Here is a 454,717-nt window from a genome sequence, read left to right as displayed (position 1 = left end):
CTGCTACCGCCGCATCGGCGTGACCAGCCGCTCACAAGCCGTGCTCTGGGGCGTCGAACACGGCTTCCGCCCCGATCGACGGCGCATCACCGATCCTTCCACCGAGGAGTCTGCTTCCGACGCCAACTGAGTCGTCGCGCTTCGGTTGGTGCCGATTTCGGGCGTCAGTCGAGTGGCGTCTACCGCGGACCGAGATCGTCAGTCGCGGACAGCGTGCAGGACGTTCAGGCCGGAAGAGGTCGTCTCGCAATGGCGTACGGCGAGACCCGCACGGTGGCACTGGTCTATCAGCCACTGCTGCGGCAGGCGAAGTTTCGGGTAACAACCGGTGGTCAGCTGCCAGGCGCCCGCATGGCGGGTATGGAGGAGGTCGTGAACCATCACCGTGCTCTCATCGATGTAGTCGAGAAAGCAAGTGAGTATCCGGTCGTCGGTCTCGCGGACCGGAACGAAGCGGTCCAGGCCGCGCCGTTCCTCGGTCAGGTCGCGGTAGGTGACCACGAAACTCCCGCCCAGGTGCAGGGCCCCAGCGACGTCGGTGATCAGTTGCCGCACGTCGGCCCGGTTCGGCAGATGAGGCAGGGTGTCACCCATGCACACCACGGCGGTGACCGTGCCGGGATCGACGAGGCGGGGCAGGGCATCACGGAGATCGGCCTGGACGGTGCGGATCGAGTGACCCACGGCATGGCGACCGGCGTGGTCTCGCAGCTCGTTCAGGAGAGCGGCACTGGTATCGATGGCGGTCACCGACGTGTAGCCGAGTCGCAGGAGGCCCAGTGTCTGCGGGCCAGGGCCGCAGCCCAGGTCCACCGCTACCGACGGACCGTCGCCGACAACCTGCAACCCCAGCCGACGCAGGAGATCGGCCTGCGCCGCCACGGTCGCGTCGAGATCACCACCCGACATCCACGTGTAGTGCTCGGCGAGTAAGTGGTCGTAATGGTCGGCAGCGGTAGTCATGGCATCACCCTGCCGCGGCGGTAACCTCATGGCCGGTACAAGAAATGGACCGAGGTGTGTATGCGACACGGACCCGAATATTGTCCGGTATCGGCAGGGGTCGATGTGGTCGGAGATCGCTGGACCCTGCCGCTGGTGCGCGAGCTGTTGCTCGGGTCGCATCGGTTCAACGACATTCATCGCGGGCTGCCCGGCATCAGCCGCACCCTGCTGTCTACCCGGCTACGTCGATTGCAGGGCATCGGGCTGGTATCCCGGATGACCGACGCCGACGGGCGACCCGAGTATCGGCTCACCCAGGCCGGTACCGCGCTCGAACCCTTGATATGGCAGCTCGGTGATTGGGCGCGCCGATGGCATTTCGGGGACCCTCGGCCCGAGCAACTCGACACCGGGTGGGCACTGTGGCGATTGCGGCAGCTCGTTCGCACCGAACACCTTCCCGCCCAGCGTGTATCGATCGAGTTCATCCTCGACAGTCCCGGTGGGGCCGAGGAACTCGGCTGGCTGGTACTCGCTCAGCACGATGTCAGCGCCTGCTTGCGCCACCCCGGGTACGACACCGATCTGTGGGTTACCACTGAACTCAGTGAGTTGCACCGCTTGGTGGTCGGGACCTCCAGCCTCGATGAGGCTTTCCGCGCGGGCCGTTTCCGCATACACGGCGAGCCCGGTCTCGTCGCCGAATTCTCCAGCTGGTTCGCTTGGCGCACAACGATATCCGAGGCGTAAAGAGTTCGGAGAACAGTCCGACGACATCTGTGAGTACTGACGGACAGCCGAGCCGCTGCCGAGCTGGGGGTGGGGCGGCCGGGCCGTCAGTAGAAGACCGGTCCGGGCACGCCGCCGCCTGCCGCGACGGCGTCGCCGGTGATGGCGATGCTGCGTGGGGAGGCGAGGAAGGTCACGACATCGGCGACCTCGCTGGCGTCGATCACCCGGCGCAGCGAGTTCTTGGCCAGTTCGTCCTCGAGGGTCGCGATGTCGACGCCGTCCTGTTCGGCTTGCGTGCGGAGTCGGTCATCGAGCCGCTCGGTGCGGGTGAGTCCGGGATGCACGACCGTGACGTTGACGCCGTGCGGACCGAGTTCGTCGGCGAGGTTCTTGGTCAGCGCCGACACGCTGACGTTGCGGATGGTCTGGCCGATCGAATTCGCTTGCCGCGCACCCAATCCGCTGATATTGATAATGCGCCCCCATCCCTGCGCGACGAAATGCGGCGCGACGGCCCGTGCGGTGCGTAGATAGCCGAGCACCTTGATCTCGATCTCGCGTCGCACGATGTCGTCGGTGGTGGCCTGCAGATCGGTGTTCGCGCCCGCACTCCACGGGGTGGCCGCGGAGTTCACCAGGATGTCGACACCACCGAGTTCCTCGACCGTCCGCGCGACGAGATGCTGGACCTGCGCGTCGTCGCCGGTGTCGGTCGGTACCGCGATCACCCGCCGCCCCGAATTCCGGCCGATGTCGTCGGCCGCGGCCTGCAGCGGTTGCGGCGAGCGCGCCGCGAGCACGACGTCGACGCCTTCGGCGGTGAGCCCGCGCGCGATGGCGAGCCCGATTCCCTTGCTGGCGCCGGTGACGATCGCGCGCTTTCCCTGCAGTCTCAGATCCACGTGCTCGACGTTAATCACATCGGGCTCGTCGGTGAGCGGTCCAGCTCGAGTTGATCGCAATCCGCACGAGCAGCCCATCGTCCATGCCTATCGCTCGGCCTACCACGTCCCCGTCGGCACCAGCGGATTCTCGGCAGTCACGAACGCGAGGTCGAGGGGAGGATCGGGGGAGTCTTGAGTGGAGCTCCCTCCATCACCAAGCGTTTCACCTCACGGAAATTCTCGAGGCCGTCGACTTCGATGATCGGGGTGCCGTCGTCCGCCGTGTCCTCGACAGTTCGCAGCAGCGCCCGGTCGAAGTGCTCGAGCAGTCTCGGATCATCGAGGTCGATTCCGTCCGGTTCGTCGTCGATCATCAGCCGCGGCCGTCCGATGACCACCTCGGCATCCAGCTCGCCTTCGATTGTGAAGAAGTGCTCTTCGCCGTAGAAGAGGTCGGCCAGGACATCGCCGCCGATGTAGGCGCTGCAGTCGTTGTAGTCGCCGATGAGCCTGCCGACATGTAGATCGCCGTGTACTTCCAGCCACCCCGCCGTGACCACGTCCCGGGCGTGCATGTCGCCGGTGACCAGCAGATACGTTTCCGGGTCGTCCTGGTCGGTGTACGCGCCGTCGACCCGGAGGTTGCCGTCGACGATCAGCAGCAGCGCGCCTTCGGTGCCCAGGTCCAGATCTCCCTCGATGTGCAGATCCCCTGCCACGTGGAGGATGTCGGCGTTGTAGTCCTGGATCTCGTCGAGGGCTTCGGCGATCTGCTCGGCCTTGTATTCCTCCCGGAAACCGTCGATGGCGGCCAGGATTTCCGCGCGGGAAACCTGGCCCGCGGTGAAGCTACGTGCATCGGCAATCATGGCGCAGAAGCTACACGCAGACTCCGAAACTGGTTGGGGGCACCCGATATTCGGCCGGTCGATCCCACGACGCCGACGATGGCCGGGATCGTGGGCCCGAGCCCGTACGACTATGTCGCCGAGCTCCGCTCAGCCGCGCCCGTGCAGCAGGTTGGCCAACGTGGTGAGTCTCTTGTCGTCGGCCGCGGTGCGCGCGAAACTGGTCAGATTCATCAGGCCGGGCATCCGCCTGCTGGCGACCGCCTTGGCGTAGGTGAATTCGCGCAGCCCGTCGGGGCCGTGGATGCGGCCGAAACCGGATTCGCCGATCCCGCCGAAGGGCAGCGAGGGGATCGCGGCGAAAGCGATGACGGAATTGACCGCCGTCATCCCGGACCGGAGGCGCCGGGCCAGTTCCTTGCCGCGCTTCTTGGAGAAGACGGTAGCCCCGAGTCCGTACCGGGAATCGTTCGCCAACCGCACCGCTTCGTCCATATTCGCGACCTTGGCGACGGTGAGGGTGGGGCCGAAGGTCTCGTCGGTATTGGCCAGCGAATCGCTGGGCACGTCGACGAGGACCGTCGGCTGCACGAACCGCTCGCCCACCGCGCCGAGGCCGCCGATGATCGCGCGTCCGCCGCGTTCGAGCGCGTCGGCGATATGACGGCGGACCACATCGGGCTGGCTCGGCATGGTCATCGGGCCGATCTTGGCGGCCGCGTCCGAGCCGGCCCGCAGCGGTTCGACCAATTCCGTGAGCTTGCCGAGGAATTCGTCGTAGACCCGCTCGTGCACGTAGACCCGCTCGACGCCGACGCAGGTCTGTCCGGCATTCGCCATCCCGCCCCAGACCGCGGCGTCGGCGGCCTTGGCGATATCGGCATCGGCGTCCACGAGCAGGGCGTCCTTGCCGCCGCCCTCGATCACCACGGGGGTGAGGGTGTCGGCACAGGCGTGCATGATCTTGCGGCCGGTGGCGGGCGATCCGGTGAACGCGAGCTTGTCGACCCCGGAACGGCACAGCGCCTCACCGGTCGCGCCGAATCCGGTGATCAGTTGCAGCACCGGCTTTTCCGGAACCACCTGGGCGAAGGCGTCGACCAGCCACGCGCCGACGCCGGGGGTGTACTCGCTCGGTTTGAAGATCACCGCGTTGCCCGCGGCCAGCGCGTAGGTGATGGAACCGAGCGGGGTGAACACCGGATAGTTCCACGGTCCGATCACCCCGACGACGCCCATCGGCCGGTACTCCACCGACGCCGAGTGATCCGACATCACCAGTCCGGTCGAGACCCGCTTGCGGCCGAGCACCTTCGGGGCGTGTTTGGCCGCCCAGGAGATGTGGTCGAGGACCAACGCGACCTCCAGTGCCGCGTCCGAATGCGGTTTACCCGTCTCGGCATGCACCACGTCGGCCAGTTGGTTGATGCGCCGGGTGATGACACCGGCCCAGGCGCGCAGCCGTTTTCCGCGTTCGGCGAAGCCGAGCCCCGCCCACCAGTCCGCAGCGTCCCTCGCCGCGGCGACGGCGGCGTTCACCCGCTCGGCGTCATCGATCGGGTAGGTGCCGACGACGTCGCCGGTGGCGGGGTCGAGGGAATCGAAAGTGGCGACCGCGAGGGTGGGCACCGAGGTTTCCGGTGCCGAGGTTTCGGGTGCTGAGGTCATGTCACTTCTCCTGGGCTTGTCGGTTCAGTGCGGTGCGGCCGAGGATCAGGTCGGCGGCCTTCTCCGCGATCATGATGGTGGGCGCGTTGGTGTTGCCCCGGGTGATCGCGGGCATCACCGAGGCGTCGACGACGCGCAGACCGTCGAACCCGTTGACCCGCAGCGCGGTATCGACCACCGACTGCTCGCCGCTGCCCATCGCGCATGTGCTGACCGGGTGGTACAGCGTCTGGGCTGTGGCCCGGATGTGGTCGGCCAGATCGTCGTCGGTGACGCCTGCGATCCGATCCGGCAGGAAGGGCCGGTCCAGGAATTTGCCGATCGCGCTCGCCTGGGAGATCTCGATGACGCGCCGCGCTCCCGTGATGGTCGCGCGCAAATCGATCGGATCGGAGAAGTAGCCGGGATCCATCTCCGGTTTCCACACCGGATCCGCCGACCGCAAACGCAGCCTGCCCCGGCTCGCGACGTCGACCAAGGTGACCCCCGCCGTGAACATGGGCGCGATCGGCTCGTGGAAGCCGTTGTCGTAGAAGCCGGTCGGCGCGACATGGATCTGGATGTCGGGCGCGGCGAGTTCGTCGCGGGAGGTGAAGAAGCCGCCGCCCTCGCCGACGTTGGAGGTCAACGGCCCGCGGCCGGCCAGCTGCCACTGCACCAGGCGTGCCGGATTGACGTAGTCGGACAGGTCCGAGGTGCCCTTGGTGTACCACAGCAGCGGGACCACCGGATGGTCGTGCAGGTTCTCGCCGACGCCGGGCAGGTCCGCGACCACGTCGATGCCGAATTCGCGCAGGTGCGCGGCCGGTCCGATACCCGAGAGCATCAGCAGCTGAGGCGAATTGATCGCGCCGCCGGACAGGATCACCTCGCGTGCGGCGTGGGCGGTGTGCTCGACGCCGTCGCGCCGGTAGGTCACGCCCGTCGCCGTGGTGCCGCGCAGCAGCACCTTCGTCACGAAGCAGTGGGTGCGCACGGTCAGATTCGGGCGGTCGAGCGCGGGGCGTAGATACCCGTCGGCAGTGGACCAGCGGCGACCGTTCTTACAGGTGACCTGGTACCTGCCCACCCCCTCCTGCGTCGCGCCGTTGAAATCGTCGTTCGGCTTGAGTCCGGAGGCGACGGCGCCCTGGACCCAGGCGTCGGTGAGTTCGTGGGTGTAGCGCCGGTCCTCGACGTGGAGCGGGCCCTGTGTGCCGTGGAAGTCGTCATCGAAGCGGGTGTTGGATTCCGCGCGACGGAAGTAGGGCAGCACATCGTCGTAGCCCCAGCCGGTCGCACCGTGCTGGTCGCGCCAGCCGTCGTAGTCGGCGCGGTTGCCGCGGATGTAGATCATGGCGTTCATCGACGAGCAGCCGCCGAGCGCCTTCATCCTCGGCCAATACGCCTTGCGCCCGTCCATGTGCTTCTGCTCGGTGGTCTGGTAGTTCCAGTCCCACCTGGTCTTGAACAGGCTGGAGAAGGCCGCGGGAATATGGATCTCGTCCGCGTCGTCCTCGCCGCCCGCCTCCAGCAGCAGCACCGATACCCCCGTCCGCGCGCTCAGCCGATCGGCCAGCACGCAGCCCGCGCTACCGGCGCCCACGATCACATAGTCGAAGCAATCCTGGTCCGGCATCCCGCGCCTCCTCCTTGTTGCGTCGTGACCTGCGTCACGTCCTCCTACTCAATGTACGACCGCGCGGTGCCGGATCCCAGGATGGGAGCGAACGGAAATCAGATCGATCAGGCCGGTCCGATGTCGCCGTGCTCGCTGATGGCGGCATTTGTCGACGCTTCGGCACGCATCAGCCGATCTCGACCGAGCGTGGATCGAGCGAGCGTGACACCGGGCCGGGCCGCGAATACTGACCAGCAGGTCGCTCCGAGGTCGCCTCTGAATGCCATGTCCGAATCCAGCCGGACATCGAAGGGGCGTGTCCGTTGAATAGCTTGCATGAGCGAAACCGAAACCCCCACAACCAAAACGGCCCTGGTCACCGGTGCGAGCCGGGGCATCGGGCGTGCCATCGCTGAACGACTGGCTCGAGACGGTGTGCTGGTAGCAGTGCATTTCGGTCAGAACGAGGCTGCGGCCAAGGACGTGGTCGCCGGGATCGAGGCAGTCGGTGGCCGAGCTTTCGCGGTTCGTGGCGACCTGGGCTCCACCGACTTCGACACCCTGCTGGAGGACGTGGACGCGGGCTTCGCCGATCACGACGCCCCCGTGGGCCTGGACATCCTGGTCAACAACGCGGGCATGACCGTGATGAAAGGCGTCGACACTATGACGGCCGCGGAATTCGACACTCTCTTCGCCACCAACGTCCGCGCTCCGTTCTTCCTGGTGCAAGGCGCCCTCGACCGGCTTCGCGACGGCGGCCGCGTCGTGAATCTGTCCTCTGCCGTCACGCGGATGGCGTTCCCCGACATCCTGGCCTACACCATGACCAAAGGCGCCATCGACAGCTTCACCCGCGTCCTGGCCCAGACCCTCGGTCCGCGCGGAATCACCGTCAACGCTGTCGCCCCCGGCTATGTAGTCACGGATATGAACGCCTGGCTCATCGACAATCCCGAGGGTCAGCGCGAAGCCTCGTCCAACGTCGCCCTCGGTCGTGTCGGCCACCCCGCCGACATCGCCGACATCGTCTCCTACCTCGTCAGCGACGACGCCCGATGGATCACCGGTCAAACCCTCGACGCCAGTGGCGGTACCGCCCTCTGAACCGCCGTCCTCCGAGCTCCGGCCGCGGGCGCTCTTCTCACGGGGTGAGGGGCCCACCGGCGGCGCGCCAGTCGATTAGGCCACGGCTCATGTTGACGGCTTCGAAGCCGTTCTCGACCAGAAGGTTCGCCGCGCCCGCGGAGCGGAGGCCGCCGGTGCAGAAGGTGATGAGCAAACGGTCGTCGGGGAGATCCACGCACAGCGCGGGGAGTACCTCGAGCGGCATATGCACGGCACCCGGGATGTGCACTCGATTCCACTCGAACTCGCGACGGACGTCCACGATGACCGCGCCTTCCGCGACGAGGCGCACCGCCTCGACGGCGCTGATGGCTGGAGGTCGGCGTAGGTAATGGCGGAAGCTCACGCGCAGCGCCCCTCTTCTCGTACGAGAGGGAAGGCGCCCGGCGCGCGACACGGTGGCAAAGACTCCATAGCCTTCAGTTTAACTGAAGGTTGGTGGGTCCTTCAGGGCTCTCGGCGTATGCCGCTTCGGGGCGAGTCGTCCGTCTCGGTCGACAGCGGCACGTTCGCGACCGTCGCCAAATGCGGACGGCCGCCGTCGGTGCTCACCTGCTCCAGCACGAAGCGGCTGGTCCGACCGCGCAGATGCAGCGTCGCTATCTGGTTGCCGAAGAAAGGCCCGGTGACCCGACTCCACTCGACCGACACCGGGGGAACGGTGGACACCCGGTTCAGGAGGAAACGCGTCACCCGTTCGGCGGCGCGACTCCACGAGACCCGGAAGATCACCTTCATGGCGGTCGGCACATAGTTGTGCATCGGTGAACATGTCAGCTGGTAGACCCGGGACCGCACGGTGTCGGGGTACTTCGCTTGCGCGGCATAGGCGTGGTGAACGTCGCCGGACAGCACGCAGATCGTGGCGGGCGCCCGTCCTCCCGGGCCGCTGCACTGTCCGCGCCCGACGCGGGCGATGAGCCGGGCGAGCCGTTCGAACGAATCTCGGAAGGCGGCCCAATGTTCCAGATCCGCTGAGCGCCGCAATTTTTCGGACCATCCGGCTATACGTCGGCCCCGCACCCCTGAGGCCATGCGCTCATTCCACGACTCCAGGTCGTGGAGGGCGCGCGGCAGCAGCCACGGGAGCGAGGTCCCCAACAACAGGTGGTCGTAGTCGCCCTCGGTCTGTTGTTCGATCCATGAGAACTCGGTCTCGGAGACCATCGACCGCGTGCCGCCGCCGAGTATGCGTCCGCATCGTGAATCGATCACGAGTAGCCGGGTGGTGCCGAGATCTCGACGATACGACCATAGTGCCCCCTTGGCGCCGTCGGCTTCTTCGTCTGCCGCGGAGGCGAAATCGCGGAGCAACTCCGCGCAGTCGCCGCCCTCGGATCGGATCCGCTGGTAGAGCTCGTTGTCGGCCAGATCCGCGGGCGAGAGGTTGCCCAGGTGCTGGTAGATCCAGTACGACGACATCGCGCCCACGATGCGTTCCTCCCACCAGTCGGTGGCCTCGATCTCGTCACGCCACGATCTCGAGGTGTTCCAGTCGTCGATGACGTCGTGGTCGTCGAAGATCATCGACGACGGAACCGTGGACAGCAGCCAGCGCACCTGCGGGTCCGACCATGACTCGGAATAGAGCCACGTGTACTCCTCGAAGTTGCGGATCTGGGCGCCCGGGGGTTGGTCGAGGTCGTGCAACTCGTCGATGCGACGGAGGATCTCCGGGGACAGCTCATCGGCGTAAACCTGGTCGCCGAGCAGGACCAATGCGTCGGGCAGATCTTCGGGTGGGCATTGCATGACTCGCCGCGCAAACGCGTCGAGAGCGTCGGCGTCGAAGTTGTCGTCGTCCTGCGTCGCCGTCGGTGTGGCGAATCGGCACGAGCCGAAGGCGAGGGTCAGTTCCGCGTCGCCTCGGAGCGTGCGAATGACAGACGGGTGCGGGGCGTCGGGCAGCGGCCAGACGCGCTCCCCGTCGAGACCGACCTCGTACTGCGTGACCGAACCGGCCGCCAGTCCCTCGATCAGGACGAGAGCGTAATGGTGTCCGGCGATGGTCCAGGTGTGTTCGTGGTGGCCGAGGACCTCGACAGTGCACGGTGCGGACGTCTCGACCCAGACGGTGGCGTCGCATTCGCCGACGTGACGCAGCAACGGGCCCAGAACTAACTCGGTCCTACTTTCCTGCGGCCGTGCCATCACTCCAGAGTATGCCGATGACCGGCTGTCGAGGGGCGTTCTGCCCTGACAGAACTCATTCATGAATCCGCTGCAGCGGGCGCGAGTACAGGCCGGTGAAGCCGTCCACACCGCCACCTCCTTGCGGCCGCTTCACTGGTGCCGCGCTGTCGGCGAGGAGAGCCTGCGCCGGGCGCTCGTAAGCACGGACGTATCGGTTACGCCGGCTGACCGGTCGGTCGCGAGGTCGCAACCGTGTCGGTCGATTCGGGCCCACAGGGCGACGCTCTAGACGACGGGCATCGCTCGCATTCCGCATGTGCTGCGAATATGCTGCACTTTGTGTCGAATCTGCGGATCAGCGAAGTAGCGGCCTTGATGGGTGTCAGCGATGACACTGTGCGTCGGCATATCGACCAGGGTCGGCTCACGGCGATCCAGCTCGACAGCGGGCGCAAGGGTGTGGACGGTCGCGAGCTGGCGGAGTTCCTGCAGAACAATGCGGAGGCACCGGGGCCGGGAGTTACGGTCGCGTCCTCCGCGCGCAATCGCATGCGCGGGATCGTCACGCGGATTGTGAAGGACACCGTGATGGCGCAGGTCGAGATGCAGGCCGGGCCGTTTCTGCTGGTGTCGTTGATGAGTCGCGATTCCGTCGACGAGCTCGGTCTCGAGGTGGGCAGTATCGCGGTGGCCTCGGTCAAGTCGACCCACGTCGTCGTCGAAGTGCCGGAAAGCTGACGAGGTCGAGCATGATTCGTACAGTGCGCGCGGTCTTCGCCGAGGCCGGATTCGGCAACCTGTGACACGGGTCGCTCGACGTCGGGCCGTGCGAGGTCGGCGGCCGCTGATCCTCATGGCGCCCGCCGTGTGTGGTCTGGTCTTTCTGACCCTGCCGCTGATCGGCATGCTGTGGCGCACGCCGTGGCGGACCCTGCCGGAACGGCTGACCAGCCCCGAGGTCTGGCAGGCGCTGCGGCTGTCGCTGATCTGCGCCACGTCGGCGACGCTGGTGTGCCTGGTGCTCGGCATCCCACTGGCGTGGTTGCTCGCGCGGGGCGAGGTGCCCGGGCTCAGGTTCGTCCGTGCGCTCGTCACGGTGCCGCTGGTGCTGCCGCCGGTGGTCGGCGGCGTGGCGCTGCTGTTGGTACTGGGCCGACGCGGCTTGGTCGGCCAGTACCTCTACGAATGGACCGGCTTTTCGCTGCCGTTCACCACCTACGGGGTGATCGTGGCCGAGGCGTTCGTCGCGATGCCGTTCCTGGTGATTTCGGTGGAAGGTGCGTTGCGCGGCGCTGATCCGCGTTACGAGGAAGCCGCCGCCACGCTCGGGGCGTCTCGATGGCTGACCTTTCGCAGGGTGACGCTGCCCTCGGTGATGCCCGGCGTCGTCGCGGGCGCGGTGCTGTGTTGGGCTCGCGCGCTCGGGGAGTTCGGTGCGACGATCACCTTCGCCGGTAGCTTCCCCGGCACGACCACGACAATGCCGCTGGCGGTGTATCTCGCCCTGGAAACCGACCCCGAGGACGCGATCGTGCTCAGTGTCGTGCTGCTCGCGGTCTCGGTGGCTGTGCTCGTCGCACTGCGCGACCGATGGACGAGGGGCACACTGTGACCCTGAACGCCGAAATCAGCGTCGTCCGTGAGGCTTTCGTCCTCGACATCGCTTTCGAGGTCGCACCGGGTGAGGTCGTCGCCCTCCTGGGCCCCAACGGCGCGGGCAAGACCACCGCCCTGCGCGCATTGGCCGGACTCACACCCTTGGACGGCGGACGGATCGTTCTCGACGACCACGTCTGGGACGCACCGCCGGACCGGTTCGTCCCGGCGGAACGCCGTGAAGTCGGCGTCGTGTTCCAGGACTATCTCCTGTTCGCGCATATGAGCGCCCAGGACAACGTCGCCTTCGGGCTACGTGCTCGCGGACAGCACCGCAACATGGCCAGGACCGAGGCCACCGCGTGGCTCGAACGAGTCGGACTCGGTCGGCACCTGCACGCGAAACCCCGTGCGCTGTCGGGCGGTCAAGCCCAGCGAGTCGCGCTGGCGCGTGCCCTGGTGACCGACCCTGCCCTGCTGTTGCTCGACGAGCCACTGGCCGCACTCGACGCCGGGACTCGGCTGCAGGTCCGCTCCGAACTGGCCCATCATCTCGGCGACTATCCCGGGCATACCGTGCTGGTCACGCACGATCCCTTCGACGCGATGATTCTGGCCGATCGGCTGATCATCATCGAGAACGGCGTCATCGTCCAAGAGGGCGCACCGAGTGAGGTCGCGCGGCGCCCCCGCACCGACTACGTCGCCGACCTGGTCGGACTCAACCTCTATCAGGGCACAGCCGCGGGCACCGCGGTCGATCTCGGCGACGGCGCGGCCTTCACCATCGCCGAACCCGCGCACGGCCCGGTGCACGTGTCGTTCGCTCCCACCGCGGTGAGCCTGTATCCGCAGCGCCCCAGTGGAAGTCCGCGAAACACCTGGCAGGTGACCGTCACCGGCCTCGAGCAGCATGCGCACACGACCCGTGTCCGGCTCGAGGGTGCCCCAGCGGTCTTGGCGGAGGTCACCCCCGCCACAGTCGCGGATTTGCGGCTGCACAGCGGGGCGCAGTTGTGGGCCTCGGTGAAAGCGACCGAGATCCACACCTATCCCGCCTGATGTGCGGGCGGCGCTGACGAGTCGAACCGGCACCCCCGAGGGGGCGGCGCACCCCGCTATTCGCGCCCCGGAACCTCTGCTGGGCGGAACCGAGGTGCGATGTTTTGCAGCTGAAGTACGATTGGGGTGTTAGTTCCGTATCTAAGGTCTGATCTCACTAGGGTAACCGTATATGCGGAGAGGTGGCTGTAACCGGTGAGTGGATCGGATGTGACCGCGCAGAAACAGCGACTGCCTTTCGTGCTGGATCTACGACCGACGCCCGGCCGGACCCCGTCCGAACTCACCCCTTGTTCTTGCATCCGGAACCGCTGAAAGTTGATGAAGTTGAACATGACTCGCATGGTCCGTGGCATCGCGATGGCCGGCGCCGTAGCGCTGGCCGCGGCCGGCTGTGGAAACGACACGACGACCGAGCCCGCATCAGCGGACAAGATCTCCGGGACCGTCACCGTCTTCGCCGCCGCCTCGCTGACCGAGACCTTCACCGAACTGGGCAAGCAATTCGAGGCAGCACATCCCGGAGTGAAGGTGGTCTACAACTTCGGCGCCAGCTCGGCGCTGGCCGAACAGATCAAACAGGGCGCGCCCGCCGACGTGTTCGCCTCGGCCGCACCGAAGAACATGCAACAGGTCGTCGACGCCGGTGAAGTCACCGCCGAACCGGTGACGTTCGTGCGTAACCGCCTCGAGATCGCTGTGCCCGCAGGCAATCCCGGCCGCATCACCGGTTTGGCGGATTTCGGTAAGACCGAGCCGAAGATCGCGCTGTGCGCCGAACAGGTGCCCTGCGGTGCTGCGGCGAAAACCGTCTTCGAGGTCGCCGGCGTCGCTCCGCAGCCCGACACTCGCGAATCCGACGTGAAGGCCGTGCTGACGAAGGTGACCTTGGGTGAGGTGGACGCGGCCCTGGTCTACCGGACCGATGTGCGGGCCGCCGGTGCGAAAGTCGAAGGCATCGACTTCCCCGAGTCGACCAAGGCAGTCAACGACTATCCGCTCGCGCCGCTGGCCAAGGCACCCAACTCCGCTGCCGCCGCGGCGTTCGTCGAGTTCATCGGCTCGGACAAGGCAGGCGCGGTGTTCACCGAGGCCGGATTCGACAAACCGTAACCGCGTAGAATCGCAACACTGAATGAAATATGTTGCGAAACAACAAGATTAGTTGATCAACCCGCTGAAGTGGGTTGTATCATGGCTTTCCGGCGCACTGGTTGACCTTTATCCTCTGCAACACTAAGCACAAAGAGAGAACTCAGTGCGCACAGCAAGCCAACTGTTCGTCTTCAGCATTTCCGCGACCGTGCTGGCTGTCGTCGGCGCGCCGGCCATTTACTGGATCATCTGGGGCGGGCTCGCCGTCGTGGCCGTGGTCCTGTGGTTCGTGAGGCGCTGATGCCTACGATCGTGACCCTCGACCGCGCCCAGGTCGCCGAACGGATCGGGATGAATCCGCCGACCTGAGCCAGTACACCCTGCCCGAGGCCGACGCCATCATCGGGCCTGTCGACGCTGGCGAGCCGCTACCCGGATCGGCCCGCAGCCGGTTTTCCGGGGCTATCGACACCTGGAACGCAGAGCGTCCGGTCGTGGTGCTCGCGCCGGTCCGGAGGGATGAGGTGGTCCACGACGGCTGCGGTTCCGGTGTCAGCCGCCCGCTCCCGCGATCTTCGATTCCGCCGGGACAGTGCGAATGAGCTTGTGGTTGGCGAACTCTCCGATTCCGTAGTGGGAGAGTTCGCGTCCGAAGCCGGATCGCTTGACGCCACCGAACGGGAGTTCGGGGACGGTCCCGGTGGGATGGTTGATCCACACCATGCCGCTGTCGAGTCGGTCCGCGACCGATCGCGCGGCATCGACGTCGCCGGAGAAGACGGTGGCGCCCAGTCCGAAGCTGGACGCGTTGGCCTGCCGCACGGCGTCATCGGCATCCCGCACTCGGTGAACGACAGCGACGGGACCGAACAATTCCTCACTGAAAGCACGCATGTCCGCTGTGACGCCGGTCAGCACGGTCGCTGCGAAATAGGCGCCGGGCCTGTCGACTCGATGACCACCCACGTGCGCTGATGCTCCCCGGTCGAGTGCGTCTCGCACGATCTCTCCGAGATCCTCGACAGCCTGTTCCGACGACAGTGGTCCCAGCGTGGTCGCCGGGTCTTGCGGATCGCCGAGCTTCAAGCCGTGAAACGCTCGGGCGAGCCCATCGACGAAACGCTCGTAGAGGCTGTCCACGACGAAGAATCGCTTGGACGCCACGCAGCTCTGGCCGGTATTGGCCAGGCGTCCGGTGGCCGCGCCTTCGATCAACCGTTGGAAGTCGCCGCCGTCGTCGAGAACGATGAACGGATCGCTACCACCGAGTTCGAGTACCGATTTCTTGAGATTCTTGCCTGCGTGTTCTCCCACGCTCGCCCCGGCGGCCTCACTACCGGTCAGGGACACCCCCTTGACAGTGGGATTGCCGATGATCCGTGCGATCTTCGAGCCGGAGACGAAGATATTGGTGTAGACGCCCGCAGGAGCGCCGGCATCGGAGAACAGCCGTTCGAGCGCCAGCGCCGACTGCGGGCAGTTGCTGGCATGCTTGATCAGAACCGTGTTGCCGAGCATGAGATTCGGCCCCGCGAAGCGGACAACTTGATACAGCGGAAAATTCCATGGCATCACGCCGAGCAATACACCGATCGGTGCCGTGCGCACGATAGCCGAACCGTCGGCGACTTCGATGCTCTCATCGGCGAGCATCGCCTCGCCGTTGTCCGCGTAGTACTGCAAAATCGCCGAGGCCAGCGCGACCTCGCCGCGGCTTTCGCCGATCAACTTACCCATTTCCAACGTCAGCAGTGGCGCCAGTTCGTCTGCTCGGTCGGTCAAGAGTTGCGCGGCTCGACCCAGAATCGCGGCGCGTTCGGATTTCTTCGTGTGACGCCACGACGCGTACGCGGTATCGGCGGCCTCGACGGCGGCATCGACTTGCTGCTCGGTGAACTCGTCGAACTCCTCGACCGTGCTGTTGTCGGCGGGATTGACGGTCGCGATTGCCATGAAGTGATTCCTTTCGGCGGTGACAGCGGTCTTCGTCGGACAGCCGTGGCGCGGGATGCGCGCAACGCCTGATCTGCGCCTTACCCCGGCATGCTTCGGGGAAACAGTGCGGCCGACGACCGGAGTCTCAGACGTCGATGTGGGAGCCCATGATGACGGTGCGATCGCGGGGTAGGGAGAAGTAGTCGGCGGCGTCGGCGGTGACGTGGATGATGCCGTCGTCGCCGTGTCCGAGGTGGTCGATGGTGAGCCGTTCGGTGAACGGGACGCGGGGAACCGGGTCGGTGGTGATGCTCACGATCGCGACATGCTGGTGTCGGATGTGGTTGTTCTCGACATTGGCGCGCATGGCGAGCGGGGTCGTCTTCTTGCCCCGGTTGAGGAAGATCGCCGTGCCGGGGACCTCGACCGTCTCCGGTTTCCCCTCGCGGAGTTCGTCGACGAATTCCTGCAGCGAACCTTCACGCTGCTCGCGTGCCGCGGTGACGATGTCGCGACCGCGTCCCCAGGTGGTCATCACCGTGAACGCGATGACACCGATGAGCAGCGGTAGCCAGGCGCCGTGCACGATTTTGGTGAGGTTGCCCTGCGGCGATGATCCGATCGTGGTCGACTCGGCCGTGCAGACCAGGCACCGATGCCGCCAACACGGAAAGATCGTCGAGAATCCGCTTCATGTCCTGCACACGGTGACGCCACAGTCGTGGCTTGCGCGGATCCTCGGCTGCCAGGGCGATCCGTTTCGAGTCCACATGCGTCGGTTGGATAACCACGAATCCGTGCGAGCTCCAGTAGCGACCAGCGGCGCGTAACCGTCCATGCTGGAGCCGAACCCGTGCGCGAAGAGCACGACCGGTAGATCCTTGCCGGTGACCGGGGCGGAAACCCTCACTTCGAGGTCTGCACCACGACCGGATATGGGCACCTTCAGTGGTTTGACGGTGACGGTCGGTGTGGGTGCGGGATCGGCCAGGCCGGTGCCGGGGTGAATGACCATGAGTGACATATTCTTTCGGATCAGTCGCGGCGACGTGTGTGATCGCGGTGCGTGCTCCTGGCAGGTAGCCGGTGGTGAGCTGCCGGAGCTTCCGTCGCGGAGGGGGACCTCGACTACGCTAGAGCCTGACGTCGATGTCAGAGGCAAGCGGTTATGGCATGGATCACGCGAAGGATGCGAATGCGTATCGGCGAATTGGCTCGCCGGACCGGGGTTTCGACCCGGGCCCTTCGGTACTGGCGCTGACCGCTGGAACTGCGCTCGGCATCGAGCAGATTCTGCTGTTCGTAGTAGCTTCCACTCCTGTGCGGACGTCGCCGGGAACCTGGGTTCCCCGGCGTCTGGGGACGACGGTGGTTCGGTCATGCGGTGATCGGCAGATCGCCGGGTTCCGGTGCGGGCGTCCAGAGCGTGTTGGGTATCTCCGCGCGCAGGATCGGCGCGACCTCGCCGAAGAACCGTTCGAGGTAACCCTTCGTTGTGGCGAGATCTGTTGTGTAGGTGGAGAAGAAGCCCTCGACGCCGACACCGAAGACCTGATTGCCGAACTTCGCCTGCGTGCGCAGCAGTTTCTCGGTGATCTGCTCTGCGGTGCCGACGAGTGCCGAACCGTTCTCGACGAAATCCTCGAGCGAGTCGAACGGAAAACGGCCGCGGCCGGAGAAGTGTTCACGCACAGACGCTTCGAAGATCGGCCGGGCGATGACGAAGGCATCCTGGGATCGGTCGGTGATGATGGGGGAGTGGACCCCGACCGCGATCAGGGCCGCGTCGGCATCGTGGCCGTGGTGGGCCAGACGTTCGCGGTAGTGGCGTACCAGGTCGAGATAGGTCTCATCGCGTCCCAGGCCGTTCGCGGAGTAGAGGGGATCGCCCCACCGCGCGGCCAACTCGGTGGACCGACGGCTGGTGGCCGATCCGTGCCAGACGCGCGGTGCGGGCTGTTGCAGCGGATGAGGTTCGACCGTCGCGCCGGACAGTGGTGGCCGGAATCGTCCCTGCCAGTGCACATCCTCTTCGCGCCAGAGTCTGCGGACCAGCTCGTTGCCCTCTTCGAGCCGGTCCCACAGATCCGCCTGGTCGATCCCGAAGACCGAGGGGGCGACCGCGTCGCCGACTTTGCCGATGATCAGGTCGAGACGTCCGTCGCTGAGATGGTCGAGGGTCGCGTAGTCCTCGGCCGAACGCACCGGATCGGTCAGCGAGAGCACCGCGACGGTGGTCACCAGCCGAATGCGGCGGGTCCGCGCGGCGATATGGCACAGGATGACAGCGGGGGACGACGACAGCAGCGCGGGATTGTGTCGCTCGCCGACGCCGAACGCGTCGTAACCGACGTCTTCGGCCCATCGGGCCAGTTCGACGACCTCGCGGAAACGGGCAGCCTTTCGAGGACGGTTCGTGACTACCTTTACCTGTGGTGTACCGGGCACAGTCGGCGCGGCACCGCCGTAGATCTCGACGCGTTCGCGAAGATATTTGGCGTCGTTCGTCGCCGGATGCGCCCGGCACCGAGCACAATTGAGAAGGAGCCACCACCGAGTGGCTTCGACGACACGCAGCTCCTCTGCCCGACCGAAGGTTGGTGAATCCACCGATGGCGATACCTATGTACGACGAGGTCCTACCGCGCGGCGAACGCGATGGATTCGGGCTACGCGTCGGCGCGATCATCGACCGTGGCGGAGAAGTGCTGCTATTGGAAGTCAACAGCACCGGCCCCATCCGCCTCACCCACAAACTTCCCGGCGCCACGGTGGGACCCGGAGAATCGGTGTCCGCCGCGCTCGTGCGGGGAGTCCGCGAGGAAACCGGCCTGACCGTCACCGACATCCGACATCATGTCGGCGACTTCGACTATCTGTCCCCGGCCGGAAAACCGGTGCGACGTCTGCACTTCGCCGTCGATGTGAAAGCCACCAGCCCCATCCGCCTCTCGGCGCACGCCGGGTACCTGTGGGTGTCCTTGGACCGAGAGCTGTTCGTCACGCCCTCGATCCGCAGCATCCTCAGTACATACAAGGCTCTCCCCGCCCCCTGAGCGACCGATTTCGGACGGCCGGTGGGCTGCTCGGCCAGTCTCGCGGAGAATGGAGAGTCGCTCATCGGTACCGCCGATGCGGAGGATGGTCAGTGGCCGCCTCCGAGTTCGAGGAGTAGGACACCGGCCACGATCAGGCCGATGCCGCCGAGCATTCGGCGTGTCAGCGGTTCGTCGAAAAGATACTTCGACGCGACAGCCGTGAGGGCAACGCCGGAGGCTGCCCAGATGCCGTAGGCGATGCCCAGTGGCAGGCCTTGACGCAGGCCGGCGAGCAGGCTCAGGAACGCGGCGAGATAACCGATGACGACTGCGGCGTAGAACTTGGTGCGCCCCATGGCCGCAACGCGCAGTGACAAGGTCGCGCTGACTTCGAAGACGATGGCGCAGATCAAGAACAGGTACTGCATCATCGGCTCGTCTCGGTAGCGGCAGCCGCGGCCGGGTGTGATCCGGTTTCGACGAGCAGGACACCGGCGATGACCAGCGCGAGCCCCGCGCCCATCGCGAGGGTGAATGCTTCGTCGAAAAGCAACGACGACAGCACCGCGGTCAAGGCGACACCACTGGCACCCCAGATGCCGTAGGCGACGCCCAGTGCCAGACCGCGTTTGAGGACCGCGGCGAGGAATACGAACGCCGCCACGTAGCCGACGACGACGACCGCGTACAGAGCCGGATCGGTTTCCGAGCCTTTCAGCGACAGCGATGCGGCCACCTCGCTGAGGATGGCCGCGGCCAGCAGAAGCCAGGTCACGATGTAGGTCCTTCCAGAAGTTCGAGTGCGAATCGGAGCAAGTCGGGGCGATCATCGGCGGGCACCGGGAAGGTGTCGATCGCGCCGACGAACCACGCTCCATCGGCAAGGAGTCGTGCGGTATGCAACCGGGTCCGCTCCGGCGCCGGAAGCTCGGCGGGCACCTCGACCCACTTGTCGAACCTTTCGGTCCACCGGGCAGTCATCCGGTCGGCCAGTTTGGGATCGCTCAGCATCACCAGATCCGATCGTCGGTGTGCGTAGCCCAGAGACCACCGCAGATACGCGCCGATACGTTGTGCCGCCGACGCTTCGTCGACAGGTACCGGCAAACGGGTGAGCAGGTCCTGTTCGAGCGTGTCCACGACGTGGTCGACCAGGGCTTCCATCAGCGCGGCCTTGGTCGGAAAGTGATACATCAGACCAGGTTTGGTGAGCCCGGCCCCGTGCGCGACCGATTCCAACGAGACGGTGGCGCCCTCGTCGAGCAATCGCAGAGCGGTATCGAGAATGGCGGCCGCCGAAGAGGGTCGGCCCTTGGTTCGCGTCACCACGGTATGACTACACCTTTCCGGTCGCTCGTCCCCACATTACTTTACCTTCCGGTAGGTGAAGAAATATAATGCAAAGTGGGCGGCATCGCGGTCTGGGTGTCAGCGAAAGGCATCGCCGAAATCGGGGGCAGCCCGGCCGCTGATCGTCGCTGGGGAGTCACTGCCCGCTGGCCGGTAGCGAGTCGGCGGAAGGCCGGTCGCGGCGTTGCGGTGCGTTGTGTTCTCCGGATCCGTTCATTCCGAAGCGGGCGAGATAGTGCCAGACCTTCTTCAGCGACTGAGCATCGTATTCGCTTGACTGCGCGGCCTGTCCGAGCACGGAGGCGTCGAGTACGCCGTTCACCGCGATCGACGTACCGAGGTCCACATAGTGCACTCCCCGGTAATCAGGGTGCTCGCGAAGAGTACTGACACCGAGGTGAAATCCGTGATGCCACTCCACGGCACACGGAAGGCGCCGTGCGGCCCTCTCGATACCGGTGCCACGGTGGCTGGGGTCGAGCACGATCGCCTCGACATCGCGATCGAGTCGGACCGGGCCGTGGATGTGTGCCTCGATGTAGGTGTCGAGCAGGTCGGTGTCGGCCATCTCGGCCAGTGCGATGAGACCCATGCTGGATGCCACGCCGAAATTCGAGGGGTTCAGATGACTGTCCGGGTAGCAGAATGTGGTGCGGTCCAGCACTGTCGTGGTCAATCGCAAATGTGCTGATCCGAACCGCGGCGCGGCACCGAACGGCAAGTGCCGGAAGTTCAGCGCACCGTAGATCGGGCGATGTTCGACTGGCGCTCGGTCGTAGGCGCCGCCGAACATCCGGCTCTCCCACTGCCAGCGGTCACCACCCGGATACGCGGTCAAACCACCGTTGCTGGTCCCTGTGACGAATTGCGAGCGGTAGAACCCGTCATCGACCAGGGCTTCGATGACGAGTCGGTCTCCGACCAGCCAATCGGGATGAAAGTTCACCGTCACCGGGATCGAGGAGTCCAGCGCGCGCCCCTGAGAGTGTGTGGCGACATACTCCACGGCCCGCGTCGCGCCTGGGGATGGGAGGTCGCTGTGCACATGCCCAGTCTGCGCGAGGATCGGGCGCACGCAACTCGGGGTAACGACCGCAACCGGTTAGCCGATGCAACAATGAATTCGAAGCCATCTCATGCAATCGCCCGTGCAGCAATCGCAGTGGAAAGGCTCACATGTCCCACCGGAAACTTGCCAATTTCTCCCTCGCCGCCGGCGCGGTCGTCGCCGCCCTCGTCGCCACCAGTGCTCCCGCGGCAGCCTCGAACTACATCCCCGTCGAGCTCCCTATCACCACCACGGGTGCCTACGGCCCGGGCTGCTCCGGCGACGTCTGGGCGGTCGGCAATGTCTACCCCGACGGCGACGTCCCCGGCACAGTAGACCTCCAACTCAAAGGCTGGCTGAAGGTCTTCGGCGTCCCCGCTCCCTGGTGCACCCTGGCCCCCACGGTCCAATGGCGCAACCTCGACACCGGTGCGACCGGCCGAGCGTCCACCTCCCTCGGCGCCTGGCAACCCTTCTTCTGGTCGGCCCCCGTAGTCGGCAACCTCCGGCTCGTAACCGGCCCCGGCCAGGTCGAGTTCACCCTCATCACCGACCTTCCTCACACCCCGAGCGTCACGAACTTCCGGGTGTACTGACACGGACCGCACAGACATCGGCCAGGACAAGCGCCGACGGGAGATCTCGGTGACTGTCGCCGCCATCGCGAACAACGCAATGTCGGCCGAAATGCTACGACGGTGGCCTACTCGTGCGCCGAACAGCAACAGCCCCCTCCGATGATCGCGCCGGAATGTCTGCTGGTCGGTGGGACGGCCTGTGCCGAGACTGCTGACCGACGATGACGACCGGAACCTTCGCGGCGCCGAGGACCGCGCCGCTGACCGACCTGCGCGTGGCTCGGGTGAAACCACTGCGGTGACTGCCGAGGACTATCAGCTGTGCTCCGGCGGATTCTCGCACCAATCGGTGTGCGGGCTCGCCGTGAGCGACGAGCCGGGTGACATCGACGTCGGGATATTCCTCCCTGTAGCGCGCCAGGCTTTCCGTCAGCAGGCGGTGCGCGGTCTCGGGTGCGCGAGTTTCGGGGCGCGGATCGTTCCATAGTGAGATCGCGACGAGCCCGACGCCGCGGCGAGATGCCTCGCCGATCGCGAACTCGACAGCGCGGCGGCTCGCGGGCGAGCCGTCCACGCCGACCAACACCGGCAGGTGTCGTAACTCGGGCGGTTGGGGGCCTGGGATGACGGCCAAGGGGCAGCGCGGTCGGCGGGCCAGCGCACCACTGACAGAACCGAGCAGGGTGCGCTCGAATACGCCGAGCCCGCGCGCGCCGACGACCAGAAGCTGGGCGTGGCGTGCGTAGCGGCGCAACGTCGAAATCGGCGACGGGCTGACCAGTGAGGTCCGCACCGTCAGCGGATACGGTGCCGTCTCGGCGTGCGCGACCGCTCTCGCCGCGGCCAACGCTTCTTCGCCCGCATCGCGGAATCCCTGGTGGTGCAGGGTGAACACGCCCAGATGGTCGCCCAGGTCCCAACCCGAACTCATCGCGTGGACGGCGTGCAGTGGCGCGCCGCGCAACATCGCGGTGCGCGCAGCCCAACGGACCGCGCTCGATGCCGATGCGGACCCGTCGACCCCCACGACGACTGGGCGGGTGGTGAGTGCGGTCATGGTGTCGGTCTCAATTCCCGATGGCGGGCCTGGTGATGATGAGCGGGCATTCGGCGCCGTGCAGTACCGCCTGGGCGACGGAACCCAGAGTCATGCCAGCGAATCCCCGGCGGCCGTGGCTGCCGACGACGATGAGCTGTGCGGTGGCCGCGGCGAGGAGGATCGCCTTGGCGGGCGACTGCTCCGCGACCACGCGCTCGACCGACACCTCGGGGTACTTCTCGGCGTATCCGGCCAGGCTTTCCGACAGCACCGCTTCGGCTTCGGTCTGCATGGTCGTGCGCGTCTCGTAGCGGTAGAACTCGGACCAGGTATGGACCGCCACCAAACGAGCACTGCGGTGGGAGGCCTCGTCGAAAGCGATCGCGATGGCGTCGGCACTACAGGCGGAACCGTCGACACCGACCACCACCGCGCCGGTGTCGGACACAGTTTCCGGAATTACCGCCACCGGGCATTCGGCGTGGCGGGCGAGCGAGGTGCTCACCGAGCCGAGCAGCGTGCGGCGGAATGCGCCGAGTCCACGGCTGCCGACGACAACGAGCCGAGCCGACCTACTGAGGTCGCGCAGCACGGCAACCGGGGAACCGGACACCGCGGCGGTGGAGACGGCGGTTCCGGGGATCTTCTCCGCCGCTACCGCAGCAGCGGCGACGATGGATTCACCGTGAATGCGTAGCTGTTCGGCATCGAAGAGGGGCCCGACCAGGCCCGGCCCGTAGTCGACGGGGACATCGATGGCATAGACGATCTGCAGCGGGGCACGGCGGTGCGCGGCGTACTCGGCAGCCCAGCGCAGGGCGACGAGGGACTGTTGCGAGCCGTCGACGCCGACGACGACCGGCTGATTCGGGTTCCCAGGAGTGAACATGATGTCGCCTTTCTGTTTCCTCCACTGTGCGCCGGGGTCCTCGGAGCACAGCAGGGTCGGATGGCCCGTGCCGAGGGGCACTAGGTCGTCGTCGAGAACACCCGGATCGGGGACCGGCGGGGGCGAACGACCCTGGGCCGGCGGCGCCGTCGCGCGCAGGGTGGACATAGGACCCGTTCACCCACTCACCGAGGCAGGTTTGCGATGAAAGCCGAAATCCCCAGCAACGTCGACGCCCGCACGTCGATCGGTCCCGCGTCGGCGAGCACACTGTTGGCCGAATACCTGCACACCCAGCGCGAGACGATCCTGGATGGTCAGATCACTGTCGAGACGCACGACGATCTGGACTCGGTTCCCACCATGGTGATCGCGTCCAGGCGTGCCCGCAGCGCTCTGAGTGCGCACCGGAAAACCGTTCACGCCGAGCCGGAGGTGCACAGACTGATCGAGGAACTGCGCTGGTTCGGCATCAGCGTCGGCGCGGCCCACGAACTGCGGACACAGTCGGCGCGACTGCACGCCGCTGTAGATGTGCTGCGTCCGCGCTATGTTCGCGGACCCGTGCGCGCGAGAATCACCGAATACTTCGGGGAGCGAACCAGATTGGCATGGCTGGCCGCACGCGACCTGCTCGGCTCGCCCCGGTTTCCCGCCATGATCGAGGACCTGATGGCCGAAGAGCGGTTGTTGCTCGGCGGCATCGTGGTGGGGGTCGACGATGTCGACAATGCGGTGGTGCTGAGCGCGTTGCTCGATCGGGTCAGATCGCGTATGCGGGCGGTCGAGTCCGCGGGGGAGGAGGACGCCCGTGACGCAGCAATCCACGCACTGCGCAAAGCGATCCGGCGCACGCGCTACTACCTCGACAGTGTCCGCGATCTCGATCCGTCGCGTACCGCGCAGGCATGCGACGGCTTGCGTGTTGTGCAGGACCTGCTCGGCGAACACCAGGACGCGGTGGTGGCCAAACATCACCTGATCCAGATCACCAGGGAAGCGGAGAACGCGGGGGAGTCGACGTTCACCTACGGACTGTTGCTGCAACGCGAAATCGACCGGACCACCCGGTATTCGGCGGAACTGCCGACGGCCTACTGGCGATCGTTGCGCGATGCGAGGGTGATGGCGGACGTGCACGACAACGATTGAGCGGCTCAGTCCAGCGGTGCTGTCCAGCGCATCTTGGTGCCGCCCTGCGTCTGGGGTTCGATGGTGAACGTGCCGCCCATCTCGGCGGCGCGCGCGGCCAGATTGGCCAGGCCGCTGCGGCGGGTGGTCTCGAGATCGATGCCGGTCCCGTCGTCGGTGACCTCGATCGAGACCTCATCGCGCACAATGAGTTCCACCCCGACGGTGCTCGCCTTCGCGTGTCGCACGACGTTACTGACGGCCTCGCGTAAGACGGCTTCGACGTGGTCGGACAGTGGCGGTTCGAGTACCGTGACCGGTCCGGCCAGCCGCACGGTGGTGCGCAGGCCCGTCTCGTCGGTCATATCGGTGATGATGTCGTGCAGGCGTTTTCGGTAGGTCGAGGAGTCGGTGGCGGTGTTGCTCTGAAGGTCGAAGATCGAGAAACGAATGTCCTGAACGATGGCCTGGATGTCGTCGATGGTCTCGTCGAGACGGCCGCGCACTTCGGTCGATCTGGCCCGCTGCATCGTGCCCTGCAGCGACAGCCCGACGGCGAAGAGTCGTTGGATGACGTGATCATGCAGTCCGCGGGCGATCCGGTCGCGGTCGGCGTAGACGTCGAGTTCACGCATTCGGCGTTGGGTGTCGGCTAGTTGGAGCGCTACGGCCGCCTGGTCGGCGTAAGTGGTCATCAGCGTCTGGTCCATCGCGCTGAGCTGCGCGGCACCGACCGGAAAAACCGAGGTCAAGACGCCGGTGACCGAGCCGTTCGCGCGCAGAGGAAGGGTGAGGACCGGCCCGAACTTCTCGACCGAGCCGAAGATCGGATTGTGGGCGGGGGTATCGGCGGCGACGGTGCGCCCAGACCGGAATGCCTCGGCCGAGTGCGAATCCTCGAGGGGGATGCGCTTGCCGATCAGGCTGTCGGCGTCGACACCGGCGGCGGCGACCACCACGAGTTCGGTGAGTTCGTCCTCGGGGACATCGGGGTCTTCGGGCAGTGCGAGAAACGTGCAGGCCGAACCGGTGAGTGCATGTCCGCGTTCAGCGACGAGTTCGAGTACGTCATCGGTCGGGCTACCGGCCAGCAGTTCGGTGGCCACGTCGCGGATGGCCTCGAGCCATTGTTGGCGAACGCGCGATTCCTCGTAGAGGCGGGCGTTCTCGATCGCGATTCCCGCCGCGGCGGCGAGTGCTTGCACCACCACTTCGTCGTCTTCGGTGAATTCCAGACCGCCAGCTTTCTCGGTCAGATACAGGTTGCCGAAGACCTCGTCGCGGACCTTGACCGGCACACCGAGGAACGTCCGCATCGGCGGATGGTTGGCGGGGAAGCCGACTGACGATGGGTGATCGGAAAGATTGGACAGCCGAATGGGTTTCGGGTCCGCGATGAGTACGCCGAGCACGCCGTGGCCCCGGGGCAGGTCGCCGATGAGTACCCGGGTGCGATCGTCGATCCCCTCGTAGACGAATTCGGAGAGCTGATTGCTCGCCTTGTCGGTTTCTCGGACGCCGAGCGCGCCGTAGCCGGCATCGACGAGTTCGATCGCGGAGTGCACGATGGTGCGCAAGGTGTTGTCCAGATCCAAGCCCGCGGTGACCACGAGCATGGCTTCCATCAGCCGGTCCATCCGGTCACGGACGTCGACGATCTGGGTGATCCGGTCCTGTACCTCGGCGAGTAGTTCTCGCAATCGCAGCTGGGACAGGGTCTCGGTCACCGGAAGCCGACCACTTGCCCCCGACGCGTTGTCCATAGGGTGCATTCTTCCACGCCGACGTGGATGGCGAGGATTGTCATTCGCGCTGTTCACGGCGCAGGTCGGCCGCCATCACCGCGGCCTGGGTCCGGCGCTCGACACCCAGTTTCGTCAGCAATCTGGAGACGTAGTTCTTGACGGTCTTCTCGGCGAGGAACATGCGTGCGGCGATCTGGCGGTTCGTCAGGCCCTCACCCAGCAGCGACAGCAGCGTGCGTTCCTGCTCGGTCAGCGTGGCCAGTGGACCGGTCTTCTCGGCGGCCTCCGAGCGGAGCTTGGCCATCAGGGCGGCGGCGGCGCGGTTGTCGAGCAGTGACTTGCCCTCGCCGACCTCGCGTACGGCGCTGATCAGCTCCAGGCTCCGTATGTCCTTGACGACATAGCCGCTCGCGCCCGCGAGGATGGCGTCGAGCATGGCCTGTTCGTCGGTGAATGAGGTAAGGATCAAACAGCGCAGGTCGGGCTCTGCCGAGAGCAGCTCACGGCATAGTTCGATGCCGTTGCCGTCGGGTAGTCGGACGTCGAGCACCACCACATCGGGGCGCAGTGCGGGGATCCGCGCGAGTGCGTGCGAGCACGATCCTGCCTCCCCGATCACCTCGAGGTCGGGTTCGAGGGCGATCAGGTCGCTGACGCCGCGTCGGACGATTTCGTGGTCGTCGACCAGGAACACCTTGATCATCGGTGACTCTTTCTCGCGTCGGTGTGGGACCTTGTTCCCATCATCCGCTGCTTCGGCGGCCGATAGATCACTGTATTGCTCGAGCGGCACCACGATCACCGCGTTGCCTTCGGTAGCTCGGGCCGGGTGGCGGCCAGCTTTGTGGCCCACGCGGTCGCCCGCTCGCGCTCTCCCGATGTCAAAGGGCCGGTCATGGCGGTGACATAGAAGTCGGTGGGTGCGACGGCGAGCCGGTAGCCCAGGTTCCGCAGCCGTTTGCCGATGCCTTTCGCCGCCGAACCCGGCAGCCACGGGGGATGAGCGACCTTGGTGCCGAACGCGGCGGCTGGGCACGATGACGAAACAGGCAGGGCGGCGTCGAGCCACTCGCGAACGCCGACCTCGGTCTCGATCGGGGCCGTTGTCCGAGTAGCCGCGTCCTGGCGGGTCGTGGCGCGGCTGAGCCCGAAGGCGTGGGTGGGCCCGCCGACGACGAGCAGATCCACCTGCGTTGCTGGACGATTCACCGCGTCGGCGACCGGGCACAGCTGCACCTCGTAGTCGGGGCGAAGACCGTCGGCGATGGCTTCGGCCACCGCGGCGGTATTGCCGAACATGGATTCATAGACGATGAGTGCGCGCACGCCGTTCCCTTTCATCGGTGAGTCTTCAATGGTGACGTGGAGTGCGATGGGTGAGTGGCGGAGCGCCGAGGGTGGCGACAGCGACGGCCAGGATCACGCACACCGGCTGTAGCCAGCTGAGTTCCCGTAATATCAACAGCTGCAACAGGATCCAGCCGATCAGCGCGCAGGCGGCGACCATCGCCGTCTGTGAGAGGTTGCGGTCTGCGTGGGCGGCGGTGACCGCGACGACCGTCATCGGCAGCCCGACCACGAGGGCCAGCATCACCCCGGCCAGGATCGGGCTCTGCCAGGGCAGCCGGCTCTCGGCTGTCGGCCCCAGTGTCAGCGCCCCGGTGATGAGGGCCGACGACCCTGCGAACGCCCACGTCGCCAGGATGCCGGTGATCAGGCACAGGACGGATCGACGAGGGTCGAACCGTCGCAGATAGGTGGACATCATGGGTAAAGCCTCGCGCGTGTGGGCCGGCCACCGGCAGGGCCGAAGGTCCTGCGGGACAGGGACCCGAGTCCCGATCCGGGGCCGATAGGCCCGGCTCCGCGATGACCTTGTCCCCTGATGCCGTGCGCTGAACCGGACGATCCTTGAATCCGAGACCGCGACCGGCCCACAGTCGCGACGACGAGAGGATCGACGATGACCGACAACAAGCAGGGGACGAGCGGACGCGGGTCGGTGCTCGCCGCTGTCGACGGTTCGGCGAACTCCTACCAGGCCGCGGCGTGGGCAGCGGCCGAAGCCACCCTGCATCACCTGCCACTGCACATCCTCACCTCGGGCGCGATACAGACCGGGTTCGGCCCGGGCATGTCACTGGGCGAGGCCGACCTCGAGTGGCTGCGCGTCGACGCCGAACGGGTCGTCGGGGAAGCCGAACGGGTGGCCCGCGCCGCTGTGCCCGACGAAGACCTCGCGATCACCACCGAGGTCAGTTTCGAGTTGGCCGCCCCGCTGCTGATCGAACGTTCGCGATCGGCGCGGATGCTGGTGGTCGGCAGCCGTGGGCTCGGCGCGTTCCAGCGCGGACTGCTCGGCTCGGTCAGCCGCGCGGCCGCCCAGCACGCGCATTGCCCGGTGGCGGTGATCCACGGCATCGCCGCGATCGATCCGGTCTCGGCGGGGCAGCCGGTGCTGGTCGGGGTGGATTGCAGCCCCAACAGCGTGCCCGCGATCGAGGTCGCCTTCGACGAGGCGTCACGTCGCAAGGTGGAGCTGGTCGCGGTACACGCGTTCAGCGACGCCAGCGAGCTCGACCTCCCCGCATTCGGTTGGGAGATGGGCAGGCAATCGGCCGAGGCCGATCTCGCCGAGGCGCTGGCCGGTCACGCCGAGCAGTATCCGGACGTACCCGTGCGACGGATCGTGGTCGCCAATCGCCCGGTCCGCACGCTGGTCGACGAATCGGCGTCGGCGCAGCTGCTGGTGGTCGGCAGCCATGGCAGAGGCGGGTTCTCGAGCATGTTGCTCGGTTCCACGAGCAACGCCCTGCTGCACTCGGTGGAGATCCCGACGATCGTGGTACGCGCCCGGCTGTGAACTCACCGGTTATCCGGCTCACATAATTGGCATTTGAAATACGAATTATCGTACGTTCAGGTCATGCAGCTCACCCGGTTCACCGACCTCGGACTTCGCGTCGTCATGCGACTCGCGGTGGTCGGCAACGGTGATCGTCCAGGCAGCCGCGAGATCGCCGATGAGCTGGCGGTGTCCTACGCCCACGTCGCGAAAGTGATCACCCGGCTGGCAGAACTCGGCGTGGTGGACGCCCGCCGCGGACGCAGCGGTGGCTTGGCCATCACCGACCTCGGGCGCGACGCCTCGGTCGGCTGGCTGGTGCGGCGCCTCGAAGGCGAAGGCGAAGTCGTCGAATGCGAGGGAACGAACCCGTGCCCGCTACGGACCGGCTGCCTGCTGCGGTCGGCGCTGCGCAGCGCCCAGCAGGCCTTCTTCGCGTCCCTGGACACCCTCACCATCGAAGACCTCACCCGAAACCCCACGCGCACAGTGCTGCTCGCCCTACCTCGGGTAGGCGGCGCCAGTGACGAGATCGCCGCGATGAATGGAGAATGACATGCTCTCAGCCACCACGAAGGAAACCCTGCGCGCCACTCTGCCCGCCGTCGGTGCCGCCATCGGCGAGATAACCACCCTCTTCTACCGCAAGATGTTCGCTGCCCAGCCCGAACTCGAACGTGACCTGTTCAACCGCGGCAACCAGCGGCAGGGCGACCAGCAGAAGGCGCTCGCCGGCGCGATCGCCGCCTTCGCCGCGCTGCAACTCGAACCGGATCAGGCACGGGTCGATCTGATCCTGTCGCGGATCGCGAACAAGCACGCCTCCTTGGGAATTCGGCCCGCGCAGTACCAGATCGTGCACAAGTACCTCTTCGAGGCGATCGTCGAGGTGCTCGGCGACGCCGTCACCGCCGAGGTCGCCGCAGCCTGGGACGAGCTGTACTGGCTGATGGCCGAGACGCTGATCGCGATGGAGCGGGGGCTTTACCAGCGGGTGGGTGTCGTCGACGGTGACGTCTGGCGACAGGTGCGGGTGCGCGAGCGGCGTCAGGAATCCGACGACGCCGTCTCCTTTGTCCTCGGTTCGCTCGACGGCGCTGCCTTACCGTCCTTCTCGCCGGGGCAGTACCTCTCCGTGGGCGTTCACCTCGAAGACGGCGCGCGCCAGATCCGCCAATACAGCCTGTCCTCGGCACCGTCGGGCGGGGACTGGCGCGTCACCGTCAAGCGGGTCGATGCCCGTGTTCAGTCGGACGGTTCGACCACTCCGGCCGGCGAAGTGTCGAACTTCCTGTACCGCAACACCTTCGAAGGCGATGTGCTCGACGTGACCACCCCGTTCGGCGATCTCGTGCTCCACGACGACGACGCACCGCTGCTGCTGATCTCCGCGGGCATCGGATGCACCCCGATGATGGGCATGCTCGGCCACCTCGCGGAGACCGCCGACCCACGCCCGATCTCGGTGATCCACGCCGATCGCGCGCCGAGCAGCCATGCCCATCGCGCCGAACTGGCCGAGCTCGTCGACCGGCTGCCGTTCGCTGTCATGCACCGCTGGTACGAGGATCTCGGCGCCCGGCAGCCCGAGACCGGACTCCGGGAAGGCCGCGCCGACCTCGGTGAGATCACCATCGCGGACGGCACTCGCGCATACCTGTGCGGGCCACTGCCTTTCATGCTTGCCGTGCGAGAGACACTGCTGGACAAAGGCATCGCGTCCGAGAACATCCACTACGAGGTCTTCGGACCGGATCGCTGGGCGCCCGCTCTGACCTAGGGGCAACCAGGGGATTCACTGTGGCGAAGTGACGGATCGTCGGCGTGTAGACCCACACCGGCGATCCTCGTCGGTGCCGGAGCCGACCGCCGCGAGCGCCTCGCCGGTGTACGCAGCCAGGTCGCGGGCGTCTCGCCGGTGGCGGTGAGAACGGCCAGGCGTGCGTGGTCGGGCAGAGCGTCCCGGTGTCGTTTCCTCCGAGCCCCCCGACCCGGGCGAGCTCGGACTCCGAGATCAGCGCGCCGGGCGGAACACCTTACGGTGTGCCCGGATGGCCTGCCCACCGACGCAATTCGGCGCGGCGGACGAAACCTATCGGCGTCTCAGTCCTGGTGCACGACCATCACAGGGCATTCGGCGTGCTGCACCAGCCAGTTGCTGGTCGAACCGAGGAGCAAGCCACGGAATCCACCTCGGCCCCGACTGCCGACGACCACGAGCTGTGCGGTCTTCGACCATTCGGCCAGCCGTTCGCGGGCCCCGAAGACCTCGACTTCACGCCGTACCGTGACATCGGGAAACTGCTCGCTCCAACCGGCCAGCCGTTCGGCCAGCAGGGCAGCCTCGGCGGTCTCGAAGGCGGCGATCGGCAGCGACAGATAACTGGAGCCGCCGAACTCGCCGCCCGAGAGGTCACTCCATGCGTGCACGGCGACCAGTTCGGCGCCGCGTAGCGAGGCTTCGGCGAACGCGGCGCCGATGGCGGGTTCCCCGACACTGCTGCCGTCGACACCCACGACCACCGGCCCGGTCAGCCGGTTCGGGTCGGGCCCACGCACGACTACCACGGCCCCGTGCGCGTGCGATGCCACCGCGAGCAGTGTCGAACCCAGGTGCGCGATAGAGCCTGCCCGCGCCGCCGCCCCGACCACGACCAGGTTCGCCTGCGCCGATGCCGCGATGAGAGCACGGGCGGGGTTGGCGTGGGTGAGCTCGGTGGTCACGGTGACCTCGGGTGCGGCCTCTCGCGCGTCGCAGTCGGCGATGGCGATCACCTTCTCGGCAGCGTGCTGGAGATCTTGCATAGTGGCGAAGATGAACGCGTCGTAGGCGCTACGCGGAGTTCCCTGCGGGATCGGCCCGGTGCAGTGCACGATGTGCAGCGCCCGCCCGCGATCGGCGGCGGTGCGGGCGGCCCAGCGCACCGCGGCTATCGATCCGGGCGAGCCGTCGGCTCCGACGACTACCGCGGCGGCGCTGTCGCGGTGCGGGGTTTCGCTGTGCTCGGTCATGTGTTGCCTTCCTGGCTGGTGCGGTGCGGCGGGGGAGCGCGATCAGGGATGGACGACAGTGACCGGAGCGCGTTCCAGCATGAGCGCGTCACCGATCCCGGTCGACCATTCGCGCACTGCCCGCCAATCGCGCAAGTCGCCGTAGCGGGCGCCGCCGAGCATTCGGTACATGGTCCTGGCGCGCCACGAGACGCCCTCGCGTTCGTACTGGCCTGCGAACGGGGTGTAATCGCGGGGATGCAGCGTGCGGATCGCGGCGGCGATCTTGGGTGGGACCTGCCGCCCGACCCAGCGCCCGATCGGTCCGCGCAGCGCGGGGCCGAGTCCGACGCTGAACAACCAGATGTCCTTGTCCGCCAGGGTATTCCGGTTGTTGCGAAGGTAAGCGCAGGCCTCGGGCAGCAGATCCATGTTGTGGATCGCGCTACCGATGACAAGGGTGTCCAGACCCGACAGGTCGGGTGCGTGTTCGATGTCGTGCAGTTCGGCGCGTGCACCACGGGCGACGAGATCGTCCCAGACGAACTCGGCGATATCGCGGGTCGAGCCCTGGGCGGTGGCATACAGAACGGCGATGCGGGGTGTGGTGGTCATGGTGTCAGCATCGCGTGAGTGCACAGCTGCGGATCAGAGCCGTCATGCCCGCAACCAAGGGACCAATGGCACCGCCGGCGGCAACGGTGACCAAAGCGGGACGGGCTGGGACTTTCGGCTCTGCCGGCGAGTAGCGCGACCGGGAAACGATCGAGCGATGACCGACGACGCTGCCATCTCCATTGCCGGGCTGACGAAATCCTTCGGCCGCACGCGGGCCCTCGACGCACTCGACCTGACCGTTCGCGTCGGCGAGGTGCACGGATTCCTCGGGCCCAACGGCGCGGGGAAGACGACGACTATTCGCGTTCTGCTCGGGTTGATTCGCGCCGATGTGGGGACGGTACGGGTGCTGGGGCGCGATCCGGGGCAGACGCGGTCGCGGTGCACGCCCGGCTCGCCTGTGTACCGGGGGAAGTCACGCTCTGGCCGGGCCTCACCGGTGGTGAGACGATCGATCTGCTCGCGAAGCTGCGCGGTGGTATCGACCCGCGTCGGCGTGCCGAGTTACTCGCCCGCTTCGAACTCGACCCGACGGTGAAGGCCCGCGCCTACTCCAAGGGCAACCGCCAGAAGGTCGCCCTGATCGCCGCACTGGCCTCGGACGCGGAACTGTTGTTGTTCGACGAACCGACCGCGGGCCTGGATCCGTTGAAGGAAGCCGAGTTCCAGAGCTGTGTTCGCGAACTGGTGGCGCAAGGCCGCACGGTTCTGCTGTCGAGCCATCAACTCGCCGAGGTCGAGGCGTTGTGTGACCGGGTCAGCATCCTCCGCAACGGCCACACCGTCGACAGCGGCTCGCTCGCCGAACTGCGACATCTGCAGGCCACTTCGATCAGTGTGGAAACCGATCGGCCCGCCGCCGCGCTCGCTGCCGTGGCGGGCGTGCGCGGGCTGACCGTAGATGGAAGCCACGCTCGCTTCGAAGTCGAGCCCGTGCATTTCGACGGCGTGCTGCGCGCACTCGCCGACCTCGGTGTGCTCGCCATGACCAGTACCAAGCCGACCCTCGAGGACATCTTCCTTCGCCATTACGCGGTCGAGTCCGGCGTGCCGGCAGGTGTGGCGTGAATACCGCGACCGCCTCCTCGCCGACAGCGGGAGTCAGCACGCTGGCGCGCTTCGCGCTGCGCCGCGAGCGGTTCGCGCTGCCGTGGTGGCCGCTCGGGATCGGCGCCTTGATGGCGTTGCAGTCGGTGAGCAGCCAGAACTTCTACGACTCGCCTGCCAAGCTGGCGCAGTTGCGCGCCACCATGAGCGCCGACGCCGCGATCGTCGCGATGGGCGGACCGACGAGATTGCTCGAGACCGTCGGCGGCGAGGTGCTCTTCGAGATCTTCGCCTATCTCGCGATCGTCGTCGCGTTGATGAACATGTTCGTGATCTGCAGGCACACGCGCTCCGACGAAGAGGCTGGGCGCACCGAGCTGATCAGGTCGTCACGGGTGGGACCTCAGGCGTCGGTCATGGCGGCCCTCATCGTCGCCGTGATCGCGAATCTCGGTGCGGCGCTGGTAGTTTTCGTCACCGCGGCGGCGACCGGGCTACCCGTGGTCGGTGCGGCCCTGGCCGGGGCAGCGATCGCGGGTCTCGGATTCACCGTCGCCGCGGCGACGACTGTCGCGGCACAGGTCTTCGAGAATCCGCGCAGCGTCTACGGGGCGATCAGCGCGTCGGTCGCCGCGGCGTATGTGCTGCGTGCGGTCGGTGATGTGGGAAACGACGCGGTTGCGTGGATCTCGCCGATCGGGTGGGGCCAGCGCACGTACCCCTTCGTCGACGATCGGTGGTGGCCGCTGCTGTTGTTCGTCGCGATGTCGGCGGTGCTGATCGCGGTGGCGTTCGCGTTGTCGCGGCGGCGGGATCTCGGTGCCGGGCTGTTCGGGTACCGGACTGGTCGCGCGACGGCATCTCGCCTGCTCGGCTCACCGGCCGGTCTCGTGTGGCGCCTGCAACGTGCGACCGTACTCGGTTGGTGTCTCGGGGCTTTCGTGCTCGGTGCCGCCTACGGATCCTTCGCCGACAGTATCGAGCAGTTCCTCGCCGACAACCCCGAGATCGCCGGCTATCTGACGGGAACCGCGCACGATGCGGTCGATTCCTATCTCTCGCTCACGCTGTCGATCATCGCGCTGCTGGCTGCTGCCTACGGGGTGTCGGGTGTGCTGCGCGCACGGTCCGAAGAGAACTCGGGACGAGCGGAGATGGTGCTGGCGGCGCCGGTCGGCCGCGTGCGATGGCTGTCCGGATATCTCGCGACGGCGATGTCCGGCAGTGCTCTCGTGCTGGTGGCCGGAGGGCTGGGTGATGGGCTGGCCTACGGCATCACTGTCGGCGATCCACTGCAGTCCGTGCGCCTGGCCGCGTCGGCCCTCGGTTATGTCTCCGCGGTGTGGGTGATCGTGGCGGTGACGGCTGTCGCCGTCGGCTGGGTACCGCAGCACGCAGGTGCGGTGTCGTGGCTGTTCTACACCTATGTAGTCGTTGCGCTGATCTTTGCCGAAGCGTTCGAGCTGCCCGAGTGGTTCCCCGCCATTTCCCCCTTGCGCTACATCGCGCTCGTCCCGCTGGAGGATTTCGATCCACTGGTGAGCCTGGTGCTGCTGGCGGTAGCGGCGGGAGCGACCGGAATCGCCTGGGCCGGGTGCGGGCGCCGCGACCTCGGACGATGAAAGGACGACCCGGACGGTTCCACGACCGACCGGAATGAAGCCTGGTGGCACGAGGCCCGGCCGGAATCGGCCGGGCACTGACAAGTACCGGCCGTCTACTGTGCGACGCCCAGGGTCGAACGCTTCCGCAGGTGGAATGCGATCCGGATGACGCCATCGCCGCGGTGGGCCGAGATCGGGAGGTCGGATTCGACGATGAGCCGCATGGCTGTGGAGTTCGTCGGCACCTCGGCGATGAACCGGTCGAGGCCACGGGCGCGGCCCTGCTCGGCGAGCCGATGGAACAGGTCGGTGCCGATGCCGTGGTGTTGTCGACCGGCGGCGACGACCATGGCGAGCTCGGCGCTGACGCCGTCGCCGAGGACGACGAAATTCGCTACGCCGACGAGATTGTCGTCGAGGAAGGCGCCGACAGCACAGCACGTGCGATCGCTCGACACGATCGAGCCGACCACTCGGTCGAGGTCCTCGGGTGGTGGTGCGAAGAACCGGAAATAGCTGTCGGTTCCCGCGAGGTCGGCGTGGAGTTCGAGCACCGTGTCCCGGTCGGCGGGGCGGAGTTCGCGGAAGGTGATACTCGACGTCGCGGTGGTCATGGCTGTCCTGCCTTCACCTGGGTGACGGTGACTTTCAACGCGCCAGTTTCCGCGGCACGCGCGAAAGTGTCGTAGGCGACGGCGAATTCGCCCATCTCGAACCGGTGGGTGATCATCGGGGTGGGATCGAGATGCCCGGATCGGATCAACTCGATCAGGCGCGGTATCGAGTCGGTGTCCACCAGACCGGTGGTGATGGTCAGATCCCGGCTCCACAGTTTCTCGAGATGGAGCGAGACGGGTGCGCCGTGCACCCCGATATTGGCGACGTGACCGCCGGGACGCACGAGATCGACGGCCAGTTCGAAGGTTTCGGGTACACCGACTGCCTCCATCGCCACATCGGCACCCCGACCACCGGTGAGCTCGGCGACCCTGGCGCGCACATCGTCGCGACGGCTGTCGAGCACCGGCTCGGCGCCGAGTTCGTGCGCGGCCGCCAATCGGGTGTCGGCGAGATCGATGACGATGATGCGGCTCGGGCTGTAGAGCTGCGCGGTGATGACCGCGGCCAGGCCGATCGGTCCCGCGCCGACGATGACAACCGTGTCACCGGGCCGCACCCTGCCGTTGCGGACGCCGACTTCGTAACTGGTGGGCAGGATGTCGGCCAGCATGAGCATCTGCTCGTCGCTGATACCGGGCGGGATCGGGTGGGTCGACATATCGGCGAACGGCACGCGCACCGATTCGGCATGGGTGCCGTCGATTTCGTGGCCGAGCAGCCATCCGCCGCCGCCGGTGCACAGCCCGTAGCGAGCCTCGCGGCAGGACGCACAGCTTCCACATGTGGAGATGCACGACACGAGAACGCGATCGCCGACCCGGAGGGTGCGCACAGCGCTGCCGACGGCGGCAACGGTACCGACGGCCTCGTGCCCGAGAATCCGTCCGCGCTCGACCTCGGGGAGGTCACCCTGGAGAATGTGTAGGTCGGTCCCGCAGATGGTGGCGGTGTCGACGGTGACGACGGCGTCGGTGCTGTCGAGGATCACCGGATCGGGGACCTCGCGGCGGTGCGGACTTCCTGGACCGTCGTAGACCATGGCGAACATCGAAGACTCCTTTCGGATCAGAATGCGCTCTGACTGATGACCATGTGCTCGGCACGGGTTCGGATGCCCGAGAGCATCTTTCGCTCCATGATCAAGCTGCCCGGTTCGCCCACGAGCCGGGTGAACAACCGTGAGGGCGGCGATGCCCCGATCAGCGAGATGAGATTGCGGCTGATCAGCCGGGTACCAGCTGGTTCGGGGTAGAGGTGGAATGACCAGACCCCGTTGCCGTCCTCGGAGCCGAACACGAGCGACCGGTCGGCTTCGAGCACTTCGATACGCATCCGGGGGCCGTTCGTGGCGAGCGCGATCACGTCGCCGAGTGCCGGATGCTGGAATTCGGGCAGGATCTCGTCGGCGCTGTGCATATCGAGGCCGAGCAGGTTCTCGATCCAGTCGTAGCTATACGCGCCGCCGCGCCCGGGGCCGATCTGCACGAGCCACGGCCAGATCGCCGCCGGGTCGGTCGCCACGGTGATCGCCCTGGTTGTTCGAATATCAGGGTCGGCGAGCAATTCGTCGCCGGGCAGTGTTCGTTCCGCTTCCTCGCGGGTCGCGCCCCAGGTCGCGCACCGTTTGCGCAGGAGAACCGAATACCCGAGCCCGAGTCCGGCGACGTAGGTCGCGATACCGATGGCGAGAGCCGTGGCGTTCTTCATCGCGGGTCCTCGACCGACGGGTGCGGGACCGGGCCGGGCGCGATGTCTGCCGTCTCCGATCCATGGGTGCCGACGACGACGGATGTGGCGAGCTCGTGCGAGTAGCGGATGAGCCGAGTGCTCATGATGAGTGCCCCGATCGAAGTGTGAGGTGCGCGGATACCTCGACGGTAGAAACCGCCGCGCCGGCGTACTGCTGGCGTAGGTCCCTGACAGAAGGGCCGATCGGACCTACTTTCGATATCGATCGCACACACCTGGGACTCGGGTGGGTTGGGCCTGCGCAGCCTGTCGCCGGTGCTCGGCGTGTGCGAGGCTGGAATCGGTAGCGATCGACGTCGGCGAGCGGGCCGGCATCGCTGTGGTACTCGATCGGTTGCTGTGCGCGCACGGCCGGCTCGCCGGGGTCGTCACCAAGATCGAGGCCGGTCGGGCCCTGATGACCGAAGAAGAAACTCGAGAAGCTGTTCCCACCTCAGCCTGACGAAAGGGGAGTCGGTCATGGACCTGGCTCTGTCGACCACGCTGCACACCACCTTCGACGACGCGATCGCACGCACCCGGACGGCGCTGGCCGATCAGGGATTCGGCATCTTGTCCGATATCGACATGCGCGCGACGATGAAAGCCAAATTGGGCGAGGAGATGGAGGACTATCGAATCCTCGGCGCCTGTAATCCGCCGCTGGCCCATCGCGCCGTCGACATCGACCGCCAGATCGGTCTGCTGTTGCCCTGCAACGTCGTCGTGCGCAGTGACCGCACCGAGGCAGATACTGTCATCGTGGAGGCCATGAACCCCGAGTTGATGGCCCGCGTCACCGGCGAGCCCGCTTTGGATCCCGTCGTCGCCGAGGCCACCGCGCGCCTGCGCGCGGCGATCGACGCGCTCGCCGACAGCTGAACCGGCGAATCCTCGAGCGCACCCCCGCCCACCTGTATCGGGAGCGCGTGTCCGACTCTGATACCTACTTCGACCCATAACGAGGAGTCACCCATGTGCTACCCCGAAACCTGCTCGCGTTGCCAGAAGACGACCTGGGGCGGATGCGGACAACACGTCGACAGTGTGATGAATTCCGTCGCAGTGGCCGACCGGTGCACCTGCACCGAGAATTCCTCACGTCCAGCGAAACCAGGGTTCTTCGCGTCGATCTTCGGTCGATGACCGAACCCCGGCATGATCTCGTCGGTCGCGCCCGAGCGCCCGTGCTGGCCGCGATCAGCGCGGTGTGCTCGGTGATCGCGGGGGTATTTCGGCGGCCGGTGATGGACTATCTGCCCTTCCCGTGACCAGGACGATGCGCGAGGATCGACCTAGTGGCAGTGCCACAGTCCCCTCAACGGTGACGAGCTGTCACGACCGCCCACTTCGGAGGTCGACTGATGACAGAGCTACGTCCACTGGACATGGGGTTCATGGAGTTGGAGGACACCGATCGGCATATCAGCCTCGGCATCGGTGCCGTCGCGATCATGGCGGGGCCGGTACCGACCCGTTCGGCGTTCGATGCGATGCTCGCCGATCGGGTCGATCGCAATGAACGTCTTCGGCAGCGAGTGCGCCGGTCACCGCTGGACTTGACCGCGCCCGTGTGGGAGCGGGACCCCGACTTCGCGTTGGCACACCACATTCGCTGGACGGCGCTGCCCGGCGAGGGCGATGAGCCGACGCTGCGTGAACTCATCGCTACCGAGCTGGAGGAGAGGCTCGACCGCGACCATCCGCTATGGCAGTGCGTGGTCGTCGACCGCGTGTCCGGTGGCCGCTGGGCATTGATCGTCAAGGCACATCACAGCATGGTCGACGGTGTTTCGGGGATGAGCTTGTTCGAGCGCCTGTGCGATCCGCCCGAGGACAGTGTCCCGAAGCGCGCGGACGACTCCCGCGGTTCTGGCGTCGGCCTTGTCGATCTCCTGATCAGGGGCATGCGGGAGCCGTGGGCGGTGCCGCGCCTCGCCTCGACCATGGTGCGCGGCCTGCTTCCGGTGGTGGGCGCTGCGGTCTCGCCGACACCCTCGTCGTCGTTGAACGGTCCTCTCGGCAGACAGCGACGCTATGCGATCGCCAGAGCGTCGCTGACAGATGTCCGCGCGATCGGCGCGAGTTTCGAAGTGACCGTCAACGACGTGGTGCTGGCCGCTGTCGCGTCGGCCTATCGCACGGTGCTGTCCCAGCGTGGGGAGGAGCCGACGGCGGGCAAAGTCCGTGTTCTGGTGCCGGTATCGGTGCGGCCCGCTGGTACCGAGGAGATCGCCGACAATCGTGTGTCGGCGATGATCCCGTACCTGCCGATCGAGCTGGCCGACCCCGTCGAGCGGCTGGCCGCTGTTCACGAACGGATCGCGCGACATCGAGCTCAGGGGGAGGCCGGTGCGCAGAGCTCGTTGCTGGCGATGGCTGCGTGGTTGCCCCATGCTCTCGTGGGGTGGACCTTCCGGCTGGCGGGGCATTTCCCGCAGCGCAGTGTCGCCGCATTGGTGACCAATGTTGTCGGCCCCCGCCGCAGACTGACTTTCCAGGGGCACGAGGTGCTCGAGATTCTGCCGTGTGTTCCCCTCGCGATGCGCCTGCGCACGACTATCGCTGTTCTGAGCTATCGCGACCGGCTCGTCTTCGGAATCACCGGCGATTACGACACCACACCCGATATCGACGATATCGCCGACGGCATCGAACGCGAGATTGCCGAACTATCGGCACAAGCGAACCGAGCCGATCCCGGCGATCCTCGCTGACCCTCTTGGCCAGTGCCTGCCCCGTGCCGGCTTTGTGGGCTTGCACGGAGTGCAATACCGCTACGACGACATTCCAGCTTCGCTCGCAGCGAGGTGGCGACCGCGCCGCGAGCGTGCTTCAGTCGGACAGGCGCAACGCCTCCACCGGGCAACTGTCGACCGCCAGCCGCACATCGTCGAGTTCGGCTTCGGATACCTGGTCCGTCAGCACTGTCACGTTGCCTTCGTCGTCGACCCGAAAGATGTCGGGCAGCAAAGCTTCGCACATGCCGTGGCCCTCGCAACGGGTGCGGTCGGCGGCGATCTTCATGCGGACACCGAGGCGCCGAGGCGCTCGAGTCGGATGGGCAGGCCATCGAGGGGGACGGGGCCGGTCGCCCAGCCCATCGGCGGGGTGTAGTCGGCGGGCACGGTCCAGCGGTAGTGCAACAGCATGCGGTGCATGATCGCCTTGACTGTCATTCCGCCGAAATAGAGTCCGATGCACTTGTGCGCGCCACCACCGAACGGGGCCCAGGTGTAGCGGTGAGCCTTGTCCTCGTGCCGTTCGGCCGTGAACCGTTCGGGATCGAACACGTCGGGGTCGTTCCACCAGCGGGCCTGACGCATGGCCGAGTACGAGCCGATCATCACCAAGGTGTCAGCGGGGACGAACTGACCCTGAAGCGCGGTATCCCGCACGGTTTCGCGGACCTGCTGCCCGACAGGGGAGTACATCCGCAGAATCTCTTTGAAGACCAGATCCAGGGTCGGCAGCCGGTCCAGATCGGCATAGTCGAGCGACTCCTTGCCCAACGCCTGCGATTCGGCGCGCAGCCGGTCCTGCCATTCGGGATGCAATCCGAGCTGATATCCCATCATCGACACCGCGATCGTGCTGGTGTCGTGCGCGCCGAGCAGGACGAAGATCAGATGGTCGACGATGTCCTGGTCGGTGAATGTATGGCCCTCCTCGGACGCGGTGCGGCACAACACACTGAACAGATCCTCGCCGTTGCCCGCGCGTTTGGCCGGCAGTTCGCGACGACAGTAATCCTCGAGCACTGCGCGCCCGCGCAGTCCGCGTGCCCACAGACCACCGGGCAGATTCGTGCGCACCAGTGCCTGGCCGCCACGCACCGCATCGATGAACGCGCGCTCCAGCCCGGCGGCCTCCGATCCGAGATTCGCCCCCATGAACACTTCCGAGGACAAGCCGAGCAGCAGGCGTTTGGCCGCCGGATAGAGCTGGAAATCGCTATTCGGGGTCCAGTCGCGCATACCGCGTTCGATGGCCGGGCTGGTGATATCGAGATAGCCGACCAACCGCGGTCGGGTGAAGGCCTGCTGCAAGATCCGACGGTGGTAGCGGTGTTCCTCGAAGTCGCGCAGCAGAATGCCGCCGTGGAAGAACGGACCGATGAAAAAGGTGTAGCCGCGTTGCGCGGAATACACCTTGTCGCGGTCGGCGAGTACTTCTTCGGTGGCCTCGGGTCCGGCGACCATGACAACGCGTCGCCCAACAATTCCGGCCCAGTGCACCGGCCCGTACTTGTCGAAACGGCGGCGGGCGAAATCGAGACTGTCGCTCATCGCGGGGATGGCGTGCCCGATGAGCGGGACACCGTAATCGCCCATGATCGGACGTAATCCGCTGCCGGGCAGCGGGTCTGCCAGCGCGCGGGTTCGCGATGGATATCGCTCGGCAAGAGCGGATACGGCGGATTTGGCCCGTCGGCCCAGGGTCGACATCATGTTCGTTGTCCTCTCGCACCGTGGCGATGTGGTGTGACTTGGAACATACAGGAATCAATCGTTTCCGTAAACGATTGATTCCTGTTTCTGGTGCGGCATACTGAGGGTTGTGACACGGGCAGCGACCGGCATCTACCGCGGCACCTCGGCCGAACAGCGACGCGACGAACGCCGCCAGCGGCTGATGGACGCTGCCCTCGACATCATCGGCACCCAGGGCTGGGCCGCGACCACCGTGCGTGGAGTCTGCGAACAGGCCAAGGTCGGTCCACGGTTCTTCTATGAGAGCTTCGACGACCTCGACGCCCTCGCCGCCGCCGTACACGACGAGATCATCGAAACCGCGATCCGCAGCTCCTTGGACGCACTCGCCGCCGCACCGGATGACATCGCAGCCAAAACGCGGGCAGCCGTCACCGCCATTCTCAACTCCGTCGTCGACGACCCCCGCCGTGCCCGCATCGCTTTCGCCGAGGCGCACGGCAGCGAGATCCTGATGCGCCGCCGCGCCGCCGCCATGCGCACTATCGCCGACGTCGTCGCCGAACAGGAACTCGCGCTGTTCGACCCGCCGGCCGGTAGTGAAACCCTGGTCCGTGCGGTCTCGCTGATGATCACCGGCGGCGCCGCCGAATTGGTCCTGGCCTGGCTCGACGGCGGTATGGACATCAGCCGCGACGAACTGATCAACCTGTGCGTCGAATTCGTACTGACCTTCGCCGACAACCTGACCACGATGGCCGCCCGATTGACTCATTGATGCGCGCACTGGACGGTGGAGTTCAGTCTGCTGGGTAGACGTCGCCGACGTCACCCTTTCTCGGGTGGAACAGTGGCCGGTCAGTTCGTCTCAGGTCGACCGGTCGCGGCAGTGAGGCTCCGGACGAGCAAGTCGATGACCGCTCGCTTGTCCGCGTCGTCGCGCTGATGAGTGAGGAGTCCTTCGACGACGAAGGTGCCGATGGCGGACATGGCGGCGAGGTCGGTCTCGGCGATTCCGGCGGCGCGGAGGTTGTCGGCGAAGAGCGCGTCGGCCACGTGGTGAAAACCGGCGTGCCATACGTCGATGGCGGGGGAGGCCGCTGCGCGCACGTGCACGGTGTTGACGAGCCCGTGCAGCTGTTCCAGCTGGTCGACCACCCACAGCAGCTGCTCGTTCAACGATAGGCCGTCGATCTCGGCATAGGTGGCGAGTGCCTCGGCCAGGATGCGGTCCAAGACCGCGATGAGCAACTCGTCCTTGTCCTGGAAGTACCAGTAGATCGTATTGACGGTGACTCCCGCGCTTTTGGCGATCCGCGCCGTGGACGCCGATTCGAAGCCGTCGTCGATGAACATGCGTTGCGCGGCGGCGATGATCTCCTCGCGCTTCTCCTCGCGGTCCTGCGGGCGTCGATTCCTTGGCACTTCACCACCCTATCTTGAGCATCGCTCAAGAAGGCGTTAGGCTTCTTGAGCGACATTCAAGAGATGATGAGATGAGGCTGGTTCTATGGACACCGACAACACGGCCGCCGAGCTGCGAGGGCTCGATACCAGCGGCCTGCTTGCCCTGTTCACCACCCTGGAAGCCCCCACGATCGCCGAGATCGACGGCGAGTACTCCGCCTCGCTTCTGGCTCAGCCGAACCTGTTCGCGGTAGTGACCGGAAAGGCGGCCGTGGCCAACCCGCTCGGTCCGTGGCTGTGCAAGGCATTCCGGCCCGTCGATGCGAACAGCGGGCGCGGCTACAACACCTTCGGCGAGTTCGGCCAGGTCCGGCAGCGCTACCCGATGCGCACGCTGTTGGCCCCGTCCCGTTACGACGGAGCTCCGGCCTACACGCTCATCTATCGCGCCTACAGCTCGATGTGTGGGTCGATCCACATGGTGGACGAGGTGCGGCGTGCCGCGCCCGGCGTCTACCTGGGCATCGGCACCTGGGGATTCACCGACAACCAGCGCCGCGTCCCCCGTCCCTTCCTGCTGACCGGACCGTGCTGTCCCTACCGCGGCGACATCGGCAAAGCCCGGCCCGCCTTCACGCCCGGCCCCCGCGAGCTGCCCGGCCCACCCGCCTGACGCATTTCTCACCTGTCAGCCCAACCCGAACGAAGGATCCATGACCACATCTCCCCGCACCGCCCTGATCACCGGCGCGTCGGCCGGCATCGGCGCGACATTCGCCCACCACCTGGCCGCGAGCGGCTACCAACTGCTGCTCGTGGCCCGCCGCGCCGATCGCCTGGAAGAGCTCGCCGCGCAGCTGACCGAGCGCCACGATGTTCGCTGCGAGGTGTTCGCCGCCGACCTCACCGACCCCGCCGCGCCCGCCGCGATTGTGGAGTACGCCGACCAGCAGGGCTTGGATGTCGACGTCCTGATCAACAACGCGGGCCTGTCGGGCAAGACCGCGTTCGCCGACACCCCATGGGACGCCCTGGCCGGGGAGATCCAGCTGATGGTGACCGCTCCGACAGAACTCGCCCACCTGGTCATCCCCGGCATGAAGAAGCGCCGCTGGGGCCGCATCATCAACCTGTCCTCGGTCGCCGCGTTCGCCCCACCCGGAGCCAGCCTGCTCTACACCGGCATCAAGTCCTACGTCCTCAACACCTCGCAATCCCTCGACATGGAACTCAAACCCCACGGCGTCCACGTCACCGCTTTGTGCCCCGGCTTCACCCGCACCGAATTCCACGACGTCATGGGCACGCGCGACAAGGCCGATCATCTGCCCCGAATCCTCTGGCAGCAGCCCGAGGCCGTCGTCACCGAGGGCTGGGACGCTGTGATGAAAGGCAAACCCGTGTGCGTTCCGGGCGCCGTCAACAAGATCTCCGCCGTCGCCATGAAGCCCCTGCCCATCCGTCTGGGCTACCTCATCGGAAAGACCTTCAACCCCTTCAAGAACAACTGATGCCGCGTGGCCGCGACTACGGGTCCAACCACAGCCCTTCGCAGGGCATTCGTCGGTGCGGCAGAAACCCGTCCTTGATCTCGCTGGCAGTGATGGAGGGATGAGGGCGCGAAAGCCAGTGGTGCAGAAAGTTGCGTACGGCGGTGCGGCAACCGCGGAAGTCGACCACCAGACCACCCGTGATCACTCGCAGGTGAGTGTCGGGCTCGGCGGGGCGAGGAGAGGGGGGTCGTGACATCAGAACCTTCCCCGGCCTCCGGGGGCAAGTGCGACGACGTCGTGCGACCACCGCGAATCACCGGAGGCGACGTCGATAGCTTTCGCCAGCGGTCGCTGGGAAATTGTCGCTGTGAGCGATCTGCGCACAGGTTCTGTGTTCATGCGTCGCCTTATGTACGTGGTGGTGAATGCGTTCGATCGTGGGCGGCGGGACGATAACCCGTGTGACTCGCCCGATCGCTGGATGATCTACCGCCGTCAACGGCGGAAGTGATCGTTGTCCGCCGATTCGACCGGAGGCAGGACTGATCTGCCACGTGCGTTGTCTATCGCTGGGGTTTCCCGGGCGTAGCAACGACGTACGCAACAGTAACATGGTTATCGTCGACGGGGTTTCGGGGGGATGCGTACACAGGACGGAGTTCGCTGTTTTCAGCGTTGTGCGCGGTGCCAGCGATGCTCGGGTATGCCCGCGATCAGTCCATCGATCACCGCCGATTCGGTCCAGAATTCGGCACGGATGTCCGACCACACTCAGGGGCCGACGTCGTCACACGCCTCACCCCGGCGGCTGCCAGGTGTACTCGTATTCGGGGACAGTGAATCCCGCCTCGAATGTGACTGTGCCGGAACCGGTTCGGTGCCATCCCCTACTCTCGTAGAACTTGATGGCGGGTGTGTTCGCGGTGAGAACCTCCAGATAGACCGGGCGGCCGGGGTAGGTAGCGGCCGCCCAGCTCAGGCCCGACTCGATGAGGCGGGTACCGATGCCGATGCCGTGCGCATCGGGGTGTGCGTGGAGGTTGTCGAGCAGGACTCTGCCGTCGTCGGTCGGACGGAAATAGGCGAAACCGATGACGCCTGCGTCCTGCTCGGCGACGAAAACACCCGCGGTGACCGGCTCGGACAACAGAGTGCGCCACCGGTCGGCGTGATCCGCATCGACCGGGCCGTCGAGGTACTCGTCAGGAAAGATGCCCGCGTAGGCGATGCGCCAACTGGCGGTATGGAGAGCGGCGATGGCCGCGGCGTCGGCGGAGCCGCCTGTGCGAATCAGCATGTGGTCGAGCATGATCGAGGATGACCGGGTTTGTCACACGGATAATGGTGCTCGTGCGGTCCCGCGCAAGGAGTCTTATGTTGCACAGCTTGGAGTCGCTGTATGGGCAGCTGGCAGGCCGGTTCGCCGAGCGGGTCGCTCACAGCGATTCCGCCACAAGGGAACTCGCCTTCCACAACGGGGTCGCGGTGAGATTGTGGGTCGAGAACGACATCGTCCATGCCGAACTCGATTCGCTGCAGGGTGGTCCGGAGCTGTGGATTCTGCTTCCTGGCAGTGATGACATCGACGAGTTCGTCGATGCGGTCGCTGACGCTGTCAGCTGCTGAATCGTCGCGTCTGCGCAAGTATCAGGAGGGGTCGATCCGGAGGGGTGGATCGGCAGTCGTCTACCCGGTCTGTTGCGGGGGAGGGGTGAGATCGCGCGGCGGCGTGGTCGGCCGGCCGATCGGGCGAATCGTGATGCCGGGCCAGGAAACGCCGCGAACTCCACCGGGTCCGCGAGCGACGCGGATTCCTTCGGCGGTGATCCGAGGACGGTAGATGGTGGCGCGGTGACCGAATGCCGGGTCGAGGTCGATGGAGTTGAACAGCCCCATTCTCGTCAACCACAGTGACGCGCGAACTACTTCGTCCTCGGTGAGCGATTTACCTGGCCAACACACCGATGCCCCGACGACGAAGGCGCCGAGCACCGGGACCGGGTTGTCGAGGAGGTCTTCGTTGTGCGCCCATTTCAGCACCGCTTCGCGCGCAGCCCATTGTCGGTCGGAGCACCCGGGCGTCGTTCGCGCCGTGCTGTCCAACCGCAGCATCGCGGGCTTTTCCATCACGTCACTCCTCATTTTGCGAATCGAGCCCACAGGCCCGGCCGGTTCCCCCGGCCGGGCCCGCAGGCGCGAGCTGTCAGTCCTGCTCGGCGGCACGCTGACGTGCTTCGTTGGCCGACGCCTCGAGCCGCGCCTTCTCGGCTTCGGCTTCCTTCTCCGCGACCTCGCGCTGAGAATCGGCCTTGTCCTGCTGTGCACGGCCTTCGCGTTGCAGCGAGTCGTTGCCCACCGCGGCGCCCGCGACCTCCTTGGCCTTGCCCTTCACGCCTTCGACGACGCCCTTGACTCCGGCCTCTACTCCGCTGTCGTTGTCAGACACGACTTTCCCTTCGATCGGCCCAGCGTTTCCCCGTGTGACGCGAGCGAAACCGGGGTTCGGCAGCTCCATGGCTGCCGTTTACAAGATAAACATATTGCAGTTTATCTTGTAAACCCTTGTGACGAGCACTACGCGGCGGGGTGCCTTGGAATCAGCCGGAACTTGCCGGTATTCTGGGGTTATAGCGGCGTGCTGGACGGCCAGGGCCCGAAGATTTTGACAGGAGCTCCGCCCTGAGCGAGGACACGATCGACTCGGGCGCCGAGCTGCGCGACAGCGGTCCACGGGACGGGGGCGCTCGGCGTTCCCCGCGGCTGGATCGCGTCTTGATCCTGGAATCGGCGATCGCGCTGATCGATGAGGAAGGCTTGGCGCATCTCACGATGCGCCGGCTGGGCTCGTGGCTCGGCGTCGAGGCCATGGCCCTGTATCGGTACGTTTCCGGGCGGGACGACCTGTTGGCCGGTGTGGTCGATCACCTCGTCGACCAGCTCTACGATCAGAACCTGATGGAGCCCGACGATGAGGGCGGCAGTTGGCAGGGTTACCTGCAGCGCCTCGCGCACGGTGTACGCCGCGTCGCCACCGAGCATCCCGAGGTCTTCCCGTTGATGGCCGCGAGTCCACCACAAGCGCCGTGGCTGTGCCCGCCGCTGCGGAGCCTGAACTGGATGGAATCCTTCCTCGAAACGATGCTTCACTACGGTTTCGACGACCGTCAGGCAGTCCAGGTCTATCGGTCTTTCGCCACGTTCCTGCTCGGCCACCTCCTGCTCGAGGTAGCGACCATGGGGGTCGAGTTGAGTCCGATCGCCACCGCCGAGCCCGGACGGCACGAATCGTCGGATCTGGCCGCCTACCCCCATGTCCATCGTCTGCAGCGCCACCTGGCAGCCAACCGCGCGGGCGATGAGTTCGAAGAATCTCTCGAGGCACTGCTCGATCGGCTCGAAGCGATGCGTCGCGCTCGACAAAGCCCCTGAGCGACGGCTCGGCGCAGTGGTGCCCGACAGTCCTCGACGCTGTTCCCGCAGGTGGTTCGGGTTGACCGAGGCCTGGTAGTCCCGGTTTACGGGCTCGGGTTGCTGGAACGCGAAGGATCCAAGACGCCGGATTCGTGCACATGGGCAACCAGGGCCGACTGCAGATACCACGACCCGTCGACGTGGGTGGGGTCCATGCCGGTGATCTGGGCGACGCGCTGGAGTCGATAGTCCAAGGTGTTCGGGTGGATGTGGAGGGTGCTCGCGGCCCGTTTGCGGTTGCGGCTGTAGCGCAGGTATTCCGTCAGCGTTTCGACTAGATCGGGCTGATCGTGCAGGGGGGCCAGAATCGCTGCCAGGTGCCGCCGGCCGGGGCCGGGACGGGTGATCTGGTACTCCACCACCAGATCCCGCATGCGATACAGGCCTGCGGGCCGGTGCAGCTTTTCGGCGAGATCGAGCAGTTCGTGGGCTTCCTTTGCCGCCCCGGGGATTTGGTGGGTGGGAGCGTGGACGAGTGCTGCCCGCAGCGGTGTCCCGGCTGTGGCCCACAGGCGGTCGAACAGATTCTCGGCAGCGGCGCCGTCGCCGCTGTCATCGGGGACCAGCACGGTTCCGCCACCTGCGCTCAGCTGTGCCAGCGGTGAAAGGCTCGCGCTGGAGGCGAGTTCTTCGTGTAGCCGGCGCAACCACCCGCGAGCCGCGATGCCGCTGAGTTCCTGATCGTCGGGATATTCGGGTGCGGCGGCCAGCGCGAGTACCGCGTAGGCCCCAGCGATCTCGAACCCGCGGCCCCTGGTCCACGCGGGCGTCGCCGACCCGGCTATCAAAGCTGAGCTCAACTCTTCGGAGGCGTCGGTGTGCCCGCTCGTTTCGGCACGGACGCAACGGAGATAAGCACTGGTGAAGCTGGTTGTGACTTGTTCGAGAACCGCGCCGACCCGGTGTCCGGCCGTCGCGACGGCCCTGCTGTCGGCGCTGGTGGCGCGTCGGGTGAGGTGATCGAGCACAAACCGGAAACCTGAGTGGGTGGCTTGTTGCACGGCTTCGAGTGGCACACCCGCCGCGGCCCAATCGCCGATTCGCGCGCTGAGCTGAGCAGGTGGCTCGCCGAGCGGTCGGCCTTGCATCGCGGCCACGATCAGATCCAGACAACCTCGCACAACCTCATCGGCTTCACGCCACGGCACCCCGCACGGCAACACTGTGCGCCGCCTGTCGTCCAGGCCACCCCACTGCGCCAGTAAACGCTGGGAAAAGTTGTGGTCGTGGCGCAAACGCGTGGCTGCGGACGCCCCGGCGATCTGAACCTCCTCCGCGCAGGGAATGCTCGTCAGCATGGTTTCCGACCTCCTGTGGCGTGCCAATCGGCGTCCCCGCTTGCCGACCTCCGGCGCTGCCCATTGTTACAGCGAACACTGTAACTGTGGTGCTACATTTTGGCTAGAGATGCGTCGATCTGCCTGCTACCGCTACAGCAGCTTCTGGGACAGTTGGATAGGATCGCCTCGCTATCGGTGGACGGAGGTGGGGATGGTGGACAGTGGGCGGGAGTATCGGGTCGCGGAGTTGGCCCAAGCCGCTGAGGTTCCGGTGCGCACCGTGCGCTACTACCAGGAACGGGGTCTGCTCTCGCCGCCGGTGCGGCGCGGTCGGCACGCGTTCTACGACGTCGGTCATCTGGAGCGACTGACGTTGATCAGCGATCTACTCACTCGTGGTCACAGCCTCGAGGGGATCGCGGACCTGCTGGCGAGCGCGGAGTCGGGCGGCGGCGTCTCCGAACTGCTCGGGTTCGAATCCGCGGCCGCGACGGCGTGGGCGGACGGTGAGATCGATATCGACCTCGCCCAGTTGGTCGACCGCTTCGGAGACCAGATCACGCCGGAGATCATGGCCGAGGCGATCGCGCTGGGGCACGTGCGCGTCGAGGAAGATCGTCTCTTCTATTACAGCGGGCGCCTACTCGACACGGCCACGGCACTGGTAGCGGCGGGGATTCCGCTGCGCGCGTTGCTCGCGCTGAGTTGGGAACTGGAGGCCGGCTTCGATCGGATGGCCTTCGCTTTCGTGCAGCAGTTCCGCACCCACCTTCTCGGGCCTGTTCTCGATCAGCCCTCGCATGCTCAACTGCAGCACCTGTCCCGCACCCTGGCCGAACTGCGACCGGTGGTACGTCAGGCTGCCGACGAACACCTCGCCCGGGCAATGGATCGGCGAATTCGAATCGACCTGCCGGAAGTATCCCAACAACTCAGCCACGCCGCAGACAATATCCCGGCAAGTTCCGCGACGGACAACCCGCTGAAAACCTCGGAGTCGTAAGGATCGAGGTGCGACGTGACGCGCACGAAAACTGTCAGTTGTGTAGTGCCGCAGCCAATCTGAGCGCGACCTCCAACTTGAGTCGTCGACTCGCGACCTGATGCCCCAGCAGCTGCTCGATCCGTTCGAGTCGGTATCGCACGGTGTTTCGGTGCACGCCCAGCTCACGCGCGGTCGCCTCGACACTGCACATCGAGTCCAGATAGCAGGTCAAGGTCTTGCGCAACCGCACTGCGTTCGCGTCCGCTCCCAGGAGCCCGTTGAGCTCTCGCTCGATGAACGAGTCCATCGCCTCCTGGTCCTGGCTGATCAGATGCTCCAGCTCGATCGAGTCGTAGAGCACGAGTCGGCCGGGCCGAGCGATCCTGTGTGACATCTTCTGTGTGGCAAGCGATTCCAGATGGCTGCGCCGAAAGCCCGCCACCCCGGGTGCGGGCAGCCCGAAGGCGGCATGGATCGAGCTACCCGCCAGGCAGGCCGAGAGCTCGGCGGTGGGCGAGCGATGAGTCCGCGCCCAGCCCCACAGGGTCCGATGGCCGCACGCCAAGGTGAAACTGCCACGAGCTTCCAGCTGCGAGACGATGCGCTGCGCGGCTCGCTCGAGGTCGGGCAGGCCACCGCCGGCGTTGTCCTCGAGGCGCAGCACGAATGCCAGATGAGAGTCATCGAGCACGTAGCCCAACCGCATCTGCGCGGTCGCCGAATCGACCGGTGAACCGGCGATGATCGAACGCACTGTCTCGCGCCGACGGGAGAAACGGCCCGCCGGGTCCGAGTCCTGATCGAAAGCGAACGTGCCACTGAGTATTTCGATCGCCGTACCGGACCAGTCCGCGACACAGGCGGCCGAGTGCATCACCAGCTCGCGCGTCTCGGCTACCTCCGATACCGACAGTTCGATCTGCTCGGACAGCGTCCGGATCATCGCCTGCTGCCCGGAACGATAGATCCGCAACAACACCTTCAGATCCAGACCCCCGTACGCGATGGACTCCGCCAGCACGTGCGCCTCGTCCGGCAGCTCAGTGGGCGTGACGCCGGTGATCAGCGACGGCAGCATGACTCGCCCCAACGCCGCGGAACTGGCGTGCAGGTTGGTACGCAGAACGTAGGTATCGATCTCTGGCACGTCCCGAAGAATCTGAGTATCGGTGAAGCTGACGATCGACTCGAGGTGGTCGCTGTCGAGGAGATCGGGCACCAGACGACGAAGCCAGGCTTCGGCTTCGGATCCCACGGTCAACGTCGTCATTTCCCCCCCGAGGGTGAGCCAGGCAGCGGACACCGGCCGTCGCCGGAGCCGGTGCGGTAGGTTACTGAACCCTAGTGACGGGCAGCCTCACGACGCCATGGACCTCATGTCGAATCTGTTGCCCGCGATTTGTGACCAACTCCAAGACGGAGATCGAAGGCCTGTCGTTCATGACCGATTTTCCAGCATTCCCGGCGCTGATTTCCGCTCGCCACCATGTCGTCTCTCGCATCAGGGCCCGCATTCCCCACGTGACCGGCGCGATCGTCAGTGAGGCCAGAGCGCAGATGCCCTCCTACGCGGCGTTGGGCCACGCCGCTGTGACGACGTATGCGGCCGCTCTCATCGAGCGGATGCTCGCGGCGCTGTCCGAGGAACGTGAGCTGAACAGCGACGACTGCCGCGAACTGCGTGAATATGGGGAAGCTCGCGCTCAGCAGGGTATCTCGCTGGTCGATGTGCAACACGGCTGGAGAATCGCTCTGCGCTGCTTTCGCGCCGCATTGGTCGCTGACGGCCGAGCCCATCACATCTCCGACGAGGTCTTGCTGGAACTGAGCCACGCGATGCTGGATCTGGTCGATCAGGCCGCACTCGTCTACGGCCAGGGCCATCGCGAAGTGGAACTCGAGATCGCGCGTCTGGATCACCAGGTACGCGCCGAGTTCGTGCGGCGGGTACTGCACGGCACGCTCGGCCCCGCCGGAATCCGAGTTCAGGCCCACCAGTACGGCCTCGACATCGACGGAAGCTATCAGGCGTTTCGCACGCGGTCGGAATCGCGCGATGCCGACACCGAGCTATTGCAGCGCTTGCGGTCGGACGGCCTCAAGGTCGTCTTCACCACCACGATCGACGACGACATCGCCGGGTTCATTTCCGCGCCCGCGATGCTGCGCACCGAGGCACCGCTCGGGCTCGGGCCCGCGTGCCGACTCGAAGAGCTCGGACGCTCGTTTCGCCTGGCGAGCAGACTCCTGCTCACCGCGGACGTCTTCGATCTACAAGGACCGACCGAGCTGACCGGGGTCGGGCTGCTGGCAGCCGTAGTCGGCGAGGCCGACATAGGCTCTGAACTGGTCAAACACTATTTGGAGCCGGTGGGTGCCGGTGCGGCGGCTCGCACCATCATCGACACGGTCGAACGCCACCTGGACACCGGCATGCATATCGAGACCACCGCGGAGATGCTCGTGGTCCATCCCAATACGGTTCGCTATCGGATCAGCCGTTTCGAAGAGCTCGCCGACGCCGACCTGCGTTCTCCGGTGACGGCCGCTCGGGTCTGGTGGGCGATCAAACATCAACGGGCCACCAGCTGAGTGGTCGGACCGAGGTCGAATGTGGCGGCCCTGCGCAGGGCCGCCACATCTGTTCGACAGCGCAGTACTCACTGCCCGTTGCGGGTGTCACCGAACGGAGGGTGGGCCGAGCCGGGTGAGCCGTTCAGACCGAAGGTCGCGACCGGGATCGAAGGTGGCGTCGAAGGCGCCGCCGGGAGCGGCGCCATAGCGTGCCGAGCCGATCTCTCTGCGCTGTCCTGCTCATTCGTGAGATACCTCGACGGAATCAACACCAGGGCGTGGATGCCGCCGTAGGCCGATTCCTTCAGCTGCACCGAGATCTGATGCCGCGCGGCGAGCGAGGCGATGACGAACAGCCCGAGGCGACCGTTCTCCGCGAGCGTCTCGAGGCTGAAACTCGCGGGCTCGGCCAAGAGCGCATTGCGCGCGGTCAGCTCGTCGTCGGTCATTCCCGAACCCTGATCGATGATCTCGAGCACCGCGCCGTTGCCGACGATTCGGCCCGTGACCTCCACCTCGGTTTGGCGACGCGAGAACGCGGTAGCGTTGTCCATCAGTTCGGCCAGCACGTGGATGAGGTCCGCCACCACCGCGCCCACGACGTAGACCTGCGGCAAGCGATGCACCGCGATCCGCCGGTAGTCCAAGCTCTCCGCGACAGAACCACGGGCTATGTCGTTGAGCGGCACTGGGTTTCGCCACCGCCGTCCCGGCTGCCCGCCGCCGAGGATGATGAGGTTCTCCGCGTTGCGGCGCGCACGGGTGGCGAGGTGGTCGAGCCTGAACAGCAGATCGAGTCGGGCGGGATCCTGCTCACCCTGCTCGGCCGGATCCAGCAATTCCAACTGTTTCTGCACGATGCTCTGGCTGCGCTGTGCCATATTGACGAACACGGTGTTGACCCCCGTACGCAACTTCGCCTCGGCGACCGCGGCAGTCACCGCCGCACTGTGCGCCCGGTTGAAAGCGTCTGCCACCTGCCCGATCTCGTCGGTCCCGAACTGCAGTCGATGCAGCTCGGCGTCCATGTCGAGCTTTTCGCCTGCTTCGAGCCGCCGCATCGCCTCGGGAAGATGCTCGTCCGACAGTGCCAGGGTCTGCGCACGCAACTGCCGCATGCGGCCGATGAGCCGGTTGGCGACCAGCACCACGGCAAGAAAGCCGAGGACCGCGGCGGCGAGAACCGCCAGCCCGCCGAGCAACGAATCCCGCGCTGTTCGGTCCGCGTCGCGCACCGCGATCGCCTGTGCTCGGCGGGATTGGGCTTCCCACAACTCCGCCAGTTCGGATCCCACCTGAACCGAAGCGGCCTGCACTTCGGCGCGGACCGTTGCCGCGGTGGAGCGCGCACCGGACCTGCCGCCGGGCGTGGACTCCGCCGGTCCGGCGAGCAGAGTTTCCTGCTGGTGCCGGGTCAGGAGAGCCCAGGAGGGTCCGGTGACGATCGCTTGCAGCTCGCCGAGCTGTTGATCTTGCAAAATCGCTGTGGCGAAGGCTATTTCCGACCGTTGCTCGCCCACCTCGGCGGAGTACTCGATGAACTGCTCGCCGGTCATGGTGTCGGCGACGGTCGCCAGCGCGTTGGCCCGCGACAGAGCCTCCGAGGCTCGCAGTACCGCGACGCCCTTGAACAGCTCGATGGACACATCCGACGACGGTGCGGCCCGCGCGGCCAACACCGATGCGGCCACGATGACATCGACTATCGACCCGAACGTCGCGACCACCGCCTCGACCGGCAGTTTGCGGGAGTCGATCTGCGCGCGTAGATCCGGCAGCAAGGCGTACAGCTTGTCGTAGCCGGCGATATCGGTGGCGAAGTCCGCCCGCATGCGGGCGGCGTCCTGCCCTTTTGTCTTGACTTCCCCCAGCGCGCCGTTGGACCGCTGACGGGCCGCGATCAACGATCCTCCGCCGGTGGGTTCCCCCGCGATGTGCAGCACCGACAAGCGCCGCTCCTCCTGGAATGCCTGCACCATCTGCACCGCGGGACCGGTGGTGCCGGAGGCCAATTCGGCCCATTGCCGGGCATCTCGCCCCGCCGCGACCAGATACGCCGCCGCGCCGACCCCCACCGCGAGCAGCGCGAGGCTGGGCACCAGGACGATCGCGATCAAACTGGCGCGAACGCCGAATTTTCCTGTCGCGGCCGTGCTTTCGGGCCGCCATGCGAGCAGACCGCGGAGGGTCCTTCTAGTAATCACCATCAATATCCGATCGCCGGCGTGTGAATCCGGAACGAGTGCCGATAATCCTCGCGCAGTCTTACCGCCCAGCTGACCTGGGCCGATAGGACATTTCGTCCAAACCGCCACGGAACGATATGGTCACTTCGGCCAATTCGCGAAGTGGCCTCGGTCACCTCGAGTGCCGACTCGCATGGTCCAGGGCAGTTTGAACCGGCCCTCATTCGCCTTCCGTCATCTCGTTTCCGAGGGTCAGGCCCCTCTCCGCCGGTCGTCTCAAATGCGAAGGCGGACCGTCGACACGCATCGGCAGCAACCCGATGTGCCGGACTCGCTCGACGCTGTGAAGCGTTGGGGCAGAACATGATCAGTCAACGAGCGCGGAGTAGAAGATCCGGATGCCAACTGTTTCAACACAACACACAGATGATTGATGTCGATGTAGCATAACTGGCGAGCGGGGGGCTCGGATCTGATCCCGCAGTGGCTCCTCTGCTTGTCGCGAAACTGTTCTGCTGCCGTGAAATACACCAATTCGACAGGAGATCGCCATGCCAGAAGCTCGTCCGAACCGTCTGCGTCTGCTCGCCCCCGATCAGGAGGCCGCCGCGTCGGCCGTCATTTCCGATCTGCTCACCGGTAACGCGTCCGGTGTCCCCGATTACTTGGTCGATGACATCGCCGCGGTCCGCGGGCGGTGCCGGTTCGCTCAGGTTCAGATACCCGGCTACGACGGCGACCTGCTCGACGGGATGGCCGCCTGGCCGACCAGCGGTGGCCCCCATCCGCTGGTTGTGCTGCCTGCCGGCTTGGACCCGGCGGGCTGGAAGATGTACTCCGGGGCGCTGATCAGGCTGCTCATGCGTGGCTACGCCGTCGTCGCCTATACCGAGCGCGGCTTGCCCGGTTCCGGTGGTGAGCTGACGGTGGCCGGTCCCGAAGACGTCGCGGACGGCTCGCTGGTGATCGATTGGGCGCTCGATCACCCGGAAATCCAGGCAGATCCGGAGCGCATCGGCCTGGCAGGCATCTCCTACGGCTCAGGGATCGGCCAGTTGGTCGCCCAGGCCGATCCACGCGTGAAAGCGGTTGTCGCCCTGAGTACGTGGGCCGATCTCGGGGAAGCGTTGTACGACAACCGGACCCGCCACATCCTCGCCGCCGAAGCGCTGGCCGCGATCAGCGAGAACCCCAGCGCCGAACTGGTGAAGGTACTCGAGGACTTCCGGACGAACACCAATATCGACGGTGTGCTGGATTACGCGCGACGGCGGTCACCCGCCTACATTCCAGACGAGCGCCGCCCCGTGCCGACCTTCTTCACCAGCTACTGGCACGAGACCATTTTTCCCCAGAACCAGCTGCTGAGCTACTTCGCCGAGTTCCCCGGCCCCAAGCGCCTGGACCTGGCCATCGGAGATCATGGGGCAGTGGAGATCCCGGGCTTGCTGCTCGGTGTGTACACCCGCACCACCGAGGCCGCGTACGACTGGCTCGACCACTATCTCAACGGCGTCGACAACGGCATCGATGACGACGGTGTCGTGCACACCGAGACCATGCACAGCTTCACCGTCTCCTCCTCCGTCGGTGTGGAAGCCTGGTCGTCCAACCCGATCCGCACCTACCATCTCGCCGCGCCTGCGAGCGGATCCGGTGATGGTGCGCTGGTTCTCGACCCGCCCTCGGACCTCAGCCGGAATATCCGTTCCGGAGACCCGAAGGTCCGCGCCGTGAATCAACTGGTCATGGATGGCTTCCGTGAGCGGTTGCTCATGCCCGTGCGTCACAAGCTCGCCGAGGTCGACCGATCGGCCGCAGCGGTGTGGACGAGCGCCCTGCTCCGGTCGCCGCACCACATTGCGGGCATCCCGCGCATTCGTTTGACGGTGACTCCCTCCGCCAAGGCCGCCACCGTAGTCGTCTACCTCTTCGACCTGGACGTGGTCACCGGCAACCTGAAGATCATCACCCATGCCGCGACCACCGTGAGCAACGCCGTACCGGAACATCCCACCGCGGTCGAACTGCGCTTGCAGGCCACGGACTATCGAGTCCCTGCCGACCACCGGCTCGCCGTCATCCTCGCCACCGAGGACCCCTTGTACGGCGGCGAAACCGAACCCGACACCGTGGTGACACTCTCTGCCTTCCACGGTGCCGCGGCTATCGAGATCCCGATAGCCGACTGATAGCTTCGGCGACTGATTGCCCCCGGGGAGCGCGGTCTCGGGCAATCAGTCGCCCCGAAGCATTGCGGCTGGGCGAAAAGCAAGCCGGCCAAGGAAATCGACGGCGAGACCCTTGAAGGGCGAAGGTGGAGTTCAGCGTGCGAGCGCGAGTTTGTCGTCGGTGGTCTGGGTGCGGAGATCGGCGAGCAGTCTGGTGAGTTTGCGGGAGACGCTCATTTGGGAGACGCCGAGGCGTTGGGCGATTTCGCCTTGGGTGAGGGTGTCGTAGAACCGCCAGATCAGTAGTTGGCGGTCGTCGGGTGACAGTTGTGCGAGTAGGGGTGCGACGGTGATGGTGTCTTCGGTGAGTTGGTAGCGGGGGTCTTCGTCGCCGAAGGTGTCGGCGATGGTCATGCTGGGGTCGCCGTCGGTGTCACGGGCGGGGGTGTCGAGGCTTCGGGTCTGGAAGGCGTTGGCCGCGACCAGGGTGCGGGCGATGTCGGTGACGGGTACGTCGAGTTCGGTGGCGAGTTCTTGGGCGGTGGGGGAGCGGTGGAGTCGGCGGGTCAGTTCTTCGGTCGCTGTCCGGACTTTGCCTTGGAGTTCTTTTTCGCGGCGTGGGACGTGCAATGGCCAGATGTGGTCGCGGAAGTGTCTGCGTACTTCGCCCATGGCGGTGGGGACTGCGAAACCCAGGAACGGTGATCCGCTGGTCACGTCGTAGCGGTCGACCGCCATGACCACGCCCAGGCGTGCGGTTTGGAGTAGGTCGTCGAATGCTTCGCCGCGGCCGGTGTATTTGCGAGCGATGTGTTCGGCGAGGGGGAGGCAGATCTCGATGATCTGGTCGCGGAGCGCATCGTGTTCGGGGCTGTTCGGGTCGGTCAGCGCCAGGTGTACGAACAGGGGTTCGGCGTGTTCGTAGGTGGGGCGGGTGGCGGTGGTGGACATGCGGATCAGCTCCTGGTGTTCGTGACGCTCAACGGGGGGAGGTGACTAAAGGCTGTGGTGGCCCGGCATTTTGGAGGACATCGTCATCGCGGCGCCCAGACTGGCGGCGCCTGAGGAGGCGACGGTCGGCGACTGGGTCGAGGCGGCCAAGCCCAACAAAAGGAATACGCAGGTCGCCAATACGATGGCTGTGCTGGTCGGGTCCATGCTCGGCGTACTCGGTGCCCGATGACGTGAGTCGGTCATGAGCTCAGGGTTGACCGTCGAGGAAGCGAATAAACCGGAGTATGTCGATGATGTTGAGACGGCGGCAGTTTCGGATTTCGGGATTGAAACGCCCGTCCGATGGGAAAGTGTCAGTTCATGTCTTGCCCCGGTCGGCCCGGTGCGTTCGTGTGCGGCTCGCACATCCGCGAGCGGCACCCGTGCTGTCGATCGCGACGCGGACCGTGCCCGCGTCGAGCGGGCGTACCAGGTCGGCGAGCTATGCGCCGTTCGAACCGGCGGTTCCTGGCGTAGTCGATGAACTCGTCGGCAGGCGCTGGTCTCGGTCGGACCGACTCGGAATTTCCTCGGTCCGGTCGAGCTGGAGGTTTGCTGGTGGCGGTGGCGCCGTCGAGATCGGCGTGGTCCGGTTCATCGACGAATCCGGCCGAGTCCGCGGCGTCGAGTCGATCGGCCGGGGAGCGGAAGCAGGGCGATCGACCAGCGGCGATACCTTTAGGTGGTGAAACGGTCACCGGAAACGGATTCCTCGGTCCGGATCATCGACGTCGTGATGGAGATGTTGATGTCGGACGGGTACGACGAGCTGCAGCTCAAAGAGGTTGCTCGTCGGGCCCAGGTTTCGCTCGCGACGGTGTACAAGAAGTTCGCTACCCGTGACGAGCTGATCGTCGCCGCGGTGACCCGCTGGATGGCGATCAACAGTTACGCCGAGCTGGAACTGCCTGTTGCGGGTGAATCGCTGCGCGACGGGTTGGTCCGCGTCATCCGACACGTCTTCGAGCCGTGGGAACGCAATCCCAGGATGCTCGAGGCCTATCACCGCGCGCGCCGGGGCATCGGCGGTCGGCAATTGGACGCACAAGGCGTCAGCGCCGTGCTACCGGTCGCCGCGATGTTGTTCGAAGGCTACGACGCCGCATACGTCGAGGATATCGGACTGATCGTCACCAATATGATCTACGCGTTGACCGGGCGATTCGTCGACAAGGAACTCGACGTGACCGAAATCCTGCCCACGCTGGAGCGAGCGATCGACCGCTTGACAAGCGACAGCGTGGCTCCGCTGGAGAGCGTTCGCGCGACCGATGGCTCGGCAGGCTTGCCGTTCCCGGTGTATCCATCGCTGGCCGGTCCCTATGGCCCGAACCGTTAGATACTGGCTGGTATCTCCGATACCTGTGCTAATAACCCTGCTGACCTGCGGTAAGACGAAATTCGGCGCCGCACGTCAATGGTCAACTGCTGTGATGTAGATCACAAGTTAGTTGGATGAGACTGCTGTCACATCGGGAGTAACCGGATTACCGTGTGGTCGGCAGGGGCTCCGAGCGGTCGCAATTCGGGCGCGGGGACGTACCTGTCGAGATCTTCAGATTCGAAGTTTGGATGGGAAGCCCATGGCCGCACAATTCGTTGATTCCGCGCACTGGAGAGCCCACGCCCGCCGACATCCCTTGCGATATCGCCTGGCTATCGTCGCGCCGAATGCTGTGGAAGTCGTTCGCTACGCCGGGGGCTGGCTCTTCGATCGGACAACCGCCGGGTGGGAGGTAACCGTCCTCGTCGACGACCATTCCGACGACCGCCCGTTGCAGATCCTGGGCGCGACAGTGCTCGATATCGAACAGTCGCTGGCCGCGCCCAAACACGACACCTGGCCGCATGCCGTGGCGGTACCCACCCAGATGTTCGCGGACTGTCGCGTTCGCGACGGAATTCTGGACTGTCTCGACCACCGTTCGGCCGAGCTGTCGCTGTGGGGCGATGTTCTTCCGGCCGAACTCGAGGATCGAGTGAGAACCACGCATCATCGAGTGAGTCGCGCCGCGCGCGCTTTCAAAGCCTGCGCCTTGGCGACGGCAGGATTTCCCACTGAGGAAGTCGGCCCCACCGAAGTGTTCCGGGTCAGCGCGTCACGGACCACCGTGGGATTGGTTCCCACGAGTTGACTATGGCAACGGCCGAGCGTGAGATAGCCGACTGGGCGCGCGGCTACCTCCGTCGGCACCCCATTGCCGCCTTGGAAACGGTCGGCGGCCAATTCGTCCTCGGCATGCACGCCTTGCGATTTCTCGCCGTCGACGTGTTCACCGGACGATTCGCGTTCCAGGAGTTCGTCCGACAGGCCGCGTTCATGGCATCGTCGGCGGCCCTGCCGACGATCTTCGTCGCCCTGCCGATCGGGGTGACGCTGTCCATCCAGTTCGGATTGCTGGCCGGCCAGGTCGGCGCCACCTCGCTGGCCGGCGCGGCGAGTGGGCTCGCGGTGATCCGGCAGGGAGCACCGATGGTCGCGGCGCTGCTGATGGCCTCGGCGGTCGGCTCGGCGATCTGCGCGGATCTCGGCTCGCGCAAGATCCGCGACGAATTGGACGCCATGGAGATCATGGGGGTTTCGGTGATCCGCCGTCTGGTCGTGCCCCGGCTGGCGGCCGGAGTGCTGATCGGGGTATCGCTGACGGGAATCGTCTGCTTCGTCGGCTTTCTCGCGGGTTACCTGTTCAATGTCTTCGTCCAGGGCGGGGCACCGGGAAGTTTCGTCGCGACCTTCTCCTCCTTCGCGACCGTCGACGATCTGGTGCTGACGATGATCAAAGCCGTTGTCTACGGAGCGATCGTCGCCGTGGTCGCCTGTGAGAAAGGGTTGACGACCAAGGGGGGACCGGCGGGCGTGGCGAATTCGGTCAACTCGACGGTGGTTTCCTCGATCCTGCTGCTGATGATCGTGAACGTCGCCTTCACCCAGCTGTACATGATCCTGCTGCCACGGCAGGGGCTGTAATGGCCGCGCAGTACTATCCGCCGGGGGTCGGACCGATCTACCGGGCCGCGGTCCGGCTGGGTTCCGGGGCCATGCGTCTCGGCCACATGGGGACGTTCCTGTTTCGGGCCCTGTTCTCGATTCCGGTGATGCTGCGGCACTACCGCAAGGAATTTCTGCGCATCCTGTCCGACATCACCTGGGGCAACGGTTCGATCGTCGTCGGCGGCGGTACCGCGGGCGTGATCATCGTGCTCGGCGCGGCGGGCGGCGCGATCGTGGGTCTGGAGGGCTACAACGCGCTGCACCTGCTCGGCATGGAACCCACCGTCGGGCTGATCGCCTCGACCGCGTCGACCAGGGAACTGGCGCCCATCATGGCCTCGCTGGCTTTCGCCGCCCAGGCGGGCTGCCGGTTCACCGCGCAACTGGGTGCGATGGGGATCGCCGAGGAGATCGAGGCGATGGAAGCGATGGCCATCCGCGCCATTCCCTATCTGGTCAGCACCAGGATTCTCGCGTCGGTGGTCGCGATGTTTCCCCTGTATCTGGTGTGCCTGGCCGCCAATTATCTGGCGGTCGAAGTGGTGGTCGGCCTGTCCGGCGGCCTGTCGGCGGGCACCTATCAGCACTACTTCCAGCTGGTGCTCAACGGCCCCGACATCGTGTACTCGCTGATCAAGGCGATTCTGTTCGTGATCCTCACCTCGACGATCCAGTGCTACTACGGCTTCTACGCCGCGGGCGGCCCCCAGGGCGTCGGCACGGCGGCGGGCCGGGCGATGCGCGCGTCGATCTCGGTGATGATCCTCGTCAATCTGTTGCTGACCGTCGGTCTGTGGGGCATCGGTTCCAGCGCACGGCTGGGAGGGTAGATGTCGGCGATTCTGTTCGAGAAGGACGGGCGCGGTCCAGGCGGATTCTCGCTTCTGCTGCGCGGTGTGCTGCTCATCGCGCTCACGGTGGCCGTGGTCACGGCGCTGCTGATGAAGTCGACGGGCCGCTTCGACGCCAAGGTGGAAGTGGTCGCCATGCTGGATCAGCTCGGTGACGGCCTCCCCGACCGATCCGACGTGAAGTTCCGCGGTCTGCTGATCGGCACCGTGGCCGCGGTGACGCTCGCCACCGACGGCGGTCCGAATCGGGTCGAGCTGCTGCTCGACCCGGCTTACGCGTCGAGTGTGCCGAGCACGGTCACCGCGCGGGTGGTGCCGAGCAATGTCTTCGCGGTGTCCTCGATCCAGTTGGTGGACAACGGACCTGGCCCCGCGCTGACCGCCGACACCGAGATCGCCCAGGACCGCAGCCTCGCGACCGTCCAACTCCAGACCGCACTGACCAAGCTCCGTGAGATCATCGCCGCCACGGGTCGGGTCGGATCCGACAGCACCGTAGGCCTGCTCGCCGCGGTGGCTCAGGCCACCGATCGGCGGGGCGGCGACATCGTGCGCGCCGGTGGCCAGCTCGACCGGATCACCAGGGAATTCGACGCACTGCTCACACCCGACGGCGGTCCGTCGACCCTCGGCGCGATGGCCGAGGCGGTGCGCGGACTGAACGCGGCGGCCCCTGATCTGCTCGATGCCCTGCACTCGGCGGTGCTTCCGCTACGCACGGTCGCCGAACGCGAGAGTGAACTTCTGAACCTGCTGTCGGCGGGAAACAACACTCTGTCCACGGTGGGCGGTGGCCTGAACCGGCATACCGATCAGATCGTCACCGTGACGAATGATCTTGTGCCGGTACTCGATGTGGTGGGCGAGGGCGCCGCAGGCTTCGCGCCGATCGTGGTCCGGATCAAGACGATCTCGGATCTCTGGTTCGCCGAGTTCTGGAACTCCGACACCCAGATGGGCACCGGAAAGTTCCAGTTCCGGTTGAGCCCGCACACCGCCTATACCCGCGCGGACTGTCCTCGGTACGGCGAGTTGGCCGCGCCGAGTTGCGCCACCGCGCCGACTGCGATCCCCGAGCAGGAGTTGTCGCCCAGCATGAATCCGCAGTCGTATCCGGTGCCCCAGTTGAGTCCGGAGATGCAGGATCTGATCCGACGGATTCTGGGCGGGGAGGCCAACGCCGCGGAATCGGTACTGGCCCAACTGCTCTCCGACGCTCCACTGCCGTTCGGGGGCGGCCGATGAGCTTTCGTCGTTCACTGATCGGGCTGAGCCTGTTCTTGATCGTGTCCCTCGGACTGATCTGGGTCACCTTCGTCACGCTGCACCGGGGCGTAGACGGCACGGCGAGAACGTATTCCGCGGTCTTCAGCGATGTCACCGGCCTGCGTGTCGGTGACGACGTGCGGATGGCCGGAGTGCGGGTAGGCCGCGTCGACAGGATCGCGCTGGTCGGCAACCGCGCCCAGGTGCGGTTCCGGGTAGAGGAACAACAGAAAGTCTTCGGCAACACGAAGGCCTCGATCACCTATCAGAACGTCATCGGTCAGCGTTACCTCGGCCTGGCGCTGGCCGACTTCGGCGAGCCACAGGAGTTGCCGCCCGGCGGGGAGATCCCGCTCGAGCACACCGAGCCCTCGTTCGATATCTCGGTGCTGCTCAACGGGTTCGAGCCGCTGTTCGGCGGCCTGGATCCGCAGCAGGTCGACAATGTGACCGGTGCGCTGATCACCGCGCTCCAGGGCGACAACACCTCGCTGGTTCTGCTGATCGCGCAGATCTCCACCCTCGCCGAGTCCGTCGCGGGGCCGGATCAGGTGCTCGGCGCGGTGATCACGAACCTGAGCGAGGTGGTGGGCGATCTGGCTGCGCACAGCGGCCAGGTGAGCACGCTGCTCACCCAGTCACGGTCGATCATCGACGGGCTCTCGCGCCACCGTGACGAGCTACTGGGGTCGCTGACGACAGTCGCGTCGGTGACCGGTCGCCTCGCTACCGTCGTCGACGACGTGCGGCCACAACTGAACGAATTCCTCACGCGCGAACCGGGATTCACCAAGCACTTCGAGCAGAACAAGGACAGTTTCGCCTACCTGGGTTTCAACCTGCCCGCCCTGCTGAAGGGGCTGGCCAGGGCGAGCCAGGAAGGGTCCTACCTCAACACCTACCTGTGCAACATGGGAGTGACTTTCCTGCCCGCGCTCGCGACCCTCGTACCGACCATCGTCGCGCTGGCCTCGCCGACCGGCACCATCCAACAATCACCGATCTGCAGGTGAGGCAATGACATCGAAGAATCCGTCGAAGAGCATGCTGGGGCTGATCGCGCTGGGACTGCTGCTCGCGGTCGTCGCCGGGGCGGTGGGATTCAATTCCCTCGGCGTCGGGCAGCAGCGCTACGACGTCGAGTTCGCGCAGGGCGCGGGTCTGCGCGTCGGGGACGGGGTCACCATCGCCGGTGTCTCGGTCGGCACGGTCGCGGGTCAGCGGCTGGCCGGTGACCGGGTGCTGGTCACCCTGAGCGTCGACCGGTCCGCCGCCCTCGGCGCCGAGACTCGCGCCGCCATCAAGCTGACCACCTTGCTCGGCGCCCGCTACGTCGAACTGACTCCGGCGGGCGAGGGTGAGATCGCCGATCGCCGGATCGGATTGACCCACACCGCCGTTCCCTACGATCTGCAACAAGCGCTCGACAACGCCACCGCGACGTTCGAACAGATCGACGCAGGCCGCATCGCTACCTCGCTCGACGCACTGGCCGACCAGCTCGACGGCGTGCCGACAGTATTGCCCGGACTGCTGGGCAATCTGCGCTCGCTCGCCGCGCTGCTGGGCAGCCGCCGCAACGAGCTCGGCGCGCTGCTGACGGGTGTGCAACAGCTGACCACTGTGGTCAACGCCCAACAGGGCGACCTCTCGGCCATCGTCACCAAGGGTCGCGACCTGGTCACCGAGATTCTCGCGCGCCGCGGTGCGCTACAGACCCTGATGGACTCGACGCGGCGACTGGCGGATCAGGTCCGGCTCTTGGTCGTCGAGGACCGGCCGAAGATCGACGAACTGCTGCGCGGTTTCGACGGACTGCTCGGCAGCCTCGCCCGCCACGACGACCTGCTGCGCAACATCCTGCAGATCCTGCCCGTCCCCATCCGCAATTTCGCGAACGCCTCGGGCACCGCCAACGAGGTCGACTTCACCGCGCCGGCCGGGCCGCTGATCGACTCCTGGATGTGCGCGCTGAGCGGTCGAGCCGACCAGGTCGCGCTGGCACCCTACTTCCAGGACTGCAAATGAACAGACTTGTCACACTGGCCAGGATGGCGCTGGTGCTCGCACTCGGCGCGCTCGCCGGTTGCGCGGGCAACCCCGATGACGCGAATTCGGCCATCACGGTGACGGCCCGTTTCGACAACGGTGCCGGACTCTACGTCGGTAATGCCGTGGCCGTCCTGGGGATGCCGGTCGGTGAGGTCACCGCGATCACCCCGCGTGGTTCGCACGTCGAGGTCACCATGCGTGTCGAGGGCGGGGTGCTCATCCCGGCGGACGCGACCGCGGTCACCGTCTCGACCTCGGTACTGACCGATCGCCACGTCGAGTTCACACCGGCCTATCGTGGCGGCGCCACCCTGGCCGATCACGCGCAGCTCGGCCTGGACCGCACGCGAACCCCCATCGATTTCGACCGCTTGCTCGGCGCCGCGGACGGGATGGCCGCGCAGTTGGCGGGCGCGAGTCCCGATACCGGTCCGATCGCGCGGTTGCTCGATGTGTCCGCGCAGATCGCCTCGGGCAGCGGTCCCGAGCTGCGGGCGACCATGAACGAACTCTCCGGCGCACTACGACTCGGCGACGACGAGGGAGCCCGAACCCAGGCGGCGATCACCGATATCGTCGAGCATCTGGCGATCTTGGTTCGCGCCGCGGCCGACAACGATCAGGTGATCCGGGAATTCGGCAGTGCCACCGGGCAATTGAGTTCGGTACTGGCCGAGCTCGGGATCGGCGCGGGCGACACCGGCGCACAGATCGTGCAGATCATGCAGCAGACCGACGACCTTCTCACCCAGAACAGCGAAAGCCTTCGTTCCACCGTGAACAACGCGACAACGGTGACCCGTGCGCTCGCGGACTACCGCGAGGAGGTCGCCGAGTTCATCGATGTGACGCCGCTGTTGCTGAACAACGCCTACAACGCGATCGATGTCGACTACCGCGGTGTCCGGGTGCACGCGCTGCTGGACAAGGTGTTCTTCGACGGTCAATTGGTGAAGGAGGTGTGCAACGTTCTCGGTCTGCGCCAGCTCGGTTGCAGCACAGGGACATTGCAGGACTTCGGGCCCGACTTCGGTATCACCGACATGCTCGAGGCGATGTCGAGGTTGCCGCGATGAGACAACGATGGTCGTCCGCGTGGATTCTGTTGCTCGCCGGTACGGTCCTGGCGACTGTGCCCGGCTGCTCGGTGGGCCTCGGCGATCTGCCCTTGCCCGCTCCCGGTGTCGGTGGCGCCAGCTATACGATCCACGCCGGTTTCGCCAACGCGCTGAACCTGCCCGAGCAGGCGAAGGTTCGGGTGCTCGGCGCCGACGTGGGCCAGGTCGAGCGCATGTCGGCGCGCGACTACACCGCGGTGGTCACGCTGCGCATCCAGCAAGGGGTGATCCTGCCGGTGGGGACCAGGGCCGAATTGCGCACCGCGACACCGCTCGGCGATGTCTTCGTCGCGCTCACCCCACCGGACACCGCCGCGCCCGGGAGGCCGCTTCTCCAGGACGGCGACACCATCGCACTGTCGTCCACCCAGGCCGCGGCCACCATCGAGGAGCTACTGACGACGGCCTCGCTGCTGGTCAACGGTGGTGTGATCCGGAATCTGACCAACATCGTCAACGGTCTCGGACAGGCCGTCGGCGACCGCGGCGCGAATCTCGCCGCGCTGCTGGACAGGTCGACGAGGGTCGTGCAGGCCCTCGCCACGCGATCGGCCGACATCCGCACGGCACTCGTCGAGGTCGACCAGCTCACCCGGCAATTGCAGGCTCAGCGTCGCCCGCTCGGTGAGTTGGTCGACGTCGCGGGTCCGGCGCTCACGACCATGACCGACAGTTCCCAGCAGGCGTTGGCGCTGATCCGGCAGGTCGATCAGATCAGTCGGGAGCTGGCGAAGTTCCCCGCCGTCGACGGGACCGCCGCGGTCGGCATGGTCGCCGACATCAACCGGATCTCCGCCGGACTCAACGCGGCCTCGACCGATCCCAACGCCAGTCTGGCGGCGATGAATTCGATCCTCGGACCGATCATCAAGGTCACCAACGGCACGTCCGCGCACGTGAACGCCGACCTGCAGGACGTGACGATCGGTGCGCTGCCCGACCCCGCGCACCCCGGCGATCCGGGCAGCCGGATACCGGACGCGAGCGATTGGCAGGCTCTCGTCGGCACGCTGACCTACACCTTGCTCAAACTGCAGCAGCGCGTGACGGGAGCAGGCCGATGAACACCCCGGAGCGCACCCGGCAGGTGCTCGGCGTGCCTGCTCGTGTGGTCGTCGCCTCGGCCAGGTTCGGCAGTAGGTATCGCTCGCCGCTGTCGAGCGGCGCGCTGCTGGCGACCCTGGTCGTCGGCATCGCGTATCTGATGTTCGGTGCGCTCGGTGTCGACCCGACGGCGGCCACCATGACCGTTCGGGTGCACCTCGCGCAGTCCGGTGGGCTGCTGGTCGGGCAGAACGTCACTGTGCGCGGGGTACCGATCGGAAAGGTCGCCTCGATCGAGCTGACCCCCACCGGGCTGGTGGCCACCGCGGCGATCGACGCGGATGCGCTGGTGCCCGCCGACGGTGCGGTTCGGGTCGCGAGTCTGTCGCTGGCCGGTGAGCAGTACCTCGACTTCCGCCCGGACAGGGACAGCGGTCCGTACTTGACCGACGGCACCGAGATCTCGGTCGAGCGGACCTCGACGCCGGTACCACTGTGGCAGACCCTCGCCCAGCTGGATACCACGCTCGCGCAGGTGGATCCGGCGCGGCTGGCGGTGATCGTCGAGGAACTCGGGGTGAGCGAGCAAGGTCCGCGCAAGCTCGCCGACATCATCGACGGCGGAATCTTCCTCGTCTCCACGTTGGATTCGGTGCTGCCCCAGACGGTGAGTCTCTTGCGAGACAGCCGGACGGTGCTCGCCACCGCCGCCGATGCCGCGCCGGGGCTCGGTGAATTCGCCGGTGACGCGGCGGAGTTGACGGCGGGCGTCGAAGCGAAGACCGGGGGACTCGTCGATCTGCTCGGCGCGGCCCCGGGAACGCTGGGCGCACTGGACGCGGTGATGGCACAGAACTCGCGCGGTGTGGTCGACCTGCTCGGCAACCTCGGCACGGTGGCGGACATGGCCAACTCGAGAGTGCCCGCGCTGCAAGAGTTCTTCTTCCCGACAGAGCGCCCCGGATCGACGCTGGGCAACCTGACCGCGGCGTTCCACGACGGCGGCCTCTGGGGTCTGGTCAACCTGTACCCCCGCTATTCCTGTGACTACAACCTGCCGCGGCATTCGCCGTCGCGGCCCGACTTTCCCGAGCCGTACCTCTACACCTACTGCCCGAACGAGGACCCGTCCGTTCTCATCCGTGGCGCGCGCAACGCGCCGCGCCCACCGGGCGCACGCATCCCCGGAGCGCCGCCGCCGGGGCAGGCGACCGACACCCAGGCGATCCCGACTCCACTCGGACCATGGACCATCCCGCTCACCTTCGCCGGACCGGAGCTGCCGACACCGGTACCGCGGTGAGCGGGCTCAGGACTCGCACCGCACACCACCACGCAAGGAAGCGCTATGAACGACACAGAGACAGAGATCAAGACCGAAGCTGAGACCGCCACCGAGGTTCTCGAACCGAGGGCAGCGAAGTCGTCGACGGATCCGGACGAGACCCCGGCCGCCGCTGAGCCCGAGCGGACCGGGCCGACGACACTGCATCGGCTGGTGGGCATCGCCCGTCGGATCGCCGTGCCCGCGACGGTGTCGGCTGCCGTGGTGGCGCTGCTGGCGGCCGGATTCCTCGGCTGGAAACTGGACCAGAAGTCCGACACCGATGCCGCCGCCGAAGCCGGCCTCGCGGCGGCACGGGCCTACGCCGTCACCTTGACCAGCGTGGACTCCAACCACCTCGATCGTGATTTCGCGGCAGTGCTCGACGGCTCGACCGGCGAGTTCAAGGACATGTACACCAGATCGAGCGGACAACTGCGGCAGCTGCTGTTGGAGAACAAGGCGACCGGCACCGGCACGGTGCTCGACGCCGCGGTGAAGTCGAAATCCGAAACCAAGGTCGAAGTTCTGTTGTTCATCGATCAGACGGTGACCAATATCGCCGCCGCCGATCCCCGCGTCGACCACAGCCGGGTCCAGATGACGATGGAACTCGTCGACGGACGCTGGCTGGCCAGCCGGGTCTACCTGCCCTAAACCCCGTTCCCGCAAGAAGGCGCGGTATTCCGTGCTGTCTGGTGGGAACGAGATTCTCAAAAATGAATACGGTTGTTACCATCGAAGTGCGCGCCTGTGTCGCGGCTTCCCGATCATCAGGAGTTCTCCGTGACCGATTTCGATACCGTGAACTACTTCACCGACCCGGATCTGATTCCTGATCCACATCCCTATTTCGACCATCTTCGGGCGAAGTGCCCGGTAACCCAGGAACCGCACTACGGTGTGTACGCCGTCACCGGATACGAGGAATCGGCTGAGGTACTGAAGGATTCGTCGATCTTCTCCTCGGCTGTCGCGGTCGGCGGACCCTTCCCGCCATTGCCGTTCACGCCGGTCGGTGACGATATCAGCGAGCAGATCGAACAGCACCGGACCGAGTTGCCGATGTATGAGCACATGGTGACGATGGACCCGCCGCAGCACACTTTCGCCCGGTCGGTGTTGAATCGTCTGCTCACACCGGCCCGTTTGAAAGAAAACGAAGAATTCATGTGGCGGCTGGCGGACCAGCAGCTCGACGAATTCGCCGATGCCGGCCACTGTGAATTTCTTTCCCAATACGCCAAGCCGTTCGCCCTGCTGGTCGTCGCGGATATGCTCGGGGTTCCCGAAGTCGATCACCAACAATTCCGTGTCGTGCTCGGCGCGCCCCAGCCGGGCGCCCGACCCGGTGCGATCGACAACGAGGCTCTCTCCAGCAATCCGTTGGCCTGGCTGGACGAGAAGTTCGTTTCCTACATCTCGGATCGCCGAAACGAGCCGCGCGAGGACGTGCTGACGTCGTTGGCGCTGGCGAAATATCCGGACGGCACCACGCCGGAGGTCCTCGATGTGGCGCGGTCGGCGACCTTCTTGTTCGCCGCCGGGCAGGAGACCACGGCCAAGGTGCTGGGTGCCGCGGTGCGGTTCATGGGCGATCACCCCGACGTGCAGCAGCGATTGCGCGAGGACCGCAGCTTGATCCCGAACTTCATCGAGGAAACCCTGCGGATGGACGCACCGGTCAAGAGCGGGTTCCGGCTCGCTCGCCGCGCGACCACCGTCGGTGAGGTGGACATCCCCGCCGGCGGATTGGTGATGTTCTGCCCCGGTGCGGCCAATCGGGATCCGCGCCGATTCGAGGATCCGCACGAGTTCCGCCTCGACCGCGACAACTTCCGCGAGCACATCGCGTTCGGCCGCGGCGTGCACACCTGCCCGGGCGGTCCGCTCGCGCGCGTGGAGGGCCGGGTCTCGATCGAGCGGATCCTGGACCGCCTGCTCGACATCGAGATCGACGCCGATCGACACGGACCGGTCGGCGCGCGCACCTACGGCTACGAGCCCACGTTCCTGCTCCGCGGCCTCAGCGAACTGCACATCAACTTCACTGCCCAATCCTGACCACGACAACAACGACAGAGGTAGGTAACGATGACCGGACGGGTCGAAGGCAAAGTCGCATTCATCACCGGAGCGGCGCGCGGTCAAGGCCGCAGCCACGCGGTGCGATTGGCGCAGGAAGGCGCGGACATCATCGCCATCGATGTCTGCAAACAACTCGACAACGTGCCGTTCGCGATGTCGACCCCGGAGGATCTGGCGACCACCGCCGATCTCGTCCGGGGCGAGGGCAGGCGAGTGGTCACCGCCGAGGTGGACGTGCGTGACTACGACGGACTCAAGGCCGCGGTCGACGGGGCGGTCGCCGAACTCGGGCGGCTGGACATCATCGTCGCCAACGCCGGGATCGGCAACGAGGGCGGCGCGCTGATCGACCTGCAGGAGAACCTGTGGGACGACATGATCGACGTCAACCTCGGCGGGGTGTGGAAGTCGGCGAAAGCCGCTGTGCCGCATATGATCGCCGGTGAACGTGGCGGCTCGGTGATCCTGACGAGTTCGGTGGGCGGGCTCAAGGCCTACCCCAACATCGGCCACTACGTCGCTGCCAAGCACGGTGTGGTCGGACTCATGCGGACCTTCGCGGTGGAATTGGCGCAGCACTCCATTCGCGTCAACTCGGTGCATCCCACGCACGTGAACACACCGATGGTGATGAACGAGGGCACCTACAAGCTGTTCCGTCCCGATCTGGAGAGCCCGGGCCCCGCGGACCTCGAGCCGATCGCCAGGATGTTCCACACGCTGCCGGTTGCCTGGATCGAGCCCGAGGATGTCAGCAACGCGGTGCTGTACCTGGCCTCCGACGAGGCTCGCTACGTCACCGGTGTGCCCCTGCCGATCGACGCGGGCGGAATGCTCAAGTAGTCACCCCGGCCGCGCCGACCGTGGTGGTCGGCGCGGCCCCGAGAAACAACGAAAACGGAGAACGGTCATGAGGGTGTCGGTCGACGGGACCAAATGTGAAGGCCATGCCCTGTGCGCGGGTATCGCGCCGACGGTGTTCGAGGTGAACGCCGAGGACCTGGCCGTGGTGGTAGACGAGAACCCCGGTAGCGCAACACAATCCGAGGTTCGCTCGGCGGCGTCGGCGTGCCCGACGATGGCGATCGAGTTGCGCGAGAGCTAGATCCGCTCAGGCGGCGGTGTCGTCGGCGACCGCGCCACCGGTCATGGTGGTGCGGGTCGCGGGCCCGGACCATCCGCACGGCAGCTCACAGGTCGCCACGACGAGGAGTTCGACGCGGCCGTCGAGCGACTTGCGAACCATCTCCGCCGCACCCGCGGGATAGCCACAGCTCTGGCACTTTCCGTAGTAGTCGAGGATCGGTCGGACGCTGATGTGAATGGTCGGGTGCACGGTTCTCCTCCAGCCGTTTCAGTCGAGAAAGAGGTCGAGTGTCGGAGTGGCGCCGCCGCCGTACCCGGACAGGTCCTCGACCCCGGACGCGGTGAGTACCTCCGCGTCGATGTAGCAGTTCCCGCTGGTCTCGCGGGCAGGCCGGGACAGGATCTCGATCGCGGCGTCGGCCATGATCTCGGGGCTGCGCGCGGACGAGATCAGGCTTTCGCCGTCGGCCATGTTCGCGACCGCCGAGGTGGCGATATAGGTCTGGGGCCACAGGCAATTCGCCGCGATGCCCGCATCGGCGAACTCGGCTGCCCAGCCGAGCGAGAGCAGGGTCATCCCGTATTTGGACAGTGTGTAGGCGGGATGGGCGCCGAGCCAGTACGGGTTCATGTTCACCGGCGGTGACACGGTGAGGATGTGCGGGTTCGCCGAAGAGCGCAGGTGCGGCAGGCAGGCCTTGGTCAACAGGAACGTGCCGCGCAGATTGATCTGCTGCATCAGGTCGAATTTCTTGGCCGAGAGGCTCTCGGTCGGTTCGACGCCGATCGCGCTGGCGTTGTTCACACAGACATCGATGCCGCCGAATCGCTCGACGGTCAGGTCGACGGCGCGCTGCACGTCGGCTTCGTTGCGCACATCGCCCACCACGGCGACAGCCTTTCCGCCCGCGGCCTCCACCTCGGTCACGGCGGTGTGCACGGTGCCGGGTAGCCGGGGGTGTGGCTGCGAAGTCTTGGCCAGCAGAACCAGGTTGGCGCCCTGTCGCGCGGCGGCCAGCGCGATTGCCAGACCGATCCCGCGGGAGCCGCCGGAGATGACCAGAGTGCGGTCGGTGAGTACGGCGTTCTCGCTGGACATCGGTCTCCTCAGTGCTGGGTGATCCCGCTGGTTGAAGCAGCGTTCCTCTCTGATGGTATTGGCATTCTCATTTTTTGCAAGTACCGTATTCATCGATGAACGATCCGATACAGACCTCGTCCGGCATCCCGCTCTCGCCGGTTTACGGACCGGCGGACCGAGCTGCCGAACCGCCCGCACCGGGCGGCTATCCCTTCACGCGCGGCAACTTCGCCTCCGGTTACCGGGGGCGGCTGTGGACCTTTCGCCAATACTCCGGATTCGGCACGGCGGAAGAGTCCAATCGTCGGTACCGCTACCTTCTCGACCAGGGCGGAACCGGATTGTCGGTCGCCCTGGATCTACCGACCCAATGTGGTTACGACTCCGACGATCCGGAGGTGACTGAGGAGGTCGGCCGGGTCGGCGTCGCGGTGGACACGCTCGCCGATGCCGAAGTCCTCTTCGACGGCATGCCACTGGACAAGATCAGCACCAGCTTCACGATCAACGGCACCGCCGCGATCCTGCTGGCGTTCTATGTCGCGGCGGCGGAGAAGAAGGGCGTGCCTCGGGAGAAGCTCACCGGCACGATCCAGAACGACATTCTCAAGGAGTACGCCTCGCGCGGCACCTGGATCTGGCCGCCGGAACCGTCGCTGCGGCTGATCGCCGACACCATCGAATTCTGCGCCGCCGAGGTGCCGAGGTTCAACGCGATCTCGGTGGCGGGCGCGCACTTTCGTGATGCCGGCGCCAACGCGGTGCAGGAGATGGCGTTCACCCTCGCCGACGGTGTCACCTACTGCGACACCGTGCTCGAACGCGGCCGGATGACGATCGACCAGTTCGCCCCGCAGATCTCCTTCTTCTTCTACACCCACGGTGACTTCTTCGAGGAGATCGCCAAATACCGTGCGGGACGCAGACGGTGGGCGACGATCGTGCGCGAGCGCTACGGGGCCACCACCGACAAGGCGTCGATGTTCCGCTTCGGGTGTGTCGCCGGCGGTGCCTCGCTGTACGCGCCGCAGGCGCAGAACAACCTGGTGCGCGTGGCCTACGAGTCGATGGCCTCGGTGCTGGGCGGGGTGCAGTCGATGTTCACCGCGGCCTGGGACGAGCCGTTCGCGCTGCCGAGTGAGGAGTCGGCCACGCTCGCGCTACGCACCCAGCAGATCCTCGCCTACGAAACCGGGGTCACCCGGGTCGCCGACCCGCTGGGCGGTTCCTACTTCGTCGAGGCGCTCACCGACGCGACCGAGGCTCGCATCATCGAGATCATGGACGACCTCGAGCGCCACGGCGGCATGGTCCGGTCGATCGAGGACGGCTACCTCCAGGGCCTGATCGCCGACGAGGCCTACCAGCTCCACAAAGACGTCGAGGCGGGCACCCGGCCGGTCGTCGGGGTGAACCGATTCGTCTCCGACGAGCCCGCACCCGAGATCGCGACCTACGAACTCGATGCGCAGGGCCGAGACCTGCAGCTGAAACGGCTCGCCAGGGTGAAGGCCGAGCGCGATCCCGCGGCCGTCCGGTCCTGTCTCACCGCTTTGTCCACGGCCGCCGAGGGAAACGAGAACCTGATGCACTATCTGATCGCGTGCGCGAACGCGTACTGCACGGTGGGGGAGATGACCGCCGCGCTCAAGAGCGTGTGGGGCGAGTTCCAGCAGCCGGTGGTGTTCTGATGACCGCCCGTGTGCTGGTCGCGAAACCCGGTCTCGACGGCCATGATCGCGGGGCCAAGATCGTCGCCCGCGCGCTGCGCGACGCCGGCTTCGAAGTGGTCTTCACCGGCATCCGTCAACGCATCGAGGACATCGTGTCGATCGCGCTGCAGGAGGATGTCGCCGTCGTCGGGCTGAGCATTCTCTCGGGTGCGCACGTGTCGCTGACCACGCGCACCGTCGAGGCGTTGCGGGCGGCAGGCGCGGGCGATATCGCCGTGATCGTCGGCGGCACCATTCCGCAGTCCGATGTCGCGCGGCTGCTCGAAGTCGGCGCGTCGGCGGTGTTCCCGACCGGCACCTCGCTGGAAACCCTCGTCACCGAGATCCGGGCGCTCACGAATACCCCGTCCCCGACCTGAGGGTCCGGGCGGTTGTAGCGGCGTCGACCACTGTGGTCGCGCGAAAAGTATTGGAAGACGGAGGAATTCGTGCGTATCGGAGTGATGATCGGGCCCGAGAAGGGTGATGCGGCCCGCAAGTTGTCGCGAATGCTCGACGATATCGCGTGGGCCGAATCGGCCGGGCTGGACACCGCGTGGATACCCCAGATCCCGACCGATTTCGACGCGTTGATCACCATCGCGCTGATGGGACAGGCGACCACCCGGATCGAGTTGGGTACCGCCGTGGTGCCGTTGCAGGCCCAGCACCCCATCGCCCTCGCTCGACAGGCGCTGTCGGCGCAGGCTGCGGCGGGCGGACGGCTGGCGCTGGGCGTCGGGCCCTCACACCACTGGATCGTGGCCGACATGCTCGGGTTGCCCTACGACAAGCCGGCCGCCTACACCGCGGACTACCTCGAGGTGCTCGACGCGGGATTGCGCGGGCCGGGCACGGTCGACGTCGAGAACTCGACCTTCACGGTGCACAATCCGCTCGACCTCGGGCCGGTGGCTCCGGTGCCGGTGCTGCTCGCCGCGCTCGGTCCGGTGATGCTGCGCATCGCGGGCGAGCAGGCCGACGGGACCATTCTCTGGATGGCCGACGAGCGCGCGGTCGGAGCCCATGTCGTCCCGCGGATCACGAAGGCGGCGGCCGAGGCCGGCCGTCCCGCACCGCGCGTGGTGGCGGGTCTGCCGGTTTGCCTGTGTCGTCCGTCCGAGGTCGAGGAGGCGAAGGCGCGGGCGAATCGCATTCTCGGTGAAGCCGAGGTCTCGCCGAACTATCAGCGACTGCTCGAAACCGGTGACGCTCGCGACATCGGCGACATCTGCGTCGCCGGGGACGAGAGCGCCATCGCTGAGGGGCTGCGCCGGTACGGCGATGCCGGGGCCACCGATCTGTCGGTGCGCCTGCTGCCGATCGGCGACACCCGCGACGAGCTGGTCGCCTCCAAACGGCGCACCAGGGAGATGATCGCCGCCCTGGCACAGGACTTACGGTGATCGGCGCACGGAGCGAGAGCCTCGGGTCGACGGGTGCGCACGCTGAGCCGGGCGTTACCGCCGGGCCGCTGTCGGGCATTCGGATACTCGAGGTGGGCACCATGCTGGCCGGGCCGTACGCCACCATGATGCTCGCCGATCTCGGCGCCGAGGTCACCAAGTTGGAACCGGCGGGCGGCGACATCTCACGGCAGGTGGGAGACAGCTATTTCGCCAGCCTCAATCGGGGCAAGCGCAGCATCAGCATCGACCTGACCACCCAGCGGGGCCAGGACCAGCTCGGGGAGTTGGTGACGAACGCGCATGCGCTGCTGGTGAATTTGAAGCCGTCGGCGATCCACCGGCTCGGCCTCACCTACGCGGCGCTGCGGCGGTGGAACGAGCGCATCGTCTGTGTGGCGATCACCGGGTTCGGCTTGGACGCCGGTGACGATCCTGCCTTCGACTACGTCATCCAGGCGGCCACCGGCATCGCGGCGCTGACCGGAGATCCCGCGGGCCCGCCGACGCTGCCCGGTTACTCCTCGGCCGACAACTCCACCGGCCTGACCGCGGCGCTGGGTCTGCTCGCGAAGATCGTGTCCGGTCGCGGCGGCCAGGTGGAGGTGTCGCTGCGCGATGTCATGCTCTCGCAGCTGAACTATCACGCCTCGGCCTATCTCAACGACGGCAAGGCGCCGCAGCGTCGACCGTTCGGCGCGCACACGTATTACGTTCCCGCGCAAATCTTTCCGACGGCCGACGGGTACCTGGCGCTGTTCATCACCCATGACGGTTTCTGGCAGCGCTTCGCCGAGGAGGCGGCGGTCACGGGATTCGCGACCATGGCCGAGCGGGCGGGTCGGCGTGAGGAGGTTCTCGCCGTCGTCACCACCGCGCTCGCGGCGGATACCGCGGTGGGCTGGGAATCGCGGTTGCGACCGCTCGGCATCCCGGCCGCCGCTGTCCGGACCCTGCCCGAGGCGTTGGAGGCCACGCCGGAAGTGGTGGTGCAAGCGGGGCCACATCGACTGGTGGGCAGTCCGATTCGGATCGCCGGGTACGAGCCCGCGTACGGTCCGCCGCCCCGCTTGGGCGAGCACAACGCCTGAAACACCCACCGAACCCGGAGATTCTTCGAGCCAGGGGGAGACGGACCCCGGGACCTGGACAGGTCCCGGGGTCCATTGTCGCTACTCGTATCGGACGGTGGTCTCGGCCGTGTCGGGTATCGCTTGGCAGGTGAGCACGTAGCCCTCGGCCACCTCGTCGTCGGTGAGCGCGTCGTTGACGCGCATCGTCGCCGAACCGTGGGTGAGCACGGCCATGCAGGTGGCGCAGTTGCCCGATTCGCAGGAGAACGGCGGAGTGAGGCCGCCGCGCCGCGCGCTCTCCAGCAGCGTCTCACCCGTATTGCGGGGCACCGTCACCTTTTTGCGTCCGAGGATGACCGTGACGGTGCCCGCTGTGGCGGCGGGGGTGGGCGCGGCGGCGGGTTCCGGCTCGATCCCGGCCATCGGTTCGGCCGTGGGAATCGGTTCGGCTGCGCCGAATCGCTCGCTGTAGACGGCGCCCGGCCCCGGTAGCGCGGTCTCCACCATCGCCATGAAGGCCTCCGGCCCACAGATGTAGCTGTCGCCCACGGTGTCGGCGCCGACGAAAGCGCGCACGGCGGCGGGATCGAGCAACCCGCTGTCGGCATCCAGATGGCGGAGCACCTCGAGCCGGGTGGGATAGCGCGCGACCAGATCGTCGAGGGTCGCGTCGAAGATCGCCGACGCCCGGTCGCGATCGACACAGAGCAGGCGCACCCGCCGATCGGTCGTCGCCAGCGCGCTCTTGGCCAGCGAGAGGACCGGGGTGATGCCACTGCCGCCGGAGAAGCCGAGCAGGGGGCCTTCGCTCTCGCGCAAACAGAATTTGCCCGCGGGCCTGCTCATCTCGATCACGTCCCCCTCGCCGAGGTTGTCGATCAACCAGTTCGACACCCGGCCGCCGACGACCCGTTTGACCGTCGTCATGAGCTCGGCGTCGGTTTCGGGCGCGCTCGACATGGAATACGACCGGAACAGCTCGACGCCGTCGACCCGCACCCGGAACGTGCAGAACTGGCCGGCGAGATAAGACACCGGGCCCTCGTGCGGAGCGAGGACGAAGGTGCGGGCATCGGCTGTCTCCTTGATGATCCGAGTCACCGTCGCGCGTTGGAACAGGGGACTTCTCGCCATGGACCGGCTCCTTCTGGTATGAAGATTCTTATGGAAAGAGAATACTATTCTCTCTCGCAAGATGGGATCTTCTCAATCCCGGCCGCGGAGGCGAGATGAACGACCGGATCGCACTCAGTTTCGACGATCGGCACTACACGCTCACCGAGTTGGACGGGCTGACCGCGGGCCTGGCCGAGACCTTGACCGATCGCGGTGTGCGCCAGGGGGATCGGGTGGCGCTGATGGCGTCGAACCGACCGGAATTCGTGCTCGCGGTGCGCGCGATCTGGCTGGCGGGCGGCGCGGTGGTGCTCATCAGCCCGGCGTGGAAGCGCGCCGATGTCGAGCACGCGCTGGCCGTCACCCGGCCTGCCTTCGCCGTCGGCGACCAACCGGTGCTGGCGGAGTTGATGCCGATGCTCTCACTCGACGCACCGATCACGCCCGGCGCGGCCACCTTCCCCGAACCTGTGCCACAAGACGATGCGGTGCTCGTGTTCAGTTCGGGCACAACGGGATTGCCGAAAGCGGTCCGGCACACCCACGCATCGTTCGCGGCCGCGGTGGAGCACTGGCGGGTAGCACTCGGCTTCACCGGCGACGATCGGATTCAGATCGCCACCCCGCCCTCGCACATCCTCGGGCTGCTCAATATCGTGCTGGCGCTGCGGACCGGAGCCTGGATGCGCCTGCATCGCCGGTTCGACCTGAACCGGATGCTGCACCACATCGAGGCCGACCGGATCACCGTGGAGATGGCGGTGGCGCCGATCGCGCTGGCGATCGCCTCCCACCCCGACCTCGAGTCCTATGACCTGTCCTCGCTGCGCTACATCATGTGGGGCGCGACGCCGGTGACACCGAGCGTCGCCGAGACCGTCACACGCCGTACCGGAGTCGCGTGGGTGCCCGCCTACGGTGCCAGTGAGCTTCCGGTCATCGCCTGCAATCCGCTCGACGGCGCGCGCTTGGACAGCGTGGGTCGCCCGGTGGCCGGCGTCGAGGTCCGGGTGGTCTCGACCACCAGCGGCGACGAGGTCGAGATCGGCGAGACGGGCGAGATCCAGGCTCGCTCTTCGTCATCGATGGCGGGGTACCTGCCCGACGACGCGACCGAGGCGGCGTACGCCGACGGCTGGTACCGCACCGGCGATGTCGGCTACCTCGACGACGACGGTTGGTTGCGGCTGACCGACCGGCTCAAAGAGATGATCAAGGTTCGCGGTTTCCAGGTCGCGCCCGCCGAGGTGGAGGCCGTTCTGCACGGACACCCGGCGGTCGCCGACTGCGCGGTGTTCGGTGTTCCCGATCCCGCCGACGGCGAGACGATCGTCGCCGCCGTCGCGACCGCGGAACCGGTCGATGCCGAGGAACTCATCGCCCTGGTCGGCACCCGTCTCGCCTCCTACAAACGGCCGCGCCGAGTGGTGTTCGTGCCCGAAATCCCGCGCCTGCCCTCCGGTAAGGTGCTGCGCCGAGTACTGAAGGAGCGTCATGGACGTTCGTCTGACCTCTGAACAGCGGCAGCTGCGCGACGCCGCTGCCAAACTGGCCGACGACCTCGGCCCCGGCTCGGTCAACGACCTGGCCGACGAACAGCGGATCGCTCGGCTCGAGCAGACGGTCGCGAGCACCGGTTGGCGCGCCCTACGCTCCGACGGCGCCTCCGGCGTCGAAGTGGCCATCGTCGCCGAGGAATTCGGCCGCGGGCTGGTCGACGTGCCGTTTCTCGGCCCGGTCCTAGCCGACGACCTCTGGACGCCCGGCGAATCGGTACCGCGCTGGACAGTTGCCTTCGACGACCGCGCGATCGATGCGCGGGGCGCCCGGAGCGCCCTGATCGTGCGGGGCGAGTCGATGCTGGCCAGCTCGGTCGCCACCGCCTCGCTCGGCGCCGATCAGACCAGGGCCGAGGCCGCGCTCACCGGCGTTCCGAAACTGCTCGGCGAACTGTCCACCGCGCAGGTCACCCAGTGGCGAGCGCTCGCGCTGGTGGCTACCTGCGCCGATCTGGTCGGCACCGCGCGCGGCGCGCACGCACTGTCCATCGACTACGCGAAAGTCCGTGCGCAATACGGCAAGACGATCGGCTCCTATCAGGCCGTCGCCCATCTGCTCGCGGAGGGTCTCGCGCTGATCGAGGGCTCGGTGAGTGTGCTGCGGCACGCGGCGTGGGCCGTGGACGCGCTCGAACCCGAGCGGGCCGTGCAGGCAGCCGTGATCGCCAAACTCTATTGCGCCAGAGCGGCACTGACCGTGTGCGAGACCGCGGTGCAGGTGCACGGCGGCATCGGCAACACCTGGGAGTGCCTGGCGCACCTGTATCTACGGCGGACGCTGACGTCCACCGAGTTGTTCCCCACGAGCCTGGAGGAGATCGACCGTGGACTTTCGTGATTCGCCGGAGGAAGCCGCGTTCCGAGAACGCCTGCGCGAGTGGCTGTCCGGTGTCGCGGGTCAGTTCCCGACCTCGGGCGACGAGTACTGGGCCAAGCAGGGCGAATGGCACCGGGCGCTGCACGCGGCCGGGTTCTTCGGGCTGTCGTGGCCGCGAGAACACGGCGGCCACGAACTGCCCCCGGTCTACGATGTCATCCTCGACGAGGAACTCGCCCTGGCAGGCGCACCGCCGCGACCCAGCCTCGGCTACCTGATCCAGGGCCTGGGCAGGCACGGCAGCAAGCAACTGCAACAGCGTTTCCTGCCCGGCATGATCGACGGGACACAGCGCTGGTGCCAGGGGTTCAGCGAACCGGACGCAGGCTCGGACCTGGCCGCGCTGCGGACCACGGCCACTCGCGACGGCGACTCCTACGTGCTCCAGGGGCACAAGATCTGGACGAGCTATTCCGATGTCGCGGACTGGTGTCTGCTGCTGGCCCGCACTGACTCCGACGTGCCACGGCACAAAGGCATCTCGGCGTTCGTGGTGTCGATGAAGCAACCTGGCGTGCAGCAGCGACCGCTGCGGATGATGAGCGGGATCACCACCGAATTCGGGCAGGTGCACTTCGACGGCGCGCGTGTGCCCGCCGACCAGATGGTCGGATCGCCCGGTGACGGGTGGGCCCTGGCGATGACAGTGGTCGGGCACGAACGTGAACCGTCGACGCTCGGCTACGCCGCCCGATACGGCAAGCTCGTGCGGCAACTGGCGGCCAGGACCTCGGGTCCGCTGCCCGCGGACCTGGCCTGGGCCGCGGTGCAGACCGAGATGTTGCGCCTGCACGTGCGCCGACGACTGTCCGAACAGCTCGACGGTGTCTCGCACGGGCCGGAGGGCTCGCTCGACAAACTACTCATGACCTGGGTGGAGCAGTCGGTCGGCCACGCGGCCCTCACGGTCGGGGGCAGCCGCGATCCCGAACTGCTCAGCGCCTATCTCTACAGCCGGGCGCAGAGCGTCATGGGCGGGACATCACAGATTCAGAAGAACATCATCGCCTCGCGCATTCTCGGATTGGGAGCATGACCATGTACGACCTGCCTGCCGAAATCGACGTTCGCGCCGAGGGCCCGCTGCGGATCATCACGCTGAATCGGCCCGACGCGCTCAACGCGGTCAACGACGATCTGCATACCGGGCTCGCGCACCTGTGGCCGCGACTGAGCGAGGACCGCGAGGCCCGCGTCGCGGTGCTAACCGGCAGCGGCAAAGCCTTCTCGGCCGGTGGCGACTTCGGCTATCTGGCCGAGTTGAGCCGCGACGCGGATCTGCGCGCCAAAACGATCGCGCACGGTCGCGACATCGTGCTCGGCATGGCCCGCTGCCGAATTCCGGTGATCGCGGCGGTCAACGGTCCCGCGGTCGGCCTCGGCTGCAGCCTGGTCTCGCTCAGCGACATCGTCTACATCGCCGAGACCGCCTATCTCGCCGATCCGCACGTGCAGGTGGGGCTGGTGGCGGCCGACGGCGGTCCGCTCACCTGGCCGTTGCACACCAGCCTGCTCTTCGCCAAGGAATTCGCGCTGACCGGTGCGCGAATTCCGGCCGCGCGGGCCAGGGAGATGGGCCTGGTCAACCACGTCGTCGCCGATCCGGTGGCCGAGGCGCTGGACTGCGCGAAGCGAATTCTGGAGCTGCCGAGGCAGGCGGTGGAAAGCACCAAGCGGCTGCTCAATCTGCATTTGGAACGAGCAGTGCTGGCCAGTCTCGACTACGCGACGACCGCTGAGGACCTGTCGTTCCAGACGGCGGATTTCCAGGCCACCATCGAGCGACTCACCGCGGGAAAGAGATAGTCGGCCGAGGTGTCGGGGAGTGGTCGATGAACAGTCCACTGTCGAACGACATCACCGAGTTGATCGCCACGGCGCGCGCGGGCTCCCTCCGCGCCGCCGGGCGGCTGCTCAGTCTGGTCGAAAGTCCGCAGCGCGAAGACGTGCTCGCGCAGCTGGAGTCCGTCCCGGTGCGGGTGATCGGGGTGACCGGGCCGCCGGGGGCGGGTAAGTCCACCACCATCGCGGTGCTGGTCGCGGGCTATCGCGCGCGGGGGCTGCGGGTGGCGGTGCTCGCCGTCGACCCGTCCTCGCCCTACTCCGGGGGTGCGCTCTTGGGCGACCGCATCCGAATGTCGGCGCACATCAACGATTCCGGCGTTTTGATCCGTTCGGTCGCCACCCGCGGGCATCTCGGTGGGCTCGCCGCCGCCGTGCCCGCGGCGATCCGGCTGCTCGGCGCGCTCGGCTACGGCCTGATCCTGTTGGAGACGGTCGGCGTCGGGCAGTCCGAGATCGAGATCGCCGCGGTCGCCGATCCGACTGTCGTCATTCTCAATCCCGGTGCGGGCGACGCGATTCAGGCGGCCAAGGCCGGCCTGCTCGAGGTCGCCGACATCCTGGTCGTGAACAAGGCCGACCGCGACGGCGCCGCGCAGACCGCGCGGGAACTGCACATCGAGACCGGACTGCCGATCCTGACGCTGGTCGCCTCGCGCGGGACCGGGGTCGAGGAGCTGATCGAGGCGATCGAGACGCACCACCGGGCCGATACCCCGGCGCGTGGCGCTGCCCGCGCGCGGGCACAGATCCTGTCGCTGGCGCAGTCTCGGCTGCGCGGCCACGCCGGTCTGGCCGACCTCGCCGCCGCCGTGGCGGCCGGTCACCGTGACCCCTACACCGCGGCCGAACAGTTGCTGGCCGAAGCGAGCGCAGCCCCGGCCGTCGACCCGTCGCGGTGAGGATGCTCGCCGCGACGGGTTCGGTACTCACCCGCGCGGTACGGCCGACCTCGCCGTGGCGGCCGGCGCCGAAACGGACTGGGCCACCTCGGAATCGAACCGCACGAGTGCCTCCTGCGCGAACGAGGCGACGAGCTCACCCGTCGCGGTGAGTACGTCACCACGGCCGAAGCTCCGTCCATGCGCCAGCAGCGGACTGTGCTGGCGCAGCAGCAGCCAGTCGTCGGTGCGGAACGGGCGATGGAACCACAGGGTGTGCGCGGTCACGGCGGAGGTGAAAGCGGTGCCGTTGCCCCGCTGGCTCACCCCGTCGAACGGGCGCAGCGCGGTGCCGATGAGGTTCAGATCGGTGGCATAGGCGGTCAGCGCGGGGGCGAGTTCGGGGTCGACCGTCGGTGTGCGCATCCAGAACTCGTACTCCGGCAGTGCGGCCGCGGTGGAGTTCAGGTCATCGAACGCGCGGGTTTCCCAGGGCAGCAGGTCGAAGGTGACCCGGTACTCGGGAGCGAGGACCGCGGCGACATCCTCGACGTGCTGGGCTTGCGGGCCGTCCTCGGCGACGTGCATCGAGACCGCGGCGCTGGCAACCACGCGCGTGGATTGTCTGGCCAGGATCGACAGCGTGGCGAAGGACCGTCCCTGGTGCTGGCTGGAGACCTCGTACCGGACCGGCTCGTCGTAGCTGCCCTCCCTGGCGAACAGGGTGTGGACGGACTTGACCTGCTTGTCCGGACAGGCCAGTTCGGCAGCCCGGACGAACTGCCCCAGGATCTGACCGCCGAAGAGCCTGCGGTAGTTCAACGGCAGATTGGGGCCTTCGAAGGCGGTCGGCGGCCCACCGGGAACCGTTGTGCCGGTTGCGGTGTCGGGCGCGATGACGCCTTCGGTCTCGGCAGTGCCACCGGGGGGCGGTGACACGCGGAGATCGAGGCTCGCGAGCAGGTTGTTCCAGAGATCGGCCATACCGAATTGTAATTCATCTTCTACCTGAATGAGAATTATATTCTCACCGCGCCGGTCACGCCGGACGCGCAGAAATCCCAGACTTCCTCGGCGGTGATCGGGCGCATCGTCGAATCATCCTGGGCGCCACTGGACTGGGCGGTGAACATGACGGTCTGCATCGTCATGGCGGCGACCCGGCGTGGATTCAGACCGGGCCGCAGCGTGCCCGCCGACGCGGCATCGGTCACGAGGTCGACGAACAACGACAGCAGCGGCGCGTGCGCGACTTTGACATGGGCGGGGTGGGTGACCAGCAGTCGCGGCGCGAAATCGGTGAACAGTGGATGGCGGTCGCTCGGGTCGGAGCGGCACAACGAGAACAGCAGCCGCACCGCGACCCCGAGCCGCGCCAAGGGCTCGGCCTCGGCCTCGGCCTCGGCAGCGTCGCGGATCTGCTCGGCCGTGCGCAGCAGCGCGTCCTCGAACAGCGCGAGCAGCAACTCGTGCTTGCCGTCGAATTGCAGGTAGAAGCTGCGCAGCGACTGACGTGACCGCTCGACCACTTCCTGCACGGTGAAGTCCGTGCTGCCGTTCTCGGAGATGATCGCCTGTGCCGCGTCGAGGAAACGCTGTACCCGCTGCTCGGCCCGCAGCCGGGTGGACTTGATCGAGCGTTCCACCGCACGTTGTTTCCAGGCGGGCTCCACGCGCTCACTCATAGCTGCACCAGTCGTGCGGCCGAACCCGCGGCGCGCACGGTCGCGCCCGCCTCGCGGGTGAGTTCGCGCGAACTGCCGAGTAATCCGTCGAGGATCAGGACCCGCCGGATGTGGCGATGCAGATCGTGTTCCGCGGTGAATCCGATGCCGCCGAGGGTCTGCTGGCAGTGCCGGGCGGTCGTGAGCGCGGCCCGGCCCGCGGCGGCTTTGGCGAGCAGGCACCCGAGATCGTCGGCGGCGGACTCCAGGGTCGCTTCGGCACCTTCGACGGCGACCAGGGTTTCGGCGAGTCGGTGCCGGATGGCCTGGAACGAGGCCACCGGACGACCGAACTGGACTCGGTCCACGGCATGGGTGCGGGCCAGGGTGAGCATCGCCCGGCTCGCGCCGGTCAGCCACCAGCCCAGCGCCCGACGGCCCGCGGCGAGCGGGATCTCGGCGCCCGTCGATATCTGCCGGATCGGCAGCTCGGCGTCGAGGAGCGCGGAGTCCGGAAGGGATGAGCCGCTGTGTTCCCACTGGACCCAGGTGCCCCCGGCGAAGGGGAGCGCGACGGGTCCGTCGGTGGGCCGACCGGCGGCGGCGTGGATCACGTCGTTGAGCAGCGGTGCGTGCGCACCGGTCTCACCGAGCAGCCGAAAAACCAGGGGCACAGTGGAATCGGGCGCCTCGACGAGCATGTCGTGCCAACCCAGCTCGGTGAGCGCGGTGTAGAGGTCGGCACCCGAGGCGTCTCGCATCGTCTTGCGCAATGTCTGAGCCAACAGGTCGAGTTCGGCAGCATCCACGGTTCACTCTTTCCCGAGGTCGAGTAGTCGGCGCGCGATGATGTTGCGCTGGATCTCGGCGGTGCCGCCGTAGATCGTCGCGGCGCGCGAGTACAGGTATTCCGCGCGCAACGGCGAATCGGCGAGCTCGATGACACCGGGCGACAGGTCGCGGATGGTGTCGAACAACTGCTGCTCGGCGGTGGCGAGCAGCACCTTGTCGATGGAGGTCTCCGGCCCGAGCTTGCCGCCCGCGGCCAGGCGCTCCTGCGTCGCCAGCGACCGGCAGCGGATGGTGTGCAGAGCGAGATAGGCGGCGCCGAGGTCGGCGTCGTCGCCTGCGTCGGGGGTCCGGGCGAGCAACTGGTCGAAACGTGTGTAGAGATAGGCGATTCGGTGCCAGAAACAGGTGGAGCGTTCGTGCGGGAGCAGATCCATCGCGACCCGCCAGCCGTCGCCCGGTCGCCCGAGCATGCGGTCGGCGGGTACGACGACGTCGTCGAAGTAGACCTCGGCGAACTCGTCGATGCCGTGCATCGTCCGCAACGGCCGCACGGTGATACCGGGGGAGTCCATGTCGACGAAGAACGCGGTGATCCCGTCGTGGCCGATTCCGGTGCGGGTCAACAGGACACAGCGCGCCGAGTACTGGGCCAGGCTGGTCCACACCTTCTGCCCCGAGACCACCCAGTGGTCACCACGGGGTTCGGCCTTGGTGCTCAGCGAAGCGAGATCGCTGCCGGAGCCGGGCTCGGAGAATCCTTGGCACCACTGCTCACGACCGCTGAGCAGTAGCGGCACCATCTGCGCCGCCAATTGCGGTGTGGCGTAGGAGATCATCGTCGGCGCGAGCACCTCGATCATCGAATAAATGCCGGGCTCGGCGAGGTCGCGGGTGGCGACCTCCTCGCCCAGGATCGCGCGCAGCACCGCGGGCCCGCCGAGGCCGCTCACCTCGGCGGGCCAGCCGTACCGCATCCAGTCCGCGTCGTAGAGCGCGCGCCGGACTCTGGCCAATTGCGCGACCTGCGCGTCGAGCGAGTGGTCCGGGCCCGCGGACAGGTCGTTGTCGTCGAGCCAGGACCGCAGGCCGGCCCGAAAATCGGTGCGGTTCACGCACTCGGTCGTTCGAAGGCGTGCGGGCGGCCGGAATCGTGGTCGCCGTTGCGACGGATGAAGGTCATGGCCCTGGTGCGCAGCCGCCAGCCCTCGTCGGTGCGCGCGTAGGTGTCGCTGTAGTAGCCGATGCGCATGTCGTGGGTCGACTGGTCGATGAAGCACAGCGGCTGGGTGCCGCTGGCGGTGTCGCCGTCGAGCTCGAGCGCCGGAGTTCCGGTGAGGAACAACCCCTTCGGCGCGGCGGCGACGAGATCGGGGAACTCGTCGAGCGGATAGGTGTCGCCGAAGGCGCTGTAGTTGCCGTCGGGGGTGAACACCGAGATCAGGCCCTCGATATCACCTTTGGTGATGGTGACCGCGTACCGTGCGAGCAGCTGTTCGAGCTCGATCACGTCGTCATTTCTGGACAAAGACTTTCCCGCCTTTCATCACGAACCGCACCCGCTGGGTGACGGTGATGTCCTGGAGTGGGTCGCCGGGGACCGCGATGATGTCGGCGAGCAGTCCCTCGGCCAGTCGGCCGCGGTCGGTGACATCGATCAGCTCGGCGGCCGTGACGGTCGCGGCGCGCAGCACGGCCAACGGGCTCATGCCACGGTCGACGAGCGCGACCAGCTCGTCGGCGTTGCGGCCGTGCGGGATCGCGGGGGCGTCGGTGCCCACCGCGATCTTCACCCCGGCCTTGTAGGCCGCCAGCACCGACGTGCGGGCGAGCGGGAACATCTGGGCCGCCTTGGCCTGGAGTTCCGGTGGAGCCTTGGACACATCCATGGCGTCGGCCAGGCGGGTGGTCGGCACCAGGTACGTGCCGCGTTCGACCATGAGCGCGATGGCGTCGTCGTCGATCAGGAAACCGTGCTCGATGCAGTCGATTCCCGCTTCCACGGCGGCGCGCACCGCGTCGGCGCCGTGGGTGTGCGAGGCGACCCGCAACCCGCGCCGATGCGCCTCGTCCACGATCGCCCGCAGCTCCTCGGACGAATAGTGCTGCGCCCCCGGCGATCCGGTCAGCGACATGACCCCGCCGGAGACACAGACCTTGATCAGCTGCGCGCCGTGCTTGATCTGGTATCTGACCGCCTTGCGTACCTCGTCGACACCGTTGGCGATGCCCTCCTCGATGCTCAGTTCCAGCACATGCGGCGCGAACGCGGCGAACATCGTCGGATCGAGATGTCCGCCGGTCGGGGTGATCGCGTGCCCGGCGGGCACGATGCGCGGGCCGTCGACCCAGCCCGCGTCGATGGCCTTGCCGAGCGCGACGTCGAGCAGATAGCCGCCGGTCTTGACGAACAATCCGAGGTTGCGCACGGTGGTGAACCCCGCCCGCAGCGTGCGGCGGGCGTTGCCCACCGCACGCAGCATCCGCAGCGGCGGATCATCCTGAACGCTGGAGGCCAGCCCGGTCTCGCCGCGCCCGCCCATCAGGAGATTGACCTCCATGTCCATCAGGCCGGGCAGCAGGACGGCGTCACCGAGGTCGATGATCTCGCCCTCGGGGGCGCCGCCGAGGCCGACGATCCGATCACCGTCGATCCGGATCACGCCAGGTCGGACGATCTCGCCGGAGTCGATGTCGAGATACCCGGCGGCCAACAGCGTCAGCATGATCAGACCACCGGCTCCCGGATCAGGTGGACCATGGCGGCGCCGGAGTCGGGCACCCGCGCCTGCTTCCAGACCTCGATCGGGAAGGACACGTTCACCAGCGACTGCATCAGGTGCAGCAGCGCGCGGGCGTCGTCGGGCAGGTCGTCGAGCGGGAACTTGTCGCAGTAGGTGATCGCGTCTTCCAGGCGGGGGAACGCGATGTCGTAGAACTCCTGCATCGCAGGCATGCTCGAGGCGAGACGCTTGGCGTAGCGCTCCGGCTCGGTGGGCAGCACCCAGTCGGCGAACCGCTCCAGATCGGCGAATTCAGCGGGCAGCAGTGGCATCTCGGTACTCCTTGACCTTGTCCTTGGCGACCTTGTGCAGGTGGCGCAGCAAGATCTCCTGATCGTTGAGGGGGAACTCGGAGACGATGCGAGTGGCCAGCATCGTCTGGGTGGCCTCCAAGGTGTTCGCGTCCTGCAACGCGTACTCCTTGAAGGTGACCGCGGCCAACTCCTGGCCCAGGCGTTCGCGCGCGGTCTTCGGGGGCACGAAGTAGAGGTTCGCCTCGAAGATGTGCTTGTCCACCGCGGTCGGCCAGTAGTGGTAGGTGAGGTACCAGCCGGGCTCCCAGAACAGCAGCGACATGTTCGGGAAGATCTCGAACTCGTCGACGCCCCAGGCCCGGTGGCGGGCGGGGTTGATCCCCTCCGGCAACGAACCCAGGCCCTCGATATCGGGCTTGTCCCACGGTCCGAACAAACCGCTGCGCAGCACGCGCTCGATCGGCTTGACCATGTTCAGGTCCTTGGGCGGGGCCATGCCGCCCCACGAGGAGATCATCGAATGCGGACTCTGCAACTCGTAGTGCAGTGCCTCGTAGCCGACGCCGGCCAGCTTGTCGGCCTCGTCCTTGACCGCCTGCTTCATGTGCAGGATCGGCGCGTGATAGAACTCGGCGAACGCGTCGATGAACAGCTTCCAGTTGCTGCCGATCTCGGCCCGGTAGCTGTAGACCTCGGTGAACTCGTGGAACGGATACCCCTCGACACCGGCGACGAGCGTGCCGAGGTACTCGGTGAGCGGCGCGGCGTCCTCGTCGAGGTTGACGAAGATGAACCCCTCCCATACCTCGCAGCGCACCGATTTCAGGCCGTAGAGCTGCTTGTCGAGGTCGAAGAACTCCTTCTCCTGCTGGACGAAGTTCACCTCGCCCTCGAGGCTGTATCGCCAGGCGTGGTACTTGCAGGTGAACTGGCGGCACGTTCCCGAGGTTTCCTCGTTCGGGAAGTCGTCCCAGACCAGCTTGTTGCCGCGGTGGCGGCAGATGTTGTGGAAAGCCCGCACGACCTCGTCGGTGCCCTTGGCGATGATGAGCGAGGTGCCGACCGAGGGCAGTTCCCTGGTGAAGTAGCTACCGACGCGCGGAAGTCGTTCGACGCGACCGATATTGAGCCAGGTCTTCTTGAAGATGGCATTGCGCTCGTCTTCGTAGAAGTCCGGGTCGATGGAGTCGGTGTAGTCGACCGGCTCGGTGCCGAGCTCGGGATAGTGCTCCGTCCAGCTACCCGCGGTCGGTTTGGTGAAGTGGGACAAGGGGTTACCTTTCCGTTTGTTCGACTTCGACGCCGAAGGTGTTGAAAGCCATGGCCAACATGCCGTAGCCGCCGACTGTGAAGACCAGATCCATGCACTGCCGCTCGTCGAGGTGCGCGCCGAGGGCGGCCCAGGTCGAATCGGACAGGTTCGATGTCGTGTCGAGTTCGTCGGTCGCGTCGAAGATCACGCGGTCGAACTCGTCGGTGGGGGTGCCGCCCTGCGCCGCCGCGATATCGGCGGCCGTCACACCGGACTCACCGGCCATCTCCACGTGGTGGGCCCACTCGTAGGCACAACCGCGTCGATGGGCGACGCGCAGGATCGCCAGTTCGCGTACCCGCGCCGGCAGCGTCGACCGGAACAGCAGGTGCACACCGAGACCGAGGTAGGCCTTGGTCAGGTCCGGGTGGCGGACCAGGGTGGCCAGTGCGTTTCCGGCGCCCGCCGGGTTCTGCCGTTCCCGGGGGAGCAGACCGGACAGGGCGCGCTGAACCTGCTCGTCCCATCGGTCCGCCGGCAGCGGGGGTAGACGCATACGTCCTCCTCTCGATTCGGAGAATCACATTCTCACATTTGAACTGTAAGATTTCCACGGGTTGGTCGGATAGTCAACGAAACATTGATTCTCCCTGGATGAGAAGCTAGTTTTCATTGTGAGAGAGCGATGCAACCTCAGGAAGGGAGATCCACCATGACCGCAGTGCCACTGCGTCCCGGTGATCAACTCGCCAGCACCGTCTGCGGTACGCGGGTGGTCGTGATCCGGATACCGGCCGATCGGACGCCCGTGATCACCTGCGGCGCAAGCCCGATGGTCCCCGCCGACACCGCCCGGTCGGTCGTCGCCGACGGCACGCCGCACACGTTGATCGGCAAGCGCTATGTGGACGCCGCCGAGGGTGTCGAGGTGTTGTGCATCGCGGCGGGAGCCGGCCAGTTGGCCTGCGACGGCGAGCCGATGACAGTCAAGGCGGCCAAAGCGCTGCCTGCCTCGGACTGATGGGGGATTCGATATGTCCGGCGGGATGAGTTTCGCGCTGAGCGAGGATCAGCAGTTGATCCGCGACTCGGTCGCCGAGCTGATGAAGAAGTTCGACGACAAGTACTGGATGGAGCGCGATCAGGCGCACGAGTTTCCGACGGCGTTCTACGACACGATCGCGGCGGGCGGGTGGCTCGGCATCACGATCCCGGTGGAGTACGGCGGGCACGGTCTAGGGATCACCGAAGCGTCGCTGTTGCTCGAAGAGGTCTCCCGCTCCGGCGGCGGGATGAACGCCGCCAGCGCGATTCACCTGTCGATCTTCGGCATGCATCCGGTGGTGGTGCACGGGTCCGAGGAGCTCAAGCGGCGGACGTTACCGCGCATTGTCAGCGGTGATCTGCACGTGTGTTTCGGGGTCACCGAACCGGGTGCGGGCCTCGACACCACCCGGATCAGTACCTTCGCCCGGCGCGAGGGTGATCACTACGTGGTCAACGGGCGCAAGGTGTGGATCTCCAAGGCCATGGAGTCGGAGAAGATCCTGCTGCTCACCCGCACCACCCGCTACGACGACGTCACGAAGAAGACCGACGGGATGACGCTGTTCCTCACCGATCTCGACCGCACCAAAGTGGAGATCCGGCCGATCGCCAAGATGGGTCGCAACGCCGTCACCTCGAACGAACTGTTCATCGACGATCTGCAGATTCCGGTCGAGGATCGGGTCGGCGAAGAGGGAATGGGCTTCAAGTACCTGTTGGACGGACTGAATCCCGAACGGATGCTGATCGCCGCCGAAGCGCTCGGCATCGGCCGGGTCGCCCTCGACAGGGCCGTGCGCTACGCGGGTGACCGCGAAGTCTTCGGCAGGCCGATCGGGATGAACCAGGCTATCCAGTTCCCCCTCGCCGACTCGCTGACCCATCTCGACGCCGCCGAGTTGGTCCTGCGTAAGGCCACCTGGCTCTACGACAACGGCAAGCCGTGCGGTCGCGAGGCGAACACCGCCAAGTATCTGTGCGCGGAAGCGGGTTTCACCGCCGCCGATCGTGCGCTGCAGACCCACGGCGGGATGGGTTACGCCGAGGAGTACAACGTCGCCCGCTACTTCCGCGAGGCGCGCGTGATGAAGATCGCGCCGATCAGTCAGGAAATGATCCTGAACTACCTGGGATCGCACACGCTGGGAATGCCGAGGAGCTACTGAATGACTGACAAGACAACACTTTTCGATCTGACGGGTCGATCGGCCCTGGTCACGGGTGCGGCAGGTGGCATCGGTGCCGCGGTCGCGCGGGCCTTGGCTACCGCGGGCGCCTCGGTGCTGGTCACCGACGTCGACGGCGCCGCCGCGGCCGTGGTCGCCGAGAAGATCGTGGCCGAGGGCGGCATCGCCCGCAGCGCGGCCCTCGACGTGCGTGACAGAGCGTCCGCGGATGTCGCCGTCGCCGCGGCGGCCGAGCTGGCCGGGGGAGTCCTGCACATCCTGGTGAACAACGCCGGCGTGACCGATCCCGCCATGTTCGCCCAGACCACCGAGGAATCGGTGTCGCGACTGCTCGACATCCATCTGCTCGGTACGTTCCGCTGCACCCAGGCCGCGCTGGCGAAACTGGCGACCGACGGTACCGGCCGGATCATCAACGTCACCTCCTCGGCAGGCATCGTCGGCACGCTCGGCCAGGTGAACTACTCCGCGGCCAAAGCGGGAATTATCGGCGTCACGAAATCTCTGGCGCGCGAGCTGGCCCGTAAACAGATCCTGGTGAACGCGCTCGCTCCGCTGGCGGCCACCCCGATGACGAGCACCCTGCGCACCGACGAGAAGTTCTCCGCGCAGATGTTGAACCGAATCCCGTTGCGGCGCTGGGCGGAACCGGACGAGGTGGCGGGTGCGTTCGTGTTCCTCGCCTCCGACGCGGCCTCCTTCGTCACCGGGCAGGTGCTGCCGGTCGACGGCGGCATGGTGATGTGATGGCCGCACACGCGGCGACGGACCCGGCGCCGTTGGCCGGCGTCACCGTGGTGGCGCTGGAGCAGGCGGTGTCCGCGCCGATGTGCACCCGCACCCTGGCCGATCTCGGGGCGCGGGTGCTCAAGATCGAGAACCCGGACGGCGGTGACTTCGCACGCTATTACGACGATGTGGTCGACGGTCTCGCGGCGCACTTCGTCTGGGTCAATCGGGGCAAGGAATCGGTGGCGCTGAACCTGAAATCGCCGGCCGGAATGGAAGTGCTGCACCTGCTGCTCGACCACGCCGACGTGCTCGTGTCCAACCTGGCCCCCGGCGCGACCGCTCGGCTCGGCATCACACCCACCGACCTGGCGCAACAGCATCCCGACCTGATCGCGGTCGAGATCGACGGCTTCGGCGCCGGCGGTCCGTTGTCGGGCAAACGCGCGTACGACCTACTGGCACAGGCGGAATCAGGGGTCTGCGCCGTCACCGGGCTACCGGGCGCGCCCGCCAAACCCGGTCCACCGGTCGCCGATGTCTGCGCCGGTCTGTACGCGGCGATCTCGATCCTGGCCATGCTGTCGGCGCGGGATCAGCGCGGTCGAAGGGGCGCGGCGGTCAGTGTCAGCCTGTTCGACACGATGGCCGAGGTGATGGGCTACCAGCTCACCTACACCCGGCACTCCGGTATCGATCAGCAGCCACTCGGCATGAGTTCGCCTGCGGTGGCGCCCTACGGCGCGTACCCGACCGGTGACGGGCAGACCGTGGTGCTCGGCACCACCAATGACGGGGAATGGCAACGGTTCGCGCGGGAACTGCTGGGGCGAGAAGACCTCGCCGTCGATCCGAGGTTCCGGACCAATCCCGACCGGGTTCACCACCGCGAGGTACTCGACGCCGAGATCAGCGCCTGGTGCGCCCGCCACGACCTGGCCTTCCTCCAGCAGGCCGCCGACACCGCGGGCATCGGCAACGCCCGCTACAACACCCCGAGCGAAGTGCTGGTGCATCCCCAGTTGACCGACCGTGATCGCTGGCGCCGGATCGACACCCCGGTCGGCCCGATCCCGGCGCTGCTACCGCCGCCGATCATCACCGGGTTCGACCCGCCCATGGGTGCGGTGCCCGCGCTCGGCGAACACACGAACGCCGTGCTCGCCGAGTTCGGTCTCACCGATGACGAGATCGGACTGCTGCGCCTGCACGGTCTCATCACGTCGGCTGTGCCCTGATGACGGTGGGGGGCAACGACAGTGACGGGCTCGACGAGCGGGTACTGCTGTCCGAAGATCGCAACGGGGTACGCACGCTGACCCTGCATCGCCCGCGCCGCAAGAACGCGATCAACCGGGAACTGTGGGCGGAGCTGCGCGTGGCGCTGGACGCGGCGGGCCGTGATCGCGGCGTCCGCGCGCTCGTGCTCACCGGTGCGGGCGGGGCGTTCTGTTCGGGTGCGGATATCGCCACACCCGACCCCAGTCATCCGATCCACAAGTTGCGCGCGCTCACCGAGGTCGCGCTGCTGCTGCACGAATTGCCGATTCCCACCATCGCCAAGGTGCGCGGGGTGGCGGTCGGGGCGGGCTGGAATCTGGCACTGGGCTGCGATCTGGTGGTCGCGGAACCGGATTCGCGGTTCTCGCAGATCTTCACCCGTCGCGGGCTGTCGCTCGATCTCGGCGGGTCCTGGCTCCTGCCCAAACTCGTCGGGCTGCAACAGGCCAAGCGGCTGGCGCTGCTGGCCGAGACGATCGACGCCGCGCAGGCGCACGCACTGAATCTGGTGACCTGGGTCGTCGCGGAACCGGAGCTCGATGCCTTCGTCGTCGAGCTCGCCGAACGACTGGCCGCCGGACCGCCGGTCGCGCTGGCCCAGACCAAGGCGCTGCTGAACGAGGGCGCGGACCGGACCCTGCGCGACGCATTGGCCAACGAGGCTCGCGCACAAGGGGTCAACTTCGCGACCGCTGACGCACCGGAGGCTTTCGCGGCGTTCGCCGCCGCCAGGGAACCGGAGTTCACCGGCCGCTGGGCGCTCGCCCGGCAGACCGAACCAACCATGACTAGTTCGAATGGAGAGCGCGATGCGTGAGGTAGTAGTGGTCGAAGCGGTGCGCACGCCGTGGGGCAAACGCAACGGTGGCCTGTCCGGTATCCATCCGGCGGACCTGTCCGCGGTAGTGCTCACCGCGTTGATCGAGCGCACCGGGATCGACCCGGCCGTCATCGATGACGTGATCTGGGGCTGTGTTTCCCAGGTCGGTGACCAGTCGAGCAATATCGGGCGCTACGCGGTATTGGCCGCCGGATGGCCGGAGAGCATTCCCGGCACAACGGTGAACCGGGCCTGCGGCTCGAGCCAGCAGGCGGTGGATTTCGCTGTGCAGGCGGTGATGTCGGGTCAACAGGATGTCGTCGTGGCGGGCGGGGTGGAGGTGATGAGCCGGGTACCGCTGGGTTCGGCGAAGGCCGGCGGGGCCCCGTATGGTCCGAAAGCTCTTGCGCGCTACCTGGATTTCTCGTTCAACCAGGGTATCTCCGCGGAGCTGATCGCCCAGAAGTGGGGACTGGCGCGGCATCGGCTCGATGAGTTCGCCTCGCTCTCGCACGAGCTGGCCGCCGCCGCCCAGGATCGAGGCGCGTTCGACGCACAGCTCGTGCCCGTCGACACCGAGGGTGCCACGGTGGCCGCCGACGAAGGCGTGCGCCGCGGGACGAGCCCCGAGTCCCTCGCCAGGTTGAAACCGGCCTTTCAGGACGACGGCGTGATCCACGCGGGCAATTCCTCCCAGATCTCCGACGGTGCCGCTGCCGTGCTGGTGACGACACCGGAGCGCGCCCGCGAGCTGGGGGTGACACCGCTGGTGCGTTACCGCGCGGGCGCGGTCACCGGTGGCGACCCGGTGCTCATGCTGACCGGTCCGATCCCGGCGACCGAGAAGGTCTTGCGCAAAGCCGGTCTCGATCTGTCCGAGATCGGCGTCTTCGAGGTGAACGAGGCGTTCGCGTCGGTCCCGCTGGCCTGGCTCGCCGAAACCGGCGCCGACCCACGACTGGTCAATCCGCTCGGCGGTGCGATAGCGCTGGGTCATCCGCTCGGCGGTTCGGGGGCGGGCCTACTCACCCGGATGGTTCATCACATGCGCGACAACGGAATTCGCTACGGCCTGCAGACGATGTGCGAGGGCGGCGGCACCGCCAACGCCACCATCGTCGAACTGGCAGCCTGACCAGAAGGAGACATCGGTGCGCCGAGACATCTACACCGAGGATCACGAAGCCTTCCGCGGGCTGGCCAGGGAATTCATCGAGAAGGAGATCGCACCCCACTACGCCGAGTGGGAAAAGGCCGGCCAGATGCCGCGAGAAGTCTTCGAAAAGCTCGGTGCGCTCGGTGTTCTCGGCGTCGCCATCCCGTCGGCGTACGGGGGAGCGGGGCTGCGGGACTATCGCTACAACGCCGTCCTGCAGGAGGAAGCGGCGCGCGCGCTGGTGACCCTGAGCACGGTGCGCACCCAACTCGACGTCATCCTTCCCTACTTCCTGGAATACGCCGACGAGCAGCAACGCGAACGCTGGTTTCCCGGCCTCGCGAGCGGTGCGTTGCTCACTGCCATCGCGATGACCGAACCGGGCACCGGCTCCGATCTGGCCGGAATGCGCACCTCTGCCGTTCGCGACGGCGACGACTATCTGCTCAGTGGCGCGAAGACTTTCATCACCGGCGGCCTGCTCGCCGACCTGGTGATCGTGGTGGCACGGACCTCGACCGACCCGGACAACCGGCGCGCGGGATTGACGCTGTTGGTGGTCGAGGACGGCATGCCCGGATTCGAGCGCGGGCGGGTACTGGACAAGATGGGCTGCAAGGTGCAGGACACTGTCGAGTTGTCGTTCGACCAGGTCCGAGTCCCCGCGGCGAATCGACTCGGTGCCGACGGTGCGGCTTTCGGCTACCTCGGCAACAATCTGTCGCAGGAACGGATGACGGTCGCTGTCGGCTCGGTCGCCCAGGCCCGGGCCGCGATCACCGCGACGATCGACTACGTCAAAGAGCGCAAGGCCTTCGGGAAACCGGTCTCGTCCTTTCAGAACACCAAGTTCGAACTCGCCGCGATGTCGGCTGAACTCGAGGCCGCGCAGACCATGGTGGATCGTGCGGTTCTCGACCTGGTGGAGGGCGAACTGTCCGGCCCCGACGCCGCCCGCGTCAAACTGTTCACCACGGAAATGCAAGGCCGGGTGGTCGATCGCTGCCTGCAACTGTTCGGTGGCTACGGCTATATGACCGAGTACCCGATCGCGCGGCTCTACACCGATGCGCGGGTGGCCCGCATCTACGCCGGAACCAGTGAGGTGATGAAGGTGATCATCGCCAAATCTCTTGGTCTGTAAGGGGTGAGCGCCTCTGCCCCACGACCACCGTTGTCGTGGGGCAGATTCCGCTGACCGAGAATGTCATCGGCGCGCGATCACACATTCCTCGATGAAGGACATGACCCTGAGGTGATACGCGGTCGCCGAGTGCCCCATACTCAGGTTATGGCCGCTGTCGGCTTGCTCGTTGAGCACTACGCGCGGCGCGGCCGTGAACAGGGCGGCGACCTCACCCAGGGCGATCGGGTCGGTGCGCCATACCCTCTCGTAGGCGCCCACGGTGAACTGGACCGGAACGGCGACGTTCGCGGCGAGGCGCGCGAAATCGTGCGTCGCCCACCGCGGCATCACGGTGGCCTCATAGGCGGGGCCGGGTGATGCGATCGCCGCACCGCCGTATATCTCGGTGGGATACAGATGGCTGGGCTGCCAGAGCAGTTCGCGCAGGCGGTCGCCTCGACCGGGTCCCCCTGCCGTCAGGCTACTGATGGCATCGGGATGGTGTTCTCGGCCGGTGCCCGCCAGTTCGATACCGAGCAATGTCGCGCCGCGTTCGTCGGCGGCCATGCGCACAGCCAACTCGCACCCCGCCGAATGCGCGAGGACGAACAGCCCCGCGCCGCGGGGCCGCGTCCCGAGTATTCGCTCCACGACGGCATAGGCGAGGTCGACGCGTCGGGTGGCCGGTGCGATTTCCCTCGCGTGTGGTGCCGAACTGCCGTAGCCGGGGCGGTCGATCGCGAGCACGGTGAACCCGAGCGCGGGTGCGGTCCGCAGCAGCGACAGCCGGGGATGGCCGGGGCAGTCGAAGTAGGCGGAGGTCGTCACGCCCCCGTGCACCGCGACGATGACGGCACGAGGATCGGCGGCCTCGGCCAGCAGCGCTGACATCGGGACACCGTCGATATCGACGGTGTGGGAGCTGATCGGGACATCGTGCGGCAGCCGCACCAGATCGGACCCGGCACTGGTCATCGCTTCGGGTCGCTTTCGCAGTGGGCGGGCACGGCAGTGAGATGGCCGGCCTCCGCGGAGACCAGGACAGCGCAGGCGGCGATCGTCATGTCGGGCAGTACCGCCTTCGCGTAATGGAAGAAGCTCGCGCGCAGGCGCTGTGCGACGGTGAAGCCGCCGCTGGTCGGCGAGGGCGAGGGGGGATGCATCTCGATCAAGGAGACTCTCCATTCAATATGGGAGAACCATACTCTCGCAGCGGATTTGCGCACAAGAGAGGGGCAACGACGTGCGGTTAGGCTCGTCGGAGGAGGGCATTTCCGCTTCATTGAAGCTGCGGTAGTGTCGGGTTGCGACACCGCAATGTGATCGAATCGGGGACGCTATCAGAAAGCATTCTCTAATATGAGAATGAGATTACCATCTAGGTCGGGAGAGCACGATGCCGTTGATCGCTTCGGTCGGTACCTATCTGCCGTGCTGGGGTACCGCCGAAAAACGCGTACCCGGTGACGACGAGGACGCGATCACGCTCGCGGTCGAAGCGGGTCGGGCCGCGATCGCCGCCGGGTCCGGGGTGGAGCACGTCGTGCTGGTCAGCCGCGATCTCCCGCTGCTGGAAGGCGGCAATGCCGCGGTGCTGCTGGCGGGTCTGGGCTTGGATTCCGAACTCGAGGTGACCGAGCGCCTCGGCGGTGCGCCTGCGACCCTGGACGCCCTCGGCTCGGCGCGGCCGCGGACTCTGGTGATCGGCGTCGACCTCGATCCGGCGGGTGCGGCCGCCGCGGTGACGGGCGAACGGGGGTTACAGGTGCGGACCGTGGCGCGTGTCGCCCGGAGCCTGCCGGTCCGGGCTCGCTATGCCACCGGCGTCGTGCACGACTACGGCGACCCCCGACTGTTGCGTGAACGTGGACTACTCGGGTCACTGGCCGCGTCCTGGCTCGACACCCCCGTCGCCGTGGCAGGCGTCGATCACGAACAGGCCGCCGATCTATGTGTCGGTACCCCGCCACCGCTGCCGACGTTGGGTGCGAGTTCTGGATTGTTCGCGCTGGCGGCGCTGGTGGAAGCGGGGCAGGCGGGTCCGCTCGTCGGCGTGGAGCAGGGGAGTCTGTCCGCTGTCACGGTGGCGGCGGGCGTGGTGCCGGTGCATCGGCACGAACCGGAGCCGCGCGGGAAACCCCTGGCCACATTCGTGCCCGGTGCCGACATCCCGATCTCCCTGGCCGCCTACGAGCGCGCCTTCGAGGCGAAAGTGCGCTGGGCCGCCGGTCGGCACGCCGACACCGACGAACTGGATTTCCCGCCCCGATATCGGGTCGACGACGACGGTGCGCTGCGCACCGACTACACGCTGGTGCCGTTGCCGCGGACCGCCGTCGTCTACACGTCGGTGACGGTGCATGTGCCGGTGCCGGGGCTGAAGACGCCCTACTCGCTGGTCATCGTCGAACTCGACGAGGTCAGTGTGCGCGCGCTGGTGAAGGTGACCAGCGCCGAACCGGGTTCGGTGGCCATCGGCGACCGCGGCCGCATGGTGTTGCGGCGCGTGGCTGTGCGGTCCGGAGTGCCGGACTACGGCTACGCCTTCGAACCGGAAACCCTCGAACGACAGGAGTCGGCAGCATGAGAAGAGTTGCCATCGTCGGCGCCGGAATGACGCCCTTCGCCGAGCATTTCGCGCTCGGTATCAAAGATCTCGTGCCGATGGCCTTCGCCGACTGCGCGCGCAGCATCGACAAGGGGCTGCGCAAGTCCGATATCCAGGCCGCCTGGTTCGGCGAGCTCGGCACCGCCGACGGGTTCGCCTCCGGCATTCTCGCCGACACCCTCGGCCTGCCCGATATTCCGGTGACCCGCGTCGAAAACGCCTGTGCCACCGGGCACGACGCGGTCCGCAACGCCCTGCTCGGTATCGCCTCCGGCGCCATCGACGTCGCCCTGGTGGTCGGCGCGGACAAGCTGCGCGAGTCGGCGTCCAAGGACATGCTGTGGGAGTGGGAGGCGATGACCCGCGACATGGCATGGGACTATCCGCTCGGGCTGGTCGCGCCTGCCGGGTTCGCGCTGCACGTGGCCAGGTATCTGCACGAATCGCCTGCCACCCGTGAGCACATGGCCATGGTCGCGGTGAAGAATCACAAGCACGGCGTTCGAAATCTCAAGGCGCGGTTACGCTTCGAGATCAGCATCGAAGAAGCCCTCGCGGCGCCGACGGTGGTCACCCCCTTCGGGCTCTACGATTGCGCGCCGCAGAGCGACGGAGCGGCAGCTCTCGTGCTCGTCGCCGAGGACGTGGTGGATCGCTACACCGATCGCCCGGTGTGGATTCGCGGGGTCGGCCTCGGCATGGATTCGGTGATGCACCAGCACAAGCGGGATATGACGACCTTCCCCGCCACGGTCCGCGCGGCCAAGCAGGCTTTCGGGATGGCGGGGTTGACTCCGTCGGACATCGATGTCGCCGAGGTGCACGACTTCTTCACCGGCATCGAGTTGATGAGCTACGAGGATCTGGGTTTCGCCGACCGATTCGAGGCCCACAAGCTCGTGGAAGCGGGAGTCACCAGTGTCGGCGGCGCGCTACCGGTGAATCCGAGCGGCGGCTTGAAGTCGAAGGGGCATCCGCCGGGCGCCACCGGCGTCGCGCAGTGTGTGGAGCTGTTCGAGCAGTTGCGCGGCGACGCGGCGAACCAGGTCGATCGAGCGCGCATCGGCTTGGCGCACTCCATCGGTGGTCCCACCGCGGTGGCGGCTGTGACGATCCTGGCCGGGCCGGACGAACGCGGCACGTCTCAGCCGTAGACGATCCGTCCGTCGACGACGGTGGCCGCGATCGGTGGGGTGGGCAGGATCGCGGCCACTTCCTCGGGTGCCACCGCCAACAGCGTCAGATCGGCGACCTCGCCGGGTGCGATGGTTCGCGGCACGGTCGGCCGTTCGGGTCGGCCGATGAACAGGCGCACTGCCGAGGGCAGTGAAACACGCTCGGCCGCAGCACGACCCGAATCCGGGTCGACGGCGGCACGGATGAGTCGCCAGGGGTCCGCGCCACCGAACGGGGCATCGGTGCCTGCGGCCACCCCCACCCTCGCTGCCAGCAGAGAACCGAGCCGCCACAGATCCGGACGATCCTCGACGGGCACCTCACGCCGGTACTGGTCGCCTCGTTCGACCAGGAAATGTGGTTGGGTCACCACCGGTATCCGGTTCGCCCGCAACCACGCCATCGCCTCGACCGGGATGATCGCACCGTGCTCGATGCGATCGCCGGGACGCACGCCCGCGCCGTCGAGCGCGGTCATCGTCAGAATCAGTTGGACTCTGGTCACACAGTGCACCGCGACCGATCGATCGGCGGCGTGGATCTCGCGGATGCGCGCGACGAACTGATCCAGGGTCGGCAGGGTGGTGTCGTCGAGCAGGATCTTGGTCGGCCCCAAGGAGAACCTCAGGATCCCCGGGGCGGTGACGGCGGGCGGTGCCATGCAGTGAACTCGTTGCTGAATTCGGCCACCGGCCACGTCACGGGCGAAGTCGTCGATATCGGTCTGCCGCAGGCCGGGAGTAGCGTCGGTGACGCCGGTGATCCCCAGTGCCGCGGCGCGCGCGCTGACCGTCGTGAGATCGAGGGGCCGGGTGGCGATCCGGGCGCCGAGCCAGGCGTCCATCCGCCAGAGTCGGCCGTTGACCCGGCCGTCGAGGTCGCGTTCCACCCCTGGCTGTGTGCAGTGCTCCAGCTCTACCGCTGCGCAGGCCCGCGAATTGAGCGTCCAGAGGGCGCCGGAGCGATGTTGGATACGGACCGGACGCCCAGGGATCAAGCGGTCGAGTGCCCACCGGTCCAACTCCCCAGCCGCCGACTCGTGGTAGCCGACGCCACGGATCCATACCCCCTTCGGCAAGGTCGCGTCCGCCTGCCGCAGCCGAGCCGCCAGCTCATCGACGGTGTGGACCGTCAGTGGGCCGAGCTGGAGTGAATCGTCGGACGCGGCGAGGGAACGCAGGTGCACATGGTGGTCGTGGAGGCCGGGCAGCAGCCACCCGCCGCCCGCGTCGATGACGTCCTCGCCGGGAAACGGCCGTAACCCGGTTCCACACTGGGTGATCGACCTACCGTGCCACCGAACATCGGAGTGCTCGGTCCCGAAGATCCGAGCCCGTCGGATGAGCATCAGTCATCACCCGGCCACAGTGCCGCCGGTGCGGTAACGGTGCTGCGGCGTTGTGTCGGTGCGCATTCCACGATCCAGTCGTCGCGGTGTCCGCGAACCGAGTGAGGTCCGTGCGTGATAGGCGGCGCGGCCGCGAAAGCCGCCGCCGTGGCTCGCATGGACAGGTCGATCAGCACGCCACCACCGCTGTGGCGTGCGCAGGCCACCGCCAGCGCCGCGCAGATCCCCGAGAGCGGATCGGCGATCGCGTCAGCGCAGAAGACCGGCTCGCCCTCGTGCCGCCCGACCAGGCCGCCCGCGACCGCGGCGTCGTCACCGAAGGCCACCCGCATCGGGTCGGATCGGCCGTAGCCGGTGAGGCTCAACCAGATCTGCCCGTCGCGGTGCGGGCGATCCTCGGGTGCGAGGCCGAGTTGAGCCAATGCCCGTGGACGGGACGCCTCGAGCACGATATCGGCCGAATCGAGGAGTTCTCCCAAGGCTTTTCGACCCGCCTCGCAGCGGAAGTCGATGGTGCGGAATTCGTGTCCGGCGTGCAGCCAGTCGAAGAACCGAGGATCGCCGACGCGGGTGCCGTCGGGCCGGTGCGCACCCTCCACCTTGATCACCCGCGCTCCGGCCAGGCCGAGTATGCGCGCGCACAGCGGACCGGCCCACATCGAGGACAGATCGACGACGACGAGTCCACGCAGCGATCGCGCGGCGACCGGTGTGGCGATGCGAGAAACGCCCCATGGCAGCACTTTTCGGGGCGTGGTGAGCACAGAGGCCGGAACGCCGAGCAGTTGTGCTCGCTGGACCAGGTCGGCCCCCGATGACCGTGCGGCTGCCGCCTCGAGCGCAGTCCACGGATCTCCGTCGACGATCCCGCCGAGAATCGCGGGGACGGCGTCGATGTCGTCGGGGCGGCTCAGCGTCAGGGCGCACCACCCGTCGGTGGTGCGCAGCAGCTTGCTCGTGCCGTTCGCCGACCGGAGCCCCGCTCGCCGTAGTCCGGCTCGTCGCGCCCTGCCGGTCAACGCGACCGCCGGGTCGAGGTCGACGCGGTCGCCGAGGTCTTCGGTGATCCACGACAGCGCGCGCAGCGCCGCACGCAACAGGTTGTAGGCGGGTGCGGGGGACAGCACCGGTGCGGCATCGTGGCCGGTCAGCGCCATCGCACCGGAACCCGCCCAGGCCAGCACCGGGCAGTCCAGCTCGGCGGGAAAGTCTTCGGGGACGGTGTGGGTGGTCAGGGTCCGCATCCACTCGTCCACCACCGCCTGCGGTGTTCGGTTGTCCGCCTGGGGATCTGATCGCACGTCAGCGCCGGGCACCGGTCACCTGATCGATCAGGCCCCAGTCCAGTGCCGTAGCGGCGTCGAGTCGCTGTTCGGTCAGCATCAGCCATGCGGCGCGCCAGCGGCCGATCCGCCGCGGCACGCTGACGGTTCCGCCCGCGCCGGGGATCAAGCCCATCCGCACCTCGGGGAAACAGAAGTACGTATCCGGGGTCGCGGTGACCGTTCCCGCGAACGCGGCGATTTCGGCGCCCGCACCGATGCACGGGCCGTTGGCGCGGACGACGAGACGGTCGGCGATGCGATCGAGCGCTCGCCATGGTGCGTGATCGAGTCGCACCAGGTACGCGGCGACTAGGTCTGTCGCGGAGCCGAATTCGGCCAGATCACCACCGCTGCAGAACACGGGTCCCTCGCCACTGAGTTCGATCGTCGCGATACTCGGGTCCGCGACTGCCACCTGCGCGGCGGCGAGAAGTTCCTCCCGGAGCCACGTGCTCAGCGCATTGCGACGCTGCGGGTGATCCAGCAGGATCGACAGGTGGTCCGCGTTGCGCCGCAGTCGAACCAGGGGGCGATCGGTAGCGGGTGCGGGCTTGGCGGGCCCGCGCTCGACGAGCCATCGAGCGAATTCGGGGCCGGCGAGCAGCATCGAGTAGGCCGCGGCCTCGGCGGCCAGCGCGGGCGTGGTGTCGCGTTCGGTTCTCGCGCGAAGCAGATGGCCGCAGACGAGCGCGGCCCGCGGCGATCGGGCGACAGCGGCACGCAATGACGCAAGGGCGGCATCGATGTTCGCCACGGAGACCACCTCTGAACGGAGGCCCGAGGTCGGCCGGTCGGTCAAGGTCAGCGTGGCGGCGGCCAGCACGGGTCCGATGGCCGCGGAAGGTGGTCGCCGCAGGACCCCGACGACGAGCGAGGTCGACTCCCGGATTCGAGCGGCCGTCGCGAGCATCGACTCGGGGGACGCGGCGCCGAGGTCGTCGAGTTCGAGCACGATGAGCGGTCTGGTCGGCGCTCCTGATTCCGAGAGCGCGAGCCCTCCGTCCAGCAGCGGATCGTTCATCGACTCGGTTGCCGGTCGGCGAGGGTGCGTCGGACGTGGAACTTCTGCACTTTGCCGCTGGCGGTCCGTGGAAAGTCCTCGACCTGGTGCAACTCCTCCGGCCACTTCTGTTTGGCGACACCGGCCCGGTCGAAATGTGCCCGCATCTCGTCGATGGTCGGCAGCAGGTGGCCCGTGCGCAGCCGCACCACGGCGGCGGCGTGTTCGCCGAGTCGGGCGTCGGGCGCGGCGACGACGACCGCCTCCGCGATCCCGGGCATGGTCAGCAAGATCTCCTCGACCTCGAGGGCGCTGATGTTCTCGCCGCCGCGAATGATGATGTCGGCCTTGCGATCGGTGATCGTGAGGTACCCGTCGGCGTCGAGTTCGCCGATATCACCGGTGTGGTACCAGCCATCGGCGTCGAAGGCAGCGGCGGTGAGGGCGTCGTCGGTGTAGCCGAGGCACAATTCCGGTCCGCGACTGAGGATTTCGCCGTCCTCGGCCAATCGGATCTCCACGCCGGGGAGGACGTCGCCGTCGGTGAACAGGCGTTTGTCCGATGCCGCGGTGACCCGCGACCCGGTGATCGAGGGGTGTTCGGTGCTGCCGTAGGAGCGGAAGACCGTGATGCCGAGATCGTCGAGCCGACGCGTGACCGCCGCGGGCACCGATGACCCACCCAGGCCCGCGTACTTCATCCGGGGCAGATGCGCGTCGGAGAAATCGGGATGGTCGAGCAGGCTGGTGACGAAATATGTCGCGCCGCCGCCGACGGTGAGTCCGTCGCTGTGCATCAGCGCCAAAACGAGCTCCGGATCCCACACATCGGTCAGATTCACCGGTGAGCCGTCCAGCACCGGAATCAGGAAGGCGTTGACCATGCCGATGAAGTGTCCGACGGGGGCCGCGGTGAGTTGTTTACCGCGTTCGGGCGGATACCAGGCGGCCAGCTGCCGGGTTTCGTGACCGAGGGTCTCGTGGCTGTGCACCACGCCTTTGGGCGCGCTGGTGGTCCCCGAGGTGAAGGCGATCAGCGCGGGGCCCGCCGGATCGGACGCCAGGAAGCCGGGCATCGGGTCATCGGCGAGCAGCTCGTCGAAGTCGCGTCCCACGACGCCGACGATCGGAATGTCGGCGCACAGATCGGCCTGGTACTCCAGGCGTCCGAACCGCTCGGCCGCGATGAACACCTTCGGTGCGGTCGCCTCGAGAATGTAGGTGAGTTCCTTGCGGCCGTAGAAGTGCACGATGGGCACCACCACAGCGCCGAGGAAGGCCGAGGCCCAGAAGGTCGCGGCGGCCTCCATCCAGTTGGGCAGTTGGAACGCCACGACGTCGCCGGGACCGACTCCGCGAGCGCGCAGGCCGGCGGCGAGGCGCCGAGCCCGATGCTCGACCTCGCCGAAGGTGGCCGACCAGGGGCGCTCGGCCGAGTGCACCCGGAACTCGGTGTCCGGTGCGGCGGCGAGACCGCGCGTCAGCAATTCGCCGATCGGTTCGCCGGTCCACCACCCCTGTGTTCGGTACTGCTCGATCAAGTCGGCGGGAATGCTGCGCACGTGAGACTCCAATGCCCGATCCGAGGTCCTGCGGCGATGATGTTATTCTCTGAAATCAAGAATGACAATCTCGCGATGGGAGAATCTCAGATGGTCGACCTCGAGTTGGATGAGGGTGTCGCGGTCATCACGATCGATCGACCACAGGCCCGCAACGCCATCGCGCCGAGCACGATGGACGAGCTCGACGACGCGCTCGACAGAGCGAAAGGCGCCCGCGCCCTGGTCATTCGAGGAGCCGGTGACCGCGCGTTCGTCTCCGGCGGCGACCTGAAAGAACTGAGCGCGCTGCGTACCGAGGAGCAGGCCGCGGCGATGGCGTGGCGGATGCGGTCGATTTGCGACCGGTTGGCGAATTTCCCTGCCCCGGTGATCGCCGCGCTGAACGGGCACGCGCTCGGCGGCGGTGCCGAAGTCGCTGTCGCCGCGGACATCCGGATCGCCGCCGACGACATCAAGATCGGATTCAACCAGTCCGCCCTGGCGATCATGCCCGCCTGGGGTGGGGCCGAGCGGCTCGCCGCCCTGGTCGGTAAGAGTCGGGCGTTGCTGCTCGCGGGTGCCGGGACCATTCTCGCGGTGGCCGAGGCCGAGCGACTGGGGCTGGTGGACCGGGTGCTGCCACGGGCCGATTTCGAGGCTGGCTGGCGCGCGGCGGCCCGATCGCTGGCTACCGCGCAGGCCGGCGAGATCAAGCGAGTCGTCGCCGGGGTGTCGGCACAGGAAGCCGTCGACGCCTTCGCGCGGCTGTGGGTGGCCGATGAGCACTGGGTCGCCGCCGACGCGGTGCTCACTCGGCGCACCTAGCCCACGATCACCCGTCGGCGGGCAGAAACGGAACAAGCGCGGCTTCGGCAGGCACAGCGAACGAGTTCAGGGCCATCGCGAGCATCGTGTACGTGCCGACGACGAACACCAGATCCATCAGCTGGTGTTCGTCGAACTCGGTCGCCAAGGCGTTCCAGGTGTCCTCACGCACCACGCCGTCGGCGAGCAGTTCGTCGACGGCGGTGAGCAACCACCGATCGGTCGCCGACCACCCCGGTGCGGCTGGGCCTTCGGAGATCCGGGTGATCTCCTCGGGCCCCAGACCCGCGCCCGCGGCCAGGATCACGTGCTGTGCCCACTCGTAGCCGCAACGCCGGACCGCCGCCACCCGGAGCACGAGCAATTCCCGCTGCCGGGCCGTGAGCGCGGAGCCGGACAGGAAATGGCCGGTGAAGGTCAAGAACGGTTTCGCCAGCGCCGGATACCTGGCCAGGGTGCCCAGGAGATTGGCGCCGCTCTGGCGGCCGCCGGACGGCTCGGCCCCGGTGGCGGCGGCGGTGCGGAAGCCGGCCAGGAAGGTGGTCATCTCGGTGGACCATTCCGCCGTCGGAAGCGGCGAGATGCGTGGTTGCGCGGGATCGTCGGTCGCGGTCATGTGTTGCGCCCGCCGTTGACGCCGATGACCTGGCCGGTGAGGTAGCCGGCCTCCTCGCTGACCAGGAACGCGCAGGTGGCGGCGACATCGGCGGGAGTGCCGATCCGGCCGACCGGGGTGCGCGCAATCTGGGCGTCGACGTCGATGAACCCGCGCTCCACTGTCCGCCGAAGCATCGGTGTATCGATGAATCCCGGCGGGACGGTGTTCACCGTGATCCCCCGCTTGGCGAATTCGAGCGCCAATACCTTGGTCAGGCCGACCACGCCCGACTTCGCCGAGACATAGCCCGCCAAACCGGCTGCGCCGCTGTGGATACTCGACGACGAGATGTTGACGATGCGGCCCCAGCCCTGCTCGATCATGTCCGGGATCACCGCCTGACAGCAGTCGAACGTCCCGGTGAGATTGATCGCCAGGGCACGACTCCAGGCCGCCGCGGTGATGTCGAGGAACGGGCCGTCCAGGGTCAGTCCGGCGCTGTTCACCAACACCGTCGGGCGGCCGAGGCGGGCGCGTACTTCGGCGAGACCGGCATCGATGGCGGTGCGGTCGGTGACATCGACGGTCAGGCCGATGGCCTTGCCCCCGGCGTTCTCGATCTCCGTCGCTGCCGCCTCGGCCGCGGCGCCGTCGATGTCGAAGATGGCGACGAGAGCGCCGTCCGCGGCCAGCCGGGTGCTGATCGCACCGCCGATCCCGGAAGCGCCGCCGGTGACAACGGCTGTGCGAGAACTCATTTGATCGCCTCTTCGCCCCGCAGGGTGGTGCGGTGCATCCGGCGAGGTTCGCGCCGGTCGAAGGCACAGGCCCGGTGGACCAGGCCGCGGTTGTCCCAGATCACCAGGTCGCCGACCGACCAAGCATGTCGCAGCACACGATCCGGGGCCGTGGCTCGCTCCTGGAGTTCGGCCAGCAACGATCGGCCCGCTGCGGTGTCCATGCCGAGAACGTGTGAAGCGGTCGCTCCGAAAACCAGTGAGCGACGCCCTGTTTCGTGCTCCCACACCAGCGGATGTTCGCGGACGGTCCGCGAGGCCCACTCGCTCAGCTGTTCCGCGGTGGGTTCCGGGTAGGTCAGTCGCTGGATGGCCTCGAAGGTATGGACCACCCGCAGTCCGGCGAAATCCCGCTTCTCGGTGTCGGAGAGAGTGTCGTAAGCGGCGTAGGTGCTGGCGAACTCGGTTTCGCCGCCCTCGGTGGCGATCACGTGGGCACTGAGCATCGACGCCTTCGCCGGGATGGCGTCCAGCGCCCCGTCCAGGTGCCAGAAATCGTTGCTGGCGAAGTATTCGGCGTTCGGATTGTCCGGGTCGAAACTTATCTGCATGACATCGGGATTCGCGTACAGCGGGAACTGCACCAGCTCGCCGAGGCGGCGACCGAACGCCGCCTGCGCCTCGTCGCCGATGTGCAGTTCGCGAAACAGCAGGACGCCGTACTCTTCGAGCGCCGCCATGCACGCCGCGGGGATATCGGGATCGGTCAACAGCCGGTCGATGTCGGCGTCGAGTACTTCGACGCCGACCGTGTCGCTCAGCTTCTTCGTGGCAAGGGTTGGCATCGCGCCCCTCATCCTTCCGGCGGTGCGTACCCGAGTACGCCCTTGATCTCGAGGTAGTCGTGGAAGCCGAATTCGCCCCACTCGCGACCGTTGCCGCTCTTCTTGTACCCGCCGAAGGGGACCTCGAAGTCGAACCCGTCGTTGATCGAGACCGACCCCGCTCGGATCCGGCGGGCCACCGCACGCGCCTGTGCCAGGTCGGTGCCGGCGACGAATCCGGCCAGCCCGTAGTCGGTGTCATTGGCGATGTCGACGGCGTGATCGAGATCGTCGTAGCCCAGGATCGTCAGGACCGGCCCGAAGATCTCCTCGCGGGCGATGGTCATGTCGTTGGTGACCTCGGCGAAGACCGTGGGCCGCACGAAGTAGCCGGTGCTCAGGCCCTCCGGCCGCCCCGGCCCACCCGCCACCAGTGTCGCGCCTTCGCCGATACCCTTCTGGATCAGCGCCTGGATCTTGTCGAACTGCGCGCCCGACACCACGGGGCCGATGGCGAAATCGCCCAGCGGATCACCGACGGTGACCCCCTCGGCCGCGCCACGGGCGACCTCGATCGCCTCGGCCATCCGCGCATGCGGCACCAGCATGCGCGAAGGCGCGCTACAGGTCTGGCCCGAGTTGAGCATCATGCTCACCACGCCCTTGCCGACGTTCTCGGCGAAGGCGTCGTCATCGAGAATGATGTTGGGGCTCTTGCCGCCCAGCTCCTGGGTGACCCGTTTGACCCCGGCCGCCGCGTTGCGCGCGATGTCGATGCCCGCCCTGACCGACCCGGTGAAGGAGACCATGTCGACGTCGGGATGACTCGTCAGCGGCACGCCGACGGCGAGGCCGTCGCCCTGCACCAGATTGAAAACCCCAGCGGGAACGCCTGCGGCATCGAGGATCTCGGCAAAGATCTGCCCCGTGAACGGTGACAGTTCTGAGGGCTTGAGCACCATCGTGCAGCCGGTGGCCAGCGCCGGGAACACCTTCACCGCGATCAGGTTCAGCGGCCAGTTCCAGGGGGTGATCAGGGCGCACACCCCGATCGGCTCCTTGACGATCAGTGAGGCGCCGCGCTGTTCGTCGAAGCGGAACCGTTCGAGGATCTCGATCGCGGTGCTCAGCTGGCCCGCCCCCAGATCCACCTGGAATCCGTTGGCCAGGGCGGCCGGCGCCCCCAACTCCTCGATCAGCGCCGCCCCGAGGTCGGGGGCGCGCTTCTGATATTCGGCCAGGACGGCGCGCAACAGCGCGATCCGTTGCGCGGGATCGGTGCTCGACCAGCCGGGGAAGGCGGCGCGCGCGGCGGCGACCGCACGGTCCACATCTGCCGCCGTGCCGACGGCCACGGTGCCGCACACCTGCTCGGTGGCCGGGTTCACCACGTCCATGGTCCGCGGCTCGGCGGGTTCGACCCACTGTCCGTCGATATAGAGCTTCAGATATTCACGCATGATTTCCTCACTGAGTTCCTTCCGCATACCAGGTGCGGAATTCGTCATAGCTCGGCATTTCTTCCGAGTTCGCCTTGGGGTCGACCGCGACGTGGATGACGCCAGGTCGTCCGCTGGCGTAGGCGCGTTTGATGGCGGGGGCGATGTCCTCGTCGCGTTCGACGTACTCGCCGTAGCAACCGAAACCCTCGGCGACCTTGTCCAATCGGGTGTTCGTGCTCCAGTGGACGCCGGTCTCGAGCGAGCCCTGTCCATAGGTGCGCTTGTAGACGCCGACCTCGAGCCCCCACGCGTAGTCGACCGCGACCACGCAGACCAGCGGAAGGTTCAGCCGCGCCGCGGTTTCCAGTTCGGCGATGTGGAACTGGAACGAGGAATCGCCGGTGATCAGCATCAGCGGCCGTTTCCCACCATCGGCCACACCGGCGCCGACGGCGTAGGGCAGGCCGGTACCCAGATGTCCGAAGTTCTGATTCCACATCACGTCATGGGGTTTGGCCTGGGAGTAGGTCCAGCCGAAGATGGTGGTCGCGCCGCCGTCACGCACCATGATGCCGTCGGCCGGGAACGACTTCGTCGCCTCCACGATCAGCCGAGCCGGGTGCACCGGCGACATCCCCGACGGCGCGGTCTCGGCCAGTTCGGCGAGCTGAGCCGCGTCCTGTTCGATCCAGCCCGCGAGCTCGGGTGTGGGGGTGCGCGGGGTGTCGCGCAGCGCCTCGACCAGCTGCGGGACGATCGCGCGCAGGTCGCCGACCAGCGGCACGTCCACCGACCGGTTCACCCCGATGGCCTCGGGGTCCTGCTCGACGAGGATCCACTTGCGATGTGCCTCGTTGGCGACCCAGTGCCTGCCGCGACCGTAGTGCACCGGCTCGCCCAATTCGGTGCCGATGGCCAGGCACAGATCGGATTTCACCACCGCGTCGATCGCCGCCGCCGAGAAACCGTACGGGAAGGTGCGGTCCTCGAGACCGGCGATGAAGGAGGTGCCGCCCGAGGTCTGGATGACCGGGCAGGCCATGGCCTCGGCGAGTGCGCGGACCGACGCGCCCGCGCGCGTGGTGTGCACGCCGTGCCCCACGAGCAGCACGGGCTGGCTCGCCGCCCTGATGTACTCGACCGCCTCGGCGATCCGGTCCGGACCTGCTGTTTGCCCGACCAGGCGATAGGCCGAGGGCGCCAGCGCGGGCGCGACGTCGAGTTCTTCCTGGATCACGTGCGAGGGATACTCGATGTACACCGGACCGGGGGTGCCGGAGAGTGCCTTGCGCAGCCCCTCTCGGATGACCTCGTCGGTCTGGTCGGCGTATTCGATACTGGCGCAGTACTTCACCGACGGCTCGAACAGCGCGGCCTGCTTGACGAACTGGATACGGCCGCGCCGCACCCGCTGCTCGGTGATCCGCGCGCGCTGCCCGCCGAGAAAGATGACCGGCGAGTTCTCGACCTTGGCGCACATCATCGCGCCGGCCAGATTGGCGACGCCGGGGCCGAGCGTGCCGATGCACACCGCGGCTTTTCCGGTCATCCGGGAGACGGCCTCGGCCATGAAACCGGCGGACTCCTCGTGGTGCGGAGCCACCACCTGCCACCCGCCTTCTTCGGCGAGGTGGAACATGTGCACGAAGTTCGGATCGGGAATGCCGAAGAGGGTGTTGATGCCTTCGGCCTCGAAGAGTTGCAGAATGCGTTCGTAGACTTTAACCGACATGCGTGCTGCCCTCCATGGCTGTCGCGAAGCTCTTGGTGATGTGGTCGAGATGGCCGGAGGGGACCACCGGCAGGATCCACGGGTTCTCGGTCGCGCGGATCGCGTCGATCCGCGCGCCGACCTCCTCGATCGACCAGGACGGTTGGTACACCCCTGGGGTCTCGGCGACGAAAGCCCGTGCCACCCTTCCGGCGATCGACACCAGCATTTCCCCGGTGATCGAACAGGATTCGTGCGCGAGCCAACCCACCACCGGCGCCGCCAGTTCCGGGTCCATGGGCGGGTAGGCCGAGGTGTCGATGCCCTCGGCGAGGCGGGTGAGCGCGGCGGGAACGATCACGTTGCAGCGGACGCCGTGCTCGGCGCCCTCGAGCGCGACCACGTTCGACAGTCCGATCAGACCCGCCTTGGCCGCGCCGTAGTTGGCGACCCGGTGGTTGCCGTACAGCCCGCCGATCGACGAGGTGAGGACCACTCGGCCGTATCCGGCGGCGCACATCAGCGGAAAGGCGGGCCGCACCACATGGAACGCGCCGCGCAGGTGGACATCGAGCACGGCGTCGAAGTCCTCGTAGGTCATCTCCGACAGCGGCGCGTACCGGTTGTTGCCCGCGTTGTGGACGATGATGTCGATCCGGCCGAAGGCGTCGAGCGCGGTCTGCACGATCGCCTGACCGCCCTGCGCGGTCGCCACCGAATCGGTGCAGGCCACCGCCGTACCGCCGGCGGCCGTGATCTCGCGGACCACCGCCTCGGCGACCCCGGCGTCGCCGCTGTCGCCGCTGATGGTGCTGCCGGGGTCGTTGACGACGACCCGGGCACCCTTCGCGGCGAGCAGCAGCGCGTAGGCGCGGCCCAATCCTCTTCCGGCGCCGGTGATCACGGCGACTCTGCCCTCGAAACCGAGTTCAGACATGGCGCGTTCCGTTCACCACGCGCCTCATCGGGCCGGTTCGGGCGGGGTGCCGAGGGCCAGGCCGGGCAGTTCGCCGGTGTCGCGCCACGCCTGGAGTAGATCCTCGAAGGCGTAGAAGCCGGGCCAGTACGGGTCACCGAGGTGGGAGCGGATCTGCTGCTCGCCCTCGTTGTTGTAGTAGCCGGGGGTGCACTCGCGCTGGAAGTTGCTGTTGTCGATCGCGCTCTCTCGCACGGTGGTGCACCACTGCTCCTGCGCCTCGGCGGTGGGTTCCACCGTGGTAGCGCCACGGGCCAGCGTTTCCTTGATGATGTAGGCGATGTGGGTGGCCTGCTGCTCGAACATGGCCGTCGTGCTCGCGGTCACCCCGCCCTGGAGGAAGCCGGTGAAGAACTGGTTCGGGAAGCCGGTGGTCATCGTGCCGTGCAGGGTGCGATATCCCTTGGCCCAGTGGTCGTAGAGCGAGAGCTCGTCGCGGCCCGCGAAGGGGGCGATGCCGAAGCGCCGGTCGAGATCGGTGGTGATCTCGAAGCCGCTGGCGAAGATGATGCAGTCGACCTCGTGTTCGACACCGTCGGCGACGATGCCTCCGGCGGTGATCCGTTCGACGCCCTTGGTGCCCGACACATCGACGAGGGTGACGTTGGGGCGGTTGAAGGTCGGCAGATAGTCGTCGTTGAAACAGGGCCGCTTGCACAGGAATCGGTAGTACGGCTTGAGCGCTTCGGCCGTGGCCGTATCGGTGACAACGGCGTCGACACGGTCGCGCACCCGCTGCATCGCCTGGTAGTCCAGCAGCTCCCGCAGCTCCATGAACTTCTCCGGCGTCAGATCCGCCCAGCCGCCGGTGCGGTCGAGGTGATCGCGCACATTGCGGCTGACCTCGGTCCATCCGTCGCAGACCAGATCGTTCTGACCGGGACCGTAGGCTTCGAACGCGCCGGTGTGGAAGTTGCGACGCAACTCCTCCTGCCAGCCCGGCTGCAAGGTCTGTACCCACGCGGGGTCGGTCGGCACGTTGCCGCGCTCGTAGATGTAGGACGGGGTGCGCTGGAAAACGGTCAGGTGCTGCGCGGAGCGGGCGAGGTGGGGGATCGACTGCACCCCGCTGGCGCCGGTACCGATGATCGCCACCCGCTTGTCGGCGAGCTTGTCCAGGCCACCGCGCATGTCGCCGCCGGTGTAGGCGTAGTCCCAGCGCGCGGTGTGGAAAGTATGGCCGGCGAAATCGGCGATCCCGGGGATGCCCGGAAGCTTGGGCCGGTTGAACGGGCCCTGGCACATGATGACGAAGCGCGCGCGGATCTCGTCACCCCGGTTGGTGCCGATCCGCCAGCGCTGAATCGACGCGTCCCACGTCATCGATCGGGTCAGCGTGCCGAAGATCGCCTTCTCGTAGAGGCCGAAGTGCTTACCGATGCGTTGGCAGTGCTCGAAGACCTCGTCGCCGAAGGAGTACTTCTGCTGGGGGATGTAGCCCACTTCCTCGAGCAGCGGCAGGTAGCAGTAGCAGTCGGTGTCGCACTGGATGCCGGGGTAGCGGTTCCAGTACCAGGCGCCGCCGAAGTCACCGGCGTGCTCGATGATGCGGAAGTTCTCCACCCCGGCACCGGTGATCCGGGCCGCGGTGACGAGTCCGGCCAGTCCGCCGCCGAGGATCGCGACATCGATGTCCTGCGAGATCGGCGGCCGCGCTACGACCGGGGTGTAGGGATCGGACTCGTGGTACTCGGCGAATTCCGCCTCGGCCTCCACGTACTGCTGCTGGCCCTCCGGGCGGATCCGCTTGTCGCGCTCGGCGAGATACCTCGCTCGGAGCGCGTCGCGATCGACCTCGGGCGTCTGCGTCGGTTCGCAGGTGTGCATGGCGAATTCCTCGGTGTGATGCGGTGCTTCGGGTAAGTGGGGCACGGGACTCAGGAGAGATCGCGCGGTGCGCCCGTGCCCATGTAGGTGGCCAGGTTGTGGTGCAGGTTGACGACGCTGCGTTCGCGATATGGGTTGGGCTTGGGCCCGGAGAACCCGCGCGTCTTCATGCCCCGTTGGACCGCGGCCATGTTGGAGAAGTCCTGGGGCAGCACCGTGCGCCACGCCGGATCGTCCTCGGCGGTGTACTCCCACTCGGTCTTGGGTTCCTGGCCCGCCGGGAACAGTTCGTAGACCGCGGCTTCGAAGATGCACTTGTCCGGGTCGTAGCCGAAGGGTCGGGCGCTGTAGCAGAGCATGTTGTTGAGCGCGTGACCGATCTGGAAGTTGGGAAAGATCTGCCATGCCGTTCCCGCGGCGGCGACCACCTGCGGGTCCACCGTCGGCCACACCACTCCGCGTTCGGCGTCGTAGTTCCTGGCCGACTGCAGCCAGTGCTTGAGGACCTGATCGGCGGGCGTGCCCTCCGGCAGTTCGGCTACCAGGCGATTCGCGGCGTCGACCAAGGTCCTCGTGGTGTTGGTGTTGGCGTTCTCCCAGGTGAAGTTCTGTAGTTCGGCGGTGGACATGCGGGCGTCCGGACCGGCACCGAGCCGCAGTTTCGCCTGGTTCTCCTCCATGCCCTTGGGTGCGTCGTAGCCGATGTTGCTGTGCTTTCCCTGGGCGCGCGACCAGCCGAGGAAGTTACCGAAATTCATGAACTCGGGGTGGGTGTAGGGCACGTGGTAGGTCTCCATGAAGGCCTCCAGCGCGACCTTCCAATTGCAGTCGAAGACCAGCCAGCGCCGCCAGCGGTAGCGCATGTTCTCCAGCTGGAACGGGTCGAGCAGGCTCGCGGCCGGTTCCAGGTAGTCCCGCAGCGATTCGGCGTCGGGGTCCATGGTGATCCAGATCCAACCGCCCCAGGTGTCGACCCTGACCTCGGAGAGCCGGGTCTTGTCCGGGGTCAGACCGCGCGGCCAGTCCTGCTGCTCGGCCGCGAAGGTGTTGTTGCCGTCCAGGTCGTAGCGCCAGCCGTGGAAGCCGCAGACGAATTGCCTGCAGCTGCCGCGTGTCTGGCGCGCGTAGGGGGCGTTGTCGACCAGCCTGCGACCTCGATGCGAGCAGACGTTGTAGTGCGCGCGCAGGGTGTCCGGCGCCGACCGCACCACGATGATCGAGTCGTCGAGGATGTCGTAGGTGAGGAAATCTCCGACCTTCGCCAGTTCCTCGACCCGCCCGACCTGCTGCCACACCTTGGCCCACAGTTTGTCGCGTTCGGCGCGGGCGTACTCCTCGGACAGATAGGCCTCGACGCCGATCGTGCGCGGTGTCGACAGCGCTTCTTCGGTTGCGGCGACAGCGGATTCGATGTTGTCGACTGTGTCGGTCATGGCTTCTCCTCACGGGTGATGGCGGCTCGGAACGCGGCGTCCTCGAGGAACAGGGAGGTGTGGTCGGCGTCGAGGTGGGTCCACTTGAGGTCGAGCCCGCCGTCGACCAGCAGGGTCTGGCCCGTGATGTAGGTCGACAGGTCCGAGAGCAGGAACAGGATCGCCCCCGCCTGCTCGTCGGGTCGACCGCGTCGACCCATGGCGATGGCCCGGCGGTCCCGCTCGGCGTCCTCGCCGACATAGGTGGCCGAGGCAGGGGTCTTGGTCACCCCCGGGGCGACGGCGTTCACCCGGATTCCGTCGGCGGCGAGTTCGACGGCCAGCGTCCGGGTCGCGGCCACCAGCGCGGCCTTGGCTGTGCCGTAGCCGATATGGAAGGGCGCGGTGTTCATCCCGCTGATCGAGGAGATCGAGACGATCGAGCCGGGGCGCTGTCGTGCTTTCAGTTCGGCGGCGACAGCCTGACTCATGAAGAACATCGTTTCCAGGTTCTGGGTGAACAACGCGCGCCAGTCCGCGCGGCTCACCCGCAGCGCGGGCATCCACGTCGCCGGCGCGGCGCCGCCGGCGACATTGACCAGCCCGTGCAGCTCGCCCTCGGTCCTGCGGATCTGCGCGAGCACCGTGGCGATGCCCTCGTCGGTCGAGGCGTCGGCGGCCACCGGAACAATCGAGAGCCCTTGCGCCACCAGCGGATCGAGGTGGGTGGCGAGGTTGTCCGGAGATCGGCTCACCGCGATCACGGTGGCCCCGGCTCGGGCGACCATCTCGACCACCGAGGTCCCGATCCCGCCGCCCGCCGCACCGGACACGACGACGACGCGTCCGGTGAGATCGGTCGGCACGGCCCGGCTCATGTCGTGCGCCGCAGCGCGAGCACGCTGCCCTCGGCGTCGGCCGACAGATACAGCGTGCCGTCGGGTCCTGCGGTGATCCCGGCGAAGGGGCCCTGCGGTCCGGAGAACGGCGGCAATCCGCGCAGCGGCTTGGGCGTGACTCCGGGCGGAGCGCCGACCGGCAGGTTCTGCGCGAGCGTGGTGCGCACTTTGGTCGCGAGATCCACGCTGATCAGCGACTTGCTGCCGACATCGACGACATAGAGCGCGCCCTCGCGTACCAGGATTCCCTGTGGCTGCTCCAGCCCGTCCACCACCGTGTCCACGCCGGCGCTGCTCACCGAAACGATGCGCCCCGCACCGGATTCGGCGACCAGGCAGGTCCCGTCCGGTGTGAACGCGACACCGATCGGCTGATGCAGGTCGGCGGCCAGCTGTTCGACGCGCCCGCCCGATCGCACGGCCAGCACCCTGCCCGTGCCGAACTCCGTGGCGACGATGTCACCGCTGGGTGCGACCGCGACACCGTAGAGCTGGTCGAGTTCATCGGCCAGCACCTCGCTCTCCTGGGTCGCGGGTCGGTAGCGCGTGATCTGACCGCCCGAGGTGGTGACGATGAATTCGCCTGCGCCGATAGCGGTTACGCCGCGGATGAAGCCCGGATACCCCGGGCTGAACAGCATCCCCGCCGACTCGGGCGCACGCCCCGGCCGTAGGACATAGAAGTAGGTGCCGTCGGCGACGAAGAGTTCGCCGTCGCTGTCGACGGTGAGATCCAGCGGCCAGTTCAGGCCGCCGGGCAGGGTCGTGCGGGTCTGCCCGCCGTCGAGGATCTCGGTGATCTCGCCGGTGAAGTTCGAGACGAACAGCCTGCCGTCGACGAAGGTGCAGTTGTCCAAACCGGGGTTCAGGGTGGCCAGCACGGTGCGCTCGCCGGTGCGCGGATCGATGCGCAGCACCTCGCCGGTACTGACCTGGGTGGAGACGATGTTGCCCGCCGCGTCGAACTTCACCGAGTCGGGGACACCGAGATCGCCGACTACTCGTTCGGGTTCGCCGCCGAGCGGGTCGATGCGCCAGATGTCGTTGGTGCCCATCACCGGGTAGTAGAGGAGCCCGTCGGGACCGACCTCCATGGCGTTGGGCATCGCGAGGTTCTCGGCGAGAACGCGGGGCTCGCTGCCGTCGGTGAACAGTTCCATCAGTCGCCCGCCGACCCGACATTCGTTGACGAACAACCTGTTCTGATGCACGGTGATGCCGTTCGCGCTCGGCAGGTCGTCGCGCAGTACCCGAGTGTGGCCGTCGGCGCCGCGCATGCTGACGCGCCCGTCCATCACCTCGGTGGCGAACAGATTGCCCTGGTCGTCGAAGGCCAGATCGTCGGGCGCGATGATGTCGCCGCCCTTGGCGCTGATCGTCTCGAGTCGACCGGTCGTGATGTCGAGTGCGCTGATCTGGCTGCCGGTCACCTGGGCGACGTAGACGCGCCCGTCGGGGCCGGTGCGCAGACCGTTCGCGCCGAAGAGTCGGCTCGGCGGAGTGAGGCGTTCCAGGCTCCACCCTTCGGCGAGGCTCATTGCTGTGGTGCTGATGTAGCGCGCCCCTTGCGTCACGGTGGGGCCTCCTCCGGGGTGAGAGCGTCGGGGTCCGCGAGGGGTGGCGTCGCACTCGGCCGGATCGCCGGATCGTGATGCGGACCACTTCGTCGGTGGATCGGAGCCTGCCAGCAAGTAGTGAGCATTACAAGTATTGTTATCCTTGTAAGGATTGTTTAGCATGCGCGACGAGAGAGAATCACAATCTCATTGGCTGCAATTCGCACTCTACCGCTGTTGACATGCGCTTTTGTGAAGAATTGTCAGGAGATCTGGGCGCGAGCGGGCGCGAAGTCCGGCGGCAGGGGAGGCGCCGCGAGGAGGGTGTCCGTCAGCCGGGGTGAACGCAGCGGCGTGCGGCCGCTGCGCGTCGTGGCGTCAGCGACGGCACGCCAGGGGTGAATGTTGTTGTGCCACGCCGTGATCCGGCGACAGGCATCGGCCTTGATTCGGGCGCGCGGAGTCGAGGAAGTTCGACCGGGCCGCGGGTGCGACTAGATGCGTGCGCGGTGGCTGGACTGGATCGACTGGCGCGACATGGCCGACGAGGCGTTGACGACGCCGCCGTCGAAACGTTCGAGCACCACTGCCTGCGTCGCGGCCAAGTGTGCGCGCGCCAGCCGCTCGGCCTCCTCCGCCCGACCCGCGGCGATTTCCTCGACGAGCCGACGGTGGAAGCGCACGGCGTCGTGCGCGTCGGCCTCGGAGGGGTATTCGCCCCGTCGGGTCGTCGCCTCTGCCCAGGCCTGCTCCTGTGCTGACCACAGGGCCACGAGCGTGCTGACGACGTAGCGGACGGTCACGTTCGGCGTGAAAGAGACGACGAGATCGTGGAACTCGCGGGCGGATTGGGTGAAGGCCACGCCGTCGCCGACCATGGTGGCCGAGGCGTCGACGGCGGCCTCGAGGGCGGGGACGACCACTTCGGCGCGGTCCTCGCGCCGGGCGCATTCGGCGGCGCACATCGGCTCGAGCGCCTGTAGTCCGGACGCGAGATCGCCCAGTGTCACCCGGGCGCCCTGGAGGGCGAGGCCGAGGTGATAGGCCGCCGAGACCTCGTCGGGTCGGTGTACCTCGGCGCCGCCGACATTGCCTCGGCGGACCGTGACCAGGCCCTCGGTCTCCAGGATGCGCAGCGATTCCCGAATCGAGGGATAGCTGACGCCGAAGTCCTTGACCAGCTGATCCTGGGTCGGGAGACGGTAGTTGTCGTCGGAGAGGATGTGGTCGCGTAGTTCCGCCGCGACGGTTTCCGCGATGCGGCGCTGCGGAACCCGGCCCCGTCTCGGGGTGGTCAACGAACCCGCCGATCGTCCATGGCGGGAGTGTAATTGATCGCGGGTCAACCATTCAAGTATTGCTATCCTTATGCTGTCAAATATTGCTATCCTTATGAGGATTAACTACAGTCTGATCATGGATTTCACGATGGGTACGGCTGCCGCGGACCTGCGGGGGGAGCTGCGCCGACTGGTGGACGAGCACGTCCCGGCTGATTTTCTGGGCGCCTTCACCGACGATCCGGCCGATTTCGCGGCTGCCCAGCGGTTTTCCCGTCTGCTCGCCGAACGGGGTCTGCTCTGTCTGGCCTGGCCGGCCGAGTTCGGCGGCCGCGATGCCTCGCTCTGGGAACAGACCGTGGTGCGCGAGGAGATGTGGGCGCATCACGAGCCGCGCGGCGCGCAATACATGGGCGTGAACTGGGTGGGGCCGACGATCATGCGACACGGCACCGCGGCCCAGCAGCGGACCCATCTGCCCCCGATCGCGCGCGGGGAGGTGATCTGGTGTCAGGGTTTCAGCGAGCCGGACTCGGGCTCGGACCTGGCGTCGTTGCGCACCGCGGCCCGTCGCGACGGTGACGGCTGGCGGATCTCCGGTCAGAAGGTCTGGACCTCCTACGCCGCGATGGCCCAATGGTGTTTCCTGTTGGCCCGGACATCGACCGGGGAACGCAAGCAGTCCGGTCTGACGATCTTTCTCGTTCCGATGTCCAACCCGGCCATTGTCGTTCGCCCGATCCGCTCCATGATCGGCCCGCACCACCTCAACGAGGTCTTCTTCGACGATCTGCGGGTGACCGAAGCCGATGTGCTCGGCCCGGTCGACGAGGGCTGGAAAGTGGTCCAGGAGGTGCTGGCCTTCGAGCGGGTGGGGATCGCCCGCTACGCCCGGTGCGAACGTCTGCTGCGCGCCGCGCCCACCGCCCTGGGTGACCGATGGGATGAGCTGCCCGCCGAACTGCGTGGCCGGTGGGCGCGCATGCTGACCCATTGCCGGCGGGCGCGGTTGCTCGCGTATCGGGTGCTCTCGCTGCAACGTGTCGGCCAGGTGCGTCCCAGCGACGCCGCGGCCTATCGGATCGCGGTGACCACCCTCGACCAGGACAGCGCCGAGGTGCTGGTGGAGATCGCCGCCTACGCCGGATCGAGCGAATTCTCGAATGATGGACGGCTCCAACGCTTCCGCCGCGAGTCCGAGGAACACTGGCGCTATTCGCAAGCCGCGACCGTGGCCTCGGGCAGTATCGAGATGCAGCGGATCCTGCTGGCCCGAGCACTGCTGGCCGCGTCGTGAACATCGACCTGAGCGCGGATGCCCTCGAGTTCGGCTCGCAGGCCTCGCGCGCGCTGGAAGCCGCGGGCGGTGACCAGTTGGTTCAGCTCGCCGAGCGTGAACCGGGGCGCCGCGAGAATCTGGTCGCGCCGGTGCTGGGTGGACTGGGCGCCTGGGATCTCGACCCGCGCAACGATGCCGACGAGCTGGAGGCGGCGGCCGCGCTGTGCCGCAGCGCGGGTTACTGGGCTGTGCCCTATCCGCTGGCCGAACGGCTCTCGCGCCCCGCCGGTCTCGATGTCGACGGCCTACTCGTCGTCGCCGACCACTGCCCCGAAGCGCCCGTCGTCGGCCTCGAATTACGTTGGGCGGCAGTGACATTGTCGGGCCGCCGCAGCAGTGTGGCGGTCGGACCGTCGCGACCGCCACGCGGCTCGTCGTTCGTGACCTCGCTCGAGCTGGGGTATCTCGACGACGACGGCGCGGCCGACGTGGCACTCGGGCTGGTGCTGCCGTGCTGGACATTGCTCGGCATGCTCGACCGCGCGCTGGATCTCACCCGCGCCCACGTGCTGCTGCGCGAGCAGTTCGGCAAGCCGCTCGCGCAACTGCAGGGCGTGCAGTTCCAGCTTACCGAGGCAGAGGTGGAGCGCACCGGTCTCGACGTGCTGGCGAAGTACGCGCTGTGGAGCATCCAGGTGGGCCGCGCCGAGGCACTCGACGACGCGCTCGCACTGCGGGCGGCCGCGATCGAGGCGGCCGAGATCGTTTTCCGGGTGGCCCACCAGTTGCACGGCGCGATCGGTTTCTGCGACGAGTCGACGCTGTCGTGGCTCTCGCGCTACAGCTTGCCGCTGCGGCGTCTGCCGCTCGGATTGTCTGGCACCGGCGACGCGTTGACGCGACGCATCGGGCGCACCGGCCTGACCGGGTTGTACGACGAGGACCCCGCGGCGGTGACCGGGTGAACTACGACCTGCCCGACGAACTGATCGTGGAACGCGACGGCCCGATCCGCACCGTGGTGATCAACCGACCCCATGAGCTGAACGCGGTGAACAAGGCCCTGCACTGGGCGCTCGCGAATGTCTGGCGGCAGCTCGCCGCCGATCCCGAAGCCGGGGTCGTGATCCTCACCGGGGCGGGCCGGGCCTTCAGCGCGGGCGGCGATCTCGACTGGATCACCTCGTTTCTCGACGATCCCCTCGCCCGCGACGAGAGCATCAGAGAAGGGGCGCAGATCATCGAGGAGATGTTGCGTTTCCCGCTGCCGGTGATCGCGGCGGTCAACGGACCTGCGGTAGGGCTCGGCGGCAGCCTCGCGGTGCTGTGCGATGTGGTGCTCATCTCCGAGCGGGCCTATCTGGCCGACCCGCATGTCGCCGTCGGCCTGGTCGCGGGTGACGGCGGGGCCGCGTTCTGGCCGTTGCTCACGCCGATCCTGCGGTCTCGGGAGTTTCTGTTCACCGGCGATCGGATCAGCGCGGCCACCGCCGTCGAGCTCGGGCTCGCCACCCGCAGCACCGCCCCCGACGCCCTACACACCGAGGCGCAGGCGCTGGCCCGACGGTTGGCCGCGTTGCCGCCCGAGGCCGTGCGCGGTACCAAACGGATCGTGAACATGTACCTGTCCCAGGCGCTCGGCGGTCCGATGCAGGCCGGTTTCGCGGCGGAGGTCGCCACCATGGAGTCCGCCGCGCACCATGACCGGCTGCGCGCGCTGCACGAGCAGGCGCGCAGCCGGTGACGGGGGAGTCCCGGACCCTCGACGAATTTCGCACCGAGGTCCGACAGTGGTGCCGGACCAACATTCCCGTCGACTGGCGCCGGGCTCAGACCGGCGTCTCGGATCGGGAGTTCGTCGAGTTCCAGCAGTCCTGGTTCCAGCGATTGCGGGCAGGCGGGTTCGCGGTGCCGCACTGGCCGAAGGAATACGGCGGCGGGATGTCGTCGGCCGAGCAGGTGGTGCTCTATCAGGAACTCGCCGCCCACGACGCGCCCCGGCTGGTACTGGCTTTCGTCTCGATCCACCACGCGGCGGCCACGCTGCTCGCCGCGGGCACCGACGAGCAACGCCGACGCCACCTTCCGGCCATCCTGGACGGCGAGATCTGGTGCCAGGGCTTCTCCGAGCCCGGCGCGGGCTCGGACCTGGCCGCACTCGCCACCACCGCGCGCCGAGGACCCGACGGTTATGTCGTCAACGGGCAGAAGCTGTGGGCCAGCGGCGCGCAGTACGCGCAGTGGTGCCTACTGCTCGCCCGCACCGATCCCGATGCGCCCGCACGCCAAGGCATTTCGTATTTCCTGCTGGACATGCGGTCACCCGGCGTCGAAGTCAGGCCCATCCGTCAGGCCACGGGGGAGTCGCACTTCTGCGAGATCTTCCTCGACGATGTGGTCATCGCGACCGACTGTCTGGTCGGCCGGGAGAACACCGGATGGCAGGTCGCGCAGCGAACGCTGGGCGCCGAACGCGGCATGACGATGCTCGAACTGGCCGAGCGACTCGGCAACGGGGGTTTCGGCCGACTGGTCGAGAGCTGTCCGCTCGACGACCCCGTGGTGCTCGACCGCCTCGCGGCGCTCGAGATCGAGCTCACCGGGCTGCGCGCCCTGTGCGCCGACTTCGCCGCCGAGGCCGCGCCCGGCCCGGCCGACGCGTCGATCGTGAAGTTGTACTACAGCGAATTGCTACAACGCCTGACCGACTTCGGTACCGAGGTGGCGGGTCTCGCCGCGCACTCCGAGCTGCGAAAGCCACTGTCGAGCGGCTGGGAGTCCGGCGCCTGGATGCTGGATTTCCTCGGTTCGTGGGAGTGGACGATTCCGGGTGGCACCAGCGAAATCCAGCGCACCATCATCGGTGAGCGCGGCCTCGGCCTACCTCGCGAGCCCAGGGGGAAGAAATGAACTCGATCCACACCGACGAGCTCGCCGAGCTGCACGCCGAGGTAGCCGCGGTAGCGCGGGAACTGCTCGCCGACTCCGCACCCCGCTGGGCGACGATCGCGCGAGCGGGTTGGCCGGGGCTGGAGGTATCGGCGGCGTTCGACGGCGCCGACGCCGGCTTCGCCGAGGTCGCCGTGGTTCTCACCGAGATCGGTCGCGCCGCCGCGTCCGGCCCGTACCCGGCGGTCGCGGCGCTCGCTGTCGGAGCCCTCAATCATGCTGTGCCGACACCGGACAGGGACCGGATCCTGCGCGAGACCGCTGTGGGTTCGGTTGTCCCGATCGTGGCGCTGGCTGGAGAAGGCATGGAGGAGAAGCTGTTTCGGATCGAGGACTCACCGCGAGGTCCGCTGCTGCGCGGCGCGGCGGATTTCGTCCTCGACGCGCCCGACGCAGGGCGGCTGCTGGTGCCCGCCGTCGATCCGGCGGGCGAGGTCGTCCTCGTCGACCTCGACCCCCGCGCGCGCGGGCTGCTCGTCACCGAGCGACCGGTGCTCGACGCCACCCGGAGCCTCGGCGATATCGTCGCCGAGGACGTCGCGGTATCGCCGGAGTCGTTGTGGCACTTCGAAGACGGCTATCGGGCCGATGCGCTGGGCCGACTGCGTGATCGGGCCGCCGTGGCGGTGGCCTGTGACAGTCTCGGCCTGAGCCGGGCGATGCTCGACGCCACCGTCGCCCACGTCGCGGTGCGAGAACAGTTCGGCCGCGCCATCGGGTCGTTTCAGGCCGTCAAGCACGCGTGTGCCGACATGCTCGTACAGGTGACGGTCGCGGGGAAGCTGGTCGACGCGGCGGTCCGCGCCGTCACCGCCTCCGGCGCCGATACAGCGACCTCGGCCTCGATGGCCAAGTCCTACGCCTGCGCGACGGCGGTGGATATCGCGGGCAAGGCGATGCAGATGCACGGGGGAATGGGCTACACCTGGGAGAGCGGCGTCCACGTCTACCTCAAGCGGGCCGCGCTCAACCGGTCACTGTTCGGTTCGCCCGTCCAGCACCGCGCCCGGCTGGCCCGGCGGTATTCCGTTCAGACGCCGCGCCGTTGGGGCGCCTGACGGCAAGTCGCTTACGACCGCAGGCGCGCCTCTGCCAGCTCGCGCAGGTCGCTGGACTTGATCTTGGCGCTCCCGGTGAGCGCGATATCGGCGTCGTCGAAGAACAGCACGTGCTTCGGCACTTTGTAGCTGGCGAGCCGGTCCCGCAGGAAACCACGGATCTCCTCCGCGAGCGGACTCGCGCCGTCATGGGGCACGACGCACGCGACGACGACCTCACCGAGCGTCGGATGAGCGACGCCGACGGTGCGGGTGACCTTCACTGCGGGATGGTCGTTCAGGGCGGCGTCGACCTCGAGCGGCGAGACGTTGGCCCCGCCGGTCTTGATGATGTCGGTGAGCCTGCCCTCCCAGTACAGCCGACCGATCTCGTCGAGGTAGCCGCCGTCGCCGGTGTGGAAGTACCCGTCGGCGTCGAAGGTCTCCTCGCGGCGGACGCCGAGATAGCCGAGCATCAGCGTGGGGCCCTTGACGCAGATCTCGCCGCGCGTGCCGCGAGCCGTCAGGGTCCCGGTGAGCGCGTCGACGATCTTGATCGTCATGCCGGGCAGCGCGACACCGCTGCTGCCCGCATGCACCTCGGTCGGCGTATCGGCCGGGAAACAGGTGGCGATGGTGAAGGTTTCGGTGCACCCGTAGGCGCGGCCGGGTTCGAACCACTTCGTCGACACCGTCGGGTGTCGCGCGATCGGGGTGTGGAAGTCCACGAACCGCATGCCGCTCAGATCGACGGTGTCCCAGTTGGGCGCGCCCTCGAGTTGGGCCCACTGGTGCGGCCAGGCGACCGGGAAGTTCACCCGCCGCGCGGCCATCAGCGCGAGCGCCTCGACGGCCTCGAAGGTCGGTTGCAGAACGAGGGCGCCGCCCGCGGCGAGCGTCGAGCCGAGCGCCTGCGCGAAATTGCCGGACCAGAAGAAGCCGTTGGCGGCCCAGCACCGCACGTCGTCGGCGGGCCCGAAGCCGAACAGGCGTTGGAAACGCCACATCTGGATCGTCACCCCCGCATGGGCGCTGAGGATGCCCTTCGGGGTGCTCGTCGAGCCCGAGGAGAAGAACAGCACCGCGGTATCGCTGGGCCGCACCGCCGCGGCGGTGGCCTCGACCAGTTCGCGAGCGGTGCCCCGACCACGGTCGAGAAACGCGTCCCACGTGTCGATCGCGGTGCCCGCCGCCGCCTCGCCGATCATGGCGAGTCCGCGCAGGAAGGGGTATTCCGCTGAGTGCAGGGACCCCGGGCTCGCCTCGGCGATCTTCGGTTCCAGCTCGGTCAGCACCGCTGCGAAGTCCTTGTCGGCCACGGTGCGCTCGAACAGCAACACCGCGACGCTGGACTCCCGCAGCAGGAAGTCCAGTTCGGCGCGCGTCGAGAAAGTACTCAGGGCGACTGCTACCCCGCCCGCGAGCGCGGTGCCGAACACCGCGGCGATCCACTCGGGACGGTTGGTCATCAGGACACCGACCCGGCCGTCCTTGCCCAGGCCGCAGGCGCGCAGCGCCATGGCCACCTCGACGGCGCGCTCCCACAGATCGCTGTAGGTCCAGCGGATGTCGCCGTCGGCGGTCCGCGCGAGCACCGCCTCGCGGTCGCCGTAACGCTGGGTCACCTCGCGCAGGAACCCGGGCAGGGTGAGCGGTCCGAGCCCCGGTTCGGAGCTCAGGTCGGGACCCGTCACGAGCGAAACAGCCTGTGCGGATACGGTTTCGGACTCCACGCCCATCATCGGCCTCTCTGTGGATTGTCTCGGCGCCGTCAGAACGGCAGCTCGACCTCGGCGGTGCAGTCCACCAGCACGCCGAGGTCCTGATTGGTGAGGCGCAGCTTGATCTGCACGATCGGAACGCCCCACGCCGACTCCGCGTCCTTACCGATCACCTCGGCGTCGAAGTAGGTCACATCGCCCTCGAAGGCGGGCAGGCGGAAGTTCGCCTTGGAATGACGAACCATGCCGTCGTAGCCGGCCCAGTAGGCGAGATAGTCGGTGCACCAGGCGCCCATGGTGGCGCCGTAACCGTAGGCGCGCGCCATCCCGACCTCGCTGGCCTTGTCCGCATCGATATGGCCGCGCGACGGTCCGACGTAGAGGCCGTCGCGCTTGCGCGGATCGATCTTGGCCCCCTCCTCGTCGAAGGCGAAGCCCTCCACCCAGCCCGGATCCTGATACACCCAGGGGTCGGCGATGCCGGGCGGGGCGACCCAGCCGAAGGTGCCCCAGATGTTGAACAGGAACGCCCGGTACTCGGTGGTGAAGCTGGCGACCGTGTGCGGTCCGATCACTCTGCGCGGCAGGGTGTCTCCGACCTTCACCTCGTCGAAGCGCGGCGAGACGCCGTGTCGATTCGACATCAGCCAGTCGGTGCGTAGCGCGTCGACCGAGGCGAGTTCGGCCGGGGTCCAGCTTTTCACCGTGCCGTACTGGTTCTCGTAGAGACCGCGCTCGGCGGCTTCGGCGGCGAGATAGCGGATCGCGGTGGACCGTTCGCGCGCCACCAGTACGCCGTGTTGATTGGTGTGGGTGGTGTCGCCGCGCGAGAACATGGTCGGCCCGGCGAATTTCGTGTCGGCGACCTTGTAGTCGTGGAAGCGGCGCTGCTGGAACAGGGTGTCGCCGGGCCGCACCGGGCAGCCGTAGAACCACCATTCCTCGCCACCGAAGATCAGGTGACTGCCGGGAATGTGGCCGACGCACGCGGGCGCCGCGCCGTGCCCGTAGTCGAGGGCGACAGCGATCGACTGCGGTGCCACGAGACCGCCGAAGCGGGACTCACGGGCGAATTCGTGATCCCAGTGCACCGGATTGGGGTAGTCCATCGCCATCACCCAGCGGCGAATGTCGGAGGTACTGCACGGATCCCACAGTTGGCCGCCGCCGATCGGCTGGCCGACCCGGTGATCGACGTCGGACAGGTCGAGTTCGGTGATCGCGGGTCGGTCCGGCTTTGTGCTCACAACTGCTCCTGAACTATCGATTGACGTCGACGACGATGCGACCACGCACCGTGCCCGCGATGAGTCGTTCGGCGGCGGCGATCGTGTCGGTCAGCGCGATCTCCTCGACGATCGCCTCGATGGCGTCCGGGGAGAGGTCTCGGGAGAGCCGGGACCAGGCGGCGTCTCGTCGCGATCGCGGCGCCATGACGCTGTCGATGCCGTACAGGGTGACCCCGCGCAGAATGAACGGCGCGACCGAGGACGGGAAATCCATACCCTGGGCCAACCCGCACGCGGCGACGGCGCTGCCGTAGCGGGTCTGGGCGCAGGCATTGGCCAGGGTGTGACTCCCGACCGAGTCGACCACGCCCGCCCAGCGTTCCTTCTGCAGCGGCTTGCCGCCTTCGGCCAATTCGGCCCGGTCGAGCACCGTGGCCGCGCCGAGCTGACGCAGATAGTCGGCCTCGTCGGTCTTTCCGGTCGCGGCGGCCACGGTGAAGCCCGCCGCGGCGAGCAAGGCGATCGCGATACCGCCGACCCCGCCGGTCGCGCCGGTGACCAGGACCTCGCCCTGCTCGGGTCGCACGCCGTGGTCGAGTAGCGCGCTCACGCACAGACTCGCGGTGTAGCCCGCGGTGCCGATCGCCATCGCCTGGCGGGAGGTGAACGCGGCGGGCAGCGGTACGAGCCAGTCGCCGTCGAGGCGGGCGCGCTGGGCGAGGCCGCCCCAGTGGGTCTCCCCGACGCCCCAGCCGTTGAGCACCACGCGGTCGCCCTTGGTCCAGTCCGGGTGCGCGCTGTCGGTGACGATGCCGGCGAGGTCGATGCCGGGCACCATCGGAAAGCTGCGCACCACGGGGGATTTGCCGGTGATCGCCAGGGCATCCTTGTAATTCAGCGTCGAGTACTCGACCTCGATGTCGACGGTGCCGTCCGGGAGCGCGGACTCGGCCACGCTCGTCAGCGCGACTCTTCGTCCCGCATCGTCTTTTTCGATCAGCACCGCGGAGAACATCGCCGCCATCGTGTCGTCCATGGCGAGCACATTACTTCAATCCTATTAAGGATAGCAATGCTTGACTGTTCAAAGGTCAGCGTGCGGTCCAGCCGCCGTCGACCACGATCGTCTGGCCGGTGACGTAGCTGCCCGCGTCGCCCGCCAGCCAGGCAACGGCCCCGACGATGTCCTCGGCGGTGCCTTCCTTCGGCAGCGGAGTGTTGCGCCGCAGATACGCCGCGGCGCGCTCGCTCTCGTAGAGCGGCCCGGTGATCTCGCTGCGAAAGAAGCCCGGCGCCACCGTGTTCACCCGGATCGAATGCCGTGCCCACTGCACCGCGAGTTCGGCGGTGAGCCCGGACAATCCGGCCTTGCTCGCGGCGTAGGACGCCTGCGGGATGCCGGGGATGCCGACCCGGCCGCTGATCGAGGAGATGTTGACGATCGTGCCGCGCCCGAGCGTGCGCATATGCGGAAAGACCTGCTGCGACAGCCGCAACGGCGCGACGAGGTTGAGGTCCATGGTCCGGCGGATGGCGTCGAGAGGTTCGCCCTCGGCACGTTCGGTGGTGAACATCGTGCCCGCGGCGTTGATCAGGATCTCTGGTGGGCCGAGCGCGGCGACGACCGCAGGGACGATCGCCTCGAGGCCGTCGGCGCTGTCGAGCTCGGACAGATCGCACGCGACGGCGAATCCGTCGATCCGCTCGGCGATTTCGGCCAACCGGTCCCTGCGCCGGGCCACCACCGCCACCCGGGCGCCGAGGGCGGCCAGGGCCGATGCCGCCGCGGCGCCGAGGCCCGACGACGCGCCGGTCACGATCGCCACGCGGCCGTCGAGGTCGAAAAGTCTTGCGGGCGTGGCGCTATCGGGTGTCATGGCGATGTCCTCAGGCTTGGGTGGAGTGTGGTCGCCGGGCCGCGAGCGCCGGCAGTTTCGTCCGCTCGACCTTTCCCATGGCGTTGACCGGCAGGGCGTCGACCACGGACCAGATCTCGGGCACCTTGTACGGCGAGAGCTCCCGTCGGCACAGCGCGGTGAGTTCCGCGACGTCGATCGCGGCACCGCAGCTCTCGACCACGGCGGCGACGCGATGGCCGAGCCGGTCGTCGGCGATGCCGCAAACCGCGACCTTGGCGACAGCGGGGTGCGCGGCGATGACTCGTTCCACCTCGAGCGGATAGACGTTCGCACCGCCCCGGATGATGACGAGCTTCTTTCGGTCGAGCACGGTCAGCCAGCCGTCCGCGTCGACGGTCCCGATGTCACCGGTCGGGATCGGACCGGGGTCCGGTGCTCGGATGCCCTCGGGTTCCCAATAGCCCAGCATGGGCCGCCACCGGTTCGCCCACGGTCCGTCGGTGGTGCCGCTCAGGCGCAATTCGCCGAGCTCGCCCGCCGGGAGCCGGTGGCCGTCGTCGTCGTAGGCCGCGACGGTGTACTGCGGCAACACCTGCCCGCAGGTTCCGGGACGCGGTGCGGTTCGCGGGGGGTCGATGGAGACGACGGTCGGCGCCTCGGTCAGGCCGTAGGTGACGCGGGGGAGGAGCCCGTGTGTCGCGTGGAAAGCCTGGCGCAGCGATTCCGGGGTGTCGCCGCCGCCGCTCCACACCTCGGTGAGCGAGCTGAGATCGAGGTCGGGGCGCCGGGCGAGATCGTAGAGCTGAGCGGGCGCGCCGTTCCACACGGTGATCCGCCGTGCGGCGATCCATTCGGCGACACCCTCGACGTCACGCCGGTTCATCACGACGGCGCAGCCGCCCGCCTGCGCGGTGAGCAGGGTGGACAAAACCATCAGATTGAGAATGGTGAGCGGAAAGCTGTCGCCCTTGCGCAGTTCAGGGCCCCAGCCTCGGGTGCCGACGAGGGCCGCGCCGGGCAGGAGTAGGTTGCGCTGGCTGTGTACCACGGCCTTGGGCTGTCCTGACGTGCCGCTGGTGAAGGCGATGGCGGCAGGCGCGTCGACCTCGGTCTCGACGGGCGGTGCCACCGCGCCGGTGGTCATCAGCTCCGCCCATCGGTCGGAATCGACGCACGCGGACGACATCACTCGGCACTGTGGCCCGGCGAGCACGACCATCGGAGCGCAGAGGTCGTCCAGATAGCGCTGCTCGTTCGCCGTGAGTGCTTCGCCGATCCCCGCCCAGATCGCGCCGATCCGCTGCGCGCCGTGAAACGCCGCGACGATGTCGAGGTCGTTGGGCAGGCAGGCGGCGACCCGGTCGCCGGGCCGCACACCGAGTGACCACAGTGCGCCCGCCGCCCGGTCGGCCCGATCGTCGAGTTCGGCATAGGTCCAGATGTCGGAGACCGCTTCCACCGCCGCGGCGTCGGGGCGGTCGCGGAGGGCCGCGTCGAGTACCGCGGCGATGGTCCCGGTCGTGCGCCGCAGCCGGTGAGAGCCCGATGGGTCATAGCTGTCGATGTCGTCCACAATTCTTTCCTCACTATTCTTATAATGATTCATACTATAGGCTCGGTCCCGCTGTCCTGGAGTGCGCGCGAGCTCCTGGACATGGCTTCCGCCGATGCCGAATCCTCCCGGCCGCCAACATCTCTCGGCTGCCGGTTCCCTGTGACGGAGGAGAGGTCGAGCCGTGATGGCACCTCGAACAACGACGCGCTCCGGACCACTGTCCGAGCTGCGTGTCCTCGATCTGACCGCGATGGTGATGGGCCCCTACTGCACCCAGATCATGGCCGACATGGGCGCGGACGTGGTCAAGATCGAACCGCCCGCCGGGGACAACACCCGCTACATCTCGGTCGGCCCCGACCCGACGATGGGCGGGGTGTTCGTCAATGTGAACCGGGGCAAACGCAGCGTGGTCCTGGATCTGCGCTCGGAGTCGGGCAAGGAGGCGTTGCGCGCGCTGATCGTCGACGCCGACGTGTTCGTCCATTCGATGCGCGCCACCGCGATCGCCGGACTCGGATTCGACTACGCCGCCGTGTCGGCGATCAATCCATCGATCGTCTACACCAATTGCTACGGGTACGGCCGCCGCGGGCCCTACGCGAACTTCACCGCCTACGACGACACCATCCAGGCCGAGAGCGGCCTGCTCTCCGCGCAGGAGCAGCTGACCGGAACGGCGGGCTACGTCGGCACCATCCTGGCCGACAAGGTGGCCGGGTTGACGGCGCTGTACGCCACCACCATGGCGCTGTTCCATCGGGAGCGAACCGGGGAGGGGCAGGAGGTCGAAGTCGCCATGTTCGAGACCATGGCCGCGTTCATGCTGGTGGAACACGCCAACGGCGCGCTGTTCAGTCCACCGCTGGGTCCCGCCGTGTATCCCCGCGCTGTCACGCCCAATCGCAAGCCCTACCGAACCAGCGACGGCGGCTATGTCTGCGCGCTGGTCTACAACGACAAACAGTGGTCGGCGTTCGTCGACGCCGTCCAGCCACCGTGGGCCGGACCGCATTTCGCCACCCTCGCCCAGCGCGCGGCCCGGATCGACACCGTCTACGGCCTGCTGAGCGAGACGTTCGCCCAGCGCACGACGCAGCAATGGCTCGATCTGCTGCACGCGCTGGATATCCCGGCCGCCCCGGTCCGCACTCTCGACGAACTCTTCGACGACCCGCACCTGACCGCGGCTGGATTCTTCGAGACGGTCCAGACCGAGTACGGCGCGGTCCGCTTTCCCGGCCCGCCGACCTGGTTCTCCCGCACACCCGGCCGGATCGCCGCCGGCGCACCCGGACTCGGCGCCCACACCACGGAAGTGCTCGACGAGATACAGCCCCATCATTCGACCGAAGAATTGGAGAAGCAATGACCAGTATCGGAGAAGCCTTTCGCGCGCGTTCCTGGCTCTTCGCGCCGGGCGACAGCAGGCGGAAGATGGAGAAGGCCGCGGCGAGCGCGGCCGACATCGTCATCTTCGACCTGGAGGACGCCGTCCGCGACGCGGCGAAAGCCCAGGCCCGCACGATGATCGCCGATCTGCTCACCGCCCGCGCCGCGGACGCGAGCAGGCTGTGGGTGCGGGTCAACCCGCTCGACGGACCACACACCCTTGCCGATCTGGCGGCCGTCGTCCCGGCCGGGCCCGGCGGCATCATGCTGCCCAAGTCGCGCGGTCGTGCCGACGTCGAACTCCTCGACCACTATCTGAGCGCACTGGAGGTCGTCGCCGGAATCGAACAGGGCTCGACCAAGGTCATCGTGTTGGTGACCGAGACCGCCGAAGCCATGTTCACCACCGGCTCCTACCGTGGCGCGCCCCGTGTGATCGCGATGACCTGGGGTGCGGAGGATCTCGCCGATTCGGTCGGCGCCGCCGAGAACCGAAACCCGGACGGGAGTTACGGATTCACCTACGAGCTGGCGCGGAGTCTGTGTCTGCTCGGCGCCACCGCCGCCGGGGTGGCGGCGGTCGAGACCATCCAGGGCGACTTCCGCGACCTGGTCGGGTTGCGCGCCAGGGTCGAGCGGGTGCGCCGCGACGGTTACAGCGGCATGCTCGCCATCCACCCCGATCAGGTCGAGGTGATCAACGCGGCGTTCACCCCGTCGGCCGCGGAATTGGCCGCAGCCCAGGAGATCGTCGATCTGTTCGCCGCCCATCCCGGCGTCGGTGCCATCGGTCATCACGGCGCCATGCTCGATCGTCCGCACCTGGCCCGCGCGCAGGCGCTGCTGGCCTCGGGCGGACGCGCGTGAGCGTCCGCGCCGAGGTGACAGCTCTGGATCTGGGTCGGTACGTGCGCCACGGCGACCGCATCGTCATCGGTCAGGCGTGTGGCGAGCCGACCACTCTGGTCGAAGCGTTGATCGCGGGTGGTCGCGAGATCGGCGGGCTCTCGGCGTTCATCGCCACCAGCTTCTCCGGACTGTTCACCCCCGAGACGGCCGACAGCTTCGCGCTGTCGAGTATGGGAGCGATCGGCACGTTGCGGTCGATGACCAAGGCGCACAAGCTGACCGTGATCCCGTGCCACGTGGGCCGGGTCGCGCCGATGATCGAAGCGGGCACGATCGGGTGCGACCTCGCCTTCGTCCAGGTGAGTCCGGCCGACGCGCACGGCAACCACAGTCTCGGGCTGATCAGCGACTACGTCCTGGCCGCGGTCACGAAGGCGCGTGTCGTGGTCGCCGAGGTGAACGAGCGGGTGCCCTACACCCACGGTGCGCTGCTCGCGAGCTCCGACATCGACTGCGCCGTCAGGGTTTCGCGGGCACCGGTCACCGTCGCGCCGACCGCCGCCGACCCGACCGACGACGCCATCGCGGGACACGCCGCGCACTACATCGGCGACGGCACCGTCCTGCAGGTCGGTGTCGGCGCGGTGCTGGACGCGGTTCTTCGACTCCTGCACGATCGCACGGATCTCGGCGTGCACTCCGGCATGATCGGCGACGGCGTCGTCGATCTCATCGAGTCGGGCGCGATCACCAACGCGCGCAAAGGTATCGACCGAGGAGTGTCGATCACCGGGGCGCTGATCGGCACCGAACGGCTCTATTCCTTCGCCCACCGCAACGCGCTGATCGGCATGCGCGCCACCTCCTATACCCACGACGCCGCCGTGCTGGCGAACCTGGACAACCTGGTGTCGCTCAATTCGGCGCTCGAGGTGGATCTGACCGGCCAGGTGAACGCCGAACAGAGCGGATCGGCCTATCTCGGCGGCACCGGTGGTCAAGTGGACTTCGTCCGCGCCGGCCTGCGCTCACCGGGTGGGCATGCCGTGATCGCGCTGCCCGCCACCGCGAAAGGCGGCACCGTCAGCCGGATCACCGCCAGCCTGTCCGGGCCGGTGACCACCGCGCGCAGCGAGGTGGATGTGATCGTGACCGAGTTCGGCGCGGCCGAACTCGCGGGCAGGTCGGTGGCCGAGCGCGCGCGCCGACTGATCGCCATCGCCCATCCCGACTTCCGGGCGGAACTCGACCGGGCTGCCCACCAGATCCAGCAGCGAGGTTTCTGATGAACGACGCCGTGCTCTTCGACGCCAGGACCGACGGCATCGCCGTGATCACCCTGAACCGACCGGAAACTCGCAACTGTCTGGCCGCCGATGTGCGCGCGGGTCTGTACGCCGCATGGGATCGCTTCGAGCACGATCCCGCGTTGCGCGTGGCCGTGCTCACCGGCGCGGGTGACAAGGCCTTCTGCGCGGGCGGCGATCTCAAGGAGATGGTGGACACCGGGATGCGGGTGCCGCCGCCCGAGATGTTCCCGCTGCCCTACGACACCGTCGAGCTGTCCAAGCCCACGATCGCCGCGGTCAACGGCGCCGCGTTCGCCGGCGGCTGGATGATCGCCCAGGCCTGCGACCTGTGCGTGGCGAGCACGGCGGCGGCGTTCGCGATCACCGAGGTCAAGGTGGGGCGCAGCTCGCCGTGGGCCGCGCCGCTGATTCATATGATCCCGCAGCGGATCATGATGGAACTGCTGCTCACCGGCGCGCCGATCACCGCGCGCCGGGCCTACGAGGTCGGCCTCGTCAACCGCCTCGCCGAGCCGGGCGAGGTCGTGGCGGTGGCACTCGAATTGGCGGCCGAGATCCTGCGCGGCGCACCGCTGTCGGTACGGGCTGCGCGGGACACGGTCATGCTGGCCACCGAAATGGGGCGGTCCGACGCGCTGCGGGCCGCCAAGGCCGCCGCCGTCGAGTGCTACGACAGTGCCGACGCGCAGGAGGGTCCGCGCGCGTTCGCGGAGAAGCGAACCCCGATCTGGCTGGGCCGCTGAGGCATTCGATCGCTGCCACGACATATTCGGCTGCCGCACCGGGAAGTTCGGCCCGTGCCCGTGGGCCGAATCCGGGCGAGGGGAATGCGGTTCCCTCGGCCCGGTTCGGCGGCCCTCGGTGCTCGTCACATCGACCCGCGCGAGCGTCGAGGCGTGCCGCCCGTGGTCATTTCGGCGGGAATCGCAGCGCGCCGTCGAGACGGATCACCTCGCCGTTGAGGTAGTCGTTCTCGATGATGGACTGCACCAGCTGCCCGTATTCCGGTGACTGACCCATCCGCTTGGGGTGGGGGACCTGCTTGCTCCAGTGGGCCTCCAGGTGCTCGGCGGCCTTGCCGTAGGCGGGGGTGTTGAAGGTGCCGGGGGCGATGGTGACCACGCGAATGCCCAACGGGGACAGGTCGCGAGCCGCGACCAGGGTCATCCCGACCACGCCACCCTTGGCCGCGGCGTAGGGGAGTTGACCGATCTGACCCTCGTAGGCGGCGATCGAGGCGGTGTTGACGATGACGCCGCGGCTGCCCTCGTCGAGCGGTTCCTGCTTGGCGATGGCCGCGGCCGAGAGTCGCAGCACATTGAACACAGCGGTCAGATAGAACTCGATCGTAGTGCGGAAGCCGTCGAGCGCGAGCGGGCTGCCGTCTTTGCCGACGAGTCGTCCGCCGCTGGCGGGACCGCCGTGCGTGTCGACCGAAATCCGCAGCGGGCCGAGGGATTGCGCCTCCTCGATGGCGGCCTGCACGGACTCCTCACTGGTGGCATCGGTGTGCACGTAGCGGATGCCGAGTTCGTCCTCCAGCTCCTTGCCCTTGTCGTCGGCGACATCGGCGACGACCACCTTCGCCCCCGCGGCGTGCAGGCGACGGACGGTGGCCGCCCCGAGCCCGCCGGTGCCGCCGACCACGATGGCGGAACTACCACTTATATCCATGTTGTTTCCCTCTCTTGAAATCATCACTCTCTAACTGTGAGAATAATGTTCTCATGAACATTGGCATGATCCTAGACATGGCCGCTGCGGCCGGGAGTCGATCGGTGATCACGGTCGACGACCGCTCGCTGTCCGCGGCGGACCTGCTCGACCGCGCCCGGCGGGCGGCCCCTCGCTTCCACGAGTACCCCGCGGTGCTCTATCTGGGCGCGAACCATCTGGCCTATCCGGTAGCGCTGTTCGGCGCGGTGCTGGCCGGTGTGCCGTTCGTGCCGCTGAACTACCGGCTCGGGGATGCCCAGCTGAGCGCACTGCTCGAACGACATCCGGGCGCGCTGGTCCTGCGACCGGAGGACCTCGACGCCTTGGTGGCCGTCGACCCCGCGCAGCCCGACGCGCTGGAGCTGCCGACACCGTGGGACGCGGACTCGGTGGCGGTGATCCTCTACACCAGCGGCACCACCTCCGCGCCCAAGGCGGCGCTGCTGCGGCACCGCCATCTGATGGCCTACCTGCTCAACACCGTGGAGTTCGGCGCCGCCGCGACCACCGACGCGACGCTGGTGTCGGTGCCGCCGTATCACATCGCGGGGCTGACGAATCTGCTGTCGAATCTCTACGCCGGGCGCCGCGTGGTCTACCTGTCCGCGTTCGACCCCGCCGAGTGGCTGGCGACCGTTCGCCGGGAACGGATCACCCAGGCGATGCTGGTGCCGACCATGCTGGCCCGCATCGTCGCCGAGGTCGAGGAGCCCGACGCGGACACCCCGACCCTGGCGACGTTGGCCTACGGCGGCTCCCGGATGCCGCGCCCCGTGCTGGACCGCGCGCTTCGGGTGTTCCCCGAGACCGGCTTCGTCAACGCCTACGGACTCACCGAGACTGCCTCATCCGTCGCGGTCCTCGGACCGGAGGATCACCGTGCCGCCGCCACCTCCGACGACCCGCTCGTCCGCGACCGGCTCGGCTCGGTGGGGCGCGCGCTTCCCGGCATCGAGTTCGAGATCCGCAGTGCCGCGAACGAACCCGTCGAAGTGGGGGAGCCCGGGCTGGTCTTCGTGCGTGGTGAGCAGATCTCGGGCGAATACGGCGGCCGCAGCGCCCTCGATGCCGACGGTTGGTTCCCCACCGGCGATCTCGGCAAGCTCGACGACGCCGGCTACCTGTTCATCGAGGGGCGTGCCGACGACACGATCATCCGGGGCGGGGAGAACATCGCACCGGCCGAGATCGAGGACGTGCTCCTCGGCTACCCCGGCATCACCGAGGCCGCGGTCGTCGGCGTGCCCGATCCGGAATGGGGGCAGCGCCTGGTCGCGGTGGTCGTCGGGGTCGGCGACGAAGCGCGGATCAAGCAGTGGGTCAAGGACCGGCTGCGCTCGTCCAAGACGCCCGACGTCATCGTGTTCCGCACCGAGCTGCCCAAGACCGACACCGGAAAACTATTGCGACGCAACCTCGTTGCCGAATTGGAGGACACCCGTGCCTGAAGCAGTCATCGTCTCCGCGCTACGCACACCCATCGGGACCGCACGAAAGGGGACACTGCGCGACACCGACGCCTTCACGCTGGCCGATCATGTGGTCGCCGCGGTGGCCGACGGCCTCGACCCGAGCCGGATCGACGATGTCGTTCTCGGGGAGGGCCGCTACGGCGGCGGAGTGCTGGCCAGGCACGCCGCGGTCACCGCCGGGTTGACCACGGTGCCCGGCCTCGCCACGAACCGGCACTGCGCGGCGGGGATGGCGGCGGTGCAGTCCGCCGCGGCGAGCATCCGCGCGGGCATGGACCGGCTCGTCATCGCCGGTGGCGTGAACTCCGACTCCACCGCGCCCCGCCTGCGTTTCCGGGTGGGCGAGGACGAATGGCTCGAGCCCTGGGTCTCGCCGAGTCACCCCGATCGCCCCGATGCGCCGAATCTGGACATGTCCATCACCGTCGGCTGGAACGCGGCGGTCAAAGCCGGTATCTCGCGCGCGGAGATGGACGCCTGGGCGCTGCGCTCGCATCGCAATGCCATCGCCGCCATCGACGGGGGACGCTTCGCCGACGAGATCGTGCCGATCAAGACTCCGCACGGCCTGTTCGATACCGACGAGCACCCGCGACGCGACACCACCATCGAGAAGTTGGCCGGGCTGAAGGTCCTGCATCCGGAGATCGAGGGTTTCAGTATCACGGCGGGCAATGCCGCGGGCGCCAACGACGCAGCCGCGGCCCTGGCCATCGCCAGCGATCGCCTCGGGTTGCCCGCGCTCGGCGTCATCCGATCCTGGGCCTCGGTCGGGGTCGACCCCGCCGTCACGGGGCTCGCGCCCATCGAGGCGATCGCGAAAGCCGCGTCGCGGGCCGGGATCTCGCTGTCGCAGGTGAGCCTGTTCGAGATCAACGAGGCTTTCGCCGTGGTGCCCCTTGCCGCGATCAAGGCGCTGGACATCGACCCGGATCTGGTCAATGTCAGTGGCAGTGGTTGTTCGCTCGGGCATCCGGTCGCGGCGACCGGCGCCAGGATGATCGCCACCCTGGTGCACGAATTGCGGCGGCGTGGTGGCGGTTTCGGCATCGCGGCGCTGTGTGCGGGCGGCGGAATGGGGTCGGCGACCGTTATCGAGGTGGCCGCGCCATGAGCGGTGACCGGGTGGCCGCATGCGGCCACCCGGTCGGTTCAGGCCTTGGCGAACCCGAACGCGCAGAAGTCCCAGACTTCACCCGCGGTGATCGGGTGCGCGGTGTCCTCGTCGGTACCGCCCGCCGACTGCGCGGTGAACATGACCGTCTGCATCACCACGGCGGCCATGCGGCGTGGGTTGAGGTCATCGCGCAGCGCCCCGGCCTCCTTGGCCTGTTCCATCAGGTCGCTGAACAGCGACAGCAGTGGCGCGTGCGCGATCTTGACCTGGGCGGGATGGGAGACCAGCAGTTGTGGCGCGAAATCGGTGAACAGCGGACGCTGCGCGACCGGGTCGGGCCTGCACAGTTCGAACAGCAATTCGACGGTGACCCGAAGACGGTCCAGTGGCTCGGTCTTGCCCTCGGCGGCCGCCGCCAGCTGATCGGCCGTCCGGTTCAGCGCGTCCTCGAACAGGGCGAGCAACAGCTCGTGCTTGCCGTCGAACTGCAGGTAGAAGCTGCGCAGTGACTGACGCGAACGGTCGACCACTTCTTGGACGGTGAAGTCGGTGGTGCCCTTTTCGGTGATGATGGCCTGCGCCGCGTCGAGGAACTTTTGCACCCGCTGTTCGGCGCGCAGTTTCGCCCCGCGGATGGACCGCTCGACGGCCCGCTGCTTCCAGGCGGGCTCTTCGCTGACGCTGGTCACGGTCGCCTCCATCCTCGGTTATGTGTGCAGAACATGGGTGCACTGTACCGGAGAACGTCATATCCATCGGTGGTCAGCCCTGCGTGTCCGCGATCTTGGAGACCATTACTTTCTTCTGAAGAGAATGCTATTCTCCGTATTGTTATCGACATTGGCTGGCAAGGAGGCCCTCCGGATGCTCGTGGAGTTCGACTCCGATCAACGGCTGTGGCAGGAGACTGTCCGCGCCGTTCTCGCGAAGGAGTGTCCGCCCGCACTGATTCGTGCGGTCGCGGACAAGGACGCCGATCCGGCCCCGCTGTGGCATACCTATGTCGAGCTGGGCTGGACCGAATTGATCGACGCCACCGACGCGGTGGAACTGGCCATCGTGCTCGAGGAGCTGGGCCGGGCCACCGATCCGACGCCCTATCTGGCGACGATGAGCCAGTTCGCCCCACTCGCGGCGGAATTCGCGCAGGGCCATCGCTCGGGGACGGCCGTGTTCACCGGTGTCACGGTGCGACGCGACGGCGCGGATTGGGTGCTCGACGGCACCGGCCATCATGTCCTCGACGGTGATCGAGCCGAGCAGTTCGCGGTCGTCACCGATGTCGGGGTGTTCGTCGTGGAGGCTGCCGAGGCGATCGCCCGGCGCACAGCGGTTTTCGACCCGGTCTTGCACATCGCCGACGTGAGCTTCGTCGGGGTGCGAGTGCGTGACGAGCGCCGCGTCACCACGGTGCCGGAACGTGCTCGCCACCTCGCCCTGACCGGCCTGGCCCTGACCACGGTCGGTGCCTGCCAGCGCATTCTGGACCTGGTGCTCGAGCATGTGCGCACGCGTCAGCAGTTCGGCGTCGCGCTCGGCTCGTTCCAAGCGGTCAAACACAAGGCCGCGGACATGCAGATCGCCATCGAACGGGCCAGGGCGCTGGCCTATTTCGCGGCGCTGACCATCGCCGACGACGATCCACGCCGCCGGATCGCTGCCTCGATGGCCAAGGCCGCCGCCGGTGAATGTCAGTCCCTGGTGTTCCGCCACGGCGTGCAGTTGTTCGGCGGCATGGGTTTCACCTGGGAAAACGACCTGCAATTCGCGCTCAAGCGGGCCAAGGCCGGCGAGCTGCTGCTCGGCGGCGCGCACACGCATCGGGCGCTGATCGCCGAGGAGTACCGTGCAACTGACTTTTGACGCCGACGTCGAAGCCTTCCGGGCCGAATTCGTGGCCTTCCTGGCCGAGAACCTGCCCGACGCGGCGGTCGCGGGAGCGGACCGGGCTGGTTCCAGCGCCGATATTCCCGGCTGGGCTCGCGACTGGCAGCGTCGCCAATTCGACAGCGGCTGGCTGCTTCCCGGCAACGCCCCGGAATACGGCGGCCGCAACGCGACCCTCGTGCAGCAGTACGTGCACCTGCAAGAGCTGTCCAAGCGGCACATGTATCACAGCTTCAACCCCCAGGGGCTCGGCATCATCGCCGCTTCACTGCTGTCCTTCGGCACCGAGGAACAGAAGAAGAACTGGGCGGTGCGGATCCTGCGCGCCGAGATCACCGCGGCGCTGGGCATGAGCGAACCGGGCGCCGGGTCCGACCTGGCGGGACTGCGGACGCGCGCCGTACTCGACGGCGACCACTTCGTCGTGAACGGGCAGAAGGTCTGGACCTCCGGTGCCCACGACGCCGATGTGCTGCTCACTTTCGTCCGCACCGACCCGGATCTGCCCAAGCACAAGGGGATCAGCGTGCTGCTGATCCCGACCGACACCCCGGGGGTGACGCGGCGGCCCTTCGCCTCGATCTGCGGTCCGCACGACCTGGACTTCAACGAAGTGTTCTTCGAAGACGTGGTGGTGCCCGCGGAGAACCTCGTCGGCCCGCTGCACGGAGGCTGGGGTGTGGCCAACGGTTCGCTCGGTCACGAGCGCACGCTGCTGTGGCTCAGCTTCGCCGACCGGCTGCGGGAGCTGATCGAAGACTTCCGGCCGAGCACGGTGCTCGAGCGCGACCACTACGCGACGATGGTCATGGACAACCAGGCCCTGCGACTGCTCGGCTCGGCGGCACTGGCCCGCGCGGCCCGCGGCGACCAGGACGTGGCCGCGCTGTCGGTGCTCAAGGTGTTCGGCTCCGAAGCCGTGCAGAGCGCGGCGGAACAGATCTTGCTCGCGGCGGGCGCGGACGGGCTCGTCCACCCGGCCGTCACCGCGCCGTTCAATCCGCTGAATCTGGACAACTTCTCGTGCAGTTGGTTCGAGCGCTACGCGCGTAGCTTCGCGGGCACCATCGCCGGCGGCACCTCCGAAATCCAACGCAACATCATCGCCGAGCGTGTGCTCGGTCTCCCTCGGAGCTGAGGAGCTCGCTGTGTATATCCGCTACGAAGTCGCCGACAAGATCGCGACCATCTCCCTGGATCGGCCGGAGGCCGCCAACGCCCAGAACGCCGACCTGCTCGACGAACTCGACGCCGCGTGGACCCGCGCCGCCCAGGATCCCGAGGTCGCGGTGATCGTGTTGCGCGGCGAGGGCAAACACTTCTCGGCCGGGCACGATCTGAAAGATCGCTGGCCCTCGTCCGATGACATCACCCTGGAGTGGATCTACCAGAACGAGAGCAGGCGCTACCTCGAGTACTCCCTGCGTTGGCGCAATGTGCCCAAGCCGTCGATCGCCGCGGTGCAGGGGCGGTGCATCGCCGGTGGGCTCCTGCTGTGCTGGCCCTGCGACCTGATCGTCGCCGCCGACGACGCGCTGTTCTCCGACCCGGTCGTGCTCATGGGCATCGGCGGCGTCGAATACCACGGACACACCTGGGAACTCGGCGCGCGCAAGGCCAAGGAAATCCTGTTCACCGGCCGTGCGGTCACCGCGACGGAAGCCGAACAGGTCGGCATGGTGAACAAGGTGGTGCCGCGCGCGGAGCTCGACGAGCAGACCCGCGCGCTGGCGACCCGGATCGCCGCGATGCCGTCGTTCGGCTTGCGACAGGCCAAACGCGCGGTCAACCAGACGCTCGACGTCCAGGGCTTCTACGCCGCTATTCAGTCCGTCTTCGACGTGCACTCGACCGGTCACGGGAACGCGTTGAGCGTGAACGGCTTTCCGATCCTGATGGCGCTGGACGAGATGAAACAGAAGATCGAGTGATCCGTCGCTCATGAAGAGAGGTTCCACCAATGCGAAATACACTGCGCCACAAGGCGATGGCCTGTTGCGGCCTCGTGGCGATCGCCGTCGTCACGGTCACCGGCTGTGGCTCCGACGACGAGGGTTCGAGTAGTTCGTCGACCACATCGGCGGTCGCCACCTCGGCTGCGACCGCGGCGGCCGACCCGGCTGCGGTCAAGTCCATCACCGATGCCTATGTGCTGTTCTTCGACGGTAAGGCGCCGGCGGACAAGAAGGTCGCGGTCGTGGAGAAGGGTGCCGCGTTCACCCCGTTGTTGCAGGCCCAAGCGGCCAACCCGCAGGCGCAGAGCACCTCGGTCACCGTGGGCGGGGTGAAGCTGATCGACGCCGACAACGCCGACGTCACCTATTCGCTGCTCATGAACGGCACTCCGGTGCTTCCCGATCAGACCGGTCAGGCGGTGCGTGAGGGCGGCCAGTGGAAGGTCGCCGCGGCCACCTACTGCGCGTTGATGGCGATTCAGGGCGGTACCTCGCCTGCTTGTTGAGGTAGCCGAAACAGTGTGGCGCTCAGCGGTTCTCCGCTGGGCGCCACACGTGTGCGCGGGGTGTGGCGAACGGCTGCCGATCATCGCCGCAAGGATTCGCCATCGATCTTTCGCCAAAGTGTTAACTTTATTCTCTCTGAGTGAGAAGATGATTTCCGATATGGAGAGCGTCGACCATAGACGCCTCGTTCGATGAGGAGCAGGGCTCGGCCGCCGAGCTTGTGTCAGGAGGACATCGGTGAGATCGCAGCGAATGTTCGTCGCCTTGATGGCGACTACGTTGTTGGTGGCGGGCTGTAGCGGCCGCACCGGCAGTGGCGTCGAGGAGGCCGCGGCACCGGGCGGCAAGGCGGTGACGAGCGAGTTCGGTGATCTGACCGGCGTCTGTCAGTCCGGCACGTCGACGAGTTCGCCCACGCAGGGGGTGACGCCGCAGCAGATCGAAGTCGGTGTGTTCACCGACATGGGCTTCACCAAGAACCCCGAACTGGTCGATGCCGCCAAGGTTTTCACCTCCTGGTGCAACGACAACGGCGGAATCAACGGTCGTAAGCTGGCTTTCAACATCCGTGACGCGAAACTGCTCGAGGTCCGTCAGCGGATGCTGGAAGCGTGCCGCGAGGACTTCGCGCTGGTCGGTGGCTCCGCCGCACTCGATTCCCTCGGGGTCAAGGATCGGCTCTCCTGCACGCTGCCCGAGTTCCCCTCGCAGGTGAGCCAGGCCGAGAACACCGGTTCCGATCTCCAAGTGGGGTCCGGCGCTTCCTCCGCGCGCCCCTACGACACCTACGCGGGCATGCATCAGTGGCTGTTCAAAGAGGCGTACCCGGCGTCGGCGGCCGCTGTCGGCATCATCGTGGCCGACTCGCCGGTGGTGAAGTCCATGGCGGACCGGTACGGGGAGTCGCTGCCCGCCGAGGGCGCGACCCTGATCTACAACGACCTCTATCCGGCGGCCGGAGTCTCGGATTGGACGCCCTACGCGCAGTCCATCAAGGCCAAGGGCGTGAAGGGTCTGATCTTCCTCGGTGACTTCCGTAGCCTCGCCAAGCTCGAGGACGTGCTCACCAGCATGGACTACAAGCTGGACTGGGTCGACGTCACCAGCAACGCCTATACCCCCGCGTTCCTCGAACTCGCCCGCACGTCCCTGTCCGCCCAGAACAACTTCGCCGACCTGTCGGGAACAGTACCGCTGGAGTCCGCGGACAGTAATCCCGCGGTGCAGCGGGCGAAGGATCTGTACGCCCGGTACGCACCCGACGGGAAACTGACCTACAACGGGCTGCGCTCGCTGATCCAGTGGCTGTTGTTCGCGAAGGCGGCTTCGAGCTGCGGTGACAACCTCACCCGCACCTGCGTCGTGGAGACCGCGCGCAAGGAGACCGCGTGGACCGCGGGCGGTTTGCAGGCGCCCGCCGACATGTCGACCCACACCGTGCCGCCCAAGTGCTTCAACGTGATGAAGGCGACCGCGCAGGGCTGGACGATCGCGGACTTCAAGCCCGACACCGGCCCGTTCCGCTGCGACATGAAGCCCTACGTCTACACCAAGGAGTACGGCCGCCCGCTGACACTGGCCGACGTCGGCAAGAGCATGAGCGACGTCAAATAATGGAGCAGTTCATCGCTTTCGGCATCGTCGGGCTCAGTACCGCCGCGATCTACGCCATCATCGGCAGCGGCCTGGTCCTGACCTTCACCACGACCGGTGTCTTCAACTTCGCGCACGGCGCGGCGGGCATGATGTCGGCCTTCGTGTACTGGCAGTTCACGGTGGGCTGGGGCGTGCCGACGCCGATCGCGGTGGCCCTGGTGTTACTGGTGTTCGCGCCGCTGTTCGGGTTGGCGTTCGCGCAGGCGCTGGCGCCGACCCAGGGACTCGGCGACGCCGAGAAGCTCGTCATGACGGTGGCGTTGCTCAGCGGCCTGATGCTCACCGCGCGCTGGATCTGGAATCCGGACGTGGCGCGCACCCTGCCGCGGTTCTTCGCCGAGCAACGACCGCTGCACCTGGGATCGGTGACCATCACCTGGCACCAGGCGTTGACCATGGTCGTGGCGGTAGCGGTGGCCCTTGCGCTGCGTATCCTGCTGTACCGGACCAGAACCGGCGCCGAGATGCGGGCGACCGTCGACGATCGGGCCCTGGTCGGGCTCACCGGCGCCGACCCGCAACGCGCCAACCGGGTGGCCTGGATGCTCGGCATCGAGTTGGCGGCCGTCGGCGGCATCCTCATCGCGCCGATGGTGGCCCTGGACGCGGCGCAACTGTCGTTGCTGATCGTCAGCGCCTACAGTGCGGCGATCTTCGGACGGCTGCGCAGTCTGCCGATGACCTTTCTCGGTGCGGTCGTCGTCGGCTGCCTGGAGAGCTACCTCACCGGGTACCTGCCGCAGAACGAGTATCTGCCCGGACTGCGGCTGGCCGCGCCCGCGCTGCTGCTGCTCGTCGCGCTGCTGTTGTTCCCGCACGGGCGGTTGCGTGGGCGTGATCGGCGGTTGAGTCCCGTGCCGCTGCCGACCGTGCGTGGTTCGGCCGTGTTCGCGGTCGTCGTCGCGGTGGTCGGGGTCATGCTCGCCACTTTGCTCAGCGAATCGGATCTGATCACCTACGGCCTGATCTTCGCCTTCGGGGTGATCGCGCTGTCGTTCGTCCCGCTCGCCGGATTCGCGGGCCAGATCTCGCTGTGCCAGTTGAGCATCGCCGGGATCGGCGCGGTGGCCTACGCGCATCTGGGTGCCGACGGGCAATGGTGGGCCTTGCTCGCCGCCATGGCGATCGCGGGCGCCGTCGGCGCGCTGATCGCCTTGCCCGCGCTGCGGTTGTCCGGGGTGTACCTCGCGCTCGGCACGGCCGCGTTCGCGGTGGTGCTCGACCGCTGGATCTTCACCCTGCCCTCGTTCGAGGTGTTCGGGGTGCGGATCGCCCTGTTCGATCAAGGCTCGGTGGATCTGGTCGGCCCCGACCTGTTCGGGATCCAGTTGACCAGTACCGCGCAGGTGACCGTCTTCGCGGCGGTCGTGCTCGGGCTGGCCGGATTCGGGGTGGCGATGCTGCGCCGCAGCCGACTCGGCAGACGGTTGATCGCCCTGCGCGACAGCGAGGCCGCCTACGCCACTCTCGGGGGGAACCTGCTGGCGGCCAAGATGCTGGTGTTCTCATTGTCGGCGGCGATCGCCGGACTCGGCGGGGCGCTCTACGGCATGCAGTTGCGGTCGGTGACCGCCGAACAGTTCGGATTCGTCGCCGGCCTGCCGATCTTCCTGATCGTGGTCATCGCCGGGCTCGGCGCGGTCGGCAGCGGCTTGTTCACCGGCGCCGTCTATTCGGGACCGCTCAACGCGATTCCCGTGCTGTTCCCGGCGCTGACGAACCTCGTCCACGTGTTGCCCGCGCTGGGTGGTATCGCGTTCAGCGGTGGGTTCCTCGGCCAGGGCGCGTTGGCGCATATGCGCCGCGAATGGGCCGCGGCACTGCGTGATCGAGTCGTGCTGGCGGTGCTGATCGGCGGACTGGCCCTGCTGTGGGCGCTGCGCGTGGGTGACGTCGTCAACGGCTACGTGTTCACCGCAGGCGCGCTGATCGCCGCCATCGTGGTGCCGCGCTGGGCGAATCTGCGTAACCGTCCGCCCGCGCCCGTGGAGGTGCCGGTCGAATGGCTCGGCATCGAACGGCCGTGGACCACAGCAGACAAGGAGATGCTCGATCGTGGGATCACTACTCGAAGTTGAGGAGGTCTCGGTGACCTTCGGTGGTCACCGCGCCCTCGACCGAGCCGGGCTGTGCGCCGAGGCGGGGCGGGTGACCGGCCTGATCGGTCCGAACGGCGCGGGCAAGAGCACCCTGTTCGACGTGATCTGCGGGTTGCGGCGACCGGAGACCGGCCGGGTCACGATGAACGGCCGCAATGTCACCCGGCTCGGGCCCGCCCGCCGGGCCGGGCACGGGCTGGCCCGGACCTTTCAGCGGCTGGAACTGTTCGGCCGCTTGAGTGTTCGCGACAATCTCCTGGTCGCCGCCGAACTCGGACGACACCGGCGCGACGCCGCCGGAATCGTCGACGAGCTCCTCGGCAGGCTCGGCCTGGACGAGGTCGCCGACACCACCGCCGACGAATTGCCCACCGGCACCGGCCGATTGGTCGAGGTCGGGCGGGCGATGGCCGCCCGACCCAGCGTGGTCCTGCTCGACGAGCCCGCGGCCGGCTTGGACCACACCGAAACCGAACGGTTCGCCGCACTGCTGCGGTCGCTGGCCGACGACGGTGTCGCGGTTCTGCTCGTGGAGCACGACATGGGGCTGGTGATGAATGTCTGCGATCAGCTCTACGTGCTCGACCTCGGCAAGATCATCAGCTCCGGTCCGCCCGAGGTGATCCGCCGCGACGCCGCCGTACTCGCCGCCTACCTAGGAGAAGGATGACCTTCGCACTCGAACTACACGGTGTTCGTGCCGCTTACGATGCGATCACCGTGCTGCACGGGCTCGACCTGCGGGTCGCCGCGGGCGAGGTGGTCGCGTTGCTCGGGCCCAACGGTGCTGGCAAGACGACCACGCTGCGCGTCGCGGCCGGGGTGCACGCGGTCACGACCGGGCGACTCGTACTCGGCGGCCGAGACGTCACCGGGGCCGACCCTCGCGATCTGGCCGCCACCGGCGTCTGCCTGATCCCCGAGGGCCGTGGCGTGTTCCCCAACCTGTCGGTCCGCGACAACCTGCTGATGATGACCTTTACCGGCAAGACCCACGCCGAGATCGAGGAGGTGGCGTTCCACCGATTCCCCATTCTCGCCGAGCGCGCCGATCAGATCGCGGGCACGATGTCGGGCGGCGAACAGCAGATGCTCGCCCTCGCCAGGGGATTGGCCACCGACCCGGCCGTACTGCTGCTCGACGAACTGTCCATGGGCTTGGCCCCATTGGTGGTGGAGCGACTCTACGAGCAGGTCGCCGAGATCGCTCGGCAAGGCGTGGCGGTGCTGGTGGTCGAGCAGTTCGCCGCCGCCGTGCTCGACATCGCCGATCACGCGGCCGTGCTGGTGCGTGGCCGCATCGAATACCAGGGGCCCGCCGACGGCGAACTCCGCCGCGAACTGGCCAACCTCTACCTAGGAAGTTCATGATGACCGAAACACGTGCCGACCGCTTCGCCCGCGAACTGGCCGAATTGAAGATCCCCGATCCGGCCGCGGGCCGGGGCAGTCGGTGGCTGCGCCTGGGCGCCGCCCTGATGGTGGCGGGCCCGGCGCTGACCGTGCTGGCCTATTTCCTGGCGCACACCACCACTGATCCGCTCGCCCAGCGCGACGCGCTGGCACTGGCGCTGACCGGGGTGGCGGGCAGCGTCGTGGGCGCCGCACTGTTCGTGCGCTACTCGCTGACCGGTGTCCTTCGCTTCTGGATGGCCCGTCAGTCCTACGACCTTGACCGGCTCGGGGATCGACTGTCGGAGAACCGGATCCACCTCGACGATACGGCCGCGGCGGCTCGATGAGGATCTGATCGGGAGCGCCCCGGGGTGGGGAGCGCTCCCGATCAGCGGTCCTCCCGGCGGGGTTTCCGCTCCTCGAGGAACGACTGTGTGCTGCTGACATCGGTTTCGGTGCCGATCACCGACTGCCAATAGCTGAGTCTGCGGGTGTCGCGGGCGGTGTCGGTGCGGGTCGCGCGTGCCGGTTCGTCGACCGGGTCCGGGTCCAGCGGCGCAGCGGCCATCGTCTCGGCCAGCGCCAACGCGGTCTCGAAGACCTCATCGGGCGCGGTGACGGTGGCGACCAACCCGATCCGGTGCGCTTGCTCCGCGGTGATCAGTTCCCCGCTGAGCAGTAGCGAAACGGCGGGGCCGAGCGCGATCTTGATGCCGATCGACGCATTGCCACTGCCCGGGGACAATCCGCGGGCGGTCTCGGGGAACCCGAACTTCGCGGTGGCCGAGGCGATGATGACGTCGCTGCCGAGCAGTAGTTCCAGCCCGCCGTTCACCGCGGTGCCGTTGGCCGCGCCGATCACGGGAATACTGTGTCGGCCCATGGTCAGTCGGACGAACGCGGCGTAGTGCGGACCGGTGAGGAAGTCCGCACCGGCGGTGAAGGCTCGGGGATCGGTGCCGGTGCAGAAGACGTGCTCTCCGGCCCCGGTGAGGAGAAGCGCCCGCACCGTGGGGTCGGCTTCCGCGGCGATCAGCGCCGCGCCGAGCTCGTCGATCATGGTGCGGGTCAACGCATTGCGTGCCGCGGGCCGATTCAGGCGCGCGATCATGACGTGGCCGTGGCGGCCGAGCAGGAGCTCGGCGCCGTCGGCCGAGGTCATGGCCTGCGCTCCGAATCGAGGAACTGCGCGTCGATGGCGCTGTCGAGTGCGCCCATGGGCGCGCCGAGTTCGGCGGCCAGCATGCGCACCACGGCGACGTCCTTGCGGATGAACTCGCCGACCGAGGCGCTGAACGCGGCCACCGAGCCCTTGGCCGCGACGCTCGCGGCGGCGCGGCTGGCTCCGCTGGCGTGCTGGAGGGCCGTGAGTACGGTCGATTCGTCGACGCCGAGTCGGGCGGCCAAGTGGACAGCTTCGGTGACCAGACCGAGTTGGGCCGCGAAGAGCGCGTTGTTGACCAGCTTCACCCGCTGCCCCGCGCCGAGCGGGCCCACGTGCAACACCGGATCGCCGTAGCAGCGCAATACGGGTTCGGCACGGGCGACGGCCTTCTCGGTGCCGCCGGCGAACAGGGTGAGGGCACCCGCGTCGATATCGGGCGGTCCGCCACTGATGGCGGCGTCCACGACGCTGATATCCCGCGTAGCGGCCAGCGCGGCGACATCTTCGACGGTTCGCGGGCTGCCGGTGGTGTGCACGATGAGCACCGACCCGGTCGGCATGCTCGACAGCAACGGAGTGTCGAGACAGACTTCACGGACCTGATCATCGGTGAACACGCAGATCACGACAGCGGCGGCCTCGGTGCCGACCGCCGCGGTGAACGACACCGGCTCGGCGCCCGACGTGGTGACCCGTCTGCGCGCCCCGCTGGACCGCCCGAGCGCGCGCACCTCGTGTCCGGCCGCGACGAGTCGGCGCACCATCGGTGCGCCCATTCGCCCCACCCCGACAAACCCCACCCGCAGGGCAGTCACCGAGCGTGACCGATCAGGCCCAGCGTGGCATCGGCCGCGGTCAGCGCGACACCGGCGTCCGCTTCGGACCCGGTAGCGAGATCGGCGAGTAGCTGGATGTCCTTGCGCAGCGTGTGCCCGGCGTGCTCGCCGATCCGGGCCATGGTGCCCGCCAGGATGCGGCCGAGGGCGAAACTGTTCGCCGACCCGTGCGCGATCACCTCGCCGAGCTTGTCCTGGTCGACACCGAGATCGCGGCCGAGCGCCAGGGTGCTCGCCGAGGTCGCGAGATTGGCGGTGAACAACAGGTTGTTGAGCAGTTTGGTGACCTGGCCTGCCCCGACATCGCCCAGGTGCACAACAGGATCGGCGTAGGTTTCGAACACCGGTCGGCACAGATCGACCGCTTCGACCGGGCCGCCGACCATGACGAGCAGACGCCCCTGGGCGACCGCGGGCGCGCCACCACTGACCGCCGCGTCGATCAACGTGACACCCTGCGCCGCGGCCTTGTCGGCGAGTTCGCGGCAGGTGTCGGGATGAATCGTGCTGTGCACCGCCACGATCGCGCCCGGTGCCAGTCCGCCGAGTACCCCGTCCTCGCCGGTCAGGACGTCACGGATGTCGGCGTCGTTGCCCACGCACAGGCAGACCAAGTCGCTGGCCTGGGCGAGGGCGCGCGGCGTGTGCGCGACTTCGGCCGTGGTATCGGCGAAAGGCTCGAGCGTGGCAGGTCTGCGAGCCCACAGGGTGGTCCGGTACCCGGCCGCCACGATCCGCTGCGCCATCGGCGCACCCTGACTACCCAATCCGATGAATCCGACGCGCATCAGCGCACCTCCAGTTCGAATGTGCTGCTCACGCAGTCTGTTCGGGCTGTGGACGCCAGAACAGCGCGAGCAGTCCCGCGGTCGACACGACGGCTACGCCGAGGGCGATGCCGCCGCCCGCCCAGCCGGTGACGGTGATGTCGGCGGCATGGTCGATCGACAGCCGCCCCGGTCCGAGGAAGGCCAGCGCCAGCGCCACCACCGCCAGGACGAGCACGTACTCGTACCCCTCCTTGAACACGAAGAATCCGTTCGCCCGGTGCGCGAGCAACCCAGCCACGAGCATCACCGCGATCACCGCCGCGCACGCCAGTGGCGTACCGAGGCCGAGGATCAGCAGCACGCCGGCCCCGACCTCGGTGAGCACACTCGCCCACGCCTGCAGGACGCCGTTGCGCAGGCCGAGACCGCTGAACCAGCGGGCCGTGCCCGCGATCCGGCCGCCGCCGAGCCAGTGATTGAGTCCGTGCGCGATCATCGTGGCGCCGACGACCAGCCGCAGCAGGGTCGGCGCCACATCGGTGACATCCATGGGTTACCTCCTGAGCCACGACTGCGCGGCTCGATCGAAATCAGTTCTCGCCGGTCAACAGGAGCACACCGCTGGGCGTCAGACCACCGCTGCTGGTCACGGCGACCCGCGCACCGAAGACCTGTCTCGGCCCTGCCTCCCCGCGCAGCTGACTGACCGCCTCGTGCAGCAACCCCATGCCGTGGGTCCGGCCGTGTGAGAGCTGGCCGCCGTGGGTGTTGAGGGGGAGCAAGCCGTCGCGGGCGATGTTCTTGCCACCCTCCAGGAAGTCCTTGGCCTCGCCGATCCCGCAGAAGCCGAGAGCTTCGATCCAGGACAGGCAGTTGAAGGTGAATCCGTCGTAGAGTTCGGCGACATCCACATCGGCCGGGCGCAGCGAGGTACGCGACCACAGGTGCGCGGCCTGGCCGAGGACCTGCGGTTCATGGGTCAGGGTGCTCTGGTCCCACTCGATCCGTTCGAGGATCTGCGTGCCGACCGCGGCTACCCGCACCGGCGGTTTGGCCAGATCCGGCGCGGTCTCGACCGCCGAGACCAACACCGCGACCGCGCCGTCACAGGGGACGTCACAGTCGTAGAGCCCGAACGGCGTGGTGACCGGTCTGGCCTCGAGATAGTCCTGCATCGTGAGCGGATCGCGATAGACCGCGGTGGGATTCAGCGCGGCGTTGGCTCGTTGGTTCAGTGCGATCCAGCCCAGTGTTTCCCTGGTGGTGCCATAGCGGTGGAAATGGCGTTGGGCGTTCTGCGCCAACGTGTGCGCGGCCGAGGTGGCGCCGAAGGGCATCATCCAACTGGTGGTCCGGCCGCCCGTCGGCGTGATCTCGCCGGTGCGGATCAGCTCGTTGTACGTCGCCTCCCACACGGTGCGGAAGCACAGCACGTGCCGGGCCAGACCGCCGGCGACGGCCAGCATCGCCGCGATCACCGACCCGCCCGGACCGAAGGTCTCGAAACCACCGTTGTACCAGGTGGGTCGGAGACCGAGCGCGGCCTCGAGCGCGCTCACCCCGCCCTCGCCGAAACCGCCGACATTGCCGCCACCGGGATAGGTCGACAGACCGTCGATGTCGGCCATGGTGAGACCGGCGTCGGCGACCGCGCGCTCACATGCCTGAATCGTCAGCGACAGCGGCGAAACCATCAGGCGGCGACCGATTTCCGACATGCCGATGCCGGTGATGGCGACTTTGTCCTCGAACTTGTCCCGGCCGATCATCGGCCGTACGTGTTCGCCGAACCGGTCCGGCTCGATCTCGTCGGCGGGCAGAGGTGCGGGTGCCAGCTGTTCGGCCGTGGGCCGGAACAGCGGCAACCACACATCCGCGTCCTGTTCGAAGACGACCTCCATCCGCATCCCCAGCACGAGGTCGGCCGGATCGCAGCCCACCACATTGGTGGTGAGCCGGACCCGGGGGTCCTCCTCGACCGCGACCTGGGCCACGACATAGGGCGCGGTCAGCCCCGGCACGCTGAACCGCTGATTGACGGTGAAGCCGATGAGTGTGGCGAAGCCGGAGACATCGCGGACACCGAGGGTGTGCCCGTGGCAATACCGGCACACCGGCTGCGGTGGATGGATCAGGGCCGCGCAAGAACCGCACTCCTGGATCCGCAGGCGACCGTCGGCGCCTGCGGTCCAGAAGAATTCGTTCTCCGCGGTCACCAGGGGCAGCGGCCGCCCCGATGCCTCGGAGATCTCGTTGCTCACTGGGTACCGGCGTCCCGGTGGGCCGTGACAGGTGCCGCGAGTTGCTCCTCGTCGCAGATCTTCTGCAGTTTCACCAGCGTCTCGTCGAGTCCGAGCCCGAGGCGTGGTCCGGGGGTGAACGTCGCCGGAAGATGTCGCATGCCCTGGATGACCCCGATGGTGTCGTAGTGCACCGTGGTTTCGGGATCGCAGCGGTAGTCCGGCATCCGGTCGAGAACGGCGAGCAGCATGCGCTTGAACACGGTGCGCGCCACGTTCGAACCGATGCACCGGTGGACGCCGAGCCCGAAGCTGTAGTGCCGGTTGCGTCGTCGGTCCAGGATGACCTCGTTCGGGTCGTCGAAGACGGCCGGATCGCGATTGGCCATCGCCCACGACAGCCACACCCGGTCGCCTTCCTTGAACTCGGTGCCCACGACCTCGCAATCCTCGGCGATCGTGCGCCCGTCACCCGGGGCGGGCGTGTAGTACCGCAGGAATTCCTCGGTCGCGGAATCGAGGAGCTCGTCTCGATCCCGGCTCAACGTCTCGCGCTGATCCGGGTTCTCCGACAGCCACTCCAGGGCGTGCGCGGTGAGCGCGGTCGTGGTGTCGAAGCCACCGCCGATGAGCAGCCCCAGCATGCCCAGCATTTCCATATCGGGAAGCGGTTCGCCGTTCATCGTCGCGTTGTTGATCGCGTCGATCAGGCCGGGTCGTGGGTTCTCCCGGATCTCGAACAGATTCTGCAGCAGATCGATTCCCATCGTCCGGTGCATCTCCGCCACCCGCGGATACTCCGGGGAGTCCGGCGGTGTGTAGACCGACGCATGGGCCGGCTCGTTGTAGATCGTCCAATTCACGAGCGGGATACCCAACATGCCCAGCGTCAGCACGGCGGGCACGATATTGGCCAGCTCGTCGACGAAATCGATCCGGCCCGACTCGATCTTCTCGTCGATCGCGGCCCGCACGATCTCGTCGATGAACGGGATCCAGCGTGCGACGGCCGCGGGGGACAGGTAGGGGTTCAGTGCCGAACGCACCTCGCGATGCTCGGGCTCGTCCATTTCCAGGATGCCGCCCCGAACCCCGCTGGCCCGTGGGGCTTTCGGAATGGAGATGCCCTTGTAGCCGCGCCGCACCCCGGCCGTATCGTGGTCGTTGGAGATGTGCGGGCAGCGTGCGAGTTCGAAGACTTCGCGGTTGCCCGCCGCGACCCAGTGCCCGTCGTGGGTGTCGGTCCAGGCGATCGGGCACTGTTCCTGCATGGATTCGGTGGTCGCGACGAATTGGTCGCGGTATTCGGGGGCGAATCGATCGAACGAGAAATTCGGTTTCTTGCGTGCCTCGTCGGTCGCCACATCGTTGACGCTCATGGCGGTGTCCTCTCAGGAAATAGCGATGGCGCGTTCCGGGCAGGAGTGAGCTGCTTCGCGCACCTGCTCCTCCTGGTCGGGCGAGACATCCTCGCTGACCGGCGACGAATGGCCGTCGAACTCGCTCAACTCGAATGATTGGGGAGCGGTCATCGCGCACAGGGTATGGCCCTGGCAGCGCTCTGAATCGACTCGAACCTTCACGGCGGGAATTCCTTTCAGGCGTGGTAGTCGTACCACTTCAGATAGCCGCCCGCGTCCACCCGCAACTGGGTGCCGGTGATGAAACGGGACTCGTCGGATGCGAGGAACAGCACCGCGTCGCTGATGTCCTCGGGCTCGACATAGGGGACCGGCATGGCCTGCATGGTGTGGAAGGCGGGTTCGGCGTCCGCGCGGGTCGGATGCTCGAGATCGGGACGGAACGAGCGGTACATCGGCTCGCTCTGCAACATCGGGGTGTTGCAGTTCGTCGGGTGAATGACGTTGGCGCGGATCTTCTTCGGCGCGATGTGGGTGGCGAGTTCGTGCACGATCATCGACAGTGCGCGCTTGGCGACCATGTACGCGACGCCACCCGGATCCTTGCCGGGCTGATCCACCTTGCTGATATCCATCAGCGCGGCGAGAGAGCCGGTGGCGATGATCGAAGCGCCGGCTTCGAGATGGGGCAGCCCGGCGTGGATGGCGTTGAGCACGCCGGTCAGGTTGGTGTCGAGCACATCGGTCCAGGCCTGCCACTGCGGCTCGCCCTTCATCCCGGCGATTCCGGCTTGTGCCACCACGATGTCGAGGCGGCCCAGTTCCTGCACCCCGTGCGCGACGGCGTCGCGCATCTGCGCGGCATCGCGCACATCGGCCTGGACGGTGACGATGCGCCGCCCCGATTTCTCGACCAGTCGGGCCGTTTCGTCCAGGTCCTCCGGACGCGACAGCGGGTATCCAATGGAGTCGATGTCCTGACAGATATCGACGGCGATGATGTCGGCGCCTTCGGCGGCCAGACGCACCGCATGACTGCGGCCCTGGCCTCGTGCGGCTCCGGTGATAAAGGCGACCTTGCCCTCGACGCGTCCCACGGGGATTCCTTTCGGTGTGTGCGGTGCCCACCGGAAGGTGAGCCCGTTGTCTGGATCGGTACGGCTAGGTGTTGCGTCCGCCGTTGACGCCGAGGATCTGCCCGGTGATGTACCCGGCGCTCTCGGAGATCAGGAACGAGCACGCGGCGGCGATGTCTTCGGGTTGCCCCACTCGCCGCACGGGGGTGCGCTGGATGTGGTCGTCGATCGTGCCGCCGAGCAGCTTGGCCGACTCGGCCTTGCGCAGCATCGGGGTGTCGATGAAACCGGGCGGGATGGCGTTGACCGTGATGCCCACCGGACCGAGTTCGAGCGCCAACGACTTCGTCAGCCCGTTCACCGCGGACTTGGCCGCGACGTAGTGCGCCATGAACGGTTGACCCGAATGTGTGCTCGACGAGGAGATATTGACGATGCGTCCCCATTTGGCCTCGAGCATGTCGGGCAGGACGGCTTGAATGCAGTGGTAGACGCCGTTGAGGTTGACGTCGACCACCCGCTGCCACTGCGCGAAGTCGATATCGACGAATCGGCCGGTGCCGTCGAGCCCCGCGGCGTTGACCAGGATCGTCACCGGACCGAGCGTGGCGCGGACCGCGTCGAGCGCGGCGCGCACCTGCTCGGGATCGGCGACATCGGCGGCGTGGGCGAATTCGGTTTCGGTCGGCCGCAGATCGAGGGTGGCGACGTGATACCCGTCGGCCCTGAGTCGTTGTGCGATGGCGAGTCCGATGCCGGAGCCGCCGCCGGTGACCACTGCGGTTTTCACGCCCACGCCTCCTCGCCGGCGAGGGTGGTCCGGTGCAGCTCGCGTTCGGAGGACGCCTGATAGGGCAACGCCCGGTGCAGGATTCCGGTGTTGTCCCAGATCACCAGGTCGCCGACGGACCAGTCATGGGTGTAGCCGAAGCGCTCCTGCGTCGACCAGTCGAGCAACTCGTCCAGCAGCGCCCGGCCTTCCACTGGATCCATGCCGACGATGTGATCGGCCGTGGCACCGATCACCAGGGACTTGCGGCCGTCCTCGCGCTCCCAGACCAGGGCCGTCTCGTGGGAGGGCTGGGTACGCCAGTCGGCGACCTGTTCGGGGGTCGGATCCGGGTGCACCAGTCGCTGGGATGCCTCGAAGCTGTGCACCACCCGCAGCCCCTCGTAGCGCTTGCGGTCCGCTTCGGGGAGGTTCTCGTAGGCGGCGTAGGTGCTGGCGAACTGGGTCCCGCCGCCTTCCATGGCGACGTGGCGAGCGGTGAGCACGGTGGCCTTGGCCGGCACCTCGTTGGTGGTGTCGTCGATGTGCCAGAAGAACGTGCCCTCCAGGTATTTGGCCGCCCGGTTCTTCGCGGGATCGAGAGTGATCGTGAAGATCTCCCGGCCGCCGGGGGCCAACACCGTGCCCAGCTCGCGGCAGAACGCGAGTTGCGCGTCGTCGTCGAGGTGCAGACCGCGCACGACCAGCACACCGCGCCATTTCAGCGCCTCGAGGCACCGGCTGATCACCGTGTCGTCGTGCAGATCGGCGACACCGGTGACTTCCACGCCGATCGTGGGACGCAGCGCTGTAGTGTGGATCACAAGAATCTCCCTTCCAGTTGCGAGAACCGTACTCTCGCCGAGAGTTCCTCCGCAAGGCCTGATATCCCCCTTTTCGGGAATGGTGCGCCGCTGATCGGGGTGTCGGTCGTGGCATTCGGCTGATACGCGCCCAGGTGTATGGATATATTGTTCTCTTGAAGTGAGAATCACATTTCCAACGCTCAGCGAGGAGACGGGATGTCATCCCAGGACACGGACTCGGTCGGCGCGTCGGCGCCGACCACGGCAGTCACCAAGCGGCTTCTGATAGACGGACAGCTGGTCGAGGCGGAACACACGTTCGCCTCGCTCAATCCCGCGACCGGCGAGGTGTACGGCTACGCCCCCGAAGCCACGCTCGAACAGACCGAGGCGGCCATCGCCGCCGCCCGTCGAGCCTTCGACACCACCAGTTGGTCGACCGATGCCGCGTTCAGGGCCCGATGCCTCGAGCAACTCCATCGGGCACTGCTCGACAACGTGGAGGACCTGCGCGAGCTGACCATCGCCGAGGTCGGCGCCACCCGGCGCCTCACTCACGGCAACCAGCTCGACTTCCCGATCGAGATCGCTCGTTACTACGCCGATCTCCTGCCCGCGTACTCGTTGACCGAGGAACTCGGCGAGCTCGAGATCCGTGGTGAGCGCCACCGGCGCTGGATCGAAAAGGAACCAGCCGGCGTCGTTTCGGCGATCGTGGCCTACAACTACCCGCACCAGTTGGCCCTGGCCAAACTCATGCCCGCCCTGGCCGCCGGCTGCACGGTCGTGCTCAAGGCGGCCCCCGACACACCGCTGGCTACGCTCGCCCTCGGTGAACTGATCGCCGAGCACACCGACATCCCGCCCGGCGTGGTGAACGTGTTGTCGGCCGCCGATGTCGCGATCGGCAAGCTGATGACCACCCATCCCGACGTGGATCTGATCACCTTCACCGGCTCCACCCCGGTCGGGCGCCAGATCATGGCGGCGGCGAGCGAATCACTCAAGCGGGTCTTCCTCGAGCTGGGCGGCAAATCCGCCATGGTCCTGCTCGACGACGCCGACTTCGCCACCACGGCCGTGTTCGCCGCGTTCACCATCTGCACCCACGCGGGACAGGGCTGTGCCCTCACCTCCCGGCTGCTGGTGCCACGGGCCCGCCACGACGAGATCGTCGAACTGGTCGCCACCAATCTCGGCTGGGTCAGCAGCGGCGATCCCAGTGACCCGAAAACGTATATGGGGCCGTTGATCAGCGCGAAACAGCGCGACAAGGTGCACGGCCTGGTCGAGCGGGCGGTCGCCGCCGGAGCCACGTTGGTCACCGGTGGCACGAAGGTCGACCCGGGCTTCTTCTACGCGCCGACCCTGCTCGCCGGTGTCGACCCCGACAGCGAGATAGCCCAGGAAGAGGTCTTCGGACCGGTGCTCGTCGTGATTCCCTACGACGATGACGACGATGCCGTGCGCATCGCCAATAATTCGATCTACGGCCTCTCCGGTGCGATCTTCAGCGCCGATGCCGACCGTGCGCTCGCGCTCGCCCGGCGGATCCGCAGCGGTACGTTCAGCATCAACGGCGGCAACTACTTCTCGCCGGACGCCCCCTTCGGTGGTTTCAAGCAGTCGGGAATCGGCAGAGAAAGCGGCGTCGCCGGGCTCGAGGAATTCCTGGAGAGCAAGACCTACGCGGCGGTCGTCGGGTTGAGCGAAGCGTCGGGCGGGGCCGAGTAGTGCGGCCGCTGGAGGGAATTCGCGTACTCGAGGTCGCGATGTACGGCTTCGTGCCGTCGGCGGGAGCGGTGCTGGCCGATTGGGGCGCCGATGTCATCAAGGTCGAACACGCGGTCACTGGCGATCCGCAACGCGGCCTTCGACAGATCGGGCGCTTCCGGGTCGACGGTGACCCCAATCCCAATGTCGAACATGCCAATCGGGGCAAACGCAGCATCGGCGTCGACATGTCGGTGCCAGAGGGGCGCGAGGTGATCCACGAGCTCGCCCGCGGTGCGGATGTGTTCCTGACCAGCTTTCTGCCCCAGGCGCGCACGAAATTCGGGATCGACGTGGACGATATCCGCGCCGTGAACCCGAAGATCGTCTACGCCCGCGGCAGCGCGCTGGGCCCACGCGGCGCGGAATCGGACAAGGGCGGGTTCGACATGACCGCCTTCTGGTGCCGCGGCGCGGTCGCCGCCACCATCACCCCGCCGGGCACCGAGGGCATGATCTCGCCACCGGGACCCGCCTTCGGCGACACCATCTCCGGGACGAACCTAGCCGGGGGCATCGCGGCGGCGCTGCTCAAGCGGGAACGCACGGGCGAGCCGTCGGTGGTCGATGTCTCGCTGCTCGGCAGCGGCCTGTGGGCGCTGGGCCACACCATCGCCCTCTCGGCGCATCTCGGGCAGCCGATGGTGGCACCGGTGCCGGGCGCCCATGGCGCGCCGACCAACCCGCTCTCGGGCCTGTACGCCACGGCAGACGGTCGCTACCTGTCGCTGGTGATGTTGCAGCCCACCAAATTCTGGGCCGACGTGTGCCGTCATATCGGCCGTCCGGAGCTGGCGGCGGACCCCCGGTTCGGCACCGCCGCGGATATCGCGGCCAATACGCAGGAAGCTGTGGCGATCCTGCGGGAGGCGTTCGCGAGCGCAACCCTCGCCGAGTGGACCCAGCGGCTGACCACCCTGTCCGGACCGTGGGCGCCGGTGCAGGACAGCCTGCAGGTCGGCGACGACCCACAGATCCGGGCCAACGAATACCTGGTGCGGGCCGGTGAGCTCGAATTGGTCTCCAACCCGGTGCAATTCGACGTCACCGCGCCCGAGTTGGCGCCCGGCCCCGAGTTCGCCGCGCAGACCGAGGAGATCCTCCTCGAACTCGGGCTGGACTGGGAACGGGTCATCGGCCTCAAGACAGCGGGCGCGATCACCTAGGGCAATCTCCGGCGGCGGCCGCTCGGTCGCCGCCGGAGCCCTCTAGCGGCCGTGCTGGACCTGATCGAACGGCAGACCCCGGTCGGCGGCCGCCTCGCGGGGCATGCCGAGTACCCGCTCGCTGATGATGTTGCGAGCCATCTCGGTGCTGCCGCCGGCCAGACTCCATGCCTGCCGCATCAGGTAGTCCTGTCCGGCCCGGCCGGCTCCGGCGTCCTCGACGTCGGCACCGGTGGCGGCCGCGGCGCCCGCGATCCGCACCGCCATGTCGGCTTGCAGCCACGAATTCTGGGCGCTGAACAGGCGGACCATCGATCCGGCCGCGGGCACGAGCGCCCCGGCCGCGATGCCGCGGGTCACGCGGGCGATCAGCTGATCGTGCACCATGTTCAGCGCCCGCGCCTCGCCGATGTCCTCCCTGACCCGAGGATCGTCCAACTGTCCGGTCCGTTTTGCCAATTCGATGAGCGCGGACACGTCGCGCCCGCTGTGGGTCTGGACACCGCTGGCGTAGGGCGACGCGCCGCCGACAGCGCTGCGCTCGTGGCTCAGCAGCCGGTTCGCGGTCGCCCAGCCCGCGTCGACCTCGCCGAGCACCGCATCGGCGGGCAGCACGACATCGTCGAAGAATTCCTGGCAGAACTCCTGCGACCCGTCGACCTGGGTGATCCGCTGGACGGTGACACCCGGCGCGTGTACCGGAACCAGGAACATGGTGAGCCCGGCGTGTTTGGGCACCCCCCAGTCGGTGCGGGCCAGGCACAGACCGTAGTCGGCGGCATAAGCCCCCGAGCTCCAGATCTTGGCGCCGTTGAGAACCCAGGTATCGCCCCTGCGTTCGGCGCGGGTGGTCAGCCCGGCCAAGTCCGAGCCACCGCGCGGTTCGGACAGGAATTGCACGAGCAATTCCTCACCGCGCAGCACCGCCGAGAGATGGGTGCGTTTCTGTTCCTCGCTGCCCATGTCCAGAATCGTCGGCGCACAGATGGTCAGGGTCGGAATGTTGAGCGCCAGCGGCATTTCGTAGGCGCGCGACTCCTCGCTGAACACCCGCTGATGCGCGGGCGTCAGGCCGAGCCCGCCGTACTCCTTCGGAAAGCAGATCCCCGCGAAGCCACCGTCGTACAGGACGCGTTGCAGCTGTTTGGCGCGTTGCCAGGAGGCCTCGGACTTACTGGTCTCTCCGTGCTGGTTCGGTGGTGCGGGCGTGAGGTTGTCCGACAACCACCGTCGGGCGCGAATGCGGAACTCGTCGACGGGCTCGAGATCGGCGGTGCTCTGTTCGGTCATGCGACCTTCCTGTCCAGGAGATCGGTGAGGCGACGCCGATGCTCCTCCGGCGTTCCGTACAGCGCGCGTCCGAGGGTGACTCGCCGCAGGTAGAGATGGATATCGTGTTCCCAGGTCACCCCGATGCCGCCGTGGATCTGCACGCAATCCTGGAGCAGGCCGGGGGCGACAGCGCCGATGAAGGACTTCGCGACGCTGACGGCTTCGGCGGTGCTGATCGGGTCGCCGTGGAAGGCGTTGGCAGCGGCCCACGCGGTGGCACAGCAGGCCTCGAGCGTGGTCTTGTGTTCTGCCGCACGATGTTTGAGCGCCTGGTAGGACGCCAACTGCCGGCCGAAGGTGTAGCGGTCCGACATCCACTGCACGGTCAGTTCGAAGGCGTGCTCGGCCGCGCCGGTCGACTCCGCGGCGGTGAGCGCGGCGGCGACCTGCACCTGGGTATCCAGTGCCGCGGCGGTCTCGCCTGGATAGCGCTGGACCACTGCGTCTTCGCCGACCACGACGTCGACGAAGGAGACCTTCGCGGTGCGGCGTACGAGGTCGAGCGTCCAGGTCGGGATGACGGTGACACCCGGTGCGTCGGCGGCGATCAGGACCTGGACCGGTCCGTCGGGACCGCGGGCCGACACCAGGAACACGTCCGCCTGATCACCGCACTCCACCCGGTCCTTGACACCGGAGATCCGGAAGCCGGTGCCCTCCGGCACCGCGAGGGTGTCGACCGCCGCGGCTTCGAGTCCGTGCCCCGGCTCGTAATGTGCCCAGGCGGCGATGGTTTCACCACTGCACACCCGGGCGAGCAGGTCCACGAAGCGGTTCTGCTCCCTGACCAGGGAGGTCAGCACCGCACTCGTGGTGACGAGCGGGCCCGGTGCGCAGGCCCGCCCGAATTCCATCGCGACCAGTGCGAGGTCGGCCATCGGCACCGCCGAAACCGATCCGCCGCCGAGCCGCTCCGGGACCAGCGGTGCGGTCCAACCCAGTTCGGCACCTTGCCGCCACCACTCGCGGTCGAACCCGACGCCGGACGCGGCGAGGCCGCGCACGACGTCGAGGGGAACGGATTTCGCGAGGAATTCGCGGGTGGTCGAGCGGAACAACCGCTGGTCACCGGAGAGCTCGAAGTCCATCAGAGTGATTCCCAGACAGTCACTTTCATGGCTGCCGGGTCGATGGCCGGGCTGAGCTGGATGCGCCCGTCCGCGGAGCGTACCTGGATTTCCTTCAGCACCGGACCGGCGTCGCCGTCGATATCGTAGTCGGCCAGATAGGCGAATTCCGGGGGCTGCCCGCCGACCGGTTGGGCGCGAAATCGGTTGCAGGACTTGACCCCGGGTATCGCCAGCATGTCGGGGATGTGGACCTCGGTGTACCAGGTGTTGTATTCCTCGTCCATGCCCGCGCGCGGACTGGAGAAAACGATCAGGTGCATGACAATGTCCTTCGGTTGGTTCGGGGTGATCAGCTGATGTGCTGGGCGGCATAGCGTTCGGCCCATTCCGCGCGAGGCCGGATGGTCAGGTCGACATCGCGGGCCTTGTTCCGCAGTGCCGCGACCGTCGCCTCCTCGCGGGAAATATGGGTGAAGGGATCCCAGTCGAGGAATCGGCAGGCGTTCTGCCAGGTGATCTGATGGATGTCGCTGTCATCGGCGCCGGCGCTGTTGAGTTCTTCCAGGACGAATTCCGGGGCATCGGGAAACAGCGAGTCCGAATGCGGGTAATCGCACTCCCACGCGATGATGTCGATGCCGATCTCGTGGCGCATCTTGAGCGAATTTCGATCGGTGACATAGCAGGCCATGACGTGCTCGCGGAAAACATCGCTGGGCATCCGGCCACCGAAGTCGCGGCGCAGCCATTTCTGATTGGTGTAGTGGCGGTCGGAGCGGTCGAGGTAGAACGGAATCCATCCGATCCCACCTTCGGACAGCGCGACCTTGAGACCGGGATAGGTACGCAGCGCCGGACCCCACAGCAGATCCTGGATCGCGATCTGCGACACCGTCGGCGCGAGGCACATGAGGTTGTCGATCGGCGCGTTCGGCGCCAACCGCAGCGCCCCGAAACCCTGTCCGATGTGCAGGTTCATCACCAGACCGGTCTCGGCGAGCGCGGCCCAGACCGGGCCCCAGTACTCGCCGTCGTGGTAGGAGGGCAGCCCGTCGATGTGGGGGAGTTCGGGCATGGTCACGCCACGGAATCCCTTGGCGGCGACCCGGTTGATCTCGGCGACGGCCAGCGCCGGTTCCCACAGCGGCAGAATGGCATTCGGAATGAACCGGCCGGGGTAGGCCGCACACCATTCATCGATGTGCCAGTCGTTGTATGCCGAGATCACCGCGATGGTGATCTCGTCCTTGAACTGGCTCAGATGCCCCGCGCTGAATCCGGCGAACGTCGGAAAGCACATCGAGGACAGAATTCCGTTGGCATTCATGTCCGCCACCCGGCTGTGAATGTCGTAGACCCCCGGACGCATCTCCGCGTAGCGAGCCGGATTCTTGTCCCACTCTTCCTTCGGCCACCCCACCACAGCGTTCAAACCGGTGACGCCCACCGGCTTACCTCGATAGACCCACTGATCGATGCCCTGTTCGCTGGTGATCAGTTTCGGGATGTAATCGGCGTATTTCTTCGGTGTGTGTCGGGCGAACATATCGGCAGGCTCGACCACATGGTCATCGATGCTGACCAGGATCATGTCGGTGAAGTTCATGGAGAGTTCCTCGGAGTCAGGCGAATACGGTTAACGCAGTTGGTCTTTCATGACCTTGCCGGTGGCGTTGAGCGGCAACTCGTCGAGGAACCGCACGGATCGAGGTGCCTTGAAGCCGGCCATCCGATCGCGGGCCCACGACACCAGTTCCGCTTCCGACACCGGGCTTTTCGCGACGACGAAGGCGCGGCCGACCTGCCCGAGCCGCTCGTCGGGCACGCCGACCACGGCGACCTGGGCCACGGCGGGGTGCTCGAGCAAGAAGGCCTCGACCTCGGCGGGATAGGCATTGAAGCCACCGACGATGAACATGTCCTTCTTGCGGCCGTTGATCCGCAAGCGGCCGTCCAGGTCGAGACCGCCGAGGTCGCCGGTGTGCAGCCATCCGTCGGCATCGATGGTCGCCGTGGTCGCGTCCGGATCGTCGAAATAGCCCTGCATGACGGAGTATCCGCGGACCAGCACTTCGCCGTCCTCGGCGATGCGCACCTCCACGCCGTCACACGGGGTTCCCACGGTGGTCGCGACCTGCTCGAAGCTGTCGCCCGGCCGGGATGCCGTCGCGGTGCCGGCTTCGGTGAGCCCGTAGCCGGTCATGATCGACTGGAACGGCAGTTCGGTCTTGACCCGCCGGATCAGTTCGACCGGAATGTCGGCGGCCCCGGTGACCGCGGTCCGTAAGGACGACAGATCATGGGTATCGGGAGCGTCGAGCAGGGCGTGATACAGGGTGGGCGGCCCGGGAAGCATCGTCACCCGTTCACGTTCGACGAGTTCGAGCACCCGATCGATTTCGAAAACAGGTACCGGCAGGATGGTGGCGCCGCGGATCAGCGAGCTGATCACCCCCGCCTTGTAGCCGAAGGTGTGGAAGAACGGGTTGACGATCAGATAGCGATCACCCTCGCGCAGGTCGGCCAGATCGCACCACTCCGCGTACAGCCGCAGGGTCTGCCGGTGATTCATCATCACCCCCTTGGGGCGACCCGTGGTGCCCGAGGTATAGATGATGTCGGCGATGTCGGTGCCGTTCATCGTCCGTTCGAATGGATTACCGCTGGACAGGAAGTCCGATTTCAGATCGATCACCGGCACGCCCTGCGGGCCCGTGTATTCCGTCCCGAGGAAGCCCTGCTGCACCAACAGCAGCTCGGCGCCGCTGCGCCGCACGACATCGGCGGCTTCCTCGGCTTTGAATCGAGTATTGATCGGTACCAGCACGCCCCCCGCGGTGACCAGACCGAACGCGGCGATGATCCACTCGGCCGAGTTGGGCGCCCAGATCGCCGCCCGGTCGCCCTTCTCGATGCCCGCTGCCGCGAACGCGCCCGCGGCCTTGCGTACCCGGTCCGCGAGATCGGTGAAGCTCAACCGCAGTGGTCCGTCGACGATCGCTTCGGCATCCCCGAAACGATCGCCGGCGCTCAGGACCATCTGCGGGATGGTCTCCCAGGTCATACCTTCAGCAGCCTCGCGAGGTTGCCACCCATGATCTTGGCCTGGTGTTCCAGGCTCAGATCCTTGATCTCATGGATGTAGCGAGCGGGCTCGGCCAGACCTTCCGGATGCGGGTAGTCGGAGCCGAACAGGACGTTGTCCACCCCGATGAGGTCGGCGATCCCGCCGAGATCCTCTTCCCAGAACGGGCTGACGAAGATACTGCGTTTGAGCGCCTCGACCGGGTCCTGATGGCCGAAGCCCTCCGGTGCCTTCTTGGCGACATCGGCCAGATTCTCCAGCAGCGGCGCCAGCCAGGACGCGCCGTTCTCGATGACCGCCACCTTGAGTTCGGGGAAGCGGAACAGCGCGCCGTGGCACACCCACGACGCCACCGCGTCCTGGATGGGACGCCATTCGGTGGTCATCCGGAAGGTATTGGTCTGGAACGGCAGCATCTCCAGGCTGGAGCCCTCCCACTCGGCGTTGTGCCGCGAATAGCCGCTGTCGGAGGAGTGCATGGTGACGAGAATGTCGTGCTCGACCACCCGCTTCCAGAACGGATCGAACTCCGGCAGCGCGAACGAGCGCAGCCCGCGCAGACCGGGGACCGGGGCCGGGCGCACCAGAATGGCCTTGGCCCCGTGCTCGACGCACCAGTCGAGCTCCTCGATCGCCTTCTCGACGATCGGCAGGCTCACCACCGGGACGGTGAAGATGCGGTCCTTGTAGACGAAATTGCCGTCCTCGCCCCAGGTTTCGAGCAGCCACCGGTTCAGCGAGTGGACCACCGCGTGGATCAGATCGGGGTGGTGACGCATCCGTTCCTCGACGAGGCTGGCCAGCGTGGGGAACATCAGCGAGCGATTGAGCTGCAGCTCGTTCATGAGCTCCAGGCGCGCGCCCGGCTCGCGGAAGGCCGGAATCGAGCGCATCGACGCGCCGAAGATCTCCCGACGGCTCTTACCCTCCGGATTGCCGTTCTTGAAGTAGTCCTCCATCGCACCGGGACGGGCGACGACCTCGAACGTGGGGTTGGGAATGTACTCGCTGATCTGGCCGAGGACCGCGATCTTGGTGCGCCCGTTGAGCTCGACGTACTTGATGGCTCCCTCGTACTCCGCAGGGAGGTACTTGGTCAGCGCCTCCTTGGTTTCGTAGAGGTGGTTGTCCGCGTCGAACAACTGATACGGCAGATCCAGCTGCGTCATGAGAGCCTCCTTGTTGGGATATGAGAATAGTATTCTCACAAGATGCGCATGGCAATATTCGGCAACTACATTTGCGCCCACACGGTCTTGGTCTGCAGGTAGGCCTCCAGGCCCGCCTTGCCGGACTCGTAGCCCCAGCCCGACTGCTTGTAGCCACCGAAGGGCATGGAGTGGTCGAAGACCATCTGGCAGTTCAGCGAGACGGTGCCGGCCTGCAGTTGTTTGGCCAGTCGGTGGCCACGGCCGAGGTCCTTGGTCCAGACGGTGGCGGCCAGGCCGTAGGTGCTGTCGTTGGCCATCGCGACGACCTCCTCTTCGGTGTCGAATGGCAGGACCGTGACGATCGGGCCGAAGATCTCCTCGCGGTAGAGGCGGCTGGTGGCGGGGTCGACACCGGTGGCCACGGTGGGGTGCACGAAGTACCCGGTTCGATCGAGACGCTGACCGCCGGCCACGAACTCGACGCCCTCGGATTTGCCCTGATCGACATAACCCAGTACCCGAGTGAGCTGTTTGGCGCTGATCAGCGGGCCTGCCATGGTGCCCTCTTCCTTGGGCCCACCCATCTTCATGTTGTCGGCCAGGTTCGCGATGCCCGCCACGACCTTGTCGTAGGAGCCGCGCTGCACGAAGACGCGCGAACCGCATACGCACGCCTGGCCCGAATGTACGAAGGCGCCGAATCCGGCCATCATGATCGCCATATCGAGATCGGCGTCGTCGAAGATCAGCACCGGTGATTTGCCGCCGAGTTCGAGGGTGATCTTGTTGAGGTTGCTCGCCGCCGAGGCTTGCACGATCGCCCGGCCGACTTCGGTGGAGCCGGTGAAGGCGACCTTGTCCACGTCCGGGTGCGCGGTGATCGCCGCGCCGGTGGTGTGTCCGTAGCCGTTGACCAGATTGACCACGCCCTCCGGTACGCCGGCCTGGGCCAGGAGCCGGTCGAGTACCAGCGCCGAAAGCGGAGTCTCCTCGGCGGGTTTCACCACGCTGCTGCACCCGGCCGCGAGGGAGGGAGCGACCTTGGCGCAGTAGTTGAAGACCGGCCCGTTCCACGGGAAGATCAGCCCCACGACATCGTAGGGCTCCTTGAGGGTGTAGCCGTGCTGTCGCGATTCCACGCCGGTGAGCCCGCCGGCGTTCACGTCGTGAGCGATGCCGTCGATCTTGGTGCACCAACCGGCGTAGTAGCGGAACCATTCCGAACCGATGCCAACGGTGAGCGCGGCCTGGTTCTGTGGGATTCCGGCGTTGGCCGATTCGAGGTCGGCCAGCAGTTCGGTGTTCTCGTCGATCAGATCCGCGACGCGCCAGAGGATCTTGGCCTTCTCGCTGCCCGCCAGGTTCTTCCAGATGCCGGATTTCGACGCCGCCTTCGCCCGTGCGACGGCTTCGTCGACGGCTTCGGCGCCGCCGTCGGAGAATTCGGTGAGCTGTTCCTCGGTGACGGGATCGACGACGGGGATCGCGTCTCCGGTGCCCGGTCGGTTGCGGATCTCGTCCAGCACATTCTGCACGGTCATGGTGTAGCTCCTCGCGTGTCAGCGGTGTTCTCGAGCGCAAACGGATTCGGTACGCGCAATCCACCGTCGTCGCTAGGTTAAGCGCATAACCTTCGGGGTGTCCAGACCCGAACGGCCTCTGGTGAGGAACCGGGAAGCTAGGTGGAAGCCCGCACGATCAGGTGGGCGACATCGGTCGGCTGGGGAGCGGGCGGTGCCGGATATCCCAGTTCGGTGAGGACAGCGGCGATCGCGGCGCCGGCGACCGCGGCGGGGTTGTACTCCACCGTGGTCAGCGGCGGATCACACAGCGCCCCCATGGGATTGGCGTCGATACCGATCACGGCGAGGTCGTGCGGGCAGCGCAAACCCGCCTCCCGGAGACCGTGCAACACCAGACCCGCGATCTCGTCGCTCTGCGCGCAGACCGCGCTCACCCCGTCGCGTACCCAGCCGGTGACCACCTCGGCCGCATTGCTCGCGGTGACCTCGTCCACCGTGATCGGCGGCAGGTCGTGGGCGCGCGCGGCGTCGACGATTCCCTGGAGCCAATAGTCGCCGAGGGCACGCCATTTGGCGACGTCGGTGCGTCCGAACGCGATCTTGTGGTGCCCACGCGAGACCAGGTGATCGACGCGCAACGCCCCGACGGTGAGCAAAGGGTCGCCGAGCGCGGGCAGTAGCCCGATCTCGATCAGGGGCACCTTCGCGGCCTGCACCTTGCCACGTGCGTCACTGCTCAACGGGAACAGGCTCACTACCGCGATCGGATCGAGATTGTCGATCGCGTCGATGACGCGCTCGTGGTCCTCGGTCTCGAAGATCTGCACCTGGAGCAGACCGTGCTGTGCCAGCGCGGTGGCCATCAGGCTGCCCGCCTGAATGGGCATGTCGCCCACCGCGACCCGCGGCAGCACGGACAGCACCACCCCGCTCCCACCACGCGCGAGGTTGCGCGCGGCGACATTGGGGCGATAGCCGAGTTGTCCGGCGGCACGGTAGACCGCTTCTCTGGTGCGTGCGGAGATCCGTTTGCCCGCGGAGTTGTTCAGGACGTAGCTGACGGTCGCGGTCGACACGTTCGCCAGCCGGGCGACGTCGGCGTGGGTGGGCCGCGCGCTTTTCCCGACGTTCGTCGCGTCACGATCGGGAGCGGGAGCGGCCATGGACTCATGATGGCACCGTCACCGTGGACCCGGCGTGTAGGGGCCGCCGTACGGAGTGGGAACGGTCTGCGGTCCCACCGGGGCCTGCTCGGCGGTCTGTAGGGGGTCGGTGGGCGGTGCGGCGCGAACGGGGTCGTTCGGTGGGCGCGGAGCGTTGCGCGCGCCGCGCGGCATGAGGGTGGGATCCGGGTCGGTGCAGTCCGCGTTGACGTAGGGCTGCGCGTAGTCGGGGACGGAGCCGGGCCGCCGTGGCACGTCGTAGTCGCAGGCGTAGCGGGGGTAGATGCTGGCCAGTGCCCAGACTCCGCCGTCGTGGAACGCCGAGGCCACCGCGTCGAGTGCTGATCCGGCGCGTTGGCGGGGAAAGAAGAACTCGTCGAGCGCGGGGATCCGGGAATAGGCGACCTGCGAGACAGTGACGAGGTTGCCCAGCAACTGCACCATCGTCGGAGAGTTCTGCGCGAGGATGGTGTCGAGCTCGGTCAGCATCGGCGGTGTCTGCGCGAGCAGCTGTTCGTAGCCACCGGTCATCGACGCCATGCCCCCGAGCACGCCCGCGAGATTCGCCGATGTCGACCGCAGTGCGGTGCGCCCGTCGTGCAGGGTCGCGACCACGACTCGGCTGTTGCGCAGCAGGTTCACGGTGTTCGGCAGCACGGTGTCGAGCGTGGAGATGAGGAACGTGCCACCGTCGATGATCGCCGCCAGTTTGTCGGGGCCCGCCGGACCGGCACCCAGTTCGCGTGAGATGGTCGCGAGCCGGTCGGGATCGATCTGAACGAGGGTGCCGCTGAGGCTTTGCAGCATGTCCGACATCGGTACCGGGGTGGAGGTGCGGTCGGCGGTGACCAGCGCGCCGTCGCTCAGATAAGGGCCCTCGTTGCTCGCGGGCAGGAAATCGAGATACTGCTCGCCGGCCGCGGACAGCGCCGCGGCGCGCACCTGCCCCGACACCGAGATCCGAACATCTTCATCGATGGCGGCGACGGCGACCACCTTCTCGTCCACCACCTGAACCGAGTCGACGCGCCCGACGCGCACACCACGCACGGTGACTTCCTGGCCGGGCAGCAGCCCGCCGGACTGAGCGAGTTCGACTCGCACGCGATACGGGTGATCGAGTGGATCGACGCCGAAGGTGGACAGGATCAGGTGCGAACAGGCGCCGGTGAGAACGACGAGTAGTCCCAGCAGCGAGACCGCGGACCGATGGCGATGCGCGGCGCGGACGACCTCGACGAGTACGCGGGCCGGTGGTTCGATCATGCTGCGCGGGGTCATCGTGGTGCTCCTGTCAGCCGACCGCCCAGCCGATCGATCATGTGCTGGAGCGAGCCGACGAAGGCGGTCCAGTCGGTGATATCCGGAGCTCTGCCGCCGAGTCCGCCCGGATTCGCGGGATCGGGAATCGCCAGCTGGGTGACGTCGACCGCGACGTGCCCGTTGGGGCCGCTGATCATCTTGAGCACGATCTTGATCATGTCGTTCACCGTGTCGAGGTCGGCCTCGGGATTGAGGGCCGCGGCGTTGAGTCCCGCGGCCAATCGGTTGATGTTGGCGGCCATGCTCGTGGTGTTGGTGCCGGCGACACTGGGGAACCGGGCCAGCTGGGTGGCGATCGTGTGCACCCGATCCACCAGCGTGATCACCGAGTCGGTGTTCTCGGCGAGGACTTCGATGGCTGGTCCGGCCGCGGCGACGGTGCCGGCGAGCGTGGTCTGCTGGGCGGCCACGGTCCCGCTGAGATCGGCTGCGGCGTGCAGCACGCCGTTGATCTGGTCGGTGCGGTCGGCGAGGCTGCCCAGCAGTGCTCGGGTCTCGTCGAGCAGCGCGGCGAGCCGGTCGCCGCGGCCCCCGACGTGTTCGCTGAGCGCGGCGACGACTGTGGTGAGGTATTGGATCGTGCCGCCGTTGACCAGAAGTGATGCGCGAGTGAGCATTTCCTCGATCGTCGAGGCCGCCGAGGTCGAGTCCAGCGCGATCGCGCCGCCGTCGTCGAGCATGGCGGTGCCGGGTTCGACGGTCGGCGGCGGCTTCATCGCCACGAAGACATCGCCCATCGGTGTGGCGGATCGCAATTGGGCCGACGTGCCGACGGGCAGCCGTACCGACGAGGCGATGCGTAGCGTCACCTCAGCCGTGTAGTTGCGGGCCGACATCGACTCGACCTGGCCGATGTCGGCGCCGTTGAGCGTGACCTTCGCCTTGACCGGCAGGTTGAGGGCGTTGGAGAAGGTCGCGGTGAGTGTGTAGGTGTCGCCACCGAGCCCCGGCGCGGGCAGCGGCAGTTGGTCGAGTCCCACGGCACATCCGGTGGCCGACAAGGTGAGCGCGGCGGCGACCCCGAGCCTGAGCACTGTTCGGTTGCGAGGTGTCATCGACCGCTCCTTCCCGCGATGCCCGCCAGGATGGCGGTGATACCGAAATCCGGTCCCATGTCGCGCATGGTGCCGGTGGCGCAGCCGTAGTTCTGCAGTTGCAGCAGATTGCAGACCTCCTTGACCATTTGGCCGTCGAGCAGCAGCCGATTGACGTCCACCCCGGCGCGCAGCGCGCGGACATTCGGATCGACGGAGTTGTAGGCGTTGTCGACGACCATCGGGAACACGTCGAGGAACTGGGCGAGGTTGTAGTCGTAGGCCGCCAGGGAACCGGTCACGGTGTTCGCGTTGGTTAGGAGACCGGAAATGGTGCGCTGGTGGCGCCGGAGCAGCTCGGTGACCTGGCCGATGATCCGGTTCAGCGCCGCGCCGGTCGAGCCGGTTCCCAGCTGTTGATCGGCCAGGAAATCGCTGAGTTGCGCTACGGCACCGCCGAATTCGCGCAGTGTCTGATCATTGCGCGCCGCGGCCGCGGTCAGCTCGTCGAGGTTGGTGACCACGGTGGTGATCGCATCGCGGGCGGCGGCCCCGTTGTCCTCACCCAGTTGCAGTGCACGGGAGAGCTCACCGAGCGCGGCCCGCATGTCGTCGCCGTTGCCTCGGGTCGCGGCGGACCCCAGGCCGATCAGGTCGGCGACCGGGCCCGCGCCGTTGCCGTCACCACCCAGTGAGGTGGACAACTTCTGCGCCATCGACAGCAGGGCATCGAACTCGACCGGCGACTTCGTCCGCGCCAGATCGAGCACCGCGCCCGAGGGCAAGGTGGGCCCGCCGCGGTAGACCGGAGTGAGTTCGATGTGGCGGTCGGTGAGCAACGAGTCCGAGATCGTCACCGCCTGCACATCGGCGGGCAGCTGGATCGAGCTGTCGATTCGCATCTCGACTTCGACCTCGGTGCCGTGGGCCTCGATCCGAACGATGCGCCCGACGCGCATTCCGAGCACCGAGACCGGGTTGCCCTCGTACAGGCCGTTGGCATTGGCGAATTCGGCGGTGATGGTGGTGGTTCCCGTGTCGGACCCGACCGAGCAGCTGGTCAGACAGGCGGCGGTGATAATGATCGCGGCCAGTTTCAGGCTGGACAGCAGGGTGTTCATCGGCAGTCCTGGAGATAGGGGGCTCGGCCGGCATCGACGGCGACGGCACTCAACGCGCACATCCACGAGTCGACGAAAGCGCCGTCGGGGGCGTTGGCGTTCAGTTCCGCGCCGGTGCCGGTGGCATTGGCGAACATGCGCCAGGGGACCGGAAGGATCTGCAAGATGCTGCGCAGCAGGTCGTCGTGGCCCGCCATCATCGCGGTCATGTCGCGCAGGTCGGTCAGCAGTTGCTCGATTTCGGCGTTCTCACCGACCACGATCGGTTCGAGTCGCTGGACCAAAGTGGTGGTCGCGTCGAGCAGTCGACGCAACGCGTCCTGGCGGGCGAGGATCTGGCGCAGCACGGTGCCGCCCTGCCCCACCACCGAGCCGAGTTCGGCTTGCTGGGTACGGATCACGGTGCTGACCTGGTCGGTACTGGTGAGCAGGGTGCCGATCTGGTCGCGTCGGGTCGCGATCACGTTCGACAGCGACCGGATATCGCGCAGGATGCCCGGGACCAGCGACGGCAGGCCGTCGAGCCCCTGCGACAGCGATGTCATCGACGCGGCGATCTGGTCGGCGTCGAGTTCGTCGAAAGTGGTGGTCGCGTCCTGCAGGGCGGTCTCGAGGTCGTAGGGGACGGTGGTCTGGGACAACGGAATCCGATTGTCGCGCAGTTCGCCGGTGCCGGACGAGCGCAACTCGACATAGCGCGAGCCGAGCAGCGTGGTCAGTTTGATCGCGGCCGCGGCATCGGCGCCGAGGGCGACCTCGTCGTCGACCGACAAGCTCACCTCGACATGGTCGCCGGCGAGCCGGGTGCTGGTCACCGTGCCGACGGGAATGCCTGCCCACGTCACCGGGTCACCGGCGGCGATCCCCGCGGCCTGCGCGAAATCGGCCCGCACAGTGCGTGTGCCGAGGTGTAACGAGTTGACCAGCACCAGCACGAGCAACACCAGCACGACGGAGAGCACGGCGATGAGGCCGGTCCGTAGCGACCTGTCGGTGGCGATCGCGCCGGAACCGGCGGCGCCTGGGCGTGGCAACAGAGAGGAGAGGGCGCGCAGTGGATTCTTCATGGTCCTACCTACAGATCGCGGAGTGCTGGGGTCGGCCGGTCGGGGAGGCGCCGCCGAGAATCTGCGCGATCACGGGATCGATGCCCGGGATGATGCTGAAACTGATGTCGCAGACATAGGCGTTGACGAAAGAACCGGCGTCGGTGGCCCGGATCATGGACTGGAACAGCTGCGGGAGATTGAAGCCGAGGAACGCGAAACGTTCCTTGCCGTCGACGAAATGACGCGCGAAGCCGGGCTCGCGATTCATGAACTCCGTCAGCGACGGGCCCGCGCCGTCGACGACAGCGGCGGCGTCGGAGACGACGGTGGAGATCTGCGCGGTCTGGTCCAGCAGTGTGTCGCGGCGGGTTTCGAGTGCGTCGAAGATCTTGCGGGTCTGGGTGAAAGTCGTCTGTAGCCCGGCGCTCTGCCCGGCCAACGTGGTCATCACCGCCGACAGGTTGTCGATCAGCGCGCCGAGGATCTGGTCGGGCCCGGCGAAGGACTGCACCAGGGTCGCGGTCTCGGTGATCAGCGCGGCGACGGCGCCGTCGTCGCCCTGGAGGGCTCGGATCAACGCGGAGGTCAGATTGTCGACGTCTGCGGGGTCGAGGGCGCTGAACAACGGCTGGAATCCGTTGAGCAACCCCGACAGATCGAAGGACGGCTCGGTGCGATCGAGCGGGATCCGCGCGCCGGGCGCCAGGGGCGCCGGATCGCCGGATTCGGCTCGGCTCAGCCCGAGGTAGCGCTGCCCGATCAGATTCTGATAGATGACCGAGGCGATGGTGTTGCCGTACACGGGCTGACCGCGCTGGATCCGGAAGTCGACCTCGGCGTGTGGGCCGTGGATGTCGATGGAGTCGACCCGGCCCACCTGTACTCCGGCGATCCGTACGTCGTCGCCGACACGCAATCCCGAGACATCGCTGAACACAGCGGAATAGGAGTGCGTGTCACCGGTGACATCACGTTGCAGAGTCACCCGGACCATCCAGATCAGCAGCGCGGAGACGAGCAGAAAAGCGGTCAGTCCGGCGAGGTCGCGTTTGTGTTTCACCGTGGTTCTCCGGCGGCTGATGGGGCCGGCACGCTCAGACCGAACAGCTCGGCGAGGCCGGCGGCTTCCTGTGGCAGACCGAGGCTTTCGGCCAGAATTTCGCGCTGGTCGAGCGTGTTCACCGGTTGGTCGGCGGCGCCGATGACCGGTGGGCCCGCGGCGGGTCCGTTCTCGCAACTCGCACCAGCGAGTTCTCCGTAGCGCGGACAGTCGGTCCGGGTGTATTGCTTGTGCGGAGTGAGTTCGACGATCACTTTGGCGGTGCCGGTCTGGGTATCGGGTTGCCAGAAGTCGTGCGCGAACACGTGCGCGATCCGGGTCTGCGAGGTCGTCATCTGGACGAAGTTGCCGCTGCCCGCGGCGAGAATCTGTAGCACGGGGCCCAGCCTGGAGTTGAGGTCGATGATGGTCTCGGTGCGGTTGTTCAGCGCGGTGCCGACCGTTTCGGTGGTCGCGATGCCGCCGGTGAGCAGTTCGGTCAAGCGGACTCGCTGCTCGGCGACGCTGCGCATCGGCCCGACCGCGCTGTGTAGCGCCGCGAGCAGATCGGGTGCCGATTCCTGGAGTCCGTGCACGGCCTCCGACAATCCGGTGAGCAGTGCGGGGGAGTCGCCGCCGCCCGACAATTCGCCCTGGTAGGCCCGCACGATGCGCGCGAGCTGGGCGGCCGCTGCCAGCGCGTCCGCGCCGCGGCCACGGGTCGCCCGTTCGACGGTCTCCAAGATCCCGACGGTGGGATCGGCGTCGGGGCGTCCCACGGCGTCGACGATGCGGCTCAACGCGGTGAGCGAGGTCTGCAACTGCACGCTGGCCTTGCTGTGGTCCTCCGGTATCGACGCGCCTGGTCTCAGCGCGGGGCCCGGTCCGTTGTCGATGAGCTGGACCGAGGGCACCGCGAACACGTTGCTCGGGACGACGCGCGCGGTCACCGTCGCCGGAATCGCGGCGGCGTGCTCGGGGGTCAGCTCGATGTGAACCTTGTTGGGGCGGGCGCCGTCCGAGGCAACCACGTCCTGCACTGTTCCGACCAGCACGCCGTGATATTTGACATCGGATCGTTTCGGCAGCCCGTCGCCCACGTCGACGAGCAACGCGGTGACCGCGACCGTCTCGGCGAACGCGCCTTCCGAGCGGGCGACCATCGCCGCGACGGTGGCGACGACGACGGTCAGCGCGGCCATCCCGCGCACGAACAACTTGGTGTTGCTCAGATGCCTGTCGTCGGATTCGAACACTATCGACATCGCACTACCCACTGATCCTGGAGCCGGCGTCGAATCCCCACAGCGCCAACGTCATCAACAGATTCACCGAGATCATCACGGTGATGCTCGCGCGCATCGCCCGACCGGCCGCGACACCGACGCCTTGCGGCCCGCCGCGCGCGTAGTAGCCGAAGTAGCACTGGATCGTGGTGGTGATGGTGACGAACACGATCGCCTTCAACAGCGAGAACACGACGTCGGTGCCGCTGAGCACCAGGTCGAAATAGTGGGCGTAGGTTCCGAACGATTGTCCGCCGACGAGCCCGACGAACAGCTCGACGGCGAGGTAGTCCGCGGCCAGTGCGGCCAGGTACAAGGGGATGATCGCCACGATCGAGGCGATCAACCGCGTCGAGACCAGGAAGGGGACCGGGCGGATCGCGATCGCGTCGAGGGCGTCGATCTCCTCGGCGATCCGCATCGCGCCGAGCTGGGCGGTGAACCGGCACCCCGCCTGCGCGGCGAAAGCGATCGACGCCATGATCGGAGCGAGTTCACGAGTCGCCGCGGTCGCGGCGATCATTCCGGTCGCGGGCTCCATGCCGAGCAGCTTCAACGCGTTGAAGCCCTCGATGCCGACGATCCCGCCCGCGGCGGCGCCCAGGATGATCATCACTCCCGCCGTTCCGCCACCGACGATGAGCGAGCCGTTGCCCCAGGTCACATCGGACAGGATGCGCAGGGATTCGCGGCTGTAGTGGCGCAGGGCAACGGGTATCGAGACCACCGCGCGCACGAAGAAGGTGAACATGTGCCCGAATCGGATGACACCGTGCCACGGTCCGGCCGTCGCGCGGAGCACGACCCGCACGCCGGGAGGGCGATACACGCTGGCCATTACAGGGTCGTCCTCGGGAACAGCATCGTGTAGATCTGGGTGAATCCGAGATTGACGACCATCAGCAACACAATCGATGCCACCACGGCGGCATTGACCGAATTCGCTACGCCGCCGGGCCCACCCCGGGTGTTGAGGCCCTTCTCGCACGCGATGACGACGACGATCACCCCGAACACCGCGGCCTTGACCATCGCCAGGTACAGATCACCGGAAGTGGCGAAGGAGGAGAAGGTCGCCATGTAGCTGCCCGGAGTTCCGTCCTGGACATAGACATTGAACAGGTAGCCGGCCAGAAATCCGACGAAACAGCTGACTGCGGTGAGCGCCATCGCGATGAGGATCCCGGCGGCCAGTCGCGGCACCACGAGCCTGCGCAACACCGAGACTCCCATCACTTCCATGGCGTCGATCTCCTCGCGGATCTTGCGCGAGCCCAGATCGGCGCACAGCGCCGAACCCACCGCCGCCGCCAGCAGAATCGCGGTGACCAACGGCGCCGACTGGCGGATCACGGCCAGGCCACTCGCGGCGCCTGCCAGTGCTGTCGCACCGACTTGCCCTGCCAGCAAACCGAATTGGATGGACAGGGTCGCACTGATCGGCACCGCCACGGCCACCGTCGGCAGCAGGGAGGTCTTCACCATGAACGCCGCCTGCGTGACGAATTCGTCGAAGGGAAAGCGCCGCGCCACGATGTCGGTGGCGAGATAGCGGAATGCGTCCCGGCCGAGTTCGACCTGTCTCCCGACGGTTTGCAGTGAGGCGATCGGGTGTCGCCGGGAGTATTGCTTCGACCAGTCCTTGATCTCGGTGACCGCGGATGCGCTGGGTTCCACAGCGAACCTCCTCTTTCCGGTGTAGACGTCTCGCTAGCGCGGGGTGGGCGCGGCGAGTTCGCGAAGAGAGGACAGGAACAGTTCGTCCATGTGCGGGCTCAGTTCGCTCAGGGTCGCGGCGTCGGCATGGCCCGCGGCGCCGAAGACGCGTGCGAGGGCGTCGGCGGGCGTGGTGGAGCCGATGGACAGGCACAGGCAGGCCACGCCCTCTGCGCGCAGCTCCTCGAGTGCCTTCGCGGCGTCCGCTTCGGCGTAGCGACCCTCGTAACCATCGTCGTAGGGACAGCCGTCCGACAGCACGACCAACAGCCGATTCTGCGTACCCGCTTGGTTTTTGAGAATCTCGCCCGCGCCGCGGATGCCCGCGCCGAGACGGGTGTAGTTCGAGGGCTGAAGCTGATTGAGTCTGGCTCGTCCGACGGCGCCGAACCGCTGATCGAAGGTCTTGATCGCGGGCAGGTACACCGCGTGGCGGCCCTCGGAACGGAAGGCGTACACCGCGACACGGTCGCCGAGCTCCTCGAGCGTGACGGCCATGGTCGCGGCAGCTCGCCGCTGATGTTCGTGCACGGACAGGCCCTCCAGATCGGCATCGGTGGCCGATCCGGACGCGTCAAGCAGGATCATCACGCCGAGATTGCGCTCGAGCTTGCGGTGTTCGAGGTACACGTTCTCCGGGCGCGAGTATCCCGAACGCAGATCGACGAACAGATCGATGAGCGCCTCGATATCGAGCTCGTCACCATCGGGGCGCCCGCGCAGCACCTTCGGGCCCAGGCCCACCCGAGCCAGCCGCCGTCGAAGCACATCGTCTTCGGGCACACGTGCGGCCGAGATATCCGTGGGGACCGTCAGCGGGAAATCGACGACTCGGCACCAGTCCGGTTTGTACCGGTCGTTGAAGACGTCCCATTCGGGATAGAGGGCCCCGCCGATGCCGGCGGCAGCGCCGGGCTTGTCGGCATCGGTGAACTTGATCCGGGTGGGCAGCGGCCGGGCATTCGGTCCGACCATCCGCGCCCGGCGCACCGCACTGACCGGTGCTTCGGCGCCGGCGGGCCCGTCACCGTCGGACCGTGAGTTGCCCATCGTCTTGCGGAAGAAATCCATCACCGACTTGCCGCTGAAGAGGGGATTCTCGAAGAGTTTGAGAATCTTGCTCTCCTCGGACTTCTCGACGTTGTCCTCGACCTCGTCGTCGGCCTCGGGTATCTCGCTGAGATCGAATTCCAGGCGCAGTTCTCGGTCGCTCGCCCGCCCGCCCGGGCCCGGATCCGACGCCACCAACTGGGAGGGTTTGATGGTGCCGAACCATTCCGGTGGCTCGTCGACTTCCCGCTTTCCCTTGGCCGCCGCGAGTGATTCCGCGGCGCTCGCCGTGCTCGGTTCTCCCGCGAGGCCGAGTCCGGCGGCGAGTGGAAGCCGCCCCGCCAGTTCGGCGAGCACGCGATGGCCTTCGAGGGCCAGGTAGCGCCGCGCTGTCGAGGGACGCCCCCGCAGTGACCTCACCAGTGCCGGATCCAGGCTCCCGGCACCGAGCAACGCGCTCTGCACGAGTACTTCGCGCCGCTGCTCGGTATCGGTACCGTCGCCCGAAACGAACACGATCTGCCCGTTCGTATACGGCGTCCCGCCCGCCGGCAGCTCTGCGATACCCACAGACCTGCCGGCGAGGTAGGTGGCGAGGAGCCGGTACCGCTCCGGCCCGCTCGGATCCTTGTCGATCATGGCCGCGGCAGCACAGCGTCGACGAGTTCGCCGAGGGCGGCAACGATATCCGCGTCATCGGACAGCGCCTGCACCACCGCCGATTGCACGGCGGTGCGCAGGTTCAGCCCGCCCGCGACGAGGCCACCGGCGAGGATCAGCATTCGCGTGGAGGACACCTCGCGCAGCGGCGAGTTGTCCAGGTTGCGGATGGCGCTGCCGACCGCGACCAGTGCCCGCGCGGTCTCCTCGTCGACCCCGGCTTCGTGGGCGATCACCTCGCGCTCGATCTCGGGGGGCGGGAAGCCGAGTTCGATAGCGACGAATCGCTGCCGCGTCGACTCCTTCAGATTCTTCAGAACGCTCTGGTAACCGGGGTTGTAGGAGATCACCAGCTGGAACCCGGGCGCAGCGGGCAATGTCACCCCGAGCCGATCGACCGGAAGTTCGCGGCGGTGATCGGCGAGCGGATGGATCACCACGGTGGTGTCCTGGCGCGCTTCCACGACCTCGTCCAGATAGAAGATGGCCCCCGACCGCACGGCGCGCGTCAACGGACCGTCCACCCAGACCGTTTCGCCGCCCTTGAGCAGGAAACGGCCCACCAGGTCCGCCGAGGTCATGTCCTCGTGGCCGGCTACGGTGATCAGCTCTCGGCCGAGCTCGGCGGCCATGGTTTCCACGAAGCGGGTCTTACCGCAGCCCGTCGGTCCTTTGAGGAGAAGCGGAAGACCGCCGACGGCCGCCGCGCGAAACACCTCTACTTCGTCACCGACCGCACGATAGAACGGTGACCGCGGCACGTCGAGCACAGCGCTGGATCGACTGGTCATGTCAGTTTCCTTTGTCGGTGTCGGCGAAGGGAATGATCTTCGGCAGCTCCGCACCGTCGGGCAGGACGAGTTTGCCGGTCGAATCTATGTAGCCGCTGTGCCGGAAGGGAACCGGCAGATCAGGATGGGGGCAGAGCCGGTCGGTTCCTTCGCCGCAGATACCCATGTTGAAGTACGAGCGCTTCTGGATATCCTCGGGCCACGGATCGGTGTGCAGGGCAAAGAACTGCGCGGGCAGGTTGTAGCCCACGAAGAAGAATGTGCTGACCGCAGCGAAGATCGCGAGGAAGCGCGTGAACTGTTGCCTGACGAATCCGCCATGGATCTGATCCAGGCCACGCTCGACGATGGTCCGGCCACGGTCGTCGGTGAAATAACGCAGCGAGCAGAGGCCGGCCTGAACTCCGCCCCACATGAGCCCTTCGTACAGCGGCCACTGATAATAGGTGCCGGCGTTGATCGACCAGGCCTGGAGTGCGCCGGGGTAGGTGAAAAGACCCATCGGCATCAGGAACAAACCTTCGATGACGAGATCGAAGAAGAATGTCCAAACGAGCAGCACGCCGATCAAACCCATAGTGCTGATATTCGGGAAACGCTGCTTGGTCTTTCGCATCACCCAGCAGCCGAGGATCGTGCACAGCAGGACGCCGTAGGAGTAGCCCGGTGCGTTCATCAGGATCGGTTCGGCCATCATGGCGCCTGGTTCGCCATAGGATTGCCAGCCCGGCACATCCTGCACCCACGAGCCTCGATTGAACATCCAGGTGTTGTACGTACTCCACGTATTGAAGTAGTTCAGCAGTGGGTCCTGGAAGAACATCAAGCCGCAGGCCACGAACAGCATGCCGTCGAGGGTTATTCGCCGCTCCCGTAGCCACGGCCGGATGATGAAGAAATACATGCCGATCGGCAGACCGAGAAGAATCACCGCGGTCCAGACGGTGAGAATCACCTTCATGAAAGTCGGCGGATCGCTCGGTCCTGTGGGCACACGTTCGAAATTGGGGCCGGTGATCCAGCGCAGCCACACATATATTTGCAGGGCGAGGATCAACCCGCCGAGGGTGGCCCAGATCTTGACCGCATTGCTGGTCGATTGAACTTTTGCGCCGAGGGTGGCCACGTTGCCGAGCGGCTCGGTGACGGTGGTGCCCTTTTTCGGCTCCGACGGTCCGCTCACAGCGCACCTCCTCGGTGAATGGTCGGGGTCCGACGCGCGTCGATACGCTCGAAATTCGGAATGGAATCGGCGATGGCCGTGGAAGTCGATGAGGGAGTCATCGGTCACTCTCCTGAAGTATCCGTACGTCCAGAAATATACCACTGAGAATCTCAGATACTAGGGGGTTTCTTAGATTCGTGGCATAATCGCTGGTATGGCTGAGCGTTGGACCAGAGAGCGGAGACTCGAGCACACCAGGGCGCTGCTCCTGGAGGCTGCCGAAGAAGTATTTGCCGAAAAGGGCTTCGCGGCGGCAACACTCGATGACATCGCGCATGCCGCCGGCTACACCAAGGGCGCGATCTACAAACACTTCGCCACCAAGGAAGAACTGTTTCTCGGGGTGAACGATCGATACATGCAGCGCTACTTCGATACCTTCACCGAGGTGCTGGCCGCGGCCTCGAGTGTGGGAACTGAGGAGTTGGACCGAGTCGGTGAGCTGTGGCGTCGGCTCGGCGCCGACCGCGGAACCGACCATGCCGCACTCGGTATGGAATTCACCCTGTATCTGCTGCGCAACCCCGAGGTTCGGGCGCGGGTGGCCCTCCGGCGGGAAGAGACCGTAGAAGCGCTGGGACAGTTCATCATCGAGAATCTCGACCGACTGGGCGCGACCTCGCTGATCCCGCCGATGACGATGGCGAGGGTGCTCATCCACACGACGCCCTCCGTCGTACTCGGCACCGAACTCGACAGCGTCGATCTCTACGGGCCGATTCTCGAGATGTACATGTCGGCTATCAAGCTGCCCTGACCGCGCATCCCTGCCTCCGCCCCGATCGTTCACGAGCTGCGGATTCCGCTCGGCGGGGCGGCAGCGCGGGCGGAATCGAGGTGCGGCACTGTGGCATTCGTCGACGAGCGAATCGAGAGCGACACCGTGTCGAGGTAGCCTTCGAGACCCTCGGTCCCGAACTCGCGGCCGATGCCGCTGTTCTTGACGCCGCCGAACGGCGCGACCGGATCCATGCTGTAGGGCTCGTTGATGCCGAGGGTGCCCGCGCGCACTCGGCGGGCGATCGCCGTGGCGCGCTCGATGTCGGATGACCACACCGAACCCGACAGCCCGTACTCGCTGTCGTTGGCGAGGTGGAGCGCGTGTTCGTCGTCGGTGTAGGCGATCACGCTCAGAACCGGCCCGAAGATCTCCTCCTGTGCGATCCGCATGGAGTTGTCCACGTCGGCGAACAGGGTGGGCCGGACATACCAGCCGTGCTCGACACTCTCGGGCAGGTCGGTGCCGCCGACGAGTAGACGGGCTCCTTCGCGCTGCCCCAGGTCGATGTACTCCAGAACCCGCTGCTGTTGGCGGCGCGAGACCATCGGACCGATCCGGGTCGCTGGATCGAACGGGTCTCCGACCGTAAGGTTTTCGATCACACTCGCCAGCGCGTCGACGAATTCGTCTCGGCGGTGCTGGGGGACAAGTACCCGGGTCTGGGCGACGCAGGCCTGTCCGCTGTTCATCAGCCCGGCCACCATCATGCCGGTGGCCACGGCGTCGGGATCGGCGTCGTCGAGAACCACCGCGGCGGATTTGCCGCCGAGTTCGAGGCTGACCCTGCGCAGTGCCGCACCGCAGACCTCGGCGACTTGCCTACCCGCCTCGGTGGATCCGGTGAACGAGACCTTGTCCACGCCGGGGTGCGAGACCAGGTACCGGCCGACTTCTCGCCCCGCGGGCAGGATGCTGACCACCCCGGGGGGCAACCCGACCTGATCCAGGAGCTCGGCCATGTGCTGCGCGTCCAGTGCTGTCTCCGGAGACGGCTTGAGCACCACCGTGCATCCGGCGAGCAGCGCCGGAATCAACTTCCCGACGAGCAGGAACATCGGCATGTTCCACGGAATGATGGCGGCCACGACCCCGACGGGTTCGCGGCCGACGACCACGTCACGGCCGAGGAACCCCGCTCTGGTCTCCTGCCAGCGGTAACCGGCGGCGATATCGGCGAAAGCGCTGATCATGATGCCGGGCAGCTTGGCGTGCGCCGAGCGCGAGAAGGTGATCGGCGCACCCATTTCGGTGGTGATCAGGTGTGCGAGTTCGTCTTCACGTGCTCGGTAGCATCGCGCCAACTCGCGAACGATCGCCACGCGCGCCTGTGGGTCCATGCGAGGCCATGGCCCCGTGTCGAATGCCTCGCGCGCGGACGCGACCGCACGATCGACATCCGCGGTCGTCGGGTCGGGGACCCGCGCGATGACCTGTTCGGTATGCGGTGAGATCACCTCGATCGACTCGCCGGCGGCGGGGTCGACCCATTGCCCACCGATATAGAGCTGATGACGTGGCGACATTGCTACCTCGAATCTGATACGCGCATTCGCCCTGCGGGCGAACGGGTTTCGCTGGTCACGGCTGCTTGTGGACGCGGCCGTCCTTCATCACGAACCGCACCTCGTCGAGAACGGTGATGTCGACGGTGGGGTCGCCGGGGACGGCGATGATGTCGGCCAGCAACCCGGGTGCCAGCCGCCCACGGTCGTCGACGCCGATCAGTTCGGCGCTGGTGACCGTGGCCGCGCGCAACGCCTGCGCCGGTGTCATGCCGCGGTCGACGAGTGCCCACAGTTCCTTGGCATTGCGGCCGTGCGGAACCGCGGGAGCATCGGTGCCACAGGCGATCTTGACCCCGGCGCGGATCGCCTTGCGTAGCGTCTCCCGCGCCCGCGGAAAGACCTCGGCGGCCTTCTTCTGCAGTGCGGGAGCGGCTTTGGAGACGTCGAGACCTTCCGACAGATAGCTCGTCGGTACCAGATACGTGCCCTGCTCCACCATCAGCGCGATGGTGTCGTCCTCGGCGAGGGAACCGTGTTCGATGCAATCGACTCCGGCCCGCAGGCAGGCGCGGATGCCCGCGTCACCGTGGGCATGCGCGGCGACGTGAACACCGGCGCGGTGCGCTTCGTCGACGATCGCGGCCAGCTCCTCGTCGGAATACTGCTGTGCTCCGGCGACAGTGCCGTGTGACATCACCCCGCCCGATGCCGAGATCTTGATGACCTCGGCACCGTATTTGATTTGGTAACGCACAGATTCGCGGACCTGCGGGACTCCGTTGGCGCGGCCTTCCTCCACCGAGATCGGCATGATGTGCGGGGCGAGACGCTGAAACATCGTGGGATCGAGGTGGCCGCCGGTCGGTGTGATGGCGTGTCCGGCCGAGACGATGCGCGGGCCTTCGACCCAGCCCTGTTCGATCGCGCGGTGCAGATCCACGTCGAGCAGATAGCCACCGGTCTTCACCATCAGGCCGAGATTGCGGACCGTGGTGAAACCGGCGTGCAGGGTGACGCGGGCATTCACAGTGGCGCGCAAAGTGCGATACACCGGGTCGTCTTGCACGCCGTGCATCGGGTTCGGCAACCCCGAGGGAGTGTCGGGCCCGCCGATGAGCAGATTGACTTCCATATCCATCAAACCGGGCAGCAGCGTGAGCTCACCCAGATCGATGACCTGCGCGTCCGCGGGTACCTCGACCGGATTGATCGCGGTGATCAGGTTGCCGTCCACGACGATCACCGCCGGCGTGTGCCGCTGCCCGGTCTCGACTTCGACCCACGCCGCGGCACGCAGCACGACGACCTGCCCGCTCATAGGCTCGGCTCGATGACACAGGTCAACGACGCGGCCCCGGTGTCGGGTATGCGTGGCTGTCGCCACACTTCCACAGGGAAGGACACCTGAATCATCGAATACAGCAGGTACATCAGGTTCTTCGCGTCCTCGGGCATATCGTCGATCGAGAACTTGTCGCAGTAGGTGAGCGCGTCTTCGGCCCGCGCGGCGATCACGTCGTAGAACCGCTGCATGTCGGCCATCGTGGAATTCAGGCGCTGGTCGTAGCGTTCGGTTTCGGAGGGCAGACTCCACACCGAGGCGAACTGCTCGAGATCGGCGAACTCGACCGGCAGCAGTGGTGTGCTCATCGCTGGGCCTCCGTGCGCTCGCGCTGATAGTCGCCGACCCAGTCCGCCGCGACCTTGTGCAGGTGCCGAAGCAGGATTTCCTGGTCGTTGAGCTGGAAGGTGGTGACCGCGCGGGATTCGAGCATGAGCTGGGTCGCCTCCAGCGTCGAAGAATCCTGCAGCCCGTATTCTTTGAACGTCACCGCGGCCATTTCGTGGGCGACGCGGTCGCGCGGGGTGCGCGCGGGCGTGAAGTACAGGTTGCCCTCGAAGATGTGCGTATTGTGCGAGGTCGGCCAGTACTGGTAGGTGAGATACCACCCGCCGGACCAGATGAGAATGGTGAAATTCGGCCAGAGCTGGAAGGAATCCAGCCCCCAGGGTTCGCAGCCCGCGGGGTTGAGCCCGGCCGGCATCGGACCGAGATCCGGGACATCCCACGGGCCGAACAAGCCACTGCGGGTGATGTCCTCCATCGGTTTACGCATCGCCGCGTCGAGTTCCCAGGTCACGACACCGGAGGTGCTGACCAGCCGATGCGGTCCGTCGAGCTGGTAGTGCGGCGCTTCGAATCCGGCCTGCTGCGCGGCGACGGAGAAATTGTCCGGCGTCTGCTTACCGTGCAGGATCGGTGCGTGGTAGAACTCCTGGAAAGCGTCCAGGTAGAGCTTCCAGTTGGCGCCGACCTCGGCCCGGTAGGAATACCGTTCGGTCAGCTGGTCGAACGGATACCCCTCCAGACCGGTCACCATCGGGCCGAGAAACTCGCGCAATGTCTGACGTGGTTGCGCGGCCAGATTGACGAAGATGAATCCCGACCAGACCTCACAGTGCACGCGTGCGAGTCCGAGGTTGTCCTTGTCCAGGTCGAAGAACTCGCCTTCCTGCTGCACGAAACTCAGCGAGCCGTCGAGGCCGTAGCGCCAGCCGTGGTATTTGCAGGTGAACTGGCGACAGGTACCGGAGGTCTCCTCGCGGGGAAACTCGTTCCACACCAGCTTGTTTCCCCGATGTCGGCAGATGTTGTGGAAGGCGTTGACGCTGCCGTCGCGATCGCGGACCAGGATGATCGAGGAATGCGCGGCGTGGATCTCCCTGGTGAAATAGCTGCCGGTGCGTGGCAGTTGTTCGATGCGACCGACATTGAGCCAGGCACGTTTGAAGATCGCGTCGCGCTCGAGTTCGAAGAACTCCGGGGAGATCGAGTCCTCGTAGGACATCGGTTCGGTCCCGAGTTCTGGGTAGTGCTGAGTCCAACTACCCTCTGCGGGTTTGGGCCAACGAGCCATGATGTACTCCTGAAAGGCTGTATCGGTGGGCTATTCGATCGGTTCTTCACCGAGCACCGTGGTACGCAACATCTCTCGCGGAGAACCTGCCGGGTACGGCGCGGCGCGATGGATGACCCCGCGGTTGTCCCAGATCACGGTGTCGCCGACAGCCCAGGTGTGCCGGTAGACACGGTCGGGAGCGGTGCAGCGGCCGAGCAATCCGTCGAGCAGCGCCCGGCTCTCGTCGGCGGGCATCCCGACGACGTGGTCGGTCGAGGCGCCGAGGACGAGCGATCGACGTCCGGATTTGTGGGTCCAGATCAGTGGGTGCTCTTTGGTCGGACGTCGGCGCCACGCCGCCAGTTGGTCCGGTGTCGGTTCCGCGGTCACGCCGCGCTGCGACGCTTCGAGTGAATGCACCACCCGCAGTGCCCGAAGCGATGTTCGTTCCGCGTCGGTCAGGTCGTCGAAAGCCTTGTAGGTGCTGGCGAATTCGGTCTCACCACCGCTGGCGGCGACGGCCTTGGCGGTGAGCACGGTCGCCATCTGCGGGTACGCGTCGTCTTCGGGCGTGCAGCCGTCGATGTGCCAGTCGAAGGTCGCGTGCAGGTAGCTGGCCGACGAGTTCTTGGCGGCGTCGAGGCTCACCCGATAGATGCCCTGCACCGGATGGTGTCCGGGCGAGGTATCCACCTGCCCGAGCGTGCGGCAGAACGCGACCTGGGTTTCCGGGTCCAGATGCAGATCGCGAAAGACCAGCACCCCGTTCTCCTCGAGGGCTGTCATCACGGTCTCGGCGAGGCGCTCGTCGTCGAGCAACTGCTCGCGGCGTACGCCGATGACCTCTGCTCCGACAGCGTGCCCGAGTTTCTCGATGGTAATCGTCATGGTGGAGTTCCTTCGTGTCCTACGGCCAGGGCCCTGTGACGCGTGCGAGTTCGGCGTCGGCGCTGTCGACTGGCTTGGGTTGTTGGAAGATCTCGACTGCCATCGCGACCATGACCAGCGAATACACCAGGTGAAGCAGGTGTATCGCGTCCTCGGGCAATTCCTCGAGGGGGAATTTGTCGCAGTAGGCGATAGCGTCTTCGACACGCGGAAAGCACGCGTCATAGAAGCCGATCAGCTCGTGCATGGGACTGGCCAGGCGGCGGGCGTAGCGTTCGGATTCGGTCTTCAGACACCACGTAACGGCGAACCGCTCGAGGTCGGCGAAGGCCGGCGGCAGCATTGTCGATGTCATCGCTGGTCGGCTCCGGTGAGATCGTGGCGGTACTCGTCGACCCAGTCGGCGACGACCTTGTGGAAATGGCGCACCAGGATTTCCTGATCATTGACCGGGAAGTGGGTCATGCCGGCCGTGCGATACGCCGATTCGAGCGCGGTCTGCGTGCCGGTGAGCATGCCGGCGTCTTGGAGGGCGAACTCTTTGAACACCACCGAGGCGACTTCGTGCTCGACTCGCTCACGGGCCGTGCGTGCCGGTTGGAAGCACAGCATTCCCTCGAACCGGTGGGAGTTGTAGGAGGTCGGCCAATAGCGGTAGAGCAGATACCAGCCGCGGTAGATGAGGATCTCGATGTTGGGAAAGATCTGGAAGTTGTCGATACCCCACGGTTCGACCCGGCCAGGATTCAAGCCCTTGGGCGGCGCGCCCAGATCCGGCGACTCCCACGGGCCCACGAGGCCGCTGCGGGTGATCCGTTCGATCGGATACATGAACTCCGCCGGCATCGTCCACCGTCGAGCACCGCCGGTGGAGACCATCCGATGCGGGCCGTCGACCTGGAAGTGCGCGCACTCGAAACCTTTCCCGGGGGTGCGCACGGCGCTGGGGACCTGCTGTGAATGCAGCCCGGGGACGTGGTAATACTCCTGGAACGCATCGGCGAACAATTTCCAGTTGCTCTGGTTGTCGGCCTTGAATTCGTACCACTCGGTCATCTTGTCGAACGGGTAGCCATCCAGATCGGTGATCATCGGGCCCAGGAATTCGCGCAATGTCTGCCGCGGCGTGGCGTCGAGATTGACGAAGATGAATCCCGCCCACACGTCGCAGTGCACCGGAGCCAGACCCAGCTCCGCTTTGTCGAGGTCGAAGAACTCGCCCTCTTGCTGCACGAAGTTCAGGGAGCCGTCGAGTCCGTAGCGCCAGCCGTGGTACTTGCAGGTGAACTGGCGGCATGTCCCGGCGGTCTCCTCCCGGGGGAACTCGTTCCAGACGAGTTTGTTGCCGCGATGGCGACACACATTGTGGAACGCGTTGATCGCGCCGTCACGATCGCGCACCACGACGATCGACGTGCGCGCGACATCGAGTTCCTTGGTGAAGTAACTGCCGGTCTTCGGCACTTGCTCGACCCGACCCACATTGAGCCAGGCGCGCTGGAAGATGGCTTCGCGCTCGAGTTCGAAGAACTCCGGCGACACCGAGTCCTCGAACGACATCATCGATGTACCCAGCTCGGGATAGTGCTGGGTCCAACTGCCTTCGGCGGGTCTGGGCCATTGATGGGGCGTAGCCGGTTCGTCTACGACTTTGCTCATGGTCGTTCCTCCCGTTCCGGGTCCGGTTGCAGGGCAACACTGTTCAACACCATCGCCAGGCACAGATACGAGCCGGCGACGAACAGCAGCTCGATCAGTTGCCGATTGTCGAAATGGAGTTCGAGCTGTGCCCAGGTGGCGTCGTCGACGCGATGGTCATCCAGTAGTTGGTCGGTCATCGCCAGCAGCGAGCGCTGCACCGGCGACCACACCGGTGCCCGCGGTCCGGAGCGCACCGCGGCGATCTGCTCCTCGGTGATGCCGAGCGCCGTGGCGATCCGAACATGCTGTGTCCATTCGTAATCCGACCGGCTGCGCCACGCGACCCGCAGGATCACCAGTTCGCGGTCACACGGATCGACGGTGGGGCGCTCGATCAGCAGCCCGTTGTAGGCCAGCCACGCACCCGCCAGTTCGGTGTGATGGGCCAGCACCCCGAGAATGCCCGGCATCGCCGGGGCATCGGGTGCTCCCGAGAGGTACCGGTCGGCCGAATTCACGTGTCCGCGGAACACGGCTCGCGTGTTCTCGTCCCACTCCCGCACCGGCAGCGGCGCCAATCGGGGAGCGGTGGAATGGGTCATATCACCGACCCGCCGTTCACCCCGAGGACCTGTCCGGTGATGTAGCCGGCCTGCTCCGAGCACAGGAAGACGCACGCCGCGGCGATGTCCTCGCCGGTTCCCAGGTGTCCGACCGGGATCGCCTTGGCCATCAGGGCGCTGGCGGGCAGATGCCCGGCGGCCTGCGACTGGCGCGACATGGGGGTATCGATGCCGGAAGGCGGGATCGTATTGACCGTGATTCCCGCGGCGGCGTATTCGCGCGCCAAGGCTTTGGTCATCGCCAGAACGGCGCCCTTGGAGGCGGTGTAGTGGACCATGCCCGGCGAGCCGCGCTGCGCGCTCGACGACGAGATCGTCACGATGCGACCCCAGCCGGCCGCGACCATATCCGCGACAACGGCTTGGGCGCAGTGGAAGACCCCGTTCAGATTCACGTCGACGACGCGATTCCACGCCTGTGGGGTGATCTCGGTGAACGGCGCGAAATCGACGGAACCCGCACTGGTGACCAGGATTTCGATCGCGCCGAACTCGGCGCGAACCTTACCGATCGCTTCGCGGACCGCGTCGCGATCGGTGACATCGACCGCGCAGGCCATCGCCGTCGCACCGGTGGCCCGCAACTGCTCTGCGACTCGCTGCGCGGCCGCGCCGTCGATGTCGAGAACCGCGACCCGGTGTCCGGATTCGGCGAACGCCGAGCAGATCGACAAGCCCATTCCGGACGCGCCGCCGGTCACCACCGCGACCCTGGCTCGTGTCGACCGGCCGTTGACCGGCTCCGAAACCGTAGTGGCTGTATTGGTCATATCCGTGTTCCTCTGCTCGTCGGCAAGGTGGACGATCGCCGTCCGGGCGGAATGGCGGCGTGGGGGAGGCGGATCCTCCGTGGAATGGGTGGACGCGATGGGCAGGCCGTCGGGGGCCTACGGAACGGCTGACGAGGCCGATTCCTTTTTTAATCGAGTGCTCAATTTGAGCGAGTGATTAAGATATACGTGACGGCGCTCACGACTGTCAAGAGTCGGATTCGCGAACCGGCCTTGCTGATGATCACGGCCTACACCGCCGTAAACTGGTGAATGCCAACGTTGCTGGGCGCCGTCCGATCTCGAATCGCGATCCACGCGGCAGGCCGAGCGCCTCCCGCACGACAGACAGGTCCCATGTGAAGCCAGAGCGCAGCTCCGACGCCGAGAACTCCACCTCCCGCTCCGCACTGCTGGACGCGGCCGAGCGCATCATGCTGGAGGAGGGCTACGCCGCCGTCAGCTCCCGCCGACTCGGCACCGGAGCCGGGGTCAACCCCGCGCTCGTCTACTACTACTTCGACAACATGGACAACCTGTTCGTCGAGTTGTTTCGGCGAGGGGCCGACCGCAGCTACGAACGTCAGCTACGCGCGCTGGAATCGGCGCAGCCGCTGTGGGCGCTGTGGGACTCCATCCATGATCAGTCGCACACCGCGTTGACGATGGAATTCGTCGCCCTGGCAAACCACAGGAAAGCGATTCAGGCCGAGATCGCCGAATCCTCACGGCGATTCCGCTCGCTCCAGCTCGACGCGGTGGCGAAGATCCTTGCCGACTACGGCGCGAGCGCGGCCCGCTACACGCCCGGTGCCCTTGTGCTGCTGATGTCGAGCATCTCCCGCTTTCTGCGGATGGAGGAAGCCTTCGGCCTCGAGGCCGGCCACGCCGATGTCGTCGATCTCATCGAATCGTTCCTGCGTGAGGTCGAAGGGGAGCGCCGCGATCGGGTGCGCTAGCGCACCGGCAGGGCATCGAGCAGCGACAGCGGTCGCGCTGTGCTGATTCACCGGATTCCGGTTCTCAGCCCCACTCGAGTGGTACCGTCTGCGATCAGTAACACGGTTACTCGTCGAGAAAGGCGCCCTCACCTCGGGCGAAGACAGCACTTATGTTCACATTTTCTGCCCGTGCGCATCGGCGCGCCGGACTGATACTGGCCGCCTCGATATTGGTGTCGATCGGCGCGGTGACCGCACACTCCGCGCCGCATTCGGCGAGCCGCGTCGACTGTCTGCCCGGTTCGGCGCCCGAATCCGGTGTGCAGGGCGATGTCCCCGCCGCCGATCGTGACAGCGGTCGTTCCAAAGACGGATTCTGGTGCAACATGCGGTTGCTCGGCGCCGCGGGCGGCCGGGGCGGTGGCATCACCTCGGTGACCTTCGAGCACTGCGCCTACGTCGGTACGTTCTTTCCCGGTGACCTGCTGGGACCGGACGCCGGTGTGCACGTCCTCGATGTGCGCGACCCGGCCGCCCCCGTGCATACCGCCACACTGACCGAGCCCGCGATGCTGGCGGGAACCTGGGAGAGCTTGAAGGTCAACAAGGCCCGCAAGCTGTTGGTCGGTGCGGGCGTGCCCGCCCTGGTCGGTGCGGGCCTGCTCTCGGTCTACGACATCAGCGACTGCGCGCATCCGCGCCTGCTCAACCCGGGCACCGGGACCGATCTGTCCCTGCCGCTGCCGATCACCGCTCATGAGGGCGGCTTCTCCCCGGACGGCCGCACGTACTGGAGCTCGGGCACCGCGCCCGGCCTGCTCAGCGCGGTCGACCTGACCGATCCGGCGAATCCGTGGGTCGTGTGGCAAGGGCTGCCCGGCCTTTCCATGCACGGGGTCGGCGTTTCGCCGGACGGTAACCGTCTGTACCTGGCGAACAACATGGGCGGGATGAAGATCCTCGACGTCAGCGCGGTCCAGCGCCGCGATCCCGCACCGCACGTGCCCGAGCTCGCTGATATGACGTGGTCGGACGGTTGGGCGACGCAGCACACCGTTCCGGTGACGTATGGGAGAGTGCCGCACGTGTTCGCGGTCGACGAAGCCGGGTCCGGTGGTGTGAAACTCATCGACGTCTCCGACGAGCGTCAGCCGCGGATCACCGGCTCGATCAAGCTCGAGATCAACCTGCCCGAGCACCAGGACTCCATGCTCGCTTCGGCGGCGGGCGGGTCGCTGTTCTCCTACGACGCGCACTACTGCGCCGCCGACCGGCCCGCGGATCCCACGGCGCTGGCCTGCGGCTGGACCTCGTCGGGAATCCGCGTCTTCGATGTGCGTGATCCCGGAAAGGTCACCGAGATCGGCTATTTCAACCCACCCGCTCGCACCGGGGAAAGTGCCGCATTGTCGAACTCGCCGCACGCGCTCGCCTCGATCATCGGCCTGCCGCTGCTGTCGGCGCCCTCGGTCGCGCAGGCGATCTTGCGGGGTGACTTCGACCCGGAGCAGGCACTGAGCCCACGGACCGGCACGGTGGCCTTCGGAGACCTGTCGACCGACTGGTGTTTCTCGCCTCCGGAGTGGCGCGGAAACCAGCTCTGGACCACCTGCGCCGACAACGGGTTCCTGGCGCTCGAGCTGTCACCGCAGGTCTACACCCCGCCGTCCGACCAGAACTCGACTACCGGATCATGAGCTGGCGCAGCGGTTTCCGCTTCGCCGCGTGGGTCGGGTCGGCACTGCTGCTGGTCGCGATGGGTGCGGCCCTTCGGCCCGTGCTGCCCGCCGCCACCACGGCACCGGCGGTCCTGACCGAGACCGAGATCGGTTTCGTCCAGGACATGGTGGCCCACCACAGCCAGGCGCTGCTCCTGGCCCAGCGACTCGACGCCGGCGCCGACCCGTTCGTCGTCGGTCTGGCACGGCAGATCGCCGACAGTCAGCGCACCGAACTGGGCATGTTGCTCGGCTGGCTCCGCTTGGCGGGCGCGCCCGTCGTCAACGAGCACCAGATGGCATGGATGCCGGATTCCGGAGACGGACACCGGCATTCGGCTGATCACCCGGCCTCGACGATGCCCGGAACGGCTTCGGCTGCCGAGCTGGACGAGCTGGCTGCCGCGCGCGGCAGCCAGGCCGAGATCACTTTCCTGCGCCTGATGCGACGCCATCACGCCGGCGGCATCGAAATGGCCGCCGCCGCCGACGCCCTGCTCACCGGCGGGGAGGTCGAACGATCGGCCCGCGAGATGGTGCGCACCCAGGGGCAGGAGATCGGGCTGATGACCCTATTGCTGGACCGGCGCGGGAACTGACCCGTGCCCGGACAACACACGATGAAGGTATTGCTATGTCTACGATGACACGCCGTTCGCTCCTGGGCGGGGCCGCCGCGGCGGGGTTGCTGCTCGCTTCGACCCGCGGCGCCGCCGCGCAGAACCCGATCGCCGCCCGCACCGGCGGTGTCCCGCTGACCGAGGAAGAACGTCGAGTAGTGGTGATCGGCTCCGGATTCGGCGGCGGAGTCACCGCGCTGCGGCTGGCCCAGGCCGGGGTGCCGGTGCTGTTGCTCGAGCGCGGAAAGCGTTGGGTCACCGGGCCGAACGCGGAGACCTTCCCCCGCGCCACTCAGCCGGACAAGCGGTTGCTCTGGCATCGTTCGAGCCCCTCGCTATTCGGTACGCCACTGCTGTTCGAGCCCTATACCGGCCTGGTCGAAGCGGTGCCGGGTGCCGGGATGACGGCACTGTGCGCGGCCGGACTCGGCGGCGGATCGCTTGTCTACCAGGGAATGTCGCTGCAGCCCACCCGCGAGGTATTCGAAACCCACTTCCCCTCCGGGCTGGACTGGAAGCGGATGGACGAGGTGTTCTACCCCCGCGTCGCGCGCATGCTCGGCTTGGCCACCGCACCGGACGAGCTGGTCGACAGCGCGCCCTACACAGCCGCACGGGTTTTCGCCGAGCGGGTCCGCGGCGCCGGACTGCCGCTGTCGAAGATCCCGATGCCGATCGACTGGGACTACGCGCTGGCCGAGTTGCGTGGGGAGATGAAACCGTCCTACACCAACGGTGACGGTGCGATGGGCGTGAACAACGGCGGCAAGCACACCGTCGATGTCACCTATGTCGCCGCCGCCGAGGCGACCGGAATCGTGGACGTGCAGACCCTGCACGAGGTCACCGATATCGAACGTGCTCGCGATGGCCGGTGGGTGGTCCGGGTCGACCGGGTCGACACCAACGGCGTGGTCCTGGAGAACACGGTCATCACGACGGGCACACTGGTCCTTTCCGCGGGCAGCCTCAACACCACGCGCCTGCTGGTGCGGGCCGGGGCCACGGGTGCGATCCCGGATCTACCCGACGAACTGGGCAAGGGCTGGGGCACCAACGCCGACCGCATCTACGTCTGGCGTGATCCGGGCGCGGGTTTCGGATCTCCGCAAGGAGGTCCGGTGGTCTACGGCAGCAAGAATTGGGACGATCCGCGATCGGCGTTCACCGTCATCCAGGCCTCCCTCCCGCCGCTGTCGCTGGACGCGGGCAGCACCATGCTGGTGGGCTACGGCGTGAGCGAGGGACGCGGCGAATTCGTCTACGACACCGGCTCCGACGCTGCGACACTGCGCTGGCCCTCCGACGGCGATCGGGCGATCCAGGACGGTCACATCGACCCCGCCGTTCGCCGCATCGCGGGACCGAACGCGCAACTGATCGACACCAACACGATCTTCCCGTCGACCTGGCATCCGCTCGGTGGCGCGAACATGGACCGTGTGTGCGACCTGGACGGCCGGGTGCTCGGCCAGCGTGGGCTCTACGTGGTCGACGGAGCCCTCATGCCCGGCAACACCGCCGCGTGCAACCCGTCCATGACCATCGCCGCGATCGCCGAACGCGCTTTGGATGTCCTGGTGCGCACTGATGTGGGTGTGGTGATCTGAGCGCGGGCCGCCGAGCGGACAAGCGCCGGCGGGCCGATCGTCGTTGACCTGCACAGGCGCGAACGGCCCGCTCGGCGCGGATACCGACGACCCCTTCGCTCGACGAAAAACGTTGCGGCGGAAAGGCGAGGCCGGGTGCTACGCCTGACGTTGCATCGGCGCAGTCGCGGTACGTGCCGCCAGGAAGTCGTCGACGATGCGGGCGCAATCCTGGGGAGTAGAGGCGCGTAAGCCGATGAGCTTCGCGAACACCAGCGGACCGACCAATTGCGACAGCACGAAGTAGGTGTCGAATTCGCCCAGTTGTCGACGGGCATCGGGGGTATCGAGCACCTGGTCGAACGGCACCCGATACTGGTCGATGATGCGCTGGCTGAGCGAGGTGATAGCCGGATTGTCGGCGTTACGGTCCGAGCCGGTCGCCAGCCACGCCAAGGTCGACACCTGTAGTGGCGCATCACGAATCGCGTCGGCCTGCCGTTCCAGCAAGGTGATGAGTCGATCCCGCAGCGGGCCTTCGGGTGGAGTCTCCAGCACCGGTGGCAGCAAACGTTCGATGGTGGCCGCCCGTAGTTGCATCGCATTGTCGAAATGCCGGTACAGGGTGGTTCTGGCGACCTTCGACAACTTGGTGACGCCCTCGATGGTCACCGCCTCCACTCCACCGGCCTGCAACAGGTCGGCAGCGGCATCGAGCAGGCGGGCGCGCGAGCGAGCCTTGCGTGGGTCGACTTCGACGTCGTCGGATCCGCTCATGTGGCCCAGTATTCCTCTGTCTCCAGCTGTTCGGTTGTGCTACAAGTTGTAGCGTAGCAATACTAATAGTATCGGAGGCCCGATGGATCCCACCGGACGTGCGCGATTGTCCGCGGCCCAGCGCTGGCTACTGACACTGTCGTGCCTGGCGGTCGTTCTCGTCACCGCCTCGATGGCGGCGCTGTATACGGCACTGCCGGAGATCGCGGCCGCCACGGGCGCCAGTCAGGCCGAACTCACCTGGGTCGTCGACGGATACACCCTGGCGCTGGCCTGCCTCGTCCTGCCCGCGGGTGCGCTGGGCGACAGGTACGGCAGGCGCGTGGTCCTCATCGTGGGACTGTTCATCTTCTCGCTCGCCTCGGCGGCGCCGCTGATCCTCGACACCCCGATCTGGCTGATTGCCGCGCGCGTCCTCACCGGGGTCGGAGCCGCGCTGGTCATGCCGTCCACGCTGTCGCTGTTGACCGCGGGATTCCCGGTCGAACGGCGAAGCAGCGCCATCGGACTGTGGGCAGGTGTCTCGGGCGTAGGCGCGATTCTCGGCATCCTCGGCTCCGGCATCCTGATCGAAAGTTGGTCCTGGGTTTCGATTTTCGTGGGGATGGCCGTTGCCGGTGCGGTGCTCGCGGTGGCAGCCTTCACCGTGCCCGAATCGGTGGACACGTCAAGGCCCGCGATGGACCCGCTCGGCGCGGTCACCAGCGCCCTGGCAATCGGCGCGATCGTGGTCGCGGCGATCGAAGTGCCCGCGCGTGGCTGGCTCGATCCGGTGGTGATCGCGGCAACCGTGATCGGGCTGACCCTCGCTCTCGCCTTCGTCGTCATCGAGAAGCGGGTCACTCATCCGCTGATCGACATCCGGCTCTTCGCCGACCGCGGCTTCGGTAGCGGCACTGCGATAGTGACGTTGCAGTTCCTGGTGACCTTCGGCCTGTTCATGCTGATCGTGCAGCATCTTCAGCTCATCATGGGCTACCGGCCACTGGTCTCCGCGCTGGCGCTTGCTCCCATGGGTATTCCGATGGTGCTGATCTCCGCGTTCGCACCCCGGCTGGCGGAGCGAATCGGACTGCGAATCCCCACCTTTGCGGGATTGTTGGCGATCGGGGGTGGTCTGCTCATGATCGCGCAGGTCGACGCCCAGACCTCCTACCTGGATCTGCTCGGCCCGCTGTTGCTGATGAGCGCGGGGATCGGGTTGTGCACCGCACCTGCCACCGCCGCGATAGTAGACGGCACCCCGGTGGAGAAGCACGGTGTCGCCGCGGCGGTCAACGACGCGGCTCGCGAAGTCGGCGCCGCGATCGGTATCGCGATCGCGGGCAGTGTGCTCGCGGCGGGTTACGGCGAGCGCATAGCCCCCGCACTACCCAACCTCCCCGAGGCCGCGCGCGAACCGGTCGGTGACTCACTCGCGGCGGCGCTTCAGGTAGCCGAGCGTGCGGGTCCGACGGCGCAGCCACTCGCCGATTTCGCGAAATCCGCCTTCCTTCACGGTATGCACCAATCCGCGACAGTGCTGGGCTTGCTGACCATCGGTGCGGCCGTTGTCATTGCCGTCTGGACACCAGGCCGACGCCGAACCGCGGCGTCCGTCGCGCCGGAAGCGGGCGATGCACGCCGAGAGGTCATCACGGAGTCCTGAGCGAGAACGAGTTCCGAGAGAGTTGAGGCGCGTTCTGGCCCCCGGTGGAGAACCGGTGTTGCCGTTCGTCGAAGGCCGCCTGTCGACGTGGGCACGCTTCTATCTGAAGCCGGGTGACATCAGTGGGGAATTTATAGTCTATGGCTATATAAAAACGTGTTCCGGGCGCGCCTGTCGCAGATGTCAGGTAGTTCGGTGTATGCGTGGACAACTGGGATATTTGGGATAAAACGCCTGATTATCACGTATTTTCTCTCGGATACGTCCTCCGGCGAACCTTGTGTGTACGGTCTATCCCGTTCAGGTATTCGAGTGGCGTACATCACGGAGGGGTGCAATCTTGGGGAGGCGAATATGCAAGTGGTCGGCAGTTCTGTCAGGAGTGGTCGTCGCGGTCGGCGCGGGGCTGGTATCGGCGCCGGTGGCATCGTCGATACCGACTGTTGAAGTAGCCGTCGGCGACTTCTACAGCACGCCGATGCCACTTCCCGATGTAGCGGCGGGGGCGGTCATCCGGACCGAGCCCGCGCATCTGGCCCTGTCTGTTCCGGGTCAGCCGGAGATGATCCCCGCATCGGCGACGCGAATCATGTATCGCAGCAACGACACCCATGACGCGCCGACCGCCGTGGTCGGGACGTATCTCGAGCCCGCAGCCCCGTGGACCGGGCCGGGCGAGCGACCTCTGGTCGCTTTCGCGGGCGGTTCGAAGGGGCAGGGCGATCAGTGCGCTCCGTCGAAACTGCTCGCGAAGCTCGTCGACGTCCAGCCGCCGATGGACGTGATGGTCGAATTCGACGTGCTGGCGTTGTATTCGCTGCTGGCCCGGGGAATGGCGGTCGTGATGACCGATTACCAGGGCCTCGGCACGCCCGCCGTACATGATTTCCTCAACCGGAAGTCGCAAGGGTATGCCGTGCTCGATGCCGCGCGGGCGGCATTGGCGCTGCCCGGCAACGGCATCGGTGCCGGTGCTCCGGTCATGCTGTACGGGTATTCCCAGGGCGGTTCGGCCGCGGGTGCTGCCGCCGAACTGCAGCCGTCGTACGCTCCCGAGTTGAACGTGCGCGGCGCGTACGTAGGGGCCCCGGTGGTCGATGTCATGGCCTTCATCGCGCACAGCGACGGCAAGGCCAATCTGGCGCCCGCCTATGCCTGGTTGTTGAACGGTATCGCCGCCGACTATCCCGATGCCCGTCCGGAACTGGAAGCCGAACTCAACGACACCGGCAAGGCGATCCTGGCGGACGCCCAGGGCAAATGCGCTGTGCTCGGCGGGATCGCGCAGAGGTTCCCGAGCACCGCACAGTGGACAACCAGTGGTGAGCCGCTGCGCGCGGTCATCGAGCGTTTGCCCGCGGTGTCGCGAGCGGTCGCCGAGCAGCAACTCGGGAACGAGACTCCGGGTGTGCCGGTGTTCGTAGCGTCGAGCCGCAACGATGATGTACCGCCGTACGGCACAGTCCGTTCGACGGTGGCGCAGTGGTGCGCCGCGGGTGCGATCGTCGAACTCGACGCCGACCTCCAAATGCCCGCGATCGCAGGCACCGCACCGGACCACGTGATGTCGTTCTTCCCGGCATTGGAAGCGTCGCAGCAGTGGATGAGCGATAGGCTCGCGGGTCATCCCGCACCGACCAACTGCCCGAGGCTGCCTTGACTCCGAACTGTCGATGAGGATGTCGATGCGGGTGCCGCGGCCGCGGCACCTGCTCGGGAAATACTTGGTGCCGACGGTAGATCCGAAACGATTGCTCTGGGCATTCGGATTGCTGGCGCCGGTGTGCGCGCTGCTGCCCTCACAATTGGTGATGCGTACCGGATCGGCGTTCTTCTGGTGGATCGAACCCATTATCGTGCTGTTCGTGATTCCGGTGCTGGATCGACTTGTCGGTGAAGACGGCCACAATCCCAGCGACGAGGACTACGAAGAACTCAGCGCCAACCGCTTCTACCGGTGGTGCACCTACCTGTTCCTGCCGATTCAGGTCGCCGCCCTGGTGATCGCCTGCCACCTGTGGGCCGGTCCGGAACTTCGATTCGTCGACAAGCTGGGCCTGGCGGTGACCGTCGGCTTCTTGGCGGGTATCGGTATCAACGCCGCACACGAACTCGGTCACCGGGTCGAGCGGCTGGAGCGGTGGCTGGGGAAGGCGGCGTTGGCGCAATCCGGGTACGGGCATTTCTACGTCGAGCACAATCGGGGTCATCATGCTCGGGTTGCCACACCGGAGGACCCGGCCAGCGCGCGGTTCGGGGAGTCGTTGTGGGAATTTTTGCCCCGTAGCGTGATCGGGGGGTTCCGGTCGGCGCTGGAACTTGAGCGGGAGCGGCTGCGACGCCAACAACGCTCGTGGTGGGGCCCGCACAACAATATTCTGCAGTCGTGGGCGATGACGTTGGTGCTGTTCGGTGGGCTCGTCGCGATGTTCGGGCCGGGTGTGGTGCCGTATCTCGCCGTTCAGGCGGTGATGGGTATCTGGTTGCTCGAGACGGTGAACTACGTCGAGCACTACGGTCTGCTGCGACGTCGATTGCCGAACGGTCGTTGGGCGCGTTGCTCGCCGGCCGACAGCTGGAACTCCGACCGCCTTGTCACCAACATCTTCCTGTTCCATCTACAGCGGCACAGTGATCATCACGCCAATCCCGGGCGTCGATATCAGACCCTGCGCTCCGCGCCCGAGGCGCCGCAGCTGCCCGCGGGGTATGCCACCATGATCGTCGTGGCGTCGGTGCCCGCACTGTGGCGGCGCACCATGGATCACCGGGTGCTGGCGCATTACGACGGCGACCTCACCCGCGCCAATACGATGCCCAGCCGAGTTCAGCGTGGGAGGCGCGGGCCGAAGTGATAGCGAGGATGGCTGTCGCCGCGCGGTGCGGGACTCACTACAGACTGGTGGGCTCGCCGAACACCGCTCCGCTGTCGTCGACTTCGGGAGTTCTGGCCTGCACATAGGTGTATTGGCGGATGGTGGCCGGGCCTACGCAGTTGTCGACTTTGATGTGGAAGTCGCGGGCCACGATCTGGACGGTCTTGCCCGGGATGAGCGGCTTGCCCTCACCGATATCGATGTTGGTGATGTCGCCGGGTTGCAGTGCCAATTCCAGGAACAGACCAGGGTCCACCGCGATGGAAGGAATGACGCCGTTGAACTCCTGAACCTGCGCCGATTCGACCTCCTGTGATTGTCCGGACTCCTGAGTCTCGATCTCCACCGACTCGCCGGTACTCGACCGCTCGACAGACCGCGACTGCGCCTGCTCCGTCGCCTGCCGCTGCGCCTGCTCCGTCGCGTAGTTCTGCTGCGGCCCCTCGAGCCCGAATTCCGTCGTGGGATCGACGCCGGGGATCACGGAATCGATCTTGGCCGCACAGCCGACCGAATATCCGGTCTTGAGCACGCCCTCGGCCTGCCCGTCGAGCCGTCCGTAGGCGACAGTGGAGACCAAGGCTTCCCGGCTGATGGGGGAACTGTTCAACGGTGCGATTCGATAGATGACCTCGTCATGGGTGCCGACGGTGAAGCTGCCTATAGCCGACTCGAAAGTCTTCTCGTGCGGTGGCAGATTGACGCTATCGGCATGTGCGGTCGGCTGCGACAGTACGGCCAGCGCTGAGGCGGCACAGCTCACTCTCCAGATGATTCGCAACATGACCCCGGACACTAGTGAACCGACGGCTGTTTCCCCTTCGGCCCGCGGGCGCGTGTCCCGACCGATGCAGGTTCTTGTTCCCTCGTTCATCGGGCGCTCACACCGGTTCGGGCGATCGACGTCGTGGTCACTGTCAGAAGCAGCCTCCGGGCGGGTCGGTCCGATCTAGCTGTCCGGTCCGGCCTCGTGCCCGGGACGACCGTGGGAGCGCCGAGTTTCTTTCATCTCGGCCTCGTACAGGTGGGTGCGGCCGTCGACGAGTTCGTCGCGGATCTCGCGCTCGATCTGTCGGAACCGCGCGTAGTAACCCTCGTCGTATTCCTCCACGATCTGAAAAGTCCACCGGCCGGGCAGCACGTTGCGGCCGACCAGTTCGGCGGCCAGCTTCTCGGCGAGCTGATGGTGGCCGGCCTCGCGCAGCATGTCCACCGCCTCACCGAGTGCGAGATCGGCACCGCCGGTGAGCTGGTGGAAGCTGTAGAGGTGCCCGCGAGCACGTTCGGTCGTCTCCAATGCCTCCGACAACTTGCCGACCGCTGCCACTGTCGAGGAGTCGACGCCCACGGGTCGTCGATGCCGCTGTGCAGGCTGATCGTTGTCAGTCATACCCCGAGGCTATCGCTGAAGCGCCGATGTGGCGTGGTCTGGGTGTCGACGGCTACTTCGGTTGCGATGGTGAGGTGGGCGTGAGCCCTACGCGCGGTCTCGGCGTCGTAATGCTCGGGGCGATCCCTCGGTGCAGACAGTGCTGATTGTGAGGTTGAGACACTGTGGCACAACAGCATTCGAGGGTCCGTCAGAGGTACGCACCATGTTGATCGTCGACCACCTGGCTTTCAGTGCGATGGAACGGGTGCCACCACGCGACCCCGAAGCGCTGCAAGCCCTCGCCACGCAACTTCAACTGGGCGCCCTCGATGCCGGCGGGAGCGACCGGTAGCCCTGCGTTCGACGCGCTATCTGTCGGACGACCCGCTCGCCGATCCACTGCCCAGGATGCACAACGGATTGGCCACCATGGCCGCCTGCGCCGAACCGGACGACGAACCGGTGATCCCGGAGTCGACCGGTGGCGTAGTCGGCACCGGTGCTGCCGGGTCGCCCGAACCACCCGTCAGCATCGACTCGCCGTCGAGATTCGCGGGAGCCGAGACATCGAGCAGATCCAGCACGGTCGGTGTGATGTCGGCGAGGGTGTATCCGTTGTTCTGCGTTCCCGCCGCGAACCCCGCGCCGCGCGCGATCACGAAACTGGCCGTCTCGTAGGCGCTCTGCCCACCATGCCCGCCGTCCGGCTCGTGTCCGTGGTCGGTGGTGACCAGAATCGTCCATCGCTCGTTCGTGTGCGAGGCCGCCCGCGCATCCACCGCTGCGGTGATCTGCCCGACCAGGCCGTCCACTCGGCCGATGGCATCGCGGTACGCCTGCGGCCAGACTCCGCGCAGTGTGTGACCCACGATGTCCACCTGGTCGAGGTGGGTGAACAGCAGGTCGGTCCCCTCCTCGGTGATGGCCGAGACGACCTGCGCGGTGGCATGGGAATCGGCGGTGGTCTCACAGACGCCCGCACCGGTGGGATCGATCTGCGTGACGGCCACCCGGTCGGCCTGCGGGCTGCCGGTGCGCGCGATCATGCCGATCTTGTCCCAGGTCCCGAGGGAGGCCGTCGACAACGGCGGACGCTCCCGTTCCACCCGGGTGAAAACGGTCGGATACTGTGCGAAAGGGCCTGCGTTGCAAGTGGATCCGTTGTCCTGAATCCCGTGCTTGGTATCCCACACGCCGGTCAGCGCCGTCGCCCACGAGACGCACGACATGGTGGTGTGCGGGGCGATGGAGGTGCGTGCCAGGGTGCCTTCGGCGGCCAGGCGGTCGAGGTTGGGGGCATCGGCCGCCGACACCTCACTCCACAGTGTGCCGTCGATACCGATGACCACGACTTTGTTCACGACCGGAGCCGCAGGGGCAGGCGCTGTCGCGACGAACGGGACAGCTGCCAGGGCGGCGGCGGCGAGTATGCGGTGTGTGCGAGACATGCGCGGGACCGTAGTTGCCGAGTGGCTACGACACCCAGCAAATTGGACAATTGACCGATACGGTCCCGCCCACTGGGAATCACCTACGCGACGACCTACCGATCCTGCGCGGTGGCGGCGGCGAGCACAAGACCTTCGGCCTGGCCGTGCGGTACGCCGACCACCTGAACCTCCTCTGTCACACCAGCGACCTGCCGCGGAAATCGGCCACACTGCGCCGGCGCTGCGAGGAAGCCGGGCGCGACCCGCAGACGCTGGAGACCAGCTTCCGCGCGGTTGTCGTCATCGACGAGGACGGCGACCGGGCGCGCAAGCTGGCGCGCGAGTTCCTGCCGCGCGATGTCGTGGGGCGTGGCGCGGATCATGCCCCGCAGGGGAGATCGCCGTGGTTATCGAGTCGACCTCGTGCGGCGAACGTCTCGGCCCGAAAAGAGGCTGTCCCACAGCTTTGTCGGCGTGCGTTCGGGATCCATCAGCTCGTTCTCCGCCAGGACGCTACCCTCGTCCGCGACGGTGTCGGGGTCGAATCGGACCAGGGTGCGGCCTTCGCCGCGCAGCGCTTCGACCGTGCGCACGAGCGAGGATGTTTCGGCGAGGGTGGCGTCGAATTTCGCGGGGTCGGCGTCGAGGTGTTCGCAGAGCAAGCGGCGGCGGATTCCGAGAATGGTGTCACGGAGGACTTCGCCGTCGGCGGTCGTCGGGGTGACCTCGACGGCGAGGTCGCATTCGGTGTCGAAGCCCATCGAACGATTGTTGAGGTTCGATGATCCGACCCGCAGCAGGCGGTCGTCCATCACCAGCACCTTGGCGTGGACATAGATGGGCGCACCGCCGGCGGTGACCGGGTAGTAGACGCCCAGCCGGTGGTGGATGTCGGCTTTCCACAGCAGATGCAGCAGGCGTCGACGGGCGCCGTCCATGGCCGCTTGCTCGAGCCAGCCGTCGGCGTTGCGGGGGAGTACCAGCACGATCTCCGGGCCGTCCGGTTCGCGCAGGCGCGCGGCGATCGCCTCGGCGAGGGTGCGCGACGCCAGGTACTGGCTCTCGATGTACAGCGTGCGGGTGGCGCCCGCGATCGCCGCGCGATACAGCGCCTCGATCTCGCGAACCTCGGTGCGGTCGGCGAGTTCGGGGAGAGTGCGGGCGATCCCCACGTCGACGGAGCGCATCGTCGGCTCCAGGTCTTCGGGCCACGGCGCTTGCCCGGCGATCTCGTCGACGGGGCTCAGTTCTTGTCCTGTGGCAGCTTTCCATCTGGCGGCGGCCAGTTCGCCGATCGCCTTCGCCGCGGCGCCGTCCACGGCGGTGGTCGCATCGTGCCAAGGGCCGTAGCGCTGGTTGTTCGGCTCGGTGCGGTAGGTGTTGTCGTCATCGTGGTCACTGGTGTCCCAGCGGTCGACGGTCATATCGATGCCGCCGCAGAACGCGAGTTGGTCATCGATCACGATGATCTTCTGATGGTGCGCCGCGCCGACGGGGTGCGCGCCGTCGATTTCGAAGTGCAGTCGTCGGTCGGTCATCCAATTGACGACGAAGATCGGTGTCATCCCCCGGCCGATCGCGGCGAACGCACCGACATTCCACTTCAGCAGGTAGATCTCGAGGTCCGGACGTTGCTTCGGCAGCCAGGACAGGAACTTGCCGAGCCGATCGGGTCCTTCGAGGGTCTTGCCCTGCGGTTCGAACTTGATCCGGGTGTCGAAATCCCAGCCGATCAGCACGATGCGTTTGCGCGCCCGCAGCATCGCGGCCTTGGCATAGCGGAAGTAGTCCGCCGCGTCGATGATGCATGCCAGGCGATCTGCCTGGGCGATCTGCCAGCAGGTTTCGCCGGGAGTGAGGATTTGTCGCTCGTCGCTCATGTGTAGTCGATCCCGTCGTCTGTCACCCGTCCCCGCAGGTGAACGATTCACAATACTGGGTGGGCCCCCGACCGCTCGGGGCCGCTACCCGTCGCTCCGGGCGACGACACGTCGCCGTTGGTGCGTGCCTGCCTGATGTCGGGGCCGAACCGTGTGAATCTTGGGTGTTGTACCCAGGCGTGACCAATCTCGGACCCAGTATTCGATGCATAAACGATGCAAAATGCGGGAGTTGATGCCACAATGGGAGATGTGGATGCAGAGCGAGTAGCTATCGCGATCCAGCACTGCCGAGCGTCGCCGAACGGGGACGGTTCTGCGCAGTTCGCCGGGTGGCTCGACCGTACGCAGCGCTCGGTACGTGATCACGTCGATGAGTTCGTCCGGGCGCGTTGCGCGGCGGAATTGGACCCAGAAGGGTTCTCGCTTCCCGGTCGGCTGATGATCGATTTCGCGTCGGGCGGCAAGTGCGTACGGTCGGTGTTCGTCTATCTCGGCTGGTTGTGTGGCGGTCTCGGTGAGTCCGAACCCGCGTTGCGCGCGGCCGCGAGCGCGGAGCTGCTGCACGCGTTCGCGCTCGTGCAGGACGACGTGATGGACGAGTCCCAGGTCAGGCGGGGACGGACGGCAGCCCATCTGCGTCTCGCCGCGTGGCACAGCGATCAGGGGTTGTCCGGATCGTCGGCCCGATTCGGTGAGTCGGCGGCGATCCTGCTCGCCGACCTGTACTTGGTGTGGGCCGAGCGCATGCTGCGTGAAAGTGGCGTCGGCGCCGCCGCGCTGGATCGAGCATGGCCACGCTACGACTCGATGCGCAGCGAACTGGCGGTAGGTCAGCTCGCGGATTTGTCCAACGATGCGAATCGCGTTCCGACCGTGGACGCGGTGATGGACATCGCGCGCCGTAAGTCCGGCAACTACACCGTGCGCAGGCCACTCGAGCTGGGTGCGGCGATGGCCGACTGCGACGAGACGATGATGCGCCTTCTCGGTGAATACGGCGAAGTGATCGGGGAGGCTTTCCAGATTCGCGATGACCTGCTCGGCATCTTCGGCGACCCCGCGACGACCGGCAAACCGACCGGCGACGACGTTCGAGAGCGGAAGGCGACCACCGTGATCGCGCTGGCTGATCAGCTGGCCGAGCCGGCCGATCGCACCCGGCTACGAGGCCTCTGGACGAAGAAGGTCATCGATGAGCGCGATGTGGCGCTCGCACAGGCGGTGGTCACCGACAGTGGTGCGGGACTGCGCGCCGAACAGATGATCGCCGACCGCGTCGACCATGCGCGTCGGCTGCTCGACATCGCCGATCTCGAACCATCGGTAGCCGATTCTCTGCACCGCATGGCGCTGCTGTGCACCCACCGCACGCACTGACCGCCGTCACCACCGACTGAAAGGGAACGATGCGAACGATATCGGGAAGAACCGATGAGGTGGTCGTCGTCGGTGCCGGTCTGGCGGGTCTGGCCGCAGCGTTGCACCTGGCAGGCCGCGGTCGCACAGTCACAGTGGTGGAGCGCGAGATGTTCGCCGGTGGACGAGCGGGACACCGCGATGTCGATGGCTACCTGCTCGACACCGGGCCGTCGGTGCTGACCATGCCCGAGATCGTCGCCGACACCCTTGCCGCGGTGGGTGAGGATCTCGACTCCCGGTTGGACTTGTTGCCGGTCGCTCCTGCCTACCGCGCGCACTTCGCCGACGGCAGCGGGTTGGATGTGCACAGCGACGCAGCGGCGATGGAGGAATCGGTCCTGGCATTCGCCGGACCAGGGGAAGTCGACGGGTATCGCCGACTGCGCGCGTGGATGAGCGAGTTGTACCGCGTCGAATTCGATCGGTTCATCGCCGCGAACGCCGATTCTCCACTGTCATTGCTGACACCGGCGCTCGCACGGCTGATCGCACTGGGCGGATTCCGGCGCCTCGACAGGACGATCGGATCCTTTCTGACCGACGAACGACTGCGCCGAGTATTCACCTTCCAATCGCTCTATGCGGGCGTGGCGCCACAACGAGCGCTGGCGCTGTATGCGGTGATCTCCTACATGGACACGGTGGGTGGGGTCTACTTCCCGCGCGGAGGAATGCGCGCGCTACCGGAGGCCCTCGCGGCCGCCGCCGTCGACGCCGGTGTGACGTTCTGTTACGGCGAGACAGTTCACGACCTGGAACGGCGCGGCTCCCGGATCACCTCGGTGCTCACCGACCACGGTCGTCGAATCCCTTGCGATGCTGTTGTTCTGGCGACTGAACTGCCCACCGCCTACGAGTTGCTCGATCGCGCACCGCGCCGTCCGATCCGCTGGCGTCCGGCACCGTCCGCGGTCGTCATGCATATCGGAATGCCCGCCACGGTGCCGACGGCACATCACAACCTCGTCTTCGGCGAAGCGTGGAAGCAGACCTTCGACGAACTGATCGGTGCGGGGGAGTTGATGTCGGACCCGTCGCTGCTGGTGACCCGGCCCACCGCGACCGACCCCGCCCTCGCCCCGCACGGACGCGACCTGTTCACCGTTCTGGCTCCGGTGCCCAACCTCTACCGCAGCAAAGACCTGGACTGGGATCGTCGCGCCGCCGCGTACGGCGAGGAGCTCACGGCGATCGTCGAGGACCGGTTGGTGCCGGGCTTCGGCGAAAACGCCGAGATCATGCACGTGGATACGCCCGCCGATTGGGAACGGCAGGGCATGCTGGCAGGCACCCCGTTCTCACTCGCGCATACCTTCGCCCAAACCGGCCCCTTTCGTCCCGCGAACCTGCCACGCGGCACGGCCAACGCCGTGCTGGCCGGCTGCGGCACCGTGCCCGGCGTCGGAGTGCCGACGGCCCTGCTGTCGGGCCGTCTCGCCGCCGACCGTGTCACCGGCACGGTGTCGACCTCGCGAGCCTCGACTGCGACCAGGAGTGATCGACGATGATGCACGCAGAACTCGACGCCGCCGGCATCCGCGCTGCGGGGCTGCGGGAGTCCTATCAGCGATGCCGGGACCTCAACGCCCGACATGGACGCACGTTCTTCCTCGCCACTCGGCTGCTCGCGCCCGCCCAGCGGCCCGCGATCCACGCGCTCTACGGCTTTGCCCGATGGGCCGACGACATCGTCGACGAACCCCCGGCCGATGCCGCCGCGGGCTCTGCGGCGGCGCGACTGGACGTGGTGGCGAAGGACCTGCACGACAGTCTTTCCGGGTCCCCGGGAGACGACCCGATCCTTGCCGCGCTGGCCGATACCGCCGCCAGATACCGGATCGACCACGCCTTGTTCGACGACTTCCTCGACTCGATGCGCATGGATCTGACGGTGACCGACTACCCGGATCGGGCCGCGCTGGATCGCTATATGCACGGTTCGGCAGCGGTGATCGGGCTGCAAGTACTGCCGGTGCTCGGCACCGTGGGTGCCCAGGCCGATGCCGCGCCGTACGCGGCGGCGCTGGGAAAAGCGTTCCAGCTCACCAACTTCCTTCGCGACATCGCCGAAGACCTCGACCGTGGCCGGGTGTATCTGCCTGCCGACGAGCTGGCCGCTTTCGAGGTGGACCGCGACCGGTTGCAGTGGTGCCGGACGAAACGCCGGACCGACGCCAGGGTGCGATCGGCCCTGGCCGCACAACATGCGATTGCCCACGACTGGTACCGATACGCCGACCCCGGAATCGCGCTGCTGCACCCGGTATCGCGACCCTGTGTCGCCACCGCGGCCGTGCTGTACTCGGAAATTCTCGACCGCATCGAGGAGACCGAGTTCGCGGTGTTCACCGCGCGAGCCACCGTGGGCAACGCGCGTCGCACCCGGGTCGCCGGTTCGGCGTTGGCTCGCGCGTTGTGGGCGCGGCGAGGCGGGCGCGCACGCGCGCTGACCAAGGCCGAAGGGCTCACGTGATCTCTCGAACTCGGCGAAAACAGGCGGTGCGGGTCATCGAACTCGGCGGGATACGGGACTAGTTTGTGCTGTGAGTACCTGATGCCTCGGGATCCCTGAGCAGATGGGCCGATGGTTTCGCCGTTTGGACCGCGTGTTGTTGACCGAGAGTTAGGTGACACGATGGAACGCTGGCAATACCTGATCGTCATGGGACTTTGCCTGCTGGTGACCCTGCCGTTGGAGTCTTTCGGTGGCGGGGTCTATCGGCGCCCCGCCCGGCTTGTCCGGTGTGTGCTCCCGGTGGCCGCCGTGTTCCTCGTCTGGGACGCGATGGCCATCGCCGCCGACGTCTGGACCTACAGCCCGCGCTATCTGACAGGCTGGACGCTGCCGCCGGCGATACCGGTCGAGGAACTGGTCTTCTTCCTCGTCATACCGCTGTGCGCACTGCTCACCTACAACGCGGTCGAGACGATTCTCCAGCGGCTGCACCCCACCGAGTCGTCCCCGGCTCCTTCGGAGCGGACCCGGTGACCGGCCTCGGCTATACGCTGCCCGCACTGGTCGCGGTGGTCCTCGTCTGTGGATGGGAGCTCGCGTTCCTCCGGACAGGGCTATTCGGCAGGCCCGGCTACTGGTTGTCGATGCTCATCGTGCTCAGCTTCCAGATCCTGGTCGACGGCTGGCTCACCAAACTCACCGCACCGTTGGTTCTCTACGACTCCGAACACATCACCGGGATCCGGTTCCCGTGGGACATCCCGGTCGAGGACTACCTGTTCGGCTTCGCCATGGTCACCGCGGTCCTGCTGCTGTGGGAACGCGAACGAATCCGGGATCGGAAAGGTGTGCGCTTGTGAACGACTCTCGAATCGGCGTCGACGGGCTGAGTCGCGATGTGGTGCCGATTGCCTTCGACGCGGTCGCCGACGACTACGACCGCCTCGTCGCGGTGAATCCCGGCTATCACAAACACCTGCGCACCTCCGCGCGCCGGATGCAACTTCCCGGCCGAGGGGCAGGGCTGCGATTACTCGACGCCGGTTGCGGGACAGGTGCTTCCACCGCCGCACTGTTATCGGTCGCCCCGAAAGCGGAGATCGTCGCGGTCGACGGATCGGCCCAGATGCTCGCGCGAGCGCGGGCCAAAACATGGCCCGATTCGGTCCGATTCGTGCACAGCCGCATCGAGGATATCGAGGCCGCGGGCATCGTCGGCCCCTTCGACGGCATCTTCGCCGCCTATCTGGTGCGCAATCTCGCCGACCCCGACACTCAACTTCGCGCGTTCGCCGCGCTGCTTCGCCCCGGCGCCCCGCTGGGGGTGCACGAATACTCGGTGGCGGAATCGAGGTGGGCCCGCATCGTCTGGAACACGGTGTGCCGCACCATCATCGTGCCCGCCGGATGGATGCTCAGCCGCGACGCCACCCTGTACCGGCACCTGCAACGAAGCGTCGTCTCCTTCGACAGCACATCCCGATTCCGTGAGCGGCTGCGCGAGAACGGTTTCACGGCTGTCTGCAGCGAAACCGTTCCAGGCTGGCAGCACGGCATCGTGCACACGTTCCTGGCGACCACCCATCGTGCTCCTGGCCTGGATGGGATCGAGCGCTAGTGGACGCTGTAATCGGCCGCGATCGGCGCATCGTGCACCATGCCGCCGCCCCTCCCATCGGTCGTGCGTCGGACGCCCGCCCGTTCGTGGTTGTGGTCGGAGCGGGCATCGCCGGGCTGGCCGCCGCTACCGGGCTCGCCGAACGCGGCGTCGGTGTCGAGGTGATCGAATGCCAGGAGTATCTCGGCGGCCGCGTCGGCGGGTGGACCGACGCCCTTCCCGACGGCACCCCGATCGCGATGAACCGTGGTTTTCATGCCTTCTTCCGGCAGTACTACAACCTGCGGCAATTGTTGCGCCGCACCGATCCCCAGCTGCGGCGCATGACGCGTGTCGACGACTATCCGCTGGTGGATGCGCAAGGCCGACGCGATTCGTTCCGTCGCCTGCCGCTCACCCCGCCCTGGAACGCGCTCGCCTTCGCGGCACGCAGTCGCACATTTCCGCTACACGAGTTGTGCCGACTCGATGCCAGGGCCGCGGCCCCGTTGGCGATGGTGTCGGTGCCCGCCATCTACGAGCAGTTGGATCATGTGGACGCGGAAACGTTTCTGCGGAAGATCAAGTTTCCCGTCGCCGCACGCCATCTCGCCTTCGAGGTCTTCTCCCGGAGCTTCTTCGCGCCGCCGGCGCAGATGTCGGCCGCCGAGTTGGCTGCCATGTTCCACATCTACTTCCTCGGATCCAGCGAAGGGCTGCTCTTCGATGTGCCGACATCGAACTACGACACCGCGCTGTGGTCGCCGCTGAGCGAGTACCTCGCAGCGCGCGGAGCCCGGATCCGCACCGCAACGACAGTCACCCAGGTGCGGGCGGGTGGAGAGCGAACCTTCCGTGTGCACGACGATGTGGGCGGTGTCGTCGATGCCGATGCGGTTGTGCTGGCGACCGACGTCGCCGGGCTGCGTCGTATCGTCGCCGACTCCCCGGATCTCGGCGATCCCGACTGGCGCTCACGGATCCAGGCATTGCGCAGCGCCCCACCGTTTCTCGTCCATCGCCTGTGGCTGGATCGGCCGGTCGCGCAGGAACGACCGGCGTTTCTCGCCACCGGCGGCATGCCTCCGCTGGACAACATCAGCGTCCTCGACCGCTACGAGGATCAGGCCCGCTCCTGGGCCGAGCGGCACAACGGCGCGGTGGTCGAACTGCATGCCTACGCGGTGTCCGAGGTTCGGACACCGGAGTTCGAGCGGGAGATCCGCGGGCAGCTCCTCGCTCGACTGCATCACCTCTATCCCGAGACAGCCGACGCGCGAATCGTCGGCGAACAGGTGCAGTGGCGACAGGATTGCCCCCTGTTCGGAGTAGGCGACCACGCCGCCCGCCCGCCGGTTCGCACGCCGCACGACAAGCTGATGCTGGCCGGGGACGGCATCCGTATCGACCTGCCCGTCGCGTTGATGGAACGTGCTGCCACGACCGGCTGGACCGCGGCCAATGCCCTGCTCACGCAATGGGGCCTGTCCGGGCACGACCTGTACACGGTGCCCACGACCGGACGACACGCGGTGCTGCGACGTCTCGCCGCGCGCGAGATGTCGAAAGCGGCGATCCAGGAGGAATCTGTATGAGCGACAGGATCTTTCGACGCTGGCCCACCGGCTGGCCGGTACAACCTGTCGATTCCGAACGGTGGTCTACCCAGCATCCCACCTACCGCGACGCCGACCCCGCTGTCATCGGCACAGCACTCGAACGGTCGCAGCAACGTCCCTCCGGGAACTGGTACGTCTTCGGCGCGAGCCGTGAGGTTCGAAAAGACCGGCCTTTCGGTGCCACTGTCGCCGGCGTCGAGCTCGTGGCCTGGCGTGACCAGCAGCAACGGCTGGTGGTCGGACCCGGCGCGTGCCCGCACCTCGGTGCGCCTTTGGCACAGGCGCGCGTCGACTGCGGGGCGCTGGTGTGCCGCTGGCACGGCCTACGGCTCAGCCGCGACGGTGGGCCGGGGTGGACAGTGCTGCCGTGCCACGACGACGGGGTTCTGGTCTGGGTACGACTCGACCACATCGGCGGCGAAGCGCCGTTGGATGCGCCGGTCATCGGCGCTCGTCCGGCCTCGAATCGCGCGATCTCGGCGGTCGCCACCGTGACCGGAGTGTGCGAGCCCGCCGACATCATCGCCAACCGGCTCGATCCCTGGCACGGGTCGTGGTTTCACCCCTACTCGTTCGCCCACCTGGAGGTGCTCGAATCTCCCGCGTCCGAACCCGGCTCCACCGACCCCGTCGAACGGTTCGTCGTCGCGGTCACCTTCCGGGTCGGCGGTCGGCTCGGCGTCCCCGTACACGCCGAGTTCATCAGCCCGGAACCACGAACGCTGACGATGCGCATCATCGACGGCGAAGGTCAGGGCAGTGTCGTCGAAACCCATGCCACTCCACTGGGTGTCGGACCCGACGGGCAGCCGCGCACGGCAGTCATCGAGGCAGTGGTCGCGGACAGCGACAGACGCGGCTTCCGCGTAGCCCGCCACGCTGGTGCCGCACTGCGGCCGCTGATGACACACGCCGCGACCCGCTTGTGGCGTGACGATCTCGCCTACGCGGAGCGTCGCTACCAATTGCGCACCGGGCGCCGTGCCGAGTGAACACGACAGTGTGCATCAGTTTTGCATCATTTGCTCGATCGCCCCCGTTTCGCTCCTAGGATCACTGGAGGTGACAACCGCATGTCGGCGACCACTCGGCAACCGTGATCACCTCACGGAACTGTCCTCGCACCAGCCCGCACGAGCCTTGGGTGCATCTCTCCTTTGGCCGTCGGCAACCTGGACGAAAGTTCGATGACCGTCGGAAACCTGGTGGCGAAGTTCGCCGCCTCGTCGGAAGGAGAAAGCGAGTGAACACGATGCGAAGCAACACGAGAGTTACCGTGGCAGCGGTAGGGGTGGCAGCGATGGCGGTGTTCGGTCTGGCGGCGTGTTCGTCAGACGATTCGTCGTCGGACTCGGCTGCGACGACGACAACGTCATCGATGATGACCACGTCGTCGATGGCGCCGACTTCGGGTGCCGCTGCGGGGGACAGCCTGGTGGGCCCGGGTTGTGCGGAGTACGCCGCGCAGGTCCCGACCGGACCGGGGTCGGTCGAAGGTATGGCCGAAGTACCGGTGACGGTGGCGGCATCGAACAATCCGCTCCTCACCACCTTGACCGCTGCGGTATCGGGCCAGCTGAATCCGCAGGTCAATTTGGTCGACACGCTCAACGGCGGCGAGTTCACGGTCTTCGCTCCGGTGGACGCGGCCTTCGCCAAGGTAGATCCCGCCACCATCGAGAGCTTGAAGACCGACGCGCCCACGCTGGAGAAGATCCTCACCTATCACGTGGTGCCGGGCCGGATCGCGCCGGACGCCATCGTCGGTACGCAGACAACAGTGCAGGGTGGCACGGTGACCGTCACCGGCTCCGGTGACGATCTGAAGGTCAACGACGCGGCGGTGCTCTGCGGTGGCGTCAATACCGCCAATGCCACTGTCTACCTGATTGATTCGGTTCTGATGCCGCAGTAAAAACCTCGTCGATATCTCGACGGGACAGCGAACACCTCTCTAGGAGATTGACATGAACAATCACCATTACGGGCGAGCAGCAGGAATCGGCTTCGGCGCGGCCATCGCGATCGCGGGTGTGATCGCGATGGCGCCGACTGCCGCCGCGGGGCCGGTCGATTGCCGCGTTCCCGGCGCGGGCACGATCGAGAATTCATCGGACACTTCCGAATGTGCCGCGTCGAGTGTCGGCGGAAGTGCCGCTGCCGCGTTCGGAGTCGATGGATCCGCGGCAGCATCGGCAGGGCCGCAGGCGCTCGCTCTCGCGATCGGCGTCGGCGGCGGTGTGGCAACCTCGCAAGCACAGGGCCTGTCCGGGCCGGCCGCGCTCGCGGTGGGCCCAGGCTCGACGGTCGACGCCAGCGGTGTGCGGCCCGGACTGGCGCTCGGGATCGCCGGTGCCGGTGCGAGTGTCACCATCGACGGGAGGACCACACCGACCTGCGTGGGCGGCCCGGCACTGGCCGGTGACTTCCAGACATTGCAAGGTTGCGTCTCCCTCGGGTGACCCGTGGGCGACCGGTGGTGAGCCGAGGTCAGCGGTTGCGGTAGGCGGCGAGGCCACCGAGATCTTCGTTGGCGATGAACACCGAACTCACGTTGAGCAGGGCGTGTTCGACGTGGTCGGGGCAACCCCACGCCGCGTCACCCCAGGAATCGGCGACCTTGATCTCGGCCGGTTCGCCGCACCCAGCGGACCCGCCGAGCTCGCACTGCTCAGGACGCGGCACAGCGACCAGCGCTGCCGCGGCACTGTGCATTCGGGCGCTGAGTTCGGCGGCCGCTTCGGCGCGCTGCTCGGCCTCGGTGCGTAACCGGTTTTCGACGCGCAGCGCCGTGGCCAGCTCCTGGCGCGCGGCTTCGGCCTGTGCCTCGGCCGTCGCTTTCGCCTGCTCGATGTGATGGCGCTCGATGGCCAGGCCCGCGGTGTCGGCGAAGACCCGGGCAAGCGCGAGATCGCTGTCCTGCGGGGCGCGCGGGCTGCGGTGATACATGGCGAAGGTTCCCAGCAGGGTGCTGTCGCGGGCCAGGATCGGCGTCGACCAGCACGCCGCCAGCTGCGCGCGCCCGGCCAGTTCCCGGAAGTCGTCCCAGAAAGGATCGGTGCCGATATCGGTGACGATGACCGGTTCGCGCCGATGCGCGGCGGTGCCACACGAGCCAACGCCTTCGCCGGTGGCGATCCCGTCGATGGCTTCGTTGTAGAAGTCGGGCAGGCTCGGCGCGGCGCCGTGGCGCAGATGTCGCCCGTCCGGGTCGGCGAGCAGCACCGAGACCAGGACCTGTTCGGGGGCGAGATCTTCGATCGCGCGCGCCATGCCGTCCAGGACCTCGGCCAGGGGCGCTTGGCGGGCGATCTGTTCGACCAGGGCGCGCTGCTCGGCCATCAGCCGGTGCGCGTGTTCGAGTTGGGTGGTCTCCACACCGATCAACCGGATCCCGGTCACCGACCCCTCGTCGTCGTGGAGTGGCTCGTAGCTGAAATCGAAGGAGGACCGGACCTTGTGGGCGCCCAGCAGGACCGGAACGGCATGACTGGTGTGGGGTTCACCGGTGCGATAGACCTGATCCAAGACGGCAAGAACACCGTGTTCGGGTAGTTCGGGCACCAGCTCGGCCAGCGGAATCCCGGTGTGGGCCGGGTCCTTTCCGATCGCGGCGAAGAACGCGGGGTTGGCCGTGTCGACCAGATGCTTCGGGCCCGCGAGTGAGACGAAGACGGCGATGGACTGCCCGAACAGTTCCCGCAGGTCCCGCTCGCCTGCCGAAGCCGGCACGCGGGCATCGGGTTCGGTTCGGTGTCGGGTGGGGGTTGTCACAAGGTGCCTCTCGTCTGCGGAACAGTGGACTGATCACCCAGCATCGACGAGGCACCACCGGTACCGAACGCTACCGGTCTTGTCGCGGGGTCGCCAACGACGGTCACGGTTGGGCGAGATCGTCACGGCCACCACATCGCGCGACTAGCGACAAATCGTCACGTGAGGGTGGAAATTGATAGGCGGGAGACGACTCTCGCCGATCTGCATGTCGAGGAATTCTTCGGGAACAAGGGGCTCACTCGGTGGGCTGCCAGTATCTCCCGGGTTGCCTATGTCCAGGTCGAGGCTTCTGGAACGTATCGTGCACCATCCGGATCGCGGCAACCACGGCATCGGGACCGTATTCCGGCCTGCTGTCGAAATCCTCGTATCGCACTGCGGCCGAGCCGTGGACGATCAACTCTTCGGCGTCGTCCGGATAGAAGCCGTAGCCGACGCCGTCGGTGAGTTCGGTGTAGGGATGGCGACTGGAGAATGCCGTAGCGACCACGCCCTGGCACGGAAAGCGCATCACGCCGTCGGTGACCGCGCGGTCGACCAGTGCCACCAGTGCCATATCGATCGAGAAGTCGTGACTGCGGAAACCGAGCAGGTCGGCCCAGTCCGGAAAGGTCGACCGGCGTAGCGGCAACGTCGCTGGTACTCCGACGATCCATGCCCGTGCCCACTCATCGATCACTGGATCGATGACGAATTCCCAACTCCGCGCGTCGAATTCCTCCTGTGCCCGCTGCCGGCGCCGGGAATCCTCGGCGTAGTAGGCCTCGCGAAACGACGCCGTCGAGTGGTCGACAATCGGAGAATTGCTGTGCGCCCTGTCCCGATCGTCCCAACGCCGCTGAAGGGCCGCGCGTTTCCGATAGAGCTCGTCACCGGACTGTGCGGTCACAGGCTAGGCGCCGAGGAGGATATCGGACATCAGATGCTCGATTCGGGCAGCGCCGCATTCGGGATGGTCGGGTCCCATCAATTGCTCCAGATCGACGACGAGGGCGAGTGCGGCGTGGACGAGGACTTGGGCGTGCGCGGGCGGTAAGGAAGGCCGGGCGGCGGTGACGAACTGGGCGCACGCCTCGATGGCCAGTCGCTGACGGTGGTTCATCGTCGCGCCCTCGGCAGCCGGGAGATTGGCGAGCTCGGCGTGGAACACGAAGGACAGTCCTGGCTCGGTGATCGATTCCTGGACATAGCTCGCGATCAGCTGGGTCAGCGCGGCATGCGGGTCGCCGTCGGAAGCAGCGGTCACGGCGGTCGAGATTCGGTCGAGACGGCGATGGATTACGGCGCTGAGCAAGTCGCCTTTGCTGCGGTAATAGCGGTAGAGCGCCGACGCGGAAGGCAGCCCGGACGCGGTCGCGATGTCCTCGACGCTGACAACGGGGTAACCGCGTGTACGGAACAGTTCGACAGCTCTGTACATCACCAGTTCGTGGTGGTGCCGTCGCACCGCGGGAAGCTCATCCTCGGCGGCGACGATGGTCGGCAGCGTGGTGCCGACGATTGTCTTGCAGGTCGTGGCCAGAACCTCAGCCAGCTCGGGCGCCGGGATACGGGTGCGGTGGTCGCAGATACTGGTGATCACACTCATCAACGCACTGGCGATGACGGCGCGTTCCGCGTCGGAGAGCTCGGGTCGCATCTGTTCGACTCGATCGCGCAAAGCGGCTTCGGTGGTGGCGACCTGATCCAGCAGAATTCGGCGGTCGTCGTCGTCGAGGTAGCGGTGCTGCCATCGCAGCAGCGCACCACAGCCCCGGTTGGCGAGCGCGGCACCGATCATGGCGTCGACGGTGAAGTCGAACTTGCGGGCAGGGTCCCAATTCCGCGCGGTCTCGGGCAGGCGCACCGCCCGGACGCCGAGTTCGCTGAGCCGGAGCGTCTCCTGCCGGAACAGGCTGTATTTGCTGGGAAAGTGCCGGTACACAGCGGCGTGGCTGATGTCCAACTTGGCGCCGATTTCGTTCATGCTCACGCCGTGCAGTCCTCGTGCACCGAAGGCTTCGGCAGAGACCCGTGCGATGTGCTCACGCCGGTCGGCCGGCCTCCGCCGGACCGGCGCAGGGCTACTCGGCTTCGGTTGGGGACCAGGCGCTGTCTTCGCTGTGTGAACTTTACCAACGGCCATGCCCCGACAATAGTGGTGGAACACGTTCCGTAGCGGGTTCCATGGCCTCTTATCAGGAACTGAATCGAAGGTCACATAGTGGACGCTGCCTACTGGCAAAAGACCATCCAGTCTGCAAGGGGCATGTCCACGTAGCCCGGGACCGCCGGTTCGTTTATCAGAAGCATGAGTAACTTGATCCTGGGAGTTCGGTCGGTCGCGTCGGTAGAACGACCGTCGTGCAAGCATCCGCAGTACGTCGGTGATACGTGCGTGACCTCGTGTCGGTCAGTGACGCTCTTCGAGCCCGACGGCTTCTCGCAGCCGATCCGCGGCCACCCGGAGTTCGGGATCGGTGGACGCGGAGGAATCCAGCAGCGCGGCCAGTGCCTCGGCGATGACATTGAGTTTCTCCTGCGCGGCCTCGCTGGCGCGGCGGCCGGCGTTCTCGAGCAGCACCACCAACAGCAGCGTGAAAACGCTCGCGACGGTGTGAATGGCAACCTGCCACGTTTTGAGGTCTGTCCACCACGGCAGGCTGATCAGCCACGCCGCGACGATTCCGGCGCAGACGAAGAAGAACGGAGCCTGACTCACTCGCAGCTCGGCCTGCTCGACGAACCGGTCGAAGGGCGACCGGTGATCGCCGCCGCTACGGCTGCGCGCGGCTTCACTGCGGCGACGCTCCATTACCGGATTCTAGTCGCATCGCACCCCTGTCGCAGCGGGACCGACGTTGCGGTGGGACATTCCTTTATCTGTTCACTTGGACAGATAAAGGGCGTAGTGTTCTGATAGGTGAACGGCAGCACCGTGGCAATGCATATGAGCGACGGGATCGTCGATGCGCCGACGTCGCTGATCTTCGCGGGGATCGCGGCGGTGGGACTCGGGCTCGCGGGCTGGCGAGCACGGGCTGAACTCGATGAGCGTGCCGCGCCGATGGCCGGGCTGGTGGCCGCGTTCATCTTCGCGGTCCAGATGGTCAACTTCCCGATCCTGCCGGGTGTGAGTGGGCACCTGCTCGGCGGGGCGCTGGCCGCCATTCTGGTCGGACCCGCTCTCGGGGCATTGTGCGTGGCGGTGGTCCTGGTCGTGCAAGCACTGCTGTTCGCCGACGGTGGCCTGACCGCGCTCGGCACCAACATCACGAACATGGCCCTGATCGGTGTCGGCGCGGGATATCTCGTCGCTCGAGCCGGGACAGCGCTGCTGCGCCGGCGAAGCGACACGGGGACGGGTGTCGTGGCGTTCGTCGCCGCGCTCATCGGAACCCTGTGCGCCGCCATGGGTTTCGTCGTCGAATACGCCATCGGCGGGGCCGCGGGTTCCACGGTCGGGGCGGTCGCGGGGTACATGTTGCTCACCCACGCGTTGATCGGGGTCGGGGAAGGCATCATCACCGCGATCACCGTGGTGGCGGTGGTGAGCGCACGGCCGGATCTGGTCTATGTGCTGCGTGCCGCCGGTCCGGTGTCCGCCGCGGCGTCGCCCGCTCGCGTGCGGTTGTCCTTCACCGGTTTCCTGTGGATGTTCGCCGCGACCGCGGTGCTCGTTGCCGGGGTGCTGTCCTACGCCGCGAGTCCACAGCCCGACGGGCTCGACGCCACCACCCGACGCGGGTGCGCCACGGTCGAGGTGAACGGGGTCGAGGAACTGCGCGGTGAGTGCATCGCGCAGAGCGCCGAGGAACACCGGTTCGTCGGTTCTCCGCTGGCCGACTACGCGATCGACGGCAACAGCGATCTCGCCGGTCCGGCGGGCGTCGTCGGCGTCGGGGCCGCCTTCGCGGTGCTGTTCGCGATGGTCCGCACGATCCGGATCGGCCGCAGCGGATCACGCTCGGCGGCCCGCGCGGGTGACGTCGCGGCGCGGTCGGAAACGGAGCGGGAGTAGGTGAGCGCCGCGGTCCACCGGCTGTATCTGGCGGGGAATTCACCGGCGCATCGTGCGCCGACCGAGGTGAAGATCGTTTGCGCGCTGGTCGCGGTGTTCGCGGTCGTAGCGACGCCACGGGAGTTGTTGTGGCCGTTCGGCTGCTATGCCCTGGGCTTGATCGCGTTGTGGCGGTGGTGGGGAATCGGGCTGCGCTGGATCGCGCCGCGGCTGCTCATCGAGTTGCCGTTCGTGGTGTTGGCGATCCTGCTGCCCTTCGCCGCCGGGCAACCCCGCACCGACTTCTTCGGGCTGTCGCTGTCGGTGACCGGCCTCTACGCCGCGTGGGGCATCATCGCGAAAGGCACTATCGGCGTGGGCATCTCACTGACCCTGGCCGCGACGACGAGCGTGCGCGCCTTGCCCGAAGGGCTGACGCGGCTGCGCGTACCCGGCACGATCGTCATGATCGTGGTCCTGATGCTGCGCTATATCGATGTGCTGGTCGACGAGGCCGCGCGGATGCGACTGGCACGGATCTCACGTGGCGACGACCCACGCACGCTGCGCCAAGCCGGTGCGACCGCACGCGGCGCGGGCACCCTGTTCCTGCGATCCTACGAACGCGGCGAACGAGTTCACCTGGCCATGCTGTCGCGCGGATTCGACGGCACCGTGCCCGATGTCGGCACCCCGCCCGCCACCCGCGAACAGTGGCTGCTCGGCTGCCTGCCCGCTGCCGCCGCGATCGCGGTCTGCGCGGGTGCTTGGATCATGCGGTGACCGAACCGACGGCACCGGCGGTGCGTGTGGTCGACCTGACGTTCGCCTATCCTGACGGGACCGGCGCGCTGAACGGGGTGAACCTGCAGATCGCGCCAGGGGAGCGGGTGGCCGTCCTCGGACCCAACGGAGCGGGCAAATCCACCTTGATGCTGCACCTGAACGGAGTACTCACCGCCACCTCGGGGGAGGTGCACATCGGTGGTGTGCGGTTGGACCGCAACAGTGTTCGCGCCATTCGGCAACGGGTCGGGGTGGTGTTCCAGGACCCCGACGACCAACTGTTCATGCCGACCGTGGAACAGGACGTCGCGTTCGGGCCCGCCAACTTCGGCGTCCGCGGCGACGCCCTCGCCGAACACGTCCGGGCGGCGCTCGACGCGGTGGGGATGACAGATCGGGCGGGGCGCTCACCGGCGCACCTGTCGCTCGGGGAACGCCGCCGGGCCGCGCTGGCCACGGTGCTGTCGTGTCGACCGGAGGTCCTCGTCCTCGACGAGCCCGCCGCCAACCTCGATCCGGTGGCCCGCCGCGAACTCGCCGAGATCCTGTTGTCGCTGCCGACCACCATGCTCGTGGTGACCCACGATCTGCCCTACGCGCAACGGATCTGCGCGCGGGCCGTCATCCTCGACGCCGGCGAAGTCGTCGCCGACGGCCCTGTCGCCGACATCCTCGGCGACGCCGCGCTGCTCGCCGAACACCGGCTCAGCTGAGCATGTGCCGGTCCGGTCGACCATCGCGTGGGTGGGTTGCCCAGGAGTAACCTGAGCGGTGGGTTCATCCCTCGACGAGCCGAGACTGCGATGCACGAAATGGCGATCACCCAGAGTGTCATCGACGCCGTCTGCGAACACGCGGCGGGTGCACAGGTGCACAGTGTGCTGCTGGAGGTGGGCGTGCTGTGCGCGGTCGTTCCGGAGGCGATGCAGTTCTGCTTCGAACTCGCCGCCGAGGACACCCTGGCCGAGGGCGCGCGCCTCGAGATCGACGTGGTGCCCGGCCTGGCGGCCTGCCGAAGCTGTGGCGCCGAGTTCAGCGTGCTCGAGCCGATCGCCCTGTGCGAGTGCGGCAGCGCCGATGTCGAGATCAGAGCCGGGCACGAACTCCGAATCCGCTCGATGGAAGTGAGCCGAGAATGTGCGCAACCTGTGGATGTGGCGACGACGACGCCGCGGTGATCACTCTCCCGCACGAACACGAACACGAACACGAACACGAGCCGCACGGCCACGGCCATGGTCACGGCGGCGATCACGTGCACCTGCCGGTGACCGAGACCATCACCCTCGAGCAGAAGGTCCTGGCCAAAAATGACCTGTTGGCCCAGCGCAACCGCGAATGGCTCGCCGCTCGCGACATCCTGGCGCTGAATATGACCAGCTCACCCGGCGCGGGCAAGACCACGTTGCTCGAACGCACGATCCGTGAGTTCACCGAGGTGCCGATCGCGGTGATCGAGGGCGACCAGGCAACCCTGCTCGATGCCGAGCGGATCGAGGCGACAGGCTGTCGGGTCGTCCAGATCAATACCGGCGCGGGCTGTCATCTCGACGCCGAGATGACCTACCGCGCGCTGGAGACCCTCGATCCCGCTCCCGGCACGCTGCTGTTCGTCGAAAACGTCGGCAACCTGGTGTGTCCGGCATTGTTCGACCTGGGCGAGCGCGGCAAAGTCGTGGTTATCTCGGTGACCGAGGGCACCGACAAGCCGCTGAAGTATCCGCACATGTTCGCCGCGGCGTCGCTGGTCCTCGTCAACAAGATCGACCTGCTGCCCTATGTGGACTTCGACCTGGACAAATGCCGAGAATACGTGGCGCGGATCAACCCGCACGCGCAGATCCTGCCACTGTCGGTGACCAGCGGTTCCGGCATGGCGCAGTGGTATGACTGGCTCCGGCGACAGGGCTCGGCAACTATTGAGGATCACTCACCGGCGACATAGACTGACGTGATCAGGATCACAGCGTAGGTTCCCGCGAGCCTGCGATCTCGCTTCAGAAAGTGGCACAGCCCATGCCTACCCAGGAAGCAATCAAAGCAGAACAGGCCCTGATCCACGTGCTGTGGATCAACGCAGGCCTCAGTTGTGACGGTGATTCGGTCGCGCTGACCGCCGCGACCCAGCCCAGTATCGAAGAGATCGCGCTCGGCGCGCTCCCCGGGCTCCCGCAGATCGCTGTGCACTGGCCGCTGATCGATTTCGAATGCGGCCCCACCGGTGGCGCCGACGATTTCCTCGAATGGTTCTTCAAAGCCGACCGTGGTGAACTCGAACCCTTCGTACTCGTGGTGGAAGGTTCCATTCCGAACGAACAGCTCCACGAGGAGGGCTACTGGTGCGGTTTCGGCAACGATCCCGCCACCGGACAGCCGATGACGACCAGCGAGTGGCTCGATCGGTTGGCCCCGAAGGCCACCGCGGTGGTCGCGGTCGGCACCTGTGCCACCTACGGCGGCATCCACGCCATGGCGGGCAACCCCACCGGCGCGATGGGTGTGCCCGACTACCTCGGGTGGGACTGGAAATCCAAGGCCGGAATCCCGATCGTGTGCGTGCCCGGTTGCCCGGTGCATCCGGACAACATGTCCGAAACGCTGACCTACCTGCTCTACATGGCCACCGGACAGGCCCCGATGATTCCCCTCGACGAGGCGCTGCGCCCCAAATGGCTGTTCGGCGCCACCGTGCACGAAGGCTGTGATCGAGCGGGCTATTACGAGGAAGGCGACTTCGCCGACGAGTACGGCTCCCCGAAATGCATTGTGAAACTGGGATGTTGGGGCCCGGTGGTCAAATGCAACGTCCCCAAACGGGGCTGGATCAACGGCGTCGGTGGCTGCCCGAACGTGGGCGGCATCTGCATCGGCTGCACCATGCCGGGATTCCCGGACAAATTCATGCCGTTCATGGACGAGCCGCCCGGCGGCAAGATCTCCTCGACGGCATCAGGGCTGTACGGGTCGGTGATCCGCAGTCTGCGCCACATCACCGGACGCACGGTGGACAAGGAGCCGCGTTGGCGGCACAAGGGCGAGAAGCTGGAATCCGGCGCCACCCGCACCTGGTAGGAGGCGATTGGAATGACTGCCATCATCCCCGAGCCGTCACACAAGCGGATCGATCCCGACAGCCTGGTCGAAATGGCCTGGGACCCGATCACCCGCATCGTCGGCAGCCTGGGAATCTATACCAAGATCGATTTCGAGAACCGTGAAGTGGTCGAGTGTCACAGCACCTCATCCATCTTCCGCGGTTACTCGATCTTCATGCGGGGCAAGGACCCCCGCGACGCGCATTTCATCACCAGCCGCATCTGCGGTATCTGCGGCGACAATCACGCCACCTGTTCCTGCTATACCCAGAACATGGCCTACGGGGTGAAACCGCCGCACCTGGGCGAGTGGATCGTCAATCTCGGTGAGGCCGCGGAATACATGTTCGACCACAACATCTTCCAGGAGAACCTGGTCGGCGTGGATTTCTGCGAGAAGATGGTCGCCGAGACCAACCCCGGTGTCCTGGCCCAGGCGGAGAAGACCACCGCACCGCATTCGGCCGAGCACGGTTATCGCTCCATCGCCGACATCATGCGCGCGCTCAATCCGTTCACCGGCGAGTTCTACCGGGAAGCGCTGCAGGTCAGCCGGTACACCCGAGAGATGTTCTGCCTGATGGAGGGCAGGCACGTGCATCCGTCGACGCTGTATCCCGGCGGTGTGGGAACCGTCGCGACGATCCAGCTGATGACCGACTACATGACGCGCCTGATGCGCTACGTCGAATTCATGAAGAAGGTCGTGCCGATGCACGACGATCTCTTCGACTTCTTCTACGAGGCGCTGCCGGGCTACGAACAGGTCGGACTGCGGCGCACCCTACTGGGTTGCTGGGGCTCGTTCCAGGATCCCGAGGTGTGCAATTTCGAGTACAAGGACATGGAGGAGTGGGGTCGGCGGATGTTCGTCACCCCCGGCGTGGTCGTCGACGGAAAACTGGTCACCACGTCCCTGGTGGACATCAATCTCGGCATCCGAATCCTCTTGGGCAGTTCGTATTACGACGACTGGACCGACCAGGAGACCTTCGTGAAGACCGACCCGCTCGGTAATCCGGTCGACCGGCGTCACCCCTGGAACCAGCACACCAACCCCAAGCCGCAGAAGCGCGACATGGACGACAAGTACAGCTGGGTGATGTCGCCGCGCTGGTTCGACGGCACCGACCATCTGGCCCTCGACACCGGCGGCGGGCCGCTGGCCCGGCTGTGGTCGACGGCGCTGGCCGGGCTCGTCGACATCGGCTACGTGAAGTCGACCGGGCACAGTGTGCAGATCAACCTGCCCAAGACCGCGCTGAAGGGCCCCGTCAGCTTCGAATGGCAGATCCCCGCGTTCGGCAGCAACACCATCGAACGCAACCGCGCCCGCACCTACTTCCAGGCCTACGCCGCGGCCAGTGCGCTGCACTTCGCGGAACAGGCGCTCGTGGAGATCCGGGCGGGACGGACCAAGACGTGGGAGCACTTCGAGGTACCGGACGAGGGCATCGGCTGCGGGTTCACCGAGGCGGTACGCGGGGTCCTGTCCCATCACATGGTGATCAGGGACGGCAAGATCGCGAACTACCATCCGTACCCGCCGACGCCGTGGAATGCCAACCCGCGCGACAGTTTCGGCACGCCGGGACCGTACGAGGACGCGGTACAGGGCCAGCCGATCTTCGAGGAGAACGACCGCGAGCACTTCAAGGGCATCGACATCATGCGCACCGTGCGCAGCTTCGATCCCTGCCTGCCGTGCGGTGTGCACATGTACCTCGGCAACGGCAAGTCCCTGGACAAACTCCACTCGCCGACCCAGACCCTCACCGGGGAGTAACGGTGATGCCGGATCGTCCGGGGGAGCACGACGAGGCGGCGATCGAACCGGACCGGTGGCGCGGCGCAGGCGACCGGATCGAGACCCTGCTGGACGCGAGTTCGGCCGGTGGCGTCGTCGCTCGCGAGCGCGCCGAGCAACTGGTGCGCGAGGTCGCCGACCTCTACGGCGCCGGGCTGGCGCGCGTTCTGGACCTGGTCGATAGCGGCGTCCGCGAGCGGCTGGTCGCCGACGATCTGATAGCGAGTCTGCTGCTCGTGCACGGCCTGCATCCGCACGACGTGCACACCCGGGTCCGCGCGGCGCTCGACAGCGTGCGCCCCTACCTGGGGTCCCACGGTGGTGACGTGGAACTGCTCGGCGTGGTCGACGGCGTCGTGCGCCTCGAACTGTCGGGCAGTTGTCGCACCTGCCCCTCGTCGTCGGTGACCCTGGAACTGGCGGTGGAGGACGCGGTGCGCGCCGCCGCGCCGGAGATCGAGTCGATCGAAGTGGCTGCCGCGCAACCGGAATCGACGGATTCGCTGATCTCCGCCGATTCGCTGTTCGCCCGGGTACACGCCGACGCCCACCCGGTCGAGTCGCAGCACGGGAGCTGGATAGCGGTCCCGGAACTGGGCGAACTCGGTGCGGGCGAGGTCGGTGGCTTCGTCATCGGCGGACAGACCGTGCTCGCCTGCCGGGTCGGTGACGATCTGTTCGTCTACCGCGATCACTGTCCGGCCTGCGACAACTCGCTCGCCGGCGCGGCATTGCATCGCCGGATGGGTTACCCGGTCGGTGAGGCAGTGCTGCGCTGCCCGACCTGCCGGGCGCACTACGACGCTGTCCACGCCGGTGCCAGAGTCGACGGCGAAGGACATCTGGAACCACTGCCGGTGCTGGTACGCGCCGGAGAGCTCTCGGTGGCCGTGCCGGTGGGGGTGGCCGGGTGAGTTCAGGGCTGGGGGTGCTGCGGCGCCTCACCGTCGACCGCAAACCCGCCGTCCCGGCGGGCGAGCGATGTGAGATGTGCGCCGAGACCATCGCCGCAGAGCATCAGCACGTGGTGAATGTCGAAGGGCGCCAACTGTTGTGCGTGTGCCGGGGCTGCTATCTGCTGTTCACCGACCAGAACGCGGTCCTGCGATACCGCGCCGTGCCCGACCGCTATCTGCGCTTCCCGGACTTCACCATCGGCCACGGCGAATGGGACGCCCTCGAGATCCCGGTGGGCCTGGCGTTCTTCTTCGACAACTCGGCACTGGGCCGCACCGTCGCGTTCTATCCGGGACCGGCGGGCGCCACCGAATCCGAACTGCCCCTCGACCAGTGGCGCACGCTGCTGGACCGGCACCCGGAGATCGCTGTCGCGGTCCCCGATGTGGAGGCGCTGATGATCCGGGTCCCCGAGCGCGGCACCGCCGAGGCGGCCTGCCTGCTGCTGCCCATCGACACCTGCTACGAATTCGTCGGCCGGATGCGGATGCTGTGGCGCGGATTCGACGGTGGTCAGGATGTACACCGCTATCTCGACGAGTTCTTCGCCACGGTGTCGGCGCGTGCGCGACCGGGTGGTGTGTGATGTGCCCGGCCTACTCGACGACCTTCGCGGTGCTCGACATCGCGCCGGAGCCCTACGCCGCGACACCCACGCTGTCGGCCCGCATCGGCATCGCGATGCTCGGTGAGGAACCGGTGCACGCGATCGCCCTGCGCGCGCAGGTGCGGATCGAACCGCACCGCCGCGGCTACACCGACGAGGAGAGCGCGGGCCTGGTCGACCTGTTCGGCCCACGCGAACGCTGGCGCGGTACCCAGCGCTCCTTCCTCTGGATGCACTGCGCCACCATGGTTCCCGGCTTCCACGGCGGCGCCCAAGTGGACCTGCCGATGCCGTGCACCTACGACTTCGAGGTGAGCGGCGCCAAATACCTGCACGCCCTACGCGAGGGGACAGTGCCGCTGATCTTCCTGTTCAGCGGCACTGTCTTCATCCGGGGCACGACCGGTTTCGCGGTGCAGCAGATTCCCTGGGACCGGGAGGACAAGTTCGAGATGCCGGTCTCGGTCTGGGACGACATGATGGCCACGAACTTCCCGAACTCGGGCTGGGTGCGGCTGCGGCGCGAGACCCTCGACGCGCTCGCCGCGTACAAATCCAGCCACGGGATGCTCGGTTTCGACGACGCGGTACTGCGCCTGCTCGACACCGCCGAGGAGGACCCATGAGCATCGAGCTGACCAGGTCGCAGGCCAGGGCGCGCGCGGTCGCCGACGCGGTGCTCTACGAGGGCTACCTGCTGTACCCGTACCGGGCCAACTCGCGAAAGAACCAGTCGCGCTGGCAGTTCGGTGTCCTCGGCCCCGCCGGAGCGGCCGCGGCCGGACTCGGCGAGGACCCGGAACTGTCGGCGCAATGCCTGCTCGACGCGGACGAGGCCGCCTCGGTCACGCTGACCGTACGGTTCCTGCAGTTGCAGCGTCGGACCGTCGAGGATGCCGGGCACACACCGGTCGCCGAGCTCGTCGCCGACGGCCGATCGTGGATCAGCTGGGACGAGGCGGTCGAGCGCGAACAGGTGATCGGTCCGCTGCCGCCGACCGATTCGACCGCGCGGCTGACGATTCCGGCCGGCACCGACTACGAGACGATCTCCGGCCCCGCCGGCGCACCGGCCGGACGGATGGTCCGACACCGCACCCACCTCGACGCGGAAGTCCAGCTGACCGTGGACCGCGACGAGCGTTTTCTGCGGCTGAGCCTCACCCTCCGCAACACCGGCACCCCCGCGACCGACCAGTACGACGCCATCGCCCGCTCGTTGATCGGCGCCCACGTCATCGCCGAAACCGAAGGCGGCCAGTTCGTTTCGCTGCTCGAACCGCCACCCGACGCCGAGGCGGCCGTGGCCCGATGCTCCCAGCACCGGTGTTTCCCGGTGCTGGCCGGCCCGCCCGGCGACCACAGCATCGTGCTGATCTCGCCCATCATCCTCTACGACCACCCCGAGATCGCCGAGCAGAGCGAGGGACCGCTGTTCGACTCCACCGAGATCGACGAGATCCTCACCCTGCGCGTCATGACCATGACCGACGACGAGAAGGCCCAAGCCCGCGCGACCGACGAGCGGGCGGCGCAGATCATCGACCGATGCGACGCGATGACACCGGAGGCATTGCGGCAACTGCACGGTGTCCTGCGGAACCCGCACGCCGAGCAGGCCACGCTGATCCCCGAGGTGCCCGACGGCGTCGACTGGTGGGACCCGTTGGCCGACAACGCTGTTCGCCCCGATACCGACGCGATCATGGTCGGCGCGGTTCGGGTCCGCAACGGCAGCCGGGTGCGCCTGCATCCGTCTCGGCGCGCCGATGCCCACGACCTGTTCTACGACGGCCGCACCGCCAAGGTCGTCTCGGTGCACGCCGACGTCGACGGGCAATCCCACGTCGGCGTGGTCATCGAGGACGACCCCGCCGCTGAACTGCACGAATGGTACGGCCGGTACCTGTATTTCGCCCCGGAGGAGATCGAACCGCTCGACAGCCAACGAGAATGAGAAGAGAGGTCAATCATGGCCACGATAGGAATGATCGCGGTGGCGCTCGCCGTCGTGGCGGCAGCCGCCGCCGCGGTGCTCGGCGTGCGTTCGATACCGGATGTCCAGCGCTACCTGAAGATGCGCCGGATGTGAGATGACGGCGCGGGTGCTCGTTGCGGGGATCGGCAACATCTTCCTCGGCGACGACGGTTTCGGGCCCGAAGTGGTGCGGCGACTACCGCCGCACGGCGAGACCGTGCGCGTGGTCGACTACGGCATCCGCGGCATGCACCTGGCCTACGACCTGCTCGATCCGTGGGACGCGCTGGTACTCGTCGACGCCGTCCCCGATCGCGGCGCGCCCGGCACCCTCGCGGTCTTCCACGCCGAACCCGACCCGGCGGGCGCGGCGCAGCTCGACGCGCACGCCATGAACCCCGACGCCGTGTTCGCGAGCGTGCGCGCGCTGGGCGGAACCTTGCCACCGACCGTCGTCGTCGGTTGCCAGGTCGACTCGGTGGAGGAGGGCATCGGCTTGTCCGATCCGGTAGGTGCCGCGGTCGATCCTGCCGTCGAGGCGGTAGTAGCGGTTCTCGCCCGACTGGTCGCCGATCCGGACGAGTCGAGCGCGGACCCGCCTCGGCCGGTCACCGACACGCACGGGCCCGTCGCGCCGTCGAACCGATCGGAGGGGTGAACCATGTGCCTCGGCATCCCCGGACAGGTCGTGGAGATCCTCGACGGCTACCACGGTCAACTCGCCCTGGTGACGGTCTCCGGCGAGGACCGGAAGGTGAACATCGGTCTGCTGGAGCAGGATCCGGTCCGCCCCGGCGACTGGGTGATCATCCACATGGGTCTGGCCGTGGAGAAGACCGACGAAGCCGGGGCGGCCACCGCGCTGGCCGGGCTGAACCTGCTCGGACGAGGTGAACAGCCGTGACCGCCCGGCAACGTCGCCGCGTCGTGGTTCGTGGCGTGGTTCAGGGCGTCGGCTTCCGGCCCTTCGTCTACACCACCGCCGCCGAGCTGTCCCTGTCCGGTTCGGTGGCCAACGACAGCTCTGGGGTGGCAATCGAAATCGAAGGCGCCCCTGCCGATCTGGACGAGTTCGCGCGACGCCTGCGCGAGCACCCACCGCCGCTGGCCGTCGTCGAATCGGTCGAGCAGACCACCGTCGCGCTGCGCGGCGGCACCGGATTCCGCATCGCCGACACCAGCCGCGACGGTGGCGGCCGCACCCTGGCCTCACCCGATGTCGCGATCTGCGCCGACTGCGCCGCCGAGCTCGCCGATCCCACCGACCGCCGCTACCGCCACCCCTTCATCAACTGCACCAACTGCGGCCCCCGGTTCACCATCATCGCCGAACTGCCCTACGACCGAGCCCGCACGTCGATGGTCGACTTCTCGATGTGCGCCCACTGCGCCGCCGAATACACCGATCCAACCGACCGCCGCTTCCATGCCCAACCCATCGCCTGCCCGGACTGCGGCCCCCGTCTCGGTTACCTCGGCCCCGCCGGCCCGGCGGTGGTCGCCGGCTCGTCGGCCGGTACCCACGGCGCCGCGCATCCCACCGCCGGGTCTGATGGGCCACTGGACTCGGCGCGAAACCTGTTGCGCGAAGGCGGGATTCTCGCGGTCAAAGGCATCGGTGGTTACCACCTCGCCTGTGATGCCACGAACGAGCGCGCGGTGGCTACCTTGCGGGGTCGAAAGCGGCGCGGCGACAAGCCTTTCGCCGTCATGGTTGCCGACCTCGCCACCGCCCGTGCGATCGCGGAGGTCGACGACACCGCCGCGGTACTCCTCACCGGCCCCCAACGCCCCATCGTCCTGCTCGCCCGCAGGGCGCTCCCCGCCATGGCGACGTCCGACGCCGACTCGCGCGTCGTGTCCGACCGCGACACCATCGACCTGGCGCCTTCGGTCGCACCCCGCAACCCCGATCTGGGCGTCATGCTCGCCTATACACCGCTGCACCTGCTGCTGTTCGGCTTGTCGGGTGACCGGCCCGCTCCCCGGGTGCTCGTGATGACCTCCGGCAATCTCGGTGGCGAACCGATCTGCTTCGACGACTCCGATGCCCGCACCCGGCTCGCCCATCTCGCCGACGGCTGGCTGTCGCACGACCGGCGCATCCTGACGCCCTGTGACGACTCGGTGGTGCGTGTCGTCGACGGTATCGAACTGCCGCTGCGCCGCTCGCGTGGCTACGCGCCGCTCCCGCTGACCTTGCCCGCCCCGGTACCACCGACTCTGGCCGTCGGCGCGGACCTCAAGAACACCTGCGCGGTCGGCGAGGGTCGCTACGCCTGGCTCAGCCAGCACATCGGCGACATGGACGACCTGGCCACCCTGCGCGCCTTCGACTCCGCCGCCGAGCACCTCGCGGAACTGACCGGAGTCCGACCCACCCAGCTCGTCACCGACGCGCACCCGCGCTACCGTTCCACCACCTGGGCGCGCACCCACGCCGCGGGCCGTCCGGTGCACACGGTGCAGCATCATCACGCCCACATCGCCGCGGTCATGGGCGAACACGGACTCGGCGCCTCGGACACCGTCACCGGGATCGCGTTCGACGGCACCGGATTCGGACCCGACGGCGCCATCTGGGGCGGTGAAGTCCTGGCCGTCGGCTACAAGGGCTACCGGCGGCTCGCGCACCTGAAGTACGTGCCGCTCGCGGGCGGGGACGTCAGCGTGTACCGGCCCTACCGGATGGCGCTGGCGCACCTGTGGTCGGCGGGACTGGACTGGTCGAACACGATCGCCTCGGTGGCTGCCTGTCCCGCCGACGAGCGAGCGGTGCTGGCACACCAATTCGGCTCCGGCTTCGGGTGTACCCCGACGTCGAGCATGGGACGGCTCTTCGACGCCGTGTCCTCGCTGGCCGGGGTCCGCCACATCATCGACTACGAAGCCCAGGCCGCGATCGAACTCGAGGCCCTCGCGCGCGCCGCCGAACCCGGCTCGCGCACCTACCGGTTCGGCCTCGACCACACCGCCGACCCGGCGGTGATCGACCCGGCCCCGGTCGTGGCCGCCGTGGTCACCGACGCCGATCACGGCGTCCCGGCCGCCGTGATCGCCGCGCGCTTCCATCACGCCGTGGCGGCGCTGGTGCTGGACCTGGCTCTGGATTTCGCACCGCGCCCGACGACCGTCGCGCTCTCGGGTGGGGTGTTCCAGAACGCGTTGCTGCTCTCGGCGGCACGCACCACGCTGCGCGACAACGGATTCCCTGTCATCACCCATCGCCGACTGCCGCCCAACGACGGTGGCCTCGCGTTCGGGCAACTACTCGCCGCCGGTGCGGGTTGAGCGAAAGGAGAGCAGCGATGTGCCTGGCAGTCCCGGGAAAGGTGCTCAGCCTGCACGAACGCGACGGCACCATGATGTCGGTCGTCGACTTCGGCGGCGTGCACAAAGACGTGTGCCTGGAATACATTCCGGACGCGGCGATCGGCGACTACGTGGTGGTCCACGTCGGCTTCGCCATCCAGCGCCTCGACGAGGAATCGGCGTTGCGCACACTGGCCGAATTCGAGCACCTCGGCGTGCTCAACGAGGAGTTCGGCGACGGGTTCGCCCTCGCCGCCAAACAATCCGGGCTCCCCGATCCCACGGCAGAACCGGCAGCGACCGACTCCGGCGCCGGCGACGACACGGAGGTGACGTCATGAAGTATCTCGACGAATTCAGCAATCCCGAACTGGCGAAGAAGTTACTCGACCAGATCCGCGGGGCCACCTCCCAGCGGTGGGCCATCATGGAAGTCTGTGGCGGACAGACCCATTCGATCATCCGCCACGGGATCGACCAACTGCTGCCCGACGAGATCGAGATGATCCACGGCCCCGGCTGCCCCGTGTGCGTCACCCCGCTCGAGGTGATCGACAAGGCGCTCGAGATCGCCGCCCAGCCCGGGGTGATCTTCTGCTCCTTCGGCGACATGCTCCGGGTACCGGGAAGTGAACGCGACCTGTTCCGGGTCAAGAGCGAAGGCGGGGATGTGCGCGTGGTGTACTCACCACTGGACGCGCTGACCATCGCCAGACAGAACCCCGATCGGCAGGTGGTCTTCTTCGGCATCGGCTTCGAGACCACCGCACCGGCCAACGCGATGACCGTCTATCAGGCCAAAAAGCTGGGCATCGAGAACTTCTCGCTCTTGGTCTCGCACGTGCTCGTCCCACCCGCCATCGCCGCGATCATGGAATCGCCGAAGTGCCGGGTCCAGGGCTTCCTGGCTGCCGGGCACGTCTGCAGTGTCATGGGCACCGAGGAGTACCCGCCCCTGGCCGACAAGTACGGAGTGCCGATGGTGGTCACCGGCTTCGAGCCGCTCGACATCCTGGAAGGCATCCGGCGCACCGTGACCCAGCTCGAGAACGGCAGACACCAACTCGAGAACGCCTATCCCCGTGCGGTCCGCGCCGAAGGCAACCTCGCCGCGAAGACGATGCTCACCGACGTCTTCGAGGTCACCGACCGTGCCTGGCGCGGCATCGGCGTGATCCCCGACAGCGGCTGGCGCCTCTCGCAACGCTACCGCGCCTACGATGCCGAGCACCGGTTCGCGGTCACCGACCTGCATACCGAGGAGTCCTCGATCTGCCGTTCCGGCGAGGTACTGCAGGGGCTGATCAAGCCGCACGAATGCGCCGCCTTCGGCAAGCAGTGCACACCGCGAAACCCGTTGGGGGCCACCATGGTCTCCTCCGAAGGCGCTTGCGCGGCCTACTACCTGTACCGGCGCCTCGACCTGCCCGCGGAGGTGGCTCATGCGTGAGGACAACGTGGCGGCCGGAGTCGACATGGACAGCTGGGTGTGCCCGATGCCGCTGCGCGACTCACCGACCATCGTGATGGGCCACGGTGGCGGGGGAGCGATGTCGGGCGAGCTGATCGAGCACCTGTTCCTGCCCGCGTTCGGCTCCGCCGCCGAAGCGGGCATGGGCGACTCGGCGGTGCTCGCCGTCGGTGGGGTGCGGTTGGCGTTCTCGACCGACTCCTTCGTCGTCAAACCCCTGGCCTTTCCCGGCGGGTCGATCGGGGATCTGGCCGTCAACGGCACCGTCAACGACCTGTCCATGGCGGGCGCGCGGCCGATGGTGCTGTCCACGGCGTTCATCCTCGAAGAAGGCACCGCACTCGCCGAGATCGCCCGGGTCGCCGAGGCTGTCGGCACCGCCGCCCTCGCGGCCGGAGTCAAGCTGGTCACCGGCGACACCAAGGTCGTCGACTCCGGCCACGGCGACGGCATCTTCATCAACACCGCCGGCATCGGCATCATCGACGACGGTATCGACATCCGCCCGCAGCGTGCCCGCCCCGGCGACGTCGTGCTCGTCAGCGGTGACATCGGGGTACACGGCGTCGCGGTGATGAGCTGCCGCGAGGGCCTCGAATTCGGCACCACCGTCTGTAGCGACACCGCCCCGCTCAACGGTCTGGTCGCCGCGATGCTGGCCACCGGCGCCGATGTGCACGTGTTGCGTGACCCGACCCGTGGCGGCGTCGCTGCCACGCTCAACGAGATCGCCGGAGTCGCGAAAGTCGGGGTGGCACTGGATGAAAGGAAGCTACCCGTGCCCGACGCGGTCCGCGATGCGTGTGGACTGCTCGGACTCGACCCGATGTATGTCGCCAACGAGGGCAAGCTGGTCGCCTTCGTCGCCCCCGAGGACGAAGACCGGGTGCTCGCGGCGATGCGGGCCCATCCACTGGGCGCTCGAGCCGAAGCCATCGGCGTGTGCGTCGAGGACCATCCGGGCATGGTGGTCGCTCGCACCGCCCTCGGCGGCACCCGGGTGGTGGATCTGCCCGCCGGAGAACAACTGCCACGGATCTGCTGACAGGAGGCGCGATCATCGACGGGACCGAGATGTTCGCCCGCTACGCCTACGCGCCGAACCGGCTCGGCTACTGCGGTCCCGCTGACGCGCGGGCGCTGCACAACGGCTCGGCCGCCGAGATCCGCGCGCTGGCCAGGCAGTTCTCCGGGGCCTGGCCCTACCTGCGGGCGATGTCGCGTCTGACCGGCATCGCCGATCCGCTCGACCGACGCCTCGTCGAGTCCTATTGGCTCGGTGGCGGAATCGGCGCCGACCTCGACGCCGGCGCGTTCACCACCGAACTGCTCGCGATCATCGCGCCGATGGCCGGACACTACTGGTCGTATCTGAACGCCGACCTCGCCGAGGAAGCCGCCGCCAACCACGGATTCCACGTCTTCGGCGTGTATCCGTGGACCCGGCTGCTGGGACGTGGCGCCGACGAGCACCCGGTCCGCATCCTGGACAGCTGCCGCATCACCTGGGGGACCGTGGTTGCCCGTGACGGCGGCGCTGCTTCCGTTCGGTGTCGGCGATTGGTCCTGGACGGTGCGCTGCTGCGGTTGTCGGGTCCGACACTGCAGCGCGCCGAGGTGGACGATCACCTGGAGGTCGAGGTCGGTGACCGGGTCGCCGTGCATTGGGAGCGTGTGTGCGGCCGCCTCGATGCCGATCAGGCGCTGGCACTGGCGACCAGTACCGCACGGCAACTGCGGGTGACCAATCGCCGGTTGACCGACACCGCGGGTACCGTTCGGCGGTAGTCGTTTTCAGCGAGGACGCCCGTGACGATGGGTGCCGTCGAGTTCGATGAGGAGCCGATTGTGTCGGACACGTTTGTCGTTGCCGCTCGAATTCCCATGGAGCGGGAGGCATTCGAGCAATGGCTGGAGACACCGGCGCCGGGGGCGGAGGCCATCGAGAATCACGGCGCGATGTATGACCGGTGGTTCTGGGACGGGAAGTCGCCGGATTGGCGGCAGGCGGAGAAGGGCGTGACGCCACGGGAGTACTTCGCCGACTGTTTCGGGGAGGACACCGGCGGGCTCACCTATGTACTGACCTATCGGGAGGGAGCGCTCGAGGCGTATCTGATGCACTTCGGGTTCTGTGAGTCGAACATCTATACCGCGCTGGTGATGCTCGCCGCGGCGGGGCGGTTTAGCTCCGAGGTGGCGCCGAGCACGGTGTTGTTCTGGGCCGAGACCAGCGGGTCGATGTTCGCGGCCGATTCGGAGGGGTGGCTGGCGACCCTGCTGGTGGGTGTCGACGGGGCGCGGTTCGCCGCCGACATCGATCTCACGGCGACGATCGCGGAGCTCCGGACAGCCGAGGCGAGCTACTTCGATCTGCTCGTCCGATTGGCGGAGGTGGAGGAATCGGTCGGCGGCGAGTCGAGTTTCGCCGCGATCGCGCGTGAGCCACGGTATGTCGATGCCGCGGTCCTCTCCGGGAGCTGAGCGGGGACTTCGTCGGACCCGGACGCCTGCGATGAATTCCGGATCCGGGCGACGTCTGTACTGGCATGACGACACATACGCTCGCCACCACCGAGAGCAACCTCACCTATGACGTCCACGGGCCGCTGCCCACCACCGACGGCCGACCGCCGCTGTTCCTGATCGGCTTCCCGATGGACGCCAGTGGCTTCACCACCTTGACGTCGTACTTCCGCGATCGCACGGTGATCACCTACGATCCGCGCGGTCTGGGCCGCAGCACCCGTACCGACGGTCGGCTCGACAACGTGCCGACGGTGCACGCCCAGGACGTCCACGACATCATCGGCGAACTCGGCGTCGACTCGGTCGAGATGTTCGCCAGCAGTGGCGGTGCGGTCGTGGCGCTCACGCTCGTGACCGCCTACCCCACGGATGTGACGACACTGGTGGCACACGAGCCACCGTTGATCCCGGTACTTCCCGACGCCGCGGCCGCCGAGCGCGCTCGTGCCGGTTTTCGAGATGCCTACTCGGCGAAGGGCTTCGGCGCGGGTATGGCGAGCTTCATCGCGATGACTTCATGGCAGGGTGAGTTCACCGAGGACTACTTCGACCATCCCGATCCCGATCCCGCCCTGTTCGGCCTGCCGACCGAAGACGACGGCGCGCGCGAAGACCCGCTGCTTTCGGACCTGTCCTGGGCGGTGAGCAGTTATCGCCCCGACCTCGCAGCACTCGCCGCGGCCCCGACGCGGATCGTGGTCGCGGTCGGCGAGGAATCCTCGGGCACCTTCACCGCCCGCACCTCGGTGCGACTGGCCGAGCTTCTCGGTCAGCCCGCGACGGTATTCCCCAGCCACCACGGCGGCTTCGCCGGCGATGAATACGGTTACCCCGGCCAACCAGAAGCCTTCGCGCACAAGCTGCGTGAGGTTCTCGACACGAGGAGCTGACGCGCGCGGCGCGGTGCCGGGGGAGCGGACTCGATACAGTCGCTCACCCGGGCACGGCTTCCGTCTCGCCGATTTGGCCGATGATCACGAGAGCCTGCCGCAGCAGCAGGGTCTGCTCGTCGGAGAGCTTGCTCAACTGCCCGGCGAGCCAGGAATCACGAGCCGAGACCTCATCGGTGACCAGCGCCTGACCGGCTCGCGTAACCGAGACGACGACCTGCCTGCCGTCGGACGGATGGGGGCTGCGCATGATCAGTTCCAGCTCGGCCAACGCGTTGACAGTCCGCGTCATCGACGGCGGCCGCACCCGTTCTCTGCTGGCGAGCGCACCCGGCGACATCGAGCCGTCGCGGACGAGCGTGGTCAGCGCCGAGCGCTGGACCAACGAGATCTGCGAGTCGGCGTGGTGCAGGCGCAGTAGGCGATCGAGCCTCATGGCGAGCAAGGACAGGGCCCCGGCCACAGCCGCGGTATTCGAGTTCGATGACACAATTATGAACTTTACGAACAAAAGTGCCCGCTGTCCCCGCCGGGGGAGAGTCGTGACCATCTCCTGAGCTGCCCGCTGCTGAGAAGAGACCGAACCCGAGGCCGTGGTGCGCACCGGAAAGCTCCCGGCAACAGCCGGCCTGACCGACCTCTGTCGTCGCGTGCAACGTTCCTCGGTGCCTTCGAGAACGGTTGTGTGTGAACGTGATTCGGAAATCATACTGTCTGATCAGTACTTTGTCGGATGGCCGCGCGACCGTATTTGCCTTGGTGGCAGCGGGTGTCGCCCTCGGATCACGCGACAGCGCGTCCGACGCCGCCGCGCCGGAGTGGGGGAAGACGATTTGTCGACCGACTGGAATCGGACACGAGTTTTCAGGCCATCCGCGCGCCCATCGGGTCGATCAACAGTCATTGATGCTGGGCGCGTGTATATCCCGCGCGCCCTAGACTGTCTCGGCACAGCGGTGCCCGCTGTCTTCGGCTGGGGTAGGAGCTGTGGTGATCCAGGCTGTTGTGTTCGATGTCGGCGAGACCCTTGTGGACGAGACGAGGGAGTACGACACCTGGGCGGACTGGTTGGGCGTACCCCGCCATACCTTCGTCTCCGTGTTCGGCGCGGTGATCGCCCCAAGGTCTGGACTACCGAGAGACCTTCCAAGTGTTCAAGCCAGGGTTCGATCTTGATCGGCAGCGCCAGGCCCGCGCGGATGCAGGCAAGCCCGAATGGTTCGGCGAGGACGACCTCTATCCGGATGTGCGTCCTGCCCTGTCGGCCCTCCGCGAGTTGGGTGTCTGGGTGGGCATCGTCGGGAACCAGACCGTACGCGCGGGCGGCCTGCTGCGTGGGCTCGATCTGCCGACCGACTTCATTGCAACCTCCGATGATTGGGGTGTGGCAAAGCCCGATGTCGCGTTCTTCGACAAGGTTGTCGAGGCCGCCGGATGCTCGGCTGAACAGATCATCTACGTCGGTGACCGCATCGACAACGACATCACCCCGGCCATGAGGGTCGGGATGCGAACCGCCTACATCCAGCGCGGGCCATGGGGCTGGATTCACAAGGATCGGCAGGATGTGAAGGAGCTTTCGGACTGGCGAATCCTCAGCCTGTCCGAGCTCCCCGACATCGTGAAGGCTGAGCGCTAGCCTTACCCCAGATCCTCCCCAGAGGCTGAATCGCGGGATCAACGCGTACGCGGTGGAGACGCGACACCCGGCAGCCACCCCGAATGCGAAGCACAGGCCCACAGCGCTCGACCTTTGCGCCCATCGTGGACACGACGCAGGTCACGGATCGACCGGAAGGCCCTAATCAGTCTGCCCTCCTGCACTCGCCAAGGCCCAGTTACGAGCACCCATAGTGATTGAAGGCGCGCTGCGGGAGGCAACACGGTCTGCAAGAATCCGTGAGTATGGGTGAGACACACGCGGGACTAGTTGTCTGGGATGTCGACGGAACACTGATCCCCGCAGACTTGCGCTGGCTCCGGCGGGCCGTGGCGAGCACATACCACCTTGACGAGTCCGACGTCGTCTTCCCCGCTTCGCGCGTGCACGGCTATACCGACGAATCGATCGTCGTCGATACCGCCATCGCCTCCGGGGTCACTGAACAGGCGGCGGAAGCCGGATTTAACCGTTACCCCGCCGTCGTGATGGATGTCATGTCACAAGGTGAGGCGGAACTTGCCCGTGACCAGCCTGCGTATCCCGGCGCTGCTCGCACCATCACAGTTTTGGCGGAACACGGGTACGTCCAGACGGCGCTCACCGGAAACCTGCGGGTCTCAGCCGAATTCAAACTTGCGGTTGCGGGCCTTGACTCACATCTCGACCTGGACATCGGCGCTTTCGGTTCGGATGCGCGAGACAGGTTCGACCTGCCCGCCTTCGTTGCCGACCGATTCCGAGCAAGGTTCGGGTATCCGCTCGACCCGACACGAACAGTCATCATCGGTGACGCGCCGAACGACATCGCGACCGCGCGTCACGCGGGATTCGGTGTCGTCGCCGTCGCACACAGACTGACATCCGAAGAGCTGTCGGAGCATTCACCCGATGCGATCGTCGACCGACTGGAACCGGACATGGTCTTGCAGGCGATCCGCGCGACCCTGAGGTCGATCAGTAGCCGTTGATGCTGTCGACCCGTTCCCGCATCGCGAGGACGGGCCGCTCATTGTGCCAGGGAGCCATCCGCTCGATTGCTCTTTGCGCACGCTCGAGGCCGCGATGATTACCCATGGCCGCCAGTGCGTCGTAGGTGTCACCGAGAAGACGGCAGCCCTCTTCCAGTTCGCCGGACAGCACGTAGGCGCTGGCGAGGTCTACTCGCGTGGCGAGATCGACGTTAGGGCTGTTCCCCTCAGGTGTGTTCAACGCTTCGGTGAGTGCCGCGATCGCGCGCTTCGGTTGGCCGAGGAGGAGTTGGCACGTGCCGACATAGACCTGAATGCGAGTGGTGTTCCAGTCGTTGAACAACCCCGCACGATCGTTCTCATCAATATCCTCGGCGGCACGTTGGGCACGAACCAGCGCCTCCTCGCATTCCTCCCGCAGTTCCAGCACTGCATAGGCTTGCGCCTGCTCAGCCCCGATCCGTGCTCGCGCGGCGGGCGGTAGAAAATCGGAGACGTTGTCGGCCTCCTTCAGTATTCGGAGCCCGATAACCACATCACCGTCCGAGCTGATCAACGTTGCAGCATCGGATCGCAGGTTGCTTTCGAATATGCGCGCTATCCCACCCATTGTTTTGTCCTGCAACTGGTCTGCGAGCTTTCGGGCGAATGCGCAATGTGTGAGAGCCATCGACCTGTCACCGATGGCGCTCCAAACCCGGCTCGCCACAACCGATGTTTCCCCTAGAAGCGCCCCCGCGCGCTGCTTGCTTCGATCGTCTATCGCAGCACGGAACAGGGCGGCTACCGCGTCTCGATGAGCTTCGATCGGTCCGATCAGGGCATCAGGGGCGATGCTTTGACGCTGCCCAGCCAGTAGATCGGTGACGGCCGCGAAACTGCTGATGGACCTTTCCGATACAGCGTGCGATCGCATCAGCGATGTGGGCGAACCGGAATCGAACGCTCGGTCCGGACCCAACTCGGAAGAAGCGAGGACCGGCAATGCGGCCGAACCGGTTTGTGGCTCGGCGACCACCGGATTCGAACGTTGGCGGGATCGGTGTCTAGTGCGTTTAACTTCGGCGTGGATGGCAACGAGGTCGCCCTTCGCGCCGACTGCGGTGTCGATCGCGGCGATCAGTTCCTGAGACGGCAGATTGGCGTCTTCCCACTCCGCCATTGAGACGTACTGACGTGTGTAGCCGGTCGCGGCGGCCAGTCCGCGCTGGCTGAACCCCGCATCGAGGCGTCGGCGTTTGATCTCCCGCGCAAGATGATTCGCGATGTCACCCGGCGTTTGCTCGGACTCGGTCGTCGGATCTGTCATAAGTGCCCCTCCACTTGCGGGTCGGTTCGGGCCTACCGCGCAGCTATGGCAAATCGCTTGCCTCACCATTTGCCACCTTTCCGGCCAGTGTAGGTAGCCCGTTTCCTAGATGTGGGTAACGGAACCACCCGGCCCGGATCGAGCGGAGACCGAACGATGGCAACTACTGCCCGACGCGGCGTGCACCTAGAGGAAGCTGCCCCGGCGCGCCCCACCGGTGGGGCTCCCAAGAGACCGACCGATCACCGCATTCGTGAGGTTGCCGTAGCCGAGCATTGCCGCCAGATTACTGCGTCAACTGAGGTGGCCCGATGACAACCACACTGGATGCCGAGGTTCTCGCCATCCTCCGACCCGGTGGACTACTTACCGCCGACACGATCGCTCGCAACCTGAACGTATCGCCGTGGCGTGTGGTGCGCGCCCTGCATGCGTTGCGCCGCAACGGCGATGCCTTCCAGAACAGGCAGGCCGAGTGGCAGATTGCGGCCGGGCAGCGTCGGCCCGAAAGGCAGAGTGCGCGATGAGCTACCTCACCCCCGCCACGCCCGTGCCACGGCCGTCGATCAACGAACTCGTCACCATGCTCGAGGCTATGCGCGAAGCCGGTTGGCTCACAAGTGTGCCCGCTTCAGCCATGGTCGACGTGAGCAGCCCCCGTACCCCTGTGACCGAGTTGCCCGGGGAGAGCCGATGACTCAGGCCAGACCACCTGCCTATGCAGAAACCCCGCGGTCACGCTGCGAGTTCTATCGTCGCGTGTGTTCGCTGCCCACCGTGATCGACCCGGCGACGGGCCGGATCACGATGCAGGCAGGGTTCGTCGGTGCGGTGATGATGCCCACCGACCTCGCCCAGCGGGTCAAATCCACACTCGACTTTCGTGGCCTCGCACCATTGCCGATCATCGGCCACCCGCGCGCCCGCATGTGGACGTTTCTGGTGCGCTCCGATATCCGGCCGATCGGAGACCCGGCCGACGTGGCTCGGTTGTGGCAAGCGCGGGTCGTAGTGATCCGAGACGGCGACATCGCCCTACCGTCCCCAGCGCCGGACACGTTGATGGTCCGCACCTGGGTATCTCCGGCCATCAGCAAGTTCCGGCCATCGGGGGCTGTCATTCTCGAATGCGTCCGAGACTGCCTGCCACAGTCGAGCTCCCGGTGAATGATGGCGGTCGCTCACCGCGTCCCGACGAACCCGATATCCACTGCAAGGGAACCGAATACACCTTCGCGACGTCTAAGTCGTTGAAGGGACTTCGGCGCCGTTGGTGTGGAGGAACATGGGGAGAAGCAATGCACACCATCAAGCGTGCCGTGACCGCCGTCATCGCGGCGGCAGGTGCCCTAGTTGTCACCGTCGCGCCCGTCCAGGCGAGTCCGTGGTCGAGCGGTACGGGCGCACCGGCTGTGGCAGTCGTTCGCGAGGATCTGTCGTTCGTCGCACTGTGCAGCAGCGCGGCCAGTTTTACCAACCACGGTCGCCAGCAAGCGCAGTCACGCGGCATATCCGAAGACATGATGGACCAAGCCATCGCCCAGGCCAACCGCACCGGTAAGCGGTACAAGCGCAAAGGCGAGGACACGATCAAGTACGTCGGGGACAAAGTATGGGTTGTCTTGAAAGGAAGCTGCGCTGTCGTGTCGACAGGATGGAACTAAACAACAGTGGAACCAACACGACAGGAGTCGTACTCGTGCGGATGACCTATGACGCGGAAGCGAACGCTGCGATGATCTACCTCAAGGGCAGTATCGGACCGGGGGAAGCTGTGCGGCAGCAGACCGTCACTGTGCAAGGGGTAGATGTCGTCCTGGACTTCAGTGCCGATGATCTACTGCTCGGAATCGAGATCATCGGCGCACGAGCGATCATCCCCGCCGAGGCACTCAGCGCAGCCGAGCAGCTCGGCTGATCGCGGACGTGATCGCCGCGATCAAGTGGAGATCACGTCACTTTCCGCGATTTCGAATCCGTTGCTTCGCAACAAATTGAGCCATCAACAATTCGACAACGGTCGACGCCGAGGCCGTCGTCGGCCGCTCGAAACCAGGGTATGGGTGAAATCGCATCGGCCGGACAGACCCTTGATCTGCTCGCGTTCTAGGTGCCCTGTGGCGCCGACGCCCGCTTCATCGTGAACCGGACGTCAGCCGCCGACACCACCAACTGAGCCCGCACCAACTACGGCGACGCCACCTCGACCGACCCGCGCTCGTGGCGGTGCCGTTCGGGGTGGCGCGATTACTCGTGCCTTCACGCGATCCCCTCGTGCTGCTCGCATGCCCATTCAATCCTGCTGCACCACAACAGCAGTCACAATCGTCGACGCTAGACGCGGCAGGAGCCCGCAATGACCACCACCGACCCGTCCGCACTGATCGACCCGTACCGGCCCACCCCCGCACGCCTCCACAACGCGATACTCGGCGGGAAAGACCACTACACTCCTGACCAGGCGCTAGCCGCCACTCTGGCAACAAACAAGATCACGCTCGCGATCACCGAATCCCGTCGTTTCGCCCTGCGCGCGGTCGAGTACCTGATCGACCATCACGGCGTTTCCCAGTTCGTCGAACTCGGCTGCGGCTACCCGCACACCCCGAACATCCATGACATCGCCGGACACCGGAGCGGCACCACCAGGATCCTCTACATCGACAGCGACCCCGTGGTCGCCGCCTACGGCCGTGCGTTGCTGGCTGGACCGAACCGGTTCTTCACCGATACCGACATCACTGATACCGCGACCGTCCTCGGCGATATCAGTGCCGTGATGGACACGGCCAGACCGATCGCGGTGTGCGTGTCGGGCACCGCAGAACTGATCATCGACGCTCCCGCCGTGTTCGCGGCGCTGACCGACCGTCTTTCGGTCGGGACCTGGATCGTGTTCACCCACATCACCGATGAGGTGTACGGCCACCAGATCCACTCAGCCGCGCAAGCTTTGCGCGCTGCGGGCATCGCCTACCATCCACGCGGACGCGAAGAGATCACGGCCATGCTCACCGGGTACCGACTCGTCACGCCAGGCTTGGTCGCCCCACACCAGTGGCCGCCCATCTCCGTCAGCGGCGACGAGGTACGCGCGCTCTTCGCCACGCCAGAGCACCGCACGGCGTGGGATCTGAGTGCTTATGCCGCAGTGGGCCGGCTTTAGCGGTGACCGCCCACCCCGCCGTGACCGCAGTAGCCATCTTGTCGTTCGCTCTCCGCCGCGAATTCAGCGGGTTGACGGTACGTAATCGGCGAAGTCGACGCTGGATCACATCAGCGCTGCAAGTGCGGTGGGTGGGTCGGACTCAGTATTGAGGAGTCGCCCGGCACTCGCTCACGGACCGTGCGGCCGGGGCGGTGCCGTCGCCCTGATCGAAACGCCACTGTGTGATCGAACCCGCCGGATGCCAGCGCAGGCCGTGGCCGTCGGGCACGGCTTCGTAGACGGAATCACGACCGCTGACGAGCTGATCGCCCACGCAATAGTCGTTGTAGCTGGTGCCCGGCTGGATGGCGCCCGCACTGAAACGGCCGGTGGGGCCGGTGGCGGCACCCGGGTTGGTGACGCTGCTCGTCGGACTCCCCGACACCGCGCGGTTCCAGTGCGCGTCCCCGGTGAGCGATCGGTCGCAGGTGAAAGTCCAGCCGCCGGCGCCGACGGTGGCTCCCTGCGTGTACGAGGTGTCCGCCCACAAGCAGCTACCCGCGGCGTCGGCGGACGCGACTCCCGCCGAGGGTCCGAGCGTGCCGGCTACCGCGACGACCGACGCGAATGCGGCGATCCCGCGACGTCGAACGGATACTGAAATGGTCTGATTACCAACGGTTTCCATTCTCCAATGTTCTCGTCGGGGTGGTCCGGGCACATCAGGTCCCGACCCGGAGCTTTGCCTCAGGGATTCCCCTCGGTGTCCTCGTGGTCGGGGCGAGCCTGCTGTCCCACCGCGCGGGCACCGACCGTCGGCCGGGTCACCACGAATCGCCCTCGGCGGCTAGGAAAGGCACGGCGAGGCGGAGCAGTTCGGCAGGTTGGTCCAGGGGAATTATGTGGCCGCAGTCGGGGATGAGGTGGCCGGTCAGATCGGCGGCGATCGGACGGAGTTGACGCTCGAGAGTGGCGCCGACCGGGTGTGCGCCGATGGCGAGAGTCGGCGCTGTGAGTGGGCCGGAGGCGACGGCGTCTTCGATCTGACGAGCGCTGATCGGGAGGGCGCGGTAGTAGTCGAAGGCACAGCGAAGGGCGTCCGGTTGCCGAAAGGCCTCCACGAAGGCATCTCGAAGATGTTGTGGTGCACCGTTTCCGCGTGTTCCCGCGTCGAGGAACCATTCGATGTACTCGGCTTCGTTGCCGGTGAGGACGGATTCGGCGAGGCCGGGGACGGCGTGGAAGCCGAACCACCACGGTGGGCCCGCTGCCAGGAATTCCTCGCAGCCAGGAAGGCGACCGAGCAGCGATTCCATGAGGATCAGGCGTCGGATCCGGTCCGGACGTCGCATGGCGAGCAAGAACGCGACCGGGGTGCCCGCGTCGATGGCGACGACGGCGGCAGCCGGTTCGTCGAGAGCGTCGAGGATTCCGTCGATATCGGCGGCGAGTGTGCCCGCGTCGTACCCGTGCGGCGCCCGACTGCTGTCACCGAACCCGCGCAGGTCCGGTGCGATGACTCGATGGTTTGTGGCCAGCGGGCCGATGATCTCGCGCCACAGTTGCCAGGTGTGTGGAAAACCGTGCAGGAGTACGACAGCCGGACCGGAACCCGCTGTCGCCACGTTGGCGTAGATGCCGTTGGTGGGGATTTTGTGCAGGGTGATGCCTGCCGGTGAGGAATCGAGCACCCGGGCCTCCTGGTTACGATTGGTTACCAGCAAACGGTAGGAAACCTTCGCTGGGCTGCCAAGAAGGCACTTTCTCGAAAGGTGGTGAGGTCGAGGTGACCACCCGACCAGAGCGCGGCGACGTCTTCGATCCGCAGTGCCCGACGCGTCAGCTGCTCGACCGCATCGGGACGAAATGGACGTCGATGGCGGTCAAGGTGCTCGCGGACGCCGCGCCGCGGGAAGTGCGGTTCGCCGACCTGCGGCGGCGGATGCCGGGAGTGTCGCAGAAGATGCTGTCGGTGACACTGCACAGCCTCATCCGTGACGGCCTGGCCACTCGCCGGGTCGAGCCGACCGTGCCGCCGCGCGTGCACTACCGACTCACCGAACTCGGCTTGTCGCTGGAGATCCCGCTGGCCGCGCTGCGCGCCTGGGCCGAGACGCACATGCCCGAGATCGACCTGGCCAACGCGGCCGCCGACAGCGCCACGTAGCTGTCCGGTGAACCCGTCGTCGTCAGTCGAGCACGTGCGATCGGATGTCGGCCGCCCACTCCACGTACTCGACGTGCGCGCCGTCGGGGTGGCGCGCGTACACCACCCGACCTGTCGCCGAGACCACCGGTCCGCGGGTGATCGTGCCGCCGATGTCGGTGACGAACTGCTGGGCAGCGTCGAGGTCGTCGACGATCACCGGTCCGATGGTGTCGCGGTACCCACTGACTGCTTCCTGGGGCCCGGCGATGACGAGGAAGTCCCCGACCGCCGCGATGTCGGCTCGCTCGAAGCGAAAGCGCAGATCCGCCGGGGCTCCCACGAGCTTCTCGTAGATGGGAAGTGCTCGATCGAGGTCGGTGACGAACAGGCGGGCGTAGGTCTTGAGGATCTTCATCGGAACGACGGTACGGTCGATATCTGTCCAGGGTAAGTACGCACTTCGAGGTGAGAGGCTCTCATGGCCGCTACTGAGACCGCCCAGCAAGCGCAGGCGGCCGCGGTCGCTCGCCGGATCTTCGCGACACTGTCGACGAAGTGGGCATTGACGGTCATCGAAGCGATCGGACATCGCGAGCGGCGATTCGCCGAGTTGCATCGGTCGGTCGACGGCATCAGCTACAAGATGCTCACCCAGACCCTGCGAGGGTTGGAGGCCGACGGAATCGTCGCCCGCTACGACCACCACTCCGCCAACCCCCGCGTCGACTATTCGCTCACCGCGGCCGGGATCGACCTACTCGCGACCGTGCACGAACTGTGTGGCTGGTCGCGCACGCACCTGGAATCACTCCTCGCCGCGCAGCCCACCGTCGACCCGCGCTGACCGATCGAGGGGCACAGCACGGCTCAAGCCGGGATGTATTCGGCCGCGACGTCGAGAATCCAGGTGACACCGAAGCGATCACTGAGCATCCCGAAAGCGGGCGCCCACTGTGCTGGGCCGAATGCCTCGATCACAGTCGCGCCCTCGGCGAGACCTTCCCACAGTGCGCCGACCTCGTCGACGGTCTCGCCACGCACCGAAAGGAAGAACCGTTCCTCGGTGACGGTCGTGCCGTTTTCACGGCGGGTGGTAGGTGCGGCAGCAGTGGCCGGGGCGTCCTCGCCTGGCACGTCGTAAGCCATGACCCGGAACCCGTTGTCGGCAACGAGCTGACCGAACACCACCTTGGTCGCGTCGGGCAGCTCGGCCGGCATTCCGAAGTCCGCGTAGGTGACGAGGGTGAGCTGACCCCCGAAAACCGACTGGTAGAACTCCAGGGCCGCACGGGCCTGGCCATGGAAGTTCAGGTGGGCAACAGCGCTGACCGTCATGGTGATCGGTGTCCCTTCGAGTGGATTTTCGCCGCCGGAGGGCGACGAATTCCACCCTGTCACCGGTAGAGGACGGGGAATGTCCTCTACTCGTGGCAATCTGAAACCATGCCGACATCGACATCGACGGCGACCTCCCGCCGTCTGCTCTCGCTGCTTTCTCTGCTGCAGGTCCGGAGGGACTGGCCAGGGGGTCTGCTCGCCGAACGGCTCGATGTCAGCGGACGTACGGTGCGCCGCGACGTCGACCGGCTGCGTGAGCTCGGCTACCCCATCCAGGCGATCAAGGGCCCCGAGGGCGGGTACCGGCTGGAGGCGGGCAGTGAGCTACCGCCGCTGCTGTTCGACGACGAGCAGGCTGTCGCGCTCGCCGTGGCGTTGCGGATCGCGGTCGGGACCGGGGCCGGTATCGAAGAAGGTGCCGCGCGAGCCCTCGCGACCGTGCGGCAGGTCCTACCGTCGCGGTTACGGGCGCGAGTCGACGCGCTCGAGGTCACCGCAGGCGGTGTCGATGTGCAAGTCGATACCCGAGTCCTGGTGGAGCTGAGCACCGCGATCCGTTCCATGGAGGAAGTGCGGTTCGACTATCAGGGCTCTGCGAACGGGTCCGAGCCGCGCCCGCCCCGCCGGGTCCGACCCCACCATCTCGTCGTCCGGAACGGACATTGGTACCTGCTCGGCTGGGATCCCGAGCGTGCGGACTGGCGCACCTTTCGGGTCGATCGGATGGCCCTTCGCGTTCCCAACGGCCCGCGCTTCGCGGCTCGGGAAGTGCCAGGTGGCGACGTCGTCGCGTTTGTCTCCGCACGGTTCAAAGGCTCTGAGAAGGCCGATGTCTGGCCGTGCAACGGCGAGGCAATCCTCGACCTCCCGGCCAGCCGGGTCGCTCCATTCGCCGGTGACGCGATCGTGGAAGCGTTGGACGACAAACGAACCAGACTGTCGATGGGTTCGTGGTCGTGGGCGGCGCTCGCCGCGGCACTGGCGCGTTTCGACGCCGACATCGAGGTTGTCGGCCCGCAGTCGCTACGCGATGCCTTCGCGGCTCTGTCCGCTCGCGCGGACCGGGCCGCGCAGGGGAGAGCATGAACCCAGCTCGAGCCCCGGCCGATCCGAGGATCGACCGGGGCTCGGGACTGGTCAGCGCAGGTCGAACCGGTCGTTGTCGACCACCTTGACCCAGGCCTCGACGAAATCGTTCACGAACTTCGCGCCCGCGTCCTTCTGCGCGTACACCTCGGCCACCGCGCGCAGCACCGAGTGAGAGCCGAAGACGAGATCGTTGGCCGTGGCCGTCCACCGCTTCGCACCGGAACGCCGGTCGACACCGTCGTAGACGTTCTCCGAGGACTCCGACACCTGCCACTCCGTGCTCTGATCGAGCAGATTCACGAAGAAGTCGTTCGACAGCACGCCCACCCGGTCGGTGAAGACGCCGTGTGCGCTGCCGCCGTGATTGGCGCCGAGCGCGCGCAGGCCACCGATCAGCACCGTCAGCTGGGGCGCGGTCACGTCCAACATGTACGCGCGGTCGAGCAGCAGCCGCTCGAGCGGAGCCTTCTCGCCGGGGCGCACGTAGTTGCGGAACCCGTCCGCCCGGGGTTCGAGCACATCGAAGGTGTCGACATCGGTGGTGTCCTGAGTGGCGTCGGTGCGCCCCGGGGAGAACGGCACGGTGACCTGATGACCGGCGTCGCCGGCTGCCTTCTCGATCGCCGCCGAACCGGCCAGGATGATCAAATCGGCCAGCGACACCTTCTTGCCGCCGGTGGCCGCGGCGTTGAAATTCTGTTGGATCTGCTCGAGGATCGGCAGCACCTTCGCCAGCTCGGCGGGTTCGTTCACGTCCCAGTCGCGCTGGGGCTCGAGCCGGATCCTGGCGCCGTTCGCGCCGCCGCGCTTATCGGTGCTGCGGAAGCTCGCCGCCGACGCCCACGCTGTCTTGACCAGTTGCGCGATCGACAGACCGGACTCGAGGACAGTGCTCTTCAACGCGGCGATGTCCTGGTCGTCGATCAGTGCGTGATCGACGGCGGGCACCGGGTCCTGCCACAGCTGCGCCTCGGGCACCCAGGGGCCGAGATAGCGACTGAGTGGACCCATATCGCGGTGCAGCAGTTTGTACCAGGCCTTCGCGAACGCCTCGGACAGCTCTTCCGGGTGCTCCAGCCAGCGGCGGGTGATCTCGGCGTAGATCGGGTCTTCGCGCAGTGCCAGGTCGGTGGTCAGCATCGTCGGAGTTCGGGCGGGACCACCGAAAGGATCAGGGATGAGGCCTTCGCCCGCACCGTCTTTGGGCTTCCACTGCCATGCGTCGGCGGGGCTCTTGGTGAGCTCCCAGTCGAAACCGTAGAGGTTCTGCAGGAAGCCGTTGCTCCAGGAGGTCGGGGTGGCGGTCCACACGACTTCCAAGCCGCTGGTGATCGCGTCCTTGCCTTTACCCGTGCCGTAGCCGCTCTTCCAGCCCAAGCCCTGCTGCTGCAGTGGGGCGGCTTCGGGCTCGGGGCCGACCAGGCTGGCATCGCCCGCGCCGTGGGTCTTGCCGAAGCTGTGACCGCCGACGATCAGGGCGGCGGTCTCCTCGTCGTTCATCGCCATCCGAGCGAAGGTTTCGCGGATGTCGCGTGCCGCGGCCACCGGATCGGGCCTGCCGTTCGGCCCTTCCGGGTTCACGTAGATCAGACCCATCTGCACCGCGCCCAGCGGCCCCGACAGCTCGCGCTCGCCGCTGTAGCGTTCGTCGCCGAGCCAGGTGTCCTCCGGCCCCCAGAACATTTCCTCCGGCTCCCAGATATCGGGTCGGCCGAAGCCGAAACCGAAGGTCTGGAATCCCATCGACTCGAGGGCGACGTTGCCGGTGAACACGAGCAGGTCGGCCCAGGAGATCTTGTTGCCGTACTTCTGTTTGACCGGCCACAGGAGCCGCCGTGCCTTGTCGAGATTGGCGTTGTCGGGCCAGCTGTTGAGCGGGGCGAAACGTTGCGCGCCTTGACCACCGCCGCCACGACCGTCGGCGATGCGATAGGTGCCCGCCGCGTGCCAACTCATCCGGATGAACAGGCCACCGTAGTTGCCGTAATCGGCGGGCCACCAGTCCTGCGAATCGGTCAATACCGCGGCGATATCGGCTTTGAGGGCTTCGACGTCGAGCCCGGCGAATTCCGATGCGTAGTCGAAGTCTTCGCCCAGCGGGTTGGCCTTGGACGAGTGCGCGTGCAAGACCGAGACGTCGATCTGTTCCGGCCACCAGTCCTTGTTGGTCCGAGGGCGCTGGTCGGGCTTTGCGGTGGGCGAGGGGATCGCCGGGTTCTCGCTCTCACTGGCGCTGTGCGTGTCGGTGTCAGGAGCAGGTGGGCGGCTATCGGAGGTCACGATATTCCTTCCTGGACGGGCTAACGGGCTGCGAGTGGAGTCGTGTTCGGTGGGCGATCAGTTCGCGCAATCAGGGCACAGGCCCCAGTAGATGACTTCGGCTTCGTCGATCGCGAAGCCTAGGTCGTCGGAAGCGGTCAGACAGGGCGCTTCGCCGACTTGGCAGTCGACATCGCCGATCAACCCGCACGCCCGGCAGATGAGGTGATGATGGTTGTCGCCCACCCTGGTCTCGTACCGGGCCAGCAGGCCGCGAGGCTGGATGCAGCGGAGCAGGCCCGCGGCGGTGAGAGTGCGCAACGAATCGTAGACGGCCTGGTGCGAGACCACCGTCAGGCGGGACCGCACGGCACGGATGATCGAATCGGTGTCGGCATGCGGATGTTCATGAACCACGCTCAGCACGGCGACCCTCGGTGCGGTCACCCGCACCGAAACTCCCCGCAGCATGTTCTGGAACTCCACGTCCGTGGGCACGCTCGCAGTTTTCCTCGTTTTTCGACTTCAGACAACTATCGGACCGGGCCGCGTTGAATTCACGTTCCGTTGGATCGGCCGAATACGGGTATAGCGAAGCGAGGACGAAGGAGGACTCCCATGTCAGGAACGAAGGATCACGACGAAAAGGAACCCACCGAACCGAAGGGCGGTAGACCGGGCCCTACCGATCAGGGCAAGAACGGCGGGATGGCGACCCGCGAACACGCCCCGGAAATCGCCGAAGCCGAGGGCACGCGGGAACCACCCGACTGATCAATGCCCGCGAGGGTCGGTCAGCGCCAGCCCTTCCTTGGCTTTGATCCGCCGATGCTCGAGCAGCAGCCACGCGATCCCGGCCCCGGCCAGCGTCACCGCCGCGATGGCGCCGATGGTGGCCCAGCCGGCGAAGCCGTATCCGGTCGCGGTCAGACACAGTCCCAGCGCGATGATTCCCAGCGCGCACAGAATGATGCCGGGGAAGTTGTAGCCGTCTTCGAGGCCCTCGCCTGCGTGACTGCGGGTTGTGCGAGCGTCGTCGGGAAATTCCCCACCCGACACTTCGGAGCGCTGTTCTCCGTGGCCTCGGTGCTGATGCGAAGAAGTCATCACTGTTCCTTCCAGCTGGTCGGCTTTTGGGCTGGCAATACCCGATGCGCCGAGGCTCAATCCGCGTCTGACCTCGGTGCTGTCAGACCTGCGGATCGCCGAAGACGCCGTTTCCGCTGTCCTCGGCGGTCGTGCGACGCCATTCGCGGGGCGTGATGCCGTACGTGACGCGGAATCGGCGGGTGAAGTGCGAAGCGTCGCGAAAGCCCCAGCGAAGGGCGATCGTCGCGATGGAGCAGTGGCGGAGCCGGGGGTCGGCGAGATCTTCGCGAATGCGGTCGAGCCGTTGACCGATGATCCACTGGGCGAGGCTGTAGTCGGCGGCGGCACAGATCTTGTACAGGTGCCGCAGCGAGATATGGAGAGCCGCGGCGATACGGGTGGCATCGAGTTCGGGGTCGGCGAGGTTGCGGCGCACGTAGTTGCGGATCTCGGCGAGCGCGATCTCCGCGGGCAGGACCGTGCCGTCGTGGCGGTCCGGTTCGGTGGCCGACAGCAGCAGTCCGCGGATCAGGTCGACGCTGGCGGAGCCGGTCAGGCGCGCGGTCGGATGGGTGCTGAGAGCATCTGCCTGCCGTGTCATTTCGGTGATGTGACCGGACACGAGTCGATAGAAGGGGCTGCGATGCAGGTGCGGTGCTGCCCGGCGGATGCGTTCGACCGGGAGGTCGAGTTGATCGAGGGGGACGTGCAGGCAGGTCGACCCGCCGTCGCCCATCCAGCGGAAGTCGTAGGGCGCGTTGAGGTCCATCAGGTGGAGGTCGCCGACGGCGAGTTCGCGTTGTAGACCGTCCTGTTCGTAGCGGGCCGCGCCTTTCCCGTGCACCGCGATGGCCAACATCGGCGACGGGGTCGTGCGGATCTGCTTCGGCGTGCGGATCAGTTGGATACCGGACATATCCGCACGAAAGATGTTGGCATCACCGAATTCCCACACATCGAACTGGGCGTGTGTGCGACCATCGGGGTTCTCGTGCACTACGTTGCACGGCGCAGATGCTTCCTGCATCGCGGTGGTGATCGCGTGGGCGCGTTCCGCCGGCGCGACGAAGCCGGTATCGAAAACAACGGCCATGATCCCGCCCTCCTGGTGGACCGGAAATGCTCCGCCTGATCGTGGCACGATCCGCGCTGCACGATCAGCCTGGAAATCGTGCACGCCGAGTCCAGTTTGCCTGGTCGGAGCGCTTTACGCTCGCCCAATGTGCCTGTTCGTCGGCACCGAGGCGGGAGGTTTGCGTGATCGGGCCCCTTGGCCGAGCTGATGTGCTCGACCATCTCGACGAGTTCATCGCCGCCGCGCGCAACGGTCTGGGGCACGCGGTGATCCTGCGAGGCGAACCCGGAATCGGCAAATCGGTGCTGATCGAGTCCATGATCGAGTCGGCCCACGGATTTCGGATCCTGCGGTCGGACGGCTACGAGGCCGAGGCCGATCTGCCGTATTCGGGGGTACAGCGCCTGGTCGGTTCGCTCGACGTCGACGGCACGCAATTGCCCGATCCCGAGCGGGAGGCACTCCGGGTCGCGTTCGGGATCTCGGCGGGTGTGGTGCCCGACCGGTTCCTGGTCGGTCGGGCGGTGCTCGGCTTGCTGGCGATCGTCGGACACGGTGGGCCGGTGCTGTGCGCGGTCGACGACGCGCATTGGCTGGACCGTGAGTCTTTGGACGTGTTGGGTTTCGTCGCGCGCCGACTGCGCGCCGAAGCGGCGGTGATGGTGTTCGCGGCGCGGGCCGACGATGAGGTCGATGTCCGGCTCGGCGGAGTATCGGTGCTGCCGGTCGAAGAATTGGCGCGCCCGGCGGCCATCGAGTTGCTGACGTACTGGTTCGACGGAGCGCTCGATCCGCGGGTAGCGGCCGACATCGTCGACGAGGTCGGGGGAAACCCGCTCGTCCTGACCGACCTGGCGCGCGAACTCACCGCCCGCCAGCTCGCGGATTCGAGTTTCGCTCCCGCACCGCTGGGCGCCGGTTCCCGGCTGGAACAGCTCTATCGACGCGCACTGCAGGCGCTGCCCGCTGCCTGCCGAGAATGGATTCTCGTGGCGGCGGCGGAATCCACCGGAGACCTGAAATTGGTGGATCGAGCGAGCGCCCTTCTCGACATCGACGAAAGTGCCGGCGAGGCCGCGGACGCCGCCGGACTGGTTGTCATCGACGCAACGGTGCGATTTCGACACCCGCTGGTTCGCGCGGCCGTCTACGGTGGCGCGACAGCCGCCGCACGTCGGCGCGTGCACGGCGCACTCGCGCGGGCGGCGCAGGCATCGGGATCGATCGACATCGAGGCGTGGCACGCCGCGGCGGCGACCGCGCGCCCGGACGCGTCGGTCGCGCAGCGGTTGGCCGATGCCGCGGAGCGGGCAGCGCGCCGCGGTGGTCTCATCGCCTGCGCGAGCCTGCTGGCACGCGCCGCGGAGCTGAGCGAGGACCCCGGGCTGCGCGACGAGCGGTTGCTCGCCGGTGCCGAATCGGCCGCGGCGGCAGGTGCCGCGCGATTCGCCTTCGACCTGACCGATCGCATCCCCGACCCCGCCGTTCTCGCGCCGGTCGCCGCAGGGCGGCGCCTGTTCGTGCGTGCCTCACTCGCCATGTTTCTCGGCGACCCAGCGGCGATTCCACTGGCCTCGAACCAGCTGTGCGCGGCGGCGGAGCTGTTCCACGGCCACGACTCGCGCCGCGAGCACCTCGCACTGTTGCGCGCCTTCGACGCGGCGATCACCGCCGAACGATCGGTCGCCCGAGGTACCTTCCCCGAGCTCGGGGAACGGATGCGTGTCGCGGCGGCCGCCGCCGAACCGGGCCTGCGCGCGGTGCTCACGGGTCTGTGCGGCTTGATCCTGCGACCCTGTGGCGAGACGGCGGCCGCGAATCGGGCGGCACTGCGAATGCTGGCCGAACTCGACGATCGGCAAGTGCTGGATTTCAGCGTGGCCGGGGTGGTGTTCACCAGCGCCCTCTGGGACGAACGGGCCCGCAACGACTGGCTCGACCGCGTCGAGCGCATCGCCGCCCGTGCGGGCGCGCTCAGGGAGTTGGATGCGTTGCTGTGGACGCGGTCGCTGACCGATCTCGATCGCGGCGATGTCACCGCCGCGGGCCGGGCGATAGCGCGCGTACGGGAACTGCGGCAGGCGATGGGATACCCGGCCGAACATGTCGTCAACGGCGCCTATCTCGCCTGGACAGGGGAGCCCACTTCGGCGGTCCTCCACATCGCCGAGCTCAACCTGGCCGCCGGATTCGGTGGCGCGCACACCGCGACGATGAACGCGCTCGCCATCCGCAACCTCGCCCAGGGGCACTATCAGTATGCTTACGCGCTGTTGACGCCGTATGAAGCCGACCGATTCATGCAGGTCACACCGCATCAGCTGCCCGAGTACATCGAAGCGGCGGTACGCGCGGGCCACACCGCCGACGCCGAGCGGGTCACCACCGAATTCGTGGCGTTCGCCGAGGACATCGACTCGCCGTGGGCGCGTGGCGTCGCGATGCGCTGCCGCGCGTTGCTCGCACCGGCAAAGGACGCGGAGCGACTCTACCTGGCCGCCATCGCCGCGCTGAGCGGGACGGACACCCCGATCGACCTGTTTCGCGCCCACCTCCTGTACGGCGAGTGGCTGCGCAGGCAACGTCGCCGTGCCGATGCGAAGGTTCAATTACGCATTGCCGCTGAAGGATTCACTCGTTTCGGTGGGTCGGCCTTCGCTGAGCGCGCGGCGCGCGAGCTGCATGCGTTCGGCGAGCGCGCACAGGTCAGCGGTGCGGCCGCGACGGCAGGATTGACCACCCAGGAGTCGGAGGTCGCGGCTCTCGCGGCGGCGGGAAACACCAATGCCGAAATCGCGGCCACGCTGTTCGTCAGCGCCAATACCGTCGACTATCACCTGCGCAAAGTCTTTCGCAAGCTGGGCATTTCCTCGCGCCGTCAACTTCGCGAGCATCTGCCGCCCCTATCCCGTTGACCCGAAGAACTACGTGCGATACGTGGTTCGCCGGTAGGCCGTCATGACCCATCGTGAACACAGTGCTCCGCACCTGTCCTCGAGGAGGCCGCGAATGTCCACGATCACCGCCGATGACGGCATACAGATCTTCTTCAAGGACTGGGGTCCGGTCGACGGGCCCGCGGTCCTGCTCAGTCACGGCTGGCCGCTGAACTCCGACGCGTGGGAGGGCCAGGCGCTGTTTCTGGCCGAGCACGGATGCCACGTCATCGCCCACGATCGCCGCGGACACGGCCGCTCCACCCAGTCCTGGAACGGCAACGACATGGACACCTACGCCGACGATCTCGCGACGCTGCTCGACACACTCGACTTGACCGAGGTCACCTTGGTCGGGCACTCGACCGGCGGTGGTGAAGTGGTGCGCTATACCGCCCGCCACGGGTCCACGCGCGTGGCGAAACTGGTCCTCGTCTCCGCCGTGCCGCCGTTCATGTCACGCACCGACGACAACCCCGAAGGCCTGCCGGTCGAGGTATTCGACGCGATCCGCGCCGGTGAACGCGCCTCGCGTTCGCAGCTGTACCGCGACCTCGCCGACGGCCCGTTCTTCGGACACAACCGCCGCGGCGACATTCCACAGGGCATGCGCGACGCGTTCTGGTTGCAAGGGCTCGCATCGGGCCATCGCGGCGCCTACGAGTGCATCGCCGCGTTCTCGGCCACCGACTTTCGTGGCGATCTCGCCGAGATCACCGTGCCGACGCTGGTCATCCACGGTGACGAGGACCAGATCGTCCCCATCGAAGTCGGTGGCCTGCGCTCGGCGAAGCTCATCGCCGGCGCCGAACTGAATATCTACGAAGGCGCGGGTCACGCGCTTCCCGACACCGAGAGACACCGACTGTCCCAGGACTTGCTCGACTTCATCGAGTCCTGATCGCCGAAACGGAGCACATCGACATGAACCAGCCGAAACACACCGCCAAGCCGCCCATCGTCCTCATCCACGGACTCTGGATGACACCCCGGAGCTGGGACACCTGGGCCCAGCGCTACCGAGACCTCGGACACCAGGTCATCGTGCCGGGTTGGCCCGGCATCGGCGATCGCGCCCCGGCCGAGGTCAGGGCGGATCCAAGCGGGCTCGAAGGCGTCGGCATCGTGGAGATCGTCGACTTCTACGCCGATGTCATCGCGTCGCTGCCGGAACAGCCTGTGATCATGGGCCATTCGTTCGGCGGGATCTTCACCCAGATGCTGCTCGATCGCGGCCTCGGCATCGCCGGGGTCGGAGTGGCGCCAGGACAACCGGCCGGCGTACTGACTCTGCCGTTCTCGACCTTGCGCACGGGTCTGCCGGTGTTGTCGAACCCGTTCCGTATCGGCAAAGCCAGCCCGATCTCCAAGCGCCACTTCCATTACACGTTCGGCAACGACCTCAGTCGTGCCGATTCGGACCTGGAATGGGAAGCGAGCGCGGTGAATTCGTCCAACCGGGTGTTCTTCGAGGGTGTGCTGTCGCTGCCGAAGAAGAAGTCGGGCATCACCGCGGTCGACTTCCGCAAGCCCGACCGAGCCCCGCTGCTGCTCGTCTCCGGCGGAATCGACCACGTCGCCCCGCCCGCCATCCAGAAGGCCGCCCTGCGCAAATACGCCCAGGGCACCGCGCTGGTCGAGCGGGTGGAATTCCCCGATCGCACCCACCGGCTCGTGAGCCAGGACGGCTGGGAAGAAATCGCCGACTACGCCCTGGACTGGTCGCTTCGGCACGCCGCGACCCGATTCCCGCAAGCGACCTAGCGGCCACCGTGGGCGTCAGAATCACCCACATCGGCGGGCCGACCGTGCTCATCGAGATCGACGGGTGGAACATCCTCACCGATCCGACCTTCGACGATCCGGGACAGCGCTACGACTTCGCCCTCGGAACCTCGTCGGTGAAAACGATCGGTCCGGCGATCCGGGTGAGCGAGCTGCCCGCGATCGATGTCGTGTTGCTCTCACACGACCACCACGCCGACAATCTCGACCACCGCGGCCGCGCACTCCTGCACACGGTGCCGCGGGTCCTCACCACGTCGAGCGGCAGTCGCCGTCTCGGACTCGCGCATGCCGAGGCGATGGTGCCCTGGCAGGAAACCGTCCTGCGCGCTCCCGGCCGGGCGTCGCTGCGGGTGACAGCGACGCCGAGCCGACACGGGCCGCCGCTGAGCCGGGTCCTGGTCGGCGAGAACCTCGGCTTCGCGATCCAGCGGCCCGCGCAAACGCAGGTGGCGGTGTGGATGTCCGGGGACTCGGTCTATTTCCCGGGACTCGAGCAGGTCGCTCGCCGTCTCGACGTCGATATCGCGCTGCTGCACATCGGTGCCGTTCGATTCGGACTCACCGGGCCGGTGAAATACACGATGGACGCCCGCGATGCGGCCCGGTTCATCAGGGTGCTCCAACCACGCATTGCCCTTCCGGTGCACTACGAAGGCTGGTCCCATTTCAGCGAAAGCCACGATCGCGCTCGGGTGCGACTGCTCGAGGAATCCGAGGGCGTGCACCACCGGGTGCAGTGGTTGCCGCTCGGTCAGGCTGTCGAATTTCCCTCTCCCACTACACCGCTCGCGCACTGAGCGTTACCGAAAAGGTGATCGATCATGTCGTCTCATGTCCCGAATCCGCGCCGCCGTCGGCTGCTGAGCGTAGTGGCCGCGGCAGTCGTCGCTGTCAGTCCAGTGCTGCCGACATCGGCGAACGCCGATCCCGGCGAGCCCACGCTGGTGCTGGTGCACGGCGCGTTCGCCGACGCAACCAGCTGGGACGGGGTCGCCGCCGAGCTGCGCGAGCGCGGCTATTCGGTTGTCGCAGTGAACAATCCGCTGCGCGGTCCGCGCAACGACGCCCAAGCGCTTCAGAATGTGCTCGACAGCATCGACGGGCCGGTCGTCCTCGTCGGCCATTCCTATGGCGGGGCCGTCATCACCAACACCCACAACCCCAAGGTCCTCGCCAACGTCTACATCGCGGCCTTCGCGCCGGCACAGGGCGAATTCGTGCAGGGCCTGCTCGACCCGATCCGCTTCCCCGGCAGCCGACTCCTGCCGCCCGCACTCCAGGTTCGGGTAGTGGACGACCCCACCGGCATCGCGGGCCGAAACGTCGACGGCTACATCGACGGGGCGTACTTCCACGAGATCTTCGCCCAGGACGTGAGTGCGCAGACCGCTGCGGGCATGTACGCCCATCAACAGTCGGCCGCATTGAACGCCAACCTGGAGCCGTCGGGCCCGCCGTCATGGGCGACGACCCCGAGCTGGTACCTGATCTCGGGCGAGGACAACGTCATTCCGGCCGCCGCCCAACGATTCATGGCAGGCCGCGCTGCCCCGGCCACCACCAGACAGATCGACGCCTCACACGCATCGCTGGTCTCCCAGCCCGGCACTGTCGCCGACACCATCGTCGAGGCCACCAACTCGGTCCGCTAGCCGACCGGCCTCGAGGGCCTCGATCGTGTCGGATAACTGCGATCGTGTGGTTTTCGGGGCACTTCGGTGTGACGTAGCGCACGCTAGTATTCGGGTGTTGTTATGGGTCGACTCCCGAATGGAGAACACCATGACCGAGACCGATTACCTCGTTGTCGGCGCGGGCAGCGCGGGCTGTGTGGTCGCGCGCAGGCTCGCCGAAAGCGGCGCGTCCGTGGTGCTGCTCGAAGCCGGCGGGGTGGACAACAAGGGCTGGGCCAAGATGTTGTTCCAGATCCCGGGGGCGATCAACGTCATGCACTCGACGCCGCAGCTGAAGAAACTGTTCGATTGGGGCGACAAGTCGACGCCGCAGCGCAACGCGCTCGACCGCGAGATCCCGATGACGCGCGGTCGGGTGCTCGGCGGATCGAGCTCGGTCAACGGGATGCTCTTCGTGCGGGGCAACAGGAAGAACTACGACGACTGGGCCGCCGAAGGCTGTCACGGTTGGTCCTACCAGGACGTCCTGCCGTACTTCAAGCGGATGGAGGACTGGGAGGACGGCGCGAGCGAATGGCGAGGGGCCGGCGGTCCGATCAAGGTCACTCGCCGGCACACCCTCACCGACGCGGCGCGCGCGTTCATGGACGCCACCGCGACGCGTCTCGGCGTGCCCGAGCTCGACGACTACAACGGCGCGAGTCAGGAAGGCGTCGCGGTCTTTCAACAGAGCGCCTCGCAAGGTCGGCGGTACTCCACCGCCGAGGGCTACCTGCACCAGGATCGGCTACCCAACCTCACCGTGCTCACGAAGGCGAGGGTGAGCAAGGTAGTCATCGAAGGCTCCCGCGCGACGGGCGTGGAAATCCTGGTCGACGGCGGCACGCGGGTGATCCGAGCATCGCGCGAGGTCGTCGTGTCGGCCGGCGCGTACGGGTCGCCTCAGCTGTTGCAACTGTCCGGGATCGGCCCGGCCGCGCACCTGGCAGAGCACGGCATCGCCGTCAACGCGGATCTCCCGGTCGGCGACAACCTGCACGACCACCTCTTCGTCCCCCTCTCGTTCACGATGAAATCAGCGTTGCGCAGGCCGACGGCGCCGTACTTCCTGCGTGGACTGGCGACCGAGCGAGTGCGTCCGGGATCGTCGTGGGCGGCTGGTTCCTCCTTCGAATCCGTCGCCTTCGTGCGCACCTCGCACGCGCGCGAGATTCCGGACCTGCAGCTACTCAGCCTCTTCTGGGTCTATCCGTCACCGAATCAGGACTCCGACAAGCGCGTTGTGCCGGCCACCAAGAAGCCGGGGCAAAGCGTTTTTCCCGCGCTCATCTATCCCGAGAGCCGGGGGACTGTCCGGTTGGCATCGGCGGATCCAACGGCCGCGCCGCTGATCGATCCGGCCTATCTGACAGCGCCGAACGACACCGAGGTACTGCTCGAAGGCATCGCCATGGTCCGCGAGATCATGGCGGGAACCGGCGACAACGAGGGCGAACTCGTTCCGGGCGCGCAATTCACCGGTGCCGCGGCGATGCGCGAAGAACTGCCGAATCGCATCCACACCGTCTATCACCCGGTCGGGTCGGTCCGGATGGGGATCGACGAGCGGGCGGTGGTGGATCCGCAGCTGCGGGTGCGCGGAATCGACGGCCTGCGCGTCGCGGACGCCTCGATCATGCCGAGCGTGACAGGGGGCAACACCAACGCGCCCGCGATCATGATCGGCGAGAAATGCGCGGACCTGATCCTGAACGGGTGAGCGTCAGGACAGCCAGTCGTCGAGGTGGGGGAGTTCGGCGGCCACCTTGCCGGTGAAGTGGGGTGCGCGCTTCTGGAGGAAGGACATGATGCCTTCGCGCAGATCAGCGCTGGAGAAGGCGTAGGAGATGAGGCGGGCGTCGAGGGTGAAGACGTCGTCGGGGGTTTTGTCGCCGGACATGGCGACCAGGCCGCGGCGGATGGCGGCGATGGAGACGGGGGCCACCTGAGTGGTCAGTTCGGCGGCGAGGGCCTTCGCGGCGGGCAGCAGGTCTTCGGTGGCGTGCAGACTGGTGACCAGGCCCGCGGCGAGGGCTTCGTCGGCGCCGAAGACGCGGCCGGTGATCGTCCATTCCTTGGCTTTGGCGAGGCTGACGATGCGGGGCAGGAACCAGAGCGAACCACCCTCGGGGAACAGGCCCCGGCGGGCGAAGACGAATCCGAAGCGGGAATCGGTTGCGGCAAGGCGGAAGTCGGCGGCGAGCGTCATGGACAGACCGACGCCGATGGCGGCGCCCTGCATGGCGACGATGACGGGCTTGTTCAGGTCGGTCATCGGGCGTACGACCCGGGTGGACCATTCGACCCAGTCGGGAGCGGTCACGTCCTCATCGGATCCACCCGCCGTCAGATCCATGCCGACGCAGAAGTCTCGCCCCTCGGCGGCGAAGATCACCGCGCGAACATCGTCGTCATGGTCGGCTGCGGTGAAGGCAGCGCCCAGTTCGTCGGCCATCTCGGTGGTGAAACCGTTGCGTGCCTCGGGACGGTTCAGCGTGATGGTGGCGACGGCCGCGTCCACGCTGTAAGTGATGGTCTTGTAGGTCAATTCGACTCCTTGGTTCAGCGTCGGCCGGATGCGGCGGAAACGAGCAACTCGACCATGGCGGTGGCCTTGCCGGACTGTGGCGGATCACCGGTGATGATGTCGCTCCAGACGAAAGCTTCGCCGACGCGCACGATCGCATAGGCGAGATCGCGGACTTCGATGCGCGGATCGAGATCGGGCAGGTCGGTCAGGCGCGAGGCGACCCAGTCGATCATGCGGCCCTGGACGACGGTGTAGCCCGAAGTCAGCACGCGCAAGCCGTATTCCGGGTCGTCGGCGACGAATCGGGTGAGCGGTTCGAAGGTGCGCACGGTATCCGCGAGGGTGCCGAAGTTACGCACGAAGCGTCCGGCGGGATCATCGGACACGTCGGGATCGCGCGCCTCGACCCGACCGATCGCCTCCGCGATGATCCGCCAGACCACTTCGCCGATCACGACTTCCCGACTACCCCACCAGCGATACAGGGTGGCGCGGCCGATCCCCGATGCACGGGCCAGCTGTTGCATATCGATGCGGCGGCCCTCGAGAAACCACCGGTGCGCGAGGTCGATGATGTCCTCGCGCACCGTGCCGCTGGTCACGACTACGGCCTCGTCAACTCGGCGTAGCGGGCGAGATGGTGGTCGGTGGATCCGAATTCGTGCTCGATCGCGGTCAGCCGCTTGAAATAGTGGCCGATAGCGAGTTCTTCGGTCATGCCCATCGCACCGTGCAGCTGGACGGAGTTCTGGCCGATGAACCGAGCGGCACGACTGACGGTGACCTTGGCCGCCGATGCCGCCCGCGCCCGGTCCGCTGGTGCCGCGTTCAACGAGTAGATCGCCAAATACGCTGCGGCAATAGCCTGTTCGAGCTCCATGTACATATCGACCATGCGGTGTTGCAGGACTTGGAAGCTGCCGATCGGCTGACCGAATTGCTGGCGTTGTTTGGCGTATTCGACCGTATCGGCCAGCACCTTGCGCATACAGCCCACCGCTTCCGAGGCGATCGCCGCGATCGCCTCATCGGCGGTGGCCGCGATCGAGGACCATGCCTCGCCTTCGGCGCCGAGCAGCGCGGCGGCGGGCACGCGGAATTCGGTGAAGGTGATATCGGAACCCACCCGATCGTCGATCGTCCGGAAGGAGTGGATTTCCACCCCGGCCGGCGTATTCGCCGCATCGAATTCGGTGAGGAACAACGAGATACCGGATTCGTCGCGCCGAGCACCGGCGGTGCGAGCGCTGATGATCAGATGGGTCGCCAACGGCGCACTGGTCACGACGGTCTTGCTGCCGTCGATCACCCACGAATCACCGTCGCGGCGCGCGGTCGTCGAAACATCGTGCAGCGTGTGACCCGAGGTCGGCTCGAGTGCGGCGAACGCGGTGCGCGCCGTACCGTCCACGATCTGGCGCAGCAGAGCATCGGCAGCCGCGCCGCCCGAGCGTTTCAGCAGACCTGCCCCGACGACGACCGTGTCGACATACGGTTCGACGACGAGCGCGCGCCCGAGTTCCTCGGCGATGACCATCATTTCGATCGGTCCACCGCCCATACCGTCGACCTCCTCGGGCAGCGTCGCACCGAGGATGCCCAGCTCCTCGGCGAAACCGCGCCACACAGCGGGCTGCCACCCCGCGTCGGACTTGACCGCGCTGCGACTTTTCTCCAGGTCGTAACGGGCACCGAGGAATCGGGCCACCGAATCGCGCAGGAGTTCCTGCTCTTTGGTGAAGGTGAAGTCCATCAGAGCCCCAATGCTGCCTTGGCGAGGATATTTCGCTGAATTTCGTTGCTGCCCGCGTAGATCGAGCCTGCCCGGTCGTTGAAGTAGCGCAGCGGCGCCACGGCCTGCCAGTCTTCGCCGCTGCGGTAGCCGTCGGCCGGTGGCTGGAACTCGGCGATCGGCCCGCCCGGTTTCGTCGCGTGCGGTTGGTACACCCGACCGCGCGGTCCCGCTGCCTCGAGCGCCAATTCGGTGATCTTCTGGCTCAGTTCGGTGGCCAGGATCTTGAGCATCGACGAGGCGGGGCCGGGGTTCTTGCCCTGCGCCATCACCGACAGCGTTCGGTACTCGAGGATCTCGAGCACTTCGGTGCGAATCCGCGCCTCGGCCAACTTCGCCGCGAAGGTGGCGTCCTCGATCAGCGGATTGCCGTCCGGACCGGTCTGCCCGGCTGCCGCCGTAGCGACTTCCTGGGCCATGACCTGCAGCATCGGCGACAGTGCCCCACCACGTTCGTGGACGAGCAGATATTTCGCCACGGTCCAGCCGTCGTCGATCTGGCCGAGCACATTGCTTTTCGGCACTCGGACGCTGTCGAAGAAGACCTGGTTCTGAACCTGCTCGCCGGAGGTCATGACCAGCGGGCGGATCTCGATGCCCGGCGAGGTCATGTCGATGAGCAGGAAGGTGATGCCCTGCTGCTTCTTTCCCTCGCGCGACGTGCGGACCAGACAGAAGATCCAATTCGCCTCGGTCGCGTGGGTGGTCCAGATCTTGCTTCCGGTGCACACGAAATCGTCACCGTCGTCGACGGCGGCCATCGTCAGCGAGGCCAGATCCGAGCCGGACTCCGGCTCCGAATACCCCTGGCAGAAGAACACTTCGCCGGTGAGGATCCGTGGCAGGTAGTACGCCTTCTGCTCGGTGGTTCCGAAGGCGACGATCGCGGGCGCGACCATCCTGATGCCCATCGGCGACAGCGCGGGCGCGCCGGCCTGCATCAACTCCCGGCCGAAGATGTAGTGCTGGGTGAGGCTCCAGTCGCAGCCGCCGTATTCGCCCGGCCACGCTGGTGCCGCCCACCCGCGCTCATGAAGAATGTGCTGCCACTTCATGCTGGCTTCGTGATCCGGATAGACACTTGTCGCCAAGTGTCCGGCGCGGCGTAGTTCGGGTGTCAGCTTCTCGTCGAGAAAGGCCCGAACCTCGTCTCGAAAGGCCATATCGGCCGCTGACCAGTCGTAATCCATCAACCCTCCGGAGGGATGTGCGCCATTGTATCCGTGCGGACCTGCGGCTGTGTGAGACACAATGTACTTCTGTCTCAGCCCGGAATCAACTGGTTCGGCGGCATCAATGCCCAGAATGACGATTCACTTAGTGTGGACGACACCGCTGCGGGTACCGAGATATTCGCCGACGGCGTCGACGGCGCGGACCGCACTCTCGACGGCGGCTTCCATCGTCGAGGGCATCCCGGTCTCGGTCCAGTCGCCGGCGAGGAACAGGCCCTCGATCGGCGTGCGCTGCGGCAGGCGCAGCTCGTCGAAACCGGGCTGCGCCGAGAAGGTCGCCTGCGGCTGGTGGATGACGTGGGTGCGCAGCACCTCGGCCTCGGCGACCTCGGGGTAGTGCTTGGTCAACGATGCCAGTGCCGCCGCGGTGAATTCGGCGTTGGGCAGATGGACGACATCCCACGACGCGCTCACCGCCAGCGAATAGCAGTGCCCTGCCTCGGTCTCGACGCCGTGCATGCCCGTGGTGTCGAAGACCCACTCGATGGTGGTGTCGCGCAAATTCTCCGCGAGCCTGCGCATCTTCAGTGGGCGATCCAGCCAGACGTAGACGCTCGAGATCGGGGCGGGCTCGATCTTGCGCACGGGGGTGAAATGGTCGTACTGCCCGAGCCGTCCGCGATCGAGGAGCGTCGTCAGCGACCACGGCGGCAACGTGAGAACCGCCGCGTCGACCTCGATGACGCGCCCGTCGGAGAGCTGCACACCGGTGAGCCCGTCGTCGGTGATCTCGATATCGGCGACACCGGCGCCGACGATGATCTCCCCACCGTGCGCCCGCAGGTAACGCTCGGCGGGCGCGACGAACAACTCGTGCAGGCTCACCTTCGGCCAGACCGCGTCGCCGGCCCTGGTGTTTCCCGACAGCGCGCGCTTGCCGATCCAGTGCAGGGTCTGGACGAACATGGAGGCCGACACCCGCTCGGTCTTCTCGTTGAGCAACCCGATGACGAACTGATCGAGCACCAACGCGCGCAACGATGCGGGTGCGCCGATCTGGATGAACCAGCGATCGACGGTCAGATCGTCGAGTTCGGGTGCCGGGCGCAGCGCGGCGCGGGCGATCCGCGCCCAGGTGCGCAGGGCGGCGGGTCGCTCACGCAGCGGGATCGGCGGCCACACCATCCAGGACAGCCCGACGGCACGACGCAGCGTGCCGGGCAACCAGGTGGGCGCGCGCAGGGTCAACAGCCGGTCGGGTCCGGTCCTGATCGCGAAAGGTGGTGCGTCCCAGCGGAGTTGATCCCGTGTGCCGATGGTGTCGACATAGCGCAGCAGCGCGTCGTAGCAACCGGCGAACAGGTGCTGGCCGTTGTCGACCCTGCCTTCGATACCGGGCACCTCGAACGAGATCGTGCGACCGCCGAGCCGTCCCCGCTTCTCGACGAGGGTGACTCGGTGACCTGCCTCCGCGAGCCAGACCGCGGTGGCCAAACCGGCCAGGCCCGCGCCCGCGACCAGGATATGCGGGGATTCTTGCTGCCCCATCGGTACCTCCGGACAATCGATGAATGCGAGAATGAATGAGAGAATATTCACGTCATACTCGCACGACGTCGGCGTGTTCGTACAGAGGCGAACCCGCTCGGACGGAACGGAACTCGCCTCATCGGGGGGCGCGAATGGGAGCGAGGTGCTCCCGCGCGAACGAGATCAGCTCGTGCGTCGTTTGGGCACGCGCTGGCGCCGCTGATGACTTTCGGGGCCCAGGATCTGTTCGACGACGACGAGGAAGATCTCGGTCGACTCGTCGACGAGTTCGTCTCTGGTCAGGTCGAGTGTTCCGTTGAGCCAGCCGTAGACGGTTTCGTACAGTCCGCCGACGAGGTGCATCGCGGCGAGCTCGCCGTATGCCCCCGCGGTCGCGGTGCTCTCCGGACTGAGTCGCTTGTTCACCGTCGCCAACACCAGGGCGGCGAAGCTGCGGATCGTCGCGGTACGGCGCTCGTTGAGGAGGGGGTTGAGCTGGGCTTCGGTGAAGGCGATGCGGATCAGCCGCGGGTCGTCGGCGACCGCTTGCAGGCCCGCGGCGATGGCCGCGTGCACCTTGTCGCGCAGGGGATCGGGGGCCGCCCGTACTCGGCCGGCGATCAGGTCGGTGAGCTCACCGATGGCCTGGTCGTAGACCTCGCCGACGACGGCGTCGAGGTTGGTGAAGTTCTCGTAGAAGTATCGCTCGGTCAGTCCGGCCTGGCGGCAGAGGCCGCCGACGGTGAGCCGGGCCGAGCCCTGGGTGCCGACGATCTCCCTGGCGGCCTCCAGGAACGTGGTCCGACGCTGTGCGCGCCGCTGTTCGGCGGGCACACCCGCATACGCACGATCCTTCACCATGCGCCGAGTCTGCCACAGAGCCTTGTCAGATTTCCAAATCTGCGGCATCCTATTGTCAGATTTCAGCGAGGAGAGAGAATCATGACCGAGGCATTCATCTACGAGGCGATTCGCACCCCGCGCGGGCGCGGCAAGAAGACCGGCGCCCTGCACGGGGTCAAGCCGCTCGATCTGGTGGTCGGGCTCATCGACGAACTGAAGACCCGCCACCCCGGACTCGACCCCGCGACGATCGACGACATCGTGCTCGGCGTGGTGTCGCCGGTCGGCGATCAGGGCGCCGACATCGCCAAGACCGCCGCCTTGGCGGCCGGTCTGCCCGACACCGTCGCCGGTGTGCAGCTCAACCGGTTCTGCGGTTCGGGCCTCGAGGCCGTCAACACCGCCGCCCAGAAGGTGCGCTCGGGCTGGGAGCAGCTCGTCATCGCCGGCGGCGTGGAGTCGATGTCGCGGATTCCGCTGGGCTCCGACGGCGGTGCGTGGGCGATGGACCCGGTCACCAACTACGACACCTACTTCGTGCCCCAGGGCGTCAGCGCCGACCTGATCGCCACGATCGAGGGCTTCAGCCGCGAGGATGTCGACGCCTTCGCGGTGCGGTCGCAGCGCAAGGCCGCCGCGGCCTGGTCGGGCGGCTACTTCGCCAAATCCATTGTCCCGGTGCGCGATATCAACGGCGCGGTGCTGCTCGACCACGACGAGTTCATGCGCCCCGACACCACGGTGGACAGCCTGGCCGGGCTGCCGCCGTCGTTCGCGGCGATGGGGGAGATGGGTGGCTTCGACGCCGTGGCCCTGCAGCGGTACCACCACGTCGAGAAGATCAACCACGTCCACCACGCCGGTAACTCCTCCGGCATCGTCGACGGTTCGGCGCTGGTCCTGATCGGTAGTGAATCCGCCGGTGTCGCCGCGGGTCTCACGCCGCGCGCCCGGGTGGTCGCCGCCGCGGTGAGTGGCGCCGATTCGACGATCATGCTCACCGGGCCGGTTCCGGCGACCGAGAAGGTCTTGGCGCAGGCGGGGCTCACGGTCGACGACATCGACCTGTTCGAGCTCAACGAAGCCTTCGCGTCGGTGGTGCTCAACTTCCAGAAGAAGCTGAACATCCCCGACGAGAAGCTCAACGTCAACGGCGGCGCCATCGCCATGGGCCACCCGCTGGGCGCGACCGGCGCCATGATCACCGGAACCATGGTCGACGAGCTCGAGCGTCGGGGCGCGCGTCGCGCGCTGATCACCCTGTGCATCGGCGGCGGCATGGGCATCGCCACCATCATCGAGCGCGTCTGAGCGTCGGACCCGATACCGAAGGAAATACGAAAAGCAATGACTGACAACATGATTGCCTGGGACCTCGGCGCCGACCGGGTGCTCGTGCTCACCATCGACGACCCGAACCAGTCCACCAACACGATGACCGAGGCGTTCGCCCGCGACCTCACCGCGACCGTCGACCGGCTCGAGGCCGAGAAGGACAGCTTCGACGGCGTCATCCTCACCTCGGGTAAGGACACCTTCTTCGCCGGTGGTGACCTGAACCTGCTGATGAACGCGACGCCGGAGACCGCACCGCAGATCGCGCTCGGCCTCGACACCTACAAGGCCGCGTTCCGTCGGCTCGAGACCCTGGGCAAGCCGGTGGTCGCCGCGATCAACGGCACCGCGCTCGGCGGCGGCTTCGAGGTCGCGCTCGCCACCCACCACCGGATCGCGCTCGACGCCAAGGGCAGCCTGCTCGGCCTGCCGGAGGTCACCTTCGGGCTGCTGCCCGGCGCGGGCGGCGTCACCAGGACTGTACGGCTGCTCGGCATCACCAACGCGGTGCTCAATGTCGTCGGGCAGGGCCAGCGGATGAAGCCCGCCAAGGCGTTGCAGGTCGGGATCATCCACGAGGTCGCCGCCACCAGCGACGAGATGTTCGCCCAGGCCCGTGCCTGGATCTCGGCCAACCCCGAGGCCGCGCAGCCGTGGGACGTGAAGGGCTACAAGATCCCCGGCGGCGTCCCGTCGAGCCCGGCGGTCGCGGCGAACCTGCCCGCGTTCCCGGCCAACGTGCGCAAACAGCTCAAGGGTGCACCGATGCCCGCACCGATCGCGGTGCTCGCCACCGCGGTGGAGGGCGCGCAGGTCGACATCGACACCGCGTTCGCGATCGAGACCCGCTACTGCACCAACCTGATCTGCGGCCAGGTCTCGACGAACATGATCAAGTCCCTGTTCTTCGATCTGGGCACGATCAACAAGGGCGGCAGCCGCCCCGAAGGCTTCCCCGTGCGCACGCCGGAGAAGGTCCTCGTGCTCGGCGCGGGCATGATGGGCGCGGGCATCGCCTATGTGCAGGCCCGCGCCGGCATGCAGGTCGTGCTCAAGGACGTCACCATCGAGGCGGCCGAGCGCGGAAAGGCCTACTCGCGCAAGCTGCTCGACAAGGCGCTGCGCAAGGGTGCGATCACGCAGGACAAGTACGACGAGATCCTCGGTCGCATCCACCCGTCCGCGGATCCGGCCGACGCCGCGGGCTGCGACTTCGTGGTCGAGGCGGTGTTCGAGGATCCGAGCCTGAAGAAGAAGGTGTTCGGCGAGATCGAACACCTGGTGAACTCCGATGCGCTGCTCGGGTCCAATACCTCGACCCTGCCGATCACCGATCTGTCCACCGGCGTCAAGCGGCCGAAGGACTTCATCGGGCTGCACTTCTTCTCCCCGGTGGACAAGATGCCGCTGGTCGAGATCGTCGTCGGCGACGAAACCAGCGACGAAGCCATCGCCCGCGCCATCGACTACACCCTGGCGATCAAGAAGACGCCGATCGTGGTCAACGACAGCCGCGGCTTCTTCACCAGCCGGGTCATCGGCCAGTTCATGGACGAGGCCATCGCGCTGGTCGCCGAGGGCGTGCACCCGGCCTCGGTCGAGCAGGCAGCCACCCAGGCCGGTTACCCGGTGGGTGCGTTGGCGCTGGCCGACGAGATCAATATGAAGCTGGCGCAGAAGATCCGGCGCAGCCTGAAGGAGAACCTGCTCGCCGAAGGCAAGGAGTGGGTCGACTCGAAGGCCTACCCGCTCGTCGACGCGATGGTCGACGACTTCGAACGCCCGGGCCGACTCGAGGGTCGCGGCTTCTACGAATACGACGCCGACGGCAAGAAGCTCGGCCTGTGGCCGGGACTGGTCGAGAAGTACACCCGTGACGATCACGGCATCGCGTTCATCGACATGCAGGAACGGATGCTGTTCGCCGAATCCCTCGATACCGTGCGGTGTTTCGACGAGGGCGTGCTGCGTACCGTGCCGGACGCCAATATCGGGTCGATCTTCGGCATCGGGTTCCCGGCCTGGACCGGCGGCGTGATCCAGTACATCAACCAGTACGCGGGCGGGCTGGCCGGCTTCGTCGCGCGAGCCGATGAACTGCGGGCCGCCTACGGTGAGCGGTTCGAGGTCCCGGAGTCGTTGCGGGTCAAGGCCGCTGCCGGGGAAACCCTCGGCTGACCGTCCTCCGACGAACAGAACCCCCCGTCGCCCGGTATCTCCGGGCGCCGGGGGGTTCTGTGTCGGAGCGGCTACAGGGAACGGGCGATCAGTTCCTTCATGATCTCGTTCGTTCCCGCGAGAATGCGCAGCACCCGCGCGCTGGTGAAGATCTCCGAGATCGGGTATTCGGTCATGAACCCGTATCCGCCGAACAGCTGCAGGCACCGGTCGGCCACCACGCTCAACTGATCGGTGAGCCAGTATTTCGCCATCGACGCCGTCGCCACATCGAGTTCGCCCGCCAGGTGCCGGGTGAGGCAGTCATCGAGGAAGACGCGGCTGATTCGGGCGATGGTGGCGCACTCGGCGAGCTCGAACTTGGTGTTCTGGAAGCCGAGCAGCGGCTTTCCGAAGGCCTGCCGATCCTTGGTGTAGGCGATGGTCATCGCCACCGCGGCCTCCATCGACGCCACGGCCATCACCGCGCAGACGAGTCGCTCCTGCTGGAGCAGCGTCATCATCTGATAGAAGCCTTGCCCCTCGGCCTCGCCGAGCAGGTTGCCGACCGGCACCCGCAAGCCGTCGAAGAACAGCTCAGCGGTGTCCTGGCCGGTGCCGCCGATCTTGGACAGCGTCCGCCCGCGAGTGAAGCCGGGAGTGTCGTCACCGACCTCCGCGAAGATGAGCGAGACCCCCGCGGCGCCCTTGTCGGGATCGGTCTTCGCGGCGATGATCACCCCATCGCAGAGCGCGCCGTTACTGATGAACATCTTCGAACCGGTGATGACGTACTCGTCGCCGTCGCGCACCGCCCTGGTCTGGATGTTCTGCAGGTCCGAGCCCGTGCCCGGTTCGGTCATCGCGATCGAGAGCAGGCACTCGCCGCTGGTCACCTGGGGCAGAATGCGCCGCTTGAGCTCCTCGGAGGCGAACTCGACGAGATAGGGCGCGATGATCCCGGAGTGGATCGAGATGCCCATCGACGTGTCGCCTGCCCGCGATTGGGCCTCGATGATCGCCGCTTCATGGGCGAACGTGCCGCCCCCGCCGCCGTACTCTTCCGGCACGGACGGGGCGAGCAACCCGAGCTTGCCTGCCTTCCGGTACAGGTCACGGTCGGGGTGGCCCTGCTGTTTGTACCGCTCGGCGCCAGGAAGCACCTCCTTCTCGAAGAACTTCGTCGCGAGTTCGCGAACAGCCACGATCTCATCGTCTACCCAGCCCGCTTGTGCGGTCATCAGTGCCTCCCAGGACGCCATCTGCCTCAATCTGCGAAAACAGATTGTCAGATATATTGGCAGAACGTCAACAGTGCGCCGTATGCGGTCCGGGTCGGTGTGATCAGCGCCGACCCCGGGTGCGTCGGTAGGCGGCCGGTGTGGTGGCCGTCCAGCGTTTGAAAGCGCGGATGAAGGGGCCTGCCTCGGTGTAGCCGAGCCGCGCGGAGATCTCCTCGACCGAGAGCGCGGTAGCGGCCAACATGTCCTCGGCCAGACCGCGCCGCGCCTCGTCGAGCAGGACTCGGTAGCTGGTCCCGTCCGCGGCGAGATGTCGTCGTAAGGTGCGGCCGGTGATTCCGAGATCGTGGGCGACCGCGTCCAGTGACGGCGGTATCGCGATCCCCGCGCTGCCGCTGCCCGCCAGAAGGTGGTCGCGAACATCAGCCGCTATCCCGGTGCGGGTGGTGCGGCGGTCGATCAGCTCACGGCATTGCGCCAGACACAGTGCCAACGTGGCCTGATTCGCCTGCGGCAGTGGCTGGTTCAAGGTTTCGGTGGACACCGAAATGCTGGTTTCGGTGTGCGCGTATCGGGGGTGCACGCCCAGGATCGCGGCGATCTGGTCCCCGTAGTCGGGTTCGGGGAACGCGAACCGCGCATGGTGGATGTCGACCGGTCGGCCGAGTAGGTCGCCGAGCACCCGATGCATCGCGAAGGTATCGCGCTCGACGAGGAATTGCCGCACGTCCTCCGGGATCCGATCGTGTCGGATCCGGGCAATCATCTGCTGGTCGTCGACTTCCACGACCGGCGTGCAGAACGCGAAGCTCAACTGGAAGTAGCTCAGCGCCAAGGAGATCGCCTCGCCGAGGGTGGGACTGGTGATCCAGGCGTAGCCGTAGATGCCGAAGGCGCTGATGCGATAACTTCGGCCCACCTCGATGCCGAGCGCGGGCCTGATTCCGAGTTCGCGCAGCAGGTTGCGAACCACCAGCAGTTCCGTGCGGGCATCGATCTGTCGGTCGGCGGAGTCGAGGTCGGCGACGGACAGATCGGTGCCTGCGAGGATGGACGTGGCATCGGCGCCGTGCTCGACCGCGAACCGGTGCATCACGGCGACACTGGCGACACCCCGGGGAAAGTCCCACGTGTCCACTTCTGGCTCCTGCCGCGCGCGCATGCCCTCCATTATGGCCTGAAATGTCAATTTTCTGTCCGCGCGCGTCCTCGTCACCGCGTCGCCGGCGACCTACCGTTGACCCGAGATATCCATGACTCGAGGAGCTTCGCTATGCGCATTCGGACAACGCCGTCCGCTGTCATCATCGGCACCGGGTTCGGCGGCCTCGGTATGGCGATGGAATTGCTGCGCCACGGTTTCGATGACCTCGTCATCCTGGAGCGGGCCTCGGATGTGGGCGGCGTGTGGCGGGAGAACACCTACCCGGGCGCCGGTTGCGATATTCCGTCCCCGCTCTACTCCTACTCCTACGCGCCGAAATCGAATTGGCCCAAGCGCTTTTCAGGACAGTCCGATATCTACGCCTACCTGCGTGCGGTGGCGCGCGACAACGGTCTGCTCGAGCGGATCCGGTTCGAGTCCGAGGTGACCGGAGCCGAGTTCGACGATGCGAGCGGGACATGGACGGTGCGCACCGCCGACGGCTACGAGGTCACTACCGACGTGCTGATCTCCGCGGTCGGCCAGCTGTCGCGGCCCGCGCTGCCCACCATCGCGGGCATCGGCTCGTTCGACGGACCCGCGTTCCACTCCGCGGAGTGGGACCACAGCGTCGACCTGACGGGCAAGCGGGTCGCCGTTGTCGGTACCGGCGCCAGCGCGATCCAGTTCGTGCCCGCCATCCAGCCGCGGGTGGCGGCGCTGACGCTGTTCCAGCGCTCGGCGGCGTGGGTGCTGCCCAAGCCCGATGTCGAGTACAAGCCGTGGCATCACCGGATGTTTGCGGCGGTGCCGCCGGTCCGGCTCGCCGAGCGGTTCGCGGTCTGGGCGCTGTGTGAGTTCCTCTCGCTCGGCATCGCCGATGTTCCCGCGATCAGGGGCCTGGTCACCAAGATCGCGGTGAACCATCTGCGCAAGCAGGTCGCCGACCCGGAGCTGCGCGCGAAACTGACGCCCGACTACGCGCCCGGCTGCAAGCGCGGGCTGTTCTCCAACAACTACTACCCGGCGCTGACCCAGCCCAACGTGCGGGTGGAGACGACCGAGATCGCCGAAATCGTGCCGACCGGGGTGAGAACCGCCGACGGTGTGGTCCACGAGGTCGACGTGATCATCTACGGGACCGGATTCAAGGGCACCGAATTCCTGTGGCCGATGAAGATCCACGGCGCGAACGGGCGCAAGCTGGAGGACGAATGGCAAGGCGGTGCCCGCGCCTATCACGGCATGTCGGTGCCGGGATTCCCGAATATGTTCATGGTGTACGGGCCCAATACGAACCTGGGCGTCGGTTCGATCGTCTACATGATCGAATCGCAGGCCCGCTATATCCGCCAGGCACTGCAGGAACTGTCCCGCAATCCGGCGCACACTCTCGATGTCCGGCGTGCGGTGGCCGAGGAACACGACGTGAAGCTGCAGGCCCGGCTCGACCGTACGCCGTGGGGTCTGTGCTCGAGCTGGTATCGCAACGCCGCAGGCCGGATCACCAACAACTGGCCGGGCCCGGTCGTGAGTTACCGACTGCAGACCCGAACACTGCGCCCCGAGCACTATCACCTGCGCACCGGCACGACAACGACCGCGGGCCAGTGATATTCGCCGACCAGAACTCACCAGAGGATCATCGATGAAGCTGACGAACGGCACCGTGGCCGACGTACGCGAGAAGTTGACGGCGGTGCGTCGACTGCACCGAACCGGCCTGATCGACCTGTGGCGACCGCGCCGGATCAAGCGCATGATCGCGCTCAACAACTCCTACGGCCCGCAGGCGGCGATGATCTGTGCCGGTGCGGCCGACCGGCCCGACGAACCCGCGCTGACCGACGAGCGCGGGGTGCTGACCTACCGCGAGCTCGACGAGCAGTCCAACGCCCTGGCCCACGGTTTGCTGGGGCAGGGCCTGCGCGGCGGCGAGGTGATCGGCGTGCTGGCGCGTGATCATCGTGGCCTGGTGCTGGCGATGGTGGCAGCGGGCAAGGCCGGGTTGCGCCTGGCCATGCTGAATACCAGTTTCGCCAAGCCGCAGCTCACCGAAGTCGCTGTGCGGGAGAAGGTTCGCGCGATTCTGTTCGACAGCGAATTCGCCGGGCTCGTCGATGCGCTGCCCGCGGACATGCCACGGATTCTCAGCTGGGTCGATGAGCAACACCCGCTGCCACCGGGCGCACGGACCATCGCCATGCTGGTGTCGGCGAACAGCAGTGATCCGCTGCCGCCGCCGGACCGGCCCGCCGGCTTCATCATCCTCACCAGTGGCACCACCGGTCTGCCCAAGGGTGCGCCGCGGACCAAGGTATCTCCGTTCGCCACCGCACTCGTCGTCGACCGGGTGCCGTTTCCACGCGGCGGGGTCGTGATGATCGCGACCCCGGTCTTCCACACCACGGGTATGGGCACCTGGACGATAGCCAGCGCGCTCGGCGGGCACATCGTGCTGCGGCGCCGCTTCGACGCGAAGGCCACGTTGGCGGCGATCGAGAAGCATTCGGTCGAGATGCTGGTCGCGGTGCCGACCCAGCTGAACCGCATTCTCGCGCTCGGTCCCGAGGCCATCGCCGAGTACGACACCTCGTCGTTGCGCACGGTCTTCGTCGGCGGCGCACCGCTGCCACCCGACCTGGCGACCCGATGGCAGGACGCCTTCGGTGAGGTCCTCTACAACGGGTACGGCTCCACCGAGGTCGCCATCACCGCTGTCGCGCAGCCGCACGAATTGCGGCGTGCGCCAGGCACTGTCGGTCGGGCACCGGTCACCGCGCGCATCGCGCTCTACGACAGCGAGGATCGCCGGATCACCGAGGCGAATGTCTCCGGGCGCATCTTCGCGCGCACCGTCGCCCCGTTCGAGGGTTACACCGACGGCAAGACCAAACAGATCATCGATGGCTACATGTCGACCGGGGACATGGGCCACTTCGACTCCGACGGTCTGTTGTTCATCGACGGTCGGGACGACGACATGGTCGTCTGCGGCGGCGAGAACGTCTATCCGTTGGAGGTGGAGAATCTGCTGATGGGTCGCGTCGATATCGCCGACGTCGCGGTGATCGGTGTCGACGACGCGGACTTCGGACAGCGATTGCGCGCCTTCGTCGTTCCCGCCGCCGGCCACGAGCCGGGCGCGCAGGAGATCAAGGACTACGTCAAGGACAACCTCGCCAGGTACAAGGTGCCCCGTGAGGTGGTGTTCCTCGACGAGATGCCACGCAATCCCACCGGCAAGATCGTGCGCAAGGCGCTGACCGAGTACGTCGTCGCCGGGCATGCGGGGCAAGGAGCGAAGCCATGACCGAGTACGACTACGACGTGATCGTGATCGGTTCCGGGTTCGGCGGCAGCGTCACGGCCCTGCGGCTGACCGAGAAGGGGTACCGGGTCGGCGTTCTCGAATCCGGCCGGCGGTGGAATCCCGAGGATTTCCCGAAGTCCAATTGGAATATCCGCAAGTCGCTGTGGATGCCCCGACTCGGCTTGACCGGACCGCAGCGCATCAGCGTTCTCGGCAAGTGCGCGGTCTTCAGCGGGTCGGGGGTCGGGGGAGGGTCGGTGATCTACGGCAATACCCTCTACGAGCCGCTGCCCGCGTTCTACGAGGATCGCGCGTGGGCGCACATCACCGACTGGAAGTCGGAGTTGGCGCCGTACTACGACCAGGCCAAACGGATGCTCGGCGTGCGAACCAATCCGCGCGTCGGCCCCAAAGACGCAGTGCTGCTGACGATTTCCGAGCGACGCGGGGTCGCCGACACGTTTCACCGCACGAATGTGGGGGTCTTCTTCAACGAGGGCGAGGAGGGGACCGAGGTGCCCGATCCGTATTTCGGTGGCGCCGGGCCGACGCGTGCGGGTTGCATCCATTGCTCCGAGTGTCTGACCGGGTGCACGCACAACGCCAAGAACACCACCACGGTGAACTATCTGTACCTGGCCGAGCGCAACGGCGCCGAGGTGCACCCGCTCACCACGGTCACCTCGGTGCGGCCCGACGGCGACGGCGGCTACGTCGTGGACACCATGCGTTCGGGCGGTGTCGTCCGCAAGAATCGGCGCACGTTCACCGCGGGGCAAGTCGTCTTCGCCGCGGCGGCTCTGGGAACCCAGAAGTTGCTGCACCGCATGCGAAACGATGGTGTGCTGCCGGAATTGTCGCCACGGCTCGGTGAGCTGACCAGGAGCAATTCCGAGGCGGTGGTCGCGGTCTGCAGTCGTAGTCGCTACGACATGTCGCAGGGCGTGGCGATCACCTCCTCGATTCACCCCGAGCCGCAAACCCACATCGAGGTGTGCTCGTACGGCAAGGGGCACAACGCGCTGTTCACCCAGGGCCTCCCGATGATCGACGGCGGCGCCTTCCGGGTGCTGCGGCTGCTGCTCATGGCGCTGGCGCATCCGCTTCACTTCATCCGGCTGAAGAATGTCTATCGCGCCGCCGAGCGCTCGGTCGTGCTGCTCGTGATGCAATCGCTGGACAACTCGCTGACGTCCTATCTGAAGGGGCGACGTCTGGTCACCAAACAGGGATCGGGGCAACCGAATCCTGAGTGGATCCCGATCGCGCACGACATCGCTCGCGAGTACGCCGCCGAAATCGACGGTGACGCGGGAAATCTGATCACCGACCTGCTCGGTATTCCAGCCACCGCGCATTACATCGGCGGCGCCACGATCGGCGACTCCGCCGACACCGGCGTCGTCGACCCATGGCAGCGGGTCTACGGATATCCGGGCCTGCACATCGCCGACGGCAGTGCGGTCACGGCCAACCTCGGGGTGAACCCGTCGTTGACCATCACCGCGCAAGCGGAGCGCGCGATGGCGTTCTGGCCCAACAAGGGCGAGGCCGATCCTCGTCCCGCGCTGGGTTCGGCGTACGTCCGCGTCGCACCGGTCATGCCGAAGCAGCCCGCTGTCCCCGCTACCGCGCCCGCCGCATTGCGCTACTCGCTCGGGGCCTGAGGTCTGGTCATCGTTCGACGATCGCCGAGTCGGCGCTGCGTGCACGCGGGCATATCATGTCAGCGAGGGCTGGACGAACTCGCACGCAGCGCGTCGAACAAAGGGCGAGACGACGAGCACACAGGCAGACGGGCCGCGGGCAGGCCCGCAGCGGCGCCAGGTCAGGCGTAGGCCGAAGAACAGGCGTGCCCAGATCGCGGCGGAGTCGGCGGCGGCATTCGGCGCGCACGGGTATCACAGCGTCAGCATGGACGACATCGCCAAGCGCCTCGATATCAGTCCGACCGCGCTGTACCGGCACTTTCCCAGCAAGTACGCGCTGTTCCGGGAAGAGCTCTTCCGGTTGGCGGGGCTCATGGTGCGCGCCGCCGAGCTGCCCGAGGACGCCGAGAGGTGGTCCCCGCGCGAGCGCGTCGACCACCTGCTCGACTCGATGATCACGATGACGATCGCCAATCGGACGACCGTCGGGCTGGCCCGTTGGGACCGTCGCTACCTCGAGCCTGCCGACTACGAGCTGTTCATCGCCGAGTTCACCGCGTCGATCCGCGTGCTGCGCGCTCTGATCGGCCAGGTGCGCCCTGAGCTGAGCGGGCACGATCGCGCGGTCCGCGCGGTGTCGATCTTCGCGCTGACCAGCAGCATCGGCGACCACCACGTCGCCGTGCCCGCGCACACGCTTGCCGCACTCCTGCGTGCTGTCTGCTGGGCGGTCATCGATGCCGATCTGACTCCGCCGCGGACCAGCGCGGACGAGACGAAGCCCGACGCCGACCCGCAGCTGTTCGAGCACGAACAGCTACTGCGCGCGGCAGTCACGCTCTTCCACGAGCGGGGCTACCCGAACGTCAGCATGGAAGATATCGCCGTCGCGGCGAACCTGTCGGCGGCGTCGGCGATATACCGCTACTACCGTGGCAAGAGCGATCTGTTGAGCTCCGCGTTCCGGCTGGCGGCCGATCGCGTATCGACGGCGATCACCCCCGCGGTACTGGCCGCCGATACCCCGGGGGAGGCGCTCGGTGTGCTGATCGACCTCTACGTGCGCGACTCGTTCGCCGAACGCGCCCTGGCCTTCGTCTACTACGCCGAGTTCGGTCACATCGACCCCACCGATCAGGTCGCGCTGCGACAGGTGCAGCAACTGATCATCACCGAGTGGGCCGAGCTGGTCGTCAGGGCGCGCCCGCAGCTGACGATGGGGGAGGCGCGCGTCCTCGTGCACGCCTGCTTCAGCCTGGTCGTCGACCTCGTCCGAATCTTCGGCGCCGGGGGGGTCTGCCCGCAGGAGAAGGTGATTCGGCTCCTCGAGACCGTCGCCCTCGGTCAGCCGTTACCGCGCTAGCGCCCAGCCGCGGGTGAGAGCGCCCGACCGTACGGCCGGGCGCCCGATACGTCAGAGTCCGTAGGTCTTGCCGATGATGTCGCGCTGGATCTCGCTCGTACCACCGAAGATCGTCGAGACCAACGCACCACGAACATGCTTTTCCATGTCGAACTCGCGCGCGTACCCGTAACCACCCATCATCTGCATCCCCGCCAACGCGACCAGCTTCGACGTCTCGGTCGCCTTGAGCTTGGCCATCGACGCCTCCCGCGCGAAAGTCTTGGACGGATTCGCATCCACCGCCGCAGCGACGCTGTAAACCAACAACTTGGTGCACTCGATCTCGGTCGCGAGATCAGCGACCCGGTGACGCAACGCCTGGAACGTCCCGATCGGGCGACCGAACTGCTTACGCTCGGAAACGAACTGCAACGTGTCCTCGAACGCACGCTCAGCCGCACCCAAACTCATCGCGGCCAGGATCAGCCGTTCGAAGTTCAACCCCGTCATCAACTGCCGCCACCCGTTACCGACCTCACCCACGACCGCGTCCTCCGGGAGCACGCAGTCGGTGAAGTAGAGGTCGTTGGTTTCTTTCTGGTTGCCCATCAACTCGATCGGGTTGATCTTCAACCCCGGCGTGCCGACGGGCACATGGAACATCGTCAAGCCCTCGTGCTTGCCCCCGCTACGGTCGGTGCGGGCCACGAGCAGGATGTTCTCGGAGATATGGGCGTTGGAACACCACGTCTTCTGACCATTGATCAACCACCCGTCGGTGGTCTTCTCCGCGCGGGTGGTGATGTTACCGACGTCGGACCCGGCTTCGGGTTCTGACATCGAGATCGACTGCGACGCACCGCGCACGATGCCCCGCAACACCGTGTCTTTCTGTGAGTCGGAGCCGAACTTGGCGTAGGCGCCACCGGTGATCAGCGTCGGCCCGATCGCACCGATCGGCAGCAACCCACGCAGGCTTTCCTCGAGCAGGATGCACATATCGACCATCGTGGCGTCGGAACCACCGTATTCCTCGGGCACCGTGAGCCCGAGCCAGCCGAGTTCGGCCATCTTGGCGTAGAGGGCGGGGTTGTGTTGCTCGGCGTCGTGGTCGGTCAGCGCGTCACGCTTTTCCCGGGTGCCTGCCTCGCGTTTGGCGAACGCGGCGACCGCTGCCGCGAAATCTTGCTGTTCCGGGCTGAATTCGACGCCCATAGTGTTTTCTCCTTCGAATCTCGGTCAGACGAGAGCCAGGTCGCTCGCGCGAGAACGCGGATGCGCGATCCGCTGGCTCGGGGCGGGGAGTGTGGCCGTTGACACAGCGGCCCCTACCCAGATAAGTTAACTGCAATTCTCGTTAAGTTAATCACCATTCTCGCCGGAAGCAAAGAGGCCCGAGGGTTTCGTTTCTACCGGTGCGGAACTCCCGAGCGGAGAGAGGCTGCATGCTGCGCACCAGATTCACCGAGGCATTCGGTGTCGAGCACCCGATCGTCCAGGGCGGCATGATGTGGGTCGGCCGCGCCCCGCTGGCCGCCGCGGTGTCCAACGCGGGCGGGCTCGGCATCATCACCGGCCTGACCCAGCCGACCCCGGCCGAACTGCGCAACGAGATCGCCCGGACCCGCGACCTCACCGACAAGCCGTTCGGGGTCAACCTCACGATTCTGCCCTCGATCACGCCCCCGCCCTACGCGGAATACCGGCAGGCGATCATCGACAGCGGGGTGAAGATCGTCGAGATCGCGGGCGGCAACCCGGCCACCCACCTGCCCTACTTCAAGGACGCCGGCATCAAGGTGCTGCACAAGTGCACCAGCGTCAAGCACGCGCTCAAGGCGCAGCAGGTCGGGGTGGACGGGATCAGCATCGACGGCTTCGAATGCGCCGGTCACCCCGGCGAGAACGACACACCGGGCCTGGTGCTGATTCCCGTGGCGGCCAGGGAGATCGAGATCCCGATGATCGCCTCGGGCGGTTTCGCGGACGGTCGTGGACTGGTCGCGGCGCTGGCACTCGGCGCGCACGGGGTGAACATGGGCACGCGATTCCTGTGCACCGTCGAGTCGCCGATCGCGCACGTGGTCAAGGAAAAGATCGTGGCCAACACCGAGCTCGACACCAAGCTGATCTTCCGGACGCTGCACAACACCGCGCGGGTCGCCGACAACGCGGTCAGCCGTCAGGTCGTCGAAATCGAGCGCAACGGCGGCACTTTCGACGATGTGCGTGATCTCGTGTCCGGTGCGCGCGGGCGCAAGGTCTACGAGGACGGCGACGTGGACGCCGGTATCTGGAGCGTCGGGCAATGCCAGGGCCTGATCCACGACATTCCCACCTGCGCTGACCTGATCGCGAACATCATGGCCGAGGCGCAGGCCCTGATCACCGAATCGCTGGCCGGGTCGGTCGTGACGGCGGTGGCCTCATGAGCGAGTCGGTCCAGACCACTCTCGCGGGCGGCATACTGCGGATCTGCATCAATCGGCCCGCCCGCCTCAACGCGATCGACCTCGCCACCATGAGCGAATTGGCCGACGTCATCGCCGGCGCCGCGGCCGATTCCACCATCAGGGTGATCGTGCTGACCGGCGAGGGGCGTGCGTTCTGCACGGGCGCCGATCTCGCGGCGGCCGCCGCGTCCGGCGGCAACGAGGCGAGCCCGGAAACGGTGATGTCAGAAGCCGCGCGCATGATCCGCGCGGTCATTCAAGCGCCGATTCCGGTCATCGCCCAGATCAATGGTCCCGCCGCGGGCGTCGGCGCGTCACTGGCCCTGGCCGCCGATTTGCACTACGCGGCCGAAAGCACCTATCTCCTGCTGCCTTTCACCGCCATCGGACTGTTGCCCGACGGCGGTGCCACCGCCCTGGTCCCCGCGGGGATGGGTCGCGCCCGCGCGATGGAAATGGCCTTGCTCAGCAACCGGCTGCCCGCACCCGAGGCCGCCGCGGCCGGTCTGATCACCGCGGCCGTGCCCGACGCCGAGCTGACCGAACACGTGTACGCCATCGCGACTCGCCTCGCCGCCGGGCCACGCCGGGCACTGGAGTTGACCAAGGCCGCGGTGAACGCCGCGACCCTGAGCCAACTCGAACCGGCATTCGACCGCGAGGCGACCGCCCAGATCGAACTGCTCGTCTCACCCGACTTCTACGAAGGCACCATGGCCATGCTCGGCAAGCGTGCTCCCCGATTCACCGACGCACCGCAAGGAAACGAATGAACCTCGACGTGGAACCGATCCGTTCGCGCCGCAACCACTGGATGAACCAGGTCGCCCTGCAGGCGACGGTCAAACCCGACGCCACCGCCGTGCGGTTCCGCGGGGTCGACACGAGCTGGCTGCAGCTGCACGAGCGCTCCGAAGCCTTCGCCGACGCGCTTGCCCGCCGCGGTGTCGGTTTCGGTGACCGTGTCCTGGTATTGATGCTCAACAGCACCGAATACCTCGAGGCGGTCTTCGGGATCAATACCTTGGGCGCCATCGCGGTCCCGGTGAACTTCCGGCTCACCCCGCCCGAGATCCTGTACCTGATCGCCGACAGCGGTGCCGAGGCGATCGTGACCGACACCGCCTTGGCCCCCCTCGTCGCGGCGGTGCGCGCGCAGACCGACGCCCTGACCACCTGCGTCGTCGTCGGCGGCGAAACCGGTGACGGCACAGAGGGTTACGAGCAGCTGCTGGCCGAGGAGGGTGCGCCCCATCCCGCGGTCGACGTCAGCGAGGACTCGGCCGCGCTGATCATGTACACCTCGGGGACGACCGGCAGCCCCAAGGGCGCGGTCCTGACCCACACCAATATGCAGGCCCAGGCGCTCACCTGTATCCGCGCGATGCAGTACACCACCGACGATGTCGCCTTCTGCGCGGCGCCGCTGTTCCATATCGCCGGATTGGGCAGTATCGCACCGTGTTTCGTGCTCGGCACCCTCACCGTGCTGCATCCGCTGCTCGCCTTCGACGCCGGCCAGGTGCTCGACGCGTGGGAGCGCGAGAAGGCCACCTCGGTGTTCCTGGTACCGGCGCAGTGGCAGATCGTGTGCGCCGATCCGACTGTGCGCGAGCGTGATCTGCGCCTGCGGGTGATCAGCTGGGGCGCTGCCCCGGCTTCCGACACCGTTTTGCAGGCGATGGCCGACACGTTCCCCGACGCCTTGAACATCGCGGTCTTCGGGCAGACCGAGATGTCGCCGATCACCTGTGTTCTCGAGGGCAAGGACGCGATCCGCAAACTCGGCTCCGTGGGGCAGCCGATCCCGACCATCGCCGCCCGCGTCGTCGACGAAGAGATGAACGATGTCGCCCCCGGCGAGATCGGCGAGATCGTCTACCGGGGCCCGACCATGATGCGCGAGTACTGGAACAAGCCCGAGGCGACCGCCGAAGCGTTCGAAGGCGGCTGGTTCCATTCCGGGGACCTGGTTCGCCGCGACGAGGAGGGATTCGTCTACGTCGTCGACCGGAAGAAGGACATGATCATCTCCGGCGGTGAGAACATCTACTGCGCCGAAGTGGAAAACGTCCTGTTCGCCCACCCCGCCGTACGCGAAGCCGCGGTCATCGGCCGCGCGGACGACAAGTGGGGTGAGGTCGCCATCGCGGTGGTCGTCGCCGAGCCGGACGCCGAGCTCACCCTCGTCGCCCTCGCCTCGCACTTCGATGCCAATCTGGCCAGGTACAAGCACCCCAAGGACCTGATCGTCGTCGACGAGCTGCCGCGCAACGCGGGCGGCAAGGTGATCAAACACCAGCTCCGCAAGGAATACGCCTGATCGAGATCGGCAGCAGACCACGACGCCCCGTAGCGCCTCGGCGCTACGGGGCGTCGCCGCGTAGCGGTACGTAGCGAAGGCTTCCCATGAGTTGATTAGTCGAATATCATCTCAACGTATCAAGCCTTCGTGGCTCAGAAAAAGGAGACGCAGGACTATGCGTGAAGTTTCAACGGTGAGCGATCCCGTCATGGTCGACGATCTCGGCGAGGTCCTGACGTGCCGCTACGGCACTGTCGAGGATTTCGATATCGAGCGATTTCTCGACGGGATCGGCGCTTTCGCCGGGGCCGGTGCGAATGTGATTGTGCAGCTGGCGAACCGGCCGGTGGGGTACGGCGTTGTCCAGAGCACCGTCGACTCGGGCCGCGCCGATGTCCATCCGTGGAAGCGGCTGCGCACCACGCTGACCTACATCGCGGTGGCGATGCTGGGGACCGAGGAAGAGCGGGACGTGTATCGACAGGCCGTCGGTAGCGTCCATCGACGCGTTCGTTCGGCGCCGGGCGCCGAGGTGAAGTACAACGCGTTCGATCCCGAGCTGCAGAAGTGGGTCGCGGTCTGCCTGTGCTGGGGAGTCATGGATACCCACGAACGCCTCTATGGGCCACTGGACAGGGCCACCAAGGAGGTCTTCGTGCAGTACGGGGCCAAGTTCGGCACCGGATTGCAGATGAGGCCCGAGATGTGGCCGGCGGATCTGGCGGCTTTCGAAAGCTATTTCGAGGCCGGGCTGGCGAGCATGCAGATCGACGACGTGGTCGCCGAATACCTGCGCAAGCTCGTCGGCTTGCGCAATGTGCCCAGGCCGCGCGTTCTTGCCAATTTTCATCGTTTCGCCGTCACCGGTCTGCTGCCCGAAGCCATGCGCGCGCAGCTCTACCTTCCGTGGACCGATGCGCAGGAGCGGCGGCATCGGCTGATGTTCCGAGCCATCGGCACCGTCTACGGACGGCTGCCCGTCCGCGCGCGGATCGAGCCGTACGCGGCCGTGCTCTGGGACATGCGGCGCCGGCACCGACTCGGCCGCCCGTTGGTCTGAGAGCAGCGAGGTTGCGGGCCACCGGCAGACCACATTATGTTCGGGCTCTTGTCAGCTGAGGGGAATGGGATATGGCCGAGTCGATCAGGTTGCTGGCCCGGATTCGCGGGCACGGCGGCGTCGAACGCGATAACGCCGATGTCCTGAACGGCGCCTTGGCCGCGTTTCTGGACTTCGGGATCAAGCGCACCAGCATGGGCGAGGTGGCCCGCCGTGGCGGGCTGTCCTTGGCGACCCTGTACCGCCGGTTCGGTGGCAAGACCGACGTGGTCCAGGCGGTGGGGCTCTGGCAGGTGCGCCACCTGCTGGATCAGGCCGACGCCTCGATGCGTCGGCAGGCGGAGGAGGGCGCCAGCGCCGAAGACCAGATCGTCGAACTGTTCGTCGCCTTCGCCCTCGGTCTGCGGGAGAACCCGCTGCTCGATCGCCTGCTCGCCACCGACGCCGCCACCGTGCTGCCCTACCTCACCACCGGTGGCGCGCCGGTGATCGAGCTCGGCCGAGACTTCTTGGCCGAGTTCATCACCCGCCTGCAAGAGGCAGGCAAGCTCCCCGCCTACGACCCGCTGCCCGTCGCCGAGTTGGTGGCTCGCACCGCGCTGTCGTTGGTGCTGACCAAGCCGACGGTCATCCCGCTCGACGACGAGGCCGCGGCACGCAAGTTCGCCCGCGACCACATCGCACCCGGATTCCGTCCCCTGGACGTCCACACCGCGCCCGACGAGGCCGAACCCGAACCTCGCTAGGCCCCACCCACGGGGCGGAAACACCACTCGCCTCGGGTGGAGGTGTCACCGGTCGGCGATACCTCCACCCGAGGCGGAGTTCACTTACTTGCCGAAGCGGCGTCGACCGCGAGCACCGGCCACGCGCATCGCGTTGCGCATGAACCCGAAGTTCTTCAGGCTGTACGGGTACCAGACCAGTTCGGACTTCTGCGTCGGCAGGGCAGGAGCTGTGATCGCCTGCTTGCGGCAGTACTTGCGCACGCCGTCCGCGCCGCCGAAGCGGTACCCGGTGCCGGACTGTCCCCAACCACCGTGGGGGAGCGCGAAGTTGAACAGGTTGATGGTGGCGTCGTTGATGTTCACCGCGCCGACGGTCAGTTTCCGCGCGATCGACTGCCCGCGGGACTTGTTGCCCGTCCACACCGAGGCCGACAGTCCGTACTCGGAGTCGTTGGCGAGCTTGATCGCCTCGTTCTCATCGGCGACCTTGATGACCGGAATGGTCGGGCCGAAGGTCTCCTCGGTGATGCACGACATCGAATGGTCGACGTCGACCAGCACGGTCGGCTCGAAGAAGTTCCCCTCGCCCGTGGCCTTTCCGCCGGTGAGCGCGCGCGCACCGGCGGCGATCGCATCGTCGACATGGCGGGTGACGATGTCGAGCTGGGCCTGGTTGGCGAGCGGGCCGATATCGATGTTTCCGCTGCGGTCGTCGCGGCCGATCCGCAGCGACTTGACGTGGGTGACCAGCTTGTCGACGAACGCGTCGTACACCGGAGCTTCGACATATACCCGCTCCACCGACACGCACAGCTGTCCGGCATTGGTCAGCGCGCCGAACGCGATGCCGTTGGCCGCACGGTCGAGATCGGCGTCGGCGAGCACGATCGCCGGGTCCTTGCCGCCCATTTCGAGGCTGTAGGGCAGCGTGCGTTCCGCGCACGCGACGGCGATGCGGCGCCCGGTGTTGCCGGAGCCGGTGAACTGGATGAAATCAGCGTTCTCGACCACCGCGGCACCGGCGGCGCCGGCGCCGGAGACCACCGTGAACACCGGCGGCGCGCCGATCTCGGCCCAGCCGCGGGCGAGCGCGAGCGGGGTCAGCGGGGTCACCTCCGACGGCTTGAGCAGCACGGCGGCACCGGCGGCGAGCGCCGGAACGAGATCGGAGGCGGGCATGGCGAGCGGAAAGTTCCACGGCGTGATGATGCCGACCACCGGATACGGCGTGTAGGTGGTGGTCAACTTCTTGATCCGCATCAGCGGAGTGTGGGGGCTCACGGCGGTATCGGCGAGGAACTTCGCGGCGTTGCGTGCGTAGTAGCCGAGCAGATCGACAGTGAACGCGACCTCGACCTCGGCCTCCACGCGGGGCTTTCCGGACTCGTCTTGAATCGAATCCGCCAGCTCGTCGGTGTGGTCGAGCACCCAATCCTGCAGCTTGAGTAGCCACTGCTTCCGTCCGGACGCGCTGATCGAAGCCCACCGCGGCTGCGCCTTGCGCAGCGCGGAGGCGGCGGCGGCTACTTCCTCCGGGGTCGACACGGCGACGGTGCCGACCAGTTCTCCGGATGCCGGGTTGCGAACAGCCAGTTCAGTGGCGTCGACGGTGGGTGTTGCGGAATCAGACACATTTTCTCCTGGATAGCCGTATCGGTCTACAGACCACCTTAGACAGAGTGAGATGTTTTGTATATCACTCTGTCACGAGATGGTTCATGCTGTCGTTCTGATGGGTGGGGGGAGGGCTCGCCATCGCGACATCCGGTGACGCCGGTAGCTGGGACGCCCATCGAGCTGCCGTTCAGGTGCTGCGACCGCCCAACGCGGAGCCCTGGCCCTGCCCGCGAAAGCGGGGCGGATCAGTCATGTTCATAGGCTATTTATCGGGCCTCGCGAAATTCGGAAAGGTGGCAGCCGTGATTGACTGCCTTATGTTACCGAGCATTCTCTCGTAAACGAAGAGGAAGTGGGATCGAAATGGTGATCAGGCAAGCCGTGGCGGTTTTCGCCGGTTTCGCGGCAGTGGTGGCCTCGGCCGGTGTCGGTGTCGCCGACCCGAATATTCAGCTGCCCGGCGTGGTCGACGACGGGATGACCAACTGTGGCGCTCTGAGCCCGCGGGCCCTGGCAGGCTGGATCGGATCCGACTACCAGCTGCCGAATCGCACGATGGACGAGACTTTCGCGTCGGCCCCAGCGCAGGATTGGTGCACCACCGATGTCGGCTACTCGAGCCTCGGGTTCGGCCCGGAGGGGGCCACGCTCGCGGTACCACGGACCGCGGATGGTCTCTTCCCTTACAACAACGCGGAAGTAGTCTCGCGGCCCACCTTCACCGCCGGGCAGACCATGACGATGAACGTCAAGGGTGCTCCCGACATGGTCGACCACAACGGGACGGCCGGCTGGGGTGTGTCGAATCGGCTGATCGACCCACGCGCACTGCTGGGTCTCGAGATCGCCTGGTTCATGTACAACGGTTCGCACGGCGCGATGGGCGCCACGGCCGACGCTCTGAGTCCGGTGGCGAACGTGCTCGGCGCCGATATGCCCCACGGCTTCTTCCTGATGGTCAAACGGGCGGGGACCTTGGTCCCGCAGATCAAGCTTCTCGACGAGACGATCTTGGCGCAGGATCACGCCTATGCCGTCCAGCTGGGCGGTGAGTACGTCGACTTCTTCATCGACGGGGAGAACGTCGGCACCTTCCGGAATCCCCCGTCGGGTCAGGCCATCGATGTGCTCGGGTTGCCCGCGCCGCTGGCGGGTCAGGTGTGGTTGGACGGCAGTTTCTGGTTCCCGCTGCCCATCCCGGAATACAACGCGCAGCCGCAGACTTTGACGGTGACCAGGTATCGCCAGGGCCCTTCCGAATCGACACCGCTGCTCTAGCGCGTCGACCGGGCAGACGGAGCGCGGTCTCCGTCTGCCCGGACTCCGGGCCGGCTGGATCATCGGTCTACGCGGGCCGCGGTGACCTCTCCGCACGCGCCGAGGGAACATAGCGAACAGCCGACGGCGCTACCGTTGCCGCCATCCGGAGGCCGGTGGCGTAGGAGCGGAACGCGGCCCGATCTCCCGGTCGCGCTCGCACTTCGAGCAATTCCCTGGTGCGAGGGTGCAGCAATTCGCGCACGGCGACGGACGGCAGCAGCCGCGGGACCCAGCTGGTCGGACGTAAGACTTCGGGCGCGAGCGTGCGACCGGCCGGGGTGAGACGTAGCTCCTGCGCGCAGGTTCGCTCGAAATAGTCGCCGAAGCTCGCCCAGTCCGGTGGCATGGCCCGCGCGGACACCCCGAACCGCAGATACCATTCGCAGCACTCCGCGTACAGGCGTTCGTGGTCGAGGTCCGACATCGGCGAGATGAAGGTATTGATCGCGACCACCAGTGTCTCCACGTAGGTCGCGTGCTGAAAGTGGAACACGTCTGGATTCAGCGCGTGAAAGCGCGTGCCCCGGTCGTCGACTCCACTGATGTGCCCATGGATATTGACCATGCGGTGCCGCTGGTCCCGGTCGCTATAGGCCATGTCGATCGTCTGCGAGACGGTCCGCGCCTTGTGGTACCACAGCCGCATCGCCATGTGCTCGTCGAGAGCGGTCGCGATGGCCGGGTGCAGAATCTGCAATCCCACCGCGCGCGGCAACGCGAGCAGGAATCGTCGGTCGCCGACGTACCGGCGCAGCAGCGAGGTTCCTCGTCGGCTGTACATCGATGACTTCCTCAACCGCGCATCCGGCAGTGGCGTGCGGCGGGTACGGGAAGTGGTGTGGTCATCGTCGACCCCGTTCGAGGACTGGCGGCTACCGGAGCGGCTCTGAGAGAGTGATTCTAGAATCCTCTCATTACCTCGACGGGCTGTCAACGGCTGATCAACCTTCCTGCAGGCGTGAAGAATCAACCTTCCAGTTGGCCGCGAAAACTGTTGTGACACACAACATATGGTGATCAATATCTGCTGGTAGTGGTGAGATTAACCAAGTCGAATCCCGTTGAGAGTGTTCGCTGTCGGTCGACCCATCGCAAGAATGCTGATTAACATCGTGCATGTTCTCGGGGTGGTCTCACCCCCGTGCTGAGGGGCTGCATGACATTCGAACAACAGATTCTTGACCGAACACGACACCATCTCGGCCGTTCACGGGCACAGCTGGGTAGCTTGCTCGGTGGACTCGTCGAAGACCGATCGGCGGGCTCGCGGTTGTGGACGACCGACGGCCGTGAGTTCCTCAATTGCGGTGGCTACGGCGTCTTTCTGCTCGGCGCCCGGCATCCGCGCCTGGTCGCGGCGGTCGTCGAGCAACTGCACCGGCACCCGCTCTCGACCCGAGGTCTACTCGAACCCGCCGCTGCGAGCGCGGCTGCCGCGTTGACTGCGGTGGCGCCGCCCGGACTGACCAAGGTGTACTTCGCCGGTGCGGGCACCGAGGCAACCGAAGCCGCGCTGAAAATGGCGTGTACACAAGGACGTTCACGTTTGATCGGCGCGTCGAACGGCTACCACGGCAAGACGCTCGGTGCGCTCACCGTCACCGCGAACGACACCTACCAGGCGCCGTTCCGATCTCTGCTCGCCACGGCCACCTCGGTTCCGTTCGGCGACATCGACGCCTTCGACGCTGCCCTGGGCAGCGACGGCAGCGACGCGTGCGTGGTACTCGAACCGATTCAGGGCGAAGGCGGCGTGGTCTTCGCGCCCGACGGCTACTTCGCCGCGGTCGAGAAGCTGTGCAGGCAACGCGGTGCGATGCTGGTGATCGATGAGATCCTGACCGGTCTCGGCCGCACCGGAACCTGGTGGCGCAGTGGCCATGAGGGCATCACGCCGGATGTGCTGCTGGTCGGAAAGAGTCTGGGCGGCGGTCTGCTTCCGGTATCGGCCGCCCTGGCGACCGAGGAAGCCTTCGCGGCCTTCGACGCCGATCTGTGCCTGCACACGTCGACCTTCTCGGCCGCGCCACTGGGCATGGCCGCCGTGTCGGCCACGCTGGACACCATCCGTGACGAGCAGATCATCGAGCGAGCGGCAACGATCGGCGCCCGGCTGCGCCGCGGACTCGAGGAGATCCGGCAGGCTCGGTGTCCGGACCTGATGACCGAGATCCGCAGTGCCGGAATGCTTTTCGGTCTGGAGTTCGCCGAGGCGGGCGCGGCAGGGGAGTTTCTGCTCGAGATGGTCGACGGGAACGTGATCGTGAACCATTCGCTCAGCTCGGGACGGGTATTGCGGCTCACTCCGCCTGCCGTTTTCGACTCGTCCGACGAAGCCTGGTTGCTCGAAGCATTCGACAAAGCATGTGTGAACCTCGCCGCGAACGCGGCATGAGCACTGAACGGGGAGCGTCGTGAAAATATTGGTGACCGGCGGGGCCGGCGTTGTCGGTGTCCCGCTCATGCGAATGATCGGCGGGCGACACGAGGTTGTCGCACTCGCTCGCCACCGATCGGTCGACCACGCCGACACCGTCGTGCGTGGCGATCTGACCCAGCCGGAACTCGGACTATCGTCGGCCGACAGGGATCTCGTCCTCGATGGCCTCGACTGTGTGGTGCACTGCGCGGCGAACGTCATCTTCGACGCGGGTGCGGAGGCGATGAACGCGGTCAACGTCGACGGCACCCGCCGGGTGCTGGCCTTGGCGCAGGCCGCTGGCGCGCGGTTCGTGCATGTCAGCACGGCATTCGTCGAGATGGATCTGCCGCCGGACAGCAGTGGGGGATACGCCACGCTTCGTCCGAGCGAATACCTCGAGTCCAAGCGTGCGGGCGAGGCGCTGGTCCGGGCGAGTGGGCTGCCGTACGCCATTGTCCGACCATCGGCGATCAGCGGCGATTCGTTTACCGGTGAGATCACCGAATATCAAGGGGTGCACAGTGTTTCGCGCTCGCTACTGCGCAACACGGTGCCTTTGTTCCTGTGCGCGGCGACCGCGCGGTTCGATCTCGTCCCCTGCGACGTCGTCGCGGCGATGATCGCGGCGGTCGTCGAATCGGAGGTCGGCGGCGTGTTCTGGGCGACGATGGGTCCGAATTCCATGACCGCGGACCGGCTGCTCGCCATCGTGGCCGAGGTCGCCGCCGAGCAAGGCATCCGCTACGAGGGCACCCGCCGAGCCGATCCGGAGGTCTTCGAACGGCTTCTGAAACCGGCGTTCTTCGACGAGTTGGCCGACCGCGAGAAGACCAAGATGGCGAACTTGATGACGACGGTGGCCGCGCTGTTCCCCCGGGACCCGATGCCCACCTCGCTCGGCACCATCCCGAACGCACCGGCGGAGTACTCGACGGCCGACGCCGAGAACGTCATGCGCACCACCCTGCGCTACCTGATCGACCGGGAGGGCCTCGCCGCCCGAGAACTGATGAAAGAGGTTGTCGCGTAATGGCTAAGCAGACTGTCAGCATCGAGGTGCGGACCCACGGGGTGGAGCCGTCGGCGGCATTCGGCAAGATCGTGGACCTGGCCTCCTATTCCGAGCACGCCGATGTCGTCAAGGAGATCTCGGTGGAGGTCGACAGCTCGGGCGCACAGCTGAGTCACTGGTCGGTGTGGTTTCGCAACGGGCTGTTGCAGTGGACCGAACGCGATGTCGTCGACACCTCGGCGCTGACCTTGGAATTCGAGCAGGTAACCGGCGATCTGGCCCTGTTCTCCGGTGGGTGGCGGGTCGATCCGGTTGCGGCACAGCAGGTTCGGATTCGCTTCGATGCCGAGATCGACCTCGGCATACCCTCACTGGCCGAACTGCTCGACCCGCTGGCCCTGCGCGCCCTGACCACCAATACGCGCAAGATCCTCGAGGGCTTGTTCGGTCCCGACCTCGAAGTGGTGCGCTGACGATGCGGCTCTACGAAGCTCTGGTCGAGGCCCTGCGCGGTCGCGCGGAGGGTCGTATCGCCACGACCCGATCGGAGATCACCTACCGCGACGTCCTCACCGAGAGCGCGGCGAAGGCCACGCTGCTGGATCAGGTCGCACCGAGGGGCGCGCGAATCCTGCTGGCGATGCCCAATCATCTGGGCTACGCCTCGAGCCTGCTCGCGGTGTTGTCGCGTGGTGACCTCCCGATCCTGGCGGACCCGAGCCTCACCTCGGCCGAGATCGACAAGCTCGTCACCGACTGCGGCATCGACGCCGTCATCGCCGCGGACGACGCCGTCGGAGTTCCGTTCGACGAACGAACACGGGTCCGTGCCACCGGCGTCGACGGTGCGCGGCCCGAACTCGCTCCCGACACCGAACTGGGACGGTTGACCTCGGGATCGACCCGCTCGCCCGCGTGCATCGAGTTCAGCGCCGAGGCCGTGCTCAACGCGGCGACGACCTGGGCCGATGCCAGCGAGCTGACCCCTGCCGACACCAGCCTGTGTTTCGCCGGGCTGTACAACGGACTGGCCTTCAACACGACGTTGGTACCCAGCCTGCTGCGCGGTGCGACAGTGGTGCTCGCGACGGGAATGCCCACGGCGGGAAGCATTGTGCGGCAGGTGACTTCAGCCCGTCCGACGATCTTGGTCGCCTTTCCCGCCGCCTACGACCGGCTGGTCGAGTACCCCCTGGACAAGATGTCGGCCGAGACCCGCGAGGCGTTGGCGCGAATCCGGTTGCGACTGTCCTCGGCGGCGCCGCTGTCGGAAGCCGCGGCGGCCCGGATGACGGCACTGTCGGGCCCGGTGTCGGACTACTACGGCATCGCCGAGACCGGACCGATCACCTTCAATCGGGAGCCCGGAGTCGGTGGCACCCACGGCCGACTGTTGCGCGGTGTCGCGGTGTCGAGCCGCCCCCGCGCCGACGGCACTGCGGTGCTGCACGTGCGCACGGCATCGATGGGCACGAAATACCTGAACTATCCCGGCGAATTCGAACGCCTGGTAGCCGCCGACGGCAGCTACATCACCTCCGATACCGGCAGCGTGGACGACGGTTACCTGAGCCTGCGCGGCCGGGCGCATCCGATGTTCGAGATCGGCGGCCGCAAATTCAGCGTCGACTCCGTGCGTGATCCGATCCTGGCGTTCGCGGGTGTCGCGGACTGCCATGTCGTCCAGCTCACGACCCCCAGCGGGCGCGCGTGCATCGCTGCCGCGTTCGAAACCGTCGGTGCCGTGGACATTTCCGAGCTGCGCGCGCACCTGCAGGCGGCGCTCTCGGCGTACAAGGTTCCCGAAGTGCTGGTCGGCGTGGACGAACTGCCACGCTCCACGACCGGGAAGGTGAAATCGGCCCCGGTCCGCGAACTTCTTCTTCGAACATTCCAGCAACCGGTCAATGGAGGCCAGTGATGTCGCAGACAGTGCACGTTTCTCTCGAGGCGGCGGTGGCCGAACTCGTCGCCAAGGTGACCGACGGCACGATCGACGCCGAATCCGCGCACCGCTCCGAGCAGACCTTCGCCGAGGCCGGGATGACCTCGCTGTCGTTCCTGCGACTCGTCGATGCCCTCGAGATCGATTACGGGGTCGAGATCGATCTGGAAACCGACCTCGACTCGATGCGCACCGTCGCCTCGATCGCCGACTACCTGCGCAGCAACGGTGTCGCGCACGGGTGAGCACGCGGTCGCCGTCATCGGTTCGACCGGACGCCTCGGCAGCGCGATCACGCGTGCGTGTGCCGACCGGTCGGTGCCGGTGACGAGCACTGCGTCATCTCAGGGCTGGCAGATCGGGCATCGCGCACCGACGGTTGTCATCGATGCCAGCGGGCCGAGCGCCTGCGCGGCAACGATCGACTACTGCACGGAAACCGGTGCGGCGCTGCTGTATTGCGTGTCCGACCCGAGTTCCGAGCAGGTCGAGCAGTTGCGGGCGCTCAGTGACCGGGTCCCGGTGGCGCGGGCGTCGAACCTCAGTCCGCTGCACTGGATTCAGGCGCGTGCGGTCCAGCTGTCGGGTCGGCTGGCCGCCACCCTCCTGCCGGCGGCCCAGGTGACCGTCATCGAGCGCCATCCACCGACGAAGAAGGACGCGCCGTCGGCGACAGCCCGGGTGCTCGCCGCGATCCCCGAACAGCGGACGGCGATCGTGTCCGAGCGGTTCGGCCCACCGGTCAGTGACCACCGGGTCCTGTTCACACAGGGGTCCGAGACGTTGGAATTCGCGCATTCGGTGCGCGATCTGTCCCTGCCTGCGGTCGGCGCGCTCGTCTTGGCCACCGAGCTCGCGAAGTACACGTCCGGGTGGTTCAGCACCGACGAACTGTACGAACGGATCTCGACCGTGGCGGTGATCGCATGACCGCCACTGTCTTCGACCGAGCCCTGTTCCTCGCATCGCTCGAGTCCGCGACCGCCGACATCGCTACCCTCGCCGCCGACCACGAAGCGCGTGGGACCTTCCCGGTGGAGTTGTTCGGCGCCGTGATGGGCTCGGGCATCGCCCGTCTCGTCGTCGCGCCACCCGAATCCGTGCAGGCGCCGATCGCGCTGTTCTGTCGTGGCATCGAGATCGTGTCCGCCCGCTGGCTGGCACTGAGCGAGTCGGTACATCTGCAGACACTGGTAGCGGCCACGGTCGCGACGCATGCGAATCCCGCTGTGCGCGAAGCTGTCCTGCCCGGCCTGCTGACCGGCGAACTGCTCGGCGCCAATTGTGTGAGCGAGTCGCTGGCCGGGTCGGACATGTCCGCGATCGCCGTGACCGCCCGACGCGACGGCGAGAATTTCCGGCTGTCCGGCACCAAGACCTGGGTGGGCCACGGACCCCTCGCCGATGTGTTCATCGTCTACGCGCGCACCAGCGGCACCGGGCTGGGCGGCATCAGTTGCTTCCTCGTCGACCGCGCGACCCCCGGGCTCGATGTCGCACCCGCGCTGACGAAATCCAGTGCCGCGGCCCTGCCGACCGCCGACGTCACTTTCGATGACGCGATGGTGCCCGGAGACCGGCTGCTGGGCAGATTGCACCGGGGAGCGCTCGTGGCCGAGACCATGTTCACCCAGGGGCGGGTGGGCCTGGCCGCCTGCGCGGTGGGCTTGGCCGACGCCGCGGTCGAGCGGGCCACGGCCTATGCCAAGACGCGCGTGCAGTTCGGCGTCCCGATCATTCGGCATCAGGGCGTGTCGTTCCTGCTGGCCGACATGGCTACCAGCGCGGCAGCCGCGCGAGCTCTGCTCGACCGCGCATGCGCGGAATTGGATCAATCGGGACCGGACGCCGCCCTTCTCGCGGCACAGGCCAAACTCTTCGCGACCGAATCGGCGATGCGCATCACCGCCGACGCGGTACAGGTCCTCGGGGCCGCGGCGTACCGGCCCGAAGAGAGCGCCGAGCGCTGGATGCGGGAGGCGAAGTTGCTGCAGATCATCCAGGGCACCAACCAGATTCAGCGGCAAGCGATCGCCGCACGGCTGTGACGACATTCGAAAGGCAACGCCATGGCGGCCATACCTCCGCTGGTGAGACAAGCATCGATCGGCGCCCGCGCACTGTCGGACGGGGGACACGACGATTTCAACCAGGGCCAGATCTCGGTGCGGCGGCCGGGTGAGGCCAGATTCGCGATCAAAGGCGCGCTCGTCGGTTTCGACGAAGCGACCCCCGCCGATTTCATCGAGGCCGCCGTGGACGCCGACGAACCCGTCGACGCGAAGGCGCCACCGGAACTGCCGCTGCACCAGGCGATCTACGCCGCCCGCCCCGAAGTGGCCGCCATCGTGCACAGCCATGCGCCGGCGAGTCTGGTCTTCGGTGCGATCGACGACGAACTCGTGCCGTTGAGCCACGAAGGGTCCCTGCTGGCAGGCGAGGTGCACCGTTTCCGGGAAACCAGCAACACGGTGCTGACCCTGGACGTCGGGGACCAGATCGCTACAACACTGGCCGACGGGATCGCCGTATTCCTGGTCAACCACGGCAGCGTCATCGTCGGCCGCAGTGTGCGCCACGCGGTCGTCTTCGCACTCATGCTCGAGCGCGCATGCCGACTGCAACTCGACGCGCTCGCCACCGGGCGGCCGTACTCGGTCTCGAACAGCCTCGACGTGGCGGCCAAACGGGACTACATCTTCGCGGATCTGTCGGTCCGGTCCTATTGGGAACACACCGACCGCCGGGTACGCCGCACCCATCCCGACATCGGGAGCTGGTCATGATGCGACAGCCGACGAAAGCCCGGATGGATTGGGGCGACCTCATCCATCCCGCCGTCCCCGCCAACACAGGCATGGTCGAGCTCACGGGGCCGATCGGGGGAGCGGTCGGCCACATCGATCGGCTGATCGGACGCCGCGGCGACGCCGCGCAGCGCTATGTGCCGTCCGCGGGCGCCGCCTATCCGTACGAAATCGTGCTGACCACACCGGACGGGCGCGGATCGGCACTGATGGACCTGGCCCGTCGCCAACTGGTGGTGCGGGCGGACACCGACTTCCCGCTCGACGCCGACGATTACGTGTGCCTGGTGATCGGGCGGCCCTGGCTGTCGATGCGCAAGTACGGCACTCGCGGCTACCTCTACCACCTGCTCGATGTCGGTCACGCGGTCTTCAACCTGGCATTGCTGGATCGGGTGGCCAGCAGCGCGCGTGACTGCCCGCTCACTGTCCCGCCCGGCATCGTCGGGTCGGTCCTCGCCGCCGGTCTGGTGGCGGCATTCGAGCCCCGCGACGGCGAAGCCGACGGCTGGCGCCTGGTGAACACCACCAATGCCGAGATCCAGGCCGGGCGCAGCGAGTTCGAGGCGATGGCGGACCGGATGCGACCACCGGCACCCCGACGGCCCGTGTTCTTTGACGCGGTGCCGCCGATTCCCGGAAATCTCGCGCGGTTCATTCCGGCTCGGCGCTCCGCGAGTTCGTTCGCGCCGGGCCCGGACTACGATCTCGACGCGGTGCTCACCGAAGCGTTCGACTGCGCCGACGCCGCGCTGCGCGGGCTCGAACTGCCGTGGCCCGTCGTCCACGTCAGCGGGCGTGTCCGCGGCGCGTCGGCACTGCCGCCCGGCGACCTGATGGAAGGTCTTGCCGCACAGGATCATCTGCTCGAAGCCCAGGCCTACGTCGTGTTCAGCGCACCGGTCGCCGACGACGACGCGGTGATCGACGACGCCCGCCACGCGCTGCTGCTGGCGGCGGGAGTGGTCGGTGAGGTGCTCTACCTGGTCGCGGCCCGGCACGGTGTCGGCATCACCGCGGTCGGTGGCATCAGTCCCGAGTTCTGGAACCAGGTGCTGCCGCCCGGTCACCAGGCGCTGTATCTCGCCGCGCTCGGTGGGGCAGCCGAGGGCGCGAAGGTCGACGCCCTCTATCAGGGCGCGCACGGATGATCACCGTGCCCGCCGAGAAGGGGAAATGAAACATATGCAACCGACAATGCCGTCGAACGTCGAGCACGGGCAGCGAGGTCAGTGCGCGCGCGTGCTGGCCGACGCGTTCACCGACGATGCGATCTGGAACGAACTCCGTCCGCGCTCGACGCGTCGGGCGGGATCGGCCCTGTACCTGTTCTTCTGGGGTGAGGTCGCCATCTGCGCCCGGTCGGGCGGCTACCTGCAGGCGACCTTCGACGCCGACGGCCGGGTCACCGGTGCGTTGATCGCCTACGAGCGCACCGGGCCGCGTTTCCCCTGGTGGGTGTGGTTGTTCCGGATACCGGCGATCCTCGTGCTCGGGCCGGCGCGCACGGTCAAGATGGCTCGTATGCTGGGCAACCTCGAAGACACCCATCCGGTGGGCCCGCACATCTACTTCTGGTATGTCGGCTCACGGGTGCTCGGCGGCGGAGCCGCGCTGTTCAAACGAGTGATGAAGGTGGCGCGGGCGAAGAATCTGCCGTGCTACGGCGAGGCGAAGGGGATCGGCGTGGCCGAGATGTGCGAGATCCTCGGCTGGCAGGTGCTCGAACCCGTCGACCTCGGCTACGGGCACAGCGTGGCGCCGGTCGCGTGGACCCCGGGCGATCGCGCGGTCCTGCGATGATCGAACGCTTCGCCACGATCGCGATCCGGACGCCGAAACTGGTTCTCGCCGTGGCGGGTATCGCGTTCGTGCTGTTCGGTCTGCTCGGTGCCCAGGTCACCGACCGCTTGTCGGCGGGCGGGTTCCTCGACCCCGACGCGGAGTCCTCACAGGCTGAGCGAGCACTGGCCCGCGACTTCGACATCGCGGGCATGCAGCTGATCTTCACCGTCGAAGCACCCGGTGACGTACTCACCGGCGCCGGGGCCGATCGCGCGAACGACATCGTGGCCGACCTGCGCGTCGACGACCGGGTGTTGTCGGTCGATTCGCCGTGGACCGACCCGAACAGTCGCGCCCGGTTGACCGACCGGGACGGACACGTCGGACTGATCGTGGCGGGTCTGGCCGGCGACGACGACCAGGCGCAGAAGACCGCGGCCGACCTGGCCACCCGACACACCGGGTCCACGGGCGCGATCAGTGTCACCGCGGGCGGACAGGCGATGGCGTTCCAGGAGATCAACGAACGCGCCGAGCGCGACCTCGCGTTGGCGGAATCGATCGCGATCCCGCTGACGTTTCTGCTGCTGATCTGGTTCCTGCGCAGTGTGGTCGCCGCGGCGATTCCGATCGCGGTGGGAGTGCTGGCCATCGTCGCGACCACCGCGGTGCTGTTCGTGCTGACCTTCGTCATCGATCTGTCGGTCTTCGCGCTCAACATCACCACCGCCCTCGGGCTGGCGCTGGCGATCGACTACTCACTACTGATCATCGGGCGGTTCCGCGAGGAGATCGCTCGTGGTCACGACCAGCACACCGCGATCGCGCTGGCCATGCGCCGCGGTGGGCGGGCCGTGCTGTTCTCCGGGGTGACGGTGGCGATCGCGTTGATCGGAATGTCGTTCTTCCCGATGAACTTTCTGCGTTCCATCGGGTACGCGGGCGTCGCCGTGGTCGCGCTGTCGGTTGTGCTGGCGCTGACGTGTGTGCCGGCCCTGCTGGCACTCCTCGGTGAGCGGATCACCCGAAAGCCGTTGCGGGAGGCGGCCGCGGTCGAGTCGACGTTGCTGTACCGACTGGCGGTGGCGGTGCAGAAGCACCCGGTTCTCATCGCGCTGCCGGTACTGGGAATTCTGCTGATCGCCGGGGCTCCGGTCCTGGGACTCCAGGTCGGGTTGCCCGACGATCGAGTCCTGCCCGCCGCCGCACAGGCACGCCAGGTCGGCGACACGATCCGAGAGCAGTTCGACGCCAATGCCACCGGCACCGTCCACATCATCGTCGACCGCGCAGGTTCCGACACCGCGACGGCCGAGTACGCGGCTGCACTGTCTCGGGTGCGCGAGGTGGATGTGGTGCTCTCGCCGTCGGGGACCTATGCGGGCGGGCAACCGGTGGGGCCCGGCGATCCCGGCGCCGCGCGCGCCGACAGTACCCATCTGACGATCGCCACCTCACTCGATCCGTACTCACCGGCCGCCGCACGGCAACTCGACGAGCTCGACGCGGTCACGCCTCCCGGCGACGCGGTGTTCGGCGGTTTGGCTCAGCAGAAACGCGACACGGCAGCCGGGATCGCAGCTGCCTTCCCGAAAGCCCTGGCCTGGATCGCTGTCACCACCTTCATCCTGCTGATGTTGCTGACCGGCAGTCTGCTGCTGCCGTTGAAGGCGTTGGCGCTCAACGTCCTCTCGCTCACGGCGACCTTCGGTGCGATGGTCTGGGTGTTCCAGTCCGGGCACCTCGGCGGATTCGGCACCGAGATCACCGGTTTCACCGTCGCCACGGTCCCGGTCCTGCTGTTCTGCGTGGCGTTCGGGCTATCGATGGACTACGAGGTCTTCCTGCTCGCGCGCTTCACCGAGGAATGGGAGAGCTCCGGGCACACCAGGGCCGACAACGATCGGGCAGTCGCGGTCGGGCTCGCCCGTTCCGGGCAGGTGGTGACCGCGGCGGCGGCGATGATGATCGTGATCTTCGCGGCGATCGCGACGAGCGGGGTCTCCATCATGCGCATGCTCGGCGTCGGATTGACGCTGGCTGTGCTGGTGGACGCCACGTTGATCCGCATGATTCTGGTCCCCGCCTTCATGCGAGTGGCGGGCACCTGGAACTGGTGGGTTCCGAGCGGGGCGCGGACGATCCTCGAGAAGGTCCGGCTGCGCGAATAGCGCCGATCGCCCAGGTAGCGCCGGCCCCCTACCCCTGCGCTACCTGGGCGCGCCCGGCGTTGCGTACTGCCGGGCGAGAGTCAGGCGCTCAGCGCCTGCCAGACCATCATGGCGGTCGCGGCGTCCATCACCAAGTGCGGCAACAAGGCCCGCGCCGGTCGCCGATGGGCGATCTGCCACGTCCACGCGCCGAGCGTGATGACGGCGTCGAGGGTGAAGATCGCCACGAATGCCCAGCCGAGCAACGGGACCGGCAAGGCGTTCTCCGCCTCACCGTGGACATGGTGGTGGTGCTGCTGCCCGAGAGTCGCGTAGAGCATCGCGAACGCGGCCACACAGTGGTAGATCGCGGCGCCGAGATCTTCGCCGCGGCGACCGATCGCGACCACGACCCAGCCCGCCATCGCGATCGTCAGTACCGCGAAGACGCCACGCCAGACCGTGGCGGGCAGGTCGCCACCGGCCGGCGTCCACATCACCGCCATCGCGACGAGCATGACGACATGGGCGAGTTCGGTTGCCCGACCACCGTATCGACTGTTCGTCGGCGTGCCGGAACGGGCGTCGACCGCCGCGACGAGCGCGGCGGTCGAACACAGGCCGATCGCGATCCAGGCCACCGGTCCGGGTAGTGCGTGGTTCACCGCGCTCAGACGGGGCTGACGCGCACGACGTGGCGTCCGCCGAGGTCCACTTCGATCACCGCGGTACCGTCGGCATCGGCGATCACCGCGGCCTCGACGGCGCCGGTGAGCTGATAGGTGCGCTCGGGAATCAGCCGTTGCAGTCCGAGCCGAACGCGCAGCGGGCCGTCGCCGGGTCGCAGCACCAGATCGAGGGCGGTGCCGTCGGTCACCGCCTTGGCGACCAGCACATCCGGGTAGGCGGCGTCGCCGAGGATCGGACCGGTCCGCCACTGCTGCGGGGCCTCGCCCCGGATCAGGTCGCGCAGGCCGTCCGGGCGGGCGAAGCGAGCCAGGACGTGATGTGCGTTGGTGACCGTCGACGCGCCGGCATAGCGCTGGGCGCCCGCGCGGTCGACGAGCCGATTGTGTTCTGCCAGAGACTGATTCAGTGCGTCGGCGAGGTCGGTCTCGCCCATCTCGGCCGCCGCGGTCGCGACGAACACCCGGGTCATCCCGTCGCCGTTGACCACGTTGTAGTTGCCGAGGTCCACGCGGGATCGAGCCGGGCCGCGCAACTGCACGTCGGTGCCGTCGAACCGAATGAAGCGCTGCCGGATGGTGTTCCAGGTATCACGGGCCAGATCGGGCATGGTCGCGTTGAGCCAGGCCACCATGCCCGCGTCGTAGGCGAGGACCGGTGCGCTGATGGTGAGCTTGGGACCGAGCCTGCCCGGGATGAACCGGCCGTTGCGGGTACGCCAGCCGTCGTGGAGGTAGCTGTGGCGGATCCGGTCGACCAGGTCGCCGGTGAGTTCGGTGCCGTGCAGCCGGTCGTGCATCACCAGCGTGTTGAACGCGAAGGCGTTGCAGATCGGATAGATGAGGTGCGGCTCGCAGGGGTACTGCGGACAGTCCTTGCGTAGCAGCATGTTCGTCCGAATCGCACGGGTGAGCCGTTCGAAGTCGTAGTCGTGCACCCGGGACTTGCTCCAACGCAGGCGCAGCGAGCCGGGCTGGTCGAAGGTGGTGTCGGCGTTCAACGTTTCGTAGAGGCCGAGCATCACGCCGAAATAGCCGGTGTACATCACATTGGCGTGGCGGATCGGGTCGGTGTTGAGCCGGGCGTACCCCAACAGGCTCTCTGTCGCCCAATACGACCACACGCGCTTGTCACACATCTTCACGATGGCATTGCGCTGGGCCTCGGCGAGATAGCCGGTGAAGGCCGGGGTACGCGTGTACTGGGCCATCGCGAGTCCGTAGCCGATGAAGTTGAGCTGATAGCGCAGTGCGCTGGCCGCGATCTGCTCGATCCGGTCGAACCCGTCGAAACGGTCGAGCGGTTGCAGGGCCAGATCCAGAACGAAGCGCTGGAACGCCAGGTCCTCCGGACTGGATTCGGTCACCGTGGGCATCGTGATCGCGTCGCTCATCGCGCCGCCTCCGTTCGTTGAGCCGGCCCTCGGCGCCGCGCGGGGGGAGCGAAACTCGCGGTTTCGGTCTCCGTGGCCGGGCGACGGCGCAGGCGCCGGAATCCTGCGACGAGGTAGTTCGCCAACAGACAGCAGGGCATCGCTACCTCGTCAATGCCGCGTCATGCGGACAGCGAGATCGGGCCGGGCCATCGGTGAACTCCTGTGTTCCGCCGCGGCGGGCCGATCCTGTCCGGCCCCGCCTTGATCCATTGTGGTGTGACGTGACACCACAATGGTGTGGTGTCAGCGTGCACCAGAAATGACGGATGGTCAAGAGTGCTCAGCGTGCAGGCGCCCGCCGCCGATGCGGTCGGGCTCGCCGATCAGAGGCCGCTGGGGCACCGGCGCGCGATGTCGTCGCGCCACTGTGCCGAATCGCGGACGTACCACGCGGCGCTGTCATCGTCGAAGCTCACGCTGACCAGCGGGCGACCGATCGATTTGCCCGCGTGGGAGCGCACGAGATCCACCGACGTGATCGAGGCGAGCGGAATCTCCAGTGCGTCATCGGCGCCCGCTCGACGAAACCACAGTCGCGTCTCGGTCAGGACGAGCGCGCCGTTGCCGCGCACCTGCCGTCCGCCCTTCGAGCCTCGCCCGAAGTAGTTGGCGACGGGGTCGCTGCGCACGGCTTCGCCGGGGGCGAAGTTTTCCGCGATGGCCGTCTCGGCTGTCCGGCGGATCGCGCGAAGGGTGTACCGGGTGATGATCATGATGACCGCGAGTGCTACGGCCACGATGACGATGACCATGGAGACGATCCAGCCGGCAGTCATGGGAGCAGTGTAATGCCGGCTCGCTCCGGGCTCGATCGAGTTGGGCCGAGCCGAGATTCGATACCGATTCTTCTGGCGTCGAGCCGACGCGCCAGTTCCGGGGGGTGCTGTGGTGCGCTAACGATGGTCGGTGTGGGGAGAGCTCGTTGTCGCCACCTTCGGTGCTGTGGTCGGTGGATGCGCGAGCGAGGGAGTCGGACGCGTCGCCGACTTCGTCGTGGCCGGGGGCGCGGTCGTCGTCGGGGGCCGAGTCGATGTGGTCGTCGGTGATGCGGGTGTTGTCGACACCGCCGGCGAGGTGGATGTCGTGGTCGGGCGGGCCGGAATCGTCGTTGTCGTGGTTGTGGTCGGCACCGTGGTGGTCGAGGGATCGGCCGAGATCGTCACCGTGCTCGGATCGGCTGTCACGGTGACCGTCGACGTATCCGTCGGGGTCATGATGACGGTCACCGTGGAGATCGAGGTCGAGGCGACCGTGCTCGGGTCTTGCGCACCGGACGGGTCCGGAGCCGGAAGGCTCACCGTGGCCGAGAAACTCGCGCTCACCGATATCGCCGCCGAGTTCTCGGGTGAGGCGTCCGTGGTCATGGCTCCCGTCGTTTCCGGCGCGGGCGCTGTGCTCGTGGCAGGGTCGGTGGCATCGGCGGTCGATTCGGCGGCCCCGGGAACGGTAGCCGTGTCGGCGGCCCAGACCTCGCTCGGTACGGGGACCTCGCTCGGTAGAACATAGGTCGTGCTCGTCTCCGTCAGAACGGCCTGGCTCGGGACGGCGCTGTATTCGGAAGTCTGTATCGTCGATTCACCCGAGAGCGGCTCCGTATTGTTCGTTCGCAGCGGCGGACTCGAATCCGCCCTTACCATGAGCGTTATCCCGATCGCTGTGGTGACCAACGCAGTCGCCACGCCCGCATACGACGTCTGCCGCCGGAACCGATCGGGCGATGACGCCGCGGCGCTGTTGTCGACGGTTCGCATTCACTCCTGCTTTCTCCCTCGCGACGCGCCGGGAACTTCTGTGATCGAGACTTTCAGGGTCTCGAATAGGGATCTACTTCGCGCAGCTGTTTCCAGTGGATTCGTTGCAGCTCGCCCGCCCGGGTGAGAAAGTCGGCGATTATTTCGAGTTCGGTGGCGTCGTAATAGCTCAGCAGCATCTTGTAGCTCTCGACGATCCTGGGTACGACGAGTTCCTGTATACGGTGGGCCGCGAGTTCGGTGGCCACCACGATGACGCGACGACGATCGGTCGGGTGCAGCGAGCGGGCGATATAGCCCTGCTTCTCCAGCCGGTTGAGCATGATCGTGACGCCGGCGGCGGTGAGGCCGAGCCGTTCGGCCAGCGTTCCCGGCGTCGTGGACTTTTCCTCACCGAGCAGGACGATTTCCAGTGCCCGCCTATCGGTCTCGTTCACGCCGAGCACTCGGATCAATTCCCGGATCAGATCATCGACGGTTCCGTGATAGAACTCCAGCGCCCTCTTGAGCTCGACCGAGATCCGGGCGGGTTCGCTTGTTGTCGGGCACACAGGCTTTCCCATCGATCACTTGAAACAGAGAACCGCTCGGCATCGGTCACCGATCGGGGAGTCCTCGGTTGTCGAGCGCCCGATTCGGTCCCGGGGAATCAGGCAGATCGCTGGTCTCGATGGATGGCATCTCGGCTCCTGTCGAACGTCACGAAAGCGGCACCGCACCGGCCGTCGAAGCGAAACGTTGCTGTGTCGGACATGCACTGTACGACACCGCGGCCGATGCGATACTGCGCATCGAATTATTCGATCGAGGTGGCTGCGTCGGCGTCAAACCTCAAGCGTGGCAACCACTATCGGCATCGGTGGTCACCTGCTCCGGACGGACCGGGTTGCTGACACAACCCGGTCCGCATGTTCGCCACAGGCCACCGGCGGATACCGGCTGTCATGCTGTGACGCCTGTCCGCGGGCTTAGGTGACAGTCGTGGTGGTGAGGGTCGGGGACGGGTTGGGGTAGCACGAGGTCGCGACGTTGCCGACAAAGGAGACGTTGGTCGTCATGGTCATGCCGGGACTGGTGTAGCTGGTCCCCGCGTACTTGCTGGTGATCGATGTTCCGGGGCTGCCCGCGGTGACATTGATGGTCACCGCGGGCGGGGTGAAGCTGGTGCCGCCGGCAATCGGACCCGGCACGGTCAGAACGACATTCCCACCTGAGGTGGCGACGGTGCCGGCCACGGTGCCCCCGGAAGCGGTGGCCGAGACCAATGTCGAATTCGCCGGAGTCGGAATGGTCATCTTCAGGTTGCTGATGTTGTTCACGGTGAAGCCGGCGGCCGAGCTGGGCACCGACGAGGCGCCCGGCGTGATGGTGATGGCCACCGCGGAGCCCGACGCCGCGGAGCCCGGCGCGGTGCCGGTGACCGAGGTGGTCATACTCGAGGTTTGGCCGATGCCGAAGACTGTGCCCCGACAGCTCCAGTTCACGTTGATGGGGGCGGCATTTACCGGTGCGGCCAAACAAAAGACGGTGGCGACGGCCACCGGAGCGATAAGGCCGGCACGAAACAGGGACGAGGTCGTACTCATGGCGAACTCCAGGAATATCGAGCAGCGGTATGACGAGAAGTCGAACCGCAAAATGGATGTTCAAAAAATATAACCTGTTCTCGCAATTCTGTGGTTGGAATCGTCAATACAAGAGTGCTGAAATATCATTATCCGCTATTAGATATTTACTGCGGATAGTTAATTGCGGAAAAGTTTTCTGCGCGGATAAATGAATGGCGTGCGATACGTATGCCGTTCACGGCTCGGACGTGATCACGCGTTCCCGATGAGCGGGAGGATGTGCGGGCACCGGCATCGCCGCAGTCGTACGGTGGTGGTCACGGGAACAGGCGAGGACGCGGCAGTGCGTCCTCGGCGTCCTCGATGCCGACGGTATGGCAGCGGTCTTCGCTTCGATCGCGCTGCGGCGAGTGGACGGCAAGCACACGATCCTCGATATGCACCACGGTGTGCACCCCGACATCACGGTGGGGCAGGAGGGCACTGCGAGCGGTCGGTGGACGCTGCGCTTTCGTCGGGTCGACCTCGTCGAGCGCACCGAAACCGTTGCCACCGGCGAATACGCCGATGAATACCTGGTGGAGAACGGTCACTGGAAGATCGCGACCTGCCACTTCCGCCAGTTGTGGGCGATCACCAGACCGCTCGACGACGCCTGTCGGATCACGCAGTAGGAGCGGACCGATCGGCGATCAACCGAGCTCCTTCAACTCGCGTTCGATAGCCGCTGCCGCGTGGTGCATCCCGGTGCCGCGCAGTTGCTCGATCCGGTTGTGTACCCGGTCGATGCCGTAGGACCGCACGACGTCGGCGATCCCGACTCTGCCGCACGGAGCGGAGGCGAATCTTGCGGCTGTGTCACTCATTCTCATTGCAACCCCCAATCGGGAATCCGTACCGATCCCTTCTGGAGCCTAACGTGTTGCACGTGCATCTGCACGTGCAAGCGATCGGACTGTGCCATGTAATAGGTTGTGGCACACTCAGCTTCGCGAAGTTTCGATGCTGACAGGAGTGGCCGTGAGTGAGGATGTGACCGCCGTCGTCGGTGCCTGCACCGGGCCGGATCCGGACGAAGACCCTGCTCTGCTGCGTCGGGTCCTCGGTGTGCGCCTGCGGCGGTTGCGTGAGGCGGCCGGGATCAGCGGGGACGCGGCAGGCCGGATGATCCGTGCCTCACATTCCAAGATCAGTCGCCTCGAGGCCGGCCGAGTCAGCTTCCGGGTGGCCGACGTGGACGATCTGCTGACCGCGTACGGGGTGCACGATGCCGATCTGCGCGACGAATACCGGCTCCTGGTGCAGCGGGCCAACGGGACCGGACGTTGGCAGGCCGGTCCGGATCTGACGGTCGCGCGACCGGATACCTACCTGGCACTCGAGGACGCCGCCGCGCTCATCCGTTGCTACGCACCGAACTTGATGCCAGAGTTGGTGTGGACGCCCTCCTACGCGCACACGATCTTCTCGATCGCCGACCGGCAACCCGCCGCGGAGATCCAGCACCGCATCGAAGTGCTGGCCCGACGGCAACGGCTGCTCACCCGCACGGATCCACCACGAGCGTGGTTCGTCATCGAAGAATCCGCCTTGCGTCGACCGATCGGGGGGACCGAGATCTGGCAGGCGCAGCTCGAGCATCTCGCCGAGCTGGCGGAGCGCCCCAATATCACCGTGCAGGTGCTGCCCGATCACATCGGCGGCCCGGCCATCAGCGCGACCCCCTTCACCATGTTGCGGTTCGCGGCCCCCGAGTTGAGCGATATCGCGCACTTTCTGCACCTGTCGGGCCCCCAGTTCCTGGAGAAGACCGGCGAGTTGGACCGATTCAACGCGGTCTGGGATCGGCTCTGTGTCTGCGCTCTTCCGCCCGGGCGGACCACTGAGCTGTTGGACGCGCTGCGAACGAGTCCCGCTACTGTCGACCTCTCCTGCTAGCTGACCCGACGAGAACAGAGATCTGATGTCAGACAACGCCTTCGGTGCTCCACTGTCCACCGACGTCGATACCACCATCGCCCACGAAGCCCGCGTCTACGACTACTGGCTCGGGGGCAAGGACAACTATCCGGCGGACCGGGCACTCGGCGATGCCATCGGTGAGCACGTCCCCGCCATCAAGACGATGGCGCGCGCCAACCGCGCCTTTCTCGGTCGTGCGGTCCGGCATCTGGTCGCCGAAGTCGGGATCACCCAGTTCCTCGATATCGGCACCGGAATACCCACGGCCGGAAACACCCACGAGGTCGCCCAGCAGCTCGATCCCAACGCACGGGTCGTCTACGTGGACAAGGATCCGATTGTGCTCGCCCACGCCCGCGCGTTGATGGACAGCACTCCGCAGGGCCGCACCCGATTCATTCACGCGGACCTGCACGACCCGCAGTCCATCCTCGACCACCCCGACATCGCCGACACCCTCGACCTGACCGAGCCGGTCGCCATCATGCTCGTGGCGATCATGATGTACTTCGCCGACAGCGACCGTCCCCAGGACATCATCGCCACTCTGCTCGATGCCGTCCCGTCCGGCAGCTACGTCGTGATCACCCACCCCACCGCGGATTTCGCGCCCGAGGCGATGGCCGGAGTCAAGGCCGCCGCGGAAGCGTCGGGGATCTCCTTCAACCCACGCAGCAATGCCGAAACCGGCGACCTGTTCACCGGAACCACCCTCATCGAACCGGGCCTGGTCCCCGTCGCCGCGTGGCGACCCGAACTCGTCGACCGCCCCGTCGCCGTCGCCGAGGCCGAAAGTGCTTGGTACTGGGCGGGTATCGGCCGCAAACCCTGAGTACGGGATCGGTGGAGGTCTATCCCCAGGCGCGTCGTGTCGAGGGCATCTCGGCGTTCCCCGCCGCTTCCGGCACCACGCCGAGTACCTGGTGTATCCCGAGGCCGCCGTCCTCGAAGCCCAGGGCGGAGGCGGCCATATAGAGCCGCCAGATTCGTGCCCGCCCTTCGCCGACGAGTGAGACCGCTTCTTCCCACGCGTTTTCCAGATTCGCGACCCACTGGCGAAGGGTCAGCGCGTAGTGCTCGCGCAGGGCCTCGACGTCACGTACCTCGAAGCCGGCGCGTTCCATGGCCAGGACGACTTCGCCCACATCGACGAGTTCGCCGTCGGGGAACACATAGCGCCCGATGAAGGACCGATTGCTGATGACGGAGCCGCCCGGCGAGGAGATGGCGTGGTTGAGCAGCCGTCCGTGCGGGCGCAGCAGTGCGCGCAGGGTGTCGAAATACTCCGCGGCACGCTTGGACCCGACGTGCTCGAACATGCCGATGGAGGAGATGGCGTCGAACTCTTCACCGCGCAGGTCCCGATAATCGCTGAGCCTGATCTCGACACTGTCCGCGAGCCCCGCCTCGGCCACTCGTTTGCGGGCCAGTTCCACCTGGGCACTGCTGATGGTGACGCCGACGACCCGCGCGCCATAGGTCGACGCCGCGTGCATCGCCATGGACCCCCAGCCGCAGCCCACGTCGAGCAGGCGCATCCCCGACCGCTCGGCCAATCCCAGTTTGCGGCAGATCAGGTCGTGCTTGGCGCGCTGGGCGTGCTCCAGTGAGCCGTCGTCGTCGGGCACGAACCGCGCGCAGGAGTAGGTCATGCTCGATCCGAGCACGAGTCGGTAGAAATCGTTGCTGACGTCGTAGTGATGACTGATCGCCGCCGCGTCGCGACGTTTGGTGTGCAATGTCCCGCGCGCAGGTCGCGCTTCTTCCGGAGGTGGTGGCGGGCGGCGCCCGAGCACCCCGAGTTGTCGCGCCGCGCCGACGGCCTGCCAGGCCGCACCGAGGCCGAGGCGGGCGTCGTTCGGCGCGGTCGACTGGAGTGCTCGAAGCATTCTGAAGATGTCGCCGTCGAGGTCGACCGTGCCGGAGACGAACGCCCGCGCTACGCCGAGTTCGCCGGGCGCCCAGACGAGGTGGCGCAGGGCATCCTCGGATCGCACGCGCATCGTGCCGGGGCTGTCACCGTCGGGTTGGATCGTGCTGCCGTCCCAGAATTCGAATCCCACCGCGGGATGCGGGCCGAGGGTGGCTCGCAGCAGAGGTTCGAACGCGGCGGATATCGCGGCCTTGTTACCCATTCGTCCACTATGGGCCGCGTCGTGCTGCCCGCGTGGGAACGACGCGTGTTCATCTTCGGTGACCGCCCGCGGTGGCGCGCTGATGGGTCACCCCGCCGATGTGCCTGCTTCGGTCAGGGCGAGTCCAGCACGCTTGCCGGAACGCCATAGGGGAGAAAGCGCACCCGACGGGAGTCGTCGGTGTTGTCGCGGTGGGCGCGTAAGGCCTCGAGCTCGTCGGGAAAGACCTGGTCGATCCTGGCCTGACCGGCATCGTCGACGGTGTAGATCGCCCACACGCCGCTGCCGGTCTCGCCGGTGGTTTCGCCCTCGGGTGCTGTCGACGGTGGGCGTTGCGGCTGGACGAACTGTCCGAGCAGCGAAGACAGTGCGCCGACGCCGGCCTGATCTATCCGATCCAGGTAGCCGCCCGCCTTCCCCAACAGGTCGCTGAGCTCGGCGCCTGTCCCGCGCAGTGCACGTTCGAAATCTTCCGGATCGATGCCGAATGGCCCGGTGTTTGCCATCGCGTGTCCTCCTGAGGACGAGTTGGCGTGTCTGTTCACAGTGTCCTCGCGAAATGGCTGCTTCGCCACGAGGGCGCTCGGCTGTGCGCGCGTCGCGTCACCGACATCTCCGCAGGGCTCGTAGGTTGATCACAGACGCCGCAGCACTTCCGCCACGAGAAGGAGCTCACACGTTGTCGAATCACAAGCTCGCCGTCGCCGCAGGCATCCTCACCGCTTTCCTGGCCGTGGGCACCGTCTCCGCGCAACCATCGGCACCGATCCCGCGGCAGCAACACGGTGAGTTCGCCGGGAACGAAAACATCGCCGAGTCCGCTCCTGCTGGAGGCAAGCAAGACCACGCCGACGATCCCGGGAGCGAGGGCAACGGCAAGGGCAAAGGTAAGAGCGAGGGTAAAGGCAAGGGGAAAGGCAAAGGCAAGAAGAGCGGCGACTGAAAACAGAAGACCCACCGAGGGATGACGAGCAGCGAGTCGGAGCCGAGCGTCGGTCCCGATGGGTGATAATCGCCGCGAAAGCTCGGCAGGTGCTGGGCGGTGGCGGGAGGCGGATCGATGACCGCGATCGGATTGATCTTCACCGGAGTGGCTGTGCTGCTGCACGGCTACATCTTCGTGATGGAGTCACTGCAGTGGACGGCGCCGCGGACGCGAGCGACGTTCGGGATGTCGGCCGCGGCCGCGGAGGCCACCAAGGAAATGGCCTTCAATCAGGGGTTCTACAACCTTTTCCTGGCCGTTGTCGCGGCCGTCGGGATGGGGTTCACCGCGTTCGGCGACAAGGGAATCGGGCTCGCGCTGGTGCTGGCCGGGGCCGGCTCGATGGTGGCGGCGGGTGTGGTGCTGCTGGCGTCGTCACCGGGTAGGGTGCGTCCGGCACTGATCCAGTTGGTTCCTCCGCTGATCGGTTGTGTCGCCTTGGTGATCGCCCGGCTCTGAGCGTGATCGGTATTCACCCCGGGATCTGCGCTGTATCGGGGACGAGGACGATGCGCACGCCCTGGGTGAGTACCGAGGTCGCGGTGAGCCCGAACAGTGTTCGGAAGGTGTCGCTGAAATGGCTGGCCGAAGCGAACCCCGCATCGGCCGCGGCGCGGGTCAGGTCGACGCCCTCGGCGACGGCACCCGCGACCGACAACAACCGTGCCCACAGCCGATAGCGCCGGAAACTGGTCCCGGCGTCAGCGGAGAACAGGTGCAGAAACCGGGAAGTGGAGATCCCGAGTTCGGCAGCCAGTTCGGCGGCGCCCGCCTGCCCGGCGGGATCGTCGACGATCGTGTTCATCACCGCTCGGATCCGTTCGTCGATCTTCGCCGGTGCCTCGGGGCCTGCGATGATCCGGCGCAGCTCCCGAGGGTCCGGTGGGTCGGGCCGATTCAAGTAGGCGGTCAAAGTCGCCTCGTCACGGTGGCCCGCCGCCACAGGCGTCGGGGGTTCGCTCATCGCGGCTCGCAGACGCGCGGCCGCCACCGAGCGGGGATCGAGATAGTAGAACAGGACGCGTCCGTCGGATTCGAGTTTGTGCGCCGTGCGCGCCGGAATCAGCACGCTGCGCCGCCGCCGCTCACCGTCGGAGGTACGAACGGTGAGCATCGCGTCGACGCCGAGAACGAAGCACTGAACCGGTGTCGAATGCGTGTCCAGTTGGAACGACGGGCCCAGCAACGCCGCGTGCCCCTGCCAGAGCCACAGGGTGCGCTCGCCCGGTTCGACTGTCATAGGCGTGATCATCGCAGTAGACCTGCCGTGGACGGGCTTGTCAGGCGACACCGAGCACCAGCGCGGCGGCCACGAGCTCGACCACACAGTAGAACCAGATCGGATAGAAGCGGACCCCGCTGTCGACCAGCCTCGAGATGACGCGGCCACCCGCCATTCCGGCCAATGCGAACCCCACTGTCAGCGCCGCCCCGGTTCGCAGCTCGTCGGCACCGAACGCCGACCAGAACAACACCCCTGCCACCGCTACGCCGAAACCGCCGTACACGGCGCGAATCTCCGACCGGCCCGCCGCTGTCGGCGCCGACAACCCGAACGGCCGCACCAGCGCGGCAGGGGCTGCCAGCGCATACAGTCCCATCCCCACGAACAGCACACCGACAAGGCAGAGCACCACGGTTCTCATCGATTTTCCACCACCGAGCGGCCCTGCTCGACAGCGTGCTCATCCCGGAGCAGCGCGGCGCCGGCTCCGAGCACTACCAGGCCCGCGATGTCGACAGCTGCCACACGCATCAGCCCAGGACCGACCGAACCGTCGGCGAGGACCAGGGCGAGAAAGCTGCCGAAGCTGATCGCGTTGGCGCCTATCGCGACAGGTCGCAGCGCGGGCCGAAAGACCGCCGCCACCAGACCGACACCGACGACGGCGAACAGTACGGCCCGATGTCGCAACACCACCTCGAGATCGGGCCCCGCCGGAGTGATGCCATAGGCCGCGTACATCTTCCGCGGTGCCAGCGCACCGAGGGCAGGTGCGAGATCGAGCAACCCCGCGGTCGCCAACAGGGCCTGTCCAGCATGTCGTCGCATAGATTCTCCTCGGATCGTCGTCAGACGATCCTCACACCCGATGCGACGGCGGCGCTTCCGCAAACCTGCTGGGGCCGGTGGTCGGGCAATTCAGCCGTCGAGCAGGTGCGGTAGGCCGGCGCGGAAGCGATCGGCATCGATGGCTTTGGCGGCATCGAACGCCGGGAGCGAGACCAGCGGGAAGATCGCGGCGCGCGGGCTCGGGTCGTCGGCGGAATCGAGGATGGCGTTGGCGGCGGCGCGGCCGGACTCGTTGGCACCTTCCATGGTGGCCAGGTCGATGTGGTTGCGAACGTGGTCGCCGCCGAAGTAGAGGTTGGGTATCGCGCAGTGCGCGTCGGGGCGATGGTCGTAGGAGCCGACCGTGTTGACCAGCAGCGGGGTCTGGTTGTCGATGGCGCCGCCGGACCAGGTGATGCCGGGGTCGAGGTGCCAGGAATGGATGTCCTCGTCGCGGAGCCAATCGGTGCCGGTGTTGAGCCAAGCTTTGAGCTGTGCCCAGGTCTCGGTGGCGATTTCGGCCGCGCTGCACTCCTTGGCGGTGCGACCGAAGTGGATTCCGGGGGTGTCCCAGTCGGAGATGTCGACCGAGAGGCATTCCAGCACCGAGCCGTCGCCGTAGGTGGCGGGGAAATCGCCCACCCACATGGGGGCTTGGCGCAGGGCGGTGAGCGCCCAGGGGGAGCCGAGCGCGGCGATGTGTCCTTCGGGGATATCGGTCGAGCGACGCAGGTAGAACTGGATGCCGACCATCCAATCGGTGACCAGATCGCGCATACCGCCCAGACGCGGATCGGCGTCGATGATGTCGTGGTCGAGGAGATCGACAGCGCGGTCGACCGGCATCGCGCACAGATAGTGGTCGGCTGTCACCGTCGTGGCTCCACTCGTTCCGCGCACCGTCGCCGAGGCGATGCGACCGCCGGCCATCTGCAACGCGGCGAGCCCCTGGCCCATGACGAAGCGGACACCGAGCGACCGGAGGTACCCGACCCACGGATCGATCCACGCGATGTTGGTCGGGCGGTTGAGGATACGGTCGACGCCACCGGAGAACTGCGGGATCGTGCCGGAGGCGGCGAGGACGAGTGCTTCGCCGATCGTGCCGATGGTGCGGGCCGAGCTGGTCTGTGGTTTCGCGGCGACGGTGATCCGGGTGAGCGCGTTCACCAGATACTTCCGGTACGCGGGCGACTTCCCCTCGGCGTGCATGATCTGTTCCCAGGTCACGTATTCCCACTGGCCGAAACGCCGTTCGGTGCTGGAGGTGAACCACACGAGCATCTGTTTGGCGAAGAACGCCAACTCGTGCGGCGGCAGGTCGGGGATGAAGCCGAGCGCACCGATGATGCTGTTCTGCACCAACTCCGGCGTGATCTGGCTCAGTCCGCCGAGCTCGACCGGCGCGAAGATCGGTGGGAGGCCCTGGAATCCGGCGACCGTACCCTCGACCCGTACCAGGTTGTCGAGCACGCCGTTCGGATTGCCGGGGAACGGGATTCGGCTCATCGTGTCGGGTACGTGCTGATAGCAGCCGGGGAAGAAGCGGAATCCGTGCTCACCCGGCAGGTCCTGGCGACCGGGCGACGCCGTCCCCGGCACACCCATGCTGCGCGCCTTGCCGCCGAGGAACGCGGGTTCGTAGACGGTGACGTCGTATCCGCGCTCGATCAGTTCGTGAGCGGCGCTCAGACCGGCCATGCCGCCGCCGAATATCGCCACCGCCTTACCGCCGGAGCGCAACAGTGGTGATCGCCGCACGCTCGGCGCGGCGGCGACGCTCGGCGCGGCGACGGCTAGTGCGGCTCCGGCGACGAGTCCGGCGCGCAACGCGGTGCGCCGGGTGATCGGGGCTGACAACGGTGTCGGCTGATCAGGCATGGTGTTCTCCTGGACCTGCGGTGGTGAGGGTGGAGCGCGGCGCGGACGGTGTCGCGTCGTGTGGTGTGGTGCCACGCAACGTTGTTCGCGTGGTGCGCCATTCGCTCGTGGAGTCACGGATCTCGCGCGCCACATCGGTGAGCAGGGCGGGCAGATGCGCGCGTTGATGGCGCAGCGCGCGGACCATGAGGCCCAGTGCGCGGGACGGGGTGTACAGCTCGGCGGGCCGGTGGGTACGGGAGAAGATGCCCGCGGTGATCCGCGCCAGTTCCGGATCGTCGGCGGCGGTGCGGTAGAGCTCGATCTCCAAGGGCCGCATGGTCTCACCGCGTGCGAGCCGATTGGTCCAGTGGAAGATCTCGCGGCACTCGATCACGCGACGGCGCTCCCACTGCGCCAGTGCCGCATCGAGTGCGCGCGGATCGTCGACAACGTCGGCGACCGATTCGGCGAGTGTGCGTCCGTAGTGCAGTGCGTCGCGGATGCCCTGCGCGGTAACCGGATCCTTGAAATGCCCGGAGTCGCCTGGCAGTGCCCACCCGGGGCCCGCCGAGCGCCGGAAGTATGAGGAGATGCCGGTGGCCGAACGGACCCTGCCCACCCGCTCACAGCCGCTCAGCCGGTCGGTCAGGTCCGGAATCCGGGCGAGGGCCTCGGTGTAGCGGCGTTCGGCCTCGCCGGGGCCGCGTCCGGGTTCGTTGACCGACGGCGGCTGCACCAGGCTGAGCACCAGGCCGTCATCGCACGGGAAGGCCGTGCCGAGATCGGCGCCCGCCCGCCACTGGGCGGCGATGTGGCGGTGGGTGTCGGCGGTGTCGCGCCAGTACGCGAAGTAGCAGTCGCGCCCGCTCGGCACGGTCAGAAACGGTTGCTCGGCGCCCACCGCGCGGGCGATGGTGCTGCGGCGTCCGTCGGCGCCGACGACCAACGCGGCGCGGATCTCCACGGTCCGGCCCGCGGCGTCGAGATAACGCACACCGGCGCAACGGTTTTCGTCCCACAGCACGGCGGTGACCCGACAGCGCGCCCGCACCTCGGCACCGGCCGATACCGCCGTGCCCAACAGTGCGGCGTCGAGCCCAGTGCGACGCACGCACATCGCGTAGTCGATGCCGTCGACCGGGGGAAAAGTGGAGCCGATCCCGTAGCCGGCGCCCTGCGCGTAGGCCCTCGTCAGGCGCGGCGCACCGAGCGCTTCGACCGCCGCCAACGCGTCGAGGCGCTGAAGTTCGGCCAGTCCGCCCGGCCAGAGCAGGTGGGTGGACAGCGTGTCCGAGGGCAATGTGGCGGCGTCGAGCACGATGACGTTGCGCCCCGCCCTCGCCAGGGTCGCCGCGGTGGCCGATCCCGCGCAGCGCGCGCCGACCACGACGACGTCGGCCCGTTCGACCGTGGTGGCAGGGGAATCGACCATGGGAACCACCTCGGTCACTCAGTCTCGGACAGTGTGTCCGATTGATGATGAGGCGGGCCGCGCACAGGTGTCAATAGCGAACCTGGACAGGGGGATTGGCGTGGCCTGGACCACGCCGACGCGGCGGCGCGCCGCACTGCGGGCACAATGGGCACATGGTCAATGCCAGCGCACCAGTTGCTGCCTCGGCGACGGATCGCCGATGCCCTCGCTGACCCGTGTCCCGCGATCGGCGCGCAAACCCGCCGACGATCGACGGGCCGAATTCGAGCGCCGCGTCCTGGCCGCGGTCGAAGACCTGCTCGCCGACGGAACGCCGTTCACCGAGATCGCCGTGCAGAAGATCGCCGCGGCCTCGGGCTCGGCCAGGTCCACCTTCTACCGCTACTTTCCGGACAAGAGCAGGCTGCTGATCCGGATGGCCGAACTGGCCACCACCGATCTGTTCGCGGCAGCGGAGACGTGGTGGAGTGCCGAACACACCGATCAGCAGGCCGGGGTAGTCGGTGCCATGCGCGCGATGATCGGCGGTTTCCGTGCTCATCGCTATCTGTTGCTCGCCCTCACCGAAGTCGGCTCCTACGACCGGGAAGTCGGTGCCTACTGGCGTTCGCGAGTGGCGACTTTCGCCGAACTGGTCCGCACGCGGCTCGAGGCCGAGCAGCGCGCGGGCACCATCGCACAGCGGCTCGACCCCCGGGCCACCGCGCTGGTTCTCACGTCGATGGTCGAACGCACGATCTCGGTCGCTTTCGCGGTCGAAACCGGTATCGGCGAGGAGGAATTGGCCGACTCGCTCGGACGCGCGATCTGGCTCGTCATCTACGGTGACGCGCCTTAGCTCGTGCTTGTCGCGTGGACCCGGTCGTTCGTCGAGCCGGGCCCCCGGCGACGCGCGGCAGGAGCGAAACCCGCGGCTTCGGTCGTTGCCGGGCGTCGCCGGAGGCGTCGGATTCCTGCGACGAGATACCCCGTCAGCAGACAGCAGGGCACCGCGACCTCGTCAGCGTCGTATCGAGCGGACGGCGGGATCGGGCGCGAACGAGGTCAAGCCGACCTCGCGGTACTTGCCGACCAGTTGCTGATACTTGCGGCGATTGCGTGCCATGGGGGAGTCGGTGACGGCCGCGGGCAGCCGGGCGAAGGCGATTCGCAGTATCGCGCTCAGCAGCCGGAATTCCCGATCTTGGCGGCTGGTCCACGTGATCGGCATCTTCGCGCGGACCTCGGGATGCATGATGCCGCAGCCGAGGATCATCGCGAGATGGCCGAGGACGGGCGCGCTCAGCCGCCACAGCGGTTCGGTGACGGCAGGCAGGAAATACGGTCGCACCGAGCGACGCACCTCGCTGGTGGCGGCCTCGAGCGCCGGGGTCACGCGCAGCTCGGCGACCATCCGGTCGTAGTGGGCGACCAACTCGGTGTAGTCGGCGATGGGCGCCGAATTGCCCGGCAGGTGCAGCCCGCTCGTCTTGTGGAGGTACTGCTCCCAGATGGCCTGGTTGTCCGCCGCCGACGGGGTGTCACCGGTGAGCACCAGGTAGGCGCTGCGCTGGACGAAGAAGGTGGAGTAGAGGATCCAGTTCCACGCGTGCGGGTTGAGGGCGGAATAGCGCTCACCGTCGGGGCCGACGCCCTTGACGTCGCGGTGCAGCAGCATCAGTCGGCGGGACTCGGCGTCGCGATCGACGTCCTCGCCGTGGTAGATCAGCTGGTCGGCCGCGGCGGTGCGGACCGCGCGTCCCCACGGCTCATATCGGGAACGGCCGGTCGCCTCGAGTGCCGCCGAGACCGGTGGCAGCATCGGCTGATCGAACAGTCCGACGCCGAACAAGCTGAACAGCACCGAGCCGCCGACGCGCTCGAATCGTTCGACGGCAGGGTGCGATTCGAGCGCCGAGGCTGCGCCGTTGTCGGCACGCAGTTCCTGGTGTGGCACGGGACAGGTCATCGGTGAACTCCTTTGTTCCGCCGTTGGGGGCTGTGTCGTGTCGAGCCCGCCAACACTGGTTGTGGTGCTGCGCGGCACCAAAACGTGTGTGGTGTCAGATTGCACCAGAATTGTCGGATGGTCAAGAGTCCTTATCCACTACTCTGGTGCACTACAGCTCCACCTCCGCGGCTGCGGTTGGCGGGCATCGGAACGGAGGCGATCGAGCGCATGCGTGAGCAAGCTGATGTCGCGGCGGCGCCGCGTGCCTACGGCGGGGTAGCCGCCGACGAGCGCCGATCCCGCCGTCGCGACGCACTGGTCGACGCCGCGCTCGACCTGCTCGCCGAAGGCGGTGCGCCCGCTGTCACCAAGCGAGCGGTGTGCGCCAGGGCAAGGCTGAACGACCGCTACTTCTACGACCACTTCACCGACCGCGACGCCTTGCTCACCGCGCTCGTCGAGGAGCACACCGAACTCGGCATCGTCGCGGTGGTGACCGCGGCCCACGAGGCCGGCCCCGACCTCCACAGCCAGGTCTACGCCGCCGCCGATGCGGCGATCGGGTTCCTGCTCGCCGACCCCCGTCGGCAGGCCCTGCTGCTCGACGCGCACAGCACCGAGGCGTTGCAAGCGGCGCGGCTCACCACTCAGCACGCGATCGCCCGGGCGATGTCGGCGGTCGGCCGCGAACTCGTCACCGAATCCGTCGCCGATCCCCTCGACTCCGACATGGCCGCCTACGCCGTCGTCAGCGGAACTCTCGAGCTGGTCGCCGCGTGGATGCGCGGGGAGTTCGCCGCCACGCGAGAACACCTCACCGATCTCATCGCCCGACTGCTGCTGCTCACCGACAACTCGGGGGTTCTGCAGGTCGCGGGCGTGAAGCCGACCAGCTGACCTACCCTGTCGGTCGCGGTGAACCTCGCAACCTGAGGAGAACATCATGACGATTCACCGGATGGATCACGTCGGCATCGTGGTCGAGGATCTCGCGGCCGCTGTCGCGTTCTTCGTCGAACTCGGCCTGGAACTGGAGGGCGAGGCGACGGTCGGTGGTCAGTGGGCCGACGACCTGCTCGGACTCGACGGCGTGCGCGCGGACATCGCCGTCGTACGGACGCCGGACGGTCGTAGCCGGGTCGAGCTCTCCACGTTCCACTCGCCGACGACTACCAGCGCTGCGCCGAAGGCGTCGGTGAACACCCCGGGGATTCCTCGCCTGACCTTCGTCGTCGACGATGTCGACGACGTTCTCGGCCGCCTGCGCGCCCACGGCGCCGAACTCGTGGGCGCGGTAGCCCGATACGAAGACATCTATCGCTACAGCTACGTTCGCGGCCCCGAGGGCATCATCATCGGGCTGGTCGAGGAACTCCGCTGACAGGCAGACCTAGGCGACGGGGTCGGGTGACGTGCCGGAGTCGGGCGGCGGCGCTGTCACCACCTCGCCGGTATCGGGATCGTCGACCTCTGGCTGTCCTCCGGTGGCCGCGTCGATCTGCTCGCCGATATAGCGGATGACCACCGCGATCATCGCGACCACCGGGACCGCGAGGAAGGCGCCGGTGATGCCGTAGAGCGAGCCGCCCGCGGTGACGGCGAGCAGCACGATGACGGCGTGCAGCTCCATACTGCGGCTCTGCAGGACCGGTTGCAGCACATTGCCTTCCAGTTGCTGCACGGCGATGACGATGCCCAGCACGATCAGTGCCGTGGTCGGGCCGTTGCCCACCAGTGCGACGAGGACAGCGAGTGCGCCCGCGACGAAAGCGCCGACCATCGGGATGAATCCACCGATGAAGGTGATCACCGACAGCACCAGCGCCAGGGGAACGTCGAGGATGAACAGTGCCGCGCCGATGAGAACGGCGTCGACCATGCTGACGATCGCCTGGGTGCGGATGAATCCACCCAGGGTCGCCCAGACCCGTTCCAGGACGGCTTCGACGTGGCGGCCGCTGCGATTGCCCAACACCCCGTGCATCCAAGGCAGAAAGCGGGGGCCGTCCTTGAGGAAGAAGAACACCAGAACCAAGACCAAGAACACGGTGATCAGGACCGAGGTGGCAGTGGACACGCCGGTGAACACACCGTTGGCGATCTGCGCACCACTGGATTGGAGCCGGCCGACGATCGCTTCGACCGCGGAATCGAGTTGCTCGTCGCGGACGCGGAACGGTGGTCCCTGGATCCAGTCGCGTACTTGGTTGACCCCGTCGGTGGCCTTGTCGGCGAGCTGAGGTGCTTGATCGCCCACCGAGGGCACGATCAGCGCGACGACCCCGGCCAACATCGCGACGAAGGTCAGCAGGGTGATCGAAGCGGCCAACGCGGGCCGCAGCTTCTGCTGGGTCAGCCAGCGGGTCGGCGGCCACAGGATGGTGGTCACCACGATCGCGAGTGCGACAGGCAGGAGCACCACCCACAGCCGGGCGGTGATCGTGCCGAGGACCCACGCTCCCGCCGCGATCGCCACGATGCACAGCGACCACTTCGCCAGCCACAGGACCCCGCCGCCGATCACGTCCCCGCGATCACGCGACGGTTTTCCGTTCGACCCACTGGATTCCTTCACCGGCCCGCTCACGTCGCTAGTCTGGCACGCTCGCCGGGTCCGCGGTGTTCCGGCCGATCGGCATGGCGGTCGGACCGGGGCCGCGGCGGTCGGATTCGGTGACTGCGGAAGTTTGTCGGTGCCACGGCATAGCGTTGCGTCCATGTCGGAAACCATCACCGTGGGCGGTATCACCATCGATACCGCCGATCCCGCCGAACTGGCCGAGTTCTGGTGTGCCGCACTCGGTTACACAGTCCTCACGGATTCCGGGGACTACGTCATGATCACCCCGCCCGGCGTCGGTTTCGGGCAGGGGCGTTATCTCGCGTTCCAGAAGGTGCCCGAGGCGAAGGGGGCCAAGAACCGGGTGCACATCGATTTCCAGACCACCGCCCGCACGGCGGAGGTCGCCCGGCTGACGGCCCTCGGGGCCACGGTCCTCGACGAACACTCGCTGCCCGGTTTCGGATGGACCGTGTTGCGGGACCCGCACGGCAACGAATTCTGCGTCGTCGCCGCCGAAAGCTGATCAGAATGGCGCGCTGTGCAAATTGGCAGCGCGCGCACCAGATCAGTGCGTCGTCGAAGGCGGCTCGGCCTCGGCCCGATCGAGTTCTTCGTCGAGCGCGATGGCGGCGGCGATCAGGGCCAGATGGGTGAAAGCCTGGGGGAAGTTGCCCAGCTGCTCGCCCGACGGACCGATCTCCTCGGCGAACAGGCCGACGTGATTGGCATAGGTGAGCATCTTGTCGAAGCCATAGCGGGCCTGTTGCACGCGGCCGGTCCGGGCGAGGGCTTCGACATAGAGGAAGCTGCACAGGTTGAAAGTGCCTTCGGTGCCCTGCAGGCCATCGGGTGCCGCCGCGGGGTCGTAGCGGTAGACCAGGCTGTCGCTGACCAACTCCTGATCCATCGCGTCGAGCGTGCTCAGCCACATCGGGTCGGTGGGGGACAGGAATCCCATCCGGGGCATGAGCAGCAGCGAGGCGTCCAGTACCTCGGTGGCGTAGTGCTGGACGAAGGCTCGGCGCTTCTCGCTCCAGCCACGTTCGATGATCTGGCGGAAGACCGCGTCGCGCTCGGCGGTCCAGCGGACCACGTCGGCGGGCCTGGCGTCCTCGGTCGCCATGCGGATACTGCGGTCGAAGGCCACCCAGGTCATCAGTCGGCTGTAGGTGAATTCCTGGCGGCCGCCGCGGGTTTCCCAGATGCCCTCGTCGGGGCGGTCCCAGTGGTCGGCGAGCCAGTCGATGAGGCCGGTGAATGTCCGCCAGCCGGCGATGGCGGCCATATCGGTCGACTGTGCCAGTGCGTCCGCGGCCTCGCCGTAGATGTCGAGCTGGATCTGGTCGGCCGCACCGTTGCCGACCCGCACCGGCGTCGAGCCCCGGTAGCCCTCCAGGTGCGGCAAGGTCATCTCGTCCAGGTGTGGGTCACCGTCGACGCGATACATGATCTGCAACGGTTCGCCCGAGGCGGTGCCGCCCGCTTCGACCCGCTCGCGCAGCCAGCGGCGGAAAGCATAGGCCTCCTCGGTGAAGCCGAGATCGGCCAGCGCCCGCACCGACAGCGAGGCGTCCCGAATCCAGGTGTAGCGGTAGTCCCAATTGCGTTCGCCGCCGATCTGTTCGGGCAATCCCATGGTGGCCGCGGCGATCGGCGCGCCGCTGGGGGCGTAGGTGAGCAGTTTGAGGGTGATCGCGGACCGGTTGACCATGTCGCGCCAGCGCCCCCGATAGGTGGACGAGCGCAACCACGTCTGCCAGAAGCGACGGCACTGGTCGAATTCGCGGGCGATCGCCTCCCACATCGGCGCCGACGGCACATCCGCGCCTGCGGGGGCGGTGGTGAGCACGACCGCGGCCCGCTCACCGGCGGACAGGGTGAACCGCGCGGTGATGTCGTCGCCGTCGGGGTGCAGGGCGATCGGGTCGGTGGCCTGCAGATGCAGATCGGCGTCGGCGGAACGGAAGACGGCGGTTCGCTCGTCGACTCGGTCGAGGGTGTGGGTGGCGCGCGCGTAGTCGAACCGGGGCCGGCACTCGAGGGCGAATGTCAACGTTCCGCGCACCACTCGCACGACTCGCACCAACCTGTGCCGGGTGGCGGGTTCGGTGCCGCGGATGGGTTCCATGAAGTCGGCGACCTCGCCCACTCCGTCGGGTCCGGCGAACCGCGTCAACAGGATCGCGGTGTCGGGCAGATACAGCTGCCGCACAGTCGCCGCGCTGCTGGCGGGGTCGACGGCGAGCGAGCAATGTCCGCCCTTCTCGCTGTCGAGCAGCGAGGCGAACAGGCTCGGCGAATCGAACCGGGGTGCGCACCACCAGTCGATGGTTCCGGCGGCCGATACCAGCGCCGCGGTCTGCAAATCGCCGACGATGCCGTGCTCGTCGATCGGCGGGTACGTGTTCACGAACGCTCCTCGCCTCGGACCGCCGTTCGTGCGGTCGGCGAGTTTCAGCCAACCAGCCGACGTCGGCGCCGACCTCATCCGGAACGGGTGAATCAGCTTTCTGGTCGGCGCCGGTGAGAGCCCGCATGTCGACTGATCGGCCCCGAGGTTGGCGCGTTCGGAAGGAGGTTGGCGCGTTCTGTCCTTGTCGTGGCCGCGAGGGAATTCAAGACTTACGTTCAAACGGTTGGTTGTCTGAACGATAGGAGCTTGCGGTGTCGGTTACGAGGGAGAGCGCCACCGCCTATGTGATCTCCGCGCTGGAGGCGAAGGGGACCGCGACCCGCGACGACTTCGATGTCGCCGGGATAGTCGCTGCGTTCCGCGACATCATCGACGGGTGGGATTTCCGCCTGTTGGAGCGGGATACGTTCTGGCAGATCGCCTCGACCTACCTCAGGACGTAAGGGGTTCGATCGTGGGAGAAGCCGGTGACCAGCGCCGGGCTGCCCTGCGCAGCGAGCCCGCGTCGGAGTAGCCGAGGAGCTCGGCTTGCCTGGCGCCGCTCAGTGACCCCGCGGAGACAGCTTGCGACAGCCGCGCACTACGGGCCCGATCCAGTTCGGCCCGCCAGGTCGTGCCCGATTCGGTCAGCCGTCGCTGCAGGGTTCGCGGGCTGACGGTGAGGGCGCGGGCGACGCTGTCGAGGGAAACCTCTCCGGCCTCGATAGCGTGGTCCAAGGCCTCGGCCACTCGCCTGGGCCAGGCCGAGACGAGAGTCGGCGGGGGCGCCAACGCGGCGGCCAGCGGTTGCAGGACCGCGGCCAGTACCGGATCGGCAGTGGTCAGCGGCAGGTCCAGGTCCGAGGTGCGAAAGGTCATCGAATCGGCGGGCGCGTCGAATTCCAGCGTGGCGGAACCGAACACCGCACGGAATCCCTCGACGTAGGCGGGCGCGGCCTGGCGCAGCGAGACTCGCACCGGGTTCAGCGTGGCGTCGACGACGCGGCGCGCTCGGCTCAGGACGGCCGAGAGTCCCCACAGTTGGGTGTGATCGCGTCCCCGGCCTTCGCCATCGATCATCTCGAGGTAGAGGGTCGACTCTTCTTCGGTCTCGGCGACCAGGTCGAACCGGTGATTGGTGGTGACCGCGGTGATGTAGGGACCGCAGGTCGCCAACCCGGAGCCCAGCGTCGGGGCGGACGCGAACAGGTAGTCGTACAAGCCCAGGCTGGACAGCTCGTAGCGCTGGGCGACCTGCAGGGCGACATCCTCGCCGAGCCGATGCTCGCCGACCTCCCACAGCCGGGAGAACGTCGCACTGGGAAGGTGCACGTCATTGCCGCTCATCGACCAATCCGGGACCCCGGTATCGCGAATCAGCTGCGCACGATCCAGCCCGGCTGCGCCGAACTGGGAGATGACGAAACGGTGCAGCAAACTCTGATCGGTAGCCATAACGTCTCCTCGGGGCAGCATGCCGATCTGCGAGCGGTCGCGGCTTCATCAGCTGCAGACATCGCCCGACGGGGAGAGTCCGTCGAACGTTTGTCGCGTCGAGATCGGCACCTCGTGTTTGATCCGGTTCTACCAGTTCCGCGCTGGTGGCGAAAGCCTCCGTCACCAGCGCGACAATGGTGGGCGGATTCGAAAACTAGCGGCAAGGTCGTTACAAAAGGGGCTCGGACGACAGGCCGAATTCAACAAGCTGTACGTGCAGACGCATGCGGATCAGGCCTGTGACGTTTCGGCCGGTAAGCGAACAGCTCGGTCGCTGGGCGCTTCGACGAAAACGCGTTCCAAGAGGGCGTAAAGGCAGTCCCGGTCTCGGTCGTCGAGCTTTTTCAGACCGTCTTGCGTGGTGTGCATCCTCGCCCGGATCGTGTCGGTGACACGCTCGCCCTCGGGCGTGATGACGAGATTGGTGACGCGCCGGTCGGATGCGCTGGTCTCGCGGCGCACGAGCTCACGCTTCTCCAGCCGGTTGATGATTCCGGTGACGTTGGACGCGTCACAGGCCAAGTTCTCGGCCAGGGCGCGCATCGTGACTGGCCCTCGGCGCAGCACCGTCAGTGTCTTGCCCTGGCTGGCGGTGAGGTTCTCGCTCGCCGCGGCGGCGGTGAAGTCGCCGTAATAGACGCCGAGCGCCACCGAGAGCAGCTCCATGAGCTGGGCTCTGTCGATGCGCGGAACTTCTTCCATGCGAGCCAGCTTATCCGGAGAAACTTGACTATCTCAAATATCTGCCTCTAGCGTGTGGGCATTGCTTGAAGTTCTCAACCATCGATGTTGTCAAGTAGCTCTGAGGAGTATGCAGTGATCGTCACCCCGTCCGAGACCTCGCGCACGGCCGAAATCCTGTCGCGGCCCGTCACGCTGAACGGACTGACCGTCCCGAACCGCATCGTGATGGCGCCGATGACACGCATGTTCTCGCCGGGCGGTGTCCCCGGTGACGATGTGCGCTCGTACTACGCCCGGCGCGCCGCCGCCGGTGTCGGCCTGATCGTCACCGAGGGAACCTACGTCGGCCACCAGTCGGCCGGGCAGAGCGATCGTGTGCCGCGGTTCTATGGCGAGGAGCAGCTGGCCGGATGGGCGAAGGTCGTCGAGGACGTCCACGCGGCGGGCGGCACCATCGTCCCGCAGCTGTGGCACATCGGCATGGTCCGCAACCAGGGCGACGCGCCCTATGCCGACGCGCCCGCAGTCGGCCCCTCCGGCATCCGTGTCGACGGCACCGAGGGCCTCGGCAAGGCGATGACCCAGCGTGACCTGGACGACGTCATCAGTGCGTTCGCCGAGGCTGCCGCGGCCGCCGAGCGCATCGGCTTCGACGGCGTCGAACTGCACGGCGCCCACGGCTACCTCCTCGACCAGTTCCTCTGGGAGCGGACGAACCGCCGCGAGGATGCCTACGGTGGCGACGCGGTGGCCCGGACACGGTTCGCCGCCGAGATCGTGGCAGCGGTCCGGTCGGTCGTCTCGCCCGAGTTCCCGGTGATCTTCCGCTACTCGCAGTGGAAGCAGGAGGCCTACGACGCGCGGCTCGTCGAGTCCCCGCAAGAGCTGGAGGCGATCCTGGCCCCGCTCGCCGCGGCCGGTGTCGACGCCTTCCACGCCTCCACCCGCCGCTACTGGCTCCCGGAGTTCGACGGCTCGGACCTGAACCTGGCGGGCTGGACGAAGAAGCTCACTGGCAAGCCGACGATCACCGTCGGTTCGGTCGGCCTCGACGGTGACTTCCTGCGCGCGTTCTCGGGCCAGGGCGCCGAGCTCGGCAGCCTGGACAACCTCCTCGACCGTATGGAGCGCGACGAATTCGACATGGTCGCCGTCGGCCGCGCCCTTCTCCAGGACCCGGAGTGGGCCTCCAAGGTCCTGGCGGGGCGGATCGACGAGGTGAAGCCGTACGACGGGGCGGCGCTGAAGATTCTCAGCTGAGCGACTCGACGTCGGGCCGCGCGCGGTGCGTCAGCCGGTGACGGCGCCGTGCGCGGCCGAGCTGACGAGCTTGCGGTACTTGGACAGCACCCCCGAGGTGTACCTGGGTGGGAGCGGTTCCCAGCCGACTTTGCGCGCGGCGAGTTCGCTCTCGTCGATCTCGACGTCGAGAAGGCGGTTGGCGACGTCGAGGACGATCGGGTCGCCGTCGCGGACGAAGGCGATGGGCCCGCCGTCCACGGCTTCGGGCGCGACATGGCCCACGCACAAACCGGTCGTGCCACCGGAGAATCGGCCATCGGTGAGCAGCAGGACATCCTTGCCGAGGCCGGCGCCTTTGATCGCGCCGGTGATGGCGAGCATCTCGCGCATGCCGGGCCCGCCCTTGGGTCCCTCGTTGCGGATGACGACCACGTCACCGGCCACGATCGTGCCGTCTTCGAGGGCGTTCATCGCGCTGCGTTCCCCGTCGAACACCCGAGCGGTGCCGCGGAAGACATCGGAATCGAAACCGGCGCTCTTCACCACGGCGCCTTCGGGTGCGAGCGAACCGTGCAGGATGGTGAGGCCGCCCGTCCGGTGGATCGGCCGATCGAGCCGCCGGATCACGTCGCCGTCGAGGCCGAGTTCGATATGGGCGAGGTTCTCGGCCATGGTCGCGCCCGTGACCGTCATGACGTCGCCGTGCATGAGACCGGCGTCCAACAGGGCTTTCATCACGACGGGGATGCCGCCGACCTTGTCGACGTCGTTCATGACGTAGCGACCGAAGGGCTTGAGATCGCCCAGGTGCGGCACCTTGTCACCGACTCGGTTGAAGTCGGCGAGGGTGAGCCCGACACCGGCCTCCCGGGCGATGGCCAACAGATGCAGCACCGCGTTGGTCGACCCGCCGAGCGCCATGACGACGGTGATGGCGTTCTCGAACGCCTCCATCGTCATGATGTCGCGGGCCGTGATTCCCTTGCGCAGCAACCCGACGACGGCCTCACCGGACTTCTCGGCGTAGTCGTCACGGCGACGGTCGGGAGCGGGCGGTGCTGCCGAGCCGGGCAGACTCATCCCGAGTGCCTCGGCTGCCGAGGCCATCGTGTTGGCCGTGTACATGCCGCCACAGGCGCCTTCGCCCGGACAGATGGCGCGCTCGATGCGATCGACCTCGGCCGGGGTGATCAGCCCCTTGATGCAGGCGCCGACAGCCTCGAAAGCGTCGATGATCGTGACGTCCTTGCCGTCGATATTGCCGGGTAAGGTCGAACCCGCGTAGAGGAACACACTCGCCAGGTCCAGACGCGCGGCGGCCATCAACATGCCCGGCAGGCTCTTGTCGCAGCCCGCGAGCAGAACCGAACCGTCGAGACGCTCCGCCATCATCACGGTCTCGACGGAGTCGGCGATGATCTCGCGGCTGACCAGGGAGAAATGCATCCCCTCGTGCCCCATCGAGATGCCGTCGGACACCGAGATGGTGCCGAACTCGAGCGGGTATCCGCCCCCGGCGTGGACGCCCCGCTTGACCGCCTTGGCCAGTCTGTCGAGCGACAGATTGCACGGGGTGATCTCGTTCCAGCTCGAGGCCACACCGATCTGCGGTTTGACCCAGTCGTCGTCACCCATGCCGACAGCGCGAAGCATGCCGCGGGCGGCAGTTTTCTCTAGCCCGTCGGTGACATCGCGGGAGCGTGGCTTGATGTCGACGGGCTGTTCGGTGTCGTGTGCCATAGCGCAAGCCTACGAGCCCGGCTCGCGAAATCGCCACGGCGGCGCCATTGCAATCGGTGCGGGTCTACCCGACAGCAACCGAGGACGGCGAAGTCCCGATAGCGCCCAGGTCCGCGGGACCTCGGGCATTGGCGATGGAACTGACTGTCGCGGTACCGAATACACCTTTGCGGTCGTACATCGCCGCGGTGCCGACCGCGATCCCGTCCTGGGCCATCCGGTCCAGCCCGACCAGTCCCACTTCCTCCCCGTCCGGAAGCCGGGTCAAGGTCAGGCTGGCATCGGCGTTGATGTATTCCAGGCCGTTGCTGCCGAGGTTGGTGACCACATTCGTCACATCGGCCAACCCCGCGACGAACTGGAAGGGAGTCGGTTTCTCACCGGCCACGACCGCGATCGGCCGGTGCCAGATCCCCGTTCGTGCGGTGTTGTGATGGGTGTGGGCATCAGAGGTCCACCCCTGTTCGTCGCTGAAGTACACCCGATCCTGATCGGGCGAAGGTTCCCGGTCGGTCGGCGGAGGGTCCGCGACGGTACCCGGCGACCAGCAGATGCCGTCCGGTGTCGGTCCGGGGCGCAGGTACAGCGCGCCGGCTCGCGCGACCGGTCGGTCGTCTTGGATCAGAATCGCGTCGAACAACGACAACCGGCGGCCTTCTCGCACCACCTCGACACGAGTTGTACAGGGACGCATGAACACTGGGTGAAACAGATCGAGCGTCCACCGTGCCGGTCGCAAGTCGGTCCGCGTGCGAACGATCGGTTCTCGCTCCACCGCGCGCGCCAGAATCGCTCCGACAGCCATGCCGCGTAGCTGCCCACCGATCCACCCACTGCTCGCCTCGGGTTCGGGATGAAGGATCTCCGTGCGATCGGTCGGATCGGATTGTGCGCGAAAGAATGCATGGCTCACCGGCGGACTCCTTGGACTCGGGCAGTCTCGCCTGATGCGCGGCGTCGGTGGCACGCGACTGACAGATGCCCCAGATCTGCGAGTCGGCGATGAAGATCAATGATGCCTCGGTCGGCAGTGGGCGGCCACTCGGCTGGGGAAGATCACAGGGGTGATGTCTGCGTTCGCCGGTACGTCGAATACGGCGCGTTAGGCTCGGACATGGCCCACCGTTCCATCGTTCTCGGTGCGATGCTCGTCGTGATGTCGTTGCTCAGCGCGTGCAGTGTGTTCGGCCGGGAGGAAAACGATCCACCCGCCGCGCGTGACGCGGATGTGCTGGTGTCGATCGCGGAGTCGTCATGGTTCCTGCAGACCGAACGTATCGGGAGTCGACGCCTTCCCTTCTTCGAATTGCGCCGTGACGGTACGGTTTTCACCACGGCTGACGGTGGCGCCGAGAAAAGCATGTTCGGGGTGTACTGGGCTCGGCTCACCGAGGACGGCATCGAGCAGGTTCGTCAGTGGTTCGACGACCTCTCGTTCAACGATGCCCATTACCTGGAGTCGTCACCGCTGACGGACCAGCCGACAACGGCGGTATACGCGAACTTCGGTCTACCGGTCGGTGTGTCGGTCTACGGCTTGGATACCGAGTCCGGTGCGCAATCGGCCAACCGTGAGGTCCGCAGATTGGCCGACGTGATCGACCGCTTGCGAGCTCTGCCCGACGACGAGCACCTCACCGTGCAGCGCCGTGCGCCGTACACCCCGACCGCCCTCGATCTCGCGTTCCAGCCCGCGGTGCCCGAGGACGACACGCAGTTGCCCGCACCGATCAGATGGCCGTTCGAGACCCCGTTGACGCAGCGCACCCTGGGTGTCGGCGGCTACGGGACGGTGCTGTGCGCCACGATCGACGGCGCCGAAGCAGCCACGATCATCGAGCTCATGGCCGGACACGACGAGGACACCCCACCCCATTGGTCGACCGGGGCGACACCGGGATCCGGACAACCCACCTCGGTCACGGTGACGGCGAGCGCGCTGTTGCGCGGTCAATCCGGTTGCAACACGGCGAAAGCTACGTCGAATCGCGTTGCCGTGAAGCCACTTCAGGACGTAGTACTCGCCGATCCGGCAGTGTGGAGCGGCCGCTACCCGGCCGACCGGTTCACCACCGCCGCCCGCCTGGAAATCTATGCCGCGGTGCCGATCCTGGTTCGCGAACTAGAGAGAAGGCAAGAGATCGAGGACGCGAACGGCACCAGCAGCATCGAGTTCCACGTGCCGACCGGATCGGACCTCGGCTGGTACGACTACGGATTCGTGGCCGCCGAAGTGGACGGTGCCCGCTATCTCGACCTCGAGGCGCGCTATGAGGGGATGGCTCCCGATCCATGGGAGCCGCCGACCTGGCACGCGCGCATCGCCCTCGGCACCGAGACCGTCACCACCCTCGACCTGCGTTGACCGTGTCCCGCTCGGCCGGGCGGGGCGCGTGGTGTTCGCCCACAATTCAGCGTGGACGCACCCGCGTCACCGGAGCGCTAGGAGTTCTGCTGATCGGGTTCGATATCCAGCAGGAGCGGGAACCAGCTGAGGGTCCAGGCGGCCACGGCGGTCGATGCCAGCACGTGGATCAGGTAGATCGTGCCGATCAGGCCGATACCGTAGTCGCGCATCCAGGCGCCGAGCGGAATCAGAGCCACCAGGTCGAGGCCGAGCATCAGTATCGACAGCAGCAGGGCGGGCGCTGCCCACGACGGCGGGCCGGGCTCGGCCGGAGCGCCGGTCTCGGGCGTGGCCTGGACAGGAGGGGCGTCGAGCGGGTTCTCGTTGACCATGTTGTCCTCACGGGCAAAGCCGGTATTGCGGCTGGAGCGGTCGACACCGCGTCGTGTGCGTCCGATGGCGGGATGCTGCGTACTTGCTGAGCTGTCAGGTATTCGAGGTCGCGGACGGCCCGGATCGGCGCTCGAGGTGAAAATCTCGGCATCCGCAATCGATCGGCAACAGGAAGAGGACGGCCTGTGTCGCGGCAGCTCAGAACGCGGCAACCCTGACGAATCGTCACCGATCGGATCTTCGGTCGACTGGAAGTCGGGATGGTGGCCGGAGTCGGGCGTACGAGCGCCCGTCGTTGTTTCCCCCTTCTACTGTATACACGATTCCGGGCCCTCATGAGGGGTTATTTCTTGGTCCATAATCGCTCGCGAAAGACCGAAACCACCAGGCGAGGAGTAGCGAGATGGCATTTGTGCTCGGGTTCGACGAGGTCGATCGGACGCAGGTCGCGATCGTCGGCGGTAAGGGGGCGAACCTCGGTGAGTTGTCGCGAATCGACGGTGTCGAGGTACCGGACGGCTTCTGTGTGACGACCGAGGCCTTCGCGCGCACGGTGGCGGGGGCAACCTCGCTCGACGATCGGCTCGACGAACTGTCGCGCCTCCAGCCGGGGGATCGAGCGGCGATTTCCGTGCTGAGCGAACAGCTGCGGCGCACGGTCGAGGAGTTGGTCGTTCCCGAGGAGATAGCGGAGGCGATCCTCGCCGCGCACGCTCGGCTCGGAATCGACGGCGCCTACGCCGTGCGGTCCAGTGCGACGGCCGAGGACCTACCCACCGCGTCGTTCGCCGGTCAGCAGGACACCTTTCTCAATGTCGTGGGAACGGCGGCGATTCTCGAACACGTGCGCCGGTGTTGGGGTTCGCTGTTCACCGAGCGAGCCGTCACCTACCGACTACGGAACGGCTTCGACCAGAAGAAGATTCAGATGAGCGTCGTCGTCCAGCGGATGGTGTCCGCGCGGGCCGCCGGCATTCTGATGACGGCCGACCCGGTCACCTCCGACCGAACCGTGGTGTCCATCGACGCCGGTTTCGGTCTCGGCGAGGCCCTCGTATCAGGTCTGGTCAACGCCGACGCCTACCAGGTACGCGACGACCACATCACCGGCAAGACGATCGCCACCAAGAAGCTCGCTGTGGAGTCGGTGCCGACGGGCGGTACCCAGGTGAGCGAGATCGCGCGGGAGCGCCGAAACGAGCCGGTGCTCTCCGATGACGAGGTGCTGCGGCTCGCGCAGCTCGGCCGTCGCATCGAAGCCCATTTCGGCAGCCCCCAGGACATCGAATGGTGTTCGGACGGTGATGGTTTCCGGATCGTGCAGAGCAGGCCGATCACCACTCTGTTCCCGATTCCCGTCGCCGCCGACGGGGAGAACCACGTCTATGTGTCGGTCGGCCATCAGCAGATGATGACCGATGCGATGAAGCCGTTGGGGATCTCGGTCTGGCAGCTGACGAGCAACGCGCCGATGCGCGACGCGGGCGGGCGCTTGTTTGTCGACGTCACCGCGATGATGTCCGCACCCACCAAAGCCGCCGCCTTGGTAGCGGGCCTCGGCAAATCCGACCCGTTGATGGGAGACGCGCTGCGGACCGTGCTGGAACGCGGTGATTTCGTTCGGCAAGTGCCAGAGGAGGAATCCGGCGCACCACCCGCACCGTTCGGCGTCACTGCCGAGAGGATCGAGACCGATCCCGACATCGTCACCGAGCTGATCGCCGAGAGCGAAGCTTCCCTCACGGCCTTGAAAGGCGAGATCGCGAACCTGTCCGGACCGGCGCTGCTCGACTTCATCCGAGCCGATATCCAGGAGGAACTGCGCCGGGTCCTGTTCGCGCCCCGGGGATTACAGGTGATCATGGCCGCGATGGACGCCACGGAGTGGCTCAACGATCGACTACGAGAATGGCTGGGCGAGAAGAACGCCGCCGACGCCCTCACCCAATCGGTTCCCGGAAACGTGACATCGGAAATGGGTCTGGCGCTGCTCGACGTCGCCGATGTGATCCGACCGCACCCGGAGGTGGTGGCGTACCTGGAGCGGATCGAGGACGACGATTTCCTGGTCGGTCTGGGCGATGTCGCGGGCGGCGAGGAGACGAGAGCCGCGATCGAGGACTTCCTCGCCGAGTACGGCATGCGCTGCGCCGGCGAAATCGACATCACCAGGCCGCGGTGGAGCGAGAGTCCGATCACGTTGGTGTCGACAATCCTCGGCAATATCCAGAACTTCGGGCCCGGCGCGGGCAGACAGCGCTTCGAGGACGGACTCCGCGATGCGCGGCAGAAGCAACAACAGATTCTGCGAGCTCTGCGCGCTCTTCCCGACGGGGAACAGAAAGCCGTCGAGACCGAGCAGATGATCGAGCGCGTGCGCACCTTCTCGGGCTATCGGGAGTACCCGAAGTACGGCATGGTCAGTCGCTACTTCGTCTACAAACAAGCACTGCTGCGCGAGGCCGGACGTCTGGTGGAATCCGGTGTGCTGCGCGAGGCCGACGACATCTTCTTCCTGCGATTCGATGAGTTGCAGGAAGTAGTTCGCACGCACCGGGCAGATCAGGACCTCGTCGACGCGCAAGAAGACGCTTTTCACTCCTACCAGTCACTCACCGCGCCGCGAGTGCTCACCTCCGACGGAGAAGCGCTCACCGGGGCGTATCGACGCGAGGACCTGCCCGCCGACGCTCTGCCGGGCTTGGCGGTCTCGGCCGGGACGATCGAAGGCCGGGCCCGCGTGATCTCCGATATCGCGCAGGCCGACCTCGCAGCGGGCGACATCCTGGTCACCGCCTATACCGATCCGAGCTGGACCCCACTGTTCGTCGGGATCGCGGGGCTGGTCACCGAGGTGGGCGGCCTGATGACCCACGGTGCCGTGATCGCCCGCGAATACGGCCTGCCTGCCGTGGTCGGCGTGGAACACGCCACCGAGCTGATCCGCGACGGGCAGCGCATCCGGGTGAACGGCACCGATGGCTACGTCGAGATCCTGTCGCAGCAGTAGTCGACGGTTGCGAGCCGGGCCGACAGATCGATTATTGGGAAGGATGGTGGACGTGCGCGTCGGCGTCGTCGGATTGAAAATGGGGATGTACCTGGCGACCTGGTGTCGGCGACTGGGTATGGAGGTGGTGGCCGCCTGCGATCGCGACCCGATCCGGCGGGGCGAGGCGGTTGAGCTCCTGCCACAGGCGGCTGTGTTCGAGGACTGGAGTGCCCTGCTGCACCACGACCTCGACGCGGTGGTCCTCGCCAACGACTTCGACGAGCACGCGCCGCTGGCCATCGCCTTCCTCGAACGCGGTATCCACGTGCTCTCCGAATCCGCCGCCTGTGCGGACGAGTGGCAAGCGGCCGCGTTGCTCGATGCCGAACGTCGCTCGTCCGCGACGTACTCCTTCGCCGAGAACTACGTCTTCCATCCGCATGTCCAGCTCATTCGAAATGCTCTGGAAGCCAAGGAGATCGGTCGGGTGACGCTGGTGGAAGCGGACTACCTGCACGGGATGTCACCCGATGACGTCTCGCGCCTGATCGACGATCCCGGCCACTGGCGAGGCCGCATCGAACCGACGGCGTACTGCACGCACACCGTGTCGCCGATCCTCGCCCTCACCGGCGAACTGCCGACCGAGGTGACGGCCTTCCACGTCGACTCCGCCGATGCCAGGGCCGCCGTGGTCATGGTGGTCCGGCTCAGCGGGGGCGGATTGGCCATCACCCGGCACGGGTTCCTGCAGGGCGAACCGGACAGCCACTGGAGTTGGGTTTCGGTGCGCGGCACCGAGGGTCTGGCCGAATCGGTCCGCGCGCCCGGCGGGCGGGCGTGGTCGGTGCGTGTGCGCAAGGAAGGCTGGACCGATCGCAGCGGCGTCACCCGCGACGAGGAACGCACGCCCGCGCCGATGACTCTCCTCGACGGCACGCTCGTCGAACCGAAAGCAGAAGGCACGGTCCGGATCCTGCAAGGCTTTCGGGCGTGCGTCGAGGAGGGTGCGCCGCCGCTCGTGCCGATCGGCCCGGCAGTGGCGGCGTCGCTGGTCGGCGTCGCGGGTGCCCGTTCGCTGCGGGACGGATCGCGCCCGGTTTCGATGCCGAACCTGGTGCTGTGAGCGGAGATTCGCTGTCGGGTGGGACCGGGGTGTGGCTCAGTTCCTCGGCGCTCGTCGCGCAGTCGGACGGGCTGATTCGATGCGGGCGGCGAGCTCGACCAGATCGGCCGCGGGTCCGGCGGGTGGGGTGCGGCGGTGCCAGATGGCGCGAAATTTCCGGGTCAGAACGATCGAGTCGGCCAGGTCCACTTCGTGCAGGGTGCCCGCACGTAGTTCGTGGGCGACGATCAGACGGCTGACGACCGCGGGTGCGAGGCCGCTGCGGGTGGTCGCGAGAATCGCTGCGGCGGAACCGAGTTCGGCCGCGGGACGGGCGGGGGTGCCGTGAATCTCGAGTGCCGCCCAGACCGTGTCCCGGGTTCCGGAACCCTTCTCGCGCCACACCAGTGGCGTATCGGCGAGTTCGCGCGGGCTCACCGGCTTACCGCGAGCGGCCCACGGGTGGGTCGGTGCGACAACGACAACGAGTTCGTCGGCCACCAGTACCCGGCTACCCAGTCCCGAGGGCGCCTGCGGTCCCTCGACGAATCCGAGCGCGACGTCGCGATCGCGAACCGCTGCGGTCACCTGGTGAGAATTCGCCACATCCAGTTCGACGGCCAGCTCGGGTCGAAGCTTGCGCAATGCCGCCAGCCACTGCGGGATCCGGTGGTCGGCAATGGTCTTCGAGGCGATCACATGCAGTCGTGGTGACAGCTCGCGGTGCAGGTTCGCGACGCCGTCCATCAAGGTACGGCTCGCGGCCAGCACCGGCCGACCCAGTTCGACCACGGCCGAACCGGCATCGGTCAACGCCGAACCGGTGGGTCCGCGATCGAGCAGCCGCAGATGCAGTCGCCGTTCCAGTGCGCTGATGCGCATGCCGACCGCGGGTTGGCTGATGCCGTGGCGGCGCGCGGCGGCGCCGAGGCTGCCCAATTCGGCCACCGATACCAGCAGATCGAGGACCTCCAGATCGGGAGTCCCCGGCGGCAAGCTCATAAGGAAACCTTACGAGGTGGTGGAAATCGGGGTCTACCCGGCGGTGGGCGCTCGCACCAGGATCAGCACTACCGCAAGTCGCGGTTCAGCACAGCTGAGGAGAACAACGTGACGTTTGTGATCGGCGCCGCCTGCGTGGACATCCTCGATCGGGCCTGCATCGAAGAGTGCCCGGTCGACTGCATCTTCATCGGCGATCGGATGGCCTACATCCAACCCGACGAGTGCACCGATTGCGGCGCGTGCGAACCGGCCTGCCCGGTCGAGGCCATCTACTACGAAGACGATCTGCCGTCGGGCCAGGAACAGTTCATCACCGAGAACGCCCGCTTCTTCTACGAACCGCTGCCCGGAAGAGTCGAGCCACTCGGTCATCCGGGCGGCGCGACAGCGGTCGGTGTCCTCGGCGTCGATACAGCCTATGTGCGGGCGTTCGAGGCGTAGTTCTCGAATCGAGGCGGCAAATCCCGCAGGTCGGTGTAGTTGTACGCCAGAATGTCGCCATGCGGACATTCGCCAAGATGGTGCACGCCGTCACTGCTGGGGTTCTGATCGTCGTGGCTGGTCACGGTGTCGGCGGTGCCGCACCATCCGGGAGTGCTGACGGTCTGCTGCCGTGGCCGGCCGCAGGGCCGGACGGTGTGCACGCCTCGGGTGCGGCGTTGGCGGAAGGGCTCACCGGAATGGTGGTGTGGTCGCGCGAGGCGAACACCCCGGTCCCGATCGCGAGTATCGCGAAGGTGATGACGGCGGTGGTCGTGATCGCCGGCGGTGACCTCGAACGACCGGTGACGGTGCCGCAGGAAGCGGGGGCCTACTGCGCCAGGGAGAACGGCAGCACCGCGGGGTTGGTGGCCGGTGAGGTGCTCACCGCGCGCCAGCTGCTGTACGCGCTGCTGCTGCCGTCGGGCTGCGACGCCGCCTACACCGTCGCCGAGTCGTTCGGGCCCGGCCAGGGCGGTTTCCTGGCCAGGATGAACGACACCGCACGGGTCATGGGTATGGCGGGAACGCATTTCAGCGACCCGGCCGGCATGCCGTACCCCACCGACTTCTCCACCTATTCCACCCCGGCGGATCTCGTAGCGCTGGGTGTGCGCGCGATGAACCTGCCGCTGTTCCGTGAGATCGTCGGTACGAGGAACTTCCACGTCCCGGCCGGGCCCGCCAACCGCGAACACCACTGGGAAACCACGAACCGCATGCTCGACGAATATCCCGGCACCATCGGTATCAAGACGGGCAACACCGACGCCGCGGGCCACTGCTTGATGTTCGAGACGATTCGTGCGGGCATCCCGCTGATCGGTGTGGTCCTGCACAGCTCGGACCACAGCAGCGCAGCGGCCAGACAGGACGCCGAGCGCATGCTGAACTGGGCCTACGACCCGATCCTGCGCGTTCTGCAGCCGCTCGGAGGCTGACGACCGGCGCGATCCGAACACAACGCCTAGCATGTGCGGATGTGCGCGCCGGCAGATGGTTTCGGGTCCTCGTTTGCCTGATCGTGCTCGGCGGTACCAGTGGCTGCGTGGGTGCGGTGGACCGGGCGGAATTCGAGGATCAGGTCCGATCGCGCGGGGGCGGTTTGGTGAGTGCGTTGCCGCAGGAGGCCGTCGCGGCGCTCGCCCAGCGCACCGGCGCCGCCGACGTCGAAGCGAACCTGATCCTCCTCACTGCGCCGAACTCGACCCAGTTCCGTCTGACCTTGAACGATCAACCCGCCCAGATCACGCGGTTCATGGCCGACGACGCAGTGCCGGCCGCTCGGACACCCACCGTCCGCCTGCGGGTGCGGCCGCCTGATCGCTCGCGGCAACTCGACGACTATTCCTTCACCCTCGGGGATTTGAGCGCACCACGCCCGGTCCGGGTTTCCGCTTCCGACGACCTCGACGGCGAGGATTTCACCGTCAGCGAGGTGCCCGGCCTGTCGCGCGTAGAAGAGATCGTCGACACCGCTCTCACCCGCAGCGAACTGCCCGACGGCCAGGTCACCGTCATCGTGGTGAGTCGCTTCGGCCGCGAGATCCGCATAGTCGCCAACGTCTTGTCGCCGCGCTCGGAAATGGTCGTCGAATTCGACCGCACCGGCACCTTCCTCCGAGCACAGCAGGTATAGCGCATGCGACGCGTCCTGGTAGCAGCGGTTTCCCTCGTCAGCGCCGCCGCTTTTCTGACAATTATCGTGGCCGTCGCCCTCTGGCCGGGCGAAGCGAAACTCACCGCACCGCTGTTCTGTTCGCCTCCGACCGCCGAGCCCGTGGTCGTCTCCGATACCTTCCACGACTCCGAGGGAACCTCGACCAACTACACGCTGTATTGCGTCAGCGACCGTGGCGTTCTCACCGACGAGGGCTTCGCACTACCGATGCTGGTGCTCTTCGCCGCACACGCAGTGATCGTGGGAGTCCTGCTCCTGCTCGCCGCGCTGATCGCCCGCCTCGGGCACCGATCCGAACCGTCGGACGGGCCGTTCGAGCGTGTGCAGGACAGCTGACGGTCAGCTCAGATCTTCGTCATTGGACTGCCAGGTCGACCTGTAGATCCACCGAGAAGTTGTCGATCGACAGTGGATTGCCCGACTCGGTCATCGTCAGCTTCTCGGTGCCGAGGCCGATTCGGTGCAGGAAGACCGTCGTGACGGTGGCCGCGGCCCGGGCCTGTTCCCGTTCGGTCGGCCACATCCGCGTGGAGCTGCCGTCGCCACAGTCCACGAAGCCGAGCTCGTCGAGGTGTGGGCGGGTGGATGCGGTGGTGAAGGCGCGCAGGCGGATCTCGGTCGGGGACAACTCGAGTTGGGCGTAGCGCTCCGGTGTCTTGTCGCGGTCGAACATGTGCAGCACCAGGGGTTCTGGGCCGGGGCCGAGCGCGCGCATGGCGAGGTGGACGCTGCGCAGCAAATCGGTCAACAGGCCCCGCAGGTGGCCGAGGGTGTAGACGCTCCAGATCTCTCTGCTCCGGCCGTCCGAACCGGCCGGTGCGGCGAACCAGGTGAAGTCGATCTCGTAGTTGTCGGCGCTGTTGTACTCGATGTCGTGTTCGTCGACCGGAACACGGTCGTCCACGTCGACGACGTCGGGGTAGTGGTACTGGGTCTTCCAGTGCCACCACCTGCGGTTGGCATCGGACTCGGTGGACTCGACCCGCACGGACAGACTTCCGCACCCGGCGAGCTCGAGCGTGCGCAGCGTCTCGCCGTCGACCCAGCCGACATCGAGATCCGCCAGACCCCGATACCAGGTGGGCGGACCCCATGTCGCCACCGCGAGGTCCAGGTAGCGACGGAACTGTTCTGCCTCGATCGTCGCGACGGCGATGGACAGCTGCATCCGCTGCTCGTTCTCGGCATACGGATCGCGGTCGTCGTGAATTCGGCCACCGGAGGGTGTGTGCGGGATGTCGACCGTACCGTCGTCGATCAGGGTCCATCCCGCGGTACGGCACACGTGTTCTACGTCGGCTCGGACGAACGTGCGGAAGACGCTCGCACGCAACTGCGTCAGCAAGTCGGTGAAGCGTCCGTCGGGCATGGTGTCCATACCCGAGCACGTTAACGAGGACCACCGACACGAACTCGTCCCGAAGATGGTGAACCGGTCTTCGGAAGCTGTTGCCGCGCTTGACTATCCGGACCGCCTGCCGGTGAAGGTCTCAGCCGATCGCGGGTACCCGCTCGGCGGGCACCGGCGCAGGCGGCGGGGTGCCGTCGCCGAAGGGACGCCCACCCAGTTCCTCGCGATGGTGCGGGGTGAGCCAATTCGACAGGTCCGGCCCCGCGGGAACGATCCCGGTGGGGTTGATGTCGCGGTGCACCACGTAGTAGTGCTCCTTGATCTGTCCGAAGTCGATGGTGTCGCCGAAGCCGGGGGTCTGGAACAGGTCGCGGGCATACGCCCACAGCACCGGCATCTCGCTGAGTTTGGTGCGGTTGCACTTGAAATGGCCGTGATAGACCGGATCGAAACGGGCCAGCGTGGTGAACAGTCGCACGTCGGCCTCGGTGATCGTGTCACCGACCAGATAGCGCTGGGTACCGAGTCGATCGGTGATCCGGTCCAGGGCGGCGAAGAGTCGAGCGTAGGCGGCATCGTAGGCGTTCTGATCGCCGGCGAAACCACAGCGGTAGACGCCATTGTTGATGTCGCGGAACACGTCCCGGTTGATCTCGTCGATCTGCGCGCGCAGCGGTTCGGGATACAACTGCGGTGCGCCCGGCCTGTGATACGCGGTCCACTCGGTGGAGAAATCGAGGGTCATCTGCGCGTAGTCGTTGGTGACGACCTGCCCGGTCGCGATCTCGACGACGGCGGGCACGGTGATCCCGCGCGGATAGTCCGGGAACCGGGCCAGATAGGCGTCGCGCAGGTGGTGGATGCCGAGCACCGGATCGACCTCGCCCGGATCCAGATCGAAGGTCCAGCTGAGCTTGTCGTGGGTGGGCCCACACAGGCCCAACGACAGCACCGGTTCCAGCCCGAGCAGTCGGCGCACGATCAGCGTGCGATTGGCCCAGGGACACGCCCTGGCCGCGACGAGCCGATAGCGACCCGGTTCGACGGGGTATCCATCACCTCCGTCGGCGGTGATCCGCGTGGTGATGTAGTTGGTGTCGCGACGGAACTCGCCCGCCTCGACGTAGGTGCCCGCACCGGCATCGCTCACCGCCCCAGTCTTGCACACCTGTGCGCCGGCCGAGTCGACCATCGTCCGGGACTGTCACTGCGTTGTGCGGTCGCGCTCCGCTCGACGGCCGAGGTGTTCATGGCGCGAACTCTGGCGGAAATCGCGGTGCGCAGCTCATCGCGGCGGCACGGTAGGTCCGGCAAGGTGCGCGCGGCGAAGACGAGAAGTCGGCAGGTGGCACAGGGGATTGCGCTGGTGTCGAGCCGAACTCGGCGCGTGATCGCGATCGGGCCTGCTGATGCCGTGACCGACGTCCGGCTCGCAAACGGACGAACCCGCCAGTAACCTGTGGCCCGTGATACCGATGGGCAAAGCGCCGGGCGGGGCGGCGCGACCACGCATCGCGCTGACCGCAGTCGCTGTAGTGGTGTTCGTGACGTTCCTCGACACCACGATCGTGAGCGTCGCGCTGGGGGACATCCGTCGCGATCTGAGTGCCGACGTGACGATGTTGCAGTGGGTGGTCAACTCCTACACCGTGGTGTTCGCCGGGTTGATGTTGGCGGGTGGCTCGCTGGGGGACCGGTGGGGGCGCAAGCGGGTGATGATCGTCGGTCTGGTGATCTTCTGCGCCGGGTCGGTGGTCTCCGCGCTCGCGAGCAGTGTCGCGGTGCTCATCGCAGGCCGCGCGATCATGGGACTGGGCGCCGCGGCGTCGGAACCGGGAACGCTGTCGGTGCTACGCCATGTCTTTCCCGACGACCGGACTCGGGCCAAGGCGATCGGCGTGTGGGCGGCGGTGTCAGGGCTGGCGTTGGCGGCGGGACCGGTGCTGGGCGGCGTGCTGGTCCACGCGTACGGCTGGCGCTCGATCTTCTGGTTCAACCTGGTGATCGCGGGGGTGGCGCTCGTCATCGCGCTGTGGTCGGTGCCGGAAAGCGCCGATCCGAGTCCGGATCCCATCGACTGGGCCGGCGCGGTGCTCGGCGCGACGGCGTTCGGGTCGGTGATCTATGCCGCGATCTCCGGTCAGGATCGGGGCTATACCTCGCCGCCGGTGCTCGCGTTCTTCGCGATAGGCGCGCTCGCGTTCGTCGGGTTCATCGCCGTCGAAACACGTGCGCGCGCACCGATGCTCGACTTGCACTACCTGCGCTTTCCTGCCGTGCGCAGCGCACTGCTCGTGGCCTTCGCGGTTTACTTCGGCATCTTCTCGATCTTCTTCTTCACCGCGCTGTATCTGCAAGTGATGCAGTCGTATTCGGGTGCGCGCACGGCCACGGTCTTCGCGCCGATGGCCGTCGCGATCGTGATCGGTTCGCTGCTCGCGGGATTCTGGGTAGCGAGGCGAGGTGCGCTCACCCCGATGATTCTCGGCTGTGTGATCGGCGCGGGCGGGATCTTGCTGACCCGGCACATGCTGTCCGGGGAAATCCACGATCCTTCGCTGTCGGCCGCGATGGCGGTGGCGGGTTTCGGCTTCGGGATCGCGGTGGTGCCGTTGACGTCGGCCGTGATGTCGGGCGTCCCGGCGGAACACTCGGGAATGGCTGCCGCGGTGACCAATACGATGCGCCAGGTCGGCTCGGCGTTCGGTGTCGCGGTCCTCGGCGCGCTGGTGAGCGGATTCCTGTCCGCGGACCTGAAGGCGCGCATGGACGAACTGGGTTTGCCGACCTCGCTGCAGCCCGACGCCATCCAAGCGGTGGAACTCGGGAAGATTCCCGAGGGCGTCGATATCGGTCCGTATCTGAAGTACCTGTCGAAGGTCTCCGAGGTGCTCAACGCGGGCAAGGTGGCCTTCCATCACGGACTCGATGTGGCGCTGCTCGTCTCGGCGCTGATGATCCTCGCCGCCGCGGCGTTCACCGCCGTCGACGCGGCACGCCACCGTGCGGACATCACCTGATCCAACGGCGCGAATCACCGACTCGCAGAGGTTGTGCCGAGTGGTTCCGGCCGACGCTCACCGCGTCGGCCGGAACCGGCATCAGGCGCTGACCGAGGCTGTCACTTCACGGGTCAGTCGCGAGGACCATGGGCACCAGAAACAGCCGGGAAGGAAGGCGCCGCACGCCTCGTCGAGGTAGTCCTCGGTGTACTGGATGCTCGAATCGCAGACCTCGATGGCCATGGTGAAGAAGGTGATGGTGTCGGGGTCGAGGTGGAAGCTCCACTCCGGGTTGTAGCTCTGCTTGGACTTGCGGAGCTTGCCCATGACGTGGGTGGACATCGTTTCCTCGCCGGACAGGATCCGACGTGCCTCGGAGATCCGCTGTTCGTTGTTGAGCTGGAAAATGAATTCTTTTCCGCTGTAGTCGGTGAATGCAAAGAGCGCCATGACAGTTCCCCTTTGTCGATACGTTCGAGAGAGCGGGAGTCGAGCGTGTTGCGAGGGCGAGTGTATCGGCCGAATCGCGCGCGTATGTGCGCATTGCAAATGAAAACTGTTGGTAAGCAACAGGTTTAGGGATTCAGTCGGTTTCTGTCTGTGAAACGGGGCAACGGGGGAGTGCTTATCGGCGCGTCCCTGAGGCGAGCTCGTCTCGACGCGGTGACTGCCGTCCAGAATCCGCCTTCGCCGTGGTGATCAACTCCCGCACTGCCATCGCGCCCCGGGCGACAGGGCCTCCGACCCGACCATCCGCACCGATCAACACCGCCGACGGTGTGCCCCGAACCCGATAGCGCAGAGCCGCTTCATTGCCCTGCTGGACGAGCACCGGTATGTCGCCGACTTCCTGCGCGCGCCCCCATGCGGCATGTTCGCTGACATCGCCATTGCCGACCAGCACGACCGTCAGAACCTCCCGGACCCGCGATTGCCACCGCGGCAATTCGCGAGCCAGCGCCGCGCACAACTCGCAGCCGGGATGAACGAACACCAGCAGTACTGCCCTGCCGGGCTCCAAGAGCGACTCCAAGCTGATCCGCCCACCCTCGACGGCCAGCAACTCGAACTCGGGTGCCACCGCACCGACCGGCAGACCCTCGGCCCCCAGCGTCGACAGGGCCTGTTCGTCGACCCGCCGACTCAGCGCGCGCAACTCCCCGAGCGTCCAGAGCAGCACCGCCGCCAAGATCACGATCAGTGCCAGCCCGACAGTGGCCTCGGCGGGCAAACCGGCCGGAACCCCCGGATACCGCAGCGCCCCCACGGTGACCACGGCGGCGAGCGCCATCAACAATCCGTTGCGCACCAGTGTCTCGGGCCCGATCGGCCCCGCGCTCGCCGCACCGAAGCAGGAGCAGTTCGGGTGCTCGCCCCGCAGCAGCAATCGCACGATCGCCGCGGTGAACCCCGCGAGCAGCAGCAACGCCACACCACCCGCGACCCCCGCCGTCCACGGCAACAGCACCCCGGCCGCCACCAGCCCTTCGGCTATCGGCAATCCGATTGCCACCATGGGAACCCACCTGATGGGTATCCCGAAATCCGCCACCGCCTTCCGTGTCGCGGGCCCGTCCGCCAACTTCCCCCACGTCGACAGTCCGAAGGCCCCAGCCAGTACCAATCGCGAACCCCACACTCCGTATTCGATCAGCATTCCGGCACCATCCCACAGACGAAGCGGTCTGAAATATGATTTGCTGGAACAGCTTTCACCGCAGTTCGAAGCGGCTTGATACGGCATCTGACCTCTCCGCGTGGTGAGGCGCCGAACTCACGATCCGCCGACGGGACCGGCTACTCCGAGCAAGGTCGTTTGCACCTGCAGTAGGTGGTCGATGTCGCCTTCGGTGTCGGCGACGGCGTTGCTGTAGAGGAAGCTTTCGCCGAGGCGGACCACGGCGAAGGCCAGGGTCGTTCGGTCGATCGGGGGGCGGTATCCGTCCTGTTCTTGGGCGCGCTGGATGAGTCGCTCGACGAGTGCGACGCTGCCGCGATGTACCGGTCCGTCGGCTTGGGTGACCAGGCGAAGGGCCGCGGGCGCTTCGTTCTGGAGATAGGTGCGCAGGGCGGGGTCGGCTGCCAGGCGGCGCAGTACTCGATCGAAGACTTCGGAGATGCGGTGGGCGCCGCGGGTTTCGCAGTCGCTGTCGATCGAGGTGAGCAGGCGTTCGAACTGGCAGGCTATGGCGGCGCCGAGCAGGTCTTCCCTGGTGCCGAATCGGCGGTAGATGGTGGTGCGGCTGATCCCGAGTTCTGTTGCTACGGCGTGCAATTCCAGCCGTTCACCGCGGAGGAAGATGCGGATCGCGGTATCGAGCACATCATTGCGGGGTGTCGGGGGGGAAAGGAGCGGACTCGACTGTGTTCGATCGCCGGGCCGCGGTACGTCGCCCGGCGCAGTCGGCTCATCGGATGGGCGTGGTGCTGTGCCCGCGTCGACTCCGCGCACGGCGGCCGGATCGAGATGGCGCATCGCCGCGACGATGATCGAGACCGTCAGGTTCGCGGCCGCGGTGAAATCGAGGTGCTGGGCGAGCGCTTGCTGCACTCCGCGCACCCCGATGTCGGCGATCGCCGCAGCGCAGAAATCGGCGCTGGCGCCCCACTGCAGGTCGGCGCCACCGTATTCGTGCCGGATCAGTTCGGCGACGGTGTCGGCGACCGACTGGATCGTGGCGGTCCGCACTTCGTGTGAGCGGCCCGCCGTCGGCGCCCCGAACAGTACGTGAAAGCCCTCGGCGTGGGTGGCGGCGAAGTCGAACAGTGCGCGCGTTGTCGTCGCGATATGCCGGTCGAGATCGAAACCCTGTGCGCGCCGGTAGCTTTCCCGCATCCACGCCAGCAGGCTCGCCGCCTCGCGGCGTACACACGCGTCGAAGAGCTGTTCCTTGGTTCCGAAGTGCGCGTACAGCGTCGGTTTGGAGGTTTCGGCCGCGGTGGCCAGCTGCTCCATGGTGACGTTGTCGAAGCCGTGCGCGGCGAATACCGAGAGCACTCCGTCGAGCAGCGTGTCGTCGGATGGCCGCACCGCCGTGGAACGGCGGCGCGGCCGGTCGTCGGCCGACTCCGAATCGGACCTGGTCATGATGCAGCAGACTACCGTCAGCCGTTGCGCGGGTGGGCGAAGCAGTTGACCGGAACGCGGTTCGCCGGATCGAGGGCGTTGAGAATGTGCTGTGCGACAACCGGATCCGAGGCGGCGCCGGCATGTTCGAAGATCGCCAGCGGGCACTGGTCCTGCACGACGATATTGGTGACGTTCGCCGCGATCGGTCCCATGCCGCTGGTATGCGGAGCCACCACCTGATCCCAGCGGGTCATGATGAAGGTATAGTCGATGTCGGCGGGGTAGGCATCACCGGAGTTCACCGCGTCGAGGTAGTCGGAGCCGCTCGTCATCTGCAGGCTGGCGCCGAATCCGAAGGCCTCGGAACGGAGTTGGAGGTCATCCCAGACTCCGAGCAGGTCGAGCGCGCGGGCGATCAGGGCCTGGCCGCCGGCTCTGGTGCCGTCGTTGAGCGGGGTCAGGTTCACCGACTTGGCGACCTTGGCTGCTCCGCCCAGGTACTTGATGTACCACCGCGGCATCACGGTGCCTTCCGAATGGCCGACGAGGTCGACCTTCTGCGCCCCGGTGGCGGCGAGCACGCGATCCACGAACGGCGCGAGCTCCTGGGCTGAGGACTCCCGCATCGACTTGGTGCCCGGAATAAGGTTCAACGGCACCGGTGCTGCCGGGTCGAGGCCGTAGTTCAGGGCGAACACGCAGTAGCCGTTGTTTGCCAGCAGCGGCGCGATGGCCGTCCAGTTGGCGGCCATCGTCGCGGTGAGACCGTGCACCAGCACCACCGGTTCGGGATGTTCGGCGCTCGGGCGGCAGTTCCAGTCGTTCGCTCCGGGCGGGGAGGCCCGGTCGACGAAGTGGACGATGCCGGGAATCAGCCCGTACGGGACGGGGTACTGCGGAGCGGCCTGCGCGATGGTGGGTGCACCGGCGGCGGCGGCCCCGGCCAGTGTCGCGGCCAGGATCAGCCGTTTCATGACGCCGGGGCGTCGACGGTCGGTGGTTCGGGCGGGAGAAGACATGAGCACTCCTAGGACAGCGTTGTACTGCCACAAGTTCTAGCATGGCTTTACTGGAAGTAAAGCAATATCGGCGCAAACTTGCGTATCGACGCCGATCTGGTTGACACCGCGACAGGATTGATGGAACGTCTATCTATATTCGTTCCATTCGAGGAGTCTTCTGACGTGTGCCCGGCATCCACGCACAACACCGGCAGCGCTGCCGAACTGACCATCGACCGCCTCCACTTGCGCGAATGGCTGATCTCGCTCGGTCTGCGGTGTGCGGGCCCGGTGGAGGTCGCTCGCATCGGCGCGGGCAATTCCAACCTGACGTTTCTGGTCACCGACGCCGCCGCCCATCGCTGGGTACTGCGCCGGCCCCCACTGGGCGAGCTGCTCGCCTCGGCTCACGACGTTGTCCGCGAGGCGCGCGTCATGGGTGCGTTGTTCGACACCGACGTGCCGGTGCCGCGGATTCTCGGGGTGGGTGCTCAGGACGGCGTCCCGATGGTCTTGCTCGAGCATGTCGAGGGTCAGGTCATCGAGGACATGTCCGTCGCGCAGAAGCTCACACCCCATCAACGTCGCGCCACGGCGCTGGCGTCGGTCCGCGCACTCGCACAGGTGCACGCCGTCGACCTCATCGCCACCGGGCTGACCGATCTGGCCGGACACCGTCCCTATGCCGAACGTCAGATCCGCCGCTGGTCCGGGCAAGGGCAACAGTCCCGAACCCGGGATCTCCCGCTGGTGGACCAGCTCACCGATCGGCTGACCGCCGCGATCCCCGAACAGCACGAACGGACATTGGTGCACGGCGACTTCCACCTGCGCAACCTGATCATCGCGCCCGCCGACGGTTCGATCACCGCGGTCCTGGACTGGGAGTTGTGCACCCTGGGCGACCCACTCGCCGACCTCGGCAGCCTGCTCGCCTATTGGACAGAACCGGGCGAACCCGGGGTCGCGGGGTTCGAGATGACCACGCTGCCAGGGTTCCCCAGCAGGCAGGAACTCGTCGACGAATACCTCGACCACACCGGACGTGACCACGCGGCACTGGCCTTCTGGCACGCACTCGGGCTCTGGAAGCTGGCGATCATCGCCGAAGGCGTGCGGCGCCGAGCACTCGACAACCCGGACAACAGCACCCATGCCGGAGCTCCGACAACCGAACAGATCGATCACCTCGTCGAGCTCGCCGACGTGGTGGCCACCGCGACCGGCATCTGACCACCCGCGCAGAAAGACAACGATAACCATGCAATTGGCACTGACCGGCGATGAGATCGCCTTCCGCAATCACCTGCGGTCCCTGTATCGCAACGAAGTCCCAGCCGAGATCCGCGACGGCGTGCGGGAGGGGCGCGAGCTCAGCCGCGAGGCGCTCGTCACCACCCAGCGCATCCTCGATGCCCACCGCATCGCGGTGCCGAACTGGCCGCAACAGTGGGGTGGCCGGGACTGGACTCCGATTCAACGCCACCTCTGGCACGACGAGATGGCGCTCGCGTCGGTACCGGAACCGCTGACTTTCAATGTCGATATGATCGGCCCGGTCATCGCCCGGTTCGGCACCGAGGAGCAGAAGGCCCGGTTCCTGCCACCGACCGCCAATCTCGACATCTGGTGGTGCCAGGGGTTTTCCGAACCCGAAGCGGGCTCGGACCTCGCCTCCCTGCGTACCAACGCGACTCGCGACGGCAACGACTACGTCGTCAACGGGCAGAAGATCTGGACCAGCATGGCCCAGTACGCGGATTGGATGTTCTGCCTGGTCCGCACCGACTCCGGTGCGGCGAAGAAGCAAGCGGGAATCTCGCTGTTGTTGATCCCGATGGACGCGGCCGGGGTCACGGTGCGGCCGATCGAGCTCATCGGCGGCAGTCGCGAGGTGAACGAGGTGTTCCTCGACGACGTCCGCGTGCCGGCCGAACATCTCGTCGGACAGGAGAATCGAGGCTGGACCTACGCGAAATTCCTGCTAGGCAACGAGCGCGTCGGCATGGCCGCGATCGGACGCACCAAGGTCCGGCTGTCGACGATCAAAACGCGCGCCCGTCACACCCGCGTAGGCCAGGGCTCGCTGCTCGACGACCCGCTGTTCGCCGCGCGGCTCACCGAACTCGAAAACGAAACGCTCGCACTGGAACTGATCCAGACCGGCGCGATCGCCGGAGCTGAGCAAGACCGGACCGCACAGACGGCGTCGATTCTGAAACTCCGTGGCAGCCAACTCCAGCAGGCCGCCACCGAACTGATGATGGAGGTCGCGGGTCCGAGCGCGCTCCTGCCCGACCACAACCGATGGGCGGGCCGCAGCACCGCCGCCTATCTCAACTGCCGCAAGACATCCATCTACGGAGGATCGACCGAGGTGCAGCGCGGCATCATCGCCTCGACGATCCTCGGACTGTGAGCCCAAACCATGAATTTCGAACCGACCATGGAACAAACGATGTTGCGCGAGACCGTCAGCGACATCCTGGCCGACCCCGCGCACGCAGCGCCGGATGATCTGTGGGCCACCTTCGCCGACCTCGGGTTGCTGGGGCTGACCTTTCCCGAATCCGACGGTGGCCAGGGTGCGGGTCCCATCGAGGCCATGATCGTGATGTCGGAACTCGGCGCCTGCCCGGCCCGGGTTCCGGTCCTCGACTGCGCCTACCTACCGGGGAGCCTGCTGGTCGAGGCGGCCAGTCCTGGCCAGCGCCGCGAATTGCTCACGAAGGTCGCGGCGGGGGAGTTGCGGCTCGCGTTCGCGCACGAGGAACTGTGCTCGCGCTGGCCACTGCGAACCTGCTCGACGGCTGCGGTCCGGCGGGGCACTTCGTGGCGAGTGAGCGGGCGCAAGTCGCCCGTTCTCTACGGCGCCGAAGCGGACCTGCTCGTTGTGAGCGCGACCGGGCCCGAGGGTATCGGCCTGTTCCTCGTCGACCCCGCCGACGCGGGCGTGAGCAGGCGTGGGACTGTCGCCCACGACGGTATGCGCGTGGCCGACATCGTCTTCGAACAGGCGGCCGCCGAGCCGTTGGCCGCGCTGGGTGTCGACTCGGCTATCGAGGCCGCCCAGATCGCAGCCCAAGCCGCGTTGTGCGCCGAGGCTGTGGGAGCGATGACCGAGGCCTTGCGTATCACTGCCGAATATCTTTGTACCCGAGAGCAGTTCGGTGTTCCCTTGCGGAGCTTCCAGGCGCTCACCCACCGTGCGGCCGACATGCACATCGCGGTGGCGCTCGCCCACGGCATGTCCGTCTACGCGTCGACGGCGTTGGCCGACGGCCTGATTGATCAGACGGTGGCCTCGCGAGCGAAACTGCGTGTCGGGCGGTCGGCTCGGTTCGTCGGTCAAGAGGCTGTCCAGCTGCACGGCGGTATCGGAATGACCGAACAGCACCCGATATCGCGCTACTTCGCGCGGCTCACCGCCATCGACCGGACGCTCGGAAATTCCGATGACCATCTGCGATTCCTGATGGACCGGGTCGCCGAGTACGACATGGTCGACCTGTGAAGCCCGCGGTCACCGGGCGACCGGTCGTCGAGGTCACCGGCGGCAAGGTGCGAGGCCGGACCGTCGACGGTGTCAGCGCGTTCCTCGGGGTGCCGTTCGCGGCCTCCCCGGTGGGCCCGGCCCGCTTCCGAGCGCCGGCGCCCGTTGTGGGCTGGACGGGAGTTCGTGAGGCGAGCGCGCTCGGGCCCACGTGCCTGCAGGGCGCGTACCCGCCCGGTATCGAACCCATCTTGGGCACGCACCTGGTGGCAGGTACGGAATGCTTGAACGTGAACGTCTGGACGCCCGATCCCGGCGGCGGCGGCCTGCCGGTCATGGTGTGGATCCACGGTGGCGCGTTCGTGCACGGATCCAACGCGGTGCCGGCGTACGACGGTGCTGCGTTCGCCCGAGACGGCGTGGTGCTCGTGGCGATCAATTATCGGCTCGGCGCTCCCGGTTTCGCGGTGCTCGACGGAGCGCCGGACAATCGCGGCCTGCTCGATCAGCTGTTCGCACTGGCCTGGGTGCGGGAGAACGCGCGGTCCTTCGGCGGGGATCCCGACAATGTCACGGTCTTCGGCGAATCCGCGGGTGCGATGAGCGTCGCGTCGCTGCTGAGTTCGCCCGCCGCCACCGGGCTGTTCGCTCGCGCGATCATGCAAAGCGGTAGTGGCGGCGTCGCGGCGACCGTCGAGGACGCTCGTTCGCTGGGTCGAGAACTCGGCAAGGCGCTGGGCGTGCCCGCGACAGCCGAAGACTTCGCCGCAGTGTCGCCTCCGGCGCTACTGGCCGCGCAGGAGGCGGTGCGTGCTGAGTTCGCCCGCGACCCGGACCCGGCGCGCTGGGGTGCCTCGGTGCTGGCCGCAGGGGCCGGCATGAGTTTCTTTCCCGTAGTGGACGGCGATGTTCTTCCTGCGGCGCCCGTCGAGGCGATCGCGGCGGGATCCGCGCGCGGCATACCTCTGCTCGCCGGCTGCACCGCCGAGGAGTTCCGGCTGTTCACGGTGCCGACCGGACTCGCCGAGGCGATCACCGCCGACGCGCTACCGTTCGCGCTCGCACGCTTCGGCATCGGCGCTTCGGCGATCACGCCGTATGCCGCCAACCGCCCCGAGGCCACCGCGGGGGATCTGCTCGCGGCGATGGTGACCGATGCAGTTTTCCGTGGTCCCACCAGGCAACTCGTCGAATCGCAGTCCGCTGTCGACACTGCGGCGTTCCTGTACGAGTTCGGTTGGCGGCGAGCGGGTCTGGGTGCGATACACGGACTCGAGGTGCCGTTCGTCTTCGACACGCTGGCCGCGGCGACCAGCCTCACCGGTCCGAATCCGCCACAGCGGATCGCCGACGAGATGCACTCGGCCTGGATCGGTTTCGCCACCGACGGTGACCCGGGCTGGCCCTGTTACGCCGAGGACAAGCTGGTCATGACCTTCGACGAGCCTTCCTCTGGGCTGGTCGGCAATCCGCGTGCCGAGGAAAACGCGACACGCCACCCCGGACGACAGGACTGACCATGGCAAATCTCTTCGATCTCGTCCGCCGTCATGCCGATACCCACCCCGACACGGTGGCCCTGCGCGGCGAAAGCTGTGGCACCGGCGACTTCGACGCGTGGACCTATCACCAATTGCGTTCCCGGAGTATCAATTACGCTGCGGCGCTGCTCGCATCGGGGCTGCGAGTCGGTGATCGAGTGCTGCTCATCGCACCGTCGGTGCCCGAATTCGTCGTCGCCTACCTGGGGATTCAGGTGGCCGGTGCGGTGGTGGTCCCGGTCAACACGATGTCGACCGAGCACGAAGTCGGCTATGTCCTCGACGACGCGGGCTGCGCGCTCGTCATCGCCTGGCACACACTCGGTCCCGCCGCCTCGACGGCGGCGCAGGCGCGCGGAGTGCCTGTGTGGAACCTGCGCCCCGGCGCGGACGAAGGCCTCGCGTCGACCGAGGTTCGTGACCGTGACCCCGACGACACCGCGGCGATCCTCTACACATCGGGCACCACCGGTCGTCCCAAGGGTGCGCAACTGACCGTGTCGAATCTGTTGTCCGCGGGCGAGATCGGCGTCGCGTGCAGCCGTTCGACGCGGTCGGACCGCACGGGCACAGCGCTGCCGCTGTTCCACGTCTTCGGCCAGGCCTCGGTGATGATGACAACCTTCTCCGCCGGTGGGTCGCTGTCGTTGCTCTCCCGATTCGACGCGCAGGCGATGACGGCGATGTTGCGCCGCGATCGGCTCACCGTCATGGTCGGCGTACCGACCATGTGGAACGCGATGCTGCACACCGCAGGCGACGCCGACCCTGCCGACTTCGCCCACCTGCGGATCGCGGTCTCCGGCGGCGCGTCGTTGCCCGCCGCGGTGAGCCGGGAATTCCGGGCACGCTTCGGCTGCACGCTGCTCGAGGGGTACGGGCTCACCGAAACCACGGCGATGGGCACCTTCACCGACATCGAGCGGGGGGCGAAGGTCGGGTACGTCGGCGGCGCGGCACCGTTCACCCGGATCGAGGTCCGGGACGAGGCGGGCCACTCGTGCCCGCCGTCGAGCGTCGGTGAGATATTCATCCGCGGCGCGACGGTGATGAAGGGTTACTGGCGGCGACCGTCCGACACCGCCGACGTCGTCGATCACGAGGGCTGGTTGCGCACCGGAGACCTGGGTGTCGTCGATGCCGACGGCGACCTGCGCATCGTCGACCGGGCCAAGGACCTGATCATCCGTGGCGGCTACAACGTCTATCCGAGTGAGGTCGAGGAGATCCTGTACGCCCATCCCGACATCGTCGAGGTGGCCGTGATCGGTGTGCCGGACGATTACTACGGCGAGGAGGTCGCCGCCGTCGTCGTTTGCCGCCCGGAGTCGGCGCTCGATGCCGCCGATGTGGCGGTGTGGGCTCGAGAACGGCTGTCCGCGTACAAGATCCCGCGCGTGATCCAGTTCGTCGACACCTTGCCCAAGGGCGGCACGGGCAAGATCCTCAAGCGGGCGATCGACCGTCGAACCCTCGGTTCAATCGTCGAATAGTAACGATGTTACTCTCTGTTGGCGCTGGTGTGACAGGCATCATGATCTGGATCTCCGGCGACCTGAGTCACTGCGGCGACGTTGCCGTCAGTGATGTCGACTGAGAGGTTCTCGATGAAGCGACAGGATCTTCGACGGGTGTGGCCGGCAGGGCGCATCGTCGCGGTGTTGGTCTTGGCCTGCGCTACGGCGGTGGCCGGTGTGGTGACGGATGCGGGAGAGGTCTCGGCCGAGCCGATGAACTCGTTCTACACGCCGCCGGACCGGATTCCGCAGGAACCGGGCGCGATCATCAAGACCCAGCCGATGACCTTGTTCGTCACACCGCCCACCGAACAGGGGTGGCCGGGCCGCGCGCAGCACGTGATGTACACGTCTCGCCTGCAGGACGGTTCCCCGGTCGCGGTGAGCGGGACCTACATCGAGCCGACCGGGCCGTGGCAGGGCCCTGGGCCGCGCCCGACGGTGGTGATCGGCCCCGGCACGTCGGGTCAGGCCGACCGTTGCGCGATGTCGGTGGCGTTCTCGACGGGGCTGGCAGTGTCCACCCAGCCGTTGGGGGTCTCGGCCAACCAGGAGTTGCCGTCGTCGACGGTGTGGAGCGGCCTGGGCGCGCGGGTTCTGGTGACCGATTACATCGGTCTCGGCACACCCGGCATGCACACCTACGCCAATCGGTTCGACAGCGGGCACGCGATCCTCGACGGTGTGCGCGCGGCCAACAATCTGGGCGGTGTCGGGCCGGAGACGCCAGTCGTGCTGTGGGGCTACTCCCAGGGCGGCGGCGCCACCGCGGCCGCCGCGGAGATGGCTCCCACCTACGCGCCGGAGCTGAATCTCAAAGGCACCTGGGCAGGCGGACCTGTCGCCGACCTGACCGCGATCCTGGACAAGATCGATGGTGCGCTGATCGGCGGCGCGATCGGCTTCGCCGTGAACGGCATGCTCGCGCGCTACCCCGAACTGCACCGTGCGGTCGACAGGGTCACCAGCCAAGCCGGGCGCGACATGCTCGAGACCCTGAGCAATTCCTGCATCGCTGACGTGATCACCTACCACCCGTTCCTGAAAACCTCATCGCTGACCAACGACGGCCGACCGTTGTCCGCCCATCTCGGCGAATTGCCCGAAGCCGCGCCGGTGCTGGCCGAACTGCGCATCGGCAACTCCACTCCGGCCACGCCGGTCCTGATCACGAGCGGTCTCAACGACGACACCGTCCCGTACGGTCAGGCCCGGCGTCTCGCCGAAGACTGGTGCGCCAAGGGTGCGACGGTGACCTTCCGCACGAACGACCTGCCGCCGATCCTGCCCGGAACCACCATCCCGAATCATTTCGGGCCGGAGATCATCGACGGTTTCGGTCCCGACAACGCGTTCACCTATCTGCTCGATCGCCTTGCGGACAAGCCGGTCTCCGGCTGCAGTATCGACTGAACAAGGATCTGAGCGTGCACGACATTTCACGCCGCTCGATGCTGATTGCCGCGGCAGCAGCGAGCGGGATGTTTCTCGGCGCCCGGGCGGCGGGCACGCCGACTCCGACGCCGATCGCCTTGCGGGCCGACAGTATTCCGCTGAGCTATGAAGATCACCGAGTGGTGGTGATCGGGTCGGGTTTCGGCGGCGGCGTGAGCGCGCTGCGGTTGGCGCAGGCCGGTGTGGACGTGACGGTCCTCGAGCGTGGCCGGCGCTGGCCCAGTGGGCCGAACGCCGAGACCTTCCCGCGCGCGTCCGCCCCGGACAAGCGATTGCTGTGGTACCGGTCGAGTCCGAATCTCTTCGGGACACCGCTGGTGTTCGACCCGTACGCCGGGTTGATCGAGGCGGTACCCGGCGTGAACATGACCGCACTGTGCGCGGCCGGTGTCGGCGGCGGTTCGCTGGTCTACCAGGGCATGTCGCTACAGCCCGCCGAATCCGTGTTCAACGCGCACTTTCCGCAAGAGCTGGACTGGGCGACGATGGACCGGGTGCACTATCCGCGAGTGGCGCGAATGTTGGGCCTGGCCGAAGCGCCGGACGAACTGATCGCCACCGAAAACTATCGGGCCGCACGGGTTTTCGCGGAACGCGTGCGCGGGGCCGGGATGCCGCTGTCGAAGATCCCGATGCCCATCGACTGGAGCTTCGCGCTCGCCGAACTGCGTGGGGAGATGAAAGCCTCCTACACCAACGGCGACGGTGCGATGGGTGTCAACAACGGCGGCAAGCATTCCGTCGACGTCACCTACATCGCCGCCGCCGAAGCGACCGGCCGGTGCCAGGTGCAGACCCTGCACGAGGTGACCGATCTCGAACGCGCCCGCGACGGCCGCTGGACCGTGCACGTGCAGCGCCTCGACACCGCGGGTGCGGTGGTGGAGAACAAGGTGCTCACCGCGGGAGCGGTGATCATGGCCGCGGGCAGCATGAATACCACTCGGCTGCTCGTGCGGGCCGGCGCCAAGGGCCTGATTCCCGACCTGCCGGACGGCCTCGGTCAACAGTGGGGCACCAACGCCGACCGCATCTACGTCTGGAATGACCCGACTGCGCAATTCGGTGCGCCGCAGGGTGGTCCGGTGATCTACGGCAGCAAGAACTGGGACGACCCGCGGGCGGCGCACACCGTGGTCCAGGCCTCCATCCCACCGATGCAGGTGGATGTTGCCAGCACGATGCTCGTCGGTTACGGCGTCAGCGACAGCCGCGGCGCCTTCGCCTACGACGCTGCCCGCGACGACGCGATCCTGCACTGGCCCCACGACGGCGACCGGTTCATCCAGGACAATCACATCGACCCCGCGGTGCGTCGCATCGCGGGCCCCGCGGCCAGGTTGCTCGACACCAACACGCTGTTTCCCTCCACCTGGCATCCACTCGGTGGAGCGAGCATGGGTTCGGTGTGCGATCTGAACGGGCGCGTCCACGACCAGCCGGGCCTCTACGTTCTCGACGGTGCGCTGTTGCCGGGCAGCGCCGCCGCCTGCAACCCGTCGATGACCATCGCCGCGGTCGCGGAGCGGGCCTTGGACAACCTCGTCGCCGAGGATGTGGGAACCCGGATCTGAGGGCGGATCGCCTCGGTGGCAGGACAAGTGGATGGACTACTGTGACATGGTGGCCAGAAAGGGCGAAGGTGATCCCGCGCGCAAAATCACCGAAACCACCCTGTCGCTGCTCGAATCGGAAGGTTACGACGCGGTTCAGCTGCGCCGGGTGGCGCGCCTCGCGCAGGTATCGTTGACCACGGTCTACAAGCTGTACCCCACCCGTGACGAACTCGTCCTCACGGCGGTCGCCCACTGGATGGCCACCAACACCTACACCGAACTCGACCCGCCGCACATCGGCGAATCACTCGCCGATGTGCTGATCCGGGTGACCCGCTACGTGTTCGAACCGTGGGAGCGTCACCCCCGGATGCTGGCCGCCTACTCGCACGCTCGTTCCGGTCCCGGTGGGCAGCGACTCGACGCCCAGGGTTTCGCCGCGGTGTTGCCCGCCGTCGGCACGATGTTCGCCAGTCTCGACGAGGACTACGCCGCCGATCTCGCGCTAGTGCTGACCAACATGGTCTACGCCCTGTTGGGACGTTTCGCGCACGGGGATATCGCGATCACCGAGATCCTGCCCGCACTCGAACGGGCCATCATCCGATTGACGCAGAACAACGCTCCGTTCGCCGCGGCCGCCGATCAGACCGCCGAACCGGGTGCGACGTCGTTCGAGTGGATTTCCGGCTTCAGCTCGCCCTATTCCCCGGGGACCGAGACCGGCGAGTCCTAGCCGAGGAACCGCCTGGCAGGTACTCGCTCGGGCAGGTTCGGCCGGTGGTTGCGCAAACGTTTCCGCGGCTCACCGGAGCAGTTCAGGCTCTGGCAATCCCGACACGGGATCCTGGAGATTCGGCGCCGACGCCGATGTCCACGAGGAGGAGCCCGAGCGGATGCATCGCCGCAACCACGAGTTCAGTCGGCGCAGTGTGCTGTACGCGGCGGGGGCGGCGATCGCGCTGGCGGCGGTGGCGCCGCCGACACCGGCGGGGACGATCATCCGGGGACATTCGCGCGACCTCGGAGCGGGGGAGCGGGCGGACCTGGCGGAACGGGCGATCGTGGCGCGCCATGTGCGCTCGCTCTGGGGACTGCCGCAGCGCCGGTTGGGGGCGCTGGTGTGGCCCGCTGATCTGGCGGAACGGGCATTCGGGCGATGGTGCTACTGGTGGCAGGCACATCTGCTCGACTGCGCGGTGGACGCCGCTCACCGCGCACCCAGCCCCGACCGCGTCGATCGGGTGGTCGCACTCGCACGGGGCATCCGAACCCGCAATGTCACCGGATGGACCAATCGGTACTACGATGATATGGCGTGGATGCTGCTGACGCTCGAACGGGCCGACCGACTACTCGACATCCGGTTCGACGACGCGATAGGCGATCTGCGGGACGCATTGATCGGTGGATGGAACCCCGACGTGGGTGCGGTGCCGTGGCGATCCGGCGACGATTTCTACAACACCGTGGCGATCGGTCCGACCGGCATCGCGATGGCTCGCCTCGGCGACATTTCCCGCGCCGGTGCACTCGCCGACTTCCTCGACACTCGACTGCGTGACACCGACAGCGGCCTGACCCTCGATGGTGTCCACGAGCCCGGCGGCCGCGTGGATCGCACCATCCACACCTACTGCCAGGGCGTGACCATCGGGCTGGAAACCGAATTGGCTTCGCGCACCGGCGAATCGGGGCATCGTGACCGTGCGACGGCACTCGTGACCGCGGTCGAGCACCGGCTCACCGACACCGGCGTGATCGCCGCGGCCGCAGGCAACGACTCCGGGCTCTTCATGGGAATCCTCGCGCGATATCTCGCCGAAACCGCACTGGCGCTGGGGAACACGACCGCCGCGAAGATCGTGCACGCCTCCGCCCAGGCGGCCTGGGCGAATCGCGCCGAGGTCGACGGCCTGCCGCTGTTCGGTACGGACTGGAACCGTCCGGTCGTGGTCCCGCGACATCCGGGAGTCTTCCTCCAGCTCGCGGACACCTCCGCCGCGTCGTCGGCGAATCTGAGCCGCGACCTGTCGGTGCAGCTGAGTGGATGGATGCTGCTCGAAGCCGACTACCGGCTCACCGCCGCGGGCCGCTGAACTCGCGCACGTCAAGGCATTTCGACTGTTTCAGCCCTGGCGATCTCGTTGATCGCGCGCTGAATGGATTGCTGCGGCGAGGTGCGGGCCAGCTCGGCGAGGTAGTCGATCAGCAGTACCGCCGCGGGTTGGAGGTTCGTCCACGCGCGGTCCGTTTCCGCGGACTCGTCGACTCCGAGCGCCCCGGTGAGCGCGCTGACGACCGCGGTGGCATCGAGTCCGGACAGCCACGGAGCCGATCGCCGGACCACGGATTCCAGCACGGCACGCACATCGTCACCGGTGAGACCGTCCGGATGGGCGGTCTCGAGCAGCTCTCTGACGATCGCCGCCAGCACCGCGGTGACCTGATCGGCGGGGAGTTCGGACAGATCCGCGGTGGTCACACGGAACCCGGCTTCGTCGGCCGCCTTCGCCGCGGTGACGGCGGCCTCGATGGCGGTCGCGATCGCGCGAGCTGACGAGGGCCAATCGGACGGCCACATGGGTAGTTCTCCTCGTGGGTCGGCGCACGTGCCCCGTCGGACTTCGCACGGGGATGCCGTCAGCGTAGTCAGTGGCCGGTGCCGATCCGATGACGGTGCGTGTGAACGGGTAGCCCGCTACTCGCGCGTGCGGGTGGTCTTCGGCCCACGCTTGCTGGAGAGGGGCGGCGGACTCCACCGTCGTCGAACCGACACAGGAAGCGCGAGTCCCATGATCATCGACGACACTGTTCGGTCTGCCATCGACACCGCCGACACCGGCGAATTCCATTCCGGCCCGGAGGCGGGATCGGCGCTGATCGGCAGCGTCGCCCACGGTGTGCGCGCTCTGCGCTACGCGGTGGTCGACGATCTCGCGATCTTCGAAGGCGACATCGTGCTCGGTACCGTCGAGGAGATCGATGCCCGCCGTCGACAGGAGGGCGTGGTGATCTCCGGGGCGGTATTCCGCTGGCCGAATGCGGTGGTCCCCTTCGAGGTCGACCCGGCCCTGCCCGCCCCACAGCGGGTCTTCGACGCGATCGCGCACTGGAACTCGCGCACCAGGATCCGGTTCGTCCCACGCACCGGCGCCCACGGCGACTGCGTGCGATTCGTGCCGAGCACGTCGAGTCGGTCGCCGGTGGGGCGGCAGGGCGGACGCCAGACGATCGAACTCGCCGCCGCCGCGCCGGTGGGCACCGTGGTCCACGAGATGGGGCACGCGCTCGGACTCTGGCACGAACAGAGCAGGGAGGACCGCGGCAATTTCGTCGCGGTGCGGCTGGACCGGGTCGATCCGGCCCACCGGCACAACTTCGACCAGCACATCACCGACGGCGACGACGTCGGCCGGTACGACTTCGGCTCGATCATGCATTACCCCGCGACGGCGTTCAGCACCACCGGGCAGCCGACGATCCTCGCGCGCGTTCCCCTGCCGCCCGGCGTGACGATGGGCCAGCGCTCCGCGCTCTCGGTCGGCGATGTGAACGCCGCCCACGCGATCTACCCCTGACATCGGCGCAGGTACCCCGCTCGGTGAAGTCGAGTGGTCCACTACTCGTGCCCGACACCGCGCCCGCGCTCACGCTGAATACCCAGCACACATTTCTCCGGGCGAGGTGACCCATGGATACCGAGAGTGAAGCACGCACTGCCGCATGGCACGAACAGATGGACGCCGCATCGCGGCGATTCGACGACACCGAGGCCGAGCGCGACGAAGTGGCCCGCCGCCGTGAGGTGAGCGATTCCGATGTCGTCGACACCGAGGAACAGATCCTCGCCCGCGCCGACCGCCTGCTCGTCACCGGCGAAGTCCCCGCGCAGGCGGTGATCGAGCTGGGCAGGCAGGAGCCGGTCGGCAGCATCCGCTCGCTCGAGCGGGTCATCGGTTTCGCCAACGAGCTACAGGCGGCGAACTTTCTGACCCGCGGCGCCAGAGCCGCTGCGGCGGTGGCGCGAATCTCGTTGGCAGACAACGGGCGTGAGGTTCCGATGGGCACCGGTTCGTTGGTGTCGCCACAACTGCTGCTCACCAACAATCACGTGCTGCCCACGCCGGGGGCGGCCGAATCGGTCGTGATCGAATTCCGCGCGGAGGCCGACATCGACAATGTTCCCGGACCGACGGTGCGCTTCCGGCTCGCGCCCGACGACTTCTTCGTCACCGACAAACACCTCGACTACACCGTGGTCCGGGTGGCACCGGGACCCGACGGCGCCGCACCCGGTACGACGTTCGGCTGGAACCCGTTGATCGCCAAGCCGGGCAAGATCGTGATCGGCGAGGCGATGAACGTCGTCGGGCATCCCTCGGGGCGGCTCAAGGAAATCTCGATCCGGCACAACCGCCTCGACCTACAACTCGACGACTTCCTGCACTACGCCTCCGATACCGAGCCGGGGAATTCGGGCTCGCCGGTCTTCAACGACCAGTGGGAGATCGTCGCGCTACACCACGCCGGAGTGCCGAAGAAGGACGACAAGGGCCGGGTGCTGCGCAAGGACGGCAAGCTGTGGCAGTCCGGAGACGGCGACGACGCGATCGACTGGATCGCCAACGAGGGCGCGCGGGTGAGCGTGCTGCTGCATGACCTGGGATCGCGCCAGTTCGATCCGGCGCAGCGCGCCCTACTCGACGAACTCGGGCTCGCGGCTGTCCCGCCGCGTGAAGCGGCGGCGAGAGTGCCGGTGTCGCAACCGATCTCGGCCGACGAAAGCCTGGTGCGCGGCCTGCGTGGCAAGTCGACCGCGTTCGGCGGTCACCGCAGCGTGTTGTTCCTGCACGGGCGCGGACAACAGGGCCGCGACCCGGTCGAGCTGCGCCGCAACTGGACAGCCGGCTTGAACAAAGGGCTGACCCTCGCCGGTCTGAGCCCTATCGACCCCGTCGACGTCTACTTTCCCTTCTACGGTGACCAGCTCGTGGAGAGTATGGACACCCGCGAGGCTGTTGCGGCAGGTCCGGCACTCTACGAGGACCTGGTCGCCGAAGCGGCCCACCGTGCGGGGATGCCGAACGCCGATGAATCGCCCGCCGACCCGCAGACGCGGGAGCTCTTCGGCGGATTCGGTGCGGTGGTCCTGGGGCGCCTGCGCGACCAGCTCAGCTGGATCGCCGCCCGCAGCGGCCTCGACTCCGCGCTCATCGGCGCCATCTTCAAAGACGTCGCCGCCTATCTCGACAACGAACGGATCCGCAAGAGTGTGCTCGACACGGTGCTCACCGACACGCCCACCGAGGGCGAGCTGATCCTGGTCAGCCATAGTCTGGGCACCGTGGTCGCGATGGATCTGCTCACCCAGTTGCCCCGCGAACTGAACGTGCGCCTGCTGGTGACGGCAGGCAGCCCGCTCGGGTTGGACGGGGTGTATCGCAAGCTGCTCATCGGCGGCGCGAGCAGGCCCGAACGGGTCGGCGAATGGCTCAACACCTGGTACGCCGGTGACCCGATCGCCATCGGTTGCCCACTGCGTCAGGCCTGGGGTCCGGATCTGCGTGACCTCCCGGTCGAGAACCCCAAGAACCGGGCGCACGACATCACCGAATACCTCGCCCATGCCGCGGTGGCCGCCACGATCGGGCACGTGCTGTCCGCCTGAGCACAACGCCGCCTCGGCGGTTATGGCGTGAACGGGCGCTGATCGAGCAGATCGGCGCCCGCGTTGATCGTGAGCAGGTTCGGAACCTGGTCGGGCGGCATGATATTCATGATCTGCCGGTGGAACTGCGAATACCCGGCGGTGAAGGCGCCGCTGCCCCAGACCTCGAGCAGCGAGCCCGTGAACTGCCCGTTGACCGGTCCGTCATACGACAGCTGAGAATCCTGGCAGCCGGCGAGCAGCAGCACGCTCGCCCGGATATCGGCCCGTGCCTGCGGCCCGCTCAGGCGCTGGACGAACGAATACAGCTGCCTGCGTCGCTTGTTGTCCTCGGTCTGGACCTCGCGCGGCATCGCCTTGGCGCTGCCCGCGACAACGGTGAGTCCGGCCGGATCCTCGGCGGCGGTGCGTTCGGCCACGTCGATGATCGCCGCCCGGGCGTCGCGGGTGAATACGTCACGGACCACCGACCCGCTGTGGCAACTGTCGGAGCACACGACCACCCGCACACCCGCCGCGAACTGCCGCCACATCTGATAAAGCTCGTCGTCGACGATCTGGCGATCGAAGGCCACCCAGGTCTCGTCCTGGCTGTCGTCCTCCTCGCCGTCGACATCCCAGGTCTGGCCGCCGTGACCCGAATAGGTGATGAGAACGAGGTCACCGGGGCGGGCCTTGTGTGCCAGCTGACCGATTTCGCCGATGATCGCGAAGGAGGTCGCCGCACTGTCGAGCAACTCTGTCGACGTGACGAATCCCTGCGCGGCGGCCAGCGCCGCCATGGAATTCGCGTCGTTCACGCAGCCCGCGAGTGCGCCGTCCCAGCCGCCGTACGCGGCGGGATCGACCCGGTTCAATCCGATATGCAAAGAATATCCGCTCACTGCCCGTTCCTCCATCCAGAGATAATGATCGCCCGAGGTGAGCGCTCACTTCGTCACCCCTCGATCCTGCTGTGGCCGTGCGGAACTCGATAGCGTGGCGGACTACTCGAATGCGAAATTCTCGGCACCGAACCCGCGTGTATTCGCGTAGTGGATTACGCGTTCGCACAGACGCGTCCGCGCGCGAGGATGACTCCACACAGTGTTTCCGCTGAGAAAGGCAACGAAATGTTGGAGCTGGATACGGAGGACGCGGTCGTGGCAGCGAGCGCCGATACCGAAGAAGAAGCGTTCGAGTCGGCGAAAACCCGCTACGGCGTCGAAGAGGCCGCTGTGCGGGCGATCGGCCAGACGAATATCACCTCGATCTTCTGGGCCCAGAAGATTCTGCGCACCCACGGAACGGGTGCCTGGGTATTCGGATTCCCGAGCGCCGACGTGCGCGCCGACAGTCAGGTCTCGGTGAGCCTCACCGAGATCGATTCCGCCGATACCCCGTTTCTCGGGCCGGCCACCACCCAGGTCCTGAATGTGGTTCCGCACGCCGACGGCACCATGACGGTGCGGTATCACGTCGGCTGGAACAGCAATATCCGAGTGCTGTTCAACTTCATCATCGCCAATTGAGCAGCCACGATGGCAGTGTCCACCGCACGCCGAGCCCGAATCGACAGCGTGGTCGATTCGGACCATCCGGGCCGATGCCAAGTCACACGGCGGGTCCGCGTCGCCGACGAAGTCGATTCGGACCGGCCATCGACCCCCTGCCGAGTGCGCTACCCGGGCCTACGTGCTGCCGCCAGTGCGGTGAGCACCCGCTCGGTTTTGGTATCGCCGGTCGCGATCGTCAGCCCGAGCGCGTGCAGAGCTGCTTCGATTTCGCGCTGGGCGTCGACCGCGCGGAGATGCAGATCGACCGGTGAATCACCTTGTCGGGGCACAACTGTCAGCGACAATTCGACCAGATCGAGCGCGGCGGCGGTCCACCGTTCCACATCCGCGCGCAGATTTCCCACCGGCACACCCGTCCAGCGTGCGGAAGCGACCGGGCCCATCGCGCACAGATGATCGACCGCGATGCCGGGGGGCGTGCAGCTCACCAGGAACTGCCGCTGGGCCGAAGTCAGCGTGTCGGTGACATCGATACCTCGGTCCACCGCAGCACGCAGGGAACCGGGGGACCGCAGGCTGATCGCCGAGGCCGCCAGCATCCGCCGCTCGCCGGACCAATCACTTTCGATGCGGTATCGCACGCCGGGCTCGGTGAAGGGCGCCGCCCAGCGGCCTGCCAACTGGGAACGCAGGCACGGGCGCAGTTTTACGGTGAGGTCGTCTTCGTCGCCGCTGCGCAACCGGATGACGATGCGGCTCGACAGCAGGGTCGGCGCGCCCGTGGAACCGGGATGCAGCGGCTCGGCGAACCAGATGTCGCGGTAGGCCGCGCCGGTGTCGCTACATCGCAGGCGTTGCAGTGCGCCCGCGACATCTCCATCGAGATTCACTTTGATTTCGATCGGTGTGATCACCCGAGCCCCCTTTCTGTCGCAGTGACGGGTCCCGCCCGCGGAGCGCGAGCGCCCTGGAACCCAGATTCGCCCATCGACCGGCCGCGGCGCGCGCGTAGTGCGCTACCCGATCAGGTCAGGCGTCCGGGTCGCGCGAGGACCATCGACGATCGCAACCCCGAATCGGCGACGATGCGCCGCCCGCTCGGGACCGCGCGTAGTCGACTACTCGTGACAGCCCTGACCAGGTATCGGAGACTGGAATCGATCGGTCCGGTAGGCGCCGGCCAGGCGCCATCCCGTGGAGGTTTCTCGATGGTCGACCCGCAGCAGCAGACCCTGGTCACCCGCGCACTGGTCGCCGCCGCCGAGGCGCTCGACCGCCACGTCGGCTGGTTCCGGTTGCCGACCCCGTTGGGCTTGGCCGTACTGGTCGGGCTGCGCAGCAGACTGCGCTCGCGCAACCTCTTCGGCACCGGCCCGCACCCGGCCGGGCCCCTGCCGCCGGACGTCACCGGCGAGCACCGGAGCGCGCGCACCATCGATGGCACCTACAACAGCCCCGACGACCCCCGCGCGGGGTCGATCGGCTGCCGCTTCGGGCGCAACTTCCCGCTGGATCACACCTACCCCGAGGGTCCGGCGCGGATCATGGAACCCAACCCGCGCACGGTCAGCAGGCGATTGCTCACGCGCGAGCGATTCCAGCCCGCCACCACCCTGAATCTGCTGGCGGCGGCCTGGATCCAGTTCGAGGTGCACGACTGGTTCGTGCACGAGCCCGCCGAACGCGACCCCTTCACCGTCACCCTGGACGACGACGATCAGTGGCCACACCCGCCGATGACGATCCCGCGCACGGCGACGACGGCCGCGCCCGATCCGACCGACCCGCCGACCTACCTCACCGGCGAGACCCACTGGTGGGACGCCTCCCAGATCTACGGCAGCACCGCCGAATTCGCCGCATCCCTGCGCTCGGGCAAGCACGGCCAGCTGGTGATCGACGAACTGGGACTGCCGCCGCTGGATGCCGAACGGCTGGTGGCGCTCGAGCCGGAGGCGGCCAACGCGTGGGTCGGCCTCGCACTGCTGCACTCGCTGTTCCTCCGCGAACACAACGCGATCTGTGCCCGCCTGTCCCGCCGCTACCCCGACATGGACGACCAGCAGCTCTACGACACCGCGCGACTGGTCAATTCCGCGTTGATCGCGAAGATCCACACCGTGGACTGGACACCGGCCGTGATCGCCCACCCCACCACCGTCGCCGCCATGCGCGCCAACTGGTTCGGCGTGCTGGGGGAGCGGGTCTCGCGTCGCTTCGGCGATCTCATCGGCAACGAAGTCCTCTGTGGCATACCGGGTTCCGAACGTGACGACAGCGGTGTGCCGTACTCGCTCACCGAGGAGTTCGTCGCGGTGTACCGCATGCATCCACTGATTCCCGACGAGCTCGTCGTCCGCAGCCTCGGCGACGACACCGTGCTGGCCGAGCATCCACTGGCCGAACTCGGCGTCGCCCACATCCGCCGACGCCTCACCGAGACACCGATGGACACGCTGCTCTACTCGTTCGGCCGAGCCAACCCCGGCGCGTTGACGCTGCACAACTACCCCGCGCACCTGCAACAGCTCGAGCGCCCCGGCCAGCCGCTGCTCGATCTCGCGACCGTGGACATCCTGCGGGTCCGCGAGCGCGGTGTGCCGCGCTACAACGACTTCCGCCGCCACCTGCGGCTGCCACCGGTCACCTCGTTCGACGAGCTCACCGACGATCCGCGGTGGGCGCGTGAACTCGAAGAGGTCTACGGCGACGTGGACGACGTCGACCTGATGATCGGCCTCTACGCCGAACCCAAGCCGCCCGGCTTCGGCTTCAGCGACACCGCCTTTCGCGTATTCGTGCTGATGGCGTCGCGGCGGTTGTCGGCCGACCGTTTCTTCACCACCGACTTCCGGCCCGAGGTCTACACCGAGGCGGGCATGGCCTGGGTGCGCGACACCACGATGCGCAGCGTGCTGCTGCGTCATTTCCCGACCCTGGCGCCCGCGCTCGACGGCGTCGCGAACCCGTTCGCCCCGTGGAGGAGTCCGCGATGAGCTACCTGCGCTACCGCGACGACCTGGAAAAACCGCGCCTCGACGAAGAACGCGACATCGACAAGATCATCGCGGTCCTGCGTCACAACAACGAACGCGCCTACCGCAAGTACAAGCGTGGCCTGCGTGACGCGCACGCCAAGAGCCACGGCATCCTGCGCGGCGAACTGACCGTGCCCGCGGGCCTGGCGCCCGAACTGGCGCAGGGCATGTTCGCCACCCCGGCCACCTATCCGGTGATCGCGAGGTTGTCGAGCACGTCCGGGGTGATCCGCAGCGATCAACTGCGCGGCGTCCGCGGCCTCGGGATCAAGGTGCTCGGCATCCACGGGCCGCGCGCGATGCCCGAAGACGAGGCGATCACCCAGGACTTCATCATGGTCACCCACCGCGAATTCCTCTTCGCCGACGCGCACGCCTACCTCACCACGGGCATGCCGACCGCCTGGGCGCTGGCCCGGCTGCCCGACACGGCCCTGCGCGCGGGCAGCGACCTGGTCGCCGCGCTGAACACACACGTCCTGCGCCGGATCGGGCGGAGCGTGCCACCGAATCTCGGTGTCTTCGTCGCACCCAATACCCACATCCTCGGCGAGACCTTCTTCACCTCGGCGCCCCTTCGATTCGGGGACTACGTGGCCAAGCTGCTCTATGTTCCGGTGTCACCGGAAGTCGTTGCACTGCAAGGGCAACCGGTCGATCCCGACGCCGGGGTCAACGCGCACCAGGATCTGATCGTGGATTTCTTCGCCGGGCACAGCGCCACCTACGAACTGCGTGCGCAACTGTGCACGAACGCGGCCACCATGCCGATCGAGGACGCCACCGTGCCGTGGCCGGAGGACGAGTCGCCGCACCGCACCATCGCGACCATCCGATTCGACGCGCAGGATCCGTACACCCCGCAGCGGCGCGCCTACGGCGACGACGTGCTCTCGTTCAACTCCTGGCGTGGCCTGGACGCGCACCGGCCGCTCGGATCGATCAACCGGCTCAAGAAGCGGGTGTACGAGGCGTCGAGCAACTACCGCCACGACGTCAACAACGCGCCGCGCGTCGAGCCGCGCGACGCCACCGAGCTCCCGCCATGACCCCCACCCCCCTCGCACGTCCGGCGCGCCCGCCCGCCGCGCCGGACCACCGGCGCGCCGACCGTGTCGCCGGTCCGATTCGTTGTGACGTCGCCGCAGGACAACTACACTTTTCATGCATGGGCGGACTCTGGCAGCTGCTCGATCGCCCCACCGAATACGACGCCGTCCGTAGGGCGTTGACCAACCCCGACACCGGCGGCGTGATCCTGGTCGGCGCCGCGGGCGTCGGCAAGACCACGCTGGCCCGGCTGGTCACCGCGGTGCTGTCCGACCCGGTGCGCTGGGTGGCCTGCACGGCGTCCTCGCAAGCCATTCCGCTCGGTGCGTTCGCACCCTGGATCGCGGCGTCGGCGTCGCGTGACCCGCTGGCGCTGCTGCACTCCGCCAGGGAAAACGTGCTGGCCCAACCCGACACGGTGATCGGCGTCGACGACGCGCACCTGCTCGACATCCTCTCGGCGACGCTGGTGCACCAGATCGCCGTGGACCACCGAGCCCGCATCATCGCCACCGTCCGCACCGGGGAACCGTTGCCCGACGCGGTCACCTCACTGTGGAAGGACGGCTATCTCGAGCGAATCGAGCTGGCGCCGTTCACCAAATCCCAGTGCACCGAACTCGTCGAGACCGTGCTCGGCGGGACCCTGGAGGGGCTCAGCGCCGACGTGATGTGGGAATCCTCCGGCGGCAACCCGCTGTTCCTGCGCAATATGGTCGAGGGCGGGGTCGAGGCGAGCACCCTGACCGACGTCAACGGCGTCTGGCAGTTGCGCGGGCCCACCGCGGTGCCCTCGGGTCTGGTCGAGCTGCTCGACGAGCGGTTGAGCAGGGCAGGCGCGCCCGTGCTCGACGTGCTGGAGACGCTGGCCGTGCACGAGCCGCTCGACATCGACATCCTCAGCGAGCTCGTCGGCGCCGACGCCGTGGACGCCGCCGAGGTCACCGGGCTGATCCGGGTCACGAGCCACAACGGCGTCGCCGACGTCCGGTTCAGCCACCCGCTGCTCGGTGAGGTGGTGCGCTGCCGGGTCGGCACCGCCGCCGCCCGCATCCGGCGCGGAAGCCTCGTCGAGACGCTGCAGGATCGAGACCTCAGCACACCGGCACATCGCATCCGGTTGGCGCGGCTGTGCGTCGACAGCGACCGGCCGATCGACATCGTTCTGTTGATCGACGCGGCCAAGGACGCGGTGTCACTGGCGAATCTGCCACTGGGCGAACGACTCGCGCGCGCCGCGTGCGAGCGGGGCGGCGGGCTGCGCGCGGCGGAACTGCTCTCCCGTGCGCTGCTGTGGCAGGGCAGGCCGCAGCACGCCGACGAGATCCTGGCCCGCTTCGATCCCGACCGCCTCGATCCGCTGCAACTGGTCCAGTGGGGTGTGGTGCGGGCCAGCCTGCGGTTCTGGTCGCTGGGTGATGTCGAACATGCGCGCGACCTGGTCGAGATGCTGCGCGCCCGCGTCGAGCATCCGGCACTGCGCCTGACCGTGGACGCCGCGGCGGCGGCGATGGCGGTGCACGAAAACCATCTCGCGGCGGGCATCGAGGCAGCGGAGCGGGTGATCGCCGACCCCGACTCGCCGCGGCAGGCCGTCGATTTCGCCGCATTCGCCCTGGGTTTGTCGCTGCCGGTGGCCGGACGAGGCGCCGACTTCGCGCCGATCGCGGCACGGAGCCGGGCTCAGCAGAAGTCCACCGACGGGATCATCCGGGTGATGGTCCGCTACGGCGACGTTCTCGCCCTGACCACCATCGGCGACCTCGATCTCGCCGAGCGGCGCGCCACCGAATATCGCGAGTTCTCCTCGGCCGGCCAATTCGTCGGCTGGGCGATCGCGCGGATCGCCGACGGAGTCGTCGCCACCTACCGGGGTCGGTTCCGCGAAGCGATCGCCGCCTTCGAGCAGTCGCTGGCAGCACTCAACGCCGAATCCTCGCTACCGTGGAAACTGCCGGCGCGGCTGCTGCTGGCCCGCGCCTACGCGGCCTTGGGTGAGGTCGACCAAGCCGAACGGGTCCTCGACGACGCCGACGAGCACAGCGGGCCACACATGGCCCTGCACGAGCCACAGCGGATCATCGCGCGCGCCTGGCTGGCCGCCGCCGGACACAGCGCGCATGCCGCGGTCGACCTGGCTCGCAAAGCCGCCGACCTCGCCCACAGTGCCGGTCAGTACGCGTTGGAGGCCGAAGCGCTGCATCACGCGACCCGATTCGGTGATCGCACGCTCGCCGCCCGACTCACCACAGTCGCCGATCGCGTACAGGGCCCGGTCGCGGCGATCTACGCCCGCCACGCCGCGGCCGTCGCTGATGCCGATCCGTGTGCGCTCGCCGCGGTCAGTCGCGAGTTCGAGGCCGCGGGCCTGCTGTTGTCCGCCGCCGACGCCGAGGCGCAGACGGTGCCGATCTACGACCACGCCGGACAGCGCCGACCCAGCGCCAAGGCGGCCGCGCGTGCCACAGCCCTGGCCGCCCGCTGCGACGGTGCGGGCACGCCCGCCATCGCCGCGGCCGCGCGCCCCCTGCCGATCACCGAACGCGAACGCGAGATCGCCGCCCTCATCGGCCGCGGCCTGTCCAACCGCGCGATCGCCGAACGCCTCTGCGTCTCGGTCCGCACCGTCGAAGGCCACATCTACCGCGCCTGCATCAAGCTCGATGCCACCGACCGTGACCAACTCGCCGAACTCATCTGAGGCGCGGCGCGGTGTTCATCGGCTCGGTTCCGGCAACTGGCACTCGGCGACCCTCGGGTTCATGCCGAGGTAGTTGAGCGGGCCCGCGAGCACCGTGAGTCCGATCGTGCCCAGATCACCGCAGTTGACCGGGGTGTTGGTGAAATAGTCTCGTTGCCATGCGGCCGCGAGCCCGGACCCGAACCAGACCAGCATCAGCACCGACAACAAGAACTTGGCGGTCTGGTGAGCCGGACTGGCCCGGATTTCTCGTACTTCACGAATTTCTCGGTCACGTCGATTCCGTCGACCGCGCATCGTCATCGCACCCTTCCCGCCGGCGAGCACCACACTGTTGAATCATGTGAACAGCGCCGACCAGGTGGCACCGCCACGACACGCGCGAGATTCTGTTTCATCAACTGTGCAGCTCGGTAGACGCAGAGTCAATGGACGGTGTCGGTGGAAGCATGCACCGTTACCGCCCCGACACGGCGTAGGCGGGCCGAAGTTCAGGCGGGTACGGGTTGCTCGTCGGCGGCTTCGGCCCGCAGATTGCCCAGCAGCCTGGTGAGCTTGCGGGACACGCTCATCTGGGAGACGCCGAGTCGTTCGGCGATCTCGCCTTGGGAAAGCGTGTCGTAGAACCGCCAGATCAGCAATTGGCGGTCTTCGGGCGACAATTGCGCCAGCAGGGGTGCGACGGTGATCGTGTCCTCGGCGAGACGGTAGTGGGGATCGTCGGCGCCGAAGGTGTCGGCGACGGTCATGCTGGGATCGCCGTCGTTCTCGCGCGCGGGAGTGTCGAGGCTGCGCGTCTGGAACGCGTTGGCCGCCACCAGGGTTCGGGCGATGTCGGTGACCGGCACTTCGAGTTCGATGGCGAGTTCGTGGGCAGTGGGCGCGCGCTGGAGACGACGGCTCATCTCTTCGGTCGCGGCCCGGACCTTGCCCTGGAGTTCCTTCTCGCGCCGCGGGACGTGCAGCGGCCAGATGTGGTCGCGGAAGTGACGGCGTACCTCGCCCATGATGGTGGGCACCGCGAAGCCGAGGAAGGGTGATCCGGTGGTCACGTCGTAGCGGTCGACCGCCATGACCATGCCCAGACGCGCAGTCTGGAGCAGGTCGTCGAAGATCTCGCCACGGTTGGCGTACTTACGAGCGATGTGCTCGGCCAGGGGCAGGCAGACCTCGATGATCCGGTCCCGCAGAGCCTCGTGCTCGGGGCTGCGGGGATCGGTCAGCGACAAGTGCACGAACAACGGCTCGGCGTGTTCGTAGGTGACGCGGGCGGTGGTTTTCGACATGCGGGTCAGCTCCTGGCCTTCAAGTGCGCTTAGGGTCGGCGGGCAGGTGCGCTAAAGGCCTAGCATCCGCGAGGTCGTCATCATTCCCGCGCCCAGGCTGACGGCGCCGAAGATCGCGGCGGGTAGCGATCCGGTGAGTGCTGTCAGGCCGAAAAGGAAGAACACGCAGGTGGCCAACATGATGGTGGTGCTGGTCAGATCCATGCTCGGCGTACTCGTTGTCCGATTACGTGAGTAGGTCATGAATGAAGGGTTCACCACCGCGGTGGTTATTAAACCGTTATTCGTGAACTGGAATTGACAGTGTGACAATTTCGGTTTGAAGGTTTAACCCGCCGCAAATCGGGAAGCATCAATTCACGGCACGGACGCGCAAGTCACGGGCGAGGTGGTCGCGCTGTTCGACGACCAACCGGCGCAACGCCCCCGGTGCGTCCGCGTTCGCCGCGAGCCAGCGGTCGACCCCGTCGAGCGAATCGGCCGCGGGAAAGAGCCCGACCACGATCCGGCGGGCGATCTCGATGCTGCGCTGATCCCACACCGCGCGCAACGCCGCGAAGTACTCGTCGTCGTAGCGCGCTGTCAGGTCACGGCGTTGCCCGGCCCGGAATCCCTCGATGACGGCATCGAGATGATCGTTGGTCAGGGTGGTGTCGCCCAGCGCCGAATCCCATGCCGAGGCTTTGACTTCCGGTTCCGGTCGCGCCGCGAGCGTGCGCAGGTGGGCGGTCCGTCCCGATGCTGTGTTGTCTCGTTCGAGTTCGGCGTCGAGTTCGGCGACCTTCGCCGCGCCGGTGGCGGCCGACGCCGTCCACAGCGCCCAGCGCAGATCGGGATCCAGGGCCAGACCTTGCGGCCCCCCGTCGAGCAGCATCGCCCGGATATCGGTGGCACGGCGCCCGTCGACGGTGGCAGCGGCAGCGGTCGCCCGTGCCCACGCAAGCTGCGCGCCCGAACCCGGTGCTGACGAATGCAGTGTGGCCCAGCAGGATTCGAGCCACTCGCCACGCCACCGATCCCGCGCCGGCTCGGGCAGATAATGGCCGATCGTGAACGACGCGTTCGCCAGGACAGCGGTGAGCAGTGCCATGTTCGTTTCGGTGGGCGCGAAATCACGAGCCATGGACAGGTAGCGTTCGGCGCCGAGTTCCCCGTCGCGGGTAGCGTTCCACAGCGCCGACCAGATCAGTCCGCGCGCCAGCGGGTCGGTCACCCGGTCCAGCGAACTCCCCACGGTCGCAAGCGAAGCCGTGTCGAGACGAACTTTCGCATAGGTGAGATCGCCGTCGTTGAGCAGGCGCAGCGGAGCGGATGCGAGGGCAACCGGCGTGCGTTCGTCGACGATGTCGAGCTCCACGCGGTCACGGATCACCAAGTCGCCGTCGGCATCGAAGTCGTAGAGCCCGACCGCGAGTCGGTGCGGACGCGGATCGGTCTGCACGATCTCGCCCTCGTCGAGGGTCAGGGTGGACACCCCGGTCGTCTGCAACCAGGCACGCGCCCAGCCCGCCAGGTCACGGCCACTTTCCGCCGACAATTCGGTCAGTAGATCGTCGAGGGTCGTATTGCCGAAGGCGTGCGTCCGGAAATATCGGCGCACGCCCGAGAAGAATTCCTCCCGGCCGACATAGGCCACCAACTGTTTGAGCACGCTGGCGCCCTTGGCATAGGTGATGCCGTCGAAATTGAGTTTGGCGGCCTCGAGATCGGTGATGTCGGCGACGATCGGATGCGTGGTCGGCAGCTGATCCTGCAGGTACGCCCAGGCCTTGCGACGGTTCGCGAACGCCACCCAGGCGTCGGTCCACTCGGTGGCCTCGGAGCTCACGAGCGCGCCCATGTAGTCGGCGAAGGACTCCTTGAGCCACAGGTCGTCCCACCACACCATCGTGACCAGATCGCCGAACCACATGTGCGCCATCTCGTGCAGGATCGTGTTCGCCCTGCCCTCGTACTGCGCGGCGGTGGCCGCACCACGGAACACATAGGCCTCGGTGAACGTGACCAGGCCGGGGTTCTCCATGGCGCCCAGGTTGTACTCGGGCACGAACACCTGGTCGTATTTGCCCCACGGGTACGGGTAGTCGAAGTGTTCGGCGAAGAAGTCCAGCCCCTGCTTCGTCACCTCGAAGATCGTGTCCGCGTCCAGATACCGGGCCAGCGAGGCGCGGCAGTAGATTCCGAGCGGAATCGTGAGATCGCCTCGCGTCCACAGGGATTCGACACGATGGTACGGCCCGGCCGCCACGGCGGTGATATAGGTCGAGATCGGCAGCGTGGGGGAGAACACGACGTTCTGAATCAGACCGTTGTTCTGGATCGCCGCGTACGGCCGATTCGACACCACCTGCCAGTCGGCCGGGGCCGTCACGGCAAAAGTGAACGGCGCCTTCATGTCCGGCTGTTCGAAGCACGCGAAAACGCGGCGCGCGTCCGCGGGCTCGTACTGGGTGTAGAGGTAGGTCAGGCCGTCGACGGGATCGAGGAACCGGTGCAGTCCCTCACCCGAACGACTGTAGGCACCGGTGGCACGAACGACGACGACATTGGTCTCGGCCAACCCGGCGACGGTGAGCCGAGCCCCGTCGTAGTCGACCGCCACGTCCGCACCGTTGACCGTCACCGAATCCACGGCGAGGCCGATGAAGTCGAGCCACGTCTGCTCGACGGTGGCGTCGAACACCACGGTCGTCGTCGTGGCGAAACCGGCTCGGGTCTGGTCCGTGGCCTCGGACAGATCGAGATCGACGCGGTAGTCGCGGACGGTGACCGCCGCCGATCGCGCGGCGGTCTCGGAACGGGTCAGGTTCGCGGTGTTCATCCTTCGATCCTGCCAGCCGCACCGTCGGCTACGGGAGTTTCTATTCCACGGTGACGCTCTTGGCCAGGTTGCGTGGCTTGTCGACGTCGCGACCGAGGGCGAGGGCGGTGTGATAGGCCAGCAGCTGGAGCGGGATCGTCAGCAGCATGGGGTCCAATTCCGCTGCGACCCTGGGGACCCGGATCACCTCGTCGGCCACATTCGCTGGCAGGTCCGCGTTCGTGACTGCGATGACCGGCCCGCCACGTGCCTTGATCTGTTCGATGGTGCTGATGTTCTTGGCGAGCAGTTCGTCGTCGGGGACGATCACCACGCTCGGCATCTCCGGGTCGATCAGCGCGAGCGGACCGTGTTTGAGCTCGGAAGCCTGATAGGCCTCGGCATGCACATAGGAGACCTCCTTGAGCTTCTGCGCGCCTTCGCGGGCGACCGGCCACGCCCGAACCCGGCCGATGAAGAACATGCTGCGGGCCTTGGCGTAACGGTGGGCGATCTCGGCGATGGCGTCTTCGTCGGTGAGGACCTGGTCGATGGCATCGGGTAGCGCGCGCAGCCCGTCGACGATCCGGTTGCCGTCGGCTGCCGAGAGGTCGCGTACCCGGCCGAGCAACAGGGCCAGCATCGTGAACGACACGGTCATGTTGGTCAACGCCTTGGTCGAGGCGACGGAGATCTCCGGGCCCGCGTGCAGGAACACACCTGCCCCGCACTGGCGTGCGATCGCGCTGCCCACCGCGTTGACGGCACCGATCACGCGGCCGCCCTTGCGCTGAAGCTCCTGCACCGCGGCGAGAGTGTCGAGGGTTTCGCCGGACTGGCTGATCGCGACATACAGCGCGTCGGGGTCCACGACCGGATTGCGGTAGCGGAACTCCGACGCGGGCTCCGCCGTGGCCGGGATGCGAGCCAGTTCTTCGATCAGCTGGGCGCCGAGCTGACCGGCGTAATAGGCCGAACCGCAACCGAGGAAGACGACCTTGCTGATGCTGCGCAGTTCACGCGCGTCCATGTTCAACCCGCCGAGGTGGGCGGTGGCGAAGCGGTCGTCGAGGCGGCCACGGAGCGCTCTGCGGACCGCCTCGCCCTGCTCGGCCATTTCCTTGCGCATGAAGTCGGGGAATCCGCCGAGCGCGTAGTCCTCGGCCACCATGTCGATGGTGGTCGGGATCTTGTCGGTCTGCTCGGACTCGACTCCCAGTGTGCTGGTACGGAATTCGCCGTCGCGGACCGTGGCGAGCTCGCCGTCGTCGAGGAACACCACGCGCTGGGTGTGGTGGACAAGGGCGGCGACATCGGAGGCCACGAACATCTCGCCGTCGCCGACGCCGAGCACGATGGGGCTGCCGTTGCGGGCCACCACCAGTTCGGTCGGGCGGCGCGCGTCGAGCACCAGTAGTCCGTAGGTGCCACGGACCCGGTGCAGCGCGAGGCGAACGGCGTCCTCGAGCGATTCGGTGTCCTCGAGTTCGCGGGCGACGAGGTGGGCGATCACCTCGGTATCGGTATCGGAGACCAGTTCGATCCCGAGCGCGGTGAGCTCGGCCCTCAGCTGTTCGGCGTTCTCGACGATGCCGTTGTGTACCATCGCGATTCGCCCGCTGACATCGGTGTGCGGGTGTGCGTTGGCGTCACTGGGTTCGCCGTGGGTGGCCCAGCGGGTGTGCGCGATCCCGACGGTGCCGCGCAGGGCGGTGGCGTCGGCCTTGTCGCGAAGATCCTGCACCCGTCCCTGGGTTTTGCAGACGCGCGCCTTCCCGCGATGCGGCAGGGCCAGCCCGGCCGAGTCGTAGCCGCGGTACTCGAGCCGATGCAGGCCCTCGAGCAGCACGGGAACAGCTTGCCGGTGACCGATGTATCCGACGATTCCACACATGGCGTGAACCCCTTACCCGTAGACGATGCGACGAAGTTGCCGTTCGGTGAATGACGGCGCCGCGACCGGACGCTCGGCGAGTTCGGCTTCGAGCTGTCGCCAGATCTCGGCGTTGCGCATCTCCCGAGACTGCAACTCGGCGTGCCTGCGCCGGACGAACTGCTCGGCCGTCTCGTCGAAGTACCCGACGATGTCGGCGACGACCCGGGCGGCCACGCGTTCGGGTAGGCCGGTGGACGCCACGACGTAGCGGACCAGCTCGGTGGGTACCCCGTCATTCACTCGCACGATCTTGCCTCGCCCGACCGGAGTTCTCCAACATCCCTGCCCGATTTCGGGCAAATAGTGTCTGAAACAGGGCCTCGAGCGGCCATGTTCCGGGCGCCGATGGCCTGGCCGAGGCGCACGGAGCTCATCCCGTTATCGCCTTGTGAGGTGTGAGCCGCGACTTGCGAACAATTTGCTGGAAGGCTGTCAAAGGGGACGGCATACTGCGCATCCGAGTGGAGGTTGTGGTGAGGCGACGAATGGGCGACGCATTCAGTGATCGACTTTATTTCGCGGGCCCCGCGTCTGCCTCCGAGGGTGCGGGCGGCAGACCCGAATATGTCGTCGACGCGGCGATCGTGACGATTGCCGAGGAGATCGTACGGACGGGTTTCGATGGCGAAGATACCGTGCACCAGCGGCTGCGGAGATTCTGCGCACACGCGAAAGCCGAAGGCGCAATGGTGAATTGCCTTCTGGGTGCGGCGACAGCGGTGGAAGACGGTGGGGTGGTGCCGTTTGTCGGCCGGGTCGTCGGCCGGCTCGGGCACGCGGAGTTGTTGTTCGATCTGGCCCTCGGTGATTCGGGTATCGATCCGTTCGACGGCAATCCCGTCCAGAATTCGGTCGGGCCGGGCACGATGACGGAGCTGGATTTCGAATTCGTGATCGCTCAGGTGAGTGAGCTGGTCGATAGCTTGCTGCTCCCCAATTATCTGGCGTTGCTGGAATGGCGTGACCTCACCGGGGAAGCGCCGCGATCTCGTCGGCCGGAGCAGTCGGCCGCGCTGCTGTACGAGTTGAACGAACGGCTCGCCCCGGTCCTCGGCGAGATGCCGCTGGCCTGGCTGTTGCTGCACTACGCGGAGTTCGGCGTCGCGCCGCTGGCGGACTCGATCCATCGCGCGCTGCTGCGCACCAATGCCGCCGATGCGGTGACCGCCGCGCGCATGGCAGCGGCGGCGCTCACCGCGATGTCGTTCGTCTCCTCGTCGGCCAGACTGGGTGATCTTCCGGTGGTGTCACGCCGTCCGCGGCATCAGCCGACGCTGGTCACCGGCAATCACGTCATGGCCGATCTCGTCTGCGCGCTGTCGCGGTGCGATACCGCGGACGGCTGGCAGGCCGACGCGAAGCTGTTGCGCACCGACGACGCGCAGACGGTCGGCTGGTTGCTCGTCGAGGATCGCCGCCATCGCCGCGAAACCCGCAGCAGCCGAAGCGATCTCATGGCGTCGGCGATCGGGCTGGAAATCATGCTCGGTGTCGACTACACGTCGGGTTCTGCCCCGACAACACTGCAGGCGCCATCGTCGACGACGATCACCGCCGAGCTGCTGCACGTCCTGCGTCTGCCCTGGGACCAGATCCCGGAATCGGCCCGCTACACCCCACAACATCTCGATGGCGCCCTACGTTTGGCCTGCTGCGCAGTGGAGGCCATGGCCCCGGGCATCGAAGCCACCCACGATATCCTGCGCCGAGCGGCCGACCGGGCGATCCCCGCACTGAGTGCTCGACCGGACCCGCCGATCTACCTCCAGGGCGCACTGGCCCTTCTCGACGCCTGGCATCGGGGCGGAGCGTCCCGAGCCCGGCCGCTGCTCGAGGCAACCGAACCCATCGCCCCCGTCGTCTTCAGTACCTTGATGCTCATCGGCGCGGCGCTGCTCGAAATGCTGGCCGAGGAGTTCGACGCGGACGTGACCCACGTCCTGGACGCACTCGAGACCCGACTACGCGCCCGCGACCGACTCTCGGAGTGAGAACCGACGAGCAGATCATCGACCTCAGTCGAGATAGACGGCCAGTTGGGGAACCGCGTTGACCACATGCTGAGCCATGATCGGCCGACCGATCATCGTGAAGACCCAATCCTGCTGGGGGCGATGTAGTTTGCCGACGACGATGCCGGTGTGGGCGCCGACGCTGTCCAGGTCTATACGGATCAATTCGATACCGGTGACATTGTCGACGATACGACAGAACCCGTTGACGATCTGGTCGAATCGTTGGCCGGTGTAGCAGGTGACGAGGAAGACGATCGTGGTGACAGCCGGATCGAGCAGGGACACGTCGACCACGATCACTTCGTTGTCGCCGTGCCCGTCGCCGGTGACACTGTCACCGAGCAGGCGCAGCGCGCCGTCGCGTGAGGTCAGTTGCTCGTGGTAGGCGACATCGACGAAGTGGTCGCCGGCGAACGACAGCACTGCGGCGTTGAGATCGATGTCCTTGGGGCGGGGGTCTGTTCCGTAGCCGTGGGCGGGATCCCAACCGAGACCCATGCTGAGGTGAGTGAGTGCGTGCGTCATGCGGTGCTCCTGGCTGAACGGATGCGTACCCGTCACCGGTAGAACCCACTCGACTGGGCTCGAGTCGGGTTTTCGACCAGACTGCCCGACTCGCCGACCCATAAACAGGCCGTAAAAGCCACGCCCACCGCAAATCTGACGGCGCCGCGGGCACGTTGTCGGCCGTGTTCTTCTCATCGCAGGACTACCGTGACGGCGATGAGCGCACGCTTCGAAGAACTCGGCTGGCGGCAGACCCCGATCGGCGAGATCAGTTTGCGTCGACGGTTCGATCCGACGGTGCGTGCCGATGTCTACGAAGTGAAGCTCGGCGACGAGTACCTGATGTCGAGCTTGTTCACCGTCGCCGAACGTGCGCTGTCGCGGCTGGGGCTGGCTCGGACGCCGGGCGATCGGCTCGATGTGGTCGTCGGTGGCCTCGGATTGGGGTACACGGCGCGAGAAGCATTGCTGGATAAGAGAATTCGCGAGCTCACCGTTGTCGAGTATTCCGACGCGGTCGTCGACTGGCATCGACGCGATCTGTTGCCCGACACCGCCGGGTTGGCCGCCGATCGTAGGGTCGAGCTCGTCTGCGCGGACTTCTTCGCCGCCGCGGCGGGTCCGGTGGGCTTCGATCCGACTCGCCCCGGCCGCAAGTACGACGCGGTCCTGCTCGATATCGACCACTCGCCACGCCACCTCCTGCACGGCTCGAACGCCGCGTTCTACACCGGGGCCGGCCTGCGCGCGGTCGCGAACCATCTGGTCGACGGCGGCACCTTCGCCATGTGGTCCGACGACGCACCCGACGACGAGTTCTGCGCGACACTCGAATCCGCGTTCATCGACGTGGAGGCACAGTCGATCGTGTTCGACAACCCGCTCACCCGCGGGCGATCCGGCGCGACGATCTACCTCGCGACTCGCTCCGACCGCTCGCGGGGCACAGGTCACAACCAGGCAATATGTGACTAGATACAACAACGCGGCGAAGTGATTGCCGATGGCATCGACAAGGGCGATCGTAAGTATGTGGGAGTATTCGTCCCACACACCGAACCGCTGGTAGGCGCTTCATGACAGTCCGGTTCGGGATCGAGCTTTTCGGATTCTACATCGGAGTCAGGATGAACAGCTTGCTCGAAAACCATCACGGATGGGTCGCCGATATCTTCGCGGATGGGTTGTACGGCCGCAGCGACGTACTCGGCCCCAGGGCGACACTCGCGATAGACAGCACATCGCAGTCTTCCGAAGCCCTACACCCGCGCCGCCCGGAGGAGGTGATCGGGTGGCGCGCACTGTGCTCCTGCGACAGCTGGCACGGCCGAACCTGGCTACGCGCCGACCGTATCGCCGACCACGCGCCGTCCGCGCGGGTCCTGTACTGCTCGACCGGTCGACTCGACGCGGACCTGGCCCGATCGGTGCTCGCGGAATGGGACTACCACCAGCTCGAGATGCAGGCCCTGATTCCGGTGCGGTTGGCATTCGCGGACATGGCCTCGGCAGAGCAGCGCCTCGTCGAAGCCGTCCGGTTCGTGCGCGCGTCCGGCGCGTCATGGGACGCGGTTGCCCGAGTGACCGGCGAGCCCTCGGCGGAAGCCGCCGAACTGCGATTCGGCAAGTGGGCCTCCCCGGAGCACGAGGCGGCGGAATTGCGCATTCCATAAATTGCCGCCGCAGTCGACGCGGGGATTCCGCTCATCCTGAATTCAATGCTGGTCGCGACCCGTTCCTGGTGGTTTCGTGTGACCAGATCGTCCAGGTTCGAGCGAAAGGCCACCGTATGTCCGTCGATGACGCAGCCGCCCCAGGAATCCGGGTGGTGAAGCTCGGCGCCCACATCGGCGCGCAGATCGACGGTGTCCGGCTCGGCGGTGACCTGGACCAGTTGTCGGTGGCAGCGATCCGTGCCGCGCTCAACGAGCACAAAGTGATCTTTTTCCGGGGCCAGCACCACCTGACCGAGGACGGGCAATACGAGTTCGCGCAGTTGCTCGGCGATCCGACCACTCCGCACCCGACGGTGACCTCCGCCGGTGCGAAGAGTCTGGCCATCGATTCACACCAGACCCGCTCCAATGTGTGGCACACCGATGTCACCTTCGTCGATCGTGTCCCGCAGGCCTCGATCCTGCGCGCGGTCGCGCTGCCCAGCTACGGCGGCTCGACCACCTGGGCCTCGACCGTCGCCGCCTACAACGCCCTGCCCGAGCCGCTCAAGCGACTCGCGGAGAGCCTGCGCGCGCGGCATTCGAACCGATACGACTACGCCGCCGAGATCGAGGACCGATCCGCCGATACCGACCGCGCCTACCGTCGCGAGTTCGAGTCCACCTACTTCGAGACCGAGCACCCCGTGGTGGAGGTGCACCCGGTGACCGGCGAGCGAGCCCTGCTGCTCGGCTGCTTCGTCAAGGAGATCGTCGGGGTGTCGAGCAGCGAGTCGCGGGCGTTGTTCCGGCTGTTCCAGGACCGGGTCACCCGTCTCGAGCACACCGCCCGCTGGAACTGGTCGCTGGGCGATGTCGCGATCTGGGACAACCGGGCCACCCAGCACTACGCCATCGACGACTACGACGGCAGCGAGCACCGCAGGCTCACCCGCATCACCCTGGGCGGGCCGGTGCCCGTGGGCGTCGACGGCACCGCGAGCACGGTGATCGCCGGCGACGCCGAGCCCTACGCTGCTCCGCTCGAGCGCGCGGCATAGCCATCATCGACCGCCACGACCTCGCGCGCGTCCCGGGAACGACACTCGAGATCAACTATTCTTCGACGGCACATCCGACGGTTGCGCACGCGCGAACAGCTACCCACTGGCCCGGTCCGACGATGGGAATGCCGTGAATTTGTGGAACTACGTCCAGGGCAGGGGACAGGTACTGACCTTCCTCACCTATCAGCACGCGTCACTGGCGTTTCAGACAGTGCTGGTCGGAACCGTCGTCGCGATCCTGATCGCGGTGGCGGTGTATCGATTGCCGCTGGGGTCGGCACTGACCCTGACCTCGAGTCGGGTAGCGCTGACGATTCCCTCACTGGCGCTGCTGGCGTTGCTGCTCGTCCCGTTCGGACTCGGTGTCGTGCCGTCGTTCATCATGCTGGCGTTCTTCGCGGCGCTGCCGGTGATCGGCAACGCGATCGTCGGCCTGCGCTCGGTGCCCGCCACGGTCGTCGAATCCGCGCGCGGGATCGGACTCTCGCGGTGGCGGATCCTGCTCACTGTCGAACTGCCGATCGCCTGGCCGGTGATTCTCACCGGGATCAGGGTCTCGACCCAGATGATCGTCGGGGTCGCCGCGATCGTGGCCTACGTTCTCGGGCCCGGCCTCGGCTCGCTGATCTTCAACGGCCTGTCTCGCCTCGGCGGCGCCAATGCCCTCGAAATGGCGCTCACCGGAACCATTCTCATCGTTGCCATCGCGTTGGTCTTCGACGCGCTCCTCGTCCTGCTCGGACGCCTCACGATTGCCAAGGGACTGTGATGACCGATGTGACCAGCCAGCCCGCGCCGACGGCACGGCAGCGCAATGTGACCGGTGATTCCATCACCTTGGATGGGGTCGTCAAGCGGTACAAGGGCCAGGACGCGCCCGCTGTCGAGCGCCTCGACCTCGAGATCGACGCCGGCGACATCGTCGCGTTCGTCGGACCGTCGGGGTGTGGCAAGACGACCACGCTCAAGATGATCAACCGGCTGATCGAGCCGACCGAGGGACGGATCTTCATCGGCGGCCGCGATGTCACCCGGGAGGACCCCGACAAGCTGCGGCAGTCGATCGGCTACGTCATCCAGTCCGGTGGCCTGTTCCCGCACTGGTCGGTCGCCAAGAACATCGGCGCGATCCCCCGGGTCCTCGGCTGGGACAAGAAGCGGATCGCCGAGCGCACCGAATACCTTCTCGACCTGGTGGGTCTCGACCCGGCCACGTTCGCCGACCGGCTGCCCAAGGACATGTCCGGCGGCCAGCAGCAGCGCGTCGGCGTCGCCCGTGCGCTCGCGGCCGACCCGCCGGTGCTGCTGATGGACGAACCGTTCGGCGCGGTCGACCCGATCACCCGGGTCCGCCTGCAGGACAGCCTGATCGCGATCCAGCACGAACTCGGCAAGACCATCGTGATCGTCACCCACGATTTCGAGGAGGCCACCAAACTCGGCGACAAGGTGCTCATCCTGTCCGAGGGCGGCCATGTCGAGCAGTACGCGACGCCGGAGGCGATCCTCACCGACCCGGCGACGCCGTTCGTGGAGGAATTCGTCGGATCCGGCGCGAAGCTGGCCTATCTCACGGTGTCTCGGGTGCGCGATGTGGAGGTCGACCCGGTGACCACCGCTCGGATCGGGGAGTCCTCGCAGGTCGTGATCGGGCGGGCGAAAGCCGCGGGACACACCTGGGTGGTAGTCGTGGACGAGTCCGGCCGGCCGCGGTCGTGGCCCTCGCTGACGGAAGTGGCGAGCAAGCCGGAGGTCTCGGACTATCTGGATCGCCGTCTGCCCGTGGTGTCCAAGTCCTCGACGCTCAACGACGCGCTCGATGCCATGCTCGCGGCGAGTCAGGGCGCCACCCTGGTCACCGACGGTCGCGGCGCTGTCGTCGGCTCACTGAGCATCGGCTCGGTGACCGATGTGATCCAGACCAAGCTCGCCGAGGGCACCGCCGCGGTCGAGGACTCGTCCTACGAAACCTATGTCGACGGTTCCGATCCCACGCCCACACCGGTCGTCGCCGCCGACGACGAACCCGGATCGGTCGAACCGGCATGAACCGACTGCGCCGGGTCCCGATCGACGTGTGGTTCGAACCGCTCATCATCGTGGTGATCGGCATCGGATACGTGTTCTGGTATCGGGCCTCGACATTCACCCCGACCGAACAGGCCTCGCTCGGCTGGGCCAATCTGCAGACCACGATCCTCGATCACATCCGGCTCACCGTGGTCGCCACGCTGATCGTGGTGGTCGTCGCGATTCCGCTCGGGATCGCGTTGACCAGGCCGGCGCTGCAGCGGCTCGAGCCGATCGCGGTGAACATCGCCAATGTCGGCCAGGCCGCGCCCGCCGTCGGCCTGCTCGTCCTGTTCACCTTCTGGCTCGGCACCGGATTCCGCACGGCGGTCGTCGGTCTCGTCGTCTACGCGATCCTGCCGATCCTGCAGAACACGATCGTCGGACTCCGACAGGTGGACCATCGCACCATCGAGGCCGCGCGCGGTATCGGCTTCTCGGCCGCACGGACCCTCGTGCAGGTGGAGTTGCCGCTCGCGGTGCCGGTGATCCTCAACGGTGTGCGCACCGCGCTGGTCATCCTGGTCGGTACCGCGACGCTGAGTACCTTCATCGGTGCGACCAGCCTCGGCACCCTGATCACGACCGGTGTCACCCTGTTCTTGCCCAAGCTGCTCATCTCCGGGGCCGTGCTCGTCGGTCTGCTGGCGTTGATCATCGATTGGCTCGGCCGACTCGTCGAACTGGCCGCGACCCCACGAGGTGTCTCATGAGGCGAGTCCCGTTGATTTCCGCGCTGGTCGCGACGATGTCGTTGCTCGTCGGGTGTGGGCTGGTGAGCTCGTCGGGTACCTTCCACGAGGCGAGCCTGCCCGGCGGCGAACGTCCGCTGGACGGCTCCGAGTTGACCGTCACCTCGAAGAGCTTCACCGAGGGTGTGGTGCTCGGCAAGATCACCGCCACCTACCTGGCCGCGGCAGGTGCCTCGATCACCGATCTGACCGGCGCCCCGGGGTCGGCGTCGTCGCGGCAGGCCCAGCTCAACGGCGACGCCGACGTGCTGTGGGAATACACCGGCACCGGCTGGGTCAACTACCACAACGAAACCGAGACGATCGCGGACCCGCAGGAGCTCTGGCAGCGCGTCCACGACGTCGAAAAGCGTGATCACAACCTCGAATGGCTCCCACCGGCCAATTTCAACGACACCTACGCCTTCGGCGCGTCGACGCCGACCGCGCAGCGACTCGGCGTGAAGTCGCTCTCGGACGTGGCCGCACTACCGGTCGCCGAGCGAACCTTCTGCGTCGACGACGAATTCTTCAGTCGCTCGGACGGTTTCCTTCCGATGCTGCAGAAGTACGGCATCCCCTACAACGATCCCGACGGTGTCCCCGCGGGCAACGTCACCCGGATGGACGCAGGCGTCGTCTACACCGCGACCGCGAAAGGCGAGCCCTGCCATTTCGGCATGGTCTACACCACCGACGGCCGGGTCAAGAACCTGAATCTGGTGGTTCTGGACGACGACAAGAAATTCTTCCTCCCCTACAGCGGCACCGCGGTCGTCCGCGGCGCCGTCCTCGATGCCAACCCCGAACTGCGCGAGCTCCTCGGCACCATCTCCGAGCTGCTCACCGACGACCTGATGCGAGAACTCAACGGCCGCGTCGACATCGACGGAGAGGACCCCGCCGACGTCGCCTACGACTGGCTCAAAAGCGCGAACCTCATCGAATAGCGCCTTCTCGCCTGGCTCCGCGGCCTATTGCACCGAGAGGGGTCGAGGTGGTCGCCCACAACGCACCGCGCGCGTCATGGCACCGACAGTGCCATGACGCGCGCGGTGAATGTTGTGGTCGGAAAGCCTATTTCGTGAGGGGCAGCCCGGTCGGTTCGGGAATCTGTTCCACGGTCAGACGTTTGCGGAAGACCCAGTAGGTCCAGCCCTGGTAGATCAGGACCACCGGGGTGCACAGCACCGCTGCCCAGCTCATCACCTGGAGGGTGTAGTGACTGGAGGAGGCGTTGTCGATGGTCAGGTCGAAGGCGGGGTCGATGGTGGAAGGCATCACGTTCGGGTACAGCGAGCCCACCAGCAGGACGGTGGCCGAGGCGATCGTGAGCGTGGTGCCGAGGAAGGCCCAACCGTCACGGCCCGCGCCGGTGGCGCCACCGGCCACGACCAGGCCGAGCACCGCGGCGCCGAGAGCGCCCCAGGTCCAGCCGGAGCCGTAGGCGAGCTGGGTCCACAGCCCGAACCCGCCGACGATCACCACCGTGGGCACGAACAGGATCCGAACGCACGTGCGGGCGTCGTCGCGGACCTCACCGCCGGTCTTGAGCGCCAGGAAGATCGCGCCGTGCAGGGCGAACAGGATCGCCGTTGTCGCCGCGCCGAGCAGCGCGTAGGGGCTGAGTAGATCCCACACCGAGCCGACGACCTGGCGCTTGTCGTTCAGCGGCACACCGCGCACGAGATTGGCGAACACCCAGCCCCACGCCAGTGCCGGAATCCAGGAGCCGATGCCGATGCCGACGTCGCACCAGGCCCGCCACTTCGGCGAGTTGATCTTCGATCGCCACTCGATGGCGCAGATCCGCAGGATCAACGCGACCAGCAGCAGTAGCAGGGCCAGGTAGAACCCGGAGAACAAGCTCGCGTACCACTCCGGAAACGCCGCGAACATCGCACCGCCCGCGGTGATCAGCCACACTTCGTTGCCGTCCCAGACCGGGCCGATGGTGTTGAGCACGACGCGCCTGCGCACATCGGAACCCTTGCCCAGGATCGGCATCAGCATGCCGACACCGAAGTCGAAGCCCTCGAGGATGAAGTAGCCGGTGAACAGCACGCTGACCAATACGAACCAGAATTGCTGCAGACTCATCGTCGTCTCCTAGTACGCGAAGGACAGCGACTCGACGGGTTCGGCACGGTGCCTACCGCCACCACCGTCGCCATCGGGACCGGACTCGTCATCGGACGCCGTCGGCCCCGGCTCGGGCCCGACCACGGTGTAGCGGTGCATCAGGTAGTACCAGACCACGGCCAGCGCGCCGTAGAGCAGCGTGAAGACAGCGAGGGAGAAGATCACCGTGCCCGGCGCATGATCGGAGACGCCTTGCGCCACGGTCATACGAATGGTCGTATCGCCGGTCAGATTCGGCACCACCACCCAGGGCTGCCGCCCCATCTCGGTGAAGACCCAGCCCGCGCTGTTGGCCAGGAAGGGAGTGGGGATGGCGATCAGGCACAGCCAGGAGAACCAGCGTTTGTCGGGCACTCGGCCACCGCGGGTCATCCAGAGACCGGCGAGCAACAACAGCGCCGGTCCGGCCAGCAAGCCGATCATGGCGCGGAAGCCCCAGTAGGTGACGAAGAGATTGGGCCGGTAATTGCCCGGCCCGTAGTCCTGCACGTAGGACGCCTGCAGATCCTCCACACCCTGCAACGTGACGCCGGTGAACTTGCCCTCGGCCAGGAACGGCAGCACGTACGGCACTTCCAGTAGATGCGTGACACTGTCGCAGTTGTTGTGCGTGCCGACGGTGAGGATCGAGAACTCCGGATCGGTCTCGGTGTGGCACAGCGATTCCGCCGACGCCATCTTCATCGGCTGCTGATCGAACATGATCTTGCCTTGGATGTCGCCGGTCACGCCCACCACGACGATCGATGCGGCGATGACCCACATCCCTGCCCGGGCCGCCGGTCGCCACATGATCCTGGCTTCGTCGAGTTTCACGGCATCGCCGCTGCGCGCGTTGCGCACCATGAACCACCCCGCGATACCGACGACGAAGGTCGCCGCGGTCAGGAACGCGCCGGCGACCACGTGCGGAAATGCCGCGAGGGTGGTGTTGTTGGTGAGCAGCGCCCAGATGCTGTCCAGTTCGGCGCGTCCGGTCTCGGGGTTGAACTTCGCACCGACCGGGTGCTGCATGAACGAGTTGGCCGCGATGATGAAGTACGCCGAGGCATTGACACCGAAGGCGACGACCCAGATCGTCGCCAGGTGAACGAGTTTGGGCAATCTGGTCCAGCCGAAGATCCACAATCCGAGGAATGTCGACTCCAGGAAGAAGGCGACCAGCGCTTCGAAGGCCAGTGGCGCACCGAAGACGTCACCGACGAATCGGGAGTACTCACTCCAGTTCATCCCGAATTGGAATTCCTGCACGATGCCGGTGGCGACACCGATGGCGAAGTTGATCAGGAACAGTTTCCCGAAGAACTTCGTGAGCCGATACCAGTGTTCTTTTCCGGTGATCACCCACGCCGTCTGCATTCCCGCTACGAGCGGCGCCAGTCCGATGGTGAGCGGGACGAAGATGAAGTGGTAGACCGTGGTGATACCGAACTGCCATCTGGAGACATCCAGTGTGCTCATTGCCAGCGAACTCATCGTCGGATCTCCTGCCATCGCAGTGAACTGTTGCCGAACCGTCTGCGGTCTGGGTCGAGATGAATGAATGCCTATGGATTTTCCGGCGGTGGGGGATAGGTGATCGTGGTTCCGTCGACGTGGGCGAAGTTCGTCAGCTGGTGGTCCGGTGCTCGGGTGGCGGACATGATGTCGCGCACCTGCGCGCCCCGGACCAGCAACGCGTCGCCCACCAGCGAGCGGTGGCACCGCCACGGCACCGCTTCGGCGCACATCACAGCCGTTGTCGCTGCGCCAGCCAGGTCGACGAGTTCGTCGATGCCCGCGGCGAATTCCGGTGTCTGCATGTAATCCGCGTACGCGCGAATCGACGCGTTGCGCCAGCCCGCGTTGGCATCGCTGCTCTCACCGTGGCGCAACCCACCGAGCGCGGCGAGATACAGATAGTGAATGCTCGCCGCCTGCAAGACTTCCTGGAGTGCGTCGCGGCCGAACTGTGGATTATGGCGCGACCGGGGAACGGTCCTGATATCCACGAGTTGGGTGACGCCGTAATCGTCGAGCAGACCGACGAATTCGTCCGGGGTCCGCGTGGAATGGCCGATCGTGTACACAGTCAGCACTGCTCGATCCTAGGTGACGAGGTCGCGAATTCCGGTCAGGACTCGGCGATCGTCTTCGCCCGGAGCAGGATGTCTTCGACCATCGCCGGACTCACCTTTCCCGTGGCGGTATTGCGCTGGCTCACGTGGTAACTACCGAGCACAGTGACCGATCGGCCGTCGGGATGAGTGATGACGACTTGCGCGCCGTGGGTGAAACGTGGACGGGGGCGTGGCACATTCCAGTCGCCTGCGGAGAGGACGGTGAACAGGGCCTGCCAGCCGAAGCCGCCGAGGACGACGATCACGCGAAGCGTCGAGCTGAGTAATTCCAATTCCCGGCTGAGGAAAGGCGCGCAGCGATGCCGCTCCTCTGGTGTCGGCTTGTTCTCCGGCGGGGCGCAGTGCACCGGTGCGGTGAGCCGGGTGTCCAGCAGCTCGATGCCGTCGTCGCGGCTCACCGGATGCGCGCCGGTCGCCGATCCGACCGCGTGCAGCGCACCGAACAGGACGTTGCCGCTCGGGTCGCCGGTGAACATGCGCCCGGTGCGATTCCCCCCGTGGGCGGCGGGGGCGAGGCCGACCACGAGAACGCGAGCGTCGGCAGGCCCGAAACCGGGTACCGGCCGACCCCAGTACTCTTCGTCGCGGAAGGCTGCCCGTTTGACGACGGCGACTTCTTCGCGCCAGGCGACGAGTCGGGGGCAGGCACGGCAGGTGGAAACCAAGCGATCCAATGCGGCGATATCGGGGGCGCTTTCCGCCGCCCACGGGGCCTTTTCCGGATCCTCGCCGGTCATCGACTCAGTCTAGTCCGCGGCGCGGATGCGGCTTCGGAAAAGTTCGCCGACCGAACCAGCTGCGCGGTACCGTCGGTACCACGTACATTCGAGGGATGTTGTCCACCGAGATCGTGAGCGCCGACGGAGTCGTGCGCGGTCGTGCGGGTCGTCGAATCGCCCGCTGGCGTGCCCTGCCCTACGCGGCCCCACCCATCGGAGCGTTGCGGTTGCGTGCGCCCCAGCCTGTTCGACCGTGGACGGGGGTCCGGTCGGCGACCGAGTTCGGCAACGCCGCGGTGCAGAATCCGAACGGTGCCCGCATCGGCCCGCGAACCTGGCAGCCCACCGGGGAGGATTGCCTGACGCTCAATGTCACCGCGCCTGCGACGCCGTCGACCACCCCGCGCCCGGTCATGGTGTTCTTCCATGGCGGCGGATACCTGATCGGCACGTCGAGCATGTATTCCGGCGCACGGTTGGCCGCCCGCGGTGACGTGATCGTGGTGTCGGTGAACTATCGCCTCGGCGCGCTCGGGTATGTCGACTTCAGCGAATTCTCCACGGCTGAGCGAGTTTTCGAATCGAACCTCGGACTTCGCGATCAGGTCGCGGCGCTGGAATGGGTGCGTCGCAATATCGCCGCGTTCGGCGGTGACCCCGACAACGTCACCATCTTCGGTGAATCGGCCGGCGCGCACGCGGTGGTCAGCCTGCTGGCGACGCCCGCCGCGCGCGGCCTGTTCCATCGGGCGATCGCCCAGAGCGCCCCCGCTGACTGGACCTCGACACCGGAGGAGGCGCACCGCTTCGCTCGTCGCTGCCTGGACCGGCTCGGCGCCACCCCCGCCGACGCCGCCACCGTGCTGAGCACCGTATCCGCGAAGGAGTTGTGCCGGGCGGGCGACCGCGCGCTCGGCCGTTCGCTGCGCGAGGAGCCGGGCAGCTTTCCCTACGCCCCTGTCGCGGACGGCGACTTCCTCCCGGAGACGCCCCTGGACGCGATCGCGGCGGGCCGCGCGCATCCCGTGCCGTTGATCATCGGCACCAACCGCGACGAGGCGACACTGTTCCAGCGCTTCGCCAAGTCGGTGCCACACACCCCGAAACAGCTCAGCACCATCTTCGACCGCTACGAGCCCGGCACCGAGAAACGGGTGACCAGCAGCTACCCCGGCTACCCGGCAGCGCGCACCGCGGTGCGCGTCGGTGGCGACCACCTGTTCCTCCGTCCGACGCTGGCCGTGCTCGAAGGCCACAGCAAATACGCCCCCACGTACGCGTACCGGTACGACTACGCCCCGCGCGCGCTGCACCTGGCGGGCTTCGGCGCCACCCACGCGCTCGACCTGGTCCCCGTCTTCGGCTGGGTCGACGGCCCCGTCGGGCGCGCGATGACCGCGGCCGGGGGCAGGCGGGCCTTCCTCGCGGTCCAGGACTACATCCAGGACAACTGGCTCAGCTTCGCCCGCACCGGCCGACCGCTGGCGCCGTGGTCGCCCTACACCGCCGAACGCCGCACCACCGCCATCATCGACCATCCGCCGCGCGTGCTGGTCGACCCCGAGTCCGCGCAACGGCAAGCGTGGCAAGGCATTCGGAAGTGTGAAGCATGACCGTGGAGCTCGCTGCGGGGCAGCTGGCCGACCGCATCAAGGCGCTCTACGTCGAAGACGAGCAGATCCGTGCGGCGCGGCCCGTCGAGGATGTGCACGCCATCGTGACGACCCCCGGACTCGCGACGGCGCGCATCGTCGAGACCGTCATGACCGCTTACGCCGATCGCCCGGCACTGGGCACCCGCCGTACCGAGCTGGTCGAGACCGGCGGACGGTCGACACGAAAGCTGTTGCCGGAGTTCGAGCTGCTGACCTACGGGCAGGTGTGGGAGCGCACTCGCGCGCTCGCCGCGGCCTGGCATCGCGAAGGTGTCGTCACCGGGGATTTCGTCGCAGTGCTCGGGTTCACCAGCGCCGACTACACCGTGCTCGATCTCGCCACGATCCACCTCGGTGGGGTCGCGGTGCCATTGCAGGCCGGCGCGGGTCTGGAACAGTTGCGGTCGATTCTCGACGAGACCGAGCCGACGGTGTTCGCGGTCGATACCGCCCATTTGGACATCGCCGTGGACGCGGTCCTGTCCGGCGTCACGCCGCGTTCGCTGATCGTGTTCGACCATCACGCCGACGACGATGATCACCGGGATGCCCTCGACGCGGCCCGCGCCCGTCTTCGGGCCGGGGGATCGGCGCTCGTGCTCAGCACCCTCGACGACACCATTGAGCAGGGTCGCCGCGCCGCCGCGGCTCCGCTGAGCGTGCCCGCGCAGGGCGAGGACCCACTCGCCCTGCTGATCTACACCTCGGGCAGCACCGGTACACCCAAAGGCGCGATGTACACCCAGCGCCTGGTCGCGGTGGGCTGGCAGCCCGCGCGGCCGCTGACCGCGATCAATGTCAACTTCCTGCCGATGTGCCATATCGCCGCTCGGCTCACCCTCAACAGCGTGCTCGCGCGTGGCGGCACAGCATATTTCGCGGCGGCGCCGGACCTGTCGACGTTGTTCACCGACATCTCGCTGGTGCGGCCCACCGAGATCTTCCTGGTGCCCCGGGTGTGCGACATGATCCTGCAGCGTTTCCAGCGTGCGGTCGCCGAGCGCGGCGACGCGGCGATCGACACGGTGAAAACCGAACTGCGTGAACAGTTCCTGGGTGGCCGGCTGCTGTCGGTGCTGTGCGGCAGCGCGCCGATCGCACCCGACCTGCGTGCCTTCGTCGAGTCGGTGCTGCGCCTGCGTTTGCACGACGGTTACGGCTCCACCGAGACCGGCGGCGGGGTGATCTTCGATACGAAGGTGATGCGCCCGCCGGTACTGGATTACAAACTCGTCGACGTGCCGGAACTCGGCTATTTCGGCACCGACAAGCCGTATCCGCGCGGCGAGTTGCTGCTCAAGACGACCACCATGATCGCCGGGTACTACCGCCGCCCCGAGGTGACCGCCGAGGTCTTCGATGCCGACGGGTTCTGCCGCACCGGTGATGTGGTGGTCGAGTTGGCGCCCGACCGGTTGGCCTATGTCGACCGCCGCAACAATGTTCTCAAGCTCTCCCAGGGCGAGTTCGTCACGGTGTCGCGGTTGGAAGCGGTGTTCGCGGGCGCGGACCTGGTGCGCCAGATCTATGTGTACGGCAGCAGCGAACGCGCCTATCTGCTGGCGGTCGTCGTACCCACCGAGGCCGCGCTCGCGGGGCCCGCCGACGCGTTGCGCGCCGCGGTGAGTGCGTCGCTGCACCGAGCGGCCGCCGCAGCCGAACTCGAGCCCTACGAGATTCCGCGTGACTTCATCATCGAGCCCGAACCGTTCTCGACAGCCGACGGGATGCTGTCCGGGGTAGGAAAACTGTTGCGGCCCAAGCTGAAACAGCGGTACGGGCAGCGACTCGAGCAGCTCTACGCCGACCTCGCGCGGGGTCAGGAAGACGAACTGCAGCGGCTGCGTCGCGACGCACCCGGGCTGCCGGTGTACGACACCGTCGCCCGTGCCGCTCGCGCCGTGCTCGGTGGGGACCCGGCGGATCTGCGCCCGGACGCACGATTCGGTGATCTCGGCGGTGATTCGCTGGCCGCGCTGTCGTATTCGACGCTGCTACGAGAACTGCTCGCCGTGGACGTGCCGGTGAACGTGCTGCTCGGACCGGACAGCGACTTGGCGCGTATCGCCGACTACGTGCGACGGGAGCGTGAACCCGGCACGCACAGAACCGATTCCGACGCGGTGCACGGCAAGGGCGCTACCGAGATTCGCGCGGCGGATCTGACGCTCGAGAAGTTCGTGGATGTCAGCACCGCCGCGCGCGTACCTGCCGCTACGCCCGCGAAGACGGTGTTGATCACCGGCGCGAACGGCTATCTCGGGCGGTTCCTGCTGCTGAGTTGGCTCGAGCGGCTCGCCCCGGAGGGCGGCAAGGTGATCTGCGTGGTCCGTGGCGGTGACGCCGTCGCCGCCCGAGAGCGCCTCGACGCGGCGTTCGACACCGGCGACAGTGAGCTGGCCGTGCACTTCCAGGTTCTCGCGAAGGACGCCTTGGAAGTGCTGCCCGGTGATATCGGTGAGCCGAATCTCGGTCTACCGCAGCGGACCTGGGACCGGTTGGCCGGTGAGGTCGATCTGATCGTGCACTCGGCCGCGCTGGTGAACCATGTGCTCCCGTACGCGCAGCTGTTCGGCCCGAATGTGGTCGGCACGGCGGAGATCATCCGGCTGGCGCTGACGACCACCCGCAAGCCGGTGAGTTATCTGTCGACGGTGGCCGTCGCGGCGCAGGGAGAGTCCTTCGCCGAGGACGGCGACGTGCGAACAATGAGTCCGGTTCGCCGACTGGACGGTTCCTATGCCAATGGCTACGGCAACAGCAAGTGGGCGGGCGAGGTTCTGTTACGCGAGGCCGCCGAGCGGTTCGGACTGCCTGTCGCGGTATTCCGCTCGGACATGATCTTGGCGCACAGTCACTTCCGGGGCCAGCTCAATGTGCCCGATGTGTTCACCCGTCTGCTGCTGAGTGTGCTCGTCACCGGGCTCGCGCCGACCTCGTTCTACCGCACCGATTCCCACGGGCGACCACAGCGCGCCCACTACGACGGCCTGCCCGTCGACTTCGTCGCCACGGCCATCACCGAACTCGGTGCCGCTGCCGCGAGTGGGTACCGCACCTACGACGTCCTCAACCCGCACGACGACGGGATCTCCCTCGACGTGTTCGTCGACTGGCTGATCGAAGCGGGCCACCGCATCGATCGCATCGACAGCTACGACGACTGGTTCGCCCGCTTCGAAACCGCCTTGCGTGCCCTGCCCGAACCCCAGCGCAAGCACACCCTGCTCCCGCTACTCGACGCCTACCGCAAGCCCGGCCGTCCACTGCACGGCTCGGCCCTGCCCGCCGACGGCTTCCGGGCCGCCGTCCGCGCCGCACAGATCGGTCCCGACAACGACATCCCGCACCTACCGACAGATCTCATCGCCAAATACGTCCGTGACCTCAAGCATCTCGGCATTCTGGAATAGCGGTCACGGCTGAGGCCGGGCGATCCACGAGTGCCACCCGCCATCGAGGATCAGCTCGGCCAAGCGCTGGTAACCGTCACTGCCGGGGTGGGCGCCGTCGCCCGCCATGGCTTCGCCTGCCCAGGTCGGGTCTTCGGCCAGTCGCTCGGTGGTGGCGACGAAGGGCACGTCACGCGAGCCGCACAGCTCCGCCATGGCGTCGGCGAGTTCCATCGTTCGGCGCAGGTGCTCCTCGCCGCCGTCGATGACAGGCGGTGGGCCGATCACCAGTGGATGGATCGCGCGCTCGCGGCTCTCGGCGAGCAGGGTCGCGAGGTTGTCGAGGCAGCGCGCCTTACCGACCCGGACGGTTCCGTCCTCCACGACCGCGTCGTTGCTGCCGAATGAGATCACCAGGCGGTTGTCGGCGCCGGGCACGGCGCGGGGGTCGACCTCGCGCCAGCAGCGACGCAGGACATCGTCGGAGGTATTGCGCCGGATGCCGAGGTTGAACGCGGTGATGGCGGGGCCCGTCGCGGTGAGCACGCGGCCGACCCAACCGCGGTACTCCGGGTCACCGATGCCCTGGACGAAGGAGTCCCCGATGAAGCAGATGCGTAGATCCTCGTTCATTCCGGCAACTGTACGAGGTGGGGGAGCGGGGCCGTGCTACTCGGTCCGGCCGGTGGTGGGGGAGCGCGTTGACCAAGGGGCGGTACAGGTTTGAATAGCTTTGGTCATTCCGGGTTCGAGTGGTCGAGGGTCACGTCAACGATCTTGGTCCCCGCAACTCCCGGTTTATTTAATGCCGATACGCAGATATGCGCATTTATATATGTTTCCAATCCATCCATCATCTCGGCTTGAGCAGGTACAAAGCACCTCCAAAAAGACACAAGGAGGCTGGGGGAGCTGCCAGCTGGTGGGTACCGGTTGTTATCGAGGGGTCACGATGCGCGCGACGGCCGACACCATCGCCGAGCGTTGCTCCGCCAGGCGGTCACGGCCGGCCACGACTGATCCGGCCCTGGCATGGGCGGCTGACGTGCGAGCCAGGTCGGTGAGCATGTGGAGCAGGATCGTGGCCGGGATATCGGTGGTGACGAGTCCTTCGTGCTGGCCGCGGCGGAGTTCGACGAGTTTCGCGTCGATGGTTTGCCGCAGCACCTGGGGGATATCGGCGGAGGGCTCGAGTTCGGACCAGGCTTGGAGCCGGGCGTTGTCGGGGTGGGCGATGAAATGGTCGAACAGGCGCCCAACATAGGCGGGAAGGTCGTCGGCGGACATGGCGGCTTCGCTGCTGGTCTCGGTGGTCCAGCGTTCGGTGACAGCGGCGTAGAGCTCGTTCTTGCCGGGGAAGTACGCGTAGAGGCGGTCCTTGCTGGCGTGCGCGGCGGCCGCGATGCGGTTGATCCGAGCACCGGCGATGCCGAATTCGGCGAACTCCGCTTTCGCCGCGGTGAGTATTCGCTCCCGTGTTGCCTGACCTGCCGCCCGCATGTGCCGAATGGTACCCCTTGCCGAACCATCTGGTTCGGAACTATGGTCCCTTGTGGAACCGGACGGTTCTGAACTCTGTGAGACGAGGGCTTTGATGAGCGCGGACAAACCACGGTGGCAGCAGCTCAGGGAGCAGACCGACGGTGTCGACACCGCCGATCTGGACCAGCTGTGGACCCGGCTACGCCCGGCTCGCGCCGAGGAGATCCTCGGTGAATGGCGCGGCGACGCGTTCCAGACCGGTCACCCGCTGTGTCGCGCGCTGCCTGCCAGCCGCTGGTACGGCAAGAATTTCCTCGCTCTCGACGACGCGAAGCCGCTGATGTGCCGAGCCGAGGACGGCACCCTGTTCTCGAATGTCGAGCTGGGACAGGGCGAAGCGACCCTGTGGAATGTCGAGTTCCGCGGCGAGGTCACCGCGACCATGGTCTACGACGGCCGCGCGGTGTTCGACCACTTCAAGTGGCTCGACGACACCACGTTGATGGGCATCATGAACGGGCGCGCCGAACTGGTCCTGTCGCGCGGCCAATACTTCTACTTCCTGCTGGAACGGGTCTCCTGATGCGCACGACGGCGGTGTTGTCGCGCGATCCGGCGGCGGAGTTCTCGATCGAGCCGATCGAGGTCGACGAGCCCCGCTCCGGGGAGATCCTGGTGCGGATCGTCGCCGCCGGGATCTGCCACACCGATCTGGTCAGTCGTCGCGCGGGTGCCGCGGATCGCCCGATTCTGCTCGGACACGAGGGCGCGGGCGTCGTCGCGGCGGTCGGGGCCGACGTGCGTACGGTCCGGCCCGGCGATCATGTCGTGCTGACCTTCCGGCACTGCGGCGCCTGTCGCAACTGCGCCGCCGATCGTCCCGCCTATTGCCACCGCGCGACCGCGCTCAACCAATTCGGACGGCGCGCGCACGCCACACCCAGGGCGCTCGTCGACGGTTCGCCGGTAATGGACGGTTTCTTCGGTCAGTCGAGTTTCGCCGGCTATGCGTTGACCACTGAGGACAACACGATCGTGATCGACCCGGCGATCGACCTCGCGGTGGCGGCGCCGTTCGGTTGCGGGTTCCAGACCGGCGCGGGCGCTGTGCTGAACGCGTTGCGCCCGGAGGCGGGGGCATGGGTTGCTGTGTACGGGGCGGGTGCGGTCGGGATGGCGGGTTTGCTCGCCGCCCGGTCGATTCCCGAGGTTCGTGTGGTTGTCGTCGAAACGTCTGCTGAGCGGCGGGACCTGGCTGTCGAGCTCGGCGCGGACGCGGCATTGGATCCCGCTGACGGGCCTACCGCGCCGCGCATCCGCGAACTCACCGACGGAGGTGCGACCCACGCGCTCGATACGACCGGTGTCGCCGCTGTTCTCGGCGATGCCGTCGCCGCGCTCGCTGTCGGTGCCACGGTGGTTGCCGTCGGTCTCGGCCGTGGCGCGCCGCCGGTCGATATCGGCGATCTCGTGCTGCACGGGAAAGTGATTCGTGGCTGCCTCGAAGGCGACAGTGTGCCTGCCGTCTTCATTCCCCAGTTGCTCGATCTTTACGCGGCCGGTCGTTTCCCGGTCGAGCGCCTGATCGCCCGCTACCCGCACACCGAGGTCGGTACCGCGTTGGCCGACCAGCGCGCGGGCGCTGTCGTCAAACCGGTGCTCACATGGTGAGCACCCTCGAATCCTCGGATACCCCATGACACTTCTCTTCGACGACGCTCCGGCGGTCGAGGGCGCCGAGACGGCTGCCCGCACCCAGCGACGGCTCACGGTGTTGGGTGCCGCGCGTTCGGTCTTCGTCGCCCATGGTTATCACGGTGCGAGCATGGACGACATCGGTCTCCGGGCCGGGATGAGCAAGCCGGTGCTGTACACGCACTACGCGAGCAAGCTCGATCTCTATCTCGCTGTGTTGCAGGGTTATCTGGATCGGATGGTCGACGGAATCCGGGACGCGCTGGCCGACGCCGACGGTCAAGAGGACAAGGTGCGTCGCGCGGTGCGGGCCTATTTCGATTTCGTCGACGAGGACGCCGGTGGGCACACCTTGGTCTTCGAGTCGCCGGTGCCGAGTGAGCCGTGTGTGCGGTGGCGGGTGCGCAATGCCATGGGCGAATGCGCGGTGTTGGTCAGCGCGGAGCTGCGTGCGGCGGGTATGGATGACGTCCGTGCGTACGCGTGCGCGTTCGGGGTGGTGGGCGCAAGCCATCTCGCGGCACGGCAGTGGCTCGACACGGGTCGTCCGATTCCGATGGTCGAGGCTGTCGACACTGTCGTGGCGCTGTGCTGGAACGGATTGTCCGGCGTGCAGACTTCGGGCGGCTAGAAGCGACGTCGCGAGTGGTCAGCTCGCCCCGATGGGCAGTGGGCTTCCGTCGAGAAGTTCATCGCTGGGGAGTTGTCCGGCGAGTACGGCCAGTGCGCGCTTCCATCGGCGCAGCACCGCCTCGCGTTCGCCGAGTGTTCCGGTGAGCATGGCGGTCATCGAGAGTCCGGTGAGCATGTCGATGGTGAATTCGACGAGGACCTCGGCGCGCGGGTCGGTGGCATAGGGCTCGCCGAGTACTTGCAGGTAGAGCCTGCGCATTTCGGTGAATACGCGACGTTCTTCGGTGACGAGCTGGTCGCGGAGTTCGGTGTCGGTGCGCGCGGCCACCCAGAGGTCGAGGGCGATGAAGAAGGCGGGGCTGTTGAGGTCGCGCCAGGCGAGGTCGACGACGGATTGGAGTCGGTCGCGGCCGGGCGGGAGGAGTTCGGCTTCGCGTCGGAACTTCTCGAGCCGGATGTCGACTACCTCGGTGGTGGCGGCGATGAGCAGTTCGGCTCTGGTGGGGAAGTGGTGCTGCACGGTGCCGCGGGCGAGCCCGGCGCGTTCTTGGACCGCGCTGACGGTGGTCGCCGCGTAGCCGCGTTCGAGCAGGCATTCGGCAGTACAGGCCAAGATTCTGGCGCGGGTGGATGCCCGACGTTCGGCCTGGGTGCGGCGCGGTGGTTGCACGGTCACCTGAGAAATCGTACGTCCTGCCGACAAGATTCGGTAGATTGGGTGAAATGTGTCTGCGGTCACCACTTGACGCTGGCGGATCGAGCTGGTGCAATCAACATACCGTACGCAGTAACTGTTTCTCTGGATGAAAGGCTGCGATGACGCAGATCTCTCACCTCCGCCGGGGTAGTGGTGCGCCGATCGTGCTGGTGCACGGCCTCGGCAGTCGCTGGCAGGTCTTCGCGCCGATCATCGACCAACTGGCCGATCAGCACGAGGTCATCGCGATCGACCTACCCGGTTTCGGTGACTCGCCGGCGCTCGACGATGTCCGGCCGGGGCCGCGCGGGTACGCCGCCTGGCTCACGCGCTGGCTGGCCGACAACGAAATCGCACGCCCGCACGTGGTAGGCAGCTCCATGGGTGGCGGCATCGCCCTCGAACTGGGTCGCACCGGAGTCGCGTCCGGGGTCACCGCGTTCTCGCCGGTCGGCTTCTACGGACCGGTCGGACGGCGGTGGACTCAGGTCCTGCTCACGAGCATGCGTGGTGCCGCCCGCACTGTCGGGCCGACCTTGGACCGGCTGGTCGACTATCCCGTCGGCCGCAGGATCCTGCTCTCGAGCATGTTCGGTCACCCGGTGAGCGTCGACCCCGATGCCGCGCGTACCGACTTGGCGGGGCTGGCCGGGGCCACCTCGTTCGCGGCCGCACGCGACGACTTCGACAATTACGTCCTCGATCCCGGCGACGACCGTGGCTCGTTGGGTGAGATTCCGGTGACGATCGCGTGGGGCACCCGCGACGTCGTGCTCGTGCACCGCACCCAGAGCGCGCGTGCGCGCGTGGTGCTGCCGTTCGCGCGCCATCTCGACCTTCCCGGCTGCGGGCACCTCCCGTTCAGCGACGACCCCGATACCTGTGCTCGCATCGTTCTCGAAGGGACCTCATGACCCCGTCCATTGCAGTCATCGGCAGCGGGTTCGGCGGCTTGGCGGCCGTCATCGAACTGAAGAAGCGCGGCTTCGACGACATTGTCGTGTTCGAGAAGGCTGACGATGTCGGTGGCGTCTGGCGGGAGAACACCTATCCCGGTGCTGCCTGTGATGTGCCGTCCCCGTTCTACTCCTACTCGTTCGAACCGAATCCGCGCTGGCCGCACCGATTCTCACGGCAGCCGGTGATTCTCGACTACATCAGGCATGTCGCCGACAAATACGATGTCCGGCGCCATATCCGCTTCGGCGTCGAGGTGCTCGGTGCCGCGTTCGACGACGCGACCGGCAAGTGGTCGGTCCGGCTCGGTGGCGGGGAGACCGTGGTGGTCGATGTGCTGGTGTCGGCGGTCGGGCAGCTGTCGCGGCCCGCGGTGCCTGCGATCGATGGTCGAGACAGCTTCGGCGGCAGTAGTTTCCATTCCGCGGAGTGGGATCACGACATCGACCTGACCGGCAAGCGCGTGGCTGTCATCGGCACCGGGGCGAGCGCGATCCAGTTCGTTCCCGAGGTGCAACAGCAGGCCGAGAAGCTGACGCTGTTCCAGCGGACCGCGCCCTACATCATCCCGCGCCCGGATCGGGAGTTCTCCGAGCGCCATCACCGGGTGTTCGAGAAGCTGCCGGTGACCGAGCTCGCCGAACGCGCGACCTGGTACAGCGTGGTCGAAGGGCTCAGCGTCGCCTGGGTGTACTCCAAACCTCTCGCGGCCGCGATCAAGGCCGTGTCGAAGTGGCATATGCGCAGGCAGACCAAGGCCAAGCCGGGGCTTTTCGAGAAGGTCTGGCCGGACTATCCGGTCGGCTGCAAGCGAATCCTGTTCTCCGACAATTATCTTCCTGCCCTGGCAGAAGCGAACGTGGAGGTGACCACCGAGCGGATCGCCGAGATCACTCCCTCGGGTGTGCGCACCGCTGACGGGCGGGACCACGAGGTCGACGTCATCATCTGGGGCACCGGTTTCACCAGCACCGAGTTCTTGGCCCCGATGACGATCACGGGCGCGCAGGGCAGGGAACTGACGCAGGAGTGGGACAGCGGTGCGCACGCCTACTACGGGATGACCGTGCCGCGGTTTCCGAACCTGTTCATCATGTACGGCCCCAATACCAATACCGGTGGCGGTTCGATCATCTACTTCCTGGAAGCGCAGGCGAAGTACCTCGGCGACTATGTCGCCCATCTCGCGGCGTCCGGTCGCGCGCTGACGGTTCGTCCGGACGTGGAACAGGCCTACGACGAGCGGATCCAGGCGCAGCTCACCGGAAGTGTGTGGACCCGGTGTTCGTCGTGGTATCGCCAGGCCGACGGGCGCATCACGACCAACTGGCCCTTGCTCGGAATCCAATACAAGAAACAGGCGCGGTTCGATCCCGCCGACTATGAGGTGGTGTCACGATGAACGACTACGACTACGACGTGATCGTCGTCGGTTCCGGTTTCGGTGGCAGCGTGACCGCGCTGCGGCTGACCGAAAAGGGCTATCGGGTAGGTGTGCTCGAATCCGGTAGGCGCTGGGACGCCGAGGACTATCCGAAGACCAACTGGAACATTCCCAAGGCCATCTGGGCGCCGCGTCTGGGTCTGACCGGCCCGCAGCGGATCAGCGCGCTGGGTAAGTGCCTGGTCTTCAGCGGTTCGGGCGTGGGCGGCGGGTCGCTGATCTATGGCAACACGCTGTATGAACCGCTGCCGGAGTTCTATCGCGATCGCGCGTGGGCCCACATCACCGATTGGAAGTCCGAGCTCGCGCCGTATTACGACCAGGCCGCGCGGATGCTGGGTGTGGTGGAGAATCCGCGGATCGGGCCGAAGGACGACGTGCTGTTGCAGGTCGCGCGGGATCTGAAGGTCGCCGATACCTTCCATCGCACCCATGTCGGTGTCTTCTTCAACGAGGGTTCCGAGGGCGTGGAGGTCGATGACCCGTACTTCGGTGGTGCCGGTCCGCGCCGGGCGGGGTGTATCCACTGCTCGGAGTGCTTCACCGGCTGCAAGCACAATGCCAAGAACACCACCACGCTCAATTACCTGCACCTGGCCGAGAGCAACGGCGCACAGGTGCATCCGTTGACCACCGTGACGGCGGTAACCCCCGACGGTAACGGCGGTTATCGCGTGGAGACGGTGCAGTCCAACGGTTGGGTGCGCAAGCAGCGTCGCACGTTCACCGCCGAGCAGGTGGTGTTCGCGGCGGCGGCGCTGGGCACTCAGAAGTTGCTGCACAAGTTGCGGGGCGACGGCACGTTGCCGGAGTTGTCCTCGCGGCTCGGTGAGCTGACGCGCAGTAATTCCGAGGCGATCATCGGGGTCACCAGCAAGTCGCGCCACGATTTCGCCCAGGGTGTGGCGATCACGTCGTCGATTCACCCGGAACCGCAGACGCATGTGGAGGTGTGCACCTACGGCAAGGGACAGAACGCGCTGTTCTTGCAGACCGTGCCGATGATCGACGGCGGGGCGTTCCGTTTCCTGCGGCTTCTGCTGACGATGTTTTTGCATCCGGTGCAATTCCTGCGTTCGCAGAACGCGTACGGTGCTTCGGAGCGGTCGGTGATCTTGCTGGTCATGCAATCGCTGGACAATTCGCTGACTTCGTATCTGAAGGGCAAGCGGTTGGTGACCAAACAGGGCAGTGGTGAGCCGAATCCGGAGTGGATTCCCATGGCGCACGATATCGCCCGTCGCTACGCGGCCGAGTCCGACGGCATCACCGGCAACATCGCCACCGATATCTTCAATATCCCCGCGACCGCGCATTACATCGGTGGTTGCACCATCGGCGACTCTCGCGATACCGGCGTGATCGACCCCTACCAGCGCGTCTACGGCTATCCCGGCCTGCACATCGCCGACGGCAGCGCGATCACCGCCAATCTCGGCGTGAACCCGTCGCTGACCATCACCGCGCAGGCCGAGCGGGCGATGGCGTTCTGGCCCAACAAGGGCGAGCCGGATCCGCGTCCTGAGCTCGGTGCCGCCTACCAGCGGATCAGTCCGGTCGCCCCGGAACGTCCCGCGGTACCCGCGTCCGCGCCCGGCGCGCTCCGACTGCCTGCCTGAGAAAGAGGATTTTCATGACGATCGACCAACTCACCGCGCTCGAACCGGTCTGTTCCCGGGAGGCGGCGCTGGCTCTGTTCGACAGTCTGCCGCCGGTGCCCGCATCGCAGCTCAGTGGCCGCTGGCACGGTCGCGAGCTGGCCACCGGGCACCCGATGGACGGGCTGCTCGTGGCGTCGGGCTGGTACGGCAAGCAGTTCGACGGCCTCGACAGTGTGCATCCGCTGCTGTTTCGTGACCGGACGGGCGACATCTTCGCTGTCGATCCGCAGAAGGTGCCGTTGGGCCTGGTCGGCAAGGTGCCGACCTCGATTGTCGACCGGGGTCGCGGGCTGCTCGGGGTGTTGAAGCCGGCGTTGCGTGCCCGCGACTATCGGGCGCGGTTGCGCTCGGTCGAGCATCGTGGGGTCGTCACCACGGCGATGGTGTACGACCATCGGGCGATCATCGATGTGTTCCGCCGGGTCGACGAGGACACCGTCTTGGGCCTGATGGACTACCGCGATTTCCCCGAGCCGTACTTTTTCGTGCTCGCTCGCGAGAACACGCACGATGGTGGTCGTTTGCCCGATTGAATCGGGGGTACGCGCCGGATGGGTAGAACCATCATCGAAAGGAGGCCGTGCCATGACTGACTACATCGATCCCCATCAACACAAGTTTCCCGATACCGAACGCACGACGCGCTCGCATGCGGGGGAGTTGGTCCAGGACTCGCTCAATTGGCCGGGGCTGTTGCTTGTCGGGATCGGCATCGTGATGCTCGCGGCCACCCTGACGGCGGCCGGTTCCGGATTTGTCGGATGGGCGGTGATCGCAGGAATCCTCACCGGCGTGTGTTTGCTGCTCGGGATGGGGATCGTGCTCGTCGAGCATCGCCGGATCAAGGTGAGTGAGGGACTACATCTCACGGATCCGTGCGGTCACTGACGTCGGACAACGAGAGGAATCCGATGGAGGAAAGTGTCGAGCCCGGACGGATCACCGTCGACTACTCGCATCTGTTCCCCGGCGTGGTTGTGCGCGCCGATCGGATAGCCGACGAGTTCGACGTGGTGTTCTCCGATGGTGTGCGCACCGCGGCGGGGATTCTGCATGACGACGACGGGAGCGCGGCGCTGGATGTGGTCGGCTATGCCACGGCCGCGGGGACGATGTTGCCCGGTCGGATCTGGCCGATCATTTCGATCGAGGATGTCGGGTCCGAGGTGAATATCGCGCTGGGGCCCTACTTGCGGTGAGCACGGGGTCGCGGTGATGCGGGACGTGCTCGGTACTTCGGCGTCCTAGCGGCTGGACCTTTGTCCATTTTTGCCGCAGTGTGATGCTCATGAGCGAGCATCCCGCGCAACGGCGCACGCTGGCGGTGTTGGTCGCGGCGCAGATCTTCAGTGGCGCGGGGCTTGCCGCGGGACTCACGGTCGGCGCGCTGCTGGCGCAAGACATGCTCGGGTCCACCGGGCTGGCCGGATTGCCCAGCGCGATGTTCACCGTCGGGTCGGCTGCCGCGGCGGTCGCGGTGGGTCGGATCTCGCAGCGGGCCGGGCGTCGAGCGGGGCTCACGCTCGGGTATCTGACGGGTGGCCTGGGAAGTTTCGGGGTGGTGGCGGCCGCGGTGACCGAGAGTCTGCCGTTGCTGTTCGTCTCGCTGATCGTCTACGGGGCGGGCACCGCGACCAGTCTGCAAGCGCGATACGCCGGCGCCGATCTGGCGCAGCCCGCACATCGGGCCCGCGCCATCAGCACGGTGTTGGTGGCGACGACAGTGGGTGCGGTGGTCGGGCCCAATCTCACGGCGCCGATGTCTAATATGGCTGTGCGGTGGGGTATTCCAGCATTGTCTGGTCCGTTCGTGCTGTCCGGGGCGGCCTATGTGCTCGCGGCGCTGGTGTTGTGGGTGATGTTGCGCCCGGATCCACTCGTGCTCGCCCGCACCCTCGTCGAGCCGCCCGGTGAGGATGTCGTGACGGACGCTCCGACGCGGTGGTCGGCGCCGATCGTGGCCGGGACGACGGTCATGATCGTGACGCAGTTGGTCATGGCCGCGGTCATGACGATGACCCCGATCCACATGCAGCATCACGGGCACGGTGTCGGCGCGGCGGGGTTCGTGATCGCGGTGCACGTCGCGGGGATGTATCTACCGTCGTTGCTGTCGGGAGTGCTCGTCGATAGGTTCGGATCGGGCCCGGTGGCCGTGGCGGCCGCAGGCACGCTGGTCGCCGCTGGTTCGGCCGCGGCACTCGCCCCGCCGAGTTCGGTGGCGGCGCTGGCGGTAGCGCTCGGGCTTCTCGGAATCGGGTGGAATCTGGGGTTGGTCGCGGGGACGACGATGATCGCGGATGCGACGCCGGTCGCCACCCGTGCGCGCACGCAGGGCACCGCCGATGTGGGAATCGCGGTCGCCGGTGCCGGGGGTGGGCTCGGATCCGGTGTCGTCGTGGCCTTCACCGACTACCCGGGCCTGGCGTTGCTCGGTGCCGGGATCGCGCTGCTGATCGTGCCCGCGCTGGCCTGGACCACTCGCCGCCCCCGCATCCGCGACGAGAGTCCGCCCGTGCATGTCGAAAGCTGAGGGCGGCAGGTCGGTGCGGTCGTGGGATGATCTGGCGATGAAAGGTCAGACGAGTACTGGTCGGCTGTTGACACTGTTCGGCGGTGTCGCCCTCGTGATGCTGATGGTGAACTGGAGTCTGATGCGCGCGATCGCGTTCGCGGTGATCTGGGCGGTCGCGGCCGCTGTGCTGGTGTTGCGTGATCGGCGCCGTGGGGCCGGGGGCATCGAGAACACCTCGACCGCCACGGCTGCCGACGCCGCCTCACACTCCGGCGAGCGCTGAGGCCAGATTCGGCACATCCAGAGCCTGCAATGCCTGCTGGCGCACATCGACGCAGTGCTTCAGCGTGACCGTATCGATCACCTCGCGATTGCGAGCCACCGCGACATTGATGCCGCCGCTGCGCACCGCCCAGTTCTGCACCGTGGCGTTGAACGACACCCGCGCGACATTGAACCCCTGCTGACGCCAATTATCGAGATCCGGCGCCAGCATCTCGCACAGGTGCACGCCGGCCGCGTCGGAGATCTCCGGTGCGCCCGCGGGCGACGGCGGCAAACCGGGATCCGGCGCCTCGGTGCTGGTGGCGCAGCCGGCAACAACCAGCAGCCCGATCAACATGGCCCCTCGTAGATGTGTGAACACGACCCGGTCCCTCCGGTAGAGGTTTGTCCTAGCTCAGTTCGAATGCCCGCCTCCCGCAGAGTCAAACAGTGGTCAGCGGTCGGAAGTCGGTGGGGGAGGTAGGGATTCGTCCCGTGAACGGCCGTGGTCGACCGAGCGGGCAACAAGTCGTGCGTCTGCTCGAAAACCGTTGGAGCAACACCGCTGTGCGTCATTACGATGCTGCCGAACCAAGTCATCTAGCCGAGGACGTGCCGTTGTACATCCTGTGAGACCTCCCGAGCAGTGAATTTCACGCGCCGCGCATTTCGCGCCGCGCGGTCTTGTGCTGCGGACTTCTCACCGAAACGGGTGTACTTCTATGCTCAAAATCTGGGTGGTCGTGCCCACCTGCCTGCCCCTCATTCGCCGCCGCTGCCACGCATGCGCGTCCGCGCGCTTCCGGGCCAGCACGAAATTTCGCGTCAACGCACACCACAAGCTCCTCGATGCGTGGCTCCTCGCGCGCTGTATCTCCTGCGGGGACACCACAAAACTCTCGATCATGGAGCGGGTGACTGTGCGTTCGGTGCGATCCGAACTGCTGGACCGGATGCATGACAACGACCCGGACCTGACAGCCGAGTTACTCCAGGACCCGGTCGTGCAACGCCGCAACCGCATCTCCCTGGACTGGGACAACGCCTGGCGCCTCGACACCGGCGGGTCCGACCACCTCGACTGCGAGGTAGTCGAGGTGTCGGTTCTTTTCGCGACGCGGATCCCTCTCCGGCCGGTACGACTGATCGCTGACGGCTTCGGGCTCTCGCGAGCCCAGGTCGAGAAACTGATCGCCGAGGGACGTCTTGTCTCAGCAGTTCGCCTGAGCGGCAAGCTCTCCGGTGACTTCACCTTCACCCTGAAGCGCTGAGCTTTCTGATGGCTGGGTGCCCGTCCGGAGAACCTGCCGGACGGGCACCCAGCCATGGCGGGCTCGAAAATGTCGGACCCCCGCAGGTGTACTCAGACGACGGTGCCGATCGTGAGGCCCTCGCTGGACTGCCGCCACGCCGGTTCACCCGAAACATGTTGCACACGAACTAATCCCATTTCGACCAACTGTTCCAGGTAGACCTCGGTGCGGACTACCGAGTGGCTCAACTTCGAGGCCAGGTCAGGTGTGGTGATCGGTGTGGTCGGGGAGAACCGGCACAGGCTGGTCAAAATCCAGTCCTGGCAGTGGGTCAGGTGATCCTCGCTCATCACGAGCCCCCTGCCTGCTGTGCGCGTTCGTCGAGGACCATCCGGTTCTGTTCCACCAACGTGTTTCTGGCGCGGCGCCGACTACGGCAGGTATCGACCGCGCATTCCAGATGGACTTGCATCGCCCGATGAGGTTGTTCGACAGTCAGCGGACCAGGGTCACGGCCACAGAGAAGGAGAGCGTTCATCGTGTAGTCGCCTTCCTGCCTGCAATGGTGACCTGCCATTCGTCGCGACGATTCTTGAACGCGAAGTCCTTGCGCTGCAACGCGGTAGCTGCTCGGATGGTTGCCCACTTCGTTGACTTGACGTTGCGGGCGATCGTCGTGATCGTGAGCATGCCGCCCGGCGCAAGTGCGGCGAGGATTCTGGATTCAAGTGTGGTCATTGGTGTTTCCCTTCACGGCGGGAATGTCGAGCGGACTTGCTAGTGGCTCGGCGGTTGATGTGCCGCAACGTTAAGGTCGGCCGAGAAGCCGTAGGGGGAGGATTTCGCCCCCTATCCGACCTAGACTGAACGCGTTGCTTTTCCAGGCCCGCCGCGAAGGGGTACGGAAATTGGAAGATCAGGCACCCATCGGGCTGCGCATCAAACGCCACCGTGAGCGCGCGGGGATCAGTCGCCCTGTGCTCGGCGACCGGATCAACCGGTCGTCCGACTGGGTGAAGCAGATCGAGAACGGGGTGCTGCAACCGCCGAAGCTGCCGATGGTGTTGGCTATCGCTGACGCCCTCGGGCTGGCTGACCTCGCTGAGCTGACAGGCAACGGTCACGCTGTCTCGGTGAATCTCTACGCAGGGGCGAGGCACAAGTCCCTCGGCGACGTGCAAGCCGCACTCACAGACTTTCGCCGGCCGTTGCCCGGCCGCGCACACAACGTCGCGCACCTTGCCGAGCGGTTACGCCTGGCGTGGGAGGTCCGGCACGCCAGCCCAGATCATCGCACGCAGCTCGGCGCCATCCTGCCGAGCCTGATTCGCGATTGCCCAGGAGGCTGCGCGCGCACCAGGCTCCGGCCGACGGCAGGCGCGTCGAGTCCTGGCTGGTGTCTACCAATTGGTGGACTTTTTCGTGGCCTATCAGCGCGACAGTTCGTTGGTATGGATGGTCGCTGACCGAGCATTGGAGCAGGCATACGAAGCCGACGACCCGTACCTGGTCGCCGCGTCCTCGTGGTCGATGGTGCAAGCGCTACGAGACTCGGGCCGGTGGGATGCGGCGCTCGACCTGATCGAATCGGGCACCGAAATCCTTGCCCCCTATCTAGATCGCGATGACACCCCCGACGATTGGCGGGGCATCACCGGTGCGTTGCAGGCGGAGGCGGCCCTGGTGCAGGCTCGCCGCGGCCGACACGGTGATGCGTGGGCCGCATGGGACCGTGCCGACCGCTGGGCGCAACAGTTGGGCCCGGACTACCGCCATATCCAGACCAGCTTCGGGCAGGCCGTGCAGGGCGCGAACGCGGTCACCCTCGGCGTGGATCTGCGTCGATCCGGTGAAGCGCTGCGGGCTGCGCGTGCGCTCGACGAGGACACGATCGTGTCGGTTCCACGCAGATCGCGTCATCTGATCGAGGTCGCCCGCGCCTACGGCCAGCGCGACGAGGGTGCCGCTGTGCTGGCACTGTTGGACAAAGCGCACCGCACCGCACCGGAGACGATCGGCTTCAACGGGTTCGCGAAGGATCTGTTGCTCGAGCTGTCGAAGCGCCCACCGGTCGGGATGACGAAGGACGTGCGGGAGTTGTGCCAGCGCGTTGGCGTGGCGGCCTGACAGCGCTTGGGCTCAGCAGTCGCTTCGAGCCTCAAGGCTTCGCGCGAGGCGGTCCAAGCCCTGTAGCACTGCTGGGCGTTCGTGATTCAGGTCTGCCAGGAGTTGTGTGTGGGCCTCGATTTCGCGGGGGAAGACCTCGTCGATCAGGTTGATTCCGGCCGTGGTGAGGTGGATCAAGGTTGATCGTCGATCGGTCGGATTCTGGGCGCGGGTGATCAGGGCACGGCGCTCGAGTTTGGTGAGTGTTTTGCCGACGCCGGCTCGCGACATTCCGAGATGTTCTGCCAGTCGGATCGCGGTGAGCGGTGGGTCGGCATAGCGCAAGGGAACCAGGAGCCCGACCTCGGCGGCGGTGATGTCGGCCTCGGCGTAGATGTCCTCCACTGCTCGGTCGAGCAGAGTGGAGATGCGCTTGACCTGGGCCACCACCACCATCGCGGAGGTGTCGAGTTCGGGATTTCGGTCGCGCCAGAGATCGCATGTTCGGTCTCGCAGTGATCGCTCGTCCATCAGCGCCCTTTTTGTAAACTAGTTAACAATTCGGTACGTTCAGGAGCGTACCCCGGATGGCGACACTGCCCTGTGGGGCGAGCTGGTACGAGGGGGATCCATGCATCACGACGTAGTGGTGATCGGCGGGGGCACAGCAGGTCTCGGCGCAGCGCTGGTTCTGGCCCGATCTCGTCGCCGGGTAGTGGTCATCGACTCCGGTGCACCTCGAAACATGGCTGCCGAGACCACACATGGGTTCTTGACCCGCGACGGCGCGACGCCGGCGGAGTTGCTGGCGGTCGGCACGACCGAAGTGCTTCGATACGGCGCACAGTTGCTGAGTGGTCGAGTTGTTGACATAGCAGAGGCAGACACGGGCTTCGCGGTCGAAACCGAGGCCGGACAGGTCATTACGGCGCGGTCCGTTGTCGTGGCGACCGGTCTACGCGATGAACTGCCTGCGATCCCGGGAGTTCGCGAACAATGGGGCAAAGGGGTCCTGCACTGCCCGTACTGCCACGGATATGAGGTGCGAGATCAACCACTTGCCGTACTGGGCGGCGCCAACAGGGCGTTCTCCGTGCACCAAGCCTCTCTAGTGCGTCAATGGTCCGACGATGTCACCTTCTTCCCGCGCGAGATCGACCTGTCCGGTGATGAGCGTCGCCGCCTGGCCGCGCGTGGGATTCGAGTCGTCGAGGGAGATGTCGCGCGAGTTGTTGTGCGTGACGGGCACCTGCACGGCGTGGAAATCGCATCGGGACAAGTCATTACACGCACAGCGGTCTTCGTTGGGCCGTGTTTCAGCCCGCGTGACGAGTTGCTGACGCAGCTGGGGTGCACGGTCGGTGAGGATGGCCGGGTGGCGGTCGATGCCACGGGCCGCACCAGCGTGCCGGGCGTCTGGGCGGCGGGCAATGTCGTCGATTCTCCTGCGCAACTGATCCACGCCGCGGCCGCGGGATCCCGAGCTGCGGTGGCCGTGAATCACTATCTGCTCGAACAAGACATCCAGAGTTCGCTGTCGTAGTCGCAGGGGTCGGAATCGTGCTGAGTGCAACCGGTGACCGGTGATTGTGTGTTCGGCTAACGTTTCGAGGTCGGGCTCGGTGGCTAGGAGGGTGTGGTGACGGTCGACGTCGAGATCGCGGTACATCCGCTGGATGATCCGGTGCGGGCCTCGTTGCGGGGGGAGCACAGTCGGTTCGCGCACTGGACGGGGCGGATCGGGCAGTATGAGCCGGAGGTGGCACGGTTCGTCGGGCATCCGGCAGTCCTGGACGCGCAGGACTGGGCTGATCTGGGGACTGTGCTCGGGTCGGGTGGTAGTACTGGGCTCCGCGGGTTGGGACATGTTCTGCCGCCGGAGTGGACGGTGCTCGCCGAGTTCGACTCGGTGCAGATGGAAGGTGCGGGACTGCGGGTCGCCGCCGATCCCGAGCTCGAAATACTGACTGCCGCTGATGTTCCCGAGATATTGGAGCTGATCGCGCGGACCGAACCGGGACCCTACGCGCCGCGCACCATCGAGATGGGCACCTATCTGGGGTTGCGGGTTCAGGGTCGGTTGGTGGCGATGGCGGGCGAGCGGCTGCATCCGCCGGGATGGACTGAGATCAGCGCGGTGTGCACCGACGCCGAATTCCGGGGGCGTGGGTTCGCGTCGCGGTTGATTCGGGCGGTCGGGGCGGGAATTCGGGCGCGGGGTGAGACGCCGTTTCTGCATGCGGTCGCGCACAACACCTCGGCGATCAGCTTGTACGAGACCTTGGGTTTCACCGTACGGAAGAAGTCGAAGCTGACGCTGGTCCAAGCCCCGTAGCTCAATGGGTCGGTGTGACCAACTGTGTCAGCTCGTCGGCGATCTCGCTGACGTCGGGCATCGCGGCGATCTCGGCGGCGACCTCACCAGCGTTGCACGCCAGGTCGGGATCCTCTATCAGGGTATTGAGATGGTCGGCGGTGATCGAGCGGGCAGGCACCGAAAGTCCGGCGCCGCGTCGCTGCACCGCGAGGGCGTTCCAGGCGCGATCCCCGGGGGCGGGAGTGGCGATCTGGGGCACGCCCGCGTGCAGGGCGGCATAGACCGAGCCTGCACCCGCGTGGTTTACCATGGCCGTGCAGTGGGGCAGGGCTTCGTGCAGGGCGATCCAGCCGGTCGTGTGGATGTTCGCGGGAAGTGTATTGGTGCGCACCGTCTTTCGATCGGGCCGCACGATGACGATGTCGGCATCGACGTAGGGGGCCGCGCGCACGATCGCACGCAGCATCGTGTCCGGACCATCCCCGAGCATGGTCGAACGGGTGACGAGAATGCGCCGACGAGTCGACGGTTCGCGCAGGAACGCGGGTGTGGCCGCACCAGGGGTGGAGTACGGGGTGTAGCGCAGCGGGCGGCCCTCGACCCGGACGATGCTGGGCGGAGCGATCGACAAGGTGGTCACCGGTGCGGGCAGAGCGGTGTCGGTGAGCAGGCGCAGCAGTTCACGGCGGATGAAGGTGCCGTTGTCGAGGGCGATGTTGTGCAGAACCGTGGGGACCCCGAGCCGATCGGCGGCGATCGCCGCCGCCGAGGCGAACGGCTCGTGCACGATCACGTCCGGCCCGAACTCGCTGGCCGCACGCAGCAGCGGCTCGATCATCGGCCGATTGGTGACGGCGAAAACGTGGGCACCGCCGCGCGCGTCCGCCATCCCCTTGCCCGAGCGCCACGCCAGCACCGGATGGCTACCCAGCCCGCGCACCGCGGCACGCAGATAGTCGATCGGCGGGGCGACATCGGCCACCGGCAGCTGTGCGCGCACCACCGCGGCGGCATCGCCGCCGGTAGCCACCATGACCTCGTGCCCACGCTCGCATAACTGCTGTGCCAACGGCATCATCGGGAAGAGATGCCCGATCAACGGCATGGCCACGAACAGCACTCGCATCCGGTCTCCGTCATCGCATGGCGGCCGCGGGCTCGGCCTGTCTCAGTGATACGAAGCCACCGCACCGATGGTTCAACGACTACGAGACCGCGGCGCCGTGATAGAAGAAGTCGCCCAAGCCGACCGTGAACACCAGGATGCCGTAGAGGGCGTGTTCGACCGAGGTGGTGAGCAGCGAGCGGGTTCGCTGGTACCGGATCGCGAACAGAACACCCGCCGCGGCGCTCAACAGCACCGAGATCCAGTTGCCGACGACGAAATGGGCGACACCGAACGCGGTAGCGCTGGCGGCGATCATGCGCGGACCGTCGCCGAAGACCGGGGCGTAGCGGTGGAAGAGGAACGCGCGAAAGAGCAGTTCCTGCGGATAGACGCTGACCAGTGGGTAGAACACCAGGACCAACACCCAGATCAGCGGACGTTCGCGGGGCAGATCGAACAGGAAGTCGGGGCGCAGCAGGGCTACCGCGGCAGCGAGGGCGACAGCCGAGACCGCCCAGAGCGCGAGGATGCCGGGCAGAGCGGGCCGCAGCGCGTCGGCTCGCCAGAAACACTGGCGGTCGAAGCCGGTGCGGCGCAGGTAGATCACGATGCCGACGGTGATCACCAGCAGGAACGGCAACGGGCCGACACCGCGCAGCAGCACCGCGTACAACCCGGTGAGGCCGAAGAACAGGGCGACGAATTCGACTGTGAGCCACACCTTCCGGCTGTTGATGCCGGTGTCGACGGTCATGCACCCGAGCCTAAGTGGTGTCGGCGTACAGCGCTGGGGCGCGGGTGGGCCTAGCGGTGCTCGGCCAGCGTCGCCAGCACGGCGGGCAGGGCGGTGCCGATGGGTTCGCGGATGATCTCGTCGGCGAGGTCGTCGTAGGGGGTGGGTTCGGCGTTGACGATGATCAGGCGGGCGCCGTGTTCGGCGGCGACACCGGCCAGCGACGCGGCGGGCTGGACCTGCAGGCTGGTGCCCACTGCGATGAAAACGGTGCAGGCCTGGGCGATCGCCATGGCGTGCCCGAGCACCTCGGGGTCGAGGGCCTGGCCGAACATGACCGTCGCGGTTTTGAGGATGCCGCCGCAGCGCAGACAGGCCGGGTCGGGTTCGCCCGCGGCGATGCGGTCGAGGGCCTGCTCGGTGGTGGTGCGGTCATCGCAGGACGTACACAGCACGGTGCGGGCGTTGCCGTGCAATTCGAGGACTGCGCGGTCGGGCAGGCCGGCGAGCTGGTGTAGCCCGTCGACGTTCTGGGTGATCACGCGCACCGCTGTGCCGGTCGCGGCCAGCGCGGTGACTGCCTCGTGCGCGGGATTGGGCCGTGCGCGCCAGGCGGGGTGTTCGCCGCGCATCAGCCAGGATCGGCGGCGGATGTCGGGATCGGCCATGTAGTAGTCGTAGGTGACCAGCTTCTGGGCGTCGGGGTCGCGCTGCCACAGGCCGGCCGGGCCCCGGTAGTCCGGGATTCCGCTGTCGGTGGAGACACCCGCGCCGGACAGGATCGCGGCGAGCTGGTTGGTCATGGGTTCCAGGGTAGGGCGGGTCGATGACCGCGGTCGACGGGATTCGGGTCGTGGTGTCGGCGAAGGGACTGTCGCATCTGACTATTGGGAGCTAAAGTCTGCCTGGAGTGGACAACAGCGGAAGGTGGCAGACGATGACGTCGGCAGCGGTCAAACAGCAGGTGCTCGAACTCGGTGGGGCATTCATGATCTCGCGCGAGGCCAGGGTGTTCGGAAAGGCGACCGGAGTGGCCGGGTTCCACGGCGCCTACACCCGCGGACGGGGCGGGGTCCTCGGCGATGTCGACGCCGACGTCGTGACCGCGGCGTTCGGATTCTTCGAACCCGCGGTGGTGCGGGCGGCGTGGGAATCGGTGCCGATGCCCGCCGCCGACGCCGCGCAGGGCTACATGCACGCCTGTCGCGACTTCGGACAGCGCAAACTCGCCGACTTCGAACACTCCGACCGGCTCGCCGAGTTGCTGCGACGCGTAGTCGACGCCGCGCCCTGCACCGGGGTGCCGTTGTTCGCCGGGTGGCGGGCGATGCCGGTACCGGCGGACGGACGGGCCGCGGTCTCGCAGCTCACGCACGTGCTGCGCGAACTGCGCGGCGGCCTGCACCTGGTCGCGGTGCTGGCCAACGGGCTCACCCCGCTGCAGGCGATCCTGGTCGCGGGATCACCGATCGCCGACGGACCCGGCCACGCGAAATTTCTGGGCTGGGCCGAACCATTCGAGACGGTCACCGACGATGTGCGGGTGCGCTGGGAGGCCGCGGAGAAGTTGACCGACGAACTGATCGCACCCTGCTTCGAGGTCCTCGACGAGTCCGAACGCGACGAACTCGGCGCGCTGATGCTGCAAGCGCACCGCGTTGCCTTGAGCCGCTAGAACGTTCAGGAACCGATGACGTCGCGCCCGCGGCCCACGATCAGTGGGTCGGCGGTGCCGACGATCTCGAAATCCTTGTTGTCGTAGTCGAACCCGCTCAGCACATGCCGCATCGCGTTGAGCCTGGCGCGCTTCTTGTCGTTGCTCTTGACCACGATCCACGGCGCGTGGTCGGTGTCGGTGTGTTCGAAGTTCTCTTCCTTGGCCGCGGTGTAGGCATCCCACTTGTCGAGGGAGGCCAGGTCCATCGGCGAGAGCTTCCAGTGCCGCACCGGGTCGACCTGGCGGATGGCGAAGCGGGTGCGCTGTTCGAGCGGGGACACCGAGAACCAGAACTTGACCAGGTCGATGCCGTCGTCGACGAGCATCCGCTCGAACAGCGGTACCTGCGCGAGGAACCGTCGATGTTGTTCGGGCGTGCAGAAACCCATCACCCGTTCGACACCGGCACGGTTGTACCAGGAACGGTCGAACAGCACGATCTCGCCCGCTGCGGGCAGGTGCTCGACATAGCGCTGGAAATACCACTGGGTCGATTCGCGCACGGAGGGCTTCTCCAAGGCCACCACCCTGGCCCCGCGCGGATTGAGGTGCTCCATGAACCGTTTGATGGTGCCGCCCTTGCCCGCGGCGTCACGACCCTCGAACACGATCACCACGCGGCGACCGGTCGCCTTGACCCAGTTCTGCAACTTCAACAATTCGATCTGCAGCAACCGCTTGTCGAGGTCGTATTCCAGGCGGGAGAGCCGCTCGTCGTAGGGGTAGCCCTCGCGCCAGGTGTCCACGCGCAGCCCGCCGGGTTCGGTGAGCAGGATCGGATCGTCGTCGTCGCTGTCGTCGACGGTGAATCCGGTGGTGTCGGTCAGGTTCACGACGGTCGCGAGATCGGCGATCTCGCTGACATCACGGGGGATCGGGCGAATCTCGACATCGGTCATCCCTGCGACGCTAAAGGGTGTGCGTGTCGCTCAGATGAACACGCGGTGCCCGCCGGAGCGAAGCCCCACGACGGCAACACGGCGATATGGGCTCGATATCGTGCGTTCCTGCAGTTGGCACCGCATTCGGGGCACACTGTGAGCTGATTCACGCTGCTACTCGCGAGGCAATGATGCCCGCCGTGGAGAGGATGAAGCCGATGCACGATGGAGGCGCCTTCACCGCCCAGCCCGTTCCTCCCGACGGCGACGCATCGTCGAGCAGCCGCGTGATCCGGATCGCCTCCGTCGCGGCGCTGGGTGGATTGCTGTTCGGCTTCGACAGTGCCGTGATCAACGGCGCGGTCTCGGCGATCCAATCCGAATTCGATGTCGCCGACGCCGTTCTCGGCTTCGCTGTGGCCTCCGCGCTGCTCGGCGCCGCCGCCGGTGCGATGACCGCGGGCCGGATCGCCGACCGCATCGGCAGGCTCAAGGTGATGAAGATCGCCGCGGTCCTGTTCTTCGTCAGCGCGGTGGTCACCGCTTTCGCGCCCAACGTCTGGATCCTGGTCATCGGCCGCGTGATCGGCGGTGTCGGTGTGGGCGTGGCCTCGGTGATCGCCCCGGCCTACATCGCCGAGACCTCACCCGCGCGCATCCGCGGCAGGCTCGGATCCCTGCAGCAGCTCGCCATCGTGCTCGGTATCTTCTTGGCGCTGCTGGTGGACTTCGTGCTGGCCCACCTCGCGGGCGGTGCGAGCGAGACGCTGTGGTTGGGGCTGGAAGCGTGGCGGTGGATGTTCTTGTCCATGGTGGTGCCCGCCGTGGTCTACGGGGTGCTGGCCTCCACGATTCCGGAATCGCCGCGCTATCTGGTGGCCACCCACAAGATCCCCGAGGCGCGGCGGGTGCTGTCGATGCTGTTCGGCGAGAAGAACCTCGAGGTCACGATCGGCCGCATCGAGGAGAGCCTGCGCAGCGACACCAAGCCGTCCTGGAAGGACCTGCGCCGTCCCACGGGCGGGCTCTACCCGGTCGTCTGGGTGGGTTTGATGCTGTCGGTGTTCCAGCAGGCGGTGGGCATCAACGTGATCTTCTACTACTCGAACGTGCTGTGGGAGGCCGTCGGCTTCGAGGAATCCCAGTCGTTTGCGATCAGCGTGTTCACCTCGGTGGTCAACATCGCCACCACCGTGGTCGCGATCCTGCTCATCGACAAGGTCGGGCGCAGACCACTGCTGCTGACCGGCTCGATCGGCATGACCGTCACGCTGGCCACGATGGCGATCTGCTTCGGCAGCGCCGATCAGGTGCCCGACGCCGAGGGCGTGCTGGAACCGCACCTCGACGGAGCGCTCGGTCCGATCGCACTGGTCGCGGCCAACCTTTTCGTCGTCTTCTTCGGCATGAGCTGGGGCCCGGTGGTGTGGGTGCTGCTCGGTGAGATGTTCCCCAACCGGATCCGCGGCGCCGCACTGTCGCTGGCCGCGGCGGGTCAGTGGGCGGCGAACTGGGCGATCACCGTCTCCTTCCCCAGCTTGAAGACCTTCTCGCTCGGGTTCGCCTACGGGATGTACGCGGTGTTCGCGTTGCTCTCGCTGGGTTTCGTCGCCAAGTTCGTGCCCGAGACCAAGGGGATGACCCTCGAGGACATGGACGAAGCCACCGGCTACGAACGCCCCACCGCCGGCGCCTGAGCCCACCCGCCCGACGAGGAAGGCAGCGCGATGTATCTTCTCGGTCCCGACGGCGCGCGGCGAGCACCGGCCCGACCCACCCCGGCGAACTGGTCGGTGGTCGAGGACGGCTGGAACCCCGCGCGCGCCAATTACTTCGAGTCGATCTTCACCGTCGGCAACGGGCGCCTCGGCACCCGCGGGTCGCTCGAAGAGCGCCACACCGGGGCGTTGCCCGGCACCTTCCTCGCCGGTGTCTACGACGCCTACGACTCGCCGGTCATCGATCTGGTGAACGCGCCGGATTGGCTCGACAGCGAGGTCTTCGTCGACGGCGTTCGCCTGGACACCGAGTCGGCTCGCGTCATCGAGCACCGTCGCGAACTGGATCTGCGCCACGGGGTTCTGCACCGCGACACCGTGTTCGCGCTGACGGACGGTGCGCGGGTCCGGCTGCGGACCCAACGGTTCGCCAGTACCGCCGATCGCGACCTGTGCTGTCTGCGGATCGAAGTGAGCTGTCTGGATCAGCGGGCAACGGTGACGGTGCGAACCGGTATCGATGCCAACCGGCGCAATCTCGAACGGTTGCCGACCTATCGCGAGCAGGCCACGTTCGGCCATGAACGCAAGTGGGACAAGTGGGCCAAGTCCACCCACCTGGCCTCGGTCGGTGCGGGATTCGACGGGGAGATCGGCATCGTCGAGAGCCGCACCATCGACAGCGGGGTCGATCTGGCCTATGCCTTCACCTGCGCGGCGACCGGTCGGCGGCATCGGCGACGGGCCCGACACGACGCCGTCGAGATGGAATGGGAATTCGACACCGCCGCAGGCGAATCCGTGCGGGTCGACAAACTGGTCGGGATCGCCACCAGCCGCGACTACCGGGCACAGAACACGCCGCGAGAGCGCGCGATGGCCACCCTCGCGCGGACGAGCTCCTACGATGCCGCCGCGGCGGCGAACCGGGCGGCGTGGGATCAGGTATGGGCCGTCGCCGATTGTGAAGTGCTCGGCAACGATCGGGTCACCCAGGCGCTGCGATTCGCGATCTATCACCTGCTCATCGCCGCCGACCCCGACGACCCGACCGTGAGCATCGGGGCGAAAGCGCTGTCCGGCGAAGGCTATCGGGGCCATGTCTTCTGGGACACCGAGGTGATGTTGCTGCCGTTCTTCCTGTTCACCCAGCCGCGTGCCGCCCGCGCGCTGCTGGGCTACCGCCACCACACCCTGCCCGGCGCGCGGGAAGTGGCCGCCGAGAACGGAACCGGCGGCGCGCGCTTCGCGTGGGAATCGGCCGACACGGGGCGTGAGGAATGTCCGCAGTACACCCCCGACGGCAAGGACCGTTTCTACACCCGCGAAGAGGAACTCCACATCACCGCCGATGTGGCCTACGCGATCGTGCGCTATGCCACCGTCACCGGCGACGACGACTATCTGTTCGGTGAGGGCGCCGAGATCCTGTTCGAGACAGCCCGTTTCTGGGTGCAGCGGTGCGCCGAGGAGGGCGATCGGCTGGTGATCCGGACGGTGATGGGACCGGACGAGTTCCACTCCCACGTCGACAACAACGCCTTCACCAACAAGCTGGTGCACTGGCACCTACAGCAGGCGGCGGCGGTCTTCGCACGGATGTCGCGAGAACGGCCCGAACAGCTGGGCGAGCTCATGGCCTCGATCGGGCTCGATGAGGGCGAACCGGCGCAGTGGCTCGCCGCCGCGGACCGGCTGCGGGCACCGACCGATCCCGACTGCGGGGTCATCGAACAGTTCGACGGCTATTTCGAGCGCACGGTCGTGCCCATTGTCGAGTGGGACGACAACGATATGCCGCGATATCCGCTCGGCTACACCCCTTTCGACTGTGAGACCACCTCACTGCTCAAACAGCCCGATGTGGTGATGCTGCTGCACATGCTGCCCGACGAATACTCGCTGGAAACCCGGCGGCTGAACTACGAGTTCTATGAGCAGCGCACGCTGCACAAGTCCTCGCTGAGCCCGTCGATCCATGCCATCGTGGGCTTACAGGTGGGCGATTCCCGCACCGCGGAACGGTATTTCGGGCGCTCGGCGTTCGTCGACCTCGACGACAACCAGGGCAATACCGAAGAGGGAATTCACATCGCGTCCGCGGCAGGCAGCTGGCAGGTCGCCACGCACGGTTTCGGCGGCTTCCGGGCCACCGCCGACGGGTTGCGTTTCGCGCCCACGCTGCCGACATCGTGGCAACGATTGCGGTTCTCGGTGCATTGGCGCGGGCGCACGGTGCGCGCCGACCTCGGGAACCGGGACGCGCGGTTCGAGCTGGTCGGCGAGGGGCCCGCCGCGCAGATCACCGTGTGGGGCAAGCCGGTGACACTGCAACCCGGTGTCGTGGTCGAGGTCGTGGCCTCATGACGGGCGTCTTCGACGCGCAGGCAGTGCTGTTCGATCTCGACGGCGTGCTCACCGACACCGCGGCGGTGCATCGGCGGGCGTGGTCGGCGCTGTTCACCGAGTTCTTGCCCAGGGTCGCCCCCGACGCGGCTCCCTACACCGACGCCGACTACTTCGCGCTGGTGGACGGCAAGGCGCGCGCGGCCGGGGTGCGGTCGGTGCTCGGCTCCCGTGGTGTGACAGTGCCGGACGGGACATCGCAGGATCCGCCCGACGCCCAGACCGTGTACGGGCTGGGCAACCGCAAGAACATTCGCTTCACCGAGATCATCGGCAGCGACGGCGTCGAGGTGTTCGACGGGTCGTTGCGTCTTCTCGACGCGCTCGCCGCGGCCGGTATCCCGATGGCGGTGGTGTCGAGCTCGCGCAACGCGGTGCTGGTGTTGGGGACCGCGGGGCTGCTGGACAGGTTCGCGGTGATCGTCGACGGTGTCGTGGCTCAGGACGAACATCTCGCGGGCAAACCGGCGCCGGACATGTTCCTCACGGCCGCACATGTTTTGGGGGTGGACCCGGTGCGCACGGTGGTGATCGAGGACGCGGTGTCGGGGGTCGAGGCGGGGCGTCGGGGCGGATTCCGGGTGATCGGGGTCGACCGGGGGATCGGAGCGGCGGCGTTGTGGGCTGCCGGGGCCGACGTGGTCGTCAGCGACTTGGCGGACCTGCTCGAGGATCGGATCGAGCGGCGCAGGCCGGCGACGTCAGGGAACATCTGAGTTACTCGACGTAAACTGAACGTGTGTCCAAGTTGGGCAAGTGTTCATGCGAACGGGACTGTTTCGGAAACCGAGCGGCAATAGGTTCGGATCGCACGATTCACCCTGTCGCCCCCTTGGTCGGAGATCACCGCGCATGCGAATACCCCTGCCCCGCCACGCCCTATCTTGCGTCGGTTCACTCACCGCACTGGCCCTTGTGACGGGCATGGCGCTCGCACCCGGCACCGCACAGGCGGAGGCTTCCCAGACGCTGGCCGCGACGCCGATCAGTGACGGCGAGACCCTGTGTGTCAGTGGCGCACCGACTTTCGACGATGTGGTGACCGCCGCGGCATCGGTGCTGCGCGGCACCGTCGGGCCCGCGCAGTTGCTCGCCTACGACCGCCAGGTCGCCGATTTCCGGGCCGGGATCGCCGCGCTGCGGGTGCATCGCGACGGGCTGCCCATGCGCCCCGAGCAGGTCGGCACGCGACCGTCCGAACTCGACGATCCGATCGTGACCTACCTGGTGAACGGCCTGGACGCGGTGCGCACCGGGCGCATCGACGAGACGATGTCGGTCTCGCAGCTGAGCGTCAACGACGCCATCGAGGTATTCATTTTGGCGACCGGCATCGTCAAGATCCCGGCCAAACTCGTCGCGGGCATGGTGCCCACCGTCGGAATATTCCTCGAGCCGGTGGTCGGTGCGATGTTCACCGGGACCAAGGCGCTCGCGCGCGCGGTGCAGAACTCGATCGACGCGGGCTGTGTGGCGCCGAATGTGTACCCGCCGCTCGAACTCAGCGAACCCGTCATCGAGCCCGTGCACGTACCCCAACCGATCGAGGACCTGGCCGCGCTGGTCATGAACGCCGACGGCACCTGCACACCCGTCGCCGAACTGACCCTGGCCGCGGTCGTGGAGCGCACACGGGACTTCCTCGACAGTGGAGCCGTAGCTGTGGACCGCGTCGCGATGCACGAGGCCGCCGACGCACTGCAGGAATTCCTGGCGAGCAACCGGGTGGCCGAAGTGATGTTGATGCGTCGCGCCGACGACCTGGGCCCGCTGGTCGAGGCCCTGGATCTGGGTCCGCTGACCTTCCTGGCCAACCTCGGTGCCGACCTCGCCGCAGGCACGGCCCTCGACACGGTGCCGTTGGCGCAGGTCCAGGTCGAGAACGCCTTCGACCTCGCGACCCTGACCCTCGACATCACCAGCCTGCTGTTCTCGGCGGGCACCACCGTCGCCGGGTTCGCCGGAGTCGCCGACACCGTCACCACGCCGCTGTCGATCGTGCAGAAACTGGTGTTCGCGCCGACCGACTACGGCGCGCCGATCGTGCGCGGTGTCATCCAATCGATGTGCGCGGTCTAGGCCTGGCTCCGCGTCGTCGACATGCGCACGAGGCTGACGATCGCTGCGCCGGTGTGCCCGTTAGGCTGCGGCGGCATCGCGATCATGTCACTGTGCTTCGATCAGGTCAGTTGTCCAATAGAGCCACAACCCAGAAGGTGACCATGCACGATCAGTTCTCGTCCGGAATCGGCCGTCGTGAAGTGCTGGCAGGCGCCGCCGGTGTCGTCGCGGGATTGTCGCTGGTCGGGCTCACGCCCGCGGCGGCGGTGCCCGCCGAGGTGCCCAAGTTCGCGCCCAAGGCCGACCGCAGCGTCCGGGTGCTGGTCACCGGTGACGCGGGCACCGGCACCCGCACCCAGTGGGCGGTGGCCGACGCGGCACGAGAATTCCACGCACGCCGCCCGTTCTCGCTCGCGGTGGGGCTGGGCGACAACATCTACGACACCGGACCCAACGGCCCCGACGACGAACAGTTCGCCACGAAATTCGAGAATCCCAATGCGGGACTGGACTTTCCGTGGGCCATGGTGCTCGGCAACCACGACACCAGCTCGGTGTTCCCCGGTGACGGCGGCTGGTTGGCGCGCGGCAACTTCGAGGTGGCCTACCACGCGAAGTCGTCGCGCTGGTGGATGCCGAGCCGCTACTACTCGGTGCGCGTGCCCGAACAGAACCCGGTCGTGGAGTTCTTCGTGCTCGACATCAATCCCCTCGCGGCCTACATCCCGCCGTTCCTCGACCCGTACTGGGCCGTCGACGGGCCGTACATGAACGAGCAGCGCGCCTGGCTCGACACCGCGCTCGCCGAGTCCACCGCGCAATGGAAGATCGCCTGCACCCACCAGGCCTACATCAGCAACGGCCCGCACGGTGACGCGGGCAATTACGAGGGTCTGCCGGTGGAGCCGATCAACGGCGTCCACGCCAAACGGTTCTTCGAAGACCATGTGCTGGGCAAGGTGTCGTTTCTGCTCTCGGGCCACGACCACACCCTGCAGGTGCTCGAACCGACGCCGGCGACGAAGGGCACCCGCCAGATCGTGTCGGGCGCGGCGGGCAAGACCTCGGGCGGTCAGCCGCATCTGACGACCGGTGGGCACAGCGCGCTGTTCGAGACCCAGCACGAACTGGGGTTCATGGTCATGGACCTGACCGCGGACTCGGTGAACCTGACAGTGCTCACCGTCGACCCCGCCTCGGGCGCGAGCACAGAAGTCTTCCACCGACGACTCGGCTGAAGCTCGACCGCCGGTGGCAGCGGGAGGATGATCGAAGGATGGGCTTCTACACCGACCGGATCCTCCCGCACCTCGTCGACAAAGTCTGCGGCGTCGCCCAGAACGGGCCGCTGCGTGAGCGAACCTGCGCCGGATTACACGGCACCGTGCTCGAAGTGGGCTTCGGGTCGGGCAACAACATCGGGTTCTATCCCGCCGCGGTGGAGCGGGTCGCCGGGGTCGAGCCCGCGCAGGCCGCGTGGAACATCGCCGCCAAACGTGTTGCGGCGAGCGCGATTCCGATCGAACGCGCCGGTCTGGACGGTCAGTCGCTGCCGTTTCCCGACGCCGGTTTCGACACCGCGCTGTCCACCTTCACCCTGTGCACCATCCCCGATGTCGCGACCGCACTCGCCGAGATCCGCCGGGTACTGCGACCCGGCGGCACCCTGCACTTCGTCGAACACGGACTCGCGCCGGAGGAGTCGGTGCAGGTCTGGCAGCACCGACTCGACCCGATCCAGCAGAAGATCGCCGGCGGCTGTCACCTCAACCGCGACATCGCGGGCCTGATCATCGACGCGGGCTTCGAGATCACCGAACTCGACCGGTTCTACCAGCCGGGCGCCCCGAAAGCCCTGGCGGCGTTGTCGGTCGGCGTCGCGGCACGTCGCTGAGACCGACCCGGCCGATCACCACGATTCGACCAGCGGGGCGTCATGTTCGCTGCGCACCCAGGCGTCGGTGATGCGGCCGAGTCGGTGCGGTGCGGCGATGCTACGCATGCTCGCGATCTTGTCCGCGCGCATCTCCAGGATCGCGACGCCGAGGACTCGATCGCCGAGGCTGACCAGCACGGCCGGGCAGCCGTTGACCACGACGGCATGGATCGAGGGTGAGCCACCGACGAGGCGGCGTTTGGCTTCGGTCGGTGCGAACCCGGCCCGTACCGCGCCGGCGAGGCGCTGCGGGCTCGCGTACCGGATCAGCGTGGTGGCCAGACCCCCGACACCGTCGGAGATCCCGGTCGCGTCGTCGGTCAGTAGCGCGATCAGCCGATCGGTGCGACCCGAGGCGGCAGCGTCGACGAACGCTTCGACGACGCGCCGCGCGGCACTGTGATCGAGGTCGGCGCCGATGCGCGCGACGGTGATTCGCCCCCGGGCACGGTGGAGGTGTTGCTGACTCGCGGAGACGGTGAGGTCGAGGATCTCGGCGATCTCGGCATGCCGGTACGCGAAGGCCTCGTGCAGCACGTACACCGCGCGCTCGGTCGGTGAGAGCCGTTCCATGAGCGTCAGCACCGCCAGGGTCACCGATTCGCGCTGCTCGACGGTGTCGGCCGGGCCGAGCATCGGGTCACCGTCGAGCAGCGGTTCGGGCATCCAGGTGCCGACCGCGCGCTCGTGGCGCGTCTTCGCCGACCGGAGCCGGTCCAGTGCCAGGTTGGTGACGATTTTGGTCAGCCACGCCTCCGGCACCTCGACGTAGTCGCGATCGGCGGCCTGCCAGCGCAGGAACGCGTCCTGGACCGTGTCCTCGGCGTCGGCGGCCGAGCCGAGCAGACGGTAGGCGATCGAGGCCAGCCGGTGACGGCTGGCCTCGAAACGCGCCACGGTGGCAGTGTCCATGAGCACGACTCTAGGTCGGAACCACGACGTGGGGCCGATCGGTGTTCGCGCGGTATCGCCGACTCGGCATGCCGAAGGTCGGGTGGCTCAGGCTCCACGGGTTGACCCCGAGGATCGCGGCTTTGAGGCGGGCGGCCGTGCGGCCACGCAGGGCCCACGACTTCGAGCGCGCGTCACCGTCGACCACCTGGAAGATCGCGTCCTCGCGGCCGAGGCTGATGTGGTTGCCCACATACGACAGCGAGGTCGTCGAGATCTTGCGCCCGGTCAGATCCCCGACGATCGTGGCGGCGGCCTGCATGCTGGTGAATCCCGCGGAAGCGCACGACATCGGCAACGGCAACCCGTTGTCGCCGATGACGAAAGCGCTGTCACCGGCGACGTAGACATCGGGGTGCGAGACCGAGCGCATCTGCCGATCGACCGTGATCTGCCCGTTGGGCTCCACCACCAGAGCGCTGGCCACAGCGATCGGCTCCACGGCGAAACCGGCGGCCCACACCGTCGCAGCAGCGTCGAAAACGGTGCCGTCGGCGGCCACCGCACCCGCGGCCTCGACCCGCACGATGGTGGTGTTCTGCTCGACCGTGATGCCGAGCCGGTCGAAGGCGGCCAGCAGGTGGGCGCGGGCCTTGCCGCCCAGCCAACCGCCGAGCTCGCCACGGGTGACGAGACCGACCGCCAGCTCGGGGTGGGATTCGGCGATCTCGGTGGCGGTCTCGATCGCGGTCAGGTTCCCGCCCACCACCACGACCTTCGCCTTCGCGCCCAGCTCGTCCAGACGGGCGCGCAACCGCAGCGCAGCCGGGCGTGAGGCCACATGGAAGGCGTGCTCGGCGACGCCGGCGGTGCTGTGGATGTCGGCGGTACTGCCGAGCGAGTAGAGCAGGGTGTCGTATTCGAGCTTGTCGATGCCTTCGCTGCCGGTGAGAGTGACAGTGCGGTGCTCGACGTCGAGACCGGTCACCCGCGCGACGCGCAGCCGGATCCCGGTGCCCGCGAACACATCCGCCAGCGGCCGTCGGGGCAGATCCTGCCCGGCGGCGAGCTGATGATTGCGCAATCGCTCGGCGAAATCGGGGTCGGCGTTGACGACGGTGATCGCGAAGTCGTCGGAATGGAGTCGGCGGGCCAGCAGTCCGGCGGAGAATGCTCCGGCGTAACCGGCCCCGAGGACGACGATACGGTGCTTCATGAGTGGCTCCTAACTGGTTCGCGTGGTGTCTGAACGAGACAGCCGCCGAAACCCTGACAACACCAGTCTGTGATGTGGGTCACGCTCGGGTGGTGCGTGAGGTAGCCACGGTCGGCATCGAGGACGCCTCCGCACCCTCGATGCTGGACCGGCCCACCGGCCCGTATCAGAGCATTCGCTCTAGCGTGTTAGCTCTAATCTGGTGGCGTGAGCGAGCAGATGCCGACGAGTACCCGCGAACGCCTGGTGACCGCGGTCGCCGAACTGATGCGCGCACACGGCTACAGCGCGATCACCGTCAAACAGATCACCGCCGCCGCCGAGGCGCCGATGGGGTCGCTCTACCACCACTTCCCGCGCGGCAAAGTGCAGATCGCGGCCGAGGCGTTGCGCAGCACCGGCGCGGCCTACATCCAGCTGCTGATCCTGCAGATGGATGCCCACGCGGATCCGCGGGTGGGGGTGCCCGCCGCGTTCGAGGACGCCGCGACCAGGCTCGAGGAGTCCGGGTGGAGAAACATGTGTCCGGTCGGCACCGTCGCGGGGGAGATCGCCGACAGTGAACCGGCCTTGCGAGAAGTCGTCGCCGAGGTGATGGGGGACTGGATCGACCAGGGCGCGAGGTATTTCGTCAACCGCGGGGTCGAGGAAGTCGCGGCGCGCGAGCTGATCGTGGCGATGCTGTCGGCACTGGAAGGGGCGTTCATCCTGGGACGCGCACTGCGTTCGGCCGAACCGTTGCGTGCGGTGGGTCAGGTGATGGCGACGCGGGTACAGGTGATGCTCGCCGGATAAGGGCGCTGTCGTCGATCGCGGATCACCCGCCACGCCACCGTAGCGGTGTCACGGGCCCTGTGACACGGCAGTGGTTGCGCGAGTGGATATCTCATCACGCGCCGGGGTGCGTTCCGGTGACCTCGCGGGTCATGTGAGGGTGACGGAGATGATGATTCGCCCCTCGGGTTCTGAGTCAGCGGGTCGTCGAGGCGATGGCCTCGATCTCGCGGACCGCGTCGGCGATGGCACCGAAGTCCTTGCGCAGGATCGCGCCGTGGTTGCTGGCGACCTTGGCGCTGATGCGAATATCGGAGTTGCGGTCGAGCACCGCGTCGAGGTCGGCACGGATCTTCTCCTGCTCGTCGCCGCGGCTGCCGAACGAGGTTCCCGAGGCGACCACGTAGCGCACCGGTGCGGTGATGGCGTCGAGTACCGGGCCGAGTGCGGCGACGCTGGAGAGCTTGCCGAGTTCGATATTGCTGTCGGCCTGCTGCTGGGCGGTCAACCGGGGCGCCAGACCGGTCGGGCGAGCCAACGGCAGCACCCAGCTCAAACGCTTGAACAGTGTGCGAATGCGCAGCTCCATGGCCTCGTCGAGCCAGTCGTAGGGGAACGCGCCGTCGACGAGGACCGCGCCGAGTGCGCCGTCGGACCGGTTGACAGAGAGGTGACCAGCAGCGATGCCCGGAGGCAGACTCACCGACGCGGACCGTCAGCGCATCGCCGCGGACTCGCGCAAGGACTCGGCTACGCCGAGATCGGGCGGACGCTGGACCGACCCGCCTCGACGATCATGCGCGAGGTCACCCGCAACGGCGGCCCCGACGACTGCCGCGCCGAACGCGCGCAGGCAGCCACCCAGCAACGCGCCCGCCGCCACAAACAGACCCCGCCCGCAACGCCGCCGATTCCCGACGCCGGCTACGGGCGCGACCCCCGCGCGGTCAGCGAGTTCACCGAATCGTTCACCGCGCTGCTCATCGAACAGGGTCTGCCCCGGATGGAAGCCAGAGTGCTGGCCTGCCTGCAGATCACCGACTCCGGGGCGCTCGCGGCCGCCGAGTTGGTCGCGCGACTACGCGTGAGCCCCGCCTCGATCTCGAACGCGGTCGCCTTCCTCGAACAGCAGGGCATGCTGCGACGAGAACTGGTCCCCGGCCAACGGCGCGAACGCTACCTCGTCGACGACGACATCTGGCTGCGCAACCTCGGTCCAGATGCAGAACTCGTTGTCGGCCATGACCCAGCGCGGAGTCGAGATCCTCGGGCCCGACACTCCCGCCGGCGCCCGCTTCGAACAATCCGCCGAGTTCGTCGCCATCGTCGGCGCGGCACTGCGCCAGGCGATGGAGCAGTGGCGAGTGCGCTTGGCCGAACGCAGCGCCGACCGCCAGTAGTGACCCGCCGAGCACCCACCACGGTGCGCCGGGGTCGTCTCCGTTGCGAGGAAAAGTGCTCTGCGACAGCCGAATACCGGTGTCTAACGGTCAGCTGTGAGGACGATCCGGGCAACCAGCGCTCGGTGATCGGCGCCGGGAAGAGCGACCGTTTCGACGCTGGTGGCACGCGCGTTCGCGAGCAGGAAATGGTCGATGCCCACCAGCGGTGGAACGGCTTTGTCGGTCGGGTAGGTGACCAGGTGACCCGCGCCCGCTTGGACCGCGGCATCGGCGAACCGCCCGGATGCCATGGCGCGGAAACGGGCATGGTCATAGGTGGCGTTGAAGTCGCCGCCGACGATCGCGGGGCGGTCGGTGGGGGACCGGTGCAAGATCTCGTGGAGGCGGGCGAGTTCGTCGGCCCAGACGCCGGTGTCGTAGACGGGCGGGACGGGATGGAAGGCGTAGACCGCGACCGGCCCGATCTCGGGGACGGTCGCGGTCGCCGAGATCTGGTTGAGGACATAGCCGTCATATTCGACGGTGTCCGACAACGGGAATCGGCTCCAGATGCCGGTACCGCTGGCCGTCTGCCCCGGAGCGAGGTAGCGGTGGGGCAGCAACTGGTCCAAGCCGGCCCCGGACAGGGCCTCCACGGCCGGGCGGGTGAGCTCGTTGACGGTGAGGATCGCGATGTCACGGGCGCGCACCTGGTCGACGAGCGCGCCCGGATCGGCGCCGTCGAAGAGCAGATTGGCCTGCATCGCCACGATCGGATGCCCGTCACCACCGGTCTGGGCCACATACAGCGGCACCTGGGTCGCGATCCCCGCGCCCGCCACCACCACCGCCACACCGGTCGCGATCCACTGCCTGGTCGCGGCGAAACCGACGACGCCGAGCACCGCACCGCCCATCAGATAGGGCGCCCCCGACGCTGCCAGGACCAGTGGTTCGGCGGGCCACCGGGTGAAATGCAAGGCCACCCCCGCGGCCCCGGCCAGCGTCGCCGCCGCTGCCACCAGACCGACACCGCCCCGAACAATCTGCGCTCTCACCGCGCCAGCCAAGCACGCGACGGAGACGCAGGCGAATTCGTCCTCGACTATGGCGGCCGCGAAGGCGGATCCGGCGGAGTTTCGCTCACGCCGAGTCTGTGCGGCGAGCAGCGGCGCAAGCGTCGCGAGCAGGGCAGGTGGCGCGAGAGGTGCGCGAATGGTGGTAGGAAAGGGGGCGTGTCGGCATCTGGCGAGAATTCTGGTTCGAACGGGCGGTCCCGCGCGGAGGACGAGGTGGTGGATCTGGTCAGCAAGCTGATCCAGTTCGACACCTCCAACACCGGCGAGCTGTCCACCACCAAAGGTGAGAAGGAGTGCGCCGAGTGGGTGGCGCGACAATTGCACGAGGTCGGCTACGAGACCGAATACGTCGAGTCGGGTGCGCCCGGACGCGGAAACGTGTTCGCACGGTTGAAAGGCGCCGATTCGAGTCGTGGTGCGCTGATGATCCACGGGCACCTCGACGTGGTGCCGGCCGAGGCCGCTGACTGGAGCGTGCACCCGTTCTCGGGTGCGGTGCGCGACGGTTACGTCTGGGGGCGCGGCGCGATCGATATGAAGGACATGGTCGGGATGACGCTCGCCCTGGCCCGCCAGTTCAAAGCCGAAGGCACGATCCCGCCGCGGGATCTGGTGTTCGCGTTCCTGGCCGACGAGGAGAACGGCGGCAAATGGGGCTCGCAATGGCTGGTGGAGCACCGGCCCGACCTGTTCGACGGCGTCACCGAGGCCGTCGGTGAGGTCGGCGGTTTCTCCCTGACCGTGCCACGCCCCGACGGCACCGAACGTAGGCTCTACCTGGTCGAGACCGCGGAGAAGGGCCTGGGTTGGATGCGGTTGCGCGCCAAGGCCCGCGCCGGACACGGATCGTTCCTGCACGAGGACAACGCCGTCACCATCCTCGCCGAAGCGGTCGCACGCCTTGGCCGCCACACCTTCCCGGTGGTGCTCTCGGATTCGGTGGCCGAATTCCTCGCCGCGGTGAGCGAGGAGAGCGGGCTGGCATTCGACCCGCACGGACCCGATATCGAAGGCCAGCTCGCCAAACTGGGCACCATTTCGCGCATCATCGGCGCCACCCTGCGCGACACCGCGAATCCGACGATGCTGCAGGCCGGATACAAGGCCAACGTCATCCCGCAGACCGCCGAAGCCGTGGTCGACTGCCGGGTGGTACCGGGACGGCAGGCAGCGTTCGAACGCGAGGTCGACGAGCTGATCGGACCCGACGTGGAGCGGGAATGGATCACCAAGCTCGACTCCTACGAGACCACCTTCGACGGCCACCTCGTCGACGCCATGAACGACGCGGTGCTGGCCCACGATGCCGACGGGCGCACCGTGCCCTACATGCTCTCCGGCGGCACCGACGCGAAAGCGTTCGCGCGCTTGGGAATCCGCTGCTTCGGCTTCGCGCCGCTGCAGCTGCCGCCCGAGCTGGACTTCACTGCCCTGTTCCACGGGGTGGACGAGCGAGTTCCGGTGCAATCACTGGAATTCGGCACCCGGGTGCTGGAACATTTCCTTCTGCACAGCTGACCTCGACTGGAAAGGTCCTTTATGAGCTACAACCCGTATGACGCGCTGCCGACGGTGCCGTCGTTCACCGTCACTTCGGCCGACATCACCGACGGTCAGCCCTTGGCCGACGATCAGGTCTCGGGGGTGTTCGGCGCCGGCGGCAAGGACATCTCGCCGCAGCTGAGCTGGTCGGGATTTCCCGAGGACACCCAGAGTTTCGCGGTGACGGTCTACGACCCCGACGCACCGACCGCGTCCGGGTTCTGGCACTGGGCCGTGGCGAATATCCCGGCCTCGGTGACCTCGCTCGCTGCCGGCGCCGGCAGCGAGGGCGGGAGCTTGCCCGCCGGTGCGGTGAGTTTGCGCAATGACGGCGGTTTCCCCGGCTTCGTCGGTGCCGCACCGCCCAAAGGCCATGGCCCGCACCGGTATTTCGTGGTCGTGCACGCCGTCGACGTCGCCGAACTGGAAGTCGGACCCGACGCCACCCCCGCCTACCTCGGGTTCAACCTGTTCTCCCACACCCTGGCCAGGGCCACCCTGATCGGGACCTACGAACAGAACTGACAACAGACAACAGCGGTGGCCCTGAGACTTCCAGGGCCACCGCTGTTTTCGTCACTACTTCACGTTGATGACATGCTCGGGCGGGGTCGCGGCGTAGAGCTCGGTGATGGTCTCGGCGTACTTGTTCGAGATCGGGGTGCGCTTGAGCGACATCTTCGGGGTCAGCTCGTCACCGCCGGGCTCCCACAGGTTCTCCACGATCACGAAACGCTTGATCTGCTCCACCCGGGAGAGTTTGCGGTTGCCCGCCAGCACTGCTTCCCTGACCTCGTCGACGATCTCCTTGCGCCGGGCCAGCTCGGCGTGGGTGGCGTCGGTGGCGCCGAAGTCCTTGGCGCGCAACGCCGCGACATCGGGATCGAGCATGATCAGGGCGGTGATGTAGGGGCGGGCCTCACCGATCGCGACGGCCTGTCCGATCATCGACGAGGCCGCCTTCATGGCGTTCTCGATATTGGAAGGGGCGATGTTCTTGCCCGCTTCGCTGATGATGAGTTCCTTCTTGCGATCGACGATGCGCAGATAGCCGTCGGCGTCGAGGGTGCCGATGTCGCCGGTGTGCAGCCAGCCCGCGTCGTCGATCGCCTCGGCGGTCTTGTCGGGCATGTTGCGGTAGCCGGGGGTGATGATCGGGCCACGGATGAGGACCTCGCCGTCGGCGTCCAGACGCAGCTCCACACCGTCCATGACGCGTCCGACCGAGCCGGGGCGCGGCTTGTCGATCTCGGTGAAGGTGCCCACGCCCGCGGTCTCGGACATTCCCCACACCTCGCTCACGGCGAAGCCGAGGCCGAGGAAGTACTCGAGGGTCTCCGGCGGCACCGGCGCGGCACCGGACGCGGCGACCTTGAGTTCGGCGAATCCGAGCGCCTCGCGCAACTTCGACAGCACCAGCGCGTCGGCGATCCTGTGCTGTACGCCGAGCAGCAGTGAGCTCTCACCGGCCAGCTTGGCTTGGGCCTGCGCGACACCGACACCGATCGCCCAGTTCGCGAGCGCCTTCTTGACCGGGCTCGGCTCGACGGCGAGTTTGTTCTCGATCCCGGCCTTGATCTTCTGCCACACCCGCGGCACGCCGAAGAACACCGTCGGGCGGGCATCGGGCAGGGCGGCGGCGATCTCGCGCGGATCGGTGACGGTGGTGATCTGGATGCCGGTGAGCAGGCTCATCGCGTGCGCGGAGATGCGGTCGGCGACGTGCGCGGCGGGCAGATACGACACTGCGCGGTCGTCGAAGCCGACCGGCAGCGGACCCGAGACCAGGCCGACGACCTGGGCGATCACATTGCTCTGGGTGAGCTCGACGCCCTTGGACGGGCCGGTGGTGCCGGAGGTATAGATCAGGGTGGCCAAATCGCCGGACTGCACCGCCTGCCAGGCCGCGTCGAAATCGAAGTCCGGTTCCGGATCGGATTCGAGCTGAGCCAAGGTGATGGTGCCCTCGGCGGTGCCGTCGACCACGACCGTGTGCTCGACCGAAGTACCCGACGCGCGCAGGGTGTCGAGGAACGCCTGCTCGGTGATGACCACCTTGTTGCCCGCATTGGCGAACACGTGCGCGATCTGGTCGGTGGAGCTGGTGTTGTACACCGAGAACGGGACAGCGCCCAGGTGCAGGACCGCGGTGTCGATCAGGTTGAACTCGGGACGGTTGGTGAGCATGATGCCGACCGTGTCGCCGCGTCGCACGCCGAGCTTGGCCAAGCCCGCGGTTAGTGCACGCACCCTCGTCGCATACTCGGCCCAGGTGATCTCCTGGGTGCCACCGACCGTGCGCAAGGCGATCTGGTCGGGCCGCAACGCGGCGGTTTGCTGGAAGGCGGCGGGCACGGTGTGCACCGTGACCCCGGATGCGTGCGCGAGACCGATGTCAGTCATATCCCTTGTTCCCATAGGCCGAGCTGGATACCGAACCGATGCGAGTGAAACCATCTCGTTATCTCGAGATGGAGACGTCAGCAGTGGCGTGGCTCACTCATCGTAACCGGACATACGGGATTGTGAGGGGGGTTACCCGCGAGCCCGTGGCCGCCACCACGACCGCACCCGCGCCGATGCCTCGTCGTCGGCGAGCGGATCGGCGGGGATGGTGTGCTGGCGTTGGCGTCGTTTGGCCTGCAGGTATTGCCTGCCGCGCGAGGATTGCAAGGCGATGGTGAGGGCGATGGGCTCGACGGTGATCCCGGCCTCGGTCAGTGCCCGGCACTTGTCGGGGTTGTTGGTGAGCAACCGGACCCGGGTGAGATCGAGCTCGCGCAGTGCGCGCGCGGCGGAGTCGTAGCGGCGGGCGTCGGCGTCGAGGCCGAGGCTTCGATAGCTGTCGAAGGTGTCGGTGCCGGACTGTTCGCTTTCGCGGTAGCCGCGAGCTTTCCAGATCAAGCCGGCGCCGCGTCCCTCCTGCTCGAGGTAGACGAGAACGCCGGAGCCCTCGGCCTGGATGCGGTCCATCGACTCGGTCAGTTCCCCGCCGCAGTCGCAGTCGTCGGAACCCAGCCCCTCGCCGTAGAGGCAGCGTGAGTGCACTCGAACCAGGCAGCCGTCGTGCGGTTCACCGAAGACGAGCAGGTGTCCGCCGTCGCGAGGGTCGGGGATCTCGATGACCCGGATCGGCAGTTGTGCGCCATGACGACCCAGCCGGTGTGCGGTGTCGGCACCGGCTCGCCCGGTTCTGGCACTGCCGAACGACAGAATGGTCAACGATCCTCCGTGCGTGGACAGGCGATACCGGACAGGGGCGAGCCTCGACGGCGCGACTTTACCCCCGGATCAGGCCGACGGCGCGTACAGCCGCACGATGCGGTCGATCTCGGCGACACCGGGCATCGACACCGCCACCGCGCCCAGATTCTGGGTGGGAATCATCGCCGCGGTCGCCCACACGAAATCGGTTGCGGTGAGCGGGGTTCGGGAGTTGACGAGTCGATAGGCCAGCGCCCCGGTGAAGGCGGCCGCGGCCCCGACCGAGGCTTTGAGCACCTGCGGGAAATAGTCGATCACGGTCTCGACCGTGTCGGAGGCGACGACGCAGCGGAAGTTCTCGACCGTGCAGACGGTGCCGACGCCGAGCCCGCGCAGCAGCCGGGCGATGTCGTCGGCGGATTCGGCGGGCACATCGGGCAGCAACGCGTCCAGATCCGTGGCGGCACCGACGAGGTAGTCGACCGCCCCCAGGTACTGGTAGAGGCTCTGCGGCACCGGCATCGACGGCGTCGGGCACACGATGACGGGCGGTTTGGGCCGCATCTGCGCCACCGTCGACAGCACCTGCTCGATCACCGAGGGGGGTGGTTCGAAGCTCAGGATCACCGCGTCGGAGGCTTCCAGCGCGGCGCGCAGTTCCGGGCGGTGCAGGTCTTCGTCCTGGAGTTGGACGCGGCTGTCGCGGCAGCCGATGATGCGGGTCTCGCCGTTGGGGGTGATCACCACCGCGGTCACCAGCGACGTCGCGAACGGCACGACCTTGACCAGGTCGAGAGCCACTCCCTCGGCTTCGACGAATTCGAGGATGCGGCGGCCGTATTCGTCACCGCCGACCGCGCAGGCCAGGTGCACGCCGATGCCGAGGCGGGCCGCGGCGACGGCCCGATTGAGTCCTTTGCCGCCGGGGTGGCCGGTGAAGGTGCCGCCGGCGGCGTTGTCGGCGTCGGGGAAGGCGTCGACCCGGTAGAGGTGATCGATGACGGCGTCGCCGAAGACGGTGACGACACCGTGCCGGTCGGGTGCGGCGGTGGGCTGTGTGGCCGACGGCGCGGCCATGGGATAACCGGAATCGGTGGCCAGCAGCCCAGCCAGTGCGGTGAAGGCGCTGTGTTCGGCGACCGTGCGCAACCGTTTGACCGTGGGAGCTTCGGGAACGGGGTCGACATCGAGCAAGGTGTGCAGGGCAACCCACTGCTCGGTCAAGGCCTCTCGACGTTCCCCGAGGTTATCTGCATACAGGCGTTCGATATCGATACCCACGCCGGACCGGTCCCGGAACAGTCCCAGGGAGAGCGCCGCGTCCACGATCAGCCGGTCCGTCGGCGCCAGCCACTGGGTGACCTCGCGCACCACGGGCAGGATCGATGCCTCGACGGTGACTCCGGTGCGGCGGGCATGTCGGCGCACCGACAGCAGCTCCAGCAGCGGCGCAGCGTCGATCTCGGTGTGGCGCAGGCGTTCTGCGTTCAACCCCGCGTACTTGCCCAGTCTGGCCAGGATGCTGCGGATCGCGGCGACGCGGGCATCCTGGGGAACCATCGACATGCTGCCTCCCGTCCACTTCTCGACGCCGCCGCTCACCGGATCGGGGCGGACGCCGCACTGCGATCGCCACATTGCCGGGTTTGCCACGCCCGAAATCTGGCAATTACCTACTAACAATGGCAATTGACCAAGATAAATGGCAAATGCCACACTGGATTACGGGGAGTAGATGCCCCGCCAGACGCTCGGGGAGGGCGCAGCGCCCCCACCGGGGAAGGCAGGTCCACGATGGTCATTCATGGCACCGACGACACGTTACGCAGCGACCGCACGCCGGAATTCGCCCAGCGAACCGACACCGGCGGCTGGCGATTGAGCTGGTTGCCCGAATACACCCTCAGCCGTGAGCAAGCCTGGGCGGGCATGGAACTCGACGAACTCGTCAGTGACCTGGATGCCGTGCACGACCGACTCGCCCACGCCGAGATCAGTGCCCGCGCCGACGTGCTCGGCATCATCTGGCAGCAGGCGCTGATCAAGCTCGCCAAGCGCATCGACGCCCGCCGACGCGGCGACGACGCGGCCGCGGGGGAGTCGTTCCACGATCCACCGGCACCGTTGTCGCGGCTACGCCCGGCGCGACCGAGGCGCGAGGATCGGTCGCCCCAGGCGTACTACGGCTGAGATCTCAGACCGAGTGGGTGCGGTGTTCGGCGCCGACCGCGTCGGACAGCCGGGCGTAGCCACCCGCGCGGAGGTTGGCCGCGATGCCACGGTGGATGCGGGTGGTCCAGAACGGGCCGCCGTAGATGAAGCCGGTGTAGCCCTGCAGCAGGGTGGCGCCGGCGAGGATGCGGGCCCAGGCCTGCTCCGGTGTTTCGATGCCGCCGACGGAGATCAGGACCACCTGGTCGCCGACACGGGTGTAGAGGCGGCGCAGAACTTCCAGGGACCGTTCGGCCACCGGCGCGCCGGACAGCCCGCCCGCACCCATGGCCTGGACCTCGGGCGTCGGGGTGTGCAGGCCGTCGCGGCAGATGGTGGTGTTGGTGGCGACGATGCCGGCCAGACCCAGTTCGACCGCGAGGTCGGCGACGGCGTCGATGTCGTCGTCGGACAGGTCGGGGGCGATCTTCACCAGCACCGGCACCGAGACACTGTCGAGCACGGCCTGCAGGATCGGGCGCAGCGATTCGACGGCTTGCAGGTCACGCAGGCCGGGGGTGTTGGGCGAGGACACGTTGACCACGACGAAGTCCGCGAGCGGGCCGAGCAATCGGGCACTGGTCGCGTAATCGCCCGCGGCGGCATCGGGTTCGGTGATCTTGGTCTTACCGATGTTCGCACCGATCGGAACGGTGGGGTGCGCGCCGTGCAGGCGGGCGGCCGCGGCCGCGGCACCGTGGTTGTTGAAGCCCATCCGGTTGATCAGAGCGTGGTCGGCGGGCAGCCGGAACAGACGCGGCGAGGGGTTGCCGGGCTGGGCGTGAGCGGTGACGGTGCCGATCTCGGCGAAACCGAAACCCAGTGTGCCCCAGGCGTTCGCGCCGTCGGCGTTCTTGTCGAAACCGGCGGCAAGACCCAAAGGGGCGGGGAAGGCGACACCGAACGCGGTGGTGGCCAGGATCGGGTCCTCGACCACGGTGAGCTTGCGCGCCAGCCAGCGGGTCGGCGGGAACCAGGTGGCGAAACGCAACGCGGCGAACACCAGGTGATGCACTCGCTCCGGCGGGATCAGGAACATCAGGCGTAACAGGAGGGCGTACATGGTCGGCTCACAATCCGGGTTCGGGCACAGGCAGGACGGCGTTCTTGCGGCGGCGCAACAGCACCCGGCGACTGCCGTCGGTGTAGGCGCGCACCCGGGACAACTCCCAGCCACCGAACTCGGCCTGGATGGCAAGTCGCATCGAGGCGGTGACCCGGTTGACCTCCGGTGGCAGCCGCAGGGGCACGTATTCGTAGTCGTCGTTGCTGGTTTCCCAGCTCGGCGGTATCGCCGAGCGCGAACTGCGAGGCCTGGGAGCTGTAGCCATCACTGCCCTCTCTTCCGCTCGTCCGCGCCGATCCGCTGCAGGCCATCACCCACAGCCGAGGCCACGAACAGGTCGCCGGTGCGTTCGTCGACGGTTATCGCGTCGGGCTGGCGCAGTGTCGCGAGCCTGGCCACCTCGACACCGATGCCGGTCGACAGGTCGTAGCCGACGACCTCGTTGCTCTGCGTGCAACTCACCCAGACCGTGTCCGAACGCGGGTCGTAGGCGAGCGCGTAAGGCGATGATGATACCGGGAAACGCTGGCGCAGCACGAGCGGACCGGCCGAGTACACGAGCAGTTCGCCGCCCGCGGTGTCGGCCACGATGATGCGGCCGTGCCGGTCGGCGATGGCGTTGGTGGCTCCGTCGCCCGCGCGCAGCATCAGCCCGAGTGCGTCCTGCCCCACGGCGACAACGGCGGTCTGCTTGCGATCGAGGACGGTGATGTTCTCGCCGGTCAACGCGAGCTCGTCGGCGGAAACCAGGCCGGTGATCGTGCGGGTGACCGCGCCGTCGGCGGTCAGTTCGCGCACGGTGCCGTCGGCGGTACCGACCACGAGCGTGCCGTCGGGGCGAGTTCGCACGCTGTGCACGTCGCCGTCGACGGGGGTCTCGGAGAGCGTGCCGGTGGTCGCGTCGACCCGCAATACCCGGTCGGGGGCGGCGACGAGCACTTCGCCCGGCTTGCCTTGCGACAGCGACGCGCCGACAGCGGGGAGGTCGACCGTGCGCGGGGTGGTCGGTGCGGCGGGGTCGATCAGCGAGAGCGCGGTGCCCGCGGTGTCCAGGGCGGCGAGGCGACCGGTCGAGCTCTCGGCGAGCAGAGCTTTCGTCGCCGCTGCGGGGAAGACCTGACCGACCGGGTTCGCGGCGGCGGGAGAAACCGCTGCGGTGGCCGGGGCCCTGGTCGGGACATCGGAACCGCCGTCCTCACCGCTGCACCCGGTCAACAACACCAAAACCGCCGCGCCGACCAACGCAGAGGCGACCGAGCCACGAGGGCGCATGCACCGAACTCCTTCAATCCGCACGAGGTGACTCACTTGATCACCATCTGACCATGATGACTCACCAGTAGCTTCGACCGGGTGCTCGCGTCGGAGGTGTCGGTGACGCGCGTTACTGTTGACGCGTCGACAAACTGATTGCCACACAGCGGCGGGAGATCCCCACGATGACCGACCGGACACAGGCGGGTTTCGGCATCGATGACATCTCCGTCGGACCGTTCGCCCACGGCTTCGGCACCACCGACGACGGCCGTCCCTTCTCCTTCCGCACCCACCGCGCCACGCTGACGGTGCAGATCTACCGCGCCGACCTCGGCGACGCGGTACCCGGCTCCGACGATGTGGTGGCCCAGGCCCGAGCCCAGGTGACCGACATCGACCTCGGTGACGAACGCAGCGTCAGCGCCTTCGTGCGCGATCTGCTCCCTGACGCCGACCCGGTCCGAGTGCCCGCTTCCAGTGACATATCCACAGTTCGCGCCATCCTGGGACGAATCAGTGCCGTCATTGATGGTATGTAGATGGTGATGCCTTCCACACTTTCCGCCAGGGCCGCTGCGGCCACCGCCTGCCTCACGGCCCTCGTCGCCCTCGCCGCGTGCGGGGGAACCACCGACGAGGCCTCGGTCGACGCCGCACGGTCTTCGGCCAACGCTTCCCTCGCTTCCTCCGTCGCGACCTCGGCCAGCAAGGCCAATGTGCCGCTGCCGAACGCCCAACAGCTCGACGCGCAGATCAAACGCGCGCTCGACCCGAGCCTGCCCGATGTCGAACGCACCGAACTGATCGAGGACGGCGCCGCCTTCTCCGACGCCATCCCCGATATGTACAAGGCGCTGCGCGACAACCCCCACGCGGTCTACGGCGTCGTCGACCCGGTTTTCGACAACCGCGACGGCACACTCACCGCGACCATGCGACTGGACAAGGACGGTTCGGGAACCAACGTGCGCACCACCATCGTGCATTTCGTGCTGCTCGACGGTAAGTGGAAGATCTCGCGCACCGACCTGTGCGGCATCCTGCGCTCGGCCGACTATCGCACCGCTGCCTGCGGCTGAGATGCGCGAATCTCGATCCATGCGGTGGGGCAGGTTCGTCTACCGCCACCGGTTCCTCGTGCTCGGCTTCTTCGTGATCACCGTGCTCGCCTCAGGGTGGTTCGGCCGCGACCTGGCCGACCGCTACACCCAGGAGGGCTGGTTCGACGAGTCGAGCCAGTCGGTGGCGGCGTCGAAACTGGCCGACGACACCTTCGGCCGCGACACCGACGGCGACCTGATCGTCATCTACACTGCCCCACCCGGCACCACCGTCGACGATCCCGCGGTGCGCGGACCGGTGACGGCGGCACTGGCCGACCTGCGCAAGCAGTACGGCGAGCGGATCCACAAGATCGACAGCTACTGGGACAGCCCGTTCTCGGCGAATGCCTCCGACCCGACCAAACAGCACGCCTTCGCCAGCATCGGGCTGGCAGGCGGCGGCGGGACCGCGACGGTCAACAACTATCTCGCGTTGAAACCGCACCTGAACGCCGGTGAACCCGGCGCCGGGCCCGGTGGGACGACGGTGCAGCTGGCGGGGCTGCAGCCGGTGGTCGAGGGCATCAATATCGGGATGCAGCACGACATCAAGCGCGCCGAGATCATCGCCTTGCCGATCGTGGCGATCCTGCTGTACTTCGTGTTCGGCGGGGTGATCGGCGCACTGCTGCCGGTGCTGATCGGCGGACTCACCATCCTGGGCACCTCCGGGATCTTGCGGGTGCTCACCGCCCAGATCGAGGTCAACGTCTTCGCCAGCGCGGTGATGACATTGGTCGCGCTCGGCCTGGCGATCGACTACGGGCTGTTCACGGTGACCCGGTTCCGGGAGGAACTGGCCGCCGGTCGCTCCGTGGAGGACGCGACCGCGCGCACGGTCGCCACCGCGGGGCGCACCGTGCTGTTCTCCGCGGGGATCATCGCGTTGAGCCTCGGTGCGCTGTTCATCTTCCCCAACGGGGTCCTGCGGTCGGTGCCCTACGGCGGCATCTCCGCGGTGATGTTGGCGGCGCTGTTGTCGGTGACCGCCCTACCCGCCGCCTTGAGTATCGCCGGACACAAGATCGACTGGCTGGGCTGGAAACGCTTCTCACGCAGCAAGACCGAAGCCCAGATCGATGCCGGGTTCTTCTCCCGGCTGGCACAGTGGGCGATGCGCAGGCCCTGGGCGGTGGTCATCCCGATCGTGCTCGGCCTGCTGGCATTGAGTATTCCGTTGCGCCACATCGAGTTCGGCGGGATCAGCGAGAAGTATCTGGCCGCCGACAACCCCGCACGGGTGGCCCAGGAAGACTTCGACCACCTGTTCCCCGGGTTCCGCACCGAACCGTTGAAGCTGATCGTGGTCGGCGCCTCGCCCCAGCAGCTCAGCGATATCCGGTTCGAGGCCAATCAGGTGCCCGGACTGACCGGACGATTCGAACCGGCGGCGGCGACCAAAGACAACGTCAACGTGCTCTCCGCCGGGCTCGGCGACAAACGCGACGCCGACCAGGTGATCGACGCGCTGCGTTCGTTGCCCGCGCCACCGGGCGTGCAGGTGATGGTCGCCGGCATCCCCGCGCTCGAACGCGACAGCATCAACGGGTTGATCGACGGGCTGCCGCTGCTGTTGGCGATCCTGATCGCGGCGGCGCTGGCGCTGATGATCGTGGCGTTCCGGTCGGTGATCCTGGCGGTGAAGGCCGTCGCGATGAGCGCGCTCAGTTTGGTCTCGACCCTGGGCGTGCTGACCTGGATCTTCGTCGAAGGCCACGGGGCGGGGACATTCCAGTTCACACCGGGACCGTTGATGTTCGCGGTGGTGGCGTTGATCGTGACGGTGATCTTCGGGTTGTCCACCGACTACGAGGTGTTCCTGCTGTCGCGAATCGCCGAGAAACGGGCCGCCGGCGCCGAGGCCGAGGAGTCGATCCGCTACGGCGTGGCCCACACCGGCGGGGTGATCACCTCGGCGGCCGCGATCCTGATCGTGGTGACCGGGGCGTTCGGGTTCTCGGATCTGGTGCTGATGAAATACATCGCCTACGGGATGATCGTGGCGCTGATCATCGACGCCACGATCATCCGGATGGTGCTCACCCCGGCCCTGCTGAAGATCATCTGGAAATAGCCGATTCGGCCTGCGCGCCGAACGGTGTCGGCTCGCCCAGCTGTAGCGGCCGGTAGCTGTCTGCTGAGAAGTGCCCTCATCCGAGTCGAAGCGCAACTCTCGAACTACGGTGTGGCTCGCTGTACCGGATCGCCGGTTGGTGTTGACTGTCAACGATTTGGACGAGCCGCTGCCGGGGCCCGTCGAGTGGGGCGTGCAACGACTTCACCGCCCAACATCGCCGCGTCTACGACAGACATGGCTCGGTATAGCCGCGCAGCTCGATTCGAGGAGCAGAGATGGCAAGCCCGAATGATCAGTCCAGGTCACCGCGCCGTTCTCCGTCATCAGCTGTCGCTCGCTTGGCCGATGCCGAAGGTCATGTCGGCGTAGCGACTCCGGACGACGTCGCCCGACATTTCTTGACGGACACGTCATTCTGGCTCGACCTGGAGGCCCTGGGAAACGACGATCTGTCGGACTTCTGCCGGGCCCTTCAGCTGCCTGCGGAGCTGGCGGACATCGTCGTGCACGGTACACCGCGATCATGGTTCGCCCCGACCGAGACCGCCGTCGTGGTGTCGCTTCCGTGGGTCATCGGCACCGATTGGCGTGCGTCACAGGACGCCGGCTACCTGAATCTAGTCCTGACGGAACAATTCCTCCTGACTGTTCACGCCACGGCCTGTGAGCCGCTGGATCGCGCCCTCAGGAGTATCGACGCCTTTGCCGGTCAGGAAAAGGACGAGCAAGAATTAGGCGCACACTTCCTGTTTCTGATCCTGGATTCTCTGATCGACAGCTTCAAGCCGCTGCTGCTGGCAATCGACGACCGGCTCGGCGAGGTGCAGTTCGAAATGCTCAAAGGCGGCGCACCGGAAGTTCACGATGAGCTGGTCAACATGCTGGGCGCCCTCACCGATGGCATCCAGGAGTTCGGGTGGTACTTGCACGATCTCGAGGACATCGCGCAGGACCTGCACGGGCTCCCCGGCATGCGCTCCGACTCCCATGCGCACCTCGAGCGACACCGCAAGCGGGTTACTCGCATGAAGGCGAACGCTCGCGAAATCCGGGAGGAGGCGAAGGACGCACTGAGCCATTACTCGGCCTCGGTCGCGGGCCGACAAGCGGTGGTGATCAATGGACTCACGATCGTCGCGACTGTCTTCCTCCCACTCTCGTTCATCACCGGCTACTTCGGAATGAACTTCACGATCCTCACCTCGCACGCGCAAACCACGCTATGGAGCTTCATCCTGCTGGCCGTGGTGCTGCCGCTGGGCAGCGTCGCGTTGTCGTTGTCGCTCATCCATCGAATGGTGCGACGACTCGGCCTCAACCGACTGAGCGAGCCTCCTCCCTAGCTGCCGCGGATCCGAATACCATCCCGCCCGGGAGCAACTTCGGGCGCTAGAACTGCTGATTGCCGTAATCGCGGAACCAGGCCACGATCTGGTCGTGCTCGGTGGTTCTGGCCAGCGCCAGCAGGAGCAGCAGGCGGGCCTTCTTCGGCGCGAGGTCACCGCCGCTGACCACACCCATCGCGGGGTCGACGGTGATCGCGCCGGAACCGTAGGCGTTGGTGGCGACCAGGGCCACACCCTTGGTCGCCATCGCGGCGCTCGCCTGTTTCGGGGAGGGAGTGCCCGCGAACACGATGCCCTCGGCGCCCGCGGCGACGGCCGCGGTGATCGGCTCGGCGGGCGCGTCGAGGTAGCTGTGGGCGATGTCGACGCGGGGGAGAGTGTCGCGGTCGATCGTGGTCAGGTCGAACGGGGTCGTCCAGCGGGCGGGGTCGTCGCAGCGTTGGACGCGGGCGGGGGCGCGCTGCAGGCGGATTCCGGCCTGGTCGATGGTGCCGAGGTCGCCGTATTCGCGGGTGGTGAAGGTGTGCACGCGGGTCGAGTCGGATTTGGTGGCGTCGCGGGCGGGCAGGATCTGGTCGTTGAGGGCGATGACCGTGCCGAAACAGGTGGTCCGGTTGCTCGCCGCGAGGCGGATCGCGTTGTACAGGTTGACCGGGCCGTCACTGCCGATCGCGGTCCACGGGCGCATCGCACCGGTCACGACCACCGGCTTCGTGCTGCGCACGGTGAGGTCGAGGAAGTAGCTCAGCTCCTCCATGGTGGCCGAACCGGTGCTCACCACGACCGAATCATGATCTCGCAGGCGGTTTTCCACCAGGCGCGCCAGATCGTAGAGGTCGGTGACGGTGTAGTCGCCGGATCCCTTGTGCCCGAAGTCCTCGGTCGACACGGCGGCGATCTCACCGATCTCGGGGCGCAGCGAGTCGACGAGTTCGGCGATCGGCCGCGTGCCCGGCCGATAGGTTTCCAGATCGGTACGCCGGTCGGAGGTTCCCGCGATGGTGCCACCGAGACCGATCACCGCCACCCGTTGCGTCGGTCCAGCCGGTGCGGAATCCGCCGAACTGACACCGATTCCGACACCGGCGACTGTTCCGGCGAGAGCGATCGCGGCGGCGATTTTCGAGACTGTGGGCATGCGACCGAGGCTACGAACGGCTGATACCTGACCACATCACTCTCACGCGGTACCTCGATCCGATACCGAGGTACTGCGAGCGCTGGATCGACCATGTTTTGGCGAAGGGCGGGTGTTTGCGGCGACCTGCGGTCAAGCCGCGAAGTCGAACAGCGTCAACTCGTTCGCTTTCGCGGCGCGCTGCTCGGATCGTTCGCGTATCGCGCAGGTGGGGCCGATGCCCTCGGCGATCGACTTCGCCGACAACAGCCAGCCGCGGCAACGGCGGCAGTGAGCGACGAGCCTTACTTCGGGTCGGTCATCGGAATCGGCCACGTCGTTCTCCTTCGGCCGGTGAGCAATTCGTCGACTCACCATCGCACGAGGCACCGACAATTCCTGTCGCCGTTGGGTCGGCGCGGAGTCGCTGAAAGATGACCGGATCAGTGTCTGCGAAGGTGAGAACTGCATCGGTGAGGTCGAGCCGGAAGTCGTGGACACCCGGTGGCGACCTGAAGGCCGCCTTCGCCGACCCGATGAACTCCACCTCCGATCCACTCACTCACGGTGCGCCATCCCGGCGCGATGTGGCGAGCACATGTGCTCGGATCAAGCGCTTTCCTCGGCCGCTGCCCGGCCGGTTTGCCTACCGGAGAACAGGCAGCCGCCGAGAAAGGTGCCTTCCAGCGCGCGGTAGCCGTGGACACCGCCGCCACCGAAGCCCGCGACCTCGCCCGCGGCGTAGAGCCCGGTGATGGGATGCCCGGTGGCGTCGAGGACGCGGCCGGAGAGATCGGTTTGCAAGCCGCCGAGGGTTTTTCGGGTGAGGATGTTCATCCGGATCGCGATGAGGGGGCCCGCTGCAGGGTCGAGGATTCGATGCAGCGGGGTGGTGCGGACCAGGGCGTCGCCGATGTAGGCCAGGGAATTTCGGATGCCGATGATCTGGGGATCGGTGCTGTTGGGGTTGTCGACCTGCTCGTCGCGCAGGGAGATCTGCGCGTGCAGGTCGTCGACGTTGATCAGGTCCGAGCCGGTGAGCCGGTTCATGCCCGCGACGAGCTCTGGTAACGCGTTGGCGGTCACGAAGTCGGGGCCGTGGTCGATGAAGGCTTTGGTCGGCGGGGGTGTGCTGTTGGTCAGGCGGCTGAGGAGGTAGCCGGGGATGTCTTTGTGGGTGAGTTCGGGATTCTGTTCGGATCCGGAGAGCACGAACTCTTTGTCGATGATCCTTTTGTTCAGCACGAACCAGGAGTAGTCGTAGCCCGATCGCATGATCAGTTCCAGCGTGCCGAGTGTGTCGAAGCTGGGGATACCGGGGGAGGGGAAGCGGCGGCCGGTGGCGTCGAACCACATCGAGGAGGGGGAGGCGAGCACGCGAATACCGTGGTCGGGCCAGATGGGTGTGTGGTTGATGAGCCCTTCGGTGTAGTGCCACATGCGATCACGGTTGACCAGCCGGGCACCGGCCGCTTCGCTGATCGCGAGCATGCGGCCGTCGACGTGGGCGGGGACGCCGGTGATCATGCGGGCGGGCGGTGTGCCGAGGCGGGCCGGCCAGTTGCGGCGGACGAGGTCGTGGTTGGCGCCGATGCCGCCGGAGGTGACGATCACCATCGGGGCGTGCAGCTCGAACCCGCCGACCTCGGTGCGGGAACTGGGTGTGCCGCGGGGCGCGTCGCTGGGTTCGAGCACGCTGCCGTGGACGCCGGTGACGGCATTGCCGGTGGTGATGAGCCCGTCGACCTGATGGCGGAACCGGAACGAGACCGCACCGCGCGAGTGCGCGTCACGCACGAGCTTCTCGAACGGTTCCATGACACCGGGACCGGTCCCCAGGGTCAGATGGAAACGCGGGACCGAATTGCCCGGTCCGTTCGGACTCCTGTCGCCGCGCTCGGCCCACCCCACGTACGGCACCCAGCGCATCCCGAGCCCGGCCAGCCATGATTGCTTCTCCCCGGCCGCGAACTGCAGGTAGGCCTCGGCCCAGCGTGTGCCCCAGTAGTCTTCGCCGAGCGGGTCGTCGGGCCCACGATCGAAACCGGCGGTGTTGAACCAGTCGCGTCGCGCCAAGTCGAGCGAATCGCGGACCCCGGCGATCCGTTGCTCGAGGGAGTCGATGAAGAACAACCCGCCCAGTGACCAGAACGCCTGACCGCCGAGACCGGTCTCGGGCTCTTGATCCAGCAGCAGGACGCGCCGACCGGCAGCGACCAGTTCCGACGTCGCCACCAGCCCGGCCAGTCCGGCGCCGACGACGATGACGTCGGCGTCGTCGGCTGGTCCCGCGGACGCGCGGCCCAGGCTCAGTGCGCTCAGCGTGGTGGCCGCGGCGGCGGTTGCCAGCAGTTGTCGCCGGCTCAGGTCGGGCAAGCTCTGCTGTGCAGGCGGCATGTCAATTCCTTTGCGGCGCAATCAAATTCGTAGCAGCCCGCGCAACTGGTCGAACGGGGTGGCGCCGCGACCGATAGTAGGAGACACGCCGCTGCCTTTGTCGCGGTCGGCTCGCGATTGTGGAAGGTCACTGCCGTTGCCGGGTGCGCATTACGACCGGGCATGATCCGACCTCGTCGACCTGGCCCGGTGCAATTCCGCGCGCTGCTCGGCGAGCGGGGGATGCTGCCGTGCTGAACTACCTGGCTCGGACCCCGTTCCGCCGGTCAGATCAGCTCAGCCGCTATCGGGAGGGCAGAGTCGCTCAGGGAAAGACACCGCATTCCTACGGCGGCCGTGCGATCAGGACGTCGGCGGCTGTGTCAGTCGCGGCCGCGGTCGGGCAGGACGAGTTGGGCGCCGGTGGTCGGGTGATCGAAGACGTCGACGGGGTGCTGGTAGACGGTGGTGAGTAGTTCGCGGGTGAGGATCTCGCGGGGGCGGCCGTCGGCGGCGACGCGGCCCGCGTCCAAGACGGTGACGCGGTCGGCGTAGGCGGCGGCCACGCCGAGGTCGTGGACGACGACGACCACGGCAGCGCCTTCGGCGGCACGGGCGGCGGCCAGGCGCAGGACGGCTTCCTGGTGGCCGAGGTCGAGGGCGGCGGTCGGTTCGTCCAGCAACAGGGTCGCGGTGTCTTGGGCCAGGACGCGAGCCAGGGCTACGCGGGCGCGCTCGCCGCCCGACAGCGACGGGAACACGCGCGTGGCGAGGTGGGTGACATCGGTCGCGGCCAGCGCCGCGGTGACGAGTGCGTCGTCGTTGTCCGCGGCGGGGGTGTGCAGCCACGGAGCACGGCCCATGGCGACGACCTCGCGGGCGGTGAAAGGAAATCCTACGGCGTGGGATTGGGGCAGGACCGCGCGGCGGCGGGCCATGTCGGCCGGAGTCCAGTGCGAGAGCGCGTGGCCCTCGAGTTTCACGGTGCCCGCACTGGGTTCGAGCTCCCCGGCGAGGGCGGCGAGCAGGCTGGACTTGCCCGCACCGTTCGGTCCGACGAGCGCGACGATTTCTCCTGCCGCGACCTGGAAGTCGACGGCTTCGAGGACGGTACGGGTGCCGCGACGGGCGCTGAGCCCGTTGGCACGCAGGGTGACGGTGCCGAGTTCGGGGCGCGCGGGCACGTCCGGGGTTCGGGCGAACAGCGAACGCCAGGACGCCCGGCGTGGCAGGGCGGTGTCGCTCTCGGTCATCCCCAGCCTCCTGCCCTGGCCCGGGTGCGGCGCAGCAGCCAGAAGAAGAACGGGCCGCCGATCAGGGAGGTGAGCATGCCCAGTGGCAGGTCGGCGTTGTGGACCAGCGTGCGGGCCACGACGTCGGCACCGAGCAGCATCACCGCGCCCACGATCGCGCTCAGTGGCACGAGCACCCGGTGGCCGGGGCCGACCATCATGCGTACCAGGTGCGGCACGATCAACCCCACGAACAAGATGATGCCGCTGAACGCCACCCCCGCCGCGGTGAGCACGGCGACCACCACGATCACCTGCCTGCGCAGCCGTTCCACGTCGACGCCGAGGTGGCGGGCCGCGGAATCGCCGAGTGCGAGCAGATCCAGCCGTGGTGCGATGAGGATCGCGGCCAGGATGCCGACCGAGGCCAGCACCGCCACGACCGCCACCGACTGCCAGGTGGCGCCGTTGAGGCTGCCGAGCTGCCAGAACACGATCTGATCCCGGGCGGCGGGGCTGGCGACGAACAACAGCAGCGCGATCAACCCGCCGGCGAAGGCGTTGATCGCGACACCGGTGAGGATCAAGGTCACCACCTCGGTGCGCCCGCCCGACCTCGACAGCACATAGACCAGCGCGGTGGTGATCAATCCCGCGACGAAGGCCGCGGCAGCGATGGACCACGAGGCGACGAACGCGCCACCGACCACGATGACGGTGCCCGCCCCGACCGCGGCACCCGCCGACACCCCGATCACGCCGGGTTCGGCGAGCGGATTGGCGAACACTCCCTGCAGCAGGGCACCGGCCGTCGCCAGCGAAGCTCCGACCAGGATGGCCAGGGCTACTCGTGGGAACCGCACCTCCCACAGCGTCACCTCACCGGCCGGATGCGCGGGCACGGGCCCGATATCGAGGCCGATCCGGTGGGTCACGCTGCCCAGCACCTCGGCGGCCGTCGTGGGGACCTGTCCGAGCACCGCCGAGACCACGGCCAGCACGATCAGGGCGAGGAACGCGACAGCGAACACGACTGTCACGCGCGTGGCCCGGTGCGTCGTGGGCGGTAGGTGATCGGGGGTGGCGTCGGTGATCCGCGGGGTGTTCGCGGACTTGGTCAGGTCGGGCGCATCGCTCATGCCGATTTGCCGTAGACGGCGTCGGACAGCGCCGACACGACGCGGCCGGTGTTGGGGCCGAAGCTCAGGATCACCGCGTCGGACATGTCGACCACGCGCCGGTTGCGGCCTGCCGGTGTCTGGGCGATGCCGGGCACCTTCTCCAGCCCGTCGAGGCCACCCACCGATTTCAGCCCGTCCGACATCACCAGCAGCACATCGGGGGCGGCGGCGATCATCGCCTCGCTGGTGATGGACACGAACGGCTCGTTCACCCCGGAGGCGGTGCCCGCGTCGACGCCGCCGATGGCCGTGATCAGCGAATCGGCGCCCGAGCCGCGGCCGGCCATCATGGTGATCGCGGCGCTGCGCAGGTAGAGGAAGGCGATCGTGGGCTGCGGATCCTGCTTCGGCACGCGGGCGGTCGCGGCAGCGATCTCGTCGGCGGTGCGCGCGCCGAGCTGCTTGCCCGCCTCGGGAACGCCCAGCGCGGTGGCCACCGACTCGATCTGCGGGACGACGCCGGCCATGCTGCGATCGGGGTCGAAGTAGACGACGGTCACCCCGGCGGCCCGCAACTGCTCACGCACAGCGGGGGCGGCGCTGGTCGTATCGGTGAGGAACACCGACGGGCGCAGATTCAGGACCGCTTCGATGCTGAGGCTGCCGTTGCCGCCCGCCACATTGGGTACGGCCGCGATGGCGGGGAACGAGGCGGAGGTGCTGCGGCCGACGAGGTTCGCGCCCAGACCCAGCGCCCACACGGTTTGGGCGAGGGTGCCGTACCGGTCCACGGCGATGATGCGCGACGTATCGGCGATCGTCACATCGCTGCCGTCATAGGACTTCACCGTCACCGGCAACCGCGGCGTCGGTGCGGGCCCGATCGGGACAGGGTCCAGGTCAGCGAGCTGCGCCGTCACCGGCCCACCGGAATTGGCAGTCGATGCAGGATTGCTCGGGGTGCAAGCGACGACGCCGGTCAGCACCGTCGCCGCGAGCATCGCCGTCAGCACACCACGCAGTTTCATATAGGTAAGGCTAGCCATCATTCGGAACGGGCGCTCACATCGTCGAGTGCCGCCGCGATCGCGCGCGGCAACTCCAGGGTTTCGGCGGCCAGCACTCCGGTGAGCTGACCGATATCGCGGGCACCCACGATCATGCTCGTGATGCCGGGCCGGTCACGGATCCAGGCCAGCGCCACCGCCAACGGCGACGTACCGAGCCCGTCGGCGGCGGTGACCAGCGCGTCGACCACTCTGGTCGCGCGATCGTCGTCGAGCCTGCGCCGGATCTCGGCCGCGGTCGCCTCGTCGGCGCCCCGCGAATCCGCGGGAACACCGTCGCGATACTTGCCGGTCAGGATCCCACCGGCCAACGGCGCCGACGCGATGACGCCGACCCCGTGGTGACGGGCGGCGGGAATCACATCGTTCTCGGTCCCCCGCGCGAGCAGCGAGTACGGCGTCTGCGCGGCCGTGATCGGCGCGATCGCGGCCAGACTGGCCAGCTGCCACGCCGCGAACCCGCGCACACCCGCGTACCGGGTGCGACCGGTCCGCACCGCGGTGTCGAGGGTGGCCGCGACCTCGTCGAGCGGCGTGTACGGATCCCAGGCGGCGATGCTCCAGATGTCGAGATGGTCGGTGCCCAATTCGAGCAGGGTGCGGTCGAGTTGTTTGAGCAGAGTGCGCCGCGAGGAGTCGACCACCGGGCCCACCGCCGCGGGCGCGGGCACCGAGTCGCCGACCCCGGCGCCGGGTGCGTGCATCACCACACCCGCACTGCCACTGATG

451 protein-coding genes and 5 pseudogenes (2 of these 456 cut by a window edge) are annotated in these 454,717 nt (G+C 67.0%); 246 read left to right on the top strand and 210 right to left on the bottom strand.

All coding sequences use genetic code 11. The features are described 5' to 3' along the window. A protein-coding gene (locus QX204_RS17040) for a response regulator transcription factor (RefSeq protein WP_301907859.1) crosses the window boundary here: on the top strand, positions 1–130 show its final stretch. Its footprint begins 542 nt before the window's first position; 130 of the gene's 672 nt are visible here — the last part of the coding sequence; its start codon lies off the left edge, out of view; the stop codon is at positions 128–130. 68 nt (positions 131–198) lie between these two features. On the opposite strand, the gene QX204_RS17035 is transcribed toward QX204_RS17040, so the two are convergent. Next, positions 199–963 carry a class I SAM-dependent methyltransferase gene (locus QX204_RS17035; RefSeq protein ID WP_301907858.1) on the bottom strand — a complete coding sequence of 255 codons (765 nt, stop codon included), beginning with the start codon at positions 961–963 and terminating at the stop codon, positions 199–201. A 105-nt stretch (positions 964–1,068) separates the two neighbouring features. Between QX204_RS17035 and QX204_RS17030 the strand changes: the two genes are divergently transcribed. Continuing rightward, complete coding sequence (locus QX204_RS17030; protein ID WP_301907857.1) at positions 1,069–1,695, top strand: winged helix-turn-helix transcriptional regulator; 627 nt, start codon at positions 1,069–1,071, stop codon at positions 1,693–1,695. A gap of 86 nt (positions 1,696–1,781) precedes the next feature. Here the strand turns inward: QX204_RS17030 and QX204_RS17025 are convergent, their stop codons facing one another. From QX204_RS17025 to QX204_RS17010, 4 genes are all read right to left on the bottom strand, one after another. Next, positions 1,782–2,579, bottom strand: a complete 798-nt coding sequence (locus tag QX204_RS17025) for an SDR family NAD(P)-dependent oxidoreductase (protein WP_301907856.1) — start codon at positions 2,577–2,579, stop codon at positions 1,782–1,784. Positions 2,580–2,716: 137 nt separating this feature from the next. Beyond that, positions 2,717–3,430, bottom strand: coding sequence for a hypothetical protein (locus QX204_RS17020; RefSeq protein WP_301907855.1), 714 nt, complete (start codon positions 3,428–3,430; stop codon positions 2,717–2,719). Positions 3,431–3,559: 129 nt separating this feature from the next. Then, a complete protein-coding gene (locus QX204_RS17015) occupies positions 3,560–5,077 on the bottom strand; it encodes an aldehyde dehydrogenase family protein (RefSeq protein ID WP_301907854.1) in 1,518 nt (505 codons plus the stop codon). 1 nt (position 5,078) lies between these two features. Next, complete coding sequence (locus QX204_RS17010) at positions 5,079–6,695, bottom strand: GMC family oxidoreductase (RefSeq protein ID WP_301907853.1); 1,617 nt, start codon at positions 6,693–6,695, stop codon at positions 5,079–5,081. A 318-nt stretch (positions 6,696–7,013) separates the two neighbouring features. Here QX204_RS17010 and QX204_RS17005 point away from each other — a divergent pair, with 318 nt between their 5' ends. Beyond that, on the top strand, positions 7,014–7,784 hold the full coding sequence (locus QX204_RS17005; RefSeq protein WP_301907852.1) for an SDR family oxidoreductase: 771 nt from the start codon (positions 7,014–7,016) through the stop codon (positions 7,782–7,784). 37 nt (positions 7,785–7,821) lie between these two features. Here QX204_RS17005 and QX204_RS17000 read toward each other — a convergent pair whose 3' ends face one another. Next, entirely contained in the window at positions 7,822–8,151 is a 330-nt protein-coding gene (locus QX204_RS17000; protein WP_301907851.1) for a rhodanese-like domain-containing protein, read from the bottom strand. 101 nt (positions 8,152–8,252) lie between these two features. Then, the gene (locus QX204_RS16995; protein ID WP_301907850.1) at positions 8,253–9,956 is read right to left on the bottom strand and encodes an alkaline phosphatase D family protein; all 1,704 of its coding nucleotides are present in this window, start codon (positions 9,954–9,956) and stop codon (positions 8,253–8,255) included. Positions 9,957–10,277: 321 nt separating this feature from the next. Here QX204_RS16995 and QX204_RS16990 point away from each other — a divergent pair, with 321 nt between their 5' ends. The 5 genes from QX204_RS16990 to QX204_RS16970 all read left to right on the top strand — a co-directional run bounded on the left by QX204_RS16990 (position 10,278) and on the right by QX204_RS16970 (position 13,992). Beyond that, a complete protein-coding gene (locus tag QX204_RS16990; RefSeq protein WP_301907849.1) occupies positions 10,278–10,676 on the top strand; it encodes a TOBE domain-containing protein in 399 nt (132 codons plus the stop codon). 115 nt (positions 10,677–10,791) lie between these two features. Beyond that, entirely contained in the window at positions 10,792–11,550 is a 759-nt protein-coding gene (modB, locus tag QX204_RS16985) for a molybdate ABC transporter permease subunit (protein WP_301907848.1), read from the top strand. Then, positions 11,547–12,596, top strand: a complete 1,050-nt coding sequence (locus tag QX204_RS16980) for an ABC transporter ATP-binding protein (protein ID WP_301907847.1) — start codon at positions 11,547–11,549, stop codon at positions 12,594–12,596. The genes modB and QX204_RS16980 overlap by 4 nt, the downstream gene beginning before the upstream one ends. Before the next feature lie 333 nt (positions 12,597–12,929). Next, positions 12,930–13,709 (top strand): molybdate ABC transporter substrate-binding protein, encoded by a 780-nt coding sequence (modA, locus tag QX204_RS16975; protein ID WP_301907846.1) that lies wholly within the window; start codon positions 12,930–12,932, stop codon positions 13,707–13,709. Positions 13,710–13,854: 145 nt separating this feature from the next. Beyond that, positions 13,855–13,992: a hypothetical protein gene (locus QX204_RS16970; protein ID WP_301907845.1), complete on the top strand. Its 138-nt coding sequence runs from the start codon at positions 13,855–13,857 to the stop codon at positions 13,990–13,992. Positions 13,993–14,243: 251 nt separating this feature from the next. Here the strand turns inward: QX204_RS16970 and QX204_RS16965 are convergent, their stop codons facing one another. Next, positions 14,244–15,644, bottom strand: coding sequence for an NAD-dependent succinate-semialdehyde dehydrogenase (locus tag QX204_RS16965; RefSeq protein ID WP_301907844.1), 1,401 nt, complete (start codon positions 15,642–15,644; stop codon positions 14,244–14,246). 127 nt (positions 15,645–15,771) lie between these two features. After that, a pseudogene (locus QX204_RS16960) lies at positions 15,772–16,227 on the bottom strand (KUP/HAK/KT family potassium transporter); the annotation flags it as partial. Positions 16,228–16,794: 567 nt separating this feature from the next. On the opposite strand from QX204_RS16960, the gene QX204_RS34465 reads away from it, so the two are divergent. After that, positions 16,795–16,887: a MerR family DNA-binding transcriptional regulator gene (locus tag QX204_RS34465; protein ID WP_367620197.1), complete on the top strand. Its 93-nt coding sequence runs from the start codon at positions 16,795–16,797 to the stop codon at positions 16,885–16,887. Between the two features lie 116 nt (positions 16,888–17,003). Here the strand turns inward: QX204_RS34465 and QX204_RS16955 are convergent, their stop codons facing one another. Further along, positions 17,004–18,236 carry an LLM class flavin-dependent oxidoreductase gene (locus QX204_RS16955; protein WP_301907843.1) on the bottom strand — a complete coding sequence of 411 codons (1,233 nt, stop codon included), beginning with the start codon at positions 18,234–18,236 and terminating at the stop codon, positions 17,004–17,006. A gap of 2 nt (positions 18,237–18,238) precedes the next feature. Between QX204_RS16955 and QX204_RS16950 the strand changes: the two genes are divergently transcribed. Further along, positions 18,239–18,682: an NUDIX hydrolase gene (locus QX204_RS16950; RefSeq protein ID WP_301907842.1), complete on the top strand. Its 444-nt coding sequence runs from the start codon at positions 18,239–18,241 to the stop codon at positions 18,680–18,682. A gap of 89 nt (positions 18,683–18,771) precedes the next feature. On the opposite strand, the gene QX204_RS16945 is transcribed toward QX204_RS16950, so the two are convergent. From QX204_RS16945 to QX204_RS16930, 4 genes are all read right to left on the bottom strand, one after another. After that, complete coding sequence (locus tag QX204_RS16945) at positions 18,772–19,092, bottom strand: DMT family transporter (RefSeq protein ID WP_301907841.1); 321 nt, start codon at positions 19,090–19,092, stop codon at positions 18,772–18,774. Further along, entirely contained in the window at positions 19,092–19,439 is a 348-nt protein-coding gene (locus QX204_RS16940) for a DMT family transporter (RefSeq protein ID WP_301907840.1), read from the bottom strand. The genes QX204_RS16945 and QX204_RS16940 overlap by 1 nt, the downstream gene beginning before the upstream one ends. Further along, on the bottom strand, positions 19,436–19,990 hold the full coding sequence (locus QX204_RS16935) for a TetR/AcrR family transcriptional regulator (RefSeq protein WP_301907839.1): 555 nt from the start codon (positions 19,988–19,990) through the stop codon (positions 19,436–19,438). The genes QX204_RS16940 and QX204_RS16935 overlap by 4 nt, the downstream gene beginning before the upstream one ends. Before the next feature lie 160 nt (positions 19,991–20,150). Further along, complete coding sequence (locus QX204_RS16930) at positions 20,151–21,020, bottom strand: DUF3626 domain-containing protein (RefSeq protein WP_301907838.1); 870 nt, start codon at positions 21,018–21,020, stop codon at positions 20,151–20,153. A gap of 170 nt (positions 21,021–21,190) precedes the next feature. Here QX204_RS16930 and QX204_RS16925 point away from each other — a divergent pair, with 170 nt between their 5' ends. Continuing rightward, positions 21,191–21,658 (top strand): hypothetical protein, encoded by a 468-nt coding sequence (locus tag QX204_RS16925; protein ID WP_301907837.1) that lies wholly within the window; start codon positions 21,191–21,193, stop codon positions 21,656–21,658. Positions 21,659–21,752: 94 nt separating this feature from the next. On the opposite strand, the gene QX204_RS16920 is transcribed toward QX204_RS16925, so the two are convergent. Together QX204_RS16920 and QX204_RS16915 are read right to left on the bottom strand one after the other, a co-directional pair. After that, positions 21,753–22,697, bottom strand: coding sequence for a universal stress protein (locus QX204_RS16920; protein WP_301907836.1), 945 nt, complete (start codon positions 22,695–22,697; stop codon positions 21,753–21,755). 10 nt (positions 22,698–22,707) lie between these two features. Then, the gene (locus tag QX204_RS16915) at positions 22,708–23,568 is read right to left on the bottom strand and encodes a universal stress protein (protein ID WP_301907835.1); all 861 of its coding nucleotides are present in this window, start codon (positions 23,566–23,568) and stop codon (positions 22,708–22,710) included. Between the two features lie 204 nt (positions 23,569–23,772). On the opposite strand from QX204_RS16915, the gene QX204_RS16910 reads away from it, so the two are divergent. Next, positions 23,773–24,720: a CHAD domain-containing protein gene (locus tag QX204_RS16910; protein WP_301907834.1), complete on the top strand. Its 948-nt coding sequence runs from the start codon at positions 23,773–23,775 to the stop codon at positions 24,718–24,720. A 5-nt stretch (positions 24,721–24,725) separates the two neighbouring features. On the opposite strand, the gene QX204_RS16905 is transcribed toward QX204_RS16910, so the two are convergent. From QX204_RS16905 to QX204_RS16890, 4 genes are all read right to left on the bottom strand, one after another. Next, entirely contained in the window at positions 24,726–26,462 is a 1,737-nt protein-coding gene (locus QX204_RS16905; RefSeq protein WP_301907833.1) for a sensor histidine kinase, read from the bottom strand. A gap of 40 nt (positions 26,463–26,502) precedes the next feature. Further along, entirely contained in the window at positions 26,503–27,147 is a 645-nt protein-coding gene (locus QX204_RS16900) for a response regulator (protein WP_301907832.1), read from the bottom strand. Between the two features lie 95 nt (positions 27,148–27,242). Continuing rightward, entirely contained in the window at positions 27,243–27,785 is a 543-nt protein-coding gene (locus QX204_RS16895) for a flavodoxin family protein (protein WP_301907831.1), read from the bottom strand. A gap of 10 nt (positions 27,786–27,795) precedes the next feature. Continuing rightward, entirely contained in the window at positions 27,796–28,212 is a 417-nt protein-coding gene (locus QX204_RS16890; RefSeq protein WP_301907830.1) for a hypothetical protein, read from the bottom strand. Positions 28,213–28,407: 195 nt separating this feature from the next. Between QX204_RS16890 and QX204_RS16885 the strand changes: the two genes are divergently transcribed. The 3 genes from QX204_RS16885 (at position 28,408) to QX204_RS16875 (ending at position 31,069) form a co-directional block, all read left to right on the top strand. Beyond that, positions 28,408–29,307: a universal stress protein gene (locus QX204_RS16885; RefSeq protein ID WP_301907829.1), complete on the top strand. Its 900-nt coding sequence runs from the start codon at positions 28,408–28,410 to the stop codon at positions 29,305–29,307. Positions 29,308–29,370: 63 nt separating this feature from the next. Beyond that, positions 29,371–29,844 carry an RrF2 family transcriptional regulator gene (locus QX204_RS16880; protein ID WP_301907828.1) on the top strand — a complete coding sequence of 158 codons (474 nt, stop codon included), beginning with the start codon at positions 29,371–29,373 and terminating at the stop codon, positions 29,842–29,844. Between the two features lies 1 nt (position 29,845). Then, positions 29,846–31,069 carry a globin domain-containing protein gene (locus tag QX204_RS16875; protein WP_301907827.1) on the top strand — a complete coding sequence of 408 codons (1,224 nt, stop codon included), beginning with the start codon at positions 29,846–29,848 and terminating at the stop codon, positions 31,067–31,069. Positions 31,070–31,392: 323 nt separating this feature from the next. Here QX204_RS16875 and QX204_RS16870 read toward each other — a convergent pair whose 3' ends face one another. Together QX204_RS16870 and QX204_RS16865 are read right to left on the bottom strand one after the other, a co-directional pair. After that, complete coding sequence (locus QX204_RS16870) at positions 31,393–32,301, bottom strand: universal stress protein (protein ID WP_301907826.1); 909 nt, start codon at positions 32,299–32,301, stop codon at positions 31,393–31,395. A gap of 42 nt (positions 32,302–32,343) precedes the next feature. Further along, complete coding sequence (locus QX204_RS16865; protein WP_301907825.1) at positions 32,344–32,895, bottom strand: flavodoxin domain-containing protein; 552 nt, start codon at positions 32,893–32,895, stop codon at positions 32,344–32,346. Between the two features lie 157 nt (positions 32,896–33,052). On the opposite strand from QX204_RS16865, the pseudogene QX204_RS16855 reads away from it, so the two are divergent. Both QX204_RS16855 and QX204_RS16850 read left to right on the top strand, forming a co-directional pair. Beyond that, positions 33,053–33,966, top strand: a pseudogene (locus QX204_RS16855) (ATP-binding cassette domain-containing protein). After that, positions 33,963–35,567 carry an ABC transporter permease gene (locus QX204_RS16850; protein WP_301907824.1) on the top strand — a complete coding sequence of 535 codons (1,605 nt, stop codon included), beginning with the start codon at positions 33,963–33,965 and terminating at the stop codon, positions 35,565–35,567. Before QX204_RS16855 ends, QX204_RS16850 begins: the two are co-directional and overlap by 4 nt. Before the next feature lie 95 nt (positions 35,568–35,662). Here QX204_RS16850 and QX204_RS16845 read toward each other — a convergent pair whose 3' ends face one another. The 4 genes from QX204_RS16845 to QX204_RS16830 are packed head-to-tail and all read right to left on the bottom strand — an operon-like array spanning position 35,663 to position 38,002. Then, positions 35,663–36,163, bottom strand: coding sequence for a GNAT family N-acetyltransferase (locus QX204_RS16845; RefSeq protein WP_301907823.1), 501 nt, complete (start codon positions 36,161–36,163; stop codon positions 35,663–35,665). Then, a complete protein-coding gene (locus tag QX204_RS16840; RefSeq protein WP_301907822.1) occupies positions 36,160–37,218 on the bottom strand; it encodes a zinc-binding dehydrogenase in 1,059 nt (352 codons plus the stop codon). Before QX204_RS16840 ends, QX204_RS16845 begins: the two co-directional genes overlap by 4 nt. A gap of 17 nt (positions 37,219–37,235) precedes the next feature. Further along, positions 37,236–37,877, bottom strand: coding sequence for an SRPBCC family protein (locus QX204_RS16835; protein ID WP_301907821.1), 642 nt, complete (start codon positions 37,875–37,877; stop codon positions 37,236–37,238). Next, on the bottom strand, positions 37,874–38,002 hold the full coding sequence (locus QX204_RS16830) for a hypothetical protein (protein WP_301907820.1): 129 nt from the start codon (positions 38,000–38,002) through the stop codon (positions 37,874–37,876). The genes QX204_RS16835 and QX204_RS16830 overlap by 4 nt, the downstream gene beginning before the upstream one ends. Positions 38,003–38,378: 376 nt before the next feature. Here QX204_RS16830 and QX204_RS16825 point away from each other — a divergent pair, with 376 nt between their 5' ends. The 3 genes from QX204_RS16825 to QX204_RS16815 all read left to right on the top strand — a co-directional run bounded on the left by QX204_RS16825 (position 38,379) and on the right by QX204_RS16815 (position 40,615). Beyond that, the gene (locus tag QX204_RS16825; RefSeq protein ID WP_301907819.1) at positions 38,379–38,780 is read left to right on the top strand and encodes a DUF302 domain-containing protein; all 402 of its coding nucleotides are present in this window, start codon (positions 38,379–38,381) and stop codon (positions 38,778–38,780) included. A 260-nt stretch (positions 38,781–39,040) separates the two neighbouring features. Continuing rightward, positions 39,041–39,169: a hypothetical protein gene (locus tag QX204_RS16820; RefSeq protein ID WP_301907818.1), complete on the top strand. Its 129-nt coding sequence runs from the start codon at positions 39,041–39,043 to the stop codon at positions 39,167–39,169. A gap of 93 nt (positions 39,170–39,262) precedes the next feature. Continuing rightward, positions 39,263–40,615, top strand: a complete 1,353-nt coding sequence (locus QX204_RS16815) for a wax ester/triacylglycerol synthase family O-acyltransferase (protein WP_301907817.1) — start codon at positions 39,263–39,265, stop codon at positions 40,613–40,615. 118 nt (positions 40,616–40,733) lie between these two features. Here QX204_RS16815 and QX204_RS16810 read toward each other — a convergent pair whose 3' ends face one another. Both QX204_RS16810 and QX204_RS16805 read right to left on the bottom strand, forming a co-directional pair. After that, positions 40,734–40,925, bottom strand: a complete 192-nt coding sequence (locus QX204_RS16810; protein ID WP_301907816.1) for a ferredoxin — start codon at positions 40,923–40,925, stop codon at positions 40,734–40,736. Continuing rightward, positions 40,922–42,349, bottom strand: coding sequence for a cytochrome P450 (locus tag QX204_RS16805; protein WP_367620196.1), 1,428 nt, complete (start codon positions 42,347–42,349; stop codon positions 40,922–40,924). Before QX204_RS16805 ends, QX204_RS16810 begins: the two co-directional genes overlap by 4 nt. 109 nt (positions 42,350–42,458) lie before the next feature. On the opposite strand from QX204_RS16805, the gene QX204_RS16800 reads away from it, so the two are divergent. Then, positions 42,459–43,109 carry a TetR/AcrR family transcriptional regulator gene (locus QX204_RS16800; protein WP_301907815.1) on the top strand — a complete coding sequence of 217 codons (651 nt, stop codon included), beginning with the start codon at positions 42,459–42,461 and terminating at the stop codon, positions 43,107–43,109. 80 nt (positions 43,110–43,189) lie between these two features. Here QX204_RS16800 and QX204_RS16795 read toward each other — a convergent pair whose 3' ends face one another. Continuing rightward, positions 43,190–43,756, bottom strand: coding sequence for a TetR/AcrR family transcriptional regulator (locus QX204_RS16795; RefSeq protein ID WP_301907814.1), 567 nt, complete (start codon positions 43,754–43,756; stop codon positions 43,190–43,192). 85 nt (positions 43,757–43,841) lie between these two features. Here QX204_RS16795 and QX204_RS16790 point away from each other — a divergent pair, with 85 nt between their 5' ends. After that, positions 43,842–44,411 carry a hypothetical protein gene (locus QX204_RS16790; protein ID WP_301907813.1) on the top strand — a complete coding sequence of 190 codons (570 nt, stop codon included), beginning with the start codon at positions 43,842–43,844 and terminating at the stop codon, positions 44,409–44,411. 40 nt (positions 44,412–44,451) lie between these two features. Next, a complete protein-coding gene (locus QX204_RS16785) occupies positions 44,452–45,249 on the top strand; it encodes an SDR family NAD(P)-dependent oxidoreductase (protein WP_301907812.1) in 798 nt (265 codons plus the stop codon). Between the two features lie 778 nt (positions 45,250–46,027). On the opposite strand, the gene QX204_RS16780 is transcribed toward QX204_RS16785, so the two are convergent. Further along, a complete protein-coding gene (locus tag QX204_RS16780) occupies positions 46,028–46,528 on the bottom strand; it encodes a GNAT family N-acetyltransferase (protein WP_301907811.1) in 501 nt (166 codons plus the stop codon). Positions 46,529–46,605: 77 nt separating this feature from the next. Here QX204_RS16780 and QX204_RS16775 point away from each other — a divergent pair, with 77 nt between their 5' ends. Beyond that, positions 46,606–46,857 carry a hypothetical protein gene (locus QX204_RS16775; RefSeq protein ID WP_301907810.1) on the top strand — a complete coding sequence of 84 codons (252 nt, stop codon included), beginning with the start codon at positions 46,606–46,608 and terminating at the stop codon, positions 46,855–46,857. Positions 46,858–46,917: 60 nt separating this feature from the next. On the opposite strand, the gene QX204_RS16770 is transcribed toward QX204_RS16775, so the two are convergent. Further along, positions 46,918–47,358, bottom strand: a complete 441-nt coding sequence (locus tag QX204_RS16770; protein WP_301907809.1) for a hypothetical protein — start codon at positions 47,356–47,358, stop codon at positions 46,918–46,920. 76 nt (positions 47,359–47,434) lie between these two features. Further along, positions 47,435–47,677, bottom strand: a complete 243-nt coding sequence (locus QX204_RS16765; RefSeq protein WP_301907808.1) for a microaggregate-binding protein 1 — start codon at positions 47,675–47,677, stop codon at positions 47,435–47,437. Between the two features lie 326 nt (positions 47,678–48,003). On the opposite strand from QX204_RS16765, the gene QX204_RS16760 reads away from it, so the two are divergent. Further along, complete coding sequence (locus QX204_RS16760) at positions 48,004–48,660, top strand: TetR/AcrR family transcriptional regulator (protein WP_301907807.1); 657 nt, start codon at positions 48,004–48,006, stop codon at positions 48,658–48,660. A gap of 86 nt (positions 48,661–48,746) precedes the next feature. On the opposite strand, the gene QX204_RS16755 is transcribed toward QX204_RS16760, so the two are convergent. Continuing rightward, entirely contained in the window at positions 48,747–50,000 is a 1,254-nt protein-coding gene (locus QX204_RS16755; RefSeq protein ID WP_301907806.1) for a PucR family transcriptional regulator, read from the bottom strand. Between the two features lie 193 nt (positions 50,001–50,193). Between QX204_RS16755 and QX204_RS16750 the strand changes: the two genes are divergently transcribed. After that, positions 50,194–50,985, top strand: coding sequence for a MerR family transcriptional regulator (locus QX204_RS16750; RefSeq protein WP_301907805.1), 792 nt, complete (start codon positions 50,194–50,196; stop codon positions 50,983–50,985). A 34-nt stretch (positions 50,986–51,019) separates the two neighbouring features. On the opposite strand, the gene QX204_RS16745 is transcribed toward QX204_RS16750, so the two are convergent. Further along, positions 51,020–52,237: a PucR family transcriptional regulator gene (locus QX204_RS16745; RefSeq protein WP_301907804.1), complete on the bottom strand. Its 1,218-nt coding sequence runs from the start codon at positions 52,235–52,237 to the stop codon at positions 51,020–51,022. Positions 52,238–52,368: 131 nt separating this feature from the next. On the opposite strand from QX204_RS16745, the gene QX204_RS16740 reads away from it, so the two are divergent. After that, entirely contained in the window at positions 52,369–53,559 is a 1,191-nt protein-coding gene (locus QX204_RS16740; RefSeq protein WP_301907803.1) for a PucR family transcriptional regulator, read from the top strand. 68 nt (positions 53,560–53,627) lie between these two features. Here the strand turns inward: QX204_RS16740 and QX204_RS16735 are convergent, their stop codons facing one another. Further along, positions 53,628–55,856 (bottom strand): sensor histidine kinase, encoded by a 2,229-nt coding sequence (locus QX204_RS16735; protein ID WP_301907802.1) that lies wholly within the window; start codon positions 55,854–55,856, stop codon positions 53,628–53,630. 422 nt (positions 55,857–56,278) lie between these two features. Here QX204_RS16735 and QX204_RS16730 point away from each other — a divergent pair, with 422 nt between their 5' ends. After that, positions 56,279–57,919 (top strand): CocE/NonD family hydrolase, encoded by a 1,641-nt coding sequence (locus tag QX204_RS16730; RefSeq protein ID WP_301907801.1) that lies wholly within the window; start codon positions 56,279–56,281, stop codon positions 57,917–57,919. 132 nt (positions 57,920–58,051) lie between these two features. Here QX204_RS16730 and QX204_RS16725 read toward each other — a convergent pair whose 3' ends face one another. Continuing rightward, positions 58,052–58,849 (bottom strand): SigB/SigF/SigG family RNA polymerase sigma factor, encoded by a 798-nt coding sequence (locus QX204_RS16725; protein ID WP_301907800.1) that lies wholly within the window; start codon positions 58,847–58,849, stop codon positions 58,052–58,054. A 70-nt stretch (positions 58,850–58,919) separates the two neighbouring features. On the opposite strand from QX204_RS16725, the gene QX204_RS16720 reads away from it, so the two are divergent. The 15 genes from QX204_RS16720 (at position 58,920) to QX204_RS16650 (ending at position 72,731) form a co-directional block, all read left to right on the top strand. Next, a complete protein-coding gene (locus QX204_RS16720; protein ID WP_301907799.1) occupies positions 58,920–59,081 on the top strand; it encodes a hypothetical protein in 162 nt (53 codons plus the stop codon). A 495-nt stretch (positions 59,082–59,576) separates the two neighbouring features. Beyond that, positions 59,577–60,230, top strand: coding sequence for a TetR/AcrR family transcriptional regulator (locus QX204_RS16715; RefSeq protein ID WP_301907798.1), 654 nt, complete (start codon positions 59,577–59,579; stop codon positions 60,228–60,230). Positions 60,231–60,567: 337 nt separating this feature from the next. Then, a complete protein-coding gene (locus QX204_RS16710) occupies positions 60,568–61,026 on the top strand; it encodes a hypothetical protein (RefSeq protein ID WP_301907797.1) in 459 nt (152 codons plus the stop codon). A 2-nt stretch (positions 61,027–61,028) separates the two neighbouring features. Beyond that, positions 61,029–61,859 (top strand): MlaE family ABC transporter permease, encoded by an 831-nt coding sequence (locus tag QX204_RS16705; RefSeq protein WP_301907796.1) that lies wholly within the window; start codon positions 61,029–61,031, stop codon positions 61,857–61,859. Continuing rightward, positions 61,859–62,713 carry an ABC transporter permease gene (locus QX204_RS16700; protein WP_301907795.1) on the top strand — a complete coding sequence of 285 codons (855 nt, stop codon included), beginning with the start codon at positions 61,859–61,861 and terminating at the stop codon, positions 62,711–62,713. Before QX204_RS16705 ends, QX204_RS16700 begins: the two co-directional genes overlap by 1 nt. After that, positions 62,714–63,979, top strand: a complete 1,266-nt coding sequence (locus tag QX204_RS16695) for an MlaD family protein (RefSeq protein ID WP_301907794.1) — start codon at positions 62,714–62,716, stop codon at positions 63,977–63,979. Then, positions 63,976–65,013 (top strand): MlaD family protein, encoded by a 1,038-nt coding sequence (locus tag QX204_RS16690; RefSeq protein ID WP_301907793.1) that lies wholly within the window; start codon positions 63,976–63,978, stop codon positions 65,011–65,013. Before QX204_RS16695 ends, QX204_RS16690 begins: the two co-directional genes overlap by 4 nt. 4 nt (positions 65,014–65,017) lie before the next feature. Continuing rightward, positions 65,018–66,028 carry an MCE family protein gene (locus tag QX204_RS16685; protein WP_301907792.1) on the top strand — a complete coding sequence of 337 codons (1,011 nt, stop codon included), beginning with the start codon at positions 65,018–65,020 and terminating at the stop codon, positions 66,026–66,028. Beyond that, positions 66,025–67,128: an MCE family protein gene (locus QX204_RS16680; RefSeq protein ID WP_301907791.1), complete on the top strand. Its 1,104-nt coding sequence runs from the start codon at positions 66,025–66,027 to the stop codon at positions 67,126–67,128. The genes QX204_RS16685 and QX204_RS16680 overlap by 4 nt, the downstream gene beginning before the upstream one ends. Next, the gene (locus QX204_RS16675) at positions 67,125–68,234 is read left to right on the top strand and encodes an MlaD family protein (RefSeq protein ID WP_301907790.1); all 1,110 of its coding nucleotides are present in this window, start codon (positions 67,125–67,127) and stop codon (positions 68,232–68,234) included. The genes QX204_RS16680 and QX204_RS16675 overlap by 4 nt, the downstream gene beginning before the upstream one ends. Further along, positions 68,231–69,517, top strand: a complete 1,287-nt coding sequence (locus tag QX204_RS16670) for an MlaD family protein (RefSeq protein WP_301907789.1) — start codon at positions 68,231–68,233, stop codon at positions 69,515–69,517. Before QX204_RS16675 ends, QX204_RS16670 begins: the two co-directional genes overlap by 4 nt. 45 nt (positions 69,518–69,562) lie before the next feature. Next, positions 69,563–70,195, top strand: a complete 633-nt coding sequence (locus tag QX204_RS16665) for an Rv1363c family protein (protein WP_301907788.1) — start codon at positions 69,563–69,565, stop codon at positions 70,193–70,195. 129 nt (positions 70,196–70,324) lie between these two features. Next, on the top strand, positions 70,325–71,602 hold the full coding sequence (locus QX204_RS16660) for a cytochrome P450 (RefSeq protein ID WP_301907787.1): 1,278 nt from the start codon (positions 70,325–70,327) through the stop codon (positions 71,600–71,602). 30 nt (positions 71,603–71,632) lie between these two features. Next, positions 71,633–72,469, top strand: a complete 837-nt coding sequence (locus QX204_RS16655; protein WP_301907786.1) for a mycofactocin-coupled SDR family oxidoreductase — start codon at positions 71,633–71,635, stop codon at positions 72,467–72,469. A 67-nt stretch (positions 72,470–72,536) separates the two neighbouring features. Then, positions 72,537–72,731, top strand: a complete 195-nt coding sequence (locus QX204_RS16650) for a ferredoxin (RefSeq protein WP_301907785.1) — start codon at positions 72,537–72,539, stop codon at positions 72,729–72,731. A 6-nt stretch (positions 72,732–72,737) separates the two neighbouring features. Here the strand turns inward: QX204_RS16650 and QX204_RS16645 are convergent, their stop codons facing one another. Together QX204_RS16645 and QX204_RS16640 are read right to left on the bottom strand one after the other, a co-directional pair. Next, positions 72,738–72,962 carry a hypothetical protein gene (locus QX204_RS16645; RefSeq protein WP_194827941.1) on the bottom strand — a complete coding sequence of 75 codons (225 nt, stop codon included), beginning with the start codon at positions 72,960–72,962 and terminating at the stop codon, positions 72,738–72,740. An 18-nt stretch (positions 72,963–72,980) separates the two neighbouring features. Continuing rightward, positions 72,981–73,811 carry an SDR family oxidoreductase gene (locus QX204_RS16640; RefSeq protein WP_301907784.1) on the bottom strand — a complete coding sequence of 277 codons (831 nt, stop codon included), beginning with the start codon at positions 73,809–73,811 and terminating at the stop codon, positions 72,981–72,983. Between the two features lie 95 nt (positions 73,812–73,906). Here QX204_RS16640 and QX204_RS16635 point away from each other — a divergent pair, with 95 nt between their 5' ends. The 4 genes from QX204_RS16635 to QX204_RS16620 all read left to right on the top strand — a co-directional run bounded on the left by QX204_RS16635 (position 73,907) and on the right by QX204_RS16620 (position 78,002). Continuing rightward, positions 73,907–75,484, top strand: a complete 1,578-nt coding sequence (locus tag QX204_RS16635) for a methylmalonyl-CoA mutase family protein (RefSeq protein ID WP_301907783.1) — start codon at positions 73,907–73,909, stop codon at positions 75,482–75,484. After that, positions 75,484–75,885 (top strand): cobalamin B12-binding domain-containing protein, encoded by a 402-nt coding sequence (locus QX204_RS16630; protein WP_301907782.1) that lies wholly within the window; start codon positions 75,484–75,486, stop codon positions 75,883–75,885. Before QX204_RS16635 ends, QX204_RS16630 begins: the two co-directional genes overlap by 1 nt. 69 nt (positions 75,886–75,954) lie before the next feature. Next, a complete protein-coding gene (locus QX204_RS16625; protein WP_301907781.1) occupies positions 75,955–76,911 on the top strand; it encodes an LLM class F420-dependent oxidoreductase in 957 nt (318 codons plus the stop codon). A gap of 101 nt (positions 76,912–77,012) precedes the next feature. Next, on the top strand, positions 77,013–78,002 hold the full coding sequence (locus QX204_RS16620) for a CaiB/BaiF CoA transferase family protein (protein WP_301908021.1): 990 nt from the start codon (positions 77,013–77,015) through the stop codon (positions 78,000–78,002). An 81-nt stretch (positions 78,003–78,083) separates the two neighbouring features. Here QX204_RS16620 and QX204_RS16615 read toward each other — a convergent pair whose 3' ends face one another. Further along, positions 78,084–79,118, bottom strand: coding sequence for a ferredoxin--NADP reductase (locus QX204_RS16615; RefSeq protein WP_301907780.1), 1,035 nt, complete (start codon positions 79,116–79,118; stop codon positions 78,084–78,086). 95 nt (positions 79,119–79,213) lie between these two features. Between QX204_RS16615 and QX204_RS16610 the strand changes: the two genes are divergently transcribed. Genes QX204_RS16610 through meaB form a run of 5 tightly spaced genes read left to right on the top strand, consistent with a single transcriptional unit; the run spans position 79,214 to position 84,280 of the window. Further along, entirely contained in the window at positions 79,214–80,617 is a 1,404-nt protein-coding gene (locus QX204_RS16610; protein ID WP_301907779.1) for a class I adenylate-forming enzyme family protein, read from the top strand. Then, positions 80,595–81,497, top strand: a complete 903-nt coding sequence (locus QX204_RS16605; RefSeq protein WP_301907778.1) for an acyl-CoA dehydrogenase family protein — start codon at positions 80,595–80,597, stop codon at positions 81,495–81,497. The genes QX204_RS16610 and QX204_RS16605 overlap by 23 nt, the downstream gene beginning before the upstream one ends. Continuing rightward, positions 81,484–82,572 carry an acyl-CoA dehydrogenase family protein gene (locus tag QX204_RS16600; protein ID WP_301907777.1) on the top strand — a complete coding sequence of 363 codons (1,089 nt, stop codon included), beginning with the start codon at positions 81,484–81,486 and terminating at the stop codon, positions 82,570–82,572. Before QX204_RS16605 ends, QX204_RS16600 begins: the two co-directional genes overlap by 14 nt. 2 nt (positions 82,573–82,574) lie before the next feature. After that, positions 82,575–83,342 carry an enoyl-CoA hydratase/isomerase family protein gene (locus QX204_RS16595; protein ID WP_301908020.1) on the top strand — a complete coding sequence of 256 codons (768 nt, stop codon included), beginning with the start codon at positions 82,575–82,577 and terminating at the stop codon, positions 83,340–83,342. Positions 83,343–83,368: 26 nt separating this feature from the next. Next, positions 83,369–84,280: a methylmalonyl Co-A mutase-associated GTPase MeaB gene (gene meaB / locus QX204_RS16590; protein ID WP_301907776.1), complete on the top strand. Its 912-nt coding sequence runs from the start codon at positions 83,369–83,371 to the stop codon at positions 84,278–84,280. A 27-nt stretch (positions 84,281–84,307) separates the two neighbouring features. On the opposite strand, the gene QX204_RS16585 is transcribed toward meaB, so the two are convergent. Genes QX204_RS16585 through QX204_RS16545 form a run of 9 tightly spaced genes read right to left on the bottom strand, consistent with a single transcriptional unit; the run spans position 84,308 to position 91,557 of the window. Further along, a complete protein-coding gene (locus tag QX204_RS16585) occupies positions 84,308–85,243 on the bottom strand; it encodes an acyl-CoA thioesterase (protein ID WP_301907775.1) in 936 nt (311 codons plus the stop codon). Positions 85,244–85,278: 35 nt separating this feature from the next. Beyond that, positions 85,279–85,944 carry a TetR/AcrR family transcriptional regulator gene (locus tag QX204_RS16580; RefSeq protein ID WP_301907774.1) on the bottom strand — a complete coding sequence of 222 codons (666 nt, stop codon included), beginning with the start codon at positions 85,942–85,944 and terminating at the stop codon, positions 85,279–85,281. Next, entirely contained in the window at positions 85,941–86,684 is a 744-nt protein-coding gene (locus QX204_RS16575; protein WP_301908019.1) for an acyl-CoA dehydrogenase family protein, read from the bottom strand. Before QX204_RS16575 ends, QX204_RS16580 begins: the two co-directional genes overlap by 4 nt. A 51-nt stretch (positions 86,685–86,735) precedes the next feature. Beyond that, positions 86,736–87,827, bottom strand: a complete 1,092-nt coding sequence (locus tag QX204_RS16570; protein ID WP_301907773.1) for an acyl-CoA dehydrogenase family protein — start codon at positions 87,825–87,827, stop codon at positions 86,736–86,738. After that, positions 87,824–88,240, bottom strand: coding sequence for a nuclear transport factor 2 family protein (locus QX204_RS16565; protein WP_056809211.1), 417 nt, complete (start codon positions 88,238–88,240; stop codon positions 87,824–87,826). Before QX204_RS16565 ends, QX204_RS16570 begins: the two co-directional genes overlap by 4 nt. Beyond that, the gene (locus tag QX204_RS16560) at positions 88,227–89,438 is read right to left on the bottom strand and encodes a metal-dependent hydrolase family protein (RefSeq protein WP_301907772.1); all 1,212 of its coding nucleotides are present in this window, start codon (positions 89,436–89,438) and stop codon (positions 88,227–88,229) included. Before QX204_RS16560 ends, QX204_RS16565 begins: the two co-directional genes overlap by 14 nt. Positions 89,439–89,440: 2 nt before the next feature. Then, positions 89,441–89,767 (bottom strand): hypothetical protein, encoded by a 327-nt coding sequence (locus QX204_RS16555; protein ID WP_301907771.1) that lies wholly within the window; start codon positions 89,765–89,767, stop codon positions 89,441–89,443. Then, positions 89,748–91,019 (bottom strand): aromatic ring-hydroxylating oxygenase subunit alpha, encoded by a 1,272-nt coding sequence (locus QX204_RS16550; protein WP_301907770.1) that lies wholly within the window; start codon positions 91,017–91,019, stop codon positions 89,748–89,750. Before QX204_RS16550 ends, QX204_RS16555 begins: the two co-directional genes overlap by 20 nt. Positions 91,020–91,023: 4 nt before the next feature. Further along, positions 91,024–91,557: a carboxymuconolactone decarboxylase family protein gene (locus QX204_RS16545; RefSeq protein ID WP_301907769.1), complete on the bottom strand. Its 534-nt coding sequence runs from the start codon at positions 91,555–91,557 to the stop codon at positions 91,024–91,026. 156 nt (positions 91,558–91,713) lie between these two features. Between QX204_RS16545 and QX204_RS16540 the strand changes: the two genes are divergently transcribed. Genes QX204_RS16540 through QX204_RS16510 form a run of 7 tightly spaced genes read left to right on the top strand, consistent with a single transcriptional unit; the run spans position 91,714 to position 98,365 of the window. Continuing rightward, complete coding sequence (locus QX204_RS16540) at positions 91,714–92,022, top strand: hypothetical protein (protein ID WP_301907768.1); 309 nt, start codon at positions 91,714–91,716, stop codon at positions 92,020–92,022. Positions 92,023–92,035: 13 nt separating this feature from the next. Continuing rightward, positions 92,036–93,214, top strand: coding sequence for an acyl-CoA dehydrogenase family protein (locus tag QX204_RS16535; protein ID WP_301907767.1), 1,179 nt, complete (start codon positions 92,036–92,038; stop codon positions 93,212–93,214). Continuing rightward, positions 93,215–93,982, top strand: coding sequence for an SDR family NAD(P)-dependent oxidoreductase (locus QX204_RS16530; RefSeq protein WP_301907766.1), 768 nt, complete (start codon positions 93,215–93,217; stop codon positions 93,980–93,982). It begins immediately after the preceding gene. Further along, a complete protein-coding gene (locus QX204_RS16525) occupies positions 93,982–95,202 on the top strand; it encodes a CaiB/BaiF CoA transferase family protein (protein ID WP_301907765.1) in 1,221 nt (406 codons plus the stop codon). The genes QX204_RS16530 and QX204_RS16525 overlap by 1 nt, the downstream gene beginning before the upstream one ends. Next, entirely contained in the window at positions 95,202–96,062 is an 861-nt protein-coding gene (locus tag QX204_RS16520) for an enoyl-CoA hydratase/isomerase family protein (protein WP_301907764.1), read from the top strand. Before QX204_RS16525 ends, QX204_RS16520 begins: the two co-directional genes overlap by 1 nt. After that, on the top strand, positions 96,055–97,200 hold the full coding sequence (locus QX204_RS16515) for a thiolase family protein (RefSeq protein WP_301907763.1): 1,146 nt from the start codon (positions 96,055–96,057) through the stop codon (positions 97,198–97,200). Before QX204_RS16520 ends, QX204_RS16515 begins: the two co-directional genes overlap by 8 nt. Before the next feature lie 16 nt (positions 97,201–97,216). After that, positions 97,217–98,365 carry an acyl-CoA dehydrogenase family protein gene (locus QX204_RS16510; protein ID WP_301907762.1) on the top strand — a complete coding sequence of 383 codons (1,149 nt, stop codon included), beginning with the start codon at positions 97,217–97,219 and terminating at the stop codon, positions 98,363–98,365. Positions 98,366–98,428: 63 nt separating this feature from the next. Here the strand turns inward: QX204_RS16510 and QX204_RS16505 are convergent, their stop codons facing one another. After that, positions 98,429–99,322: an alpha/beta fold hydrolase gene (locus QX204_RS16505; protein WP_301907761.1), complete on the bottom strand. Its 894-nt coding sequence runs from the start codon at positions 99,320–99,322 to the stop codon at positions 98,429–98,431. Beyond that, on the bottom strand, positions 99,319–99,519 hold the full coding sequence (locus tag QX204_RS16500) for a hypothetical protein (RefSeq protein WP_301907760.1): 201 nt from the start codon (positions 99,517–99,519) through the stop codon (positions 99,319–99,321). The genes QX204_RS16505 and QX204_RS16500 overlap by 4 nt, the downstream gene beginning before the upstream one ends. Positions 99,520–99,743: 224 nt before the next feature. Here QX204_RS16500 and QX204_RS16495 point away from each other — a divergent pair, with 224 nt between their 5' ends. Together QX204_RS16495 and QX204_RS16490 are read left to right on the top strand one after the other, a co-directional pair. Then, positions 99,744–100,934 (top strand): Zn-ribbon domain-containing OB-fold protein, encoded by a 1,191-nt coding sequence (locus QX204_RS16495; protein ID WP_301907759.1) that lies wholly within the window; start codon positions 99,744–99,746, stop codon positions 100,932–100,934. Then, positions 100,931–102,109: a thiolase C-terminal domain-containing protein gene (locus QX204_RS16490; RefSeq protein WP_301907758.1), complete on the top strand. Its 1,179-nt coding sequence runs from the start codon at positions 100,931–100,933 to the stop codon at positions 102,107–102,109. The genes QX204_RS16495 and QX204_RS16490 overlap by 4 nt, the downstream gene beginning before the upstream one ends. Here QX204_RS16490 and QX204_RS16485 read toward each other — a convergent pair. Genes QX204_RS16485 through QX204_RS16470 form a run of 4 tightly spaced genes read right to left on the bottom strand, consistent with a single transcriptional unit; the run spans position 102,100 to position 107,366 of the window. Next, positions 102,100–103,479 carry an amidohydrolase family protein gene (locus tag QX204_RS16485; RefSeq protein ID WP_301907757.1) on the bottom strand — a complete coding sequence of 460 codons (1,380 nt, stop codon included), beginning with the start codon at positions 103,477–103,479 and terminating at the stop codon, positions 102,100–102,102. The genes QX204_RS16490 and QX204_RS16485 overlap by 10 nt on opposite strands. Further along, entirely contained in the window at positions 103,479–104,780 is a 1,302-nt protein-coding gene (locus QX204_RS16480) for a CoA transferase (protein WP_301907756.1), read from the bottom strand. Before QX204_RS16480 ends, QX204_RS16485 begins: the two co-directional genes overlap by 1 nt. A gap of 1 nt (position 104,781) precedes the next feature. Next, positions 104,782–105,825: an enoyl-CoA hydratase/isomerase family protein gene (locus QX204_RS16475; protein WP_301907755.1), complete on the bottom strand. Its 1,044-nt coding sequence runs from the start codon at positions 105,823–105,825 to the stop codon at positions 104,782–104,784. Continuing rightward, positions 105,822–107,366: an AMP-binding protein gene (locus tag QX204_RS16470; RefSeq protein ID WP_301907754.1), complete on the bottom strand. Its 1,545-nt coding sequence runs from the start codon at positions 107,364–107,366 to the stop codon at positions 105,822–105,824. Before QX204_RS16470 ends, QX204_RS16475 begins: the two co-directional genes overlap by 4 nt. Before the next feature lie 90 nt (positions 107,367–107,456). Here QX204_RS16470 and QX204_RS16465 point away from each other — a divergent pair, with 90 nt between their 5' ends. Then, positions 107,457–108,173 (top strand): enoyl-CoA hydratase/isomerase family protein, encoded by a 717-nt coding sequence (locus QX204_RS16465; protein ID WP_301908018.1) that lies wholly within the window; start codon positions 107,457–107,459, stop codon positions 108,171–108,173. Between the two features lie 7 nt (positions 108,174–108,180). Here the strand turns inward: QX204_RS16465 and QX204_RS16460 are convergent, their stop codons facing one another. The 11 genes from QX204_RS16460 to QX204_RS16410 form a co-directional block, all read right to left on the bottom strand. Next, complete coding sequence (locus QX204_RS16460; RefSeq protein WP_301907753.1) at positions 108,181–108,789, bottom strand: carboxymuconolactone decarboxylase family protein; 609 nt, start codon at positions 108,787–108,789, stop codon at positions 108,181–108,183. Next, the gene (fabG, locus tag QX204_RS16455) at positions 108,786–109,529 is read right to left on the bottom strand and encodes a 3-oxoacyl-ACP reductase FabG (protein WP_301907752.1); all 744 of its coding nucleotides are present in this window, start codon (positions 109,527–109,529) and stop codon (positions 108,786–108,788) included. The genes QX204_RS16460 and fabG overlap by 4 nt, the downstream gene beginning before the upstream one ends. Then, positions 109,526–110,353 (bottom strand): TauD/TfdA dioxygenase family protein, encoded by an 828-nt coding sequence (locus tag QX204_RS16450; RefSeq protein WP_301907751.1) that lies wholly within the window; start codon positions 110,351–110,353, stop codon positions 109,526–109,528. The genes fabG and QX204_RS16450 overlap by 4 nt, the downstream gene beginning before the upstream one ends. 8 nt (positions 110,354–110,361) lie before the next feature. After that, complete coding sequence (locus tag QX204_RS16445; protein WP_301907750.1) at positions 110,362–111,792, bottom strand: aldehyde dehydrogenase family protein; 1,431 nt, start codon at positions 111,790–111,792, stop codon at positions 110,362–110,364. A 7-nt stretch (positions 111,793–111,799) separates the two neighbouring features. Then, positions 111,800–113,506 carry a thiamine pyrophosphate-binding protein gene (locus QX204_RS16440; protein ID WP_301907749.1) on the bottom strand — a complete coding sequence of 569 codons (1,707 nt, stop codon included), beginning with the start codon at positions 113,504–113,506 and terminating at the stop codon, positions 111,800–111,802. Continuing rightward, a complete protein-coding gene (locus tag QX204_RS16435) occupies positions 113,496–114,422 on the bottom strand; it encodes an SDR family NAD(P)-dependent oxidoreductase (RefSeq protein ID WP_301907748.1) in 927 nt (308 codons plus the stop codon). The genes QX204_RS16440 and QX204_RS16435 overlap by 11 nt, the downstream gene beginning before the upstream one ends. 24 nt (positions 114,423–114,446) lie before the next feature. Then, the gene (locus QX204_RS16430; RefSeq protein ID WP_301908017.1) at positions 114,447–116,288 is read right to left on the bottom strand and encodes a flavin-containing monooxygenase; all 1,842 of its coding nucleotides are present in this window, start codon (positions 116,286–116,288) and stop codon (positions 114,447–114,449) included. Positions 116,289–116,338: 50 nt separating this feature from the next. Then, positions 116,339–117,721, bottom strand: coding sequence for an aromatic ring-hydroxylating oxygenase subunit alpha (locus QX204_RS16425; protein ID WP_301907747.1), 1,383 nt, complete (start codon positions 117,719–117,721; stop codon positions 116,339–116,341). Next, positions 117,718–118,578, bottom strand: coding sequence for an SDR family NAD(P)-dependent oxidoreductase (locus QX204_RS16420; protein ID WP_301907746.1), 861 nt, complete (start codon positions 118,576–118,578; stop codon positions 117,718–117,720). Before QX204_RS16420 ends, QX204_RS16425 begins: the two co-directional genes overlap by 4 nt. Then, positions 118,575–120,137: an SMP-30/gluconolactonase/LRE family protein gene (locus QX204_RS16415; RefSeq protein ID WP_301908016.1), complete on the bottom strand. Its 1,563-nt coding sequence runs from the start codon at positions 120,135–120,137 to the stop codon at positions 118,575–118,577. The genes QX204_RS16420 and QX204_RS16415 overlap by 4 nt, the downstream gene beginning before the upstream one ends. 512 nt (positions 120,138–120,649) lie before the next feature. Next, positions 120,650–121,453: a FadR/GntR family transcriptional regulator gene (locus QX204_RS16410; protein WP_301907745.1), complete on the bottom strand. Its 804-nt coding sequence runs from the start codon at positions 121,451–121,453 to the stop codon at positions 120,650–120,652. A gap of 118 nt (positions 121,454–121,571) precedes the next feature. Between QX204_RS16410 and QX204_RS16405 the strand changes: the two genes are divergently transcribed. The 5 genes from QX204_RS16405 to QX204_RS16385 are packed head-to-tail and all read left to right on the top strand — an operon-like array spanning position 121,572 to position 126,721. Further along, positions 121,572–122,732, top strand: coding sequence for an acyl-CoA dehydrogenase family protein (locus QX204_RS16405; RefSeq protein ID WP_301907744.1), 1,161 nt, complete (start codon positions 121,572–121,574; stop codon positions 122,730–122,732). After that, the gene (locus QX204_RS16400; protein ID WP_301907743.1) at positions 122,729–123,679 is read left to right on the top strand and encodes an acyl-CoA dehydrogenase family protein; all 951 of its coding nucleotides are present in this window, start codon (positions 122,729–122,731) and stop codon (positions 123,677–123,679) included. Before QX204_RS16405 ends, QX204_RS16400 begins: the two co-directional genes overlap by 4 nt. After that, positions 123,676–124,458 (top strand): enoyl-CoA hydratase/isomerase family protein, encoded by a 783-nt coding sequence (locus QX204_RS16395; RefSeq protein WP_301907742.1) that lies wholly within the window; start codon positions 123,676–123,678, stop codon positions 124,456–124,458. The genes QX204_RS16400 and QX204_RS16395 overlap by 4 nt, the downstream gene beginning before the upstream one ends. Continuing rightward, positions 124,455–125,624 carry an acyl-CoA dehydrogenase family protein gene (locus QX204_RS16390; RefSeq protein ID WP_301907741.1) on the top strand — a complete coding sequence of 390 codons (1,170 nt, stop codon included), beginning with the start codon at positions 124,455–124,457 and terminating at the stop codon, positions 125,622–125,624. The genes QX204_RS16395 and QX204_RS16390 overlap by 4 nt, the downstream gene beginning before the upstream one ends. Beyond that, the gene (locus tag QX204_RS16385; RefSeq protein ID WP_301907740.1) at positions 125,621–126,721 is read left to right on the top strand and encodes an acyl-CoA dehydrogenase family protein; all 1,101 of its coding nucleotides are present in this window, start codon (positions 125,621–125,623) and stop codon (positions 126,719–126,721) included. The genes QX204_RS16390 and QX204_RS16385 overlap by 4 nt, the downstream gene beginning before the upstream one ends. Positions 126,722–126,732: 11 nt before the next feature. Here the strand turns inward: QX204_RS16385 and QX204_RS16380 are convergent, their stop codons facing one another. The 5 genes from QX204_RS16380 to QX204_RS16360 all read right to left on the bottom strand — a co-directional run bounded on the left by QX204_RS16380 (position 126,733) and on the right by QX204_RS16360 (position 133,082). Next, a complete protein-coding gene (locus QX204_RS16380) occupies positions 126,733–128,394 on the bottom strand; it encodes a class I adenylate-forming enzyme family protein (RefSeq protein WP_301907739.1) in 1,662 nt (553 codons plus the stop codon). 77 nt (positions 128,395–128,471) lie between these two features. Next, the gene (locus QX204_RS16375) at positions 128,472–129,668 is read right to left on the bottom strand and encodes an FAS1-like dehydratase domain-containing protein (RefSeq protein WP_301907738.1); all 1,197 of its coding nucleotides are present in this window, start codon (positions 129,666–129,668) and stop codon (positions 128,472–128,474) included. 13 nt (positions 129,669–129,681) lie between these two features. Further along, positions 129,682–130,686 (bottom strand): acrylyl-CoA reductase (NADPH), encoded by a 1,005-nt coding sequence (locus QX204_RS16370; RefSeq protein WP_301907737.1) that lies wholly within the window; start codon positions 130,684–130,686, stop codon positions 129,682–129,684. A 55-nt stretch (positions 130,687–130,741) separates the two neighbouring features. Continuing rightward, entirely contained in the window at positions 130,742–131,527 is a 786-nt protein-coding gene (locus QX204_RS16365; RefSeq protein ID WP_301907736.1) for an SDR family NAD(P)-dependent oxidoreductase, read from the bottom strand. A 10-nt stretch (positions 131,528–131,537) separates the two neighbouring features. After that, positions 131,538–133,082, bottom strand: a complete 1,545-nt coding sequence (locus QX204_RS16360; RefSeq protein WP_301907735.1) for a class I adenylate-forming enzyme family protein — start codon at positions 133,080–133,082, stop codon at positions 131,538–131,540. 166 nt (positions 133,083–133,248) lie between these two features. On the opposite strand from QX204_RS16360, the gene QX204_RS16355 reads away from it, so the two are divergent. From QX204_RS16355 to QX204_RS16340, 4 genes are read left to right on the top strand one after another with little or no spacing between them, the layout of a single operon-like run. Next, complete coding sequence (locus QX204_RS16355; protein WP_301907734.1) at positions 133,249–134,436, top strand: CaiB/BaiF CoA transferase family protein; 1,188 nt, start codon at positions 133,249–133,251, stop codon at positions 134,434–134,436. Then, positions 134,433–135,323 (top strand): HpcH/HpaI aldolase/citrate lyase family protein, encoded by an 891-nt coding sequence (locus QX204_RS16350; RefSeq protein WP_301907733.1) that lies wholly within the window; start codon positions 134,433–134,435, stop codon positions 135,321–135,323. The genes QX204_RS16355 and QX204_RS16350 overlap by 4 nt, the downstream gene beginning before the upstream one ends. After that, on the top strand, positions 135,320–136,591 hold the full coding sequence (locus QX204_RS16345) for an acetyl-CoA hydrolase/transferase family protein (RefSeq protein WP_301907732.1): 1,272 nt from the start codon (positions 135,320–135,322) through the stop codon (positions 136,589–136,591). The genes QX204_RS16350 and QX204_RS16345 overlap by 4 nt, the downstream gene beginning before the upstream one ends. Beyond that, on the top strand, positions 136,591–137,358 hold the full coding sequence (locus QX204_RS16340; protein ID WP_301907731.1) for an enoyl-CoA hydratase/isomerase family protein: 768 nt from the start codon (positions 136,591–136,593) through the stop codon (positions 137,356–137,358). Before QX204_RS16345 ends, QX204_RS16340 begins: the two co-directional genes overlap by 1 nt. 166 nt (positions 137,359–137,524) lie before the next feature. Here QX204_RS16340 and QX204_RS16335 read toward each other — a convergent pair whose 3' ends face one another. Beyond that, positions 137,525–138,289, bottom strand: a complete 765-nt coding sequence (locus tag QX204_RS16335; protein ID WP_301907730.1) for an SDR family NAD(P)-dependent oxidoreductase — start codon at positions 138,287–138,289, stop codon at positions 137,525–137,527. A 53-nt stretch (positions 138,290–138,342) separates the two neighbouring features. On the opposite strand from QX204_RS16335, the gene QX204_RS16330 reads away from it, so the two are divergent. Next, positions 138,343–139,779, top strand: coding sequence for a class I adenylate-forming enzyme family protein (locus QX204_RS16330; protein WP_301907729.1), 1,437 nt, complete (start codon positions 138,343–138,345; stop codon positions 139,777–139,779). Further along, on the top strand, positions 139,772–140,917 hold the full coding sequence (locus QX204_RS16325; RefSeq protein ID WP_301907728.1) for a thiolase family protein: 1,146 nt from the start codon (positions 139,772–139,774) through the stop codon (positions 140,915–140,917). Before QX204_RS16330 ends, QX204_RS16325 begins: the two co-directional genes overlap by 8 nt. Positions 140,918–140,955: 38 nt before the next feature. On the opposite strand, the gene QX204_RS16320 is transcribed toward QX204_RS16325, so the two are convergent. Next, entirely contained in the window at positions 140,956–141,609 is a 654-nt protein-coding gene (locus QX204_RS16320) for a TetR/AcrR family transcriptional regulator (protein ID WP_301907727.1), read from the bottom strand. A gap of 175 nt (positions 141,610–141,784) precedes the next feature. Here QX204_RS16320 and QX204_RS16315 point away from each other — a divergent pair, with 175 nt between their 5' ends. From QX204_RS16315 to QX204_RS16275, 9 genes are all read left to right on the top strand, one after another. Next, positions 141,785–142,783 (top strand): acyl-CoA dehydrogenase family protein, encoded by a 999-nt coding sequence (locus QX204_RS16315; RefSeq protein ID WP_301907726.1) that lies wholly within the window; start codon positions 141,785–141,787, stop codon positions 142,781–142,783. Continuing rightward, positions 142,767–143,945, top strand: a complete 1,179-nt coding sequence (locus QX204_RS16310; protein ID WP_301907725.1) for an acyl-CoA dehydrogenase family protein — start codon at positions 142,767–142,769, stop codon at positions 143,943–143,945. The genes QX204_RS16315 and QX204_RS16310 overlap by 17 nt, the downstream gene beginning before the upstream one ends. 10 nt (positions 143,946–143,955) lie before the next feature. Further along, positions 143,956–144,738 (top strand): enoyl-CoA hydratase, encoded by a 783-nt coding sequence (locus QX204_RS16305; RefSeq protein WP_301907724.1) that lies wholly within the window; start codon positions 143,956–143,958, stop codon positions 144,736–144,738. Between the two features lie 29 nt (positions 144,739–144,767). Further along, positions 144,768–145,268: an MTB12 C-terminal domain-containing protein gene (locus tag QX204_RS16300; RefSeq protein WP_301907723.1), complete on the top strand. Its 501-nt coding sequence runs from the start codon at positions 144,768–144,770 to the stop codon at positions 145,266–145,268. 253 nt (positions 145,269–145,521) lie between these two features. Beyond that, positions 145,522–146,883, top strand: coding sequence for an ABC transporter substrate-binding protein (locus QX204_RS16295; RefSeq protein ID WP_301908015.1), 1,362 nt, complete (start codon positions 145,522–145,524; stop codon positions 146,881–146,883). Continuing rightward, entirely contained in the window at positions 146,883–149,003 is a 2,121-nt protein-coding gene (locus QX204_RS16290; protein ID WP_301907722.1) for a branched-chain amino acid ABC transporter permease, read from the top strand. Before QX204_RS16295 ends, QX204_RS16290 begins: the two co-directional genes overlap by 1 nt. Beyond that, a complete protein-coding gene (locus QX204_RS16285; protein ID WP_301907721.1) occupies positions 148,981–149,694 on the top strand; it encodes an ABC transporter ATP-binding protein in 714 nt (237 codons plus the stop codon). The genes QX204_RS16290 and QX204_RS16285 overlap by 23 nt, the downstream gene beginning before the upstream one ends. Continuing rightward, positions 149,691–150,395, top strand: a complete 705-nt coding sequence (locus QX204_RS16280; RefSeq protein ID WP_301907720.1) for an ABC transporter ATP-binding protein — start codon at positions 149,691–149,693, stop codon at positions 150,393–150,395. The genes QX204_RS16285 and QX204_RS16280 overlap by 4 nt, the downstream gene beginning before the upstream one ends. Beyond that, positions 150,395–150,766: a hypothetical protein gene (locus QX204_RS16275; protein WP_301907719.1), complete on the top strand. Its 372-nt coding sequence runs from the start codon at positions 150,395–150,397 to the stop codon at positions 150,764–150,766. Before QX204_RS16280 ends, QX204_RS16275 begins: the two co-directional genes overlap by 1 nt. 41 nt (positions 150,767–150,807) lie before the next feature. Here QX204_RS16275 and QX204_RS16270 read toward each other — a convergent pair whose 3' ends face one another. The 10 genes from QX204_RS16270 to QX204_RS16225 form a co-directional block, all read right to left on the bottom strand. Beyond that, positions 150,808–151,581, bottom strand: a complete 774-nt coding sequence (locus QX204_RS16270) for an enoyl-CoA hydratase/isomerase family protein (protein ID WP_301907718.1) — start codon at positions 151,579–151,581, stop codon at positions 150,808–150,810. Further along, the gene (locus tag QX204_RS16265; protein ID WP_301908014.1) at positions 151,578–152,390 is read right to left on the bottom strand and encodes an NAD(P)-binding domain-containing protein; all 813 of its coding nucleotides are present in this window, start codon (positions 152,388–152,390) and stop codon (positions 151,578–151,580) included. The genes QX204_RS16270 and QX204_RS16265 overlap by 4 nt, the downstream gene beginning before the upstream one ends. 5 nt (positions 152,391–152,395) lie before the next feature. Continuing rightward, the gene (locus QX204_RS16260; RefSeq protein WP_301907717.1) at positions 152,396–153,208 is read right to left on the bottom strand and encodes an NAD(P)-dependent oxidoreductase; all 813 of its coding nucleotides are present in this window, start codon (positions 153,206–153,208) and stop codon (positions 152,396–152,398) included. Between the two features lie 28 nt (positions 153,209–153,236). Next, the gene (locus QX204_RS16255; RefSeq protein ID WP_301907716.1) at positions 153,237–153,740 is read right to left on the bottom strand and encodes a DoxX family protein; all 504 of its coding nucleotides are present in this window, start codon (positions 153,738–153,740) and stop codon (positions 153,237–153,239) included. A 40-nt stretch (positions 153,741–153,780) separates the two neighbouring features. Beyond that, positions 153,781–155,439: a thiolase C-terminal domain-containing protein gene (locus QX204_RS16250; RefSeq protein WP_301908013.1), complete on the bottom strand. Its 1,659-nt coding sequence runs from the start codon at positions 155,437–155,439 to the stop codon at positions 153,781–153,783. An 8-nt stretch (positions 155,440–155,447) separates the two neighbouring features. Further along, positions 155,448–156,809 (bottom strand): cytochrome P450, encoded by a 1,362-nt coding sequence (locus QX204_RS16245; RefSeq protein ID WP_301907715.1) that lies wholly within the window; start codon positions 156,807–156,809, stop codon positions 155,448–155,450. A gap of 12 nt (positions 156,810–156,821) precedes the next feature. Next, positions 156,822–157,013: a ferredoxin gene (locus tag QX204_RS16240; protein ID WP_056809101.1), complete on the bottom strand. Its 192-nt coding sequence runs from the start codon at positions 157,011–157,013 to the stop codon at positions 156,822–156,824. Between the two features lie 14 nt (positions 157,014–157,027). Beyond that, a complete protein-coding gene (locus QX204_RS16235) occupies positions 157,028–157,888 on the bottom strand; it encodes a mycofactocin-coupled SDR family oxidoreductase (RefSeq protein WP_056809098.1) in 861 nt (286 codons plus the stop codon). A gap of 64 nt (positions 157,889–157,952) precedes the next feature. Continuing rightward, positions 157,953–158,657, bottom strand: coding sequence for an SDR family NAD(P)-dependent oxidoreductase (locus QX204_RS16230; protein WP_301907714.1), 705 nt, complete (start codon positions 158,655–158,657; stop codon positions 157,953–157,955). Next, positions 158,654–159,460 (bottom strand): TauD/TfdA dioxygenase family protein, encoded by an 807-nt coding sequence (locus QX204_RS16225; protein WP_301907713.1) that lies wholly within the window; start codon positions 159,458–159,460, stop codon positions 158,654–158,656. The genes QX204_RS16230 and QX204_RS16225 overlap by 4 nt, the downstream gene beginning before the upstream one ends. A gap of 198 nt (positions 159,461–159,658) precedes the next feature. Here QX204_RS16225 and QX204_RS16220 point away from each other — a divergent pair, with 198 nt between their 5' ends. Beyond that, positions 159,659–161,176, top strand: coding sequence for an aldehyde dehydrogenase family protein (locus QX204_RS16220; RefSeq protein WP_301907712.1), 1,518 nt, complete (start codon positions 159,659–159,661; stop codon positions 161,174–161,176). Continuing rightward, a complete protein-coding gene (locus tag QX204_RS16215) occupies positions 161,176–162,381 on the top strand; it encodes a CaiB/BaiF CoA transferase family protein (protein ID WP_301907711.1) in 1,206 nt (401 codons plus the stop codon). Before QX204_RS16220 ends, QX204_RS16215 begins: the two co-directional genes overlap by 1 nt. Positions 162,382–162,423: 42 nt before the next feature. Here QX204_RS16215 and QX204_RS16210 read toward each other — a convergent pair whose 3' ends face one another. The 19 genes from QX204_RS16210 to QX204_RS16120 form a co-directional block, all read right to left on the bottom strand. Then, positions 162,424–163,671, bottom strand: coding sequence for an acyl-CoA dehydrogenase family protein (locus QX204_RS16210; protein WP_301907710.1), 1,248 nt, complete (start codon positions 163,669–163,671; stop codon positions 162,424–162,426). After that, positions 163,668–164,801: an acyl-CoA dehydrogenase family protein gene (locus QX204_RS16205; protein ID WP_301907709.1), complete on the bottom strand. Its 1,134-nt coding sequence runs from the start codon at positions 164,799–164,801 to the stop codon at positions 163,668–163,670. Before QX204_RS16205 ends, QX204_RS16210 begins: the two co-directional genes overlap by 4 nt. After that, the gene (locus QX204_RS16200; RefSeq protein WP_301907708.1) at positions 164,801–165,103 is read right to left on the bottom strand and encodes a DUF4286 family protein; all 303 of its coding nucleotides are present in this window, start codon (positions 165,101–165,103) and stop codon (positions 164,801–164,803) included. Before QX204_RS16200 ends, QX204_RS16205 begins: the two co-directional genes overlap by 1 nt. Positions 165,104–165,132: 29 nt before the next feature. After that, positions 165,133–166,389: an amidohydrolase family protein gene (locus QX204_RS16195; RefSeq protein WP_301907707.1), complete on the bottom strand. Its 1,257-nt coding sequence runs from the start codon at positions 166,387–166,389 to the stop codon at positions 165,133–165,135. Positions 166,390–166,419: 30 nt separating this feature from the next. Beyond that, positions 166,420–167,847 (bottom strand): FadD3 family acyl-CoA ligase, encoded by a 1,428-nt coding sequence (locus QX204_RS16190; protein ID WP_301907706.1) that lies wholly within the window; start codon positions 167,845–167,847, stop codon positions 166,420–166,422. Further along, positions 167,844–169,037, bottom strand: coding sequence for an amidohydrolase family protein (locus tag QX204_RS16185; protein ID WP_301907705.1), 1,194 nt, complete (start codon positions 169,035–169,037; stop codon positions 167,844–167,846). Before QX204_RS16185 ends, QX204_RS16190 begins: the two co-directional genes overlap by 4 nt. 65 nt (positions 169,038–169,102) lie before the next feature. Continuing rightward, positions 169,103–170,560 (bottom strand): aldehyde dehydrogenase family protein, encoded by a 1,458-nt coding sequence (locus tag QX204_RS16180; protein WP_301907704.1) that lies wholly within the window; start codon positions 170,558–170,560, stop codon positions 169,103–169,105. A gap of 137 nt (positions 170,561–170,697) precedes the next feature. Beyond that, the gene (locus tag QX204_RS16175) at positions 170,698–171,705 is read right to left on the bottom strand and encodes a LacI family DNA-binding transcriptional regulator (protein WP_301907703.1); all 1,008 of its coding nucleotides are present in this window, start codon (positions 171,703–171,705) and stop codon (positions 170,698–170,700) included. A gap of 18 nt (positions 171,706–171,723) precedes the next feature. Continuing rightward, entirely contained in the window at positions 171,724–172,986 is a 1,263-nt protein-coding gene (locus QX204_RS16170) for an MlaD family protein (protein ID WP_301907702.1), read from the bottom strand. Further along, positions 172,983–174,083, bottom strand: coding sequence for an MlaD family protein (locus QX204_RS16165; protein ID WP_301907701.1), 1,101 nt, complete (start codon positions 174,081–174,083; stop codon positions 172,983–172,985). The genes QX204_RS16170 and QX204_RS16165 overlap by 4 nt, the downstream gene beginning before the upstream one ends. Then, a complete protein-coding gene (locus tag QX204_RS16160) occupies positions 174,080–175,183 on the bottom strand; it encodes an MCE family protein (protein ID WP_301907700.1) in 1,104 nt (367 codons plus the stop codon). The genes QX204_RS16165 and QX204_RS16160 overlap by 4 nt, the downstream gene beginning before the upstream one ends. Beyond that, positions 175,180–176,250, bottom strand: a complete 1,071-nt coding sequence (locus QX204_RS16155) for an MCE family protein (protein ID WP_301907699.1) — start codon at positions 176,248–176,250, stop codon at positions 175,180–175,182. The genes QX204_RS16160 and QX204_RS16155 overlap by 4 nt, the downstream gene beginning before the upstream one ends. Before the next feature lie 4 nt (positions 176,251–176,254). Further along, a complete protein-coding gene (locus QX204_RS16150) occupies positions 176,255–177,292 on the bottom strand; it encodes an MCE family protein (RefSeq protein ID WP_301907698.1) in 1,038 nt (345 codons plus the stop codon). Further along, complete coding sequence (locus QX204_RS16145; RefSeq protein ID WP_301907697.1) at positions 177,289–178,536, bottom strand: MlaD family protein; 1,248 nt, start codon at positions 178,534–178,536, stop codon at positions 177,289–177,291. The genes QX204_RS16150 and QX204_RS16145 overlap by 4 nt, the downstream gene beginning before the upstream one ends. 4 nt (positions 178,537–178,540) lie before the next feature. Beyond that, positions 178,541–179,395, bottom strand: a complete 855-nt coding sequence (locus QX204_RS16140; RefSeq protein WP_301907696.1) for an ABC transporter permease — start codon at positions 179,393–179,395, stop codon at positions 178,541–178,543. Further along, positions 179,395–180,234 carry an MlaE family ABC transporter permease gene (locus QX204_RS16135; RefSeq protein WP_301907695.1) on the bottom strand — a complete coding sequence of 280 codons (840 nt, stop codon included), beginning with the start codon at positions 180,232–180,234 and terminating at the stop codon, positions 179,395–179,397. Before QX204_RS16135 ends, QX204_RS16140 begins: the two co-directional genes overlap by 1 nt. A gap of 33 nt (positions 180,235–180,267) precedes the next feature. Further along, entirely contained in the window at positions 180,268–181,962 is a 1,695-nt protein-coding gene (locus QX204_RS16130; protein WP_301907694.1) for a nitric oxide reductase activation protein NorD, read from the bottom strand. Beyond that, the gene (locus QX204_RS16125; RefSeq protein ID WP_301907693.1) at positions 181,959–182,774 is read right to left on the bottom strand and encodes a CbbQ/NirQ/NorQ/GpvN family protein; all 816 of its coding nucleotides are present in this window, start codon (positions 182,772–182,774) and stop codon (positions 181,959–181,961) included. The genes QX204_RS16130 and QX204_RS16125 overlap by 4 nt, the downstream gene beginning before the upstream one ends. A 1-nt stretch (position 182,775) precedes the next feature. Next, positions 182,776–183,900, bottom strand: a complete 1,125-nt coding sequence (locus tag QX204_RS16120; RefSeq protein ID WP_165610379.1) for a spirocyclase AveC family protein — start codon at positions 183,898–183,900, stop codon at positions 182,776–182,778. A gap of 253 nt (positions 183,901–184,153) precedes the next feature. Here QX204_RS16120 and QX204_RS16115 point away from each other — a divergent pair, with 253 nt between their 5' ends. After that, on the top strand, positions 184,154–184,756 hold the full coding sequence (locus QX204_RS16115) for a TetR/AcrR family transcriptional regulator (RefSeq protein WP_301907692.1): 603 nt from the start codon (positions 184,154–184,156) through the stop codon (positions 184,754–184,756). A gap of 29 nt (positions 184,757–184,785) precedes the next feature. Here QX204_RS16115 and QX204_RS16110 read toward each other — a convergent pair whose 3' ends face one another. Genes QX204_RS16110 through QX204_RS16070 form a run of 9 tightly spaced genes read right to left on the bottom strand, consistent with a single transcriptional unit; the run spans position 184,786 to position 193,107 of the window. Beyond that, the gene (locus QX204_RS16110; protein ID WP_301907691.1) at positions 184,786–186,303 is read right to left on the bottom strand and encodes an aldehyde dehydrogenase; all 1,518 of its coding nucleotides are present in this window, start codon (positions 186,301–186,303) and stop codon (positions 184,786–184,788) included. Between the two features lie 55 nt (positions 186,304–186,358). Further along, positions 186,359–187,603, bottom strand: coding sequence for a metal-dependent hydrolase family protein (locus QX204_RS16105; protein WP_301907690.1), 1,245 nt, complete (start codon positions 187,601–187,603; stop codon positions 186,359–186,361). Then, the gene (locus tag QX204_RS16100; RefSeq protein ID WP_301907689.1) at positions 187,600–187,935 is read right to left on the bottom strand and encodes a hypothetical protein; all 336 of its coding nucleotides are present in this window, start codon (positions 187,933–187,935) and stop codon (positions 187,600–187,602) included. Before QX204_RS16100 ends, QX204_RS16105 begins: the two co-directional genes overlap by 4 nt. Next, positions 187,932–189,203: an aromatic ring-hydroxylating oxygenase subunit alpha gene (locus QX204_RS16095; protein WP_301907688.1), complete on the bottom strand. Its 1,272-nt coding sequence runs from the start codon at positions 189,201–189,203 to the stop codon at positions 187,932–187,934. The genes QX204_RS16100 and QX204_RS16095 overlap by 4 nt, the downstream gene beginning before the upstream one ends. A gap of 30 nt (positions 189,204–189,233) precedes the next feature. After that, positions 189,234–190,073: a TauD/TfdA dioxygenase family protein gene (locus tag QX204_RS16090; protein ID WP_301907687.1), complete on the bottom strand. Its 840-nt coding sequence runs from the start codon at positions 190,071–190,073 to the stop codon at positions 189,234–189,236. A gap of 19 nt (positions 190,074–190,092) precedes the next feature. Further along, positions 190,093–190,428 carry a hypothetical protein gene (locus QX204_RS16085; RefSeq protein ID WP_301907686.1) on the bottom strand — a complete coding sequence of 112 codons (336 nt, stop codon included), beginning with the start codon at positions 190,426–190,428 and terminating at the stop codon, positions 190,093–190,095. Continuing rightward, positions 190,425–191,732 (bottom strand): aromatic ring-hydroxylating oxygenase subunit alpha, encoded by a 1,308-nt coding sequence (locus QX204_RS16080; RefSeq protein WP_301907685.1) that lies wholly within the window; start codon positions 191,730–191,732, stop codon positions 190,425–190,427. Before QX204_RS16080 ends, QX204_RS16085 begins: the two co-directional genes overlap by 4 nt. Beyond that, positions 191,729–192,316 carry a carboxymuconolactone decarboxylase family protein gene (locus QX204_RS16075; protein WP_301907684.1) on the bottom strand — a complete coding sequence of 196 codons (588 nt, stop codon included), beginning with the start codon at positions 192,314–192,316 and terminating at the stop codon, positions 191,729–191,731. The genes QX204_RS16080 and QX204_RS16075 overlap by 4 nt, the downstream gene beginning before the upstream one ends. Continuing rightward, positions 192,313–193,107 carry an SDR family NAD(P)-dependent oxidoreductase gene (locus QX204_RS16070; RefSeq protein WP_301907683.1) on the bottom strand — a complete coding sequence of 265 codons (795 nt, stop codon included), beginning with the start codon at positions 193,105–193,107 and terminating at the stop codon, positions 192,313–192,315. The genes QX204_RS16075 and QX204_RS16070 overlap by 4 nt, the downstream gene beginning before the upstream one ends. A gap of 359 nt (positions 193,108–193,466) precedes the next feature. Here QX204_RS16070 and QX204_RS16065 point away from each other — a divergent pair, with 359 nt between their 5' ends. From QX204_RS16065 to QX204_RS16050, 4 genes are all read left to right on the top strand, one after another. Continuing rightward, a complete protein-coding gene (locus QX204_RS16065; RefSeq protein ID WP_301907682.1) occupies positions 193,467–194,066 on the top strand; it encodes a TetR/AcrR family transcriptional regulator in 600 nt (199 codons plus the stop codon). A 152-nt stretch (positions 194,067–194,218) separates the two neighbouring features. Next, positions 194,219–195,745 carry an LVIVD repeat-containing protein gene (locus QX204_RS16060; RefSeq protein ID WP_301907681.1) on the top strand — a complete coding sequence of 509 codons (1,527 nt, stop codon included), beginning with the start codon at positions 194,219–194,221 and terminating at the stop codon, positions 195,743–195,745. Next, a complete protein-coding gene (locus QX204_RS16055) occupies positions 195,742–196,365 on the top strand; it encodes a DUF305 domain-containing protein (RefSeq protein WP_301907680.1) in 624 nt (207 codons plus the stop codon). Before QX204_RS16060 ends, QX204_RS16055 begins: the two co-directional genes overlap by 4 nt. A gap of 35 nt (positions 196,366–196,400) precedes the next feature. Next, positions 196,401–197,996: a GMC oxidoreductase gene (locus tag QX204_RS16050; RefSeq protein ID WP_301907679.1), complete on the top strand. Its 1,596-nt coding sequence runs from the start codon at positions 196,401–196,403 to the stop codon at positions 197,994–197,996. Positions 197,997–198,134: 138 nt separating this feature from the next. Here the strand turns inward: QX204_RS16050 and QX204_RS16045 are convergent, their stop codons facing one another. After that, positions 198,135–198,752 carry a TetR/AcrR family transcriptional regulator gene (locus QX204_RS16045; protein WP_301907678.1) on the bottom strand — a complete coding sequence of 206 codons (618 nt, stop codon included), beginning with the start codon at positions 198,750–198,752 and terminating at the stop codon, positions 198,135–198,137. A gap of 82 nt (positions 198,753–198,834) precedes the next feature. Here QX204_RS16045 and QX204_RS16040 point away from each other — a divergent pair, with 82 nt between their 5' ends. The 3 genes from QX204_RS16040 to QX204_RS16030 all read left to right on the top strand — a co-directional run bounded on the left by QX204_RS16040 (position 198,835) and on the right by QX204_RS16030 (position 203,255). After that, positions 198,835–200,400: an MFS transporter gene (locus tag QX204_RS16040; RefSeq protein ID WP_301907677.1), complete on the top strand. Its 1,566-nt coding sequence runs from the start codon at positions 198,835–198,837 to the stop codon at positions 200,398–200,400. Between the two features lie 478 nt (positions 200,401–200,878). Next, positions 200,879–202,060 carry a lipase family protein gene (locus tag QX204_RS16035; protein ID WP_301907676.1) on the top strand — a complete coding sequence of 394 codons (1,182 nt, stop codon included), beginning with the start codon at positions 200,879–200,881 and terminating at the stop codon, positions 202,058–202,060. 25 nt (positions 202,061–202,085) lie between these two features. Next, on the top strand, positions 202,086–203,255 hold the full coding sequence (locus tag QX204_RS16030; RefSeq protein ID WP_301907675.1) for an alkane 1-monooxygenase: 1,170 nt from the start codon (positions 202,086–202,088) through the stop codon (positions 203,253–203,255). Between the two features lie 37 nt (positions 203,256–203,292). On the opposite strand, the gene QX204_RS16025 is transcribed toward QX204_RS16030, so the two are convergent. Next, positions 203,293–204,060 carry an MspA family porin gene (locus QX204_RS16025; RefSeq protein ID WP_301907674.1) on the bottom strand — a complete coding sequence of 256 codons (768 nt, stop codon included), beginning with the start codon at positions 204,058–204,060 and terminating at the stop codon, positions 203,293–203,295. Between the two features lie 165 nt (positions 204,061–204,225). Next, positions 204,226–204,666, bottom strand: coding sequence for a hypothetical protein (locus tag QX204_RS16020; RefSeq protein WP_301907673.1), 441 nt, complete (start codon positions 204,664–204,666; stop codon positions 204,226–204,228). A gap of 205 nt (positions 204,667–204,871) precedes the next feature. On the opposite strand from QX204_RS16020, the gene QX204_RS16015 reads away from it, so the two are divergent. Beyond that, the gene (locus QX204_RS16015) at positions 204,872–205,000 is read left to right on the top strand and encodes a hypothetical protein (RefSeq protein WP_301907672.1); all 129 of its coding nucleotides are present in this window, start codon (positions 204,872–204,874) and stop codon (positions 204,998–205,000) included. A gap of 16 nt (positions 205,001–205,016) precedes the next feature. Here the strand turns inward: QX204_RS16015 and QX204_RS16010 are convergent, their stop codons facing one another. Then, positions 205,017–206,096 (bottom strand): alkaline phosphatase family protein, encoded by a 1,080-nt coding sequence (locus QX204_RS16010; RefSeq protein ID WP_301907671.1) that lies wholly within the window; start codon positions 206,094–206,096, stop codon positions 205,017–205,019. An 83-nt stretch (positions 206,097–206,179) separates the two neighbouring features. Between QX204_RS16010 and QX204_RS16005 the strand changes: the two are divergent. Then, positions 206,180–206,416 (top strand): annotated as a pseudogene (locus QX204_RS16005) (LLM class F420-dependent oxidoreductase); the annotation flags it as partial. Between the two features lie 69 nt (positions 206,417–206,485). On the opposite strand, the gene QX204_RS16000 reads toward QX204_RS16005, so the two are convergent. After that, a complete protein-coding gene (locus QX204_RS16000; RefSeq protein WP_301907670.1) occupies positions 206,486–207,958 on the bottom strand; it encodes a phospholipase D-like domain-containing protein in 1,473 nt (490 codons plus the stop codon). A gap of 441 nt (positions 207,959–208,399) precedes the next feature. Between QX204_RS16000 and QX204_RS15995 the strand changes: the two genes are divergently transcribed. The 10 genes from QX204_RS15995 to QX204_RS15950 all read left to right on the top strand — a co-directional run bounded on the left by QX204_RS15995 (position 208,400) and on the right by QX204_RS15950 (position 217,513). Next, positions 208,400–209,338 carry a polyprenyl synthetase family protein gene (locus QX204_RS15995; RefSeq protein WP_301907669.1) on the top strand — a complete coding sequence of 313 codons (939 nt, stop codon included), beginning with the start codon at positions 208,400–208,402 and terminating at the stop codon, positions 209,336–209,338. A 29-nt stretch (positions 209,339–209,367) separates the two neighbouring features. Then, on the top strand, positions 209,368–210,888 hold the full coding sequence (crtI, locus tag QX204_RS15990; RefSeq protein ID WP_301907668.1) for a phytoene desaturase family protein: 1,521 nt from the start codon (positions 209,368–209,370) through the stop codon (positions 210,886–210,888). Then, positions 210,885–211,853 (top strand): phytoene/squalene synthase family protein, encoded by a 969-nt coding sequence (locus QX204_RS15985; RefSeq protein ID WP_301907667.1) that lies wholly within the window; start codon positions 210,885–210,887, stop codon positions 211,851–211,853. Before crtI ends, QX204_RS15985 begins: the two co-directional genes overlap by 4 nt. A 162-nt stretch (positions 211,854–212,015) precedes the next feature. After that, positions 212,016–212,369, top strand: coding sequence for a lycopene cyclase domain-containing protein (locus tag QX204_RS15980; RefSeq protein ID WP_301907666.1), 354 nt, complete (start codon positions 212,016–212,018; stop codon positions 212,367–212,369). After that, entirely contained in the window at positions 212,366–212,695 is a 330-nt protein-coding gene (locus tag QX204_RS15975; RefSeq protein WP_301907665.1) for a lycopene cyclase domain-containing protein, read from the top strand. The genes QX204_RS15980 and QX204_RS15975 overlap by 4 nt, the downstream gene beginning before the upstream one ends. Next, entirely contained in the window at positions 212,692–213,453 is a 762-nt protein-coding gene (locus tag QX204_RS15970; RefSeq protein WP_301907664.1) for a class I SAM-dependent methyltransferase, read from the top strand. The genes QX204_RS15975 and QX204_RS15970 overlap by 4 nt, the downstream gene beginning before the upstream one ends. Beyond that, the gene (locus QX204_RS15965; RefSeq protein ID WP_301907663.1) at positions 213,453–215,027 is read left to right on the top strand and encodes an FAD-dependent oxidoreductase; all 1,575 of its coding nucleotides are present in this window, start codon (positions 213,453–213,455) and stop codon (positions 215,025–215,027) included. Before QX204_RS15970 ends, QX204_RS15965 begins: the two co-directional genes overlap by 1 nt. Next, the gene (locus QX204_RS15960; RefSeq protein ID WP_301908012.1) at positions 215,018–216,043 is read left to right on the top strand and encodes a Rieske (2Fe-2S) protein; all 1,026 of its coding nucleotides are present in this window, start codon (positions 215,018–215,020) and stop codon (positions 216,041–216,043) included. The genes QX204_RS15965 and QX204_RS15960 overlap by 10 nt, the downstream gene beginning before the upstream one ends. Positions 216,044–216,303: 260 nt before the next feature. Next, positions 216,304–216,966 (top strand): fasciclin domain-containing protein, encoded by a 663-nt coding sequence (locus QX204_RS15955; protein WP_301908011.1) that lies wholly within the window; start codon positions 216,304–216,306, stop codon positions 216,964–216,966. Positions 216,967–217,018: 52 nt separating this feature from the next. Next, the gene (locus tag QX204_RS15950) at positions 217,019–217,513 is read left to right on the top strand and encodes a DUF6764 family protein (protein ID WP_301907662.1); all 495 of its coding nucleotides are present in this window, start codon (positions 217,019–217,021) and stop codon (positions 217,511–217,513) included. A 28-nt stretch (positions 217,514–217,541) separates the two neighbouring features. Here QX204_RS15950 and QX204_RS15945 read toward each other — a convergent pair whose 3' ends face one another. From QX204_RS15945 to QX204_RS15930, 4 genes are all read right to left on the bottom strand, one after another. Beyond that, on the bottom strand, positions 217,542–218,783 hold the full coding sequence (locus QX204_RS15945; RefSeq protein WP_301907661.1) for a GAF domain-containing protein: 1,242 nt from the start codon (positions 218,781–218,783) through the stop codon (positions 217,542–217,544). Between the two features lie 280 nt (positions 218,784–219,063). Beyond that, positions 219,064–219,717, bottom strand: a complete 654-nt coding sequence (locus tag QX204_RS15940) for a hypothetical protein (RefSeq protein WP_301907660.1) — start codon at positions 219,715–219,717, stop codon at positions 219,064–219,066. Between the two features lie 3 nt (positions 219,718–219,720). Next, on the bottom strand, positions 219,721–220,794 hold the full coding sequence (locus QX204_RS15935; RefSeq protein ID WP_301908010.1) for a TetR/AcrR family transcriptional regulator: 1,074 nt from the start codon (positions 220,792–220,794) through the stop codon (positions 219,721–219,723). A gap of 426 nt (positions 220,795–221,220) precedes the next feature. Next, the gene (locus QX204_RS15930; protein WP_301907659.1) at positions 221,221–221,622 is read right to left on the bottom strand and encodes a low affinity iron permease family protein; all 402 of its coding nucleotides are present in this window, start codon (positions 221,620–221,622) and stop codon (positions 221,221–221,223) included. 108 nt (positions 221,623–221,730) lie between these two features. Between QX204_RS15930 and QX204_RS15925 the strand changes: the two are divergent. The 21 genes and pseudogenes from QX204_RS15925 to QX204_RS15825 all read left to right on the top strand — a co-directional run. After that, positions 221,731–222,393 (top strand): annotated as a pseudogene (locus QX204_RS15925) (energy-coupling factor ABC transporter permease); the annotation flags it as partial. Positions 222,394–222,462: 69 nt separating this feature from the next. Next, positions 222,463–222,828, top strand: a complete 366-nt coding sequence (locus QX204_RS15920) for a PDGLE domain-containing protein (RefSeq protein ID WP_301908009.1) — start codon at positions 222,463–222,465, stop codon at positions 222,826–222,828. Then, positions 222,829–223,590 (top strand): cobalt ECF transporter T component CbiQ, encoded by a 762-nt coding sequence (cbiQ, locus tag QX204_RS15915; RefSeq protein ID WP_301907658.1) that lies wholly within the window; start codon positions 222,829–222,831, stop codon positions 223,588–223,590. It begins immediately after the preceding gene. Further along, the gene (locus QX204_RS15910; protein ID WP_301907657.1) at positions 223,587–224,306 is read left to right on the top strand and encodes an energy-coupling factor ABC transporter ATP-binding protein; all 720 of its coding nucleotides are present in this window, start codon (positions 223,587–223,589) and stop codon (positions 224,304–224,306) included. The genes cbiQ and QX204_RS15910 overlap by 4 nt, the downstream gene beginning before the upstream one ends. Positions 224,307–224,396: 90 nt before the next feature. Further along, positions 224,397–224,771, top strand: a complete 375-nt coding sequence (locus tag QX204_RS15905; protein WP_301907656.1) for a hydrogenase maturation nickel metallochaperone HypA/HybF — start codon at positions 224,397–224,399, stop codon at positions 224,769–224,771. After that, positions 224,729–225,538 (top strand): hydrogenase nickel incorporation protein HypB, encoded by an 810-nt coding sequence (hypB, locus tag QX204_RS15900; RefSeq protein ID WP_301907655.1) that lies wholly within the window; start codon positions 224,729–224,731, stop codon positions 225,536–225,538. Before QX204_RS15905 ends, hypB begins: the two co-directional genes overlap by 43 nt. A 71-nt stretch (positions 225,539–225,609) precedes the next feature. Further along, positions 225,610–226,665 (top strand): NADH-quinone oxidoreductase subunit B family protein, encoded by a 1,056-nt coding sequence (locus QX204_RS15895; protein WP_301907654.1) that lies wholly within the window; start codon positions 225,610–225,612, stop codon positions 226,663–226,665. A gap of 12 nt (positions 226,666–226,677) precedes the next feature. After that, complete coding sequence (locus QX204_RS15890; protein WP_301907653.1) at positions 226,678–228,474, top strand: nickel-dependent hydrogenase large subunit; 1,797 nt, start codon at positions 226,678–226,680, stop codon at positions 228,472–228,474. Positions 228,475–228,479: 5 nt separating this feature from the next. Then, positions 228,480–229,409, top strand: coding sequence for a NifU family protein (locus QX204_RS15885; protein ID WP_301907652.1), 930 nt, complete (start codon positions 228,480–228,482; stop codon positions 229,407–229,409). Beyond that, positions 229,406–230,038 (top strand): DUF5947 family protein, encoded by a 633-nt coding sequence (locus QX204_RS15880; RefSeq protein ID WP_301907651.1) that lies wholly within the window; start codon positions 229,406–229,408, stop codon positions 230,036–230,038. The genes QX204_RS15885 and QX204_RS15880 overlap by 4 nt, the downstream gene beginning before the upstream one ends. Further along, the gene (locus QX204_RS15875; protein WP_301907650.1) at positions 230,038–230,685 is read left to right on the top strand and encodes a DUF6084 family protein; all 648 of its coding nucleotides are present in this window, start codon (positions 230,038–230,040) and stop codon (positions 230,683–230,685) included. The genes QX204_RS15880 and QX204_RS15875 overlap by 1 nt, the downstream gene beginning before the upstream one ends. After that, positions 230,682–232,016, top strand: a complete 1,335-nt coding sequence (locus tag QX204_RS15870) for a hypothetical protein (RefSeq protein ID WP_301907649.1) — start codon at positions 230,682–230,684, stop codon at positions 232,014–232,016. The genes QX204_RS15875 and QX204_RS15870 overlap by 4 nt, the downstream gene beginning before the upstream one ends. A gap of 136 nt (positions 232,017–232,152) precedes the next feature. After that, positions 232,153–232,695: a hydrogenase maturation protease gene (locus tag QX204_RS15865; RefSeq protein WP_301907648.1), complete on the top strand. Its 543-nt coding sequence runs from the start codon at positions 232,153–232,155 to the stop codon at positions 232,693–232,695. Between the two features lie 3 nt (positions 232,696–232,698). Further along, positions 232,699–232,941, top strand: a complete 243-nt coding sequence (locus QX204_RS15860) for a HypC/HybG/HupF family hydrogenase formation chaperone (protein ID WP_056808975.1) — start codon at positions 232,699–232,701, stop codon at positions 232,939–232,941. Next, positions 232,938–235,328, top strand: a complete 2,391-nt coding sequence (hypF, locus tag QX204_RS15855) for a carbamoyltransferase HypF (RefSeq protein ID WP_301907647.1) — start codon at positions 232,938–232,940, stop codon at positions 235,326–235,328. The genes QX204_RS15860 and hypF overlap by 4 nt, the downstream gene beginning before the upstream one ends. Before the next feature lie 17 nt (positions 235,329–235,345). Continuing rightward, positions 235,346–235,690 carry a HypC/HybG/HupF family hydrogenase formation chaperone gene (locus tag QX204_RS15850; RefSeq protein WP_063002942.1) on the top strand — a complete coding sequence of 115 codons (345 nt, stop codon included), beginning with the start codon at positions 235,346–235,348 and terminating at the stop codon, positions 235,688–235,690. After that, entirely contained in the window at positions 235,687–236,799 is a 1,113-nt protein-coding gene (gene hypD / locus QX204_RS15845; RefSeq protein WP_301907646.1) for a hydrogenase formation protein HypD, read from the top strand. The genes QX204_RS15850 and hypD overlap by 4 nt, the downstream gene beginning before the upstream one ends. Further along, the gene (gene hypE, locus QX204_RS15840; protein ID WP_301907645.1) at positions 236,792–237,865 is read left to right on the top strand and encodes a hydrogenase expression/formation protein HypE; all 1,074 of its coding nucleotides are present in this window, start codon (positions 236,792–236,794) and stop codon (positions 237,863–237,865) included. The genes hypD and hypE overlap by 8 nt, the downstream gene beginning before the upstream one ends. Positions 237,866–237,894: 29 nt before the next feature. Continuing rightward, positions 237,895–238,608 (top strand): DUF6390 family protein, encoded by a 714-nt coding sequence (locus QX204_RS15835; RefSeq protein WP_301907644.1) that lies wholly within the window; start codon positions 237,895–237,897, stop codon positions 238,606–238,608. A 60-nt stretch (positions 238,609–238,668) separates the two neighbouring features. Further along, a complete protein-coding gene (locus QX204_RS15830; protein ID WP_301907643.1) occupies positions 238,669–239,304 on the top strand; it encodes a hypothetical protein in 636 nt (211 codons plus the stop codon). Positions 239,305–239,369: 65 nt separating this feature from the next. Next, positions 239,370–240,239: an alpha/beta fold hydrolase gene (locus QX204_RS15825; RefSeq protein WP_301907642.1), complete on the top strand. Its 870-nt coding sequence runs from the start codon at positions 239,370–239,372 to the stop codon at positions 240,237–240,239. 43 nt (positions 240,240–240,282) lie between these two features. Here QX204_RS15825 and QX204_RS15820 read toward each other — a convergent pair whose 3' ends face one another. Further along, entirely contained in the window at positions 240,283–240,729 is a 447-nt protein-coding gene (locus QX204_RS15820; protein WP_301907641.1) for a MarR family winged helix-turn-helix transcriptional regulator, read from the bottom strand. A 660-nt stretch (positions 240,730–241,389) separates the two neighbouring features. Here QX204_RS15820 and QX204_RS15815 point away from each other — a divergent pair. Both QX204_RS15815 and QX204_RS15810 read left to right on the top strand, forming a co-directional pair. After that, positions 241,390–241,878, top strand: coding sequence for an HAD family hydrolase (locus tag QX204_RS15815; protein WP_367620195.1), 489 nt, complete (start codon positions 241,390–241,392; stop codon positions 241,876–241,878). Between the two features lie 266 nt (positions 241,879–242,144). After that, on the top strand, positions 242,145–242,870 hold the full coding sequence (locus QX204_RS15810) for an HAD family hydrolase (protein WP_301907640.1): 726 nt from the start codon (positions 242,145–242,147) through the stop codon (positions 242,868–242,870). Here QX204_RS15810 and QX204_RS15805 read toward each other — a convergent pair. Continuing rightward, positions 242,857–244,179 carry a helix-turn-helix transcriptional regulator gene (locus tag QX204_RS15805; RefSeq protein WP_301907639.1) on the bottom strand — a complete coding sequence of 441 codons (1,323 nt, stop codon included), beginning with the start codon at positions 244,177–244,179 and terminating at the stop codon, positions 242,857–242,859. The genes QX204_RS15810 and QX204_RS15805 overlap by 14 nt on opposite strands. 311 nt (positions 244,180–244,490) lie before the next feature. Here QX204_RS15805 and QX204_RS15800 point away from each other — a divergent pair, with 311 nt between their 5' ends. The 6 genes from QX204_RS15800 (at position 244,491) to QX204_RS15775 (ending at position 247,345) form a co-directional block, all read left to right on the top strand. Continuing rightward, positions 244,491–244,706, top strand: coding sequence for a helix-turn-helix domain-containing protein (locus QX204_RS15800; protein ID WP_301907638.1), 216 nt, complete (start codon positions 244,491–244,493; stop codon positions 244,704–244,706). Further along, positions 244,703–244,876, top strand: coding sequence for a hypothetical protein (locus QX204_RS15795; RefSeq protein ID WP_301907637.1), 174 nt, complete (start codon positions 244,703–244,705; stop codon positions 244,874–244,876). The genes QX204_RS15800 and QX204_RS15795 overlap by 4 nt, the downstream gene beginning before the upstream one ends. A 62-nt stretch (positions 244,877–244,938) precedes the next feature. Then, positions 244,939–245,346, top strand: coding sequence for a DNA-directed RNA polymerase subunit beta (locus QX204_RS15790; protein ID WP_301907636.1), 408 nt, complete (start codon positions 244,939–244,941; stop codon positions 245,344–245,346). Positions 245,347–245,477: 131 nt separating this feature from the next. Further along, positions 245,478–245,843 (top strand): hypothetical protein, encoded by a 366-nt coding sequence (locus QX204_RS15785; RefSeq protein WP_301907635.1) that lies wholly within the window; start codon positions 245,478–245,480, stop codon positions 245,841–245,843. 41 nt (positions 245,844–245,884) lie between these two features. After that, positions 245,885–246,097, top strand: coding sequence for a DUF2283 domain-containing protein (locus QX204_RS15780; protein WP_301907634.1), 213 nt, complete (start codon positions 245,885–245,887; stop codon positions 246,095–246,097). Between the two features lie 438 nt (positions 246,098–246,535). Next, positions 246,536–247,345, top strand: a complete 810-nt coding sequence (locus QX204_RS15775) for an SAM-dependent methyltransferase (protein WP_301907633.1) — start codon at positions 246,536–246,538, stop codon at positions 247,343–247,345. 142 nt (positions 247,346–247,487) lie between these two features. Here QX204_RS15775 and QX204_RS15770 read toward each other — a convergent pair whose 3' ends face one another. After that, on the bottom strand, positions 247,488–248,015 hold the full coding sequence (locus QX204_RS15770; RefSeq protein ID WP_301907632.1) for a hypothetical protein: 528 nt from the start codon (positions 248,013–248,015) through the stop codon (positions 247,488–247,490). A gap of 136 nt (positions 248,016–248,151) precedes the next feature. Then, positions 248,152–249,018, bottom strand: coding sequence for an alpha/beta fold hydrolase (locus QX204_RS15765; protein WP_301907631.1), 867 nt, complete (start codon positions 249,016–249,018; stop codon positions 248,152–248,154). A 95-nt stretch (positions 249,019–249,113) separates the two neighbouring features. Between QX204_RS15765 and QX204_RS15760 the strand changes: the two genes are divergently transcribed. Then, positions 249,114–249,494: a winged helix-turn-helix transcriptional regulator gene (locus QX204_RS15760; protein ID WP_301907630.1), complete on the top strand. Its 381-nt coding sequence runs from the start codon at positions 249,114–249,116 to the stop codon at positions 249,492–249,494. A 22-nt stretch (positions 249,495–249,516) separates the two neighbouring features. Here the strand turns inward: QX204_RS15760 and QX204_RS15755 are convergent, their stop codons facing one another. Next, entirely contained in the window at positions 249,517–249,891 is a 375-nt protein-coding gene (locus QX204_RS15755) for a VOC family protein (RefSeq protein WP_301907629.1), read from the bottom strand. A gap of 63 nt (positions 249,892–249,954) precedes the next feature. Between QX204_RS15755 and QX204_RS15750 the strand changes: the two genes are divergently transcribed. Next, entirely contained in the window at positions 249,955–250,320 is a 366-nt protein-coding gene (locus QX204_RS15750) for a winged helix-turn-helix transcriptional regulator (RefSeq protein WP_301907628.1), read from the top strand. Between the two features lie 23 nt (positions 250,321–250,343). Here the strand turns inward: QX204_RS15750 and QX204_RS15745 are convergent, their stop codons facing one another. Continuing rightward, the gene (locus QX204_RS15745) at positions 250,344–250,811 is read right to left on the bottom strand and encodes a VOC family protein (protein WP_301907627.1); all 468 of its coding nucleotides are present in this window, start codon (positions 250,809–250,811) and stop codon (positions 250,344–250,346) included. A gap of 108 nt (positions 250,812–250,919) precedes the next feature. On the opposite strand from QX204_RS15745, the gene QX204_RS15740 reads away from it, so the two are divergent. Beyond that, positions 250,920–251,900, top strand: coding sequence for a helix-turn-helix transcriptional regulator (locus QX204_RS15740; protein ID WP_301907626.1), 981 nt, complete (start codon positions 250,920–250,922; stop codon positions 251,898–251,900). A gap of 51 nt (positions 251,901–251,951) precedes the next feature. On the opposite strand, the gene katG is transcribed toward QX204_RS15740, so the two are convergent. Together katG and QX204_RS15730 are read right to left on the bottom strand one after the other, a co-directional pair. Then, positions 251,952–254,183: a catalase/peroxidase HPI gene (katG, locus tag QX204_RS15735; protein ID WP_301907625.1), complete on the bottom strand. Its 2,232-nt coding sequence runs from the start codon at positions 254,181–254,183 to the stop codon at positions 251,952–251,954. Positions 254,184–254,240: 57 nt separating this feature from the next. Then, positions 254,241–254,660, bottom strand: a complete 420-nt coding sequence (locus QX204_RS15730) for a Fur family transcriptional regulator (protein WP_301907624.1) — start codon at positions 254,658–254,660, stop codon at positions 254,241–254,243. Between the two features lie 120 nt (positions 254,661–254,780). On the opposite strand from QX204_RS15730, the gene QX204_RS15725 reads away from it, so the two are divergent. Further along, entirely contained in the window at positions 254,781–254,936 is a 156-nt protein-coding gene (locus tag QX204_RS15725; protein WP_301907623.1) for a hypothetical protein, read from the top strand. On the opposite strand, the gene QX204_RS15720 is transcribed toward QX204_RS15725, so the two are convergent. Then, positions 254,937–255,269, bottom strand: a complete 333-nt coding sequence (locus QX204_RS15720; protein WP_301907622.1) for a hypothetical protein — start codon at positions 255,267–255,269, stop codon at positions 254,937–254,939. A gap of 82 nt (positions 255,270–255,351) precedes the next feature. After that, the gene (locus QX204_RS15715) at positions 255,352–256,344 is read right to left on the bottom strand and encodes a helix-turn-helix domain-containing protein (protein WP_301907621.1); all 993 of its coding nucleotides are present in this window, start codon (positions 256,342–256,344) and stop codon (positions 255,352–255,354) included. Between the two features lie 164 nt (positions 256,345–256,508). Here QX204_RS15715 and QX204_RS15710 point away from each other — a divergent pair, with 164 nt between their 5' ends. The 6 genes from QX204_RS15710 to QX204_RS15685 all read left to right on the top strand — a co-directional run bounded on the left by QX204_RS15710 (position 256,509) and on the right by QX204_RS15685 (position 264,443). Then, positions 256,509–259,241 carry a LuxR C-terminal-related transcriptional regulator gene (locus QX204_RS15710; protein WP_301907620.1) on the top strand — a complete coding sequence of 911 codons (2,733 nt, stop codon included), beginning with the start codon at positions 256,509–256,511 and terminating at the stop codon, positions 259,239–259,241. Between the two features lie 94 nt (positions 259,242–259,335). Further along, a complete protein-coding gene (locus tag QX204_RS15705; protein WP_301907619.1) occupies positions 259,336–260,163 on the top strand; it encodes an alpha/beta fold hydrolase in 828 nt (275 codons plus the stop codon). A 23-nt stretch (positions 260,164–260,186) separates the two neighbouring features. After that, positions 260,187–261,026, top strand: coding sequence for an alpha/beta hydrolase (locus QX204_RS15700; protein WP_301907618.1), 840 nt, complete (start codon positions 260,187–260,189; stop codon positions 261,024–261,026). Positions 261,027–261,034: 8 nt separating this feature from the next. Next, the gene (locus QX204_RS15695) at positions 261,035–261,847 is read left to right on the top strand and encodes an MBL fold metallo-hydrolase (RefSeq protein WP_301907617.1); all 813 of its coding nucleotides are present in this window, start codon (positions 261,035–261,037) and stop codon (positions 261,845–261,847) included. Between the two features lie 24 nt (positions 261,848–261,871). After that, entirely contained in the window at positions 261,872–262,702 is an 831-nt protein-coding gene (locus tag QX204_RS15690) for an alpha/beta hydrolase (protein ID WP_301907616.1), read from the top strand. 130 nt (positions 262,703–262,832) lie between these two features. Beyond that, positions 262,833–264,443, top strand: coding sequence for a GMC family oxidoreductase (locus tag QX204_RS15685; protein ID WP_301907615.1), 1,611 nt, complete (start codon positions 262,833–262,835; stop codon positions 264,441–264,443). Between the two features lie 3 nt (positions 264,444–264,446). On the opposite strand, the gene QX204_RS15680 is transcribed toward QX204_RS15685, so the two are convergent. From QX204_RS15680 to QX204_RS15655, 6 genes are all read right to left on the bottom strand, one after another. Beyond that, complete coding sequence (locus QX204_RS15680; protein ID WP_301907614.1) at positions 264,447–265,271, bottom strand: enoyl-CoA hydratase-related protein; 825 nt, start codon at positions 265,269–265,271, stop codon at positions 264,447–264,449. 14 nt (positions 265,272–265,285) lie between these two features. Then, on the bottom strand, positions 265,286–265,855 hold the full coding sequence (locus QX204_RS15675; protein WP_301907613.1) for a QsdR family transcriptional regulator: 570 nt from the start codon (positions 265,853–265,855) through the stop codon (positions 265,286–265,288). A gap of 2 nt (positions 265,856–265,857) precedes the next feature. Beyond that, a complete protein-coding gene (locus tag QX204_RS15670) occupies positions 265,858–267,006 on the bottom strand; it encodes an acyl-CoA dehydrogenase family protein (protein WP_301907612.1) in 1,149 nt (382 codons plus the stop codon). Then, positions 267,006–268,235, bottom strand: coding sequence for an acyl-CoA dehydrogenase family protein (locus QX204_RS15665; protein ID WP_301907611.1), 1,230 nt, complete (start codon positions 268,233–268,235; stop codon positions 267,006–267,008). The genes QX204_RS15670 and QX204_RS15665 overlap by 1 nt, the downstream gene beginning before the upstream one ends. A gap of 123 nt (positions 268,236–268,358) precedes the next feature. Continuing rightward, on the bottom strand, positions 268,359–269,768 hold the full coding sequence (gene hpnE / locus QX204_RS15660) for a hydroxysqualene dehydroxylase HpnE (protein WP_301907610.1): 1,410 nt from the start codon (positions 269,766–269,768) through the stop codon (positions 268,359–268,361). A 165-nt stretch (positions 269,769–269,933) separates the two neighbouring features. Continuing rightward, on the bottom strand, positions 269,934–270,611 hold the full coding sequence (locus QX204_RS15655) for a TetR/AcrR family transcriptional regulator (RefSeq protein ID WP_301908245.1): 678 nt from the start codon (positions 270,609–270,611) through the stop codon (positions 269,934–269,936). Between the two features lie 78 nt (positions 270,612–270,689). Between QX204_RS15655 and QX204_RS15650 the strand changes: the two genes are divergently transcribed. After that, the gene (locus QX204_RS15650) at positions 270,690–271,904 is read left to right on the top strand and encodes an acetyl-CoA C-acetyltransferase (protein ID WP_301908008.1); all 1,215 of its coding nucleotides are present in this window, start codon (positions 270,690–270,692) and stop codon (positions 271,902–271,904) included. Positions 271,905–271,940: 36 nt separating this feature from the next. Then, positions 271,941–274,106 (top strand): 3-hydroxyacyl-CoA dehydrogenase NAD-binding domain-containing protein, encoded by a 2,166-nt coding sequence (locus QX204_RS15645; protein ID WP_301907609.1) that lies wholly within the window; start codon positions 271,941–271,943, stop codon positions 274,104–274,106. Between the two features lie 71 nt (positions 274,107–274,177). Here the strand turns inward: QX204_RS15645 and QX204_RS15640 are convergent, their stop codons facing one another. Both QX204_RS15640 and QX204_RS15635 read right to left on the bottom strand, forming a co-directional pair. Further along, on the bottom strand, positions 274,178–275,326 hold the full coding sequence (locus QX204_RS15640) for an acyl-CoA dehydrogenase family protein (protein WP_131816447.1): 1,149 nt from the start codon (positions 275,324–275,326) through the stop codon (positions 274,178–274,180). A 103-nt stretch (positions 275,327–275,429) separates the two neighbouring features. Next, positions 275,430–276,464, bottom strand: a complete 1,035-nt coding sequence (locus tag QX204_RS15635; protein ID WP_301907608.1) for an AraC family transcriptional regulator — start codon at positions 276,462–276,464, stop codon at positions 275,430–275,432. Between the two features lie 135 nt (positions 276,465–276,599). Here QX204_RS15635 and QX204_RS15630 point away from each other — a divergent pair, with 135 nt between their 5' ends. The 4 genes from QX204_RS15630 (at position 276,600) to QX204_RS15615 (ending at position 282,795) form a co-directional block, all read left to right on the top strand. Continuing rightward, complete coding sequence (locus QX204_RS15630) at positions 276,600–278,084, top strand: flavin-containing monooxygenase (RefSeq protein ID WP_301907607.1); 1,485 nt, start codon at positions 276,600–276,602, stop codon at positions 278,082–278,084. A gap of 34 nt (positions 278,085–278,118) precedes the next feature. Beyond that, on the top strand, positions 278,119–279,783 hold the full coding sequence (locus QX204_RS15625; RefSeq protein ID WP_301907606.1) for an acyl-CoA synthetase: 1,665 nt from the start codon (positions 278,119–278,121) through the stop codon (positions 279,781–279,783). Next, positions 279,780–281,450, top strand: coding sequence for a GMC family oxidoreductase (locus tag QX204_RS15620; protein WP_301907605.1), 1,671 nt, complete (start codon positions 279,780–279,782; stop codon positions 281,448–281,450). The genes QX204_RS15625 and QX204_RS15620 overlap by 4 nt, the downstream gene beginning before the upstream one ends. A 247-nt stretch (positions 281,451–281,697) precedes the next feature. After that, a complete protein-coding gene (locus QX204_RS15615; RefSeq protein ID WP_301907604.1) occupies positions 281,698–282,795 on the top strand; it encodes a TetR/AcrR family transcriptional regulator in 1,098 nt (365 codons plus the stop codon). Between the two features lie 51 nt (positions 282,796–282,846). On the opposite strand, the gene QX204_RS15610 is transcribed toward QX204_RS15615, so the two are convergent. Continuing rightward, the gene (locus tag QX204_RS15610; protein WP_301907603.1) at positions 282,847–283,992 is read right to left on the bottom strand and encodes an acyl-CoA dehydrogenase family protein; all 1,146 of its coding nucleotides are present in this window, start codon (positions 283,990–283,992) and stop codon (positions 282,847–282,849) included. Between the two features lie 230 nt (positions 283,993–284,222). Here QX204_RS15610 and QX204_RS15605 point away from each other — a divergent pair, with 230 nt between their 5' ends. From QX204_RS15605 to QX204_RS15585, 5 genes are all read left to right on the top strand, one after another. Continuing rightward, the gene (locus QX204_RS15605; protein ID WP_301907602.1) at positions 284,223–285,209 is read left to right on the top strand and encodes an NAD(P)H-dependent flavin oxidoreductase; all 987 of its coding nucleotides are present in this window, start codon (positions 284,223–284,225) and stop codon (positions 285,207–285,209) included. Further along, a complete protein-coding gene (locus QX204_RS15600; RefSeq protein ID WP_301907601.1) occupies positions 285,206–286,003 on the top strand; it encodes an enoyl-CoA hydratase in 798 nt (265 codons plus the stop codon). The genes QX204_RS15605 and QX204_RS15600 overlap by 4 nt, the downstream gene beginning before the upstream one ends. Then, the gene (gene fadD5, locus QX204_RS15595) at positions 286,000–287,553 is read left to right on the top strand and encodes a fatty-acid--CoA ligase FadD5 (RefSeq protein ID WP_301907600.1); all 1,554 of its coding nucleotides are present in this window, start codon (positions 286,000–286,002) and stop codon (positions 287,551–287,553) included. Before QX204_RS15600 ends, fadD5 begins: the two co-directional genes overlap by 4 nt. A 157-nt stretch (positions 287,554–287,710) precedes the next feature. Then, positions 287,711–288,595 (top strand): oxygenase MpaB family protein, encoded by an 885-nt coding sequence (locus QX204_RS15590; RefSeq protein WP_301907599.1) that lies wholly within the window; start codon positions 287,711–287,713, stop codon positions 288,593–288,595. Positions 288,596–288,666: 71 nt separating this feature from the next. Next, on the top strand, positions 288,667–289,341 hold the full coding sequence (locus tag QX204_RS15585; protein WP_301907598.1) for a TetR/AcrR family transcriptional regulator: 675 nt from the start codon (positions 288,667–288,669) through the stop codon (positions 289,339–289,341). An 84-nt stretch (positions 289,342–289,425) separates the two neighbouring features. On the opposite strand, the gene QX204_RS15580 is transcribed toward QX204_RS15585, so the two are convergent. Beyond that, positions 289,426–290,955 (bottom strand): aldehyde dehydrogenase family protein, encoded by a 1,530-nt coding sequence (locus QX204_RS15580; protein ID WP_301907597.1) that lies wholly within the window; start codon positions 290,953–290,955, stop codon positions 289,426–289,428. 348 nt (positions 290,956–291,303) lie between these two features. Here QX204_RS15580 and QX204_RS15575 point away from each other — a divergent pair, with 348 nt between their 5' ends. Then, positions 291,304–292,218 (top strand): hypothetical protein, encoded by a 915-nt coding sequence (locus QX204_RS15575; RefSeq protein WP_301907596.1) that lies wholly within the window; start codon positions 291,304–291,306, stop codon positions 292,216–292,218. Positions 292,219–292,285: 67 nt separating this feature from the next. Here the strand turns inward: QX204_RS15575 and QX204_RS15570 are convergent, their stop codons facing one another. Further along, positions 292,286–293,041 (bottom strand): oxygenase MpaB family protein, encoded by a 756-nt coding sequence (locus QX204_RS15570; RefSeq protein ID WP_301907595.1) that lies wholly within the window; start codon positions 293,039–293,041, stop codon positions 292,286–292,288. 375 nt (positions 293,042–293,416) lie between these two features. Between QX204_RS15570 and QX204_RS15565 the strand changes: the two genes are divergently transcribed. Genes QX204_RS15565 through QX204_RS15515 form a run of 11 tightly spaced genes read left to right on the top strand, consistent with a single transcriptional unit; the run spans position 293,417 to position 304,402 of the window. Continuing rightward, complete coding sequence (locus QX204_RS15565) at positions 293,417–294,655, top strand: aspartate aminotransferase family protein (RefSeq protein WP_301907594.1); 1,239 nt, start codon at positions 293,417–293,419, stop codon at positions 294,653–294,655. 19 nt (positions 294,656–294,674) lie between these two features. After that, complete coding sequence (locus QX204_RS15560; protein WP_301907593.1) at positions 294,675–295,712, top strand: SDR family oxidoreductase; 1,038 nt, start codon at positions 294,675–294,677, stop codon at positions 295,710–295,712. After that, the gene (locus QX204_RS15555) at positions 295,712–296,167 is read left to right on the top strand and encodes an SRPBCC family protein (RefSeq protein ID WP_301907592.1); all 456 of its coding nucleotides are present in this window, start codon (positions 295,712–295,714) and stop codon (positions 296,165–296,167) included. Before QX204_RS15560 ends, QX204_RS15555 begins: the two co-directional genes overlap by 1 nt. Positions 296,168–296,169: 2 nt before the next feature. Further along, positions 296,170–297,615, top strand: coding sequence for a class I adenylate-forming enzyme family protein (locus tag QX204_RS15550; protein WP_301907591.1), 1,446 nt, complete (start codon positions 296,170–296,172; stop codon positions 297,613–297,615). Then, a complete protein-coding gene (locus QX204_RS15545; RefSeq protein ID WP_301907590.1) occupies positions 297,615–297,884 on the top strand; it encodes an acyl carrier protein in 270 nt (89 codons plus the stop codon). Before QX204_RS15550 ends, QX204_RS15545 begins: the two co-directional genes overlap by 1 nt. Continuing rightward, positions 297,868–298,569 (top strand): dihydrodipicolinate reductase C-terminal domain-containing protein, encoded by a 702-nt coding sequence (locus QX204_RS15540; protein WP_301907589.1) that lies wholly within the window; start codon positions 297,868–297,870, stop codon positions 298,567–298,569. Before QX204_RS15545 ends, QX204_RS15540 begins: the two co-directional genes overlap by 17 nt. Beyond that, positions 298,566–299,687, top strand: coding sequence for an acyl-CoA dehydrogenase family protein (locus QX204_RS15535; RefSeq protein ID WP_301907588.1), 1,122 nt, complete (start codon positions 298,566–298,568; stop codon positions 299,685–299,687). Before QX204_RS15540 ends, QX204_RS15535 begins: the two co-directional genes overlap by 4 nt. Before the next feature lie 42 nt (positions 299,688–299,729). Further along, entirely contained in the window at positions 299,730–300,425 is a 696-nt protein-coding gene (locus QX204_RS15530) for a class II aldolase/adducin family protein (RefSeq protein ID WP_301907587.1), read from the top strand. Continuing rightward, entirely contained in the window at positions 300,422–301,597 is a 1,176-nt protein-coding gene (locus QX204_RS15525) for a nitroreductase family protein (protein ID WP_301907586.1), read from the top strand. The genes QX204_RS15530 and QX204_RS15525 overlap by 4 nt, the downstream gene beginning before the upstream one ends. A gap of 46 nt (positions 301,598–301,643) precedes the next feature. Further along, positions 301,644–302,249 carry a hypothetical protein gene (locus QX204_RS15520; RefSeq protein ID WP_301907585.1) on the top strand — a complete coding sequence of 202 codons (606 nt, stop codon included), beginning with the start codon at positions 301,644–301,646 and terminating at the stop codon, positions 302,247–302,249. Beyond that, on the top strand, positions 302,246–304,402 hold the full coding sequence (locus tag QX204_RS15515) for an MMPL family transporter (RefSeq protein ID WP_301907584.1): 2,157 nt from the start codon (positions 302,246–302,248) through the stop codon (positions 304,400–304,402). Before QX204_RS15520 ends, QX204_RS15515 begins: the two co-directional genes overlap by 4 nt. An 80-nt stretch (positions 304,403–304,482) precedes the next feature. Here the strand turns inward: QX204_RS15515 and QX204_RS15510 are convergent, their stop codons facing one another. From QX204_RS15510 to QX204_RS15500, 3 genes are all read right to left on the bottom strand, one after another. Next, positions 304,483–305,046, bottom strand: coding sequence for a DUF5134 domain-containing protein (locus tag QX204_RS15510; protein ID WP_301907583.1), 564 nt, complete (start codon positions 305,044–305,046; stop codon positions 304,483–304,485). Between the two features lie 5 nt (positions 305,047–305,051). Then, the gene (locus tag QX204_RS15505; RefSeq protein WP_301907582.1) at positions 305,052–306,461 is read right to left on the bottom strand and encodes a linalool dehydratase/isomerase domain-containing protein; all 1,410 of its coding nucleotides are present in this window, start codon (positions 306,459–306,461) and stop codon (positions 305,052–305,054) included. Positions 306,462–306,826: 365 nt separating this feature from the next. Continuing rightward, complete coding sequence (locus QX204_RS15500) at positions 306,827–307,279, bottom strand: hypothetical protein (RefSeq protein ID WP_301907581.1); 453 nt, start codon at positions 307,277–307,279, stop codon at positions 306,827–306,829. Positions 307,280–307,409: 130 nt separating this feature from the next. On the opposite strand from QX204_RS15500, the gene QX204_RS15495 reads away from it, so the two are divergent. Next, positions 307,410–308,009, top strand: a complete 600-nt coding sequence (locus tag QX204_RS15495) for a hypothetical protein (RefSeq protein ID WP_301907580.1) — start codon at positions 307,410–307,412, stop codon at positions 308,007–308,009. 298 nt (positions 308,010–308,307) lie between these two features. Here the strand turns inward: QX204_RS15495 and QX204_RS15490 are convergent, their stop codons facing one another. Both QX204_RS15490 and QX204_RS15485 read right to left on the bottom strand, forming a co-directional pair. Next, entirely contained in the window at positions 308,308–308,817 is a 510-nt protein-coding gene (locus tag QX204_RS15490; RefSeq protein ID WP_301907579.1) for a MarR family winged helix-turn-helix transcriptional regulator, read from the bottom strand. 405 nt (positions 308,818–309,222) lie between these two features. Further along, positions 309,223–309,444 carry a hypothetical protein gene (locus QX204_RS15485; RefSeq protein WP_301907578.1) on the bottom strand — a complete coding sequence of 74 codons (222 nt, stop codon included), beginning with the start codon at positions 309,442–309,444 and terminating at the stop codon, positions 309,223–309,225. A gap of 34 nt (positions 309,445–309,478) precedes the next feature. Here QX204_RS15485 and QX204_RS15480 point away from each other — a divergent pair, with 34 nt between their 5' ends. Beyond that, complete coding sequence (locus QX204_RS15480; RefSeq protein ID WP_301907577.1) at positions 309,479–309,913, top strand: hypothetical protein; 435 nt, start codon at positions 309,479–309,481, stop codon at positions 309,911–309,913. 283 nt (positions 309,914–310,196) lie between these two features. Further along, entirely contained in the window at positions 310,197–310,496 is a 300-nt protein-coding gene (locus tag QX204_RS15475; RefSeq protein ID WP_301907576.1) for a nuclear transport factor 2 family protein, read from the top strand. Positions 310,497–310,514: 18 nt separating this feature from the next. Here the strand turns inward: QX204_RS15475 and QX204_RS15470 are convergent, their stop codons facing one another. Beyond that, on the bottom strand, positions 310,515–310,688 hold the full coding sequence (locus QX204_RS15470) for a hypothetical protein (RefSeq protein WP_156677544.1): 174 nt from the start codon (positions 310,686–310,688) through the stop codon (positions 310,515–310,517). A gap of 154 nt (positions 310,689–310,842) precedes the next feature. Between QX204_RS15470 and QX204_RS15465 the strand changes: the two genes are divergently transcribed. Both QX204_RS15465 and QX204_RS15460 read left to right on the top strand, forming a co-directional pair. Next, positions 310,843–311,760: a helix-turn-helix domain-containing protein gene (locus QX204_RS15465; protein ID WP_301907575.1), complete on the top strand. Its 918-nt coding sequence runs from the start codon at positions 310,843–310,845 to the stop codon at positions 311,758–311,760. A 25-nt stretch (positions 311,761–311,785) separates the two neighbouring features. After that, positions 311,786–312,616, top strand: coding sequence for an SAM-dependent methyltransferase (locus tag QX204_RS15460; RefSeq protein ID WP_301907574.1), 831 nt, complete (start codon positions 311,786–311,788; stop codon positions 312,614–312,616). Between the two features lie 19 nt (positions 312,617–312,635). Here QX204_RS15460 and QX204_RS15455 read toward each other — a convergent pair whose 3' ends face one another. Together QX204_RS15455 and QX204_RS15450 are read right to left on the bottom strand one after the other, a co-directional pair. Continuing rightward, positions 312,636–313,919 carry an SAM-dependent methyltransferase gene (locus tag QX204_RS15455; protein WP_301907573.1) on the bottom strand — a complete coding sequence of 428 codons (1,284 nt, stop codon included), beginning with the start codon at positions 313,917–313,919 and terminating at the stop codon, positions 312,636–312,638. 113 nt (positions 313,920–314,032) lie between these two features. Continuing rightward, the gene (locus QX204_RS15450) at positions 314,033–314,425 is read right to left on the bottom strand and encodes an Rv0313 family protein (RefSeq protein WP_301907572.1); all 393 of its coding nucleotides are present in this window, start codon (positions 314,423–314,425) and stop codon (positions 314,033–314,035) included. Between the two features lie 173 nt (positions 314,426–314,598). On the opposite strand from QX204_RS15450, the gene QX204_RS15445 reads away from it, so the two are divergent. Then, a complete protein-coding gene (locus QX204_RS15445; RefSeq protein ID WP_301907571.1) occupies positions 314,599–314,862 on the top strand; it encodes a hypothetical protein in 264 nt (87 codons plus the stop codon). A 117-nt stretch (positions 314,863–314,979) separates the two neighbouring features. Continuing rightward, entirely contained in the window at positions 314,980–315,363 is a 384-nt protein-coding gene (locus QX204_RS15440) for a DUF1304 domain-containing protein (RefSeq protein WP_301907570.1), read from the top strand. A gap of 13 nt (positions 315,364–315,376) precedes the next feature. On the opposite strand, the gene QX204_RS15435 is transcribed toward QX204_RS15440, so the two are convergent. The 5 genes from QX204_RS15435 to QX204_RS15415 form a co-directional block, all read right to left on the bottom strand. After that, the gene (locus QX204_RS15435) at positions 315,377–316,144 is read right to left on the bottom strand and encodes a helix-turn-helix domain-containing protein (RefSeq protein ID WP_301907569.1); all 768 of its coding nucleotides are present in this window, start codon (positions 316,142–316,144) and stop codon (positions 315,377–315,379) included. A gap of 40 nt (positions 316,145–316,184) precedes the next feature. After that, positions 316,185–316,550, bottom strand: coding sequence for a DUF4345 family protein (locus tag QX204_RS15430; protein WP_301907568.1), 366 nt, complete (start codon positions 316,548–316,550; stop codon positions 316,185–316,187). After that, positions 316,547–316,957, bottom strand: coding sequence for a hypothetical protein (locus QX204_RS15425; RefSeq protein ID WP_301907567.1), 411 nt, complete (start codon positions 316,955–316,957; stop codon positions 316,547–316,549). The genes QX204_RS15430 and QX204_RS15425 overlap by 4 nt, the downstream gene beginning before the upstream one ends. A gap of 90 nt (positions 316,958–317,047) precedes the next feature. Then, positions 317,048–318,838, bottom strand: coding sequence for a hydroxysqualene dehydroxylase (locus tag QX204_RS15420; RefSeq protein WP_301907566.1), 1,791 nt, complete (start codon positions 318,836–318,838; stop codon positions 317,048–317,050). Then, on the bottom strand, positions 318,831–320,252 hold the full coding sequence (locus QX204_RS15415) for an NAD(P)/FAD-dependent oxidoreductase (RefSeq protein WP_301907565.1): 1,422 nt from the start codon (positions 320,250–320,252) through the stop codon (positions 318,831–318,833). Before QX204_RS15415 ends, QX204_RS15420 begins: the two co-directional genes overlap by 8 nt. Positions 320,253–320,454: 202 nt before the next feature. Here QX204_RS15415 and QX204_RS15410 point away from each other — a divergent pair, with 202 nt between their 5' ends. Continuing rightward, a complete protein-coding gene (locus QX204_RS15410; RefSeq protein ID WP_301907564.1) occupies positions 320,455–321,093 on the top strand; it encodes a TetR/AcrR family transcriptional regulator in 639 nt (212 codons plus the stop codon). Positions 321,094–321,255: 162 nt separating this feature from the next. On the opposite strand, the gene QX204_RS15405 is transcribed toward QX204_RS15410, so the two are convergent. Then, positions 321,256–322,203 (bottom strand): oxygenase MpaB family protein, encoded by a 948-nt coding sequence (locus QX204_RS15405; RefSeq protein WP_301907563.1) that lies wholly within the window; start codon positions 322,201–322,203, stop codon positions 321,256–321,258. Positions 322,204–322,413: 210 nt separating this feature from the next. On the opposite strand from QX204_RS15405, the gene QX204_RS15400 reads away from it, so the two are divergent. Both QX204_RS15400 and QX204_RS15395 read left to right on the top strand, forming a co-directional pair. Beyond that, positions 322,414–323,082: a TetR/AcrR family transcriptional regulator gene (locus QX204_RS15400; protein WP_301907562.1), complete on the top strand. Its 669-nt coding sequence runs from the start codon at positions 322,414–322,416 to the stop codon at positions 323,080–323,082. Positions 323,083–323,128: 46 nt separating this feature from the next. Next, positions 323,129–323,566: a VOC family protein gene (locus tag QX204_RS15395; RefSeq protein WP_301907561.1), complete on the top strand. Its 438-nt coding sequence runs from the start codon at positions 323,129–323,131 to the stop codon at positions 323,564–323,566. Positions 323,567–323,575: 9 nt separating this feature from the next. Here QX204_RS15395 and QX204_RS15390 read toward each other — a convergent pair whose 3' ends face one another. Next, positions 323,576–324,772: an AI-2E family transporter gene (locus QX204_RS15390; RefSeq protein ID WP_301907560.1), complete on the bottom strand. Its 1,197-nt coding sequence runs from the start codon at positions 324,770–324,772 to the stop codon at positions 323,576–323,578. A 130-nt stretch (positions 324,773–324,902) separates the two neighbouring features. Here QX204_RS15390 and QX204_RS15385 point away from each other — a divergent pair, with 130 nt between their 5' ends. Beyond that, positions 324,903–325,271: a VOC family protein gene (locus tag QX204_RS15385; protein WP_301907559.1), complete on the top strand. Its 369-nt coding sequence runs from the start codon at positions 324,903–324,905 to the stop codon at positions 325,269–325,271. Between the two features lie 42 nt (positions 325,272–325,313). On the opposite strand, the gene QX204_RS15380 is transcribed toward QX204_RS15385, so the two are convergent. Continuing rightward, complete coding sequence (locus tag QX204_RS15380; protein WP_301907558.1) at positions 325,314–327,158, bottom strand: glycoside hydrolase family 15 protein; 1,845 nt, start codon at positions 327,156–327,158, stop codon at positions 325,314–325,316. Positions 327,159–327,412: 254 nt separating this feature from the next. Here QX204_RS15380 and QX204_RS15375 point away from each other — a divergent pair, with 254 nt between their 5' ends. Continuing rightward, entirely contained in the window at positions 327,413–327,604 is a 192-nt protein-coding gene (locus tag QX204_RS15375) for a hypothetical protein (RefSeq protein ID WP_056820260.1), read from the top strand. Here QX204_RS15375 and QX204_RS15370 read toward each other — a convergent pair. Beyond that, positions 327,594–328,595 (bottom strand): AraC family transcriptional regulator, encoded by a 1,002-nt coding sequence (locus QX204_RS15370; protein ID WP_301907557.1) that lies wholly within the window; start codon positions 328,593–328,595, stop codon positions 327,594–327,596. The genes QX204_RS15375 and QX204_RS15370 overlap by 11 nt on opposite strands. A 273-nt stretch (positions 328,596–328,868) precedes the next feature. Next, the gene (locus QX204_RS15365; RefSeq protein WP_301907556.1) at positions 328,869–329,339 is read right to left on the bottom strand and encodes a MarR family winged helix-turn-helix transcriptional regulator; all 471 of its coding nucleotides are present in this window, start codon (positions 329,337–329,339) and stop codon (positions 328,869–328,871) included. A 114-nt stretch (positions 329,340–329,453) separates the two neighbouring features. Between QX204_RS15365 and QX204_RS15360 the strand changes: the two genes are divergently transcribed. Then, positions 329,454–330,581, top strand: a complete 1,128-nt coding sequence (locus QX204_RS15360) for an NADH:flavin oxidoreductase (protein WP_367620194.1) — start codon at positions 329,454–329,456, stop codon at positions 330,579–330,581. 30 nt (positions 330,582–330,611) lie between these two features. Here the strand turns inward: QX204_RS15360 and ilvD are convergent, their stop codons facing one another. Both ilvD and QX204_RS15350 read right to left on the bottom strand, forming a co-directional pair. Then, positions 330,612–332,303, bottom strand: a complete 1,692-nt coding sequence (gene ilvD / locus QX204_RS15355) for a dihydroxy-acid dehydratase (protein ID WP_301907554.1) — start codon at positions 332,301–332,303, stop codon at positions 330,612–330,614. 64 nt (positions 332,304–332,367) lie between these two features. Then, positions 332,368–333,216: an acyl-CoA thioesterase domain-containing protein gene (locus QX204_RS15350; protein WP_301907553.1), complete on the bottom strand. Its 849-nt coding sequence runs from the start codon at positions 333,214–333,216 to the stop codon at positions 332,368–332,370. A gap of 201 nt (positions 333,217–333,417) precedes the next feature. Between QX204_RS15350 and QX204_RS15345 the strand changes: the two genes are divergently transcribed. Then, positions 333,418–334,668, top strand: a complete 1,251-nt coding sequence (locus QX204_RS15345) for a hypothetical protein (RefSeq protein WP_301907552.1) — start codon at positions 333,418–333,420, stop codon at positions 334,666–334,668. A gap of 77 nt (positions 334,669–334,745) precedes the next feature. Here the strand turns inward: QX204_RS15345 and QX204_RS15340 are convergent, their stop codons facing one another. Then, positions 334,746–335,042 (bottom strand): hypothetical protein, encoded by a 297-nt coding sequence (locus QX204_RS15340; protein ID WP_301907551.1) that lies wholly within the window; start codon positions 335,040–335,042, stop codon positions 334,746–334,748. 404 nt (positions 335,043–335,446) lie between these two features. Between QX204_RS15340 and rph the strand changes: the two genes are divergently transcribed. Both rph and QX204_RS15330 read left to right on the top strand, forming a co-directional pair. Next, entirely contained in the window at positions 335,447–338,053 is a 2,607-nt protein-coding gene (gene rph / locus QX204_RS15335) for a rifamycin-inactivating phosphotransferase (protein ID WP_301907550.1), read from the top strand. Positions 338,054–338,096: 43 nt separating this feature from the next. Continuing rightward, the gene (locus QX204_RS15330; protein WP_301907548.1) at positions 338,097–339,161 is read left to right on the top strand and encodes a Gfo/Idh/MocA family protein; all 1,065 of its coding nucleotides are present in this window, start codon (positions 338,097–338,099) and stop codon (positions 339,159–339,161) included. A 36-nt stretch (positions 339,162–339,197) separates the two neighbouring features. On the opposite strand, the gene QX204_RS15325 is transcribed toward QX204_RS15330, so the two are convergent. Beyond that, positions 339,198–340,142, bottom strand: coding sequence for a LysR family transcriptional regulator (locus tag QX204_RS15325; protein WP_301907547.1), 945 nt, complete (start codon positions 340,140–340,142; stop codon positions 339,198–339,200). 108 nt (positions 340,143–340,250) lie between these two features. Here QX204_RS15325 and fdxA point away from each other — a divergent pair, with 108 nt between their 5' ends. The 4 genes from fdxA to QX204_RS15305 are packed head-to-tail and all read left to right on the top strand — an operon-like array spanning position 340,251 to position 342,642. Beyond that, complete coding sequence (fdxA, locus tag QX204_RS15320) at positions 340,251–340,586, top strand: ferredoxin (protein ID WP_301907545.1); 336 nt, start codon at positions 340,251–340,253, stop codon at positions 340,584–340,586. Between the two features lie 59 nt (positions 340,587–340,645). Then, complete coding sequence (locus tag QX204_RS15315) at positions 340,646–341,566, top strand: D-alanyl-D-alanine carboxypeptidase family protein (protein ID WP_301907543.1); 921 nt, start codon at positions 340,646–340,648, stop codon at positions 341,564–341,566. A 41-nt stretch (positions 341,567–341,607) separates the two neighbouring features. After that, entirely contained in the window at positions 341,608–342,264 is a 657-nt protein-coding gene (locus tag QX204_RS15310) for a hypothetical protein (RefSeq protein WP_301907542.1), read from the top strand. A gap of 3 nt (positions 342,265–342,267) precedes the next feature. After that, positions 342,268–342,642 (top strand): hypothetical protein, encoded by a 375-nt coding sequence (locus tag QX204_RS15305; protein WP_301907541.1) that lies wholly within the window; start codon positions 342,268–342,270, stop codon positions 342,640–342,642. A gap of 19 nt (positions 342,643–342,661) precedes the next feature. On the opposite strand, the gene QX204_RS15300 is transcribed toward QX204_RS15305, so the two are convergent. Continuing rightward, on the bottom strand, positions 342,662–343,684 hold the full coding sequence (locus tag QX204_RS15300; protein WP_301907540.1) for a hypothetical protein: 1,023 nt from the start codon (positions 343,682–343,684) through the stop codon (positions 342,662–342,664). Positions 343,685–343,796: 112 nt separating this feature from the next. Beyond that, the gene (locus QX204_RS15295; RefSeq protein ID WP_301907539.1) at positions 343,797–344,849 is read right to left on the bottom strand and encodes a glutathione S-transferase family protein; all 1,053 of its coding nucleotides are present in this window, start codon (positions 344,847–344,849) and stop codon (positions 343,797–343,799) included. A gap of 283 nt (positions 344,850–345,132) precedes the next feature. On the opposite strand from QX204_RS15295, the gene QX204_RS15290 reads away from it, so the two are divergent. After that, positions 345,133–346,677 (top strand): MFS transporter, encoded by a 1,545-nt coding sequence (locus tag QX204_RS15290; RefSeq protein WP_301907538.1) that lies wholly within the window; start codon positions 345,133–345,135, stop codon positions 346,675–346,677. 81 nt (positions 346,678–346,758) lie between these two features. On the opposite strand, the gene QX204_RS15285 is transcribed toward QX204_RS15290, so the two are convergent. The 4 genes from QX204_RS15285 to QX204_RS15270 all read right to left on the bottom strand — a co-directional run bounded on the left by QX204_RS15285 (position 346,759) and on the right by QX204_RS15270 (position 350,748). Continuing rightward, positions 346,759–347,109, bottom strand: coding sequence for a BP74-related protein (locus QX204_RS15285; RefSeq protein WP_301907536.1), 351 nt, complete (start codon positions 347,107–347,109; stop codon positions 346,759–346,761). A gap of 175 nt (positions 347,110–347,284) precedes the next feature. After that, positions 347,285–348,316, bottom strand: a complete 1,032-nt coding sequence (locus QX204_RS15280) for a MauE/DoxX family redox-associated membrane protein (RefSeq protein WP_367620193.1) — start codon at positions 348,314–348,316, stop codon at positions 347,285–347,287. 117 nt (positions 348,317–348,433) lie between these two features. Next, positions 348,434–349,747, bottom strand: a complete 1,314-nt coding sequence (locus QX204_RS15275) for a QsdR family transcriptional regulator (protein WP_301907533.1) — start codon at positions 349,745–349,747, stop codon at positions 348,434–348,436. 17 nt (positions 349,748–349,764) lie between these two features. Then, positions 349,765–350,748 (bottom strand): lipase family alpha/beta hydrolase, encoded by a 984-nt coding sequence (locus QX204_RS15270; RefSeq protein ID WP_301907532.1) that lies wholly within the window; start codon positions 350,746–350,748, stop codon positions 349,765–349,767. A 207-nt stretch (positions 350,749–350,955) separates the two neighbouring features. Between QX204_RS15270 and QX204_RS15265 the strand changes: the two genes are divergently transcribed. From QX204_RS15265 to QX204_RS15225, 9 genes are all read left to right on the top strand, one after another. Beyond that, the gene (locus QX204_RS15265) at positions 350,956–351,963 is read left to right on the top strand and encodes a phosphotransferase family protein (protein WP_301908007.1); all 1,008 of its coding nucleotides are present in this window, start codon (positions 350,956–350,958) and stop codon (positions 351,961–351,963) included. Between the two features lie 28 nt (positions 351,964–351,991). Further along, the gene (locus QX204_RS15260) at positions 351,992–353,149 is read left to right on the top strand and encodes an acyl-CoA dehydrogenase family protein (RefSeq protein WP_301907531.1); all 1,158 of its coding nucleotides are present in this window, start codon (positions 351,992–351,994) and stop codon (positions 353,147–353,149) included. A 9-nt stretch (positions 353,150–353,158) separates the two neighbouring features. Next, entirely contained in the window at positions 353,159–354,244 is a 1,086-nt protein-coding gene (locus QX204_RS15255; RefSeq protein WP_301907530.1) for an acyl-CoA dehydrogenase family protein, read from the top strand. Beyond that, a complete protein-coding gene (locus QX204_RS15250) occupies positions 354,241–355,740 on the top strand; it encodes a carboxylesterase/lipase family protein (protein ID WP_301907528.1) in 1,500 nt (499 codons plus the stop codon). The genes QX204_RS15255 and QX204_RS15250 overlap by 4 nt, the downstream gene beginning before the upstream one ends. 2 nt (positions 355,741–355,742) lie before the next feature. After that, entirely contained in the window at positions 355,743–357,257 is a 1,515-nt protein-coding gene (locus QX204_RS15245; RefSeq protein ID WP_301907526.1) for a class I adenylate-forming enzyme family protein, read from the top strand. Between the two features lie 114 nt (positions 357,258–357,371). After that, positions 357,372–358,694 (top strand): lipase family protein, encoded by a 1,323-nt coding sequence (locus QX204_RS15240; protein ID WP_301907525.1) that lies wholly within the window; start codon positions 357,372–357,374, stop codon positions 358,692–358,694. Between the two features lie 14 nt (positions 358,695–358,708). Beyond that, positions 358,709–360,310, top strand: coding sequence for a GMC oxidoreductase (locus QX204_RS15235; protein ID WP_301907524.1), 1,602 nt, complete (start codon positions 358,709–358,711; stop codon positions 360,308–360,310). 31 nt (positions 360,311–360,341) lie between these two features. Continuing rightward, positions 360,342–361,028 carry a TetR/AcrR family transcriptional regulator gene (locus QX204_RS15230; RefSeq protein ID WP_357214053.1) on the top strand — a complete coding sequence of 229 codons (687 nt, stop codon included), beginning with the start codon at positions 360,342–360,344 and terminating at the stop codon, positions 361,026–361,028. 160 nt (positions 361,029–361,188) lie between these two features. Beyond that, positions 361,189–362,391 (top strand): glycoside hydrolase family 76 protein, encoded by a 1,203-nt coding sequence (locus tag QX204_RS15225; RefSeq protein ID WP_301907523.1) that lies wholly within the window; start codon positions 361,189–361,191, stop codon positions 362,389–362,391. Between the two features lie 11 nt (positions 362,392–362,402). On the opposite strand, the gene QX204_RS15220 is transcribed toward QX204_RS15225, so the two are convergent. After that, entirely contained in the window at positions 362,403–362,876 is a 474-nt protein-coding gene (locus tag QX204_RS15220; RefSeq protein WP_301907522.1) for a hypothetical protein, read from the bottom strand. Between the two features lie 211 nt (positions 362,877–363,087). On the opposite strand from QX204_RS15220, the gene legP reads away from it, so the two are divergent. Together legP and QX204_RS15210 are read left to right on the top strand one after the other, a co-directional pair. After that, complete coding sequence (gene legP / locus QX204_RS15215; protein ID WP_301907521.1) at positions 363,088–363,873, top strand: Dot/Icm T4SS effector Zinc-dependent metalloprotease LegP; 786 nt, start codon at positions 363,088–363,090, stop codon at positions 363,871–363,873. A gap of 113 nt (positions 363,874–363,986) precedes the next feature. Continuing rightward, positions 363,987–365,963 carry a trypsin-like serine peptidase gene (locus tag QX204_RS15210; protein WP_301907520.1) on the top strand — a complete coding sequence of 659 codons (1,977 nt, stop codon included), beginning with the start codon at positions 363,987–363,989 and terminating at the stop codon, positions 365,961–365,963. 20 nt (positions 365,964–365,983) lie between these two features. On the opposite strand, the gene QX204_RS15205 is transcribed toward QX204_RS15210, so the two are convergent. Next, positions 365,984–366,847: a caspase family protein gene (locus QX204_RS15205; protein WP_301907518.1), complete on the bottom strand. Its 864-nt coding sequence runs from the start codon at positions 366,845–366,847 to the stop codon at positions 365,984–365,986. A gap of 228 nt (positions 366,848–367,075) precedes the next feature. On the opposite strand from QX204_RS15205, the gene QX204_RS15200 reads away from it, so the two are divergent. Further along, complete coding sequence (locus QX204_RS15200; RefSeq protein ID WP_301907516.1) at positions 367,076–367,474, top strand: hypothetical protein; 399 nt, start codon at positions 367,076–367,078, stop codon at positions 367,472–367,474. A 149-nt stretch (positions 367,475–367,623) separates the two neighbouring features. On the opposite strand, the gene QX204_RS15195 is transcribed toward QX204_RS15200, so the two are convergent. Beyond that, positions 367,624–368,373, bottom strand: a complete 750-nt coding sequence (locus QX204_RS15195) for a hypothetical protein (RefSeq protein WP_301907515.1) — start codon at positions 368,371–368,373, stop codon at positions 367,624–367,626. 294 nt (positions 368,374–368,667) lie between these two features. Here QX204_RS15195 and QX204_RS15190 point away from each other — a divergent pair, with 294 nt between their 5' ends. From QX204_RS15190 to QX204_RS15180, 3 genes are all read left to right on the top strand, one after another. Continuing rightward, positions 368,668–370,455, top strand: coding sequence for a peroxidase family protein (locus QX204_RS15190; protein ID WP_301907514.1), 1,788 nt, complete (start codon positions 368,668–368,670; stop codon positions 370,453–370,455). Next, positions 370,452–371,546, top strand: a complete 1,095-nt coding sequence (locus QX204_RS15185; protein ID WP_301907513.1) for a catalase family protein — start codon at positions 370,452–370,454, stop codon at positions 371,544–371,546. Before QX204_RS15190 ends, QX204_RS15185 begins: the two co-directional genes overlap by 4 nt. A gap of 119 nt (positions 371,547–371,665) precedes the next feature. Beyond that, a complete protein-coding gene (locus QX204_RS15180; RefSeq protein ID WP_301907512.1) occupies positions 371,666–374,248 on the top strand; it encodes a LuxR C-terminal-related transcriptional regulator in 2,583 nt (860 codons plus the stop codon). Between the two features lie 15 nt (positions 374,249–374,263). On the opposite strand, the gene QX204_RS34460 is transcribed toward QX204_RS15180, so the two are convergent. From QX204_RS34460 to QX204_RS15150, 6 genes are all read right to left on the bottom strand, one after another. Beyond that, a complete protein-coding gene (locus tag QX204_RS34460) occupies positions 374,264–374,545 on the bottom strand; it encodes a hypothetical protein (protein ID WP_367620192.1) in 282 nt (93 codons plus the stop codon). 194 nt (positions 374,546–374,739) lie between these two features. Next, positions 374,740–375,534 (bottom strand): SigB/SigF/SigG family RNA polymerase sigma factor, encoded by a 795-nt coding sequence (locus QX204_RS15170; RefSeq protein ID WP_301907511.1) that lies wholly within the window; start codon positions 375,532–375,534, stop codon positions 374,740–374,742. 51 nt (positions 375,535–375,585) lie between these two features. Further along, positions 375,586–375,777: a hypothetical protein gene (locus QX204_RS15165; protein WP_301907510.1), complete on the bottom strand. Its 192-nt coding sequence runs from the start codon at positions 375,775–375,777 to the stop codon at positions 375,586–375,588. A gap of 109 nt (positions 375,778–375,886) precedes the next feature. Next, on the bottom strand, positions 375,887–378,355 hold the full coding sequence (gene pepN, locus QX204_RS15160) for an aminopeptidase N (RefSeq protein ID WP_301907509.1): 2,469 nt from the start codon (positions 378,353–378,355) through the stop codon (positions 375,887–375,889). Positions 378,356–378,395: 40 nt separating this feature from the next. Next, positions 378,396–380,228 (bottom strand): glutamine--fructose-6-phosphate transaminase (isomerizing), encoded by a 1,833-nt coding sequence (gene glmS / locus QX204_RS15155; RefSeq protein WP_301907508.1) that lies wholly within the window; start codon positions 380,226–380,228, stop codon positions 378,396–378,398. A gap of 12 nt (positions 380,229–380,240) precedes the next feature. Next, positions 380,241–380,510: a hypothetical protein gene (locus tag QX204_RS15150; protein ID WP_301907506.1), complete on the bottom strand. Its 270-nt coding sequence runs from the start codon at positions 380,508–380,510 to the stop codon at positions 380,241–380,243. A gap of 449 nt (positions 380,511–380,959) precedes the next feature. Here QX204_RS15150 and QX204_RS15145 point away from each other — a divergent pair, with 449 nt between their 5' ends. Then, positions 380,960–382,261 carry a hypothetical protein gene (locus tag QX204_RS15145; protein WP_301907504.1) on the top strand — a complete coding sequence of 434 codons (1,302 nt, stop codon included), beginning with the start codon at positions 380,960–380,962 and terminating at the stop codon, positions 382,259–382,261. Between the two features lie 24 nt (positions 382,262–382,285). On the opposite strand, the gene QX204_RS15140 is transcribed toward QX204_RS15145, so the two are convergent. Beyond that, entirely contained in the window at positions 382,286–382,810 is a 525-nt protein-coding gene (locus QX204_RS15140) for a TerD family protein (RefSeq protein WP_301907502.1), read from the bottom strand. A gap of 198 nt (positions 382,811–383,008) precedes the next feature. Here QX204_RS15140 and QX204_RS15135 point away from each other — a divergent pair, with 198 nt between their 5' ends. From QX204_RS15135 to QX204_RS15105, 7 genes are all read left to right on the top strand, one after another. Then, the gene (locus QX204_RS15135) at positions 383,009–383,767 is read left to right on the top strand and encodes a polyamine aminopropyltransferase (protein WP_301907500.1); all 759 of its coding nucleotides are present in this window, start codon (positions 383,009–383,011) and stop codon (positions 383,765–383,767) included. A gap of 152 nt (positions 383,768–383,919) precedes the next feature. Then, on the top strand, positions 383,920–384,465 hold the full coding sequence (locus QX204_RS15130) for a hypothetical protein (protein WP_301907498.1): 546 nt from the start codon (positions 383,920–383,922) through the stop codon (positions 384,463–384,465). A gap of 116 nt (positions 384,466–384,581) precedes the next feature. After that, on the top strand, positions 384,582–385,508 hold the full coding sequence (locus tag QX204_RS15125) for a TauD/TfdA dioxygenase family protein (RefSeq protein ID WP_301907496.1): 927 nt from the start codon (positions 384,582–384,584) through the stop codon (positions 385,506–385,508). A gap of 133 nt (positions 385,509–385,641) precedes the next feature. Further along, positions 385,642–386,283: an ABC transporter permease gene (locus QX204_RS15120; RefSeq protein ID WP_301907494.1), complete on the top strand. Its 642-nt coding sequence runs from the start codon at positions 385,642–385,644 to the stop codon at positions 386,281–386,283. Then, the gene (locus tag QX204_RS15115) at positions 386,283–387,563 is read left to right on the top strand and encodes an ATP-binding cassette domain-containing protein (protein ID WP_301907492.1); all 1,281 of its coding nucleotides are present in this window, start codon (positions 386,283–386,285) and stop codon (positions 387,561–387,563) included. Before QX204_RS15120 ends, QX204_RS15115 begins: the two co-directional genes overlap by 1 nt. After that, the gene (locus QX204_RS15110) at positions 387,560–388,297 is read left to right on the top strand and encodes an ABC transporter permease (protein ID WP_301907491.1); all 738 of its coding nucleotides are present in this window, start codon (positions 387,560–387,562) and stop codon (positions 388,295–388,297) included. Before QX204_RS15115 ends, QX204_RS15110 begins: the two co-directional genes overlap by 4 nt. Further along, positions 388,294–389,265: a glycine betaine ABC transporter substrate-binding protein gene (locus tag QX204_RS15105; protein WP_301907489.1), complete on the top strand. Its 972-nt coding sequence runs from the start codon at positions 388,294–388,296 to the stop codon at positions 389,263–389,265. Before QX204_RS15110 ends, QX204_RS15105 begins: the two co-directional genes overlap by 4 nt. Before the next feature lie 127 nt (positions 389,266–389,392). Here QX204_RS15105 and cydB read toward each other — a convergent pair whose 3' ends face one another. The 4 genes from cydB to QX204_RS15085 form a co-directional block, all read right to left on the bottom strand. Further along, the gene (gene cydB / locus QX204_RS15100; protein WP_301907487.1) at positions 389,393–390,415 is read right to left on the bottom strand and encodes a cytochrome d ubiquinol oxidase subunit II; all 1,023 of its coding nucleotides are present in this window, start codon (positions 390,413–390,415) and stop codon (positions 389,393–389,395) included. Positions 390,416–390,424: 9 nt separating this feature from the next. Continuing rightward, positions 390,425–391,918 carry a cytochrome ubiquinol oxidase subunit I gene (locus QX204_RS15095; protein WP_301908004.1) on the bottom strand — a complete coding sequence of 498 codons (1,494 nt, stop codon included), beginning with the start codon at positions 391,916–391,918 and terminating at the stop codon, positions 390,425–390,427. Positions 391,919–392,004: 86 nt separating this feature from the next. Then, on the bottom strand, positions 392,005–392,535 hold the full coding sequence (locus QX204_RS15090; protein ID WP_301907486.1) for a DUF488 domain-containing protein: 531 nt from the start codon (positions 392,533–392,535) through the stop codon (positions 392,005–392,007). 35 nt (positions 392,536–392,570) lie between these two features. Then, the gene (locus tag QX204_RS15085) at positions 392,571–393,314 is read right to left on the bottom strand and encodes a uracil-DNA glycosylase (RefSeq protein ID WP_301907485.1); all 744 of its coding nucleotides are present in this window, start codon (positions 393,312–393,314) and stop codon (positions 392,571–392,573) included. Positions 393,315–393,409: 95 nt separating this feature from the next. On the opposite strand from QX204_RS15085, the gene QX204_RS15080 reads away from it, so the two are divergent. Together QX204_RS15080 and car are read left to right on the top strand one after the other, a co-directional pair. After that, positions 393,410–394,909, top strand: coding sequence for a carboxylesterase/lipase family protein (locus QX204_RS15080; protein ID WP_301907484.1), 1,500 nt, complete (start codon positions 393,410–393,412; stop codon positions 394,907–394,909). After that, positions 394,906–398,364, top strand: coding sequence for a carboxylic acid reductase (gene car, locus QX204_RS15075; RefSeq protein ID WP_301907483.1), 3,459 nt, complete (start codon positions 394,906–394,908; stop codon positions 398,362–398,364). The genes QX204_RS15080 and car overlap by 4 nt, the downstream gene beginning before the upstream one ends. Before the next feature lie 3 nt (positions 398,365–398,367). Here car and QX204_RS15070 read toward each other — a convergent pair whose 3' ends face one another. After that, positions 398,368–398,976: a GDSL-type esterase/lipase family protein gene (locus tag QX204_RS15070; RefSeq protein ID WP_301907482.1), complete on the bottom strand. Its 609-nt coding sequence runs from the start codon at positions 398,974–398,976 to the stop codon at positions 398,368–398,370. 303 nt (positions 398,977–399,279) lie between these two features. Next, positions 399,280–399,843 (bottom strand): TetR family transcriptional regulator, encoded by a 564-nt coding sequence (locus QX204_RS15065; protein WP_301907481.1) that lies wholly within the window; start codon positions 399,841–399,843, stop codon positions 399,280–399,282. 94 nt (positions 399,844–399,937) lie between these two features. Between QX204_RS15065 and QX204_RS15060 the strand changes: the two genes are divergently transcribed. The 3 genes from QX204_RS15060 to QX204_RS15050 are packed head-to-tail and all read left to right on the top strand — an operon-like array spanning position 399,938 to position 402,151. Next, positions 399,938–400,408: a DUF4334 domain-containing protein gene (locus QX204_RS15060; protein WP_301907480.1), complete on the top strand. Its 471-nt coding sequence runs from the start codon at positions 399,938–399,940 to the stop codon at positions 400,406–400,408. Next, positions 400,408–401,496, top strand: a complete 1,089-nt coding sequence (locus QX204_RS15055; RefSeq protein ID WP_301907479.1) for an NAD(P)-dependent alcohol dehydrogenase — start codon at positions 400,408–400,410, stop codon at positions 401,494–401,496. The genes QX204_RS15060 and QX204_RS15055 overlap by 1 nt, the downstream gene beginning before the upstream one ends. A 25-nt stretch (positions 401,497–401,521) precedes the next feature. Next, positions 401,522–402,151, top strand: a complete 630-nt coding sequence (locus tag QX204_RS15050; protein WP_301907478.1) for a TetR/AcrR family transcriptional regulator — start codon at positions 401,522–401,524, stop codon at positions 402,149–402,151. A gap of 18 nt (positions 402,152–402,169) precedes the next feature. Here the strand turns inward: QX204_RS15050 and QX204_RS15045 are convergent, their stop codons facing one another. Then, positions 402,170–402,829, bottom strand: coding sequence for a TetR/AcrR family transcriptional regulator (locus QX204_RS15045; protein WP_301907477.1), 660 nt, complete (start codon positions 402,827–402,829; stop codon positions 402,170–402,172). A 140-nt stretch (positions 402,830–402,969) separates the two neighbouring features. Between QX204_RS15045 and QX204_RS15040 the strand changes: the two genes are divergently transcribed. The 8 genes from QX204_RS15040 to QX204_RS15005 all read left to right on the top strand — a co-directional run bounded on the left by QX204_RS15040 (position 402,970) and on the right by QX204_RS15005 (position 409,710). Further along, positions 402,970–403,764 carry an alpha/beta fold hydrolase gene (locus QX204_RS15040; protein WP_301907476.1) on the top strand — a complete coding sequence of 265 codons (795 nt, stop codon included), beginning with the start codon at positions 402,970–402,972 and terminating at the stop codon, positions 403,762–403,764. Continuing rightward, on the top strand, positions 403,761–405,209 hold the full coding sequence (locus tag QX204_RS15035) for a flavin-containing monooxygenase (RefSeq protein WP_301907475.1): 1,449 nt from the start codon (positions 403,761–403,763) through the stop codon (positions 405,207–405,209). The genes QX204_RS15040 and QX204_RS15035 overlap by 4 nt, the downstream gene beginning before the upstream one ends. Further along, a complete protein-coding gene (locus QX204_RS15030) occupies positions 405,206–406,870 on the top strand; it encodes a GMC oxidoreductase (RefSeq protein WP_301907474.1) in 1,665 nt (554 codons plus the stop codon). Before QX204_RS15035 ends, QX204_RS15030 begins: the two co-directional genes overlap by 4 nt. Positions 406,871–406,884: 14 nt before the next feature. Next, on the top strand, positions 406,885–407,445 hold the full coding sequence (locus QX204_RS15025; protein WP_301907473.1) for a DUF4334 domain-containing protein: 561 nt from the start codon (positions 406,885–406,887) through the stop codon (positions 407,443–407,445). A gap of 52 nt (positions 407,446–407,497) precedes the next feature. After that, a complete protein-coding gene (locus QX204_RS15020) occupies positions 407,498–407,800 on the top strand; it encodes a hypothetical protein (protein ID WP_301907471.1) in 303 nt (100 codons plus the stop codon). Between the two features lie 23 nt (positions 407,801–407,823). Further along, the gene (locus QX204_RS15015; protein WP_301907470.1) at positions 407,824–408,111 is read left to right on the top strand and encodes a hypothetical protein; all 288 of its coding nucleotides are present in this window, start codon (positions 407,824–407,826) and stop codon (positions 408,109–408,111) included. 89 nt (positions 408,112–408,200) lie between these two features. Then, positions 408,201–409,445: an MFS transporter gene (locus QX204_RS15010; RefSeq protein WP_301907469.1), complete on the top strand. Its 1,245-nt coding sequence runs from the start codon at positions 408,201–408,203 to the stop codon at positions 409,443–409,445. After that, the gene (locus QX204_RS15005; protein ID WP_301907468.1) at positions 409,432–409,710 is read left to right on the top strand and encodes a hypothetical protein; all 279 of its coding nucleotides are present in this window, start codon (positions 409,432–409,434) and stop codon (positions 409,708–409,710) included. The genes QX204_RS15010 and QX204_RS15005 overlap by 14 nt, the downstream gene beginning before the upstream one ends. Here QX204_RS15005 and QX204_RS15000 read toward each other — a convergent pair. After that, on the bottom strand, positions 409,690–410,049 hold the full coding sequence (locus QX204_RS15000) for a hypothetical protein (RefSeq protein ID WP_301907467.1): 360 nt from the start codon (positions 410,047–410,049) through the stop codon (positions 409,690–409,692). The two genes, QX204_RS15005 and QX204_RS15000, sit on opposite strands and share 21 nt — an antisense overlap. Positions 410,050–410,413: 364 nt before the next feature. Here QX204_RS15000 and QX204_RS14995 point away from each other — a divergent pair, with 364 nt between their 5' ends. Then, a complete protein-coding gene (locus QX204_RS14995; RefSeq protein ID WP_301907465.1) occupies positions 410,414–410,962 on the top strand; it encodes a DUF1062 domain-containing protein in 549 nt (182 codons plus the stop codon). Positions 410,963–411,054: 92 nt separating this feature from the next. On the opposite strand, the gene QX204_RS14990 is transcribed toward QX204_RS14995, so the two are convergent. Further along, complete coding sequence (locus tag QX204_RS14990) at positions 411,055–411,294, bottom strand: hypothetical protein (protein WP_301907464.1); 240 nt, start codon at positions 411,292–411,294, stop codon at positions 411,055–411,057. Between the two features lie 184 nt (positions 411,295–411,478). Continuing rightward, complete coding sequence (locus tag QX204_RS14985) at positions 411,479–411,682, bottom strand: hypothetical protein (protein WP_301907462.1); 204 nt, start codon at positions 411,680–411,682, stop codon at positions 411,479–411,481. 134 nt (positions 411,683–411,816) lie between these two features. Between QX204_RS14985 and QX204_RS14980 the strand changes: the two genes are divergently transcribed. After that, positions 411,817–412,410, top strand: a complete 594-nt coding sequence (locus tag QX204_RS14980) for a helix-turn-helix domain-containing protein (protein WP_301907461.1) — start codon at positions 411,817–411,819, stop codon at positions 412,408–412,410. Then, on the top strand, positions 412,400–413,071 hold the full coding sequence (locus QX204_RS14975; RefSeq protein ID WP_301907459.1) for a hypothetical protein: 672 nt from the start codon (positions 412,400–412,402) through the stop codon (positions 413,069–413,071). The genes QX204_RS14980 and QX204_RS14975 overlap by 11 nt, the downstream gene beginning before the upstream one ends. Positions 413,072–413,083: 12 nt before the next feature. Here the strand turns inward: QX204_RS14975 and QX204_RS14970 are convergent, their stop codons facing one another. Then, positions 413,084–413,581, bottom strand: a complete 498-nt coding sequence (locus QX204_RS14970; RefSeq protein WP_301907457.1) for a MarR family winged helix-turn-helix transcriptional regulator — start codon at positions 413,579–413,581, stop codon at positions 413,084–413,086. Between the two features lie 100 nt (positions 413,582–413,681). Here QX204_RS14970 and QX204_RS14965 point away from each other — a divergent pair, with 100 nt between their 5' ends. Next, positions 413,682–414,593, top strand: coding sequence for an NAD(P)/FAD-dependent oxidoreductase (locus tag QX204_RS14965; RefSeq protein WP_301907456.1), 912 nt, complete (start codon positions 413,682–413,684; stop codon positions 414,591–414,593). 96 nt (positions 414,594–414,689) lie between these two features. Beyond that, entirely contained in the window at positions 414,690–415,385 is a 696-nt protein-coding gene (locus QX204_RS14960) for a GNAT family N-acetyltransferase (protein WP_301907455.1), read from the top strand. A gap of 1 nt (position 415,386) precedes the next feature. Here the strand turns inward: QX204_RS14960 and QX204_RS14955 are convergent, their stop codons facing one another. The 3 genes from QX204_RS14955 to QX204_RS14945 form a co-directional block, all read right to left on the bottom strand. Next, positions 415,387–416,493, bottom strand: a complete 1,107-nt coding sequence (locus QX204_RS14955; RefSeq protein WP_301907454.1) for a glycosyltransferase — start codon at positions 416,491–416,493, stop codon at positions 415,387–415,389. A 79-nt stretch (positions 416,494–416,572) separates the two neighbouring features. Next, positions 416,573–417,229, bottom strand: a complete 657-nt coding sequence (locus QX204_RS14950) for a CPBP family intramembrane glutamic endopeptidase (RefSeq protein ID WP_301907453.1) — start codon at positions 417,227–417,229, stop codon at positions 416,573–416,575. Between the two features lie 50 nt (positions 417,230–417,279). Next, positions 417,280–418,011 carry an SIR2 family NAD-dependent protein deacylase gene (locus QX204_RS14945; RefSeq protein ID WP_301907452.1) on the bottom strand — a complete coding sequence of 244 codons (732 nt, stop codon included), beginning with the start codon at positions 418,009–418,011 and terminating at the stop codon, positions 417,280–417,282. Positions 418,012–418,145: 134 nt separating this feature from the next. Here QX204_RS14945 and QX204_RS14940 point away from each other — a divergent pair, with 134 nt between their 5' ends. Then, positions 418,146–418,883, top strand: coding sequence for an SCO6745 family protein (locus tag QX204_RS14940; RefSeq protein WP_301907451.1), 738 nt, complete (start codon positions 418,146–418,148; stop codon positions 418,881–418,883). Positions 418,884–418,888: 5 nt separating this feature from the next. Here QX204_RS14940 and ppk2 read toward each other — a convergent pair whose 3' ends face one another. After that, positions 418,889–419,824 carry a polyphosphate kinase 2 gene (gene ppk2, locus QX204_RS14935; RefSeq protein WP_301907450.1) on the bottom strand — a complete coding sequence of 312 codons (936 nt, stop codon included), beginning with the start codon at positions 419,822–419,824 and terminating at the stop codon, positions 418,889–418,891. 200 nt (positions 419,825–420,024) lie between these two features. Between ppk2 and QX204_RS14930 the strand changes: the two genes are divergently transcribed. The 6 genes from QX204_RS14930 to QX204_RS14905 all read left to right on the top strand — a co-directional run bounded on the left by QX204_RS14930 (position 420,025) and on the right by QX204_RS14905 (position 427,885). After that, entirely contained in the window at positions 420,025–421,503 is a 1,479-nt protein-coding gene (locus tag QX204_RS14930) for a sugar porter family MFS transporter (protein ID WP_301907448.1), read from the top strand. 30 nt (positions 421,504–421,533) lie between these two features. Next, positions 421,534–423,891, top strand: coding sequence for a glycoside hydrolase family 65 protein (locus QX204_RS14925; protein WP_301907447.1), 2,358 nt, complete (start codon positions 421,534–421,536; stop codon positions 423,889–423,891). Continuing rightward, positions 423,888–424,646, top strand: a complete 759-nt coding sequence (locus tag QX204_RS14920) for an HAD family hydrolase (RefSeq protein ID WP_301907445.1) — start codon at positions 423,888–423,890, stop codon at positions 424,644–424,646. Before QX204_RS14925 ends, QX204_RS14920 begins: the two co-directional genes overlap by 4 nt. Positions 424,647–424,854: 208 nt before the next feature. Further along, entirely contained in the window at positions 424,855–426,009 is a 1,155-nt protein-coding gene (locus tag QX204_RS14915; RefSeq protein WP_301907444.1) for a hypothetical protein, read from the top strand. Positions 426,010–426,152: 143 nt separating this feature from the next. After that, positions 426,153–427,229, top strand: a complete 1,077-nt coding sequence (locus QX204_RS14910) for a metallophosphoesterase (protein WP_301907443.1) — start codon at positions 426,153–426,155, stop codon at positions 427,227–427,229. Between the two features lie 38 nt (positions 427,230–427,267). Next, entirely contained in the window at positions 427,268–427,885 is a 618-nt protein-coding gene (locus QX204_RS14905) for a class I SAM-dependent methyltransferase (protein WP_301907442.1), read from the top strand. 15 nt (positions 427,886–427,900) lie between these two features. Here the strand turns inward: QX204_RS14905 and QX204_RS14900 are convergent, their stop codons facing one another. Then, entirely contained in the window at positions 427,901–428,839 is a 939-nt protein-coding gene (locus tag QX204_RS14900; RefSeq protein WP_301907440.1) for a sigma-70 family RNA polymerase sigma factor, read from the bottom strand. Positions 428,840–428,849: 10 nt separating this feature from the next. Next, positions 428,850–430,034 carry an NAD(P)/FAD-dependent oxidoreductase gene (locus tag QX204_RS14895; protein WP_301907439.1) on the bottom strand — a complete coding sequence of 395 codons (1,185 nt, stop codon included), beginning with the start codon at positions 430,032–430,034 and terminating at the stop codon, positions 428,850–428,852. Between the two features lie 207 nt (positions 430,035–430,241). Between QX204_RS14895 and QX204_RS14890 the strand changes: the two genes are divergently transcribed. Further along, entirely contained in the window at positions 430,242–430,829 is a 588-nt protein-coding gene (locus QX204_RS14890; RefSeq protein WP_301907438.1) for a TetR/AcrR family transcriptional regulator, read from the top strand. A 175-nt stretch (positions 430,830–431,004) separates the two neighbouring features. Here the strand turns inward: QX204_RS14890 and QX204_RS14885 are convergent, their stop codons facing one another. Continuing rightward, on the bottom strand, positions 431,005–431,511 hold the full coding sequence (locus QX204_RS14885; protein WP_301907437.1) for a hypothetical protein: 507 nt from the start codon (positions 431,509–431,511) through the stop codon (positions 431,005–431,007). Here QX204_RS14885 and QX204_RS14880 point away from each other — a divergent pair. Beyond that, positions 431,479–431,922, top strand: a pseudogene (locus QX204_RS14880) (helix-turn-helix domain-containing protein); the annotation flags it as partial. The gene QX204_RS14885 and the pseudogene QX204_RS14880 overlap by 33 nt on opposite strands. 106 nt (positions 431,923–432,028) lie before the next feature. Beyond that, positions 432,029–432,208 (top strand): hypothetical protein, encoded by a 180-nt coding sequence (locus QX204_RS14875; RefSeq protein ID WP_301908244.1) that lies wholly within the window; start codon positions 432,029–432,031, stop codon positions 432,206–432,208. Positions 432,209–432,291: 83 nt separating this feature from the next. Here the strand turns inward: QX204_RS14875 and QX204_RS14870 are convergent, their stop codons facing one another. Then, positions 432,292–433,248, bottom strand: a complete 957-nt coding sequence (locus QX204_RS14870) for an endonuclease/exonuclease/phosphatase family protein (protein ID WP_301908003.1) — start codon at positions 433,246–433,248, stop codon at positions 432,292–432,294. A gap of 177 nt (positions 433,249–433,425) precedes the next feature. Between QX204_RS14870 and QX204_RS14865 the strand changes: the two genes are divergently transcribed. Both QX204_RS14865 and QX204_RS14860 read left to right on the top strand, forming a co-directional pair. Then, positions 433,426–434,787: a M20/M25/M40 family metallo-hydrolase gene (locus tag QX204_RS14865; protein WP_301908002.1), complete on the top strand. Its 1,362-nt coding sequence runs from the start codon at positions 433,426–433,428 to the stop codon at positions 434,785–434,787. A 21-nt stretch (positions 434,788–434,808) separates the two neighbouring features. Then, positions 434,809–435,336 carry a YbhB/YbcL family Raf kinase inhibitor-like protein gene (locus QX204_RS14860; RefSeq protein ID WP_301907435.1) on the top strand — a complete coding sequence of 176 codons (528 nt, stop codon included), beginning with the start codon at positions 434,809–434,811 and terminating at the stop codon, positions 435,334–435,336. A 54-nt stretch (positions 435,337–435,390) separates the two neighbouring features. Here QX204_RS14860 and QX204_RS14855 read toward each other — a convergent pair whose 3' ends face one another. The 3 genes from QX204_RS14855 to QX204_RS14845 form a co-directional block, all read right to left on the bottom strand. After that, complete coding sequence (locus tag QX204_RS14855; protein ID WP_301907433.1) at positions 435,391–437,214, bottom strand: AMP-dependent synthetase/ligase; 1,824 nt, start codon at positions 437,212–437,214, stop codon at positions 435,391–435,393. A 132-nt stretch (positions 437,215–437,346) separates the two neighbouring features. Further along, the gene (locus QX204_RS14850; RefSeq protein ID WP_301907431.1) at positions 437,347–438,033 is read right to left on the bottom strand and encodes a GTP cyclohydrolase II; all 687 of its coding nucleotides are present in this window, start codon (positions 438,031–438,033) and stop codon (positions 437,347–437,349) included. Positions 438,034–438,102: 69 nt separating this feature from the next. Next, on the bottom strand, positions 438,103–439,668 hold the full coding sequence (locus QX204_RS14845) for a PfkB family carbohydrate kinase (RefSeq protein WP_301907429.1): 1,566 nt from the start codon (positions 439,666–439,668) through the stop codon (positions 438,103–438,105). Between the two features lie 141 nt (positions 439,669–439,809). On the opposite strand from QX204_RS14845, the gene QX204_RS14840 reads away from it, so the two are divergent. Beyond that, entirely contained in the window at positions 439,810–440,205 is a 396-nt protein-coding gene (locus tag QX204_RS14840; protein WP_301907427.1) for a hypothetical protein, read from the top strand. A 4-nt stretch (positions 440,206–440,209) separates the two neighbouring features. Here the strand turns inward: QX204_RS14840 and QX204_RS14835 are convergent, their stop codons facing one another. Genes QX204_RS14835 through QX204_RS14825 form a run of 3 tightly spaced genes read right to left on the bottom strand, consistent with a single transcriptional unit; the run spans position 440,210 to position 442,564 of the window. Then, entirely contained in the window at positions 440,210–441,289 is a 1,080-nt protein-coding gene (locus tag QX204_RS14835; RefSeq protein WP_301907425.1) for a quinone-dependent dihydroorotate dehydrogenase, read from the bottom strand. A gap of 7 nt (positions 441,290–441,296) precedes the next feature. Then, positions 441,297–441,557, bottom strand: coding sequence for a DUF5703 family protein (locus QX204_RS14830; protein ID WP_056820002.1), 261 nt, complete (start codon positions 441,555–441,557; stop codon positions 441,297–441,299). Beyond that, on the bottom strand, positions 441,557–442,564 hold the full coding sequence (locus QX204_RS14825) for a YncE family protein (RefSeq protein WP_301907423.1): 1,008 nt from the start codon (positions 442,562–442,564) through the stop codon (positions 441,557–441,559). The genes QX204_RS14830 and QX204_RS14825 overlap by 1 nt, the downstream gene beginning before the upstream one ends. Positions 442,565–442,731: 167 nt before the next feature. Here QX204_RS14825 and QX204_RS14820 point away from each other — a divergent pair, with 167 nt between their 5' ends. From QX204_RS14820 to QX204_RS14805, 5 genes are all read left to right on the top strand, one after another. Next, on the top strand, positions 442,732–443,088 hold the full coding sequence (locus QX204_RS14820) for a hypothetical protein (protein WP_301907421.1): 357 nt from the start codon (positions 442,732–442,734) through the stop codon (positions 443,086–443,088). Beyond that, a complete protein-coding gene (locus QX204_RS14815) occupies positions 443,089–443,628 on the top strand; it encodes a WKL family lipoprotein (RefSeq protein ID WP_301907420.1) in 540 nt (179 codons plus the stop codon). Between the two features lie 19 nt (positions 443,629–443,647). Next, positions 443,648–445,726 (top strand): MMPL family transporter, encoded by a 2,079-nt coding sequence (locus QX204_RS14810; RefSeq protein ID WP_301907419.1) that lies wholly within the window; start codon positions 443,648–443,650, stop codon positions 445,724–445,726. A 70-nt stretch (positions 445,727–445,796) separates the two neighbouring features. Then, positions 445,797–446,021, top strand: coding sequence for a DUF2252 family protein (locus QX204_RS34455; RefSeq protein ID WP_367620191.1), 225 nt, complete (start codon positions 445,797–445,799; stop codon positions 446,019–446,021). Then, positions 446,005–447,072 (top strand): CorA family divalent cation transporter, encoded by a 1,068-nt coding sequence (locus tag QX204_RS14805; RefSeq protein ID WP_301907418.1) that lies wholly within the window; start codon positions 446,005–446,007, stop codon positions 447,070–447,072. The genes QX204_RS34455 and QX204_RS14805 overlap by 17 nt, the downstream gene beginning before the upstream one ends. 46 nt (positions 447,073–447,118) lie before the next feature. Here the strand turns inward: QX204_RS14805 and QX204_RS14800 are convergent, their stop codons facing one another. The 7 genes from QX204_RS14800 to QX204_RS14770 form a co-directional block, all read right to left on the bottom strand. Beyond that, positions 447,119–448,213: an asparaginase gene (locus QX204_RS14800; protein WP_301907417.1), complete on the bottom strand. Its 1,095-nt coding sequence runs from the start codon at positions 448,211–448,213 to the stop codon at positions 447,119–447,121. A 132-nt stretch (positions 448,214–448,345) separates the two neighbouring features. Continuing rightward, a complete protein-coding gene (locus tag QX204_RS14795) occupies positions 448,346–448,528 on the bottom strand; it encodes a DUF6011 domain-containing protein (RefSeq protein WP_301907416.1) in 183 nt (60 codons plus the stop codon). Positions 448,529–448,801: 273 nt separating this feature from the next. Beyond that, positions 448,802–450,589, bottom strand: a complete 1,788-nt coding sequence (locus QX204_RS14790; protein WP_301907415.1) for an FAD-binding dehydrogenase — start codon at positions 450,587–450,589, stop codon at positions 448,802–448,804. Between the two features lie 362 nt (positions 450,590–450,951). Continuing rightward, positions 450,952–451,821 (bottom strand): heme ABC transporter ATP-binding protein, encoded by an 870-nt coding sequence (locus QX204_RS14785; RefSeq protein WP_301907413.1) that lies wholly within the window; start codon positions 451,819–451,821, stop codon positions 450,952–450,954. Next, positions 451,818–452,939, bottom strand: a complete 1,122-nt coding sequence (locus tag QX204_RS14780; protein WP_301907412.1) for a FecCD family ABC transporter permease — start codon at positions 452,937–452,939, stop codon at positions 451,818–451,820. Before QX204_RS14780 ends, QX204_RS14785 begins: the two co-directional genes overlap by 4 nt. Beyond that, positions 452,936–453,949: a heme/hemin ABC transporter substrate-binding protein gene (locus tag QX204_RS14775; RefSeq protein ID WP_301907411.1), complete on the bottom strand. Its 1,014-nt coding sequence runs from the start codon at positions 453,947–453,949 to the stop codon at positions 452,936–452,938. The genes QX204_RS14780 and QX204_RS14775 overlap by 4 nt, the downstream gene beginning before the upstream one ends. Positions 453,950–453,966: 17 nt before the next feature. After that, positions 453,967–454,717, bottom strand: the 3' portion of a protein-coding gene (locus tag QX204_RS14770) for an aldo/keto reductase (RefSeq protein ID WP_301907410.1). It continues 227 nt past the right edge of the window; the window shows 751 of its 978 coding nt (coding positions 228–978); its start codon lies beyond the right edge, outside the window — the gene reads right to left on this strand; its stop codon occupies positions 453,967–453,969.

It is taken from the genome of Nocardia sp. PE-7 (assembly GCF_030486425.1).
Classification (GTDB): Bacteria; Actinomycetota; Actinomycetes; order Mycobacteriales; family Mycobacteriaceae; genus Nocardia; species Nocardia salmonicida_A.
This window is presented reverse-complemented; position numbering and strand designations above follow the sequence as displayed.

Excerpts from the sequence above, each read along its gene's own strand:
- QX204_RS16485 (WP_301907757.1), bottom strand. The coding sequence starts at position 103,479 with ATGCTCATCCGACGGGCTCGGATCTTCGGGACCGAGCACTCCGATGTT.
- QX204_RS15270 (WP_301907532.1), bottom strand. The coding sequence starts at position 350,748 with ATGTCTTCTCCCGCCCGAACCACCGACCGTCGACGCCCCGGCGTCATG.
- QX204_RS15740 (WP_301907626.1), top strand. The coding sequence starts at position 250,920 with ATGCCGACATCGACATCGACGGCGACCTCCCGCCGTCTGCTCTCGCTG.
- QX204_RS16785 (WP_301907812.1), top strand. The coding sequence starts at position 44,452 with ATGACCACATCTCCCCGCACCGCCCTGATCACCGGCGCGTCGGCCGGC.
- QX204_RS14800 (WP_301907417.1), bottom strand. The coding sequence starts at position 448,213 with ATGCCCACAGTCTCGAAAATCGCCGCCGCGATCGCTCTCGCCGGAACA.
- QX204_RS16450 (WP_301907751.1), bottom strand. The coding sequence starts at position 110,353 with ATGCCAACCCTTGCCACGAAGAAGCTGAGCGACACGGTCGGCGTCGAA.
- QX204_RS16535 (WP_301907767.1), top strand. The coding sequence starts at position 92,036 with ATGTCCGGCGGGATGAGTTTCGCGCTGAGCGAGGATCAGCAGTTGATC.
- QX204_RS15295 (WP_301907539.1), bottom strand. The coding sequence starts at position 344,849 with ATGGTCGACTCGGCCGGCGCACAGGTGTGCAAGACTGGGGCGGTGAGC.
- QX204_RS15750 (WP_301907628.1), top strand. The coding sequence starts at position 249,955 with ATGGCCGCTACTGAGACCGCCCAGCAAGCGCAGGCGGCCGCGGTCGCT.
- hypE (WP_301907645.1), top strand. The coding sequence starts at position 236,792 with ATGCGTGAGGACAACGTGGCGGCCGGAGTCGACATGGACAGCTGGGTG.
- QX204_RS15385 (WP_301907559.1), top strand. The coding sequence starts at position 324,903 with ATGTCGGAAACCATCACCGTGGGCGGTATCACCATCGATACCGCCGAT.
- QX204_RS15190 (WP_301907514.1), top strand. The coding sequence starts at position 368,668 with ATGGTCGACCCGCAGCAGCAGACCCTGGTCACCCGCGCACTGGTCGCC.
- QX204_RS14805 (WP_301907418.1), top strand. The coding sequence starts at position 446,005 with ATGGCAAGCCCGAATGATCAGTCCAGGTCACCGCGCCGTTCTCCGTCA.
- QX204_RS16555 (WP_301907771.1), bottom strand. The coding sequence starts at position 89,767 with ATGCCACTGCTGCCCGCTGAATTCGCCGATCTGGAGCGGTTCGCCGAC.
- QX204_RS16730 (WP_301907801.1), top strand. The coding sequence starts at position 56,279 with ATGCCAGAAGCTCGTCCGAACCGTCTGCGTCTGCTCGCCCCCGATCAG.
- QX204_RS15305 (WP_301907541.1), top strand. The coding sequence starts at position 342,268 with ATGCGACGCGTCCTGGTAGCAGCGGTTTCCCTCGTCAGCGCCGCCGCT.
- QX204_RS15050 (WP_301907478.1), top strand. The coding sequence starts at position 401,522 with ATGACACTTCTCTTCGACGACGCTCCGGCGGTCGAGGGCGCCGAGACG.
- QX204_RS15630 (WP_301907607.1), top strand. The coding sequence starts at position 276,600 with ATGCGCATTCGGACAACGCCGTCCGCTGTCATCATCGGCACCGGGTTC.
- QX204_RS16385 (WP_301907740.1), top strand. The coding sequence starts at position 125,621 with ATGAACTCGATCCACACCGACGAGCTCGCCGAGCTGCACGCCGAGGTA.
- QX204_RS15340 (WP_301907551.1), bottom strand. The coding sequence starts at position 335,042 with ATGGTCAACGAGAACCCGCTCGACGCCCCTCCTGTCCAGGCCACGCCC.
- QX204_RS16845 (WP_301907823.1), bottom strand. The coding sequence starts at position 36,163 with ATGACCACCGCGACGTCGAGTATCACCTTCCGCGAACTCCGCCCCGCC.
- QX204_RS16695 (WP_301907794.1), top strand. The coding sequence starts at position 62,714 with ATGTCGGCGATTCTGTTCGAGAAGGACGGGCGCGGTCCAGGCGGATTC.
- QX204_RS16840 (WP_301907822.1), bottom strand. The coding sequence starts at position 37,218 with ATGTTCGCCATGGTCTACGACGGTCCAGGAAGTCCGCACCGCCGCGAG.
- QX204_RS15395 (WP_301907561.1), top strand. The coding sequence starts at position 323,129 with ATGACGATTCACCGGATGGATCACGTCGGCATCGTGGTCGAGGATCTC.
- QX204_RS15345 (WP_301907552.1), top strand. The coding sequence starts at position 333,418 with ATGGCCCACCGTTCCATCGTTCTCGGTGCGATGCTCGTCGTGATGTCG.
- legP (WP_301907521.1), top strand. The coding sequence starts at position 363,088 with ATGATCATCGACGACACTGTTCGGTCTGCCATCGACACCGCCGACACC.
- QX204_RS15755 (WP_301907629.1), bottom strand. The coding sequence starts at position 249,891 with ATGAAGATCCTCAAGACCTACGCCCGCCTGTTCGTCACCGACCTCGAT.
- QX204_RS15605 (WP_301907602.1), top strand. The coding sequence starts at position 284,223 with ATGCTGCGCACCAGATTCACCGAGGCATTCGGTGTCGAGCACCCGATC.
- QX204_RS14975 (WP_301907459.1), top strand. The coding sequence starts at position 412,400 with ATGGTCGCTGACCGAGCATTGGAGCAGGCATACGAAGCCGACGACCCG.
- QX204_RS16435 (WP_301907748.1), bottom strand. The coding sequence starts at position 114,422 with ATGTCTGAACTCGGTTTCGAGGGCAGAGTCGCCGTGATCACCGGCGCC.
- QX204_RS15140 (WP_301907502.1), bottom strand. The coding sequence starts at position 382,810 with ATGACGCACGCACTCACTCACCTCAGCATGGGTCTCGGTTGGGATCCC.
- QX204_RS16830 (WP_301907820.1), bottom strand. The coding sequence starts at position 38,002 with ATGAGCACTCGGCTCATCCGCTACTCGCACGAGCTCGCCACATCCGTC.
- QX204_RS15130 (WP_301907498.1), top strand. The coding sequence starts at position 383,920 with ATGAACAGCTTGCTCGAAAACCATCACGGATGGGTCGCCGATATCTTC.
- QX204_RS15060 (WP_301907480.1), top strand. The coding sequence starts at position 399,938 with ATGAGCGCGGACAAACCACGGTGGCAGCAGCTCAGGGAGCAGACCGAC.
- QX204_RS16910 (WP_301907834.1), top strand. The coding sequence starts at position 23,773 with ATGAAAGCCGAAATCCCCAGCAACGTCGACGCCCGCACGTCGATCGGT.
- QX204_RS16180 (WP_301907704.1), bottom strand. The coding sequence starts at position 170,560 with ATGACCGTGCAGAATGTGCTGGACGAGATCCGCAACCGACCGGGCACC.
- QX204_RS17015 (WP_301907854.1), bottom strand. The coding sequence starts at position 5,077 with ATGACCTCAGCACCCGAAACCTCGGCACCGGAAACCTCGGTGCCCACC.
- QX204_RS15300 (WP_301907540.1), bottom strand. The coding sequence starts at position 343,684 with ATGGACACCATGCCCGACGGACGCTTCACCGACTTGCTGACGCAGTTG.
- QX204_RS16125 (WP_301907693.1), bottom strand. The coding sequence starts at position 182,774 with ATGACCAGTCGATCCAGCGCTGTGCTCGACGTGCCGCGGTCACCGTTC.
- QX204_RS15200 (WP_301907516.1), top strand. The coding sequence starts at position 367,076 with ATGTTGGAGCTGGATACGGAGGACGCGGTCGTGGCAGCGAGCGCCGAT.
- QX204_RS34465 (WP_367620197.1), top strand. The coding sequence starts at position 16,795 with ATGGCATGGATCACGCGAAGGATGCGAATGCGTATCGGCGAATTGGCT.
- QX204_RS16905 (WP_301907833.1), bottom strand. The coding sequence starts at position 26,462 with ATGGACAACGCGTCGGGGGCAAGTGGTCGGCTTCCGGTGACCGAGACC.
- QX204_RS16020 (WP_301907673.1), bottom strand. The coding sequence starts at position 204,666 with ATGACTGACAACGATCAGCCTGCACAGCGGCATCGACGACCCGTGGGC.
- QX204_RS15625 (WP_301907606.1), top strand. The coding sequence starts at position 278,119 with ATGAAGCTGACGAACGGCACCGTGGCCGACGTACGCGAGAAGTTGACG.
- QX204_RS15470 (WP_156677544.1), bottom strand. The coding sequence starts at position 310,688 with ATGAGTGACACAGCCGCAAGATTCGCCTCCGCTCCGTGCGGCAGAGTC.
- QX204_RS16440 (WP_301907749.1), bottom strand. The coding sequence starts at position 113,506 with ATGTCGGTTAAAGTCTACGAACGCATTCTGCAACTCTTCGAGGCCGAA.
- QX204_RS15085 (WP_301907485.1), bottom strand. The coding sequence starts at position 393,314 with ATGACCGGCGAGGATCCGGAAAAGGCCCCGTGGGCGGCGGAAAGCGCC.
- QX204_RS16090 (WP_301907687.1), bottom strand. The coding sequence starts at position 190,073 with ATGACGATTACCATCGAGAAACTCGGGCACGCTGTCGGAGCAGAGGTC.
- QX204_RS15365 (WP_301907556.1), bottom strand. The coding sequence starts at position 329,339 with ATGGAAGAAGTTCCGCGCATCGACAGAGCCCAGCTCATGGAGCTGCTC.
- QX204_RS14825 (WP_301907423.1), bottom strand. The coding sequence starts at position 442,564 with ATGCGCCCTCGTGGCTCGGTCGCCTCTGCGTTGGTCGGCGCGGCGGTT.
- QX204_RS15805 (WP_301907639.1), bottom strand. The coding sequence starts at position 244,179 with ATGACAGATCCGACGACCGAGTCCGAGCAAACGCCGGGTGACATCGCG.
- ilvD (WP_301907554.1), bottom strand. The coding sequence starts at position 332,303 with ATGGCACACGACACCGAACAGCCCGTCGACATCAAGCCACGCTCCCGC.
- QX204_RS14920 (WP_301907445.1), top strand. The coding sequence starts at position 423,888 with ATGACGGGCGTCTTCGACGCGCAGGCAGTGCTGTTCGATCTCGACGGC.
- QX204_RS15285 (WP_301907536.1), bottom strand. The coding sequence starts at position 347,109 with ATGGCGCTCTTTGCATTCACCGACTACAGCGGAAAAGAATTCATTTTC.
- QX204_RS16465 (WP_301908018.1), top strand. The coding sequence starts at position 107,457 with ATGGTCGACCTCGAGTTGGATGAGGGTGTCGCGGTCATCACGATCGAT.
- QX204_RS15890 (WP_301907653.1), top strand. The coding sequence starts at position 226,678 with ATGACTGCCATCATCCCCGAGCCGTCACACAAGCGGATCGATCCCGAC.
- QX204_RS15420 (WP_301907566.1), bottom strand. The coding sequence starts at position 318,838 with ATGCCTGATCAGCCGACACCGTTGTCAGCCCCGATCACCCGGCGCACC.
- QX204_RS16750 (WP_301907805.1), top strand. The coding sequence starts at position 50,194 with ATGGTGGACAGTGGGCGGGAGTATCGGGTCGCGGAGTTGGCCCAAGCC.
- QX204_RS14860 (WP_301907435.1), top strand. The coding sequence starts at position 434,809 with ATGAGCTACAACCCGTATGACGCGCTGCCGACGGTGCCGTCGTTCACC.
- QX204_RS16220 (WP_301907712.1), top strand. The coding sequence starts at position 159,659 with ATGTCATCCCAGGACACGGACTCGGTCGGCGCGTCGGCGCCGACCACG.
- QX204_RS15185 (WP_301907513.1), top strand. The coding sequence starts at position 370,452 with ATGAGCTACCTGCGCTACCGCGACGACCTGGAAAAACCGCGCCTCGAC.
- QX204_RS16030 (WP_301907675.1), top strand. The coding sequence starts at position 202,086 with ATGCGGGTGCCGCGGCCGCGGCACCTGCTCGGGAAATACTTGGTGCCG.
- QX204_RS15240 (WP_301907525.1), top strand. The coding sequence starts at position 357,372 with ATGAAGCGACAGGATCTTCGACGGGTGTGGCCGGCAGGGCGCATCGTC.
- QX204_RS16670 (WP_301907789.1), top strand. The coding sequence starts at position 68,231 with ATGAACACCCCGGAGCGCACCCGGCAGGTGCTCGGCGTGCCTGCTCGT.
- QX204_RS16280 (WP_301907720.1), top strand. The coding sequence starts at position 149,691 with ATGACCTTCGCACTCGAACTACACGGTGTTCGTGCCGCTTACGATGCG.
- QX204_RS16000 (WP_301907670.1), bottom strand. The coding sequence starts at position 207,958 with ATGAGCGACGAGCGACAAATCCTCACTCCCGGCGAAACCTGCTGGCAG.
- QX204_RS16725 (WP_301907800.1), bottom strand. The coding sequence starts at position 58,849 with ATGTCCACCACCGCCACCCGCCCCACCTACGAACACGCCGAACCCCTG.
- QX204_RS16415 (WP_301908016.1), bottom strand. The coding sequence starts at position 120,137 with ATGAGCCTCGCCGAAGGGTGGAGCCTGGAACGCCTCACTCCGCCGAGC.
- QX204_RS15570 (WP_301907595.1), bottom strand. The coding sequence starts at position 293,041 with ATGTACAGCCGACGAGGAACCTCGCTGCTGCGCCGGTACGTCGGCGAC.
- QX204_RS16665 (WP_301907788.1), top strand. The coding sequence starts at position 69,563 with ATGAACGACACAGAGACAGAGATCAAGACCGAAGCTGAGACCGCCACC.
- QX204_RS15415 (WP_301907565.1), bottom strand. The coding sequence starts at position 320,252 with ATGGTCGATTCCCCTGCCACCACGGTCGAACGGGCCGACGTCGTCGTG.
- QX204_RS16420 (WP_301907746.1), bottom strand. The coding sequence starts at position 118,578 with ATGAGCCGGGCCGTGCCGACCGATCTCACCGGACGCGTCGTCGTCGTG.
- QX204_RS16815 (WP_301907817.1), top strand. The coding sequence starts at position 39,263 with ATGACAGAGCTACGTCCACTGGACATGGGGTTCATGGAGTTGGAGGAC.
- QX204_RS16425 (WP_301907747.1), bottom strand. The coding sequence starts at position 117,721 with ATGACCGACACAGTCGACAACATCGAATCCGCTGTCGCCGCAACCGAA.
- QX204_RS16445 (WP_301907750.1), bottom strand. The coding sequence starts at position 111,792 with ATGCGTGAATATCTGAAGCTCTATATCGACGGACAGTGGGTCGAACCC.
- QX204_RS15565 (WP_301907594.1), top strand. The coding sequence starts at position 293,417 with ATGACATTCGAACAACAGATTCTTGACCGAACACGACACCATCTCGGC.
- QX204_RS15865 (WP_301907648.1), top strand. The coding sequence starts at position 232,153 with ATGACGGCGCGGGTGCTCGTTGCGGGGATCGGCAACATCTTCCTCGGC.
- QX204_RS15685 (WP_301907615.1), top strand. The coding sequence starts at position 262,833 with ATGACCGAGACCGATTACCTCGTTGTCGGCGCGGGCAGCGCGGGCTGT.
- QX204_RS15070 (WP_301907482.1), bottom strand. The coding sequence starts at position 398,976 with ATGAACGAGGATCTACGCATCTGCTTCATCGGGGACTCCTTCGTCCAG.
- QX204_RS14840 (WP_301907427.1), top strand. The coding sequence starts at position 439,810 with ATGGTCATTCATGGCACCGACGACACGTTACGCAGCGACCGCACGCCG.
- QX204_RS16275 (WP_301907719.1), top strand. The coding sequence starts at position 150,395 with ATGACCGAAACACGTGCCGACCGCTTCGCCCGCGAACTGGCCGAATTG.
- glmS (WP_301907508.1), bottom strand. The coding sequence starts at position 380,228 with ATGTGTGGAATCGTCGGATACATCGGTCACCGGCAAGCTGTTCCCGTG.
- QX204_RS16610 (WP_301907779.1), top strand. The coding sequence starts at position 79,214 with ATGAACGACCGGATCGCACTCAGTTTCGACGATCGGCACTACACGCTC.
- QX204_RS15720 (WP_301907622.1), bottom strand. The coding sequence starts at position 255,269 with ATGACTTCTTCGCATCAGCACCGAGGCCACGGAGAACAGCGCTCCGAA.
- QX204_RS15520 (WP_301907585.1), top strand. The coding sequence starts at position 301,644 with ATGCCGTCGAACGTCGAGCACGGGCAGCGAGGTCAGTGCGCGCGCGTG.
- QX204_RS14785 (WP_301907413.1), bottom strand. The coding sequence starts at position 451,821 with ATGACCGAGAGCGACACCGCCCTGCCACGCCGGGCGTCCTGGCGTTCG.
- QX204_RS15255 (WP_301907530.1), top strand. The coding sequence starts at position 353,159 with ATGAATTTCGAACCGACCATGGAACAAACGATGTTGCGCGAGACCGTC.
- QX204_RS16680 (WP_301907791.1), top strand. The coding sequence starts at position 66,025 with ATGAACAGACTTGTCACACTGGCCAGGATGGCGCTGGTGCTCGCACTC.
- QX204_RS16580 (WP_301907774.1), bottom strand. The coding sequence starts at position 85,944 with ATGAGTGAGCGCGTGGAGCCCGCCTGGAAACAACGTGCGGTGGAACGC.
- ppk2 (WP_301907450.1), bottom strand. The coding sequence starts at position 419,824 with ATGACCGATGTCGAGATTCGCCCGATCCCCCGTGATGTCAGCGAGATC.
- QX204_RS15180 (WP_301907512.1), top strand. The coding sequence starts at position 371,666 with ATGGGCGGACTCTGGCAGCTGCTCGATCGCCCCACCGAATACGACGCC.
- QX204_RS15665 (WP_301907611.1), bottom strand. The coding sequence starts at position 268,235 with ATGGATTACGACTGGTCAGCGGCCGATATGGCCTTTCGAGACGAGGTT.
- QX204_RS15080 (WP_301907484.1), top strand. The coding sequence starts at position 393,410 with ATGTTGTCCACCGAGATCGTGAGCGCCGACGGAGTCGTGCGCGGTCGT.
- QX204_RS15005 (WP_301907468.1), top strand. The coding sequence starts at position 409,432 with ATGTCGAAAGCTGAGGGCGGCAGGTCGGTGCGGTCGTGGGATGATCTG.
- QX204_RS16615 (WP_301907780.1), bottom strand. The coding sequence starts at position 79,118 with ATGGCGAGAAGTCCCCTGTTCCAACGCGCGACGGTGACTCGGATCATC.
- QX204_RS16350 (WP_301907733.1), top strand. The coding sequence starts at position 134,433 with ATGACCAGTATCGGAGAAGCCTTTCGCGCGCGTTCCTGGCTCTTCGCG.
- modA (WP_301907846.1), top strand. The coding sequence starts at position 12,930 with ATGACTCGCATGGTCCGTGGCATCGCGATGGCCGGCGCCGTAGCGCTG.
- QX204_RS15410 (WP_301907564.1), top strand. The coding sequence starts at position 320,455 with ATGCCCTCGCTGACCCGTGTCCCGCGATCGGCGCGCAAACCCGCCGAC.
- QX204_RS15475 (WP_301907576.1), top strand. The coding sequence starts at position 310,197 with ATGGCAGCGGTCTTCGCTTCGATCGCGCTGCGGCGAGTGGACGGCAAG.
- QX204_RS15065 (WP_301907481.1), bottom strand. The coding sequence starts at position 399,843 with ATGCGGGCGGCAGGTCAGGCAACACGGGAGCGAATACTCACCGCGGCG.
- QX204_RS16705 (WP_301907796.1), top strand. The coding sequence starts at position 61,029 with ATGGCAACGGCCGAGCGTGAGATAGCCGACTGGGCGCGCGGCTACCTC.
- QX204_RS16170 (WP_301907702.1), bottom strand. The coding sequence starts at position 172,986 with ATGACCCCGCGCAGCATGATCGAACCACCGGCCCGCGTACTCGTCGAG.
- QX204_RS15905 (WP_301907656.1), top strand. The coding sequence starts at position 224,397 with ATGCACGAAATGGCGATCACCCAGAGTGTCATCGACGCCGTCTGCGAA.
- QX204_RS14955 (WP_301907454.1), bottom strand. The coding sequence starts at position 416,493 with ATGCGAGTGCTGTTCGTGGCCATGCCGTTGATCGGGCATCTCTTCCCG.
- QX204_RS15290 (WP_301907538.1), top strand. The coding sequence starts at position 345,133 with ATGGGCAAAGCGCCGGGCGGGGCGGCGCGACCACGCATCGCGCTGACC.
- QX204_RS15220 (WP_301907522.1), bottom strand. The coding sequence starts at position 362,876 with ATGTGGCCGTCCGATTGGCCCTCGTCAGCTCGCGCGATCGCGACCGCC.
- QX204_RS15745 (WP_301907627.1), bottom strand. The coding sequence starts at position 250,811 with ATGACGGTCAGCGCTGTTGCCCACCTGAACTTCCATGGCCAGGCCCGT.
- QX204_RS15370 (WP_301907557.1), bottom strand. The coding sequence starts at position 328,595 with ATGGCTACCGATCAGAGTTTGCTGCACCGTTTCGTCATCTCCCAGTTC.
- QX204_RS15995 (WP_301907669.1), top strand. The coding sequence starts at position 208,400 with ATGATCGATTTCGCGTCGGGCGGCAAGTGCGTACGGTCGGTGTTCGTC.
- QX204_RS15505 (WP_301907582.1), bottom strand. The coding sequence starts at position 306,461 with ATGAGCGACGCGATCACGATGCCCACGGTGACCGAATCCAGTCCGGAG.
- QX204_RS15670 (WP_301907612.1), bottom strand. The coding sequence starts at position 267,006 with ATGGACTTCACCTTCACCAAAGAGCAGGAACTCCTGCGCGATTCGGTG.
- QX204_RS16620 (WP_301908021.1), top strand. The coding sequence starts at position 77,013 with ATGCTGGCCGGGCCGTACGCCACCATGATGCTCGCCGATCTCGGCGCC.
- QX204_RS15035 (WP_301907475.1), top strand. The coding sequence starts at position 403,761 with ATGACCCCGTCCATTGCAGTCATCGGCAGCGGGTTCGGCGGCTTGGCG.
- QX204_RS17020 (WP_301907855.1), bottom strand. The coding sequence starts at position 3,430 with ATGATTGCCGATGCACGTAGCTTCACCGCGGGCCAGGTTTCCCGCGCG.
- QX204_RS16945 (WP_301907841.1), bottom strand. The coding sequence starts at position 19,092 with ATGCAGTACCTGTTCTTGATCTGCGCCATCGTCTTCGAAGTCAGCGCG.
- QX204_RS15000 (WP_301907467.1), bottom strand. The coding sequence starts at position 410,049 with ATGTTGATCGGGCTGCTGGTTGTTGCCGGCTGCGCCACCAGCACCGAG.
- QX204_RS15115 (WP_301907492.1), top strand. The coding sequence starts at position 386,283 with ATGACCGATGTGACCAGCCAGCCCGCGCCGACGGCACGGCAGCGCAAT.
- QX204_RS15895 (WP_301907654.1), top strand. The coding sequence starts at position 225,610 with ATGCCTACCCAGGAAGCAATCAAAGCAGAACAGGCCCTGATCCACGTG.
- QX204_RS15550 (WP_301907591.1), top strand. The coding sequence starts at position 296,170 with ATGCGGCTCTACGAAGCTCTGGTCGAGGCCCTGCGCGGTCGCGCGGAG.
- QX204_RS16210 (WP_301907710.1), bottom strand. The coding sequence starts at position 163,671 with ATGACCGAACAGAGCACCGCCGATCTCGAGCCCGTCGACGAGTTCCGC.
- QX204_RS16015 (WP_301907672.1), top strand. The coding sequence starts at position 204,872 with ATGTTGATCGTCGACCACCTGGCTTTCAGTGCGATGGAACGGGTGCCA.
- QX204_RS16530 (WP_301907766.1), top strand. The coding sequence starts at position 93,215 with ATGACTGACAAGACAACACTTTTCGATCTGACGGGTCGATCGGCCCTG.
- hypD (WP_301907646.1), top strand. The coding sequence starts at position 235,687 with ATGAAGTATCTCGACGAATTCAGCAATCCCGAACTGGCGAAGAAGTTA.
- hpnE (WP_301907610.1), bottom strand. The coding sequence starts at position 269,768 with ATGGGGCAGCAAGAATCCCCGCATATCCTGGTCGCGGGCGCGGGCCTG.
- QX204_RS15555 (WP_301907592.1), top strand. The coding sequence starts at position 295,712 with ATGGCTAAGCAGACTGTCAGCATCGAGGTGCGGACCCACGGGGTGGAG.
- QX204_RS16865 (WP_301907825.1), bottom strand. The coding sequence starts at position 32,895 with ATGACCACCACACCCCGCATCGCCGTTCTGTATGCCACCGCCCAGGGC.
- QX204_RS15835 (WP_301907644.1), top strand. The coding sequence starts at position 237,895 with ATGTTCGCCCGCTACGCCTACGCGCCGAACCGGCTCGGCTACTGCGGT.
- QX204_RS16045 (WP_301907678.1), bottom strand. The coding sequence starts at position 198,752 with ATGAGCGGATCCGACGACGTCGAAGTCGACCCACGCAAGGCTCGCTCG.
- QX204_RS16575 (WP_301908019.1), bottom strand. The coding sequence starts at position 86,684 with ATGCGAGACGCCTCGGGTGCCGACCTCTACACCGCGCTCACCGAGCTG.
- QX204_RS14790 (WP_301907415.1), bottom strand. The coding sequence starts at position 450,589 with ATGCCGCCTGCACAGCAGAGCTTGCCCGACCTGAGCCGGCGACAACTG.
- QX204_RS16635 (WP_301907783.1), top strand. The coding sequence starts at position 73,907 with ATGAACGATCCGATACAGACCTCGTCCGGCATCCCGCTCTCGCCGGTT.
- QX204_RS16100 (WP_301907689.1), bottom strand. The coding sequence starts at position 187,935 with ATGAGCACACCACTGCTGCCGGTCGAGTTCGCCGATCTCGAGCAGTTC.
- QX204_RS16295 (WP_301908015.1), top strand. The coding sequence starts at position 145,522 with ATGTTCGTCGCCTTGATGGCGACTACGTTGTTGGTGGCGGGCTGTAGC.
- QX204_RS15715 (WP_301907621.1), bottom strand. The coding sequence starts at position 256,344 with ATGGCCGTTGTTTTCGATACCGGCTTCGTCGCGCCGGCGGAACGCGCC.
- QX204_RS16685 (WP_301907792.1), top strand. The coding sequence starts at position 65,018 with ATGACATCGAAGAATCCGTCGAAGAGCATGCTGGGGCTGATCGCGCTG.
- QX204_RS16430 (WP_301908017.1), bottom strand. The coding sequence starts at position 116,288 with ATGCACACCTGCGAACCGACGCAGACGCCCGAGGTCGATCGCGACGCG.
- QX204_RS16770 (WP_301907809.1), bottom strand. The coding sequence starts at position 47,358 with ATGGAAAAGCCCGCGATGCTGCGGTTGGACAGCACGGCGCGAACGACG.
- QX204_RS15460 (WP_301907574.1), top strand. The coding sequence starts at position 311,786 with ATGTCAGACAACGCCTTCGGTGCTCCACTGTCCACCGACGTCGATACC.
- QX204_RS14945 (WP_301907452.1), bottom strand. The coding sequence starts at position 418,011 with ATGACCAACCAGCTCGCCGCGATCCTGTCCGGCGCGGGTGTCTCCACC.
- QX204_RS16080 (WP_301907685.1), bottom strand. The coding sequence starts at position 191,732 with ATGAGCAAAGTCGTAGACGAACCGGCTACGCCCCATCAATGGCCCAGA.
- QX204_RS15315 (WP_301907543.1), top strand. The coding sequence starts at position 340,646 with ATGCGGACATTCGCCAAGATGGTGCACGCCGTCACTGCTGGGGTTCTG.
- modB (WP_301907848.1), top strand. The coding sequence starts at position 10,792 with ATGGCGCCCGCCGTGTGTGGTCTGGTCTTTCTGACCCTGCCGCTGATC.
- QX204_RS16255 (WP_301907716.1), bottom strand. The coding sequence starts at position 153,740 with ATGGATGTCACCGATGTGGCGCCGACCCTGCTGCGGCTGGTCGTCGGC.
- QX204_RS16010 (WP_301907671.1), bottom strand. The coding sequence starts at position 206,096 with ATGTCTCGCACACACCGCATACTCGCCGCCGCCGCCCTGGCAGCTGTC.
- QX204_RS14855 (WP_301907433.1), bottom strand. The coding sequence starts at position 437,214 with ATGACTGACATCGGTCTCGCGCACGCATCCGGGGTCACGGTGCACACC.
- QX204_RS17005 (WP_301907852.1), top strand. The coding sequence starts at position 7,014 with ATGAGCGAAACCGAAACCCCCACAACCAAAACGGCCCTGGTCACCGGT.
- QX204_RS15225 (WP_301907523.1), top strand. The coding sequence starts at position 361,189 with ATGCATCGCCGCAACCACGAGTTCAGTCGGCGCAGTGTGCTGTACGCG.
- QX204_RS15825 (WP_301907642.1), top strand. The coding sequence starts at position 239,370 with ATGACGACACATACGCTCGCCACCACCGAGAGCAACCTCACCTATGAC.
- QX204_RS14830 (WP_056820002.1), bottom strand. The coding sequence starts at position 441,557 with ATGGCTACAGCTCCCAGGCCTCGCAGTTCGCGCTCGGCGATACCGCCG.
- QX204_RS15280 (WP_367620193.1), bottom strand. The coding sequence starts at position 348,316 with ATGCTGATCGAATACGGAGTGTGGGGTTCGCGATTGGTACTGGCTGGG.
- QX204_RS15025 (WP_301907473.1), top strand. The coding sequence starts at position 406,885 with ATGACGATCGACCAACTCACCGCGCTCGAACCGGTCTGTTCCCGGGAG.
- QX204_RS16515 (WP_301907763.1), top strand. The coding sequence starts at position 96,055 with ATGCGTGAGGTAGTAGTGGTCGAAGCGGTGCGCACGCCGTGGGGCAAA.
- QX204_RS16675 (WP_301907790.1), top strand. The coding sequence starts at position 67,125 with ATGAGACAACGATGGTCGTCCGCGTGGATTCTGTTGCTCGCCGGTACG.
- QX204_RS16790 (WP_301907813.1), top strand. The coding sequence starts at position 43,842 with ATGGACACCGACAACACGGCCGCCGAGCTGCGAGGGCTCGATACCAGC.
- QX204_RS16260 (WP_301907717.1), bottom strand. The coding sequence starts at position 153,208 with ATGCGCGTCGGATTCATCGGATTGGGTAGTCAGGGTGCGCCGATGGCG.
- QX204_RS15640 (WP_131816447.1), bottom strand. The coding sequence starts at position 275,326 with ATGACCGCACAAGCGGGCTGGGTAGACGATGAGATCGTGGCTGTTCGC.
- QX204_RS15620 (WP_301907605.1), top strand. The coding sequence starts at position 279,780 with ATGACCGAGTACGACTACGACGTGATCGTGATCGGTTCCGGGTTCGGC.
- car (WP_301907483.1), top strand. The coding sequence starts at position 394,906 with ATGACCGTGGAGCTCGCTGCGGGGCAGCTGGCCGACCGCATCAAGGCG.
- QX204_RS16365 (WP_301907736.1), bottom strand. The coding sequence starts at position 131,527 with ATGACACCCGATAGCGCCACGCCCGCAAGACTTTTCGACCTCGACGGC.
- QX204_RS16300 (WP_301907723.1), top strand. The coding sequence starts at position 144,768 with ATGCGAAATACACTGCGCCACAAGGCGATGGCCTGTTGCGGCCTCGTG.
- QX204_RS15330 (WP_301907548.1), top strand. The coding sequence starts at position 338,097 with ATGGTGGACGTGCGCGTCGGCGTCGTCGGATTGAAAATGGGGATGTAC.
- QX204_RS16870 (WP_301907826.1), bottom strand. The coding sequence starts at position 32,301 with ATGACCGAGCACAGCGAAACCCCGCACCGCGACAGCGCCGCCGCGGTA.
- QX204_RS16195 (WP_301907707.1), bottom strand. The coding sequence starts at position 166,389 with ATGAACTTCACCGACATGATCCTGGTCAGCATCGATGACCATGTGGTC.
- QX204_RS16950 (WP_301907842.1), top strand. The coding sequence starts at position 18,239 with ATGGCGATACCTATGTACGACGAGGTCCTACCGCGCGGCGAACGCGAT.
- QX204_RS15440 (WP_301907570.1), top strand. The coding sequence starts at position 314,980 with ATGACCGCGATCGGATTGATCTTCACCGGAGTGGCTGTGCTGCTGCAC.
- QX204_RS16095 (WP_301907688.1), bottom strand. The coding sequence starts at position 189,203 with ATGGCTCGTTGGCCCAAACCCGCAGAGGGTAGTTGGACTCAGCACTAC.
- QX204_RS14930 (WP_301907448.1), top strand. The coding sequence starts at position 420,025 with ATGCACGATGGAGGCGCCTTCACCGCCCAGCCCGTTCCTCCCGACGGC.
- QX204_RS17035 (WP_301907858.1), bottom strand. The coding sequence starts at position 963 with ATGACTACCGCTGCCGACCATTACGACCACTTACTCGCCGAGCACTAC.
- QX204_RS15795 (WP_301907637.1), top strand. The coding sequence starts at position 244,703 with ATGAGCTACCTCACCCCCGCCACGCCCGTGCCACGGCCGTCGATCAAC.
- QX204_RS16355 (WP_301907734.1), top strand. The coding sequence starts at position 133,249 with ATGGCACCTCGAACAACGACGCGCTCCGGACCACTGTCCGAGCTGCGT.
- QX204_RS16270 (WP_301907718.1), bottom strand. The coding sequence starts at position 151,581 with ATGACCTCGGCCGACGGCGCCGAGCTCCTGCTCGGCCGCCACGGCCAC.
- QX204_RS16835 (WP_301907821.1), bottom strand. The coding sequence starts at position 37,877 with ATGAAGAACGCCACGGCTCTCGCCATCGGTATCGCGACCTACGTCGCC.
- QX204_RS16650 (WP_301907785.1), top strand. The coding sequence starts at position 72,537 with ATGAGGGTGTCGGTCGACGGGACCAAATGTGAAGGCCATGCCCTGTGC.
- QX204_RS15885 (WP_301907652.1), top strand. The coding sequence starts at position 228,480 with ATGCCGGATCGTCCGGGGGAGCACGACGAGGCGGCGATCGAACCGGAC.
- QX204_RS16330 (WP_301907729.1), top strand. The coding sequence starts at position 138,343 with ATGAACATTGGCATGATCCTAGACATGGCCGCTGCGGCCGGGAGTCGA.
- QX204_RS15725 (WP_301907623.1), top strand. The coding sequence starts at position 254,781 with ATGTCAGGAACGAAGGATCACGACGAAAAGGAACCCACCGAACCGAAG.
- QX204_RS15260 (WP_301907531.1), top strand. The coding sequence starts at position 351,992 with ATGCAATTGGCACTGACCGGCGATGAGATCGCCTTCCGCAATCACCTG.
- QX204_RS17010 (WP_301907853.1), bottom strand. The coding sequence starts at position 6,695 with ATGCCGGACCAGGATTGCTTCGACTATGTGATCGTGGGCGCCGGTAGC.
- QX204_RS16525 (WP_301907765.1), top strand. The coding sequence starts at position 93,982 with ATGGCCGCACACGCGGCGACGGACCCGGCGCCGTTGGCCGGCGTCACC.
- QX204_RS15010 (WP_301907469.1), top strand. The coding sequence starts at position 408,201 with ATGAGCGAGCATCCCGCGCAACGGCGCACGCTGGCGGTGTTGGTCGCG.
- QX204_RS15095 (WP_301908004.1), bottom strand. The coding sequence starts at position 391,918 with ATGAGCACACTGGATGTCTCCAGATGGCAGTTCGGTATCACCACGGTC.
- QX204_RS16460 (WP_301907753.1), bottom strand. The coding sequence starts at position 108,789 with ATGACCGCGACCGACGATCCCGCGCAACCACGCATCTCGCCGCTTCCG.
- QX204_RS16885 (WP_301907829.1), top strand. The coding sequence starts at position 28,408 with ATGACCGACAACAAGCAGGGGACGAGCGGACGCGGGTCGGTGCTCGCC.
- hypB (WP_301907655.1), top strand. The coding sequence starts at position 224,729 with ATGTGCGCAACCTGTGGATGTGGCGACGACGACGCCGCGGTGATCACT.
- QX204_RS14965 (WP_301907456.1), top strand. The coding sequence starts at position 413,682 with ATGCATCACGACGTAGTGGTGATCGGCGGGGGCACAGCAGGTCTCGGC.
- QX204_RS15455 (WP_301907573.1), bottom strand. The coding sequence starts at position 313,919 with ATGGGTAACAAGGCCGCGATATCCGCCGCGTTCGAACCTCTGCTGCGA.
- QX204_RS15040 (WP_301907476.1), top strand. The coding sequence starts at position 402,970 with ATGACGCAGATCTCTCACCTCCGCCGGGGTAGTGGTGCGCCGATCGTG.
- QX204_RS14820 (WP_301907421.1), top strand. The coding sequence starts at position 442,732 with ATGACCGACCGGACACAGGCGGGTTTCGGCATCGATGACATCTCCGTC.
- QX204_RS14970 (WP_301907457.1), bottom strand. The coding sequence starts at position 413,581 with ATGGACGAGCGATCACTGCGAGACCGAACATGCGATCTCTGGCGCGAC.
- QX204_RS15110 (WP_301907491.1), top strand. The coding sequence starts at position 387,560 with ATGAACCGACTGCGCCGGGTCCCGATCGACGTGTGGTTCGAACCGCTC.
- QX204_RS15210 (WP_301907520.1), top strand. The coding sequence starts at position 363,987 with ATGGATACCGAGAGTGAAGCACGCACTGCCGCATGGCACGAACAGATG.
- QX204_RS16915 (WP_301907835.1), bottom strand. The coding sequence starts at position 23,568 with ATGTTCACTCCTGGGAACCCGAATCAGCCGGTCGTCGTCGGCGTCGAC.
- QX204_RS14895 (WP_301907439.1), bottom strand. The coding sequence starts at position 430,034 with ATGAAGCACCGTATCGTCGTCCTCGGGGCCGGTTACGCCGGAGCATTC.
- QX204_RS16290 (WP_301907722.1), top strand. The coding sequence starts at position 146,883 with ATGGAGCAGTTCATCGCTTTCGGCATCGTCGGGCTCAGTACCGCCGCG.
- QX204_RS15850 (WP_063002942.1), top strand. The coding sequence starts at position 235,346 with ATGTGCCTGGCAGTCCCGGGAAAGGTGCTCAGCCTGCACGAACGCGAC.
- QX204_RS15705 (WP_301907619.1), top strand. The coding sequence starts at position 259,336 with ATGTCCACGATCACCGCCGATGACGGCATACAGATCTTCTTCAAGGAC.
- QX204_RS16490 (WP_301907758.1), top strand. The coding sequence starts at position 100,931 with ATGAGAAGAGTTGCCATCGTCGGCGCCGGAATGACGCCCTTCGCCGAG.
- QX204_RS16655 (WP_301907786.1), top strand. The coding sequence starts at position 71,633 with ATGACCGGACGGGTCGAAGGCAAAGTCGCATTCATCACCGGAGCGGCG.
- QX204_RS16315 (WP_301907726.1), top strand. The coding sequence starts at position 141,785 with ATGCTCGTGGAGTTCGACTCCGATCAACGGCTGTGGCAGGAGACTGTC.
- QX204_RS14905 (WP_301907442.1), top strand. The coding sequence starts at position 427,268 with ATGGGCTTCTACACCGACCGGATCCTCCCGCACCTCGTCGACAAAGTC.
- QX204_RS16140 (WP_301907696.1), bottom strand. The coding sequence starts at position 179,395 with ATGGCCAGCGTGTATCGCCCTCCCGGCGTGCGGGTCGTGCTCCGCGCG.
- QX204_RS16335 (WP_301907730.1), bottom strand. The coding sequence starts at position 138,289 with ATGGATATAAGTGGTAGTTCCGCCATCGTGGTCGGCGGCACCGGCGGG.
- QX204_RS15400 (WP_301907562.1), top strand. The coding sequence starts at position 322,414 with ATGCGTGAGCAAGCTGATGTCGCGGCGGCGCCGCGTGCCTACGGCGGG.
- QX204_RS15325 (WP_301907547.1), bottom strand. The coding sequence starts at position 340,142 with ATGAGCTTGCCGCCGGGGACTCCCGATCTGGAGGTCCTCGATCTGCTG.
- QX204_RS15930 (WP_301907659.1), bottom strand. The coding sequence starts at position 221,622 with ATGGAGCGTCGCCGCAGTGAAGCCGCGCGCAGCCGTAGCGGCGGCGAT.
- QX204_RS15700 (WP_301907618.1), top strand. The coding sequence starts at position 260,187 with ATGAACCAGCCGAAACACACCGCCAAGCCGCCCATCGTCCTCATCCAC.
- QX204_RS15490 (WP_301907579.1), bottom strand. The coding sequence starts at position 308,817 with ATGGGAAAGCCTGTGTGCCCGACAACAAGCGAACCCGCCCGGATCTCG.
- QX204_RS15950 (WP_301907662.1), top strand. The coding sequence starts at position 217,019 with ATGAACAATCACCATTACGGGCGAGCAGCAGGAATCGGCTTCGGCGCG.
- QX204_RS15860 (WP_056808975.1), top strand. The coding sequence starts at position 232,699 with ATGTGCCTCGGCATCCCCGGACAGGTCGTGGAGATCCTCGACGGCTAC.
- QX204_RS14815 (WP_301907420.1), top strand. The coding sequence starts at position 443,089 with ATGGTGATGCCTTCCACACTTTCCGCCAGGGCCGCTGCGGCCACCGCC.
- QX204_RS16920 (WP_301907836.1), bottom strand. The coding sequence starts at position 22,697 with ATGACCGCACTCACCACCCGCCCAGTCGTCGTGGGGGTCGACGGGTCC.
- QX204_RS16995 (WP_301907850.1), bottom strand. The coding sequence starts at position 9,956 with ATGGCACGGCCGCAGGAAAGTAGGACCGAGTTAGTTCTGGGCCCGTTG.
- QX204_RS15515 (WP_301907584.1), top strand. The coding sequence starts at position 302,246 with ATGATCGAACGCTTCGCCACGATCGCGATCCGGACGCCGAAACTGGTT.
- QX204_RS16520 (WP_301907764.1), top strand. The coding sequence starts at position 95,202 with ATGACGGTGGGGGGCAACGACAGTGACGGGCTCGACGAGCGGGTACTG.
- QX204_RS15610 (WP_301907603.1), bottom strand. The coding sequence starts at position 283,992 with ATGGGCGTCGAATTCAGCCCGGAACAGCAAGATTTCGCGGCAGCGGTC.
- QX204_RS16900 (WP_301907832.1), bottom strand. The coding sequence starts at position 27,147 with ATGATCAAGGTGTTCCTGGTCGACGACCACGAAATCGTCCGACGCGGC.
- QX204_RS15165 (WP_301907510.1), bottom strand. The coding sequence starts at position 375,777 with ATGACCTACTCACGTAATCGGACAACGAGTACGCCGAGCATGGATCTG.
- QX204_RS15545 (WP_301907590.1), top strand. The coding sequence starts at position 297,615 with ATGTCGCAGACAGTGCACGTTTCTCTCGAGGCGGCGGTGGCCGAACTC.
- QX204_RS16175 (WP_301907703.1), bottom strand. The coding sequence starts at position 171,705 with ATGGCCGCTCCCGCTCCCGATCGTGACGCGACGAACGTCGGGAAAAGC.
- QX204_RS15775 (WP_301907633.1), top strand. The coding sequence starts at position 246,536 with ATGACCACCACCGACCCGTCCGCACTGATCGACCCGTACCGGCCCACC.
- QX204_RS15615 (WP_301907604.1), top strand. The coding sequence starts at position 281,698 with ATGGACGACATCGCCAAGCGCCTCGATATCAGTCCGACCGCGCTGTAC.
- QX204_RS15430 (WP_301907568.1), bottom strand. The coding sequence starts at position 316,550 with ATGAGAACCGTGGTGCTCTGCCTTGTCGGTGTGCTGTTCGTGGGGATG.
- QX204_RS14950 (WP_301907453.1), bottom strand. The coding sequence starts at position 417,229 with ATGACCGTCGACACCGGCATCAACAGCCGGAAGGTGTGGCTCACAGTC.
- QX204_RS16205 (WP_301907709.1), bottom strand. The coding sequence starts at position 164,801 with ATGGACTTCGAGCTCTCCGGTGACCAGCGGTTGTTCCGCTCGACCACC.
- QX204_RS15585 (WP_301907598.1), top strand. The coding sequence starts at position 288,667 with ATGGCCGAGTCGATCAGGTTGCTGGCCCGGATTCGCGGGCACGGCGGC.
- QX204_RS16925 (WP_301907837.1), top strand. The coding sequence starts at position 21,191 with ATGTCCCACCGGAAACTTGCCAATTTCTCCCTCGCCGCCGGCGCGGTC.
- QX204_RS15690 (WP_301907616.1), top strand. The coding sequence starts at position 261,872 with ATGTCGTCTCATGTCCCGAATCCGCGCCGCCGTCGGCTGCTGAGCGTA.
- QX204_RS15600 (WP_301907601.1), top strand. The coding sequence starts at position 285,206 with ATGAGCGAGTCGGTCCAGACCACTCTCGCGGGCGGCATACTGCGGATC.
- meaB (WP_301907776.1), top strand. The coding sequence starts at position 83,369 with ATGAACAGTCCACTGTCGAACGACATCACCGAGTTGATCGCCACGGCG.
- QX204_RS15935 (WP_301908010.1), bottom strand. The coding sequence starts at position 220,794 with ATGAACGAAATCGGCGCCAAGTTGGACATCAGCCACGCCGCTGTGTAC.
- QX204_RS16895 (WP_301907831.1), bottom strand. The coding sequence starts at position 27,785 with ATGAAAGGGAACGGCGTGCGCGCACTCATCGTCTATGAATCCATGTTC.
- QX204_RS15590 (WP_301907599.1), top strand. The coding sequence starts at position 287,711 with ATGCGTGAAGTTTCAACGGTGAGCGATCCCGTCATGGTCGACGATCTC.
- QX204_RS15770 (WP_301907632.1), bottom strand. The coding sequence starts at position 248,015 with ATGGAAACCGTTGGTAATCAGACCATTTCAGTATCCGTTCGACGTCGC.
- QX204_RS14985 (WP_301907462.1), bottom strand. The coding sequence starts at position 411,682 with ATGACCACACTTGAATCCAGAATCCTCGCCGCACTTGCGCCGGGCGGC.
- QX204_RS16190 (WP_301907706.1), bottom strand. The coding sequence starts at position 167,847 with ATGACCTGGGAGACCATCCCGCAGATGGTCCTGAGCGCCGGCGATCGT.
- QX204_RS15135 (WP_301907500.1), top strand. The coding sequence starts at position 383,009 with ATGAGCGCACGCTTCGAAGAACTCGGCTGGCGGCAGACCCCGATCGGC.
- QX204_RS15870 (WP_301907649.1), top strand. The coding sequence starts at position 230,682 with ATGAGCATCGAGCTGACCAGGTCGCAGGCCAGGGCGCGCGCGGTCGCC.
- QX204_RS34460 (WP_367620192.1), bottom strand. The coding sequence starts at position 374,545 with ATGCGCGGTCGACGGAATCGACGTGACCGAGAAATTCGTGAAGTACGA.
- QX204_RS16585 (WP_301907775.1), bottom strand. The coding sequence starts at position 85,243 with ATGGCCGATCTCTGGAACAACCTGCTCGCGAGCCTCGATCTCCGCGTG.
- QX204_RS16055 (WP_301907680.1), top strand. The coding sequence starts at position 195,742 with ATGAGCTGGCGCAGCGGTTTCCGCTTCGCCGCGTGGGTCGGGTCGGCA.
- QX204_RS15450 (WP_301907572.1), bottom strand. The coding sequence starts at position 314,425 with ATGGCAAACACCGGGCCATTCGGCATCGATCCGGAAGATTTCGAACGT.
- QX204_RS16560 (WP_301907772.1), bottom strand. The coding sequence starts at position 89,438 with ATGCTGACGCTGTTGGCCGCCGGGTATCTCGACATCGACTCCGGCGAG.
- QX204_RS16780 (WP_301907811.1), bottom strand. The coding sequence starts at position 46,528 with ATGCTGATTCGCACAGGCGGCTCCGCCGACGCCGCGGCCATCGCCGCT.
- QX204_RS15985 (WP_301907667.1), top strand. The coding sequence starts at position 210,885 with ATGATGCACGCAGAACTCGACGCCGCCGGCATCCGCGCTGCGGGGCTG.
- QX204_RS16875 (WP_301907827.1), top strand. The coding sequence starts at position 29,846 with ATGCTCTCAGCCACCACGAAGGAAACCCTGCGCGCCACTCTGCCCGCC.
- QX204_RS14915 (WP_301907444.1), top strand. The coding sequence starts at position 424,855 with ATGGCGCTCGCACCCGGCACCGCACAGGCGGAGGCTTCCCAGACGCTG.
- QX204_RS15780 (WP_301907634.1), top strand. The coding sequence starts at position 245,885 with ATGACCTATGACGCGGAAGCGAACGCTGCGATGATCTACCTCAAGGGC.
- QX204_RS16070 (WP_301907683.1), bottom strand. The coding sequence starts at position 193,107 with ATGACCAATACAGCCACTACGGTTTCGGAGCCGGTCAACGGCCGGTCG.
- QX204_RS14940 (WP_301907451.1), top strand. The coding sequence starts at position 418,146 with ATGACGTCGGCAGCGGTCAAACAGCAGGTGCTCGAACTCGGTGGGGCA.
- QX204_RS16755 (WP_301907806.1), bottom strand. The coding sequence starts at position 50,000 with ATGCTGACGAGCATTCCCTGCGCGGAGGAGGTTCAGATCGCCGGGGCG.
- QX204_RS16820 (WP_301907818.1), top strand. The coding sequence starts at position 39,041 with ATGACCGAACCCCGGCATGATCTCGTCGGTCGCGCCCGAGCGCCCGTG.
- QX204_RS15125 (WP_301907496.1), top strand. The coding sequence starts at position 384,582 with ATGTCCGTCGATGACGCAGCCGCCCCAGGAATCCGGGTGGTGAAGCTC.
- QX204_RS14835 (WP_301907425.1), bottom strand. The coding sequence starts at position 441,289 with ATGTACGCCCTCCTGTTACGCCTGATGTTCCTGATCCCGCCGGAGCGA.
- QX204_RS16825 (WP_301907819.1), top strand. The coding sequence starts at position 38,379 with ATGGACCTGGCTCTGTCGACCACGCTGCACACCACCTTCGACGACGCG.
- QX204_RS15645 (WP_301907609.1), top strand. The coding sequence starts at position 271,941 with ATGACTGACAACATGATTGCCTGGGACCTCGGCGCCGACCGGGTGCTC.
- QX204_RS16505 (WP_301907761.1), bottom strand. The coding sequence starts at position 99,322 with ATGACCAGTGCCGGGTCCGATCTGGTGCGGCTGCCGCACGATGTCCCG.
- QX204_RS15245 (WP_301907526.1), top strand. The coding sequence starts at position 355,743 with ATGGCAAATCTCTTCGATCTCGTCCGCCGTCATGCCGATACCCACCCC.
- crtI (WP_301907668.1), top strand. The coding sequence starts at position 209,368 with ATGCGAACGATATCGGGAAGAACCGATGAGGTGGTCGTCGTCGGTGCC.
- QX204_RS16965 (WP_301907844.1), bottom strand. The coding sequence starts at position 15,644 with ATGGCAATCGCGACCGTCAATCCCGCCGACAACAGCACGGTCGAGGAG.
- QX204_RS15105 (WP_301907489.1), top strand. The coding sequence starts at position 388,294 with ATGAGGCGAGTCCCGTTGATTTCCGCGCTGGTCGCGACGATGTCGTTG.
- QX204_RS16890 (WP_301907830.1), bottom strand. The coding sequence starts at position 28,212 with ATGATGTCCACCTATCTGCGACGGTTCGACCCTCGTCGATCCGTCCTG.
- QX204_RS15800 (WP_301907638.1), top strand. The coding sequence starts at position 244,491 with ATGACAACCACACTGGATGCCGAGGTTCTCGCCATCCTCCGACCCGGT.
- QX204_RS16370 (WP_301907737.1), bottom strand. The coding sequence starts at position 130,686 with ATGGACGACACGATGGCGGCGATGTTCTCCGCGGTGCTGATCGAAAAA.
- QX204_RS16810 (WP_301907816.1), bottom strand. The coding sequence starts at position 40,925 with ATGAAGATCGCCGCCGACCGCACCCGTTGCGAGGGCCACGGCATGTGC.
- QX204_RS14810 (WP_301907419.1), top strand. The coding sequence starts at position 443,648 with ATGCGGTGGGGCAGGTTCGTCTACCGCCACCGGTTCCTCGTGCTCGGC.
- QX204_RS16640 (WP_301907784.1), bottom strand. The coding sequence starts at position 73,811 with ATGTCCAGCGAGAACGCCGTACTCACCGACCGCACTCTGGTCATCTCC.
- QX204_RS14925 (WP_301907447.1), top strand. The coding sequence starts at position 421,534 with ATGTATCTTCTCGGTCCCGACGGCGCGCGGCGAGCACCGGCCCGACCC.
- QX204_RS15785 (WP_301907635.1), top strand. The coding sequence starts at position 245,478 with ATGCACACCATCAAGCGTGCCGTGACCGCCGTCATCGCGGCGGCAGGT.
- QX204_RS16155 (WP_301907699.1), bottom strand. The coding sequence starts at position 176,250 with ATGAAGAATCCACTGCGCGCCCTCTCCTCTCTGTTGCCACGCCCAGGC.
- QX204_RS16745 (WP_301907804.1), bottom strand. The coding sequence starts at position 52,237 with ATGACGACGTTGACCGTGGGATCCGAAGCCGAAGCCTGGCTTCGTCGT.
- QX204_RS14995 (WP_301907465.1), top strand. The coding sequence starts at position 410,414 with ATGCTCAAAATCTGGGTGGTCGTGCCCACCTGCCTGCCCCTCATTCGC.
- QX204_RS16105 (WP_301907690.1), bottom strand. The coding sequence starts at position 187,603 with ATGAGCGGGCAGGTCGTCGTGCTGCGTGCCGCGGCGTGGGTCGAAGTC.
- QX204_RS15275 (WP_301907533.1), bottom strand. The coding sequence starts at position 349,747 with ATGACCAGGTCCGATTCGGAGTCGGCCGACGACCGGCCGCGCCGCCGT.
- QX204_RS16165 (WP_301907701.1), bottom strand. The coding sequence starts at position 174,083 with ATGACACCTCGCAACCGAACAGTGCTCAGGCTCGGGGTCGCCGCCGCG.
- QX204_RS15015 (WP_301907470.1), top strand. The coding sequence starts at position 407,824 with ATGGAGGAAAGTGTCGAGCCCGGACGGATCACCGTCGACTACTCGCAT.
- QX204_RS16495 (WP_301907759.1), top strand. The coding sequence starts at position 99,744 with ATGCCGTTGATCGCTTCGGTCGGTACCTATCTGCCGTGCTGGGGTACC.
- QX204_RS16690 (WP_301907793.1), top strand. The coding sequence starts at position 63,976 with ATGAGCTTTCGTCGTTCACTGATCGGGCTGAGCCTGTTCTTGATCGTG.
- QX204_RS15020 (WP_301907471.1), top strand. The coding sequence starts at position 407,498 with ATGACTGACTACATCGATCCCCATCAACACAAGTTTCCCGATACCGAA.
- QX204_RS15535 (WP_301907588.1), top strand. The coding sequence starts at position 298,566 with ATGACCGCCACTGTCTTCGACCGAGCCCTGTTCCTCGCATCGCTCGAG.
- QX204_RS15030 (WP_301907474.1), top strand. The coding sequence starts at position 405,206 with ATGAACGACTACGACTACGACGTGATCGTCGTCGGTTCCGGTTTCGGT.
- QX204_RS15655 (WP_301908245.1), bottom strand. The coding sequence starts at position 270,611 with ATGGTGAAGGATCGTGCGTATGCGGGTGTGCCCGCCGAACAGCGGCGC.
- QX204_RS15055 (WP_301907479.1), top strand. The coding sequence starts at position 400,408 with ATGCGCACGACGGCGGTGTTGTCGCGCGATCCGGCGGCGGAGTTCTCG.
- rph (WP_301907550.1), top strand. The coding sequence starts at position 335,447 with ATGGCATTTGTGCTCGGGTTCGACGAGGTCGATCGGACGCAGGTCGCG.
- QX204_RS16545 (WP_301907769.1), bottom strand. The coding sequence starts at position 91,557 with ATGCGTCTACCCCCGCTGCCGGCGGACCGATGGGACGAGCAGGTTCAG.
- QX204_RS16130 (WP_301907694.1), bottom strand. The coding sequence starts at position 181,962 with ATGATCGACAAGGATCCGAGCGGGCCGGAGCGGTACCGGCTCCTCGCC.
- QX204_RS15425 (WP_301907567.1), bottom strand. The coding sequence starts at position 316,957 with ATGCGACGACATGCTGGACAGGCCCTGTTGGCGACCGCGGGGTTGCTC.
- QX204_RS16035 (WP_301907676.1), top strand. The coding sequence starts at position 200,879 with ATGCCACTTCCCGATGTAGCGGCGGGGGCGGTCATCCGGACCGAGCCC.
- fadD5 (WP_301907600.1), top strand. The coding sequence starts at position 286,000 with ATGAACCTCGACGTGGAACCGATCCGTTCGCGCCGCAACCACTGGATG.
- QX204_RS16025 (WP_301907674.1), bottom strand. The coding sequence starts at position 204,060 with ATGTTGCGAATCATCTGGAGAGTGAGCTGTGCCGCCTCAGCGCTGGCC.
- QX204_RS15500 (WP_301907581.1), bottom strand. The coding sequence starts at position 307,279 with ATGACTGCCGGCTGGATCGTCTCCATGGTCATCGTCATCGTGGCCGTA.
- QX204_RS16405 (WP_301907744.1), top strand. The coding sequence starts at position 121,572 with ATGGATTTCACGATGGGTACGGCTGCCGCGGACCTGCGGGGGGAGCTG.
- QX204_RS15875 (WP_301907650.1), top strand. The coding sequence starts at position 230,038 with ATGTGCCCGGCCTACTCGACGACCTTCGCGGTGCTCGACATCGCGCCG.
- QX204_RS16540 (WP_301907768.1), top strand. The coding sequence starts at position 91,714 with ATGACCGCAGTGCCACTGCGTCCCGGTGATCAACTCGCCAGCACCGTC.
- QX204_RS14775 (WP_301907411.1), bottom strand. The coding sequence starts at position 453,949 with ATGAAACTGCGTGGTGTGCTGACGGCGATGCTCGCGGCGACGGTGCTG.
- QX204_RS15525 (WP_301907586.1), top strand. The coding sequence starts at position 300,422 with ATGATGCGACAGCCGACGAAAGCCCGGATGGATTGGGGCGACCTCATC.
- QX204_RS14900 (WP_301907440.1), bottom strand. The coding sequence starts at position 428,839 with ATGGACACTGCCACCGTGGCGCGTTTCGAGGCCAGCCGTCACCGGCTG.
- QX204_RS16110 (WP_301907691.1), bottom strand. The coding sequence starts at position 186,303 with ATGTCGCCACGTCATCAGCTCTATATCGGTGGGCAATGGGTCGACCCC.
- QX204_RS15810 (WP_301907640.1), top strand. The coding sequence starts at position 242,145 with ATGGGTGAGACACACGCGGGACTAGTTGTCTGGGATGTCGACGGAACA.
- fabG (WP_301907752.1), bottom strand. The coding sequence starts at position 109,529 with ATGAGTTCTCGCACAGCCGTTGTCACCGGCGGCGCTTCCGGGATCGGC.
- QX204_RS14875 (WP_301908244.1), top strand. The coding sequence starts at position 432,029 with ATGCAGAACTCGTTGTCGGCCATGACCCAGCGCGGAGTCGAGATCCTC.
- QX204_RS14990 (WP_301907464.1), bottom strand. The coding sequence starts at position 411,294 with ATGAGCGAGGATCACCTGACCCACTGCCAGGACTGGATTTTGACCAGC.
- QX204_RS16595 (WP_301908020.1), top strand. The coding sequence starts at position 82,575 with ATGTACGACCTGCCTGCCGAAATCGACGTTCGCGCCGAGGGCCCGCTG.
- QX204_RS15230 (WP_357214053.1), top strand. The coding sequence starts at position 360,342 with ATGGACTACTGTGACATGGTGGCCAGAAAGGGCGAAGGTGATCCCGCG.
- QX204_RS16245 (WP_301907715.1), bottom strand. The coding sequence starts at position 156,809 with ATGAGCGTCAACGATGTGGCGACCGACGAGGCACGCAAGAAACCGAAT.
- QX204_RS16880 (WP_301907828.1), top strand. The coding sequence starts at position 29,371 with ATGCAGCTCACCCGGTTCACCGACCTCGGACTTCGCGTCGTCATGCGA.
- QX204_RS15575 (WP_301907596.1), top strand. The coding sequence starts at position 291,304 with ATGGTGATCAGGCAAGCCGTGGCGGTTTTCGCCGGTTTCGCGGCAGTG.
- QX204_RS16700 (WP_301907795.1), top strand. The coding sequence starts at position 61,859 with ATGGCCGCGCAGTACTATCCGCCGGGGGTCGGACCGATCTACCGGGCC.
- QX204_RS15435 (WP_301907569.1), bottom strand. The coding sequence starts at position 316,144 with ATGACAGTCGAACCGGGCGAGCGCACCCTGTGGCTCTGGCAGGGGCAC.
- QX204_RS16805 (WP_367620196.1), bottom strand. The coding sequence starts at position 42,349 with ATGATGTCGACCCTGGGCCGACGGGCCAAATCCGCCGTATCCGCTCTT.
- QX204_RS16160 (WP_301907700.1), bottom strand. The coding sequence starts at position 175,183 with ATGAACACCCTGCTGTCCAGCCTGAAACTGGCCGCGATCATTATCACC.
- QX204_RS15920 (WP_301908009.1), top strand. The coding sequence starts at position 222,463 with ATGTTCGCCGCGACCGCGGTGCTCGTTGCCGGGGTGCTGTCCTACGCC.
- QX204_RS16115 (WP_301907692.1), top strand. The coding sequence starts at position 184,154 with ATGGCTGAGCGTTGGACCAGAGAGCGGAGACTCGAGCACACCAGGGCG.
- QX204_RS14780 (WP_301907412.1), bottom strand. The coding sequence starts at position 452,939 with ATGAGCGATGCGCCCGACCTGACCAAGTCCGCGAACACCCCGCGGATC.
- QX204_RS16060 (WP_301907681.1), top strand. The coding sequence starts at position 194,219 with ATGTTCACATTTTCTGCCCGTGCGCATCGGCGCGCCGGACTGATACTG.
- QX204_RS16775 (WP_301907810.1), top strand. The coding sequence starts at position 46,606 with ATGTTGCACAGCTTGGAGTCGCTGTATGGGCAGCTGGCAGGCCGGTTC.
- QX204_RS16050 (WP_301907679.1), top strand. The coding sequence starts at position 196,401 with ATGTCTACGATGACACGCCGTTCGCTCCTGGGCGGGGCCGCCGCGGCG.
- QX204_RS15170 (WP_301907511.1), bottom strand. The coding sequence starts at position 375,534 with ATGTCGAAAACCACCGCCCGCGTCACCTACGAACACGCCGAGCCGTTG.
- QX204_RS15405 (WP_301907563.1), bottom strand. The coding sequence starts at position 322,203 with ATGACCTGTCCCGTGCCACACCAGGAACTGCGTGCCGACAACGGCGCA.
- QX204_RS16145 (WP_301907697.1), bottom strand. The coding sequence starts at position 178,536 with ATGTCGATAGTGTTCGAATCCGACGACAGGCATCTGAGCAACACCAAG.
- pepN (WP_301907509.1), bottom strand. The coding sequence starts at position 378,355 with ATGAACACCGCGAACCTGACCCGTTCCGAGACCGCCGCGCGATCGGCG.
- QX204_RS16630 (WP_301907782.1), top strand. The coding sequence starts at position 75,484 with ATGACCGCCCGTGTGCTGGTCGCGAAACCCGGTCTCGACGGCCATGAT.
- QX204_RS16040 (WP_301907677.1), top strand. The coding sequence starts at position 198,835 with ATGGATCCCACCGGACGTGCGCGATTGTCCGCGGCCCAGCGCTGGCTA.
- QX204_RS16085 (WP_301907686.1), bottom strand. The coding sequence starts at position 190,428 with ATGACATCGACAATGCTGCCGCCGGCCTTCGCCGACCTCGAGCGGTTC.
- QX204_RS15955 (WP_301908011.1), top strand. The coding sequence starts at position 216,304 with ATGCGAAGCAACACGAGAGTTACCGTGGCAGCGGTAGGGGTGGCAGCG.
- QX204_RS16200 (WP_301907708.1), bottom strand. The coding sequence starts at position 165,103 with ATGCACCTGATCGTTTTCTCCAGTCCGCGCGCGGGCATGGACGAGGAA.
- cydB (WP_301907487.1), bottom strand. The coding sequence starts at position 390,415 with ATGAGTCTGCAGCAATTCTGGTTCGTATTGGTCAGCGTGCTGTTCACC.
- QX204_RS16605 (WP_301907778.1), top strand. The coding sequence starts at position 80,595 with ATGGACGTTCGTCTGACCTCTGAACAGCGGCAGCTGCGCGACGCCGCT.
- QX204_RS16475 (WP_301907755.1), bottom strand. The coding sequence starts at position 105,825 with ATGAACGATCCGCTGCTGGACGGAGGGCTCGCGCTCTCGGAATCAGGA.
- QX204_RS15980 (WP_301907666.1), top strand. The coding sequence starts at position 212,016 with ATGGAACGCTGGCAATACCTGATCGTCATGGGACTTTGCCTGCTGGTG.
- QX204_RS14910 (WP_301907443.1), top strand. The coding sequence starts at position 426,153 with ATGCACGATCAGTTCTCGTCCGGAATCGGCCGTCGTGAAGTGCTGGCA.
- QX204_RS16075 (WP_301907684.1), bottom strand. The coding sequence starts at position 192,316 with ATGACCCATTCCACCGCTCCCCGATTGGCGCCGCTGCCGGTGCGGGAG.
- QX204_RS16340 (WP_301907731.1), top strand. The coding sequence starts at position 136,591 with ATGAACGACGCCGTGCTCTTCGACGCCAGGACCGACGGCATCGCCGTG.
- QX204_RS16185 (WP_301907705.1), bottom strand. The coding sequence starts at position 169,037 with ATGACGCAGCTGGATCTGCCGTATCAGTTGTTCGACGCGGACAACCAC.